This is a genomic window from Pseudarthrobacter sp. S3 (genome assembly GCF_050156905.1).
Classification (GTDB): Bacteria; Actinomycetota; Actinomycetes; order Actinomycetales; family Micrococcaceae; genus Arthrobacter.
On sequence record NZ_CP189583.1, the window covers coordinates 2,160,396 to 2,616,109 of the forward strand.

The following is a 455,714-nucleotide window of genomic DNA, read 5'->3' on the forward strand; positions in this document are numbered from 1 at the left end:
AGTTCGCCCCAATACGGCAGGATCTCCGGCATGGCCTCGCCGGAGGCTGTGTTCCATGTGGCGGCCAGGCGCAGATCAGAAACTCCGCCGATATGTGGCGCGGCCATCTCCGCCAGTGCCACGTAACCGTTCTCGGCCGCTTCGGTCAGGGCGCGCCGCTGGTAGGCCAGCAGGCTGGCCTCCGGGAGCCGCCGTGCTTCCTGGCGGGCCGCCGTATGGGCGGCCCGTTTCACCTGTGAACCTGTGGTGTAGCCGTCGAGACCGCCAAGCCCGGCGGCGGCAGCCAGCGAGGATGAAACTAACGCCGAATGCGCATCCACCCTGGCCAGGAACACCGGCCTGCCGCCCGCCGCCTGCTCAAGTTCCTCGGCCGCCGGCAGGGCAGGGTCCTCCCACGTGGATTCATCCCAACCGTGACCCAGCAGGGGGCCGTCGCCTTTGGCTGTGGTCACTGCATCGAGCAATTGCCGGGCCGAGCGGATCCCGCTCAGCTGGAGGGAACCCAGTGCGATGCCGGTTTCGGTGAGGTGGACGTGGGAGTCAACAAACCCCGGCGCGACGAGGGCTCCATGGAGGTCGATGATTTCCATGGAGCTGTCGGCAATGGAGGAGGCCGCCTGCTCTGAGCCGACCCAGGCAACGGTGTCGCCATCAACCAGCATGGCAGTGGCGAAGGGGTCCGCTGCCGTGTAGACCGAGCCGTTGCGGTAGAGGACCACCTTCCGCTCGTGCGGTGCGGGCGTGGTGGAACGTTCAGTGGTCATGCGGGCGAAGCTCCTGGGGCTAGTGGGAAGAATTTGGGGTGCCAGTAGATCAGGCGGGTTCATCAAAGTACGGAAGAGTAGGCCACGACGCCGCGGCGGATGAGCGAAATTGCTTCTGCACAAAGCCTGGACACGCGCGGATCCAGGCCGGGAATCTTGGCGAGCTGGTCGAGAAGATCGATGACCTGTTTGACCCAGCGGACAAAGTCGCCCGCCGCCAGGTCTGTGCCGTTCAGTACGTCCTGGAGGTGCCGACCCTTGGCCCATTTGTACATGGGCCAGACCAGACCCAGCTCGGGTTCAGCGGTCAGCGGCAGCTTATTTGCCTCTTCCACGTCCTCCAGGGCCGACCATTCCCGGATCACCACATCCACGGACGATTCAAGCGAGACGCTGGGCATCCGCGGGCGGAGGCCCCTGTCCTCCCGTTTGGCCTGGTAGACCAAGACGCTGGCCAGGGCTGCTACTTCGACGGCGTCGAGGTCGTTGAGTGCGCCCAGCCGCAGTGCTTGCGAAATCAGCAGGTCTTTCTCGCCATAGATCCGGCGGAGCCGCTGGCCGTCCGGGCTGATGGCCAGGCGAGCGTCAGCTCCTGCTTCCAGGTAGCCGTAGGCGGAAAGGACGTCGCAGACACGATCGAATGTTTTGGCAATGGTGTTGGTCCGGCCCTGGATCTGCCGGACCAAGGCATCCGTCTCCCGGCGCAGCTTCCACCACCGCTCGGACCAGCGTGCGTGGTCTTCACGCTCGCTGCAGCCGTGGCAGGGGTGGGCGCGGAGTGCCCTGCGAAGTTCCGTGATGCGTTTTTCCTGATGTGGTAATACGGATCCCAGGCCAAAGTCGGTGCTGCGGCCGGGTGCCGGCGGGCGGTTCTCGCGCAGCGCATTCCGGGCCGACGATGCGAGGTCACGCCGCGACTTGGGGACCTTCGCGTTGAACGACTTCGGGATCCGGATCCGCGTCAACGGCGCGATGGGGCCTTCAAGGTCCTCCGTGCCGATTCGCCTGAGCTGGTTGTCGAGCGTGAGGATGGCGGGCCGTGGTTCCCTGCCGCTGTGGTCCGAGCTCAGCACAATCGCGGGCCCGGGAGCCCGCCCGCCCGGGACATCCACCACGTCGCCGGGCATCAGCCGCGCCAGCGAGTCTTCATTCAGGGACTTGTGGGCGCGGGACTTGCTGCGCGAGGTGACATTTTCGGCGTCGGACAGTTCACGGCGCAACCGGGCATACTCGGTGAAGTCCCCGAGGTGGCAGGTCATGGACTTCGCGTATCCGGCGAGGGACTCTTCGCGGCTGCGCACCTGCTTGGCAAGTCCGACAACGGACCGGTCCGCCTGGAACTGCGCGAACGAGGACTCAAGGATTTCCCGCGCACGGGCGCGGCCAAACTGTGCCAACAGGTTGATGCTCATGTTGTACGTCGGCCGGAAGCTTGAGTTCAGCGGATAGGTACGCCTTGAGGCGAGGCCGGCAACGGCGGCCGGGTCCGTGCCCGGCTGCCAGAGGACTACCGCGTGGCCTTCGACATCGATGCCGCGGCGGCCCGCGCGGCCGGTCAGCTGCGTGTACTCCCCCGCGGTGATGTCCACGTGAGCTTCACCATTGAACTTGTCGAGTTTTTCCAGGACCACGGAGCGGGCAGGCATGTTGACGCCCAGTGCCAGCGTTTCGGTGGCAAACACAGCCTTGACCAGGCCCTCAACGAAAAGCTTCTCGACCACTTCCTTGAAGGTGGGAAGCATACCGGCATGATGGGCCGCGAAACCCCGGAGGAGGCCGTCCCGCCACGTCCAGAAGCCGAGGACGTCCAGGTCATCGGACGGGATGTCCTGCCCGGCCTCGTCAACGCGCAGGGCGATGATCTGCTGCTCTTTCTCCGTGGTCAGCCAGAGTCCGGAAGAGACACACTGGGCAACAGCGGCATCGCAGCCTGCCCGCGAGAAGATGAACGTGATGGCTGGCAGGAGGTCCTGCCGGTCCAGGCTCGCGATGACCTGGGGCCGGCTGGCCTTCCGGACAGTGCCGGGCTGGGCGCCTTGCCGGGGGCGCTCCTCTGTCCGTTGCCGGTGCTGCCGGCGCTGGCTCCGGCCGCCGTGGCCGAAGCGTCCGGTGAAACTTTGCTGGCCCTCGCTGCGGGCCATCCTGAGCAGGTCAGGATTGACCTCGAACCGCTGGCCGTCGGCGTCTTTGGTGGCTGCGGTGAGCTGTTCCTGGACCGGTATCGGAGCTCCGGTCTCAGCGTCCGCGGGCGGGGCGATCTCGTCGAAGGTGGTTTCGCCGGCGAACAGGTCCACGATGTCGCGGCCCACCATGACGTGCTGCCAGAGGGGAACCGGCCGGTGCTCGGAAACGATGATGTCGGTGTCGCCGCGCACAGTATCCAGCCACGCGCCGAATTCTTCTGCGTTGGACACTGTGGCGCTGAGGGAAGCTACCTGGACTTCACTGGGGAGGTGGATGATGACTTCCTCCCATACGGCACCACGGAAGCGGTCCGCGAGGTAGTGGACTTCGTCCATCACCACAAAGCCGAGGTCATCCAGGGTTTCGGAGTCTGCGTAGAGCATGTTCCGTAGGACTTCCGTGGTCATGACCACAACGGGGGCGTCGCCATTGATGCTCGTGTCCCCGGTCAGGAGGCCGACGTTTTCCGCACCGTACTTTTCGGAAAGCTCCGTGAACTTCTGATTGCTTAGTGCCTTGATCGGCGTTGTGTAGAAAGCCTTAAGGTTTCGTTCCAAAGCCAGGTAGATGGCAAATTCGCCCACGATGGTCTTGCCGGCACCGGTGGGGGCAGCCACCAGCACTCCCTTGCCCTCCTGCAGGGAGCGGCAGGCGAGGCGCTGGAATTCGTCAAGTTCAAAATCGAGGGTGCGGACAAACCCGCCGAGGTAGGTGCCCGCTTCGGCCGTGCGTTCCGCGCTGGCCCGGTAGCTTTCAGAGGGCGAGAGTGGCCCGGAGATAGAGGACATGCCTCAAGCCTAGTGCGCCGGGCGCTACAGGTTCTTCAGTTCGTTGCCGGGCGTAGCGATGTCGGCTGTCGCGTCCGTCTCAGCTGCCTGTTTCGCCTCGCGCTTGTCACGGCGCGTGTCGTTGAAGATGCACAGCCCGATCGCCGCGAAAAACAGGATCAACAGCGGCGCAGCAAGCAGGAACATGGACAGCGCGTCCGTGCCGGGTGCGGCCAGTGCAGCAAGGACAAAAACCAGGAAGACGATAATCCGCCAGGCTTTGAGGATAGTCCTGCCCCTGACCACGCCAGCCATGTTGATGCCGACCAGGATCACGGGGACCAGGAAAGAGATCCCGAGTATGAGCAACATCTGCGTGGCAAACGTCAGGTAGTCGGTGGCCGAGATGTTGTTGGCACCGGTCGCGGGTGTGAACTGCAGCAGCGCCCTGACCACGGTGGGGAACACGAGCCAGGCGACAAACACACCAGCCAGGAACAGGGGCACAGCGGCCGCCATAAAGCCGAGCGTGTAGCCGCGTTCCTTCTTGGTCAGACCCGGCGTGATAAAAGCCCACACCTGATAGATCCAGACAGGACTGGAAATAACCAGCCCTATCTGGATGGCAATCTGGATCTTGAACGCGAAAGGATCTGCGATGGTCGCAAAGTTCAGGACCGCGGTCCGCCCCGTATCCCGGGCAATTGAAACCAGCGGGTCCGACAGGCTGGCGACAACAGGGTCGTAAAGGAACCAGCCACCCACGCCGGCGAGCAGCACGGCAATTGCCGACTTGATCAGCCGGTTCTTGAGCTCCTTGAGGTGGTCCCAAAGAGCCATCCGCCCCTCAGGGTTGGACTTACGGCCCCGCGTCACTGCCACTTCGGGTTAAGCGCGGGTCGACGGCGGAACGTCAGTGCCGTCGGTCGGCTCACCGGGCTTCGCCGGCGGGTGGTTGATGATTTTTCCTTCCACCGGGCCGGAAGCCGTGTCGGTGGTATCGGTTTTGCCGTCGTTCTTCATTTCCTTGACCTCGGACTTGATGATCCGCATTGACTGGCCAAGGCTGCGCGCCATGGCAGGGAGTTTGGGCGCGGCGAAAAGCAGCAGCGCAACGACGATGATAATGACAATTGGCCACGGGCCATCAAAGAGTCTTCCCACGGGAAATCCTTTCCTCTTACAACATCCTACGTCTAACTGAGATTGAGATCGCGAAGTGACTGGGGCTGGCCCCCGTCTCGCCTCCGCTGGATCCGCCTCTGGCGGCGGTCCTCCCGGCGGGATGACTTGGACGCGTCGTAATCATGACGCATCTGCGCCGGTGAGGCAAAAACAGCGGCACCCGGCTGAAACGATTCTGTCGGCCGTAAGCCGTCATCTGCCGTGGTCGCTGCCGGTGCAAGATGTGACACTTTGGTTCCGGCGGCACCCAGATCCTTCAGGACCAACATGAACTGGCGGTAGAGCCGGATGCCCAGAAGGACATAAAAGAGCAGGGAGAGCGCAATCAGCGCAATCCAGATCAGGATCCAGGACCACCAAGGCATGCTGACGAGTCTAGCCGCCGTACCGGTCCAGGGCCGCCTCGATCCACTCCAGCGCCGCCGCCCCAAGCTCGGAAGGTTCAAGAATCCTGACGGCCCCGCCGTGCTGAGCCACGAACATGGGCAGCCAGGCCGTGCTGCCGAACCGTATCTCGGCAACAAGGCCGCCGCCGGGAAGAGGTGCCACACGTTCGGCGTAATAGTCGTCCGCCAGGCCGGCGCCCTGCCTGGTGAGCTGAACGAGGACCGTGGTGTCGTCGTCATTGGGGGTGAACAGCTTGGCCGGGAAGCTTTCCCCGGCCCGGACCTGAGTGGATGCGGAACGTCCGTTCGGGTGGACCGCCTGGACCCTGTCCAGCCTGAAGTTCCGCAGCCCCTGGGCTGCATGGCAGTAAGCCTCGAAGTACCAGGTGTTATCCAGGGAATACAGGCGGAGCGGATCCACGTCACGTTCTGAAACCTGGTCGCGCTGGGCGGAAAAGTACACGAGCCGCAGCTGCGACCGCTTATGGATGGCCCCACGGACAACGTCAAGGAGGGCCGAATCAGCGGGCCCAACTTCCGGACCGGCAAGCGAACCTGCCCGGAGCCCTTCTTCGCCGGCCGCTGCCATCAGCTTAAGGGTCACGGACTCCAGTGCGCCGCCCTCGGCAAGTTCGGGAAGCCCGTTGAGCGTCTCAAGCCCGGTCAGCAGCGCACAGGCCTCGTCCACAGTAAACCGGACCGGTCTCTTGAGATCCAGGTCCTGGGTGATGTAAACGTGGCCCGCTTCCCAATGGATGTCCAGGAGGTCGTCCGGGTATCCCTCTGGAAGTCCGGAGCAGATGAGGATCCGCAGGTCGCTTTCCAGCTCCCCGGGCGTAACATCAAAGCGGGCCGCGACATCCTTGATGTGGAGGCCTTGGTTGTGGACCAGGAACGGAACCAGCTGCAGCATGCGTTTGAGCTGGTCCTCAGAGGTTCGTTTGCGGACGGCGCGGCCCCGCGGTGCATGGGCAAACAGATAGACGGGGCCGGGAGCGGCACAGAAGGCGGCCGCGTTGCGCAGCCGGTGCCGCACAGCAGCCACGAGCTCGTCGGGAGCATGTGCCACAGCGTCGGGGCCGTAGGAGGCAAGCTCCTCAGCCAGTACCTCAACGTCCCTGAAATTGACCTCCAGACGTTCGTAGCCGGCGTCGAGCGTTCCCGAACTCCCGGCGGGAACCGGTGTGGTGCGCCGTCGCAGGCCAAGGTGGCGGCCCTCCCGGACATCCACGACGGCGGTCCGGAGCGGCAGTTCCGGAAGCCGGTCCAGTTCTGCGCGGACATTGAAGTTCGGCGGCGCCGAGTAAGATTCCTTCTCCAACACCGTGACGGGGCCCGTGAACCGGGAAAGCCTGAAGTGGCGCGGTGCCTGGCGTGAGCGATCGTAGCCGGTCAGATACCACTGGCCAAAGCGGCTGCCGAGGCCCCACGGCTCCACCACCCGTTGCTCTTCCTTACCGGTGGAACCTGCCAGGTAAGGGAAGCTGACGGGGTGCTGGGCGTGCATGGCCGCCACCGCGTCATCAAAAGCCTGGCCCGCCGGCCGGATCCGCGGCTGCACGCCGACGGGAAGTTCAACGTCGGACAAGGTGCCGGAGGCCTGGAGCTTGCGCAGGGCGTTGGCGGCGGCGGTTCCCAGGGCGGCACGCTCCCACAGCTGGGACGCCAGCAGGAGGACGGTCCACTCCCCCGGGCTGAGCTGCACATCGGGCAGCCGGTTCGATTCCTTGCCGATGCGGTAGCGGGTGGTGGCCGGGTCATCTTCGCTCCAGCCGTGGTCCGTCACGGTTTCCACATCGAAGCCGAACTGACGGAGGTCATTCTTGTCCCGCTCAAACATCCTGCCGAAGGCCACGTCGTTGCCGGACGTGTCGTGGTAGACCTTAGCCCGCAACTCTGCACGGCGCAGGCCGTATTTTGTGTTCAGGAGGGCGATCAGAAGATTCAGCAGGCGTTCAGTACGGGAGACGGACACGCTGGCTACGATACTAAACTCCTTCGTGGAAAGCAGAAAGCGCGGCAACAACAGGAAAACAGAACCCTGATTGTTACCGCGCTTTCCGGCCCTGCAAGGCTTCGGTCAGCGGACGCCCACGAGGTCCACTACGAAGATCAGCGCTTCGTTGGGGCCAATGGCTCCGCCAGCGCCGCGGGAGCCGTATGCCAGTTCGGACGGAATCTCCAGGCGACGGCGGCCGCCCACCTTCATGCCCAGCAAGCCCTGGTCCCAGCCCTGGATGACCTGGCCCACGCCCACGCGGAAGTCCAGCGGGGCGCCGCGGCCCCAGGAAGCGTCAAATTCTTCGCCGGTGGACCAGGCCACACCGACGTAGTGAGTGGAAACGGTGTCGCCCTTTTTGGCCTCGGCACCGTCACCGTCGATGAGGTCGGTAATGACCAGTTCGGTGGGGACATCGCCTTGCGGGAAGTCAATTTCCGGCTTCTGGCGGTCGAAATTGCGCTGACCAAATGACATGGTTGCTCCTTTGATTATTAGGGTGGGTGATGTGTTGATGTTTACTTGACGCCGAGGATGTCCACAACGAAGACAAGGTCGCCCTTGGCTTCGCCCTGGCCGGCATCACCGTATGCGAGGTCCTTGGGGACCACCAGGAGAACCCGGGAGCCCACCGTCTTTCCGGCCAGTCCCTGGGTCCAGCCCGGAATCACGCCGGTCAACGGGAAACTGGCAGGTTTGCCGCGGTCAAAGCTTGAATCAAATTTAGTGCCGCCAACGAGGTTGACGCCAACGTAGTTGACGGTCAGTGTGTCCGTTTCCTTAACCACAGCGCCGGCGCCCCTGATCAGGTCCTGGGACACGAGTGCAGCAGGCGCAGCGATTCCGTCAACGGAGATCTCCGGGACGCCCTGGTCGTTGTCCTTTACGGTGGGCAGGCCGGCCGGCGGGCTGACAGTCTCACCTTCGGGCTTTGCGAGCGGCGGAACAGACGGCGCGACATCTTTGGTGGAGAGCACCTTGATCAGGAGAAGCTGCGTTGGCTGGGCGGCGGCGGCTTCTGCGGTTGCGGCCGGTCCGGGAATGGCCAAGGCAAGGCTCGAACCGACCTTGGAGCCAACAAACGCGCTGTAGATGACCGGGCTTCCGGTCTTCAGTTCCTCGTTTAGCTCCAGCGGTTCGGGCTCGCCGGGGAAAGTGTCCTCCAGCGTGGATCCGTCAGCACCGCTGACCGCGAGGATGGAGATGTTTGCGATCTGGTTCTCTTTGACCCGGTCGCCGTCGCCTTCGGTGACCACTTTGATGGTGGGTTCGGTGACCTCGAGGGGCTTGGAGAACTCGACACCGGGAGCTTTCTTGTCCCCGTTGTCCGTCAGTTTCAGGGAGTCGAACTTGGCAGTGTCACCGGCAGACTGGCTGGTGGGTTCCGGTGCTGCGGGTGAACCGCCACAAGCGGTAAGCAGCAGCATGCCGGGGATCAGGATTGCTAGGAGTCGGCGCACGTAAGAGAACTTTCGTCGGGGCAGGGTGGACGCGGTGCCGGGATCAGGCGCTCGGCACCGCTTCAAGGCCAAGGAACGGCCCTATCAAGGATAGCCCGTGAACCTGAACGTCAGCCCATAGAGCCCAGAAGCGCATCCACCCGCTCATCGACGCTCCGGAAGGGATCCTTGCACAGGATGGTCTGGTGTGCGCGGTCGTTCAGTTTCAGGTGCACCCAGTCAACCGTGTAATCCCTGCCCAGTTCCTGGGCGCGCCGGACGAAATCGCCCCGCAGCTTGGCCCGGGTGGATTGAGGTGGAACGTCCACCGCGTCTTTGATCAAAGTATCGTCCACGACCCGGCTAACTGCGCCCCTGGACTGCAGGATGTAGTACAGCCCACGACCCCGGGAAATGTCATGGTACGTAAGATCCAGCTGGGCGATCCTGGGTGCATCGAGCCCCAGGCCGTGCCGCTGCCGGTAGTTGTCCATCAGTTTTTTCTTGATGGCCCAGTCGATTTCCGTGTCAATGGTGCTGGTGTCACCACTTTCGATCGCGTTCAAGGTCCGTTGCCAAAGATCGAGGATGAACGGAACGTGCGGATTGTGGGCGCCGTGTTCCTGGACAAAGGCCGTGACCTTGGTGAGGTATTCCTGTTGGATCTCCAGCGCTGTGAGCTGGCGGCCGTTGGCCAGGCGGACCAGTGCCCTTCCACTGAGGTCGTGGGAAATCTCTCGGATGCTGCGGATGGGGTTTTCCATCCTCATGTCGCGCATGATCACCCCCGCCTCGATCATGCGCAGGATGAGGTCCACGGTTCCGACCTTGAGCAAGGCTGTGGTTTCGGACATGTTGGAGTCGCCCACAATGACATGGAGCCGGCGGAAGAACTCGGCGTCGGCGTGCGGTTCGTCTCGGGTGTTGATGATGGGCCGTGAACGGGTGGTGGCCGAGGATACGCCTTCCCAGATGTGGTCTGCCCGTTGGGAAAACGCATACGTGGCCCCGTGCGGAGTCTTCAGGATCTTTCCTGCCCCGGCGATCAGCTGGCGGGTCACCAGGAAGGGGATCAAGATTTCCGCGAGACGGGAGAATTCGCCGCGACGCGGGATCAGGTAATTTTCATGGCTGCCGTAGGAGTTGCCGGCCGAATCGGTGTTGTTCTTGAACAGGTAGACCGTGCCGTTGAAACCTTCCGCGGCCAGCCTTGCCTGTGCCTCGTCAACGAGGTCGTCCAGGATCAGCTCTCCAGCGCGGTCGTGCGCGATGAGCTGTGCGAGGTCGTCGCATTCGGCCGTGGCGTACTCAGGGTGTGAGCCGACGTCGAGGTACAGCCGGGAACCGTTGGTCAGGAACACGTTGGATGACCGTCCCCAGCTGACCACCTTGCGGAACAGGTACCGGGCCACCTCTTCCGGGGCCAACGGCCTCGAATCGGGGCTCGAATACGAGATTCCGAACTCGGTCTCGATACCGAAGATCCTCTTGTCCATCTCAGTCCTCCTCTGCAAGCAGCGCCGTGATATCAGCATCGTTGAGCCGCCGGAAGGCCCTGCGGAAGCCCCGGGAGGTCTCCGACTGCCTGTCCAGGACGGCAACTTCCACGGCCTTGGCAGGAAGGATTCCTGCCGGTTCGCCCTGATCAGCAGCCTGGTCGGCGCTGCTGGACAGGCCGCCGGTAGCCAGGCGGACAGCACCGGCGAACCTCAGGGATGGTCGCCAGCCCTCGGCGATGACCGCAGAGACACGCTCCGCCTGGCCGCCCATGACGATGAAGCCGTGCTCGTCAGCGATGGACCCGTCGAATGTGAGCCGGTAGAGGTGGTCCAGTTCCGGTGTGGCGCCAACTTCGGCGACCGCGAGTTCCACTTCAAAGGGTTTCTGTTCGGCGGTGAAAACGGCGCCGAGGCTTTGCGCATAGACGCTGGCGAGGCCCCGCGCTGTGACATCCTCGCGGTCGTAGGAGTAACCACGGACATCCGCGTAGCGCACCCCGGCCTGGCGCAGGCTTTCGAATTCGTTGTACTTGCCAACGGCGGCAAAGGCGATTTTGTCGTAAATCTCGCCGATTTTGTGAAGTGAGGGTGAAGGGTTTTCGGCGACCAGGGCGATGCCGTCCCGGCAGCTGATGACCACCACGGACCTGCCGCGGGCGATGCCCTTCCGTGCGAAGTCCGCACGGTCCTTCATCAGTTGTTCAGGCGAGACATAAAACTGCTGCGTCATCTCAGGCCTCCCGCCGCTCGGCGGACCGGGCTTCGATAATCCTGCCCGCCACTGCGGCGAGCTCGGATTCGGGGATACGCCGTGCGCCATCCCTGTTCACGGTGTACACCACCGGCCATAATTGGCGAACCGGATCCGGCCCGCCTGTGGCGGAGTCGTCGTCGGCCGCGTCGTAAAGGGATTCGACCGCCACGAAAACTGCCTCGGCTTCTGCCAGGTTGGGCCGCCAGAGCTTCTTCAGCGCACCGCGGGCAAACACGGAACCGGAGCCGACAGTGTGATGCTCGCGTTCCTCGTACCGACCGCCGGTTACGTCGTAGGAGAAGAGCCGACCCACGCCGGCAGTCGTGTCGAAGCCGGCGAACAGCGGCACCACGGCGAGTCCCTGCAGGGCCATCGGCAGGTTCCCTCGGATCATGGCACCGAGCCGGTTGGCTTTACCGTCGAGGCTTAGCAGTGTCCCCTCGATCTTTTCGTAGTGCTCCAGCTCCACCTGGAAGAGCCTCGTGAGGTCAATGGCGATGCCGGCTGTGCCGGCGATCCCCAGTACCGAATACCTGTCGGCCGGGAAAACCTTTTCGATGTGCCGGCTGGCTATGACGTTGCCCATGGTGGCCCGCCGGTCACCTGCCATCAGGACGCCGCCGCCGTAACTCATCGCCACGATCGTGGTGGCATGGGGCACCTGCAATGGAGCTGCCCCCGCTGCAACAGGCATGACCCGGTTGTAGGGAAGCAGGTCCGGCCGGTCGCGTTGCAGATGCTCGGTGAATGAGGATGTCGCGTTGCCGGCTACCTGGTTGGCGGTTGTTTCCTGCACTGATGCACTCCTTGTACGTGGTCCCTCAACGTCGGTACAGATTCCGGCCGGACGCGATTTCCGCCACACACCCGGTTCCGGGTTACTGGCCGCCCTTTTGGACGAAGGCGCGTACGAATTCCTCGGCGTTGGACTCCAGCACGCCGTCGATCTCATCAAGGAGGTCGTCTACGCCCTGCGTGGCAGCCGACGCCTGGGCTTCCGGGGCCGCCGGAGGCGCCTCGGGGATCTCGTCCTCGACCCGGCTGTCGTGTGATTGTGGCTTCTGCTGCTCCTGGCCTGCCATGATGATCTCTCCTCCAAAAATCCTCGGATCCGGGTGGATCTGCTGATACGCCCATATTGCCACGCTGTCCGCCAGACGGCGCAGTTTACGCCGCAGGCGGAGCGGTGTTTTGCCCTAAAAGTTCGGCGAGGAAGGGACCTGCCGTCCGGTGGCGCGCAAACAGCCCACCCGTGAGGTCCTTCGTACCGCGAAGGGGTTCCCGGGTTGGCACGCGTTGGAGCCGGCCGTAGCCCGGCACATCGAAGATGACCGAGTCCCAGCTGGCCCCCACCACGTCTTTGCCGAAGCTACTGATGCACCGTCCGCGGAAGAAAGCCCGCGTGTCCGACGGCGGTTCGGTCATCGCCGCGGCGATGGCCCCGTCGTCGACGATCCGCTGCATGCGGTTCCTGGCCAGGAACCGGTAGTACAGTCCCTTCTCCGGCCTGATGTCTGCCCACTGGAGGTCCACAAGGCCGAGCCTCGCGTCGCCCCAGGCAAGGTTGTCGCGGTTCCGGTACCCGTCCAGGAGGGACAGTTTGGCCAGCCATTCCACGGATGTGGCCGCCGCGTTCCTGTCGGAATCGAGCTGGGTCAGTGTGGCAGCCCAGCGTTCCAGCACCTCATGCGTATGGCCGTCCCCGTCCACGGCATCGGAAACACCGGTGTCCTGAGCCAGTTTCGCCGCCGCCTCGTGGTATATCCACTGCATGTCGAGGGCCGTCACGCGGCGCCCGTCCAACAGCCTGAGTTTTGCTGTCAGCGACGTATCGTGGCTGATAGCCTGCAGGGCCGCGACGGGCTCGTGGACCTCCACCTTGGGCGCCAATCCGGCCTCTATCAGGCTAAGAACCATGGCCGTGGTGCCGAACTTGAGGTAGTTCGAGGATTGGCTGAGGTTGGCGTCGCCGATGATCACATGAAGGCGCCGGTATTTGTCGGCGGTGGCGTGCGGCTCATCCCGGGTGTTGATGATGGGACGCCGGATAGTTGTTTCCAGGCCGACTTCGGCCTCGAAGAAATCCGCCCGCTGGCTGATCTGGTATCCGGGCGTGGAGCTGTCCTGCCCCAGACTCACCCGCCCCGCGCCGCACATGATCTGGCGTGTGACGAAGAACGGTGTCAGCCCCCGCACAATGTCCCCGAAGGGCACCGAGCGCGGCATGAGGTAGTTCTCGTGGGAGCCGTAGGAGACGGACTTGTTGTCCGTGTTGTTTTTGTACAGGTTGATTGGGGGCAGTTCCGGATCCGCGGCCAGACGACGGACGGCTGCCAGCGCTACGAGGTCCCCGGCCGCATCCCAGATCACAGCATCGCGCGGGTTGGTCACCTCGGCACTGGAATACTCCGGATGCGCATGATCCACGTAAAGCCGGGCTCCGTTGCCAAGGACCATGTTCATTAGGAGACTGCCGGACTCGTCGTCGCCGTCCAGTTCCAATTCCTCACGGCCGTAGGCAAGCGCTACCGCTTCCGCGTTGAGGACCGGCGGCTGGTCGGTCAGCTGGCTGGGGTGGGCCGAGGCCCGTTCCAGGGTCCAACCGCGGGCGTCGTGGAGGGGCTCCTCGTCCGTGTAATCCCATCGGGTCTCTGCCCCTCCGGCCGCCCTCTGCCGCGTCACCTGCGCATAAGCCTGAACAACACGGGCGGACATCATGGTGGCGTTTGCTCCTGGCGCCGACGGTGCGTGGATGCCGTATTCCGTTTCCGCCCCCATGACGCGCATGGCCCCACCGGCCGGGAGCCCTCCCCCGCCGGCGCGTTCCGCGGAAGCCGTCACAGGTACTGTCCCGTGTTCGGCATCGTTTCAATGGACTTGCCGGGTTCCTGGCCGGCCTTACCCTGCACGATGGTGCGGATGTAGGTGATCCGCTCGCCCTTCTTGCCTGAGATCCTTGCCCAGTCGTCCGGGTTCGTGGTGTTGGGCATGTCCTCGTGCTCGCGGAACTCGTCCACCACGGCACGCAGCAGGTGCTCGATCCGAAGACCCTTCTGGTGCAAGGTCAGGAGATCCTTGATGGCGTACTTCTTGGCCCGGTCCACGACGTTCTGAACAACGGCACCTGAATTGAAGTCCTTGAAGTAGAGCATTTCGGTATCGCCGTTGGCGTAGGTGACTTCCAGGTACTCGTTGGATTTCTCTGTGGAGTACATGGCTTCAACCGTGCGCTGGACCATAGCGTCCACCGTCGCCTGGACGTCGCCACTGTGTTCGGCGAGGTCGGACTCGTGGAACGGCAGGTCCGTGGTGATGTACTTGTTGAAGATGTCCGCCGCGGCCTCTGCATCGGGGCGCTGGATCTTCACTTTCACGTCCAACCGGCCGGGACGGAGGATGGCGGGGTCGATCATGTCCTCGCGGTTGGATGCACCGATCACTATGACGTTGTCCAGCCGCTCCACGCCGTCGATTTCACTCAACAGCTGCGGGACGATGGTGGTCTCGACGTCAGAGGAGATCCCGGTTCCGCGCGTACGGAACAGCGAATCCATTTCATCAAAGAAAACCACCACTGGACTGCCGTCAGAGGCCTTCTCACGGGCCCGCGCGAAGATCAGCCGGATGTGGCGCTCCGTCTCGCCCACGTACTTGTCCAAAAGCTCCGGACCCTTGATGTTGAGGAAATAGCTTTTCAGGTCCACATTGCCGGACCGCTCCGCCGCACGGGCGGCAAGCGAGTTGGCTACAGCCTTCGCGATCAGGGTCTTGCCGCACCCTGGCGGGCCGTACAACAGAATGCCCTTCGGGGCTTTCAGCCCATGCTCCCGGTAAAGGTCAGGGTGCAGGAACGGCAGTTCCACGGCATCCCGGATCTGCTCGATCTGCGGACCAAGGCCACCGATGTCCTCGTAGGTGATGTCGGGGACTTCTTCGAGGACCAGGTTTTCCACTTCGGAGCGGGGGACTTTTTCGAGTGCGTAGCCAGTACGGGAATCGATGGACAGCGCGTCCCCCACCCTGAGCTTTTCGGTGAGTAGGGCTCCGGAGAGCCTGATGACGCGTTCCTCGTCCGCCCGCCCCACCACCAGCGCGCGGTCCGTTCCGAGCATTTCCTTCAGTGTGGTGAGTTCACCGGCGCGTTCGTAGCCGAGGCCGGCAACAATAAGCAGTGCCTCGTTGAGCAGGACTTCCTGGCCCACCGCCAGCTGGTTGATGTTGACCAGGGGGCTGATGCCCACCCGCATTTTCCGGCCGGCGTTGAAAATATCCACCGATTCCTCGGTGGCAGCCTGGCCGCTGCTGCCCGGTGACGGCAGCCGTCTGGGATTGAGCTGGAGGACTGTACCGAAGCTGTACGGGGGCTGGCCCTCCTGGTCCAGGGCATTTTTCAGCCGCAGAATCTCGGTTTTGGCCGCTTCGAGCATGCTGACCAGCTTGGCGTTGTTCTGCGTGGCGGCCGCCAGCTGCCGGTCAATGTGCCTGAGTTTGTCGCGGAGGACATTGGCCTGCCGTTCCGCAGCCGACAGTTCGTTGGCGGCCGACTGCTCCGCCGGTGTACGTCCGGAGTCCTGATTCGGCGTCTCCATTGTGCATCAGCCCCTTCCTGCTCGTCTTCTTAAGACCTTAGCCCCAAGTTGGCGGGTACTGCTGGAGACTCCCGAAATGTGGACTAGTTCGTGATCTCCGGTTCGTCCTTGACGTTGGTGCCGGCGATGGCATCCCTCGCGGCGCGGCGGAGCTTCTTGTCAGAGACCAGGCGTTCGCCGACGGCACCGGGTGTCCAGGCGTTGACGTCTTCTTCGTTGAACCCGGTCTTCGAGGGGCGGCGCTTGACGGAGATCCCGGTGACGCCGTCGGCAAGCCTGCGGGTGACCAGCAGGAAGCCGGTGTGAGCCACCATGCGGTGGTCCGGACGGACGGCCAGACCCTCAAGGTGCCAGCCGCGGACCATGGATTCCCAGGCGTCGGGTTCGGTGAAGCGGCCGTCAGCCCTGATGGCCTCGGCGGTCCGGGACAGCTGGGTGACCGTGGCCACGTAATTGATCCAGACGCCGCCGGGTGCGAGGACGGTGGCAACGGCGTCGAGGCATTCCCAGGGTGCCAGCATGTCCAGAACTACCCGGTCCACGGACCCCGGCACCTCGGTGCGGACTACTTCCTCCTGGAAGTCACCGAGGGAAATCTTCCACGCCGGGTGCGGGCCGCCAAAGATGGTTTCCACGTTCCCCCGGGCAATGTCCGCAAATTCCTCACGACGTTCGAAGGAGTGCAGGTAGCCGTTGTCGCCAACGGCCCGGAGCAGCGAGATGGACAGCGCGCCCGAGCCAACGCCGGCTTCAACAACCCTTGCGCCGGGGAAAATATCGGCCATGGTGACGATCTGGCCGGCGTCCTTCGGGTAGACCACTGCGGCGCCACGCGGCATGGAGAGGACAAAATCCGAGAGGAGCGGGCGCAGCGTCTGGTACTGCTGGCCGACGTTGTTAACAACCACCGAGCCGTCAGCTTTTCCGATGATCTCGTCGTGGTTCAGGAAGCCGCGGTGCGTGTGGAAGGCGCTGCCGCTTTCAAGGGAGATGGTGTTCATGCGGCCGCGATCGTCGGTCAACTGGACCCGTTCCCCTTCACGGAACGGTCCGCGGCGCCGGGCAGCTCCCACCGGCTGGGTGCCATTGGCGGCAACACCGGTGGTGGATGGTGCTGCGGCTTCGGCGACAGATTCGCTGCTCATGGATTTTCCTCGCTCCTGTAAAACTGTGGGGCACGCATCAAAATAGGTCCGCCCGGTTCGGCGCAGGCCTCCGGGCGTCCACGCGGCGGCAATGCACGGCCGGCACGTAACTCTACCGGCTCTGACCCTGCGGATGCCTATTTGACCGGTCAGCCTTGCCGGTGATGGCGGCCACCACCATGTTCTGCGCCAAGAGGCCGGTGACCGCTCCATGATGATCCACCACTGCATATTCGTGACCCTCAAGCTGGGAAAGGTACTGGATCAGCTCCTGCCCCTGGGACGACTCCGGTACGTAGGCCCCTGCAGCGAGGGCATAGGACACTGCCGTGGCAGGCGTAGAGCCGGCCGCTCCGTCAGGAACCGCGGCGAGGGCACCGGCGTCCACAACACCCTGCGGGCGTCCGTCCGGCCCGCAGACCACCACGGCCCGTGAGCCGTCCGGTGACAGCCTGCGGATGTCCGCCACCATGGCGGTGGCTGGAATTCCGACGGCGGGAGCCGCCAGGGCAGCGGCGCTGACCAGGTGCATCCTTCCGCGCAGTGTGCCCTGCTGGAGTGACGCGCTTGCACCCATCCAGAGGAAACCGCCGACGAGGATGGTGATCATCAGGAGGCTGAAATCAGGTGTCTCACCGGCCAGCAGCGGCCGGGCAATGAGCCAGAAGCCCAGCGCCACCACGATGACGCGTCCGGCCCAGCCGGCAGCGACGGTGCCTTTGGCCTGGCTTCCGGTTGCTTTCCACACGGCCGATTCCACGATCCTGCCGCCGTCCAGCGGGAGTCCGGGCAGGACATTGAAGATGCCGATGACGAAGTTGGCCCACATAAAGATGTTCGTGAGGATCCCGGCCACGGTGGCCATGCTGGTGGTGGAGATTACCACCCAGGCACCGCCAGCGAGGACCAGGTTGGCCGCCGGGCCTGCCAGGGCCACGATGACCGAGCGTGCCGGCGTTGCCGTGAAATTCTCGAACTGGGTGTGGCCGCCCCAGAGGTTCAACACGATCTTCTGCGTGGGCCAGCCGTAGATCTTGGCCGTGAGGGCGTGCGCCAGTTCGTGGACCAGGACGGAGATCAGGAGCAGTAGGGCGTAGGCAAATGCCATGTAGTACGCGGAGACGCCCAGTGCCGGATTCTGCTCCAGCAGCAGGGGCCCGTAGACAATGACGGTGAAGGCGGCAATCACAAACCACGAGTACGCCAGAATGACCGGGATTCCGGCGATCCGGCCGAGCGGGATTCCTTCCCGGCGGGCGGGGGCCGGCGCAGTACTCATGACGGACTCCCGGGTACAAGTGCGGCCGGTCCTGCCGCTGTGGCGGCCAGGCTGCCCGCCGCAATAGCCTCCAGCTCAGCAACGGTGCGGCCGGCCAGGGATTCCCAGATGGTGTGCCTCGGATCTTCAGGGATCGGGACAATGTGTGGAATGGCCACAGTGGCGACGCCGGATGCAACAGCGGAAGCCACTCCGGGTGCTGAATCCTCGAGTGCGACGCAGTGATCCACGGTCAGTTCCGGGTCCGCCTCCTGTAGCAGCTCCACTGCCTTCAGGTATGCTTCCGGATGCGGCTTTCCCTGGGTGACGGTGTCCCCGGTGACCAGGAATTCGAAGTAGGGCTTGGGCAGGCTTTCCACAATTTCGCGGGCCAACGGCTCCTCTGACATGGTCACCAGCGCACACCGCACGCCGGCGCGGTGCAGGTGATCCAGCAGTTCCCTGGCCCCGGGACGCCAGGGAACCACGCGCTGAACGCTCCTGATGACCTCTGCGGTCAGCGTGTCGATAATCTCCCGGCGCTCCAGCCGGACGCCGGCCGCCTGCAGGATTCCGGCTGAAAACGTCAGTGACTGTCCCACGAGCTGCATGGCCTGCTCATGCGACCAGGTGCCGCCGTGGGCTTCCACAAGGGCGTGCTCGGCAGCAATCCAGTAGCGCTCCGTGTCCACAATGGTGCCGTCCATATCCCAAAGAACGGCTCGGAGCGGGGAAACGGGGGGTACGGGTCGCATGATGCCAGTCTAAGGGGCTCACCTGAACGCCAGCCGGTGGATACGCCCTCGGCGAATATTGGCATTTCCGTCAGGCGCACGCGCGCGCTGGCGCACTTTCTGGCCCTTCATTCGATGCATCCGGCCGGTTCTTGGACGTAGGGTGATGGGATGAATAGCTTCGACGGAGACACCACGGAACCGGGTGCCGCACCTGAACCGGAGCAGTTCCTGCTGCCAGTGGCGGACGGGGAGCGCATTACTGTGATGCTGGCCGCATTTGAAGGCTGGAACGATGCAGGGGAAGCCGCGAGTGACTCGTTGCGCTACCTGAACCGGGTCTGGGGCGGCAAGAAGATCGCGTCCATTGACGCGGACGAATACTACGATTTTCAGTTCACCCGTCCCACGGTCCGCCGGAACGCCTCGGGGGAACGCAAGATCAAGTGGCCGTCGACGCGAATCTACAAAGCCAGTGCGCCGGATTCGAATGTGGACGTCATTTTCGTGCAGGGCATCGAGCCGTCCTACAAGTGGCGCGCGTACACGGCCGAGCTGCTGGTCCACGCAGAGGCACTGAAGGTGGACTACGTGGTCTTGGTGGGCGCCCTTCTGGCAGACGTTCCGCACAGCAGGCCGATTCCTGTCAGCACATCCTCGGACGATGCCGTGTTGCGGGAGCGCCTCAACCTTGAAGCGTCCCAGTATGAGGGTCCCGTCGGCATCGTCGGAGTGCTGTCCGAAGTGTCGCTGCTGGCCGGCCTTCCCACCGTTTCCCTGTGGGCAGCCGTCCCACATTACGTGGCACAGGCCCCGTCACCCAAGGCGCAGCTGGCTCTCCTGCACCGCGTCGAGGAGCTGATCCAGGTCCCGCTGGACACCCACGAACTGGCCGAGGAGGCCGCTGCGTGGGAACGTGGCGTCGATGAGCTGGCTACTGAGGACCCGGAGATCGCCGCCTACGTGCGGCAGCTTGAAGAGGCAAAAGATACTGCCGATCTTCCCGAGGCGAGCGGGGAATCCATCGCGCGCGAGTTTGAGCGCTACCTCAAACGGCGTGGACGGGACAAGCCCTAAAGTACGACCCCGAGCAGGGAGTCAAGCGCGTCACTGACCAGCGCCTGATCATGCTGGTTGCCCGCTGCCGAGGCGGAGTCCGCCGCGACGGCCCAGCGGTCGATAGCTTCCAGGGCGGCCGGTGCGTTCAGGTCGGCGGCAAGGGCGGACCGCATCTCGGTGATCAGACCGGACGCCGATCCTTCCGGCGCGGTGGCAAGTGCGCGGCGCCAAGCAGCCAGCCGGTCCTTCGCTGCCTTAAAGCCGTCCGCGGTCCAGGACCAGTCTGAACGGTAATGGTGGGCCAGGATGGCCAACCGGATGGCGGCCGGATCTTCTCCTGCGGCCCGAAGTTTGGAGACCAGGACCAGGTTGCCCTTGGATTTGCTCATCTTCTCGCCGTCCAGGCCCACCATGCCCGCGTGGGCATAGTGCTGGGCCAGCGGCACTTCGGCGAGGGAATATGCGTGACCGGCACCCATCTCGTGATGGGGGAAGATGAGGTCCGAACCGCCGCCCTGGACAGTGAATGGAGCCGGCAGGTAGCGCTGGGCGATGACGGTGCACTCGATGTGCCAGCCAGGCCTGCCCTGGCCCAGCTCGCCGCCGGGCCAGCTGGGCTCGCCGTCGCGGGCAACGCGCCAGAGCAGGGGGTCCAGCGCCTGCCGCTTGCCAGCCCTGCCTGGGTCGCCGCCGCGTTCGGCGAACAGTTCAAGCATTTCGGCTTCGCCAAGGTGGGAGATCGAGCCCAGGGTCCAGGCGTCGAGGGCGACCGTCTGCTTGCCGGCAGCTTCTACGTCGTAGTAGACGTCGCCGTCGGGCTCCCCGGCGGTTCCGGGCACACGGTAGGCCAGCCCAAGGCGAACCAGCCGTTCGATGGCCGGAACAATCATTTCAACGGACTCAACGGCACCCACGTAGTGGTCCGGCGAGAGGACGTTCAGGGCCTCCATGTCGGTCTGGAAGAGTTCAATCTGGCTCGCGGCCAGGTCCCGCCAGTCCACACCGGTGGCAGTCGCGCGCTCCAGCAGGGGGTCGTCGACGTCGGTGACGTTCTGGACGTAGGAAACCTGCTGGCCGGCGTCACGCCAGGCCCTGTTCAGCAGGTCAAAGGCCACGTAGCTGGCCGCATGGCCCATGTGGGTTGCGTCATAGGGAGTGATCCCGCAGACGTACATGGATTGCTCTCCCGTGGCCCGGAGTGTGACTTCACTCCCCTTTGCCGTGTCGAACAGCCGGATGGCAGGCATGGCGCCGGGCAGCGCAGGGACAGGGCGGGAGGTCCAGGATTTCACAGCCTAAGCCTACGGCTAGGCACTGATGACATTGAAACCGAGCAAAAGATACAGGGCCAGGCCCAGGAAAATCCGGTACCAGACGAAGAGCCGGTAGCTGCGGGTGGAAATAAACTTGAGGAACCAGCCGATGATCACGTAACCCACCACCAGGGCGATGACGGTGGCCAGCGCCGTCTCTGGCAGGCCATACGGGCCGGTGATGCCGTCCTTGGAGACCACTTTGTACAGCTGGTAAAGGCCGCTGCCGAACACCGCCGGGATCGCCAGGAGGAACGAATACCGTGCGGCGGCTTCACGTGTGTAACCCATCAGGAGACCTGCGGTGATGGTGCCGCCGGATCGCGAAACTCCGGGAATAAGCGCCAGCGCCTGGGCGAAGCCGTACATAATGCCATGCTTGTAGGTGAGCTTGGTGAGCTCGAGGTCCTGCTTTCCGATGGCGTCGGCCACGGCCAGGAAGAGCCCAAAGACGATCAGCATGGTGGCTACCAGCCACAGGCTCCTCAGTACCGACTCAATCTGGTCCTGGAACAGCAGACCAAGCACGATGATGGGGAGGCTGCCCAAAATCACCAGCCAGCCCATGCGGGCGTCCGGGTCCTGGCGTGAGACTTTTCCGGTCAGAGATGCCGTCCACGCCCTGACGATCCGCACAATGTCACGCCAGAAATAGATCACCACCGCCGTTTCAGTACCCAGTTGGGTGATAGCGGTAAACGCGGCCCCGGGATCGGATGCGTTGGGCAGGAACTGTCCCACAATCCGCAGGTGCGCGCTCGATGAAATCGGTAGAAATTCGGTCAGTCCCTGCACTAGGCCCAGCAGGGCCGCCTCAAACCAGTTCACGCTAAGACCCTACGTCATTGACCCAGTTGATTCCCCGTAAGCTTGCAGCTATGCAGCAGCGTTACGTCGGCAACAGTGGATTGCGAGTCTCCGCCCTTTCCCTCGGCACCATGTCCTGGTCCGGCGATACCGACGAACAGGACGCCTCGGAGATATTGCGGACATTTATCGATGGTGGCGGAAAACTCATAGATACAGCGGCGTCATATGCCGATGGCCGTGCAGAGGCGATGATCGGATCCCTCCTCGGCGACGTTGTCTCCCGCACCGAAGTCTGCATTTCAACTAAAGCGGGGATGTCGACGTCGGACGGCCGTCGCACGGTGGACACATCGCGCAATGCGATGCTCTCCGGCCTGGACGCCAGCTTGGCGAGGCTCGGGACTGACTACGTGGATATTTGGTTTGCCCAGGCATGGGACGGCAACGTCCCGCTGGAGGAGACCCTGTCCGCGCTTGAATTCGCGCTCCGGAGCGGACGTGCCCGCTACGCGGGAATCTCGAACTTCAACGGGTGGCAAAGCGCCAAGGCAGCGGCGGTGGCCGGGTTTCCGCTCGTAGCCGCGCAGGCTGAATATTCACTCCTGCAGCGAAAGGCGGAAGCGGAACTGATTCCCGCCGTCGAAGATGCCGGCCTGGGGCTGATGGCCTGGGCGCCGCTGGGACGCGGCGTCCTGACTGGCAAGTACCGCGGCGCCATCCCCGGCGATTCCCGGGCGGCCAGGACAGACTCAGCACCCTACGTGGAGACGTATCTGGAGGCGCAGCCGTCCAGCGTGGTGGAAGCCGTAGCCATGGCGGCCAAGGGCCTGGGCCGGACGCCGTTGGATGTTTCGCTGAGCTGGGTGTTGTCCCAACATGGTGTGGCAACAGCCATCATCGGGCCCCGGACTCCCGTGCAGGCGAAAGAAATCGTGGCCGCGCAACTGACCCGGCTGCCGCCCGAAATCGCCCGCGCCCTTGAGGACGTTTCCCTGCCAGGCTGACACGCCGTTCAGGGCCGCAGTGTTGGGGTGTTGCCCGCCCTGGCGGCGTGGTGTTCTTAGTCCTGGACGATTTCCAGGTCTTCGTCATCGTCGATGCCGGCTTCATCGTCCTCATCTTCATCATCATCGAAGACCTGAAGGGGTGTAACTTCGCTGTAAGCCTCGTAAAGTGCGTCTTCATAGACTTCGAACGCATCCGCGACCGCAAAAAAAGCCGCTTCAACCGAGGGATCGCCATCGCCACGCCGGTTGGATGCTGCTATAAGGTGTTCTTCCAAGGCGGTTGTCAAGGACTGAAGCGCGACACGCGGATCGATGCTCATGACTTCACGTTAGCCGGAAAAGGACGAAAATGGAGAGCAATGAAGGAACATTTTCTCACCAGCTCGGTCCAGCGGGAACGGGACATTCTGAGGCAGTACGAGTACCTCGTGCTGACGGTCAGCCCTGACGATTCACTGCCTGACGCCAGGCGCCGGCTCGTGGAGCATTCCGAGTACGGCAAGTGGGAGCTGGAACGCAGCAAGCTGTATCTGGGCGGTGGCAGGCGCTTCTGGCTGCGCCGCCGGGTGATGCAGGTTCAGCGGACCGTGTAGGGACTAACAGGCCAGCGGCCTGTTCAAGTCTTCCAACGGACCCAGCCACGCGGTCGCCACGGTGTTGTGCGCCGACTCATCGTCTGATGGGTGGAACATCCCGGCCAGCACGTCCCGGTACAGGCGCTCAAGCTCCGACCCACGAAAGTAACTGGAGCCGCCACTTACCCTGATGGCCAGGTCCACGACGCGGCGGGCGGTTTCAGTTGCATTGACCTTCAGCCCCACAAGTCTGGGAAACCATTGCGGCCCGTGCTCAACGAGGGCATCCACATCGCGGGTGACGGTCAGCAGTTGGGGGTAGAGGATATCCATGGCCATGGCTGCCTCCGCGATTTTCCAGCGGATATCCGGATTCTGCGCATAGCTGCGGCCAGCATTCTTGAACGACGTCCGGCGCTTAACAGCCTCAACACCCACGTTCAGCGCACGTTCGCCGATTCCGGTGTAGACGGCGGCCAGCAATGACTCGAAGCAGGCGAAAATGGCGAAAATCAGCGGATCGTTATTGGGTCCCACGGGGAGTTTGCGGAAGATCCTCTCCGGCTGGACCTCGACGCCGTCCAGGACTGTGGTGTTTGACTGGCTGGCCCGCATGCCCAGGGTGTTCCAGTCGTCCAAGATGGAGTAGCCCTCGGCCGCCCGAGTGATGAATCCGTGCACCATTTCGCCTTCGCCTCCCCTGGCGAGTGTGTCCTTGCCGAAGATTCCCAGCCGGGTCCAGGCGGGCGAAAGACTCGTGAAGATCTTGGTACCCGTGAAGCTGTAGGCTCCGCCCGGCAGAGGAACGGCTGCCGTTTTTGAATCAAAGAGGACTGAGTCGTTGCCTGCTTCGGAATTGCCGAAGGCGAAGATCTCGCCGTGGGCGGCCTCCTGCAGGACGAAGCCAAGGGAATGGTCCCCCCTTGCGGCCAGGATGTGGGCGACGCCGGTCCAGACCAGATGCATGTTGATGGCCAAAGCGGTGGCTGGGGCAGCCGTAGCCAGCCGCCGCTGGCACTGTGCTGCCGCCTCCAGCCCAAGCCCCAGGCCGCCGTCGGACTCTGGCACAAAGAGCTTGAGGTAGCCGGCGGCGGTCAGCTCTTCGAGGTCTTCAAAGAAGAAGGTGTTGTCCCGGTCGTAGCCCGCAGCACGGTCGCGGATGGCCTCGAGCAAGGGCTCCGGGAGGACTTCCTCGGGAGTCATGTCAGGGCCGGCTCAGTAGTTGGTGAGGAGCGTGTTGAGCACACGGGCGCCGAACTTCAGCGAATCCACCGGGACCCGCTCGTCCACGCCGTGGAACATTCCGGTGAAATCGAGATCGTCGGGCAGCTGAAGCGGAGCGAAGCCGTAGCCGGTGATACCTAGCCGGCTCAATGATTTGTTGTCTGTGCCGCCTGAGAGTGTGTAGGGAAGCACTTTTGCCCCAGGATCCTCGGTGTTGAGGGCATCAATCATGGAATCCACCAGGTTACCGGCGAACGGCACCTCGAGTGAGACGTCGCTGTGTACGTAGCTCACGTCTACACCGGAACCGGCAAGCTCCCGCACGATCTCCAGGACGTGGTCTTGCTGACCCGGGAGCGTCCGGCAGTCCACCAGGGCCTCAGCCGATTCCGGGATGACGTTGTGCTTGTAGCCGCCCTTGAGCAGCGTGGGGTTGGTGGTGTTCTGCAGGGTTGCACCCACAAAGCGGGCCACCGTTCCGAGCTGGTCCAGCAGGCGGTCCGGATTGTCGGGATCGAACTCCACCCCTGTGAGTTCGGTCACGCCGTCCAGGAACTGCCGTGTGGTGGGCGTCAGCTCTATGGGCCACTTGTACTCACCGATCCGGGTAACCGCAGCAGCCAGCCTGGTGACAGCGTTGTCAGTGTTGATCTGGGAGCCGTGGCCTGCCCGGCCGTGCGCCACCAGGCGGAGCCATGAGATGCCCTTCTCGGCCGTCTGCAGGAGGTACGTGCGCTGCCCGCCGATGGTTGCCGAGAAGCCGCCTACCTCCGAGATGGCTTCGGTGGCGCCTTCGAAGAGCTCGGGCCGCTTGTCGACCGCGTAGCGGGCACCGTACTCACCGCCGGCTTCCTCGTCAGCGAAGAAGGCAAAAATTATGTCGCGCTTGGGCTTGCGCCCGGATCTGGCCAAATCCCGCATCACAGCAAGGATCATGGCGTCCATGTCCTTCATGTCCACGGCGCCGCGGCCCCAGATGAGTCCATCCTTGAGTTCTGCACCAAAGGGATCAACTGACCACTGGTCACGCAGGGCGGGAACCACATCAAGGTGCCCGTGAACTACCAGCGCACTGGCGGACGGATCTTCACCGGCCATCCGGGTGACAACATTTGCCCGTCCCGGCGCCGACTCGAAGATCTCAGCGGCGAGGCCCACTTCCTCGATCAGCCCGGCTGTGTACTCGGCGGCCACCCGCTCCCCCGGCCCCGACCCGTCACCGTAGTTCGATGTATCGATCCGGATGAGCTCCTGGCAGATCCGGACAACTTCATCCTCGGCACGGATGTCAGACATAGAAACTCCTAGGGCAGTGGGAAGGCTGCAAACAACCTGCGTTCTCGTGTGCCTTCAGCCTACCCATCAGCCCCGATTCCATGTTTCCGGAAAGTTCGTGTTAGAGTTTTTCTCGCTGCTTCGGAGAAAAGCGAAACGCTGAAAGGCGTGAACGTTGTCCGAATTACCACCTGCGCGGGTGGCGGAATGGCAGACGCGCTAGCTTGAGGTGCTAGTCCTCGAAAGGGGGTGGGGGTTCAAGTCCCCCTCCGCGCACAAGGGAAAACCCCTGGAATCTAATGATTCCAGGGGTTTTTTTCTGTTTCGGTCCAGGGCCTGGGCTGGGGCCGTGAAGCCGTCCCCGCCGGCTGGCCCCCTTGAAGTAGCCCTTCACCACGGGCCGGTCGGCTGAAGGGCGATCCTTGCCTGGCCTTGGACGTGGCTACTGGTTTTTTCTATCCGGCGCACCAGGGTGCCCAACGTCACCCGACACCGATCCCAGCTGGTGTCCGCTGGGAAATATACGCTCTGCAGAGAAATTTTCTTGCCAGGCTATTGGGGAATACCCGCCGGATGCTGTAGGTTGCATACGCGACAGACGAACCAAAGAAAAGAGATACACCTAAGTGGCAACCGATTACGACGAACTTCGCTCCGACGTCAAGGAGTCGCAGGACAACTCACTCGAGGCACTGCAGTCCGCCAATGCACCGGACGCCCGCAGTGTCGTCCTCGAGCTCGATGAGGCCGACGGGCTGGATGGCGCCGGCGTTCCCGGGGGCGAGTTCGTTGCTGAGGAATTGGTCGTGCAGGTTATCCCGCAGGCCGAGGACGAATTCACGTGCTACTCCTGCTTCCTGGTACGGCACCGATCCCAGATTGCGCGGCAGAAAGACGGACACAGCTACTGCACTGACTGCGAAGGCTGAGTCAAAAACACCGGATACTATTCCGTGGCGGCAGAGTTCCCGCAGCAGGAAGTTGAGGCACGCCCACGTTCAGTAGGCGTGCCTTTCCCGTTGCCAGGACGGTCTGATGGCTCAGGTGAGACGGCTGCGTACGATCTCGCTGACGACCTTGCCAGCGTAGCGCCCGGCGACTTTGGCTGTGACGGGCTTCATCACGGCCCCCAACTGACGCATCCCGGGCTCCACGCCTTCATTCCGCAGCGCATCGATGGTCGCATCAATAATGGCCTCGACTTCCGCCGCCGTCAGGGGCTGGGGGAGGTAGGCCTCAATAACTTCCGCCTCGGCGATCTCAGCCGCCGCGCGCTCGGATTCGCCGGCGTCTATGTAGATCCTCGCTGTGTCACGTCGTTTTGCAGCCTCTTTCTGTAACAACGAGGTCACCTGGGCGTCGTCCAGGATAATAGGCGCCTTCCCCGACTTCTCCCGTGTTTCGATCTCGCCCAGGATGTTGCGCACGGTTGTCAGTGCGGTTTTGTTGCGCTCCTTCATATGCACCACAACATCGGCGTGCAGGCGTTCCTTCAAAGTGGTCACGGCATTCCTCGATTCGTTGAGCGCCCCAAGCGACAGGGCAGGAGGACGGCGGTGAACAATCCCTCTAGTACCGTAGAGTGCTATGGCTGACAATCACTACTCCCCGCCCGGCGGGGAACGACTTTGATTCCTGATCAAGTGTCGCAGCGGATCATTGAAGCCTTCAGCCGTGCCGCCATCCCCCAGGTCACGGTGGCCGAACTGGCTGTGGTGTTGGCTCTGGCAACGGCACTCTCCATCCCCCGGGCCACCTGGAAGTATTTTGGACTCCTGGCCACCGCTACGCATGAATTGGGCCATGCATTCGCCGCCGTCATGAGCGGCCAACGACTGGGCGGTATCCGGCTCCGCCTGGACCACTCAGGCACAACTACCAGTTACAGCCGCGGCCGGGCCGCGGCCGTCTGGTCGGGATTCTGGGGGTATCCAGTTCCTGCCCTGACCGGCGCCGCCCTGGTCATCTCCGGTTTCGCCGGCTGGGGTTCGGCGGCACTGGCCACAGGAACCCTGATCCTCATGGTCTCGCTCGTGTTCATCCGAAACGTCGCGGGGCTGCTGATTACGGGCCTCGCCGTCGCAGGAGGCGGGCTGCTGGTTACCGTTGTGCCGAGCCACTTCACCGGCCACATTGCAATCGTTCTTGGCATGGCGTTGCTGGTGGCCGCCGTTCGGGACCTGGCAAAGCTGACCAATGTGCACCTGCGACGCCGTGACAGGCTGGCCAGTTCCGATGCGTATCTGCTGTACCGGGCAACGTCGATCCCATCCGGCGTCTGGATCGCGCTGTTTGTAGCCGTAATTGCAGGGTCGTGGATGGTCGCCTGGCAGCCTATTTCGGTAATCCTGAGCACTGGTAGCTAAGCTGGTCCGCATGAACCAGGAATCGTCGAGAGCGCAACCAGCTGTGATCGCAGCTGTGGCCGACGGCACGGACTCCGGCGCCAGCCACAGCACGCGGGGCGCTTATGTGACCGGCGGTGCGGAGTTCAACCGGGACACGAACTACATCGAGGACCGGATCACCCGCGACGGCCACCCCGGCCTCAACGGCGAGCCGGGGTGGCCTGTCGAAGCCGGGCGGTACCGGCTGATTGCGGCGAGGGCATGCCCCTGGGCGCACCGGACCGTGATTGTGCGGAGGCTCCTCGGGTTGGAGGATGCCCTCTCCCTCGGCCAGCCCGGCCCTACCCACGATGCACGGTCTTGGACCTTTGACCTCGATCCGGGTGGGGTGGACCCGGTCCTAGGCATCGCCCGCATCCAGAGCGCCTATTTTCGGCGCTTTCCGGACTATCCTCGCGGCATTACGGTGCCGGCCATCGTGGATGTTGCCAGTGGCGCGGTGGTCACCAACAACTTCCCCCAGATCACTCTGGACTTCGCCACCGAATGGACCCGCTTCCACAGGGTCGGCGCGCCGGACCTTTACCCCGAACACCTCCGCGCTGAAATTGACGCCGTCAACAAGCGCGTCTTCACCGAGGTTAACAACGGCGTCTACCGCTGCGGGTTTGCAGGCTCGCAGGAGGCCTACGACTCGGCCCATTCCCGGCTGTGGACTGCGCTGGACTGGCTCGAAGAACACCTCACCGGACAGCGGTACCTCGTGGGCGATACCATCACCGAGGCCGACGTGCGGCTCTTCACCACCTTGGCCAGGTTCGATGCCGTGTACCACGGGCATTTAAGTGCAACCGGCAAAAGTTAACTGAACTACCGGCCCTCTGGGGCTACGCGCGGGACCTCTTCCAGACTCCCGGCTTCGGCGACACAATCGACTTCGTCCAGATCAAGCAGCACTATTACGTCGTCCACGAGGACATCAACCCCACCGGGATCGTACCGCAAGGCCCCGATCTGTCCTGCTGGCTGGAGCCACACGCCAGGCAAGCGCTGGGAGGCCGCCCATTCGGCGACGGCACCCCACCGGGGCCAGTGCGTCCCGGCGAAGAGGTCACTCCCGGCCACGGAGCGGACCAGCATCAGGAAGGCGCATACTAGCCCGTTCGGCTGGCCCGGGAGAGTCCGGCTAGGTGTATTGACCACGGACGTTAGGAACGTTCGGCGTGGTTAGGTGACAAAAAGAAGACCTCCGAGTGGAGTGGGGCTTGTCTAAGAGTCCGATCCACAAGGAGGTCTTCAATGTCCCATGCTAACGCCATCCTGACGCCCAAGGGCAGGCTCCGGCTGGCTCAGTGCATCGTCGATGACGGGTGGCCGCTGCGCCGGGCAGCTGAACGGTTCCAAGTCTCGGTGACGACCGCGGCGCGGTGGGCTGGCCGCTACCGGGATCACGGCGAGCACGGGATGAATGACCGGTCCAGCCGGCCCGTCAGCTCCCCGGGCCGGACGTCCGTGCGGCGGGAGCGACGGATCATCGCACTCCGGATCAACCGCCGGTGGGGACCTGCCAGGATCGGTTACCTGCTGGGCATCCACCCCTCCACGGTGCACCGGGTCCTCTCCAGGTTCGGGCTGGCAAGGCTGTCCTGGCTGGACCGTGCCACGGGCAGGGTGATCCGCCGCTATGAACACCACAGCCCCGGAGAGCTGGTCCACGTCGACATCAAGAAACTCGGGCGGATCCCTGAAGGCGGCGGACACCGCACGGTGGGCAGGGCCGCAGGCAATCGGAACAAGACCGGCACGGCAATGAACCGGCGACCGGGCTACGCCTTCCTGCACAACGCGGTCGATGACCACTCCCGACTGGCCTACACCGAGATCCTGGCCGATGAGAAGAAGGAAACCGCGGCCGGGTTCTGGGAACGCGCCAACGCCTACTTCGAAGCCTGCGGAATCACCGTGAAACGGGTGCTGACCGACAACGGCTCCTGCTACCGCTCCTACGCATTCAAGGACGCACTGGGCCCGGACATCAAGCACAAACGCACCCGCCCCTACCGGCCACAGACCAACGGAAAAGTTGAGCGCTACAACCGCACCATGCTCGATGAATGGGCCTACGCCAAACCCTACGCATCAGAGTCCGAGCGTGTTGCCGCTTTCACCGAGTGGCTGCATCACTACAATCATCATCGAGGCCACACCTCACTCAAAGGTCAGCCGCCCGTCAGCCGCGTTACCAACCTCTCGGGTCAATACACCTAGGCGTCCCGGCAACTACTTCGGCTACCACGCCCTCACCATCGCCACCATGATGGAGGACCTCTGCCGGCGGGTTGTCCTCTACGACGTCCATCCCCTGCAGGGGCATGCGCGCTGCGCTGGGGTTCGCCGATCCCGCCTATGGTGTTGGCTTTGGCTACATCCCACTGCGGGCAGAGGACTGACGCACGCAGGGCAAAGCGCATCAGCTGGCTGCGGAGTTCCGGCGGCCGGCGTCGGGATTGTCGGAGCAAACGTCTGCACCTAATGTGGGTCGGATGGGTGACACTCAAGCGCAACACCGGCCCGCCGCTGGATCCCGCCTCCTAAAGAGTTCGCTGGCCGGGCTCTCGTCCGCATTCACGCTACAGCGGCTGCAGTTGGCCGCGAAGGCAGCTCTTGCCGCCGGCCTAGCTTTTGCCATTGCTCCCTTGATGCCAGGATCCGCTGCCGAGTATCCGTATTACGCGCCGCTTGGGGCGCTGGTGTCGATGTACCACAACGTGGCCGGATCATTCCGACAGGGACTCCAGGCGCTGGTGGGCCTTGCTCTCGGTATTGGGCTCGCATTTGCTCTGGTCATTGTTGGTGATCCGTCACCGCTGACTGTAGCGGTGGTTATGGGAATCGGCGTGCTCCTCGGCGGCCTCCCCCGGATTGGCTCCGGAAGCGATTGGATTCCGACGGCGGCGCTGCTGGTTCTACTCGTGGGCGGAAGCAACCGGGACGACTTTTCCTTTGGCTACCTCATCCAGATGGGTGTCGGCGTTGCGGTGGGCATCGCCGTAAACTTCCTGGTCTTTCCTCCTCTGCACTTCAACGCGGCGGCCGCCAGCCTGGGCAAGCTCAGGCTGGCCCTCGGGCGGCAACTGACTGACATGGGAGCGGCTCTGACTGAAAAGTGGCCTCCCGAGCATGAAGCCTGGTCCCGCCGGTCGACAGAGCTGGCCGAGGCAGCCAGTACGGTCCGGCACCTGGTCCAGGAGGCTGACGCGAGCCGCCGCGCCAATCCGCGCCGCCGGTTCCATCCACGCGATGTGGATCTCGACTATCGCAACCTTCGTGATCTGGAGCGCGCTACGTTCCATATCCAGGACATGACAGAAGTCCTGTCTGATGTCATCTGGAGGGACGACGCACCGTACACAGTGCCATTCCAGGACAGTTCATCGCTGGCAGCGGCCATGACTGCCACCGGTGAACTCCTGGCCTCGTTCGACGGCGGGGATGAAGCAGACCAGCGACGGCTCTTCGCTGCCGCGAAGTCAGCAGTGGAGGCCGGCATGGCAACGGTTGCGGAGCGGGCCCAGGAGGATTCGGCCGTGACAGCGTCCGAGTCCATCCTCCTGAGCCTGCACCGTATCCTCAGGGCTGTGCGGCCGGCGTCCTAGAGCGGAGCCACGGAGCCGCTGAAGTGGCGGCGGCCGGAGCGGGGGTTCCACGCCACAAATTCGGCCCGCTGCCAGCCTTCGCCAGGCGTCTGCGCCGTGGTGATATCCAGGGCGTTGATATCCAAGGCAACGCGGGCCGGCAGGAACACTGGAGCCTCGAACGTGACATCCCACGTGAACGTTTCGCCCTTGGCCGGCCCGACATCCGCGAGGGCCCTTGAGGCAAGGTACATCCCGTGCGCGATGGAGCGGCGCATGCCCAGGGCCTTGGCAGACAGAACGCTCAGGTGGATCGGGTTGAAGTCACCGGAAACGGCGGCATACGCTCTTCCCGTGTCCACCCCCAAATGCCAAATCGCGGTGGGGTCCGGAGGCGTGAAATCGGCCTGGCGGTTGTGGGGCGTCGGCTTGTCGATGCCGGGGAGGAACACACCCTTGGCCAGGTAGGAGGAGCGCCCGGTCCACTTGATGTCCGGCGTATCCGCGCCACGGATCTCAGACACAACGTCAAGTTGCGTTCCGGCCCGGTGGCCCCGGAGGTTCTCAACCCTGGCCTGGATGTCCAGGGATTCCGTGAAGAGCACCGGCGACCTCTGCTCCACATGGTTGCTGAGATGGACCATGCCCAGGAGCGGCAGCGGGAAATCGTCGCGGTTCATCACACTCATGGCCAGCGGAAATGCCAGTGCGTGGAGGTAGCCGGCCGGGAGGGTGTCCCTGGCAGACAGCCCGATGAGGTGCTGGTACGCGGTGAGGTTGCCGACGTCGGCCCTTACCCCGCGCACTTCGTGGCTAGTGGCAGGAAGGTTTGATCCGTTGTGCGTGCCCAAGACGCGCCGCCGCGCCGCCTGCGCGGCGGCATTGACGTACAGCTTGGACAGGGAAGGCATCTCCCCGAGGATGACCGGCCCGACTATGCTCATGCCCCCACCAGGTTCTGTCCGCAGACGCGCAGCACGTCGCCGTTAATGCCCCCCGCGGCGTCGCTCGCCAGGAAGGCAACGGCCTCCGCGACGTCGGACGGTTGGCCACCTTGCTGCAGCGAGTTGAGCCGCCGTCCCACTTCGCGGACGGCAAACGGGATCCCTGCTGTCATGTCTGTTTCGATGAATCCGGGTGCCACCGCGTTAATGGACCCGCCGTTCGCCGCCAGAAGGGACGCAGAAGCGCGCACCATACCCATCACGCCGCCCTTGGACGCCGCGTAGTTGGTCTGGCCGCGGTTGCCCGCGATGCCGCTGGTGGATGCCACCGAGACAATCCGTGGTGAATTACGGAAGTGTTCAGAAGCAAGGAGCGCTTCGTTGATCCTGAGCTGGGCGGCGATGTTGATGTTCAGGACGGAGGTCCAGCGGCCGTGGTCCATATTGGCGAGCAGCTTGTCCCGGGTAATTCCTGCGTTGTGGATGACGATGTCCAGACGGCCGTGACGCTGCACGGCGTGGTCGATGATCCGCTGGCCGGCATCTGCGCTGCTGATATCCAGCTGAAGCGCCGTGCCGCGGACTTCGTTGGCAACGGCAGCCAAATGGTCCCCGGCTGCCGGGATATCTACGAGGACCAGGGTGGCCCCGTCCCGGTGGAGGGTCCGGGCAATAGCCGCACCGATGCCGCGGGCGGCGCCGGTGACCACGGCAACCTTGCCGGCGAGCGGCTTCTCGAAATCCGGGGGCAGGTTGCCCTGCTCGCTTGCGACAGTCAGGAACTGGCCGTCCACAAATGCCGACCGGCCGGAGAGAAAGAACCGCAGGGCGGCAAGAGCGCTGGGGCTGGTGCTTTGTACCCCCTCTGCCAGGACGATGCCGTTCGCTGTTGCGCCGGCCCGGAGTTCCTTGGCCAGGGACCTCAGGAAGCCATCCACACCTTGCCGGGCAGCCGACTGTGCAGGGGACCTTGTTTCCGCGGCAGGCCGGGAGATGGTGATAACGCGGGCGCTCGGTCCAAGATCTCGCAGGGAGGACGCCGCGGACAGCACGGGCTTTTCGAGGTCTTCTGGCCGGGACAGCTCATCCAGGACCAGAATGATTGCGCCAAGCTTTTCGCGGGGCACTGCGTGGCGCCGGACGTCCAGGTCCCAGGAAAGCAGCGTGGCGGCCAGTTCGTCGGCACCGGCGGTGTTGCCCTGGACCAGCACGGGGCCAGTGACCAGTGGCTGGCCCGGCTTGAAGCGGCGCAGCAGCGCAGGTTGGGGCAGGCCCAGTCGCCTGGCGATGTTCTTGCCGATGCTCTGGTTGACCAGGGCGGTGTATTTGTCCGTCATCCGGTGCCCCTAGAGTGCTTCGAGAATTGCGACGACGCCCTGGCCGCCGGCGGCGCAGATGGAAATAAGACCACGCGCAGGCCTTCCGTCGACCCTGCCCTTGGCCTCCAGCATCTTGGCCAGCGAGGCCACAATACGTCCGCCGGTGGCCGCGAATGGGTGGCCCGCGGCCAGGGAGGAGCCGTTGACGTTCAGCGTGGTGCGGTCGATGCTGCCGAAGGCGCCCTTAAGTCCCAGCCGGGTGCGGCCGAACTCATCATCTTCCCAGGCGGCCAAGGTGCTCAGGACAGTCCCAGCGAAGGCTTCGTGGATCTCAAAGAAGTCGAAGTCATCCAGCGTCAGTCCGTTGCGGGCCAGCAACCTGGGGACCGCAAACGCTGGGGCCATAAGCAGTCCGTCCTTGCCGTGGACGAAGTCCACGGCGGCAGCTTCACCATCCACGACGGTGGCGAGCTTCGGCAGGTCATGTGCATCAGCCCAGTCTTCGGATGCGAGCAGGACCGTGGAGGCCCCGTCGGTCAGCGGTGTGGAATTTCCCGCCGTCATGGTGGCCTCGGTGCCGAGGCTCTTCCCGAAGACTGGCTTGAGTGTAGCCAGCTTCTCCAATGTGGTGTCCGACCTCAGGTTGGAGTCCTTGGCGAGGCCTCGGTATGGCGTCAGGAGATCATCGAAGAATCCTGCGTCATACGCTGCGGAAAGGTTGCGGTGGCTGTTGAAAGCCAGCTCATCCTGCGCCTCGCGCGAAATGTTCCACTGCGCGGTGGTCAGCGCCTGGTGCTCGCCCATGGACAGCCCAGTGCGTGGCTCCCCCGTACTCGGAGCATCGGGGGCCAGGTCCCTGGGCCGCAGGCGGCTGAGTACCTGCAGGCGCTGGGGCAGTGTCTTAACGCGGTTGAGGTCCAGGAGTATCTCGCGGAGGCCTTCACTGACAGCAATGGGGGCATCCGACGCCGAGTCGACACCACCGGCGATGGCGGAATCGATCTGGCCCAGTTTGATCTTGTTGGCCAGGCCCAGAACCGTTTCGAGGCCGGTGGCGCACGCCTGCTGCAGGTCGTAGGCGGGGGTTTCCGCCGACAACGCCGAACCCAGGACTGCCTCGCGGGTGAGGTTGAAGTCACGGGAATGCTTGAGTACGGCCCCCGCCGCAACCTCGCCGATCCGCTCATCCTGGAGGCCAAACCTGGCGATAAGACCGTCAAGTGCTGCTGTGAGCATGTCCTGGTTGGACGACTTCGTGTAGGCCCCTCCGGACCGGGCAAACGGGATCCGGTTTCCACCCACAATCACGGCCCGGCGGACCGGCCGCGCCGCCCCGGACGTCGTGGGGCTGGCGAATTCGTGGGGTCCGGTGCCGGACTGTCCATTGACGGACATGGGTGACTCCTCTGATCTGCGACGGTTACCGATACCCAGCGTACCTGATACGCTGAGTATCGTGAACAACCTCCACTCAGAAGCCCAGACGCCGGCTGCCGGCGGAAATGCCGACGGCCGCTCGGCCCGCTGGCAGACCCACCGGGAGGAGCGACGCCGGGAGCTCATCAAGTCCGCGCGGCGGGCTGTCCACGCGCTTGGCAGCGATGCCTCCATGGAGGAGATTGCTGCTGCCGCCGGAACATCGAAGTCAGTCTTCTACCGCTATTTCGGTGATAAAGCCGGCCTGCAGCACGCCGTCGGCGAAGTTGTCCTGAGCCAGATGCAACGGAAGATCCGCGAAGCGGCCCAAGGCGCACAGACCCCGCGGGAAGGGCTGTTGGCCATGATCTCGGCCTATCTCCAGATGGCGGAAACCAGCCCCAACGTCTATAGCTTCGTCACCCGCTATGCGCCGGTGGACGCGGACGGCCCCCACGGATCGGCCGCCATTTCGGGAGCCTTGGGCCACTTCTTCGATTCCATCGCGGAGATGATCGCCGCACCGATGCGGACCCACCTCGGCGACGGCAAGGAAGCAGTGATCGGCTACTGGCCCACGGCGGCCATCGGCCTGGTCCGAAATGCCGGCGAGCAATGGCTCAGCACACCGGATTCTGCGGCGAAGCCGGACCAGGAAGCCATGGCCCGCCAGATCACGGCCTGGCTATGCGTGGGAATCGCGCCCGAGCTTAGGCTTGCCAGCGCGCCATGATTCCGACTCATCAACCCCAAACCCTCCTGTCAGAACCAACGAAGGATATTGACATGACCGAAGTAGTGGACCGCCGTACCGACCCGGACGCTGACGTAACCAATACAGCCGTGACCACCGCTGCGGCGGAGGGCCCGGCCGCCGGCCACGGTGCGGCAGCGCAGCCCGCCGTCGACGTTGCCGCCCTCGGCGAGCAACTCCTGGGCAAATGGGCGGACTCTCGTCGCCAATCCCGTGCGCTGGCCAGTGACCCTGCATTGCACAAAATTGAAGGACTGACGCACACCGAACACCGGACGCGAGCCTTCGCCCAGTTGGAGTACCTCGTGGACAACAGCGCCGTGCACCGGGCCTTCCCGTCGGCACTGGGCGGTTCCGATGACCACGGCGGCAACATCGCGGCGTTCGAGGAACTGGTCACCGCCGACCCGTCCCTGCAGATTAAGGCTGGTGTCCAGTGGGGCCTCTTCGGCTCGGCCGTAATGCACCTGGGCACGCAGCAGCACCACACAAACTGGCTGCCAGGCATCATGAGCCTGGAGATCCCCGGCTGCTTCGCCATGACGGAGACCGGCCACGGTTCCGATGTGGCCAGCATCGCCACCACCGCGACCTACGACGTCAAAACCCAGGAATTTGTGGTCCGCACACCCTTCCGCGCTGCGTGGAAGGACTACATCGGCAATGCAGCCATCGACGGCCTCGCCGCTGTTGTGTTCGCCCAGTTGGTGACCAAGGGCGTTAATCATGGCGTGCATGCCTTCTACGTTGACCTCCGGGACCCCCAGACCAAGGAGTTCCTGCCCGGGATCGGTGGCGAGGACGACGGCGTCAAGGGGGGCCTCAACGGGATCGACAACGGCCGGCTGCATTTCGACAACGTCCGCATCCCCCGCACAAACCTCCTGAACCGGTATGGCGATGTGGCACCGGACGGAACCTACAAGTCATCCATTGCCAGCCCCGGCCGCCGCTTTTTCACCATGCTGGGAACCCTCGTCCAGGGCCGCGTGTCCCTCGACGGCGCCGCTGTGGCGGCGTCGAAAGTCGCCCTGACAGCAGCCATCCGCTATGCCACCGAACGGCGCCAGTTCAACGCGTCCTCGCACACTGAAGAAGAAGTCCTCCTGGACTACCAGCGCCACCAGCGGCGCCTGTTTACCAGGCTGGCCACCACGTACGCCGCGGGCTTCGCGCACGAGCAGCTCCTCCAGAAATTCGACGACGTCTTTTCCGGCGCCCACGATACTGACGAGGACCGGCAGGACTTGGAAACCCTCGCCGCAGCCCTGAAGCCGCTGAGCACCTGGCATGCCCTGGACACCCTGCAGGAATGCCGCGAGGCGTGCGGCGGCGCCGGCTTCCTGATTGAAAACCGCTTCGCCTCCCTTCGCGCGGACCTGGACGTCTATGTCACGTTTGAGGGCGACAATACCGTCCTGCTGCAGCTTGTGGCCAAGCGCCTCCTGTCCGACTACGCCAAGGAGTTCAGGAATGTCGATTTCGGCGTGCTGGCGCGCTACGTGGTTTCCCAGGCAACGGGCGTCGCGATCCACCGCACCGGCCTGCGGCAGGTGGCGCAGTTTGTCGCCGATAACGGATCCGTCCAAAGGGCTGCTATCGCGCTCAGGGACGAGGAAGGCCAGCGCGCCCTCCTGACGGACCGCGTCCAGACCATGGTGGCCGACGTCGGGGGCGCCCTGAAGGGCGCCAACAAGCTGCCCGTCGAAAAGGGGGCGGCCCTCTTCAATCAGCACCAGAACGAGCTGATCGACGCCGCCCAGGCCCATGCCGAGCTCCTGCAATGGGAGGCGTTCACGGAGGCGCTGGACGATGTCACGGACCCCGGCACCAGGCGGGTCCTGACCTGGCTGCGTGACCTATTTGGCCTGTCGTTGATCGAAAAGAACCTGTCCTGGTACCTCATGAACGGCCGGCTCTCCATGCAACGGGCACGCACCGTTGGTGATTACATCAACCGTCTCCTGGTCAAGATCAGACCGCACGCACTGGACCTTGTGGACGCCTTCGGGTACGGCGACGAGCACGTGCGCGCCGCCATCGCCACGGGTGCCGAGAAGGCCCGGCAGGACGAGGCCCGCGCGTACGTCAGGGCACAGCGGGCCAGAGGCGACGCCCCCGTCGACGAAAAGGCCCTGCTGGCGCGTACCTCTGCCGGCGGCCGCACCCAGCGGAACTGACTGCCTGCTCCGCGTTACACGCCTGGGTCAACGCACGACGGCGCCGCTCCTCTCGGCGGGGAGCGGCGCCGTCGTGCGTTGTTTGGTCAGTACTGCTGTTGTTACGGCTGTCCGCCAGGAAGCACTGAGCGGTAGACCTCAAGGGTGGTCTCCGTGATGGATTCCCAGGAGAAGTGCTCCTCCGCGCGGCGGCGGCCGGCCAGGCCCATGGCACGCGCCCTTTCTGGATCGGAGACCACCTCCGTGAGTGCGGCGGCAAATTCCGTCACGAACTTCTCCGGATCCAGCGGTGTGCCGGTGCCATCGGTGACCTGCTCAAGATCCACCAAGAGGCCCGTCTGCCCGTGCTGGACCACCTCGGGAATACCACCCGTAGCGCTGGCCACAACGGCGGCACCGCAGGCCATCGCCTCGAGGTTGACGATGCCCAGCGGTTCATAGATGGACGGGCAGGCGAACGCTGTGGCGTGGCTGAGGACCTGGATGAGTTCGTTCCGCGGCAGCATCCGCTCAATCAGGACGACGCCGGTCCGCTGGCTCTGCAATTCCTCAATCAGGCGTGCAGTGTCTGCAGCGAGTTCGGGGGTATCCGCCGCCCCGAGGCACAGCACAAGTTGTACGTTGGCCGGCAGCTTCGCGGCGGCACGCAGGAGGTACGGCACGCCCTTCTGGCGCGTGTTGCGTCCGACAAACACCACGCTCGGCTTATCCGGGTCGATGCCCAGCGCACGGATAGCGTCGTCGTTTTCATCGCGTTGCCACAGTTCAACGTCGATACCGTTGTGGACCACCCTGACCTTGGCGGGGTCGACGTCGGGGTAGCTGCGCAGGATATCCTGCCGCATGCCTTCCGAGACGGCGATGATCGCCGCTGCGGCCTCGTAGGCGGTTTTCTCAACCCACGAGGACAAGGCGTAGCCACCGCCGAGCTGTTCGGCCTTCCACGGCCTCAAGGGCTCCAGGCTGTGGGCGCTCAGTACGTGCGGGATGCCGTGGAGCAGGGAGGCCAGGTGGCCGGCCATGTTCGCGTACCAGGTGTGCGAGTGGACCAGATCGGCCCCTGCCACGTCCGGCACGATGCGCAGGTCCACTCCTAGCGTCTGGACGGCGGCGTTGGCAGACCCCAGGTCTTCGGGAACGGAATAGGAAGTCACCCCGGCACCGTGGTAATCGGCGTCGCGGGGAGCTCCAAAGGCACGAACCTGCAGGTCAACTCGCTTACTCAGCACCCTGCTCAATTCGGCCACGTGGACTCCGGCGCCTCCGTAGATCTCGGGCGGGAACTCTTTAGTCACAATGTCTATTCGCACGTTACCCAAGGTAGTCGTTCCGCACTATCTGTTCTAGTGTGAAGGAGTCCGGGCATGCCGGACTGTGGGGAGATACGAAGGCGTACAGGAGCGACCACCATGCCGTTGAACAAAAGAGTCCTGGCCATTGTCCTCGCAGGCGGCGAGGGTAACAGGCTAATGCCACTGACGGCAGACCGGGCCAAACCTGCTGTGCCTTTTGCCGGCAGTTACCGGCTGATTGACTTTGCGCTGTCCAACCTGGTGAATTCACGCTACTTGCAGATTGTGGTGCTGACCCAGTACAAGTCTCACAGCCTTGACCGCCACATTTCCGAGACCTGGCGGATGTCGACGCAGTTGGGCAACTACGTGGCGTCCGTGCCGGCGCAGCAGCGGGTCGGCAAGAGCTGGTTCCTGGGCAGCGCCAACGCCATCTACCAGTCTCTGAACCTGATCTATGACGCCAACCCCGACATCGTCGTCGTCGTTGGCGCCGACCACGTCTACCGCATGGACTTTGCCCAGATGGTGGAACAGCATGTGCTGAGCGGGGCCAAGGCCACTGTGGCCGCCGTGCGCCAACCGTTGAACATGGCAAACCAGTTCGGCGTGATTGAGGTGGACCAGGAGGACCAGCAAAAGATCGCCGCATTCGTGGAGAAACCCGCCACAACTCCCGGATTGGCCGCCGATCCGACCCAGTTCCTGGCGTCCATGGGCAACTACGTCTTTGACGCCGATGCTTTGGTGGATGCCCTCCACGTCGATGCCGAACGGCTCGATACCAAGCACGACATGGGCGGGGACATCATCCCCTACTTCGTCAGCCAGGGAGAGGCTGGAGTGTACGACTTCACGCTCAACGACATCCCCGGTTCCACCGAACGCGACCGGACGTACTGGCGTGACGTGGGCACCATCGATTCGTTCTACGACGCGCACATGGATCTCATCTCCCCGTTGCCTGTGTTCAACCTCTACAACTCTGAATGGCCCATCTACACGCGGCAAAGCATCTCCCCGCCCGCCAAGTTTGTCCGCGGCGAGAATGACACCGTGGGCACCGCCCTGGACTCCATTGTTTCCAGTGGTGTGGTCATCTCCGGCGGCGTGGTGGAGGGTTCCGTCCTCTCCAATGACGTCTTTGTGGGTAACGGCAGCAGAGTCATCGACTCGGTCCTGATGGACAAGGTGAACATCGGCGAAGGTGCCGTCGTCAACCGGGCCATCCTGGACAAATACGTGAAGGTACCGGCCGGCGCCGCGATCGGTCTGGATCCGGAACTGGACCGCGCCCGCGGTTTCAAGGTGACCGAGACCGGTATCACCGTACTCGCCAAGGGACAACAGGTGCCTGAGCCCGGGGAGGCGGAACGGGCGCTTGCAGCCCGGAACCTCCACCTTGTGCCTAATGCCATCCAGGCGGCAACGGCCAACTATCCCGAGATCCGCGAATCGGTGGAACAGGCCGCGGCGGTTCATGCGGAGACGGCATTGCATGCCGCCCAAGGCGCCCACCGCGCGTAGGCCGCAACGGGCAGGCCCGGCAGGACCGCTTGTCGCTGGATCCGGTCGGGCCGGATCTTCGTGAGGCTGTAAAATCGGTACAATGAGCTCCCCAGATCTGACGCCTGAAGAAATCCAGGCCTGCCTCAAGGTTTTGAACACCATCCACGTTTACGACGAGGAACACCCTGACTATGTCACGGTGCGCCGCGCTACCGGGAAGATGTTCAAGGCCGTGAAGCGTCACCGCCGCGTGACCAAGCGGGACTTGATCTCTGAAGCCGACCGGGCCGTCATTGCACAGACCGCTACGGCAGCACCGGACAGGATCGACGACGAGACCCGCGGCAACAAGCTGGAGACGTCAGCGACGGGCAAGGTGGCCGGGCACCTGATCCGTTCCCGCCCCTGCTATGTCTGTAAGAAGCATTACACGCAAGTGGACGCGTTTTACCATCAGCTCTGCCCGGAATGCGCCGCGTTCAGCCACAGCAAAAGGGATGCCCGCACGGATCTGACAGGCCGGCGTGCTCTTCTCACCGGCGGGCGCGCCAAAATCGGCATGTACATTGCCCTGCGCCTGCTCCGGGACGGCGCCCACACCACCATCACCACCCGGTTCCCCAAAGACGCGGCGCGCCGCTTCGCGGCCATGGAAGACAGCGGCGACTGGCTGCACAGGCTCCGGATCGTGGGCATCGACCTTCGCGACCCGTCACAGGTGATGGCCCTGACGGATTCGCTCAACGCCGCGGGCCCCCTGGACATCATCATCAACAACGCTGCCCAGACCGTGCGCCGGTCCGGCAACGCCTATAAGCCCCTGGTGGACGCCGAGGACGAACCGCTGCCCGCCGCATTGGAGCCGGCCAACGGCGGACCGGAACTGGTGACGTTCGGCCACGCCCACGACAAACATCCCCTCGCCCTCGCGAGCAGTGTCACCGATCACCCCGTGCTGGCCGGTGACGCGATCACATCATTGGCGCTCTCCACCGGCTCGGCTTCTCTGGAGCGGATCGCCGCCGGTACAGCGATCGACGCCGGCGGGCTCGTTCCGGACCTGGCCGGCATCAACAGCTGGACCCAGGTGGTGGACGAGGTTGACCCCCTGGAAATGCTGGAAGTGCAGCTCTGCAACGTCACGGCCCCGTTCCTGCTGGTCAGCAGGCTCCGGGATGCCATGAAACGCGCCACCGCACACCGGAAGTACATCGTCAACGTTTCCGCCATGGAAGGCCAGTTCTCGCGGGCCTACAAGGGCCCCGGGCATCCGCACACCAACATGGCCAAAGCGGCCTTGAACATGATGACCCGGACCAGCGCCCAGGAAATGCTGGACGCCGACGGGATCCTGATGACGGCTGTGGACACCGGCTGGATCACCGACGAACGCCCGCACTTCACCAAGGTCCGGCTCATGGAGGAGGGCTTCCACGCACCCCTGGACCTGGTGGACGGCGCAGCCCGCGTCTACGATCCGATCGTGATGGGCGAAAACGGCGAGGACCAGTACGGGGTCTTCCTCAAGGACTACAAGCCCAGCCCCTGGTAGCGGGCCACTGTCATGGCCGTGGTGTTGGGCGTAGGCTCGGCGGCATGAACAGCACAGCAACGTCCAACGGCTCAACGTCCAGCGAGTCCAACTCCAGCGGGTCAACGTCCCAGGTCCAAAACCTGGAACACCACGAATGCTGGGCCCTGTTGCGGACGGTGTCTGTAGGCAGGCTGGCCGTCCTGGTGGACGGCCAGCCTGATATTTTCCCCATCAACTACACGGTGGATGGCGGAACGTTGGTCTTCCGCACCGGCGAAGGAACCAAGCTGGCCGCCGCCTCGGGCGGTGCCGCTGTGGCGTTGGAGGCCGACGGCGTGGATGCCGTCAGTGGCCTGGCCTGGAGCGTGGTGGTCAGGGGACCGGCTAAGGCCATTACAGGAACCGAGGGCATCCTGGACTCCGCGGCCCTGTATCTTTTCCCATGGCAGGCCGGGAAGAAGGACACGTTTGTCCGGGTGAGCCCGGGCACTGTGTCCGGGCGCCGGTTCAAGGTCACCGCGCCCATGACGTGGTGGACCCAGCTCAGCGGAGCAGCCAAGGCAGCTCCCGAGTAACGCAGGGCCAACCCGGCCACGCGCCGAGGTGAAGTCCCCGCCTTAGAGGCCTAAGCCAGCCGGGTGATTTCCACGCTCACGCTGAGCGCCGAGCCTCCACCGCCGGACAGGATGCCCTTCAGTGGCGGCACGTCCCGGTAGTCACGTCCCCTGGCAACAGTGACATGGTAGTCGCCTGCCGGCTTGTGGTTGGTGGGATCCCAGCTGCGCCACTCGCCGTCCCAGAACTCCAGCCACGCATGTGACTGGCCTGCAACAGTCTCGCCGATGGCCGCCGTCGACCTCGGGTGCAGGTAGCCGGAGACGTACCGGGCGGGAATGCCGCAGCTGCGCAGCGCGCCGATGGCGAGGTGCGCGAGGTCCTGGCAGACGCCCTGCCGCTGTCCCCAGGCCTCCTCGGCGTTGGTGGTGACCGCAGTGGAACCGGACATGTATGTCATCTCGCCGCGCATCCATTCGAAGATGGACATGGCTGCCTGGTGCGGGTTCTTGCCCGCCACGACACCTGGAATGATGCCCAGTACCTCGTCACCGGGACCGCTCAGCTGGGACTGCGGCAGCCAGTCACTGAACGTATTAAACGATTCCTTCGATGCCAGGACGTCCCAGCCGGCGATGTCGGAATCGGCCGGGATTTTTTCCGCCCGGTGCACTTCGACAGTGATATTGGAAACGACCTCCAGGTGGTCGTGCGGCATCTGCATGTCGAAAGCGGTGACCCGCGTGCCCCAGTAGTCCCGGTAGTTGCCCACGGCCGCCTGCGTCGGCGACACCTTGAGCACGGATTCAAGGACCACCTGCTGGGGGTCGGTCAGCGGGGTCATGCGGGCTTCGTTGTAGGAGAGCGTGACGCGCTTGTTGTACTTGTAGGCCGTGGTGTGGATGATGCTCAGCCGGGTCATGAAACTTCTCCCACCCAGGCGAGCTCGTCTGCCTGATTGAAGTATTTTCGGGAAATGGCGTCCGAGGCCTGCGAGACGGCCTTCTGCACGCGTTCCATATGCTCGGGCAGTTCGGACATCAGATCGTCCGTCCGGTGGAACTCGAGGAACGTACGGGCCTGGCCCACGATCCGGCGGGCATCGTTGATGAAGCCCACCCGCTGCGCCGAAGGGTCCAGCTTGGCGAGGCACTCATCAGCGTCGCGCAGGGCGTAGACGATGGACCGCGGGAACAGCCGGTCAAGCAGGAGGAACTCGGCTGCATGCTGGTCCCCGAACGCGGCCCGGCGCGTCCGCAGGAACGACTCATAGGCCCCCGCGCACCGCAGCATGTTGACCCAGGACATACCCGCAGAAAGCACATCCCGGGTGGAAAGCATCCGCGCCGTCATGTCCGCGCGCTCCAGGGACCGGCCCAACACCAGGAACAGCCAGCTTTCGTCATGGCTCACCGTGGTGTCGGCCAGGCCGCTGACCATGGCCGTGCGTTCCAGCGTCCAGTTGCAGAAGCGGTACGTCCCCACGACGTCCTTACGGTGCTGGCTCAGCCCGTAGTAAGTAGTGTTGAGGCTTTCCCACAGGCCCGAGGACACGGTCTCGCGGGCACGGCGGGCATTCTCACGTGCGGCGCCCAGCGACCCGGCGATGGAGGTTGCGCTGGTTTTGTCATACGCCAGGGCGTGAAGGAGTTCGGGCAGGCCGAAGTCTTCGCTCTGCGGCCGGGCACCCATGACTGCGAGCAGTTCCTGGGCCACCCTGCGGCGTTCGTCCATGGGGAGGTGGTTCAGGCGTTCCAGGTGCACGTCCAGGATACGGGCGGTGCCGTCGGCCCGCTCCACATAGCGTCCGATCCAAAATAGGGACTCAGCAATACGGCTAAGCATTCGCGGTGACCTCCTGCGCGTCCGAAATCTGTGGGGATGACCCCGTGAACAATTGTGCCGGTTCGATGGCCGGGGTCACTGCTGCTGCTCCGACTGGCGGTCGCGCCAGTTGCTCTCCACTGGCCAGACGGATACCCGTTCGCGGATGGATATGGTGGGCCGCGGAACAGTTTCCACCGGCACCTGGGGTGAGTCTGCCAGCACCCAGGTGTCCTTGGAGCCGCCGCCTTGGCTCGAGTTCACTATCAGGGAGCCTTCCTTGAGCGCCACCCTGGTGAGTCCGCCGGGGAGTACCCAGACGTCGTCGCCGTCGTTGACGGCAAAGGGGCGCAGGTCCACGTGCCGCGGGCCGAACTTGTCCCCGCCCAGGGTGGGCACGGTGGAAAGCTGCAGGACCGGCTGGGCGATCCAGCCCCGCGGGTCAGCGATGACCCGTTTGCGCAGGGCCTCGAGTTCATCGTGGGAGGCGTCCGGCCCGATGACCAGGCCTTTGCCGCCGGAGCCGTCCACGGGCTTCACCACGAGCTCAGCCAGGTTGTCCAGGACATACTCCCGGGATTCCTTCTCCTCGAGCCGGAACGTGTCCACGTTCGCGATGACGGGCTCCTCGCTGAGGTAATAGCGGATGAGGTCCGGAACATAGCTGTAGACAAGTTTGTCGTCGGCCACGCCGTTGCCCACGGCATTGGCGATGGTCACGCCGCCGGCCCTGGCAGCGTTGACCAGTCCCGGGCAGCCGAGCATGGAATCCGAGCGGAACTGCAGAGGGTCCAGGAACTCGTCGTCGATGCGTTTGTAGATCACGTCCACGCGCTGTTCACCGGCCGTGGTTCGCATGTAGACGCGGTTGCCGCGGCAAATGAGGTCGCGGCCTTCGACAAGCTCCACGCCCATCAGGCCGGCCAGCAGGGTGTGTTCAAAGTAGGCGCTGTTGAAGACGCCGGGGGTCAGCACCACTACCGTGGGATCGTCGACGCCGGCGGGCGCCGTTTTGCGCAGGGCGGACAGCAGCCGCCTGGGGTACTCTTCCACGGGCCGGATGAGCTGCTGGCCAAACGCTTCGGGCAGGCCTTTGGCCATGGCCCGCCGGTTTTCCAGCACGTAGCTGACACCGGACGGCACCCGCACATTGTCTTCCAGGACGCGGAAGGTGCCTGCTGCGTCGCGCACCACATCGATGCCCGAGATGTGCACGCGGACCCCGCCTGCCGGCTCGAAGCCGTGCACCTGACGGTGGAAGTGGGCGCTGGTTGTGACGAGCTGGCGCGGGATGACGCCGTCTGCCACCACGTTCATTTTGTCGTAGACGTCGTTGAGGAAGGCTTCCAGGGCCCGGACGCGCTGCGCCACGCCCTTTTCCAGCACGGTCCACTCATCGGCGGGGATTACGCGCGGGACGATGTCGAGCGGAAACGGCCGCTCCTCCCCCGCGAAGTCAAAGGTGACACCGCGGTCCAGGAACGTCCGTGCCATGGAGTCAGCCCGGGCGCTGACGTCAACGAGGGAGAGCTTGCTCAGGGCATCGGCCACCTGACCGTACGACTCCCGCGCTTCCTGGCCGGGGGCGAACATCTCGTCGTAGGCACCCGTGCGCCCGGCGGCCTCGGAGTAATCCTGGAATAGGTCTGACATGTCCTTTAGCCAACCATCTTTTTGTTTCGAATTCATTACTGCCATCCATTGTGGCGTGTTGCCGGGGCAACGCCGGTTCGTTGGATCCGTGTCCTATCCGGCAAGGTTAGTGAGTGCCAGAGACAAGTAATGCCGGGAGCATCGGAGACAGCGGGAACAGCCACAGCGGACTGCGAGCCAGGCTTCGTGGACTGACGATACGTTCCGGCAGGCTCCTGCCCGGCCTCCTGACAGCCACCCCCGCGCTTGGCGTTGCCTTCGCCGTACATGCCATGGTGCCGGCACTGCCGGCCATGACCATCGCGGTTGCGTTGGGCCTGCTTGCCGCCAACCTGCCCGGCACGGCAACGTGGATCGCCGGCCGGGCCAGGCCGGGCCTCGACTTTGCGGGCAAGCACCTTATGCGCGGAGGCATAATCCTGCTGGGCCTCAAAGTGAGCATCATGGACATCCTGGGCCTGGGCTGGCTGGCCATGGTCCTCATCACTGGCGTGGTGCTTCTGAGCTTCGGCGGCACGTACCTGCTGGTGCGGTTGTTCCGGCTTCCGCGTGAGACCGCGCTGCTGGTGGCCACCGGCTTTTCGATCTGCGGGGCGTCCGCCATCGGAGCCATGGCGGCTGTGCGCCGGATCCGGCATGCGGATACCGTTCTGCCGGTGGCGTTGGTGACCTTGTGCGGCACCTTGGCGATCGGCATCCTGCCGCTGCTGATGCATCCCCTGCACTTGAGCCCCCTCGCTTTCGGTGCCTGGACGGGTGCGTCGGTGCACGACGTCGGCCAGGTGGTGGCTACGGCGCAGACTGCCGGCACCGCGGCACTGGGCATCGCCGTCGTCGTTAAGCTCACCCGCGTGCTGCTGCTGGCACCGGTTGTTGCCGTGGCGGGCCTGCACCACCGCAGGAGCACATCGGGCCAACACACGCTGCCGCCGCTGGTGCCCCTGTTCGTGGTGGGTTTCGTGGCCATGGTTGCGATCCGGTCCACGGGCTGGCTCTCCGACGGCTTGCTCGACGCCGGTTCCGGGCTGCAGGACATTCTCCTGGGAGCGGCCCTGTTCGGGCTCGGGTCCGCTGTCAGGATCCGCACACTGCTGCACACCGGAGCGAAGGCACTGCTCGCAGCGCTGGCGGCATGGCTGCTGATCGCGTTGCTGGGCCTTGCTGCGGCACTGCTGATGACAGCCTAGGCTGCGGCGGGATGGGGCGCGGCAGGCCCGGATCCCGTGATTAGATAGCGGAGTGTCACATGAGAATCTGCAGCGCAATGAAGCCGCTCAACGGTCAGAGCTGATCAGCACCCACAGTTACGACGTTTCCCTGGATGTGCGGCAGGCAGCGGACCCGGACGTGGCGGGCTACACCAGCCGCAGCGTTATCAACTTCTCCGCAGCCGTGCCGGGCCAGGGGCAGGCGGCGGCCACCTTTCTGGATTTCATCGCCGGCGAAGTCCACAGCGTGTTCCTCAACGGCAAAGGGCTCTCCGTGGCCGACGTTGTGGATGGTTCCCGGATCCGCCTGGACAACCTGCAGGCCGAGAACCAGGTCACCGTCACCGGCACCGCCCTGTACAGCCGGTCCGGCGAGGGCATGCACCGCTTTGTGGATCCCGCCGACGGCCGGTGCTACCTCTACACGCAATACGAACCCGCCGACGCACGGCGCGTGTTCGCCAACTTTGAACAGCCCGACCTCAAGGCCGAGTACACGTTTCACGTCATGGCACCGTCCGGCTGGGAGGTGGCCTCAAACGGTATGGAAGCGGCCCGCACGCAGCTGTCGAGCGATCCGGACACCAGCCGCTGGGACTTCGCCACCACCCGCCCCATGTCCACCTACATCACTACCATCCTTGCCGGGCCTTACTTCAAGGCCCAGGACCACTGGAGCGCCGCGCTCAACGACGGCACACCGCTGGAAGTACCACTGTCGCTGTACTGCCGTGCTTCCATGGCGGAATCCTTCGATGCCGCGGAACTCTTCCGCATGACCAAAAATGGGCTGAACTTCTTCAACCGGCTGTTCGACTACCCATACCCCTGGGGGAAATACGACCAGGCCTTCGTCCCGGAATACAACCTGGGCGCGATGGAAAACCCAGGCTTGGTCACCTTTACCGAAAGCTATGTGTTCACGTCCCGCGCCACCGACGCGCAGTACCAGGCCCGGGCGAACACGCTAATGCACGAGATGGCGCACATGTGGTTCGGGAACCTCGTCACGATGCAGTGGTGGGACGATCTGTGGCTGAAAGAGTCCTTCGCGGACTACATGGGCACCCTCGGCGTGGACCGTGCCACCGACTGGGACACCGCGTGGGTGAACTTCGCCAACAAACGCAAGGCCTGGGCCTACGTCCAGGACCAACTGCCCACCACGCACCCGATCGTGGCCGACATCCCCGACCTCGAGGCCGCCAAGCAGAACTTCGACGGCATCACCTACGCCAAGGGCGCGTCCGTGCTCAAGCAGTTGGTGGCGTATGTGGGGTTTGACGCGTTCATCGCCGGCTCACGGCAGTACTTCCGCGACCACGCCTACGGAAACACCACCCTGGCGGAACTGCTGAAGGCCCTCAGCGCTGCTTCCGGCCGGGACCTTACCGGCTGGGCTGCCGCCTGGCTGCAGACCTCCGGCATCTCCACGCTGTCGCTGGAGACTATAACGCACGACGGCGTCCTGGGCGCCGTGACGATCGTCCAGGATGCGGTGGACCCCGTTACCGGACGGGAGGAACTGCGGCCGCACCGGCTGCGTGTGGGCTCGTACAACTTCGACGCCGACGGCGCCCTGGTCCGCATCGGGAGCGTCGAAACCGACGTTGCCGGAGCACGGCCGGAGATCCCGGAACTGGCCGGGCAGCCGCGGCCCGCCCTCCTGCTCGTTAACGATGATGACCTCACCTACGCCAAAGTACGGCTGGACCCGGTGTCCGAGGCGACAGTCCTGGCGTCGCTGGACCGGATCACCGACCCCATGGCCCGCGCCCTCTGCTGGACCGCGCTGTGGAACTCCGCCCGCGACGGGGAAAGCCCCGCCTCGCGCTATGTTGAGGCCGTGACGTCGTTCGGACCGGCCGAAACGGGAGTCGGCGTGCTGCTGAACATCCTCGAGAACGCCTCCACCGCCGTCGAACGCTACACCCCCGTGGCCCAACGCGACGCGGTGCGCGGCTCCCTCCTGGCGGCCGCCGACGCCCAGCTGGGGAAGGCAGCGCCGGGTTCGGACCACCAGCTGGCCTGGGCGCGGACGCTCGCCGCCGCCAGCCGTCACGACGCCGCCCTCCTCCCCCGGCTCAGGGGCCTGCTGGACGGCTCCGTGGTGGTGGACGGCCTGGCCGTGGACGCCGAGCTGCGCTGGAGCCTCTGGCACGCCCTGGCGGCCAACGGGCAGGCCGCCCCCGACGAGCTGGACGCAGAACTTGAACGGGACACCACTGCCTCGGGCCGGGCGGGCCATGCCACGGCGATGGCTTCCCGGCCGGAACCCGGCGTAAAGGCCGCCGCCTGGCAGGAGGCCGTGGAGGGGACGGAGCTGTCGAACCAGCTCCTCAGCGCCAGCATCGCCGGCTTTGCGACCGCTCCCGCTGCCCTGCTGGACCCTTATGTGGAGCCCTACTTTGAGTGCCTCCGCGTCGTCTGGGACCAGCGGAGCATCGAAATCGCCAGCCGGATCGTCCGGGGGCTGTACCCCCTGGCGCAGAACCTGCCGGCGGGGACACCGCCAGCGGAGCACCCCGTGGTGCTCCGCACGGATGCCTGGCTGACGGCCAACACTGACGCGCCCCGGGCGCTGCGCCGGATCATTGTGGAGCAGCGGAGTCACCTGCTCCGCGGGCTCACCGCACAGCTGCAGTAGGCCACTCCGGCACGGGCTTACGGGACCCGGTGCAGCCAATCCTCGGCGCCGAACTTGGTGGTCACCCGGTCCCGGGCGGCACTGAGTTCGGCGGCAGTGAGTTCGGACGGGGTGGCTGCGTACCGTTCGCTGAACACTTCCATCATGGCGCCGATGATCTCCGTGCGGGCCAGTCCGGTCTGCCTGCGCAGCGGATCAACCCGTTTCTTGGCGCTGCGCGTGCCCTTGTCCGAGAGCTTCTCCTTGCCGATGCGCAGCACCTCGACCATCTTGTCGGCGTCGATGTCGTAGCTCATCGTGACGTGATGCAGCATCCCCCCGTTGGCGAGGCGCTTCTGGGCAGCACCGCCGATCTTGCCCTGGTCCGTGGCGATGTCGTTCAGGGGCACGTAAAAGGCTGTCACCCCGATTTTTTCGAGGGCGGCCATCACCCAGGCGTCCAGGAATGCGTATGAGTCCGCGAAGCTGATCCCGTCCACCAGCGTCTGCGGCAGGTACAGGGAGTAGGTGATGCAGTTTCCGGCCTCCATGAACATGGCTCCGCCGCCACTGATTCGGCGGACCACACTGATGCCGTGCCGGGCTACGCCATCCGGATCCAGCTCGTTCCGAAAGGACTGGAAACTGCCGATCACCACGGATGGTTCCTCCCAGTCCCAGAACCGCAGGGTGGGGTTGCGACGGCCGGCGCCCACCTCTTCGGTCAGCACCTCATCCAGGGCGACGTTAATATGCGTCGGCAGCACGGCGGGGGCGATGATGTTCCAGTGGTGATCTGTCCAGGCCGTTGCCTTCGCCAGCGCGCGGCGGACCGTGACGGACACGGCGTCGGCCGAAAAGCCGAACAGGACGGCGCCCGGAGGCAGCCAAGCGGTGACGGCCGCGGACAGCTCCGCCGCCGTCGTGCTTTCCGGAAGTCCTGTCAGCGCCCGGTTGATGGCGGGCAGCGCCTCGTCAGGTTCGAGGAAAAAGTCGCCGCTGACGGAGACATCGGCGAGGAGACCGTCCACAACGTCGAAGTCCACCACCACAAGTTTGCCGCCGGGGACTTTGTACTCACCGTGGTGGCTGCGGGGGCGGTCTTCAGCGGCAAATGGCGAGGCGATCATGCCATCCATCCTGCCCCACGATCAGGGCTCCCCGAAACGATAATGCCCAGGACGCAAAAAGCCCGCACCGTTGCCGGTGCGGGCTTTCCAAAGAACCTTGGGGGGTGAAGTGAACTACTTCGCGCCGCCGAAGCCCTTGAAGCGAGCGTTGAAGCGCTCGACGCGGCCTGCAGAGTCCATGATGCGCTGCTTGCCCGTGTAGAACGGGTGGGACTCGGAGGAGATTTCGACGTCGATAACCGGGTAGGTGTTTCCGTCTTCCCACTCGATGGTCTTCTTGGAAGACACTGTGGACTTGGTCAGGAAACTGACGCCGGAAGCCAGGTCGTTGAAAACAACAGCTTCGTACTTCGGGTGGATATCAGACTTCATAATGGGGCCTTTGTTCGCACAACTGGATTTTGCCAGCTGCCAGGTATGAATGGGATGGCTGGTGTCTGCTTCACTGCCGCAAGGCAGAAAGCGCAGGACAGCCAGCTCATAATAATAGCTGATCAACGCGGACCCTGCTAACCGCGGGGCCGGAGTTCCCAGAACGCCACGGCGGAGGCCGCCGCCACGTTGAGGGAGTCCACTCCTGCGCGCATGGGAATCTTCACGGCGAGGTCGGCGGCAGCAAGCGTCCCGGCGCTCATGCCGGCGCCCTCAGTGCTGAGCACCAGGGCCAGCCTGTCCGGATTACGCGCGGCGAGCCCGTCCACATCCACGGCGTCCTCGGTGAGTTCAAGCGCGGCCACCGTGACGCCGGCTTTCTTGAGCAGCGACAGGTCCCCCGGCCAGGACTCAAGCCGCGACCAAGGCACCTGGAAGACCGTTCCCATGCTGACCCGGACACTGCGGCGATAGAGCGGATCGCCGCAGCGCGGCGAAATCAGGACGGCGTCGATGTCCAGTGCCGCGGCCGACCGGAAGATGGCGCCCGCGTTGGTGGGTGTTGCAATGTGCACGGCCACGGAAGGCATGTCCCGGCTCAGCGCCTCATGGCCGGACCAACCCCGGTCTCGGCCTCAACTTCGTCCACGCAACGAACTCCACTGCTCGTAAGACGGAGCGACCTGTCCCCCGCCACAGCCACAGCCTGAGGAAAAGTTTCGTAAGTCAATCGAATCCACGTTCACAGCGGGCGGATCAAAGGTGGGGGTTGCTGCCAACTTGCCATGGCTGCCGTTTGGATATTCCTGCCTGCTTTTCGGGAGGGCGGTAAGATTACACAGATCATTGCTTGCCTTGGTGGATTTTGTCGTTGCTGAAACTGTTGGAGGAGTAGGTGGAACAGTCGTCCCTGCACCGCCTCCCTAAGACCACGGCGGCCGGAGCTGCGATGCTGATTGTTTTGAGCGCATGTGCTCCCGCAGGCGTCCACCCGCAGCCTGTGTTCACACGGCCAGTATCGGCGCCCTCGCCCACGTCCGGCGGCATTTCTAAAACGGTGTCAATGGATCCCGCGGTCACGGTTGTCGTGATTGGAGACTCGCTGAGCACGGGGCTTGGAACGTCACCAAAACAGGCGTGGCCCAAACTCCTGCAGTCGGTACCCCTGCCCGACAATCGGGCGGTTGAAATCATTAATGCTGCCCAGAACGGCAGCGGCTACCTGGCCACCGGTGTCGACGGCGACACATTCCGTATGGAAGTCCAGGCGGCAGTCACACCTGCGACCGACGTGATCTTGTTCTTCGGATCCGACAACGACAAGGGGGCAGATCCGGAGGAGCTCAAGGCGGCGGTCGCGGCAACGTTCGACGCCGCGTCGTCCCTGGCTCCCAAGGCCACTCTCGTCGCGATCGGTCCGCTGTCCGGCAGCGAGGGGCCGGATCAGGTGCTTGCCGACGTGAGCAGCTCTGACGCTTCCGCCGCGCAGGACATGGGGGTGAGATTCGTTGATCCCATAGCCGATCACTGGATCAGCGACCGCGCCGATGTTCTGCTCGGGCCGGACGGTGAACACCCCAGCGCCAGGGGACAAAAATTTCTGCGCGACAAGATGAAGCGGATTCTTAGCGCAGCCCTAGCCAGCTGAAAAGGCCCCCTCTGCTTGGGGATTTCCAAGCTGCAGACTTATAGGATCCAGCTGTGTACTCGATTTCGTTCGTGAGCGGTCCGGTGCCCGTTGTGCGGCTGCTCTGCTGTCGGCAGAAACATGAGCACCGCACGAGGCCGACGCCGGGCGGAAACTGTAGCCAGAGGCCGGGCGCGTAATCTCCGCACAGATTCCGGGAACAGTGAGTAAGCTGCGAACTTCGGAAGCTTACCTGTACCTGCCGCCGGCGTACCAAGTCCAGGACCGCCCGGACCGCCCGGACCTGGTCCTGGTGCACGGACTGCCGGGAAGCAGCCGGGACTGGGTCACATCAGGTCAGATCAACGCCGTAATGGACCAGTACGCTGCAGCCCACAAGGGTCTGGCCCCCGTGGTGGTGATGCCGGATGCCAGCGGCAACCATGCCAGCGACCCCCGCTGTGCCTCGACAGGAAATACGGGAACGCCGCCACCTACCTCGCCAGGGATGTGCCTGCCTGGGCGAAGTCCTCGCTGGTCGCCGGAAGCGGTGGCTCCCGCGACTGGGCCATCGCCGGTTTCTCTTACGGCGGCACGTGCGCAACCCAGTTGGGGGTGAATTATGCCGATCAGTACCCAACCTTTCTGGATATCCCCAGTGAGGACCAACCCACCATCAACGGCGGCAGGAGCGCCTTGGTGCGGAAATACTTGGACGGTGATGAGGCGGCCTTTGCCCGCCAGAACGACGTCGATGTGTTGAAAACAGGCCGGTTCCTGGGCACGGCCGGCGTGGTCACCGTGGGTGCCGATGACTCCTTTTACCGTCCGCAGGGAATCATCGTATACACGGCCGCCAAAGCCGCGGGAATGGAGATGCAGCTTCATCAGGTTCCGGGCGGCCACACATGGCACGCCTGGAGTGCTGGCCTCCAGAATAACCTTGACTGGTTGATGCGCAGATACGGCACCCTGCCCTGACCGGCGGCATCGGATTTGGGCCGGACCCGGTGCACGCCCTTCTTCGGCTCACGGCCGGGGACCACGCCCGCTCAGCTGCGCGGCGCAGTCGAAGGCCTCACCGCCGAATGGGCCGCCGGGCTCGTTGTCGCCTATGAACCGGTATGGGGATTTGGAACCGGCGAAGTTGCAGGTCCGGAAGATGCGCAGGAAATGTGCGTAGCTATCCGTGCGCAACTGGCTCACCTCTTTCACGAAAATATCGCCGTAAACACCCGCGTGGCCGCCCGTAGGTGCAATCGCCCACGGAAGGTTTGACGCGGGTGCCGAGCCGTCAGACCCGGGGATGGACTCGCTCATGGATGGTTTTGACGCCGGATGATGCGGCCCACGAGTTGCAGAGCGTCCCCGAGTGAAATGCTGGGAACGTAGGCGCGTGTGAGCGCCTGGGCGATACCGGGGAGGGCGGCTGAGTCAGGGTAGGTCATGAAGAGGGTCTGGTAGCGGGGGTGGAACTTGCCTTTAAAGGCCAGGAGGGACCGGAATCCGTAAACCGGTTCAAGGGCCGAGCCCAGGGCGTTCAGGATCCGTTCCAGACCGTTGGGCCCTGCATCGTCCCGGATTTGGTCCGGGGTCCCGCTGCCGGGTATCCGGGCCAGGGGCGCTGCAGAGAGGCTGATGAACCCGAGACCTTCCTCGCGCAGGCTGCTGGCCGCCGAGGCGATAAGGAACTCGATGGCGGGTCTGAACCCGTCGCTTCGCCTCCTCATGACATCAAGGGTCCGGCCGGTGATATTCCCGTGCCGGTAAACCGGCAGCCAGGACGTTACAGCGTGTACCCGGCGCTCGCGGTCGACGGCGATCAGGCACTGGACTTCGGGGTCGTCGAGCTCGTCCAGTCCTCCCAGGGTAAAGCCCATTTCCGGCATGTTGCGCTCGGCCACCCACTCTTCGGAGACTTCCTGGATTTGTGACTGAATGACGCGGGAAGCTGCAGGGTAAGTGACCCATTCCGCGTAGATCCCTGCTTTGGCTGCCTTGTTCAGTGCGGTGCGAATGTCCTGGAACTTTTTTCCCTTGAAGGACAAATTTTCCAGGGGAAGAACAGTTTCCTGTCCAACCTCTGCAGCCTCCCAGCCGAGAGCCACGGCCGTGTCCCGGACGTCCTGCGGGACCGAGTACAGGCACGGTGTCCATCCGTTCGCCCTACAATACAGCGAAAATTCCGTGATCAGCTCGGTCATCCGGGTCTTCGGGCCGACCGGTCCGCCGAGCGTCAGGGCCACCGAAGCGATGACCCGGTAAGCGATGAAGCTGTCCCCTAAACGTGAAAACCAGTACCTATTCCCGGACCACAGTGTCATCCATGAGATGGAACTGCCCTCCCCTGCCGTCAGGATGGCGCGGGCTTTGGCTTTGTCATCCCCGGAGTGTGTCGGACGAATCCCGAGGAAGGTTCGCAGCACTAAGGCACCGGTCACGGCCCAGAACACGATACCGACGCCTTCATACAGAACGATGGCCGGAAATGTCTGCGGGAAGAATGCGGGCAGAACGTCGACCGCGAACCCTAGCGGGAGGAACCGGTCCGGGACATCGGCAAGCAGCCCTGCGGGGGTCGGAACCGGGCTGAAATCCTGGGCCAGGACCAGACCGCTGCCGATATAGAGCACAGCCAGGGCGACGGCGAGCACCAGCACTTGGATAGCGAGCCGGGCGTACGTGCCGCGTGGAGCAGCTACCGGAAACAACCGCCGGCACGCCACCAAAACCGTCAGGAGCAGCAGAGGCATCAGCAACGGGACTACTAGGGACAGCGGATGGGCAGGAAAACTGCCTGACAGGTTCGCTGAAACGACCTCACCGGCTACCGAGTCCTGGCCAGTTGATTGAAGCACCTGGATCAGCACCACGAGCGAAAGCGCCGACAGGCAGGATTGGAGAACCAAGACAGCTCCCCAAGCGAACCGCCGGCCACGGCGTAGCCCCTCGGCAAGGAGCAACAACAACACCGACGGGACGATGGCCATGAAGAGGCCACCCGCGCCGGCCCTGAGCTGCAACCGCGCAGCCTCGCATTCCCTGTGCCTGCCGGCGGCGGTGCACAGATCCTGCACTGTCTGGGCGTCAACGGGTTCAATCCCGGTGAACAGCAGGCGCAGCACAGACAGCGGGCCCATAGCGTGCGGAACCAGCCCCGCGATGACCGGCCCGATAGCGGACACTGCGACCAGCACGGCCACGAGGACCCTGCCCTCGTGTCGGCTGCTCACAAAGATTTTCCTCCGGGGGCGCCGACCCAGAAACAACGGCCCCAGCAGGGCACCTGTTGCCCCGGCTATCAGTCGGGCCAGATCGGCGAAACCGCCACTGTAAAGGGCCAGGAGGACCAGCAATGCGAAAATGCCCAGCCGAAGCCGGCGCCTCCACAACGTTCCCATCGCTGCCGTACCTGCAGCAGCCACCCCCCAGGCCAGCAGGCTCGGGCCCGCAAAGTACATCCCGCCCATCAGCCATTCACCCGCAAGCGGGCGAATCAACTGCCAGAACCCCATGGCTGCCAGAACCCCCGTGAACTGTGCCAGCGAGGCCACCGCCACCACTCTTGCGCTGCCGAGACGCCGTTCCACAGGCACGCCAACCACCAGAATCAACACCGTGCCGAGCACATAACCAAACAGGTCCCTGGCCCAGAAAGCCGACGACACCACCGTCCACCACCGACCCGGAACGGTGCGCACCGTCACGGCAACGTTGGAATCCCACCCAGGCGCAGCCGTCGTGATAGCAAACCAAAATGTAAGCCCCAGCACCCAGAAAAGAACAACAAAACCCATAGTCGCTGGAGCACCCCGGAGTGTTGAAAGGAAGCGTCGCCCCAGACGCCGGAGGCGGCCACCCACGGACCCGTACCCCGGAAGAAGACGTGACAAAAGACTTCCCTTCACGAATTTCACAACAGAGCGCGCATGCCGATCCTCAAAATACCACTTGCCCACCGGCATGGCCGCTGCCCTGGACTCTCAGCCCGACATCCCGCAGAGACGCTTGTGTGGCCGGGATCTGCCCCGCCAGCCACTCCACGACACACTGCCTGCAATCATCAGGGTTGGCAACGCTGCGCCATCGCCCCTGCACCGCTCCCGACGAGTAGGCAGCTGCCCGCCGAAACGGATGTGGGCGAAGGCGACCTTTGTATGAACTTGGCCGGAACACGACGGGAAAGATATGTGATGCGCCCGCCCGCACCGAGGAACGACGGAGAAGTCCACCGGAAATTGTGGCCACGGCCAGCCCGGCCGCCCCTCCAGCCGGTCCGGCGCAACCAGGAACCAAAACGTGGAACACCACCGACAGCGAGGCCGGTCGATGACTCCTGCCCAAAAACACAAACCCGACAAATTCAGGAGTCAGCACGACCCCGAACCGGATCGGTGGGTACTGGCTTAGGCACGCGGCGCGGCAGGGCTGCGACACCCATCCCCTATATTTCGCCTGAGCCCGCTATCAGATGAGTCCAATCGTCGGTCTGTGACTGGCAGCCGACCCGGCTGGGATCATGCCAAACGAAGGCCCCTGATAAGGACGTTATCCGACTTCCTCTCACTGACATTCGTTACCTCGTCGCGTAGAACGCCACAGCCGACGAGGAAGCAACATTCAGTGAATCCACGCCGTTCATCATCGGAATCGTCACTCGGGCATCGAGTAATTGATCGGTCTCGGGCTTCAGCCCGTCGCCTTCGGTACCGAAGATCAACACCAGGTTCTGATGATCCTGGGCCACCAACTCATCAAGAGTGATGGCTCCCTCCCCCAGAGACATGCCGGCTATGTAGTAGCCCGCCTCTTTCAGCTGTTCGATACCAGCTGGCCAAGGGTCAATCCTCGTCCACGGCACCTGGAAAACCGTGCCCATACTGACCCTGATCGAACGCCGGTACAACGGGTCAGCGCATTGCGGCGTGATCAACACAGCGTCGACACCGATCGCCGCTGCCGACCTAAACACGGCTCCGACATTTGTATGATCGGTCAAGTCCTCCAGAATCGCGATCCTTGATCGTCCTCGTGTATGGGCGCGATTTGGCTCTCGTACTTTGGAACCACTGACAATGGTGTGGGCCACTATGTCCTCCAGGACCGCGACCCGGTGCGCGCCAGCCAGCAGCTCGTGGAGGGGCACCGGTTCCGGCCGCTGCATTGCGGCCATGGCGCCGCGGTGCAGGTGGAACCCGGTGATCTCTTCGAGCAGGGCGGCGCTGCCAATGAAGGCGGGAACGTCCGGGTAGGCAGTGAGGAGATCCTGCAGGTTAGCCAGCCATTTCTCCGCCAGGAAGAACGACCTTGGCCGGTGGCCGGCCGCTAATGCCCTGCGTAGGACCCGCGAAGATTCGGCGATGTACATTCCTTCAGCCGGTTCGCGGAGCTTCCGCAGGTGCACGTCCGTCAGCTGCGTGTAGTCGGAGACGCGGGGGTCCCCGGCGGATTCAAGATAATGGATTGTCACCGGCTGATTATTTCAGCAGGTTGGCGATCATAAAGCCCAGCGCCATCAGGCCGAGCGCAAAGATGACGGTCCGCAGCACAGCCGGGGACAGCCGCCGCCCAACTTTGGAGCCCAGAAGGCCGCCGATTGTGGAGCTCACGGCGATCAGGAGCACCACCAGCCAGTTGATCCGGTCAAAGGCGAAAAGCAGGTAGGACACGGCGGCCACGAGGTTGACGCCGAGGACCAGAATGTTCTTCATGGCGTTGGCGTTCTGGATGGTGCCGGTGAGGAATACGCCCAGGATGCCCACCAAAAGGATGCCCTGGGCGGCCACGAAGTATCCCCCATAGACGCCGGCCAGGTACACCAGGACAATCAGGAGAATGCCGTGCCTTTTGTCCTTGATGGCGTGCTCGGGGTTTTCCTCGCGATTGCGGACCCAGGCCTGCAGCCGCGGCTGGAACACCACCATCAGCAGGGCAAGCACCAGGAGCACCGGGGCCACGTAGTGGAAGACCTTCTCCGGCAGGTGCAACAGCAACCATGCCCCGGTGATGCCGCCCAGCAGCGACGCCGGCAGGAGCTTCAACAACTGCAGGCCGCGGCCCTTGAGCTCGCGGCGGTACCCCCACGCACCCGCTGCGGTGCCGGCCACAAGGCCCATAGCGTTGCTCATGGAAGCCACCACGGGAGTGACCCCGAGGGCGATCAGGACCGGGAACGTGACCAGGGTGCCGGAGCCTACAACGGCGTTAATGGTGCCGGCCCACAGGCCGGCAAAAAACACAAAGATGCTACTGAGAAGATCCACGGTTGGCGGCGCTGCGGCCTAGCGGCGGGCGGTGGCGGTGTAGCGGCCAGCGTTGACGGTGACGTCGAGTTCCACGCCAAATGTCTTGCTGAGGTGCTCCGCCGTCAGCACGCCCGCGAGGGGTCCGGCTGCCACCACGTTGGAGTCTCGGAGCAACATCGCGTGGGTGAACCCCGGTGGCACCTCTTCGAGGTGGTGGGTAACCAGGACAATGGCCGGAGCGGACTCATCACCGGCCAGTTCGCTGAGGCGGTGCACCAGGTCCTCGCGCCCACCCAGGTCCAGGCCGGCCGCAGGTTCGTCCAGCAGAAGAAGTTCTGGATCAGTCATGAGGGCGCGGGCAATCTGTACCCGCTTGCGCTCACCCTCGGACAGGGACGCGAAAGCCCGGTTCAGGAACGGACCCATGCCCCAGTCATTCAGCAGCCTGAAGGCCCTGCGTTCGTCAGCCTTTTCATAGCCTTCACGCCAGCGGCCCGTGACACCGTACGCCGCGGTGACAACAACATTGAGGACCGTTTCGTGCCCGGGAATCTGGTTGGCCAGGGCGGCGGAGGACAGGCCGATGCGGGGACGGAGTTCAAACACGTCCACGGAGCCGAGGATTTCCTCCAGGATGCCGGCAATGCCGCTCGTTGGGTGAAGACGGGCCGCGGCAATCTGCAGGAGAGTGGTCTTGCCTGCGCCGTTGGGTCCCAGGATGACCCAGCGTTCGCCCTCTTTAACCTGCCAGTCAACTTTGTTCAGGAGCGTTTTAGCCCCACGGACAACGCTGACGGCGGCCAATTCAAGAACATCACTCATAGGAGTAGACACTAGGACAAAACAGGGGCGGACTGATAACTGATGCTTGGGCAGCGATACGGGTCACAGTCGCCGCACGCCTGCCGGCCCGCAGGGGTTCGCCATCAACCTGGCGCAATCAATTCGGAAGACCCTGCCCCGCTGACTAAGATTGCAGCCATGACTTCGAACGTGACTGCGGTCAGCTATGGCCTAAAACTGACCGCCAGCGGGCTCGATACCGTGCACGACGCCCTGACGGGCAGTGGCGCCACCGTCCAATCACAATCAAGGGGCGGGGACAACCGGTTTGAAGTCCACACTGCCGAGCTCACTATCGCCGACGGCACGGACGACGGTATTTCCGCACTCCGCAGGGCGGTGGCCGAGGCGGCGCAGGCCGGCCTGGACACCGCCATCGTTCCCGCAGGTTTGCGTTCGGCTCCGCGGAAGCTGCTGATCATGGACGTTGATTCGACGCTGATCCAGCAAGAAGTCATTGAGCTCCTGGCGGCCTACGCGGGCAAGCGGGAGGAAGTGGCGGCAGTCACCGAAGCCGCTATGCGCGGTGAACTGGACTTTGCGCAAAGCCTCCACGCGCGGGTGGCCGTGCTCGCAGGATTGCCGGCCGCCGTCGTCGATTCCGTCCGGGCGGAAGTGAAGCTAAGCGACGGTGCCGCTGAGCTGGTTGCGGCATTCAAAGCTGCGGGCCATGTGGTGGCCGTGGTGTCCGGCGGGTTCAACCAGATCCTGCGTCCCATCGCGGAGGATCTGGGCCTGGACTACTGGTTGGCTAACGAGCTTGAAATTGTGGACGGCGCCCTGACCGGCAAAGTAATTGGTGCCGTCATCGATCGTGCGGCGAAGGAAAAGTACCTGCGCGAGTGGGCGGCCGCCGAAGGCATCGCGATGGAACACACCATTGCCGTGGGCGACGGCGCCAACGACCTGGATATGCTCGGAGCCGCCGGAATCGGAGTGGCCTTCAACGCCAAACCTGCGGTCCGGGCCGTCGCGGATTCTGCGATCAACATGCCGTATCTCGACGCGGTGCGCCACATCGCCGGGGTCTGAAGCAACCTCCGCCGATACGCCCAGAAGGCACGTCGCGGCAATGGTCTCAAGGAACAATGCTGCGACGTGCCATCTCGCGTTGGTGAAGTTTAGTTGACGCCCTTGCCGAAGTAGTCGGAGCCGCCGGCGTACTCCGTGTGGCCGGATTCGACGTCGGCCGTAGCCATGCCGGCCACAACTTCAGCGAACTCCTCCACCGAGTACAGCTTTCCGGCCTCAGCGCGGCGGGCTTCGATGGCACCCGGGTTTGAGCGGTCCAGCAGCGTGGCCGTGACGGTGCCTTCGATCATGTCGCCGGACACAACCACCAGCGAGATGCCCTTCTCAGCCAGGTTCGGGAGGAGCTCACGCAGGGCGTCCTCGCCGGCACGCTTGCTCCGGGCCACAGGCTCGTATTCGGGCATGGTGGGCACGGAGTTGATGAAGTGGGCCTGGTGGCTGGTCACGAAGACCACACGGGAGCCTTCCTTCATCAGGGGCACGGCGGCGTTGAGCATATTGACCTGGGCATCGCGGTTGAGCTTAAGGGCGTAGTCGTCTGCCATGCCGGACTCCATGCCGCCGGACGCGTTGAGCACCAGGACATCCAGCGAACCGAAGTTCTCCAGGGCCGCGCTGGCCAGGGCCTGCACGCCTTCCTGGGTGGTGAGGTCCGCACCCACGGCGGTGGCGCGGCCGCCGGCAGCTTCGATTCCTGCTACCACCTTGTTGGCGCGCGGCGCCTTCTGGCGGTAGTTAACGACGACGGCGGCGCCCTCGGCAGCGAGGTTCTTGGCCACTTCGGCGCCGATTCCCCGTGAGGATCCGGTCACGATGGCGGTTTTGTTATCCAGCAGTCCCATATGGGCTCCTTTGTTCGAAACGTCTAAATCCGTTGAGGTCTGGTGTCAATCATGCCAGCGCCCAGTCCACAATCACTTGTGGGACCCCGACAAAGAAGGCAGCTCACCCTCGTTTCAGTGGCCCATGCCGAGTCCGCCGTCGACGGGGATGACGGCACCGGAAATGTAGGCGGCCTCGTCGCTGGAAATCCAGCGGACCACGTTGGCCACTTCCGAAGCCTCGGCAAAGCGGCCGGCTGGTATGCCGGAGAGGTAGTTTTTCTGGGTGGCCTCGGGCAGTTCCGCCGTCATATCCGTGTTGATGAATCCGGGGGCCACCACGTTTGCTGTGATCCCGCGTGAACCCAGCTCACGCGTCAGGGAGCGGGCGATGCCCACCAGGCCGGCCTTGGAAGCGGAGTAGTTTATCTGGCCCGGCGCGCCGTAGAGGCCCGAGACCGAGGAAATGAGGACCACGCGGCCCTTGCGCATCCGAATCATGCCCTTCGAAGCGCGCTTGATGACCCGGAAAGCTCCGGTGAGGTTGGTGTCGATCACCGAGGTGAAGTCGTCTTCGCTCATCCGCATCAGGAGCGTGTCCTTGGTGATTCCCGCGTTTGCCACCAAGACCTCAACGGGACCGTGGGCGGCTTCCACCGCGGCGAAGGCCGCATCGACGGAGGCTTCGTCGGTCACATCGGCCTTTACGCCCAGAATGCCGGCCGGCAGCTCCGAGGGGCTCCGGAAAGTCACGGCCACCTTGTCGCCATTGGCCACAAAAGCCTGCGCGATGGCCAGTCCGATGCCGCGGTTTCCACCGGTGATCAGGACACTGCGGGCCGATGTAGCTGCTTCAGACATTAAACGCTCCGGGATTCTGCGGCACGTGCAGCCGCGGGTAGGACGAGGTGTGATTTTTGCTGCCTCCGATCTTAGCCCGCGTTTGGGCGCCACTGCCGATGGTGAGAGAATTGAGGCAAGCCTTTGGAGCGTGATCAATCAACCGTGACCCTTGAAAACCATGCCGGACAGTCCGTGCCCGGAGAGCCCGAAAGTTTCTCCGGGGATTCCGGGGTCTACAGCATTACGGACGCGGCGGACGCCCACTCGGAGGACATGCGCCGGCGCATGATCAAGTACGCGCTGGCCATGGGAATCCGCATGGTCTGCCTCATCCTTATTTTTGTGGTGGACGGCTGGTTCAAGCTCGTTATGGTCGCTGGCGCCGTCTTCCTCCCGTGGATTGCGGTGGTGATCGCGAACGGCAGCGACCAGGCGGAGATCCACAGCGACTCGCTGCTCGACTCGGCCCCGCTGGCCGAGCTGGAAAGCCAAGCCGGGCTGCCGGAACAGGACGGCACCACGTCCACGGTCATCCAGGGCGAACTCATTGATGACGACGACGAACCCACGCAAGGACAGGAACGGCGCGCCTCATGAACATTCTTGACCTGGCTGCAGGGACTGCTGGTCCACCGCCGGCCATGGCTGCTATGTGCTCCCGCAAGGCGTGCCGTGCGGAAGCGTCCTGGCAACTGCTCTGGAACAACCCCAAGATCCATACGCCGGAACGCCGCAAAACCTGGCTTGCCTGCAACGACCACCGTGACTGGCTCGAAGACTACCTCCAGACCCGCGGCCTTTGGAAGGAAACCCTGGTCCTGGATTCGGGGCATGCCGCCGGCCGGGCGCCGGTAGGGCAGGACGGCTGAATGTACCGCTTTCTCTTCTCCAGCAAATGGCTGGGATACCTCCTGCTGGCCGCCATCTTCGCCGCCGCCTGCGTGTTCCTTGGCCGTTGGCAGATGGACCGCCGCGCAGAGACACTCGCGGAGATCAACCGCGTGGTCACCAACTATTCCGCCACGCCCATCGCCTTCGACGCGGCAAGGGACGAGTTCGCCGCGCTGGACCCGTCGAAGGAATGGACCCAGGTGGAACTCCAAGGCACCTACGCTCCCGACGGTCAGCGCATTGTCCGCAACCGTCCGCTGAACGGGCAGCCCGGGTATGAGGTGGTTGTCCCCTTCAAGCTCGAGACCGGCGAAACTGTGGTGATTGACCGCGGCTGGCTGCCCATCGGCAACAAGAACCCGGGGAGTCCCGATTCCATTCCGGCGCCTCCTGCCGGCCCAGTGACCGCCGTCGTCCGCCTCAAGCACGGGGAGCCCCAACTGGACCGTGGCGCCCCCGAGGGCCAGCTTGCTTCCATCGATCTCCCCACCTATGCGGACCAACTGGGATACCCGGTCCTGACTGGCGCCTACGGACAGCTCGCGTCTGAATCTCCCGCCCCCGCTGACGCGCCCGTCCCGTTCCCGAAGCCGGCCACTGAAGAAGGCACGCACCTGTCCTATTCCCTGCAGTGGTTTGCCTTTGGCGTTCTGATGTTCGTGGGCTTCGGGTACGCCGCACGGCAGCAGGCCAGGAATGCTGCGATCGACGCCGAGGATGAGCTTGAGGGTGAAGACGGGTCGCGGGATTCCGGCAGCCCCGTGCATTCCGCCGCTGCGGCAGCCCGCCGTCGCCCGCCTGTTGCCCGCAAACGCAAGAAGGCGACCGCCGAAGAAGAGGAAGACGCCCTGCTGGACGCGCAGGGCTACTGACGAACGTTCTGTCACGGAACGAGCCAGTTCGCGGCAAATCCCGTGCGGGGCTAAGCGACAGGCGACCGGACGCCGAGAAGGCTAAGCGAGCGTAATCAGGTCCAGGTAGTCTTCGTTCCAGTGGTCCTCGATGCCGTCGGGCAGCAGTACGACGCGTTCGGGGTTCAGTGCTTCGACGGCTCCTTCATCGTGGCTCACGAGGACGACGGCGCCGGTGTAGTTGCTCAGTGCCCCGAGGATTTCGGCGCGGCTGGCCGGGTCGAGGTTGTTGGTGGGCTCGTCGAGGAGAAGCACGTTCGCGCTTGAGGCCACGATGGTGGCCAGAGCCAGCCGGGTCTTCTCGCCGCCGGAGAGCACACCGGCGGGCTTATCGACGTCGTCTCCGGAAAACAGGAACGAGCCCAGGATGTTGCGGACTTCCGCGTCGTTCATGTCCGGGGCGGAGGAGCGCATGTTCTGCAGGACGGTGCGGTCCACGTCGAGCGTCTCGTGCTCCTGGGCGTAGTAACCCACCTTCAGGCCGTGGCCCGCCACGACCTCGCCGGTGTCCGGCTTGTCGACGCCGGCGAGCATCCGCAGCAGGGTGGTCTTGCCGGCGCCGTTGAGGCCCAGGATGACCACCTTGGAACCGCGGTCGATGGCCAGGTCCACGTCGGTGAAGATCTCCAGCGAACCGTAGGACTTGCTGAGTCCGTCCGCGGTCAGCGGAGTCTTGCCGCAGGGTGACGGATCAGGGAAACGCAGGGCTGCCACGCGGTCGGTCGCGCGGACGGCTTCGAGGCCTCCCAGCAGACGTTCGGCACGCTTGGCCATGTTCTGCGCTGCGACCGCTTTGGTGGCCTTGGCGCGCATTTTGTTGGCCTGGTCGATGAGGACCTGGGCTTTCTTCTCCGCGTTTGCGCGCTCACGCTTGCGGGCGCGCTCGTCCGTTTCGCGCTGGAGCAGGTAGCGCTTCCAGTTCATATTGTAGAAGTCGACCTTGGCGCGGTTGGGATCCAGCAGGAACACTTTGTTGACGGTGGCTTCGAGCAGCTCGGTGTCGTGGCTGATCACGATCAGGCCGCCCTGGTGGTTCTTCAGGAACTCGCGGAGCCAGGTGATGGAGTCAGCGTCGAGGTGGTTGGTGGGCTCATCGAGGAGCATCGTTTCGGCGTCCGAGTACAGGATCCGGGCGAGTTCCACTCGACGGCGCTGGCCGCCGGACAAGGTCTTGAGCGGCTGGTTCAGCAGCCGGTCCGGGAGGGCCAAGTTGGAGCAGATCGCAGCGGCCTCGGCCTCGGCCGCGTAGCCGCCGGCGGCCAGGAACTCCGATTCCAGCCGGTCATAGCGGTTCATCGCCTTGCGCTGGACCTCGGTGTCCTCGCTGGCCATGTCCTCATGGGTCTGCTTGAGCTTGTTGACGGCTATGTCCAGGCCGCGGGCGGAGAGGATGCGGTCGCGGGCGAGCTGTTCCATGTCCGGGGTGCGGGGATCCTGCGGCAGGTAGCCGATCTCGCCGCTGCGGGTAACCTTGCCGCCGGCGGGCTGGCCTTCGCCCGCGAGTACCCGGGTCAGGGTGGTCTTGCCTGCGCCGTTACGGCCTACGAGGCCGATCTTGTCGCCCTTGTCGATGCGGAAGCTCACCTGGTCCATGAGGAGCCGGGCGCCGGCGCGCAGTTCAAGATCCTGGACAGTAATCACAGCAGGTAAGGCCTTTCACAACGGGGAAACGCCGCAGCTCATCGGATGACGTCTGGAAGCAGCCGGGCAGAATGGCCGACAGAACGGCCTTTCCAAGTCTACCGGCCTCAGCTTGGCCCCATAACCGCTCCACCGCCGTCGTACGTTGGCTCAACGGTTGTGCCCGGCCGTCAACCCCGGGCATCCCGTTTAGTAGGTCCCCTACAAAATGGCGCCCGACGGCGGCCGGTAACGTCAGGATCACCCCATGCTTCGCTTGTACAACAACGACAGGAACACCCCATGAGCCAGACAGACACCGCCGCCACCGGCACCACTTCCCGCCTCCGGAACCGGTGGAATGCCACCGACCTGGGCCTGATCGCCGTCTTCGCAGCGCTCGTTGCCGGCTCCGCTATGGTGCCTGGCATCGCTGCGAACGTGTTCGGCATCCCCATCACTTTCCAGACCCTTGCGGTGATGCTAACCGGACTGATGCTGGGCCCCGGCCGAGGTTTCGCCGCCGTCGCCCTGTACACACTCCTGGGCCTGGCCGGCCTCCCGATCTTCAGCCAGGGCCGCAGCGGACTGGCCATTCTGGCCGGCCCCTCGGCCGGTTACATCATTGCTTTCCCCATCGCTGCAGCCGTTGTCGGCTGGCTGGCCATCGTGGTGATCCGGCGGACAACACGTTCCCGGGCGCTGTGGTTCTTCGCGTCGGCGATGGTCACCAGCATCGCGTTCGTGCACATGTTCGGAGTCGCCGGGATCGCCCTGAACACCAAAGCTTCACTGGGTGACGCCTTCCTCGCAGACCTGGTCTTCTACCCCGGCGACGTGATCAAGAACATCCTCGCCGCGGTGATCGCAGTGTCACTGCACCGGGCATTTCCCGACGTCCTGGTCCGCCGGGTGAAGCGGATCAGCAACTAGTCCCGCCATGGCAACCATTTCTTTCCGGCAGGCCTCAGTGGCCGTTGCTGTTGACAACCGCCCGGAACCGAAGTCCCTGCTCCGGGACGTCACGCTTGAACTGACGGAACAGCGCATCGGCGTGATCGGGGCCAACGGGTCCGGCAAGTCCACACTGCTGCGGCTGATTAACGGCCTGGTGCAGCCAAGTTCCGGCAGCGTGTCCGTGGACGGCGCCGATACTGTCCGGGCCGTGCGGGCCGTACGCCGGCAGGTGGGGTTCGTCTTTACGGATCCCTTATCTCAGCTGGTCATGCCCACGGGGCGCGAGGACGTGGAGCTTTCGCTGCGCCGCCCGGTCCGCCACGGTGCGGAGCGGCGGAGGCTGGCGGAAGCGGCCCTGGAGCGCCTTGGCCTGCTGCCGCTCGCGGACCAGAGCATCTACGAACTCTCCGGCGGTGAACGCCAGCTGATGGCCCTCGCCGCTGTATTGGCCGTGAGTCCCACTGTCCTGGTGCTGGATGAACCATCCACCCTCCTGGACCTCCGGAACCGCGAACTCCTGCGCCGCACACTTTCCGGCCTCGGCCAGCAGATTGTGATGTCCACACACGACCTCGACCTCGCCCTGGAAATGGACCGCGTGCTGGTGGTTGAGGCGGGACGCGTGATGTTCGACGGCGGCCCTGCCGCGGCCGTCGACGCATACCGGGACCTGGTCACCAACGGCCTGGCCGCGCCATGAGAGGGCACGGCTTCTTGCTGGCCAACTACGTCCCGGGGAATTCGATCATCCACCGGACGCCGCTTGCACTGAAATTTCTGCTGGTGGTGGGCTGCGGCCTGTTGTCTTTCCTGGTGGTCGACTGGTTGGTATCTGCCGCGGTGCTGGCGGCGCTCGGCGTCCTGTTTCTCCTGACGGGTGCCGGCGCCCGCCGGCTGGTCGGTGCTGTCCGTCCGGTTGGCCTTGTGCTGGTGGTCATCGGCCTGTTCCAGTGGTGGCAGCTGGGTGGACCCACGGCCGCCCGGATTGTCCTTAACATCCTGGTCTGCGTGGTGGCGGCGTCCCTGCTGACAGCCACGACCCCTATGCAGCGGATCCTGGACGGTGTTGTATCGCTGGCCACACCGTTCCGCCGCTTCGGCGCCGACCCCGAGCGTTTTGCGCTGACCATCGCCATCATGCTCCGCAGCATCCCGTATATCGCCGGCGCCTTCGCAGACGTCAGGGATTCCGCCCGGGCCCGAGGGCTTGAGCGCAACCCGCGCGCCCTCGTGCTGCCCGTTTTCATCACCACCGTGGCCTTCGCCCGCCAGACCGGCGAAGCACTGGCTGCACGCGGGCTGGGCGACGCGGAAGACTGAGGGGCCGTTAGATGTGCTTTGTTCGGCTCAGGGGTCCTGTCGGCCGGCCAGGAACTCGTAGCGCAGCAGCGCGGCCGTTCCCATGCCGCCGGCAATACTGATCAGAGCCAGGGCCAGGGAGCCATGGTTCCCGGTGCGCCGGGCGTGGGCGAGAAGCCGGGCCATCAGTACTGCCCCGGACGCACCATAGGCGTGGCCCAATGCCAGCGCCCCGCCGTCAAGGTTGGCCCGCTCCGGATCGATGCCCAACTTGTCCAGGCACGCCAGGGTCTGGGACGCGAAGGCTTCGTTGAACTCCACCAGGTCACAACCGTCCGCGGACAGTCCCCTCGCCTTCAGGAGCCGCTCCGCGGCAACCGCTGCGCCGATCCCCAGCACGTCGGGGTCCACGCCGGCAGTGTCCGAGCCCAGCACCAGGAGCCCGTCAACGGCACCGAGTTCCCGGGCCCGCTGCAATGAAGTAACCACGACGGCGGACGCGGCGTCCGCGTCGAAGCATGAGTTCCCGGCGGTGACAGTCCCCCCTGGCACAAAAGCGGGCGGGAAGCGCTTCAGCACGGCAGCAGTCAGTCCGGCCCGGGGGCCGTCGTCGGCACAGATGGGTCCGGCCTGCGTTTCCAGCGTGGTGATTTCGGCGGCGAAATATCCTGCTCCGGCGGCAGCCAGCGCCCGCCGATGGCTGCGCAGCGCCAAGGCATCCTGCCGCTCCCGGCTGACCGCGAACCGGGCCGCTACGTTCTCGGCAGCGACCCCCATATCCGGGTCGCCGAAGCTGTGCGGCACAAACTGGGCCCGGGCAAAAAAGGCGGGCTCGCCGTCGTTGTCCCGGTAAGCCCGCAGCGGAGCCGTGCTGATGCTCTCCACTCCCCCGGCGAGATACACGGGGTTTCCGCCGGCGGCCACCAGCCGGGCGGCCAGGACGATCGCGTCGAGGCCTGACCCGCACTGGCGGTCGACAGTCAGTCCCGGCACGCTGACCGGCAGCCCTGCCTGAAGGAGGGCGAGTCGGGCCACGTTGCCGCCGCCGCCCACGGCGTTGCCGATCACCACATCCGTGACGGTTTCGGCCGGCACCTGGGCATCGGCCAGGAGGTTGACCAGGACCGGCGCCAGAAGCTGGTGGGCACGCAATTCCTTCAGCGCACCGTTGGCGCGCCGGATCGCTGTACGCCGCGCCGCGATGATCACGGGCTGCCGGTCCGCGGGCACAAAGTCACCAGGCGGCAAGCCATGGGGTTGCAGGTCAGCGGTCAAGATGCCGCGCCCTCGGGTCGTGGGAGCCGATCCATTCCAGCAGGATATTCCGGCTGATCTTGCCCCGGTCCGTCGTGGGAAGTTCGGACAGTGCGAAGTACTGGTGGGGCCGTTTGTCCCGCGGCAGGATGTTTTCGAGTCCTGCCTTGAGCTGCAAGGCCGTGATTCCGCCGTGGGACGGAATGACGCCTGCAACCACCCGTTGGCCGCGGAGGTCATCGGGTATTCCAGCGGCAACAGCAGCAGCCACGCCCGGCACGGCCGCCAGGGCGAGTTCCACTTCGTGCGGATAGACGTTCTTTCCCGAGGTCAGGATCATGTCGGCGCGCCGCCCCAGGATGTGCAGTTCGCCGTCGGCGAGGTAGCCCTGGTCCCCCACCGTGAACCAGCCGTTGAAGGAGCGCAGCGCCTGCCCGTCGTCACCCCACAGGTAGCCGTTGCTAACCATGCCGCTGCGGACGCAGATATTGCCGGCTTCGCCGTCCAGGAGTTCGGAACCGTCGTCGTCCAGGATTCTGACATCCACGCCCGGGAACGGATGTCCGATCCCTGTTCCCCCGGCGTCCAGCAGCTCCCCCGCCGCCAGCCCCACACCGGAGACAAAGCTAAGTTCGGACGCGCCGTAGTACTCGAAGATGGTGGCGTTCGGCGCCCAGCGCCGTGCTGCTTCAAGGGTGCGTGCGTCCAGCTTCGAGCCTGCGCAGATGATGCTCCGGATGCCGGAGGCATCAACGCAGCCGGTCAGGCCGCGCTCACTCAGCAGCCGCAGCATGGTGGGCACGAGGATCAGCCGGGTCACGCCGTCGTGCGTAATGGCGGTGTGGACATCACCGACGTCGAACCTCCCCAGCGTCTGGAATTGGGAGCCCGCGTAGAGGCACTCAGCGAGGGCGTAGAGGTTAAGGCTGGCGGCCAGGGGGCCGGGCGCGAGCGTGACGTCGGTCTGGGCGAAGCCGAAGAACTCAACGGACGCGTCAAAGGACTGCCGCCAGGACTGCCTGGACCGGGTAAACGCCTTGGGCACCGAGGTGGTGCCTGAGGTGAGTCCGATCAGGAACGTCGAGTCCGGCGGCCCGTCCGCCAAGGCATCCGCTGCCGAAACTGTGCCCGGTTTGGCTGATTCCGCCAGCCGTTGAACGATCTCATCGTGCAGGGACGTCGGCCAGGTCGGATCCAGGACTGCGCATTGCCGCTCGCCGGCAACGGCTGCGGTGAACTTCACGGCGAAGTCAACGGAGTTGGCCTCCGCCAGGACTGTGACGGCTGCTGTCCCTGGCAGAGCGGCTGCGGCGGCGTCCCGCAGCTCAGCCCAGCGCAGCCGCTGGCCGGCCACCACAACGGCAGTGTCATGGGGGCGTTCTTCGGCCCAGCGCTGGATTTTGTCGAGAAAAGGCATCGAACCAACTTTACCGGGCCGACTCGGCTTCGGTGCAGCGGGTAAAGGCTATTGTGACTTGATGAGCTTCAATGACAACGTCCGGCTGGACCCCTCCCAGGTCCAGGACCGGCGCGGCATGGGCCGCGGTGCCAAAGTCGGCGGCGGGATCGGGGGCGGGATCATCCTGCTCATTGCAGTCCTCCTTGGCGTCAATCCCGCCATGCTGGAAGGCCTGACGGGCGGCACTGGCACGGCTGACCAAAATCAAGGGACGGCGCCGGCCTGCGCCACGGGGGCCGACGCTGACGCCCGGCTGGACTGCCGGATCACCGCCACGGTCAACAGCCTGAACGCGTTCTGGCCAGCCTACCTCCGGGACTACAACGTCCAGTATCCCCAGCCGCAGACGGTAATCTTCGATCGGGCCGTCAACAGCGGTTGCGGGACAGCTTCCAGCGCGGTGGGCCCCTTCTACTGCCCCACGGACAGCACCGCCTATTTCGATCCCGGGTTCTTCCAGGAGCTCGTGAACCGCTTCGGATCCTCGGGAGGTCCTTTGGCGCAGGAGTACGTGGTGGCCCACGAATTCGGCCACCACATCCAGAACGTGCTGGGGGACCTCGACCGTGCGCAGCAGGATCCGCAGGGGCCGGCGTCCGGTGCTGTCAGAACGGAGCTCCAGGCCGACTGCTATGCCGGGCTCTGGGTAAAGCACGCCTCAACCCAGCCCGGACCCGACGGCCAGCCGTTCCTGGAACCGATCACCCAGCAGGACCTCGAGGATGCCCTGTCCGCAGCTTCGGCAGTGGGCGATGACCGGATCCAGGAAGCCGCCACGGGCAGGGTCTCGCCCGAGGCCTGGACGCACGGCTCCAGCGAACAACGGCAGAAATGGTTCTACACCGGCTACACCAGCGGCGACATTAACCAGTGCGACACGTTCTCGTCGCCTAGCCTGTGACAGGATCCGTCGCCGACGGCAGCACGAACTAGAAAAGAACGACGACGGCCGGCTTCCTCCGCTGGGGAGGTAGCCGGCCGCCGTCGTACTTTTCATGTCAGATGTTGAAGCCGAGGGCCCGCATCTGGTCCTTGCCGTCATCGGTGATCCGCTCCGGTCCCCACGGCGGCATCCACACCCAGTTCAGGCGCCAGTCGTCCACGACGCCGTCCAGGGACTTGCCTACCTGCTCCTCGATGACATCGGTGAGCGGGCAAGCTGCCGTGGTGAGCGTCATGTCGATCAGCAGCGCACCGTCCTCGTCGGAGTACTTCAGGCCGTACAGCAGCCCGAGGTCCACGATGTTCACCCCGAGTTCAGGGTCGATGACGTCCTTGAGTGCCTCTTCGACGTCCTCGAGGCCCGTGCGGGCCACATTGATTTCGGTCATGGCAAGTCCTAACTAGGCCTGGGCAGCAGCGATGGTGGCTGCGCCGGCGCCCGTGGCGTAACGGTCGTAGCCTTCGTCTTCAAGGCGGTCTGCCAGCTCCGGGCCGCCCTCTTCGACAACCTGGCCGTCCACGAATACGTGGACAAAGTCAGGCTTGATATAACGCAGGATGCGGGTGTAATGCGTGATGAGCAGCGTGCCCATGTTGCCCGTCTCATGAGCGCGGTTGACGCCTTCGGACACAACCTTCAGGGCGTCAACGTCCAGGCCCGAGTCGGTCTCGTCCAGGATGGCGAACTTCGGCTTGAAGAGTTCCAGCTGGAGGATCTCCACGCGCTTCTTCTCACCGCCGGAGAAGCCCTCGTTGACGTTGCGTTCGGCGAAGTCAGCGTCGATGCGCAGCTGAGCCATGGCCGCCTTGACGTCCTTGGTCCAGGTGCGCAGCTTGGGTGCTTCGCCGTCGATGGCGGTCTTAGCGGTGCGCAGGAAGTTGGTCATGCTCACACCGGGGACCTCCACGGGGTACTGCATGGCCAGGAAGATGCCGGCGCGGGCACGCTGGTCGACGCTCATGGCGAGGACGTCCTCGCCGTCGAGCGTGATGGTTCCGTTGGTGACCTTGTAACGCGGGTGCCCGGCGATGGTGGAAGCCAGGGTGGACTTGCCTGAACCGTTGGGGCCCATGATGGCGTGGGTCTGACCGGTCTTGATGGTCAGGCTGACGCCCTTCAGGATCTCCTTGGTGCCCTGCTCCGTGTCAATGCTGACGTGCAGGTCCTTGATCTCAAGAGTAGACATAGGTCTTGTTCTCCTCTGCACCGCGCCCTCCGGCGGTGGTGCGGTCTGTATCTGGAAGTTTTGGTTCTGTTGCTTGGTATTGCCGCGGGCGGCTGATCTGTCCGGCTGATGCTGCTAGCTGAAGTTCGGGGCTTCCGCTCCGTTGAGCACGTTCGTAAAGTCCACGTAGACCTCGTCGCCCACGATCTCGACGGCGAACACCGGGACGGGATCGTAAGCGGGCAGCTGGAGCGGCTCACCGCTGCGCAGATCGAACTGGGAGCCGTGGCCCCAGCATTCGATCATGCACCCTTCCACTTCACCCTCGGACAGCGAGATGTCCGCGTGCGAGCAGGTGTCCCCGATGGCGTGGATGTCTCCCATGGAGTCCTTGACGATGGCTACGGGGTAGTCATCGATCAGAATCCGAAGAGCCTGCTTGAGCTGGATTTCATCCGTTTTGCAGACAAATTCGCCCTTTGGCTGGTCAGTCATCTGTTTTCCGCGCCGTCTAGTTGTTCGTCACGGCGAGTTCGCGCTCAACAGCCTCGGTAAGCCGCTCCTCGAGGGCCGGTACCTTGATCTGCTGGATGATCTCGTGCAGGAAGCCACGGACCACCAGTCGGCGGGCAACATCCTCAGGGATACCGCGGGCCATGAGGTAGAACAGGTGCTCGTCGTCCAGCCGGCCGGTGGCGCTGGCGTGGCCGGCTCCCTTGATCAGGCCGGTTTCGATCTCAAGGTTCGGCACGGAGTCGGCGCGGGCGCCGTCCGTGAGCAGCAGGTTGCGGTTGGCCTCGTAGCTGTCCGTGCCTTCGGCTTCCTTGCGGATCAGGACGTCGCCTACCCACACGGCGTGCGCGTTGCGGCCCTGCAAGGCGCCCTTGTAGAGCACATTGGAGGTGCAGTTCGCCACCGCGTGGTCAACGAAGAGCCGTTGTTCCAGGTGCTGGCCGGCGTCGGCAAAGTACAGGCCGAACATTTCCGCTTCTCCGCCGGGGGCGGTGAAACGGGCAGAGGGCGTGACGCGGACCAGGTCCCCGCCGAGGCTGACCACGACGTGCTTGAACTTGGCGTCGCGACCGATCTTTGCCTGCTGGGAGGAGGCGTGAACGGCGTCGTCGTTCCATTCCTGGAGCGAGACAACAGTGAGGTTGGCGCCGTCTTCAACAACGATTTCGATGTTTTCGGACACAACGGCCGAACCCTGGTGGTTCAGGACCACAACGGCCTTGGAGAACTTCTCCGCTATTATCACCAGGTGCTGGGCAGCTGCCGCCGTCGAGGTACCGTCGATCGCGACAGTGACCTCGGTCTCGGCTTCAAACTCGGCCGGGATGGTGAGGACGGTGGCTTCGCTGAAGTTTTCCCAGGCGTTCGCGGACACGCGGTCCTCCGGGATTCCGGCGGAACCGATGCGCTTGTCGCCGCGTGCCACGGTCTCAACCGTGACCTGCTCCGGGCCGCTGACGGTTACGGTCGGAGCCGGTCCCGCAAGGACCTCACTGTGCAGGCCGCGCAGGCGCTTGAGCGGGGTGAAGCGCCAGTCTTCCTCAAGCCCGGTGAGGGGCTTGAAGTCCGCCAGGTTGTACGAGGTCAGCCGGCCAGCGCGTGAGCTGTCCGGAATGCCGACGCCGCCGCCGTGCGAGTGGCGCTTGACGGCTTCCCCGGCCAGGGGGGCCTTGGAAGCGTTCGAGTTGATCGGAGACAGGCTTTCGCCCTCTTCCGTGAAACCGTTGATAAACGGCTGGGCCGAGGGCGCGCCGATGCGCGCCTTTTCAGTAGTGATTTCAGTCATCGTTATCCGACGGACCCTTCCATCTGCAGTTCAATCAGGCGATTCAGCTCAAGTGCGTACTCCATCGGGAGTTCGCGGGCGATGGGCTCGATGAAGCCACGGACGATCATCGCCATGGCCTCGTCTTCGCGCATGCCGCGGGACATCAGGTAGAAGAGCTGCTCTTCGCTGACCCGGGAAACAGTTGCTTCATGGCCCATCACCACGTCATCCTCGCGGATGTCGATGTACGGGTAGGTGTCCGAACGGCTGATGGTATCCACCAGCAGCGCGTCGCAACGGACGGTGTTCGCTGAGTGCTTGGCACCTTCACGGACCTGGACCAGTCCGCGGTAAGCAGCCCGTCCGCCGCCGCGGGCCACGGACTTGGAGATGATGGAGCTCTTGGTATTCGGCGCGATGTGCACCATCTTCGAGCCGGTGTCCTGGTGCTGACCGGCGCCGGCGAAGGCGATGGACAGAGTCTCGCCCTTTGCGTGCTCGCCTACGAGGTAAACGGCCGGGTACTTCATGGTGACCTTGGAGCCGATGTTGCCGTCAACCCATTCCATGGTGGCGCCTTCTTCGCAGATGGCACGCTTGGTCACCAGGTTGTACACGTTGGTGGACCAGTTCTGGATGGTGGTGTAACGGACGCGGGCGCCCTTCTTCACGATGATTTCCACCACAGCGGAGTGCAGCGAATCCGAGGTGTAGATCGGCGCGGTGCAGCCTTCGATGTAGTGGACGTAGGAGTCCTCGTCGGCGATGATCAGGGTGCGTTCGAACTGGCCCATGTTTTCCGTGTTGATGCGGAAGTATGCCTGCAGCGGAATGTCCACGTGGACGCCCTTGGGGACGTACACAAAGGAACCGCCGGACCAGACGGCCGTGTTCAGCGACGCGAACTTGTTGTCGCCCACGGGGATGATCGTGCCGAAGTACTCCTGGAAGATCTCCGGGTGTTCGCGCAGCGCGGTGTCGGTGTCCAGGAAGATGACGCCCTGCTTTTCGAGGTCCTCACGCAGCTGGTGGTAGACAACCTCGGACTCGTACTGGGCGGCGACGCCGGAAACCAGGCGTTGCTTTTCGGCCTCGGGGATGCCGAGCTTGTCGTACGTGTTCTTAATGTCCTCGGGCAGGTCCTCCCAGCTGGTGGCCTGCTTCTCGGTGGAACGCACAAAGTACTTGATGTTGTCGAAGTCGATGCCCGAGAGGTCTGCACCCCAGGTGGGCATGGGCTTGCGGTCGAAGTACTTCAGGCCCTTGAGACGAAGATCGAGCATCCATTTCGGCTCGCTCTTCTTGGCCGAGATGTCGCGGACGACGTCTTCATTGATACCGCGGCGGGCGTTGGCACCGACATCGTTCTTGTCAGACCAGCCGTACTCATATGTGCCGATGCCGTGGAGCTCGGGATTCTTTTCCAGAATCTCCGAGATCACAGTGTCTTCGGCTACCGCTTTCTCTGATAGTTGGTCCGTCATCACGGCCTTTCTTGCTGATGGTTGGTTACTTCATCCAGGCTGGCGGGGGCTGCCTGCGGGACGTGTGGTCCCCCGGCAGCCAGCCGGCCTGTGGGTATGTGGGTAGTGCAGACGTGTCCGCCGCGCGCCAGCGTGGACAGGCGGCGCACGTCAACGCCGACGAGACGGGAGAACACTTCGGTCTCCACATCGCAGAAGACGGGGAACTGGGCGGCGAGCTGCTGGATGGGGCAATGCCCCTGGCACAGCTGGACGCTGGACAGTGCGGCCGGCAGCGGGGCCCTGGCTTCGATCGAGGCGGCCGACGCCACGAACCCATCCCGGCTCAGCGCCGTGGACAATGCTTGCGCCCTGGCGGTGATGTCCCGTCCGGCCTGTTCTATCTCGGGTGCGTAACGGCGTTCCATGTCGGCAAAACGTTCGACGGCGAACGCGCGGACTGCCTGTTCGCCCGCCACTGCCTGGAGCTGCTTGAGCGCGAGGGCAGCGATGTCGAGGTAATCGTTGCCAAGCGTGGACTGGCCCTGCGAGCTCAGGACATAGCGGCGGGCGGGTCGCCCCGCGCCTGCACCTGCCTTGGCTGCACGCTTGACCTCAATAACCCCACTGCGGGCCAGATGATCAAGATGCCTCCGGACCGCGGCTGGCGTGAAACCGAGCATGTCTCCGAGTTCCGCAGCGCTGATAGGGCCATGCTCGAGCACGGCGCCAAGGACCCGGTCCCGGGTACGCTCGTCGGAGTCCGCTACCGGCACAGCGGCCACGTGGCCGCGATCAGCGGCGGTACGTGGCGCTCTGTGCCCGGCAAACGGCACAGCAGCAGCATTGGTCATGGAATACACAACACAATCATGTCGTAATTTACTCCCCCGTACTAGTAAGGTCAGGCTGACCTGCGGCTGGGGTCACCTGCGGCCCCGCCAGTACTACATCGCGTAGAATGCTTGGGTGCGATCCCCCGAATCCCCGGTTCTGTCCATCAGCGGGTTAATCAAGGATGTTGGTCCGCTGGCCAGCCTGGACGGAAAAATGCTCCGGGTAGTCAACGGCGTATCTTTTGTGGCCGAACGCGGCCAGGTCACCGCCCTCCTGGGCGCCAATGGAGCTGGAAAAACCACCACCATCGAATGCGCCCAAGGCCTGCAGAAACGCAACGGGGGCAGCATCTCGCTGCTCGGCCAGGATCCGGGCCGAGCGGGCGCTGACCTGCGGTCCCGCGTAGGCGTGATGCTTCAGGACGGCGGCCTCCCGCCGTCGGCCCGTCCCATCCCGCTCCTGCGGCACATCGCCGGAATGTACGCGAGGCCCCGCTCCGTCGACGAACTGGTGGAACGACTTGGTATTGACACCTTCGCCAGGACCACCGTCCGCCGGCTCTCCGGTGGGCAGAAACAACGGCTGGCACTCGCCGCAGCCCTGATCGGAAATCCGGAAGTCCTATTCCTGGACGAGCCCAGCGCCGGCCTGGATCCCCAGTCCCGGCAGCTGGTGTTCGAGCTCATCTCGGAACTGCGGGCAACCGGGATGGGCATCATCCTCACAACGCACCTGATGGACGACGCCCAGCGGTTGGCCGACTACGTGTACATCATCGACGCCGGCAGGAACGTCGCCGAGGGAACAGTTCCCCAGCTGCTGCAGCGGGATCCGGCGGTGGAGGCCGGCGCGGACCATGCGCGCACCCTGGTGTTCGAGGCGCCCCCCGGGCTGGATTTCACCGGCGTGCTGCCCGAAGCCATCGCGGTCTCTGAAACGCGGGCCGGAAGCTACGTTGCCATGGGTGCCCTCACACCCCACGATCTCGCGTCGCTGACCGCCTGGTGGGCTGCCCACGACGTTATGCCTGGTTCCATGAGCCTGGCGGCTCGAAGCCTGGAAGATGTCTTCCTCGACATCTCGGGAAAGGACATCCGATGACGGCTCCCGCAGCCAGCGCCACCCAGGGAGCGCCGGCCACGCTGCTGCGCCGCGTCCTGCTGCAGGGCAGGTATGAATCCCTGACCATGCTCAGGAACGGCGAGCAGCTGATCCTCGCCGTGGTCCTGCCCCTTCTTGTGCTGGTGGGCCTCACTGTCACCCCATTCCTTGACGGCTTCGGAGCCAGCCGCATCAATGTGGCGGTCCCAGGCATCCTGGCTTTGTGCGCGATGTCCACGGCATTTACCGGGCAGGGAATCGCCACCGGATTCGATCGGCGGTACGGAGTTCTCCGCTTCCTGTCCACCACACCCCTGGGCCGCGAAGGCCTCATCGCGGGTAAAGTGCTGGCGGTCCTGGCGGTACTCTGCCTCCAAGTTGCAGTTGTGACACTGGTGGCGCTTCCTCTGGGCTGGCAGCCGCCTGCCTCCGGCTGGCTCCCTGGCCTGTTGCTGCTGGCCCTGGGCGGCGTGGCGTTCACCGCGTTGGGACTCCTGGTGGCCGGCACCGTGCGGCCCGAGGCCACCCTCGCCATCACCAACCTGCTGTGGATCCTGCTGGGCGCCCTCGGCGGGATCGTTATTCCCGCGGGGCGGATGCCCGCGCTGGCGCAGCAAGTGGTCCACTATCTACCCTCCGGCGCACTCGGCGAGGCCATGCGCGAAGCATTCCTGCACGGCGCGCTGAACAGCGGCGCCGCGCTTATCCTGCTGCTCTGGACAGTTCTTGCCGGGGCAGCAGCCATCCGTTGGTTCAAGTGGAATTGAGATATCCGTGAGCACGGCTTCACGCCTCCCCCAGATCGCCGGCCGCCTCGTCGCGAGACTGCCCCGTACCGTTGACGCCAGCGTCCGCCGCCTCGCGGTGGCGTCCCTGGTCGGCCAGACGCTGCTGGTGGTGACCGGCGGCGCGGTGCGGCTGACCGCGTCCGGCCTCGGCTGCCCGACGTGGCCCCGCTGCACGGACACCTCTTTGGTGAACACTGCCGAAATGGGGATTCACGGCTTCATTGAGTTCGGCAACCGGCTCCTGACGTTTGCGTTGGCAGCGGTTGCGGTGGCCATGCTTGTGTACTTGTGGAACCTTCGCAAGGAGCGTCGGGACCTCTTCCTGCTGGCGCTCGGCCTGCTGGCCAGCATTCCGGCACAGGCGGTGATCGGTGGTATCACCGTGCTGACCAACCTCAATCCGTGGGTGGTGGGCCTTCACTTCCTCGTGTCCATGGCCCTCGTGGTGATCGCCACACTGCTCGTCAACCGGGCGTACGGAAGGACAGGCCGCCACTCGGCCATCCAGCTCCCCACATTGCCGGGGGTCCTGCGTCCGGTGTCGGCCGCCGTCGCGCTTTTCTCCGCTCTTGCCGTGATGCTCGGCGTTGTGGTGACCGGCTCCGGGCCCCACGCCGGTGACGCCGACGCACCCCGCAATGGCCTTGACTGGGACCTGTTCTCCCACATCCACGCCGTTCCGGCGTACGTGATCACGGCTGGAACACTGTTCGCACTGGTGCTGGTGATTGTCCGCCGGATCCAGGGACCGTTCCGCACGTCCGTCCTGCTGCTCCTGGCTGTAACCATGCTGCAGGCAGTCATCGGCTTCACCCAGTACTACAACGGCATCCCTGCGTTGCTGGTGGGCGCCCACATGCTCGGCGCGGCACTGCTGATGAGCGCGGCAACAAACACCGCCGACCTCGCCCGTTCAAGCCCGGTCACGTAAGCGCGCCGCCCGGCAGCTGCCGATTAGTCAAACGCGGGGTCACTTACCGCCCATCCGGAGGTCCGGAACGGGCGGTACGTGACCCCGCGTTGTTTGTTGAGGAGGGCTACTGGCTGATGATCGCTGATCCGACGAACGGATCCACGGCCAAGGCGATGAACAGCAGTGTCAGGTAGCTGATGGAGCCGTGGAAGACCTTCATGGCCCGCTTGTCCGAGATGTCCTCGCGCTGCGCACGGTTGTACAGGGAGTGCGACTCGTTCAGGAACCAGGCACCTGCCAGGACTGCGGTGGCCGTATAGACCCAGCCCGCGCCACCGGCGGGGACCAACAGCAGCGAGCAGGCCACCATGGCCCAGGCATAGAGGACTACCTGGACAGAAACCACCTTGGCGCCGGCGATCGCTCCCAGCATCGGTACGTTGGCGTTGCGGTAGTCCTCGCCGTAGCGCATGGAAAGCGGCCAGTAGTGCGGCGGCGTCCAGAGGAAGATGACCATAAACAAAATGACGGCCGGCCACTCGACGGTGTTGGTCACAGCGGCCCAGGCAATCAGCACCGGGAAGCAGCCGGCGGCTCCACCCCACACAATGTTCTGTGCCGTTCGGCGCTTGAGAATGATGGTGTAGATGACCACATAAAAGAAGATCGCGCCGAGCCCGAGCCACGCTGCCAGCGGGTTGGCCCCGAACCAGAGAATTCCAATTGCCGCCGCGCCGAGCAGCCACGAGAAAACCAGTGCCTCGCGGGGCGTCACCTCGCCGGTGACGAGGGGACGGTTCTCAGTCCGGTGCATCAGTTTGTCGATGTCGCGGTCCAGGTAGCAGTTGAAGGCACCGGCGCTGCCGGCAGCAAACGCGCCGCCTACCAAGGTGGCCAGGATCAGCCCGATCGGCGGGAAGCCGCGCTCGGCGTAGATCATGGTGGGGAGGGTGCTGACCAGCAGCAACTCAATGACACGCGGCTTGGTGAGGGCGAAATACGCCTTGGCCTTACGGGCGAACCCGGCTCCCCCTCTGGTGCGGGAAGCGTTAAGCGGCGTATCTGTTGTGCTCACGGTGGCAGTCACCCGTTCTGGTTGGCAGTTCTGTCTGGCGGTGCAGCTGTGTCTTACGGCCGTTGGCCGGGCTGCCCGCCAATGGTCATCAGAAGTAGGTCCCGGCAACGCCTGGTGTCTGCCGCCGCCCTTATTAGGGCTCGGCTACCGGCGTAGGCCTCCAAATATCATACCGTGCGCATTTGTAACAGATGCCCCGTGATTAGGCCCTTATGATTGCGCACAGGGTGATTCGAGCAGATTAACTCAACCTCACGAAATGACGATTCACATAAGGGGAAATTGCGTCCAAAAGGTGAGATTTGCGCTGACCGGAGAGTGGAATGGAGCTAAGCTGTCACCAGATCAGCACCCGGCAGAAATACGTTGGAAAACGCGTTCCAACAGCCCCGCTGAATGATAGATCAACGTTTCGATGGTGAACGGCTGGTACACACCGCAGCAGGCACCATAGCGTGCCCCGGAGCGGATCCCGTGTACCGCCCACCATCAGCACAGAGAGGGGCCCGGTTTTCGTGCCACATTTGGAAGAGCAAGAACTGTCATGGACCAGCTTGGACCAGCGCGCCGTAGACACCATCCGCGTCCTGGCTGCGGATGCCGTCGAGAAGGTCGGCAACGGTCACCCCGGCACTGCCATGAGCCTGGCACCCGCCGCATACCTTCTCTTCCAGAAGCTGATGCGCCACGACCCCCGTAACCCGGACTGGCTGGGACGTGACCGTTTCATCCTGTCCCCTGGCCACACGTCGCTCACCCTTTACATTCAGCTGTTCCTGTCCGGCTACGGCCTGGAACTGAAGGACCTTGAGGCGCTTCGCACCTGGGATTCGCTGACCCCGGGCCACCCGGAGTACAAGCACACCGCCGGTGTCGAAATCACCACCGGCCCGCTGGGCCAGGGTCTTGCTTCCTCGGTGGGCTTCGCCTACTCACAGCGGCGGATGCGCGGCCTGTTCGACGCCGACGCTGCCGCCGGCGAAAGCCCCTTCGACCACACCATCTGGGTTATCGCCTCCGACGGGGACCTGCAGGAAGGCGTGACCTCCGAGGCTTCCTCGCTGGCCGGCCACCAGGAACTGGGCAACCTTGTAGTTGTCTACGATGAGAACCATATCTCCATCGAGGACGACACTGACATCTCCTTCACCGAGGATGTCCTCAAGCGCTACGAGGCCTACGGCTGGCACACCCAGCGCGTCGACTGGACCAAGACCGGCGAATACAAAGAGGACGTGCAGGAGCTGTACTCTGCGCTGCTCGCCGCAAAGGCCGAGACGTCCAAGCCGTCCATCATCTCGCTGCGCACCATCATCGGCTACCCGGCACCCAAGAAGCAGAACACCGGCAAGATCCACGGTTCAGCCCTGGGCGCCGAGGAAGTCGCAGGCCTCAAGGAGGTCCTGGGCTTCGACCCCGCCAAGTCCTTTGACGTTGACCAGGACGTCCTGGCCCACGCCCGCTCGGTGGTTGACCGCGGAGCCGCCGCCAAGAAGGAATGGGAAGAGTCTTTCAACGCCTGGCAGGCCGCCAACCCCGAAGGCGCGGCTCTCCTGCAGCGCATCGAGGCCCGCGAACTGCCCGAAGGCCTGGACGCCGCACTCCCGGTCTTCCCGGCCGGCAAGGATGTCTCCACCCGGGCAGCGTCGGGTAAGGTCCTGAACGCACTCGGACCGGTCATGCCGGAACTCTGGGGCGGTTCGGCTGACCTCGCCGAGTCCAACAACACCACCATCGAAGGCTCCGCCTCCTTCATCCCGGTTTCCCGCTCCACCGATGCATGGAAGGGCAACCCTTACGGCCGCGTCCTGCACTTCGGCATCCGTGAGCACGCCGCGGCGTCGATCGTGAACGGTATCTCGCTGCACGGCCGGACCCGGGCGTTTTCCGGTACGTTCCTGATCTTCAGTGACTACCAGCGCCCGGCCATCCGCCTCTCGGCTCTGATGGGTGTCCCGTCCATCTACGTGTGGTCCCACGACTCCATCGGCCTGGGCGAAGACGGTCCCACCCACCAGCCGGTGGAGCAGCTCTCCACGCTGCGCGCCATTGTGGGCCTGGACGTAGTCCGCCCCGGCGACGCCAACGAGGTGGGCATCGCATGGAAGACCATGCTGGAGAACCACGAAAACCCGGCCGGCATCGTCCTGACCCGTCAGAACATCCCCACCTACGCCCGTGGTGAAGGCGTGGCCGACGGCGACACGTTCGGTTCCGTTGACGGCGTCGCCAAGGGCGGCTACGTCCTCGCCGAAGCGGCCAAGGACGGCGCAACCGTTCCGGCCGACGTGCTGCTGATCGCTACCGGCTCCGAGGTCCAGCTGGCCGTCCAGGCCCGCGAAGCCCTCCAGGCCGAAGGCATCGCCGCCCGCGTCATCTCCATGCCGTGCGTCGAATGGTTCAACAAGCAGGACGCGGCCTACCGCGAATCCGTGCTCCCCGCAGCAGTCAAGGCACGCGTCTCGGTCGAAGCCGGCCTGGCCCTGGGCTGGAGGGAATTCGTTGGCGATGCCGGCCGTTCCATCTCGCTCGAGCACTACGGCGCTTCGGCAGACTACAAGCGCCTGTTCCAGGAGTTCGGCATCACTGCGGAGGCTGTCGCCGCCGCCGCCAAGGACTCCCTCGCTGGCCTGCAGGCCTGAACCCGATTCCAGGAGATACAAAAAATGACTACCCCCACACAGCAGCTCTCCGACGCCGGAGTATCCATCTGGCTCGATGACCTTTCCCGCAGCCGCCTTGAAACAGGCACGCTGCAGAAGCTGATCGAAGAGAAGAACGTCGTTGGTGTGACCACCAACCCGTCCATCTTCCACGCCGCCATCACCGCCGGCACGGACTACGACGCCACAATCGCGGCCCAGGCAGCAGCCGGCGCCAGCGTCGAGGAGACCATCTTCGAAATCACCACCACCGACGTCGCTGACGCCTGCGATCTCTTCGCACCGGTGGCAGCAGCCACCAACGGTGTCGACGGACGCGTTTCCATCGAAGTTGACCCGCGCCTCGCCTGGGACACGGCCGGCACCATCGCCGAAGCCAAGCACCTTTACAAGAAGGTCAACAAGGTCAACGTCCACATCAAGATCCCGGCAACCCTCGAAGGCCTCGAAGCGATCACCGCGACGCTGGCCGAGGGCATCAGCGTCAACGTGACCCTGATCTTCTCCCTCGAGCGCTACCGCGCCGTCATCAACGCGTTCCAGTCCGGCCTGGAGCAGGCTAAGGAAAACGGCCACGACCTGTCCACGATCCACTCGGTGGCCTCGTTCTTCGTCTCCCGCGTGGACTCCGAGATCGACAAGCGCCTCGACGCCATCGGCACCGACGAAGCCAAGGCCCTCAAGGGCAAGGCAGGCGTAGCCAACGCCCGCCTGGCCTACCAGGTCTACGAGCAGCTCTTCGCCACCGAGCGCTGGGCACTGCTGGCCGAAGCCGGCGCCCGTCCGCAGCGTCCCCTGTGGGCCTCCACCGGCGTCAAGGACCCGGCCTACCCCGACACCCTGTACGTCACCGAGCTGGCTGCCCCCGGCGTTGTGAACACGATGCCGGAGAAGACCCTGGACGCCACGTTCGACCACGGCGTCGTCACCGGGGACACCATCACCGGCACGTACACCGAGGCCAACGCCACACTGGACGCACTGGACGCACTGGGCATCTCCTACAACGAGGTGGTCGCGCTCCTCGAATCCGAAGGCCTCGACAAGTTTGTGGCCAGCTGGAAGGAACTCCTGGGCGACGTCGAAGGTGCCCTTGCCGCTGCACGGAAGGCTTCCTAACCCACTATGAGCACTCTCAGCTACGATGCCACCGGTGCCGCGCAGCAGGCACTCGAACAGCACCTGCCCGCCCTCGTCACGGACCGCATTGCCACCCGGATCTTCGCCAAGGACCATACCTTGTGGGGTCCCGATGCGGAGGCCGAGTCAGCTGTCCGCCTTGGTTGGGTTGAAGCGGCCACCGTCTCACAGGCCCTCGTGCCCAGCATCCTCGAACTCCGGGGCGCCCTCAAGGCTGACGGCGTGACCCGCATTGTGCTTTGCGGCATGGGCGGATCTTCGCTGGCTCCCGAGGTCATCGCCGCCACCGCTGGCGTCGAGCTGACAGTGCTGGACAGCACCGACCCCGACCAGGTCCGGGCTGTCCTCGCGGACCGGCTGGCCGAAACCGCGATTGTGGTTTCGTCTAAGTCCGGTTCAACCCTGGAGACCGACTCCCAGCGCCGGATCTTCGAGCACGCCTTCACCGAAGCCGGCATCGATGCGAAAAGCCGGATCATCATCGTCACCGATCCTGGTTCCCCCCTGGACAAAGCCTCGCGTGAGGCCAGCTACCGTGCCGTCTTCAACGCCGATCCGAACGTGGGGGGCCGCTACTCCGCCCTCACGGCATTCGGGCTGGTCCCCTCGGGCCTTGCCGGTGTGGACATCCAGGCTTTCCTGGATGAGGCCGAGGAAGCCGCTGAGATCCTGAACGAGGACGCCGCCGAGAACATCGGGCTGGCCCTCGGAGCGGCCCTGGGCGGAACCAATCCGCTGCGCAACAAGATTGTCATCGCCGAGGACGGTTCCGGCATTGTGGGCTTCGCTGACTGGGCCGAACAGCTCATTGCCGAATCCACCGGGAAGCTCGGCACCGGCGTCCTGCCGGTGGTGGCCGGACCCACGTCACCGGAGGTCACCTCCGGTGCCCCGGACGTCCTGGTGGTGCGGCTGGTAGCCGCGGATGCCGACGTCGAACTCGGCAACAACGAAGTAGCCATCGCGGGCGGCCTGGCCACCCAGATGATGGTGTGGGAGTTCGCCACTGCGGTGGCCGGGCGCCTGCTCGGCATCAACCCGTTTGACCAGCCGGACGTGGAGGCAGCCAAGGTTGCGGCCCGCGGCCTGCTGGACGCCCAGCCCGAACCGACCCCGGCCGCCTTCGTAGACGGCGTCATTGAAGTCCGCGGTGGAGACTGGCTGGGCGACGCAGCGACTGCAGAAGATGCCGTCAACGCACTGCTGGGAACCCTCGCCGAGGACAGCTACCTTAGTGTCCAGGCCTACCTTGACCGGCTGGCTTTCGCGGAGCTCGAAGGCATCCGCGACCCGCTTGCCGGCGTCAGCCGCCGTCCCGTCACGTTCGGCTGGGGCCCGCGGTTCCTGCACTCGACCGGGCAGTTCCACAAGGGCGGACCCGCCATCGGAGTTTTTCTCCAGATCACGGCCGCTCCTGCCGAAGACCTGGCCATCCCGGACCGTCCATTCACGTTGGGGGAATTGATTTCCGCCCAGGCCGCTGGCGACGCCCAGGTCCTGGCCGGCCATGGCCGTCCCGTCCTGCGACTGCACCTGACCGACCGCGCCGCCGGCGTTGCACAGCTGCAGGAGATCATTGCAGCAGTTGCAGCCCGGTTAGCTTCCGTCACCGAAAACTAAGGCTCAACAGCAAACATGCCAGAAACTGAAAACGGCAGGAATTCCGCGACGCGCTCGGGACGGCCAGGCCGCAACCCGTTGCGGGATCCGCGGGATCGTCGACTGAACCGGATTGCCGGTCCGTCCTCGTTGGTGCTCTTTGGAGTGACCGGTGACCTTGCCCGTAAGAAGCTGATGCCGGCGGTGTATGACCTGGCGAACCGTGGGTTGTTGCCGCCGAGTTTCGCGTTGGTGGGTTTCGGCCGCCGCTCCTGGTCTGATGCGGAGTTCGCGGCCGAGGTGAAGGCTTCGGTTCAGGCGTATGCGCGGACGCCTTTTGATGGGGCGGTGTGGGACCAGCTCGCCGAGGGTATCCGTTTTGTCCAGGGCGAGTTCGACGGCGATGATTCGTTTGAGCGGCTCGGTGAAGTCATTGATGAGCTCGATCAGACTCGGGGGACGCGGGGTAATCACGCGTTTTACCTCTCGATTCCGCCGAAGGCGTTTGAGCAGGTCTGCCGGCAGCTTTCCAAGCATGGGCTCGCGCAGGCCGAGGGTGAGAAGTGGCGGCGGGTGGTGATCGAGAAACCGTTCGGGCATGATCTGGAGTCTGCCCGGGCGCTCAATGAAATTGTGGAGTCGGTGTTCCCGCCGGATGCGGTGTTCCGGATCGATCATTACCTGGGGAAGGAAACGGTCCAGAACATCCTGGCGTTGCGGTTCGCGAACCAGTTGTTCGAGCCGTTGTGGAACGCGAACTACGTGGACCACGTCCAGATCACGATGGCCGAGGACATCGGCACGGGCGGCCGGGCCGGGTATTACGACGGCGTGGGTGCGGCCCGGGACGTGATCCAGAACCATCTGCTGCAGTTGCTGGCGTTGACGGCGATGGAGGAGCCGATTTCCTTTAACGCGGACGATCTGCGGGCGGAGAAGGAAAAGGTCCTTGCCGCGGTGAAACTCCCGGAGGATTTGTCGACGCATTCGGCGCGCGGGCAGTTCGCCGGTGGCTGGCAGGGCGGGGAACAGGTCCAGGGTTATCTGGAGGAAGAGGGTATCCCGGCGGATTCGAAGACCGAGACGTTCGCTGCGATCCGGGTCGATATCCATACCCGCCGCTGGGCCGGTGTGCCGTTCTATTTGCGGGCGGGTAAGCGTTTGGGGAGGCGGGTGACGGAGATCGCGGTGGTGTTCAAACGCGCCCCGAACCTGCTCTTCCGTGACCATGGTGAGGATGACTTCGGCCAGAACGCCGTGGTGATCCGGGTCCAGCCCGATGAGGGTGCGACGATCCGGTTCGGGTCCAAGGTCCCGGGCACGCAGATGGAAGTCCGGGACGTGACCATGGACTTCGGGTACGGGCATTCCTTCACCGAATCGTCTCCGGAAGCGTATGAGCGGCTGATCCTCGATGTGCTCCTGGGCGAGCCGCCGTTGTTCCCGCGGCACGCGGAGGTGGAGCTGTCCTGGAAGATCCTGGATCCTTTTGAAGATTACTGGGCCGGGCTCACTGAACAGCCCGAACCCTACGCCCCGGGGTCCTGGGGCCCTGCTTCGGCGGACGAGCTCCTTGCCCGCGACGGACGAACCTGGAGAAGGCCATGATTGTAGATTTGCCGGACACCACCACCTCGAAGATTTCCAAGAAGATCACCTCCTTGCGCGAGCAGGGCGGTGTGATCGCCCTGGGCCGGGTCCTGACCCTGGTGGTCGTGACCCGGTCCGGGCTCGAGGAAGAAGCGATCGAGGCCGCGAACGAGGCCAGCCGTGAACACCCCTGCCGGATCATCGTCCTCGCTGACGCCGGCTCTGAGGCCCCGGACCGGCTCGACGCGCAGATCCGGGTCGGTGGTGACGCCGGCGCCTCGGAGGTCATCGTGCTCCGCGGCTACGGCGAACTCGCCCACGAGTCCGAATCCCTCGTCGCGGCCCTGCTGCTCCCGGACGCCCCGATCGTGGCCTGGTGGCCGCACGGGGCACCGGCGAACGCCTGCGAAACCTCCGTGGGCCGGATCGCGCACCGCCGGATCACCGACTCCGCGAACGAAACAGATCCTCAACTGGCGCTGGAAAACATCCGGGCCACCTACAAGGCCGGGGACACCGACCTCGCCTGGACCCGGCTGACGAACTGGCGGATCCAACTCGCGGCGGTCCTGGACCAGGTGGACTCCTCACCCGTCACCGCCGTGGCCGTCGAAGGCGCTTCCGACTCCCCGTCCACGATCCTGCTCGCGGCCTGGCTGACCCTGGCCCTAGACGCGCCCGTGACCATCGTCGCGGACCCCGCCGGGACCGGCATCCGCCGGGTAAGGCTCACCCGCCACACCGGCGACGTGCAGCTCTTCCGCCCCGGACTCTCCGTCGCGGAACTCACCCAGCCCGGCCAGCCCGCCCAACGCATCTCCCTGCCACGCCGCAGCCTCAAAGACTGCCTCGCCGAAGAACTCCGCCGCCTCGACCCCGACGAAGTATTCGGCGAAGTGATTACTATTGGACTGCCACGTACCAATCTAAGGAGCGTCCGACCCAGTGAGCGTTGAGCCAAGAGTTAGCATCCATCCCGATTCGTCCGTCCTGATGGCCGCGATTGCGGCGCGCCTGATCACCAAGCTAGTGGATGTGCAGGACAAGCACGGTGAGGCCACGGTGGTGCTGACCGGCGGCACAGTAGGCATTGGAACGCTGAAGGCGGTTGCGGATTCTCCGGCGGCGCCCGCCGTCGACTGGTCCAGGGTAAATTTTTGGTGGGGTGACGAGCGGTTCGTCGGTACCGACGATCCCGACCGGAACACCAGGCAGGCGTTTGATGCACTCCTGTCGAGCATTCCGGTTGATCCGGCAAGGATCAACCAGCCGGCCTCCTCGGATGACTTCGACACGCCCGAGGAAGCCGCCGAGGACTATGCTCGCAGGCTCCGCGAAGCAGCCCAGGCCGAACATGCTGCTGACATGTCCGACGACCGTCCGGACCAGCCGGGAGTCCTGCCGCGGCTGGATGTGGTGCTGCTGGGCGTTGGCCCCGACGCGCACGTGGCCTCTCTCTTCCCGGAGCAGGGCGGAATCCGGGAGAAGGAGCTGACAGTAGTCGGCGTCCGGAATTCGCCGAAGCCGCCACTGCAACGCATCTCACTTACGCTTCCCGCCATCAACACTGCGGCCGAAGTCTGGATGGTGGTGGCCGGTGAGGACAAGGCCGGTGCGGTGGGCCTGGCCCTGGCTGGCGCCAACCCGGTGCAGGTTCCGGCGGCAGGCCCGCGGGGGACCTTCCGGACCCTGTGGCTTATCGACGAAAACGCGGCGTCACGTGTCCCGCAGCAACTCGTCCGCAAGGACGCCACCGGCGCGTAGTTTTTCCAGGGCTCCGGCCAGGACAGCCTCGGCGTCCTGGTCGGAGCGCCGTTCTTTAACGTATTCAAGATGGCTTTTAAAGCCTTCGCCCAACGGGTCGGACAGGTCGGCGTCCTTGCCGTCCCGTGATGCCTGAGCCCCGCAGCGCCGGCAGTCCCAGAGGGGGGGAATTTGCTCGTCCGGCAGCCGCAGGAAGACTAGCTGGGTCTCATGCCCCTTGGCGCACCAAAAAGAAACCCGGATACGGGGCACTCTTTCGCCGGAGGCTGCTTCTGACTGGTTCTTGGGACCGGCCCCTTCTGTCACACCCACCCGGGTGCCGCGGAACGCTGACGCACTATGTACCATCTGGACTCCTGGCTGCTTAAACGACGCTGTTTAAACGAAACTGTGGCTGTTGGGAGCCAACAGCCACAGTTTAGTTCGGAGATCCTCATCGCGGCAGTGCCGGGCGACGATCAGTTGCAGAGTCTACGAGTCCCCTGCGCCGCTGAAGCGCATAATCAGGCCGAGGCCAATGATCACGACGCCCCAGGTGACGCCCAGGATCACGGTGAACCTGTTCAGGTTCCGTTCGGCAACCCCGGAGGAGCTGAGGCCGGAACTCATACCACCGCCGAACATGTCCGACAGCCCGCCGCCCCGTCCCTTGTGAAGGAGGATGAGCAGGGTCAGCAGAAGGCTGGTAATGCCCAGGAGAATCTGCAGAATGACATGAAGAACGTCCACGACGGCCTTTCAGAAGATTGGAATTGCGGGAGCCTGGAACTGCGTGACGGACTAGCCCGTCGCCAGGTGACTCTCGAACCTGACAATATTAGCAAACTCCGCGGGATCGAGGCTGGCCCCGCCGACCAAGACACCGTCAACGTCGCGCTCCTTCAGGATCGCGGCGACATTGTTTGCCTTGACCGAGCCGCCGTAGAGCAGCCGGATCTTCGCTGCAACATCGTCGCCGAAGAGGGTGGCCAGTTCCGCGCGGATGGCAGCGCACATCTCCTGAGCGTCCTCCGGGCCGGCCACTTCACCGGTGCCGATGGCCCAGACGGGCTCGTAGGCCACCACAAGCTCTGCCGCCTGCTCGGCAGCCAGACCGGCGACGTTCGCCCGGAGCTGTGTCAGGGTGTGCTCGACATGGGTGCCTGCCTGGCGGATTTTCAGGCCTTCGCCGATGCAAAGGACTGGAGTGACACTGTGCTTGAACGCTGCCTTGACCTTGGCGTTGAGGACGTCGTCGGATTCCAGGTGGATGGTGCGGCGTTCGCTGTGCCCCACCAGGACGTAGCGGCAGCCCAGCTTGTTCAGGAACTGGCCGGAGGTGTCGCCGGTGTAAGCGCCCGAGTCGAACTGGGAGAGGTCCTGCCCGCCGTAGGCAATGTCCAGTTCATCACCCTGGACGAGGGTCTGCACACCGCGAAGGTCGGTGAATGGCGGGAAGACAACCACCTCGACCCGGCTGTAGTCGTGCTTGGCGTCCGACAGGGTCCAAGCCAGCTTCTGCAGGAGGGTGATGCCCTGGACATGGTCCATGTTCATCTTCCAGTTGCCCGCAATGAGAGGCGTACGGTCAAAAGCGCCGTTCGTTGACGTAGTCACGTGTTCTCCAAAAGTTCTTGATATGTGTGCGGCCGGCAGGGTGCCCGCGGGCACCCTGCCGGCCGGAGGACTTGGCAGTCCAGGGTCCTAACGGTCCAGGACGCTGAGTCCCGGGAGTTCCTTGCCTTCGAGATATTCCAGGCTGGCGCCGCCGCCGGTGGAAATGTGCCCGAACTGGTCGTCAGCGAAGCCGAGCGTCCGCACGGCGGCAGCGGAGTCCCCGCCGCCCACCACGGTGAACGCGTCGGCCTCAGTGAGGGCTTTGGCTACGGCGCGGGTTCCGCCGGAGAATGCTTCGAACTCGAAGACGCCCATGGGCCCGTTCCAGAACACCGTTTTGGCGTCCTTGATCCGGTCCGCAAAGGCGGCGGCAGAGTCCGGACCGATGTCAAGGCCGATGCCCTGTGCGCCGAAGCTGCTGCGTTCGATGCCGTCCGCGGGGACGGTCTCGTAGTCTGCGTTGGCCGCGAACTTACTGGCCACGATGACGTCGGTGGGAACGATGAATTCCGTGCCGGCTCCGGCAGCCCGTTTCAGGTAGTCCTGGACAACCGGGATCTGGTCTTCTTCCAGGAGGCTGCCGGCCACGCTGTGGCCTTCTGCCGCCAGGAACGTGAAGAGCATGCCGCCGCCCACCAGGATGGTGTCGGCCTTGCCGATGAGGTTGTCGATGACCGCCAGCTTATCGGAGACCTTGGAGCCGCCGAGTACCACCACGTAGGGCCGCTGCGTGTCAGCCGTCAGCTTCCGCAGGACCTCCACTTCGGTGTGTACGAGATCGCCCTGGTAGGACGGGAGGCGGGTGGCGACGTCGAACACACTGGCATGCTTACGGTGTACGGCACCAAAGGCGTCGTCAACGTAGGCGCCGTTGGGCCCTGTCAGGGCCACCAGTTCGTCCGCGAAGGCGCCGCGTTCGGCGTCGTCCTTGCTGGTCTCCCGGGCGTCGAAACGCACGTTCTCCAGGACGAGGACTTCGCCGTCCTGAAGCGAGGCAGCGAGTTCTTTCGCTGAGCTGCCCACAGTGTCCTGCGCGAGCGAGACCTTGAAGGCGGCGAGTTCGGCGAGCCGCGCTACGGCAGGCTGGAGGGAGTACTTTTCCTCCGGAGCGCCCTTGGGGCGTCCGAGGTGCGCTGTTACCAGCACGCGGGCACCGGCGTCCGTGAGCTTTCCCAGTACTGGCAGAGAGGCCTTAATGCGGCCGTCGTCAGTCACTGTAGAGCCGTCGAGCGGCACATTCAGGTCACTTCTGACAAGAATGTGCCGCCCGCGGACACCTTCAGCGATCAGTTCGTTGAGGGTGTGGAATGTCATGTGTCTAACCCTAGCCCAGCTTCGCTGCGACGAGCTCCGTGAGGTCCACGAGGCGGTTGGAGTAGCCCCATTCGTTGTCATACCAGGAAACAACCTTGACCTGGTTGCCGATGACCTTGGTCAGGCCGGAGTCGAAGATTGACGACGACGGGTCCCCCACGATGTCCGAGGAAACGATCGGAGCGTCGGTGTACGTGAGGATGCCCTGGAACTCTTCGGACTCCGAAGCCTTCTTCAGCGCTGCATTGACTTCCTCGACGGTGGTCTCCCGAGAGACGGTGACCGTGAGGTCAGTGGCCGAGCCGGTGGGGACGGGCACTCGGATGGCGTAGCCGTCCAGCTTGCCCCTAAGCTCAGGCAGGACCAGTCCGATCGCCTTGGCCGCACCCGTGGAGGTGGGGACCATATTGATGGCGGCGGCGCGCGCACGGCGGAGGTCGTTGTGCGGGCCGTCCTGCAGGTTCTGGTCAGCAGTGTAGGCGTGGATGGTGGTCATCAGGCCACGCTCGATGCCGAAGGTGTCGTTGAGGACCTTGGCCAGCGGGCCCAGGCAGTTGGTGGTGCAGGACGCGTTGGAAATGATGTTGTGCGCCGCGTTGTCGTACAGGCCGTCATTGACACCCATCACGATAGTGATGTCCTCATCGGAGGCCGGTGCGGAGATCAGGACCTTCTTGGCGCCTGCATCGATGTGCTTCTGCGCGGCAGCGGCCTTGGTGAAGAAACCGGTGGACTCGATGACGATGTCCACGTCCAGCTCGCCCCAAGGCAGGTTAGCGGGATCGCGTTCGGCGAGAACCTTGATGACGTTGCCGTCGACGACAATGTTGCCGTCCTTGACTTCAACGGTTTCCTTCAGGCGGCCGCCGACGGAGTCGTACTTGAGCAGGTGGGCCAGCGCCTCAGGGCTGGTGAGATCGTTGACGGCAACGATCTCCAGGTCCGCGCCCTGAGCGAGGGCTGCGCGGAAGTAGTTGCGGCCGATGCGGCCGAAGCCGTTGATACCAATACGGGTCGTCACTTGTTCAGTCTCCTTGGTGCCTAAATAAGCACTAACTAGTTGAGCGGGCATTGAAGCCAACTAACAGATCCCGCACGCCATTGGGCAGAGATGATTAACAGATCGGAGGGCGACCAGCCACGTTGCTGAAGGCAGACCGCCTTCCGTGATCCATCTTACGTTTAAGTTGGTCCGCCCCCGCAAGTGCGGGGGCGGACCAACCGCATTCCAGCCGAAATCACGCCGAAATGTGAAGTTTGTTACACGTACATGTACTGCAGGTCACTACGGCAGGGTAATGAGGCCCGTAGCGTTGGTGCGTGCAGCATCGAAGCGTTTGGCGACATCTGCCCAATTGACGATGTTCCAGAATGCCTTGACGTAGTCAGCCTTGACGTTTACGTAGTCCAGGTAGAAGGCGTGCTCCCACATGTCCAGCATCAGCAGCGGCGTGGTGCCGAGTGCTACGTTGCCCTGCTGGTCGTAGAGCTGCTCGATGACCAGGTTGCCACCGATCGGCTCGTAGGCCAGGAATCCCCAGCCCGATCCCTGCAGGCCTAGGGCCGCAGCGGAGAACTGGGCACGGAAGGCGTCAAAGGAACCGAAGGCGTCATCGATGGCAGCTGCCAGCTCACCCTCGGGCTTGTCGCCACCGTCCGGGGACAGGTTGTTCCAGAACACCGAGTGGTTGATGTGGCCGCCGGTGTGGAACGCGAGGTCCTTGGACAGGCGGTTGATGTTGGCGAAGTCGCCCTTTGCGCGTGCCTCTGCCAGCTGGGCAAGGGCATTGTTGGCACCCGCAACGTACGCGGCGTGGTGCTTGCTGTGGTGCAGCTCCATGATGCGCGCCGAAATGTGCGGCTCAAGCGCTGCGTAGTCGTAGCTGAGTTCTGGCAGTACGTACTCGGTCACAAAATCCTCCAATATCGTGGACGGTCTGTCCGGGTTGTAAATCTCGGATTGTGCATCCGGATGACTGGCATCCGGATGATCAGGTTGAACGCTCTGATTCTAGGGGCGCCGCTACTCGTCCAGCATCTCAGGCGTCACATTGGCATCAGTGCCGGGGATCCCCAGATCGATGGCCCGCTTGTCCGCCATGGCCAGAAGCCGGCGGATGCGGCCGGCGATGGCGTCCTTGGTCATCACCGGATCGGCCAGGCGCCCGAGCTCGTCCAGGCTTGCCTGCTTATGGGCCACGCGGAGTGCGCCGGCGTATTTGAGGTGGTCCGGGACGTCGTCGCCCAGGATTTCAAGTGCCCGGTCAACCCGGGCACCGGCGGCCACGGCCGCTTGCGCGGAGCGCCGCAGGTTGGCGTCGTCGAAATTGGCAAGCCGGTTGGCCGTGGCCCTGACTTCCTTGCGCATCCGGCGTTCTTCCCAGACCATCAGAGCGTCGTGGGCGCCCATCCGGATGAGGAGGGCGGCGATGGTGTCGCCGTCGCGGATCACTACCCGGTCCACTCCCCTGACCTCGCGGGCTTTCGCCTGGATGCCGAGACGGCGGGCGGCACCAACGAGGGCAAGCGCGGACTCGGGCCCCGGGCACGTGACTTCCAGCGATGACGAACGGCCCGGCTCGGTGAGCGAACCATGGGCCAGGAAAGCACCACGCCAGACGGCCTCGGCGTCGGCGGCCGAGCCGTTGACCACAGCTGAGGGAAGCCCCCGCACCGGCCGGCCACGGCCGTCCAGCAGACCTGTCTGGCGGGCCAGGGACTCGCCGTCGCGGACTACCCGCACCACGTACCGGCTGCCGCGGCGCAGTCCCCCGCCGGAGACAACGATGATCTCGCTCTGGTGCCCGTAAACCTCCGCGATGGCCGCCCGGAGCCTGCGCGCCGTTGACGCGAGGTCAACCTCGGCTTCGATCACGATCCGGCCCGAGATGATGTGCAGGCCGCCGGCAAAGCGCAGCATGGCCGAAACCTCTGCCTTGCGGACTGAGGATTTCTTGATGTCCAGGCGGGACAGTTCTTCCTTGACCGATGATGTCAGTGCCATGGCACCTTCCTAACTGTTCCCAAAAATGTCGTGGTACGCCGCTGCCAGACGCAGGGGGTCATGGACGGGTCGGCGGCCCGACGCCCCCACTTTACCCAAGACAACCTCGGCGCCGATCATCCCGGCGGCTTTCTCGAACTCCTGCCGGTCCTGCACCGACGCGGGATCCGCCAGGACGACGTCGACGCTGAAGTCTGGCGCATACCGGTGGAGGGCGTACAGGTGGTCCGCCGCAGACATGCCCGTGGTCTCTTTGGTGTCCGTTGCCAGGTTCATGGTGAGGCAGCGTTTTGCCGCCGTGGCACTCAATGCCGCCCGCATTTCGGGGAGCAACAGGTGCGGCAGCACGGACGTGTACCAGGACCCCGGCCCGAGGATGACCCAATCGGCCAGCTCGATGGCTGTCAGGGCTTCAACGCAGGCCGGCGCCTGTTCGGGCAGGAGCCGGATCTGTTCCAGCGAACCCGCAACGGCGCAGCGCGCCTGCCCGCGGATCGTCTGTAGCGCTGACGTGCCGTCAGGTGCGGAGACGCGGATGTCGCCTTCGATGGTCAGCGGCACGGTGGACATCGGAAGCACCTGCCCCCGGGCGCCGAGCAAGGCGCCGGCCCACTTCAGTCCGGCCACGGTGTCGCCCAGAAGCTCCCAGAGGGTGACGATGAGCAGGTTGCCCATTGCGTGCTCGTCCAGCGATCCGCCGCGGCCTTGGCCGGGCCGGAAACGGTGCTGCATCACGTCACGCCACGTGCGGCCCCAGTCTGTGTCGTCGCACAAGGCGGAGAGTGCCATCCGCAGGTCTCCGGGCGGGAGGACACCGTACTCGTCGCGCAGACGCCCGGAAGACCCGCCGTCGTCCGCCACAGTGACAATGGCTGTCAGCTCGGAGGTAAGCAGCCGCAGCGCCGAAAGCGAAGCAGACAGGCCATGCCCGCCGCCCAGCGCCACAACATTGGGGCCCTTGTCCTGCTGGCCGGATGCCGTTCCGCTGGAAATCGGTACCAGCGGGAGGGGCCCGGTGAACATCCCCATTACTCGCGGCCCAGATCCCGATGAGTGGTGGTCACGGTCACGCGGGGATACTGTGCCAGTTTCTTGGAAAGTTCGACGGCGACCGCCACCGACCGGTGCTTGCCACCGGTACAGCCGACGGCAATCGTGGCGTAGTGCTTGTTTTCGCGCCGGTAGCCGTCCAGGACAGGCTCGAGGGCCAGGACATAGCGGTCCACGAAGTTCTTCACGCCTTCCGCCTCGAGGACGTAGTCACTGACATCCTTGTCCAGGCCCGTATGCGGGCGCAGCTGCGGAACCCAGTGCGGATTCGGGATGAACCGGACGTCCGCAACGTAGTTGGAATCCACCGGCAGGCCGTACTTGAAGCCGAAGCTCATGACGTTGAGCCGCAGGGCTACCGGACCGGAATCGCTGAAGAGTTCCGTGACGGCGGTAGCCAGGGCGTGGACGTTGTACGTGGAGGTATCCAGTACGACGTCGGAGCTGTCGCGCAGTTCCTTGAGAACCTCACGTTCGGTGGCAATTCCGTCGAGGATCCGGCCGCCTTCCTGGAGGGGATGGGGCCTGCGGCCCTGCTCGAAGCGGCGGACCAGGACGTCGTCGTTGGCGTCGAGGAAAAGGACCCGGAACTTGACACCGCTGGCGGCGAGGGCGCCCAGGGCTGCTCGGACGTCGAGAAAGAGTCCTTTGCTGCGGACATCCATCACCACGGCCAGCCGCGGAATGGACTGCGGCGCGTGGGACACAATCTCGGCCAGGGTGCCGAGCATCTGGGGCGGCAGGTTTTCCACGACATACCAGCCGTGGTCCTCCAGCGCGTCCGCGGCGGTGCTCCGTCCCGCCCCTGACATACCGGTGACCACCAGCAGTTCCGCTTCGACGGGCTTGACCGGCGTCATGCCGTCCTGCCCTGTCCCGGATTCCGCCGTAGAGTCTGCCATTCGTTCCGCCCCGTTTCTGTCCAGATGAAGGCAGGCAACCGCAATGGCGGAAACCTGCGTTCTTTACCCTACCTAGGTTTCAATAATTTCGCCGGTGGCCATATTCACGGCCGGAACTGCATCGCCGGCCGCATCTGCGCCGCTGAAGTGGGCCACGATGGCGTTGGCAAGGGAAGGTCCAATGCCCTTCGCCGACGTGAGCTCGGCCGCGGTGGCGGCTTTGACACCCTTGACGGACCCGAAGTGGGTGAGCAGTGCCTTGCGTTTGGACTCGCCAAGGCCTGGCACGCCGTCCAGCGCCGAGACGGTCATGGCCTTACCGCGCTTTTGCCGGTGGAAGGTGATGGCGAAGCGGTGGGCTTCGTCACGGATCCGCTGCAGCAGATAGAGTCCCTGCGATGTCCTGGGCAGGATCACGGGGAAGTCGCTGTCCGGCAGCCAGACTTCCTCAAGCCGTTTGGCCAGGCCCACGACGTACACATCCTCTATGCCAAGCTCTGCCAGCGCCCGGGCTGCGGCGTTGACCTGGGGCTGGCCGCCGTCGACCACCACCAGGTTGGGCGGGTACGCGAATTTTGCTCGCGGCGCCGCCGTAGTGGTGTCCAGGACGGCGGCATCGGCGGCTGCTTTCACTGCGGCTTGATGCCCGGGCAGGGCGGACGCCTCGACCTGCGCCGACTTATCCTGCAGGTAATACCGGAAGCGCCGCGTCAGGACATCATGCATGGCGGCGGTGTCGTCCGCAGCGGCGGCCCCGGTGACGGAGAATTTCCGGTAGTCGGACTTCTTGGGCAGCCCGTCCTCGACCACCACCATGGACGCCACGACGTTGGTGCCCTGGACATGGGAGACGTCGTAGCATTCGATCCGCAGGAGCGCCACGGGCAGGTCCAGTGCTTCCTGCAGTTCCTGGAGTGCCTGGGAGCGTACGGTGAGGTCCCCGGCGCGGCGGGTCTTATGCAGTTTGAGCGCGTGTTCGGCGTTTTCACGGACAGTGGACATCAGCTCAGCCTTGTCGCCGCGCTTCGGCACCCTGATATCCACCTTGGCTCCCCGCAGGCCGCCGAGCCATTCTGTCAGTTCCGCCGCGTTGCTGGGCTCTACGGGCACCAGGACTTCGCGGGGCAGCCGCCCATGGCTGTCGCCGTCGTCGCCGTAGACCTGCTGCAGCAGGTGTTCCACCAGATCCGGGGTGGTGGCATCCTCAACTTTTTCCACCACCCAGCCGCGCTGGCCACGGATCCGGCCGCCCCGGACGTGGAAGACCTGGACGGCGGCTTCCAGTTCGTCCTCGTGCAGCGCGAAGACATCGGCGTCGGTGTCGTCGGCGAGCACTACCGCATTACGCTCAAAGACCTTCCGCAACGCGGTGATGTCGTCACGGAGCCTCGCGGCACGCTCGTAGTCGAGAGTGCTGACAGCCTCGGCCATCTGCTTTTCGAGCTTGGTGATGAAGCGTTTAGCCTCACCGCCCATAAACGCGCAGAAGTCCTCCGCCAAGACCCGGTGTTCCTCCGGGGTGACCCGGCCAACACAGGGAGCGGAGCATTTATCGATATAGCCCAGCAGACAAGGCCGGCCGCTTGCCTGGGCCCGTTTGAGAACGCCGGCGCTGCAGCTGCGGACGGGAAAAACCCGTAGCAAAGTGTCCATTGTTTCCCTGATTGCGCCGGCCGTATACGGGCCGAAATACCGGGTGCCTTTGCGGCGGTCCCCCCGCATGACCTGGACCCTAGGGAGCTTCTCGCTCATGGTGAGGGCCAGGTACGGATAGGTTTTGTCGTCGCGGAAGACCACGTTGAACCGGGGCTTGAATTCCTTGATCCAAGTGTATTCCAGCTGCAACGACTCCAGCTCGCTGCCCACCACCGTCCACTCGACGCTGCTGGCCGTGTGGACCATTGCGTGGGTTTTGGGCAGCAGGCCCGCCGGGTTCGCGAAGTAGGAATTCAGGCGCGAGCGAAGGCTTTTAGCCTTGCCGACGTAGATGACCCGGCCGTGTGGATCGCGGAACCGGTACACCCCGGGGTTCGTGGGAATTTCACCCGTCTGGGGCCGGTACGTTGCTGGATCTGCCACTACTTCATTCTACTAATCCGTGCTCTTACTTTGGTTGTAGCTGGTGGAGCGTTCCTGGCCGCTGAGTTCGGCGATTGCATCCATGATGCGGTCCGTCACCTGGCGGCGCGCCGGCAGCGAATGATCCGGTCCGGTCTTGTCGAAATACAGAGGCTCCCCCACCTTCATGGTGAAGTGATGCGGCCTGAAGCCCTTCTCACCGGCCGGCTGCAGATTTTCCGTCCCGATCAGGCCGACCGGGATCACGGGAACTCCGGTTGCCAGTGCAAGCCAACCCACACCGGTGCGGCCGCGGTAGAGAATACCGTCCCGCGACCGTGTGCCTTCCGGGTAAATGCCGATGCCCTTGCCGGACTCCAGGATGTCCAAGAGAGTTTTGAGCGCCTGGACGCTCGCCGCCTGCTCGCCACGCTCCACGGGGATGGAGCCCACAGACTCGAAGAAGGATTTCATGACCTTTCCCTTCACGCCACCCGTGGTGAAATACTCGGCTTTGGCGAAGAAGGCCACCGGCCGCGGCATCAGTGCCTGGACGATGACGCTGTCAAAGAAGGAGAGATGGTTCGGCGCCACAATGAAGGGCCCCTCTTTTGGGACATTTTCAAGGCCGACGACGGTGGGCCGGCAGGTGCCCGCCACGAGCCCGCGAAATGTCCAGCGGACCGCCTCAAACAGCGCCATCGTTGCGCACCTCACTCATCGCGGCGGTGCGGATGGCTTCGAGGCGCCCGATGGCGGCGAGCATGCCCGCGGCGGTGTCCACCACGGTGACGGCCCCGGCTTCCTCGAGTTCGCCGTCGGGGGCGAATCCCCAGCCCACGCCGATGCAGTCTAGCCCGTTGGCGATGGCTCCCGCCACATCCTGGGCGCGGTCACCCACCATAACGGCATGCTGGGTGGACAGGTCGGTCAGTGCGGCGGCGATGATCTCTGCCTTGCCTACCGGACCGTCCGTTGAGAGTTCGTTGTCTGCCGAACCCCGGATGGACTGGAACAGCCCGGCGATGCCGTGGTGGCCCAGCACGATCTGGGCCAGCCCCTCGGGCTTCTGCGTGGCGACGGCCACGGGCCTGCCTTCCGCAGCAAAAGTCTCCAGCACTTCCTTGATCCCGGGGTACAGCAGGCTCTGGGCTATCCCCGTGGCCAGGTAGTACTGCCGGTACGTCCGGATGACTTCATCGAGCATCTCGGCCGGAACCTTGCAGACACTCTGGAGTGCGTCGCTTAGTTTCGGGCCGATCATCGACTGCAGGACGTCCTGGCCGGGAACCGGCAGACCTGCGGCGGCAAGGGCGGCTGCGATTCCGTCGGATATACCGCCGGCCGGATCGACAAGAGTGCCGTCCAGGTCAAAGATCACGGGCACTGTTGTTTGAGTCACCGGCTTAGTTTCTCACGACACCGAGCATGCCCGAAACTCGCATGCCCGACACGGCATACGTCCTTGGAAGCCAACCGCCTAAGTCAGTATCTCCGCGAGGAAGGATGCCGTGTGGCTCTTGGTGGATTTCGCCACCTGCTCGGGAGTGCCGGTGGCCACGATCTGCCCGCCGCCGGAACCGCCGTCCGGTCCAAGATCCACGATCCAGTCGGCGCTCTTGATGACATCCAGGTTGTGTTCGATGGTGATCACCGTGTTGCCCTTGTCCACCAGTCCCTGCAGGACCATCAGTAGCTTGCGGATGTCCTCGAAGTGCAGGCCCGTGGTGGGCTCGTCGAGGACATAGACGCTGCGTCCGTTGGAGCGCTTCTGCAGTTCCGCGGCAAGCTTGACGCGCTGGGCTTCGCCGCCGGAGAGGGTGGTTGCCGGCTGTCCCAGCCGGACGTAGCCGAGGCCCACGTCCACGAGCGTGTTCAGGTGCCGGGCGATCGGCGAGAAGGCTGCGAAGAACTCCGCACCTTCTTCGATGGGCATGTTGAGCACATCCGCGATGGTTTTGCCCTTGTAGTGCACTTCAAGGGTTTCCCGGTTGTAGCGTGCGCCGTGGCACACCTCGCAGGGAACGTAGACGTCCGGCAGGAAGTTCATTTCGATCTTCAGTGTGCCGTCACCGGCGCAAGCTTCGCAGCGCCCGCCCTTGACGTTGAAGGAGAACCGCCCTGGCAGGTAGCCGCGGACTTTGGCCTCGGTGGTTTCGGCGAAGAGCTTTCGGATGTTGTCAAAGACACCGGTATACGTGGCGGGATTCGACCGGGGGGTGCGCCCGATGGGGCTCTGGTCCACGTGCACCACCTTGTCCAGGTGCTCCAGGCCCATGATGCTCTTGTGGCGTCCCGCTACCTGCTTGGCGCCGTTGAGCTTGTTGGCCAGCACTTTGTAGAGGATCTCGTTGACCAGCGTTGACTTGCCGGAGCCGCTGACGCCGGTCACGGCGGTGAACAGGCCCAGGGGGAAGGCCGCATCAACGTTGACCAGGTTGTTTTCACGGGCCCCGACGACCTTCAGCTCACGCTTTTTGTCGTATTTGCGCCGCTTCTTGGGGATGTCGATCTTCTTGCGTCCGGACAGGTAGTCGCCGGTCAGTGACTTGGTGTTGGACAGGAGGTCCTGGTACGAACCGGAGTGGACGACCTGTCCGCCGTGCTCGCCTGCGCCCGGTCCGATGTCAACGATCCAGTCCGCCACCTGGATGGTGTCCTCGTCGTGTTCCACTACGATGAGCGTGTTTCCCATGTCCCGGAGCCGCGTCAGGGTGTCAATGAGCCGGCGGTTGTCGCGCTGGTGGAGGCCGATGGAGGGCTCGTCCAGGACGTAAAGGACGCCCACCAGGCCGGAACCGATCTGGGTGGCGAGGCGGATCCGTTGCGCTTCGCCGCCGGACAAGGTGGCGGAGGGGCGCTCAAGGTTCAGGTATTCCAGCCCGACGTCGAGCAGGAAGGTCAGCCGGGCCTGGATTTCCTTAAGCACCTGGTGGGCGATCTGGGCTTCGCGGCCGGTCAGGACCAGGTTGTTCAGGAAGTCCGCGCACACCCGCATGGGCATGGCCGCTACATCTGCGATGGACTTGCCGTTGATCAGGACGGACAGCGAGGCGGGGTTGAGCCGGGCGCCATTGCACGCGGGGCACGCGATCTGCCGCATGTATTCTTCATAGCGGTCGCGGGCCCACTCGGAGTCCGTCTCACCGTGCTTGCGGTGGACGTACTGGATGGCACCCTCGAAGCCGGTGCTGTATTTGCGTTCCCGTCCGAAGCGGTTCTTGTACTGGACAACCACCTTGTGGTCCTTGCCGTGCAGGACAGTCTGGCGGACGTCCTTGCCCAGCTTCTCCCAGGGTGTGTCCATGGAGAATCCAAGCTCATTTGCCAGCCCTTCGAGCAGGCGGTTCCAATACTCAGTGGTCGCGGTGCCCAGTGACCACGGCGCGATGGCGCCCTCGGACAACGACAGCTCCGGGTTCGGAATAATCAGTTCTTCGTCAACCTCGAGCCGTGTACCGATGCCGCTGCACGTGGAACAGGCGCCGAAGGGATTGTTGAACGAGAAGGAGCGCGGCTCGATTTCATCGATGGCCAGGGGGTGTTCGTTGGGGCAGGCGAGGTTCTCCGAAAATGCCCGCAGCCGTCCCGGCGCGTCTGCGTCCAGATCGACGAACTCGGCCAGTACCCGGCCTTCGGCCAGGCCAAGCGCCGTTTCAACGGAATCCGTAAGGCGCTGGCTGATGCCTTCCTTGACCACCAGGCGGTCCACCACCACTTCAACGGTGTGCTTGAACTGCTTGCCGAGTTTGGGGGGCTCGCTCAGCTGGATCAGCTCGCCGTCCACCCGGGCACGCGAATAACCCTTGGCTGTCAACTCCTTGAAGAGGTCCACGAACTCGCCCTTGCGCCCACGTACCACCGGCGCCAGGACCTGGAATCGTGTGCCCTCCTCAAGCTCAAGCAGCTGGTCCACGATCTGCTGCGGCGTCTGCCGGGCCACAACCTCGCCACAAACGGGGCAATGCGGCCGACCCACGCGTGCCCACAGCAAACGCATGTAGTCATAAATTTCGGTGATGGTGCCAACCGTGGAGCGGGGGTTCTTACTGGTGGACTTCTGGTCAATCGATACCGCAGGCGAGAGGCCTTCGATGAAATCGACATCCGGTTTGTCCACTTGGCCGAGGAACTGGCGGGCATAGGCCGACAGGGACTCAACGTAGCGCCGCTGGCCCTCGGCAAAGATCGTGTCGAATGCCAGCGATGACTTCCCGGAGCCGGATAGCCCGGTGAAAACGATCATGGCATCACGGGGCAGATCCAGGTCCACATTGCGCAGGTTATGCTCCCGCGCGCCCTTAACCACAAGGCGGGAGAGGTCTGGCCGGGCAGGCATGGCTGAGGCCCGGGTAACGGCGACGGGGACGGATTCGACTGCTGTTTCTTCAGCTACGGCTTTAGGCACCCACTAATGCTAATCGAAAACTTCTTCGAATTTCCATGCGGGCCCGGCTAGCCGGCGTCGTACGCTGCTGCCAGTAGCTTGACTGCTTCGGCAAAGGTGGCACCTTGGGCCTTTGCCACCGATGCATAGGAGTTGGCGGCAAGGGACAGCGCATCCTCCCGCTCATCACGCGCGCACACCAGGGTGCCGTTCCTGCCGTTCGTAGCCACCACACCGGCTGCCTCCAGCTCCTTGTACGCCCGCGCAACGGTGTGGGGTGCGACGTCGAGCAGCCCCGCCAACGTACGCACCGCCGGCAGCTTGGTTCCCGGCGGAAGGGCGCCACCGTCCGCCAGACGGATTACGTGCAGGCGCAGCTGTTCAAACAGTGGCACCGTGCTCGACTGATTGGGCTTCCAGGTGCCGGGGAACGGACCGCCTGAGGTCATCGTCCGGCCTCCAACGTGCCGGTGCGGCCGGCACGCCCGGCGAACTGCGCGTTGTACAGCCGCGCATAGCGGCCGTTGGCTGCCAAGAGGCTTCGATGGGTTCCCTGTTCTGCGATGCGTCCGTGTTCCATGACCAGAATTAGATCAGCGTCCCGGACAGTGGACAAACGGTGGGCGATGACAAAGCTTGTTCTTCCGCGGCGCAGCCTCTGAGTAGCCTGGCGGATCAGGGCCTCCGTACGGGAATCCACCGAACTGGTTGCCTCGTCCAGGACCAGCACAGTGCGGTTCGCCAACTGCGCCCGGGCGATGGAGATCAGCTGGCGCTGCCCCTGGCTGAGCGGCTCTCCGCCGTTGCCCAGCACCGTGTCGTATCCGGCGGGCAGCGATCTGATGAGGTGGTCCACATGGCTCGCCTCTGCCGCCGCGGTGACCTCAGCATCTGTGGCCCCAGGCCGGCCGTATTCGATGTTCTCCTTGATGGTGCCGGAAAACAGCCACGCATCCTGGAGCACCACCCCAAAACCTTCACGCAGGACGTCCCTCGGAATATCAGCGATGTTGGTACCGCCGATGGTGATGCTGCCGGCGTCGACCTCATAGAACCGCTGGAGGAGATTAACAATGGTGGTCTTGCCGGCGCCCGTATGGCCGACAATTGCCACAGTCCGGCCCGGTTCCACCGTGAACGAGAGTCCACGGACCACCGGGTCAGCCCGGACATAGCCGAACGTGACATCGCTGAACACAATCCGACCGCCCGGACCGGCTTCGCGGCCATCACCTTCACGCTCAGCAGGTAGCTCCTCAGCATCGAGCAGGTCGAACACGCGGCGCGCCGATGCCACGCAGGACTGGATGACGTTGAGCATGCCGCCGATCTGGCCCACAGGTTGGGTAAAAAGCCGACTGAACTGGATGAACGCCTGGATCCCGCCGATGGTCATGGCCCCCGTGGTGACCTGGAGCGCCCCCACCACCGCCACGGCAATGTAATTCACATTGGCAATGAGGACCATCAACGGCTGTACAAGGCCCGATGAATATTGGGCACGTGCCGATGCCCTGGCAAGGCGGTCGTTGCTTTCCTTAAAGGCTGCAGCCGCCTGGTCCTGGTACCCGAAGGCCTTGATGACCTCGTGCCCGGTGACGAACTCCTCCACGTGGGCGTTCAAGGCACCCGTTTCGGTCCACTGAAGGGCAAAATGTGCTTGGGATTTCCGGGCCACCAGAACGGTGATAAGGGTGGACAGCGGCACGGAAACAAGAGCGATCAGTGCAAGGAGAGGAGAGATCCACAGCATCATGGCCAGGGCACCGCTGAGCATCAGAATGGACATAATCAGCTGCGTGAGGACCTGGCTAAGCGCTTGCGAAATATTGTCGATGTCGTTGGTGACGCGGCTCAGGACGTCTCCCCTGGACTGCGTCTGGAAGTACGTGGAAGGAAGCCGGTGCAGCTTGGCCTGGACGGATGCCCGGAGGCCATACATCAGGCCGTGTACCGCGTTGGCTGTCAACGCTCCCTGGATCCAGTTGAACAGGGAAGCTCCGACGTACATCGCGGCAACGGCGGCCAGCAGGATTCCCAGCCGCTGCCCATCGAGCACTCCGCTGTAGACCCCATCCACCACCACATCGGTGGCATCACCGAGGTAGTTCGGCGCCGCTACGTTGAGGAACACAAAAGCGCAGGTGGCCGCAACGGCACCCAGCATCCGGCCCCGCGACGGGCGCAGCAATGCAAGGACACGTCGTGCAGTGGGCCAGAAGCCGTTGGACGCCGCCCCGGTGCCGGATACAGCCATCATGGCGCGTCGCCCAGTGCCAGTTGGGACCCGGCGATTTCCCGGTAGGTGGCAGATGTCTCCAGCAACTGCAGGTGCGTCCCCTCTGCGACCAACCGGCCGTCGTCGAGTACCAGGATCTGGCCGGCGCCGGCAACGGTGGAGATCCGCTCCGCCACGACAATGACCACTGCGCCGTGAAGTGCCAACTCCAGGGCATCCCGCACTCGGGCCTCGGTGGCAAAGTCCAGCGCGGAAAAGCTGTCGTCAAACAGATAGACGGGAACTCTCCGCAGGAGGGCACGTGCAATGCAGAGGCGCTGCCGCTGGCCGCCCGAGAGGGTGGTTCCCCCCTGCCCGACCTCTGTGTCCATACCCAGTGGCAGCGCACGGACGAAGCCGGCCGCCTGGGCTGTCTCCATGGCTTCCCACAGCTGGCCGTCGGATGCCTGCGGAGCTGCGACGCGCAGGTTATCGGCGATGGTTCCGGAGAAAAGATGCGACCTTTGCGGCACAACCGCCATGGTCCGGCGGAGGACATCCAAGGGCATGGAACAGATGTTCCGGCCGCCGATGCTGACGGTTCCGGCCGTGGAGTCCACGAAACGGGGCACCAGGCTCAAGAGTGTCGATTTTCCGCTGCCCGTGGAACCGACGATTGCAACGATGGTTCCTGGCCGGGCTGTGAAGCTGATGTCTTCAAGTACTGGATTTTCGGCGCCGGGGTAGGAGAAACTCACGTTCCTGAAGGTGACGCTGCCGCCATCCAGTGGGCTCCCATGGCCGGTCCCACGGGACATCTGATGGTACTGGACTGATGGTTTTGCGTTGAGCACGGCACCCAGCCGCTCTGCGCAGGCGGCGGCCCTCGGAGCTGTCATAAACACGTACATGGCCATCATGATTGCCAGCAGGATCTGCAGGATGTAGGCGATGAAGGCCGTGAGGGCGCCGATGTTCATCCCGCCGTCGTAAACCCGATGGCCACCGAACCACACCACGGCCACCGATGACAGGTTGACCACAATCATGATCAGCGGCAGCATGCCGGCAACCAACAGCGACGACTGAAGGTTGTTGCCGGTTAGGCTGCTGTTGGTCTTCGCAAACCGTCGTGTTTCGTGTCCCTGCCGGACGAAGGAACGGATCACATTTGCGCCGATGATCTGCTCGCGAAGGAGTTCACCCGTCCGGTCCAGGAGCTCCTGGCCCTGCCGGTAAAGGGGCACCAGGCGCCGGACGATAAGATACATGATCAGCAGCAGGATGGGCATGATGGCGATTACGACGCTTGAAAGCACTATGTCCTGCTGCCATGCCAGCAGGACGCCCCCAGCCGCCATAACCGGCGCCGCCACCAGCGTGGTGAAAACCAGGACGGTGAACGACTGGATCTGCTGGGTGTCGTTGCTGGCCCTGGTGACGAGGCTTTGTGTGCCGAAGGCCGCCACCTCCTGGGAAGAGAGGGACTGGATCCTGCTGAAGACCTCGGCGCGCAGCTGGTGCCCGATCTTCATAGCCACCACTGCCCCGATGTAGCCCGCGCCGATGGCCGCCGCTGCCTGGACCGCGGCGATCACAGCCATCACAGTGCCCAGGCGGAAGATTTCCGGGGTGTTCCCGGCCACGATGCCGTCGTCGATGATGGCGGCATTAACAGTGGGCAGGAGTAGGTTGCCTGCGGTCTGGACGAGCTGGAGAGCAGCGATCGCGGCCACGGCACCCTTATGGCCAGCCAGAAGCCGGACCATTAAGCCGAAAAGCATCGCACCTCCAGGACGGGATTTGGGAGGCTGGTCAGGGTCCGGCCGTTGTGCCATCCCCAGGAGCCGCATTCGTCATTGTAACCAGCATCACATTCTCTTCTTAGTCACAGGGCATTGCCGACCATGTCGAGAACTTCAAACGAATGGAGTTTATGTGCTGGGCTGCTTTTGCGCTACGGCAAAGATCCTCCGGAAGGGAAACACCGTGCCGTGGACCGTTCCCGGGTACGCGGCACGCAGGGCCGCCGCAAACTCGGCTTCAAAGGCGAGGCTGTCCTCGGCTGAAAGGGCCGCCACGACCGGGCGCAACGCCGTGCCCCGAACCCAGTCCAGCACCGGGTCCACCCCTGTGAGGACCTGCAGGTACGTGGTTTCCCAAGCATCCGCCGTGCAGCCCGCGTCCAGCATGATGCGCAGGTAGTCTGTGGGCTCGCCCACGGAGTCCCCACCGCGAAGTACCCCGACGAGCCGGGAAGACCAGCGGGCCGAACCCGCGAGGTCCCGCATCAGGACATGGGACGGGGCGTTGAAATTTCCCGGCACCTGCATGGCGAACCAGGCACCGGGCTTGAGCGCCGCCAGCCAGCCCGCCAACATTTCCTGGTGGCCCGGCACCCACTGAAGGGCGGCGTTGGTGACCACCACGTCGGTGTCAGCCGGGGGCGTCCAGGCCGCGATATCCGCCAGCCTGAAGCTGAGGCCCGCATGGCGGGCTGCCTGCGCGGCAGCCTTGTCCAGCATCTCCCCGGACGAATCCAGCCCCACCACTTTCGCTTCCGGCCATCGCCGGGCGAGGATGGCCGTGAGGTTCCCTGGACCACAGCCCAGATCCACAACGCGCCGTGGACGGTCCGCCTGGATCCGCCCCGTCAGGTCGAAAAAGGGCCGGTCGCGGTAGTCGTCGAACTGGACGTACTTTACGGGGTCCCACTTCACAGTTACCTCCATCGCCTGGTGCTCCATGGCAGTACCGCGAGCCTAATACCGGCCCGCCCGGATATCAGGCACCGGCTGGGCACTAAGCTGGAAATCAATGAAACTCGTTGACCAGCTGCCTGTCCTGCCCGCCCCAAACACCTCCGGCGCAGGCATCGACCCGGACGCCCTGTACACCCAATTCCTGGAGTGGACCGAAAGCCGGGGCCTGGAGCTGTACCCTGCCCAGGACGAGGCCATCATGGAGCTGGCCACCAGTGCCAACGTCATCCTCGCCACGCCCACCGGTTCCGGCAAATCGCTGGTGGCCATCGCGGCGCACTTCCAGGCCATGGCGCGGGGCCAGCGCAGTTACTACACCGCCCCCATCAAGGCGCTGGTCTCCGAGAAGTTCTTTGCCCTGTGCGACATCTTCGGTGCAGAAAACGTTGGCATGATCACCGGTGACTCCGGCGTGAACCAGAACGCGCCGATTATCTGCTGCACGGCAGAAATTCTCGCGAACATCGCCCTCCGTGAAGGGGCCGACGCCGAACTCGGTGCGGTCATCATGGACGAATTCCATTTCTACTCCGACCCCCAGCGTGGTTGGGCCTGGCAGGTCCCGCTGCTGGAACTGCCCCAGGCCCAGTTCCTTCTGATGTCCGCAACCCTGGGTGATGTCAGCCGGTTCGAGGCCGGCATCACCGAGCTCACGGGACGGCCCACCACCACCGTGAGTTCAGCCGAGCGTCCCATTCCGCTGCACTACTACTACCACCAGACGCCGGTCCACGAAACGCTCGAGGAACTCCTCTCCACGCGCCAGGTCCCCGTCTATGTGGTGCACTTCAGCCAGATCGAGGCCATTGACCGGGCCCAGACGCTGATGAGCATCAACGTCTGCACCCGCGAAGAGAAGGACAAGATCGCCGAGCTGATCGCGAATTTCCGTTTCGCCGCAGGCTTCGGCAAGACGCTCAACCGGCTGGTCCGGCACGGTATCGGCGTCCATCACGCCGGCATGCTGCCGAAGTACAGGCGGCTCGTGGAACAGCTTGCCCAGGCGGGCCTGCTTAAGGTGATCTGCGGTACGGACACGCTGGGCGTGGGCATCAATGTGCCCATCCGCACCGTCTTGCTCACCGCACTGAGCAAGTACGACGGCGTACGCACCCGTCCGCTTAACTCCCGGGAGTTCCACCAGATTGCCGGACGGGCCGGCCGCGCGGGGTATGACACCGCCGGGACAGTCGTGGTCCAGGCCCCGGAACACGTGATCGAAAACGTGAAGGCCATGGCCAAGGCCACCGCCAAATTTGGTGACGACCAAAAGAAGCTCCGCCAGGTTGTCAAGAAGAAGCCGCCGGAGGGCTTCGTTTCCTGGGGTGAACCCACTTTCAAGCGCCTTGTGGAATCCGTGCCCGATCCTTTGACCTCAAGTTTCAGCGTGACGCATTCGATGCTGATGAACCTGATGGAACGGCCGGGCGACCCGTTCACGGCGGCTCGCCGGCTGCTGACCGAAAACCACGAGACCCGGTCCTCGCAGCTGCGGCTGATGAAAAAAGCCCTGGGAATCTACCGGGAGCTCCTTGCCGCTGAGGTGGTGGAGCGCATCCCGGCAGAAGAGCAGGGCCACGACGGCAGGACCGTCCGGCTCACCGTCCATCTGCAGGCCAATTTTGCCCTGAACCAGCCGCTCTCGCCGTTTGCACTGGCGGCGCTGGAGCTCCTTGACCCGGATTCGCCGTCGTACGCCCTGGACGTGGTGTCGGTGATCGAGGCGACTCTCGAAAAGCCCCGCCAGATCCTCTCCGCGCAGCAGAAGAAGGCCCGCGGGGAGGCGATTGCCGCGATGAAGGCTGATGGCATCGAGTACGACCAGCGCATGGCCATGCTGGAGGACGTCACCTATCCGCAGCCGCTCGCGGAACTCCTGGGCGAAGCCTTCGAGGTCTACCGCAAGGCCGCGCCCTGGGTGGGCGACTTTGAACTGGCGCCCAAGTCCGTGGTCCGCGACATGTTCGAGCGCGCCATGAACTTCGGCGAGTTCGTCCAGTTCTACGGGCTGGCCCGCTCCGAGGGCATTGTGCTGCGCTACCTCGCCGACTGCTTCAAGGCGCTGCGCCAGACCGTACCGCAGGACATGCTCCGGGAGGACCTTGAGGACCTCATCGCCTGGCTTGGCGAACTGGTGCGGCAGGTGGATTCCAGCCTCCTGGACGAATGGGAGGAGCTGACGTCCGGCGCCATGCCTACCCCGCACGACGCTCCCCCTCCCCCGCCGCCGTCGCTGACGTCCAACATCCGGGCCTTCCGTGTGATGGTCCGCAACGAGATGTTCCGCCGTGTGGAACTGTTCGCGGACGAGAACGCAGCTGCCCTGGGCGAGCTCGACGGCGGCGCAGGCTGGGGTGCCGACCGTTGGGAAGACGTCCTGGACGACTACTTCGACGAACACAACGACATCGGCACCGGCCCGGATGCCCGCGGCCCCGGACTGCTCATGATCACCGAAGAGCCCGGGTTATGGAAGGTCCGGCAGATTTTCGACGATCCGGCGAGCAACCATGACTGGGGCATCTCCGCGGAAGTGGACCTGGCGGCCTCCGACGAAACCGGTACGGCAGTGGTCCGGGTCACCGACGTCAACCGGCTCTAGGCTGTGGCCCCGTGGAATCCGTCCCCGACCTGACCGGCAGCCTTCGGGTTTTGGAAGCCCTTGAGGGCCAGCCCGTGGCGCCCGCCAACGGTCCGCGGCAGTGGTGGAACGGCGCGCTGGACGTCGAGGGGCTGGCCTTGGGGGCGGTCCAGGCAGCAGCGACATCACTGAACGCACTGGTTGGTGTGCCGGGCAGGTATTCGCTGGCATCCGGAGCCACGGCGGCGTCCTTCGATTCGCTCGGACACCTGCGGATCGCAGGCGGGAAACCCCAAGGATTCGCTCCGGCATCCGGCTTTCGGCGCACGTCGGACGGCTGGATCCGCCTGCACGCCAACTATCCCCACCACGCAGCCCGGCTGATGGCGGCACTCTCCGTCAGCACGGCACAGGATGTGGAACGGGCCCTGCGAAGCATGACGTCCCTGGCAGCCGAGGATGCCATTACGGCCAACAAGGGCGTCGCTGCTGCTGTGCGCACGCGGGAGCAGTGGGCCGCCACCCCAATGTATGGGACGGTCAGCGCCGGGCCGTGGATCAGCATCTCCCGGCCATCGACGGACGCCAGTGAGAGTCGTCAGCTCCCCCGGTGGGTTCCAGGGGCAGTTTCGCGCCACCCCTTGCTCGGGCTCAAGGTGCTGGACCTGACCCGCGTCATTGCCGGTCCCGCGGCCACGCGCCTCCTGGGCGCCCTGGGTGCGGACGTGCTGCGCATCGACCCGCCCCAGCTTCCGGAATTGAGCGACGTGTTTGTTGACTCCGGCTTTGACAAGCGCAGCGCGGAGGCGGACTTCCGGGAGCCGGACGTGATGGAAACAGTCAGGGGTCTTATTGAATCTGCCGACGTGGTGGTCACGGGATACCGCGACGGCGGGCTGGACCGTTTCGGACTGGCGCCCGAAGCGCTGCTTCAGGCACGGCCCGACGTCGTGATCGTCACCCTCAGTGCGTGGGGAAGCGGCGGGCCCTGGAAAGGACGGCGCGGTTTCGACAGCCTGGTGCAGGCCGCCTGCGGCATAGCCGGACGGTATGGCCGGACGACCGATGACGGGTGGCGGCCGGGGGCGCTGCCTGTGCAGGCGCTTGACCATGCCACCGGATATGGCCTGGCGGCGGCAGCACTTGCCTTGCTGGCCGAACGGCTGCGCAGCGGACGTGGCGGCGCGGCCCGGCTTTCCCTGGCCCGCACCGCCGAAGAATTGTTCAGGCTCCCCGCCTTGGCTGGCCACGGCGTTTCCCTGCCTGAACCGGACTACCGCGTGATGGAGAGCCCCTACGGCCGGCTACGGTGCGTTGGACCACCCATCATGGCGGACGGTGCGCCGCTTGAATACGGTGAGGGACCAGTCCGCTACGGGACATCCCAGCTTCGCTGGCAATAGCGATCCTGCGGCATAGACCACGGGCCCGCTAGTAAACTCGGACCATGAGTGTAATCCGCCCCGCCACGCGGCAAGACGTCCCCGCCATCCTGCAGATGATCCACGATCTGGCCATCTACGAGGAGGAACCGGACGCAGTCCGCAACACCCCGGAAATGCTGGCGGAGGTCCTGTTCGGCGAGAACCCGCGCGTGTTTGCCACGATGGCCGAGAACAGCGCGGGCGAGGTCCAGGGGTTCGCCCTCTGGTTCCTGAACTACTCCACATGGGAAGGCGTCCACGGGATCTACCTGGAAGACTTCTACGTTAGCCCGGACGCCCGCGGCGAGGGGCACGGCAAGGCGCTGCTGAAGCACCTGGCTGCCACCGCCGTCGAGAACGGCTACGCCCGGGTGGAGTGGAGCGTCCTGGACTGGAACGAGCCGTCCATCAACTTCTACCGCAGCCTCGGCGCCCGTCCCCTGGATGGCTGGTCCACGTTCCGGCTGACCGGCGACGCCCTGGAGAGCTTTGGCACCAGGACGGCGGCGTCCATCCGTGGCTGAGCGCGACGCTTCCGCCGAAATCATGCAGACGCGGACCCCTGTCCCGCATTTTGTGAAGGCCCGGCACGAGTTCCGGGGCATGCGCACCGCCGAGCACTACTTCACCGTTCCCCTGGACCACTTCCCGCCGGAGAGCGGCGACGGCGCCGCTGAGACCATCACCGTTTTCGCCCGTGAGTACGTTTCGTCGGCCCATACCCAGGCTGAAGCCGAAGCGCTTCCCTGGCTGCTGTTCCTCCAGGGCGGCCCGGGCGGCCGCGGCAACCGGCTGGCTTCGCTGAGCGGCTGGAGCAAGGCGGCAGCCCGGGACTTCCGGATCCTGATGCTGGACCAGCGCGGCACCGGGCTTTCGACTCCCCTTGACCGGAACACGCTGCCGGCGCGTGGAACGGCCGAGGCACAGGCTGGGTACCTTGAGCATTTCCGTGCTGATTCCATCGTGGCCGACGCGGAGCTCATCCGGGCGGCGCTCGGCTCCGGCCCCTGGAGCATCTACGGCCAAAGCTATGGCGGATTCTGTGCGCTGACGTACCTGTCCTTTGCCCCGGACGGGCTGAAGGAAGCCCTCATCACGGGCGGGTTGGCGCCGCTCGCCGGCCACGCCGACGACGTCTACCGCGCCACCTTCGACCGCGTTGCGGCCCGCAACACCGAGTACTTCAGCTGGTATCCGGAGGACCGCCAGACAGTGAACGCGATCGCATCGCACCTTCGGCAGACCGAGGAGTTCCTTCCCGACGGCGGCCGGCTCACAGTTGAACGGTTCCAGATGGTGGGCTCCTTCCTGGGCGGAAACACGCGGGTAGACGGCCTGCATTACCTGCTGGAAGACGCCTTCACCGAGACACCACAGGGGAACAGGCTCTCCGATGCCTTCCTGGAGCAGGTCCAGGGCATCGTGTCCCGCCTGGCGAACCCGCTCTATGCCCTGCTGCACGAGTCCATCTACGGGCAGGGACAGGCGACCGACTGGGCTGCCTGGCGTGTGCTGCAGGAAAATCCGGCATTCCACCCGGATGCGGAAGCGCTGCTGCTGACCGGCGAGATGGTGTACCCGTGGTATTTCGAACAGGATCCCGCCTTGGTGCCGCTGCGGCAGGTGGCCCATCTACTGGCCACTAAAACTGACTGGAAGCCGCTGTATGACCCCAAACAGTTGGCCGCGAACAGCGTGCCGGTCGCCGCCGCGGTTTACCAGGACGACATTTACGTGGACCGCAGCCTGTCACTGGAGACGGCGGCTGCCGTGCGCGGACTCCGGGTATGGGAGACGGCCGACTTCCACCATGACGGCATAGCGGACGACGGCGAGGCTATTTTCGGGCGGCTTCTGGGTATGGTGCGCTCGGTTGCCGGCTCAGCCGGCAGCAGAGCCGCCAACTGAACCGGTGGTTGTGCCGGCGGTGGGGTTGCGGCGGCGCGCCACAAAAACAACGACGGCGGCGGTCAGCACTGCAGCCCCCACCAGGCCGCCTGCCATGTTGAGCCCCAGGTAGCCGGCCCAACTGAGGATCAGGGCGGAGGTGGCCCCGCCGACCGCACCGGCGGTGCCCATCAGCATGTCCGAGACACCTTGGACCACCACACGGGACTCCTGGCTAACGCTCTCCGCCAGCAGTGTGGATCCGGAAATCGTTGCCGCAGACCAGCCAATGCCCAGCAGGACAAGTCCCACGGCCACCGCGACGGTGGACGTCTGGCCAAACCCTGCGACGGCGACGGCCGCGATGAGCGTGGCGAAGCCGATCATGATTGTCTCAGTCCTGCCTGCCTTGTCCGTCAGCCAGCCCATGACCGGCGACAACGCGAACATGCCTGCGATATGCAGGGAGATGGTGAAGCCGATGATCACCAGGACATCGCCGAAGGCGGCGTGGCCGGCATGGGAAGCACCAGGCCCGGCCACGAGTTCCTGCAAATGCAGCGGGGTCATGGACATCACGCCCACCATCACGGCGTGCGCTCCGACGACGGCGGCAAGCGCCAGCCAGGAAGCCCTGGACTGGCGGATTGCCCGCAGCCCGCGGACGAGCGATCCCCCGACTGCGTTGCGCGCTGTGGCGCCTTGCTGATTTGCCGTACCTGGCGGCGTGCCCTGCATTTTCCCGCCAGCTGGCTGGGCGGCGGTCTCTTGGGCGGCGATTTCCCGTGCGAACAGGAGCGGATCGGGCCTGAGGCCAGCGAAAAGCAGCACAATCGCCAGCAGCAGTCCGGCCGCGGCGATCACAAACGGTCCGGCGACGGGAGGCAGACCGAGGGCCAGGCCCACAACGGTGCCGGGCTGGATCAGGTTGGGTCCGGCCACTGCGCCGACCGTCACAGCCCACACGACTGCGGAAAGCGCCCTGCCGCGGTGTTCAGCATCCGCAAGGTCGACGGCGGCGAAGCGTGCCTGCAGGCTGGCCGCGGTGCCCACCCCGATGCCCACTCCCCCCAGCACCAGCAGGACGAACAAGCCGGACACGATGGACAGCACTATCAGCGCAGTGCCGGCCAGAGCGGCGGAAAGCCCCGTGACCTGCCCGGCCCGGCGGCCCCGCCGGTCCGCCAGCGAAGCCAGGGGCAGGGCAGTCAGCGCGGCCCCCAAGGTCATCACCGTTGCCACGGCACCCGCCCACACGCTGGAACCTGAAAGTTCCACGGCCAGGATGGAACCAATGGAAACCGTGGCTCCGGTGCCGATGCCGCCGAAAACCTGGGCCGCGCTCAGCAGCACCACGGTGCGCCGTTGCACCTGGCGCACTCCTCTTTCCGTGATCAGGGTGCGGGCCATGGTCCGAGCATAGTCCTCGGGCGGCCAGGTCCTACAGGGGGCAGATTAAGTCACTGATCCCGGCCGCAGTGCGGACGGGATCAGTGGAAATGCAGTTTGCGTCAACGAAACGCGGAGAAAGCCTACTCGGCTTCGCTGAGGCTCTTCTGGGCGTCTTCCTCGAGGCGGGGGTCCAGGTGGGAGGTCTCTGCCTTGGAGCTCAGGAGGCTGGCAATCACGGCAACGATGATGGTGCCCACGATGACGGCCAGGGAGACCAATGTCGGAATCTCCGGGGCCCATTCGATGTGGTGACCGCCGTTGATGAACGGCAGCTCGTTCACGTGCATGGCGTGCAGAACCAGCTTCACACCTATGAACGCCAGGATGAAGGACAGCGCGTGCTTCAGGTAGATCAGACGGTTCATCAGCCCTCCCAACAGGAAGTACAGCTGCCGCAAACCCATCAGCGCGAACAGGTTGGCGGTGAAGACGATGAACGGGCTCTGCGTCAGGCCGAAGATCGCGGGAATCGAGTCCACCGCGAAGAGGAGGTCGGTCAGGCCGATGGTGATGAACACGATCAGCATGGGCGTGAAGACCTTCTTGCCGTCCACCGTGGTGCGCAGCTTGCCGCCGTCGAACTTCTCCGACATGGGGATGACCTTGCGGATCCGGGCGATGAGCGGATTTTCCTTGTCCTCTTCGTCTTCGCCTTCATCCTGGGCCTGCTTCCAGGCTGTCCAGAGCAGGAACGCGCCGAAGATGTAGAACACCCAGCTGAACTGCTCAATCACGATGGCGCCGAGAAGGATGAAGATGCCGCGCAGGATCAGGGCGATGATGATACCCACCATCAGGACTTCCTGCTGGTACTTACGGGGCACGGAGAAGCGGGCCATGATGATGATGAAGACAAACAGGTTGTCGATGCTGAGGCTGTATTCAGTGACCCAGCCGGCCACGAACTGGCCGCCGAATTCGGCGCCGGTAAAGAAGAACATGGCCCCGGCGAACAGCAGGGCCAGGGAGACGTAGAACGCAACCCACAGGCCGGCTTCCTTCATGGAAGGTTCATGGGGACGCCGGACGACCAGCAGAAGGTCAATGAGGAGGATCAAGCCGAGGACGACAAGTGAGCCGACCTCAAACCATACGGGTAATTCGGGCACGGGTAGCCTTTCGCAGGGTACAGAGAATTGGTGTAAGTCTCTCCGGCCAGCCTGTGCACTTGGTGCTGAATTGGCGGCCCGCTACGCCCGGCCAGGCAACTGTGCCTGGCGTGTTGACGATCGTAGCGCTCGGGATACTCCCCTACGTGACGTTAACTGTACAGCAGGCGTCCCCGCACGCGGGAACATGCCCCGAACGCTGCGTGCCCCCGCCGCCCGGGGGTGTCCTAGGCGTGGCCGGCCGCCTGCATCTGGCGGAGCTCTTTCTTGAGGTCACTGACCTCGTCCCGGATCCGCGCGGCCAGCTCGAACTGGAGTTCGGCGGCAGCGCCGTGCATCTGTTCGGTCAGCTGTTCGATGAGGCCCACGAGGTCTTCGGCCGGTGCTGCGGCGAGGCCGTCCTTGCGGACCTGTGCCGCACCCTTTGCCGCGGACTTGCCACGTTTGGCGCCCTTGGCCAGCCGGTTGTTGTTGAGCAGTTCCTGGGTGTCGGCGTCTTCCTTGGCCAGCTGGTCGGTGATGTCGGCAATCTTCTTCCGCAGCGGCTGCGGATCGATGCCCCGTTCCGTGTTGTAGGCCACCTGGATGGCGCGGCGCCGGTTGGTTTCATCGATAGCCTTGGCCATGGAGTCGGTGATGCGGTCCGCGTACATGTGGACCTCGCCGGAGACGTTGCGGGCGGCACGGCCGATGGTCTGGATCAGCGAAGTCGCCGAGCGCAGGAAGCCTTCCTTGTCCGCATCCAGGATGCTTACGAGCGAGACTTCTGGCAGGTCTAGGCCTTCCCGGAGCAGGTTAATGCCCACCAGGACGTCGAAGACACCCATCCGGAGTTCCCGGAGCAGTTCAACCCGTCGCAGGGTGTCCACGTCGGAGTGCAGGTATTCGACCTTGATGCCGTGGCCCAGCAGGTAGTCGGTGAGGTCTTCCGCCATCCGTTTGGTCAGCGTGGTGACCAGGACGCGTTCGTTCTTTGCCGTGCGGGTCTTGATCTCTCCGAGCAGGTCATCGATCTGGCCCTTGGTGGGCTTGACCACCACCTCGGGGTCGATCAGTCCGGTGGGCCGGATGATCTGCTGCACAAAGCCGTCCGCCTTGCCCAGTTCGTACTTGCCGGGAGTGGCCGAGAGGTAGACCGTCTGGCCTACGCGTTGCAGGAATTCGTCCCATTTGAGCGGGCGGTTGTCCATGGCCGACGGCAGGCGGAAACCGAAGTCGACGAGGTTCCGCTTGCGGGACATGTCGCCTTCGTACATGGCGCCGATCTGCGGCACGGTGACGTGGGATTCATCGATCACCAGCAGGAAGTCGTCCGGGAAGTAGTCGATGAGGCAGTGCGGAGCGGTCCCGCGGGCACGGCCGTCGATGTGCGACGAGTAGTTTTCGATGCCGTTGCAGAAGCCCATCTGCTGCATCATTTCGAGGTCGTAGGTGGTGCGCATCCGGAGCCGTTGGGCTTCCACCAGCTTGTTCTGGCCTTCCAGGACGGCCAGGCGTTCGGCGAGTTCGTCCTCGATCCGCTTGATGGCCCTGGCCATCCGTTCGGGCCCGGCCACGTAGTGCGAGGCCGGGAAGACGTACATTTCCTCTTCGTCCCTGATCAGTTCGCCAGTCAGCGGGTGAAGGGTATGGATGTTCTCAATCTCGTCTCCGAAGAATTCGATGCGGATGGCGAGTTCCTCGTACATCGGGATGATTTCCACGGTGTCGCCGCGTACCCGGAACGTGCCGCGGTGGAAGTCCATGTCGTTGCGCGCGTACTGCATCGCGACGAATTTCCGGAGCAGGTCGTCGCGGTTCATCTGCGCCCCCTTGCGGAGCGTGACCATGCCGGCAATGTACTCTTCCGGCGTGCCCAGGCCGTAGATGCAGGACACGGTGGCCACCACAATGACGTCGCGGCGGGTCAGCAGGGCGTTGGTGGCGGAGTGGCGGAGCCGTTCCACTTCCTCGTTGACGGAAGAGTCCTTCTCAATGAAGGTGTCCGTCTGCGCTACGTACGCCTCAGGCTGGTAGTAGTCGTAGTACGAAACGAAGTACTCCACCGCATTGTTGGGCAGGAGTTCCCGGAATTCGTTGGCGAGCTGGGCGGCCAGGGTCTTGTTCTGCACCATGACCAAGGTGGGCCGCTGGACCTGTTCGATGAGCCAGGCCGTGGTTGCGCTCTTGCCGGTACCGGTGGCGCCCAGCAGGACAACGTCCTTTTCGCCGTTCCTGATTCGCTCCGTGAGTTCGGTGATGGCGGCAGGCTGGTCGCCGGCCGGCTGGAACTCGCTGATGACTTCAAACGGAGCGACGACGCGGTTGATCTCCTGGGCAAGGCTCATGCAACTAATCTACAACCGGGGACCGACAGTGACAGCCGGATCAGTTACCGGCGAACAGCCAGCCGCGGGGGCCGGGAGTTCAGGGGGTGTACGACGGCGGCACCCACCCCGTGCGGTCCGCCCAGCTGTCCATTTGCGGCCAGGCGACGTCCGTGAACCACGGCTCCTTCGCCGCCGCGTACGCATGGGTACCTTTGGACCCGGCAAACTGCTCGGACAAAACACGTTTGTGGTCCGCATACAGGCTGACGGCCTCCGGATCGCTCCTGAGCCAGTCGCGGAAGAGCAGCGCGTACCGCCAGCCAGATGACCCGGCAGCCCGTACATGGACGTTCACGGCGCGGCCGGGGTCCGCGTTGGCATGGAAGCGTTTCTTCCATTGCTCCGGATCTGGCTGCGTCGGTTTCGGAGTGTCGAAGGCCACCCCTGGCACGGCAGGGAATCCCGCGTCCGCCAGCAGCGGCGCGATCCGGTCCGCGGTATTGAGATCCGACACCGTGACCTGGAGGTCAATGACGTCCTTGGCTGCCAGGCCAGGCACGGCCGTGGAGCCAATATGGTCGACTGCAAGAATGTCGTCCGCTGCGGCGGCGGCGATCCGGGATCCCAGCCGTGCGGCCTGGTCCGCCCAGTCCTCGCGCGGCGCAAACAACACGGCGGTGCCGATCCGGGCTGCCCTGACGCCGCGGCGGATATTGTCCGCGTACGGGACCAGCCGCTCCGTCCACAGCCGGTCCACCTGCGCGGTCACGTCTGCCAATGACCCGGAGTTGTCCAGGACCACGTCGGCAGCCGCAAGCCGCGCACCACGCGACGCCTGGGCCGCCATCCGCGACCCGGCGTCCTCGGCTGTCATGCCTCGGTGTTCGAGCATCCGGCCGATCCGGACGTCATCGGGTGCATCCACCACCAGGACCAGATGGAAGCCGCTCCCCTGGCCGGTTTCCACGAGCAGTGGAATGTCCTGGACCACAATGGCGCCGGCCGGGGCTGTGGCGATGATCCTGGCCGCGGCGGCCCGGACCAGCGGGTGCACAATGCCGTTCAGGACAGCCAGCTGCGAGGGATTGCCGAACACCACGGAACCCAGCCTGGCCCGATCCAGCCGGCCCCCGGCGTCGAGCATGTCCGGCCCAAAGGATTCCACCACACGGGCCAGTCCCGGCATTCCCGGCTCAACCACGTCCCGGGCCAGCGCATCCGCGTCCACCAGCACGGCACCGAGCCCGGCGAGGCGTGAGGCGACCACTGACTTCCCGGATGCTATGCCACCCGTCAAACCGATCTTGAGCATCCCACCACCCTACTAGTGGGCCCACGCGGCCAGGGTTCCCTGGGCGAGCGCAGCGAATTCAGGGAGGCGGTGGGGAATAGACTTGGGCGGTGCAAGAGCAAGACAGCCGCGCCACGGCCTACACCACCCTCGCCTTGGGCCAGGACTTCCGGCACGAGATCGAGATCAAACGCTCCAGGTTCATTACCGTGCTGGGCCGCGCCGACAATGAGGACACCGCCCGGGACCTGGTGGCCGGACTGCGCCGCGAGTTCCACGACGCCCGCCACCACTGCTCGGCGTTCGTCCTGGGACCGGACCGGGACATCCAGCGCTCCAATGACGACGGCGAACCTTCGGGCACCGCCGGCATCCCGATGCTGGAGGCCATCGTCAAAAGGGAAACAGCACCTGGCGTGACTGACCTCAGCGACTTAAGTGCCGTCGTCGTCCGCTATTTCGGCGGCATCCTGCTGGGCGCCGGCGGACTGGTGCGCGCCTATTCGGAATCGGTGTCCGCCGCCCTGGAACGGGCTCCCCTGGTCCGGCGGAGCCGGCTGCGGCTCTGCTCTGTGTCGGTGCCGCATGCCGCTGCCGGACGGCTGGAGAATGATCTTCGGGCGGCCGGGTTTGTGATGGCGGAAACCAGCTACGGAGCGCAATACACGATCCTGCGCCTGGCAGTACCCGACGAACCTGAGCAAATCACTGCAGCCACCGAACGCGTGCTGTCGCTTACCGCCGGGAGAACCGGGCTCACGCCGGCCGGAACGGAGTGGCTCGATGTCCCGCTCCCCTGAGGTCCGCCTGGCACACGTCGACGAACCCACGCTGGAGCGGCTGCTGGAACTGGCGCAGCGGGACGCGTCCGCGGACGACGCCACGCCGCCCCTTGGCAACGGGACCGGCTGGAACACGGAACGCATCAACTGGTTCCGAAACTTCCACCGGTCTGCGGCCGCCGGATTGGACGGACCAGGCGCGGAAAAGAGCTGGGCTGTTCTCTGCGACGGCAGCCCGGCCGGTTCGGTCAGGCTCAAAATGATTGACGACGGAACGGCACAATCCGGAACTGCTGAGACAGGCATCTGGCTGGGCCGGAACTACCGTGGCCTCGGTGTGGGCGGCGCCGCGCTGATGCTGGTCTTGGCGGAAGCCCGCCGCGCCGGACTGCGGCAGATGCAGGCCCACACCACGGCAGGCAACGTAGGTGCGCAGCGGCTCCTCACCGCTGCCGGCGCGGTATTAACGCACGGCGACGGCGGCGCGGTGAGTGCCGTCGTCGTGCTCTCATCTGGCTCGCAGTAGACGCACCGAAACCCGCGTTTGGGAGCGTTCAGGTTTGGGAGCGTTCAGTGCCGGTCAAGTGGCCGCCTGAACACTGCGGGTTAAGCACAGCGGGCCCCTGCTCTCGCAGGGGCCCGTTGTGCTGGCCCGGGAAGCCCCGGGCCGGTGGCAATTAGTTGCCGGTCAGCTTCTCGCGCAGAGCTGCAAGAGCCTCGTCCGAAGCCAGGGTACCGGCGCCGGTGTTGGACTCGGCAGCAGGCTCGGAGGAGTAGCTGGTGGTGCCTGAATCGCTGTCACCGGACGTTGCAGCTGCAGCGTCGTCGGCAGCGTGCTGGGCAACCTGCTTCTTGTGTGCTTCCCAGCGGGTCTGGGCGTCAGCGTACTGCTGCTCCCAGACGGCGCGCTGGTTCTCGTAGCCTTCAAGCCACTCGTTGGACTCCGGGTCGAAGCCCTCCGGGTACTTGTAGTTGCCCTCTTCGTCGTACTCAGCGGACATGCCGTAGAGAGCCGGATCGAATTCGGTGGACTCGGCGTCAACGCCCTCGTTGGCCTGCTTGAGGGAGAGCGAGATACGGCGGCGCTCGAGGTCGATGTCGATGACCTTGACGAACAGCTCGTCACCAACGGAGACAACCTGCTCAGCCAGCTCCACGTGGCGGACGGCGAGTTCGGAGATGTGCACGAGGCCTTCGATGCCGTCTTCGACGCGGACGAACGCACCGAACGGAACAAGCTTGGTGACCTTACCCGGTACAACCTGCCCGAGGGCGTGGGTGCGGGCGAAGGTCTGCCACGGATCTTCCTGCGTAGCCTTGAGCGACAGGGAAACGCGCTCGCGGTCCAGGTCGACTTCGAGAACTTCGACGGTGACTTCCTGGCCAACTTCGACAACCTCGGACGGGTGGTCGATGTGCTTCCAGGACAGCTCGGAAACGTGCACGAGGCCGTCTACGCCGCCAAGGTCCACGAATGCACCGAAGTTGACGATGGAGGAAACAACGCCGGGACGGACCTGGCCCTTCTCCAGCTTGTTGAGGAACGTGGAGCGAACCTCGGACTGGGTCTGCTCGAGCCATGCACGGCGGGACAGCACAACGTTGTTGCGGTTCTTGTCCAGCTCGATGATTTTGGCTTCGATCTTCTGACCGATGTACGGAGCGAGGTCGCGCACACGGCGCATCTCGACGAGGGATGCGGGCAGGAAGCCGCGCAGACCGATGTCGAGGATAAGACCACCCTTGACAACCTCGATGACGGTACCGGTAACGACACCGTCTTCTTCCTTGACCTTCTCGATGTCGCCCCAGGCGCGCTCGTACTGAGCACGCTTCTTGGAGAGGATCAGGCGGCCTTCTTTGTCTTCCTTGGTGAGCACCAGGGCTTCGACGAGATCGCCAACGGAGACAACGTCTCCGGGATCAACGTCGTGCTTGATGGACAGCTCGCGGGAGGGGATGACACCTTCGGTCTTGTAACCGATGTCGAGCAGAACTTCATCGCGGTCGACCTTGACGACGGTACCTTCGACGAGGTCTCCGTCGTTGAAGTACTTGATGGTGGCGTCGACTGCTGCGAGGAAGTCCTCAGCGGTACCGATGTCGTTAATGGCGACTACGGGGGTACCGGGCTTCTCGGTGGAGGTGATGGTCATGTAGTAGGGGCTCCGTTGTGGATAGTTAGTTGGTCAGGCAAACCGCCGCGCCCGCGTTATGGAACGCAGGCGCAGGTCTTCGGGCGATCACAAGGATCTTCCGGGTCTTCCTGATTTGTGGATTTTAGAAACGTGCACGTAGTACGCGCCCACTTATTCTAGTCGCAGCGGCCAACGGGGGTCAAAGCGCAGGCAACACGTCGCCCAGTCGGGCGAACGTGGTTCCGCCGCCCTTAAGTTGTGGCAGCGCCTGCCGGAAGCCAGCGGCTGTGCCGCCGCCGGGCTTATTGAAATGCGCTATGACGATGTCGCCAGGACGTGCTGTGGCCACGGCGGAGGCAACCGCCGCCGGCGCCAGCGTGGCGCCGGCGTCGGCGTTGATGCTGAAGTTGACCGGCAACATGCCCAGACGCCGGGACATCGCGGCGGCCACCTCGTCGAAATAGGCTGTTCCGGAGCGGAAGAACCGTGGCTTGTGCCCCGTCACTTCCCGGAAGACATCCGCGCAGCCGGTGAGTTCGTCATATACGTCGGCCACATTCCTGGTGCCTGGGATGCCATAGGCTGATTTGCCGGTCACGGACAACGGCCGGTGCTGCCAGCCATGGTTGGCCAGTTCAAAGAGCGGGTCGTGCGCCAACTCGGCGGCGACCTGCCGGTTTGACTGGATCCACCGGGCATTCACAAAGAGGGTGGCCGGGATGTTCAGCCGCCGGAGCGTAGCGAGCAGCTCCTGGTCGACGCCGGATCCGCCGGGGCCGCCGCAGGCATCGAAGGTGAGCACCGTATGACTGCCTGGCGACCTGGTGACCACGCCGGTGACGCCCAGACCCCACTCGGTCGGCCGGCGGCCGTCGAATTCCGTCACCAGCTGCGCTTTTGACGGAAGCGGGACCGCGGCTGCCGTCGCGGCCGGGACCTGCGACGGTGCCGCCGACGCTTCTGGCCCGTTTGGCACGGGCGGGGCAAGCACCGCGGGGTCCCCGTGTTCATCCGAAAGAGCCACAGGCTCAATCGCGGCCGTGTCCGCCGACGAACAGGTTGTCACCGCAGCAAGAACGCCGGACGCCAGACCGAGCAAAATAGCCCGGCGGCCAGTCCGCCCGGCCACACCAAAATCCCCCATGAATTGTCCTTGAACGAGGCAGGAGCCCCTAGAAATGGGTCAGGCAGTGGGTGGCCCGCTCAACCGCGAACATCCCCCGTGCCCGGAGCGACGCGCCCTGCTTGTGTTCACGGATTCGCCCAGCCGAAGTCAGCGTAACCGGACAGACCGCTCCCAGATAAATTGATGACAGGGCGGAGACATCCAATGTCAGGTCAGCCCCGGCTGTCTCTTCCAGGCGTACGACGGCGGCCTCGCCGCCGCTGACCTCCAGGGCAAACGTTCCAGACGTGAGGCCAAGCAGGTCCTGCACGTCGAGCACAAGCCTGCCATCCTCCGGGTAATGCCGAGCCTCCAGCGCCTGGGCCACGTCCAGGATGCGGAGCCAGAGCATGTCCCGGCTGTCTGAGGAGTCGATGCAGCGCGGATCCGCCAGCGCCCAGGTGAGCGGGTCATCCAGCGGCGCTTCCTCCCACGTGACACGTTCCACCAGGTCGATGGCGCCGAGGAACTGCCAGAGCTCCAGGTACGCCTCGTTCGTGGCGGCCACAAGGTCCACTACCTGCATGGTGTAGGGCTCGGTGTCCCAGCCGAGGAATTTGTAGGAGACGTAGCCGTCCACGGCACCGTCGGGGCCGTAATGCAGGGCCACCTTGACGGCGGGGTCTTCCTTGCCGTCTTGCCCCAGGGACCCGGAAGCCAGTTGCCGGTACCACTCCTGGCGGCTGATCGATCCCGGGGTCAGGCGGTGCACGCGGTCGAAGACCTCCGGCGCAAGGTCCAGCAGCACACGCGGGTCCGCGATGTCCACGTTGCCGGCGGCGTGGAAGTTGAGCTGGAAGCGGGACGTGGTGTCAACCTTCACCGTGCGTTCGAAGCTGGCCACCCCGTAGCCGAACCGTCCGTAGATAGAGCCCTCGGACGCTGTCAGGGCTGCCATTGCAAGGCCATCCTGCTTCGCCATGGCCAGGTCCTCGGACATCATCCGGCGCAGCAGGCCGCGCCGACGGTGTGAGGTCCGGACCGTCACCGCGGTGACAAGCTGGGTTTCCAGCAGCCTGCCGAAGCCGATGTTGAGCGTTTTGCGCAGGGTCCCGAAGGTTGCCACGGGCACGTCCGCGGGGAGGGATCCCGGCGCGATTTCCCGCGTCTGGTAGGCGCCGGTGAAGATCCGCCGGTCAGCTGCGTAGGTCTCCAGGGATTTCGCAACGTGTTCCGGCGTGCGCGTGGGTTCGTGGAAGCCAAAAGCCACCGCCTTTACCCACGATTCGGCGTCGGGGTAACCCGCCTCGCCTTTGGATGCCGCTGTGAAGCGCCGGATTTCATAGTCATCACTCAGTTCAGCCACACCGCCGAGCCTAACCAATGATTCCGGCGCCTGGCCAACAGCAACACGCCGGCCGTTCCCCCAGGCGCCGCGCTCCCGCCTCCTAGTGGCCGGCGTCGTACCAGCTGGGGCCCACGCCGATCTGGACATCCAGCGGGACGCTGAGGTCCGCGGCCGAGCCCATCTGCTCGGTGACGAGCTTCTCCACGGCAACACGTTCGCCGGCGGCGACTTCCAGCACCAGTTCGTCGTGGACCTGCAGGAGCATGCGCGACTTCAGGCCCTGAGCGGCCAGTTCAGCATGCACGCCCAGCATGGCGCGCTTGATGATGTCCGCGGCCGATCCCTGGATGGGTGAGTTCAGGGCGATGCGCTCCGCGTTTTCGCGCAGCTGCCGGTCCGTGCTGGTGAGGTCCGGCAGGTAGCGGCGTCGACCCTCGATGGTGGCCGTGTAGCCGTCCACCCGGGCCTGGTCCACCACGCCGCGAAGGTAGTCGCGGACGGCGCCGAACCGGTCGAAGTAGTCCTTCATCAGGGTGCGGGCCTCGTCCACGGAAATTTCCAGCTGCTTGGACAGGCCGAATGAGGTCAGGCCATAGGCGAGTCCGTAGGACATGGCCTTGACCTTCGAGCGCATGGCGCTGGTGACTTCCTCGGTGGGCACATGGAAGATGTTCGAGCCCACAAACCGGTGGAGGTCTTCGCCGTCCTGGTAGGCCTGGATCAGGCCGGCATCCCCCGAAAGGTGCGCCATGATCCGCATTTCGATCTGCGAGTAGTCCGCGGACAGCAGGCACTCGTAGCCGTCGCTGACCACAAAGATGCCGCGAACGCGACGGCCTTCCTCGCTGCGGATGGGGATGTTCTGCAGGTTCGGGTTGTTCGAGGAGATGCGGCCCGTCGCTGCCACGTTCTGCGCATAGGTGGTGTGGATCCGGCCGTCCTCCGTAACGGACTTCTTGAGTGACTCCAACATCTGGCGCAGCTTTGAAGACTCCCGGTGCGCCATCAGCTGGACCAGGAATTCATGCCCGGTCTTTTCCAGCAGGTTCTTCAGCGACGCGGCATCGGTGGTGTAGCCGGACTTGATCTTCTTGGTTTTCGGCAGTTCGAGTTCGTCAAAGAGCACGGTCTGCAGCTGCTTCGGCGATCCGAGATTAACCTCGTGGCCGATCGCGGCGAAGGCAAGTTCCTGCGCGTTGTCAATTACCTTGGCCAGATCAGCGATCTGCTCGTCCATCCGCGGCAGGTCGATGGCGATGCCCGTGGTTTCCATGTCGGCCAGCACGCGGCTGACCGGCAGCTCGAGGGTGGTCAGCAGGTCCCCGGCCTTGCGTACGGTGAGTTCTGATTCGAAGTGCAGGCTCAGGGACCGGACCACAGCCGCTACCTGCACCAGGGCACCGGCAGCGGCGGCGTCGTCGCCGTCGAACGCCAGCTCCAGCTGGCCCGCCTTGGAGGCCTCCGACGGGACACTGACGTTGAGGTGATGCTGGGCCAGCTCCGCAAGTTCATACGTGCGGCGGTCCGGCTGGATGAGGTAGCCGGAAATTGAGGTGTCGTCCACCACGCCTTCCAGGCCAAGGCCCCGGCTGGAGAGGGCCTTCAGCGCAGCTTTGTAGCCGTGCATGACCTTCGGGGAGTGTTCATCGCGCAGCCAGTCCGCGAGGACATTTTCGGCAGCGGCGTCCTGTGCAGCGAGATCGACATAGACGGCGGCGTCGTCACGGACGATGGCCAGTGCGGCGGCGTCCTCGCCGATGCGCCCAGGGACCAGGTCGACGGCGACTGCCGAGGTCTTGCCAGCGCCGGCCGCCAGGAAGGCACCCAGCTCAGCTGCCTCGGCAGGGATCACGAAGTCCGGCGTGGCGATGCTTTCGCGCTCCGCGGATTCCACTTCCTCGCTGCCGTACAGGGCAAAGAGGCGGGTACGGATGCTCTTGAATTCGAGCTCGTCGAACAGCGTTTCCAGGGCGGCCTCGTCCGGCCGCGGTTCGGCGAGGTCGTCCAGCGTGAGCGGGAGGTCAAGGTCTGTATGGAGCCTGTTCAGCCGGCGGTTGCGCTTGACGTCCTCGACGTTGGCACGCAGGGAGTCCCCTACTTTTCCACCGATTGCATCCAGGTGCTCAAGAACGCCCTCGAGACCGCCGTATAGATTGATCCACTTTGCCGCGGTCTTGGGACCGACGCCGGGAACACCCGGGAGGTTGTCCGCGGTCTCCCCCACCAACGCGGCAAGGTCCGAATACTGGGCGGGTGTCACAAAATACTTCTCCTGGATGGCGGCCGCGTCCATCCGGGGGATGTCGCTGACGCCCTTCCTCGGGTAGAGCACAAAAACGTTGTCCGTGATCAGCTGGAAGGCGTCGCGGTCGCCCGAGACGAGCAGTACTTCAAAGCCTGCCTTTTCCCCCATGGCGGCGAGGGTTGCCAGGATGTCATCAGCTTCGTAGCCGGGCAGTTTGATGGTCTTGATACCCCAGGCGCCCATGACCTTGTCGATGAGGTCGATCTGGCCGCTCATCTCACGGGGAGTCTCGTTGCGTCCACCCTTGTACTCGCTGTACTCCGCTTTGCGGTGGGTGGTGTCATCCGAGACGTCGAAGGCGACGCAGATGTGGGTGGGCTTCTGTTCCTTGATCAGGTTGATGAGCATGGAGGTGAAACCGTGGATTGCATTGGTGTGCTGTCCGTTGGCGGTGGAGAATTTGTCCGCCGGAAGGGCGAAGAAGGCGCGGAAAGCCATCGAATGGCCGTCAAGCACCAGAAGCCGCGGCTGGCCGGTGCTGGGAACCACTGGGGCTTCCGTAGCGGAGACCCGGCCTCCGACCGGCAGGACGTTGATGTCCTGTAAGGCATCTGCAGCGTCAAGCGCAGTAGTTTCGGTCGGGAAGGGGGCCGGTTTGGTAGTTTCACTCACAGGTGCCAGCCTAGTTGCCATGATGGACAATTTCACGCCCGGGCCCTTCACTGAGGAATTGGTCACAGCAGGCATCCCGGCGGACCTCCACGACTGGCTCGGTCACATGGGCATCGGCGCGCTGGTCGTGAAGATGGCGATCCACTTCCTGGAGATGAGCCCGGAACGGACGGTGGCCACCATGCCGGTGGAAGGGAACACCCAGGTGGCGGGCATCCTGCACGGCGGCGCCCATGTGGTGCTGGCCGAGACGCTGGGATCTTTCGCTGCCGGGATGCACGCCGGCCCGGGCAGGCACGCCCTGGGCATTGAAGTCAGCGCGACACACCACCGTGCGATCGCCGCGGGCACCGTAACAGGCACCTGCACGGCAATCCACCTGGGCCGGACCCTGACAACGCATGAAATTGTGATGACCGACGAAAAAGGCCGCCGCCTCTCCACGGCACGCATCACCAACATGCTGCGGGACAACGAGCCGGCGGAGGCCTGACAGCTTGAGGCAGTCAGGCCGCTAGCGGGTCGGATCCGGGGCTGCCAGGGTGTAACGCAACTCCACGATCCCCCGCCCCATGGTGCGGGACGCCGTCAACTCCAGCGGCGTCGTCGGGCCTTTCAAAGGGAGCAGCCGCTTCCCCTCGCCCAGGACGACCGGGATGACCGACAGGATGAGTTCGTCCAGCAGCCCGGCATCGGCGAATTGCGCAGCGAGGTTGCCGCCGCCCACCACCCATACGTTCTTCTCACCGGCGTGATCCTTGAAGTCCTGGATGAACTCCTGGACGGGTCCGCGGACGAACGTGATGTCCGTGCCGGCCGGGGCCACGTGTTCGTGCCGGGTAAACACATAGCAGGGTGTGGAAGGGTACGGCCAGTTGTCGGGTTCGTGCTCCATCAGCCAGGCGAATGTGTCGCCGCCCATAACAATGCAGCCGACGGCGGCCATGAAGTTTTCGTAGCTTTCCTTGCCGCCCTCGAAGCCGTCGAATTCGAGGAGCCAAGCCAGGTCATCCTTCGCGGTGGCAATGAAGCCGTCGATGGAGGCCGCGACGAAATACTGGATCCTGGACATGGAACCAGAGTAGCGCTGCGGTGTGGACGGGCTGAAGGGCTACTTGCTGAAGTAAGGAATGATCAGGTAGAGCCCGAAAAGCACAGCCAGGCCGCAGAGGCCAAAGCAGGTGTAGGCGAAGTAGCGCTTGGCGCGGGGTGAGGCCTGCTCGGCGTCGCCGGCGATGGCCGTCAGCCGCACGCCCAGCGAATACAGGACCACCACCGTTACTGCGGACACCAGGGTGGTGCCGGCCACGGTCAAGAGTTCCAACCACTTCATAGCTGCGCATCCTTCTGCTGGTCCGCCTTGGCGGCGTCCTTCTGCTGGTCTGCCTTGGCGGCATCCTTCTGCTGGTCTGCCATGGCGGCATCCTTCTGCCGGCTCGCCTTGGCACGGGCCCGGGCGAGGGCTTTCTTCTGGGCGAAGCGGACGGCGTGGCCCGCTTCTTCGACTTCCACGGCATTGTGGTGGCCCACCGACGACTTGCGGGAGTAGACGAACATAAACAGCACCGCCGCGGTGCCGGCGACGGCGGCAATCGCCACACCCACCACGCCCGTCTTCACGACCAGCGCGGTCAGCGCGCCCACAATACCGGCAGCAGGAAGCGTGAACAGCCAGCCCAGGGCGATCTTGCCCACCATGTTCCAGCGCACCGTGGTTCCTTTGCGGCCCATGCCGGACCCGATCACGGAGCCGGATGCCACCTGCGTGGTGGAGAGGGCGAATCCCAGGTGGGAGGAAGCCAGGATGGCTGAAGCGGTGCTGGTCTCGGCCGCGAAGCCCTGGGCGGGCTTGACCTCGGTGAGCCCGGAGCCCATGGTCCGGATGATGCGCCAGCCGCCTGTGTAGGTGCCAACAGCGATGGCCAGGGCGCACGCGGTGATGACCCAGAACTGCGGGCCCGAGCCCGGGGCCTGGGTGCCGGCGGAAATCAGCACCAGGGTGATAATGCCCATGGTCTTCTGGGCGTCGTTGGTTCCGTGGGCCAGCGCCACGAGGCTGGAAGTGAAGATCTGGCCGGTGCGGAACCCGCCGCGCTTCTGTGTCAGCTTGCTGCCGGTGTCAGGATCGTGCCGGGATGTCAGCGCATAGGCGAGCCGGGTGCAAAGGTACGCCACAAGGCCGGCAATGAGAGGGGCGAAGATCGCCGGCAGGATAACCTTTTGGAGTAACGTTTCCAGGTTCACGGAATTAAAACCGATGCCGGCGATGGCCGCGCCGATCAGCCCGCCGAACAACGCATGGGATGAGCTGGACGGCAGGCCTTTGAGCCAGGTGATCATGTTCCAGAGGATGGCGCCCATAAGCCCGGCGAAAATAATTTCCGGGGTGATCGGGACACCGTCGGAGCCTTCCCGGATGATGCCGCCGGAGACTGTTTTGGCCACTTCCGTTGAAAGGAAGGCACCAACCAGGTTCAGGATTGCGGCGAGGGTCACTGCCGTCTTCGGTTTAATGGCACCGGTGGCGATGGGCGTAGCCATCGCGTTGGCGGTGTCGTGGAAGCCGTTAGTGAAGTCAAAAAATAGTGCCAGTCCGATGACCAGCGCCACCATAAAGGTGATGTCCACCTGTTGCCCAATCTGCAGAGACGACGTTCAGCAGTTCCATTACCCCCGCCTGCCCTGCACAGCGTAGTTCACCTGCAGTTCACGTGGAATGACCTGCGGTGTTAACAGAGCCGGGTTGAAACCTTATCGATCGTACGCGCCCCTGGCATCAGGTCAAAACAGCTGCTTGGTGGCAAACGCGCTGACGGCGGCCAGCTCGGCCGGAGAAATTCCCCGGCGGGGGTCAGGCGACACGGTCAGGATCCGCGGGCCCAGGAAAGCGGCCCAGCCCATTGCTTGCTCTTCATACCGGAGTTGGTCGTCGATCCACACGATGCCATCCGGGTCGCTGGCCGCCAGGTCCTCTTGGAGGGCGGCCAGCTTCCACCAACCCTCCCCCGTTCCGCCGCCCTCCGCCGTCAGGCAGGGCCAGCGGCTGCCGGCCAGACCGATAGCCGGACACAGGTACTCCGCGGCCATGTCCTCCCAGCTGGTGAGCCACACAAAGCGGACTCCCGGCGCGCGGGAAAGTTGGTTCAGCCCGTCAACCAGCTGGCCAGCATAAGCCACTTCGAGCAGACCGGCATTCGCAAGGCGCCAGCCGGTACCCCACGGTGTATCGCCCGTTGCTCCGAACGGGCACACCACGCCGTCGACGTCCAGGTACAGGGTGATGTTCCGCATATCGCACTCCCTTACGCCGGCAGACCGGGCCTGGGCAGTAGCTGGTTGAGGGCTGCACACAGCAATCGTTGCATTGGGTGCAGCCCTCCTAAAGGATTCCTGGACGAAGCGCCTGCAGTCTGGCTTGAAGCAGCACCTACGGCGCGGGAGCTGCCTGCGGGTTGTTGACGTTGACCAGCCAGGCAGTACCGAACCGGTCGGTGCACATGCCGAAGATGTCGCCCCAGGGCGCCCGTTCGAGCGGAACGGTGACAGTGCCGCCGTCGGCGGTCAGCTTGTCCCAGTAGCCGCGCAGTTCAGGTTCGTCGTCGCCGCTGACGGAAACCGAAATGGAGCTGCCGCTCGCTAGGTCCATGCCGTTGGGCGTGTCAGCCCCCATTAGAACCAGGCCGTTGCTGGCCGTCAGAATGCCGTGCATGATCTTGTTGGCTTCCGCCGGATCTTCGCTGGCGTGGAACTCCCCGAACGTGCTGAGGGCCAGGTCACCGCCAAACACTGACTGATAGAAGGTCATCGCCTCCCGGGCGTTCTCGCGGAAGCCAAGGTAGGGGTTGAGCGTCGTTGGCATGGCCGGTTCTCCTTGTGGTGCGGACGTGAAACGGACTCGGAAACAGTCAACATCCTGCCGCACTTCCAACCGCGTTCATAGGGTTATGGGACCCTGATTTCCTGTCGGGTTCAGTGCAAAAACCGGTACCCCTGCTGCTGGGTCACCAACCGCGGAGGGTTCCGGACCAGGAGTTCCAGGATGTTCCATTCGGTCGGCGTCAGCCTGACGACGTTCCCCTCCCTCGTAACCTGCCGCCGAGCCAAGTCCACCGCGAAGGCGAGATTGCTCCCGTGACACGCGAGATCCTGCGCGAAGCCGAACCGGATGTCACCAAGCGGCCGTGGGTGCATGTGGGCTGACCGTTGACGACGCCGGGAGCTCACCCCCCGAGCTGGTGGACTGTGAAGGCCGTCAGGAACCCTACGGAAGCGGTCAGTCCCGTGAGGTTGTGATGCTCCTCGAACGCTTCGGGGATCATGGTGTCGGCGAGCATCGCCAGGATCCCGCCCGCCGCGATCGCGGTAATGAAGGCTACGACGACGTCCGGCGCGTTCTCCAACGCCACGAACCCGATCAGCGAGGCGAGCCCGGACAACACGGCAATGCCTCCCCACACCCCAAAAATGTATCCGGTACTGCGGCCTGCCTTTTTCATCCCCGCAGTACCGGACAGACCCTCGGGAACGTTGGAGATAAACACGGCCACAAGCATGGCCGGGCTGACCGATCCCGCGGTGATGAGTCCGACGCCGAGAACTACCGACTCCGGGATCCCGTCGAGGAGGGCGCCGAAGGCGATGGCCGTGCCGCTGCCGGGGCGCTCCTGTTCCGACGGTTGCTGGCCGCCCGAGCGTTTGCGGTGTTTTGCGCCGGCCCGGTTCAGGAGCATGTTTACTCCGACGTAGACCACGGAGCCGGACAGGAAACCGGTCACCGTTGGCCACAGGCCTCCTCCCTCAACCGCCTCGCCGACGAGCTCGAACGCCAGGGCCGAAATCAGCACGCCCGCCCCAAAGGACATGATCGTGGAGACAAGTTTGGACGGTATGGCCCATTTCCACGACGCGGCCGCCCCCAACACCAGTGCGGCACCGGCCACGGTTCCCCACATCAACGCCTGAAGCCACATCGGCATGCTGCCACCTTTCGTTTTGTCCGCCCGGGACTCACCGGACTGACTGAACCTGTACGCCCTGAACCTATACGCCTTCGGCCTCGTACGCACGGAACCGTGCCTGTCTACTGGCAGGGGCGGCAATTGTCGTAGGCTCAGGGGCATGGCCAGATACTTTGATGTTCACCCCCAGGATCCCCAGCCCCGCGCCATCACGCAGGCCGTGAAAATCGTGCTCGACGGCGGGCTGATCGCCTACCCTACGGACTCCTGTTACGCCCTCGGCGCCCAGCTGGGCAACAAGGATGCGCTGGACCGGATCCGGAATATCCGCAAGCTCGATGACAAGCACCACTTCACGCTGGTATGCAAGGATTTCGCCCAGCTGGGCCAGTTCGTGAACATCGGCAACGATGTCTTCCGCGCCATTAAGGCCGTCACGCCCGGCAGCTACACGTTTATCCTGCCTGCCACAAAGGAAGTGCCGCGCCGGCTGCTGCACCCGAAGAAAAAGACGGTGGGCGTGCGGATCCCGGACAACCGGGTGGTCCAAGCGCTGCTGGCCGAGCTTGGGGAGCCGCTGCTCTCCAGCACCCTGCTGCTCCCGGACGAGGAAGACCCGTTGACCCAGGGCTGGGAAATCAAGGAACGCCTTGAATACGCTGTGGACGCCGTCATCGATTCCGGCGACTGCGGGGCCGAGCCCACCACGGTGATCGACTATTCCAGCGGCGTGGCCGAAGTGGTGCGTCGCGGCACCGGGGACCCGTCCCGGTTCGAGTAGACCGGGCTCAAACAGACTCAGTCCTGCTTGCGCGCCCGGCTCGGCTGTACCCGCATGGGCTCACCAGGCATCTTCGGGTAGTCCGGGGGGAAGGGCAGCTCGCCGAGGCCGGCCTTGAGGTCCCGCTCCCACCAGCCCAACAGCACGTCGATAGTTCCCGGATGCCCGTTCATGCCTGCCCAGGGATCTCCCACGGTCCTTAGCCGCTCGGGGACCGTCAGCATGGTGAAGTTCTTGGGATCCGCGCTGCCCAGTTCGTCCCAGCTGAGCGGGCAGGAGACGGGCGCATGGGCCAGCGCGCGGGGGCTGTACGCGCCGGCGATGGTCCGGTCGCGGTTCGCCTGGTTGAAGTCCAGGAACACCTTCTCGCCGCGTTCCTCCTTCCACCAGGCCGTGGTCACCTTGTCCGGCATCCGCCGCTCCAGCTCGCGGGCCGCGGCAATCACCGCGTGGCGGACGTCCAGGAATTCATGGTTGGGCGCGATGGGAGCGTAGACGTGCAGGCCGCGGTTCCCCGATGTCTTGATGAACGTTTCCAACCCGGCCTCCCCCAGCACGTCCTTCAGCGCCAGGGCGGCCGGGATGGCGTCGTCGAAGTCCGTGCCCGGCTGGGGGTCAAGATCGATCCTGAGCTGGTCAGGGTTGTCGGTGTTTTCTGTATTCGACGGCCACGGATGGAACACCACCGTATTCATCTGGACCGCCCATACAGCCGCGGCGGGTTCGTCCAGGACCAGCATGGGGTGCGAGCGTGCGCTAGGAAACGTCACCTTCACCGACCGGATGAAATCCGGGGTTCCCTTGGGCGGGTTCTTGGAGAAGAACTGGTCCCCCTCGACGTTGTCCGAGTACCTCTGCAGCGCCACGGGTCGGTCACCGTTCGCAGCAATGAACGCCTCCCCCACATCCACCATGTATCGTGCCAGGTCCAGCTTGGTCAGACCGAGCTCCGGCCAGAGCACCCTGCTGGGGCTGGAAACACGCATCTCGCGCTCGCCGTGCGGTCCCGGGACAGTGAGGGTGGTCTGTTCGCTCGCCATGGGGACAACCTACCCTGCGCCGCGCGCGGCGTCTGTACCTCGGCGCGTGGCCGCCGGTGATCCGGCATCATGGACCTATGGCCGTTGCTGAATTCCCTGTCACCTTCCCGGTCGGCGACGTTGAGGTCTCCGGCGTTTACGCCCGCCCGGACAGCCCCTTTGGGACCCTGGTGGTGGCGCACGGGGCCGGGGCGGGCATGGAGCACCCCTTCCTGATCGGGTTCACCCGGACATTGAACGACGACGGCGTTGCCACCTTGCGCTTCAACTTCCCCTACCGCGAGGCCGGCCGGAAATTCCCGGACCGGCCGCCCGCAGCCATCGCCGCCTGGCGCGCTGCCATGCAGGAAGCAACGCGGCGAGGAACCGAGCACGGTGATAGCGGACCGGTGTGGGCTGCCGGTAAGTCGTTTGGTGGCCGGATGGCGTCCATGGCCGTCGCCGAGGGAATGGAAAGTGCCGGACTCGTCTATCTTGGCTATCCCCTCCACCCGCCCGGCAAGCCGGAAAAGCTCCGCGACGAGCACCTTTACGGGCTAACGCTCCCCATGTTGTTCCTGCAGGGCACCCGCGACACCTTCGCGACGACGGAGCTGCTGGACGGTGTGGTCTCCCGGATCGGCTCATCCGCTGTCCTTGACTGGATCGACGGCGGTGACCACTCCTTCGCCGTCGCAGGAAAGAAGCGCGATGCAGCAGAGATCGGAGCGTCTCTGGCGCCGAAGGTAGTCGAGTTCATGCGGAGCCACGGTTGATGCGTCCATGACTGACTGATTTCTCCCCCGATGCCAGCCGCGCAAGGTCCACTCGGTTGGCTGCGCCCGTCTTCCGGAGAAGGTTCGAGATGTGCGAGCTGACGGTTTTCTCGCTGATCATCAACCCCCGGGCAATTTCGCCGTAGGTCCTGCCGGCCATCACATGTTCCAGGATGTCCTGCTCCCTTGGGCTCAGTCCCGGCAGCCTGGCTTCGTGGGGCTGCGGCCCGGGCGTTACCGGCGCCACCGGAATCCTCGCTTGGGCGGCAAGGCGTTCCAGTGCCACCCTGATGGGGGCCGCCTCAAGGTCCGCCGCCAGAGTCAGCCCCCGGCGGAGGAGTTCTGCGGCCTTGGGACTCCGATGGTGCCCTTGCAGCAGCAGCGCTTCCACGGCCCGCCTGCAGGCGTAGGCCTCTTCCCACGGCAGGTGCGCCGTACGAAAGGCATCGGCTGTTTGTGCCCATGCTGCCGCGCTGCCCGGCTGGTTCCGGACCCTGCCCAGTTCGGTGCTGTAAAGGAGTTCGAAAGCCGCCACTTGCCGGAAGTAGAACGCCGATTGGCCCGGGGGTTCGTGAAGGACGCCGGGAAAGCGTTCCTCGAGTTCCTTGGCGGCAACCAGCAGTTCCACAGTGGGGTGGCCCACGTCTCTGGCCAGCTGCGCCTGGTCGGCGAGCGCACGGGCAGCCAGCGGCAGCAGCCACTCGCACATCGTGGGTGGCGGCCCCGGGGCGGTGGCCCCTGCCATTGCCGCTGCGAATGCCAGTTTCGGCCGACCCGCGGCCACAAGTACTTCGGCACGGACGGCGTCATAGTCCAGATTGAGGCGTGCGGAGTTTTCCTGGTTTACGTGGTTCAGCTCGTCAGCCCGGTCGAGGTGGATGCCGGCGTCGACGTTCCTGCCTTGGAGCTGTGCCAGCCGCGCAGCGGTGAGCCGCACGCTCACTTCGCCCATTGGGCCCGGATCAAAGCTTAGTGCGATCCGCAGGGCCGCCCGGCACTGCCGCCATTCGCCGACGGCCAGGTAGCTGGCCGCTTCGTCGGCCGCGATCTTGGCAATGTACGTATGGGGTGCCCCCTGTTCCATCATTACCTGCCGAGCCCGACGCAGGAGGACCGCGTACTCCTCGCTGGTCCAAGGGCCCTGGGCGTTGGCCGTCCAGTATGTGGCATGCACGTACGCCCAGAAATCGCGGGCCTGGACCGCTTCCAGGGCTCCTTCGGCCGCCAGGTTGCGTGACTCGGCGGACCGGCTGGCCAGGTTCGCTACGATGGCCGCCGCGGTCAGCGCGTATGAAAGTGCCAGGTGATTGCCTGCCTCACGGGCAAGGGCGAGCGCCTGCCGTGACTGAGTCTCATGGGCAGGCTCGTCATGCCGCATACTCGCGTGGACCAGTTCGGCTAACGCGAGGGCGTGCTGCCAGCTGTCCGGCGCCGCGGCGGACAGCCGGACTGCTTCCCGGATGTCGGCCATCGGAAGGAAGGTTTGCCCCGTGGAGAACTGGAGATGCATGCGGCGCACCATCAGGTGGGACACTTCCAGCGGTTCGGCCGAGGCGTCGATGCACGCGAGCAACCCCTCGATGGCCTCGAGCTCGGTGAGTAATGCCCCGGATTCCCGGGCTGCGGCACGGAGCCTGTTCCAAAGCTCCCGCGGCCGTTCCATTTCGCTAGGCAAGGCGTCCCGCAGTTGCAGGGATCGCCGCAGGAGCCGCACGGCATCACTGAGTGCACCGTTCGCAGATGCCAGACCTGCCGCCGTAAGCGACCACCGGTAGGCGTCAGCCGTTCTACCCGCCGCATAGTAGTGATCGGCGAGGGATACGACGACGCCGGCCTCGGGCGGTGTGTCGTCGTCGAACTGCCGCTCGTAGAAGGCGGCGAACGCCGAATGCCAGCGCCGCCGTTCACCTGCATCGAGCCCCTGTTCCAGCGCTTCGGCGATGATCGGATGGTGGAACCAGTAGGTCCCGTCCGGAGCAAGGTCCACCAGGCCTGACTCCACTGCCGAGCGCAGCAGCGGCCGCACGCCATCGGCCTCGACGGCGGAACCAGCCACCGCGCTCAGTTCCATCGCGGCGGCCGCCCGGCCGCCAAGCGCCATGATCTGCGTCAACTCGCGGGCGCCGGCCGAGAGCCCACGCCATGAGCGCAGGACCGCCGACTTCAGATCGGGTGGGAAGCCTGGGGGCAAATGCCGGGCCCCGGCCTCCAGCCCCGTGACGAGCAGCAGGTTCAGATAAGGGTTTCCGGCCGAGCGGGTGAAAACCTCGTTGACAAGGGACTGATGCGCGGGAACGCCCAGGAGCCCGCTCAGCTGCGCCTCCGTGTCAGGCCGGTCCAATGGTCCCAGCGGGTGCACGCGGACCCGGGGCAGCCGCCGGATGTCGGTGAGCCACTGGTGAAGTCCCCCTCCCTGGCGGATTTCGTTGCTCCGCACAGTCCCGATCACACCCAGCGGCCGGTCACTCGGACCCGCCAGGACGTACATCAGCACATCGAGGGTGCTCTGGTCCGCCCAGTGGAGATCGTCGATTACCAGGAACACCGGCCTCAAACGGCTTTGCCCCGTGAGCCACTCATCGATCTGGACCAGCAAATCCGGACGCGCATCGCCGGACATGTCAGGCGGCAGCAGTGCCTGGCCGCCGCTGGCTGCCGCACGGAATGCTGATCTCAAGGCGAGGAACGGGACGTCCACGGACGCCAGCGGCAGGGCCCCGCCCATCAGCATGAGCGCTTCTGGCGGAGCGGACGCGCACGCCCGGCTGACCAGCGCGCTCTTCCCGACACCGGCGTCCCCGGCAACGATGAACGTCCTCGCTGTGCCGGCGCAGACACCGCTGATGACATCGGTCAGTTGCGCCAAGTCCGCTTCCCGTCCTACCAACTCCGGGCCGCCGGCATCCCACGGTGTCGCCACCATCCCAGCTTGCACCCCTGCCGCAGGCGCGTACAGATCTGAGGGTACTCCGTGTGCTTTTAAGGGGTCATGCCTGATGTGGTGCGAGGCATGGGCGACGGAAGGTGAAGGTGTCAGACCAAGGATTCTTTGAAAGGATTTGCCATGTACAAGCCCACCAAGCCTTCCCAACGGGCAGGTATTCTGCTCACCCTGGTCCTGCTTGCGCTCGGGCCCGATGCGGGTGCAAGCGCCAGGATGGATTCCGCATCCTCTGATGGGCGTCCCAGCTTCGAAAACTGCCTGCTCACCCGAATCGGCACTCAGCTGCTCCGCTGCGATAACTTCACCGGAGCAGGTGTCCCGGCTCCGTACTGGATCCCCGAACAGTAAGGCGCTCGGGATCAGCTGTGTCGGCTACGCGGCGTCCTCGTGCCACCAGCCTTCCCAGGCGGTGGAAGTCAGCCGGCCGGTGGGGAAATCGGTCTTCCAGATTCCGCCGTTGTGCGGGCGGTTGTCCTCTCCGTGGCCGGCGTCAAACAGGAGGTTCAGGCTACTCAAAAGCAACATATTGCGTCCTCTCGTGTGGTGGGCCGGACTACGTTGTCCACGTAGGAATGAGCCTAACTACGCCATGTTTCAGCGCGTCGACGCAACGTTTCGGCTACGTATCGGACATCTCACCTGTGCACCCAAAAGCAGAACGCTGGACGGGAAGGTGCTACATACGGGCTTTGGTCCGGGCAGTCGGCTGAGCCGTCCAGGGATCCTCCGGCCAGGGGTGCCTGGGATAGCGGCCGCGCATCTCGGACCGCACCTGCGCGTAGGGCCCGGACCAGAACGACGCCAGGTCATCCGTCACAGCCAGCGGCCGCCGCGCGGGTGAGAGCAGGTGGAAGAGGACCGGTACCCTGCCGTCCACCAGCCGCGGCGTCGCAGCCCAGCCGAAGCACTCCTGCAGCTTGACAGCGACAACAGGCCGGCCGCCGTCGTATGCGCCTGCCTGCCCGGGTACCGCGTGCCCGGATCCTGCCATGTCCGGCACGGCACCGACTGACCCGGCACTGCCCGACGCCGCATTGTCCGAAACGTCGGGATAGTCGATCCGCACCATCGATCCGCTCGGCACTTTCAGCGACTCAGGTGCCAGCTCCGCCAGACGGACCGCCTCGGGCCAGGGCAGCAGCCGCCGCAAGGGGTCGGTGAGGTCGATGCTGCTGGTGGCGGCGCCACCTGCCATTGCCGCGAGCTCCGGACCCAGCCAGGAGTCCAGCCGGGCCAGCAGGGCGGGTTCGGAAACATCAGGCCACGGCTCACCCAGTTCGCGGCGCAGAATGGCGAGGCGGCGACGCAACGCATCGGCCGCCGTCGACCATCCGATGGTTCCCAGCCCCTCCTTGGCGAGAGCGCGGGCCACAGCGGCACGGCCGTCCTCGGCGGAGGGGCGGACGGGGGTGGAGGACAGGCTGATGGCACCCAGCCGGCGTTCCCGCCTGGCCTTCACCCGGCCCTGGCTGAACTGCGCTTCCACCGTGTCGGTCAGGAGCTGCCCGGCGGCCGCCTCGGCGGTATCGGCGCTCAGCGGCGCCGCGGACCGGATCACCGCGCCGGTACCGGCGGCATCCCGGCCGGCGGCGCGCGAAACTTCCGCCACGGCCAGCCACTCCTGCCCGGCCAGCGGACTGCCCGCCGGCAACCCCGCGCGCGTGCCGGAGGACAGCAGGTACCGCGCCGGACCATCCCCCGGGACGAGCCGGGCCACGCGGTCCGGGAACGCCAGCGCGACGACGACGCCCACCGCCTCTGCCGCAGTCACCGGCGCGGTGCGCACCAGGGAGGCGATGGCGGACGGGCCGACGGCGGTGGCCTCCTTCCGCGCAATGGCCTCCAACCGGCGGGCGTCCTCCGCCCAGCGCCGGGCGGCGGGATCCTTCCCGGCGCGAAGTACTGTCAGCAGCCGGGTGAGATCGGCCCCCGGGGCCCGCTGGTCCCCCGCCACCAGGGCCACTGCTTCCGCTGCGGCGCGCTGGCCTACGGCCGCTGAGCCGCCGAGAAGTGCCCGGGCCAGCCGGGGATCGGCGGGGACCCTGGCCAGCGTCCGCCCCAGCTGTGTGGCCTGCCCGTCGCGGGCCACGGCTCCGAGTTCGCGCAGCACCTCTCCAGCCTCGCCCATGGCCGCGGCGGGAGGTGCATCCGGAAGCGCCAGCCCGGCGCCGCCCGGTGATCCCCAGCAAGCCAGGACCAGCGCAGCACCGGTCAGGTCCGCGACCGCAATCTCCGGTGTCACATGCGCCGGGGCGGCACCGTAGGTCCTCTGGTCGTAGCAGCGCACCACCCGGCCCGGACCCTGCCGCGCGGCCCTGCCGGCGCGCTGCTCCGCGGAGGCCCGGGAGCAGGAAACAGTCACCAGTCCGGACATGCCGCGGTTTGCGTCGCGGCGGGGTTCACGGGTCAGCCCGGAGTCGATCACCAGACGCACGCCGGGGACAGTCAGGGAAGACTCGGCCAGGTCCGTGGACACGATGATCCGTGCAGGGCCGCCCGGCCGGCGCCCCGACACTGCCTGGTCCTGCTCGGCTGGGCTGACCTGGCCGTGGAGTTCCAGCACCTCGGTCCCCGGAGCCGCCCGGCCGCGGAGGCGGGCCGCCACATAGGACACCTCCCAGGCGCCCGGGACAAACACCAGCGCATCGGTGCCCGCGTCCTGCGCCACCGCGGCCGAGTGGGCCTGCGCGGCCGTATCGGCAATGTGGTCCAGGAACCCGCGTGTGACCCCGCGGTCGTCCAGCCGCGCCACGGCGGCGGGCAACCACTCCACCTCCAGGGGGTACAGCGCTGAGGGGCAGTCGACGACGGGAGCAGGCCCGCCGCCGTCGTCCGCGGTCCCGGCGTCTTCTGTCAGGGGGTGTCTTGTCCCCGCATTCCCGGCGGCGCCCCCGATCAGGGCGGCGAAGCGGGGCGCGTCCAGTGTGGCGGACATCGCCACCAGGGTGAGGTCGCCGCGCAGCTGCCGCACTTCGGTGAGCATGCCCAGCAGCAGGTCGGTTTCGAGGCCGCGTTCATGGACCTCGTCCAGGATGACCGCGTCGATGCTCTCCAGGCCGGGATCATCGAGCAGGCGCCGCAGCAGGATCCCCGGCGTGACAAATTCCACCAGGGTGGCGGGCCCGGCCTGGCGTTCGCCGCGGACGGTGTACCCCACGCGGTCTCCGATCCGGCTGCCGTCCAAGGCGGCCAGGCGCCGGGCAGCTGCGCGGGCGGCCACGCGCCGGGGCTGGGTGACCACCACGCGCCGGGGCTTTCCTTCGGGTGTGGCAAGGTTGGCCAGCAGCGGCGGGACGAGCGTGGTCTTACCGGTGCCGGGCGGGGCCTGCACCACGGCCGTGCCCGCTGCACCGCCGGCGTGCAGCACGGAGGACAACTCCCCGAGCGATTCAGCAAAGGCCAGACCGGTACCGATGGCCGCCAGATCAAAGGTCCCCGCGGCAGAGGTGCTGGCGGCAGAGGTCTCCGCAGGGACAGCGGCGGAGTTGGTTGGCAATGTCACCCGTCCATTGTCGCCGCAATCCCGCACCGGCGTCAGCGCAGGTGCGCCCTGGATAGGTCAGACTGGAGGTCGTCGACCATGAAAGCAGGATTTCCCTTGATCAATCTCCAGCAGGACTCCGAAGGCTTCATCCGCATGAAGCGGCACTTTCCCGCCAGTGCCACAGTGACTGTCACGTTCAGCGACGGCTCCCAGGAGGAGGTCTCCGGCCGCCGGCTCAACGAGCTCTACGACGACGCCCTGGCCTTATACCGCGCCCAAAACCAGCTTGATGCCAAGGGTTTTTCCCGTGGTCCGCAGAAAAAGGTCCAAACCACCATCGAGTTTGTTCCCGTTCAGCCCGGCATGGGGCAGTAACCCGGGTCACTGCCCCCTCGAAGCTGACGGTGGCAAGCTGGTTCACCGAACGGGTCTGACCACCATCGCCGAACCCCCACCGCGCCGCACGGGCTCGGCAACCGCGGTCACGCGCTTGCCGGGCCCGAACTCGATGGCGGTCGCCGCACCAATCTCGGCTGCCGAGGTGAAGGCGTCACCTGCGGGGACCAACTTGTGACCGTAGGGTGCCAAGGCGTCTCCGTACTGTGTGATGAAGTCCGGTTCGGCGGTGACGTTGGGGGTGTTGCGCTGCGACGCACGCGGGGCCGCCAACGAGTCCAAAATACTCATGTCCAGGTCCACCCTGTTCAGGATGGTCTGCAGCACGGTGGTGATGATCGTCGATCCGCCGGGCGAACCGAGCGCCAGGAACGGCTTTTCGTCCTTGAGGATGATGGTGGGCGACATCGAGGACCGAGGGCGCTTGCCGGGTTCGATCCGGTTCGGGTCGGTGGGGACATAAACGGTAGAGAAGTCGGTGAGCTCGTTGTTGAGCAGGAACCCGCGGCCGGGAACCACCATCCCGGACCCGCCGGTCTGCTCGATCGTGAGGGTGTATTCGACCACGTTGCCCCACCTGTCAGCCACAGTCAGGTTGGTCGTGGAGATGTTTTCGGTGTCTTTCTCGTCCTCCACTGCGGCAGGCGCCAGCTTGCACACTCCGCTGTAGTTTGACGCGTTCCCGGCCGGCACCGGCTTTGTTGCCGCCGTCGTGGGGTCAATGGCGCACGCCCGTTCCTTCCCAAACAGCGGGTCGGTGAGGGCTTTGGTGGGGACGTTGACGAAAGCCGGGTCGCCCAGGTACTTGGCACGGTCCGCGAAAGCGAGTGCGCTCGCTTCAAGGTAGTGATGCAACGCGTCCGGCGCGGTCATCTCACGGAGGTTGAAAGGCGCCAGGATATTCAAGGCTTCGCCGACTGTGGTGCCACCGCTGCTGGACGGCGCCATGCCGTAAACGTCGTAGCCGCGGTACTCAACATGCGTGGGCTCCCGGTCCAGAGTCCGGTATGCGGCGAGATCCGCCGTCGTCAAGTGGCCGGCCGGAACAGGCAGCGTGGTGGTGTCGCTCTTGGGCGGTGACTGGACCGTGGCGGCGATCTCCGCCGCGAGCGGTCCGCCGTAGAAGGCAGCCGTTCCCTCCTTCGCGAGGAGCCGGTACGTCTTAGCGAGGTCCTGGTTGTGGAGAATACTGCCGACGACGGGAGCGTCACCGCCGGGAAGGAACAGACTCGCCGTGGCGGGGAAGGCCGAGAACCGGACCTTATTGTCGAGTGTCTGCTGGCGGAAGGTCTCGTCCACCGCGAATCCACGGTTGGCCACCTTGATGGCGGGCTTGAGGGCGTCGCCAAGGTCCAGCGTTCCCCACCGTTCCAAGGCCCGTTCCCACGTGGCTGGTGTTCCGGGGACGCCTACGGAGACGCCACTGGTCACCAGTTCGGGGGTAAACCGGTATGGGCTGCCGGCCGGGTTCGCAGGCGTGATGGTGGCCGGGTCGATGAACGCGTCCGTCGGCATCGTTGCCGGCGCCGTTTCGCGGCCATCGATGGTTCCCACTTTGCCGGTCTTCGCGTCGTAGAACACGAAGTATCCGCCCCCGCCGATGCCGGCGCTGTAGGGCTCGGTCACACCCAGGGTCGCGGCCGCGGCGACCGCCGCATCTGCGGCATTACCGCCGTTCCGGAGGACCTCGATCGCGGCAGCGGACGCCTCCGGGTCAACGGTGCTCACCGCCCCGCCGTACCCGGTGGCCGAAGGGATCCTGTCCGTCGGACGGGGGTCTGCAAACGCGGGACTGGTCACCGCCCCACCCGTTACGCTCAAGGCCAGGACAGCCGTCACAGCTGCCAATCGACGTCGCACACTAGGCATGATCTCTCCCGGGTCAGGGTGTTGCGCAAGGTGGGTTTGCGCCACGATACTCCGCCGGGTAGGGACTCTCAAAGCTCCATTTTTTTGTGCCAGTGCCAGTGCCAGTGCCAGTGCCATGGGCACGGGCCATGGCTTCAGGCCGGTGTGACGGCTTCGGTGGTTGCTGCGTCGGCCGGCGAGCGCCGCCGCCGGCTGGCCAGCAGGAACGGCACGGCGAACAGTTCAATGACACCGCTGATGGCCAGCGAGGTGGGATAGCCGTACACGTCCGCTGCCCGGCCCATGAGCGGCTGCACCACGATTCCACCGCTGGATCCCATCAGCGAATCGAAGCTGAGCAGTGTTGCCCGCTGTCTTGAGTCGATCATGTCGTTCAAATACGCCTGCCGTACCGGGGTGCCCGCCGCGGAGACGAGCGCCCAGAGCACCAGCAGCAGCAGGGCCACCCAGAACACGCGCGTTATGCCGAGCGCCACCAGGATCAAGGCGCCCATGATGCTGCTCACCACAAGCACGGTGGTGCGTTTGCGGACCAGGCGGCGGACCATCGGTGCCAGCCATCCGCCCACCACCTGCGCCCCGGCCACAATGCCCGCGGCGAGTCCGGCGACGGAGTAGGCGTGCGGGTCGCCGAAGAGCTCCAGCAGGTAGGGCTGCAAGGCGTAGAAAACATAAATCCCGACACCGGCGCTGAACGGCGCGGCCAACATGATGTACCGGACGGGCGGGTTTTTCAGGCCGTTGTCGATGGAGGCAGACAGCACGTCCCGGCTCGCCTTGAGCGGATGGGGAGAACGCTCCGGGGTGAAACCCACATCACGCATCAGCCAGAATGCCACCCCGAACATGGCCAGCAGCACGCCCACACGCAGCAAAAACGGTACGCCCAGATCCGTGGCCTGGGCAATCACGCCGCCGGCCGTCGAACCCACAAGCATCGCGACGCCCGAGACCATCAGTGCCCGCCCGAACACTGCTTCCAGCTCACCGTCGTAGCCGGAGAAGCGCAACGCATCCACCAGCCAGGCCTCCACGGCCCCGGAGAAGAACGTGAAGCCCAGGCCCAGCAGGACGGACACCAACGCCCAGGCCCAGAATGGAGCGGACAACTGCCAGAGCAGGTAGTACAGGTAGGTCGAGGCCGCCAGCGTCACCGTACCGAGCAGGAAGGACACCCGCCGACCCCATCCGTCCGCGATGACCCCGGTGGGCACTTCGAAGAGGACCATGCCGGCCGTGAAGAAGGCGTTGGCCGCGAAGGCTTCGAGGTTGCTCAGCCCGGCATCCAACAGAAAAAGCGTATTGATTCCCCAGATGAAGGAGGCCGCAAGAGTATTGCCCAGCGTTAGGGTGAGATAGATGCGCTGGATCTTCCGCGCGGCGGCGTTCATGACGTGGCGCTCATGAACCGCTGGGTACCGGGTCATGCCGGAGGTACCGGCGACGGAACCGGCCGGTCCCGGCAGTCAGCGCACGAAGTTCCACGGCGTACTTCAGCAGTTCCTGGTCAGGGACTTCCGCGCTGATCTCGGTCAGCTCGCTACCGGACGTGGCCGTACCCGTGAGCCTGCCGCGGCGTGCCGAGAGGTCACTCATCACGGCACCCACGTGCGCCTCGGACACTGTGATACTGACCGAGGAAACCGGCTCGAGCAGCTGGATGCGGCCGGCCGCGGCGGCCTCCCGGAGCGCCAGCGCGCCGGCTGCCTGGAAGGCGGCGTCGGAAGAGTCAACGCTGTGGGCCTTCCCGCCCACCAGGGTGACGCGCAGGTCCACCACGGGGAACCCGGCGGCCAACCCTTTCTGCATCTGCGCCCTTACCCCTTTCTCCACCGAGGAGATAAACGTTCCGGGGATTACCCCACCCACCGTTTTGTCGACGAATTCGAACCCGCCGCCACGGTCCAGCGGCTCCACGTCGATGTCGCAGACGGCATACTGCCCGTGTCCTCCGGATTGTTTGACGTGCCGGCCGTGGCCCGTTGCCGGGGCGGCGAACGTTTCCCGCAGCGGCGTCACCACGCCAACAGTGTGCAGTTTCACGCCCTGGTCGCGCAGCCTGTCCAGCACCACCTCGGCATGCGCCTCCCCCATGCACCAGAGGATCAGCTGGTGTGTTTCCGCGTTCCGCTCCACACTCAGGGTGGGATCGCCGGCGGCAACCTTCGCCAGGCTCCGGGCCAGCGCATCCTCGTCACTGCGAGAGTCCGCCTCGATCGCCACCGGCATCAGCGGCTCCGGCATCTCCCAGGTGACCAGCAGCAGCGGCTGGTCCTTGGCCGAGATGGTGTCCCCGGTTTCGGCGCTCCCCAGTTTCGCCACCGCGCAGATGTCGCCGGCCACACACTGCGCCACAGGACGAAGGTTGGGACCCAGCGGCGAATACAGGTGGGTGAGGCGCTCGTCGGTGTCATGGTCCTGATGGCCGCGGTCCGCGAGCCCGTGCCCGCCGACGTGCACGGGCGTGTCAGCACGCAACGTGCCGGAAAAGACCCGTGTCAGGCAGACCCTGCCCAGGAACGGATCAATGGTGGTGCGGACCACCTCAGCCGCCAGCGGCCCGTCCGGGTCACAGGCCAGGGCCGCCGAGGGAGCGCCCGCCAGGTCAGTCACCGCCGGGAGGCCGCCCTCCACCGGCGACGGGAAGCCCCTGGTCAGGATTTCCAGCACTTCCGCCGTGCCGAGCCCGGTGACAGCCGAGGTTGGCAGGACCGGAAAGAAGGAACCACGGGCGACGGCGGTTTCCAGGTCCGCGATGAGGACATCAGTATCGACGTCCTCACCACCCAGATACCGGTCCATGAGGGTTTCGTCCTCGCTTTCGGCGATAATCCCCTCGATGAGCCGGCCGCGGGCGCCGCCCTCAGAACCCGCGCGCTCGCCGGCGTCAGCGTCCCGGGGACCGGCGTCCGCATCGCCGGCGGAGTAGTCCGAGACCGTGCCCGTCAGCAATCCCAGCAGCCCGGTGGTTTCGCCGCCGGACCTGACGGGGACGTACAGCGGGAGCACCGATTCGCCGAACGCCTGCTGGCAGGCGGCCAGGACGCCGTCGTAATCTGCCCTGGGGTGGTCAAGGCGGGAGATGACCACGGCCCGCGGCGTGCCGAGGCGTTCGCATTCGCCCCAGAGCGCCGTAGTGGTGGCGTCGATACCGTGCACGCCGGAGACAACAAAGAGGGCCGAGTCCGCAGCCCGCAGGCCCGCCCGGAGTTCGCCGATAAAGTCCGGATACCCCGGGGTATCCAGCAGGTTGACCTTAATGCCGTTGATGAGCAGCGGAACCAGGGAGAGCGTGACCGACCGCTGCTGCCGCACTGCTGACGGGTCGGAGTCGCTCACGGTGGTGCCGTCCGCGATGGAGCCTTTGCGCGTAATCATGCCGTGGGCAGCCAGTAACGCTTCGACAAGCAGGGTTTTGCCGGCGCCCGAATGCCCCACCAGCGCCACGTTGCGCACCTGCTTGGAATCCGTTGCCGCGATGCCGTTAGTAGCATCAGCCCGGCGCACTTCCGGCCCTCCACGCCCCGGTGTCCGCGCTGTTTCCTTTGCGCCTTTCACTGACATGGGAACCTCCTGGCATCTTTGCCATGCACCGGGCCGAATCGTGTTCTTTGATTCGACACCCTGGCGGGCGCAAGGGCAAGAGCAACCCCCGGGTCGGGGTGGCCGCAGCGGAGGATAATGGCAGCCAGACCCACGAGTCCGTGCCACTGTGAGAGGGAGCCATGCAGCCTGTTCCGCGCATCACAGTGGAGGTTCCCGTCCTGGCGGTGGGATCAGCCCCCTCCGACTACGAGGCCCTGGGCAGCTATGTCAACGCCCTGCGCAGGCCGCAAGGGCTGCACCTGACGCTGCTGCATATAGGCATCCTGGCGGATTTTGCGCAGGACGTCGCGGACTGGACCAAGGGGATCACCCCGGCCGGTGATGCCGTCCGGCATACAACGGGCTGGTTGCAGGGCCTGCCCGTTCTGGACGGGTTTGCGGGCACCTCGGCACAACTGATTGTGCTGGGTGGCGGCGGCATCTCCGGATTCGAAGTGGACGTACCCGGTCGGGTGCACGACTACCGGGTGTCCTTGGTGCAGGGCCTGCATGACCTCCTGGACCGCCTCCTCGTGGACAATGTGGACGACTTCATCCTTAGCTCACCGTCGCTGGGCTACCGGTACCCGCACTGGGTGCCCCACGTCGCCGTCGGCCGCCCCTTGTCGCGGGAACACGGGCCGCGGACGATTGCCCCGCTGAACGTCGTTTTTGGCCCGTCGCGGATCAGGAACGGCCGGTTCCTCCCGGCCCCTGCCTGAGCAGCAAGCGCGTCGGAGCATGGCGGCGCTGTTCCAGGCCCGCCACCGCATGGCGTATCGGCCCCCAGCCAGCGGGTGGCCGAAGTTCTTTCGCCGGGTTCCTCGGGACAGGTCCGCGGGGACCCTTAAATGTCAGTGCCTCGCAAGATGATGTGAGTATGAAGGGGACAACCGCAGTGGAGGCGTTCGAGGCCATCAAGGCTTCTGTCGCTGCGCTTGCTCTGGTGATCCCTGGCGCAGATCCTAAGGGTCAAGGGGAACCGGATGCGCTGCGGCAGCAGTCTGACGGCTGGTTGGACACGCTCGCGGAGGCTACCCGGCTGCAAGCTGCCACGGCTGCCCTGGTAGTCCACGCCGCCGCCGGGTTCGCTGACACTACGCAGGCGGTGGCCTCCCCGAATGCGCAGCCACAGGGCCTCATCGCGCAGGACATGGCCGTGGTCTCCGAGGTCGCATACGTCCTGACGGTCAGCGAACGGACGGCCGGTGCGCTTCTGTCCGAGGCCCACGAACTGACAACCACCCTCCCGCTGACGCTGGCCGCCCTGCAGGATGGGAACATTTCGTGGCAGCATGCCCGGGCCATGGTCGAGGAAACCGCGAACTTGGACCCCGACGGCGCCGCCGCCTTGGAAGCCCACTTTCTGGACCCCGACGCGAACCCTGCACAGGGCTGCCCCGCCGGGGAACTCGTGCCATCCCGGTTCCGGTACAAAGCCCGGACCTGGCGCGAACGCCACCACCCGGACAGCATCGAAAAACGCCACATCAAAAGCGCCCTGGACCGCCGGCTGGAGTTCGCCCCGGACCGGGACGGCATGGCCTGGCTGAGCGCGTACCTCCCCGCGGACCAGGCGGCCGGGATCTGGGACCGCACCACCACCGCGGCCTGCGCCCTCCAAGGACCCCATGAGGACCGGAACCTGAGCCAAATCCGCGCCGACGTGGCCGCCAAGTGGCTCCTTGGCGGCACGGCGGAGCACGTGCCGCCACCGTCGGCGCAGGTGCTCGTGACCGTGCCGGTGTTCGCCCTCATGGGCCTCACCGACGAACCCGCAATGCTCGATGGGTACGGCCCCATCCCGGCGTCGATGGCCAGTCGTCTGATGGCCGAAAGTTCCTCGTCGTTCCACCGTGTCTTGACTGATCCCCGCAACGGGGCGCCGCTGGAGATCGGACGGACCAGCTACCGCATCCCCGTCAGCATGCGGCACTGGCTCCGTCTGCGGGACGGGAAATGCCCGTTCCCCGGCTGCAGCAACCAGTCTCTGGACAATGAGGCCGACCACCTCCTCGCCTGGGCCGACGGCGGCACCACCGGCATCATTAACCTCGGGCAGCCATGCCCCAAGCATCACAGGCTGAAACACGCCAGCGGCTGGACACCCACTGGGGCGACCACCGACAAGCCACCCGGTTGGATTTCACCGACAGGCCGTCAGTACGCCAGCGAACAACAGGACTGGGAACCACCCGATTGGCCACCCGAAATCCTGAACCAACTATGGCACCGGGAACTTGGCCCGGCCGTGCCCGAAGACATCCTGCCCGGCGAACCTCCGCCTGTGGATCTGTGCCCGGTAGATCCCTTGCCGGAGTGGAGCTGGCTACAGGCACCGGTCGACGAGCCGTGGCCGGAGTGGAGCATCCCCCAGCCGGTCTAGCAGGGCGAATGCGCAGTGACCGTTATTGTCGGTCAAGCGCGTCAAGCAGCCGTTTGACCGAGCCTCCAAGGTTCCATTCGAGGGCGAGACGCTCCAGTTCGGCGCGCGATTCGCCGTCGACCGGGTGCAGCTGTGCTCCCGCTTCCTCGAGGGTGGGAAGATTGAGGTCGCGCACGATTTTCACAACCGTTGGCGCGACCGTAAGGTAGTCGGCGGCAGCGGCCAGCTTGGACTGCACGGACGCGGATACCCCGCCTCCCCCGTCAGCTGCTGCAGCGAGCAAGTTCTCCAGCGTGCCGTACTCGCCCAGGAGCGACGCGGCGGTCTTCTCACCGATGCCGGCAACGCCCGGCAGCCCGTCGGAGGCGTCGCCGCGCAGGGTCGCGTAATCGGCATATTGTTCGGGCAGCACGCGGTACTTCCCGACGACGACCGCGTCCGTCACGACTTCGAGGTTCCTCATGCCCCGCGCCGTGTAGATCACCCGCACCTGACGGTCATCGTTGACGGTCTGGAAAAGATCACGATCCCCGGTGACCACATCGACGGGTAGGTCCGCGTGGCTTGCATAGGTGCCGACGACGTCGTCGGCCTCGTGTTCAGTAGCCCCCACGATGGCGATGCCGGCGAGTTCAAGGACGCGGCGGATCATCGGAAGCTGCGCCTCAAGCGCGTCCGGGACCACCTCAATGTCGGGGGCATCCGTTACACGTTCGGCGACCCGGTGCGACTTGTAGGTTGGGATGAGGTCCACGCGCCACTGTGGACGCCAGTCGTCGTCCCAGCAGGCAATCAGATGCGTGGCCCCGTAATCCGTGGTGAGGCGGGCGATCATGTCCAGGAGGCCGCGAACCGCGTTCACCGGCGTTCCGTCAGCACGGCGGATCGTGTCCGGCAAGCCATAAAAGGCGCGAAAGTACAGGGACGCAGTATCAAGCAGCATCAGGCGGTGTGGCATACCTGATCCTGACACGGAAGCAGCTGCGCGGCTATCGGCAGAGCCCCGTGCAGCATCGCCGTGCAGCCAAGACAGGGCAAGGAACGCGCAACTCCCTCACCGCCGCAGGAGCATCGCGGTGCCTGCACAAACGGTGAGGACCAACACTGCTGACTCCCCACGCCTCCCGACCGTTTGGTCCAGCAAGTTGCTTTTATCCCGACGGCTGCCCGGTCCGTGCCTGCCGTCAGGGAGAATAGTCATCATGACCCTTACGACATTCGCCCTGATCCGTCATGGCCAGACAGACTGGAATGCGCAGCGTCGGCTGCAGGGGGCCACCGACATTCCGCTGAACGACGTCGGTCGTGGCCAGGCGCGCGACGCCGTTGGTGTCCTGTCTGGCTATGAGTGGGACGCGATCGTGTCCTCGCCGCTTAGCCGTGCCGCGGAAACGGCCAAGATGATAGCAGACGGGTTGGGGCTGAGCGTTACCCGGCATATTCCGTCGCTCGCCGAACGCAGCTTCGGACAGGCCGAGGGCCTGCAGGCCGGCCTCGAGCTGGAGGCTATGCGCATACCCGGCGGTTACCGCGGCGCCGAAACCGAGGATGACGCGGCCGCTCGCGGGTTGGGGGCGCTGGAAGCACTGGCCCATGAATTCTCCGGCCGACGCGTCCTGGTGGTAGCCCACGGCACGCTCCTTCGGGTCAGCCTCAACCTCGCTATCGGCCGCACCCTGCACAGGATCGACAACGCGGTGCTGAATCTGGCCCACCACCATGTCACCGAGGGCTGGCACCTCGAATACTTCAACGGTAAACGCATGGTGGCTGCAGCCCAGGGCTGAGAACCCAGGCGTCCGCCTTAACCTCGCAGGTTTGGGGATCGCCAGAGGTCCTGGACCGACACTACAGCGCTGCCCCGGAGCGCCGCGAGCTCCTTCAGGAGTTCGCCGGCAGGATTGAGCCGGCCACTGAAGTCCGAGATTCTTTTGGCCTGGAGGCATTGATCGGCCTCTACGAAAGCCGAAAGGGTTGTCCAGATTCCGCTCCATGGATTCAAGGTTGGCGCGCATCCGCTCCAAGAGCCGCTTCGGTAATCCTCGTCGCGGCCAGCTGAACGGCCTGCACTTCCAGGCCGCTCCGTAGTGGCCGGCCTTCTCATCCAGCAACACGGCCTTTTCGGCCTCGAGGGCCTGGCGCGTGATGTTCCTCGGCGTGGCACTTCCGGCGATCATCATCGGGATCATCGCCTGGTTCTACCTCGCTGACTCCCCCGCGCCCGGCCAAATGGTTGACTGCCGAGGAAAAGACCTGGCTGACCGGCGCTCTGGAGACCGAAAAGAAGGCGACCACCGCCAGCGACGAGCACGCCAGCGTTCGCACCGGCGAAGTGGGCGGCAAGACCGTGGCCGAGCTCGGCGGACGCTACGCCGAAGTGGGCCATGCCGAACGCCGCCGGATCTTCGGCGAGGATGACACGGTCATCGGGCTGAAGACGGCCGCCGCCTGCCGCAACGGCCTCACGCCCATCCTGTGCGTGGGCGAGCTTCACGCCGGTTCGCCGGGAGAGGCTGTCGCGCAATGCTCCGCGGAAATTGACAGCCGCGTCATCTATGGCGGCAGCGCCGGACCGGGGCTGATCAGCTACGCCTTCTTCTGGCAGCTCTCGGACAAGGTCGCCGAACCGCTCAGCATCCACCAGGCACTGGAGCGGACTGCGGAACTTGGTGTGGACCTGTTCCAGGTCTGCGACTACGCCCCGCTGGAAACCATAACGGACTCCGAGCTCGTTGCCGTCTGGGCCACCGAGGACCGGCTGGGCATCTCCCTGGAGCTCGGCACCAAGGGCATCCGCGTGGAGCACCTGCGGAAATTCCTGCACATGGCCCGGGATCCTGGGCTCGCACCTGCGGACCATGTTCAACGTCCCGGGCCACACCCCGACGGCAGGGGAAGCCGTGGCGATCTTCAAAAAGGTCCCGCCCGATTTCGAAGCCGCCGGGGTAAAGATCGCGGTGGAAACCTATGAACAGATGCCCACCCCCCGGATCCTGGACGTGATCCGCGGCGTGGACAGCCCTTATCTCGGCATCTGCAGCGACCCGACCAACACCGTCGCGGCCCTGGAGATGCCGAGCGAGGTGATTGACGCCGTCGCGCCTTACGTCCTGAACATGCACGTTAAGGACTTCGCGTTCAGCCGCAAGGACGGCTGGGTCGGGTTCACCTATGCCGGCGCACCGCTCGGCGAAGACCTGCTCGACTACGACTACATGGTCACCAAGTTCCAACCCCACCAAAGAAATATCAACCTGGTCATCGAACACTGGCTGCCGTGGCAGGACTCCGAGGCCGATACTATCCGCCTCGAAAACCAGTGGACCAAACACAGCATCGAATTCCTAAGGAGCAAGTGAAATGTGAGCAGCAAAATGGGAATGCGCGTTTCCCGGAACCTCCAGAATAGCGCCCACACCGTCTTCTACAGCGAGAACTCCCGCGCCGGCCAGGAGCGCCTCCGCGCCGAAGGCCGGGACATCACCTCCACTGAGGATGCCGTCAAGAACGCCGACGTGGTCATCCTCGCCGTCCCGGACACCGTCCTCGGCATCGTCTCCAAAGGCGTACTCCCCCAGCTGAAGGCTGGCGCGATACTGCTCACTGTGGACCCCGCCGCCGCCTACGCCGGACTGCTGGCAAAGCGCGACGAAGTTGTCCAGGCGGTTGCGCACCCCTGCCACCCCTCCGTCACCGTGAAGCAGCTCGCCATCCTCGAGCCCACCATGGTTGAGACCGTTGCCTGCATGATCGGCACCCTACTCAACGAGGCGCTGCACGAGACCGTCCACACCGCCGGCGTTCCCGAAGAAGCGGCCAAGGCCATGCTGTTCGGCCACGTGCAGATCACCCTGACCAACGCCCTCCGTGGTTCCAACCCAATCTCTGAGGCGTGCGAAATCGCCGTCCAGTACGGCAAGGACACCATCATCAAGGACGACTGGAAGAAGATCTTCGACGACTCCGAGCTGGACGGCATCAACGCCAAAATGCTCAAGCTGGACGCCGTCAAACGCCAATTCCCCACTTGATAGCCCGGTGCGTGGCAGTTGCCGCGCACCGGGCTATTCGTGTTTGCAGCTGAATCTCCAAGCTGGTAAGGGAATTCATTGACAGAAAGTGATCGATAACTAACAACAGTGCCCACGGGTGAACGACGGCGGGAGAGACCGCCGTCGTTCACCCGCTGTTGCGCCTCCTACAGTCCGCGGGCGGGCGCGCTCAGCACGTCGTCGATCCTGCCCATGACACTGTCCGTGACGTCCTCGATCCCGCCCATCCCGTCCACCTCGGCAAGGATCCCGCGGCCGGCATACCTGGCCACCACGGCCTCCGTCTGCTGGTGGTAAAGGGCCAGCCGGTGACGGATGACGCTCTCGTTGTCATCGCTCCGCCCAGTTTCCCTGGCCCGGCCCAAAAGGCGGGAGACCAGTTCCTCGTCAACCGCGGTCAGCTGCAGGACCACTCCGAGTTTGTGTTCGCCGGCAGCGAGGATTCCGTCGAGGTAGTCCACCTGCGCCACCGTGCGAGGGTAGCCGTCCAGCAGAAATCCCTCCTTGGCGTCGTCCTGGCTGAGCCGGTTGCGCACCATCTCATTCGTGACGCTGTCCGGAACGAAGTCTCCGTTATCCATGTACTTCCGGGCCTCTAAACCCAGCGGCGTTCCGCCTTTGACGTTGGCACGGAAGATATCGCCGGTTGAAATGGCCACAACGCCGAGGCGCTCCGAAATCCGTTCCGCCTGCGTCCCCTTGCCCGAGCCGGGCGGACCCATAATCAGCATTCTCGTCATTCAATACTCCTTGCTGCCTATGTGGACGTCTTCGTCCTGGCCCGATGCTACTGATCCGGAGGTTGCGGCCGGGCTGCATCGGCGCCTGACAGCAGAGTACGACGGTGGAGGAGCCCCGCCGTCGTACTCTGCGTCTATGTGCTTTTACCGGTAGCAGTGGTGCAGCGAGCGGGCCCCGGCCCCGCCTACGGGTGCCCTATCTGATAGCCACTGCCCAGGACCACCCACACGGCCTCGCCAGCCTTAGCGTCGGATATTTCACTTTTTCACAAGCCACCCCCATAAGGTCCGCACTCCAGAATCCGGGGTCCAATTTCAGCGTCATCGCTTTGTCGAAACCCGACAAAATCCCGCTCCGAACTGAGAACTAGCGTTTGTTCCGAGGCAATATCCGCAGCTAAGCACCCCCAAAAAGGACTATTGATGACGATTCAGCCAGACCTCAAGGCCAACCCCGGCACTATCCTCGAAACCGCCAGGACACAGGTCCTGGCAAAGGGAATCGGCCTCTCCGAAAGCCAGCTGGTGGAAATCCTGAGGCTGCCGGACCGGGATCTGCCGGCCGCCCTGCAGCTCGCCCACGAGGTCCGTCTGCGGCACTGCGGGGAGGACGTCGAGGTGGAGGGCATCATTTCCATCAAGACCGGCGGCTGCCCCGAAGACTGCCATTTCTGTAGCCAGTCCGGCCTGTTCGACTCCCCCGTCCGCGGCGTCTGGCTGGACATCCCCGAGCTGGTCAAGGCCGCGAAAGAGACCGCTGCGACGGGAGCCACCGAATTCTGCATCGTCGCCGCCGTCCGCGGTCCGGACATCAAGCTCATGAACCAGATCAAGTTCGCCATCGACAGGATCAACGAAGCAGTGGACATCAACATCGCCTGCTCATTGGGCATGCTGACCCAGCACCAGGTGGACCAGCTCGCCGCATGGGGCGTCCACCGCTACAACCACAACCTGGAAACCGCGCGCAGCTACTTCCCCGAGGTCGTCACCACGCACAGCTACGAGGAGCGCCTGGACACCTGCAACATGGTCAAGGCCGCAGGCATGGAACTGTGCTGCGGCGCCCTGATCGGCATGGGCGAATCCCTGGAACAGCGAGCGGAACTCGCAGCCCAGCTCGCGGCCCTGGAACCCCACGAAGTCCCGCTGAACTTCCTCAATCCCCGTCCCGGAACCCCGCTGGAAGACCAAGGCATCATGGATGGCAAGGACGCCCTCCGCGCCATCGCCGCGTTCCGGCTGGCGATGCCCCGCACCGTGCTCCGCTACGCCGGCGGACGCGAGCTGACCCTCGGCGACCTCGGCACCCGCCAAGGCCTCATGGGCGGCATCAACGCCGTCATCGTCGGCAACTACTTGACCACGCTGGGCCGCCCGGCAGACGCCGACCTGAACCTGCTCGTCGAGCTGAACATGCCCATCAAGGAACTTCAGAAGACATTATGATCCCCAACCGATCCTCAGGCCCGACTGGATCAACCACCGGCTCCACCGCTACGTTCTGTGGGCACTGCGGCGTACCGTCCGACGGCGGCGACAGCCCGGCGTCGGACGTTCACCACCGCTGCGGCGAACGCCTCGCAATGGAACCGCCGCGCTACTGCGCCGCCTGCCGGCGACGCATGAAAGTCCAGGTGACGCCGCTGGGCTGGACCGCCGAATGCTCCCGCCACGGAGTGCTCGCACCATGAGTGGCGAACGCCATCCTCGGCATCCGACTTCAGGTTGAAGAGCTGATCAGCCACGGTCTGGTAGGGGTCTGGCCGAGCTGGTCGTTGAACTCCTGCGCGTCCCGGTAGTACTCGAGCATGGAGAGCCGGGACGCGGCCGCCGGGTCCAGGAGGACCACGGCCCTCCGGTGAAGCTGCAGCACCGACGCCGGACAGTTGGCGCTGACCGGGCCCTCCACCATCGCCTGGACGGCGGCGGCCTTGTTCTCCCCCGTCGCCACGAGGACGGCCAGCTTCGCCTCGCGGATGGTCCCCAGCCCCTGGGTCAGGCACAGCCGCGGTACGCTGCCGTCCGGGAAGAACCGGGCGTTGTCAGTGCGGGTAGCCCCCGCCAGAGTCTTCACCCGGGTCCGCGAGGCAAGTGACGACGTCGGTTCGTTGAACCCGATGTGGCCGTTCGCGCCGATGCCCAGGATCTGGATGTCCACTCCCCCGGCCGCCGCAATCGCTGCATCGTAGCGTTCTGCCTCGGCAACGAGGTCCGCCGCGTCGCCCTGCGGGGTGAAAAGCTGCTCCAGGGGCAGGCCGACCTGGTCTACGAACTCGCGCCGGATGGTGGAGTAGTACGACTGCCCATGTTCCTTTGGCAGTCCTGCGTACTCGTCGAGCGTGAAGCCGGTGACTTGGCCGAAGCTGAGCTGTTCCTCGTGGTGCCGCCGGATGAGCTCCTGGTAGGTGGAACTCGGGGAGCCTCCGGTGGCCAGGCCCAGGACCGCCGGACCCCTCCGCACCCTGGCCTCAATGATGTCTGCCGCCCGGGCTCCTACGTGATCGACGGACTCACACAGAACTATCTGCACGGTCTTTCCTTTCCTGCGTTTGTGATGTGCCGGCACGGTAGGCCTGCACGAGGTCAAGTTTGTCGGTGGCCACCAGTATGTCCGCGCGATATCCCGCGGCGATGGCGCCAACCCTGGTGGGGCCCCGGTCAAGGCCCATCAGCCGGGCCGGCGTGGACGAAGCCCCAGCCACGGCGTCGGCGAGCGGAATCCCCCATTCGACGCAGCGGCGCACGTTTTCCAGCAGGAAACTCGTGGCCCCGGCGATCGCTCCGGTTTCCTCCCCTTCCCCGGATTGGGTCCTGCCCGCCGGCGCCAGCCGCGCCACCCGGTCCTGGACCAGCACGTCCAGGCTGCCGAGGGTGTAGTGCCCATCTGACATTCCGGCCGCCGCCATCGCATCCGTGATGAGGGCAACGGAGCGGGGACCCACGAGGTTGAAAACCATCCGGACGATTTCCGGGTCGAGGTGAACACCGTCGGCAATCAACTCAAGCACCATGTGCCCAGGTGACTGCTCGGCGGCCTGAAGCATCACCGCGACGGGCCCGGCAGCCCGGTGGCCCAGCGAAGGCATCCGGTTGAACAGGTGCGTGGCCGACCACTGGCGGTCACCACCACCAGCACCGCCAGCAGCGCCCAGGACTTCCCGGGTGCGGGATGCCGTAGCGGCGGTGTGCCCAAGGGAAGGCACAACGCCGTGTTCCCGGCAGAGCTGCACCAGCTCAGCAAAGTACGGGGTTTCGGGGGCCAGGGTCAGTGACCGCACGGTCCCGCGCCCCGTTTCAAGCCACTGCTTCAGGACCGCCGGATCGCCGTCGATGATGGCTGCAGGGTCCTGGGCCCCGCACATGCTCTTGGTGATGAACGGCCCTTCCAGGTGCAAGCCGGCCAGGGCGCCGTCTGCCACCACGTCCCGCAGCGCCGCGATCTGCTCCAGCAGCACGTGCGACGGCGCCGAAACGAGCGAGGCGAGTACCGACGTCGTGCCTTCCGAGGCGTGATGGGCGGCGGCCAGCCTGGCCCCGTCAGCGTCCGCGGAAAAGGTGTGCCCCACGGCACCGTGGCAGTGCACGTCCACGAGCCCGGGCAGGATCAGCGGCACCAGCCGGACCTCGGCGTCGAGTCCTGCCGGCAGGTCCGACGTCGGGCCGCACCACTGGATGGATCCCCCGGCCATCACTACGGTGCCGTCGTCAATCTCTGCGTCGCCTGGGTGGCCGGTAACGAGGCGGCCCCGCAGCGCCACCACGCCGTCGTCCCCGCCGCTCCGGGCCGACAAAAGCTCAGCTTGCATCGGCCTTGGCCATGGAGCCGTTCTCGTCGGTTTCATCTTCGCGGCCCATGGTGCGCAGGTTCCAGCGGCGGATCACAAAGCGGAACACCACGTAGTAGATGGCGGCGTAGACCAGCCCGATCGGGATCAGCCAGAGCGGGTTCTGTGCGATGCCGAAGTTCAGGACGTAATCGATGGCCCCGGCGGAGAAGCCAAACCCGTGGTGGATGCCCAGGAAGTTGACCAGCATCATGGACGTTCCGGTCAGGAAGGCGTGCACGATGTACAGCGGCCAGGCCACGAACATAAAGGAGAATTCGAGTGGTTCGGTGATGCCCGTGAGGAAGGCGGTGAGGCCGGTGGAGAGCATCACGCCGCCCACGATCTTCCGCTGCGACGGCTTGGCTTCCTGCCAGATGGCCAGGGCGGCGGCGGGCAGGGCGAACATCATGATGGGGAAGAAGCCGGTCATAAAGACGCCGGCGGTAGGGTCCCCGGCGAAGAACCGGTTCAGGTCACCGTGGGCGCCGTTGTAGTCACCAAGGATGAACCACACGACGGAGTTCAGGATGTGGTGCAGTCCCAGCGGGATCAGCAGCCGGTTGAGGGTGCCGTAGACCCCGCTGCCCACCACGGTGTTGTCCGCCACTGCGTTGCCGACGGCGGTCAGTCCGGTGTTGAAATACGGGTAGATCACGGACAGGAGCACGCCGATCACAATCGCGGCGAAGGACGTCAGGATGGGCACCAGCCGGCGGCCGGCGAAGAAGCCCAGCCAGTCCGGCAGGGTGGTGCGGTGAAAGCGCTGCCAGAGCAGCGCCGTCGTCAGGCCCATCACGATGCCGGCCAGCACACCGTAGTTGATGACGGGATCTTTCCCGCCGTCCGGGGCCGCGCCCATCACCAGAGGCGCCATGACCTTGAAGACGTTGGTCAGGACCAGGTACCCGACGACGGCGGCGAGGGCCGTGGATCCGTCACCCTTCTTGGCGAATCCGAAGGAGATACCGACGGCGAAGAGCAGCGGCAGGTTCTCGAACAGGGCGCCACCGGCGGCACCGATGACCTGGGCGACGGTGGTCAGGGATTCGAACCTGCCCAACAGGTCGTCCTGGCCCAGACGGAGCAGGAGCGCGGCGGCGGGGAGGGCGGCGATGGGCAGCATGAGGCTTCGGCCGAAGCGCTGCATGTTCTGCAGGGCCTTGCCGCTGCCCTTGGCCTTTTCCGGCGCCGCGGCGCCGGCTGTGGGATTTTCCGTGGTCATGATGTTCCTCGTCTCGAAGAGGGTGGTGCTTGTGCGGGGATGCTTGATTCAGTAGAGTCTAGCTAACTGGTTATAACCAGTGACAACCATCACTGTGAAGGGCGCTGGCCACAGTTGTCAACCTCAAGCTCCAAATTGGCTTCCGGAACCACCGCCCCTCACCGCTTACCAACACAGGGAGTAAACATGACCAAAGCAGAAATCATCCTCGCCGCCCTTGGCGGCGCCGGGAACGTCGAAGAGATCGAAGGGTGCATCACCCGCCTGCGCACCGAAGTGGTGGACGCCGGCCGCGTGGACGAGGCCGCCCTCAAGGCCGCCGGCGCCCACGGCGTGATGATGTCCGGCACAGTGGTCCAAGTAGTGGTGGGCCCGGAAGCCGAGAGCCTCGCCGAAGACATTCAGGACCTGATGTGAGCCGTTCTGACGTGACCGCACCTGAATTGAGCACGGAAACAACCGCTCAAATTATCAGCGTGGCCTCGCCGCTGCCTGGCAGGCTCATCCCGCTGAGCGAAGTGCCGGACCCGGTGTTCGCCAAAGGGCTCGTGGGCGGCGGCGCAGCCGTTATCCCTGATGACGACGCCGGCGTGATCACCGCTGTGGCCCCCCTTGACGGCAAGGTGGTCAAGGTCATGCCGCACGCCTACATCGTCCAGCACGCGTCCGGGCCCGCCGTGCTGGTGCACGTCGGAATCGACACCGTACGCCTAAAGGGCGAGGGCTTCACGGTGATCGCGCAGAAGGGCGACCAGGTCCGCGCCGGCGATCCCATGATCACCGTGGACGTTACCCTGGTCCGATCAAAGGACCTGAGCATGTGCAGTCCCGTGGTGATCCTGGACAGCGCGGCGGACGCCATCGAAGCGCCGGCATCCGGCTGGCGCGTGGAAGCGGGCGCGCGCCTGTTCGATCTTCCCGGAAAATAGGAGACATGGATACGGCAGGGGAACTGAAACACGTCTGGCTCAGAAGGCAACTCCAGGACCTGGTGTCCAGCACACTGCGGCCCGGCGATGCCCTGCTGGGCGAACGGCAGCTGGAGGAGCAGTTCGGGGTTTCGCGGATTACAGTCCGCCGGGCCATCACGGATCTGGTCCAGGACGGGGCGCTGGTTCGGATCAAGGGGAAAGGGACCTTCGTTTCGCACGGGCTGGTCCGTTCCACCCTGCACCTGGCTTCCTTCAACGAGGACATGCGGCAGGCAGGCTTCGTGCCCAGTACACGGGTCATCAACGTGTCCACGGCAGTGCCCCCTGCGGCGGCCGCCGAGCACCTGGGGCTGGCTCCGGAACAGCTTGCCTACCGGGTCCGGCGGCTCCGCCTGGCCAACGGCGCACCAGTCAGCGTCGATGAGTCGTGGCTGCCGCCGGACCTGCTGCCGGACCTGCTCTCGTCAGATCTGACGGGGTCCCTGTACCGGGCTTTGGGAGCCGCCGGGCACCCGGTCCAACAGGCAGAGCAGACCGTAGGGGCCGCTGCAGCGTCAGTGGAATCGGCTGCCCTGCTGGACATCGCGCCGGGAGCACCCGTCCTGCTCTTCAAGCGCCGTTCCTTCACCGGGACCGAGGAACCGGGCACTCCCATTGAGTACGCCATCTCCACGTACCGCTCGGACCGGTACCAGGTCTCGATGCGCCTGGCACTGGGCTGACCCGGCGTCACCCTGGGTGATCGTGCAGGTCGGCGCCACCACAGTCATCGAAGTGATTCTTCCGCGCTGGTGAGAACAGGAGCGGCGCCGTCACCAACCGCCACGCGTAGGCGTATGTCCCTTTCGGGCCGCGTCGGGCATAGCCATCTCGGCCCGCAGGCCCAGGAGCCGGATCGGACGGCCCGCTTCGATTCCGGCTGCGAGGTCCAATGCCCGCGCGAGGATTTCGTTCCGGTCGAATGTCTCGGGTATCTTCTTCGCGTGGGTCTTGGTGACGAACGGTGCGTACCGTACCTTCAGGGTCAGCCCCACAACGGGCCGCTCTTCGGCCACAACGTCCTCAAAGACACGCGCTGTAAGCTCCCGCACGGCCTCGTCCACCTGGGCGGGCTCGGTCAGGTCCCGCTGGAAGGTAGTCTCGCGGCTATGCCCGCGGGCAACCCACGGGGTATCGTCCACAACGCTGGCGCCGTCCCCGCGCCCGAGCTCCGCGTACCACGGACCCATCCTGGGGCCGAACTCCGGGACCAGGTCCTGCGGGTCGCACGCGGCGAGCTCGGCAACTGTGTTGATGCCGAGCTTGGCCAGCCGGCCCGACACTTTGGTTCCGACGCCCCACAGGTCCTTGGTGGGCCGGCTACCCATGACGTCGAGCCAGTTCCCGGCGGTAAGACGGAAGACACCGGCCGGCTTGCCGAAACCGGTGGCGACCTTGGCCCGGAGCAACGTGTCGCCAATACCCACGCTGCAATGCAGCTGCGTTCGCTCCAGGACAGCTGCCTGCACCTGCCGGGCGTAGGCTTCCGGATCCTCCGCCTCAGTGCCTACAAAGGCTTCATCCCAACCCAGCACCTGCACGGTGGCGCCGGACAGCGCGCGCAGGGTAGCCATCACCGTTTCAGACGCCGCGAGGTAGGCCTCATGATCGACGGGCAGGATCACAGCGTCGGGCACTTTCCGGGCCGCAACGCGCAAGGGCATCCCGGAACCCACACCGAACGCCCTGGCTTCATAGGATGCAGTCGACACCACCGCCCGTTCCGTGGGATCGCCCCGACCGCCCACAATGATGGGCTTGCCCGCAAGCTCCGGCCGCCGCAGCACTTCGACCGCCGCGATGAACTGGTCAAGATCGACGTGCAGCACCCACCGGATTCCGCTCACGCCACCAGTCTGCCCTAAACATCCCCGGCAGGCATCGACTCTCCATCGAGACGGCGGAAACCGCACTCGGGATGCTGCCGGGCGCGCAAGTCAGCTGATCAGTACTCGCCCTTAATCACGAAGTAGGAACCGCGGATAACGCCTGCCAGCTTTGATTTCTGGCGGGCAAACGTGAAACGTGATGCCAGTTCCTCCGAAATCTCCATGCCTTCAGCCAGTTTGAATCCGACCGCTCGCTTTTCGCCGTCCTCGACCGCGATCGCCCTCGCAACGGTCCTCGCGTTCGTGCAGGCATGGGAATTCCTGACTCAGAGGGTGCCGGGGCCGCCGCCCTGATGGCGCGGCGGCCCCGGCAGGATATGACGAGAAGGTCCGCAGCTACATTCCGGGAATCTGCTGGCCCTCGTGGACCTCGATTTCGCTGCCCGGCATATTCAGGTGCGGGTGTTGCTTGGCGAGTTCCAGGGCTGCCTCGGAAGTCTCGGCTTCGATGAGGCTATATCCGGAGACCTCGAGCTGGCTCGGCGCTGTGGCTCCACCCGGCGAAACGCGGACGCCGTTGGCCAAAGGGGTTCCGAAGTCGATCAGCCCTTCGCCCACTTTGGCACCCCATGCGTTCCACTCCCCCATAGCGGCTTCCATGTCTTCCGGCGCCGGCGGCGCGGCCTCGGCGGGTGTCATCGGAGAGTGATAGATGAAGAGAAACTTGGACATTTTCGTTCCTTCCTTCGTGGTTATTGTTCTTGTTGTTGCGGGGCGAAACGGTCAGACGGCGACAGTCCGGCCGGTAAACGCAATGAGGCGTTCAAGGCTGCCGGCGGTCTCCGCGACAGGCTGGGCCGGCGCAAAACTGCCGCCGGAGCGGACCTGCTCGGAGATAGTCACCAGGGCCAGGCCCTCCACGTAGTCCGTGACGACGTCGGACACGGCCAGGTGCTGGCCGCTTGCCTTCGCGAAGTCCCACGCATGGACCAACAGCTCGAGGTTCAGGATGCTGGCCACCATTGGGGCGGGAAGTTTGGCGAAGCCCATGTCGATGGTGCCATCAAGGCCGCGGCGGGCGAACGCTTCCAGCGTGGGCTGCGCAAGTTCGGCGATGCGGACCTCGGGAGCCGCATCGACGCGGTCCGTGGCGTCCGCACCCAGTGCCGAGGCGATGTTCTTCAGGGAGCCGCCCAGGTGCTCAAGGAGTTCATGGGCAGTGAAGTCCTCGCACGGCGTCGGCTTCTCGCGGTCTTCCGGTGTGAGCTGGCGCAGGACACCCAGGAGGACTGCCAGCGACGCATCGGCGGCGATGAGGTGGTCGATGGGGTCCGGGGCAGCGGACCATTCGTCCGGGCCTGCACCGGCATCCGACGACGTCTCCGCGACCAGACGTCCCAGGTAGTGGTTCCAGCCTTCGGCGTGTGCCGTGGACTGCTCAGGCGTGAGGCCCTCATGCACCAGGCGCAACGACGTGCCGCCGTCGACCGGCTCCAGCGTGATGGTGACCGTGGACGCGCCGGGCGGCAGGTCCGTGCCGGACTCCCAGCCCCAGGTGAACACGATGCGCTTGCCCGGCTCGATTTCCTGGAACGTCCCGGCCGCGTGGTGTCCCGGGATGATGGTCCAGCGGTATTCGCCGCCTACGCGAAGGTCCACACGGGCGGCCACCGTCTTCCAGCGGCGCAGGCGTTCTGGCTGCGTGATCAGGGCGAAAGCTTCGTCGGCGTCGACGGGCAGGTGGATGGTTTTGTCGAAGCTCATAAGAGCGGTCCTTTGTCTTGAAGCGAAGTACCTAGCGGGTTGGTGCAGACTTGCCTGGACCGTGCCGACCTGCTGCCAATGCGGCCGCGTCCGCGGCTAGCAAATCCAGTTCGTCGGTCCAGAACTGCTCGACCACTGCACGGAGCCGGCCCATGCCCTCGGGGTTGAGCCGGTAAAACCTGTTCCGCCCTTCTTTGCGCGCAATTACCAGGCTTGCCTGTTCCAGTAGCAGCAGGTGCTGGGAGACCGCCGAGCGGCTGACCGTGAAGTGGGCGGCCAAATCCCCCACGGACTGTTCCTGGCGGCCCAGGAGACGCAGCAACCGCCGCCGGCTCGGCTCAGCAGCGATCTCCAAGGCATCCAACACACTTAATACGTTAGTTCCGGCTAACGCATTAAGCAAGGCCACGCGATCGAAAATGGCGCGCACTTTTGACGATTACTGGAGCACGTGTACAGCTAGGAGCCAACAACAACAACTGGACTGCGGCGCAGCTCGTTCGGGACTTTTAAGGATTCCACCCGCGTCAACTGCTGCGCGTGGTTGGCATGATGGGGTCATGGACTATCCCTCGGAACCCTTCGCCCGCGTCGGCATTATTGGCGGCACGGGCCTGTACCGGCTGCCCGGCGCTGCCGTGCTGGAGACGCTGGATGCCGCGACGCCTTTTGGCCCGCCGTCCAGCCCCGTCACCGTTGCCCGGCTGCCTGCACGGGACGGTCCCGGAGGTGCGGACGGACCGGTGGTCGTGTTCCTGGGCCGGCACGGCCGCGGACACAGCATTGCCCCGCAGCAGATCAACCACCGTGCCAACTTCTGGGCGCTCAAGAGCATGGGTGTGGAGGCTGTCATTTCGTCCGCGGCAGTGGGCGGACTGGTTCCGAGCCACGGAACCGGGACCTTTGCCGTACCCGACCAGTTTCTGGACAGGACCTGGGGCCGGGCGGACACTTTCTATGACGGCTCGCTGCCCACCGGCGTGCAGCACCTGCCCGCCGCCGAGCCCTACAGTGCCCCGCTGCGCGCCGCACTCCTCGACGCTCTGGAGGTGCAGGGCGAACACTTCGCACCGGCTGCAACCGTGGCTGTCATCAACGGGCCACGCTTTTCCACCAAGGCCGAGTCGGCAGCCCTGGTCCGGGCCGGTGCGCATCTGGTCAGCATGACCCAATACCCCGAGCCGGTGCTGGCGGCGGAGCTGAACATGCATTTCGCGGCGCTGGCGTTCATCACCGACGCCGACACCGGCCACGACGGTTCCGAGCCCGTGACCGCGGAGTTGGTACTCGGCCGCCTGGCGGCCGCGCAGCCGCGGGTTCTGGCCGTGCTATCCGAGGCGGCGAGGAGGGTATCCGCGGGGCTGGCCTGCGTGGAAACGGCGGACGGCGGCGGATTCCCGCGGATGGCCCTTATGCCCGCCGACGCCGTCGCCACTGTGATGGGCGCCGCCAGCCCGGTCAGCCCCGGTACTGGAAGGAGGACGCCGTGAAAATTCTGGTCACCGGCGGAGCCGGTTTCATTGGCGGCCACATCGTCGGGGCCGCCCTGGCCCGCGGCTGGGAGGTCCGGACCCTGGATTCGCTGGATCCGGTGGTGCATCCGGTCAGGCCGGCAGCACATCCCGGCGCGTCTTTGCTGGTGGGCGACGTTGGCGATGCATCCACCGTTGCTGCGGCTTTGGAGGGGATCGACGTCGTTGTCCATCAGAGCGCCAAGGTGGGCCTCGGCGTCGACTTCTCCGATGCGCCGGACTATGTCCGCAACAATGACCTGGCCACGGCCGTACTCCTGGCAGGCATGGCCTCGGCCGGCAGGGACAAGCTGGTGCTGGCCTCCTCCATGGTGGTCTACGGCGAGGGCGCCTACACGGACTCATCCGGCCGGCTGGTGCGGCCCGGCCCACGCCGGGTGGAGGACATGAACCACGGAATCTTTGACCCCCGGGACCCTGTCACCGGCGAGCTCCTGCAGCCCACACTGGTCACCGAAGGCGCGGTGCTGGACCCGCGGAACGTCTATGCTGCCTCCAAACTGGCCCAGGAAAACCTGGCATCGGCGTGGGCCCGTTCAACCGGAGGCACTGCCGCGGCCCTGCGGTACCACAACGTCTATGGCCCCCGGATGCCCAGGGACACACCCTATGCGGGCGTGGCCAGCCTGTTCCGCTCGGCCCTGGCCCGCGGGGAGGCGCCGCGGGTGTTCGAGGACGGCGGCCAGCGCCGCAGCTTCATCCACGTGGCGGACATCGCGGAGGCAAACCTGTGCGCCGTTGAAGCGCTGGCGGCAGGCGGGGTCATGGCGGCAGGCAGTATGAGGGCATACAACGTAGGAGCCTCGGAGGTCCATACCATTGGTCAGATGGCCGGGGTCCTGAGCGCTGTTGGCAGCGGCCCGGTCCCCGTGATCACAGGGGACTTCCGGCTGGGCGACGTCCGGCACATCACCGCGAGCTCTGCACGGGCCAAAGCCGAACTGGGTTGGGCTCCGCGGCGCAGTTTCGAGGACGGCATGCGCGAGTTCGCCACCGCCCCGCTGCGTGGGGAACTGCCCTAGACGGCCGGTCCCAGAGCCTCCTGGCCAGCGGGGATCCGCAACCGAAACCGGCACCCACCCGCAACGTTGGCAACCTCCAGAGCACCACCATGGGCCTGCACGATGCCGTGGACAATGCTTAGGCCAACCCCTGCGCCGCTGTATCGCGATTTGGTGCGACCGGCGTCCTTCTGCCAGCCCGCGGTGAGCATCCGGGGCAGGTCCTCCGCCGGGATCCCGCCGCAGCCGTCCCGTACCTCTACCACCGCCTCGCCGGCGGCGGAGGTCACGGCAATGGACACGGTGCTGCCACGAGCACTGTACAGAATGCCGTTGAGGACCACATTGCGGATGGCCCGGGACAACGACGCGCCATCGGCAGCCACCAACGTGGGGGCCACGGCGTCGCCGTTGATGGCAATGGCCCGGCCGGCCGCGACAGGGGCGAGGTCGGCAATTGCGTCGCTGACGACGTCGTACAGGTCCAAGGGCCGGTGGTCCAGCACCAAGGTTCCAGCCTGGATCTTGGAGAGCTCGAGCAGGTCATTGACCAGCACGGCCATCTGGTCGGTCTGGCCGATTATTCGCTGGTGGTAGCCGGAAACATCCTCGGCAATGCCATCCTCCAGCGCCTCGGCCATGGCGCGCATGCTGGCCAGCGGGGTACGCAGATCGTGGGAAACCCAGGCCACCAGTTCGCGCCGTGCAGCCTCCACTGCCTGTTCCCGTTGTCTGGATTCTTCGAGTTTATGGCTGGTGGCAGCAAGCTCGGCGGCCAACGCGGACAGTTCCGAGGTCATTTTCCGTTGCGGTGCCACGGGCTCTCCGCGGCCGATTCTGGCCGCGTCCCCGGCCAGGCGGTTGGTGTTCCTTGCCAGCCCTACTCCCAAGACCACTGCGACCACCGTGGCAACGACCGAGGCGATCGCCAGGATGAACCACATCACCTGAAGATCCGCCTCCGAGATGAACATGGCGTTGAAGGCGCTCACCATCCCTGCCACCAGGATGGCGATAGTGGCCAGGACCACGAGCAGGATCTGCACCACAATGGAGGTCCTGCCGAGCAGTCGCTGCAGCACCACAGTCACGGCGCCGATGGCCAACGCCCATGACAGCACAACCGTGACAATGATGAACAGATCGCCGCTAGTCATGGCTGGCCGGCTCCGTGCCGTCGTCGAACCTGTACCCCACGCCCCACACCGTTTTCAGCAGCACGGGCGTGGTGGGGTTGGCCTCGATTTTTTCGCGCAGCCGGCGCACGTGCACTGTCACCGTTGACAGATCGCCAAAGTCCCAGCCCCAGACGGCCTTGATGAGTACGTCGCGGCTGAAGACCTGGTTGGGGCGGCGCAAAAAGAACGCCAGAAGGTCAAATTCCCTAGCTGTCAGTATGAGGTTCTTATCGCGGTATCTGACAATGCGCGAGGCCGGGTTGAGGGCAAAGCCGGCCAGCTCCACGGGCGGTTCCGGGGTGAATTCCTTGACGCTGCGGCGCAGGACGGACTTCACCCGAAGCACAAGCTCACGGGGCGAGAAGGGCTTGGTGACGTAGTCATCAGCGCCCATTTCCAGGCCCAGGATGCGGTCGTCTTCGGTGCCCAGCGCGGTGAGCATGATGATGGGCATGGAGTGGGTGAGCCGGATCCGCCGACATACCTCCGCCCCGTCCAAACCAGGCAGCATACGGTCCAGGATGATCAGGTCCGGGTTGTGCGTCCGGGCCAGATGCAGGGCACTAAATCCGTCACCTGCCGTATCAACCTGGAAACCAGCCAGCACCAAATAGTCGTGCACCACCTGGGCGATGGTGGCCTCGTCTTCAACGAGCAGGATGCGCCGGTTGCCAACGTCCCCTGGGTCCGGGTCGGGCTGAACACTATTCACGTACCCAGCATAGGTTCGTGGACGCCACTTTGGGTCTGCATAGGGCTTCCGGAGGGCAAGCGTCCCGGTTCCGTAAGGATTTCCACCTGCCGCGCCGGTCCCGCGGATTCTACGGTCGAAGGGTGGAGAAAAAACAGAGCAGTTCGCACGAAGGAACCGGCACGGTCAGCGCCCCCTGCGCAGCGGATGACAACGCCGGCCGCGCACCCACCGTGCTGGTGGATGTCGTGCTGCCCTGCCTCAACGAGCTTTCGGCCCTCCCCCAGGTACTGGGGGCCCTGCCGCCCGGATACCGGGCAATAGTGGTGGACAACGGCTGTACCGATGGCTCAGGAAAGCTCGCCGCCAGTCTGGGGGCCGCCGTCGTTCATGAACCGAGGCGCGGCTTTGGTGCGGCAGCCCATGCTGGCCTGGTGGCTGCCACGGCGGAGTTTGTGGCCTTCTGCGATTGCGATGGTTCGCTGGATCCTGCACAACTGGCCCCGATGCTGGAGCTGGTGCGCACCGGGCGTGCCGATCTGGTCCTGGGTGCCCGGCGGCCAGCCCGCGGCGCGTGGCCGGTCCATGCCCGGCTGGCCAACATCGTCCTGAGCAGGCGGCTGCGCCGGTTGACGGGAATCCCCGTCACGGACTTGGGCCCGCTTCGCGTGGCCCGGCGAACTGCGTTGCTCGGGCTGGACCTCACCGACCGGCGCAGCGGTTATCCGCTGGAAATGTTCCTCAAAGCCCACCGCGACGGCTGGCGCGTGGCAGAGGTTCCGGTCGCTTATGCGCCGCGCCTGGGCAAGTCCAAGGTGACCGGCACGGTGCGTGGAACCCTGACAGCACTCAAGGACATGAGGGCGCAACTGGCCGCCGCATCGCGGTGGACGCCAGCTACCGGCGCCGGTAGACCGACCGCGGGCGGACCCCCGGCCGAGTCCCGGGGAGCGACGCCGTGATCCTCACCATCGCGGTCGTCGCCAAAGAATGCATCCCGGGCAAAGTCAAGACGCGCCTCACGCCACCGCTCACGCCTGCGCAGGCAGCAGCCCTGGCCCAGACCAGCCTCAGTCAGACGCTCGAGACTGTGCGGTCCTTCCCCGCGGCCAGGCGGTTGCTGGTGTTTGACGGGGCGCCGCACCGCAGGGACGCTGCGGGTTTTGAAGTGGTTGCCCAGAGTGGTGGGCCGCTGGACGAACGGCTGGCGGTTATCTGTTCGTTGGTCACCGGCCCGCTGCTGATTCTGGGCATGGACACGCCCCAGATTTCCTTTACACCACTCGCAAGGCTGGTGGCGGACTGGTCCGCCCCGACGCGCCGCTACGACGCCTGGATCGGACCGGCAACGGACGGCGGCTTTTGGGCCTTGGGGCTGCACCGGCCCTACGGCAACCTGGTCCGGGGCGTGGAAATGTCCACCCCTCAGACCGGGTCGCACCAGTTGGCCCGCCTGACCGGCGCCGGCCTGACGGTGGGGCTGTTGCCCACATTGACGGACGTTGACCACTTTGCCGATGCCTTGGCCGCCGCCCGCGCTTGTTCCGGCACACCGTTCGCCCGCGCGGTTGACCGCCTGGCCCTGGGGCTGCCGACGGCGAAGGAGCCCGTTCCGGTGCCGACCGGCGCAGCAACCCAAGGGCCGGCCCAGGGATGAGCGCCCAGACAGCGTCCACCAATACCGGCCCCTGGGCAGGCGGCGGATCTGCTGGCGGCAGCATCCCGGTCGCCTCGTTTGGCCAAGGAGGACACGAGCCGTACGCAGGCAGCCTGTCGCTCGGCCTGGGGCACCTGACCCTCCGCCCGGAATCCGCCCGCCCGGAACTAATCGGGCCGGTCCACTTCAGCATGCAAGGCTGGTCCGCCCCGGCCACCGCCTGCGAACGCGAACTGCTGCGCACCCTTCGCGGGCCGGTTCTTGATGTGGGCTGCGGCCCTGGCCGGATGCTTGCCGCCGCCGGTGAACTGGGCTTGGTGGCAATGGGCGTTGACGCGAGCGCTCCCGCGGTGCGGGTGGCCACCAGCCGTGGCGCAGTGGCGATTCATGGCTCCATCTTTGACCCGATCCCGCACGAGGGCGGTTGGGCGTCGGCGCTGCTGCTGGACGGGAACATCGGAATCGGCGGGAACATACGGGTGCTGCTGGAGCGTGTTGCCGCACTGCTGGCACCGGGCGGGCACGCGTTGGCAGAGGCCGAAACCCCCGATTCCCTTGATGTGGCCTATCTGGCCGTGTTGGAGGATTCGGCCGGACGGGCCAGCGCCGCCTTTCCCTGGGCCCGCGCCGGCGCGAAAGCTCTGGCAGCCCATGCAGCCCGGGCGGGGCTGGCCTCCGTCGCCACCCGGACTGTTCAGGGCCGGGTCTTTTTGACGCTGGAACGTCGGTTGTAAAGTCCGACGGCGGCCACGAACCCCGCAGCGGCCACCAACAGAACCAGCCAGAAGATGCCCAAGGCCTGCACATAGTCCCCCTGCAGCACTGTACCGTTGGCCCCGCTTCCCGGGCCGCTTGGCTGGAGCACCTGCTGGGCGCGAATCAGCGGGGCTGCCAGCAAGGTCACCACCGCCCCTACCAGCAGGGCGCCGCGCACTATCGCCTGCTGGACGGGGCGCAGCCCATACGTCAGCCGCGACAGTCCGCCGCCGGCCAACGTCGTCACGGGGACCAGCACGCCGTCGTGCACCACCAGTGCTGCGGCAAGCCAGGCCGCCACGCCGACCAACTGGGCAAGCGGCACATTGGCCAGGAATCCGAAGACGGCATAGCCGAGGGCTGCCACGCCCAGAGCGCCCAGAGCTGCCCGCACCCACCAAAACGGTCCGCTCTCCATCGTCACCGGAGGACCCATCAATGGCAGTCGCATCAGATCACCTCCACTTTGTGCACCCATTTGGTCTGCAGTACCCCCGGCCGGCCGGGGGCGATGATTCGTGCCGGATAACCGTGGTCAAGGTCCAGCGGCGCGCCGTTGAGCTCCAGCGCCAGCAGCGTCTGATCGTCCTGGCTGTACGCGGCGGGCATGAAGGAGCGCCCGTACACGCCGCCCTTCTCCAAGCTGGAAATCTGCAGTCCGGCGTCCGGGGGCGCCCCTACCAAGGCCATCAGGTCCCGAATCCGGACACCACGCCATTGGGCGCCCTGGCTCCACCCCTCCACGCAGGAGATGGGAAGTCCGTAGCTGTGCTGGGGCAGGGCGGCCAGCTGGGACAGCGTCAGCGTCTTCTGCACCGGTCCCGAGGACACGGTCAGTACCCAGTCGGGGGCCAGCGCAGCGACCTCAACACCGGCCTGGGCCGCGGTCCGGTTGACCGGTACCCCCTGCGGCCCCGCGTCCATCCGGCGCGGTGCGAAGAGGTTCAGGCCCTCCAGCCAGGCGAACGACTGGCCCGCAGTCGTCAGAACGACGACGCCGGTACCGGCGGTCATTGCCGCCAAGAACCCCCTGCGGCTCCACCCGGGCCTGGTGGCAGGCGCCATGGCAGCTGGAACGGTTTCGGGCTCCGGCGCTGCTTCAGCAGCCTCACCCGTGATGGCGGAAGCCTCCGACCGGCGGCTCCAGTGCGCCCGGATGAGCGGCAGCTTGACTGCAATGTGCAAGGCCAGCGAGCCAATGATCACCCAGCCCAGCCAGTAGTGGACGTCCTTGAAGGAAAACGGCCAGGGATACCACTGGAAGGTGTTGAGCAATCCGATGGTGACTTCCACCAGAGAGGCGGACACGAAGAGGGCAATCGAGGCCCGCTCCAGGGCGTGCACCACGGATTTCAGCGGCGGCCAACGCAACAGTTCGGGAAATACGGACCAAAGCTTGGCCGCCAGCAGCGGAATGGAAGCTATCCCGGTAGTGACGTGAATGCCCTGCGTAGCCGCGTACACCCACACCGGACGGGTCGGTAATAACATCCAGCCGGGCGGATCCTGCAGGAGGTGGCTGAAGAGTCCGGTCAAGAAGCAGACCGTGAACGCCATGCCAAGCCAGCGGCCCAGCACCACCGCCAGGCGTTTGCTCCGCAATCGGGAGGAAAACCGTCCGTTCACCGCCTCCATCCGCTGCTGGAGGAGGGTGGTCAATCTGTCCATACTCACATCAGACCACCGAGGCCCGCACCCAGTCCCGGGCCAGACCTTACAAAACGCGAACGCTCCTGTGGTTCCATGGCCCACCGTCCTGCACGTGGTGCAGGATCAAGCGGTGAGCGAACGAACACGCCGCCGCGCGCGGGCCGGCCAGGCTCCCGGGCCAGCGGGGGACAGCCCGGCGGCACACGGGACGCCGCGCGCCGGCGCAACCATGGCGGCGCTGGCGCTGGTGGCATTGTTGGCCGGCTCCGTCTGGTGGACCGTCACCACCGATCCGTCAGCGGAGTGGGTGTCCCCCCTTGGCGCGCTGGCGGCATGGGTACTCTTTCTCTTGGCCGCCCTGATGGCGCGCCGGATGCCCGCCCGGCATGCGGCCGCCGTCGTGCTGCTGGGCTCGGTACTGCTGGGCACCGCGGCGATTTCGGCACCGCCAGCCACGAGCAATGACTCCGCCCGCTACGCCTGGGATGGCATCGTCCAGAAGGCGGGAATTAGCTCTTACCGATACGTGCCGGCCGATGAGGCTCTTCGGCAGCTGCGACCGGAATGGCTGTTCCAGGACGCCGGACCGGACGGAACCTGCCACACCAACCCCTTTTCGTCCGGCACGGAGACCACCACCAACATTCCCGGCGGCGGCACCCTGTGCACGGGAATCAACCGGCCCTCCGTGCCCACTGTCTATCCGGCCGTGGCGGAGCTGTATTTCCTCGCCGTCCGGCTCCTCCCCGGCGCAGAGGTTGGGTTCATTGCCTTCCAGCTGGTCGGGCTGCTGCTGAGCCTGGCCGTGTATGTCTGGCGGACCACCAACGCCGCCCGGCCATGGGACGGGTAGGTTGTCATGCTCGGCGGGACGCTGCTGCTCGTCTCGCCCAGCTACCCCTGGTACGCCTTGCTGCTCCTGCCGTTCGTGGTGCTCAGCCGGCGCTGCGAGTTCACCGCCATCGCCCCCGTACTGGCAATGATGTATTTCACCGGCGCCGAACCATACGGCCAACTGGTGGCCCGGCTGGGACTGGGCGCCGCCGCCGCCGCACTAATTCTGGTTGCCGCAGTCGTGAGACAACGGCGTTCCCCGGGCTGAGGTGGCAGCGTCTTCCTGCTTGGATCCAACGGACTCAACATTTTCATCCTGATGCATGACTGTTTCCACCACGATGAGTGATACGGACAGCAACAAAGGATGCGTTATGTCAGGGGTGCTCTACCCAGCAGGCGAGGATGGTGGTGGAGAGCTGGTAGGCCAAGGCGTTTCGGCTGATGCTTTCCGGGCCCACAGTGTTCGGCAGGTCCGAGGCATCGACGTGCAGGACGAAGCTGTCTTTCTGGAACACGGCCGAACCATCAGCGGTTTCAAAGGCCGGGAAGCCCAGGTTTGCCAGGCCTTTGATGGGGGTCGCGTCCTTTGCGAGGGCCTGCATCGCGTCGAAATATTTCCTTGCGGTTACGGGGTCTCCGGCTTCCTGGACGGAAATATCCAGCGCACCTTCCTGCAGGTGGTAGGTGCAGGTGAAGGTGCTGTCCGCCCAGTGGTTGACGGTGTGCGGGTCCTCCTTCAGGTCAAGGATGGAGGTGAGCCTGTCCATCGGCTGGTCCCCGCACACCATCTGGGCGGCGTCGCTGGGTCCGGCCGGAGTTGCGCCGGGCGTTGCCGCGGCGCCGCCATGGTGTCCGCTGGCGTTGCTGCCCGAATGTCCTGCGCTCGGCGTAGGTCCCGTTGAGGCCGGCGCTGAAACGTCCGACGGCGGGGCGGACACCGCGTCCACCGATCCCGCCGCAGTAGCGCAGCCGGAGAGCAGCAGAGAGGCGATGGCCAAGGCGGCCAGTGTGTGGTGTCGGTGTGTCATGTTGTCCGTCCTTGCCTGTTCCCGCTCCGCAGGAGAGGTCCGTTTCAGGCTTTGAGTTTGGCGTAGATGACGTAGTTGTCGTCGAAGAGCCCGGTGGCGGGGTCGTAGCCGTCGCAGGTGATCAGGCGGAGTTCGGCTCCCGGGGTGTTGCCGTAGACCTCGAGGGTGGGGAACTCGTTTTTGCTGTAGAGGGCTCCGCGGTCAACGGTGAACACGGCCGTACTGCCGTCGGTTCGGGAGACGTTGATCTCGGTACCGGGTGTGAGTTTGCGGAGGTCCGCGAAAACACCCTGGTTGCCGCCGAGCGCGTTGACGTGGCCCAGCATCACGGAGGGCCCGCGTTCGCCTGGGGTTGGTGAGCCGTTGTACCAGCTCGCTGGTGCGCCGTTGCCGGTGTCCTGCGGGACTTCCAGGGAGCCGTTCTCCCGCAGGCCCAGGTGGAGCAGGTCGGTCCGGACCCCGATCGAGGCAATGCTCAGGGTGACCGGAGCTGAAGCACCCAACACCGGAAGCTGTTGGGCCGCCGCCGGTGCAGCCGGTGACGGCACGGCGGGTGGGGCCGAGGGCGGGCTGGGCGGCACCGAAGAGGAGGCAGAGGCCGAAGGCACCGCGCCGGCGTCGGGAGTTCCCGCTGTTCCGGCGGCGCAGCCGGTCAGGGCCAGCAGGAGCAGAACCCCGGCCGCCGCGGGGGCCAGGAAGCCCCCGCGGCGGCCGTGGTTCTTGGTTCTCACAGTAGTGATCCGCTCAGCCCGGGCTTAGGCTGCTGCGTTGGCGTTGCGGCGGCGCACAGCGTACGCTCCACCGGCGAGAGCGACCAGGACCAGGCCACCGCCGAGGGCGAGGGCTCCGGCGTCGTTCCCTGTCTCCTGGCTGACGCCGGTGTCAGCACCGCCCGCAGGCATCTTCATCTGCCCGGCCGTCAAGGTACCGCACAGTGCGGGGGACGTCGCGGCCAGCGGCAGGGTCGGCGCGAGGTCTGACTTGGCGGCCTGGCCGGCTGCGCTGAGGGTGGCGGGGTCAAGGCCGTGGACCACAACAACGGCGGTACCGGCTTTCAGGGCGGCCTTGGTTTCGGCGTTCACCTCGAACGTGCGGTCAATGGTGTAGGAGGCACCCTGCCCGGCGACCTTAAGGTCCAAGCCCGCTGCCGGGCTGGTGTCCCCGCTGGTGGAGAGCGTGGTGAGGATTCCGCCGTAGAACGGGGCACCTTCGGTGGTGGAAATGACCTTGTCGCCGTCCTTATCGGCCGACGGTGCCGGACAGGTGCCCTTGGCTCCGCCGTGGATGTGCTGGACGTGCGGGTACGGCGCGTCCATAAAAGTCGAGGCCAGGCCCGAAACATTCAGGACAACGTGAGCCTGATTGCCCGTAACGTCAACAGTGACGGTGCCCGAGCCTGTGCTGCCGTTAATCTGGCCCAGGGTCGACTGGTAGGACTGATCCGCTGCCATCGCGGGGGCACTGGAAAGGGCCAGTGCGGCCAAAGCCAGCGTGGGGACGGCCATAAAGCGAAGTGTCTTATTCATTGAAAAGATCTCCTCATACACGCGAGTGTGATGTTGGTGCCCCCGGACGGGGATACCTGTACTTCGGAACAACTCGCGGACTGGATGGGCGCGGATATTGCAGTTCAGTAAATCCGTGCTGCCCATCGCAGCGGCTGTCGGCGGTGTAGCAGTTCCCGCCGTTATTTATGCGCTGATCGGTCTGGCCAGTCCTGAGACCCTGCAGGGCTGGGCGATCCACGGCAACCGACATTGCTTTCGCCGTTGCTGTGCTGGCGATCATCGGGTCGCACCTGCCCAGTGCGCTGCGGATCTGCCTGCTGACTTTGGCCGTGGTCGATGACCTTCTGGCCATCAGCATCATCGCGGTGTTCTACGCCTCCGATATCCAGGCCGGGCCACTGCTGCCGGCCCTCCTGGCGGCGGCACTGCTGGTTGGGCGGATCCGGCAGTACCGTGCTGTGCAGGCCGAAGAAGGCATCGCTATAGACCGAGACGGCATCCCGGACGTTTACCAGGAAGACCGCCACCCGTGACCTGACCCGACGCGCGTACGTGGACGGTCCCGGCCGGAACACACCGCAGGAAGCTTCGCGGCGAGAAATCGCTGCTGCGCTGGTTGGAAACATTTGGCACGTAGCGCCGCTTCGGGAGCGTACCAGCGGTGCCGTGGCCTGCAGCACCTCGGACCCGCTGAGGCGGTTTCTACGCAGCTGGGCATGCGCCGCCGACCCTTCAAAGACGGCGACGTCGGAACTGAGCAGGATTGTGGCCAAAGTTGATCCGAAGGCGACAGTGCTGTTGCATGGGTACTCGTACGCCATAGGCGGGTTTTGGCTGCATCTTCCGTACAACGGGACGTAGTGGACAGTACGCGTAGTATTTCCGGTTCGGCGAGCTTGGATCCAGCGCCCAGGGGACGGATGACGAGGAAAAGGACTCTCCGGATCTGATCCTCTGATGGGAGTGTAGACAATGACTGATGCACCTGTAAGGCTGGCGGCATGTTCCCGATGACTGGGCGTGGCGCGCAGTGGATGGATGCATTGCGGACACAGCTTTGGCCGCTTCCGGTGTTGGCGGTTGCGCTGGCTGTGGTTCTCGGGACGGCGGTGCCTGCCCTGGATGCTGCAGTTGACGGCAAGCTGCCAGAAAGTGTCACTGTTTTGCTCTTCAGTGGAGGGCCGGAGGCGGCCCGGTCAGTGCTGCAGGCGATCTCGGGTTCCCTGATCACGGTGACGTCCCTGACGTTTTCGCTCACCGTGGTCACGCTGCAGCTGGCCAGCAGCCAATTTTCCCCGCGGCTGCTGCGGACTTTTACCTCGGACCGTTTCGTCCACGGGACGCTGGCCCTCTTCCTGGCTGCCTTCGCTTTCGCGTTGACTGTCCTTCGAAGCGTCCGCGGCGAAGGCAGCGGAACCAGCCCGTTCGTCCCGGAAATTTCCGTCACTGTCGCGTTCGTTCTCGCCATAGGCAGTGTTATCGGGCTGGTGCTCTTCTTGGCGCATCTCACCAGGGAGATCCGGGTGGAAACCATGATGCGCAGGGTCAACGTGGAAACCCAGGAGACCATCAACCGCGTCTTCCCGGAGGACCGCCCCCTGCCGGCGCCGGGACCGGATCCGGTCCCGGCAGAGGGGAAGATCCTCATCAACTCCACCAGTTCCGGATTCCTGACCTCCGTTGACAAGGGCGCACTGAAGCGGGCCGCGGAAGATGCGGGGGCAGTGATACGGATAGACCGGGAACCGGGCAGTTCCCTGGTGGCCGGTGTTCCCTTCGCCACCGTCTGGGCCGTTCAACCGGGAGCAACGCTCACCACTTCAGCCAGAGAAAGGCTGATTGAGGAGGTCAACGCCGCTGTGGCCACCGGGTTTGAACGCACCAACGTCCAGGACGTCGGATTCGGATTCCGCCAGCTGGTCGACGTCGCTGCCCGTGCACTCTCCCCAGGCATCAACGATCCCACCACCGCAGTGCACGTCATCGGGCACCTCTCCGTACTCCTGTGCCGGCTGGCGGAGCGAAACCCTGGCCCTGAGCAGCTCAGGGACGACGGCGGGCGGGTGAGGGTTGTGGTTTCGCTTCCGGAACTCGAAGACCTTCTCAACATGGCGATGAACCAGCCCCGGCAATACGGAGCGGCAGATCCGGCCGTTGCAGGCCGGCTCCTGGGCCTGCTTGAGGAGCTCACCTGGTGCGACCGGAAGGACAAATACCGGGTGGATATCCGAGAGCATCTGGGCCGGATGCGCAACGCCATCGGTGCCGCTGACTATTCGCCGGCAGAACGGCGGAGCCTGCTGGAGCAGGCCGACTCCATAGACCGCATGCAGCCAAAGAACCTGCACCCCGGCAACCCGGCGAGCCCGTGAGATTCCCTGCCCGGAACGGGACAGTCAGTGCCCGGCCGGGGCTTGTGACCTGCGCTTGAGGTTGCCAAGGCGGCGACCATACTCGTCGCAGCCTCTTGCCTGGTGGCCAGGCGCGTACCGCATCGTGGCCTTCCAAACCGACGCCAAAAGTAATGCACGTGTGATGGTTTGAACTGTGGCCGGAGGTTAGCCTGGACAGATGGTGTCCACCAGGAAGTGGGAATGGCCGCGCTGAGTTGGTCTTCAAGAGGAATGCTGCGCTGCCCGGTCCCGGTGCGGGGCGTATTCGCATGGTTCCTTCTGGCCCTCCTCCTCGCGGGGGCAGCCTCCTACACTCACGGCAGCCGGTACGACCTCGTCCCAGGTCACAGTTCCTTCCAGTCAGTCGAGAAAAGAGACGTTGAAGCAATGCCGCCGGACACCGCAGCCAGCCATGCCGGCCCTTCGGCATCGGCATCCCAGCCCGTCAGCGTCGTCCACGAGGCCAACCCGTCCGTGGAGCCTGAGGCTCTGGATCAGGAATGCTGTGAACGGCGTCTGGCTCCCCGGAGCGAACCGGCACCGTTGAGGGATGGGCGCAGTGGACCTGCCGCCCTTGACCCACCAGGAGCCTGGTGGCGGAATTCTTTGTAGCGTTGTGCCTTCGGAACCGGCTTTGCCGGCGCTGACCGTGGTCAAGCTTTCCATCGGCAGGACGTAGAAACGGTTCGCCGTTCCACTTTGTCACGACCCGCTGTTCAGATCCCGAAAGAGAAACCAATGACACATGCACAGTCCATGCTGGACGCCCAACCAGAGGACCTCGGAAGCATTAATGCGGGCAGCATGCGTCGATGCACCGCCACTGCGAGGTGTGCGTCGAAACCTGTCGCCGCTGCGAGCAGGCGTGCGCTGATCTCCTCACCTCGTTGGGCTGAGGGGCGCAATAATGACACATTCACAGATTTCCCGGGCGGATCGTGGTGCCCGGCAGAAGGCACAGCCAAGCAACGCAGCGCGTGACTGGCTCTCAGAGGATCCGCAACTGCGCCGGATGCTGACCACACACATCCACTGCGGTGAGCCCATGCAGCCGGTACCCGTCGACCTGGGCCTGCCTGTCGCGTCCCCAGGAAGGAATGACGGCGGCCTGCTGACGTACAGGTGCGCGTGCGGGTTTAGATTCAATCAACGGCGGGACTGACCGGGCCGGTGTTCAGCGGTCATAGTTGCAGGAGGCTCCTGTCCGGACGCTGGTGGTGAGACGTTCGCGCGGGACCGCCTGCGGGGAAGGAGTCAGGAATTATCCGGCAGGTGTTGGCGGTGCTCCTGCGCTTGGGGTCGGCCCTCTTCAGCCCGCCATATCTGATCATTGGAGGCAGGACATGAAGGCGGTGGTTATCGGGGCAGGCATTATGGGCCCGTTCGTTGCCCGCCAGCTCGGCCTGGCCCCGCAGATCATTATCACCAGCGCCAGGGCACCGGCCGGTCCAAGACCGTAATGAATGGCCTCACTGACCGCAATCAACGCACTGTTCCTCCCATGGCTCAGGAGATGTCCAGGCCCAGCTCCGGGGCCAGTGGTCCGAAGGACTTCGCCGCCATCCCCGCCGCGGCCGTGGTGGCGAATAAGGACGCGGCCACGGTGACCCACCACCAGGACTGCAGCCCCGGAAAGATCGTGGTCCGGCGGGCGGGGGAGGAATCCATGGTGCAGTCCTGACGGTATGAGCGCTGATGCGCCGGGGTGCCACCAGTTTGCGGCACCTGCCCTGAGAAAAAACTGAGAGCCGCTCCGCCGCTTCTCAGGTTCCGCTCAACGGGCGTCCGGGATACTGCAAGTACCAACGAAAGGGGGCCGGGCATGCGGGTGCTGCTGGTCGAGGACGAAAAAATGCTGGCCGAGACGGTCCGGCGCGGACTCACTAATGAGGGCTTCGTGGTCGACATTACCCATGACGGGGTCAGCGGCCTGTGGGCTGCTACGGAGAACCCGTACGACGTGATCCTGCTTGATCTGATGCTTCCGCTCAAAAACGGGTACGACGTTCTCAAGGAACTCCGGGAGCGGCTGATCTGGACCCCTGTTCTGATGCTCACGGCAAAGGACGGGGAATACGACCAGACGGACGCATTCGATCTGGGAGCCGATGACTACCTAACAAAACCCTTCAGTTTCCTCGTGCTCGTCGCCAGGATCCGTGCCCTGATCCGCCGTGGCGCCCCGGAACGGCCCGTCACCCTCACCCTGGGGACGCTGGCACTGAACCCCGGCAGCCGCAACGTCCGCCGGGGCGATTCCCTCATTGAATTGACAGCCCGGGAGTATGGCCTGCTGCACTACCTGATGCGCAGCCATGACCAGGTCGTGTCGAAATCCCAGATTCTCGACAACGTCTGGGACCCGGCGTTCGAAGGCGGCGACAACGTCGTGGAAGTTTACATCGGGTATCTGCGGCGCAAGATCGATAGCCCCTTCGGTCTGCAGACCCTGACCACCGTCCGGGGAATGGGATACATGCTGACCGCTGACCGGCCAACCGGATAAAAAGTGATGTCCGCGCCCGGCTCTCCTGCTCCGGTGCAACGAGCGGCACGTGGTGGGGGGCGGGCCTGGCCGGCCGGGGCTCTAAGCGCTGCCGGTGTGGGACCGCCATAACGTGTGCGGAGCGGCTTCCCCGAATTCGAGTTCCTCTTCGATCATTCGCTCGTCAGTGTGGACTTCTTGGGGGTACCCGGTGAGGATAACCATATCCGGGCCGCCCTGACCTCGGTCCGGCGCGTCCGGACCCGCGGCCCGGGCGGCGTTGGCGGCAGTTCCCGTCGTTTTACCGTGTTCCGCGGCGGAAGCCGAACCCATGCCAAGGGTCAGCGCGACGATGATCGCCAATCCGGTGCTGGTTGCGCTGCGAAGGTTCATACGGAGAACACTTCCGCACTGGAATTGAGGAACCGCTGTGACGTCCCGCGCTCCAAGGCCGCTCCCACATAACCCGATGAAGCCGCAACTGGCCCGTGCCCGGGCTTTCGAATCCTTGCGAAGCCGGTCACAGCGCCTTCATGGAGCTTCGGCGAGCCGCGGGTCCACTGCCAGGTCCGGCCCCTCTGGTTGGCGGGCGGTGGCGGGAGCCGGAGGAAAGCCCAGCTCGAATCGGCAGCCCCCGCCGGGGGTTTCACCGGTGCGGATCCAGCCGTGGTGAGCTGCCATAATTCCGGCCGCGATTGCCAGGCCCAGACCGCTCCCGCCGCTTTCACGGGACCGGCTTTGATCCAGCCGGACAAAACGTTCGAAAATCCGCTCCCGTTCAGCCGCCGGCACCGGCAATCCATCGTTGTCGATGCTAATGAGCGCCCCGTCATTGGTGTTGCGCAGCCGAATGCTGATCCGGGATGCGGCGTGCCGGTCCGCGTTGTCCAGGACGTTGCGCACGACCTGGCCCAGACGCCGCGGGTCCCCGGATACCCTGACGGGTTCGAGGCTGACCTCGATAACGCGGGTGCTGGTGGAACGCAGCCGGCGGATCTCCTCGTTCAGGACATCATCCAGATCCACGTCCGTGCTCTCGAGCCGGAGACCGCCGTCGTTGGTTTTGGCCAGGGTCAGCAAATCCTCCACCAGGTAACGCATCCGGGCTGTTTCCCCCGCTAAAACGGTTTTCATCTGTTCCCACGTCGCGCCGGAATCGTCAGCGGCGGCGATCTCCACTCCGGCGCTGAGTGTCGCAAGCGGGCTTCGCAGTTCGTGGCTGGCGTCCGAGACGAAGCGGCGTTGTTCCTGGTCTGAGGCCTGCAGCCTGCCCAGCATCATGTTCATCGTCTCGGCCAGGGACTGGATCTCATCGGCGGTGGGCGGCACGTCCACGCGCCCGTCCAGGCTCCGTGCGCTGATCCCTGCGACCTGACCACGGATCAGTTCCACTTGCCGCAGCGACCGCCCGACCAGGACCCAGACGGAAATACCGACGACCACCAGCAGCAACGGGGTGGCCCCGAGGATGAACCAGGCCACTGTGGAAACGGTGTCAGCCTGGACCTGGACGGTCGCGGCGACGACCACCGTGTAGAGCCGGTCCCCGACATCGACGCCGGTCGCCACGATCAGGAAATCGTCGTTGTCATGGAGGCTGTCCAATCCGGTCACGTCCTGGGTCAGGGTCTGTCCGGCCCCGGGGCGAAGGGAAGTCAATGGGGCCGCGGCAGCTGCAGGTATCGATGAGGCAAATACTGAACCTCCCGGTGCGAGAATTTGCACGTATTGACCGGTATGGGCGGTCGAGGCAATGTATTGGCCGGCCTCGGCGACGTCCTGTCCGGAGATCTGTGCGATGACGTCGAAGCTTTGCTGCCGCGCCGTCGTTTCCGTTGACGCCACGAGGGAGCTCTGGAGCAAGGCGAGCAGGACGATCCCGCCCACGGCCAGTGCTGCCGCGACGACCAGCACCGCGGTCGCGGTCGCGCGCTTGCGCACACCCCAACGCGCACTGCGCCGGCGCGCCAAACCCTGAGCAGCATCCATGTTCCAAGGATGGGCCCGGCGCAGGGCAGAAAACAAACCCCTCCCCCGGGTCCCGTCTCAGCCGGACCTCAAGCACGCTAAGTCTCCTCTCAGGCGCCACGGGCCACACTTGAACCATCGCCACCCGCACCGGGAGGCACCGGCGGACCCAAGAGCCCGCCACGAAAGGAGCCGGACATGAACGTCAAAGACCTGAAAACCAACACCAAAATCGTCATCGTCAGTGCAGGAGTCCTCGGCATGGCCGGGCTGGGCCTTGGGGCCGCAAACGCTGCAACACCGGCGCCGACCACCACCCAATCCGTGACAGCGGACACGCCCAGCGCGGGCGATACGGCTGACACACCAGGTGCCGTCGACACGCCCACCCCGGGCGATACGGCTGACACACCAGGTGCCGTCGACACGCCCACCCCGGGCGACACGGCCGATGCTCCGGGTGCTGTCGAGGGCACCGAAGCGGCAGACGCACCGGAGGCGCCCGGTGATTCCGGTCCGAACATTGAGCAGACCGGTGACCACACCGATCCCGGGGACGCCCCCGGTTCCCCGTAGCACCGACCCGCGCAGGCGGCCTTGAGGAACGGACCGGCCGAGAGCACAGCACAGCCGGTGTACCGGGACCCGCGAAGCACCCCGCTTCGCGGGTCTTCCGGCGCCTGGGCAACAACACCAGCGTCCGGTATTAACTCCCGGCGTCCGGGAGCACCGGCAGTTCGAAGGACTACGGTATGAACACTCTTTCCGGGTTGGATCTGCTCACCGGGGTCGTTCCGGTCAGTGTCGGGTCCGCGGCAGGGGCGGCGGCGCTGCTCCTCCTGCTCCGCCGCGGGCGGAGTTGGTGGATGAAGATAGCCTCGGCGGTCTCCGCCGCGGCCCTGCTGGCTCTGGGGACAAGCTGGTACTTGGTCCATGTGGCCGCAGTATCAGCCCAGGCACTGCCCTGGCCCGTGACCGGGTGGATCGGTGTCGCGTTCCTGGCTCTCCTGTTGGCGGGTCTGAACATGGCGGGAACCGGCTGGCGGCGCAAAATTACTGCACCGGTGGCCATGGCGGTACTGATTCTGGGCGCCGCGTTGGAAGTAAATGCCTGCTTCGGCACCTACCGGCCCCTCGGTGAGCTGACCGGAGCCAATACCGCAGCGATCCAGTCGCTTCCGTCAGGCTCCCGGCTGGTGCCCCGGACCGCGGACCCGTCAGGACCCGGCCCGAATACGGGCCCGTTGGCGGCCACATGGGTGAAGCCGACGGGTCTCCCTGCGGCCGGGACGATCAACTCGGCGCAGATTCCGGGTACGGCGTCCGGCTTCGCCGCCCGCAGCACACAACGGACTCGCACCCGTCGTAGTCATACCCGATGTCAACGGCTCCGCCACGGCCAGCACAATGTGCATGGATTCGCGCATCGCCAAGGCCGGCAAGTACCTCTCCACCGATGTCCCCGCCTGGATCAAAGCCACCCTGAGAGTGGATCCTGACCCTGTCCGGTGGGCGATCGGCGGTTTCTCTTTTGGCGGGACCTGCGCCCTGCAAATGGCGTCCCTGCACTCCGACATACACCCCTCAGTAATCGACGTCAGCGGCGAAGCGGAACCGGCACTGGGCCCCGACCGGGCCGCGACCATCGCACAGGCGTTCGGCTCAGACACCGCCGCCTTCGACGCGGTCGCGCCCCTGAAAGTCCTGGCCACCCGGCACTACACCCACAGCAGGATCTACCTCGCCGCCGGGGCGCAGGACGGCACGTTCGCCGGCTACCAGGCCCGGATCGCTGACGCAGCAGCTAAAGCCGGCTTTGACGTCAAGACGGCCCTGGTGCCCGGGCTGGGACACTCCTGGGAGGTTACACGGCAGTCCCTGGCTCCGGCCGTGGACTGGCTCGCGCCCGCCCTGGGGCTGTACCCCTGATGTCGGAATCCGAAGGGTTCGGCGCATCCTCAGGGTTCTCTTATCGGCAGCGGCATAAGTTGCTAAGCATGACGGAAATGGCAATCGAAACCAGTGCGCTGGCTAAGACCTACGGATCGAAACAGGCCCTTGAGGCCCTGAGCCTCGAAGTTCCCAGAGGCGAGATCTTCGGCCTGCTCGGACACAACGGGGCGGGCAAGACAACGACCGTGAATATCCTGACCACGCTGCTGCCTGCCTCGTCCGGCACGGCACGGATAGCGGGCCACGACGTCAGCACCGGCGCTGACCGGGTGCGCCGGTCGATCGGTTACCTTCCGGAGAATGTCCAGTTCTACGACAACCTCACGCTGGCGGAGAACCTGATGTTCTTCGCCCGGCTCTCAGGGGTACCGGATCCCGCCGCCCGCATCGAGGCGGCACTGGCTGCCGTGGACTTCACCGGCCACGGCCAGGAACGGATGTCCACGTTCAGCAAAGGGATGCGTCAACGCGCCGGGATCGCACAGGCCATCCTGCACGAACCGAAGGTTCTGTTCCTGGACGAGCCGACCTCCGGGCTGGACCCGCAGGGTGTGGCCAAACTGCGGGAAATCATCATCGGCCTCAACCAGTCCGTGGGAATGACCGTGTTCATGAATACCCACCTGCTGGCAGAAGTGACCAAGACCTGCACCAGCATCGGGATCCTTAGCTCAGGAAGGCTGATCTACCAGAACTCCGTCGCGGCCACCCTGGAGGCTTTCCCGGACCAGGCATCGCTTGAAGATATTTACCTCCACATCGAATCAGACACCCCCTCATGAATCCCTGGTTAGCCACCGTCGGCCACGAACTGCGCAGCGCCGGCCGTGAACGCCTGCCCCAACTGCTGATGATGGTATTCATCGGGATGACCGCCGCCTCGGCATTTATCGGCTCGGCCGCGAAGGCAACCGTCACCGAGGTATACAACTCAGCGGCCGGCCAGGGGCTCACGAGTGCGCCCAATCCGTTCGGGAATGTCCCGCCGCTCTACTATGCCCGCAACACCGTCATTTACATCCTCCTGATCGGGGCCTTGCTGGCCATCGTGATCGGTGTCCAGTCCGCGATGCGGGACCGGCGTGCCCGGACGGTCGATCTGGTCATGACCCGGCGCTTGTCCCCGGCCGGCTACCTGTCCGCGAAAATGGCCGGCATCAGCCTGGGACTCCTCGCCGTCCTGGGGACCTCGGCACTGATCAGCGCAGCCTGCATCAGCGCCGTCACCGGAACCATCCCCGCACCCGATCAGCTGCTCCGACTCACGGCACTTTTTGGCGTGGCATGGCTCTTCCTGCTCTTCTTCGTGGCCCTGGGCATGCTCAGCGGGATCCACGCATCCAGTTACACCTCTGCAATGCTGATCCCCATCGTGATCTGGAGCGTCATTATCTTCGTGTTGCCGCTGCTCGGGACCGCGGTCCACCCCGTCTCTCTGCTGAACCCCGTGACACCGCCTACGGCCCCGCAGACCGGCATCTTTGCGCTCACCGCGGCCCTCACCGGTCCCTTGTCACTCGGGGAGCACTTCAAACACGTCGCCGCAATCCTGCTCCAGGACCCCCAAGCCACCGGCACCATAACCGACGGGATCACGGTGATCCTGGCCTTCCTCTCGGCCGGGATCGGCGCGATCGTCATGACCGGACGGCCCAGCATGCGAAAGGAAATCCATGACTAACCTCATCACGCTGTGCCAGAAGGAACTCCGGGACCTCTCCCGCAACCGTTCCGTAAGGCTGCTCATCCTCTTCCTGGCCGTCGTCGTCGTGCTCTCTGTCCTCGTCGCGGCCGCGGACTTCCGGACCAAAACTGCCGACTACAACACCTATCTCGCGGCCCTTAGAGCCAGCGGTAGTGCCGTGACCGCGCCGCCGCCTGACCTTTTCCCGCTACAGATGCTCCGTGCGGGCATGGAATACCTGGAAATCGTCGGGAGCCTCTTCGCCGTAATCCTCGGCTACGGACTGATCGCCAAGGAGAAGAACAACGGGACCCTGCAACTGCTTTTCACCCGCCCTCTTGGCAGGCACAGCGTCGCCGCCGGGAAAATCCTGGCCGCCTTGATCATCTGGATCGCCGTCACCACTGCCCTGTTCGCCGTCATCACCGCGACTTTGTTCATCGCCGGCAACGCCCCCTTGACGGGAACAGACCTCATCCGGCTGCTCATTGCTGCAGCCCACACCACCATTTACCTCACCCTGTGGTCCCTCGCGGCGCTGGCCCTGGCCGCCCTCACCCGGGCCCCGGCTACCGGGCTGATCCTGGCCCTGGTCCTCTGGCTCGTGGTGGTCCTGATCATCCCGCAAATCGGCGACACCATGGACCCGGACAACCAGATCCCCGGCGGCCTCTTCGCGAGCCTCCAGATCGACAAAGCCCACGAACACGCCGTCATGGCCAACTTCACCGGCTACGAAACAGCCCGCGACCTCATCGAACAAACCTCCCTGACCAAACAATACGAACGCCCCCTCTTCGCCTGGCTCGGCATCAAAAACCAATTCAACCAACAGAGCCCTGCATTTGTGTGGGCAGGGACGTTCAACCACAGCCTCTGGCTCCTCGCCGGATTCTCCGCGGCCGTCACCGCAGCACTCCTGGCCGGCACCCGGGACAAACTCCTCCGAAAGGCCTAGAACCATGAAGACGCTCACCCTCAAGAAAATTCTTCCCCTGGCACTGGTCGTCGTCGCCGCCCTGGCCGCGATCCTGATCTGGCAGGGGACCCTCGGGGCCCCCACACCATCGGCCCAGCCTTCATCAACAGCCCCGGCGGCCACCGTGCTGCCCGTCACCAAAAACCCCATCGCCACCACCGGAACCGCCCCGGGACTCACCATCAGCAAAGCCAAGGCCGAAGACAACACCGACCCGCAAACCAACGCCGCCATTCCGGACCGGATCCAGTTCACTTTGAGCAACTCCACCCCCGCCCCGATCAGCAGTATCGAGGTGTACTACACCATGAGGGATTCAGTCACGGGACAAACGGAGTCCTACTACCAGAAGCTGGACGGACTGACCCTGGCCCCGGACACGTCCGCCACCGTGTATTTCGACAACGGCAACGACCCCGGGCACTACCCGGAAAACAAATACAGCCTCTACCGCACCTCAACCAACGAAGTACAAATCAGCGTTGAGGCCGCCGCGCCCGGACTGGCACCAGCCACCGCCACCGCCACGAAAGCCAAGGGCACCGGCGAAAAACTGGACTGACACAGGCTACTGCCGGGCCACGCGACGGTGCAGGGCCACGCCTCAGGATCCCCTCAGGCGTCATCATCAATGCTGGTAGTACCGATACGAACCCGCAGGAGATCCGCATGAAGAGTCCGAGCCAGAGCCAGACGGCCGCTGGAGGATCAACCCGTCCGGCGGCCCGAGAACAGGACCGCACGTCATGACCTGGATCATCGATGCCATCCGCAACGCCGGGTCCCTGCCCGCCTACCTGATCATTACTGCCCTGGTCTTCGCCGAAGACGCCCTGTTCATCGGATTCATCCTGCCCGGTGAAACCGCAGCAGTCCTCGGCGGGGTCTTGGCCAGCCAGCACCATCTCCAACTCTGGCTCATCCTGCTCCTCGTCATCGCCGCAGCCATCATCGGAGACACCGTCGGATACCAGATCGGCCGCCAATTTGGGTCCCGGATCCTACAGATCCCCCTGCTCCAAAAACGCCGGCCACAGCTGGACCGGGAACGGGACCTGCTCGCCCGCAAGGGAGGATCCGCTGTGTTCCTGGGCCGGTTCACCGCGTTCTTCCGCGCCGTCATGCCCGCCCTCGCCGGGCTATCCCACATGCCCTACCGCCGATTCCTGGCCTTCAACATCGCCGGAGGCACCCTCTGGGGGCCGCGGTAGTCCTTGCCGGATACTTCGCCGGAAACGCCTACCTCACGGCCGCCAAAACCTTCGGACCCACAGTAACCATCGCACTACTGGCCGTCCTCACGGCCGCGGCGGCAGCCTGGTACGTCCGAAAAAGGATCAAAGCCCGAACCAGTCAGTGCCCCGCTGCGCCGCCACTCCAAAGCGAAACTCCCAGCCAGCCGGTGTCCTTGGAAACCAATCAACCCGAAGACCCGCTCCAGCACCATGGCCGGGTCAGCGGGCATGGTGCGGTTGCTGATTTCGCCGGTGGCCGGGTTCAGTGCATAGCCCACGACGTTGACCGCGTGAACATCCAGACCGATGAAAGTATGCTCAAACATAGCCGGGACCTCCCAAACTTCACATGTGGCACTACCATTCCACCCCCGACGAGCCGTCGGGCCAAGGGAGCCGTCAATGGCAACCCACGGACCTCTGTGAAACAGAAGGCCCCGGCCCCCTCACACTTCTCCCTAACGTCACCTGCCGTCCGGGATAAAGGACATCACCGCCGGGGATCAGGCCCCGCAGCGCCGCATTCCTGAGACAGGAAACGGATCACACCAAGCCGGCGCTGAGGGACCGCCCGGCGATAATGGCCGGCCCGGACGGGCAAGTTCAGCACCACACTTCATATTGTCTAGGGCCGTGCGCTGAGCCTCTGGATGAACTCGTCCGCCTGGGCCAGATTGCGGGCCATCTTGGCCCGTTGATAAATCGCTTTTTCCAGGAAATCTGAGAGCCGGGCGTGCGCTTCTTCCGGTGAGTCCGTGGCCCGGCCTAGGGCCAGGAGACCAAGGATTTCGGCCATTTCCTCCAACGAGAACCCCAGCGGCTTCATCTGCTTGATGATCATGAGACGGTCGAAAACATCCTCCGAATACACCCGGAAGCCGCCGTCGGTCCGTGCCGTGGCCGGCAACAGGCCGACGTCGTCGTAGTGGCGAATGGTCCGCAGGGACAGGCCCGTCCGTTCTGCCAGTTCACCGATGTGCATCGTGTTGCTGTTGGTTTTCGCTGTCATCAGGGGACCTCCGTTCTTTATCCGATTCAAACCTTACCATCACGTTAAGTTAGAGTTTATGATGAGCGGTGAGACCTTTATAGGTAATCCCCCTCCTCCCGGCGCGGCGCTGCGCCCCTTCATTCTTCGAAAAAGCGAAGACGCTGCCCTGCGCCTTCCTGACCATGAACGGAGCCAGCAATGGCCGTTAAAACCGCCGGGGACCCCCAGGCCTTCACGCCCGAACAGCTGCAATCCGTGAGGGGCACCCTGATGTCCCCGCGCCGGCTCAAGACCGAAGTCCTCGCCGGACTGGTCGTCGCCCTCGCACTGATCCCTGAAGCGATCGCCTTCTCGATCATCGCCGGCGTCGATCCGCGGATCGGGCTCTTTGCCTCCTTCACCATGGCCGTGACGATTGCCTTCGTCGGCGGCCGTCCGGCCATGATCTCGGCGGCGACCGGTGCGATTGCTTTGGTGATCGCGCCGCTGGTGAAGTCCCACGGCCTGGACTATTTCGTCGCCGCCGTCATCCTGGCCGGAGTCTTCCAAATCGTTCTCGGTCTGTCAGGTGTGACAAAGCTGATGCGCTATATTCCCCGCTCGGTGATGGTGGGCTTCGTCAACGCCCTGGCCATCCTGATCTTCATGTCCCAGGTTCCCGAACTCATAAATGTTCCGTGGTTGGTCTACCCCCTCGTTGTGTTGGCGCTCGTGATCGTGTTCGGCCTGCCGAAGCTGACCAAGGCTGTGCCGGCCCCGCTGGTCGCCATCGTAGTGCTCACACTCATCACGGTTTTCGTCTCCGTGGCTGTCCCGACTGTGGGAGATAAGGGCGAGCTCCCCGAGTCGTTGCCGACCCTGTTCATCCCGAACGTCCCGATCAACCTGGAGACCCTGCAGATCATCTTCCCCTTCGCCCTCGCCATGGCATTCGTGGGTCTGCTCGAATCCCTGATGACCGCCAAACTCGTCGATGACGTCACCGATACCCGCTCGCACAAGACCCGCGAGGCCTGGGGCCAGGGCGTGGCAAACATCGTCACCGGGTTCACCGGCGGCATGGGCGGCTGCGCGATGATCGGCCAGACCATGATCAACGTCAAAGCCTCCGGCGCCCGCACCCGGATTTCCACCTTCCTCGCCGGCGTTTTCCTGCTCATCCTTGTCGTCGCCCTCGGGGATTTCGTCTCCGTGATACCGATGGCCGCCCTCGTCGCGGTCATGATCTTCGTTTCCTGGGCCACCTTCGACTGGCACAGCATCCGCCCCCGGACGCTAAAGATGATGCCCAAGAGCGAAACCCTAGTCATGGTCGCCACTGTCATCGTGGTCGTCGCCACCCACAACCTAGCCATCGGCGTCGGCGTCGGTGTCCTTGTGGCGATGGTGCTGTTCGCCCGCAGGGTCGCACACCTCGTCACAGTCGAACGCACCGTCACCTCCGTTGGCGGGCACGAAACCGCGACCTATGTGGTGGACGGAGAGCTGTTCTTTGCCTCCTCGAACGACCTCTACACCCAGTTCGAATACGCTCTGGACCCGGCACACGTGATCATCGATATGCACGCCTCCCATCTCTGGGACGCGTCCACGATTGCGGCCCTGGACGCGATCACCGAGAAGTACCGCCACCACGCTATTGACGTGAAAATCGTCGGCCTCAACGATGCCAGCATCGTGATGCGTGAACGCCTCGGAGGCAAACTCGGCGGCCACTGACCCCCGCGCCCTCCCTTACGCGGAGGATCCCCTACCGCATAGGCGGCAGGGGACCCTTCAGGTGTGTGGATCGGTCAGGTCACCGGTGGCGGTCTTCCTGGTAAACGTCCGGGATGCCGTCTTGGTCTGTATCGATGGCTTCTTCGGCCTGCACGGCACGGTACTGACGGTTCCGCGTGACCAGTACTGCCGCCGCCAGGAGGGCGGCCAGCAGCGACGCGGCGAGGATTCCGACCTTGGCGTGGTCATCGTGGGCGCTGCCCTGTCCGAAGCTCAGCTCGGCCACGAGGAGTGAAACCGTGAAGCCGATCCCGGCCAAAAGCGAGACTCCGAATACATCAATCCACTTCAGGGACTTGTCCAGAGACGCGCGGGTGGCCTTGGTGAGGAGCCAGGTGGTGCCCAGGATTCCGATTGGTTTGCCCAGCACCAACGCCACGATGATGCCGATGGCTACAGGATCGGTCAGAGCCGAGATCAGACCGTCCCAGCCACCCACGGCGACACCGGCGGCGAAGAAAGCGAAAACCGGGACTGCGATGCCGGCGGAAATAGGCCGGAACCGGTGTTCGAAGATCTCGGAGAGGCCAGGTCCGGCAGCGGGGCCGCCGCTGGCCTGGGACCGGATGACAGGGATGGCGAACCCCAGGAGTACACCGGCGACGGTGGCGTGGATACCGGAGGCATGCACCAACGCCCAGGTGATTACTCCCACGGGGAGAAGGATTACCCACGCCGCGGCGGCTCTGGTGCCAAAGAACCGGCGGTACTTCTGTGCCAGGAACGTGTAAACCGCCAGCGGAAGCAGGGCCAGCAGCAGTGGCCCGGCCTGGATATCGGAGGAGTAGAACACCGCGATGATGCTGATGGCCAGAAGGTCATCGACCACGGCCAAAGTCAGCAGGAAGATCCGCAGCGCACTGGGCAGGTGCGACCCGATGATCGCCAGCACAGCCACTGCGAAAGCAATGTCGGTTGCCGTAGGGATGGCCCAGCCCTGCAGGGTCTCAGGACTGGCCAGATTGATCAGCGCATAAATAACGGCAGGAACTGCTACACCGCCGACAGCCGCTGCGATGGGCACCACGGATTTACTGAACTGGCGAAGGTCTCCGGCCACGAACTCACGTTTGAGTTCCAGCCCCACAAGAAAGAAAAAGATCGCCAACAAACCGTCTGAAGCCCAGGCCCCCAAGCTGAGTTCCAGATGCCAGGGCTGAAAACCGAGGCGGAAGTCCCGCAACGCGAAGTAGCTATCGGAGACCGGGGAATTGGCCCAGATCAGGGCAATGACTGCTGCGGCGACCAGTAAGATCCCGCCAACGGTTTCCTTCCGCAGGATTTCACCGATTCGCAGCACTTCGCCGTAGCTCCCCCGTCCCAAAACGGAGGAACGCGGAGGAGCAGAAGGGTTTTTACTCATGAAGGTGTCCTAAACTTTGGGGCGACAAAGAACGTGCCGACCAGACTTCCCGGCTCACCTCCAGTAAGTCTACACATTTTGCCCCTCCCATTGCCCAACCCGGTACCTGGGGCTGGCAGCCCTCAATGGAGAAGGGAAGGGGCAACTTCCCGCCTGCCTGATCATCGGCACAGTGCCGTATGCAGCCTTGGTGAGCCTGCGGATCCCGGGCAAAGGGCATTGGCTGCGTTGGCGCTGCTCAGAGGACTGCAGACGGTGCGTTCCGGCGATCTTCCCAACGTGGCAAACGCGGTGGCCCCGGAGGGTCCCGAGCGGTTGAGTGACCACGTTTCTCTTGGCGTGTTGACGCGGGTCTTCCCGGCTGATGTGGTCGGCGCGGTGGTCGAGCGTACTGGGGCGTTGGAGCAACGGAATCGGTTATTGCCGTCGCGGTTGATGGTCTATTACGTGATGGCGTTGGCGTTGTTTTCCAATGGTTCGTATGAGGAGGTCATGCGGTCGTTGCTGGCCGGGATGGAGTGGCTGACGGGGCGGTTCCGTGAGTGGACGATGCCGACGAAAGCAGGGATCTACAAGGCGAGGAACCGGTTGGGGTCCGCGGTGATGGTGGCGTTGTTCGCCGAGGTCGCCAAGCCGTTCGCGGTCCCGGGCGGTCCAGGGTTCTACAGGCAATGGCGGCTGATGTCCGTGGACGGGACCACCCTGGATCTGGCCGACACCGCCGCGAACGAGCGCGCGTACGGGCGGCCGGGGACGAAGACGGAGTTCAAGAGCGCGTTCCCGCAGGCACGGGTGCTGGGCCTGGTGGAGTGCGGCACCCATGCGGTCACCTCGTTGGTGGTCTCCGGCTATCACACCTCCGAACACGACATGTATCCGGCTCTCCTCGCGGACCTGGCCGAGGACATGCTGGCCATGGCCGACCGCGGATTCTTCTCCTATACGGCGTGGAAGGACAGTGCCGCGACGGGGGCGGCGTTGTTGTGGCGGATGAAAGCCAACAGCGTGCTGCCCGTGCTTGAGGAGTTCGAGGACGGATCCTACCTGTCGGCCGTGTATCCGTCCACCAAAGACCGGCGCCAGGATACGAACGGGATCCCGGTCCGGGTGATTGAGTACGAGGTCACCACCGGAGAGGAAGTCAGCAAATTCCTGCTGATCACCACGATCCTGGACCCGGCCGCTGCTTCCTCCAAGGACCTGGCCGGCCTCTATGCCCGCCGCTGGGAAATTGAGTCCAGTTTCGACGAACTGAAAACCCACCAGCGCGGCCCCGACATCGTCCTGCGCTCCAAAACACCCGACGGAGTGCTCCAGGAAATCTACGGCTACCTCTGCGCGCACTACGCGATCCGGTCCCTGATCGGCGCCGTCGCCGCAGAATTCGACGAAGACCCCCTCCAGTTCTCCTTCACACGCACCCTCCGGGCCACGCGGCGATCCCTCGCCGGGCGCCCGGCTTTTTCCAGGCGGGGATGGTGTAGCCGGTGATGGGCCGGTCTCGTGGCGTCGTGGACGAGTAAACGGTCTGCAGCCGGGACTGTCGCGCCAGCTTCCCAGTGGCGGATCGGCATTCCTTGTTGGGTTGGTATCCCGGTGGGGTTGCCTATCCGGGGGTGTTGCCGAGCCGTCGTTCCTCGCGTGTTTGACCGTACGGCACGTCGGGGTGGAGGGTGACGGTGAAGTCGTTGTAGGCGTGCTGGGTGACCAGGATTCCGTGACCGCCTACTGCCATGGCCTGGGTGATGGCGGTGTCGACGGCGGCGGTCAGGTTGGTTTGGATCGTGTCGGGGTCTTGGCCGCTGACGTCCAGGGTCAGGGTTGTCGGGCGCATGGTTCTTGCTTTCTTTCGGAGGCGGATGCAGTGGGTTCACCTCGCGCGTGGGCGGGAGCGGCGTGGCCTTGGAAGGACAGCCGCTCCCGCCTCGCTGCGGTTGGTGGGGTCAGTGGTGGAGGGCGGCTGCTTGTTCGAGGTTTTGGCCCTTGGTTTCGGGGGCCATGAAGAAGCTGACGGCTGCGCCGAGTAGTGCGATGCCGGCGGCGATCCACATGGTGCCGGAGAGCCCGAGGTGGGTCAGGGCCAGCGGGGTGGCGAAGGTGCCGATGGCGGCGCCGATGCGGCTGGTGCCGGTGCACAGTCCCACGGCGGTTGCCCGGACTTTGGTGGGGAAGAGCTCGTTGGGGTAGATCCATTCCAGGATCGAGGGGCCACCGTTGAAGATGGCGTAGAAGGCGAAGGCCAGTGCGATCAGGCCCAGGGGTGCGGTGGGGAAGAGCGCCAGGAACAGCAGGCCGACGCCGGAGAGGATGAAGCCCCAGATCAGGACGGGCCGGCGGCCGAGTTTGTCCACGACGAGGAGGGCGACGACGTTGCCGACGAGGAAGAAGAGGTTGATCAGGCCGTAGCCGATGTTGGCTTCGTCGCCGGACTGAAGGTTGAACAGGGCCAGGATCTGGGGTCCGAAGGCGTAGATGGAAAACAGGGTGACGATGGTGCAGGTCCAGAAGATGGAGATGAAGATGACCCGGTGCAGGTAGCCGCCGGTCAGGACCAGTTTGAAGGCCTGGGTGGTGCTGAGCTTGGCCGCGTTGGGGTCGTGTGCGGTGATGCCGTCCAGGGTGGCGCCCTCGCCGATGGTCTTCTTCAGGATCTCCAGTGCCTCCTGATGCCGGCCTTTGCCGACGAGCCAGTGCGGGGACTCGGGGATGGTGGCCCGGGCGATGAGGATCAGCACGGCGGGAACGGCGGAGGAGAGCAGCATCCAGCGCCATCCGTCCTCGACGGAGAGAAGCCAGTAGCCGACGAAAGCGGCGACGGTGGCGCCGACGAACCACATGGCGTTCAGGCCGCCGAGGAGCCGGGCGCGCCAGTTTTTGGGCACGAATTCGGCGACCAGGGACGTCGCGATGGGGTAGTCGGCGCCGACAGCGATGCCGATGAGCAGCCGCAGGACGAACAGTTGCCAGGGGTCCTGGACGAAGAACTGGGCGATAGAGAACACGATGATGGCCATGAGGTCGATCGTGTACATGAGTTTGCGCCCGATTTTGTCGGTGATGTTGCCGAAGATCAGGCCGCCGAGGAAGACTCCGATCAGGGCGGATGCGCCGATGAGTCCGTTCCACCATTCGTTCATTTGCCAGGCCGGGATGATCTGGACCAGGGCGATGCCGATGATGGCCAGGATGTATCCGTCGAGGAACGGGCCTCCTGAGCTGAAGAGGGTGAGGCGTTTGTGGAAGGAGTTCAGCGGTGCTGAATCGATGGTCATCTGAGACGCCGGTGCTGGTGCGTGGGAAAGCATGGAGGTTCCGATCTGGGATGAGGGAAAGCGACGTTGGTAACCCAACAGATCCGTGGGTGTGGTCCGGTCAGGCTGTTACGGCTGCGACCGCATCGATCTCGATGCGTTTTTCGCCTCTGAACCGGGCAACCTGCACGGTGTTCCGGGGAGGCAGGGGGTCCCGTCAGCCCAACTACTGTTGATGAAGCTGCTGGCGGGCTTGGTCATCACGGGCATTCTCGAACCTCTTAGTGGTTGTTGATCTGTGACTGTTCTCACGATCAACGGTAGACCCGAAACGCCGTCTGCTGAAGTATCTATTTGATGAGAATCAATATGCGTTTAGTCTTGTTGGTATGAACCTTCGTCGCCTGGAGCTTTTCGTCGCAGTGGCCGAAGAACTGCACTTTAACCGTGCCGCAGAACGGCTGCATATGGCCCAGCCGCCGCTGAGCCAGCAGATCCGCAAACTCGAAGAGGAATGCAAGGCCCAGCTGTTCGTGCGCAACTCCCGCAACGTGCAGCTCACCACCGACGGCGAGCTGCTCCTGAAACACGCCCGTAAAGTCCTCAGCCAGTACGGGACCATGACAGCGGCACTCCGGCAGGCCCGGGACGGCGAAATCGGGCGTCTGCGTCTCGGTTTTGTCTCATCGGCGGCCATCTCGGCTCTTCCGCCCGTGGTGCGGGAACTCCGATCGCAATGGCCCGGCATCGACCTCGAACTCCGCGAGGAGACCACCGACGCCCAGATTGACCTCATTGCCGCCGGAGCGCTGGATGCCGGAATCGCCCGGGAAGTCCGGACCGTGCCGGGCCTCAGCACCACGCTCCTGCAAAACGAACGCCTCGTGGTGGCGGTCGCGACAGGCCACCCCCTGGCCCGACGGACCTCGGTCGGGCTTGGAGAACTGAAGGGGGAGAGGTTCATTGCCTTCCCGCGGGACCGGATCTCACGGCTTTTCGACCACATCGCTGCACTGCTTCACGCTGCCGACGTCGACTTCGACCTCGCCCAGCAAGCCGTCCAGTTCCCAACCATCCTCGGGCTGGTGGCCGCCCACCTGGGCATCGCAGTTGTCCCGGAATCCCTCCGCGCCTTCGCCATGCCCGGCCTTGCCTACCTGGACATCCAGGACGCCCGCGCCATTTCCCGCGTCAGCCTGATCTACAGCAACGACATGACCGACTCACCCCTCGTCGCCAAAGTCAGGGACGCCTGCCGACAAACAATGGGAGCCCCGGGGCCCGGATAACAGATGGCTGCAACATTAGCGGGCTTAAGCACCACGCCAACGCGTGCTGTTCCTGTCAACAGGACTTCGCCATCTTTTCCCGGCCGTGTACGTCCTCATCCCGGGCGAACAGGTCTGGAGCAGCCCCGTACAGTTGGCGCTTCCGGTCCTGACACTGGTGCTGGCGCGTGGTGATCCTGCGCCATGCCTTGCCGAACGCCATCGGCCCGGTTGTCCAGGTGATTGCATTACAGCTCGCCTGGCCGATCGGAGGGGTGGTGATCGTTGAGTTCCTTTTCCGCTTCCCGGGCGTCGGATTCCAGCTGATAGACGCCGTCACCAACAGGGATCTGCCCGTGGTGCAGGCACTCGTGATCGTTATGGCCCTCTTCTATGCGGTGGTGAACCTGCTTGCTTGCCGCCGACCCGAAAGTAAGGGTCATCTTCACGGAGGACGACGCCGCACCCGCCGGAGCCACCCGCGGCCAGGACGTGCTGGAATTGTCCATGTTGGCCATCCAACAGCAGGCCGCCTCCGCCGTGGACATTTCCTGGGAAAATCCCCGCCGGACCAATAACTCCCGCACCGACGAGGCTGAACGACAGATTTCCATTTGCTGAGGGAAAACTGAGGCCGACCCCTATGGGGCCGGCCTCAGTCCTTTATGCACAGCATCCGCGAAGCTGACTACCTACACCGAGCACCATAAGGTCTTTACCCTCGATCAGCTTCCCGCTGAACCTCTTTTCAGCCGCCTCCCACCGAACCGGAGGTCAATGACCGCCCGGATGCGTTCACCGTTCAGGTCGCATATCTCCGCCCAGGAGTCGAGGAATAGTGGGGCTCCCCTTCGCGGATCACCACCAGCTCAGAAAGGCGGCCCTGGTTGCCCGGCCAGTACTCCGTCTTCCCGGAAAGTTCGGCGATGGATTGCGTGGCACAAGATTCGGCACCTGCGTGCGGAGGATGTTCTCCTCGGCCTGCGCCTTAGCAAACGCAAGTTGTCAGGCTGGCCACTCAAACGAATACCCAAGCCACCTAAGTAAACGGTATTGCCATTAGGCCCGTACCGTAAGATTTCGCAGCCGGTTCGACGTTCAGCGGCGGGTACAGTGATATCCCCGGCGCGGACGGTGTCGGGGCGGTTTTAGAGGGCCGCTGGGCTTGCGTCCGCAGCATCGGTCAGCCTGTGGAGGGCTTCGCGGAGTCTGGCGTCAGCGTCGTCCGCGACGGCGCGGACGACGGGGCTGTCGCTGAGCTGGACCATGGTTTGTGGGTCTATGGCTTCGACGGTGGTTTCGCGCGCGTCCTTGCCTCGCCGGACAACGACATTGCACGGCAGTAATGCTCCGAGCGCCGGATCGGCTGCGAGGGCACGGCTCGCCAGCTTGGGGTTGCAGGCCCCGAGGATTATGTAGTCACCGACGGCATCCCCGGCGTCGATCCCGAGTTTGGTCTCGAAAGTGGAGCGGACATCAATTTCAGTAAGGATGCCAAAGCCCTGTTCGCTGAGCACCGCACGCGTGCGCTGGACTGCGTCCTCCCAGGACAGCGGGACGTTAACGGTATGCGTGTAGCTCATCGGTTTGCTCCTAATGTGTCGTGACATGTTCGGGTCCGGGCCAGTCCGTCGCCATGCCGGGACAGTTTGGGGAAACTCCCCCGGCACCGGGTCTTGGGTCCCTGCCTGTCAGGCGAGGGAGAGGAAGAGCTTTTCCAGTTCTTTTTTGTCCATGGTGGTGTCTTCGCGGACGATGCACTGCTCCAGCCCGCTGGCGATGATCGCGAAGCCGGCCCTGTCCAGGGCCTTCGAAACGGCAGCCAGTTGCGTGACAATGTCCTTGCAGTCCTTCCCCTCCTCCAGCATGCGCGTGACAGCAGCGAGCTGGCCCTGCGCGCGCTTGAGGCGGTTGACCACAGGGGTCAGTTCAGTCGAATCGAGTTGCATGAAGTCTCCAAGAAAGTGGGCATCTTGCCATTCATTATATACCCCCTCGGGTGTTTTGCATACCCGCCGGGGGTATCTATAATACTCAGTGAGGTATACACCAACGACCTCTTCGAGCGGCCCCCAGGTCTTCCCTTTTCCCCTTCGCCGCCATTGGCGCTCTGGCGTCAGGACCTTGCGCAGCCGGGTCGCCGAGCATCAGGACCATGGTCATTGACGTACGCTCTGCCGCTGAGTTCGAGTCGATGCACATCCGGGGAGGGTGAACTTCCCGTTCCCGTCGGACAGGAACCGGCGCCGCAGGCGGCCAGCCCGAGCGTGAGTAGGGTCCCCGCTGCCAGGGCAACGGTCCGTGTCAGACAATGCCTCATGTTCGTGTTCGTTTTCTTACCCCGGCAGTTCAAGGGCGGGATGATGGGTGACGTCGACCGCGGGGCGCCGGTCAGTCACGTTCTGCCGGTGGCCATGACTGCCGCGGCGGTGTCTCCCGTGGTGGGTCCGCCAGTGCCCGGCGGGTCGGCGATGAGGGCCCGCGCGGAGACCGGGATCGTGATTCGAATGGCATCACCGGTGCCCAGCAGCCGACCCCCAGGCGCCTCTGTCTGGAGGGTGACGCCGGACACGTCGACGGTGACCAGCCGGCGGGGTCCCAGCACCCGCATATCCGTCGCGATTGCGGGTACGCCGTGCCCTGCGGGGCCCCTGGCATCGTCCAGGATGCTGATGCTTTCCTGGCGGATGACCATCACGCCGGGGCCGTCGGGCCAGTCGGTGTCCGCGGGCAGGTCAAGGTCGCCCAGGGCCGAGTAGTGGACTCCGCCCCGTACGGTTCCTGTGATTTCGTTTGTGCCGCCCATGAGCCGGTGGACTTCCAGGGACGCGGGCCGGGAGTATAAGAGGTCGACGCGGTCGTCCTGGAGCAGCCCGCATCGGCTGAGGACCGCGATGTGGTCGGCGACGGCGGCCGCTTCGTCGCGGTCATGGCTGACCATGAGGATGGTGGGGGCCAGCCTCTTCCGCAGCTGTGCCAGCAGCTCGTGCATGCTGGAGCGCAGTTCCTGGTCGAGGGCGCTGAACGGCTCGTCCAGGAGCAGGATGGCAGGCCGGGCGGCAAGGGCCCGGCCGATGGCCACCCGCTGGGCTTGCCCGCCGGAGGGGGCCGTCACGAGACGGCGGCCGGGACAGCAGACCGGAGTCCGAGAGCAGCAACCCGACGGACGCGGCCCCTACGATGTGCGGAAAAGGGATCCTAAGGGTACTGACGGCGGCAACGACCCGGCCGCACCAGCGGCCCTGGACGATGAGGCCTGGTCGAAGCCCAGCGGCACCTTGGTGTATCCGCCGGAGACGCTGCAAAGCACCTGCCGGGTGAAGACGGAGTCGGTGAAGTCCGGCGGTGCGGGGGTACCATCCACAGGCGTACGGTCTGGCCCTGGGCAGCTGCGGTGACTTGGTCCCAGCCTGTGAAGTCGGTCTGCGCCCCCGGTGGGGCGGCACAGTCAGCCAGGGCCAGCGCAGCGACCGCGTTCGCGGCCGTACCGGAGAGCATGTTTCTGGCGCGGAGGGTAAAAGTTATGGGCGGTGTGCCGGTCCTGTCGGGGTAGTGATCGTCTACGGCGGGGCCTCTTCGCCGGGTATTGGCTGTTCTCACGGCTGCGGCTCCCCGCCCGCGGCCACCGGTGTGACGGGGCGGAGAGGGAGCATTTTGCGCAGCCCGGCGTTTTCTGCCGCGTCCAGGGTCGAATGCTGGACGCAGGCCGGGACCAGGCGCCCGGTTTCGGGGTGACTCATCGCGTACATGCACGAGCCGAGGCGTTCCTGGGTTTCCCGGATCTTCGGGTCATCGCTGGTCACGCCGCGCTCCATTAGCGCCCAGGCCGGTGCGACATCGGCGGCGTCCATGAAGTTGTGCACCACGAACGTTTTGAACGACAGCCGGCGGCTCCAGGCTGCGGACGCCACCGTACCCAGGCCGCCAGCCCGGCGCACGAGGCGGCGGGCAAAGGACACGACGACGGGAAGGTCGTCCAGATGGGCCAGGAGTGCCCGGAGGATTTTGGTGCCGACGATCCACGCAGGGGTGCCGCCGAAATACATGCCGCCGTGGTGTTTCAGGAGCCTGTCGCGCGCGGCGAGGTCCCGGGGATCGTCCGGGTCCAGCAGTGGAGTGAGTACCGATCCGGTGCTGAGGGCGACGGCGGTCCGGTTGCACCGGGTGTCCCCGAACTGGGTTCCCTGCCAGGGAATGGGTTGCCCGGCACCTGCTTGGATGCGGGACCATACGGCGTCGATGGTGATTTCCTCGAAGTCCGCGGACCATCTCCGGTCGTCCCCTATGTAAGCAGCCGGCTGGAAGGAGAGCATGTCGTACTGCATGCCGAGCACCGCGTGGGTCACCCCGGCGACCTGGTCGATGTTGGCGGGGGTGACGGTCATGTTGTGGGCAATATAGGAGCTGACGCCGTGGTCGTGTTTGAGGGCGACGAACATTTCCGCGAACCGGGCACGGAACGGGTTCAGTTCGGCTTCGTTACGGGGGCGTGCGGCCCCGCGACGTCCCCGCATCAGCGAATCGAAGTGGGCGGCAAAGGACACTTTCCGGAACCGGGGGCTGCCCTCATCGTCCAGGACGACGTTGAGGAGGTAGTCGTAGTCGAAATCGCCGTGCGTCATGGACATGGGTTCGCGGCCGTTAGCGTGCATGGCTTGCAGTGCTGCAGCGTGGTCGTTGGCCGGCAGCAGGCTGACTTCTCCGCCGATCAGCTGGGCATGGGCGCGGGGGCCTCGGACCCGGCGCAGGAACTCCATTTGTTGTGTGACGGCCGTGACGGTGTGTTCGCCGTCGATCCGGACTTTGTTCGCGTCCGCGGAGTGGTAGCACGGTGAGCAGGTCAGATTGCATTTGGGGAACACGCCGTGGGTGCCTTCGCAGCCGACGGCGCTTCGTCCCAGCAGCTGCGCCGGGGTCTTCACGTGTCCGGGGAGCCCGGCCCAGCGCTGATCCATCGCAGCCCTGCTCTCCGGGTGGACCGGGCGTGTGAGGAGCTCGACGCTCCGGAGGAGGGCTGCGATCTTCATGGTCTCCTGCTGTGCTGGTGTGAGGCTAATCGGCGCTTCCTCTGGAAAGGGTGCCGGGAACGGGGCGGTGTCTTAGGCGGTCAGTTCCGGGACGGCCGGCAGGTCCAGTTCGGTTCCGGCGTAGTGGTTGAAATAGTTGGTGAACAGGTTGGCCGCGATGTGGGCGAACGCCTCCGAGAGTTCCTCGGCGCTCCAGCCGGCGTTCAGGGCGGCCTGCCAGGTCGCGTCGGAGACGTTCCCGGTCCTGGCTGCGGCTTCACGGGCAACCGAGGACATCGCTTCGAGTTTGTCGTCGAAGTCCACTTCACCGGCGCGGATCGCGAGGATCTGCTCATCGTCCAGCCCTGCCCGGCGTGCCGAGAGGGTGTGGGCGGCCTGGCAGTAATCGCAGCCGTTCTGGTTTCCGACGGCCAAGGCAATCGCTTCGCGGGTGCGGGCGTCAAAGCTGCCGTGCTCGGCGATAGCGGCGGACATCCCCATATAGGAGGCGATCACGGCCGGCGAGTGGGCCATCCCGGCGTGGATATTGAGCAGCTTGCCCATTTTCTGCTCCAGTTTCCGTGCGTTGCCTTGGGACGCTTCGGGGGCTGTGGCAACGGTGTGGGCGGGAATGCGTGGCATGCGGAAACTCTCATATCTTTTGGGACTGACAGGACAAAACGGTGGGTGGGGAAGAAGCCAACCGACGCGCAGGGGCACGTTCAGGGATGGTCGTCGCTGACGATGACGCCCCCGCCGGGGGCGAAGGCGACGTGGCCTTTGATCATCCGGGCCAGGGGTGTCGGCCGCGGGTAGGACCAGGCGGCGTTCGGTGCCCTGTGGTCCCCGGCGCGGACGTGGTGGTAGCGGGCCACACCCTTCCAGAAGCACAGGGTGCGGACCCAGCTGTTTTCCAGTGTGTCCGGCACCAGCGACTCTGCGGGGAAGTAGTGGTTGCCTTCCAGATACACCGTCTGCCCGGAGCGGGCGATCACCTGGCCGTGGAACGTGGCGGTGATCATGAGGAGCTCCTAGCCAGTTTTTGCAGGACGTCGCGGTCCTGGATGACGATGCGTCCGCGGCCCTGACGGATGGCTTTTTTGGCTGTGAGGTCACCCATGATTTTGCTGGTGGCTTCCCGTGAGGCGCCGAGGAGGCCGGCGAGCTGTTCGTGGGTCAGGTGGATGGTCCGGGCCTGCCCGAAGCGCGGCGGCCCCGCGGCATCGCCGAGTTTGAGCAGGGTGGACGCCACCTGGGCCGAGAGCGGCCGCAATGCCAGGTCGGTGAGGCGTTCTTCGAGCCGGGCGACCTGTTCGCCCAGGAGCCGCGAGATCCGGATCGCGATGCGCGGATCCGAGAGCAGGAACCGTTCCACCTCCTCCACGCTGAGCTGGCAGATCGCCGCGTCTTCGATGGCCTCGGCGTAGTTGTCATACATCCGCTGGCCCACGAGCATCATTTCCCCGAACACCGCGCCCGGCTCCAGGATGGCCATGGTCAGGGCCTTGCCATCCTCGGCCACCCGGAAAACACGCACCCGGCCGGACTTGAGGATGAAAAGGGCCGTGACGGGCTGGCTTTGGCTGAACAACAGCTCGCCGCGGCGGAACAGCCGGGCCGGAGCCATAAGGTCCATGGCCTCGATCTCCTGCGCACTGAGGTCTGCGAACAGATCAACTTCATTCAAACAACTGAACGGGTCAGTGGGTCCTGCCATGAGGGGATCGGCCTCTCGTTGCCGCGGGGCCCACGGTCGCAGGTCTCCGGAGACGGTGGCCCCCACATCGACCCGGCAGGAATCGGTCATGCCCGGCTCTTGAGGACGCGGACCGCCACCACTCCCAGAATAACGCCATAGATCATGTGGCCCATGAGGCTCATCAGCGCGGTGAGATCAACAGTAAAAAGGGGCATGCCCATCATGACCGGCATGATCATCAGCGGGCCCAGGACCCACCAGATGGCCCCGTAGCCGAGTCCGACGAGGGCGCCGCGGCCGTACCCGGTGAGAAACCGGTTGCCTAACAGCACCGTCAGGCCGAGCCCGATCATCACCGAAATCATCAGGTGGACGCCGAACCCGACCACGGCCGAGGCGGAGCCGACAATGGACGCGATGACGGGCAGCATGTCCATCATGGCCATGAGCATGCCGAAGACGATACCGCCGGCAATACCTCCGGCGACCCCGGCGAGGACGCGCCGTCCAATGCCGGTAGCTGACGTGGGGCGGGAAAGAGCTGAAGCAGAAGCCATGACGGCGACCTTCCATGGAAGAGGTTTTGCTGATGTCTTCAAGGTATGACTGGACCGGGACACCCTTCAGTAATCTGCACTACACAGCAGACACTCATGGCGGGCGCGGTGCATTGCGCCCCCGCGAACCGGGCTGTGAACGCGGCGGCTACCCTCATCTGTCGTGCCTCAAGTTCCCGGCCCGGATCTGGAGGTGTCCGCCCCGCGCGGAAGCCCGGACGACGTCGACGCACCGTTCCTCCACGGCCCGCCAAGGGGCGGCGGTGATGTCGGATCCGCCGACCGCGCAGGCCAGCCGCGCCAGTGGAGACAACCAACTCGCCAATCCCTCCGGTTCCTGCAGGTCCACAACACCGACCCGCGCCTGTGTGCCCAGCAGTCTCGTCATGTTCGTCCACGCCTGCTCCCAGTCCCCCATCAGGGACAACGAATAGGTCGCCAGGGCTGCATCAGAAACCTCGGCTCCCCCGCTTTCTTCAATGCGGGCAGCGACGGTCCCGGGATCGAGCAGCACCATGTCGGCCTGGAGCAGGATCACGTTCTGCCAGCCGTGGGCCTGGGCGCGGCGCCGCGCCTGGTGGAGCATTTCGGCGCTGCGGTCGATGCCGACGATGGTCCCGGAGGAACCAACGCGCTCCTGCAGCAGGGGAAAGTTCAACCCGGTTCCGCAGCCGATGTCCAGCACCTGCTGGCCCGTTGTGGGGGCCAGAACGTCAATGCCGAGCACCCTTCCGGCATGATAGACAGGGTATTCGCCCGAGAACAGATCATAAAACGGGGCGAACAGCGTGTATTTATCGCGGATGGTGGTCTCCTTCTGGTTCGATCCGCCGCAGCGGCACGGTCGCGGAAGACCGCACCGCCGGGCGCTTTTGTCCGGCATTTAACATCACTTACGAGGAGTCCATCATGGCAGTCGAGAACCCGATCGTTGACCTGCTGGTCGTGGGCGGGGGAACTGCGGGAATCGTGGGCGCCAAAACGGCGGCCGGGCTCGGAGCGCAAACCCTGCTGGTCGAACAGGCCCGCACCGGCGGTGACTGCCTGTGGACCGGATGTGTGCCGTCCAAGACCCTCCTCTCGGCAGCCGAACACGCCACGACAGCCCGCGCGCTGACCGGCCGACCCGCGGCATTCGCTGATGTACGGAAGCGCATCTTTGCCGCGATCGATACGATCGAGCCCGTCGACTCCCCGGACGCACTCGAAGCCGCCGGAGTTGAAGTCATCAAGGGCGCTCTGACGTTCCGCTCCCCCGGGGTGGCCGAGGTGGACGGCAGGACGATCCGCTTCCGGCAGGCACTGATCGCCACCGGTGGGGCCCCGGTAAGCACCGGCATCCCGGGCCTGGACCCGGAGGTTACCGTGACCTCGGACACGATCTGGGAACTCGCCACGCTTCCGGGGCGGCTGTCGATTGTCGGCGGCGGCCCGATCGCCTGCGAACTCGGACAAGCCTTTGCCCGCCTCGGATCCGAGGTCACCATGATCGTCCGCTCCCGGATCCTCCCTAAGGAAGATCCCGACGCCGTCGACCTCGTCCGGGACAGCCTGGCATCCGACGGTGTCCGCCTCCTGGAAAACACAACCGTCGAGAACGCGGTCGCCACGGGCACCGGATCCCGGCTCCTGCTTCGGGACGCTGCCGCCGTTGACGCCGACACGGTCCTGCTGGCCACCGGGCGCACGCCCCGGACCGCGGGTCTGGGACTGGAGCGGGTCGGGGTAAGCCTGGACAAGGACGGCCAGGTGATCACGGACACCCGGATGATGACCTCCAACCCGCTCATCTGGGCGGCGGGAGATGTGACCGCGAACCCCCAGTTCACCCACCTGGCCGGAGTCCACGCGTCTGTGGCGGCGTCGAACGCGGTGCTCGGGCTTAAACGCCAGGTCAGCGGCACCGTGCCGCGGGTGACGTTCACCTCCCCGGAGGTGGCCGCCGTCGGGCTCACCACCCCCGACGGCGGTCTGCAGCACCGCGCCCGGACTGTCCGCCATACCCATGTCGATCGGGCCGTCACGGAGGACACGACGGGCGGGTTCACCCGGCTGATCGTGGACCGGCGGGGAAAAATCCTGGGCGGCACGATCGTCGGCCCGCGGGCGGGGGAATCCCTCGCTGAACTGACCCTGGCCGTCCAGAAAGGGATGACCACCTCGGACATTGCCGGAACGACCCACCCCTACCCGACCTTTTCGGACGGGGTGTGGATTGCCGCCGTCGCCGACGTCAGGGAGCGTCTGGCGTCGCCAAGCATGCGCGGGGCAATGGCGGGGCTGGTCTGGTTCCGGCGCCGCTGGCTGGACCGGCCCGTACCTCGCCTAGGGACCGGTAGCCGGCGATGATCCGCTGGACGCCGCTGGCGGTCACTAAAAGCGCCCAGACAGCCGCGATTTCCCAGGCGGCACCCGGCAAGACCAGCCACAAGCTGTGTACGGCCACGGTCTCGGCGCCTTCAGTCAGGCCGCCCAGGAACGACAAGGACCGGCCGTCCCGGAGCTGGCGGCCGGTCTTTTCAGCGATGGAGGAGAAGGCCAGGAACGCCGTGCCGTTGATGTAGTAGGCGAAAAGGACCAGCAGGAACGGCAGCCACAGGGCACCGAAGCCCTCTGTCGCGCCGATCCCGACGCCGACCACTGTGGCGCCGTAGACGATGAAATCAGCGCAGATGTCCCAGAATCCGCCCCGCCCGGTGTCTTCAGTCCCCGCGCGGGCGTTCCGGCGCCGGGCCAGGGGGCCGTCGAGGCCGTCGGCCACCCGGCAGAGCAGCCACGCGGCCAGGGCCGGCAGCCACCATTGCACCGCCGCAAGGACCGCGCTGGCAAGGCCAAGAACCAGGTTCAGGCCCGTCAGCCGGTCCGGAGTGATCCACGGCCGGTCCAGCCAGCCGGCGGCCCGCCCCAGAGCTGGCTCCATGACCCGCCGCAACCGGGCATCAAACATCGGTGGCCCTGCCCTTCCGGCGTCGCCGGACCGCGACCGCCAGCCCGGCCACCGTGAGAATGCCGAGTGCCACGAGGGCAAGGTTGAGTTGCCATCCCGGCTGCAGGCCGAACGCACCCAGGGTCACGAAACTCACCGTTCCCGGAAGGATGCCGATGGCGGTCCCGAGGAAGTAGGGCCACCATCGGATGGAGGTCAGCCCGGCGGTATAGTTGATGGCCGTAAACGGCAGCACGGGTACCAGCCGGACACCGATCATGGCCGGCAGGCCGCGGCGCCGTAGCAGCTCATCGACTTTCTCCACCCGTGCCCCGGTGAATTTCTCCACCGCCTCCCGGCCCAGCCAGCGGCCCAGCCAGAACGCGGCGACGGACCCTAGGATCGCGGCGATAAAGACGACGGCGATTCCGCCGGCGAACCCAAAGACCAGCCCCGCGGCTACTGAGAGGACGTTTTTGGGCACCGGCGCCAGCGTCAGCACGGCGTAGCCCAGGATGAAAGCCGCTGGCCCCCACCAACCGGCGGTTCCGAAATAGCTCCGGATGTCCTCGACCGGCGGAAGCGGAACAACCAGCGCCACCACGGCGGCGGCGACGACGAGAACCAGCAGGATTCCGAGCCGAATCACGGCCCTGCGTCTGCTGCGCGGGAGAGAACCCGTCACGGGGCGTTACCCCCGACGGCGGCAGGGGCCCGGGTTTTGTCCTCGGCGGTGCGGATGGCCCAGGCGGCATTGACGAGGCCGATATGGCTGAAGGCCTGCGGAAAGTTGCCGAGCAGCTCGTTGCTGTCCGGGGCAACCTCTTCGGCCAGCAGTCCCAGTTCCGTGGCGAATCCCGCAGCCCGTTCGAAGACGGCCCGGGCGCGCCGGGGCTGTCCGGCCAGGGCCAGGGCATGGGCCAGCCAGAACGTGCACAGCAAGAATGTACCTTCCTCCCCGGCGAGCCCGTCGTCGCCCTGGTACCTGTACACCAGGCCCCGGCTGTCGGTGAGCCGTTCTTCGATGGCATCGATCGTCGCGAGCATCCGGGGATCATCGGCGGGCACGAACCCCACGATGGAGAGCATCAGGACCGACGCGTCGAGGTCTTCGGAGCCGTAGGCCTGAGTGTAGGCGTTGGCTGTTTCGTTCCAGCCGTTCATCCGGATCGAGTCGGCGAGCTGTGCCCGGGTCTGTTCCCAGCGGGGAACCCGGTCTTCGGCGCTCAGGACCCCGGCGAGGCCGATGGCCCGGTCCACGGCCACCCAGCACATCAGCTTTGAGTGAAGGTAGTGCCGGGGAGCGCCGCGGACCTCCCAGATGCCCTGGTCCATGGACTGCCAGCGAGATGCTGCCGCGTCGGCCGCGTCGGCAAGGAACTGCCGCGTCCCGGGGTCCAGATCATTCAGATACTCCGGGAGGGTCGCTGCGGCGTCGAGGAGTTCGCCGTAGACATCGAGCTGGCGCTGGTCCCAAGCGCCGTTGCCCACCCGGACGGGGGCGCTGTCGCGCCAGCCCGGAAGGTGGGCCAGTTCGCGTTCGGACAGGTCGCGTTCCCCGCCGACGCCGTACATGATCTGCAGTTCGTCCCCGCTGCTCAGCCGGCCAGCGGCCGCGGTTGCGAGGAACTGGAAAAACTTTCCGGCCTCATCCGGGCAGGCGGCCACCCACAGGGCCTGCAGGGTCATGCTGGCGTCCCGGATCCAGGTGTACCGGTAGTCCCAGTTCCGGGTGCCGCCGACCACCTCGGGCAGGGAGGTCGTCGGGGCTGCGACGATCGCCCCGGTCGGATAGAAAGTCAGTGCCTGCAGGATTCTGCCGCTGGAAGCGACCAGGTCATGCCAGGGTCCGTCGTAGCTCTGATGCATCCGGGACCAGCTGCCCCAGCCCTCCAGTGTGTCCACAAGCCGGCGCGCAATGTCCGGCTGGCTCCAGAACACCGGCGGTACCGGCCCTGCGTTGCGGTGGTGAAGCGCGAATCCCAGAACGTCTCCGGCCTGGAGAACTGGCTTCGCACGCGCTTGGCCATCATCGAGTTCGAAGGGGACCGGGGTGGAGAAGGCCAGCATGTCGGCCCCGCCGTGGACGAGGATTCCGCCGGCGGTGTCCTCAAGGAGCGGCCGGACGAGGCCGTAGTCCGGCCGCGGCGCGAAGACCACCTCCATCTCGACTTCGCCATCGACACAGTCCACCTGCCGCAGAATCGTGCCTGGAGCCCCGGCGCCGAGTTCGTGGCCCCGGTTCCCGTCTCCCAGCACCAGGGCGTCGGTGACTTTCACGGTCCCGCTTGCTGTGGTGTGGAGTGTTTCCAACACCATCGTCGGCCCGAGGTACCTCCGCTTCGAAGTGTGCGGGCCCGCGGGCCGGATCGCCCAATAACCCGCGTCCTCGCCCAGGATCCGCCCGAACACCGAGGGGCTATCAAAACGGGGGAAACACAGCCAGTCCACGGAACCTGCGGCGCTCACGAGCGCGGCAGAGCGGCAATCGGAAAGCATGGCGTAGTTGGCGATGGGCTCACTGGTCATCGGGACACCTGCCTGATTCACTCGAAACGGTCCAGTGCGTCTTCAATGGCGCGGTGGAAGGTCGGATAAGCGTAGATCATCCGCCGCAGTGTGCAGACCGGAATCCCGGCGTGGACGGCAAGAGCCAGGGCCGAGCACCTCTCCCCCGGCGGGCCTGGCAAATATCGCACCCACCAGAACCCCGTGATCGGCGTCTTCGACGAGTTTGATGAATCCCTGGTTTCCGGACCTGTGGAGCCAGCCGCGGGCGGACGCTGCCAGGTCGGTGAGACCGACAGGCACGTCTGCTATTCGGTGATTTGGATTTCTCTCCAGAAGGCGACGTAGTTGCTGTAATCCCGGCCCACCCGCTCCAGAGACGCGGGATACGGGTCTGGGTAGCTAAAAGCGCGGTCCGGCAGCAGGTTCGCGCCGTCGCTGATACTGAAGTACTGGCACCTCCCTTTCCACCCGCAGGTGTACGGTGTTGCACTGGCAATAAGCAGTGCTGAGTCGACGCTTTTGGGCGGGAAGTACCAGTTTCCCTCTATCTTGATCAGCTCGTCCCGGGGTGCGTCCGCAAGCACGATGCCGTTAAGTACTGCCTTCATGAGGGCGACCCTTTCGTGGTGAAATCGTTGTCCCCACGATTCTAGGTGCGACCCTCGTCCGAGTTCTGCGATCCGGGACACATAAGAGATGATCCGTGCGTTAGCCGGTGGCCTCCGGAATCGGACGTCCGACGGCGGCACCTGGGACCAGCCGATGTCGTGCAGCATGATCGCAGGAAGCACAACGGCGGCAAGTTCCCATATGGCCCGAGCCGTGGAGCACGCGGTCGGTGTTCACGGCGGCGAGCTTGCAGACGTCCCGAGAGCGGAGGCGACATGGTGTTCGCCCGCGTGGGCCGCGGCTCGAGACAGGCCGGTCAGAGTATATAGTTCATCAGGAGCATCTATATCAGTAGGTTATCAATGATGATCAACTAAGTCTTGGGCCCGGTAAATGATGTGAAATTACTCTCAGTTAGACGCATTGCGCGTGATACAGCTAACAGGAGAGTTGTCGATCCCGATGAATACCCGAATCGCCCCACTGAAACATGAAGACGGCGAGCCTCTAATCGCCACGGAACATCCTTAGAGCGCCCCCAAAGAAGGGATCGCGCCCGTCGCAGATCGCAAGGTCACCATTGCGAGCCTCGGGATCTTGGCCATTTTCGTGCTCGCCAGCCTGATATTCCCGAAAGAGTCTTCCGCCGCAATCAACGAGGGCTTCGCCTTCTCCGCCAAGTGGGTCGGCTTCTACTGGCAAGCACTGTTGCTGGCAACCCTTCTGTGCTCCATTGCGCTGGCGTTGACCCCTTACGCGAAGGCCCGGCTTGGGGGACCCGTTTCCCCGGACTACGGTCGCTTCAAGTGGGTTGCCATGATTATGTGCACCCTCCTCGCCGGCGGCGGAGTCTTCTGGGCCGCCGCGGAGCCGATTTCACACTATATCTCCAGTCCGCCGTATTTCGGTGAGCCCAGTGGCGATCCGACCGACGCAGCAAATATCGCGCTGGGGCAGACTTTTGTGCACTGGGGCTTCCTGGCTTGGGCCATTTTGGGTTCGCTCGGTGCCATTGTCATGACCCACGCCGTATCCAAGGGCATGCCGTTGCGGCCGCGCACGCTGCTTTACCCGGTCATGGGGCGCAAGGTGCTCAAAAGCTGGATCGGCACCGTGGCGGACGTGGTGTGCATCATTGCCGTGGTGGCCGGTACTGTCGGTCCGATCGGTTTCCTGGGACTCCAGGTCTCGTACGGACTTTCGCGGCTGTTCGGGGTTCCCAACAACTACGGCACGCAGCTGATCGTCATCGCGGTGCTCACCGGCCTGGCTGCCCTCTCGGTCTCCTCCGGCCTGAGCAAAGGCATCCAGCTGATGAGCCGACTCAATGTCTGGCTGGCACTGGGCCTCATGGCCGCCGTGTTGGTACTGGGCTCGGCCGCCTACATCTTCAAGTCCTTCGTCGGCGGCTTCGGCGTGTACCTGCAGAACTTCGTGGGCACCTCGCTTTATCAGGCGGACCAGGGGTGGGTCTCGGGCTGGACGGTCTTCTTCTTCGCCTGGTTCCTGGGCTATGCACCGCTGATGGCCATCTTCGTGGCCACCATTTCCCGCGGCCGCACAGTCCGTGAACTCATCCTGTTTACGGCGGTCCTGCCACCGATCGTCACTTGCTTCTGGTTCACTGTCCTCGGTGGCACCGGCATTATGTTCGAGCAGCAGAATCCTGGTTCCATTTCCGGGCCGCTGGCCAGCGACGGCCTGCCGGCCGTGGTGATGACCATTGCCGAGCAGTTGCCCTTCTCTGGAATTATTGCGACGGCGTTCCTGGTCCTCACCATCATGTTTGTGGCCACCACGGCGGACTCCATGTCCTTCAGCATTGCCCAATCGTGCACCATTGAGGGCGAGCCATCGACGAAGCTGCGCGCCGCCTGGGCTGTGATCATGGGCGTGGCAGCCGCGGTGCTGATCTCCATAGGCGACGGCGGGATCAGCGCGCTGCAATCCTTCATCGTCATCACCGCAGTTCCCGTGGGCTTCATCATCCTGCCGTCCTTGTTCGCGGCCCCGGTGTTCGTCCAACGCATGGCACTGGAGGAGGGAGTCCTTGACCGGCAGCCACGTGGGGTGCGGCCCTAACTGCGAAACCCGATACGACCTTTCCTGAAGAGCCTGCGATGGGCCCTCGGCATCATGCCGGGGGCCCTTTCGCCGGCCGCCGTCCTGCCGTGTGGCGGTCTTACACACCACCGGCTTCCATGAACCGTTCCACAAGCGCCGAATCCTGTCGGCCCTCGGCGCAAATCAGCGATACGCGTGAATAGGCCGCCTCATCGGACAGGTTCAGATAGGCCACGCCGGGGATCTGCAGCGCACGCAGCGACTCCGGGACAATGGCGATTCCAGTGCGGGCCGCCACGAGGCCCAGGATGGTGGGGAACTGGATGGCTTCCTGGGCGACCCGGATGTGAAACCCGGCCTGGATGCACAGGGCGGAAATCAGGTCGTAAAGCCGCGAGACCTGATGGCGCGGGAAAACCACGAAATCCTGCCCTGCGAGGTCCTTCAATGGGACGCTGGTCCGCTCGGCCAGTGGATGGGATTGCGGCACCGCAACGATCAACGGCTCACGTCTCAGTGCGGTGACGTGAATTCCTTCGATGGGCTCGATTTCCCGAACGATTCCGACATCCAGTTGGCCCTCCAACACCGCCTGAATTTGCCGTTCGGTGGTGTTTTCCTGGAGCTGGAACTGCACCTGCGGCCACTGCTCATGCAAGCGGTTGACCATTCCCGGCAACAGGAAGAGGGCAGCGGAGCTGACAAATCCAACCCGGAGGAGCCCCGTGCTGCCACGGGTGGCCAATTCCACTTGGCTTTCTGCGCGCTCCGCTTCTGAGATGACCCGGCGGGCTGCCTCGAGGAGCACGCGGCCCGTATCGGTGATCTCCACCGATCGGGTAGTGCGGACGAAGAGCTTGGTTTTCAGGCTTCTTTCCAGGCGTTGGATCTGCTGGCTCAGCGCCGGTTGGGCGATGTGAAGGCGGGCGGCTGCCCGGTTGAAATGCATTTCTTCGGCGACTGCGATGAAGTAGCGAAGCTGTCTCAGTTCCATAAACACTAAGTGTCTCTACTTATGAATCAATAGGCAATAAATACTTCTCTATGATAAGCGGCCGACGTATCGTGGATCACAGAGTCGACACACCGCAGCACACCGCAGCTAGAAGGCAGGAACCCCACCGTGAACACCACAACCACCCAAACCCTAGAACTCAAGCAGCTCATCAACGGCCAGTGGGACAGCGCAACAGGAGCCGAAGCCCACAGCTTCAACCCCGCCGACCCCGAAGAATTGGTTGCCCGCTACGCCACAGCCACCCCGCAAACGCTGGACGCAGCCGTCGCATCTGGCCGTGCCGCGCTGGCCGGCTGGGACCGGGTGGGAATCCTGGGCCGCGGACGCGTGCTGCGGCGTGCTGCCCAGCTCCTGGAGGAGCGCGGCGAAGACATTGCTGTGCTGATGACTCGCGAACAGGGCAAGACGCTGGCCGACTCCCGCGGCGAAGTCGGTGCCACCGTGGAGACCCTGTACTACCAGGCCGGCTCGGCCCGCCGCGCCGACGGCGTCACCTACCCGTCGGGCAATGCCGATGAATTGGTCCGTACCATCCGCCGCCCGGTGGGCGTGGTCGGGGTCATCACCCCCTGGAATTTCCCGCTCCAGATTCCGGCCTGGAAGATCGCACCGGCGCTCCTGTGGGGCAACACAGTCGTCTGGAAGCCGGCCAGCGATACCCCCGCCGTCGCCCTGGCCTTCGCCGAGATCCTCGTTGAGGCCGGCGTTCCCGCCGGTGTCCTTAACCTGGTCCTGGGCCCGGGCTCCCTGGGTTCGCGCCTGGTCGAACACGAGGGCATCGCCGCGGTGACCTTTACGGGTTCCGTTCCGGTGGGCCACCAGATCCGCGAACGTGTGGTGCTCCGTGGTGCGAAGCTGCAGATGGAACTTGGCGGGCACAATGCCGCCATCGTTATGCCGGATGCTGATGTTGCCAGTGCGGCGGCCGCCATAGTCGCGGCAGCCATGAGCAGCACCGGCCAGAAGTGCACTGCCACCCGCCGGATTATCGCCGTCGGAGATGTCCACGACCGTCTGGTCGAGGCTCTGGTGCCGCTGGTTAAAGCGCTGGTCTCAGGCCCGGGAACCGAGGCAACATCCGACATGGGCCCGGTGGTCTCAGCCCGTGCCCGACGCGACATTGAAGACGCGCTGTCCCAGGCCCAGGCCGAAGGTGCAACGGTGTTGGCCCAAGGTTCGAAGTCGGACGCTCCGGGGCACTACGTCCTGCCCACGCTGCTCGCCGGAACCGACGCCTTGACCATTACCCACGAAGAAGTGTTCGGCCCGATCGTGACGCTGATGCGCGTTGAGGACCTCGACGAGGCCATCACCTTGGCCAATGCCACCGAGTTCGGCTTGACCGCATCGGTCTTCACCAGCGACGAGCACGCAATCCGCCGCTGCCTCAACGAGGTGGTTGCCGGATTGATCAAGGTCAACGCACCGTCCACCGGTTCCGAGGTCCATGCGCCGTTTGGCGGTCTTCGCGATTCCTCCTTCCCGGCCCCGCGCGAACAAAACAGCGATGTTGCTGCGGACTTCTTCACCGAAACCAAGACAGCCTACGTACGCGTCGCACCGCAGGGACGTGCCTCGTGAGCACGCCTGCACTGACCAAAGGCATTGAGATGACCACGGAATCTGTGTTGCGTCCCTCAAACACCGTGATGGATCCGGTGGACATGGGCGGTGCCCGGGCCTCCCGGCACAGCTTCATTCGTTCGATGATCCGCCGCGCTGTGCGTGCCGGCTGGCAGATCGAACGCACCTACTTTGATGTCGACGCCCAAGGCCGCGGCGACGCAATCTATGAGGTCCGTGCGGAATCCCACCTGTGGAGCTTTGTGGCATTCTCGCAACGACTGAGCGAGTCAGAGCGTACCGACCGGGTGATCGCGAAGGCGTGGGACATCACCGCTGCTCTGGTTGAAGGAAGCGTGGATGCGGATCGCCTGGCCCGGATGCGGGCCCAGGTGCCGCTGCAGGAAGCCGGCCGCGCCGAGCAAGGATCCCTGATCTGGACCCGCGCCAACCGCAGCGAACGATTTTTCGAATACGTCGCGGACCGCTTGGCCGACGGAGAGCAGCCCGAGAGCGAAAAGTTTGGCGGCTCTCCCTACATCATTCGCAGCACGGCGTTCTACAGCAACGGAAAATGCGGACTGGCCGACTACGAAGGTTTCGAGGACGGCCACCCTTTGGCGGTTCCCTACCGGGCACACATGGTCACCGCCTGGCTCATGCGTGAATTCAGCTACGACTTGGTGGAGGCCTGCGCCGCAGCCCGCAACCCCCGGGCCGCAAGGCTCAGCGGGCCCTGGCGCCGCTACCTGGGCATGGGCAACGCCACCGGATTGGGCATGGTGCCCTACGCCATCAACCACCCCGAGGTCATCAACGCCTGGGCGCTGCTGCGGGAGATCCCTTTGGCTTCGGTCATCGCCCGCACCGTTGCACCCACAGAGGCAACAGTGCAGCGCGTCATGGATCTACTGAGCGAGTCAATCGACTATTTGGCCGAGCAGGCAGACATTCAGAGCGCGCCCTTCGCGGCAGGCCCCGAGTTGGCTGTACAGCTCGAAGAACTACTGGGTGAGCTGCGGTCGTGGGCGACCACAGGGCGCTTCACAGGGAAAGAAACCAGCCACATCTGGAAAGAACTGCATGATGCGGCGGCCCTGCGTGGACCGGGTTGCCGGGGCATGGTGGCCTCCGTGCTCACCGAACTCAGCGACGATCTGGATGAGAAAGTCGAAGCGCTGCTCCGCTGCGATGAGTCCCGCCGCATCGCCCCGGGTGACACCTGCGCCCGTCTGGCCCGGGGAATCGATGACGAATACTCCTGGACCGGGGCGTTCGACTTCTCCACTCCGACGGCGCAGCAGCACTTCTGGTTCTCCTCGGTGGACAACGAGGAGCCCCGGCGCGCCCGGCTGGGAGCGGACCCGGGAGAAAATGTTCAACACCCCGTGGATATTGCCCGGGCCGTGGCGAAACTACGCGCGGACTTGGCCGGTACTGATGAAGAGATGAGCGTGGGCGAGTTCCTGCTGTCCCATCCCTGGCATCGTGCGACCGTGGCCCGTGTGCAGAACGTCGGCAAGCTGACCTATGGCGAGGTGCGGGACAACCTGTTGGATGCGGAATTCCTGCCGCTGAATCTCCAGCGATTCCAGCTCGCGGTCTACGGCATGGAGAATTACACCCCGCAGTCCACCGACTGGCTGCGCGTGACCCTGATGGCCGGGGCGCCGCGCATCGCGGACCTGGCGTCCGGGGATGCCGATGATTCGTGGATGTTCACCCTTCGGCCCCGGGAGGCGGCAGATCATGTCTAACTTCCAGGGTCCGGCCACTGTCGTCGACGGGCCACAAATTGAGACGGTCCAGAGCCATTCGGCGTTGGACCCGGGGAACCGACAGGACGCCGCTGGCCTTCATGCCGCGGCCACCATCGTCGACGGCCTGCAAATCAACAATTGGGACCGAGGCGTCCTGGAGGAACTGCGCGCCGGCGGCATCAGCGGAGTCAACGCCACCTGCGCGGTCTGGGAGGGCCCGGCCGATACCCTCAAGGCCATCGGGGACTGGTATCAGCTCGCTGTACAGAATCCCGACCTGATGGTGCTGGCCCAGAATAGCCAGGATATTCGCCAGGCCAAACTGGATGAGCGCGTCGCGGTGCTGCTGGGATTCCAGAACACGAGCTCCTTCGGGGATGACTTCCGCCTGGTGGAGGTCTTCCACAAGCTGGGAGTGAAGATCGCCCAACTGACCTACAACATCCAAAACCTGGTCGGCGGAGCCTGCTATGAGCCCGAGGATTCCGGCCTGACTCGGTTCGGTCGGACCATCGTGTCGGAAATGAACCGCGTGGGCATGCTCATCGACCTCTCACATGTGGGCAACCGGACCTCCCTGGATGCGGTCGAGGCTTCGATTGCCCCGGTGGCCATCACCCACTCGAACCCCACCTGGTTTGTGGAGAATCCGCGCAACAAGCCCGACGAAGTCATCCGTGCGGTCACCGACAAGGGCGGAATGCTGGGCTGCTGCCTTTACCCGCTTGTCATTGGCGGGAAGAAAACGACCCTGGACCAGTTCTGCCAGATGATCGCTCGCCTCGTTGATGAGCTGGGACCCGAGCGGGTTGGTTTGGGCAGTGACTGCACGCGCAACTGGGACGAGAACTATGTTGGCTGGTTGCGCAATGGCCGCTGGCAGCCCCCGGGGGACAACAAGCCCCTTTGGCCCGAATGGCCCGAGTGGTTTGTCGGACCCGAGGATTTTCCCCGATTGACCGATGGGCTGGTCAAGGTGGGACTCGACGAAAAAACTATTCGCGGCGTGCTTGGTGAGAACTGGCTGCGCCTCTTCGACGATGTTTTCCCCGGAAGGAAGATCTGATGACCGTTATGACCGAGAAAGTAGCAACGATGGAAACCAGCGGTTCGGCGCCCGTGGTGCGTCTGGCTATGCGGGAAGTGCGTGAGGCCGCATACCGCGCGCTCATGGCCCGCGGAGCAAGCAATGCCGAGGCACAGGCAGCAGCCCGGCAGGTCCTTTTCGCCGAGGTGCACCATGGCACCGGATTGGCGACCCTGGCCTCGTGGCTGCGGGAGGCATCGTGGGCGTTGGATGCATTGACGTACATCCGCTCGACGACTCCCGCCGGGCAGAGCTTCGCGGTGGACTCCGGTTCGCGCTGCGATGCGCTGGTGCACGGGGTATTGCTGGTTGATGTGGCCAGCACCGGAGTCGGCAGCGAGGTGTTGTGCAACGGCGTCGAACACGATTCGCATCTGCTTGACGAGGCTCTGCTGAATGCCGCCGCGAGCTCAGGCTTCACGGTGGTGCACCGCAGCGCCGGCGATGCGAACCGCACCACGTTCGCCACGCCTGCCGGAGACCTGGGCACTGGTTTCAGCGCGGCGGGCCAAGCCGCACCGCATGATGCCCCTGCGGCGGGACACGGTTCGCGCTTCTATACGGCCGATACCGCCCCTGAGGGGACCTTTGTCGTATCAACAACGGCCGAACGGGACCTGAAGCGAGCCGAGACCGCCCATGCCGGAATACTCGTGAACGCCGAAACCTGGGCCGAAATCCGCACCGTGGCGGCCGGCTACCTGGTGGCTGACGCATGAGCGGGATCCAGCGTCGTTGGCACGAAGACGGAAAACCGCGCCCCTACACGGCATCGGCAACGTTTGGAGGAGTCGTCTGGGCCTGTGGGCAGGTTCCGACCATGGCCGACGGATCCACTCCCAAGTCCCTGCGTGACCAAGTGAATGTAGTGTTCGACAACTTGGAAAGGGTCCTCGCTGATGCCGGGGCCAATCTATCCAGCATCCTGAAGATCACAGTCTTCCTTGCGGATTTGGACGAATTTGATGAATACAACGCAGCTTATCTGGAGCGTTTCGGCGATTGCGTGCTCCCGCCACGCACCACCGTGGAGGTTTCGCGGTTCCGTGGGGAAAAGCGCATTGAAATGGACGCAGTCGCAGCAGCTATTTAACTCACTATTCCGGAACGGTGTCCTTTGAAGCCAAAAGGTGCCACAGCCCGCCGTCGTGATCGACCGGTGGCCGCCAGTGGGACGGCCACCGGCGTCCAGGCATGCGGGACGAAGATCAGTTCGGTCTTGTGACCGCATCGGGAGGACTTGGTCAAATCGCCAGTCCAGCAATCCTCGTTGCCCTGTAACGCGCTGATAACGCTGCGGTAGCAGAATTGAGTCAGCAAACACTGTAGAAAGTAAGCTCAGGAGCCTTCGTCAGTAGGAGAACCGCGGACGTCATGCTCAGGACAACAGCCGCGTCTGGGCCGTCCGGTGCACCGCGCGGCTCCGTCGCTTCAGGCGGGACGTCGCTCTCGCTTCTGGCCCTGGGGGCTATCAACAACGGAGGCTGGACGGCCAACGTGGCAGGACCCCTATCCCAAGGATGGAGTGGCCGGGATCGTGCTGGGGTAGCTGCTATTTCAGAATCGCTGCTGAATTTCGTGGCCCCGGCGATTTCCGCTTCCACTTGACCAATGGAGTCGCGATGACATACGTCGGCCACATCCTCCTCGATGTGCCCGCGAAGAATCCATCCCTCGGATTCACTCAGATTGCGCAGGCACTGTCCCAGATCGTTCAAACCAGTGAGCCTCGTTTCGCCGTTGGCATCTTCGGCGGCTGGGGTTCTGGTAAGAGCACGCTTATGGATGAGATCGAACAGCTCATTGCCCAAGATGAGACTGCGATCATCGTCCGATTTAACGCATGGCGATATGAACGCGAATCGCATCTCATCGTTCCGCTCCTCGACACGATAAGGTCATCTCTCGCTGAATGGGCAACCCAGGTGGAGCACGCAGCGCAGCAAACCAAAATGAGAGAAATTACGCGGCAGATCGGGCAGGTTGTGAGGGCCCTCGTTCGCTCGACAAGAATTGAAATTGGCGTTCCCAGTGGACCCACGTTGTCCCTTGATCCGGGAAAAGCCCTAGACGAGTTCGTGGCTCATCCTGACGATATTGGCGCCACCGCACAGTCCCTCTACTTTGGAGCCTTTCAACAGCTGACGTCGGCTTTTTCTGACGTGCGGGAAGCTGGGCTGTCGCGGATTGTCGTGTTTGTCGATGACCTCGACCGCTGCCTCCCGCAGCAATCACTAACTGTCTTGGAGTCGATGAAGCTATTCTTCGACATGCCAGGCTTCATCTTTGTCGTAGGGCTTGATGAACGCGTGGTCGAATCGGCGGTCAGGACGAAGTTCGCAGGGCAACCTGGAGGACTGAACATTGATCGACAGCTGGAGCGGGACTATCTGAAGAAAATGTTCCAAGTCCCATACACACTTCCCCCGTTGATGGCTGGCCAGCTGGACGACCTTCTGCAATGGCTCATCGTTCACGGCAAGCTGGCTCCTGAGCAACAGATCGACCTCAACGTACGGGTACGCAAATATCTGAGGTATGTAGCCACAGAAGGCCGAATAAATCCCCGAGAAGTCAAGCGCTACATCAATGCCTACACGCTCAACCGAATGGTCCGCCCGGATCTGGAGCCCGACACAATGCTCGCACTTCAGACAATTGACTTCCGCGGCGACTGGGAGCAGATCTATGAAGAGGTGGTACTGGCTGAACCTGACGTATTCGTCGACACGCTGAAGAGGTTCCGATCAGGTGAGGATACCGCTTTCGAAGACATTTGGCGCGACGTCGGAGTATTACCCCATGAATTCTCTAGTTTCCTTCGGTCCAGCGAGGCGCAGACTCTATCGGATACACCCGATTTAGGACGCTACCTGTCGTTGATGGAAACAACCAGGAGTACTGCGCCATGGATTACTGATGCAATGCGCGACGTCGGATTACTAAGGGCGCATGTCAGAGACCTCGACTCTGGCCTGATATTCGGCTCTGCAAGCGCCCGCGATACCGCTGTGCAGGTGAAGGACACTCTTGGGCGGCTGTCGAGCTACACAATGACGCCGGACCGCCGCAGCCGGCCTCTGGACAGGTTGTATGAACTGATCAACATTCTTGCCCCTTCCGGCAGCTCCGATAGTCCACCCCAAGGGACAACATCCCAACAAATCGAAGATTGGCGCAAAGCGGCGGGCGCGGCGATCGACGCCATGCAAACGGAACTCCGCGACATTAGGCAGGCATCGGCTTTTAGCCGCTGACCAACCCCCGGGGTTTTGAACCCGCCACCCACTCAAACCCGCCAGCTACTTTGAGAGGATGAGCTTCCGTGGGGTGACGGTGAGGCGGATGCCTGCGTGGACTCCAAGCAGGGCTTTAGCGAATTCTGGGACGTCGATGCGTCCTTGCCAGCGTTCGGGTGTGCTGTCGGTGTCCTTCAGCTGATCATCGTGGCCGGGGTTCCAGTCACGGAGAGCGGTAGGAATGGTACTGTTCCACGCGGCCCATGCTTTGGGCAGCGGCCGGCCTGCCGATGGCGCTTCGATGTCAACTAACAGGGTGTCCTGCCAGTCCTCGGTCTGTTCCATATGGTCGTCAAAGAAGAAATGTCCTTCCTTTTCGGTGATGGACATCAGCCGAAGTTTGAGCGCATGACGCAACCGGGGCACTTCCCTGCCTCCCACTCGCGGACGGGGTGCTTTCGACGAAAGGAAGGTCGTCAGCAGCGGCACGGGTGAGTCTATGGGGTCCCCTTCTTTCCAGTGCTCGATCTGGACGGGACAGAAGTGGGCGGCGCTTTGCTCATGGACCAGGACGGGTAGACCCCTTATGGCCAGTCCGACGTCGAGCTGGAACTCAACCTCGGGTGGGGCGGCCCTGCCGACAGTAAAGCCCACGAGCTCCACCTGGATTTTGAGGTCCCCGAAGAGGAACCGCTGAAGGTTCTGGTAGCCCTCCTCTGAATTAACGATGCCGTAGCGTCCGCTGTGGCTGCGATGCACCACGGCCAGCGGTGCCCCGCGAACCGCGGCGTTGTCGATCTGGACGAGGCCGTCGCTGCGGGCTCCTACCGCCTTAGAGGACAGACCGAACGCCACGTCGTAGTCCTCTGGATTCGAACCGACCAAGCAGAACAGTTCGTCCACCGGAAACCCGTCATCTGGGAGTTCTGTCGGTTTGAAGTCGTCGCGCGTCCGCGCCCGTCTCAATGCTGCCGGCGTGAGGTAGTCATACATCCGGTCGGGGCCGAAGACGTCTGTCCCCTGGATTCCTGTGGCGTCGCGGATGCGCTCAAAAATCCCGAAACCTATTGCGAAGCGGATTCCCCCATGCGGCGTGGCGTACGTGAACACCCTTGCCACATACCTGTTCCCGGCGGCTGGGTCGATCTCCCCGCCTACGTCGGCGAGGGCTTCCGGGATGACCCGCTGCAGGAGTGAGCGACAGATCAGCCCACCCATGGAGTGCGCAACGAGAAAGACCCTTGGCGCACCCGTCTTCTCCAACACCAGCTTGATCAGGTTGAACAGGCTGCGGGCGGCGTTCTCGAATGAAAAACTCTCCGGCTCTTCCGAAAACGAATCTGCAGATCCATCATAAAAACGATGGATCCACACGGACGCCGAATTTACAGTGCCGGCTTCCACGCTGTTCAGGAAAGTCCACTGATCCCCGTGAACGGGTACCTCATATTTGTGGTCCGTTACCAGCCGCAGCATCGGGGATTCAAACTGGTGGAATTTCGCCCTTCCGTTGCTGTCAGCACGGACATGTACCGATCCCTGGCTGAAGCCATAAAAGGGATCGTCCACGGCGCTGTTTATAGCCGATCCGCTGCCTGCGAAGCCCCGGACATAAATCACTGGGAGCCTGCCGTCGTCGCCCGGGTAGCCCATCTTGTATTCCTTTTCCAAAAACGGATGCACCTGCCAGGAAGCACTGAGGTGCACGGTTATGTGGTGAGTTGATCATGGAGGCGTTACGGCGGCGTTACCGGCAGACCGTGGAGGCAGCGTTAATGAACCGTGAACCCTGGCACAAGACGTGTCTCCAGCTCACGGTCGTAACGCAGCAATAACGAGGTCACGCTGTACTGGGTTCAAATGTGAAACAGCCTGCTGGGAGTCAGTTATGAGGCAGACACTGCACAGCGTGGTGGCAAATTGACACGAGCGGCTCAGCTGAATCTTGAGCCATTATTTCGCAAAGGTAGGCCAACTCCTGATAGTTCTGCAGCAGGTTCGTAACAGCCAGAAGAAGTGGACTACTTTGAACAGGTCAGGCATCTCGCAGGCTGGTAGGGATTGGTTTGGGTGCCTGAAAATCCGGACGCTCCAAATGGATGAGGTTAAAGACGGGGAGTGGATGGCTATCATGATCAAATCATCAGCAAATGGCTTGAGTCCGGTCACACTATGAGTTTCCGGGCGAGAATAACTTACAGACAAACTCCGGGTATTGCCCAAAGCGCGGTGTCCACCGCTGACCCCGACGAGGTCCTACGAGTGGTGCAAGGCTGGCTCGCCGGTCAGCCAGGAAAAGCTGGCCGGTAGGCGCTCCTCCCTTGCCCGGGCTTGGCGGTCAAGGGCGCCAGCTAGGAGACTTTTGACGGAATCGGAAGGCAGGAGACCCATGTCCTCCTCAAGTTTCCCCCGGTACCGTTCGTAGGCGCTAAGCGCCGCGGCGGGATTGCCCTGCCGCATCTCCGCAGCGATGAGAAGCCCCACCGCTTTCTCATATAGCGGCTCAAGCTCCAACGCGGCTTCTGCCGCTGCCCCTGCCACCTCAGAATTACCCCGGGCGAGTGACAGACGCGAAATTGCCGTGAAAGCGCGAAGCCGATCTTGCCGCAGCCTGCTCTGTTCAAAAATCACCCAGTCCTCATACCAGCCCGGAAGCACCTCCGCATCACGCAACTCATGCAACGAGGAGGCAACGTCGTCGTCAAACCCGGCCTGGCCCAGGGCACGGATCCGGGCGCGTATCCGATGCAGGTCCACCTCAACGTGATCGGTCAGGGACAGCATCGCGCCCGCATTGACCATCAAATCGGGCACCTGACGTGAAATTAGGTGAACAGTCACACGCAGACTCTCCAGCGCCCGGGCATCAGGATACTCCGGCCACAACTGGCCAACGAGATAACTGCGGAGGCTCGGACCCCGGATGGCCAGCGCCGCGATAAGGCGCTGCTGACGTGTTGCAACATGAAGGACCACCGCGCCCCGGCGAAGCCGCCACGACCCAAGTAGATCCAATTTCAATTCTCCATAGCCGTCGTCGCCCATGGAACCCTGATTCCGGTTCGGTCTGAAGTGTTTAGAGCAGGTAAAACGAGGATCCCCAAAACGCTGGATAATGTCAATATGCTTGGCTTCCAATTTTTATTGTCGAGAGCTGACTATCCGAAAAAACCATCGTCAAGCCAGTCAACGGAAATGGATGTTGTCCCGCGGTCGCCAAAGGTGTCTAACGGCCGGGAATCCGTTTGGATATATACATCCAATGCCGGCGACGCCTAATCCGCTCACGCAAATAGGTTCGTGAACGCCGGCCGATGCGTTAGCGGACTATTACCGCACCCCCTTGAAAGTCCGACGGCGGATCAGCAGTCCCCCGCGACGGGGCGCCTGAGCCTGCCACTTCGGGAAAGCAGTAACGCCCGGGTAACACGCGATGCTCAAGACTGAGGACGGAGCGGCACTTCGCTGACCGTTCAGACCGGCCTCACATCAATGTTGCTGACCCATCAGGTGAAGGAGAGCCAAAGATGCATGAGATCAACCAACTGAACCTCTCGGAGCCGCGCAGCCGTGAATTGTGCGGGACGATGGAAGTTCACCGCCGGCTGCTGAACGTGAGCGTCACTTACCAGGAACGCCGGGCACTGATTGATAACCGTGCCCTGGCATACGAAGACCAGACACGCGGTGTCGCCCGAAGCGGCGTCCTTGTCATTCCCGCCGTCGTCCACGTGGTGCACAATCCCGCTGTTCCTGCCCAGAACGTGAGTATGGAGCAGATTCAGCGCCAGGTCGAGGTGCTGAACGAGGATTTCCGGGCCAACAACTCCGATGCGTCCGGCGTGCCGCCGGTTTGGGCGGACCGACTGGCCGACTGCAATATTGAGTTCCGGCTCGCATCCCGAGATCCGGGCGGAAATCCGACCGATGGCATTACGCGGACCGCCTCGACGGTGCCGTTTTTCACCACTGAGCTGGACGACGTCAAGTCCAGGGCCACCGGCGGCGCAGACCCCTGGCCCAGTGACGAGTACCTCAACGTGTGGGTGTGCAACGACCTCCGGGACGGGATTGGCCGGGTCATTCTCGGCTACGCTCAATTCCCCGGGGGCCCGCCCACTACCGACGGTGTTGTCATCGCGAATTTCTGCTTCGGCAAGGGTGGAACGGCCCAAACTCCCTTCGACCTCGGCCGGACCGCTACCCACGAGATCGGTCACTGGTTGGACCTGCGGCACATCTGGGGCGACGACCGCGGCTCCTGCAGTGGCAGCGACATGGTGGAGGACACGCCCAACCAGGCCGACGCCACCTTCAATAGTCCGACGTTCCCGCAAATCAGCTGCAGCAACGGACCCAACGGCAACATGTTCATGAACTACATGGACTATACCGACGACGTTGCCATGTTCATGTTCACCAAGGGCCAGTCGAGGCGGATGGACGCATGCCTGGAGGGTGCCCGGGCTTCCTTCCTGGCCGCGGCTGCTTCGCCTACGTCCCACGGGGACGGGGAGTTGCTCCGTCTCCGGCACGAAGTCGAACGGCTCCGCCAAGACAACCACAACGCGATGTTGATGCTGAATGGCATCCGGGACGCGCTCAACAGTGACAGCGTCAACACTACGGGTGGATGATGGGTTGATGATGACTCCAGCCGGGCGGTGAGAGCCATGACCGGTCCCTCAGCTGAAATCACCGGTATCTGGCTGCACTGTCACGAGGAAGACACTCCCTCATCGATGGTCTTCCGCCCCCGAGACTACCCCTTACGCCCGGCTCGTTGGCGGGACGCACTTGAGTTGCGGGCGGACGGCACCTGCATCTGGCATGGAAGCAGCCCTGACGACCGCGGACAGTCCACCCCTGGCCGCTGGGAGGATATCGGAAACGGCCAGGCACAAATTACGATTGCCACGGCTGCGGGCGGTTCCTTCCCCCGCCGGATCCAGTCGTGGGCACCGGACAAGCTGATGGTTGAGAAGTACAACGACGCACCGGCCGCCGGAAACTGAGATGTTGTCCGATCCGTACTGCACAGTGCAGTAACGGCTCCGTAACGCCTCCAGGATCATAATGCGGCCGGAGGCGGATACGATTCAACGCCCTTAAAGATGCGAAGACTCAACCAGGAAGCGGATGGTGCATGATGGCTGGACCACAGGATGGACGCACAGCGGTAGCCAAAGATAGCGCAGCTGACCGCCTCAGCGAGGGCCTCGATCCTAGCACTAACAGGCTGGGCGAGACACTCGAAGCGCTTCCGGACGGGGTGGTGGCTGCCCTTGAAGTCCGGGATGCCTGGCGTCGGGAATTGGCAGAGAACATCGAAGCTCTTGAGTTCATAGTTGCAGATCTGCAGAGGTGGCCGGTGGGATCGGTGGTGCGGGTCGCGTTCCTCGATGGAGACTCCGCACTCCACGCCGATGTGGCAACAGCGACAGAACAAATTTCCGCCGCCATGAATCTCACACTAGATTTCGGGTTCGACGACGGAACGTACAGACGATGGACGCTGAGCGATACCCAGCTGAAGGCTGAGATCAGAGTGAGCTTCGACACGAACGGCTACTGGTCGCTGGTGGGCACCGACAGCACTGACACCACGATAGACCCGTCCGGTGGGCCGATCGGCGGCATGGCGAATCAGCGAAGCCTGAACCTGGGCGGCTATAAGGTGTCCAAGCCCCAGGGTTGGGAGGGAACCGTCCGGCACGAGTTCATGCACGCTCTGGCGTTCAAGCACGAACACCAGAACTTCCGCGGCCCCTGCGAGGCGGACTTCCGCTGGGAAAACGACCCCGGATACGTACCGACGACCGACCCAAGGGGCGTGTTCGTCCCCGATGTTGCAGGAAAAAGGCCAGGTATCTACACCTACCTCGCCGGACCGCCCAACAGGTGGTCGAAGGCCAAGGTGGACCACAACCTTCGCACAACGAATGACCCAAATTCGGTGATGGGCGAATTCGATTCCTCTTCGGTGATGCTCTATCGCTTCGCTCCGTTCTTCTACAAGTCGAGTCCCAGCGCTTGCGCTCCCGCAGGCCCCGGCAATGATCTGTCGACGGGCGACAAACGGGGGCTTCATTTGCTCTACCCGGAGGCCGCCGAAGAGGTAGCCAAGATGGCTGAGCAGTCGCTTCGTGGACTGGAGATCGTCAATTCGGAAAGCCAGCGTAACTCCACCTCCGTGTTCAACGATCGGCTCGTAGAACTCCTTACAGCCCACTCGGCAGTCGCCGACTGAGCAGGGTCACAACACTATTTGGTGGACTGCGTCCAGCGGGAGGTAGCGCGGCTCTATGTGGGCTGCTTCCTCTTGAGCGGTCACCGCTCCTAACGGATCAAACGGCACATACCGGGAGAAGTCGTGTCCGGTCGATTCGGCGAGGTTGGCGATCGCGATTTGGAACGTGCGGTACGCGCCAAGGACGAATCCCTCCACGGCCTCCGTCCGCGCGCGACGTTCGAGCAACTCCCGCATCATTTCTCCTTGGCTGATCACGTAGGCCGTCGCATGCAGCGCGCGCGTCCCGGAGGCCTCCATGACCACTAGCTTCCAGAACTCCCGTGGCGCGATCACGCCCGGTGCGATCTGTTGGTCGTCTTCCCGCATCACCGGCCCCGTGAAGACGCACGCCTTAAAGCCGTGCGTCTTGACGCTCGTCAGGATGTAATTTTCAAGTCCGAGCCAAAGCTGGGAACTGGAATTGAAGTCCCCGTGCTGGACGGCGGCGTTCGTATAGTGGAAAGTGTCGTCGTTGGCCCTCCGGGCGAGCCCGTTCGCTTCCTCCCCGGGGCCGCCTGCCGGCGGTGTATCGTCCCAGTTCGGATCCTCGCGCCGGACCAAGTGACCGCGGTCAATGTCCGGGTGGGCGTAATCCTCCTTGCGAAGCTGGATGGTGAGGGGGATCCGCCCGTCCTGGAACCATCTATCGTCCCCGCGCTTGATAGCAACGTGATGCAGCCCGTCGATGTTGACCGCCGTCATTGCCGGCTGGCGGCGGCTGCGGGAGAACTTCACCCCGAAGTGTGTGTAACGGATCTCGGACGGCTGGCTCGGGAGTTCGTCGCTCGGCGTTGCCAGATCGGCGGCGAGGGTACTCGATACGACCGGCCACGGAGCCGCGAGGTCACCTGTACCCAAAAAATGGGGATCGTAGCCGGCGCGACCGGCAAGGTCTGTTGGGTTATGGATTCCGTCCCGGCGTGCCTCGGCAGTCCCCGCGTCGGCGGCAGTGATCAAAATGGGACGCCTGCCGTCGAGCAGGTCCCGCAGCGTCCCAACCCCCACCGCGCTGTTGAAGCGCCCAAAAATTCCGGAGTAGTGCAGGCCCACCACCTTGCCGTCCACCAGGCGGATCAGCGGCGAACCTGAGTTGCCCCCGAGGCTGGTGCAGTCGTAACGCAAGGCAACCCCGGGCGCCAGGGCCTGCAGGATCTTCCCGGGCGCATATCGCTTAACGTCGTACAGATCGCGGAAATACCTCGCCATGTCAGAGGCGTCATTGCGGTCGTCATACGCAGGGTAGCCAACGAGTGCAACGAGGTCGCCGACGGCGGCATCACTGTCCGCGAGCGCCAACGGTGATGGCAAGTTCTTTCCCGTGATCCGCAGGAACGCCACATCGGGAGACGTTGTGTCGGCGAGGTAGGGGACGTCGACGACAGTGAACGGCGTCGCCTCGCTGGCGATGCTGCCGAACTCCTCGTTGAAGTCGAGCGACGCTCCATAGCGGATCTGGGATGGGTCGCGCATGAAGATCCCCTGCCCGTCGGCCGTGCGCCGCGCCACGAGCGCGGCCACATGACGGTTGGTGACCACGATACGATCCGCGCCTTCCGCCGCAATGACCCAGCCTGTTCCGCCCCAGGCCATGCGGAAATTGGTGAACTCAACCCGGCCGACCGATGGGATGGTCTTCTCGGTGCCGCGGATGCGGGCGTCCGTTCCGGGCGGGAAATCGTCCAGGCTGTCGTCCTGCCCCGCGCCGAGGACCACTTGGTTGTTCTTGATCAGCAGGGGTGGACGGCCCACGCGCTGCACAATCGCTTCGAGGTCGTCCATGGAGCTGACGTTTTCGAGTTGGTCGGCCGTGCTTCTGGCCGGGTGGCTGCCAAGGCCGGTTACCGCGAGGTTAGTGAGCCCCATTCGTGCGAGGAGGCCGCCGGCGACCTGCTTTTCGAGGGCGGCCCTCAGCTTTGGGGATTCCTGCAGCCGCTGTTGCGCCGTTGTCATAGTGACCATTTCCTTTCGAACGAATAGAGAACCGCCATGGGTGGCACGAATGCAGAAGGGACATGGTGCGCAAGCAGAGCCGCCGCGGCATCGTCCGGCGCCGAGCGTCGCGCCTCTCGATCGGCGGCCGGGTAGCGCCGGCGCAGGCGTTGAAACTCTTCCCGCGCTTTCCCAAGGTTCACTGCGCCTGACCAGATCCGGATTTGTTCGAGGCAGGCCTCTTCCGAGTCGAGCTGGGCGATACGGTCCACCATTGTTTCGTCCGGGCGTCGCGTCCAAGACGGAGGGTGGCTGGTCAGCCGTGATGGATAGGCCCATTGGCCCGCTGCCGTACGGCGCCATCGTTCGGAACTTCGAGCGAGCAGCCGGAGGTCTGGACGACGGAGCGCGACGGCGGCTGCCCCTAGCCACTCGGCGAGCAGACCGAGCGCGGCAAGGTTCTGGATTGACCCGCCCGGGGAAGGCGCAGGAGCGATGCTCCAGTCCCCCGCACCGCTGGGCGGCAGGCCGCCGGCCTCGGCCAGCTCAAAGTCCGTGCGCGCGAGATGACGGAGCATGGCATCGCCCGGATCCAGCTGCTGCATCGTCTCTGTGACCGGACCGTAGGGCGTCGCACTGGCGAGGACACGTGCTGCCCCGGCCGGCGTGGCAAGGTCGGGTGCCGTTGGGACCGGCATGTTCGTCTCCCTGACCGTGGTGGTCGGTGAAGTCACGTTCGCCGCGAACCGGCTGGCCTGCACCGCCAGCGAATCGAGCACTTGCGGTGACGGCACGCCGGACACCCACGTCGTCGTCGGCGACCAAACCACGGCCGCGGCATCGACGGGGTCGCTGACACCCCATGAAGAGCGCAGTTGTGGTGCGCCGGTATGCACCAGTGCGAACCCGAGGGCTCCGTTGGCCAACGAACCGTTCAACCCCCGTTCACGCAGCTCGGTGGCGAGTTCAGCCAGCCCCGGGTCCGCCGTGAATGCACTCTCGAGGGCTGCGAATCCCGACTCGGCCCACATCTCGAGGTGGGCAAGGGTAGTAGTCTGCGCCCTCTCGCGAAAGCGGCCATCGAAGTACCGGTGCGGATCGAACCCGTGCAGGGCATCTGACCAGCGGCCCGCGCGCCACAAGAAGGAGCGGGCCACGTCTAAGGCCGGTGAGTGAGGGTCACCAGGGCTTTGGCCGAAGGACCTCCCGTAAACATAGGCGGCTTCCCGGATATCCCCACGCTCAAGGGTCGCTTCGAGTTCGCGGGCGGCACCCTCGTGGTCCACAGAGAGAGCAGATTTCGAGCCGCGTCGGAACTTCGACGTTCGCAGGCCGATGGAGTCCCGTACGAGGTCTTGTGCGGCCGCGGGCAGTTCCGAGACGGATTGGCGGTCAAGCTGTTGAAGTACCTCCGGTGCGATACGAGGAGGCCGTCCGCCCGAGCGCATCGCTTGAAGGCGGTGGTAGGCGGCCTCGAGCTGCGCGAACGGTTCGGGGCGTCGCTCAAACCATCTCGCGGCCCTCAGGTTCAGGCCGACCGTTGCGGAAGGTTCCCCGGCGTTGTACAGCAGTTCGAGCAAGGAGGCCCGCACGTCCGGCCGGTGGCGGACCCAGCCTGGCACGGCGTCAGGCTCAACCAGCCAGCGCTGATTGGCCAGCGCCTCGAAAGCGGCGACTGCATCGGGCGCCTGCATGTCATCCAGCCCTACGTGCGGCGCCAGCACCTCGGCGATGATGTCGGCGTTGATCCTGCGTATCAGGAGGGCGGGCTGCGCGAGTAGGCGCAGGTTCTCATCACCGGTTCGGGACAGCAGGAAGCGGTAGAGATAGACGGCCGCGAGGTCCCCTTGTCCCGAGACGCCCTCTAGCGCCATCGGTCCGGACTGGCGGACAGCCAAGGCAGCCAGCCGGAGCAGGAGCGGGATTCCATCGGATACTTCACGTATGCGCTGGAACATGTCGGACCCCGCGTCGTAGCGGCTGAGCAGGCGGTCGGCGTTCTCGTCGTCGAGTCCGCCCAGCTCGATCCGTTCGCCCACTCGTTCCGGCACACTCTCGAGTGCTGGCCCCCGGCCGGCCGCGATGACCGCCAGCGGGCGCAGCCCTTGTCTGCACAATTCGTCGATAGTCTCGAACAGGCGAAGCGGGTGCGTCTCTCCCCGGCCCCGAAGCACCTCAACCGTGTCGAGGATCAGCAGGACCGGGCGGCCGACGACGAGGACGGTCTCGCCGAGCACCCGCGACAGTTCCTGGGGAATGTGCTGGCGCCCGGAACCCTTGGTGTTTCCGTCCGGAGACGACCCGGCTCCCGCCGCTGCCAAGCGGGCTTGACGAAGCGGCGACGTGGTCGGACCCGACTCAAGCGCGACCTGGCGGCTTATCTCTACAGTGAGACCGACCTGGTCCTGAATGTCCAGTCCCCCACGGTCGAAGTCGAGCCTGACGACCAGCCACGGCGGGGCCTGGATGCCTGCGCGGCGGGCCGTCTCGTCGATGAGCGTCGATTTCCCGATTCCGGGAAGTCCGGTGATGTAAAGGGCGGCTACCGGCCCATCTGTGAACGGTCGGCTGAGCCAGCGTTCAGCCTGCGCAATCTCGGCGTGCCGGCCGTAGAAACCTCGGTCCTGCATCAGCTGCGCACGGGCGTCCGCATCAAAACGCCCCAGCGCAGAGCGGACGGATGCCAGTGCCTGGTGCGCGGCGGCCTGCGGGCCAGCGCGATCAAGGGCCGTGGCCACACGCGCGAGCGAGTCACGGTCCAGCGGTGGCTCCAGCAGGTGTGTGATTCCTGCTCCAGTGTAGGGGGACACCCCCGCGAGGGCGTCGAGTAGTGCCTCGGTAGCGGGATCCCGCGGATATTGGCGCCGCAAACGGATCTCCGAGTCGAGGGTCCCTCCGGATTCCAACGCCGCAAGTTCGCGACGGCGCACGGTGCCGCGCATCAACCACCCGCTCGGTTTGCTCGTGTCACACGCATTGGCCAGGTTGACGGTGACAGCCAGGGCGGCGTCTGGTGAGACATCACCGAGCATGTTCAGCAGCGCTCCCGGGTCGAAGGGACCGGAGAGCGCAGCAAACCTGCGGGCGCGTTCGATGAATGGGCGGGCCTCTTCGATGCTCATCCGCCGCCGCCCGCGATGAGTCGCAGGTCGGCCCTAAGGCGTTCGCTGACGGTAGCGAGCAGTTCCTGAGCGTAGAGACCGTTGACGTGAGGGAGGTCAAACAATGCACGATCGGTCGCGTACGCGACCCGGCCCTCCTCGACGGCGCCGGTCAAATCCATCGATGCGACGGTGAGCAGATCGAGGATGTCGGCGCGGCGGAAGTCTCCGATGAACTCGACGACGAGGCCGGGCGAGCGGTCGGTCTCAGTGGCCGGCAAACCTGCGAATTCGGGTCCTGGAAGGGTAAGCGTCTCGAGTCCTGCGATGACGAGCCGCAGCCGGGGTTTGGTGAGGGAGGCGCCGACGAGGCCTTCGATTGTGACGCGGGCAGCTTCCGTCAATGGCACCGTGGGATTATCGATAAATAACCACACTGTCCTTCCTGCCTTGGCCGCTGCCGCTTCTATTGCTGCAGCAAGATTCTCTGCCCGTTCCCTGGCAGCCGCTTCCGGTGGCGCCTTACCTGCTGCCGCGCTGGCTTGTTCGGCAAGGGGTTCGGGAAGGTCCAGTCCTCCGAGCCGCACTCTGCGGCGGATGTCTGCGATTAGGTCATCCACGATCTGATCCTGCATGATGCGGACCAGGCAATGCTCGGGGCCTTGGCGGACGAGGAGTTGTTGAAGGATGTCGTGGCTGAATCCGAGACCCGTCGAGGTGGATTCGATTACGGCCCGCTTGATCCGCACGCCGCGGACGCGACCGGCGGCGTGGCCGGCCTCGGCGATGGCTTGGAAGAACTGGTTGCGGCCGATGACGAGAGGTCCGCTGACCGTCCCATCCAGCGACCAGAGCGTCGGTGGAGCTACATCGTTACGGACGTGGTCCACAATCGAATTGATGAAGCTCCCGGCGGGGATAAATCGTGCACTGGCGTCGAACTCACCTTGATGTATCCCTATGAACTGGAGGTTTTTGTCAAAGCACGCTCCGCCTGACGAGCCACCTGCCGTAGGGACGTTGTGACGCCATCGGGCTGTGACGTTACTGATCTTGGCCGCGAAGCCGAAGTCGATGACATGATCCGTTCCACCCGGGAAGTGGATCAGGACGACGCGGCCCCTGTTTCTGGGCAGGGGCGGGGGCGACATAAGTCTTATGTGCCCGAGGTGGGTCGCAGCAGGCAGGACCATCTGCAGCAGGGCTACATCGTGGCGGTCATTGACATCCGAGTCCTTGAGGGGTGCGCGGCTCTCATACTCAGCATCGCCGCACTCTGACCGGAATATTGTGGGGACCTTGATGGCGAACTTCATGTTGTCGGCAAGCAAGACCTCCAAGTTCGGTGCGGGTTCCTGCGGTTTCCCCGGTCCAGCGACGGCGATGACATGCCAGGACGTAAGGACCAGGCTCGGTCCAACCAGCACGCCGCTGCCGGCCACACGATTATTCTTAAGTACCCTGCAGCGGAAGGCCTGGGCCTGGGCGAGGAACCGACGCAGCTCCTCAGTGGGTATGACGCCGTCGGGATCGTCCAGCACGCTGTCATCGAGCTGAAGGCCACGGGCGCGAAGGGCACCGACGAATGACGCCACGAGTCCCATGGCCTCAAGTTGTTCCAGCCAGAACTTGGCTGGATCCTTATTCACGCGGGCAGCCACGACATTGATCGCCTCGACAGTCAGCGGGCTGTCTCCGGACTGGACCGCGAGGAGGGCGCCGGCCGCCTCTGCCCCATGATGACGGATGGTGTCCAGGATCGCATCTTCATCCACGTGCGTGACTCCTCAGATATGCGAAGACGTTCCTTCCAATATTGGGTCACCCGGGCCAGTTCCTTTGGCCGTGTCGGACCAGGTCCACGAGCCCTCCCTGGACCGAGATCAGCACGCAGGGCGAATTCAATCTCTTTGCCGGGGCTGTCGTTGTCGATGTCGCGAACACCCATGTCGAGTTCCACCGCGGGCCTGTCACCGTAGGTGCCAGGGTAACCGGAAGAGACGAACCGCTTGTTGTAGTACTCGTCTTCGTTGCCGAACGACGCCGCCCCCATCCACCCCAGAGCCCTGCCCAGCGGGTTGAACAGCTTGCAGATGATGTAGTCGTACCCGGTGACGCTTCCGTTCGTGTTATGGACGATTCCGACAGTGCACATCGGGTACAGCATGGGATTAGGCTCTTCGTGCACCGCAGGCGCGATGAATCGCTGCCCCTCCACCGAGAATGACTCAACAGAAGCCGGGTCGGTGAAGGTAGCCCACGGTGGACAGTACGGCTCCGTCCTTTGCCCTTCATCCGGCGCCGTTTCAGGAGGACCCTGTTCGGTCTGTTCTTGTCCCGGAATCACCCTGAGCAGCATCTTGACGTCCTCGGGAATCTCCGGTCGATCCAGAAGGTTCAGCGTAGGCGCGGTTTCAGTCATTGGATTTCCTGTCTCATTTGCCTGGTTTTCCAACAAAGCCGGCAGCGCTCGGGGCCGACCTCGAGACGGTAAGCAGCCTCGAGCAGCGGGGGCGGAGTGGGTCCGGCCCGGTCCGGGGGTTCGAATCGCCCGGTTCAAGAAGCCGGACGCGCCAAGCGCTCACGCAGGTCATATCGCCTCACTCGGACGGGCTCATGCAGTGTTTCCAGTAGACGCCCATGGCGTTACCGCCGCGTTATTGGGAGGCACGCTATGGAGAGGTGGGTTGCCCTGCGGTGTTACTTTGCCGCAGGGCCAGCCCCGTTCCGCGATTCGTATCCGGTGCTGGATGCGGTTCATACCGGCGAGGCATCGTCATTGGGCGGCCGGGCCGTAGGGGCGCACTCCAACCTGTGCATGTGTGCCTTGAACATGCCGCCGGCCGCGGCCCACACCTACGGGGCGCGGCACGTCTTTAGGCTGACACACTTGACGCTGACGCGCTCGGCTTGTGTCTTCCCCAAAATCTGGTTATCGATTGCCGGCGTCCCGTCTCATCGTGACGCTTACGCAGGCATGATGCCCGAGCGGCGGAGCAGCGCCTGCGTTTTCGGGTGCTTCGGGGACGTGAAAATTTCGCTTGGCGGCCCCTCTTCGACTATGACGCCTTGGTCCATGACGACAATACGGTCCGCTATTTCGCGGGCGAACTGCATCTCGTGGGTGACAATCACCATCGTGGTGCCCTGCTGGGCAATCTTCTGGATCACCGCGAGGACTTCACCCACCAGCTCGGGATCCAGTGCGGAAGTCGGCTCGTCGAAGAGCATCACGGCGGGTTCCATGGCGAGAGCCCGGGCGATGGCGACCCGCTGCTTCTGGCCGCCGGAAAGCTTGCTGGGATAGTTCTCCATCTTGTCGCCCAAGCCCACCATTTCAAGGTTGGGAACGGCTTTGGCACGCGCCTCGGCAGCAGAGAGCTTTTTGACGTCGCGTAGTGGCGCCATAACATTCCCCAGGGCCGTCTTGTTCAGGAACAGGTTGAAGTGCTGGAACACGAAGCCGATATCGGTCCGTTTCTGGGCAGTGATTGACGCCTTTTCCGCGACCAGTTCACCGTTTCGTTCGTCGTAGCCGATCAGGTGTCCATTGACGTAGATCCGGCCGGCGTCGATAGTCTCGAGCTTGTTCATGCAGCGCAACAGGGTGCTCTTGCCGGACCCACTGGACCCCAGGATGGCTATGGTCTCACCGCGATGGACTACCAGGTCGACGCCTTTGAGTACCTCGACCCTTTTCCGTTCGTGGGCCTGGCCTCTGAGCCGCTGCCAAAGGGTCGGCTTCGTGTCGGAGACGAAGGTCTTGTGGACGTCCCGGACGTCAATAATGGTGTTGTCAGCCATTGGCCCGTGCCTTTCGTTCAAGCACTACCACGACGCGCGAAAGTGGAAGGCTGATAATCAGATAGAGAATGGCCGCTGCGGTGTAGATCGCCGTGGTCTGGAAGGTCTGGCTGTTGAGGATATTGGCGGTCTTCAGAATCTCTGTCACGGCGATGACCGAGGTCAGTGCGGTGTCCTTGATCATTGCGATGAAGTAGTTTCCGATCGGCCCCATGGAAACCACGAAGGATTGGGGAATGACCACCTTCCACAAAGTCTTGCTGGGCGTGTAGCCGAGCGACAGCGCTGCCTCCGTTTGGCCGTGTTCCACGGACAATATCGCGGAGCGGAAAACCTCGGAGAGGTAGGCGGCGTAGTTCAGGCCAAGGCCCAGGATACCGGCCGGTATGGGCTCAATACTGATGCCGATGCTCGGAAGCACGAAGAAGATGTAGACCAATTGAACCAGCAGCGGAGTGCCACGTATGACCTCCAGGTAGACCGTTGCAATGCCCCTGAGGATTTTGATCGATGAAATGCGCGCGAGGGCGATGAGCAGCCCCAGAACAAGGGCCAGCACCATGGCACCCAGGGCCAGTTGGATGACAACGGGGACGGCCTGGAGGAGTGCCGGGAAAACGGCGAAAGTGTTGTTGATGAAGTCCACTGGAAATCCCTAAGTAGGGTCGGGCCGGGACCGACCGGCACCGCTTGTGAAGCGGATGCCCGCCGGTCCCTGCGTGATTCTGAAACTTACTTGGACGTGTTCGCTTCGCCGAGGCCGTACTTCTTAAGGATCTCCAGGTACTTGGGGCTCTTCTTGAGTTCTGCCAAGCCGGAGTTCAGGTCTTCCAACAACTGTGTGTCGTCCTTGCGCACGCCGGCGCCGATGAGGCCCGGGTAGAACGGCTCGTACGGGGATACGAGCTTGAGCTTCGGGTTCGGCTTCTGGACCAGGCTGTAGCCGATCACGGCGCTGTCGGTGAAGACGGCGTCAACCTGCTTGTTTTCCACTGCCGCCAGCAGGGCCGCCTGCGAGTCGAAAAGTTTGACCTGGCTGCCGCCCAGGCTATCGACGAGGTCCTTGAAAACGGTGCCAGTCTGGGCGCCGAGGACCTTTCCCTTGACGTCGTCGCGGGAGGCCAGATTTGAATCGGCCGGGACCACCATGGCTTCGCCTTCGGTGTACCAGGGCTCGGTGAAGTTGATCTCCTTCTTGCGGTCATCGGTGATGTACATGGCATCGACGATTACGTCGGCCTTTTTGGCGTTGAGTGCCGCGATCAGTGTGGCGAACTCCGAGGTGAAGACCTTGACCTTCCAGCCCTTGGCCTCTGCGATGGCATTGATCATGTCCCCATCGATGCCTTTGAGCTCACCGGTTGCCTGGTCCGTGAAGGAGAACGGCGCATCGTTGGACGTCGCGATGGTGATGGTCTTCTCTTCGGTGCCACCGCCGCTGGCTGCACCGCCTGTTGCACCGCATGCGGTCAAGGCCAGGGCAACTGCAACACCCATTGGCACGAGCGTAGCGAAACGGGTGCGGAGCATTTTGTTCTTCATCGTTGCGAACCTTTGTTAGAGATTTTGTCTATTGAGTGAAACGGTCGAGACGCAGTGCGGCGGTAGCCTTGTGGGCTGCCATACCTTCGGCGTCGGAAATCGTTGTGACGTAATTGGCCAGACGGGGGGTTGCGTCTTTTTCGACCCGCTGGAAGGTGAGCGGCTTGAGGAAACGGGCCACGGAGAGTCCGGCTGATGACCGGGCACCCCCGCCCGTGGGCAACACGTGGTTTGTGCCGGACGAGCCTTTGTCCGAGTAGGCCACCGTGGACCAGGGCCCCAGGAAGATGGAACCGTAATTTTGCAGGTTCTCGTGATAGTAAGAATCGTCGGAGGTCTGGATCTCCAGGTGCTCCGGCGCCAGCAGGTCCATGATCTGTACCGCCGTTTCACGGTCCTCGGCCACGTAGACCGTGCCGTAGTCCCGCCACGCCGGTCCGGCAATGTCCCGCGTGGCCAGGGTCCGCAGCTGCTTGTCGATGTGCCGAATGACCTCTTCGCCGAGCTTATGCGACGTCGTAACGAGCGCAGCCGGTGACTGCGGACCGTGTTCGGCCTGGCCGAGGAGATCAGCAGCCACAAGTTCGGCGTCGGCGGTTTCGTCCGCAATCACGGCAACTTCGGACGGGCCGGCCAGGAGATCGATTCCGACGCGCCCGAAGAGCTGCCGTTTAGCCTCCGTAACATAGGCGTTTCCTGCCCCCACCAGGATGTCCGCCGGTTGCTCCCCCAGAAGGCCGAAGGCCATGGCGGCCATCGCCTGCACCCCGCCGAGGGCGAAGGCCCGGTCCACACCGGCCAGATAGGCGGCGTACAGCACGGCGGGGTTACCGCCGTCGGGCCCGGAAGGTGGCGTGCAGGCCACAACATTGCGGACGCCAGCGGCTTTGGCGACCCCTACCGTCATAAATGCGCTGGCGAGAATCGGGAACCGGCCTGCCGGGAGATAGGCGCCGACGCGGGCCACCGGGATGTATTTCTGTCCCATGAAGACGCCGGGGAGGAGTTCGGTTTCAAAGTCAAGGAGGCGTTCGCGCTGCTCGACGGCGAATAGCCGGGTCCGCTCGGCACTGGCTATGAGCGCCTCCCGAAGTTCAGGGGATAGCGAGTCGCCGGTCCTGGCCAGGTCGCCCTGACTGATCTCCGGGTTTGACCCCTGCCATCCGTCCAGCTTGTTGGCGTATTTGAGGACGGCGTCCATTCCGTTGGCCTCGATGTCAGCGAGGATCGCCGACACGGTTGACACAACTTCGGGCAGCCGCTGGGCGGGAACGCCGCCAATGGCCGGGCTTTTCAGGGTATGGAAGCTTCCCTGAATGTGCGTTGTGTCACGTGCGGATAGGTGCATGCTCCAAAGCTAATGACTCTCCAGCCATCGCACAACGGGAGCTAAACAAGTGCCACCCACAGGGTTTCCCTATGCGTTGAGTGGTCTGTTTCAGCCATGTAACGGAGCCGTCTCTGTCACAATGAACCCCCAAAAACCCTGATATTCCGGGCTTTGACTAGCATGGGTACATGACCCTCGCGCAACTCCGGGCTTTCCTCGCAGCGTATGAACTGGGTTCCTTCACTGCCGCGGCGCAAAAACTGGAAACAAGTCAGGCCTCCGTGTCCGAGCTCATCGGCCGGCTGGAGCACGAGCTTGAACACAGGCTCTTTACCCGGGGCGGGCGGCGTCTTTTACCCACCACGGCCGCCGTCGAACTGCAGGTGCATGCGCTGCAGTCCGTCACCTCGTTCGACAGCGGCGTGGAGGCTCTGAAATCCATGTCATCACTCGAAGGAGGCGTCTGCACGTTCGGTGTCCTGCGGTACGGCGCCCACTACGACCTGGCCGACCTGGTGCAGCGCTTCCACCGGCGGTATCCCAAGGTAAAGGTGCGCCTCGTCGGGCTGAATTCCTTGGCCGTGGCGGAATCAGTACTGTCGGGAGAAATTGAAGCAGGGCTGATCGTCCTGCCCGTGGCAGAGGCTGGCCTTCAGGTCCGGCCCCTGTTCCGTGACGAAGTTTTTTACGTATCGGCCACCCGGAGTCCAACGCGTGGTCCGGTGACCATCGAGGAACTGACGGAATCAAAGCTGGTCCTGTATGACGCCTTCGCTGGCTGGCAAGACCCGACGAGGCGGCAAGTCCTGGAGCGAGCCCGACTCAAGGGACTTAAAATCGACCCCGCAATCGAGGTCGAACATGTTGATACCGCCTTAGGACTTGCGGCAACCGGAGCGGTCGACACCTTTGTCCCCCAAGCAACCACCAAGGCACCGGGTTTTCCGAAGAACCTTCGTGCTGTTCCTTTTGCCGAGCCGTTGTATGACACGATCGCCCTGATTCAGCGGGAGGGTGCGTATCTCTCCCCCGCGACCCGCAAGATGGCTCAGATGGCCGCCCGGACCCTGCTGGCGAGAGTAACGCCGGAGCAGGACGTCCAGGGTTGGCTCCCGTCCTAAGCCCCAGCCGCACCATCGGTCGGCTAATAGGCAGCATGAGGAATGAGCTCCCCCCTTTGGGCCGCAACAGGCTCCCTTGTCTGCGTCCCGCGCGGCGTCCAAACTAGTTCGTAGCAGCCGTTCTGGCTGCGAGGGCTCCGTTCAAGGAGGAATAATGGGCAACAGTGATGAGCTGCGGCGAGCGTACCGCCAGCTAATAGGGGCCGTCGCAGCCAACGACGAGGATGCGCTGGCCGGAATCGTCAGCTCGGACATCGTGGACCACGGCGCCGGTCCAGGCCAGCCTCCAGGCCTGGCCGGAATTGTCTTCTGGATGCGGGGATTCCATGCCAGCCTGTCCGCCTTTACGGGAAGCGTCGAGGACACTGTTGTGGAAGGGGACAAAGTTGCCGGTCGTGTGACGTGGCGCGGGACACACACCGGGCCTTTCCTTGGTCTGGCAGCTACCGGCAAACCGGTGACGGTGGTCTCCATTCACGTCCTCCGCTTTGAGGACGGCCTCGCCGTCGAATGGTGGGGTGTCCCTGATCTCTATGGTGCGCTCATCATGCTGGGCGCCCGCCTCGAACTCCAATCCGGCTGACCTGCCGGGGATCAGACGCCGGCAACCAGCTGCCCTCAGGGCGAGTGCCTCGTCCAGGACCCTGCGGGAGTTGTTTGGATCGTGCGCAAAGCGGCCCGGAAAAGATCCGGAGACACCATGGAGCGTTGGCAGCGGCCCGGGATTGGCCGAGCCGCCGCATAAAGCTCGTAACTCCCGCACTCCGGTTTGCGCAAAACCGTCCCCGAGGCTGTTGGACTACGTCTGACACATACCCGACGGCGGCGGGTTCCGCATCGCCGACGGGTCCAACGGGTTCATAGGGACAATGAACCGGACGGCCAAGGTCCAGTGGGCGGCAACGGCTGTTTCGATCTGGCCGAATACAAAGTCCGCGGCGTCTGCTGTCGTGCCGCCGTCGGGCTCCCCAACTCATATCATCGGTGCGAGACCGGCAGCAGGGCCGAACCGGCCAGCAGCCTGTCGGCGGGTCCAATGCCGCCTCATCAGCGAAGTCGGCCGGGGTTGTCGAAGATCTGGGTCATGGTTCCTCCTTGGATCCGTGGTGGAGGCTAAACCGTAGTCAGACGTTGGCGAGTTCCGCCGCCGGCTGCTGCCGGCGCTGGGCCTCCTGGCTGCTTGACGTCTGCGAGGACCTGGCGGCTGACGGTACGCCCTGCAGGGCGGCCGCCCCGGGAAGCTGGAGCATGGTTCAGATTCTAAAGAACTGCTCCTCCGGTGGAGGCCGGCGTTCCTATATTAGGCAAGACAGGGCGTACGGTCTCTGTGGTGGGTCTGGGTACCTAGCAGCTGGGAGCCGATTGGGGCAGCGTGGACCAAGCCGAGGCCGGCCGGATCCTGGCAGCCGCGGCGGACGCCGGAGTGTCGTCTTTTGATACCGCAGACGTCTACGGCGACGGGCGGAGCGAGCAGACCATCGGGGCCTACCTCGCCGCGAACCCCGGCCTGGACATCACGGTGGCCACAAAGATGGGCCGGCGCATGGAACAGCAGCCTGAGAACTACACGCTGGCCAATTTCCGACAGTGGGTGGACCGTTCGCGGCGGAACCCGCAGACCGACTGCCCGGACCTGGTGCAGCTGCACTGTCCCCCGACCTCCGTCTACAGCCGCCCGGAAGTCTACGAGGCGTTGGACACTCTGGTCAGCGAAGGCGTCATCAGGAACTACTGCGTCAGCGTCGAACGTACAGACGAAGCGTTGGAAGCTATCAGCCATGACGGTACAGCTACCGTGCAGATCATCCTGAACGCCTTCCGGCTCAAACCGCTGGAGGAGGTCCTCCCGGCGGCGCAGGCCGCTGGTGTCGGGATCATCGCCAGGGTCCCGCTGGCCTCCGGACTGCTGTCCGGAAAGTACTCACGGGACACCTCTTTCGCCGCGAACGACCACCGCAATTACAACCGCAGCGGTGCTGCCTTCGACGTGGGCGAGACGTTCTCCGGCGTCGACTTCGAGCAGGGGCTGGAGGCTGTGGCGGACTTCGGAAAACTCGTTCCTGCCGGGGCAACAACGGCCCAGGCCGCCATTGCCTGGATCGCACCACAGGACGGCGTCAGCACTGTCATCCCCGGGACCAGGAGCCCGGAACAGGCCCGCTCCAACGCCGCAGCGGCAGCGGTGATGGAGTCCATTGGCCGGGACTTCAGCGACGGTGTGCAAGAGATTTACGACAGAAACTTCCGCGGGGCCGTTCACCCGCGCTGGTAGTCCCGGGGCGGGGCGGTGGATTCGCGGACGACGAGATGGGTGGCGAGCTCCACCCTGCTGGAATCCAGCACCTCTCCGCGCATCTGGCGCAGAATAAACCGAAGAGCGGCCCGGCCCATCTCCTGCAGCGGCTGTGTGACCGAAGTGAGTGCGGGCACTGATTCCTCGGCCTGATAGGTGCCATCGAATCCGACCAGGCTCATGTCCTCCGGAACCCGAATATTCTGCCTGCGCGCCTCAGCGAGCACGCCCAGCGCGATGCTATCGCTTGCCGCAAAGATGGCAGTCGGCCGCTTTTCGAGCTGGAGCAGGGTCCTCATGCCGTGGGCGCCATGGTCAGACCGGAAAGGGCCGGACAGGATGTACCGGTCTTCGACGGGGACTCCCTTCGCCCTCAGGGCGGCCATGTATCCGTGCAGCCGGGCCTGGTTACATTCGGCCGCATCGGGGCCCCCGAGGTAGGCGATCCCGCGGTGGCCCAGCTCAAGGAGGTGTGAAGTGGCATCCTTGCCGCCCGCCCAATTGGTTGTTCCGACGCTGACCACATCTGCCGGCGGTGGATTGAGCGGGTCTATGACCACTACGGGAATTCCCCGGCGGTGAAAGGCGTCCAACTGGGCGGCACCGAAGGCCGATGTCACCACGATCATCCCGCACCGACCTTGGTCGATAATCCGCTGTGCCCGCTGCTCCGATGTCAGGGTCGAGGCGCCTTGCTTGCCTGTGACGTTGAGCAGGACTTCGATGTCGGATTCAGCGGCGTACTCCAGGACACCATTGAGCACTTCCACGGCGTATGCCGAATTCAGCGAGTCAAAGACGACCTCCACAGCCTGCCGTCCGGCCATGTTTTTGCGCTGCTGCAGCGGAGATTTGTACCCTGTACGCGCCAGCACGGTCAGCACTTTGGCGCGGGTGTCTGCCGAGACGTCATCTCGCCCATTGATGACCTTTGAGACTGTTGGCGCTGAAACGCCTGCCTCTCGGGCAACCGCCGCCAGCGTCAGCTTCTCCGTCTGTTCAACAGTGGACATCCGACTCCCTTTGCCTTTCGAGAAATTTCGATGCCCTCAGTTTGCCGCTTCGCGCCTATTTGGTCAACCGAAGTCTCCCCAAAGAGTGAATTTGCTCACTAAAAAGGCTTGACGACAGGTTCATCCAGCGCTAACTTTATCTGACAGACCGCAAGTTTTAGCGAAATATTTCGAAACTCGGTTTTGAATAATTTAGACTCAGTTCAACGGCAGTGCTGCCTCATCCGAAGGCCGGACTGCCGAACACAAAGCCGGGCAATCAGTGTCGAGCCCGAAGGATGAATGGAATGCAAATGAATACTCCGAAGCTACGCTCAGCCGCTCTGGCCGTATCCGCAGCCGCCCTGTCGATCACTCTCGCGGCATGCGGATCCAGCGGCCCGGCGGGATCCGCTGTCAGCGCGGACTCGCCCAGCATGTGGGGGCTCACCGGCGGCAACCAGACGGTGACGCAGAAGTCAGTGGATGCCTGGAACACTGCTCATCCAGACGAGACCATCAAGCTCGACTTCTTCGCGAATGATGCTTACAAGACCAAGGTGCGCACGGCCGTCGGCGCCGGACAGGGACCGACCTTCATCTACGGCTGGGGCGGCGGGGTTCTGAAGTCCTACGTGGATGCCGGACAGGTGGCCGACCTCTCCGAATTCGTGAAGCAGAATCCTGATGTCCAGAGCCGTTACCTGCCCTCAGTCCTGAAGAACGGCCAGATTGACGGCAAGACCTACGCGCTGCCCAACAACAACGTCCAGCCCGTGGTCCTGTACTTCAACAAGGACGTGTTTGACAAGATCGGCGCCCAGCCCCCCAAGACCTGGGACGAGTTGATGGCGCTGGTGCCGAAGTTCAAGGCCGCCGGCGTGGCACCGTTTTCATTGGGCGGTCAGTCAAAGTGGCCGGACCTGATGTGGCTTGAGTATCTGGTGGAGCGCATCGGCGGGCCCGATGTCTTCGCCAACATTGCCGCTAACAAGCCGAACGCCTGGTCCGATCCTGCAGTCACCCAGGCCCTGACGAAGATCCAGGAGCTGGTGGACGCCGGCGGATTCGTCAACGGATTTTCCTCGATTGCGGCGGACAGCAACGCCGACCAGGCTCTGCTCTACACGGGTAAAGCGGCCATGGTCCTGCAGGGCGGCTGGATCTACCAGAGCATGAAGAAGGACGCAGCGGACTTCGTCAAGAGCGGCAAACTCGGCTACACCACGTTCCCGTCTGTCTCCGGCGGCAAGGGAGATCCCGCGAACGTTGTGGGCAACCCGTCGAACTTCTGGTCCATCTCTTCCAAGACCACCGACAGCCAGAAGAAGGCAGCGCTGGACTACGTCAAGAGCGGGATGTTCACCGAGGCCGACACCCAGTCCCTGATCGACTCCGGAGCCGTGCCCGTTACCACCGGCATTGAAAGCAAACTGGCAGCGTCCCCCGACAAGGATTTCCTTACCTATGTCTACGGCATGGCGAAAAACGCTCCGAACTTCACGCTTTCGTGGGACCAGGCACTTAGCCCCGCCCAGGGCGACGTCATGCTGTCAAACCTGGACCAGATCTTCCTGAAGAAGATCAGCCCGGATCAGTTCGTCGCAACGATGAACGCAACGATCGGAAAGTAAAACAGTGTCTGTCTCAACCGGATCTTCCCGACGGGCCCTTGCAAAGGGCCCGTCGGGGTGGCTGGCCGCCCCAGCCCTCATCTTCTTCCTTCTCTTCGCGATCATCCCTCTGGTCGGTGTGCTGTTTCTCAGCTTCACGAAATGGGACGGCCTCGGCGAGATCAAGCTTGACGGTTTCTCCAGCTGGACCACGGTCTTGACGGACCCTGTTACCGGCAACGCGCTGCTGGTGACTGCGAAGATTATGTTCTTTTCCTTCGTCGTCCAGGCACCGATCAGCCTGTTGCTGGGCGTCTTCACCGCTGCAGGACAGAAATACCGGGCTGCACTCGCGGTCCTGTACTTCGTCCCGCTGCTGCTCTCCTCGGCCGCTGTCGCCATCGCCTACAAGGCCCTGCTGGATCCGAACTTCGGCCTCGGGCCGGGGCTGGGCCTCCCCTTCCTCACCCAGGACTGGCTCGGTAATTCGGATCTGGTGCTCTTCGTGGTCGTTTTCGTGATCGCGTGGCAGTTTGTTCCGTTCCACACGCTCATCTACCAAGGTGGCGTCCGCCAGATTCCCACGTCGCTGTATGAGGCGGCACAGATCGACGGGGCAGGGCGCATGCAGCAGTTCTTCAGCATCACCCTGCCGCAGCTGAAGTACACGATCATCACGTCCTCGACACTGATGGTCGTTGGCTCGCTCGCATACTTTGATCTCGTGTTCGTCCTGACCGGCGGAGGACCGGGCTATGCCACGCGACTGCTGCCACTTCACATGTACCTGACCGGTTTCAAGGCCAACGATATGGGTGCGGCCAGCTCCCTCGGCGTCATCCTCGTAGTGATCGGCCTTGCATTGGCCCTGATCCTGCAGCGGCTCGGCGGCAAGAACCGAAACGACAGCCAATTGGAAGGTGCCTGATGGCTTCCACAACCCAGCTTCCCTCTCCCCCCGCGACGAGCACAAAGAGCGGCGGCAGTCCGCGCCGGCCGAAGGGGCCCGGACGCCTCCGCCCCAACTTCCTCGGTGGCCTGGGCGGTTGGGCCTGGCTGGCCGTCATCATCGTTCCTATCTACTACGTCGTAGTGACCAGCCTGAAAAACCAGGCCGGCTTCTTCACCTCGAACCCGATGCTGCCGCCAACCGAACCGACCCTGGACAACTACAAGCTCGTCCTGGAAAACGACTTCGTCAAGTACTTCATGAACTCCCTGATCGTCACGATCGGCAGCGTGATCCCGGCCCTCCTGGTGTCCTTCATGGCCGCCTACGCGATCGTCCGGGGCAAGTCCAGGTTCCTGAGCTGGACCAACAGCCTCTTCCTCCTCGGCCTGGCAGTTCCGCTGCACGCCACGATCATCCCGATCTACTGGATGATCACCCGGGCACACCTCTACGACACGCTGCTGGCGCTCATTCTTCCCTCGATCGCGTTCTCCATCCCGATTTCCGTCCTCATACTCTCCAATTTCATGCGGGATGTACCCAACGAACTGTTCGAGTCCATGCGCCTGGACGGCTGCTCCGATTGGGCAATGATGTGGCGGCTGGCGCTGCCCATGACCAGACCCGCCGTCGTGACAGTCGGTATCTACAACGCGCTGGGGGTCTGGAACGGCTTCCTGTTCCCGCTCATCCGGCTCTTCACGGTTCCCGGGGAATGGTCTGCTGAGATGAATGCTCATGCTGCCATTCGGGCCGCACTTCTCAAGAGGATACGCGATTTGTAGTTGTCCGGATTTCGATAGCCGCGCGCGGTTCGCTTGATATGTTTTATTGCCGTGTTGTTGGCTTCTACTTTGGCGGTGGTTGCACCGGTGACGATGAGCACTTCGATCTCGGCCCACCAACGGCACACGGTCCGGTAGAGCCTGTTTGTTTCCGGCATCGCGGCGCGTGCCACGAGGTCAGCAAGCGCGTCCTTGGCCGCACCCGCGTCTTCAAGGGAGCTGGTGTTCAGCAGCGTGCGGAGCTGTTCCTTGACCTGCCAGGCGGCCTCGAGGCTGCCGGTCGGATCATCGGCGGCGAAGAAGCCGGCCAGCCGGTGCCGGGCCCGTTCTGACAGGTTCTCCTCGGCTTTCAGCAGCAGCATCCGGTTCGCCCACGCCGGGTCCGTGGCCCTGCCCCGCCGGCCCCGGACCTGCTGGGAAAGGCCCTGCCGGACGGTGGTGAGCATGTCGTTGGCCAACATCGTCACGTGGAAAAGATCCACCGAGACCGCCGTGCGTGGCAGCCACATCCGCAGCGCCTTCCGGAACGCCGCGGACGGGTCGATTGCGACGACCTGAACCCCGAGCCGCCACTCAAGGGGCCGGGCGAAGAGCCAGTCCCCGACGCCCTTGTGGTCCCGTCCATCCACGATGCCCAGGACCTGCCCGGTGTCCAGATCAACGATCGTGGTCATCCACGGCTCGTACCGGGTCCACGCCTTTGTGGCAGGGTCCTGGAAGAACCGCACGGACCGATACCGGTGCTCATCGATCCCCAGCATCCTCGGCGCCAGGAGGTCCACGTCAGGCAGGCGGAGAGCGGCGTCACCGATGACCTGTTGGACCAGCCACCATGAGATCCCGAACGCCAGGGCTGTCTCGGACACGGCCCGTCCCGAGGTGATGACCGCGTCCACCAGTGTCTCCCGGAGCCGGCGTGTGGAGCGCGCCCGGCGCGGGACCTGGGGTGTCGCCTCACAGAACGATTTCCGCTCACACAGGTACTCGTCACAGAACCAGCGCCGCTTGTCCCACAGGAGCACTACCGCACCGGCGACCGGGATGTCACGCAGCTTCTGGCAGCGGCGCTCCTTGACCCGGGAAGCGATCACTCCGCAGCTCGGGCAGCCCGGCGGGAACGTGGACTCCACGGTGACGTGGCGGATCCCGCCCGGGAGCAGGACGGTGCCGGCGACTCGGTAATCGGGCAGGTTGAAGATCAAGCTGGCAGCGTCATGGCCAGCCCCAGTAGGCTCTAACAAGGCTCGTGGTTCCTGTTCAGGTTGAATGCGTAGTAACACTCATCCCAGCAGGACCACGAGTCCTCTGCTTGCTACAACACGAACCTATTTCCCCGGGAACCGTGAAGAGCCGCTCATCCTGACCCAAAGCCCTTCCACACGGGTGCTGCCGTTGTCACTGTGGACCTTCCAGGGCGAATTCAGCGTCAACATCCCCGCCGTCCTGGCCTCCGTGGTGCTCGCGACCCTGCCGCTTCTGGTGATCTATGTCGTGGCACGCCGCCAACTCCTCAGCGGACTCACAGCAGGGTTCAGCAAGTAACCGGGCCCCAAACCCCGAAAGGAATCACGATGACCACCGCACAGCCCTTAGGGGTCGGAATGGTCGGCTACGCCTTCATGGGCGCCGCCCACTCCCACGCCTGGCGGACCGCGCCCCGGTTCTTTGACCTGCCGCTGGAACCCCAGCTCACCGCAGTCGCCGGCCGCCATGAGGACGGTGTCCGCGCGGCAGCTGCCAAGCTCGGCTGGGCCTCCACGGAAACGGACTGGCGCCGGCTGATCGAACGCGACGACATCGACCTGATCGACATCTGCACCCCAGGCAATACGCACGCGGAGATCGCAATCGCAGCCCTTGAAGCCGGCAAACACGTCCTGTGCGAAAAGCCGCTGGCCAATTCCGTCGCGGAGGCGGAGCGCATGACAGCGGCCGCCGACGCGGCAGCCAGACGCGGTGTGTTCTCGATGTGCGGATTCAGCTATCGCCGCACCCCCGCGCTTGCGCTGGCCCAACGGTTCGTGCAGCAGGGCCGACTGGGGACCGTGCGGCACGTCCGGGCCCAGTACCTGCAGGACTGGCTCAGCGACGAAAACGCCCCCATGACCTGGCGGCTGGACAAGTCCAAATCGGGGTCCGGGTCACTGGGTGACATCGGAGCGCACATCATCGATGCCGCCCAATGGATCACCGGCCAGAAAATCACCGGCGTCTCGGCCCTCCTGGAGACCTTCGTCCAGCAACGGCCGCTTGCCGGTGACATGGTGGGCCTGGGTGGCCACGGCGACGTCGGCGCAGACACGCCGCGCGGGACAGTCACCGTCGACGACGCCGCGATCTTCACCGCACGGTTCGACGGCGGCCCGATCGGCGTGTTCGAAGCCACGCGCTACGCCCTGGGCCGCAAGAATGCCATGCGGATCGAGATCAACGGGACCAAGGGCTCACTGGCCTTCGACTTCGAAGAGATGAACGTCCTGTCCTTTTACGACGCCGCCGAATCTCCCGATGCCGGCTTCCGCCGGATCTTCGTCACCGAACCCGAACACCCCTACGCCGCCAACTGGTGGCCCACCGGCCACGGCCTCGGTTACGAGCACGGCTTCACCCACCAGGTTGTCGACCTGGTGAACGCCCTCGCGGAACAGCGCCAGCCGGAACCGTCGTTTGCCGATGCCCTGCAGGTTCAGCGCGTGCTGGCCGCCGTGGAAACCAGCGCCGCGAACTCCAGCCAATGGCAAAACGCCTGAGACAAATGCCGGAACCCAAAACCAGACCTGTACCCGAAAACGAGGCACGCTCCATGACACGACCTATCACCCTGTTCACCGGCCAATGGGCTGACCTGCCCTTCGAGGAGGTGGCCCGCCTCGCCGGCGAGTGGGGCTTCGAAGGCCTGGAAATCGCCTGCTGGGGCGACCACCTTGACCCCCGGCGCGCCGTCGAAGTCGATCTCTACCTCCAGAGCCGGCTGGACATCCTGGAAAAGAACAACCTCAAGGTCTTTGCCATCGCCAATCACCTCACCGGCCAGGCTGTCTGCGACGACCCCATCGACGAGCGACACCGGGACATCCTCCCGGACGGCGTGTGGGGCGACGGCGACCCGGAGGGCGTCCGCACGCGGGCCGCCGAGGCCATGAAGGACACGGCCCGGGCCGCGGCCCGCCTGGGCGCCACCACCGTCACCGGATTCACCGGGTCCTCCATCTGGAAGGCCGTGGCCATGTTCCCGCCAGCCTCCGCAGCCATGATCGAACGCGGCTACCAGGATTTCGCGGACCGCTGGAACCCCATCATGGACGTCTTCGACGACGCCGGAGTCCGCTTCGCCCTGGAGGTCCACCCCTCCGAAATCGCCTACGACTACTGGACCGCCAAGCGCACCCTGGAGGCACTCGGCCACCGGAAAAACTTCGGCCTGAACTTCGACCCCTCCCACTTCATCTGGCAGGACCTGGACCCGGTCATGTTCCTGCAGGACTTCGCCCCGAAAATCTTCCACGTCCACGTCAAGGAATCCATCCGGCAGCTCGATGGCCGCAACGGCCGGCTGGGATCGCATCTGCCCTGGGCGGATCCACGCCGGGGCTGGGACTTCGTCACGGCCGGTCACGGCGACGTGAAATGGGAACCCATCTTCCGCACCCTCAACGCGATCGGCTACCAGGGACCCACAAGTGTCGAATGGGAAGACGCGGGAATGGACCGGATGATCGGGGCGCCCCAGGCCCTGGCCATGGTCCAGGAACTCGCCCGCATCGCCCCTCCCGGCGCCGCCTTCGACTCCGCCTTCTCGAGCCGCTGAGCACCACAACTTCCGGTCTCCGGACCGCAATCCAAACAAAGGAAATGCCATGACAGAAAACAAGACCGCACTGGTGGTCCGGGGCGGGTGGGACGGCCACCAGCCCCTGGAGGCCACGGAACTCTTCATCCCGTTCCTCAAGGACAAGGGCTACGACGTCCGGGTCGAGGAGTCCACAAAGATCTACGCCGACGCCGAGTACATGGCCGGCGTGGACCTGGTCATGCAGTGCATGACCATGACCACCATCGAAAAAGACGAATTCGAAGGCCTGCGCAGAGCCGTCGAGAACGGCACCGGCATGGCCGGCTGGCACGGCGGGATTGCCGACTCCTACCGGAACACCTCGGACTACCTCCACCTGATCGGCGGCCAGTTCGCCTGCCACCCCGGTAAGCACCCCGACGAGCTCAAGGGCGAGCAGCCGGACAATTACGTTCCCTACACGGTCAACATGCTCCCGGCCGCAGCAGACCACCCGATCACCCGGGGCATCGGCGACTTCGACCTCGTCACCGAACAGTACTGGGTCCTCACCGACGACTACATCGACGTCCTGGCCACCACCACGCAGAAGGTCCGCGAATGGGACCCTTGGCACCGTGAAGTGACCTCGCCCGCCATCTGGACCCGGCAGTGGGGCCGGGGCCGCATTTTTGTCGCCACTCCCGGCCACAACGTCGAAATCCTCCAGGACAGCAACGTCCGAACCATCATCGAAAGGGGCCTGCTGTGGGCAAGCCGTTAAATGTAGGAATCATCGGCTGCGGCGCAATCATCGCCCAGTACCTGGCCAACATCCCCCGCCTCGAGGCACTCAAGCTGGTGGCCGTCGCTGACCTTGACCCGGGCCGCGCCCAGGCTGTGGCCGACGGCTACGACGGCGTCCGGGCCGTCTCCGTCGAGGACCTGCTGGCCGCCGAGGACGTGGACCTGGTCCTGAACCTCACCATTCCGGCCGCGCACGCCGAAGTGGCCCTCAAGGCGATCGCGGCCGGCAAGAGCGTGTACGGAGAAAAGCCGCTGGCGGCTACGACTGCCGAAGCACGCCAGGTGCTGGACTCGGCACGCGAGGCCGGGGTCGCCGTCGGCTGCGCCCCGGACACCGTCCTGGGGACCGGGGTGCAGACGGCCCGCAAAGCCATTGACGACGGCCTGATCGGGGCCCCCATCTCGGCCACAGCCACCATGGTCACCCCCGGCCACGAACGCTGGCACCCCAACCCGGACTTCTACTACCAGCCCGGCGGTGGGCCACTGTTGGATATGGGCCCCTACTATGTCAGCGCCCTCGTCAACATGCTGGGGCCGGTGGTCTCGGTGATCGGTGCCGCCAGCCACACCAGGACCGAGCGCACCATCGGCTCCGGCCCGCGCGAGGGCCAGGTGATTCCGGTCTCCACCGACTCTCACGTCACCGGGATCCTAGTCCACGCCTCGGGGGCACTCTCCACCCTGGTGATGAGCTTCGACGCGGTAAACACCAAATCCTCGAACATCGAGATCCACGGCGAACGCGGGACGCTCGTGGTTCCGGACCCCAACTACTTCGAGGGCGACGTCGAACTCTTCGCCTTGGGCGCCGACGCCTGGGAGACCCTTCCGGTTTCGGCCGGGTACCTGGACTCGGGCCGCGGCTTCGGCATCGCGGACCTGGCCGCGACCCCGGCCGGATCAGAACCGCGGGCCGGCGGGCAGGTGGCCTACCATGCGCTCGAGGTCATGGAATCAGTACTGGAATCAGCGCGCAGCGGATCAGCCGTGGTGATCCAGAGCACCGCGTCCCGGCCGGACCTGGTGGAACTGACGGACCTGCGGGCTACTGCCATGGGCAACCAGGCCCAGGAGGTCACCCTGAAGGCCTGACGGATACACTCCGGACTGGGGTGAACGACGCCGAACCGCGGCGCCGTTCACCCCAGTCCTTTTGTGCCCGGACGCATCCGCCGGGCGGAGAACCTTCCGGTCTCCGGCGCGCGGCTATCCGGAAGATCCTGCGGGGCCTGATGGTGCTGCCCGGCTGTGGGCCAGCGTGAGCCGGTTCCCGGAGGTTTTGGGTCCGTGGCGGACGTTTCCCGCGGCGCTTCCCGGGATGCTCCCGGCGGCGGCGTCGGCGTCGATCGCGTGGGGTTGTTGTTTGCCGCGTGCAGCCTGCCGGAACCGCCGGGCACTTTCAGGCAGGTTCCGGCCGGGCCCCGCCCGGAAACGCCAAAGAGTCCGCCGGGCGGTCACGTCCCTGGACCTAAGACCGCATGGCGGCTCAGATATAGGGGCGGTCACGCCCGGCGGACCCGGAAGCACTCGGCCGACCGGCCTCAGGCCGGCCTCTGCCTATTCAAGATATAAAGGTGGTCTCCGCAGCACTAGTCCCCCGGGTACCGGATTCCCGCTTGGCTCCGCACCTCGTCCAGGAGGGACATGATGGTCAGCGTGTCCGCCAACGGCATGGTCGGGCTCTCGGTCATGCCCTGCTGGATGCAGCGCATCACGTCGCGCAATTGGTATGTGTAGCCGCGGCCGGCAAGAACAAACTTCTCCACGCGGGTCTCGCCCGGACCCGTCGTGATGGTCAGTTCCGTCGGAGCAAACAACGGCGCATTGCACTTGAGCGTCCCCTTGGTCCCTGACAGCGTGGCTGTCTGTGTGGACACTGTGGTCAGGGACGTCATCAACTGCACCTGTGCCCCGGACTCGTAGACGAGGGACATGGCGGTCTCAGTGTCCACCCCGGAACTGTTCAGGGCGGACGTGGCTGTCAGCGACTGGGGCTGGCCCAACGCAATCTGAGCCCAGGTCAGCAGGTAGACACCGAGGTCCAGGAGGGCACCGCCGCCGTCCTCCAGCTTCCACAGCCGGGCTTCCGGGTCGTACGGTGCGGGGAAGCCAAGGTCGGCCTGGATCCAGCGCACCTCCCCCAGTTCGCCCGAGGCGATCATTCCGGCTGCCCGCTGCACGCTGGGCAGGAACCGGGTCCAGACGGCTTCCATGAGAAACAGGCCCTTGTCCCGGGCGACGCTGACGAGGTGCTCCGCCTGCCGCGCGTTCAGGGTCAGCGGTTTCTCGCACAGGACGTGTTTACCGGCGCTCAGGGCCTCCAGCCCCACCTGGTAGTGGTTGGCATGGGGCGTCGCAATGTACACAACATCCACGCTGGGATCCTGGAGCAGCCGCCGGTGGCCGGACAGACCGCCGTCGGACAGGTCGCCGTAAGCACTGACGAAGCCGAACTCGGCGGCAAAAGCGTCGGCGCCGGCCTGCGTCCGGGAGCTCACGGCCTGAAGGACCGCGTCCGGGAGCAAGGCCAGGTCACTGACCACAATGGATGCAATCCGCCCGGTGGCGATAACCCCCCAGCGCAGCGGGCGGCCCGTAGCCGGCAGCGGGTCGTGAAGACCCGCTGCCAGCAGCGGCGTCGCGACAAGGCGCGTTTCAGTTACCGGCGTCACTGTGTGCGGCCATCTTCTTGTAGTTCGCGCTGATGGACGGGTGGAAATCCGGCGCAGGGGTGGCGTCCACGGCAACGGGCCAGGCCGGCCGGTTGCCGGTCAGCGCCCAGGCCGCCTGTACAGCGGCGCCTCGGGCCACATACTCGCCGGGGGTGGGGATCACCACCGGGACGTCGAACACCTGCGCGGCAATCCGCTGCACCGCCGGATTCTGTACCGCCCCGCCGATCAGCAGCAGCCGCCGGGCCGGGTAGCCCAGCTCCAGCAGCGCGTCCAGGCCTCCGGACAACCCGCAGAGCATGCCTTCGATCGCGGCGCGCGCCAGGTTGGCCCGGGTGGTGGACTCGATGCTGAGCCCGTGGAAACTTGCCTTGGCGTGGGGCCGGTTGGGGGTCCGTTCACCCTCGAAATACGGGATCAGGACTACACCGCCGGCGCCTGGTTCGGCATCGAGGGCCAGCCGTGCCAGTTCCGTGAAGTCCACGTCCAGCACCCCGGCAATGGAGCTCAGGACCCGGGCAGCGTTCAGGGTCACAGCAATGGGCAGGTATGCCCCGCCGGCATCAGCGAACCCCGCCACCGTGCCGGTGCTGTCCGAATGCAGTTCCGAGGCGACGGCGAAGACCGTGCCGCTGGTCCCGACCGAAACCACGACGTCGCCCGGCCCGGCGCCGAGCCCGAGCGCGGCACCGGCGTTGTCCCCGGCGCCTGGGCCGAGGATGATGCTGCCGTCTCCGGCTCCGCGCACCACAGTGCCGCTGTCGGCACCGAAGCAATCCGGGTGGACCCGTCCGGCAGAATCCCCGGGGGCCACAACCCGCGGCAGGATGACCGCCGCGGCGTGCTCCCCTGCTGCCCCGGCTTCCCGGGCGTCGCGCCCGGATGCCAGCTTGAACAGGTCCAGGTCGTAGCTGCCGGAGAAAGGACTCCAGTAGCCGGTGCCGCTGGCATCGGAACGGTCAGTGGTCAGCTGTTCCAGGTCCGGGCCCAGCGGGCTGGACCCGGCCGGGCCGTAGCCGCGCAGGCGCCACATGAGCCAGTCGTGCGGCAGTGCGACGGCGGCGACCCGGGCTACGGATTCCGGTTCGTGATCGCGTACCCACCGGACCTTGGTGACGGTGAAGGACGCCACCGGCACCAGCCCGGTCCGCCGCGAGAAGTCCTCGGCGCCGACTTCGGCGGTGAGGTCCGCGGCGGACTGCGCCGAGCGGGTGTCGTTCCAGAGCAGTGCCGGCCGCACCACGTTGCCCTCGGCGTCGAGCAGCACCATGCCGTGCTGCTGCCCGCCGACAGAGAGGGCACTGATGCCGCCCAGCCCGCCGGCGTCGTTGATGGCCTCTGACAAGGCCTGCCACCAGTGGTCGGGGTGGACCTCTGTGCCGTCCGGATGCCCGGCGCGGCCCTCGCGGACCAGGGCGCCGCTCACGGCATCCAGAACGACAATCTTGCAGCTTTGTGTGGATGAGTCCACCCCGGCAACCAGTGTCATGGGTTCAGCGCGCGCCGAGCAGGTGCTCGATGAAGAGCTGCTGCAGCTTCACGAAGCCGAAGCCCTTGCCGCCGAAGTACGCGCCGGAGTCGAAGTCCTCATAGGAGGACCGGTCGGCCCGGAGCTGCTCGTAGCCTTCGCCAGCGTTGAGCGTGGGCTCGTTGATCTGGGCCACCCGGGAGGCCAGCAGGGCTGCCTGGACCTCGGGGTCGGCGCGGAAGGCCTTGGCGCGTTCCTTGAGCAGGAGGTAGGTCTGCATGTTGGCGGCCGCAGAGTCCCAGACGCCGTCGATGTCCTCGGTGCGGCTGGGCTTGTAGTCGAAGTGGCGCGGGCCCTGGTAGGACGGGCCGCCGTCGGGTCCGCCGTTTTCGAGCAGGTCCACCAGCGAGAACGCGTTCTGCAGATCGCCGTGGCCGAACACCAGGTCCTGGTCGAACTTGATGCTGCGCTGGCCGTTGAGGTCGATGTGGAAGAGCTTGCCCTGGTACAGGGCCTGGGCGATGCCGTGGGTGAAGTTCAGCCCGGCCATCTGCTCGTGCCCGGTTTCGGGGTTGACGCCTACCAGTTCCGGGCGTTCCAGGGTCTCGATGAAGGCGAGCGCATGGCCGAGGGTGGGGAGGAGGATGTCGCCGCGGGGTTCGTTCGGCTTGGGCTCAATCGCGAACCGGATGTTGTAGCCCTTGTCCGTGACGTAGTCGCCCAGCAGGTTCACAGCCTCGCGGTAGCGTTCCAGGGCGCCGCGGATGTCCTTGGCCGCGTCGTACTCGCTGCCTTCGCGGCCGCCCCACATCACGAACGTCTCGGCGCCCAGTTCAGCGGCGAGGTCAATGTTGTCCAGCACCTTGCGCAGGGCGAAGCGGCGCACGCCGCGGTCGTTGCTGGTGAAGCCGCCGTCTTTGAACACGGGGTGGCTGAACAGGTTGGTGGTGACCATCGGGACCACCATGCCGGTGGATTTCAGCGCACCGGTGAGGCGGTCGATTTCCCGCTGGCGGTCAGCCGCGGAGCAGCCGAACGGGAAGAGGTCATCGTCGTGGAAGGTGATCCCATAGGCGCCGAGGTCGCTGAGCCGGTTGACGGCCTCAACGGTGTCCAGCGGCGGGCGGGTGGCGGACCCGAACTGGTCCTGGGCCTGCCAGCCCACGGTCCAGAGGCCGAACGAGAACTTGTCTTCACGGGTGGGCTGAATCGCCATTGAAAGCTCCAAAGAGTGTTGTGGTGGATGGTGCCGGTCCGGGCCGTTTGGTAGCGACCCGCATAAATTGTTCTGCAACCAAACATATTCGAAATCGTGGTGATGTCAACCACTTCCGGAAAAATCTTCTGCTGCACCAACCCTCCGCAGAAAAGTCTTTCCACCGAATCCGCCTGCCGGTAGGGTTATGTTTTAGAAAACACCAAATCCGGGCCCCTGAGGCTCAAAGTTAAAGGATGGCCTGTAATGGAGCAGCTCGTGACCGAACGCAACTGGGCCCGGAATCACACGTACCGGGCGCCCCGGATCGCCCACCCGGCCAGCGTGGAGGAGCTGCAGGAACTGGTGGCCGGCGCGGATAGGGTGCGGGCGCTGGGCTCCCGGCATTCGTTCAATGACATTGCGGACACCTCCGGCACCCTGGCAGTCTTGGACCGCCTGGATGCGGTCCGGCCGAATGCCGGGATCAGCGTGGACCCGGCAAGCATGACGGTGACAGTCGGCGCGGGCACCCGCTACGGAAGCCTCGCCGCCGAGCTGCAGCGTCAGGGCTTCGCCCTGCACAACCTGGCGTCCCTGCCGCACATTTCCGTAGCCGGCGCCGTCGCCACGGCCACGCACGGTTCCGGGGATGCCAACGGCAACCTCGCCACCGCCGTCCGGGCACTGGAACTGGTCACCGCCGACGGCACAGTCCTTTCCGCCCGCCGGGGCGACGCCTACTTCGACGGCATGGTGGCGGGACTCGGAGCCCTCGGCATCGTCACCCGCCTTACCCTGGACATCGAACCCAGCTTCGAAGTCAGCCAGCGGGTGTTTGAAAATCTCGACTGGGACCAGGTCCTGGCGAACTTCGACGCCGTAACATCCGCCGCCTACAGCGTGAGCCTCTTCACCGACTGGAGCGGATCAACCATCGGGCAGGCCTGGCTCAAAAGCCGCACCGGCGATCCCGTCCCGGACCAAGCAGGGTTCTTCGGCGGCACCCCCGCCACGGCGGCCCTGCACCCGCTGCCCGCGGCCTCCGGCAGTATCTGCACCCAACAGCTGGGCGTGCCGGGCCCGTGGTCGGACCGGCTGGCCCATTTCCGGATGGAATTCACCCCCAGCAACGGCGATGAGCTGCAGAGCGAATACCTCCTCCCCCGCGAGCACGCCGCGGACGCGCTCCGCACCATGCGCCGGCTCTCGGACGTGGTCACGCCGCTGCTGCTGGTCGGCGAAATCCGCACCGTCGCCGCGGACAGGCTGTGGATGAGTCCCAACTACGGCCGCGACGGCATCGCACTGCACTTCACCTGGCGCCCGGACCAGCCGGCCGTCGAGGCCATCCTGCCGCTGATCGAAGCGGAACTGGCACCGTTCGGGGCCCGCCCGCACTGGGGCAAACTGTTCGACGCCGGCGCCGGCACCCTCGCGCCGCTCTACCCGCGTTTCGGTGACTTCACCGCCCTTGCGGACCGCCTGGATCCGGCCGGGAAGTTCCGGAACAGCTTCCTGGACCGCACTGTGTTCGGCAGCTGATAATCTCGCGATGATGCCCACCTCAATCCCGCGCCCCGCCCCGCCGTCCGCCGAGCCGGATCCGTCACGGCGAAACAACCTGGCGCTGCTCACCTCCCTCATCCACCACCACGGCGTCCTCAGCCGGGCCCAGCTGACCAAGCGGACCGGGCTGAACCGGTCCACGGTGGGAACCCTGATCGGTCAGCTTGTGGCTTGGGGGCTGGTTTATGAGACCGCCCCCACCGGTGAGGCCCAGGTGGGCCGGCCCAGCCCCGAGGTGCACCCGAGCCGGTCCACGGCGGCCCTTGCAGTCAACCCGGAAATCGATGCTGTGACGATCGGGCTGGTGAGCCTCGGCGGGAAAGTCCAGCGGAGGATCCGTTTCGCTACGGAGCGGATCCCCACCGCCCGGGAAGCCGTCAACAGCGCCGCGGCGGTCATCGAGGGGATGCGCTCCGAGCTCGAGGCCTCCTACCGGATCACCGGCATCGGCATTGCCGTTCCGGGACTGGTCAACCGGGCGGACGGCGTCGTCCGGCACGCCCCCCATCTGGGCTGGCGCAACGAACCCGTGGCCCAAATGCTCAGCGACGCAACCGGCTTTGACTGTAGCGCTGCCAACGATGCCTCCCTCGCCGCCGAAGCCGAACTCATCTTCGGCGCCGGCGCCGGCCGGGAAAACCTGGTCTACGTCAACGGCGGCGCGTCCGGCATCGGCGGCGGAGTTATCTGCGACGGCGTGCTGCTACGCGGCGCCTCTGGCTACGCCGGCGAACTGGGCCACACCTTCGTCCGGACGTCCGGATCGACCTGCCACTGCGGCGCCACCGGGTGCCTGGAGACGGAGGTCTCCCAGTCCCGGCTTTTCGACCTTGCCGGGCTCGACGGCGGCGACGCCACCGAGCTGGAACGCGCGCTCCGGAACACCGGCGGCACCGGGGTAACGGAGGAAGTTGACCGGCAGCTGGAGTACCTGGCCATCGCGCTGCGGAACACCGTCAACATGTTCAACCCGGAGGCACTGGTCCTGGACGGCTTCCTGGGCGTCCTGCACGGGCTCTCCCCCGGCACCCTGAAGCGGCTCATCCGGTCCCAGGCCCTGGACGGCCCCGCCGACGAATTTAAAATCCACCGCTCAGCGCTGGGCCCGGACCTCATGATGATCGGCGCCGCCGAGCTCGCCTTCACCCGGTTCCTGGCCGATCCCGCAAGCCTGGGCACCCTGCCCGCGCCCGCCCTCCCGGAAGGCTGACATGCCCGTCCCGAACCCCTCGCCCATGGGCGCATCCTTTGACCTCACGGCCACCATCGGCGGCCGCCACCAGCACGCCGTCGTGACGGAAGTCGCCGCAAGCCTGCGCAGCCTCACCGTGGATGGTGTGGCCCTGATCCAGGAATACCCCGTCGATGCGGAGCCGCCAAATTGCGCCGGGTGGGTGCTCGTCCCGTGGCCAAACCGGGTGGCCGACGGCTGCTGGACCTATAAAGGCGAGAGCCTGCAGCTGGACATAACGGAGCCGGAGAACCACAACGCCATGCATGGGCTCCTCTCACACTCGGCCTATCGCATCGCACGTAGGACCCAGGGCAGCATCACCCTGGCCGCCGACATCTCATCACAACCCGGTTATCCCTTCGAACTGAAAACATCCGTCCATTACGAACTGACAGAGGACGGCATAACCGTCACCCACCTTCTGAAGAACAGCGGTACCCGTCCAGCTCCCGTGGCAGTGGGCGCCCACCCATTCCTCTGTTTGGGAACGGTGGCCACGGATGAGCTGAAACTGTTCATCGATGCCGACACCCACATTGAAGTCGACGACAGGCAAAACCCCACTGGAACTACGACCAGCGTCGCCGGAACCCGGCACGATTTACGGGCCGGACAGACCATCGGGACAGCGAACCTGGACGATGCCTGGGCAGATGTTCGCCGGGACCGCTCCGGCGGTTCCGCCCACTACTTGGAGGCGCCGGACGGACGACAGGTACGTTTGCACATGGACGCCTCATTCGGGTATGTCCAGGCATTCACCACTAAGCGCTTCCCAACGGAGAACGGGATGGTTACCGCGGTCGCGGTGGAACCGATGACCGCTCCCCCCGATGCGTTCAACAGCGGTGAAGGGCTGCGCTGGCTCGGCCCAGCCCAGGCCTGGCAGCTACAGTGGAGCATCCACTTCCGTCACTGACCGAGGGGTTAAACACCGCCCGCGATGGGCAATGACCGTAATTGAGTGTCAGCGGAAGAATTCCAGCAGGACGGGAGCGACGGCGTCGGGCGCCACCGCGTGGGCCTGGCCGTCGATGACGTTCTTCCGCCCGTCCTGCACGGCAGCGGCCACTGCGGTGGCCGCTGCCGCTGCCCAGGAAGCACTGGAGCCACCATGCAGGGCAAGGACGGGGGCGGCGATGCCCGCAAACCGGTCTGCCGGCACACCGCCGTCGGCCGAGAGCGTCAGGTCGTAGGGCAACGTGTGTGCCAGGGACACCAACGCCGGCCACCAGGGCGCCCTGGTCATTCCGGGGTCAAAGCCGGCACCGGCGTGCCGGAAAAATGCCTCGACCGCTTCACTACCGCGGCCGCTGTCCGCCAGGGAACGTACTTTGTCCACAAAAGCCTGCCAGCCATCGCCGCCGCCGGTCAGGTAGGGCGGTTCGTAGACGGCGACCTTCCCGACCCGGATTCCCGCCGCGGCCGCCTCCAGGGACAGAATCCCTCCCGAGGAGTGTCCATACAGATGCACGGGGCCGTCCGCTGCGGCCGCGAGTGCTTGCAGGTCTTCGACTTCGCGGTCGACGGCATAGGGCGGCGTGTTCGTGCTGTCACCGCGCCCGCGGCGATCGTAGCTGACCACTGTGAACGCGTCCGCCAGCAAGGGGACCAGGCTGGCAGCGGAATGCCGGTTGTTCAGCGCCCCGCCCACGAGGATGAGCGCCGGCCCGGACCCCGCCTGCTCATAGGCAATGGTGGTTCCGTCAGCGGACTGGACGGTCTGGATCATGGCGGTTCTCCCCTGCTGTCTTGCGGACCTTGCACGGCGGCTCAGTTGCGTGCCTCAGTCTCCTCTAACCGGCAGCGGCCGGGACCCAAGGAAACCGTCGTCCAACAAGAATAGGTCCCGGGTACCCAGAATTGACGACCTCAAGTGTGCGGTTCAAGGGCCCTGAGCAGGGAAAACACGTGCCCGAGGTGGGACCCGGACTGCATTCCAACCCCTATAGTTACCGGGCAGCCGCGGAGACATGCGGAATCCGGGACAGTCCGGCGGCTGTACAGCCCAGTCAGACGGCAAAATTGTCGCTGAGCCGTTTCCGTGCGACGCGACCTTCACCTGCTAAAGTGGTGTTGAAATTCCAACAATCCATGTCTGCATAGCTACTAATGCGCATGGCCATGACTTCCCGGGAGCAATATGGACCTGACACCGTCCTTTAAGGCCTATGACGTGAGGGGCCTCGTCGGCGTTTCTATCAGCGCGGAAAGCGCCGAAGCCGTGGGCGCCGCGTTTGTGGACGTGCTGGGCCTGTCCGGCCAGACCATCGCCTGCGGAGGGGACATGCGGCCCTCTTCACCCGGCTTCAGCCTTGCCTTTGCAGCCGGCGCTGCCCGGCGCGGTGCGGACGTGAAGTCCCTGGGCCTTATCTCCACTGATGAGCTCTACTACGTGTGCGGCGCCCTGGACATGGCCGGGGCCATTTTCACCGCGAGCCATAACCCCGCGGAATACAACGGGATCAAGATGGCCAAGGCCGGCGCCGTGCCGGTCTCCGCCGAAACCGGGCTCACGGCCATCCGGGACCTGGCCCAGCAGTATGTCGACCACGGGATCCCTGCAGCCGCGGCCCAGGGCACCGTGTCCACGCTTGACGTGCTCGCCGGTTATGCCGCAAAGCTCCGCTCGCTGGTGCCCCTGGATGCAGTCCGGCCACTGAAGGTGGTGGTGGACGCCGGGAACGGCATGGCGGGCCTGACCGTTCCCGCGGTCCTTGGGGACCAGTTCCACCCTGCGTTGCCGCTCACGGTTGTGCCGCTGTACTTTGAGCTCGACGGGACGTTCCCCAACCATCCTGCCAACCCCCTTGAGCCGGAGAACCTCCGCGACCTTCAGGCCGCCGTCATCGCCCACGGCGCCGACATTGGCCTGGCCTTCGACGGCGACGCCGACCGCTGCTTCGTGGTCGACGAGAACGGAAGGCCTGTGACGCCGTCGGCCGTTACGGCATTGATTGCCGTCCGGGAGATCCGCCGCGCCCAGGCCGCCGGGGAAGCCAATCCGGTGATCATCCACAACCTGATCACGTCGCGCGCGGTGCCGGAAATTGTTGCCGCCGCGGGCGGATGGCCGGTCCGGACCCGGGTGGGTCATTCCTATATCAAGGCCCGGATGGCCGAGGAGGGCGCCGTGTTCGGCGGCGAACACTCGGCCCACTACTATTTCCGCGACTTCTACAACGCGGACACGGGTATGCTTGCCGCAATGCACGTCCTGGCCGCCCTCGGCGAACAGGAACTGCCCTTGTCCGAGCTGGCCCGCGAGTTCGACCCGTACGCGGCCAGCGGCGAAATCAACTCATCCGTGGACGGCGTGGACGGCAAGGTAGCGGACGTGCGGGCCAGCTACGCGAATGGTGCCGTGATCGATGAACTCGACGGGCTCAGTGTCAGCAGCGAGGGCGGGGACTGGTGGTTCAACCTGAGGGCCTCCAACACGGAGGAACTGCTGCGGCTTAACGTCGAAGCCGCCGACGCCGCCACCATGGCCCAGGTGCGCGACGCCGTCCTGCAGCAGATCCGGGCCTAGCGGCCCAGCACCACGTTCACCGGTTCCCCGCCCGCCAGCAGCAGCGAGATCTGCTGCCTGACCAGCCGGACCATCCGCGGGAACATCGCCGAGCTTGCCCCGCCCACGTGCGGGGTGATGAGCACGCCGGGAGTAGTCCACAGCGGGTGGCTGGCCGGCAACGGCTCGGGGTCGGTGACGTCCAGGGCGGCCCGCAGCCGCCCGGACGACGTCTCGGCCCGCAGGGCATCCGTGTTCGCCACGGGGCCTCGGGCCACATTCACCAGCAGCGCTCCGTCCGGCATCGCAGCCAGGAACTTCCGGTCCACCAGCTGGTGTGTGCGCTCACTCAGGGGGACGCTGATCACCACGATGTCGTGCAGCGGCAACTGTTCGTAGAGTGCGTCGATCCCGTGGATCCGGCCCCCCTGGTCGTCGCGTTCCCGGCTGGCCATCCGCGTCACGTGGGCTTCGAACGGCAGGAGCCTGGCCTCGATGGCCTTCCCCACTCCCCCGTAGCCCACCAGCAGCACGCGCCGGTCCGCGAGGCTGGGCCGATGGCTGTTGTCCCACGTCCCGGACGCCTGGTTCCGGGCAAAGTCTGGCATCCCACGCTGGCTGGCGATCATCATGCCCAACGCGAGTTCCGCCGTCGACGTCTCATGGACCCCGGCCGCGTTGGCGAAAAGGCAGCCGCCGGGCAGGACTGCAGCCACGCCGTCATACCCGATCGACTGGCTCTGCACCAGCCCCACCTCAACGCAGTCCAGCGCGGCCAGCGCCGCAGGCTTGCCCATGTAGGGCGGCACCAGCAGGTCGAAACGGCCCGACGGCGGCGGGCCGGTGAGGTCCCACAGGACGAGCTCGACGCCGGCAATCGGCTCGAGCTCGTCCAGCATCTTCCGGTCGGGCAGGGCCACCCGGAGCGGCCCGGTCACGCGGCCACCACGATCCTGACGTTGGCGGCACCCAGTGCGTCCTCGATCTCCCGGGGCGGCGGCGCGTCCGTCACCAGCACATCCACGGCATCGAAGGCGGCGAGCCGCGCCAGCGCGTACCGCAGCATTTTCTGGTGCGTTGCCACCACCACCACCTGTTCAGCTGCATCCATAAGGGCGATCTTAGTGGCGCGCTCCACGTCCCGCTCAATGTAGAACGCCTCGTCGTGGAGCCCGCTGACCCCGATAAACGCCGTCTTGGCCCGGAGGCCGGCGGCGGCGCTCACCGTCATGGGACCGTTGAACGCCTGGCTGTCCAGAAGCAGCTCACCGCCGAGGCAGATGGTCCGCGCCGCCGACAGTTGCAGGCAGCGTTGGATCGCGGGCGCGGAGTGCGTGATGATGGTGCCCGCGAACGTCGGCGGCAGCTCCAGAGCAATTTGGTACGTGGTGGTCCCGGCGTCCAAGATGATGGCGTCCCGCTCGCCGATCATGGACACGCAGGCCCGGGCCACCCGCTGCTTGGCGTCAGCATCCGCCCGGACCCTGGCCGCGAAGTCCGCGTTCTGCCCGCTGGCGTTGACGGCGCTGACGCCGCCGTGAACCACCCGCGCCAGCCCCTTTTGGGACAGCACTCGGGTGTCCCGGCGCACCGTCATGTCCGAGACCGCGAACGTTTCGGCGAGGTCCATCGTGGAGATGAAGCCCCGCTGCTCGAGCTGGTCCAGTATGGTGCGCTGGCGGGGCGTCAACGGCGCCTCTTTCGGTGAGCTGCTCATATACCCTTCTCCTGCTTCCCTTAACCGGGCGACTTTGGCCTGCCAGGGTGTTGCAATTCCAACTCAAATCTACTCAGTGGCTGAGCCCGGCACCCGCATTCGTCAGCTCTACGGGGCGTCCTTCGATGATGGAGCGCTCGGCCGCCAGGCCCATGCGCACGGACTGCAGGCCGTCGGCAACCGTAACTTCCACCGGCCCCTCACCGAGGATGGCCCTGCGGTAGCCAAGGTGTTCATAGTAAGTGGAGCCATGATGGGCGCCGGCAGCGAGGACGGCCTCGTCCACAGGAACCTCGTGCATTTCCGGCCCCAGCGGCGAGCGCGGGCTGAATTCCACCGTCGCCTCCGCCTCGTCGCCGTCAATCCAGTGGTTGGCTGCCACCGGGATGAGGGTCTCGATCTTGGCGGCGTCGCCCACAATGGAGATCCGCTCCTGGAACTTGGAACCCTCGGCGAACATGGACAGCTCCAGCATGGCCCGGCGCCCGCCCTTGAAGTCCACAATCACGTACGCGTTGTCGATCATGTCCGACACCCTGCCGCTGTACATCTCATCCATATGGTTGACGTCGTGGCCGCCGCTGGCGTAGACGCGGACGGGCTCGTCCTGCAGGATCAGCCGCATCAGGTCAAAGAAGTGGCAGCACTTCTCCACCAGCGTGCCTCCGGTCCGCTCGGTGAAGCGGTTCCAGGCGTCCACCTTGTGCAGGAAGGGGAAGCGGTGCTCCACGATGGAGAGCATGTACACGTTGCCGAGCCTGCCGCCGTGTGCTGCCTGGATGATCTCCTGCACCGGCGGCATGTAGCGGTACTCCATGGCAACCCACACCGGCGCGGTGTAGTCAGCTGCCAGCGATTCAAGCTCGTCCGCCTGTTCCGCCGTGGTGCACACGGGCTTTTCCACCAGCACGGGCAGGTTAGTGCCCCTCGCGAAGATGTCCTTGAGGATGGCCAGGTGCGTGTCGTTGGGGCTGGCGATCACCAAGGCATCCACCAGCCCGGACGCGAGCAGGTCCTGGTGGCGGGAGAAGGTCTGTACCTCGTAGCCGATTTCCGCAACGGTCTCTGCCAGCGATGACGGCTGTGGATCGGCTACGGCGGCGATGTGGCTTCCCGGGATCAGGGCAAGGTTCCGGACGTGTTCGCGTGCCATATGGCCGGCACCTATAAGGCCGTAACGAATGGTCCGGACCGATTCCGCAGAAGGCAATGACATGAGCTGCTCCGTTTCTCTACGTTGAGTGTGGGACCGCGGCGTTGCATCCCAAACACAACTATACAGAAAGTGTTGTTATTCCAACATAGCGTGTGTATATTTCTTCAGTACAAGCCGACTACAACGAGGTGGAACGTGTCCCAACTATCAACCGGAACCTTACTCTTTATAGGCTCCGCCACCCTGGACTCCATAGCCTTGGTTCAGGATTATCCCGCCGCAGACAGCCGGACCGTTGCCACAGACTTCACGACGGCGGGAGGCGGACCGGCTGCCACCGCGGCCGTTGCTGCCGCCAGGGCAGGCGCGCAGGCCGCTTTCGCCGGAGTCATCGGCACAGACGAGGAAGGCGACCGCATCATCAGCGGTCTGCAAGCTGAAGGCGTGGATACCTCAGCCGTGGTCCGCGATCCCGAAGTCAAAACCGGAGCAAGCGTCATCGTGGTCAGCAAGGCCACCGAAAGCCGCGCCATCGTCACCCGCCCGGTGCCGCCGGTCAACTTCCCTGCCGAGGGGCGCTTCCGGGAACTCCTGGAAGCCTCGGCGTGGGTGCACGTGGACCACCTGGGCTGGAGCGCCGTCGCCAACCTCCCCGGTCTCAACCACGGCAACCTGAACCTCAGCGTGGACGCCGGCAACCCCATCCCCTCCTTCAGTCCGCGCGGCGTCGCCCTGTATGTCCCCACCATCGAACGGCTCCGCGCCGACTACGGTGACCACCACAGTGTTGCGGCGCTGCTCCAGAAGGCCATCGACGACGGCGCCTCCGCCGTCGTCGCGACCGCCGGGTCCGAAGGGGCCTGGGTCAAAACCGGCCACACCGATGCCGTGCACGTGCCCGCGACACCCGCCACCATCGTGTCTACCCTGGGCGCCGGCGATGTCTACCACGGCGCCCTGCTCGCGGCCGTTGCCGCCGGCCTGCCGCTGGTGGACGCGGCAGCCTTCGCCGGCCGCACCGCAGCCGCCTCCTGCGGGCGACTGGACGGCCGCTCCGGCATCCCGCACCAGAGCATCACCCCCGCCATTGCCTCCAACCTCACCCCTAGCTGAAAGAAGCAGCCCATGACCTCCACCGATCTTTCCCCCCTGCAGCGCCCGTCAGGCGCTTTCGCGATGCTCGCCGTCGACCAGCGCGAGGCGATGCGCAACATGATCGCCGAACACCAGGATGCTCCCGTCACGGACCAGGACCTCCAGGACTTCAAGCTCCAGGCAGCCCGAATTCTCACCCCGTACGCCTCCGGCGTCCTGATCGACCGGCAGTTCGCGCTGGACCAGGCCATTGAGGACGACGTGGTGGACCCCGGCTGCGGGCTCATCGCCTCCGCCGACCACTTTGAATCCGCGCACGGCGAACTGGTGGGCGAGGTCACCATCGACCGGCTGGTGGACCCACACAAATACGCCGCACTGGGCGCCAAGGCCCTCAAGCTGCTGGTGCTGTACCGCCCGGACGAGCCCGCCGACGACCGCGTGGCCATGGTGCGCGAATTCGTGGAGATCTGCCGGTCCGCAGGACTCATCAGCATTATTGAGCCAGTTTCCCGCAAACCGCTGTCCGGCGATGACTTCGACTGGAACGCAGGGATCCTCGCCGCCGCGAAGGAACTCGGCAGCCTCGGCGCGGACCTTTACAAGGCCGAGGTCCCCTTCCATGGCCAAGCCCCCGAAGCCGAGGTGCGCGCAGCCTGCGCCGACCTGACCCGGGCCATCGACGGCCCGTGGGTGGTCCTCTCCTCCGGCGTCCCCGAAGATGTTTTCCCCGACGCGGTCCGATGGGCCTGCCTCGAAGGCGCCAGCGGCTTCCTCTCCGGACGCGCCGTCTGGGCGTCCTGCATTGGTGCCCCCGACGTCGTCGAATCCCTCTCCACGGACGCCGTCCAGCGGCTGCAGCGCCTCTGCGCCGTGGTGGACGACGTGGTCTCGACGCAAAAGACCAGTGCATGAGCAGTCCTGACGCACCAAGCGCTTCCTGGTGACAGCCATTCCGTAGGCAACAAGCAAGGCACAGCAACACACTCAACGAGGAGAATATTGTGAGTCAGATTTCACGCAGGCAGGCAATCGCGATTCTCGGAGCCCTGGGCTTCGGAGCAACCGCGGCAGCGTGCGCCGGGCCGGGCGGCAGCACGGCCCCCGGTGGCGCCACCGGACCGGCGGCCCCCTCCACAGGAGCCGTCACGAGAAAGGTCTCCTTCGCCCACTGGCGCGGCGAGGACAAGGTGGTATTCGATGAATTGATCAAGCGCTTCGCGGCGCTGCACGACGGCGTGGAGGTGGCCCAGGACATCTCCACATCCAACGACTACAACGCCCAGGGCCTTCAGAAGGTCCGCGGCGCAGCCATCGGCGACGCGTTCGCTACCTTCCGTGGTGCCCAGTTCAAGAACTTCACCGAGGCCGGGATCTACACCGAACTCAAAGGCAGCAAGGCCGCCGCCAACTACCAGCCTGGCCTGCTGACCGCCGGGCAGTCCGGTGACAGCCAACTGGGCCTGCCATACCAGGTGGTCTTCCCCATGCCCATGGCCAACGGCGACCTGTTCGATAAGGCCGGCGCGGAGATCGCCCCGAAGGACTGGGACGGCTTCCTGGCCATGTGCGAGAAGCTCGCGGCCTCCGGCGTCATTCCCATCTCCTGGCCGGGCGGCGACGTCGGAAATGGCGGCCAGCTGTTCAACTGCATGATCGCCAACAACGCCCCCGTGGACGACATGTGCGCCCAGATCGAGCAGGGCAAGCTCAAGTGCACCGACGACTGGTTCCTGAGAATGCTGGGCCAGTACAAGGAACTGGTCCCGTACCTGCAGCCCAACGCCACAGGCACGGCCGTGGAGCCGGCGCAGAACCTGTTCTCCCAGGGGAAGGCCGCCATGCTGGCCACTGGTTCGTACCACATCGCCGCCGTCCGCGGCCTAGGCGCGACGTTCCCCATCGAGCTGGTGTTCCCCAACACCTCCGACGGCAGCGGCAAGTTCGAAGGCGCCTACAACGCGACGTTCATCCTGGGCGTCAACTCAGCAAGCAAGAACCAGGCCGCCTCCGCGGCGTGGATCGACTTCCTCTCCGAGCCCGCGAACGCCGGCTACTACGCCAACAAAACAGCCCAGCACGTGGCCGTGAACAACGTGGAATACACCAACCCGGACCTAAAGCGCCTCAGCCCCTGGCTGGACAAAAAGACCGCGCTGGCCGCCCGCTTCCAGTTCCAGAACCTCGATGTCCGCAACGCAGTGGAGGCCAGCGCCACGGCCGTCATCTCGGGCATCAGCCCCGAGCAGGCTGCCGAAGCCGCCCAGAAGATCGTTGACGAACGGCTATGAGCACCCACACCAAAATGGCTGACGAACGGAAGGCACCGGACGGCGGGACTGAAACCGGCGCCGCGAAGGGGCGCCGCCGCTCCCCCACACGGGTGAATCCAGCACTGTACCTCTTCCCGCTTCCCGCCGTCGCCATCATTGCGTTCTTCTTGGTGATGCCCACCTTGCAGGCGTTCCAGTACGCCATCACGGATTGGAACGGCTTCTCGGCGGCGTTCAACTACGTGGGGCTGGACAACTTCGTCCGTGCCTTCACCAACGACTCGCTCTTCACCAACGCGCTGACCAACAACCTGAAGTTTGTGCTGTTGGTGGTGATCGCGCAGACCGCCTTTTCGCTAGTGCTGGCCCTGCTCCTGACGAAGAACTCGCGCGGCAGCATCCTGCTCCGGGCCCTGTTCTTCTTCCCCACCATCCTGTCCTCCGTCTCCGTGGCCTTCATCTGGAAGTTCATCTACGACCCCAACTTCGGCCTCGCCAACGCGGTCCTGGGCGGCGTGGGGCTCGAAGCCCTGCAGGGTTCCTACCTCGGCAACAACGCCCAGGCCCTGTACTGGGTGGCCGTGACGCAGGTGTGGTTCCACTCCGGGCAGATGATGGTGGTCTACATCGCCGGCCTGCAGGCCATCCCGCGGGAACTTTACGAAGCAGCCGAGATGGACGGCGCCAGCAGGTGGCAGCAGTTCAAGTCCATCACCTGGCCGTTCGTCGCCCCGGCAACGTCCATCGTGGTGGCCTACACCACCGTCCAGTCCTTCAAGGCCTTCGACCTGATCCTGGGCATCGCGGGCAACCCGCCCAAGCAGTCCCTGGACATCCTCTCCACCCGCATCTACAGCACCTTTGCCAACTCGGAGTTCGGCTACGCCGCCGCCCAGTCGATCATCTTCATGGCGATGATCGCCCTGGTCACCTGGCTGCAGCGCCGGCTGCTCCGCCTCACCCCGAAGGGGGAATGACAGCATGCTCGCCTCAGTCACCCGCCGCGGAATCCTCGCGATCTACGCGGTCATCATCATCGTTCCGCTGACCGTGGTGGGGTTCGGCAGCTTCAAGTCCACGCAGGAACTGTTCGCCGGACCGTTCAGCCTGCCGCAGTCCCTCTCGCCGGCCAACTACGCCGAGGTGATCGGCGGCCAGGACCTGGGCTCGTCTTTTACCAACAGCGTCATTGTCACCGCCATCTCCGTGCCGCTCACCCTGTTGCTGGCCAGCCTCGCCGGGTACGCCATCTCCCGGCTCAAGGGGTTCATGGCCTGGGCCATCTTCGGCTTCCTCGTTTTGGGCATGGCCATCCCCGCGCAGGCCAACATGGTGCCGCTATACGTCCTGTTCGGCCGGCTCGGGCTGCTGGACAGCCTGGCGGGCCTGATCCTGGCCAACGTGGTGTCCACCCTGCCGATCGCCGTCTTCATCCTCGGCGGGTTCATGCGGACGCTACCCAAGGAACTCTACGAAGCATCCTCGATTGACGGCACCGGCCCGTGGCGGACGTACGTGTCGATCGCACTCCCCCTGTCTGCCCCGTCCGTTGCTGCCGCGGCCATCTTCCTGTTCGTGATCCACTGGAACGAGCTGCTCTACCCGCTGCTGTTCATCCAGTCCCCGGGCAACCGGACCCTGCCGCTGGCACTGCTCAGCTTCCAGGGCGAGTTCCAGACCAACTACCCGCTGCTGTTCGCCGGCGTCATCCTGGCCTCCCTGCCCGTAGTGGTGGCCTACGTCTTCCTGCAGCGCTACTTCGTTGCCGGGATCACCGCCGGAGCAAGCAAAGGATGAGGCACCAGCCATGACTGCTCCGTCGACGCCCTCCTGGACGGAGGACGGCTCCGCCCGTCCGGCGGTGCCGGACCTCCACCAGCCCAACGAAAGGCAACATACGTGAACCTCAAATCAGCCCGACACCTGGTGAACGGATCCTGGCACTCCGCCGGCAGTTCCAAGAACGTAACCGACCCCGGAAACGGCAGCACGGTCGGCGAAGTGGCCTGGGGCACCGCCGACGATGCCACTACGGCCGCTGACGCCGCGGCCGACGCCTTCGGTTCCTGGTCCCGGACCACCGCGCGCAACCGGGCAGACCTGCTCCGGAACGCCGCCGACCTGCTGGCCGAACGCCGCGACGAACTGGCCCACACGCTGGCCCTGGAAGCCGGAAAACGGCTCCCGGAAGCCCAGGGTGAGGTGGACTTCTCGGTGGAGTACTTCCGCTGGTTCGCCGAGGAAGCCCGCCGCTCCACCGGCACCGTCAGCCCACCCGAACTCCACGGCCGGCGCCACCTCAGCCTCCGCAAACCCATCGGCGTGGCACTGAGCCTCACCCCCTGGAACTTTCCCGTATCCATCCAGGCCCGCAAGCTCGCCGCAATGCTGGCCGCAGGCTGCACCGTGGTGGGCCGGGTGTCCGAAAAGGCGCCGCTCGCCGCCACCGGCCTGTTCGAGGTCATGCACGACGCCGGGTTCCCCGCCGGCGTCGTCAACCTGGTTCACGGACCCTCGCGCGAAATCACCGCAACCCTGCTCCAGCACCCCGCCGTGCGGGCCGTCAGCTTCACCGGATCCACCGGCGTGGGCCAGCAGATCATGGCCTCCGCCGCAGAACGCGTGGTCCGTCCGCTGCTTGAACTGGGCGGCAACGCACCGTTCATCGTCTTTGCGGACGCGGACCTGGACGCAGCCGTCGACGGCGCAGTCCTGGGCCGGCTCCGCAACACCGGCCAGTCCTGCGTGGCCGCCAACCGGTTCCTGGTCCAGGACAGCATCGCCGAGGAATTTTCACAGAAACTGGCGGCACGGTTCGACGCCATGAGCATCGGCCACGGCGTTCCCGACGACGGTTCGGACGTCCCGGACCTCGGTCCCATGATCGACGCCGATCGGGTGGCCGCCGTCCAGGCTCTGGTGGACGACGCCCTCGCCCGCGGCGCCCGCCGCGTCACGCAGCGGACCGAGGTTCCGGCGCGCGGCGCGTTCATGGCTCCCACACTGCTCACGGACGTCCCCGACGACGCACCCCTGGTGAGCGAAGAAGTGTTCGGCCCGGCGGCCGGCGTCGTGACCTTCACCTCGGACGAGGACGCCATCCGCAAGGCGAACGCCACCGAGATGGGCCTCGCCGCGTACCTCTGGAGCCGCGATCCCAAGCGCGCCTGGGACATCCCCGAACGCCTGGAAGCCGGCATCGTGGGGGTCAACGATCCCCTTCCCTCCGTGGCCTTCGCTCCCATGGGCGGAGTCAAGCAGTCCGGCCTGGGCCGCGAAGGATCAAGCCTTGGGCTCGAGGAGTTCGAGGAGGTCCAGTACGTGGCCTGGAAGCCGTAAATGCTGACCACCGGATTGGTGCTGGGCGCCATCGTCATGGGAGCCGGGATGCAGCGCATCACCGGCATGGGCTTCGCGCTGGTGGCTGCTCCCTTCCTGGTCCTGCTCCTTGGCCCGGTGGAAGGGGTGGTGCTGGTGAATCTCTGCGGGGCCGTGACGGCGGGAGCCATCATCTTCCGGGTGGCGCGGGACATCGACTGGAAGCGGTACGCGGCGTTGGCCGCGTCGGCGCTGCTGGGGATCATCCCGGCAGCCTTCCTGATCCGGCTCATCCCGCCGGCGGTGCTGGAGATCTCCATCGGTGTGCTCCTCGCCGTTGGGCTCACCATTTTGCTTGGCCTCAAGTCCGCCACGCTCACTCCACGCCGCCGCTACCTTTTCACGGCCGGCGGCCTGAGCGGATTTATGAACACGGCAGCCGGGGTGGGCGGGCCTGCCGTCAGCATGTACTCCATCGCCACCCGGTGGCAGCACAAATCCTTCGCTGCCACCATGCAACCGTACTTTTTCACCATCGGCGTGTTCTCCCTGATCTCCAAAGCTCTCACTGCCCCGGAGACGTTCCCCCCGCTGCCATGGGGAATGTGGGTGGCCGTCGCCATGGCCTGCCTCGCAGGCCTGGTGCTGGGCGACGTCGCTGCCCGGTTCGTCCCGGCCCGGACCGCCCAGGTCCTGCTGATCGTCCTGGCGTACCTCGGAGCGGCTGCCACCACCATCCGCGGCGTGCTCGATGTCGTCGGCTAGCAACCGCTGCGGCGCCCATCCCGCCCACACCGAACCACCAACGAAAGGGCGGCTATGCCAGTCGTTTCTCCGCAAGAAAACCTCCTGCGTGTGTCCACCATAAAGGGCGAGACCGTCTCCCTGACGATTGATGCGGGCGCTCCGGTGACCATCCAGCTCGAAGTAGGAGACCGTTGCAACTGCGGGGGCGCTGCCCGTGGCGCAGGCGCCTACACAGATTCCGACTTCGGCACTCGCTAATCAGGCATCATTCTCAATTGCACCCGCACCATAGAGAGGAAATAACATGACGTGGCTGAACAGTGCCGCTCACGCACGATGGCTCGAGGCCGAAACCGATCGGCTGATCAATTTCGCCGCGGGTTCAAAGGTGCCCACAGGATTCGGCTGGCTCGACAACAACGGCGCGGTGTTTACCGACAAGCCGACCCACCTCTGGATTACTGCGCGTATGATCCATAGTTTCGCCGTCGCTGCCCTCATGGGACGCCCTGGTGCTGCGGCACTCGTGGACCACGGCATCACCGCGCTCAGCGGCGTCTTCCACGATGATGAGTTCGGCGGTTGGTATGCCGAGATAGACGGGAATGGACCGGTAAACGACACCAAGTCCGGCTACCAGCACTCCTTCGTTCTGCTCGCTGCTGCCAGCGCCGTTGCCGCCAAGCGCCCGGGCGCCAGGGAATTGCTCGACGAGGCGCTGCGTATCGCTGACACGAAGTTCTGGGACCACGACGCCGGCATGTGCTTCGACTCCTGGAACCGGGAGTTCACGGAAACCGAAGCGTACCGTGGTGGGAACGCGAGCATGCACTCCGTCGAGGCGTACCTCATCGTCGCCGACGTGACCGGGGAGAACCGCTGGCTCGAACGGGCACTCCATATCGCCGAGGTGCTCATCCACGAATTTGCGCGCAACAACAACTACCGGGTTTTCGAGCACTTCGACCCTGAGTGGAACCCCATGCCCGAGTACAACACCGATGACCGGGCCAGCCAGTTCCGCGCGTACGGCGGAACCCCAGGCCACTGGGTTGAGTGGGCACGCCTGCTCCTGCATGTCCGTGCCGGGCTCGAAGCCCGCGGCATGGAGGTTCCGCCCTGGCTGCTGGAGGATGCACGGGGCTTGTTCGACGCCGCCACTCGCGACGCCTGGGAACCGGACGGTCATCCGGGATTCGTTTACACCGTCGACTGGAACGGCAAGCCGGTTGTCACTACCCGCATCCGCTGGGTTCCCGCCGAGGCAATTGGAGGCGCGGCAGCCCTCTACATCGCCACCGGTGACCAGAAGTACGCGGACTGGTACGAGCGAATCTGGGACCACGCCCGCGATTGGTTCATCGACTACGACCACGGGTCCTGGAAACAGGAACTCGACGAGAACGGCAATGTCACCTCGACCGTGTGGTCCGGCAAGGCGGACATCTATCACCTCTGGCACTGCCTGGTGGTCCCGCGACTTCCACTGGCACCAGGGCTTGCTCCAGCAATCGCTGCCGGCTTGCTGGATGCACGTCTTGCTGCGTCCAGATAACACGAGAAACCTGCGGCCCCTCATTTCGTGGGTCATGCGGAAAGCCGGCATTTAGACACCCAGCAACCCAGAATAGGTGATCATATGAGTCACCTATTCTGGGTTGCACTGACGCCTCCTTCGGGGCACTCTCCGACCCGCCGGCCGGGACCTGCGTGGGAGGAGTTCATCCCGTTCCTGGACTACGACGTGGAAATCCGGCGCGTGATCTGCTCGACCAAGACGATCGAATCTCAACGCCCGCTACCGGCGCGCCGTCAAGCTGCGGGGTCATCCAGGGGGACAATAACGGCTACACCGCCCCGGGACTGGCCGCGCTGTTCCCGTTCACGGCCACCGAGATCGCCGCGGAGCTGGAGCTGCGCAAGATCGCCGCCGAGATCGCACGGGTCCACCGGAACCACGCCACACCTTTACAACGCCGGGCGCCGTCTAGACCGCGGCCTAGGGTGAACCTATGCCACCGACATCATCCCCGGGCCCGATCGACGTGTTCGTCCACAACGCCCCCGCGGCCGACTGGCAGGTATGGGCAGCGTTCGCCCCGCTCATAGCAGCCGTCATTGCGGCCCTCATCGCTTTTTTCACGCTGTGGCAGAGACGCCGGGCTGACAACCGCGCCGAATGGTGGCGCCGCGCGCAATGGGCGTTGGACGCTTCCATGTCGGATGAGCCCAAGCGGGCCGAGATGGGACAGCAGGCCATCAACATCCTGGGCCGAAGCAAACTGGCCACGCCAGAGGACGGAATTCTCCTGAAAATTGGCACCGACGATCCGCTCGAAGCGGCAAACGCCGCCCGCCTTGCAGAAGCCGCCGACGCAGTTGCCGTCTCAGATCACGTCGAGGCTCGCCTGACGAGGCTGGACGACCCGGAAGCAAGGCGCGAGAATGAAGAAGACAACAAATGACGGCGCAAGCAGGTAGGAGGTCGACGATGGCCATGGCACACCCGGGAACCCGTCGCAGGCCCACCCAAACAAGTGTGGAATCAGTCCCGCCGTCCCGCCGTCCTGCATCTGTCAGCCCACAAGACCGAAAAGTTCAGATCGCTGCCGCCAGAGCAAGGATCACCTTGGATAAGCTCACTGGCGACGTGACGCCGGACTGGATCATCGCCTTGTCCAAGGAAAAGCCGGAGTAAGGGCACGAAGCCCCGTATTCGAGCGTACTGAATTTTTCATGATGGTTGGGTTGGGTGTCCGGTCCTGGTTTTGATTCTGGCGGTTGGGCGTTGGGTTCCACGTCTCCGATGGGTGGTTCTGGTCGTTGTTGGGCCTGCAGGTGCCGCTCGCTGCTGGCACCTGGCATCGGCATTCCCGCTTCGGTGCACCCGCGTGGTACACCTGTCCGTCCACCTCCGCGGCGTGGATGAACGACTTAGCGAGCTCGGTGTCGCCAATCATTCCGCTGATGTCCGATTGAGGACGAGGCCGGTGCGCGCCCCGGATCCGGCGGATTGCGCTTCGGGTGGAGTTGCTTCTGCGTGCCGGGCCGGCAGGAGGGGCCCAAAGAAGGCGGCCAGTTCGCTCATCGCCTTCAGCGGCAGGACATTTGCCACGTACTGGTCGGGCCGCACGACGACGACGACGCCGCCGCGGTCCAGACCTCGGAGTTCGAAGATGTCCGCCGCGGGCTCGGTGGCGTAGACCTTCTCATAGTCCGCGAGCCGGAACGGTCCTACCTGCGGCTTGAACACCTTGGGCACGGCTCCGATGTCGACGCTGGAGTGGTCCTGCTGGTAAATCACCTTCAGGTCAAACCACGCGTCACGGTCGGCCCCCGCCGGCGTTGCCGCCAGCGGTGAGTCCGGCGCGTTCGCGATCCATTCGGCGAAGTTCGCGACAGCGGAGCCCGTAGCCTGTTCTCCCGTTTGGGGCGCCGCACGGTCGGCGAAGACGTAGATGCGCCACCGGCCGTCCGCCGTGGCGTGGTGGCCGAGCTGGACCGGGTTGGTGTCGCAGACCCGTACCACGGGCGCGGACTTGAAGCGCTTGCCGATCGTAAACCCGGTGGCCAGGTCCTGGTGTGCGGGCGCGCCGATGATCATGGAGGGTGCGTACTGGGTCATGAATCCGGCGGGGAACTCTGCGGTGCGCACGTAGAAGTCCTCAAGCTCGGAGGGGCTATCGAACTCCTCGGGCTTCTTCGCCATCAGCGTTGACCACTCCTTGTCGAAGGCGATGAGGTCCTTTGCGATGACCTGGCGCTCCGCCGAGTAGGTGGCGAGCAGGCTCTCCGGGCTGCGGCCTTCAAGCACGTGTCCGAGCTTCCAGCCGATGTTAAAGCCGTCCTGCATGGAGACGTTCATCCCCTGGCCGGCCTTGGCGCTGTGCGTGTGGCAGGCGTCTCCCGTGATGAACACCCGCGGGGTGCGGGTGGCCCGCTGCTCCGGGAGAACGTCGTCGAACCTGTCGGTCAGGCGGTGACCGACCTCGTACACGCTATGCCAGGCGACGTTGCGGACGTCGAGTGTGTAGGGGTGGAGGATCGCGTTGGCCTTGCCGATGATCTGGTTGATCGTGGTGTTGCGCACCGCGCCGTTATCATTCTCGTTGACCTCGCCGAGGTCAACGTACATCCGGAACAGATGCCCGCCTTCGCGCGGGATCAGCAGGATGCTGCCGCCGGTACCGGACTGGATCGCGCACTTGGTACGGATGTCAGGGAAGTCCGTGACGGCGACGACGTCCATCACGCCCCAGGCATGGTTGGCTTTGTCGCCGGCGAGCGTGCAGCCGATCGACTCCCGGACCTTACTGCGCGCGCCGTCCGCGCCGACGACGTACTTGGCCCGGACGATTCGCTCCCGGCCAGCGTTGGGGCCCTCCGTATGCACCAGCGTCACGGTCACCGGGTACTCCCCCTCGCCCGCGCTGTCGAGGCTGCGGAATTCCAGGCCATAGTCGGGCGCCATGCGCGTGGGCGAGTTCGCCATGAATTCCGCGAAGTAGTCCAGCACGCGGGCCTGGTTGACGATCAGGTGCGGGAACTCACTGACGCCAGCCGGGTCGTCTGCGGCGCGCGCGGTCCGGATGATGCGCGTGGAATCCAACGGGTCCGGCTTCCAGAACGCCATCTCCGTAATGCGGTACGCCTCGGCGATGATCCGCTCGGCGAAGCCAAAGGCCTGGAAGGTTTCGACGCTGCGGGCCTGGATGCCGTCAGCCTGGCCGATGGCGAGCCTCCCGCCCCGGCGCTCCACAATCCTCGTTGTGACGCCCGGGAACTGGGACAGCTGCGCCGCGGCGAGCATGCCGGCAGGCCCGGACCCCACAATGAGCACGTCTACCTCGTCGGGAAGCTCTGCGGGCCGATTGATGCCGACTCCGGCAGCGGGCTGCACCCGCGGATCTCCGGATACGTATCCATGGTGGTGAAACTGCACGGGCTTTCCTCACTTCACTGTGGGTATTGATCACCAAGCCGGTGTTCTATATGCGAATTAGCGATTCTATATTAGAGACGCTGGGGTTGGTCCAACACTGTACGGCAGTGTGATCCGAACAACAAGAGACTCAATCAGCGGTGATACAGGGGCTTGACGAAGCTCTCTTCGTGGGCAATAGTCATCATATACGATTTCGTACTTCATGAGGAGACAATTTGGAGCAGGTCAACGAGGGCACCGTGGCCGCGGCCCGCAAGGTCATTGCGGTGCACATCAATTACCCCAGCCGCGCTTCCCAGCGCGGGCGTACTCCCGCGCAGCCCTCCTACTTCCTCAAACCGTCGTCGTCCTTGGCGCTCGGCTCGTCGGAGACACCTTCAACAGTGGAGCGGCCTGCGGGCTGCGAGCTGCTGGGCTACGAAGGTGAGATTGCCCTGATCATCGGCAGACCCGCCCGCCGCGTAGGCATCCAGGATGCATGGAGCCACGTTGAATGGGTCACCGCGAGCAACGACCTCGGAGTCTACGACCTGCGTTACGCGGACAAGGGCTCCAACCTCCGGTCCAAGGGCGGCGATGGTTTCACCCCGGTTGGCCCGGGACTGATCGCCGCGGACGCCGTTGACCCCGCAGCTTTGCGGATCCGGACCTGGCACAACGGGGACCTCGTCCAGGACGACACCACCGAAGACCTGCTCTTTCCGTTCGCCCGGCTTGTCGCAGACCTGTCCCAGCTGCTGACCCTCGAGGAGGGCGATATCATCCTCACCGGCACACCTGCCGGCGCTTCGGTAGCAAACCCGGGTGACGTCGTCGAGGTTGAGGTCAGCGCTGGTGTACTGAACACCGGGCGCTTGGTCACCCGGGTGCAGGAAGGCACGACGGCGTTCGCTGACTTTGGTGCCCGGCCCAAGGCTGACGACGCACAGCGGGAGGAGGCGTATGGTTCGCGGGAAGCGGCGGGCCTTCCCGCGGTCGAAAGCGCCGCCGTCGGGCATGTCCTGACCCCGGAACTGAAGGCGAAGCTCGAAAGCGTCTGCACCGCCACGCTCTCTTCCCAGCTGCGCAAGCGCGGCCTGAACAACGTGAGCATCGACGGCCTGCAGGCCACCCGTCCGGAGAAGCGGATCGTGGGCCTGGCCCGGACGCTCCGGTATGTACCCAACCGCGAGGACCTGTTCAAGACCCATGGCGGCGGGTTCAACGCCCAGAAGAAGGCCATCGATTCCGTGAACGAGGGCGAGATCCTGGTCATGGAAGCGCGCGGCGAGAAAGGCACCGGCACTATCGGGGACATCCTGGCCCTGCGCGCCCAGGTCAGGGGTGCTGCGGCGATCATCACCGACGGCGGCGTCCGGGACTTCTCCGCGGTGGCCGCGATGGACATGCCCACGTACTATGCCAATCCGCACCCCGCGGTCCTGGGGCGCCGGCACATCCCGTGGGACACGGACATCACCATCGCCTGCGGCGGCACCACCGTGCAGCCCGGGGACATCATCGTGGCTGACGCCGACGGCATCCTGGTGATCCCGCCGGCCCTCGCCGAAGAGCTCGCCGACGACTCCATCAGCCAGGAACGCGAGGAGACGTTCATCGCGGAAATGGTGGCACAGGGCCACAGCGTGGACGGGCTCTACCCGCTGAACGCGGACTGGCGGGCCAAATATGAAGCATGGGAAGCGGGCCAAGCAAATGACTGAGACCCTGATGGCCACAGGCAGCAAATCGGAGCAGGCCTACGCCGCTGTGAAGGCGCGCATCGTCGAAGGCGCCTACTCCCCCGGTTACCGCCTGGTCCTGGCCGCCATCGCCAAGGATCTGGGCGTCAGCGTGGTCCCGGTCCGGGAGGCGATCCGCCGCCTCGAGGCCGAAGGGCTGGTGACGTTCGAGCGGAACGTCGGAGCCACGGTCTCCGGGATCGACCCGACCGAGTACCTCTACACGATGCAGACCCTGAGCATCGTCGAAGGTGCCGCCACCGCGTTGTCCGCACCGCTGATCGATTCCGTGGCGATCGCCCGCGCCCGGGCCGTGAACGAGGACATGCGCGAATGCCTGGAGCACTTCGACCCCGTCCGCTTCACGCAGCTGAACCAGGACTTCCACAGCATCCTGTTTGAGTACTGCCCCAACCCGCACATCCTGGACCTCGTCCACCGGGGCTGGAACCGGCTCGCCTCCCTCCGGTCCTCGACGTTCCGCTTCGTCCCCGGCCGCGCCCACGAGTCCGTGGACGAGCACGAAGCGCTCCTGAAACTCATCGAGACCGGCGCAGACGCGGACGTGATCGAGAAGTCCGCCCGCCTCCACCGCTCCGCCACCCTGGACGCCTACCTCGCCCAGGCTCAACCCCTCCCACAGAGCAACGCGGGGTCACTTAACGCCCATTAATGGCCCCCGCATGGGCCAGAAGTGACCCCGCGTTGCAAGATCAGTTAGTTAGGAAACAACAATGACGTTCACCGCTCCTGTTACCACCACCCACTACGTTCCGCAGGACCTTCCCACGCACATCCAGCACTACATCAACGGCCAGTTCGTTGACTCCGTGGGTGGCAAGACCTTTGATGTCCTGGACCCGGTTTCCAACACGAACTACGCCACGGCCGCGGCCGGCCAGAAGGAAGACATCGACCTTGCCGTCGCCGCCGCCCGTAAAGCGTTCACCAACGGCCCGTGGCCGAAGATGAAACCGCGCGAACGTGCCCGCGTCCTGAACAGGATTGCCGATGCCGTCGAGGCCCAGGAAGCACGGCTCGCGGAACTCGAGACCTTTGACACCGGCCTGCCCATCACCCAGGCCAAGGGCCAGGCCCTGCGCGCTGCGGAGAACTTCCGGTTCTTCGCCGACCTGATCGTGGCCCAGTTCGACGATGCCATGAAGGTCCCCGGCGCCCAGATCAACTACGTCAACCGCAAACCAATCGGCGTCGCCGGCCTCATCACCCCGTGGAACACCCCGTTCATGCTTGAGTCCTGGAAGCTTGCCCCGGCCCTGGCCACCGGCAACACCGTGGTCCTCAAACCCGCCGAATTCACCCCGCTCTCCGCATCACTCTGGGCACAGATCTTCAAAGACGCCGGCCTGCCGGACGGTGTCTTCAACCTGGTCAACGGCCTGGGCGAGGAAGCCGGCGACGCCCTCGTCAAGCACCCGGACGTCCCGCTGATCTCCTTCACCGGCGAGACCACCACCGGGCAGACGATCTTCAGCAACGCCGCCGCCAACCTCAAGGGCCTGTCCATGGAGCTCGGCGGCAAATCCCCGTGCGTGGTGTTCGGCGACGCCGACCTCGACGCCGCGATCGACTCCGCCCTGTTCGGTGTCTTCTCGCTCAACGGCGAACGCTGCACCGCCGGCTCCCGCATCCTCGTAGAACGCGCCATCTACGACGAGTTCTGCGAAAAGTACGCCGCCCGGGCCAAGAAGATCGTGGTCGGGGATCCGCACGACCCCAAAACCGAAGTCGGCGCCCTGGTCCACCCCGAGCACTACGACAAGGTCGCCTCCTACGTGGAAATCGGCAAGTCCGAAGGCCGGCTCCTCGCCGGCGGCGGACGGCCTGACCACCTCCCCGAAGGCAACTACATCGCACCCACCGTATTCGCCGACGTCGCCCCGGACGCGCGGATCTTCCAGGAGGAGATCTTCGGCCCCGTCGTTGCCATCACCCCCTTCGACTCGGACGAGGAAGCCCTGGCCCTGGCGAACAACACCCGCTACGGGCTGGCCGCCTACATCTGGACCCAGAACCTGACCCGCGCGCACAACTTCTCCCAGAACGTCGAAGCCGGCATGGTCTGGCTCAACAGCCACAACGTCCGGGACCTCCGCACCCCCTTCGGCGGCGTCAAAGCCTCGGGCCTGGGCCACGAAGGCGGCTACCGCTCCATCGACTTCTACACCGACCAGCAAGCCGTGCACATCAGCCTCGGCACGGTCCACACGCCAAAATTCGGCAGCATCGACGACGCCGCGGCAGCCGGCGACAGCTAGTCCCCTCCCCCCTTACCTGCTCAAAGAAGAGAGAACACCATGGCCACCTTCGTTCCCACCCCCACCGTTCCGGCCCCGGACATCGTCCGCTGCGCCTACATGGAAATTGTGGTCACCGACCTCGCTAAATCGCGCGAGTTCTACGTCGACGTCCTCGGCTTGCACGTCACCGAGGAAGATGAAAACAACATCTACCTGCGCCCCCTCGAGGAGTTCATCCACCACAACCTGGTGCTCCGCAAGGGACCCATCGCCGCCGTCGCCGTCTTCGCCTACCGGGTGAAGTCGCCCGCCGAAGTGGACGCCGCCGAGGCCTACTACAAGGAACTCGGGTGCCGGGTTGAGCGCCGCAAGGACGGCTTCACTAAGGGCATCGGTGATTCCGTCCGCGTCGAGGACCCGCTGGGCTTCCCCTACGAATTCTTCTACGACGTGGAGCACGTGGAACGCCTCACCCAGCGCTACGACCTCTACTCCGCCGGTGAACTGGTCCGCCTGGACCACTTCAACCAGGTCACCCCCGACGTGCCCCGCGGGCGTGCCTACCTCGAAGACCTCGGCTTCCGCGTCTCCGAAGACATCAAGGACTCCGACGGCGTCACGTACGCTGCGTGGATGCACCGCAAACAGACCGTCCACGACACCGCCCTGACCGGCGGCAACGGCCCGCGCATGCACCACGTCGCCTTCGCCACCCACGAAAAACACAACATCATCCAGATCTGCGACAAAATGGGCGCCCTGCGCATCAGTGACCGGATCGAACGCGGCCCCGGCCGGCACGGCGTCTCGAACGCCTTCTACCTCTACATCCTGGACCCCGACGGGCACCGCATCGAGATCTACACCCAGGACTACTACACCGGTGATCCTGACAACCCCACCGTCACTTGGGACGTCCACGACAACCAGCGCCGCGACTGGTGGGGCAACCCCGTAGTCCCCTCCTGGTACACCGAGGCTTCCCTGGTCCTGGACCTCGACGGCAACCCCCAGCCCGTCATCGAACGCACCGACGCCTCCGAAATGGCCGTCACCGTCGGCGCCGACGGCTTCTCCTACACCCGTAAGGACGCAGAGAGCGCAGCCGAAGGTTTCAAGCTCGGGGCGCAGCTGTAGCCATGCTAGATGCCCAGACCATTGAGGCCATCGCCGACGAATTGCTGGAGGCTGGCCGGTCCCGCACCCCCGTCCCGCGGCTGACTGCGCGGTATCCAGAGATGACGGTGGAGGATTCCTACGCCGTGCAGCAGTTGTGGCGGCGGCGGAACGAGGAAGCCGGACGCACCCTGGTGGGCCGCAAAATCGGCCTCACGTCCAAGGCCATGCAGGCCGCCACCGGCATCACCGAACCGGACTACGGCGCCATCTTCGATGACATGGTCCTTGACACCGGCAGCTCCGTGGAGTGGGACCAGTACACCCATCCGCGCGTGGAAGTTGAACTCGCGTTTGTCCTCAAGAGCGCACTCAAAGGCCCCGGCTGCACCATCTTCGACGTCCTCAACGCCACCGACTACGTGGTTCCGGCCCTGGAGATCCTGGACTCCCGGATTGAAATGGAGGGCCGGACCATCGTGGACACCATCGCCGACAACGCCGCGATGGGCGCCATGGTGATCGGCGGCAACCCCGTCAAGCCCGACGCCGTCGACCTCCGCTGGGTCGCAGCAATCCTCTACAAAAACCAAACCGTGGAGGAAACAGGCGTGGCTGCCGGCGTTCTGGACCACCCCGCCCACGGGGTGCACTGGCTCGCCAACAAAATCGCTGCCCACGGTGACAGCATGAAAGCCGGGGACATCATCCTCGCCGGCTCCTTCACCCGCCCCATGTGGGTCCACAAAGGCGACACCGTCCACGCCGACTACGGACCACTGGGGGTAGTGACATGCCGCTTCGAATAGAACCCACCTTCCGTCACGCCCTCACCGCGGCGGACCGGCCGCTGGCGGGGATGTGGGTCTGCTCCGGCAGCCCGCTGGTCGCCGAGCTTTGTGCCGGATCCGGCCTGGACTGGCTTCTGGTGGACGCCGAGCACAGCCCCAACGGCCTCGAATCCATCCTCGGCCAGCTCCAGGCCATCCACGGCTACCCGGTCCACACTCTCGTCCGCCCGCCGGTCAACGACACCGTGCTCATCAAGCAGTACCTGGACGTCGGCGTGCAGAACCTGCTGATCCCCATGGTGAACTCTGCGGCCGAAGCGGAAGCGGCAGTGGCCGCCACCCGTTACCCACCCCACGGCGTCCGGGGTGTGGGATCCGCGCTGGCCCGCGCCGCCCGCTGGAACCGGGTCCCGGACTACCTCGTGCGCGCCAGCGAGACCATCAGCGTCACCGTGCAAATTGAATCGACGGCGTCAGTTGAGGCCGTCGAGGAGATCCTCGCGGTGGACGGTGTGGACGCCATCTTCCTGGGACCATCCGACCTCGCCGCCTCCATGGGCCTGCTGGGACAGCAGGAACACGAAGAGGTGCGCGCCGCCGTCGAACACTGCCTCGCTGCAGCCAAGAGGGGCGGCAAACCGGCCGGTGTGAATGCCTTCAACCCCGATACCGCCCGCCACTACCTGGCGGCAGGCGCCGCCTTCATCCTGGTGGGCGCCGACGTCGCCCTGCTGGCACGCGGCTCCGAAGCCCTCGCGGCCGAATTCATCACGCCCGACGGCGACGAAACCCCCGCCAGCTACTGACCACTCCAAAGGACTTATTAGATGACAGCTTCTTCAACCCTCTCTCCCGCTGTGTCACCGGAACGTGAATCCGCGCTGCTCGCCTCCGTGCCCACCGGCCTGCTCATCGGCGGGCAGTGGCGGGACGCGTCCGACGGCGGCACGTTCGATGTCCACAACCCCGCCACCGGGGAGGTGCTCGCCACCCTCGCGTCCGCCACGAGCGACGACGCACTCGCCGCACTCGACGCAGCCGATGCAGCCCAGGCATCCTGGGCGCGCATCGCACCCCGTGAACGCGCCGAGATCCTGCGCCGCGCCTTCGACCTGATCACCGAACGCGCTGAAGACTTCGCGTTGCTCATGACCCTGGAAATGGGCAAGCCACTGGCCGAAGCCCGCGGCGAAGTCACCTACGGCGCCGAATTCCTGCGCTGGTTCTCCGAAGAAGCGGTCCGGGACTACGGCCGCTACCTCACCACCCCCGAGGGCAAAAACAAGATCCTCGTCCAGCACAAACCAGTGGGCCCCTGCCTGCTCATCACGCCCTGGAACTTCCCCCTCGCCATGGCCACCCGCAAAGTCGCCCCCGCCGTCGCCGCCGGCTGCACCATGGTCCTCAAACCCGCCAAACTCACACCTCTGACCGCACAGCTGTTCGCCCAGACCATGCTCGACGCCGGCCTACCCGCAGGTGTCCTAAATGTGGTCTCCTCGTCTTCTGCGGCCGGGATCTCCGGGCCGCTGCTCGCCGACCCGCGGCTCCGCAAAATTTCCTTCACCGGATCCACAGCGGTGGGCAAACGCCTGATGGCCGACGCCGCGCAGAACGTGCTCCGCACGTCCATGGAACTCGGCGGGAACGCCCCGTTCATCGTCTTCGAGGACGCCGACCTGGACAAAGCCGTCGAAGGTGCCATGGCAGCGAAAATGCGGAACATGGGCGAAGCCTGCACCGCCGCCAACCGCTTCCTGGTCCAGGAATCCGTGGCCGCCGAGTTCACGAAAAGGTTCGCCGCCGCCATGGGCGCCCTTACCACCGGCCGGGGCACCGACCCCGCCACCCAAGTCGGACCCCTGATCGACGCCAACGCCCGGAATGACGTGCACGCCCTGGTAAGCGCCGCCGTCGACGCCGGTGCCACTGCCATAACCGGAGGAGCCCCCGTAGACGGGCCCGGCTACTTTTACCAGCCCACCGTCCTGGCCAACGTGCCAAATGACGCGGAGATCCTCCGACAGGAAATCTTCGGCCCCGTCGCCCCGGTCACCACCTTTGCCACCGAGGAAGACGCCATCGGCTTGGCTAACGCCAGCGAATACGGCCTCGCCTCCTACGTCTACAGCCGCGACTTCAACCGTCTCCTCCGGGTAGCCGAACAGATCGAGTTCGGCATGGTCGGCTTCAACGCCGGAGTCATCTCCAACGCGGCCGCGCCCTTCGGCGGAGTCAAGCAATCCGGGCTCGGACGCGAAGGCGGCACCGAAGGCATCGCCGAATACACCACCACCCAATACATCGGAATAGCAGACCCATACACTCGCTGACGACGCCTCTGTGGGCGTCCGTCCCGTTGTCGTTCCTGCGACGACAAGGGTCCTATCGAGTAAAAAGAATCCAGTTGCTGTGCCACGTCCACGACGGCCCCGCGCTTTGCAACAGATCTTGACGGACCGCATCTGCCGCAGATATTGAACCATTTCGGGTCTTGCCACCGCGGCGTGCGGGAGCTGATTGACAGGATCGAAGAAGGGGCCATTCTGCATCATGGACTGTTCGAGGCTCCGAATCTGGCGTCGTACACCACAGGAAGGACAGAGTTGGTAGGCGACGCCGCCCACGCAATGGCGCCCTTCCTTGGACGTGGGGCCTGCGAGGCCATCGTTGACGGAACCACGCTGGGTCGGTCCGCGGCACAGGCCCCCTCCGTTGAGGCAGGACTTGCGGCGTTCGACAAGGAACGCCGGGCACGGACTCAGCGGCTGGTGTTGGCCTCACGCCTGATGGGCCGATTCGCCATGCTGGATGCCGGCTCAGGAATCCGCAACGCCGCGGTTGGTGCCGCCGGCCGGCTGGTGAAGCTCCGGCCACAGCGGGATCCCCCGCTCCCCCGCCGCTAAGGGGCGTCAGTCACGCGAGCGGGTGCCCCAGACAGCCTCGTAAACGGCCCGGAGCTGGGCGATCGTTAAGTCCCGCTGAACTTATCCACGAGTCTGGTCAGTCCGATTCACATGTGCTGTGCTGTTGACAACGAAGCAAGGCGTCAGGAGGCGAGGCGATGGCTTCCATGGATGGAACCGTGGCATTGGTGACAGGCGCGGCCGGCGGTTTGGGGAGCGCTGTGGCTACTGGCCTTGCCCGCGAAGGTGCTGTGGTGGTTGTGGTGGGCGCTCAACAACCCGGGCGGAAGAAGCGATGCAAGGCATCCGCCGGCTCGTTCCTGGTGCCCTGCTTGAGCCGCTGGTTTGTGACCTCTCTGTCCAGTCCTCGATCCATACGGCAGCGGGAGACTTCCTGTCCCGCCATGACAGGGGGTAACGCCGGAACCGGGTCCGGACCTGCCGCATCGCAGCGTGTATCCCGCATCGTTAACATCGCGTCCAGATACGGCAATGCCAAGCTGAACTTCTACGACCTCCAGACAGCGAACGGAACGTACACCTATCTTCGCTCGACGCCGCCCACCATGCTCGCCCGTGTTCTCCTCACCCAGGAGTTCGCTGAGCGACTGCGCGGCTCAGGCGTGGTCGCCAATGCCGTTCATCCGGGACCGGTCAAGAACACTTCGCTCCTGATGGATGTTGGAGGGCCTTTCCGCTGGATCACTAACACCTTTGGCGCACCTGCCGGCAACGCAGCGGATACACCGATCTGGCTCGCCACGTCACTCGAAACAGCGGGAGTCTCCGGACAGCTATGGGCCAAGCGCAAGGAGCTTCCGACGCCCGGCATGGGATCGGACCCCGAAGCCCGGAAGCGCTTGTGGGACGCGTGCGCGCACTTGGCCGGGATGCCATGATGTAGCGCTCCCAGCGGGTTGTACTTCCGACGCTGCGTTGCCCGCCTGCCGGCAGCAGGCGAAATCATCGACTGCTCCTATTACAACCGTTCCGGCGTCGAACGCGCCATGGGATTCTGCACGGAGGATCAAGACCACAGCTTCCTCAGCCAGCCCCGGCCTTCGATCAGGTCCTCACCAACGATGGCATCGACGTCGTGAGCTGAACCTGACAGCCTGATTGGTGCCTCCGCCGCACGCATTTTCGAGAGCGGCCTCAATACAGGAAGATCGGCAGCCAGTCGCGGTTGTGCGCGTGCACCAGCGCGAGGAACAGTACGAAGTCGAAGACCAGGTGCACCGTCACCACATAGGTGAACGACTTGGTCAGCTTGAAGGTGTAGCCCTGCAGCAGCGCGAACGGGAACGTCAGCAGCGGACCCCAGGCCATGTACCCGATCTCCCAAAGGAACGACGAGAAGACCACGGCTTGCAGGATATTGGCGAGCCAGTCCGGAAAGTGCCGCCGCAGCAGGGTGAAGGTGGTGCAGATGAAGAACAGCTCGTCCCAAATTCCGACAGCGTTGACGCCAAGAAACAGCCGCCAGAAAATGGTGGGGTCGGACGCGTCCGGCCAGTTCTGATACACGTCCGTGCGGATCAGGTAGACCGGCAGAATCAAGTAACCGAGGGCCACAACAGCGATCAGATACAGCTTCGCTGACAAAGGCCATTTACGGCCCGTGTTCACCGGAAATTTGATGATCTTCTCGCGGTAGACGAAACGGGACACCAGCCACGGCACCACCACGGCCAGCGCAAGGGCACTACCCATCAGCGTCATGTGCGGGATGCTCAAGTCAGCGTTCAGCGGAACCAGGCTGATGATCACCATTCCCGCCGCAACCAGAGCCAGGTGCCGCACGAATTCGCTGTCGATCAGCGCGGCGGTGACCAGGCTCAACGCGAGCACGCTGTAGCCCACGGGCTCATTCTCGACGCCGAATAACAGCACTCCGGACGCTGAGAGGAGCACCGCAGGGACCAGCTTCCAGCTGAGCACAGTGCGGGGTGGCTGTGTCGAGGCTAAGGTCACCCCACCAGCATGTCAGCGACGGTGAGCACTGGAAAAGATGGCCGCGGCAAGCCTTTGCTTTCCAGGGCTCCGGTCACCGACCATCCGAGGCCTCGAAGGCACTGTTTCCCCTGCACACACGGGGTTTCAGGAGTACGATATGGGCGTTCGCGGGACATGAGTCCGGGGCCATGCTCCTTGGCGTCTTCCAAGTGTCAGTGCTGCACAACATCGTGCATTTGCTGTTCGGTGTGGCTGGCATCGTTATGGCCCGGACAAACCCGATGGCCCGCTGGTTCCTGCTCGGCGGCGGCATCGTGTACCTGTTGCTGTGGATCTACGGCCTGGTCATCGACATGAACGCGGCTGCCAACTTCGTCCCGTTCAACACTGCTGACAACTGGCTGCACCTGGTTCTGGGCCTCGGCATGATCGGCTTGGGCCTCTGGCTCGGCAGGGATGCCATGGCGAAGATGAGGGGAAGCACCCCATAGCGCCACGGTTCGTGGAAAACCGACGATGGCGGCCGTCCCCCGGGCGCGAAATCCTCGGGACGGCCCGCCGTCGCCTCCCTCGGCGTCGGCTGCTGCTGACGCAGCCTTAACACAGCCGAGCAGTACACCGGGTGATCCTGAGGTGACGCAGTGAATGACGCATCGAACAGTGGACGGCCTGAAGGTGAATCCCGCTCCCTCTGGGTCGCCACCGCCGGAACCACCGATTATCCGGTCCAGCGCGGGGATCTGGAGGTGGACGTCGCGGTCATCGGGGCCGGCATCGCTGGGCTGACCGCCGCGTTAGCGCTCAAACGCACCGCCCTGACCGTTGCGGTCATCGAGACCGCACGCGTCGGAACCGGCGTCACCGGCCACACCACGGGCAAGGTCACCTCCCTTCACCGCCTGGCGTACACGGACCTTGCACGCCGACACGGCGACGACACCGCCCGCACCTACGGGCAGGCCAACCAGTCCGCAGTCGAATACGTCGCGCAATTAGTGGCCGAGGAAGCCATCGACTGTGACTTCCGCAGAGTTGCCAACTACACCTACGCCGAAACCGACAACGCGCTCGACCTCGTCCGCGTCGAAGCCAACCTGGCAGCGAGGCTCGGCCTGCCCGCCTCCTTCACCACCGAGGTACCGCTGCCCTTCCCGGTCAAGGGTGCTGTCCGCTTCGACGGACAGGCGCAAATCCATGCCGTGAAATACCTCCAGGGGCTCGCCCGCGTGGTTGATGGTGAAGGCAGCTTCGTGTTCGAGCAGACCCGGGCCCAGCGAATCCACGACGGCTCCCCGGCCGTCGTCGATACCGAACAGGGCACCGTCCGGGCCCGCAACATCATCGTCGCCACGAATGTGCCGTTCGGCGGCCAGGGCCTGTTCTACCTGCGGTGTCATCCGCACCGCTCCTACATTGTCGCCGGACGCGTGGACACCCCACCGCTGGACGCCACGTTCATCAGCGTCGACGAACCGATGCGGTCCATTCTGACCGCGAGCGCCAGTGGCACCAGCTATATGCTTACCGGCGGCGAGGGCCACCGCGTATCGGAGTCCGGCGACACAGCCGCGCGGTACCGCAGACTCGCAGCCTTCGCCCACGACCGCCTCGGCGTGGACAAGGTCGCCTACCGCTGGTCAACACAGGACGGCATGCCGCTCGACGGGCTGCCCTACGCCGGCCTTATGTCCCCCACCGCCAAACATGTGTACGTCATCACCGGTCTGCGCAAATGGGGCTTGTCCAACGGAACCGCGGCCGCGCTCATTCTCGCTGACACCCTCAACGGCCGGGAGAACCCTTGGGCCTCGGTGTTCAACAGCAACCGTATTACCCCGCAGGCCAGCGCGAGACGTTTCATGAAGGAGAACGTCAAGACCGTGGCCGCGGTCCTGGCCGGCAAACTCCGCGGCCGGCCCGGCCACACGGAGCTGTCGCCGGGTGAGGGGAAAGTCATGACCGTCAACGGCGAGAGCACTGCCGTCTACAAAGACGCAGACGGGCAGGTCCACGCCGTCTCCGCCACCTGCACACACCTTGGCTGCACCGTCGGCTTCAACACCGCCGACGCCACCTGGGACTGCCCCTGCCACGGCTCCCGATTCACCCCCGAGGGCACCGTCATCCAGGGGCCGGCCGCCAAGAACCTCCCACCCGCACAGATGCCTTGATCGCACAGAGTCCGAGGAAATGGCATCGCTTCTCGCCTACCTCGCCAGCGACGTCGACGCAATGATCACCGGTGCAAACGTCCTCATCGGAAGCTTCCCGGCACCTGGAGTGTTGTTTGGATAGGGGCAGTTTCGTTGACGAAAGGGTTTCTGCCATGATCCGGATTGCAATTGTGCTGGGGAGCACTAGACCCTCACGGCTGGGGAAGGCGGTGGCTGACTGGGTATACTCGCGGGCCCTGGAACGTACCGACGCGAGCTTCGGTTTCCTGGACGTCGCTGACTTCGATCTCCCCCTGCTGGATGAGCCCAGACCGCCGTCACAGGGCCAATACAGCCACATGCACACAAAGTCCTGGTCCCAGGCTGTGGGCCGCTTTGACGGCTACATCTTTGTCACGGGCGAGTATAACCATTCCATTCCGGCGGCCCTGAAGAACGCCCTCGACTATCTCTACCTGGAGTGGAACAACAAGTCAGCGGCCTTCGTAAGTTATGGCAGTGCCGGTGGCGTCCGGGCTGTGGAACATCTGCGTGCGGTGGCAGGTGAGCTGCAACTGGCCGATGTGCGGGCACAAGTGGCCCTGAACCTGGCAACGGAGTTTGAAAATTACCGTATATTCAAGCCCTCGGAGGCGGCAGAGAAAAGATTGCCGGCGGTGTTCGACCAGGTCATCGCCTGGGCAGGGGCCCTGAAAGTGCTTCGTCCCGTTCCGGTAGTTTCCGCCTCCCCCGCCGTATAAGCGGTCAACGGAAAAGGGGACGCCGCACTTTGGCGGCAGGAGATCCGGCCCCGCGGCCGCGCTCCAGCTCGACGACGTCGCAGGTGAAGGAGAACACAAGCAGCGCGAGGGCCCAGGCGAGGGCCGTTGCAGCAAAAGCCGGGGGTACCCCCGGGACAAGCGCCAGAAGCAGTGCGAACGGCTGGAAGGCGCCGATTGCCTTCCGCGCTGCGCTCGCCGGGAGGCTTCCGCGAAGGTGGGGCCGGAAGTAGCCGGCGGCCTGAAAAACGTAGTAGGCGGCTCCGATACAAATGGTCCAGAAGCCGATGGCGGCCGCAGTTACGAACGATAGAACCAGCACCAGAGCGGCATCCGTGCTGGTGTCCAGGCGTGCTCCCGCCGCTGATGCTGTGCCGGTACGCCGGGCGACCGGACCGTCGACGGCGTCGAGAATGAAAGCAGCGCACCCCACGACGACGAGGAGAGGGTCCGCCGGGCGCCCAGTGAACAGCCCCGGTACATGCAAGCCCGGATGCCGGGCCTACCAGGCGGACAGCGCTTCGAATCTGACTGTCAGTGACCCGGCGTCATCCCGGGGTGAGAACGCAGAACTCGTTGCCCTCCGGGTCGGCGAGGCACACCCATGAACCATCGCCTTGGCCGCCGTCGGCGTACGTGGCGCCCAGAGCCCGCAGCCGGGCCACTTCTGCCGCTTCCCCGCATGATCGTCGTTCACCTCGTGCAGGGTCCAATCCGTAGCCTCGCCCCAGAACCGGGCCATGGCCCGCAGGTCCGCGCAGTCGACCACCACAGTGGCGATCGGCCCCGTATCCCGGTAGATCGGTCGCGGCTCCAGCACACAGAACACATGTCCCTCCGGGTCGGCCAGGACCGTCCACGGCACATCACCCTGGCCCACGTCGGCAGGCGTCGCACCGAGTTCCAACAGGCGCGCGACCTACTCCGCCTTATGGGCCGCAGAGGTGGTGGCGAGATCGAGGTGCGCGCAGTACATCACCGTCTCGGGGTCCGGGACGGCGACGACACCTACGCAGAACGCGACCGGCCAGACGAAGACCACGGGCTCAACATTGGTCACTCCGGTTCCTTCGCTGGAAACACCCCCGCCGAGGGCCTCCGGTGCGAACAGGCTCACGATGGCACCCCCTATCGGCACTCACGATCGCGGCCTGGTGTCGGGAAGGAGCCCTCCTATGAGTCCCGCCAGGGCTGCCGGAAGGGCGATAAGACCGGTGATCTGTGGAATCAGAGATGGGGGCGTCATGATCATGGTAGCCATGCCCACCAGCACTGCCGGCGAGGCAACGCAGATCGTCACCCAAAGCGGGTTACCGCGGACCTGCGACCATATTGCTGCTGCAAGCGATATGGCAGACCCGGCGAGCATTAGCAGCCTGCCAACGCGCAACCGCTCTATGAACTCCGGGACCGGCGTGTAGATGAAGAATGCTGTCCGTTCTAGGGCAATCCCTGTGACGACGATGGAGACAACGACCAAAACCGCCCAGGGCAGTGATCTTGCCCTCCACCACCGGCGAACGACGTAGCGTTCGTTGCCGTTCTGCGAACTCGTCACAGGGCGAGCCTAGCGGGCCTCTCAGCTTCACGCAGCACCCAGTGCATTCTCCTCGCCCGCCAGGCCGCCCGCCGGCCACGGGAGTCGACGTGACTCATCTCCAAGAATGCGCCGAGAGGTCGGGTCTGGGGTAGCAATCAGCATGATCGGAACCGAGTAGTCATTGGCCGCCGTCTTTCCGGTTCAATGGTTCGGTGGCGCCCACGATACTCGCGCTGAGACATTGGGGACAAGGGGTGCTCGTTGCCTCCTGAAACGTCGTTCGGTCGGAGTTGTATCGGCCCCCGGTTGTCGCCTCGACCCTCCCACGCGCCCACCGTCGGTCACCCCGTCGTGCGGTCCTTTGAACCTGGGGAGGACCGGTTCTACGAGCACACCACGAGGAAGCTATTCCGCGGCCCGCGACTTCCGGATCCTCAGTCCAGACCATCGGAGCAGCCGGCACCTGCACCGGCAGACAAGGTACCGGCACACTGGCGAGAGCGTATACACCGGCAACCGCGGATCCAGAACCAACCGCACTGACGCCGGGATCCGGCGAAAGCTGAAGGGCGCGCCTGGTTCCGTGCAACAGCAAATTCCAAAGTGTGGGCAAACACAGCCATCGGGCGGACGGTTAGGCTGGGTGGATGGCGACAGTTATTCTCGTGCGGCACGGCCGCACCACAGCCAATGCCACTGGACTGCTGGCCGGGCGGGCCTCCGGTGTCAGCCTGGACCAGATCGGGCGTGAGCAGGCGGCTTTGACCGGAGAGCGGCTCGCGGCCGTGCCCGTAGTTGGGGTGGTATCGAGCCCTCTCGAGCGTTGTCAGCAGACCGCCCAGCTCATCCTTGATCGCCAGGCTGGCGCTCCGTACGCGCCGTTGGAATCCGATCTTACCGAGTGCGATTACGGCCAGTGGCAGGGCCGCACGCTCAGTGATCTCGCAACCGAAGATCTGTGGTCGGCCGTGCAGTCACAGCCGTCCGCCGTCATCTTTCCCGGCGGTGAATCCATGGCCGCGATGCAGGCTCGGTCGGTGGCAGCGATTCGACGCCACGATGCAGCCTTTGAAGCCGAGTACGGGACGGGGGCCGTGTGGGTGGCGGTGAGTCACGGTGACATCATCAAGTCAATCCTCGCCGACGCGCTCGGCATGCATCTCGACCTGTTCCAGCGTATTAACGTGGGCCCTGCCTCCGTATCGATCGTGCACTACGGCGCGCGCCGGCCGAGCGTCTACGCGACCAACACCGACGCGGGGGATCTGTCATGGCTGTCGAACGGCCTCAACCCTGGCGATGCGCCGGTGGGTGGCGGTGCAGGGCAGAAGGCCACATGAACCTCATGTGCCTAGAATACTCATATGCCTACACGTGTTCACGAGTTTGCCTGGCCTGATCGGGTCGTCGTTGGCACCATTGGCCTTCCGGGGGCGCGAACGTTCTACCTGCAGGTGCGCGCAGGGACCCAGATCACAAGTATTGCCCTGGAGAAGCAGCAGTCGGCTCTGCTCGCAGAGAAGGTCGACGAATTGCTCGACCAGCTTCTCGCCGTCGAGGGCAACCCCCACAGCATTCCCACGAGTACTCCGATCGAACTCGTCGACAATGACCAGCTCGAGGCCGTTACGGAGCAGTTTCGGACCGGCGCCATGAGCCTGGGTTGGGACCCCGCGACGGCGCAGGTCTTAATAGAGGCCTACCCGATCACCGATGTCGACCCTGACAGCAACGACGAGTCGCTTGATAAGGACGACGCTGACGTGCCCGAAATGCTGCTGGTGCGGATGCCGGTTGGCACCGCGCGCGCATTCGCTAAGCGCACGCGTGAGGTTGTGGGCGCCGGGCGTCCCGCATGCCCGCTCTGCGGCTACCCCGTAGACGCCGACGGGCACGTCTGCACCCTGCCCGAGGTCTGATGCCGGCGTCCGACCTGCTGACTGCCGAGCTGACGCTTACCGGCCGTATCACGACGGCGTCGAACGCCACCTTCCTGGGCAGCATCGGCGACACGAAAGTCGTCTATAAGCCGATAGCAGGGGAGAAACCGCTGTGGGATTTTCCCGACGGCTTCCTTGCCCACCGGGAGGTTGCCGCCTACCTGGTTTCGGAGGTCCTCGGCTGGAACGTGGTGCCACGCACCTGGCTGCGCGATGGTCCGTTCGGCGAAGGGATGGTGCAGCTGTGGCAGGAGACAGACTCCGACCAGAACGCGGTGGACCTCGTTGCGTCGGACGACGTACCGGAGATCGGCTGGAAACACGTCCTCGAGGGCCAGGATGAGAACGGCCGGACGGTCGCCCTCATACACGAGGACTCTCCGGCGCTCAGACGCATGGCGGTGTTCGACGTCGTCGTGAACAACGCCGACCGCAAAGGCGATCACATCCTTGCCATGTCAGACGGACACCGGCATGGCGTGGACCATGGGCTCACCTTTCACCGTGACCACAAGCTGCGCACGGTGCTGTGGGGGTGGCTGGGAGACGCCCTGACCGTCGAGGAACTCGAGGGCATCAATCGTGTCAGCGAAGGACTGAACGGTGAGCTGGGCCGAAACCTGGCGAACCTGCTCAGCGCCGAAGAAATTGCGTCGCTTGCCGCGCGCTGCGCCCGGTTGCGCTTGGCGCGTCGGTTCCCAGCTCCGAGCGGTGAGATGTCGGCGGTGCCCTGGCCGCTGTTCTAAGGGAATTACGGCTACGGGCTTCGCAGCATGCTTGAAGGCCGGAACGGTTACTGTCCAGGACTTGCGGGGGATGCCAGCAGGGGAGCTGAGACCGACACAGCTGCCCTTGCCTAAGGGGCCTCCGCGGACGGCTCGCTGTCTGAATGGGTTGCGAGCGCGGCTGGCAGCGGCAACCCATACTTCTCGCACAGGAATCGGGTCTGGCAGTACCGCTGTGCGTCGGCGGCTACATTGCCGAGGACCGCTGAGTTCATACCGGCACCAATGAGGATGCCCACGAACGGCACCACCTTTGCAACGTTCTGAACCGGAACCTTGGAGCCGGCAGGACCAAGGTGCTGCAGTAACTTGTCAAGGGCGGCCAGCAGACGGTGGTCGGCGCGGAGTTTGTCGGACCACCGAACACGTCCATTGATCGCTTCGGCTGCACGGGCGACTTCACGCAGCGGCGCGACCTTGGCTGCTTGCGCCACGAATGACCGGCGTACCAGGCGTTGGATGAAGATCTGCTCATTGGGGTCTTTTGCGTCGTAGCCGTAGGAGTACGCGATCCGCGATGCAATCGATGTGCTCAAGACTTGGATGACAAGAATGTCCGCTGTCATCGCGACAGGGATCCCGGCCACGGGAGTCAGAGCCAGCACACCCATCGTCCCACCTTCCAGCGCGCCAGCTGTCCGCCACGTCAGGGTGTTGAATTTCAGCAGCCGGTCGCAAACCTTGAGGTCGTGCTGCCGCAGTTCGGTAAAACTGTTGAGGTCCAGACCTCGCTTGCGGGCGAGCTTCTCAACGCCCTCAGGGTCGTTGAGCTCCATAGCCCAGTCGTTGACCAGCTCGAGAAGCGCTGCCGCGCCGGCGATTGCGGCGCGGGGAACAGGGCAGGCCGTTCGGGTTGGCATCTATCCGGTTGCCGTGAGGGGCTCGATGGTGACTTTGTAGCCCAGGGCTTCGAGTTGTCCGATCGCGCGAGCCTTGGTTTTCGCGGGTGCGCGCCGGGTGAAGTAATCGGCTCCCGGGGTCATTGTAGAGTTCGCCGGTGGCGAGCATGTGCCAGGCCGGTGAGCATGACGTGTTCGACCGCGACGAGTGCCTTGACGGGTCAGCGACGGAACGCGATGCTCCGGGGTGCGCTGGCGGCGTTGGTCGAAAGGCAAGCTGATCGATTTGGGGCGCGAGCCTAGGGATTTCGACATCGTAGAAACTCCCACGGCCTTCTATGAGGAGCGCAACAAGGAACTCCAAGAAAGGATGGAGCGGCGGCGGCAAGCTACGAGTAAATGATGAACGCCTCGTAAATGATTCTGGGACCCGTCCGGCTGCGTTGGTCCGGCACCACGATAGTGACCACCTGGACGCTCACCTGGCCTGATTCGTAGTTTTTGATGACCCCGTTCACGTGGTCGGTTAGAAACTTGGCCGAATCGACGGGTGGGATGTGTTCCATCTTTGCCGTCATTGCTGGGCTCCTAGCTGGGGTAGTTCCTCCCCATGGTCATATGCTCCAACCCCAACGGTTCAGCGACAACCCTAGGCCGAAGAATTTTCTACACGACAGTGGACGAAATCAATGCCTGATGCAGACAGACTCGACACGGACGAGGCTCACAGGATTCTGCCCCGTCCCGCTTCGAGGGGAGCCGAGCCTACGCCAGCGACCGCGCCACGTAATAGCCGGCCGGCTTCGCCAGCCCGTACAGCGACCGGTCGTACCGGCGGGTGGTGCGCGGATCCGCCTGCCCCAGGCTGTCCTGCAAATCATGCGGGGCCATCCCGTTGTCCAGAGCGATCGTCGCGAAGGTGCGCAGGCTGTGCGGACTGGAAGGGGCCGTCCCTGCGCGATCGAAGAGGATGTGGCACGCCAGACCCGCCCCGAGGTCACCGTCAGGGTCCATCTTGATCTCATAACTGACTCTGGGGTCCACTGGTTCTATGCTGGGCGAGAGCTCGAGGTCGACATCAGGATGACGACCGTGCGGCTTGAGTCCTTAGCCTTGGCCGGTGCCTGCCGTGTGCGGGCGGCTCGCCTACGGCGCGATGACCGTGAACACGGCGTCGGTGCGGTTGGACGTGTTCGCGTCGTTGGCCCGCATGGACAGCGACGCGAACGACGAGCCGACGGGGGCCAGACCGACGTAGTCGCCCACGAAGAACCCGCGGGCCACGGGCGCCGTCATCATGTCGAATGGGCCGTGCACGTGCGTCTCGTCCCCGAGCGCAAGAGTGCCCACTGGGGAGGAGGTGAACCAGTAGTCCGTGGGAAGCGTGCTCGTGTTCCCCACGGTGAGGTTCCGGAAGTCGTAGTATGCGACGCCGACCTTGCCGCCGGCGACGCGGACGCTCGGGGTGAACGCCGGGACGCCCTTCGGCGTGTTGGCCTGCGCTGGCGCGCTCCAGGTCGCGCCGCCGTCAGTCGACGTCGAGATCGCGACCTCATCGTAGTGCCCGCCGTTGAACCGTGAGTCCTGCCACACGACGTAGAGCTGCCCGGTGGCCGGGTCGACAGCTGGCTCTGGGATGATGTCCCCGGTCCGAACGGCCGCACCCGTGTTGGGGTCGGTGACGCCCACGGTGTTGAGCTTCGCGATGACCTGCGGGGCCGTCCAACTGGCGCCCCCGTCCGTGGACTTGGTGTAGGCCACGTTGAGCCCGTGCAGCTTGTCGATACCGTTCTTGCCCGCGCCCAGGATGAGGTCGAAGAAGTTGTACAGCGTCCCGTCCGGGCCGACAACGATCTGGTTGCCGATGGTCTGCTGCTTGTTGCCGGTGTGCACGATGACCGTCGGCGGGCTCCACGTGGCGCCTGAGTCCGTCGTCTTAGAGAAGAGCGTTGGTCCCTTGTAGGCGGACGCATGGGCCGTCGCCCGTGGGTTATCGGTCGGTGAAACGAGCCGGTCCCACACTGCGTAGGCCGTGCCCGGGATCAAGGGGTCAGCAGTGACGGACTCCTTGTCGTTGAAGAACTGTGGAGACCCGAGGTCTTCGATCAGGGTCTTCGGCGCAGTCCATGTTGCTCCGCCGTCGTGAGAGGTCGAGGCGAGAACGGCATTATCGTAGCCGACGCCTTGGAACGAGATGGATACCGAGTATGCTGTGCCGTCCGGTCCTATCGAGACCCACGGGTCCGAGGCACGGTCGTAGCGGGAAGGTCCGCCCGCGGCGCAGGCCGAGAACGGCTGGGCTACCGTGTTCCAGGTCGCGCCCCCGTTCCTCGAGTAACCGGCCACGAGACCGCGCGCGCCGCCGTCGGACCAGCGGTCCTGCTGCCACACGCCGATGATGTTGTTGGAGTAGGCCGGATTGACGGCGACCCACGGCTCGACCTCGGCGTTCGGGTAGTTCACGGCGCCGGGAGCGGAGCCCAACGTGCAGGCCGAGAACGGGCTGGCCCCGCTTGCAACGACCAGGGGGCTGAGCGTCGCGGCGGAGGCTCCGGACATGTTGAGCAGTAGCGCGGCCGGCAGCATTGTGAGAAGTGCGGCTCGGCGCAGGCGTCTGGCGATCATTGGGTTCTCCTATAAGGGTGGGGGTGCTGGGTGCGGGTGCAGGTGCGGGTGCGGGGTCCGCTACTGGCCTGTGCGTTCCGGGAAAGTCCAGCTCACGAGGTCATCGAGCGGCTCGACCTCGAACGCGGAGGGCCGGCCGCGACGGCCTCGGCGAACCCGAGGCTCGCGCTCATAAGTAAATTGCGGCGGTCAAGGAGCCTTTCCTCTCTTGATTCCGCACCGGGCGCTCCGTCCGAGCAGGAATATGGCCCGCGTCACAATGAACTCGGCAACCGAGACTCAGCATGACGGCCGGATCCGTTGACGCCCAGCGCTTTCCGGATTCGGCGCCCCGGCGGTGCGGTATCTATAGCGATTGGGGGATTGCGCACAGACACGGCGTCCTTTTCTTCTGCCAAGTCGCGGGCGTCCCAGCGCCAAACCGTGAAATGATCCGTTATTGAGGAATTTGGGAATTCACGCTAGCAACGGCATGAATTCAGTGCTTCTTAGATTGGCCCGACAGTTGGATGCTGTCAATACGGTACGGTTGCCCCGGCGCATCTCCCTGATCTTCGCGCGCTCCTGATGTCCAGGATCACTTCTGCCAGGCGAGAGAATTCACGGCACTCGCCCAATCATCAGGCGCTCTCGCTCGCTTGATTCTCATTTTCAACAAGTCCTCTAGATTGACCTTTCAGTTGGAAATAGCCATTGCGGCGCGACTTCGCCTTGCCGCACACGTCTGCGTCCTCGGGTGATCGAGGCCCAGCGAGGTATCAAAAACGGCCCGTGCCCGGGCGAAGAGCCCCAGCCCTTCCGTCATGATGCCTTGTTCGCAACGCAGTGCCGCGAAGTTATAGAGCAACTCCCCTATCTCGACGTGGCTTTCGCCTAGACTGCGCTCTTTAATCTGCAAGGCCCGGCAGAAGTTGACGCTGGCGGCGTCTGGGTCACCGGCCTTCTGATGTGGATGCTTGCCAGATTGTAGAGCTGGACTGCGACCTCGTAGTGCTGCGGGCCGCAGAGCGACTCCCACATCCGAAGGGCCGTTTCGAGAGACTGCTTCGCTTCCTCAAACCGCCCTTGGCCAGCCCAGACGGCGCCAAGAACTGACAGGTCGGCCGCGATTCCGACCCTGTCCGGAGGCTGGGCACTTCGGCGGAGCTCCAGAGCGGTATGGATGTCAGGTTCCGCTTTGAGGTGCTGGCCCTGGATGTGCAACAGGCCAGCGAGGTTGTGATGCAAACTCGCCAATTCCAGGGCATCGGTACCGAGCGTGGTCTCTATCAGCAGTCGTGCTTGGGCGTAATGGAAGGCGGCTTGGTGGTAGTTTCCGGTGGCCTTCGCAAGTATCCCCAGCGCATTGTGGACCCCTGCTGTTCGGAGCGGCTCAGCACTTTTCTGCTCCGCGAGTGCGCGGGCATGGAACAGAGCTGTTAGGGCCTCTCAATGCTGAAATTTCGACGGACGGAGTCCTGCCCCTGCACGGATTCCCCGCGGCGTGCCGGCGCTTCGTCAACATTGGCGGCGTCGAAGCAATCCACGGCCGCTTCCAGGTCATGCGCCGACAGGGATGTGATCCACCGTTGCGCCACCGCCTCCGGATCGCTACTCATGCACCCAATCGTGAAGGTTCACGGACAAGTTGGCAACATAACGCGCGGCGCTTTTCAACGGCCGAGCCGCCTGAATATCGGTAATCTGGCCGGAGGAGACAACACCGCTCCCGCAGAGTCATAAGGGCGAGGGTGCCCGCGAAGCCGTTACAGCGCGAGTGCGGTTGCTTCCCGGGTGGTGAACGTGGAGGAAGTCCCGGCGGACCCGGACCTCTTTGGCGAACACCCGGCCCTGCCACCCCGCGGTGGGGCCCGCAGGGCGTCGTGGACACAAAGGTAGCCATAGATTCCTGCAGATCTTGTGCGACATGTCGGGCCCGAGTATAACGGGGAGCCTGAGCAGTAGTTCAGCTGGGACGCATTTTCGCATGGCGCCCTGGGCAGGATTGGATCACAAACTAGGAGGATTACCATGCTTCGCCGCATGCTTGTCGTACTTCTGGCCGCAGCCCTGATGTGGGTCGGAGCACCGGCCTTCGCCGCCGGACCCATAACGCAGACCATCACCGAGAAGGATCTCGTCGAGACCTTCGTTGACGTTGTGCCCAGCTGCGAACCGGGCGGGCCACTCTACACGATCACCACGACCAGCAACTTCGTATCCCACGAAACGATTTTCGCTGACGGCCGGGTTCATGCCACGTTCACCGAGACGGGGACCTTCGTCGCCGTGCCGCTCACGGCGGGCCTCCCGAGCTACACGGGCAAGTTCACGGTCTGGGGCGGCTTCAACGACGTCGGCAAGGTCGTCGAAGGTACGTTCACCTTCAACGTGCGCGGGACGGGATCGGACGGGTCGACATTTACGAACCATGTCGACGACCACTTCAACGTCCGACCGAACGGCACAGTCAACGAATTCTTCCACTGCCACTGAGAGCAACGACACGACCGATGCCCCGCCGGCCCCACATCGGATATCAGCCGGGGCGGGAACATCGCGACTGCCTCCCAAGATCGACTCGCCCCTCATGAGGCTGGCCGGGCGAGCGGAGGGTGACGCACATCCACGGGCACGTCTCGCTGAGTGGTGGAGTTTCTCGACACCGAGCGGATCAGTTATCTGAGTTCGGACAAAATCGCCTCCTCGATGGGTTCGGCGGGGGCCGTGTTGGGGTCTGAGGAGGATGGCCCGCGACGGCTGGAATGAGGCGGTGACGCCGGCCAGAGTCTGCTGGTACAGGGGATCGGTCTGGGACAACAGTGCCGACGGTGAAATTTCCGCGATGGTGGCCCCGGCTGATCTAAGCGCGGCGACCAGCGAGGTCAGCACCTCAACCACGGTTGTGTCGACGGTGCAGTTGGGATCATCGAAAACAACAGCGAGCCGGTGGCCGCCCAATGTCGAGTGGCGCGGCCCAGGCAATTCGAGGCGCCATGCGTGGGCGGACCGTGCGTCGGGACCGGCCAGCACGTCGAGCCCCAGGTTCAGGTCATCGGCGCTTCGGCCGAGCGGTCCCAGGGTGGCGAATTCGGGTTCGGCGAGAATGCCCGGAGTGCCGGGGATATGTCCACGGGTCGCGATGATGCCATGGCTGGGTTTGAGTCCGAAGACGCCGCAGTTGGCCGCCGGAATACGGATGGATCCCCCAGGTCACTGCCGAGCTCGAAGCTTGTGTGTCCGGCCGCGAGAGCGGCGTCCGATCCTCCGGCCGAACCGCCGGGTGTCCGGCTCGCATCCCACGGGTTGGTGGTCCGGCCGAACAGCGGATTGTTCGTCTGGTAGTCCGTTGCGTACGGCGGCGTGTTCGTCTTGCCGAAGATAACCCACAGGCTGCCCGCAGTCGGGCCGCCGCGTCCGCGTCACGAAACGGGATATCCCCGGTCAGCTCCGGGGCGCCGGCGGTGGTGCGCAGGCCGGCTGTCTCGAGGACATCCTTGACTGTCATCGGGAGCCCGCACAGCGGTCCGCTCGGCTCGCCACGCACCAGTGCTTCATCCGCGGCCGCTGCCTGTGCCCGGGCGGAGTCCTCATCGATGGTGATGACGGCGTTAACGGCGCCGCCGTCCTGTTCGGTCCGGTGCAGATAGTGATCCAGCAGCTCGCGGCTCGATACCTCGCGCCGTCTCAGCGCCTGGGTAAGACCGGGCCGACATAGTGCTTGGATAATTCATGGTCACTCCTTAGCCTTGATCCACCGATCGGGTTCGGGTCGTGCTGAATCCTGAATTTTGCCGGGTTTGTGTTTTTGGGCAGGAGTCATCGCCGGACCTCGCTGCCGTTGGTGTTCCACGTTTTGGTTCCTGGTTGCGCCGGACCGGCTGGATGGACGGGTCCTACGCTGTTTGCGGTGGGGGACTCTAGCATTCGGAGCCGGACTCTTCATCCGCTGGAAGCGATCCGGGCGGGGACGTTGATGAGGTTGCGCCGGATGGTCCCGGTCCTTGCCTTGGCAAATGGCCCTGCGGCGAGGATCCCCGCGGTGCGGGTGAGGTTGTAGGCCATGACCGAGGCGACCAGCCAGGCCGAGTTCGCGGCAAAGTTGCCGGAGGCAGGTGGGCCAGGGCACTGTCTTTCAGGTCGGCGTTAACCTGCTCGATCCGGGCGTGTTTGCGATGGGTCTTGTCCGCTGCGACAGTGCCCAGTGTTGCGGCCGGGACGGTGGTGAAGAACGCGTGGAAGCGATGCGTGCCGAACAAGGCTGGCTGGTCCTGGGTGGCTTTGGGGTTCAGCTCGGGGATGCGGCGCACCACCAGCCGCCCGGTAATCCGCTCGCTCTTTTTCCGGGAACTGAACGCGGAAAATTGGATCTCTGCGACTTCCGCCGCAGAGATCCACATTTCGGAGTCCTCGTCGAAGAGGGCGTTGGTGTACTCGATGGCCTCCCATGCACTCTCGGGGATGGCGGCGATAGCCCGTTTGACGGCCGGGTCCATGCGCACCGTCACGGAGACATCAGCACCTCCGGCCAGGGCTGCGGCTACCGCGGCGTGGCCGTAGTAGGCGGAATCAAAACGGCACAACACCTTCCCCGTGGCCCCAGGACTCTGGACATAGCGTTTTAATTGTTGGCTGACGTTTCTTTGTTTTTGATCTCGAATCGCAGAATTCGGTCGGTGCCGGGGTAGCGGGTTTCGGTGGTGTTGAGGTGGGTGCAGAGTTCGCTGATCGCGGTGGTTGCCCGTTGGGTGGGGAGCGGGTCGAGGCGGATTGTGAGGTAGCCGTCGATGCGGGGGTCGATGTCTCCGCTGCCGGTGAGGACCTGACGGATCAGGGTGTGGGCTTCGTCCTCGCCGCGGGCGTAGCCGGTGTTGGTCCGGACCTCCCTCGCCAGCGTTGATGCGGTGTTGAACGCGGCCATCCGGATCGCATGGCTGAGCAGTTTCGTCTCGCTCTCCAGGACCCGCTGGCCCGGGGCGATCTCGCCGAGCGGAACCCGGGCAGGGATCCCCTTGTGGGCTGCCTGCGCGGCCTCGAGGGCGGTTTCGGCGCTGAGCAGGTCCGCGGTGATTTTGTTGTGCATGGTGTTGGTGATCAGGACAGTGTGTGTTCCTGGCGGCGGTGTCCGGGCCGCGAGCATCGCCGCGTCGGTGTCGGCCAGGGTCTTCTCGTACCGGGTCCTGGCGGCGAGGACCTGCTGGTAGGCCTTGCGTTTTGCCGGGTTCGGCACCGAGCGTTCCGGATCATCGTCAGTGGATGTGTAGGCGTCGTGGGAATCGAGGGCGAAGCGGATCCGGGCGTAGCGGAAGTAGTTTTCCTGCCGCCACCTGGCGCCCATCCGGTAGATGATTTCCCCGGCGGTCATCTCGGTGTTGGTGGTGAGGATGTGGATCTGCCGCACCCTGCCGCCGGGGGTGTTGACCTGGCGGGACAGCTGGCGCATCGGAAACACTTCCCCGGTAGTGCCTACCGGCACCTCCACGGCAGTGTCGGCCGCTTCCCAGGCACGGGTTTGTCCGTGCCCGTCGGTGTGGGCGACCTCGGTGAACAGGGATGCCGGAACGTCTTCGGTGGTGCCCTTGCGCCAGGTCAGCACATCAAATTTGTTCTCTGCCATGTGCTTGAACAGGGCCGGGGACCAGCCTCCCCGGTCGAAACCGACCAGGACCCGGCGGTCATCGCCGATGATGGTGCGCAGGGTTGGCAGGAGCCGGCGCAGTTCCCCGGTCAGCGCGGCCCCGGGCTCGGCCATGACCACCAGGACCGGCGCGCCGGCAGCGTCGGCGACCCAGGTCTCCTCGGTCGCCGGGACGGGGAACTTCAACCGGGTCGAATGGACCTTCCCGATCTTCCTGGTGCCCTGGTAGGCGCGGACATGTCCGTCAACGTAGAGCACCGCGGCCAGATCCCCACCTCCTTCGTTGCTGCCGTTGAGGTGCCTGGCAGCCATCGCGGTGAGCAGCTCCCCGGCCTTGCCTCTGCTGGCCAGCGCGGCGGTTTTGCGGCGGAGGGTTTTCACTTCCGGGGCGCGGTCCAGGCCGAGGACCCGGCCCAGGGCTGCCGGGTCGATCCGGGTGATCCCTTCGGCGCGTGGTTCCCCGGCCAGGGCCTGGAACACGGCGCCGGTCAGGATGGTCTCCAACCCGTAAAACCCGTTCGGCAGCGCCCCGAAGGTCTCCTTCGCGCACTCCAAAAGTCCCGTGGTCTGCAGGGCGGGCAGGGCCAGCAACAGCCCGGCCAACGGCACACGGGCCGCGGGGGTGAACACCGGTGCCGCGCACTCCACCAACCCGGCCCGGGCCCAGGCCCGCTCTCCGGACCGGTCCACCGGTGCCGGCAGCACCGGCAACCCGGCTGCCGGTGCTGCTGCTTCAGATGTGGCGAGCGGATCAAGCTTCACCGGTTCCGGACCGGTGGGCACCGGCATGGCCAGTGTCCGTCGCACGCTGAATTCGGAGACGCCCACCTTTGCTCCAATCGCCCGCAGCGACAGTCCGGTCGCCCGCAAGGCACGGATTTCGGACATCTTCGGTTCCGTCAGCCGGCTGGGCCCCTTCGGACCAGGCTTCTCCGGGGCCAGACCCAACACCCCTTCCGCGGCCAGGACCTGACGCCACCGCCACAAGGTGATCGCATCAACACCGAACGCGGCAGCGATCCCGGCGACCGAAGCGGCTTTGATGTCCGCCAGTTTCGCCGCCGCGAACCGGCGGGTCGCGATGTCCTTCTCGTCCCAGGCGTAGGAGAGTTCCCCATGAACGAACACGCGCCCACCCGTGGCATCCTCCAGCAGTGACGCCGCGAGCCCTATCGGCACCGCTCCGGCATACATTGCTTGAGGAAAAGGCAGTTGGGCAGTCATCACGCTCATCATGCCACCCCTCCAAAACCGAACAATCTATTACTTAGATTCTATCGCAAGAGAAGGAGGATTAACAGCCGTACCCATAACAAAAACACCGGAATCCTGCGGAAGTCAGTCGAACACCATCACCCCATGTCCAGAGTCCTGGGCCCCGGTGCGTTTGAGGGCGCCCGGCGCGTCGGTGACGAACCGCTTGGCTCCGCGGGCCGAGTTCGTCCCGCCCTTGCGCAGCCGTTGGCCGACGATCACCGGTGCGGTGTCTTCGGCGGAAGCGGTGGCGATCAGGGCGTTTCAGCCCGCGGACCCCGGAGTACCCGTAGCCGGAGCCCTGCTTCTGGTACCCGTGGACTTCCACGATGGTGTCGTCCACGTCGACGAATATGAAGCCTTCCCCGTGGTCGCGGGCATGGTCGCCGGCGCTGACAGCATTAATGATATGGCGTTGTTGCAATGTAGATGGACAGGCTACTTGGTCCTGGGGACCGTTCTCCTGTCCTCTAATTTCACGGTGGTCTTGGCCTGTTACCGTCTCTCTGTGGACAGCCAAGATGGTCCTTATCTTCACCGGCAGGAACGGCCCGAAGGTTAGTCCAGGCAGGGCTCGTGGGAAGTCTCCACTTGCCGCCGGCAATTCGGTGCAGCGCGCACGAAGGTTGCTGAGCAGGCTTCGGCGCCTTGAAACCGCGTGTTACTGGGCGATGTCCAAGATCAGCGGCATGTGGTCGCTATGCGCCAACCAATCTTCGGAGTCCCCTACGCGAAGATCGGCCGGGATGCCGTCGCTCAGGAATGCGTAGTCGATGTGATGCCCGAAGCGGAGGTTCCGGGTGTGAAAGTACGTTTTCGTCGGCTCCGCCCCTTGCTCGTTCACCGCGGCGCGATGGTACACGCTGCTCAGCCCAAGCCCAGTAAGCTTTTCGACCAGCATGCTGTGGTTCCTACCCGGATGCGCCCTATCCCAGACTGTGTTGCTGTTGAAGTCCCCCATGAGCAAGGCGTTGCCGCCAGTAAGGAATCCAGCGTGGCGATCCACCATTTGATGGGTAACGCGAACATACCTGAGCTCGCGATTCAACTGATGCGCCCAGAGGGCAATGATGTTGAGGCCGTCGATCGAAAAGGGAAGATGCCAGGGCAAATTGGGATCTGCGCGTTCGGAAACTTTGTAGCGGGCGTTGGCGAATCCAATAACTCCGAGACCTTTGTTCAGATTGCTGCCGGTCCATGCTGCGAAGGGTTGCTCAGCCGCGGAAATGTCTTTCTTGGCGACCTCTTGGAGAATGACGACGTCAGGCTGCAGCGCCTCGATCAGGTGGCGTTTTTTGTAGTAGGCCATGGAACAGTTCCACGAGACGATTCGCACTGGGGTCCTTTGTGTTGGGCAAAAGTGCTGTTGGCATCCTACCGGCGCCACTTATGTGAAGGCAGCTTGGACACTTCCGGCGATGCACACGGGCACCGTAGATCGGCCGTCCTCATCGCCGACGATAGGCTGAGCGAGAACAAGTCAGGCAGAGCCGAGGAAAGATAGGGACCGCCGTGGTCGCAGTATGGGGAATCCACAACGATGCATTGTCGAACGAACTGCTCGACGGCGGTTTTGTCAGCATCGGATGGGATGCCATTCCTGACATCCGCAACATCGGGAGCGACCGCGATCTCCTTAAGAAGGCATTGGAGCAGGCCTATCCCGAGGCAAAGGCTGGTGCCATCCCCGTCTGGGCCGGAATTCTCCTCCGCTTCGCTTACGAGATGAAGAAGGGCGACATCGTCATCGCTCCCTACCGCGCCGACAGCACACTGAATTTCGGTGTCATCATTGGCGAGTACGAATTTCTTCACGACGCTCCGGTGCACCCGCACCGTCGGTCTGTCCGTTGGATCAAGACCGGAGTCTCTCGCGGCCTGTTCCCACAGAAGGCCTTGTATGAAATCGGCTCCGCACTGACGTTGTTCAAGGTCAAGAAAAACGTCCAGGTATTCGAACGATTCCTAGAATTCGGAGCCGAGGACATAGCTCAGGAAGAACCCGAGGGGATTGAACCGGAAACCGTCGACGAGTGGATCGAGACCGAGCCAAGTGCTGCCCGTTTGGACCAGTTCACCCGCGACTTCATCCTGAAAACTCTGCTGCAAGATCTCTCCCACGAAGAGTTTGAGCATTTCACAGCCGACCTCCTTCGAGCCATGGGGTACCAAGCACGAGTCACGCCGTATTCATCAGATGGTGGCATCGACGTCGTTGCGCATAGGGACCCCTTGGGACTCGAACCGCCAGTGATCAAGGTCCAGTGCAAACACACCAGTACCCAGCAGTCGCGGCCTGATGTCCAGCGTCTAAGCGGCACCCTGGCGCACGGCGAACTTGCACTCTTCGTCTGTCTAGGCAGCTACAGCAAAGACGCCGTCGGTTATGAGCGCGAACGGCAGAATCTGCGCCTGCTCACTGGTGCAGACGTCGTAGAACTGACACTCACGCATTATGAGAAGCTGGCCCCGCGATGGCAAACACGTATGCCCCTCCGCCAGGTCTACGTGGTTGACCGCGCGAACGAGGGACGCTGAGCCAGCCCTCGTTGGTAGCTAGCCAATCCCCAAACAAGGACACCGCCCGGCCCGACGGTTAGGCGTGCCACTCAATCGACGAGCATATGGACTCCGCGAGTCGGTGGACGGCTGTATTGACGGAGGGGTCCGTCGTCGAGAAGGCAGCGATCTGAGTGCGGATCACGTCCGACAACTCCGGCCAGTTGATCCAACAGAAGACATCAGGGATCCGCTCAACCAGCCCTTCCAAAGCTAGCTGCTCGTTGTTGGCTCGCCGTAGGACGGACTCAAGTTCCGAAGAAATGGCATCTTCGAGCCTCATTCGACCCCTACCCCTGACCAGAACCGGAGGCTTTGCTCCTAACAGCAAGATCAGAGGCGTGCGCGTTCCTGCATGCGCCATCGTTGCCAAATACTCCCTTGCCAACTGCTCTGGCTGGTACGAACTCGCCCTGACACGCTTCGCCTCAACGAGGACAAACGAGCTCGGAGACGTGATGAGGGCGTCTGGCTGCACCACCAGTTGGTCATTTCCCGACCGATTCGGCGCGAGCGCCATGTCCCCGGGCAGGAATCGAAGATCGGCCTCTTCGATCTCACTAATCAGGACGTTCCTAGCCTGTTCGGCACCCTTGGCGGCACGCATTGCCGCACCAAGGAAGTGATCGCGGGGAAGGAAATCCAGGGCCATCATGACTTCTGCGCTCAGTACGTTTTCTCGTCCGCGGCCGCCTTGCCGGTAACTGGTGGCGCGTTCCCACGAGACTTCCTCGAGCAGCTTCCCGACCATTGACATCGCAGTGTCAGGCAAGACTTTCACAAGCATTCCTTCCCCAACCCAAATGAAGTAGTCCTCCACTGCGGCACCCTTGCCTAGCCGCCTATTCAACGCTCCTTAGTTGAGCTCATCCGCCGTGAAGATTTCGCGACCCGATACATGGCGCCAGATCACGTGGTCGAGCCGTCTCGGCTGCGTTGGGTAGTTTTCTGCAACTTGTCCGATCAGCTCGGCCGTCTGCATAGGTGTGATGTCTTTGCCTTCCAAGCCTGCGTGCTCTGTCACGAAGCGGATAACCATTCGGTCAGGCTTCACGGACTGGAACCCGCAAAGAATAAGGAAGTAGTTGAACGTGACGCCAGAGGACTGGCTCGGCAAACACAGCCAATTCTTCTTGAGTTCAGCTAGGGAATTGTCTATGGAGTACGCGGAATGGACGCCTTCCCGAGTCGTGATGTCCAGCTTGTTCTGGAGCGCCTCAGCGGCTCGCTTGACGACCTCGGCTTTCAGCAGAGCGTTTGGCCTAGTATGAGCCGGCTTGTGGTTGTTCACAAGATCTGCCCAGCCAGCACTTCCCCCGACATCCTCGAAAGTAGCCAGTAATTCTTTGGTGCCGTCCTGATCAGCGTCACCACCCTGACCGAGCCGGTACGCCCGATACTCGCTCACGACGTTGATGACACTTTGGTAGTGCGAACCCGTCGAGAAGATGGAATCGATAATGGAAAGAGCCAGGCCGTGGGGATAGCCGCCTGCCGTAATCCAACGCGACTCATCACCGAACAATGACCGGCATTTCTCTGTCAGTGTTGCTGCTTCAGAACTGTATTCATATGTCATATCCGGACTCTAACAGCAGGAGTAGAAATGATTCTCGAAAGATAAGCGCCGCGCCCTTCCGGGAAACCGGGGCTAGGGCCAACGGAGCAGTTTCCCACAATCGCAAGATTCCGGTGCCTGCGCAAGAAAAAGCCCTGCACCCCGAAGGATGCAGTGCCGTTTCTGACTACGCGAAGACGGTCTTTTCGACCTTCCACTGCATCAGCCTCGGATAGACCCAGAAGGTGTAGATGCCAAGCGTGATGATGCTCAGGAGCGCCCATTTGATCCACAGCCCGCAGATGCCCCACCCGGTGCCGACGAACTGAAGCTGCCGGCCCTGGAGGTAGGTATTCTTCGCCCGCCATCGCTCAACGAGGACCAAGGCGAACGGGTAGCAGATCCCAATGGTGCAGATCGTAATCAGGACGCCGAGGATCTGGGTGCCGAACCAGGAAGCAGCCCCGCCACGAAACTGATAGATCTGTGCCGCGGTGACGGCCCCGGGGGCCACCATGCTTCCGGCTTCTGCGACGGGCATCTGCCTATACGCCGAAGCGTGCTCTTTGTTGATGCTCAAGGAATCCCCCAATAGATAACGCGAAAGTGAACAGTTGAACTGTAAGCGGCGCGAGGGAGCCGGGCATCCCGGACACGGCTCCTTAGGCGCCCTACCCCGGAATCTGGATCCGTGCGGCTTCCTGCATCAACGGGGTGGAGATCATCACGGTCGAAGCACCGGGCGCAATGTCGAAGGCAATGAATCCTCGAGTCTTGTCACCCGGCAGAACGTCGCCGGAGCCAAGCTGGTTGTTTGCGAAGAGGTTTAAATCGGCTTTGCGCCCATTAGCGTCCTTGGCCGAGAAGTAGAACGGGTTGGAGCTGGTCTTCCCCGCTTCGGTCTCCCACAACACATCGAGAAGCAGCTAGCTCCCGTTTTTGGCGGGCGTCGCGAAAGCTGTGGTCGTGACCGCGTCAGTTCGTACGGCGGAGACAATAGTGATCCTCGCGATGACGCCGTTGCCCATCTTGACGCTGAAAGGTTTCCCGACGACGGGTCCGGCCGCAACCGTCGGTTGCGGCGCCGGAGCGGCGACCGCCGGAGCAGCAGTAGCAACCGGGGCGGCCGCTCCAGCAGCCGCGGAAGACGGCACCGCCACCGGGCTCACGTCACCAGCCTGTTTGGCGCCGCCGGAGCAGGAGCCCAGGGCGATGCCCAGCACCAGGACGCCGATGGGGATGAGGAAGCGCTTCTTCTTGAAGAACGACCGGGGCTCAGGTGCTGCCATCGCAGCGGGGAAGGGCTGGGAGTAATTCTCATGTGACATGTGGTGCCTCTCTACAGGTGAATGAATGGTGTGAGTGCGTGGGGTTGCTATTGCTTTTCCCATTTGCCGCAGCGGCTGGATTTGAAATCTTGGCCGGCGGACAGTGCAACGGAGGGTCTGCCGCCGCCCGGGAGGTCGTTGTCGAGGATGTTGCTGCCGTTGCTGCCGGTGGCGTAGATGCCCCAGTAGCAGGAGGAGCCGACGTCAGCGGATGCCCGGTAGGTGCCGGGCTCAATGTCGGTACCCACGGTCCAGGTGCCGTCCCCGACGGTGTTGGCCGCTTTGGTCTTTTCCGCTCCAGTGACAGCCTCTTCCCGGGCTTTCACCGCTGCTTCGGCAGTCTTGACTGCGGCGTCGGCCTTGCCCACTTCGGTCTCCCGTGCGGAAACCTTGGATTCCCGGGTTGTGATGCCGCCCTGCAGGCTGTCGTACTTCCCCTTCACAGACGAGTAGCTGGACAGCGCGGCGTCGCGCTCAATCTCGACCGTTGCCTTCTCGTCCGCCAGCGCCGTGTAGGCGTCGCTGGCCTTCGGGTCAGGAAGAACGGTTCCGAAGGCCACTCCGCCGGCCAGAAGTACGACGGCGGCTGTCGCCAGCAGGGTGCCCTTCTTACGGCTGCGTTTCGGCGTCCCAGCTGCCGGCTGAGCCTCCGGCTCCGAATATTCCGCGCCGTCTGGCACCGGCGTGCCGGCGTCGTCAGTGTTCAACATATTCTCTTCCTTTGTTTGTGGATGACCGCTGAACGGCGGCGGGATACTGATCCCCCAATACGCGGTTCCCCGCCGCCGTCGCAGCTCCGGAAGATTGCTTCGTGGCTGCAGAATGAACCTACGGTCGAACCCGAAAGTCACCGCAAGATCGGTCTGATAACCCGGGTTATCAGACCCAAGCCTGAATTGTCTTCGGCCGACACTAAGCTGATGGGACGATCACGACTGAAGGGGGCAGCCATGGAGACAACCACGGAAACATTGCGCATGACGCTCTCCGATGTCGCCTCGCTCGCCCAGGTTCAGCGTCCCGTCGTTTCCATGTGGCGCAAGCGAAGCAGCGGAGGCCCGCTGCCGTTCCCGACGGCAGCCGCCCACGTGAACGGCGTGGAGCTGTTCGACGCCGATGATGTCACCGCCTGGCTCCAGGCCACCGGCCGGGGGAACAACCCGGAGGCTCGGAACGACGTCGCGGTCTTCGCGAGACTCTCGGCCCCTTCCGCGGAAGCACCACGGGACAGCCGCCAGACGTTCGATGGCCTGACCGCACTCCTCGCCCTGAAGGTCATTTCGGGACAGGCCCTGGCACAAAGTTCTGCAGCCGAACTGTTGGACGGCGCAGACGAAGCGGACCCTGACGATGTGTTCCTCTACTCCGAATTGGAGGCCCTCGGTTCGGCGCTCGCTGGTTTGGCCGGCTTCGCCGACAGGTTGGCGGACAGTGCGTTCAGCGCGCCCGCGGCCTTCGAAAAGCTGCTCGCCCACCGGTTCAAAGAGGGACTGCGCGAGCAATCGGACACCGCGCTGACAGGCGACGCACTGAAGCTCGTGGGCGCAACTGCCATGGAACTGGCCTCCACTCTGGACAGCAGGCTGCTCTTCGTCGATTCAACGCCCGGCGGCAGCGACGTGATGCTGAGCATCGTGGAGCAATTCGGAGAATCACGGCCCATCACTCTCCTGGCAGCCGACCACCACGGCAGCGCGTCACGGCTGGCCCGCCGTCGGCTGGCAGTGCATGGCACGGACAGCAGCCCGGTGAAGATTGACGCCAAGGGAGTCTTCGCGGTCAGCGGCCCTGCGGTGCACGTGGCGCAATATCCCGCCCCGGGCAATCCAGCCCTGGACACCACCGGCATCCTGAACAGCATTGAAAACATCGTCCTGCAAATGGACGACAGTCAGCGGGCCGTTGTCATCGCGCCGGCCCGGGTATTGTGCGACGCTCTCACCGGAGAAGCCGGCAACCTGCGCTCAGACCTGTTGCGGTCGGGCAGAGTCCGCGCCATCGTCCGCCTCCAGCCAGGGCTACTTCGTGCCAAGCCCCGGGAGCCGCAGGCCCTCTGGGTGCTGGGACCGTCCTTCGCTGATGTGCCGATTGCGGAACGCTGGACCAGCGTGGCGGACCTGAGCACCACCCCGCTCACCCTGGATGTCAGCCAGGACCTGATCAGTGACGTCGTCGCATCCATGGGCGATCGCGCCACCATCCGCGCGCACTCGTTCAGGTTCACCCGGCTCGTACAGACCCGCGTCCTCCTTGCCGGAAAAGGTTCTCTCGTCAGCGTCCCCACTGCCAGAAGTACGACGGCGGCTGGCAGCGCCGAGAGCGCGCTTCGGGTCGAGGAACTCACGCGTCTCCTGTCGCCACGAAGCTTCACGCCGGCGGCGCTGCCCGGAGTTCAGCCGGCTTGGCCCGGCACCGGTCCCCGGCCCGCTTCAATTCAGGAACTGCTGACCGCCGGAAACCTCAAGTACGTCAAGGGAATCAGGCTTCAAGGGACCGACCTCAACCGAAAGGCCGGAAGCAGGATCCTCTGCCGTGACGAACTCATGGACTCGCACGACGCCAAACCGCGGTTCGTCACGCTCCTCGACTTCGCCGCCAATTACCCGGCCGGGCGCCTCACCGACCCTGGTGACGTTGTCTTCTGTACCAGCCCGCGGCCCGCAGCGATGGTGGACACGGAGGGCGGCGCCGTCGTCGTCTTCCCTGCCCGGATCCTGAGAATCGACCGCGGCGACCCCGGCGGTCTGGTGCCGGACGTGGTTGCAGCCGACATCAACAGCCGACCCGCCGCAGACAAATCCTGGCGGAACTGGCGGTTGCGCCGCGCACCGGAAGTGCAACGCCGGCCGCTCTCCAACGCGTTAGCCAGGCTGCAACACGAGCAGGCCGAAGCCCGCCAACGTCTCGAACGACTGGAAGAACTCGCTACCCTGATTACGGACGGCGTAGCGGGCGGAAGCCTCACCCTGACAGACCCCAAGACCCACGCCGGACCAGAAGAAGGAACTGCATAATGCCTCCGAAATTGAAGGTGGACCTCGCCCCGTCCACCATGAAGGAACTCAAGGACACCCTCTGGAAGGCGGCGGACAAGCTCCGCGGTTCGATGGATGCCTCGCAGTACAAGGATGTGATCTTGGGGCTGGTGTTCCTGAAGTACGTCTCGGACGCGTTCGAGGAGCGCCGGGGGCAGATCCAGGCCGAGCTGGAAGCGGACGGACTCAACGAGGAGCAGATCGCACAGCTGATCGACGACGTGGACGAGTACACCGGCCGCGGCGTGTTCTGGGTGTCACCCCGGGCGCGCTGGACCTACCTGGCGGAGCACGCCAAGGGCCTGGACGCCATCGACGGCGCCGAGCCCAAGTCCATCGGACTGCTCATCGATGAAGCCATGGACCTCATCATGGCCGACAACAAGTCCCTGGCCGCCACCCTCCCCCGGATCTACAACCGGGACAACGTGGACCAGCGCCGCCTCGGCGAACTGCTGGACCTGTTCAACTCCGCACGTTTCACGGGCCAGGGTGCCAGCAAGGCGCGCGACCTGCTCGGCGAGGTGTACGAGTACTTCCTGGAGAAGTTCGCCAAGGCAGAGGGCAAGCGCGGGGGTGAGTTTTACACGCCGGCTGGCGTGGTCCGTGTGCTGGTGGAGGTCCTGGAACCCCACAGCGGCCGCGTCTACGATCCGTGCTGCGGCTCAGGCGGCATGTTTGTCCAGGCCGAGAAGTTTCTGGCGGCCCACCACATGGAGGGCTCGGACATCTCCGTCTACGGCCAGGAGCTCAACGAGCGCACCTGGCGGATGGCCAAGATGAACCTGGCTATCCACGGCCTGAATGCCAACCTGGCCTCGCGCTGGGGCGACACGTTCGCCCGCGACCAGCACCCGGAGCTGAGCGGCACCAACGGCGCGGACTTCATCATGGCCAACCCACCCTTCAACATCAAGGACTGGGCCCGCTCCGAATCCGATCCCCGCTGGAAGTACGGCGTTCCCCCGGTGGGCAACGCCAACTACGCCTGGATCCAGCACATCATCTCCAAGCTGGCCCCCGGCGGCAGCGCCGGCGTTGTCATGGCCAACGGTTCCATGTCCTCCAACTCCGGCGGCGAGGGCGAGATCCGCGCCCAACTGGTCGAAGCGGACCTGATCTCCTGCATGGTGGCGCTGCCCACCCAGCTCTTCCGCAGCACCGGCATCCCGGTGTGCACCTGGTTTTTCGCCAAAGACAAAACCGCCGGATCTCGCGGCTCGGTGGACCGGACCGGGCAGGTGCTCTTAATCGACGCCCGGAACCTGGGCTACATGGTGGACCGCGCCGAGCGAGCCCTGTCCGACGAGGACATCGCCAAGATCGCCAACACCTACCACGCCTGGCGCGGGACTGCTTCGGCGGTTGAGGGAGGGTTGACGTACGACGACGAGGCCGGCTTCTGCCATACGGCTTCACTTGCCGAGGTTAAGGCGGCAGACTACGCACTGACGCCGGGACGGTATGTAGGTGCTGCTGACGTGGAGGATGACGGCGAGCCGATCGAAGACAAGATCGCGCGTTTGTCCAAGGAGCTGTTTGAGCAGTTCGAAGAGTCCGAGCGACTGGCCGCTGTTGTGCGCGAGCAGCTGGGGAGGGTTTCATGAACTCTCCGCATGTTGACTCGTTCGGCAGTGCACCATTGCGGATGATCGACGGAGATCGAGGAAAGAACTATCCCAATGGAACCGATTTTTCGACGGACGGAGACTGCCTTTTTCTTAGCGCCCGAAATGTGACTAAATCCGGATTCATGTTCGGGGAGACTTCTTTCATTTCGGCTGAAAAAGACGCCTCCCTTCGTGCTGGAAAGGTCTGTCGTGGTGACGTCGTCATTACCACAAGGGGAACCGTAGGCAACGTGGCGTACTACGACAATTCCGTTCCCTTCGAAAACGTGCGTATCAACTCCGGAATGCTTATCCTCCGGACGGAGGAGTCGCTCCTCGACTCTCGCTATTTGTACCAATTTGTACGGTCGCGATCCTTTGTGGCGCAGATCGAGTCCCTAACGTCCGGCAGCGCGCAACCACAACTTCCGGTTCGCGATTTAGCCAACGTCATGATTCCGATTCCCAGCATGTCACAGCAACGAGCTGTAGCTGAGGTGTTAGGCGCCCTCGACGAAAAGATCGCCGCCAACACCAAACTCGTTGAATTGGCAGACGAACTGGCTGCTTCGCTTACTCGGTTTGCCGTGGACACCACCGGATCCGTTGCGTTATCCGAAATCGCCGACATAGTCATGGGGTCATCGCCCTCGGGCTCAAGCTTCAACGAGACCGGGGAGGGCACCGTCTTCTACCAGGGAGTCCGAGACTTCGGCGTTCGATTTCCAAGCAACCGGGTTTGGACGACTGCCCCTGTCCGCCTCGCCATGCCTGGCGACACACTTTTGAGTGTCCGAGCCCCCGTCGGCCGTGTGAATCTCGCAACGGAAGAGACGTGCATAGGGCGTGGCGTGGCCTCAGTGCGTTCAACCCATCAACAACCCTTCACCGTTTTTCACCTCCTCAAGGACTCGCACGACGCTTGGGCATCGTTCGAGGCTGAAGGCACAGTGTTTGGATCCATCAACAAGGGCCAACTGGCTTCCCTTCAGGTGCCTCGGCTGAGGCCTGAGCACCAAATACTCCTGGAAACAAGGCTGGCACCATTTGAGCACACCATTGCCTCGGCGCTGTCAGAGAACTCGAACCTCGCCGCGACCCGTGACGCGCTCCTCCCACAGCTCATGTCCGGAAAGCTCCCGGTCAAGGATGCGGAGAAAGCCCTGGAGAACGCCGGGGTGTAAGCGCGCAGCGGGGATGGTAGTGGCAGCTGGGGATAGCCGGCCGAAGCCTGAGTAAGCTGAACAACAAATCGATTTTGGGGGAATCACCGTGACAGCACCAGCAGTAGCCTTTTCCGAAGCGGACTGGGAGGGAGCGGCGAAGGAGAGGCTCGGCGAACTCGACTGGAAACCCGTGGAGGGCCAGTCCATTGCACCGGGTTCCGGGGAACGCGACTCGTGGGCTGAGCTGCTCATCCGGCCACGGCTCCTCGAAGCCCTGCGGCGACTCAACCCGACGGTCCCTGCCCAGTACCTGCAGCAGGCCCTGTCGGAAATCGCGTCACCCGAATCGAACGACGCGGTTGCGGAGAACCAGCGTATCCACGACTGCCTGGTTGACGGCTACCGGCTTTCCTACATCGATTCCGACGGCTACGAAGCCAGCCCCACCATCCGGATCATCAGCCAGGAACCGGACCAGAACGACTGGCTCGCCGTCAGCCAGGTGACGCTGGTGGAAGGCGACTACAAACGCCGCTTCGACATCGTCCTCTACTGCAATGGCATGCCCGTCAGCATCATCGAACTCAAAAAGGCCGGCAACGCCCACGCCGACCTTCCCGGCGCCCACGCCCAGCTTCAGACCTACCTCCGCGAATTCCCCATGGCCTTCCGCTTCTGCGTGTTCACGCTCACCTCGGACGGCATCCAGGCGAAGTACGGAACGCCGTTCACCCCCTTCAACCACTTCTCACCATGGAACGTGGACGACGACGGTGTGCCGGTTCCGCAGGGCCTGATGATCGACGGCGACGCCGTCACCGCGTTGGATACAGCGCTGGACGGTCTCTACAACCAGGAACGCTTCCTGCAGCTGACACGCAACTTCACGGCATTCGACCAGGGCTCTGGCGGGTTGGCCAAACGTATCGCCAAGCCACACCAGTACTATGCGGTCACCAAAGCTGTGGCCAGCACCATTCAGGCGGTGGAGAGCAACGGCAAGGCCGGCGTTGTCTGGCACACCCAGGGTTCGGGCAAGTCCATGGAAATGGAGCTGTACGCCAACATGGTGGCTCGGCAGCCGAAACTGAAGAACCCCACAGTCGTGGTGATCACCGACCGGAATGAGTTGGACGGCCAGCTATTCGAGGGCTTCGACCGGAGCCTGCTGCTCGCAGAGTCGCCGAAGCAGATCAAGAAGCGTTCCGAACTGCGGGATGAGTTGAGTAACCGGACCACCGGCGGCATCTATTTCACCACGCTGCAGAAATTCGGCCGCAGCAAGTCCGAAAAGGACGCCGGCGCGGACCACCCGCTGTTGTCCGACCGACGCAACATCATCGTGGTGGTGGATGAGGCCCACCGCTCGCATTACGACGATCTGGACGGCTACGCACGGCACCTGCGTGATGCCCTGCCGCACGCGACCCTGATCGCGTTCACAGGCACACCCATTTCCTTTGATGACCGCAACACCCAGGATGTCTTTGGCGACTACATCGACATCTACGACCTCTCGCGCGCTGTAGAAGACGGGGCTACGGTGCCGGTGTACTTCGAGCCTCGGCTGATCAAAGTGGGCTTAGCTGAGGATGTCACGGAGAAGATCCTTGACCAGGCCGCCGACGAGGCCACGGTCGGTCTGGACGACACTGAGCGGGCGCGCCTCGAGGCGAGTGTCGCCGTCGTAAACGCCGTCTATGGTGCGCCGCAGCGAATCGCTGCCCTGGCCGAGGACCTCGTGGCGCACTGGGAAAACCGGCGCGAGCGGATGGGGAAGTTCATCGAGGCGCCGGGCAAGGCGATGATCGTGGGCGGGACGCGGGAGATCTGCGCCAAGCTGTACGCGGCGATCGTGGAGCTGCGGCCCGACTGGCATTCGGACGACCTGTCGATGGGCAAAATCAAGGTGGTGTACTCGGGCGACGCGACCGATGTGCCGCCGGTTTCCGACCATGTGCGCCGGGATTCGCTGAATGCCCAGGTGAAGGAGCGGCTCAAGAACGTTGATGACGAGCTGGAGCTGGTGATCGTCAAGGACATGATGCTCACCGGCTACGACTCTCCTCCGCTGCACACGCTGTACCTGGACCGGCCGCTGAAGGGCGCGCTGCTGATGCAGACGCTCGCGCGGGTGAACCGCACGTTTCGCGGCAAGGAAGACGGGCTGCTGGTGGCGTACGCGCCGCTGGCGGAGAACCTGGCGAAGGCGCTGGGCGAGTACACACAGTCGGACCAGGCGAACAAGCCTGTGGGCAAGAATATCGATGAGGCTGTGGCATTGGTCCGCGACCGAGTGGCGGCCTGCCGCAGCCTCTTAGCTGGCTATGACTGGAAAGCTGTGTGGCACAAGGGCGGCCCGAAGGCGTTTCTCAATGCAACTTGGGGCTCCGTAAACTACCTTCGCGATGTAAATACTCCAGGCAACCGCCCGGCTGATGGCGAAGACTCTCTCGCTGCGCAGTACCGACGGGTCTCGAGCCAGCTCGCAAGAGCGTGGGCGCTTTGTTCTTCCTCCGCGGATCTGGAGTCGCTACGCCCTGAGATAGCGGTATACGAGGAGATTCGCGTCTTCATGGCAAAAATGGACGCCGCCGACCGGCAGGCCAGCGGCGAACCTGTACCGGAGGAGATCCAGCGGCTGCTGGGGAACCTGATTGCGTCCGCAACGTCCTCCGGTGAGGTGCTGGACATCTACGACGCCGCCGGCATGCCGAAGCCGTCATTGGATGACCTGACGCCGGAGTTCATTGCCAAGACGCAGAAGGCGCGGAACCCGCAGCTGGCCATCGAGGCGCTGCGGAAGCTGATTGCCGACGAGTCTGCGTCTTCCACCCGGAATAACGTGATCCGGCAGCGGGCTTTCTCGGAGCGGATTACGGAACTGATGAAGAAGTACACCAACCAGCAGCTGACCTCGGCTGAGGTCATTGCCGAACTAGTTGAGCTGGCGCGGGAGGTTGCGGCCGAAGGTAACCGCGGTGCGCACTTCACTCCCCCGCTGAACTCCGACGAACTCGCGTTCTATGACGCCGTGGCCTTGAATGAATCTGCGGTGGAGGTCCAGGGCGAAGGAAAGTTGGCTGAGATCGCGCGGCAGCTCGTGAATGTAATGCGGCGGGACGTGCGGACCGACTGGACGGTACGTGACGATGTCCGGGCCAAACTCCGCTCGTCGATCAAACGGCTGTTGGTCATCAACGGGTACCCGCCGGACAAGCAACCCGAGGCAATCAAGCTAGTCATGGAGCAGATGGAATCCATGGCGCCGCGGTTTGCCGAGGCACGAATTTCTTACTGAACCTACTTATGAAGAATCGATAGAGGAGATCTACTTTGCTACTTGCGGGCCCAATAAATGAGTATAAGCAATCGTTCGAGCTACCCAAGATGGCTGCCCATACGGAGTTTGAGTACTTTGCAACACATGTGGCGTTCGGGCATGAATATTTAACTGACGAAGACATAAGCGACTACATGGCGGGGGACGGAACTATCGGCGTCGATTCTGCCTTGATCGTTATTAATGGTCAGCCGGTAAATAACCTCAGTGATGCCCGGGACCTCATAGGTGCCTCGAAGTCTTTGGATGTTTCCTTTCACTTCCTTCAGGCCAAAACGTCTGTTTCGTACAGCCGTGACCTAGTCCTGGGTTTCATGGATGCCGTTGAGGGTTTCATCGATGGTCGGCAGAGCGTCATTTCGCACCCCTTTTGGGCGAAACTAAGGGAAATCTTTACGGAAATCTACGCTGCTAGCGCAAAGTTCAGGAGTGGTGCACCGGAACTGCGCGTTTACTTTGCATTCCAAGGAACACCGCCCTTCAATGATTCACTCTATCAGGATACTATTAGGACCTTTGAAACGGGCATTGACAATCGAGCAATGTTCCGCTCGGTACACACAAATGTCCTGGGCGCATCACAATTACTCCGACTGTACAATGCGACAGTTAATAAAGTAGAAGCCACGGTCAGCTTTCCTAGACAAACCCCTCTTCCCCGCATCCCCGGTATTGAACAAGCGTACATCGGGGCCATAGCCGGAGCTGAGCTCATAAAAATGCTCGCCACCGACGCTGGCAGTCTCCGAAAATCAGCGTTCTTTGATAACGTGAGGGACTTTCAGCAATGGAACCCCGTCAACGAAGAAATGTATTCAACGCTTGACAGTGATAAAAAGGCACTCTTTGCAGTATTGAACAACGGTGTCACCGTGGTTGCTAAAGAAGTGCGCATAGCTGGCGATGACTTCACTATTGAGGACTACCAAATCGTAAATGGCTGCCAAACGAGCAACGTATTATTTTTTGCGCGAGAACTCGATCTATCGAGCGTATACATTCCTTTACGTCTGATTGTAACGAATGATGCAGACACAACAGCCAAGATAACTCAAGCGACCAATAGTCAGACGCCAATCACAAAAGAAGATCTGATAGCCTCGACGGACTTCCAAAAGGAGCTAGAGACGTTCTACAAGTCCATGGCATCCGCGCGGTCGAAGCAACGCCTCTACTACGAACGACGTTCAGGCCAGTTCGCTGAAGAATCGGTCGAGCAGACAAGAGTTGTCACGAAGCTGATCCAGATGAAAGCCTTTGCGGCGATGTTTCTCAATGTGCCTCATATTTCCAGTCGCTTTCCCGGAGAACTCTACGAACTATCCCCAGAGAAGATCTTCCGATCTGGGCACAAGCTCGAAAGTTACTTCGCTAGCGCACTCTGCTGGTATCGACTCGACGTGTGGCTTCGAACTGGCAGGATAGATTCCTCCCTAAAACCGTCTCGATTCGTCATGATGAACGTATTCAGGCGAGTGGCACTGCCGGATTTGCAGCCGGGGGACCTATCGACAAAGAGTGCCACGACTTACGCAAACAAACTAGTCGAGATATTGAGTGATGATGTTGTGTCGCTTCAGTACTTTGAGAAGGCTGCAGCGATCGTCCGAACGGCTTCCGCGGGGGACCCAAGTCGAGACCGAGTGAAGCGCGAAAAGCTTCTGCAAGATTGCATTGGTCTCATTGTTAACGCCAACCGAAAATAGGGCCAATAGTGCCAATTGAGAACGGGGCCACGGGTTGTTGTTCTATTGTGCCGTACTGGCGGCAGGTTGGTGTTTTTTGAGGCGGTAGCTGTTGCCTTTGAGGCTGATGACGTCGGCGTGGTGGACGATCCGGTCGATCATGGCCGAGGCGATGGTCAGGTCTCCGAAGACGTCGCCCCAGCGGGCGAACGGGAGGTTAGACGTCAGAATCATGGACGCGTGTTCGTAGCGGCTCGAGACGAGCTGGAAGAACAGGTTCGCGGCGTCCTGATCGAACGGGATGTAGCCTACTTCGTCAATTATGAGGAGCCCGTAGCGGCGGAGTTGACCAGTTCCTGGGCGAGTTTCCCTCGGGAGTGGGCCTCCTGCAGTCGGGCGACCCAGCCCGTGGCGGAGTCGAAGAGGACCCGCTGCCCGGCCTTGGCTGCCTTGATGCCGATGCCGACCGCGAGGTGCGTTTTGCCGGTGCCGGGCGGCCCGAGGAGGACCACGTTTTTGGCCTCGGAGAGGAACACCCCGGTGCCCAGGTGCGCGATGAGGTTCCGGTCCGCGGAGGGCTGATGGTCGAAGTTGAACTCCTCCAGGTCCTTGTGGGCCGGGAACCGTGCGGCCTTGATCCGTGTTGCCGCGCCGGAGGCTTCGCGTTCGGAGACTTCCCGGGAGAGGACCGCGGCCAGGTACTCCTCATGGGACCAGCCGGCGTCCCGGGCCTGGTCCCCGAGCCGGCGGAACCCATCGCTGATCCGCGGTGCACGCAGGGCCCGGGCGTAGTACTCGATCTGTGACGGTGTCCCGCTCATGACGCCACCTCCAGGACCAGGTTCGGCTGCTGGCCGAGGTCGATGCCGAAGATCTCGTCGTAGGCGGCCAGATCCCGCACCTCCACCGCTTCCTCGGGTTCGGGGCGGTGCACCCGCTGGGTCCGGAAGTCCCGGCGCATGACCGCCGCGCGGGCCACATGGGCCGGATCGGTCAGGACCAGGTGCCGGGCCCATGCCCGGACATGGGTGGCGATGATGACACCCTCATGAGTGACCCAGACAGTGTCCAGATCAGCAGTGACATCCACGATCCTCCCAATGAACGAAGGGTCCACGGAATAGTCGTTGGAGAACACCCGCACGTAGTAATCCCGCGGGAGCCGCACCGCGTTGCGGAACACCGCCTCCGGGGTCACCGGCGGCAGTTCCCGCATCCTCTCCCGGTCCAGGACGATCAGCTCGTCAGGGCGGCCGTGGCGGGACCGCGAGTACCGGTGATTGGCCTTGGGCAGCCAGTCCTCCAGCTGGCCGTTGAAATCCGCTGGTGAGCGGAAGTCCCGGCCCGGCATGAACCGTTGACGGAAGAACCTGTTCATCCGTTCGACCATGCCCTTGGACTCCGGATCTCGCGGCGGAAGCAGCTTAATCTCCAGTCCTAGGGACCCGGCGAACGCCGCCACCGGCTCCGTCGGTTTGCGCCGGCCGATGCCGGACTCGTTGTCCCACAACAGCCGCGACGGAACCGCCTGAGCGTCCTGCAGCAGAGTCCACATCCCGCCCAGAAGATCCGGCGTCGTCCGCGACGGCAGCATCCGTGCCTGGATGAATCCCGAGAACGCCGAGGTCATCACCAGCACCGGTGGCGTGTCGTTCTGGCCCGCACCGACGGGCAGCGGCTCGTGCGGGAACCAGAGATCGCACTGCACCTGGAACCCCGGCTCGTGGACCAGACGGTCGGCCGGGTCAGGCGGGGCGTATTCAGGCCGGATCGCGGCGACCTTCGCCCGGAACAACGACGCGGAACCAGACCAACCCACCCGCTCCGCCAGCGTCGCTGCCGGCCGTCGGCGTCTTCACCAACAACTCACGCACCCTGGGAGCAAACGCATCAAAACTCGACACCCCGGCCGCCCGCTGATACTTCGGCGCCCGGTCCGACTCCAAAGCCCGATCCACCGTTCCGCGGGAAACCCCCACGATCCTGCCGATCTCACGCTTCGAGTGCTTGCCCGTCGAAAACAGGTGGCGTATCTCCGCCCAATCATCCAAATTGATCACCTTCCATAATGGTCGGTGGCCCTATTTTCAGTTGGCGTTCCTGGCCCTATTTTCGGTTGGCGTTAACACTCATTGAGGCCGAGGAGCGAGAGATGGCGACGGCCGAATAAATTGACTCTCTACACTAGCGCGGAGATGGATCTCTAGTCCGGCAGTAGGGGCTGGAAGTGCTCTTCCGCGCGACAGGTATATGGCTGATGAGTAATACGCTACAAAAATAAAAGACGGGCCCATCTGCTTTAGCAGATGGGCCCGTCTAGTTACAGGAACATCGTTGGTGGTGTGGTGTTGTTGTTGTTGCTAGAAGTCCCAGTCGTCATCCTCAGTATTAACGGCCTTACCGATGACGTACGAGGACCCGGACCCGGAGAAGAAGTCGTGGTTCTCGTCGGCGTTCGGCGACAGCGCCGAGAGGATGGCCGGGTTCACGTCGGTGACGGAGGCCGGGAACATGGCCTCGTAGCCCAGGTTCATCAGCGCCTTGTTGGCGTTGTAGTGCAAGAACTTCTTGACGTCCTCGGCCAGGCCGACGGAGTCGTAAAGGTCATGCGTGTACTGCACCTCGTTCTCGTACAGCTCGAAGAGCAGCTCGAACGTGTAGTCCTTGATCTCCTGCTTGCGCTCCTCGGACAGGCCCTCCAGGCCCTTCTGGAACTTATAGCCGATGTAGTAGCCGTGCACGGCTTCGTCGCGGATGATCAGGCGGATCAGGTCGGCCGTGTTCGTCAGCTTGGCCCGTGAGGACCAGTACATGGGCAGGTAGAAGCCCGAGTAGAACAGGAAGGACTCCAGCAGGGTGGAGGCCACCTTGCGCTTCAGGGGATCGTCACCCTGGTAGTAGTCCATGACAATCTGGGCCTTCTTCTGAAGGTTCACGTTCTCTGTGGACCAGCGAAAGGCCTCGTCGATCTCCTTGGTGGAGGCCAGCGTGGAAAAGATTGAGGAGTAGCTCTTGGCGTGCACGGATTCCATGAACGCAATGTTCGTGTAGACGGCTTCCTCGTGCGGGGTGATCGCGTCAGGAATCAACGAGACGGCGCCGACGGTGCCCTGGATGGTGTCCAGCAGGGTCAGGCCCGTGAACACGCGCATGGTGAGCTGCTGCTCGTCCGGAGTCAGCGTGGCCCACGACTGCACGTCGTTGGAGAGCGGGATCTTCTCGGGCAGCCAGAAGTTGTTGACCAGACGGTTCCAGACGTCTACGTCCTTATCGTCCTGGATGCGGTTCCAGTTGATCGCTTCGACGTGGCTAAGCAGCTTGACCTTCTCGGTCATGTCATCCCCTAAAAGTTGGGTTGTTCTTTGAAGTTAAGCGTACGACGGCGGGCGGGCGCCCGCCGTCGTACTGGCCAGATTTAGTTGAAGATTAAAGCATGCAGCTGACGCAGCCGTCCACCTCAGTTCCCTCCAGCGCGAGCTGGCGGAGACGGATGTAGTAAATGGTCTTGATGCCCTTCTTCCAGGCGTAGATCTGGGCCCGGTTGATGTCGCGCGTGGTGGCCGTGTCCTTGAAGAACAGCGTCAGGGACAGGCCCTGGTCCACATGCTGGGTGGCTGCGGCGTAGGTGTCGATGACCTTCTCGTAGCCGAGCTCGTACGCGTCCTGGTAGTACTCCAGGTTGTCGTTCGTCAGGTACGGGGCCGGATAGTACACGCGGCCCAGCTTGCCTTCCTTGCGGATCTCGATCTTGGACGCCACCGGGTGGATCGAGGAGGTGGAGTTGTTGATGTAGGAGATCGAGCCCGTCGGCGGGACGGCCTGCAGGTTCTGGTTGTAGATGCCGTGCTCCATGACGGAAGCCTTCAGCTCGCGCCAGTCATCCTGGGTGGGGATGTGGATGTTCTTGAACAGTTCCGCAACCTTGGCGGTCTGCGGCACCCACTCCTGCTCCGTGTACTTGTCGAAGAACTCACCCGACGCGTACTTGGACTTCTCGAAGCCGCCGAAGGTCTGCCCGGTCTGGATGGACAGCAGGTTCGAGGCGCGGACCGCGTGGTACACCACCGAGTAGAAGTAGATGTTGGTGAAGTCCAGGCCCTCTTCGGAACCGTAGTGGACCCGCTCGCGGGCCAGGTAGCCGTGCAGGTTCATCTGGCCCAGGCCGATGGCGTGGGACTGGTCGTTACCGCGGGCAATGGACGGCACCGAGGTGATGTTGGACATGTCCGAGACTGCCGAGAGGGACCGGATGGCCGTCTCGATGGTCAGGCCGAAGTCCGGGCTGTCCATGGCCTTCGCAATGTTCAGCGAACCCAGGTTGCAGGAGATGTCCTTGCCGGTCTCGGCGTAGGACAGGTCATCGTTGTACGTGGTGGGCTGGGAAACCTGGAGGATTTCCGAGCACAGGTTGGACATGATGATCTTGCCGTCGATCGGGTTTTCCCGGTTCACGGTGTCCTCGAACATGATGTACGGGTAGCCGGATTCGAACTGGATCTCGGCGAGGGTCTGGAAGAACTCGCGCGCCTTGATCTTGGTCTTCTTGATCCGGGAGTCGTCCACCATCTCGTAGTACTTCTCGGTGACCGAGACGTCGGAGAACGGCATGCCGTAGACGCGTTCGACGTCGTACGGGGAGAACAGGTACATGTCCTCGTCCTTCTTGGCCAGCTCGAACGTGATGTCCGGGATGACAACGCCCAGCGAGAGGGTCTTGATGCGGATCTTCTCATCCGCGTTCTCGCGCTTGGTGTCCAGGAAGCGGTAGATGTCCGGGTGGTGCGCGTGCAGGTACACCGCACCGGCACCCTGGCGGGCACCGAGCTGGTTGGCGTAGGAGAAGCTGTCCTCGAGGAGCTTCATCACGGGGATGACGCCGGAGGACTGGTTCTCGATCTGCTTGATCGGGGCACCCACTTCGCGGATGTTGGTCAGCGCGAACGCCACACCGCCGCCGCGCTTGGACAGCTGCAGCGCCGAGTTGATGGACCGGCCGATCGATTCCATGTTGTCTTCGATGCGCAGCAGGAAGCAGGAGACCAGCTCGCCGCGCTGGCGCTTGCCGGCGTTCAGGAAGGTGGGGGTGGCCGGCTGGAAGCGGCCTTCGATGATCTCGTCCACCATCTGCAGGGCGAGCTTCTCGTCACCGCGGGCCAGGTGCAGGGCCACCATGCAGACGCGGTCCTCGTAGCGCTCCAGGAAGCGGTTGCCGTCGAACGTCTTCAGCGTGTAGGACGTGTAGAACTTGAACGCGCCCAGGAAGGTTTCGAAACGGAACTTCTTCTTGTACGCGCGGTTGTAGAGCTCGCGGATGAAGTTCATCGTGTACTGGTCGAGGGTTTCGCGCTCGTAGTACTGGTTCTTCACCAGGTAGTCGAGCTTCTCTTCCAGGTCATGGAAAAAGACGGTGTTGTTGTTCACGTGCTGCAGGAAGTACTGGTGTGCAGCTTCGCGGTCGGCCTCGAACTGGATCTCTCCGTTGGGGCCGTACAGGTTCAGCATGGCGTTGAGCTCGTGATAGCCCAGCCCCTTATAGGCGGCCGGCATCTCGGGCTTTTCGACGGCGGCACTCCGCTTTTCGGCAGCGGCGGTGCCCTGGCCTTCGGCCCTGGTTACTTCTGTGTCTGCGACAGTCGTGTCCAAAACGTGTCCAATCCATTGTGTACGCGGGCGACGTCTTCTGGCGTGCCCATAAGTTCAAATCTGTAGAGCCTGGGGACGTTGCATTTGGCGGCAATGATGTCCGCGGCCATGCAGTAGTTGTCCCCGAAGTTTGTGTTGCCTGCACCGATAACCCCGCGGATCAGTTGCCTGTTCTGCGGGTCGTTCAGAAAGCGGATCACCTGCTTGGGTACGGAGCCCTCTCCCCCGGTGCCCCCGTAGGTCGGCACTACCAGCACGTAAGGCCGGGTGGCGAGGAGGGGTGCATCCTTTGCATGGAGCGGGATCCGTGCCAGCTCACGTCCGAGCTTCGCGACAAAGCGGCTGGTGTTCTCGGAGGTGGAGGAAAAGTAGATGAGCTGGCTCTGTGTGGTGACAGGCGCCAACGGGGCCACCTGGGCCCTGGCTACTGCCAGTGCTGACACGGGAGTCACCTCATGTGTGCGGATTGAAAGTTGCCGGCTGGCGAAAAGTTTAAGGCCTTAGGCCACGGAGGAAACGGCAGACAGTGCCAGTTCCTCGATCTTGTCCGGGCGGAAGCCTGACCAGTGGTCCTGGTCCGTGACTACAACAGGTGCCTGCATGTAGCCCAGCGCCTTCAGACGCTCGAGGGCATCGGCGTCCTGGGAGATGTCAACGCTCTGGTAAGTGATGCCCTTTTTGTCCAGCGCACGGTAGGTTGCGTTGCACTGTACACACGCAGGTTTGGTGTAAACCGTAACGGTCATTGTCCCTGTCCCCTTTATCGAAATCTTCGCTCGTCTAGTCCTGCCCAAGCTGTACGTCGATACTACATGTAGTGCAGACGGCTCTTCGGAACCCCAAGATGATGTATTACAAGTATGTCATTTAATGCACTTTTAATCCACAGGCAAGCGCCTGCGAAATGTCCGGAATCCCGCCATTTTTGCGGACGAAATCCACACCCTGTGGAGTACTTAGCCACAATTAACCCCCAGCGTGTCGCGTACGGGACGGCGTGTCGCTGCTGGTGGCGAGGCACTGGAAATGAGTGCATGGCCACTACATCTAGTGGCGCCTGACACGCGACGACGGACGCAACGGGCCTACCATCGATTATGGCGGGGCTCCGCCCGGCGCGGGGACAATCGACGGGAACAGAGGATCTGACATGAAGCTGAAGACGTTGGTTTTCACGACGGTCGCCACCGCCGCTTCGGCTGCTGCCGGTGGCGTTGCCACCGATCCGGGCAGCTCCTGGTACCTCCGGCTGCGCAAGCCGGGCTGGCAGCCGCCCGCCATTGCCTTCCCCGTCGTGTGGACGGCCCTGTATGCGGACCTCGCGCTGACTTCGGCCGTCGCCCTGGACAGTGCTGGGGCGGCCGCGGCTCCACTAGCCGGCGGGTCCGACAGACAGCAGGAAATCCGCGCCTATCGTGGCGCCCTGGCCGCAAACCTCATTCTCAATGCTGCATGGAGTTGGCTTTTCTGGCGCTCCCGCCGGCCATGGCTGGCCGCGGCGGAATGCGCTGTGCTGGCGGCCAGCAGCGCGGACCTGGTCCGCAGAACCTACCGGCTCAACCGCACCGCGGGCAGTTCGCTTGCCCCCTACGCCGCGTGGTGCGGCTTCGCCACCGTGCTGTCCAGTGCAATCGCGCGGCTGAACTCCGGAACCGGCGTCCGGCGCAAATAGTCTGCCGGTTCAACCCATAGCTGCGATGCTGTCCCGGATCTCCCGGCGCAGGACTTTGCCGATGAGCGAACGCGGGAGGGAATCGAGCACCACCACCCGGCGGGGCACCTTGTAGGCAGTCAGCTGTGCCCGGGCATAAGCCAGGAGAGCGGCAGGATCGATGGTGGTCCCCGGGATGGGCACCACGGCGGCTACCACGTCCTCGCCCCCGCCGGGCCGGGGCAACCCCACCACGGAGACTTCCGAAATGCCCGGGAAGGTGGCCAACACGTCCTCCACCTCACTGGGCGAAACGTTGAAGCCGCCGGTGATGATCAGTTCCTTGATTCTGTCCCGGATGGTGACGAAGTAGTCATCATCTACCGAGACGATGTCGCCGGTGCGGAACCAGCCGCCGTCGAGCAATGAATCTTCGGTCTCCTCCGGCCGGTTCCAGTAGCCGGAAAATACCTGCGGGCCGCGGATCAGGAGTTCGCCCTCCTCCCCCGGGGCACGGTCCAGGGCCACGTTCTTCGGATCCACCACCCTGATGTCTGTCAGCGGGAACGGCACACCCACGGTGCCGGGCTTCCTGCTCGGTCCGAAGGGGTTCCCAATGGCGATAGGGGAAGTTTCGGTCAGCCCGTAGCCTTCGATGAGGTAACCACCCGTCGCTTTCTCCCAGGTCTCCACCGTCTCTGTGGGCAGGTTCATGGCCCCGGAGATGGAAAACCGGATGCTTTCCAGCCCTATGCCGCGTTGCGCCGCCGCGACCGCAATGCGGTCATAGATCGGCGGTACGGCAGGCAGAAACGTGGCGGGAGACTTCTTGAGCGCCTTCAACACGAGGTCCACGTCGAACTTGGGGAACAGAACCAGCTTCGCGCCGATGCTGAGGGCGAACGTCATGCACAGGGTGAGGCCATAAGCGTGGAACATCGGCAGCACCGCATAGACGGTCTCTTTGCCCTCCTTCAGCCCGGGCACCCACGCACGGCCCTGTGCGGCATTGGCCCGCAGATTGGCGTGGGTGAGCATGGCGCCCTTCGGCAAGCCGGTGGTGCCGGACGTGTACTGGAGGACGGCAAGGTCCCGGGCGCCGGGCCGCGGATGTTTCTTCTTGAGCTCTCCAGCTTCGAGGAGTTGCCTCCAGGGCAGCACCGGGCGCGTGCCGGGCGCCGGGCCGCCCCTGGGTTCGCCCCTGGGTTCGCCCCTGCCGACGGTGAGGGCGGCACGGGCCTTCCGGGCGGCGGGTACCGGAAGCTGCAGCGCCAGGCGCTGCAGCAGCGGCATCGCCGAGATGAGCTCCACCGAGACAATAGTGCGGAGCCCGACGTCGGCCGGCAGCTGGCGGACCCGCTCCACAGCCTTGTCCCAAACGATCGCGACGGCGGACTCATGGTCCTCGAACAGGTGCCGCAGTTCGCGGTCCGTGTAGAGCGGATTGTGCTCGACCACCACGGCGCCGAGGCGCAGCACGGCATGGAAGGCGACCACGTGCTGGGGACAGTTCGGCATCACGAGGGCCACCCTGTCGCCGGATTTGACACCCAGTTTCTTCAGGCCCGCGGCGGCCTGGCTGATCAGTTTTCCGAGCTCACGGTAGGTAGTGCCGGCGCCGAAGAACTCCAAAGCGGTCTTGGACCCGTAGCGCCGCACGGACGTGTCCATGAGGTCCACCAGCGAACCCTCGGGGAGCACCAGATCCGCCGGGACACCCGTCCCATAGGAACTGGTCCATGGACGCCCACTCCATGGCTGACCCGGCTGGGCTTCCGCACACTGCCCCGTATCGCCGCCGGGCGCCTGCCGCGTGGTCTTCTTCATCATCAGTCCTTGCCGCCGGAATTTGCCGAGTGTGCGCGCTGACCTGCACGCCGCAAGAATCCTACCGGGCCGCAGACGGATGAGCGGTCCTTTCGCCGCCGCTTGAATGTCAGACCCCCTTGTCATGATGGATATATGAGGAACCCGGCAGTGGCAAAGGCATATGCGGACATCACCGCAGCCGTTGCTATGCTCACCGGCGTCGTGAACGAACACGGTTCCGGTGGACTTTCAGCGGAGGGCGATCCGTTGCCGGGATTGTCCGAAGATTGCCTCGACATTCTGATTGGGGCTGCGGCAGTGGATGCGCAGATGGCGGCAGTGAAGGCCGGGGCTGCCGTGAAGTACGCAGATATTGCCCGGGCGGTGGCTCCTCCGGATGCTTCGGTCCAGGCGCAGGAGATGGCAGTCACGGCGGAGGTTGGGTGTGCCCTGACTATCGGTGACCGGGCGGCCGATTCGTTCCTGGGGGTCTCCCACGCACTGACCAATACATTGCCGTTGACCATGGCCGCCCTGCAGTCCGGAACCATCTCCTGGCAGCACGCCCGGGTCATGGCGGACGAAGCCGCCACCCTTGACCAGGCCGGTGCCGCCGCGCTTGAGGCCCACTTCCTGGACCCGGACGCTCCGGGCTCGGCCAGTGGGTGTCCCGCCGGCGAAATGCCGGCATTCCGGTTCCGGCACAAGGCCCGTACCTGGCGCGAACGCCACCACGCCGAGAGCATCGAGAAACGCCACGCGAAAGGTGTCCTGGACCGTCGCATCGAGTACGCGCCGGACCAGGACGGGATGGCCTGGCTTTCGGCTTACCTCCCGGCGGACCAGGCGGTCGCAATCTGGAACCGGACCACCGCTGTGGCTCGTGGTTTACAAGGCCCCGACGAGCCCCTGACTCTCACCCAACTCCGGGCGGACGTTTTCGCCGCCGCCCTCCTTGGCAACGGAAACCATGGCAACGGAAACCATGGCAGCAACGGGAGCGCTGAGGGAAGCGAACCCGGACGGGTTCCGCCGCCGCGGGCCGAAGTCTTGGTGACGGTCCCGGTGTTCTCCCTGCTCGGCGCCACCGATGAGCCAGCGATGCTGGACGGCTATGGCCCCATCCCGGCATCGATGGCCCGGGACGTCGTGGCGAACGGTGCCGACTCGTTCTATCGGGTCCTGATTGACCCCAGGGACGGGGCTCCGCTGGAGATCGGGCGGTCCAGTTACCGGCTGAGCAAGGCCATGCGGCAGTGGTTGCGACTGCGGGACGGCAAGTGTCCCTTCCCGGGCTGCAGCAACAACTCACTGGACAACGAGGCCGACCATATCCTCGCCTGGGCCAAGGGCGGCACCACCGGGGTCTCGAATCTGGGACAGCCATGCCCCAAACACCACAAACTCCGGCACAACGGAGGCTGGCAACCCACACCAGCCTCCAAAACCGAACCACCAGGCTGGATTTCCCCCTCGGGCAGGCGCTATACAAGTGAACATCAAGACTGGGAACCACCTCACTGGCCCAACCAACTCAAACCCCAGGAAACTCTCCCGGACGGCTACCCGGACCTTGTCCACATCGGACTTTCGCTTGGGGAAGAGGGATTGGAGAGGCTCTTCCATGTCCGGGCTTAAGAAGGGCCGATCGGCGGGACCGTTGCTACAGCTGGGCCTCCCGGCGATCCAGGACAATCTGCTGCACGTCCAGATAGCCGGACTGGAAACCCGCCCGTGAATAGCACAGATAGAACAGCCACATCCGCTGGAACACCGCGTCAAAGCCGAGCCCGCCGACTTCCGCCGAACGCGCGATGAACTGTTCCTCCCAGAGGCGGAGGGTCGCGGCGTAGTGATCGCCCAGGCCCATCCGCTCCCGCACCCGCAACGTGGTGTGCTGCTGGGTCACGCTTTCAATGGCCCGCACGGACGGCAGGAAGCCCCCGGGGAAGATGTACTTGTGCACCCAGGTGTAGGCGTTGCGCGTGGCCAGCATGCGGCCGTGCGGCATGGTGATGGCCTGGATGGCCACCTTCCCACCCGGGGCCAGCACGCGGTCGATGGTCTGGAAGAAAATGGGCCAGTACTCATAACCAACCGCCTCGATCATCTCCACTGACACAATGGCGTCAAACTCGCCTTCCACGGCCCGGTAGTCCTGCAGCGCCACGGTCACCCGGTCTGCGTAGCCGGCGGCGGCAATGCGTTCCTGCGCCAGCGCCCGCTGTTCACTGGAGAGCGTCACACTGTAGACAGTGGCACCGCGGGCTGCTGCCCGGAGGGCCAATTCACCCCAGCCGGTGCCGATCTCCAGCAGCCGCGTGCCCGATCCGACGCCGGCCTTGTCCAGCAGCCTGTCGATCTTGGCCTGTTGGGCCTCCGCCAACGCGTCCCACGGGACCGAATCCAGTGCACCGTCACTCAGCGGGAAAAGCGCCGAGGAGTAGCTCATGGTGGTGTCCAGGAAGTTGGAGAAGAGCTCGTTGGAGAGGTCGTAGTGCCGCGAGATGTTGCTGCGGGTGTTCTGCTCTTCATTGCGTTCCTGCCGCGGCGTCCGCGGCAGGTACAGGTTCCGCAGCCTCTGCAGCGGTGCGGGGATCAGGGTGTCCACGGACGCGGCGAAGACCTCCAGCACCCCGGCGAGGTCCGACGCTTCCCAATCCCCCGCCATAAATGATTCGCCCAGCCCGATCAGGCCGTTGTCCCCGATCCGCAGATTGAATGCTGCCGGCCTGACCATGGTCATCACCGGCGCGTCCGGGCCGCCGGTGCCCAGCACTGAACCGTCCGGGTAGGCAACGCGCAGAGGCAGCCGTCGGACGGCCGCCTTGAACAGCAGGCCGGCGGCTTTGCCCGCCACCAGCGCTTTAGTTCCCGACGGCGCGTGGGCAACACCGGGCCATACGTCAGGATCAATGGTGTCCGGCGACGCCGGTACCCCGCCAGCAGTCTGCCCTGTCACCAGGTGCCGTGCGTCTGGCTTCGCGGCGGAAACCTCCGCAGTCGCGGCTGTTCCGTTTTCATCGGTCATGGTCATTGGACTGCCTCCTGTGAGGGGTGATGTGGTTTTTTGATGACTGGCAGGCGTCGTGCCCATAGTTTCATGCCCTGAATCCGGATCAGCGCCGAGACCAGCAGCGGCGCGGCCGGGACCGCAACGGCCGCTGCCAGGATGTTCCTGACGGTGGCCGGGCGCCGGTCCCCGTCCATGGTCGCGGCGAACGGCCGCTGCCCTTCCCGCTCCAGGACGATGGAGACGGACAGCCGCTGCTCCGGCGCGGGCAGCTTCATCCTGTACTGCCCGTCAACGTCATTGAACGGTGAAACGTAGAAGGCCTTGGGCACGCTGGCCCGCCCGGAAGGATCCGTTTCCAGGAGGTAGCAGTGGCGTTCGCCGTAGGTGTTGTGGACCTCGGCGATGACGCACTGCAGCTCCCCGGACATCCGATAGCACCAGAAGAGCGTGAGCGGGTTGAAGACGTGGCCGAAAACCCGGGCACTGGTCAGCATCCGGATGGCCCCGCCGTCGGGCTCCATCCCCCGGGTCCGCAGGTACCGTTCAACGTTGCTGCGGATGGTGGCCCCGGGATCGCCCAGGTGGTCGGCGGCCCGGAAGACAGCCAGCGGCCGCATGAACCCGGGCAGAACGGGGAGCCGGTCCACGTCCACAAACCAGCTGTAGCTCCTGTACGTGAACGCGTTCTTCAGCGGGCTCTGGCGCACGTGGGAAATGGACGTGCGGTAGATGGCTGCGGTTGAGCTCATGCGCCCTCCGAGGCGGAAAGCAGCTCAGGCTTGTGCGCCTGAATCCTGGGCGTATCCCAGGTGCGCCCCAGACTCGCTGCGGCACGGACACCGGCCAGGGCGCCATCTTCATGGAAGCCCCAGCCCAAGTAGGCGCCGGCGTAGGCGATGCGGTCATCGCTAAGGGCCGCAATACGCTGCTGTGCCCGCAGTGATTCAGGCGTGTACTGGGGGTGTTCGTAGACCATACGCTCCAGGACGCGGTTCTCCGCGATGAGCTCGGACTCCCCCAGGCTCACCAGGTAAGGCTGGCCATCCGACGGCTCAAGGCGCTGCAGCCGGGTGAGGTCGTAGCTGACCAGTACCTTGTCCGGCCGGGCTTTGCAGTCCGGGAGCCGGTAGTTCCAGGACGCCCTGGCATTCTCCGCGGTGGGCAGGACGGCCGCGTCCCGGTGGAAAACGGTGTGGTTGACGGAGTACGGCATCTGCCCGAGGGCTTCTTTTTCGGCCGGCGAGGCGTCCGCAAGGAAGCCCAGGGCCTGGGCCGGGTGCGTGGCTATGACCACTGCCTCGAAATCTTCAACTCCCTGTTCGGTGGTCAGTTCCACACCGAGCGCGTGGCGCCGGATACCGGTGACAGGACTGTTAAGCCGGATATCCGGCAACGTGGCTGCCAGTTTCTCCACGTACTGCCCCGAACCGCCGGTGACCGTCCGCCACTGCGGCGAACCCTTGACGCCCAGCATCCCGTGGTGTCCCAGGAAGGTGAAAAGGTACCGCGCCGGGTAGGACAGCGCTGTGGTGGGGTCACACGACCAGACCGCACTGACCACCGGCGTCATGAAATGCGAGATGAAGTACTTGCTGAAGCGCTCCTTTGCCAGGAATTCACCGAGGGTGGGCTCCGCGCCGCCCGCACCAGGGCCGGCGTCGGACGTTGGGCCCGCCTCAATCAGCGCCCGGGCCCTGCGGTAGAAGCGCATGACCTCCAGCAGCATCAGCAGGTAGCGTCCGCGCAGGAGACTGGACGGGCGCGCGATGATCCCGCGGCCGCCCCCACGGGCCCCGGCGTACTCCAGACCGCAGCCGTCACAGCGGACGGACATGCTCATTTCCGAATCCTGCGTCTCCACACCCAGCTCCGCGAACAGCCGCAACAGGGTGGGATAGGTCCGCTCGTTGTGGACAATGAAGCCGGTATCGATGCCGAGGGTGGATCCATCCGGCTGCGGAACGTCATGGGTGTGGGCGTGACCGCCCAGCCTGCTGTCCGCCTCAAAGAGGGTGACATTGTCGTGGCGGTTCAGGACATACGCGGCCGTCAGGCCCGCCACTCCACTGCCCACAACGGCAATGCGCCGCCCCTGCGGCTTGAAGGTCGAGTTCCCTGCCAAAAACACTGTTCTACTCCCCTGCTCGGACTTCGTGGTGCACTTGCTCGGTGCAAACTCTCTAGGGGCAGTTCGACGCCGTGGGGCCGGTGGATGACTGAGTTTGAAGTTATTCTTTGTGCCAGAATAAAGCGGGCCTTCCAGAACCGGTACCACACGGTGTTCAGGCGGCCCCGACCGAAGGACTGCCTTGGTAAATCCCGTTCATCTGAAGACTCTCCTCGAAGTTACCCGGTTGGGCTCGTTTGCGGCCGCAGCGGCACGCCTGGGATACACGGCGTCGGCGGTGTCGCAACAGATGTCCGCCCTGGAACGCGAGACGGGTGTGGTCCTGTTCCAGCGTTCGGCCCGCAGTGTGGTCCCCACCGAAGCCGCGGTGGTGATGACCCGGCACGCCGCGAAGGTCCTGACGGACATCGAAGCCCTGATGGCGGCAGCATCGAAGACGCACAGCAGCTCCAGCCAAGAGCTGCGGCTGGGAATCTTTCCCAGCCTGGCCACCTACGTCCTCCCCCGCATCCTTAAGAATCCGGCGTGGAAACACCTGGGCATCGACCTCAAGGTGTCCGTGGCCGAGCCGGCCCAGACCATCCAGGGACTGCGCACCGGCGGGGAGCTGGATGTGGCGTTGGTCTTTCAGGTGGGCCAGTCGGGGCTCGCCTGGCCGCACACCATCAACCGGCAGTGGATCGGCGACGACAACTTCCGCGTGGTGCTGCCCGCGGGCTGGGGGTTCCGCACGGACGCCAAGGTGGCGGCGGACCATTTGTCCGAACTGCCCTGGATCATGCACCACCCCGGGAGCCCCGATGCCGTGGTCATCGAACGGCTCTTTGCCAGCTGCAACCTGCATCCGCGCGTGGTGGCCCATAGCGACGATTTCCATGCCAGCCTCGAAATGGCGGCCGCCGGACTGGGCGCCGCACTGGTGCCCGAGCTCGCATTGCGGCACTGGCCGGCCGGAGTTGTGGTGCTGGACGTTCCAGAGATCCGGCTGGCACGGAACGTGTTTGCCCTGCTCATCAACGAGAAGAAGACCGCCCGGGTGCAGCTGTTTGTGGACCTGCTCGCCGAAACGCTGGCTGGCCTGGGGGCTGCAGGGAATTAGTCCCGAATGCTGGAAAGCGCAGCACTTGGGGTCTATGTTGAAGGTATGAACAGGGTAGCGAGCCAGCACTTTGGAGAAATCGAGCTCAACCACGGCAGGGATCACAACATCGCCGCCAAACATGAGCTGGGTGGCCAGTTACTGGAACTCGACCTGAATATTGACGCACACGACCACTTTGACGAAGCGGCCATGCACAAAGTGGACTACCGGTTGCGGTTCCTTCCCGAACTTGTGGACGAGGTCCGGCAGATGATCGCCGAGGAGCTGGAGCAGGAAGGCACCAGCCCGCAGGAATACCTTCACTTCCACTGCAGCGCGCTGAAGGACGAACACCTGCAGAAAGTCTTTGGCGTTGAAGAGCGCAGCCAGCTCACCAATGATGTGTTCCTCAAGGCCCTCAAGCTTGGCCACGTGGGCATCTTCCCCGGCCAGCCGGAGCGCTACTTTGTCATGGACTTCACCTTGGGCGCCCACTTCACGGACGAGGTGCTGGTGGTAGCCGCTGACGAGGACGGCGTGGTGGACGACGAAATCCTCTGGGAGTCCTAAACACTCTTAACGCACGACGGCGGCCGGTCACCTTTTTGGTGACCGGCCGCCCGTTCGCTCGCTTCTCAAGGGCCAGCGCGGCAGGCCGCACTAGCCCTTGAGCCTCTTCGAGCTCTCTTAGTGAGACCGTTGTTACTTGGCGGATTCCAGCAGGCCGGCGCGGACCGTCTTGGTGGCCTTGACCAGGTTGCGCAGGGATTCTTCGGTCTCGGCGTAACCGCGGGTCTTCAGGCCGCAGTCCGGGTTGACCCAGAGCTGGCGGGACGGGACGTGCTTGACGGCGGTCGCCAGGAGCTCGGTGACCTCTGCTTCGCCTGGAACCCGCGGCGAGTGGATGTCGTAGACGCCAGGACCAACGCCGCGGCCGAAGCCGTGGGACTCGAGGTCGTGGACAACCTCCATGCGGGACCGTGCCGCTTCGATGGAGGTGACGTCTGCGTCGAGGCCGTCGATGGCGTCGATGATCACGCCGAACTCCGAGTAGCAGAGGTGGGTGTGGATCTGCGTGGCGTCAGCGGCACCGGCGGTGGCCAGGCGGAAAGAATCCACTGACCACTTCAGGTAGGCGGCGTGATCGTCCTTGCGCAGCGGCAGGAGTTCGCGCAGAGCGGGCTCATCCACCTGGATGACCTTGATGCCGGCAGCCTCGAGGTCCGCAATTTCGTCGCGCAAGGCCAGGCCAACCTGGTTGGCGGTCTCGCCGAGCGGCTGGTCATCGCGGACGAAGGACCAGGCAAGGATGGTGACCGGACCCGTAAGCATGCCCTTCATGGGCTTGCTGGTCAGCGACTGGGCGTACTCGGCCCAGGCCACCGTGATGGGGGCGCTGCGGGTGACGTCGCCCCAGAGGATGGACGGGCGCGTGCAGCGTGAGCCGTAGGACTGGACCCAGCCGTGGACCGTGACATCGAAGCCTTCGAGGTTCTCGGCGAAGTACTGGACCATGTCGTTGCGCTCGGGCTCGCCGTGCACAAGGACGTCGTAGCCGAGCTCTTCCTGCAGCTCAACAACGCGCTTAATCTCGTCCTTCATGAGCTGCTCGTACTGCTCGTTGGTGAGGGCGCCCTTGTTGTTGCGGGCTCGTGCCGAGCGGATCTCGGACGTCTGCGGGAAGGAGCCGATGGTGGTGGTGGGCAGCGGCGGAAGGTGCAGGGCCTCTTCCTGGGCAGCTTCCCGGACCGTGTAGGCGGACCGGCTGAAGTCCGCTGCGGTCAGTGCCTCGGTGCGGGCCCGGACGTCGTCGCGGCGGACGCCTTCGGCGATGGCACGGGCTGCGATGATGGCGGACGCCTCGTCGATGGCTGCCTGCGCGGAGGCCGGGTCGGCCAGGTAGGACGCGAGCGTCTTGACCTCTACGGCTTTCTGGTCGGCAAACGCGAGCCAGCTGCGCAGCTCTTCGGAGAGCTGGCCTTCTTCGGTGACGTCGTGCGGGACGTGCTGGGTGGAGGTGGAGGTGCTGACGGCGATCCGGCCGGCAGCAGCCTTCAGTTCGTCCAGCTTGGCGGCGGCGACGGCTAGGTCGTTGCGCCAGATGTTGTGGCCGTCAACGACGCCGGCAACCAGGGTCTTGTTGCCAAGGCCGGCCAGCGCAGCTGCGGACGGGGCTGCACCCTTGAAGGCGTCAATGTGCAGGGCGTCGATGTTCGTGGCGGCAAGTGTGCCCAGCTGTCCGTCGAGGGCACCGTAAGGGGTGGAGACGAGGATCTGGGGGCGCTTGGCTGCCGCGGAGAGAACTTCGTAGGTGCGGGCAACGGCTGCTTCGATTTCTGCGGCCGGGGTGTCCTGGTCAACAACCAGTGCGGGCTCGTCCAGCTGGATCCAGCTGGCGCCTGCTGCGGCGAGCTTCTCGAGCAGCTGTACGTAAACCGGCAGGACGTCTTCGAGGCGGGACAGCGGGGCGAAGCCTGCGGGGGCCTCATCGGATGCCTTGGAGAGCAGCAGGTAAGTGACCGGGCCGACGATGTACGGGCGGGTCTCGATGCCGTTGGCCAGGGCGAACTCGAATTCCTCAACAATGCGGTTGGAGGCGAGGGTGAACTCGGTCTCCGGGCCAATCTCCGGAACGAGGTAGTGGTAGTTCGTGTCGAACCACTTGGTCATTTCCAGCGGCTGCTGGTCCTTGGTGCCACGGGCCAGGGTGAAGTAGCCGTCGATGTCGAGCTGGCCTTCGGCGTTGAGGAGCTTGCCGAAGCGGGCCGGGACAGCGCCGAGGTGGGCGGTGGCGTCCAGGACCTGGTCGTAGTAGGAGAAGGTGCCCGGAACGGCGGCGGCTTCGGTGAGGCCCAGTTCCTGCAGGCGCTTGGCGATAGTCAGCTGGATGCCCTTGGCGGCGGCGTCCAGTGCAGCGGCGTCGATCTTGCCGGCCCAGTAGGCTTCGATGGCCTTCTTGAGCTCGCGGCGGCGGCCGATGCGCGGGTAGCCGAGGAGTGACGCGGCCGGGAACGGGGCGGTGTTCTGTTCAGTCATGGGAGATTCCTTGAGTGTTAGTGGAAACTGTGAATGGTCTGGCGGATGTTGGAAGGTCAGCTGGCGAGCTGGCGCCGGAGGGTGGCGCTGCGGCGGCCACCTGAACGGGACTGGCGCGGAAGTGCCAGCTTGTCCAGCACCTCCAACGCGCTCTGATGTTCGTTGAACGTGTAGATGTGGATACCGGGCGCGCCGGCATCGAGGGCCGCGTTGGCCAGGTCCACCGTGGCCCGGACACCGATCCGGAGGCGTTCGGAATCAGTGTCCGCGGCTGCCAGCCGGGCAAGGAGTTCCGGTGCCGGCTCAACGCCTGTCAGTTCCCCGAGCCGTGTGACCCGGCGCAGGCTGGTGAGCGGCATAACGCCCGGGATGATGGGGATGGTGACCCCGGCCCGGCGTGCTCGGCTTATGAGGTTTGCGTACTGCTCGGTGTGGAAGAAGACCTGGGTGATGGCAAAGTCGGCGCCGGAGCGCTGCTTGGCGAGCAACACCTCGACGTCGTGTGCTTCGCTGGGTGATTCCGGGTGCCGGGTGGGGTAGGCGGCGACGCCCACGGCGATCTTGCCTGCACACAGAAGGGCCGACCGCCGCTGTTCAACCCGCCGGATGAGTTCGATCAAGTCCTGCGCATACCGCAGTGACCCTGCGGCAAGCGGCGCACCGCCCTTGGGCTGGTCGCCCCGGAGGGCCAGGATGCCCCGAACCCCTGTGTCCAGGAGGTCGCCGATGATCTCTGCCAGTTCCTCCGGCGTGTTGCCAACGCAGGTGAGATGGGCCAGCGGTCGGAGCGTGGTTTCCAACAGGAGCCGGTTGATGAGTTCGACCGCGGTGTCCCGGTTCGAGCCACTGGCACCGTACGTGACGGAGACGTAGTCCGGTTCGGTGGTTTCCAGTTCCCGGATGGTGGTCCAGAGTGACTCGGCCGCAGCCGGCGTGCGGGGCGGGAAGAGCTCGTACGAGAGCGCCACGGGGGCGGTCTCGGAGAGATTCGGATGCGTTTCGATAAGGCTTGGCGGTGACATTTGCGTCCTTGGCTTTGGGCCATTGCCGGATACCGGTCAGCAAATGTGACGGTGGTGCCGGGAATGAATTTGAGTTTGGGAACACGAAAAACTCCACAGGGACGCAGCCGCGACTGTTACGCCTGTAATGAAGTTGTCCGTGAGCAAATGTCAGGCCCACATGGGGGCACCCACACCCTCCACAATCGGAGGATCGCTGACACGTTACCTCGGTAACTTGTTTAGAAGTCTAGGAGCCCGCGGGGCACCCTTCAAGTCGGCTACCGAATTAAGACGCAGTTTTACGGCGCGGTTCGTCCTGGTGCAGAATTTTGTTCGCCGTTTTAGTCAAAGAATTCATCGGGGCATACTGCGGGCCCGGCAGCTTTGGCCTGTTACCCGGGCCGGTCGACGCCCGGTCCGAAGTCATCGTCCCGGATCAGCGGGAAGCTCGTCCTGCCCAGGCTGTTCGGACGGTTGCGGACTGGCCTTGTCCGCCGCCGCTGCATCGGCCTTTTGCTGCAGCCGTTCCGCCGCCTGTCCCAGCTTCTCCCCTGCGCCGTTCTCCTCTCCGGCGGTTTCGAAGCAACCCTCCGGCGCAGCCTTGACCACGGCAACACCTTCGGCGAAGAGCCGGGCCGCCGCCGTCGGATCTTCTGCAGTGGCCTGGGCGTCCCCAAGGCGTTCGATGGTGAGCGCCAGGTTGACCCGGACGACGCACTCGTCGGCCGTGCCCGCCAGGGACAGTGCCTCCTCGAAGCGTTGGCGGGCGGCAGCGAAGTCGCCCGCAAGGAACAGCCCGTCACCCTCGGCGAACGGCGCCATCTGCGGTTCGACGAAGTTGGCCATCCGCAGTCCGGCCGCAGCATCCGCCACGGCGCCGGCGTCCCGGCCGCGAAAGACCGGGCAGCAGTGTCGGCGAGTATGCCCACGCTGAGCCGTTTGGCGGACAGGCAAAGGACCAGAAGTGCGGGACGTGCAAGCCACCACAACAGCCGACGACGCCGCTCCGGCCGGTCCCGTGAGTTCACCGGGGCTGCCGGTTTCTGCGGTGTCGGCTTGGGCGGTGCCGGTTTGGGCGCTGGCCGCATCATGTGCGGACTCCCTCTTCCGGCCGGAGCTGCCGCCATTGGCGCAGCACAACGTCGCCATCCGCCGCTGCCCGTTCGAGCACGCCAATGACGGCGTCCAGTGAGGCGGCGGCCGCCGGCTTCTGTTCCGCGCTGAAGACCCCGGCGTCAATCCGGCGGATGATTTCCGTTTCCTCGGCCGGCGTGGGGTAGTCCAGCACGTCTTTGAGCATAAAACGGTCCATCTGCGCCTCAGGCAGCTGGTACGTGCCTTCCTGCTCGATGGGGTTTTGGGTGGCCAGCACCATAATCGGGGACGGCAGCCGGTATTCCTCTCCCCCGATGGAGGTCTGCCGCTCCTGCATGGCCTCCAGCATGGCGCTCTGGGTCTTGGCGCTGGACCGGTTGATCTCATCGAGCAGGACGATGTTGGCGTGCACCGGCCCCAACTGGGTGATGAAGGTGCCCTTGGCGGCGTCGTAGATCTGGGTGCCCACGATGTCGCTGGGGAGCAGGTCGGGCGTGCACTGGATCCGGCGGAACTCTGCGCTCACTGCTTCGGCCACCGTCTGCGCGGCGGTGGTCTTCGCCAGCCCCGGAACGCTTTCCAGCAGGATGTGCCCGCCGGTCATCAGGCCCACCAGGAGGGATCACGCAGCCGCGCCTGGCCCACCACCTTGGCATCGAAACTGCGGGAAATGTTCGCCACCACCTGCTGTGCCCTGGCCAGTTCCGCCGGGTCGATTCGTGCGGGCGCACTGGTCTGAAGCAGTGGATTTCCCCCTGATGGCTGGTGGTCTACGGATGTTGCCCTGGGTGTGCTGCCGTGCGGCTCCACTCCGTCCGCCATCCTATCCAAGCCACCTGCAGGTCAGGCCGCGATGGGGACCCCTCCCCATCGCGGGTCGGCGGGTCTATTCTGGTGGAATGAGCCAGCTACCAGCCAGTTATCAGGAGTATCTCGCAGGAAAAAGCGAGAGTTTCATCAACACCGTTCGGCCCATCCTGATGCAGTCGGCGGCGGATCAGGCCCACGGTGTGCGGGTGCTCAACCTGCCTCACGGACATCAGGCACATCTGGACGATTCCATCCCGTTTGGGACTGTCATCGAGGACATCGACTGAAGCCGGGCGTCAGCCCTTCACCGCACCCGAGAGCGCGAAGGAGCTGCCAGCGCCCCTGGCCACGATGACGTACAGGGCCAGCACCGGGACTGAATACAGGATGGAAAAAGCGGCCAGCTGCCCGTACGCCACTGCGCCGTGCTGTCCGAAGAAGCTGAAGATCGACACCGCCGCCGGCTGACGGGCCTCGGATAGCAGCAGGACGAACGGGACGAAGAAGTTCCCCCAGGCCTGGATGAACACAAAAATGAACACCACACCCAGCCCCTGCCGCATCAGGGGCAGGACGATGGTCCGCAGCGCCGTCAATCCTGACGCACCGTCCACCCAGGCCGCTTCCTCCAAAGACACCGGGACGGCGTCCATAAAGTTCTTGGTCATCCAGATGGCCATGGGCAACGTGGTAGTGGCCATAAAAAAGATCGTGGCAGGCATCGAATCCAGCAGTTGAAGCTGCACAAACAGCCCATACACCGGCACCATGATGGCCGTGATGGGAAGGCAGGTTCCAAACAGGACGGTGTACATAAACGGCTTGTTGAACCTGGACTGGTAGCGGGACAGCGGGTAGGCCGCCAGGACTGCTGCCACGAGGTTCACGGCGGCCGTGCCGGCGGACAGCACCATGCTGTTCCAAATCGGCTGGAACAGCAGCCCCGGTGTCATGATGGCGGCAAAGTTATCCAGGGAGACCCGACCCGGGAGCCTTGCCTCGTGTCCGGCGGAGGCATCAAGGGACGCAAACACCAGCCAGAGCAGCGGCAGGACAAAGCAGGCGCCGATCAGGGCCAGGGACACGTCCGCTGGCAGCCGGGCACGCCGCCGGGCACGGGAAACCGCGCCCGTCCCGGACCGCAGCTGCCCCCGCGCGGAGGTCCCCGCCGTCGTCGTCATGGTTTGCTCTCCCGCAGGAGCCGGACGTAGGCGGCACCGAACACCACGCCAATGAGGATCAGCACCGACGCCACCGCCGTGCCGTAGCCGATGTCGCCGAACTTGAAGGCCTCCAGGTACGCCAGCACCGGCAGCGTAGTGCTGGCGTTGGCGGGACCGCCCGCTGTCATCACCCAGATGAGGGTGAACACCGCCAGCGTCTGCAGGGTGATGAGCATCAGGTTGGTGACGATGCTGCCGCGGATCATGGGGATGGTGATGAAGGCCAGGCGCTGCCAGCCACCGGCGCCGTCCATCAGTGCGGCCTCCGTGACCTCACCGGGGATGTCATTGAGGGCGGCCCGGTACACCAGCATGGAGAACGCCGTGCCACGCCAGGTGTTGGCAAGCAGGACGGCGACCATCGGGAACGAATACAGCCAGTCGGTCTGCCCGAGCCCCAGCCCGCCCAGCAGCTGGTTCAGGGTCCCGTCCCGGCTGAAATAGGCGTAGGCGGCGAAGGCGGCCACGATTTCGGGCAGCACCCACGCAGCCACCACTGCAGTACCGACGACGGCGGCCACCGGTCGGCGCGCCCGCCGCATCAGCACCGCGAGGGTGAGCCCCAGCAGGTTCTGGCCCAGGATGGCAGAGCCGCCCACGAACAGGACCGTCAGGCCCAGCGAGAGCGGCAGCATGGGGTCCGAGAGGAGCCTGGCGTAGTTGTCGAACCCGATCCAACCGGGACTGCGGGCATTGCGGCCGGTCAGGGCTGCATTGGTGAATGACGCGTGGAAGGCCCACAGCACGGGTCCGGCCAAAAAAACCAGCAGGAGAACCGCGGCCGGCAGGACGGGGAGCAGCCGTGCCTGGCGCCGGAGTCCGGTGCGACGCCGCCGGTGGCCGGTCTGCTCACGCGTAAGGAAAACCCCCACAGGCTACTTGGCGACGGTCTTGGCCTCACCCACGATGCCCTTCACCGCCGTGTCATAGTCGGCGGCTGCCTGCTCCGGGGATTTCGCCCCGGTAATCACGGCTTCCGTGGCCTCCTGGACGGCCGCGGAGATCCGGGGGTAGTCGGCAGTTGCGGGACGGTAATGCGTGACGGCCACAAGCTCGGACACGTCCTTCACAAACGGGTTGGCTGCCTGGTAGCCGGCGTCGGCGGCGACGTCCTTCCGCACGGCGATCTGGGAGTTGGCGATGTTAAAGGCCAAGGAATTCTTCTGGTTCAGGGCCGTGGCGAGGAACTCAAACGCGAGGGCCGGGTTTTTGGTCTCCGCCCCTACCGCCAGGGTCCAGCCGCCGGACATACTGACGCCGCCGGGTGCCTGCCCGTTCTGGGTGGGGAACGCCGTCACGCCCATGTCCTGCCCGTACTCGGCCCATTCGTAGCTGCCGCCCTTCTGCCAGAACGACGGCGTGTAGGACCCTTCAACGGTGGCGCCCATCCTGCCCTGCGGCAGCCATTCACCGAAGACCTTCTTCCACACATTCGCGTCGAGGGCCTCCGCCGGGGAGACGGCCAGTTTTTCGTCGTACAGGGTCTTGAGGAACGCCAATGAGTCAGTAAACCCCGGGGAACCGACCACCCACTTCTTGGCGTCGGCGTCGTAGAGTTCGGAATCCGTTCCGTAGAGCAGTTCGTAGAAGCTTTGCATCACCGTGCCTTCGCCCGTGGCCTTGCCGGCGTACATGTTGAACGGCACTACGGTGGGATCGCTGGCCTTGATTTTGCGGGCAGCGTCCAAAATGTCCTGCCAGGTGCGGGGCTCCCACGGGACGCTGACGCCGGCAGCGGTAAGCACCTTTTTGTTGTACCAGATACCGCGGGTGTCGGTGCCGATCGGAACGGCGTATGTGCCGCCGTCGTCCCCCAGGCCGGCCGCTTTGGCGCCGTCATCGAAAGTATCCCAGTCCTCCCAGCCCGCGAGGTGGCTGTCCAGCTTCAGGAGGTAACCGGCGTCAACGTCGGAACGGACCTTGAAGGTGTCCTCATAGAACACGTCCGGGGCCGTGGCGGGCGAACGGAGGGCGAGGGCCAGCTTGGTGCCGTAGTCGTCGTCTTTCGCCTGGATCGGCTCCAGGGCGACCGTGACGCCGTGGTTGGCGGCCTCAAACTCCTGTTTGGCCGCCTGGAAGAGCGTGTCCAGGGCAAGGAACGAATCGGTCTTTTGGTAGACCACCTTAAGCGTTTTGGTTTCCGCGTCGGGGGCGCCAAGGGAACACGCCGTCAGCATTAAGCCCGCCGCAGCGAAAATTAAGGTGATCTTAAGGGCGCAACGCATAATGCTCCATTCAGTCAATGGCTGCCGTCCCCTGTACCTGCGGGCCCCAGCCGCGGCGATATCCACATGCTAGATGGGGCTCCTGCCACTGGCAAGGAGACCCCGGTCAGACGTCCGGTTCAGACTTCCAGGAGAAGCCGCTGGGCCCGGGGCGCCAGCGTATGCTCCAGGACCAGACAGGCTGCTCCAATGGCGCCCACGTCCTCACCGACACCCGTCCCGACTACCTCGATGGTGTGGATCAGGCGGGCCGCGCTGTTGGCGTCAACCAGTGCCGGGATCTTGGCCAGGTAACGGTCAGCGATCCGGCTCCAGAACGGCCCGCCGAACACCACCCGTTCCACATCCAGCGTGTTGGTGACCACGGAGACGGCCCGGGCCACCAACACGGCTGACGTGTCGATGATCGCCAGGGCCTTGGGGTCGCCGGCATCGGCGAGGTCGCACAGCTGAGCAAAGCTCTGCTGCACTTCGGCGCCGCTGGCGTCCTTTCCGGAGCCGTCCAGAATACCGGCGGCCACGGCCTCGGCGACGAGCACCTGCGGGATGGCCGAGGACTTTACGCAGCCGCGGAGGCCGCAGTCGCAGAGCGGGCCATCGGGATCCACCACAATGTGGCCGATCTCGCCCGCATTCCCCGAGGTTCCGCGGACAACTTCATCGTTGAGGACGATGCCGCAGCCGATCCCGGTTCCCATGTACATAAAGATGAAACTGCCCGAGCCGCTGGGCCCGCCGGCCCATGTTTCGGCGACGGCGGCGCTGGTGACGTCCTTATCCACGAGGACGGAATAGCCCGTGGCCTTGGCCAGCGCGTCCCGGAGTTCCACACGGTCCCAGCCCGGCAGCAGCGGCGGATCCACCACGGTGCCATTGTCCAGGTCGATGGGTCCCGGCGCGGCCAGGCCCAGGCCGGCGATCCTGCTGGTGTCCACGCCGGACTCGGCGACCAGCTGTTCGATCTCGGTGGCCATGGTGGACATGACGGCGGCGGGATCATTCCCGCCTGGTGTTTTGATCCGTGAATGCTGTACAACGGCGCCCACAAGATCGAGGACCACGAACGTGGTGACGGCGGGGTCCAGATGGACGCCAATGGCGTACATGCCGCCGGGATTGAGGCGTAACATGGTGCGCGGTTTGCCAGGGCCGCTGCCTTCTTTGCCGGCTTCGACGATCAGGTGCTGGTCCAGCAGGCGGCGGGAGATGTTGGAGATAGTCTGCGGCGAGAGGCCCACAATCTGGGCGAGCTCCACGCGGCTCAGACCTCCGGATGACCGGCGGATGGCATCGAGGATGACCGTGAGGTTAAAGTCCCCCATGCGCGGAAGATTAGTCCCGCGCCGTGGCGCCGAGGACTGGCGGATTTCTGGCACGGTCTCCCCTAGGTCTTCGGCCGCGTGTTCATGATGTCTGAATGGTACGTTACCTCCTGTTCAACGCCCAGAGCCGGAGGTCGGGCCGCGTCGCGGCCGGGGCGCCACGTTGGCATGCCGGCACCTACGGCCGTCGGGTGCTGACCGCCACCGTGAACTTTGGATTGCCGCCCTTCACAGTGGTGGGACCAACCAGCCGCTCCAGCGCCGGGAGGTACTGCAGGTGCCGGTTGAAGACCGTCCACAGCTCCCCGCCCGGGGCCAGGACCCTGGCGGCTGCCTCAAACAGTTTGATGCCCGCACCGGCATGCACACTGGCGCCCAGGTGAAAGGGCGGATTCAACAGGACCAGCTCGGCGCTTCCGGCGGGGAACGTGCTCATCGCGTCATCCTGGAGGGCGGTAATCCGGTCCTCCAGGCTGTTGGCCTGCGCCGTGGCCCTGGCGGAGGCGACTGCGGCTGCGGACCGGTCCGTTGCCGTGACCCTGGACGCCGGGTTCTGGCGGGCGTACATGGCGGCGAGGATACCGGTGCCGCAACCCAGGTCGATGGCGTGCCCGGCCGGAGGCATCTCCGGCAGGAACGTCAGGAGAAACCTGGTCCCGATGTCCAGTTTCGCTCCGGCAAAGACGGCACCGTGCGCAGCAACGTCCAGGTCCAGTTCAGCAAGACGTTCGACGGCGGGACGCCACTGGTGCGTCTCAGCTGGCCGGGCGCCGCTGGCCAGGATCAAGCGCGACTTCTGCCGCGCCAGCTGCGGCTGGACGGTCTCGAAGTGGCGTTCCAGGACTGCGTTCATTCCCAGGGACATGTGCTTGATCCGCCCGCCGGCGAGCAGCACCACGCCGCGGGCGGCATAGCGCGCCACGGCGGCTGCGATTTCTTCAAGCTCTGCCAGCGTCCGCGGCAGTTGAAGCAGCACCAGCTCCGCGCCGGCGAGCAGCTCCTCCCCCAGCGGCAATTGTTCGAACCCCGTGGCGTCAATGGCCCCGGGGGCTGCGGCTTCGAAGCCCAACCCGGCGGCGTTGTTCCGCAGGGCGCGCTCCCCGGTGATGAGATCCTCGTGAACGCGGACCCGCCGGACCCCCAGGGCGCCCAGTGCACCAAGGGTGAGGGCACCGTAGCGGTCCCCGATCACTGCCAGCCGTGCGTCCGGTTCCGTGCGCGCTTCGGCGGCTTCCACCAGGAGCCGGTCTGTGGCGTCCCAGGCCTGGAGGTTCGGGGCTTCGACGTCCGGGTGGCGCCGGAGCGTGCCGAAAATGTCCTCAAGAGCGTTCTGTGCCACGGGTTCCTGCGATCTGGTCAAGTAGTGGTGGTTGATGCGGTTGGTGCAAACGCGGGCAGTTTGAGGATCGCCGTGGCGGCCGCCCGGCCCGCCCTGTTTGCTCCGATGGTGGACGACGCCGGCCCATGACCCACCAGACGGACGCGCCGCTCAATTGCCACCCGGGTCTTTTCCATGGCGATGCCGCCGCCGGGTCCCCTGAGGTGCAGCCGCACCAGGTGTTCGAGCTCGGCACGGAGCAAGCTCCCATCGGGGAGCCGGACGCCGTCGGGCTCTACGGCGGTGAACATGGGCCGCCGGTCCAACGCACCCCGTTGTGCCGCCACCCACAGTGCCGATGACCACTGTGCCGATGACCACAACGTCTGTGGTTCCGTTGTCCATGCTCGTGGCCGCTTTCCTGCTAGACCTTCTTCACCACAGAGGATTTGAGCTGCATCGGTCCCACACCGTCCACTTTGCAGTCGATGTCGTGATCGCCCACACCGTCCATCAGCCTGATGCCCCGGACCTTGGTGCCTACCTTGATGACACCGGAGCTGCCCTTGATTTTCAGGTCCTTGACCACCGTGACGGTGTCGCCGTCGGCGAGGATGTTCCCCACTGCGTCCTTGATGACCCGCGGCCCGGCCTCTGGCGTGGCCTCCGCTGCCTCGGCGGTCCACTCGTGGCCGCATTCCGGGCAGACCAGGAGCGCACCCATTTCGTAGGCGTAGGCACTGGAACATTCGGGGCATGGCGGCAACGTCTCATTCACTCCCCCATGATAATCGCGCCGCTGCGCTGACAGGCGCGCGCCGCCGTCGTACTGTTGGCCCTAGGCAGACGAAAGGCGAGGACCATGACAACGGAAAAAGGGGCAGCGTCGCTGCTGGCCAACGCACTGGGCATCGTGCTGGGCACGGCGGAGATTCCCCTGCGCCTCCGGGCGTGGGACGGTTCCGAGGCGGGGCCGCCCGACGCCCCGGTCCTCGAGTTCAGGTCACGCCGGGCCCTGCGCCGGATCCTGTGGTCACCCGGGCAACTCGGGCTCAGCCGCGCCTACGTCGCCGGGGAGATCGACGCCCCCGGCGACATCTTTGCGGCCTTCACTGCGCTCAGCTCGGTGGGAAAGTTTTCCGAGCCCGGCCCCTTCCGGCCCCTGACTCCGCGTGAACTCGCCACGCTGTTCGGGACGGCTGTCCGGCTTGGCGCGGTGGGCGCCAACCCTGCTCCGCCGCCGGAGGAAGCAAAGGTCACGCGGAAGGGCCGGCTCCACACCCGGCAGCGCGACGCCGCGGCCATCTCGCACCATTACGACGTCGGCAACGACTTTTACGCCCTCGTACTGGGACCGTCGATGGTCTACTCCTGCGCCGTGTGGGCGGACGGACCCGACGGCGGCGTCCCCGCCGGCCGCGGCCTTCCGGCCGGACTGGATGAGGCACAACAGGCCAAGCTGGACCTGGTCTGCCGGAAGCTGGGGCTGCGGCCCGGGATGAGGGTGCTGGATGTGGGCTGCGGCTGGGGCAGCTTCGCGTTGCACGCGGCGCAGCACTACGGCGTCACGGTGGTGGGGGTGACGCTCTCCACGGAGCAGGCCGTGCTCGCACGCAAACGTGCGGCCCACGCCGGTCTGACGGAAAACATCGATATCCGGGTGCAGGATTACCGGGATATCTCCGACGGGCCGTTCGACGCCATCAGCTCCATCGGGATGTCCGAACACGTGGGCCGGGAACAGACACCCCACTACGTCGACGTGCTGCACGGCCTGCTCCGTCCCGGCGGCCGGCTGCTCAACCACGCCATCTCGTGGAACGCCGGGCGTACCAAGCCTGATCCGGATTCTTTCATTCCGCGCTATGTCTTTCCGGACGGCGAGATGATCAGCCTGGCCGAGATGGTCAGCTCGCTGGAGACCGGCGGGTTTGAGGTGCTGGACGTGGAGGCCCTGCGCCAGCACTATGCGCTGACCCTGCGGGCGTGGGTGCGCAGGCTCGAAGCGAACTGGGACGAAGCCGTCCGGCTCACCAGCCTGGGCCAGGCACGCGTGTGGCGGCTCTATATGGCCTCAAGTGCCCTTGGCTTTGAAACCGGGATCACGGGCGTCAACCAGGTACTGGTCCAGCGTGCGGGCGGAGACGGGCCGCCGCTGCGTCGGAGTGAGTGGATCTGAGCTTTCACTACCCGGGTGCCTACCGCTCCGGGCTCGCTCAGGAAACAAAAAGGAGCCACCCGGCCGGGTGGCTCCTTTTTTACGGACCATGGTCCTGTTTGGTGGAGCTGAGGGGACTCGAACCCCTGACCCCCTGCATGCCATGCAGGTGCGCTACCAGCTGCGCCACAGCCCCAAACTTCTGCTCTACAAGCGGTGCAGACCGCCCGAAGCAACCTGATCAGCTTAATAGAATTCTGCGCGGTGCGCCAATCGGTAGGTGAGTTTTCCTGCCATAAAAAAATCCGCCGGAATCTTTCGATTCCGGCGGATTATCCGGTGGAGCTGAGGGGACTCGAACCCCTGACCCCCTGCATGCCATGCAGGTGCGCTACCAGCTGCGCCACAGCCCCGGACCTTCGTTACTCCGCGGTCTCCCCGGAGCAACTCAAATATCTTAGACCAGCTTTTCCGAAAATTCCAAATCGGGCATATTCGGGCCCGCGAGGCCTGCTATTCGGAGTCGGAAGCCGCCGTCGTCTTGGCTGAGGTGTCTTCGCCCAGCTGCAGGTCAACTACAGGGCAGTCCTTCCACAGACGCTCCAGGGCGTAGAAAACGCGGTCCTCTTCATGCTGGACGTGGATGACGATGTCCGAGTAATCCAGCAGCACCCAGCGCCCGCCGGAGCGGCCTTCGCGGCGTACCGGACGGAGGTCCTGCTTGGAAAGTTCTTCTTCGATGCCGTCAACGATGGCGTTGACCTGGCGCTCGCTCGGCGCGGATGCGATGAGGAAAACGTCTGCCAGCGCCAGGCGTTCGCTGACATCGAGGGCCACGATGTCGTGGGCGATCTTGTCCGCGGCGGCCTTGGCGGCTTGGCGGGCAATGGCGATGGATGAATCTGTTGCAGTCATGGGACTCCTTGTAGTTTTCTAAAGCTTCGTAAAAGGGGCGTTACCTTGTCAGCCGGAGATGCCGCTGACAATGAGGATGACGCCGGAAATAAGGGCCACGATCCCAAAAGCCAGAACGAGGACCTGCATGAGCCGGAGCCGTTTCGCGCGGGCCAGGCCTGCCGTTGCCGCATCCAGCGGCTCCAGCCCGTGTGCTGACCGCGCCGGGATGCGCGGCAGGTCAGCGAACAGGTCGTCCGGCTCCCCCACCGGCGTATCAGCCATGACGGGCTGGACGGGGACGATACGTTTCGGCGCCGTGGCCGCTCTGGCAGCAGCTTCCGCCCGGGCGATCACCCTGGAACGGCCCGAAGCGGCTGCCTGCGCAGAACCCGCGGCCGGCGCCGTTGAAGCAGTGGACGGCCGGCGGCCCTTCCCGCCGGCCCGGACCCTCGGTCCGGGCTGGGTCATCAGTGGCACGTAGGAGGTCGCCGGGGGTTTCATCACAGGACGGTCGATGCCGGGTACCCGCACAAATTCCAGCGGCGTCACCATGGCGAGGTTGTCGGCGGTGGCCGGGCCAGTCTGGGGAACGGATTGGGTGGCCTGCGTGGTGGCAGCCTGGGTGGGCGCTGGTACCGGCTGCGCAGGGGCAGCCTGTTCGGCCAGCTTCTGCTTGGCCATTGCCCGGCGGTTGAGCACCGCCGCACGCTCGGCCAAGGCGATCTGTTCCGCAAGGATGTCCGGATCCACGGCTTCGGGGTCCAGCGAGGCGATGTGTTCCATCTTGGCCAGTTGGTTCCTGGCCTGCTCGGCGATGAGGGCGCGGGCCGCGAGAGCCTGTTCCACGCTCATGCCAGCCGGAATACCTGAATCCTTGTTCGGCGCGGAGGGCCCGGCATTTTCTGCGGATACAGCGGTGCCGTGACCCGGCTTCGACGGGCCTGGCTTGGCTTGACCTGGCTTGGCTTGACCCGGTTTGGCCTGGCCCGGTTTGGCCTGCCCTGGCTTAGGTTGGCTCGGCGCAGGTTGGCTTGGCAGGGGCTGCCCCATGGGAGCGGGAATGATGGGATTGGCCGAAGTGACGGCCTGTTCCTTCAGTTGCTGGAGCCGCAGCTGCCTGCGGGTCGGAGGGCCCCCAGCGGAAAGCTGGCCCTCTTTCTCTTCAAGTTCCTTGATGGCACGAAGGGCCGCGCGGTCGCGGGCCCTGATCTGCGAGGACCGCTGCGCCGGGGTCTGCTCGGGGACGGAGTCCACCGGGGTATCAGCCGCGCGCCGTTGTTTTGAGGCAGGCGAAATCTGGCCCGGGCCGTTGGACCCGGGAGCCGTGTTCTCATCTCTGGCCTGTCGCAGTTCGCGGCGGCTGCGGACGGGGGGCTTTTCCTGACTCATTGAGGACTCATTCAGTACTGGCTGGCTCATCTGTTTCGGTAGTTCGGACGTCCACGGGATCTGATCCCTCGGCGTACAGACCATATTTGGCGATGTATTGGACCACTCCGTCCGGCACGAGGTACCAAACGGGGTTGTTCCCGGCTACGCGGACACGGCAGTCCGTGGACGAGATGGCCATGGCGGGCACCTCGAGAAGGCTCACGTCTTTGCGGCCCATGCCATCAAGCACATGTCCTGGCCGTGTCACGCCGACAAAATGCGCCAGGGACCAAAGCTCGTCAATGTCTTTCCAGGACAGGATCTGCGCCAGCGCATCCGCGCCGGTAATGAAGAACAGATCCGCATCCGGACGCTGGGTCCGGAGATCCCTCAAGGTATCAATGGTATAGGTGGGACCGGGCCGATCAACATCCACCCTGCTGACGGTGAACCGGGGGTTTGATGCCGTGGCGATCACCGTCATAAGGTAGCGGTGCTCAGGCTCGCTGACCTGCTTGTGCGACTTCTGCCACGGCTGCCCCGTGGGGACAAAGACCACTTCATCCAGGCCGAACTTGGCGGCCACCTCGCTGGCTGCAACAAGGTGGCCGTGGTGGATAGGATCAAACGTCCCGCCCATCACGCCCAGCCGCAGCCGCCCCTGCGCACCGTCACGGTGCAGAACACGCGAAATGTCAGTGGCCTTGGCCGTGGTCGTGCTTGTTGGGGTGCTGGCGGTGCGGATCAGCGTGCTCGTCCGTTACCGCATGCCGGTTGCCCAGGTTGGAGTAGGACCACGTCACGAACATCAGCACCAGCAGAATGGCGAAAATGGATACGCCGAAGACCCACGGCTCAGCCCAGATCGGAGCGGGGGCGTGTTCCCCACCTTCGGCAACGGTCATGGCAATCTGCTGGAGTAGCATTTTCTCCCCTAAGGCTCAAGGATGTGGCAGCGGATTGTCCCGCCGTTCCGGACTTCTGTCTATATTACCGCGTTGCTACCCGCGGATCTGGCCCTCGCCCTGAACGATCCACTTAGTGGTGGTCAGCTCAGTCAGTCCCATGGGGCCGCGCGCGTGCAGCTTCTGCGTGGAGATGCCAACCTCGGCACCCAGGCCCAGCTCACCGCCGTCAGTAAACCGCGTGGACGCGTTGACGATCACCGCCGCCGAATCAATCTCGGCGATAAACCGTTCCGCGTTAGCGAGGTTGTTAGTAAGGATGGCTTCGGTGTGGCCCGTGGTCCAGGTCCGGATGTGCTTCACGGCATCATCCAGGCTGTCCACCATGGCCACGGCGAGGTCCAGGTCCATGTACTCGGTTGCCCAGTCCTCATCAGTTGCCGGCTCGGACTCAATAGAGGACGGCAGGGCCGCCCGGATGCGCTCGTCGGCATGGAGCGTGACGCCGGCACCGCGCAGCGCGGCGGCCACAGCGGGCAACACAGTGGACTTCGAATGGACCAGCAGGGTCTCCACGGTGTTGCAGACACTGGGCCGCTGGGTCTTGGAGTTCAGGAGGATCTCCACCGCCATGTCCTCGCTGGCGGATTCATCGATGAAGATATGCACATTGCCCTCACCGGTCTCGATGACCGGCACGGCGGCGTTCAGCACCACGGACTGGATCAGGTCCCGGCCGCCGCGCGGAATCAGGACATCAACCCGGCCGCGGGCACGCATCAGCGCATTCGCACCTTCACGGCCGAACTGGTCCACAGTCTGAATGGCGTCCGCCGGCAGCCCGACGGAGTGCAGGGCTTCGCGGAGGATCTGGACCAGTGCTTCGTTGGTGAAAGCGGCCGCAGTACCGCCGCGGAGGATGACGGCGTTCCCGCTCTTGAGGCCAAGTCCGGCAATATCTACCGTAACGTTAGGGCGGGCCTCGTAAATGGCGGCCACCACTCCCAAGGGCACGTTGATCTGGCGCAGGCGCAGCCCATTGGGCAAGGTCTGGCCGCGGACGACGTTTCCTACCGGATCCGGCAGGCTGGCCAGGTTCTCCAGGGAAGCGACGAGCCCGTCGATCCGGGTGTCAGTCAGGGTGAGGCGGTCCAGCAGGGCCGCCGACGTGCCGTTGGCTTTGCCGGCCGCAACATCCTTGGCGTTCGCGGACAGGATCAAGTCCTTCCGCTCCAGCAGTGCAGCACCGATTGCCCGGAGGCCACTGTCCTTCAAGGCGCGGTTGGCTCCGGACATCTGGCGGGCAGCCTGCCGTGAGCGGTCAGCGATGATGTGGACGGCTGCCTCGACCTCCGCCGGAGTGGGGGTACTCCCCCGTTCCGGCCCGGAAGGAACCGCGTTCGAATTGTTGGAAGTGCCAGGGGCTTGGGAAATCAGTGCCTCAGTCATCCTTCAAGTCTAGGCGAGCGGACCGCTCAGACCAGCACCAGGTCGTCGATATGGACAACCTCACGGTCGAAGCCGCGGCCCAGGGACTCGCCCAGTTCCACTGTGGAGCGGCCCAGCATCTGGGGCAACTCTTCGGAAGAGTAATTCACCAAACCGCGCGCGATGACGGTACCGTCGCCGGCCACCATCTCGACGGCGTCGCCGGCTTCGAAGGTGCCGTCCACCGATGAAATTCCGGCGGGGAGCAGCGAGTAGCGATTGTCCCGCACAGCATGCACGGCGCCGTCGTCAAGAAAGAGCCGGCCCTGGACATGCGCCAGATGGGCGAGCCACATCATCCGCACGGACTTCCGGCCGCTGTTGACGGTGAACCAGGTCCCCACGTCTTCACCGGCCAGGGCGGCTGCGGCGTTCGCGGTGGAGGTGACCAGCGCCGGGATGCCGGAATCGGCGGCCATGATGGCAGCCTCGACCTTAGTCTGCATTCCGCCGGTGCCTACGCCTGCCTTGCCCGGCTTCCCGATGGTCACTGCCTCAAGATCTTCGGGGCCGTCCACCTGGGAGATGCGCTTGGCGCCCTTGGCGGGCGGACCATCGTATATCGAGTCGACGTCGGACAGCAGGATCAGGGCGTCAGCACGGACCAGATGGGCCACTAGCGCTGAGAGCCTGTCGTTGTCGCCGAAACGGATCTTGTGCGTGGCAACGGTGTCGTTTTCGTTGACCACCGGCACCACGCCGAGGTTGAGGAGGCGGTTCAGTGCACGGAACGCGTTCGCGTGGTGGCTGCGACGCATGAGGTCATCTGCAGTCAGCAGCACCTGGCTGACGGTGACGCCGTGGGCGCCGAATGCGTGCGTGTAGCGCGCCATGAGCAGGCCCTGGCCCACGCTGGCGGCGGCCTGCTGGGTGGCGAGGTCGCGCGGGCGCTTCACCAGACCGAGGGGGGCAAGCCCTGCGGAAATGGCTCCCGAGGAAACCAGGATAATTTCCGCGCCGGCGTTATGTTTGGCGGCCAAAACATCTGCGAGGGCGGTGAGGGACTCTTCCGAAATGCCGCCCTTGATGCTGGTCAGCGACGACGACCCTACCTTGACAACAATCCGGCGGGCCCGGGCGAGCACACTGCGGTCGTCTTTGGGTTCCTCGATGATTACGGCGGAATTTTCGGTCATTTCAGTGGCCTCACTCGTCATCTTCAACGCCCAGTCCACTTTCAGTGACCGGCTTGGCAGCGCGGCGGCCGCTGACCGATTCGGTCCAGATCCCGGCCTTGCGCTCTGCCTCGAGTTCGGCGCGGGCGGCGGCCTTGGCCTCCCGGCGTTCGACCTGCTCGTCCCGCTTCTGCCCGCGGGTAGGCCTGTCGCCAATGTCGGCGAAGCGGACGTCGGTGCCACGTGGCGCCGCCAGCAGTTCCGCGCCGGCCATCATAGTGGGTTCCCAGTCGAAGACAACGCCGTCGTCCTCGCCGATTACCACAGTGTCGCCCGGAGTGGCGCCCTGCTTGAACAGTTCATTTTCGACGCCGAGCTTAGCCAGCCGGTCGGCGAGGTAACCGATGGCTTCCTCGTTAGTGAAGTCGGTCTGCTTGACCCAGCGGACGGGCTTGTCGCCCAGTACGCGGAAGAGCGGCTCGAGGTTCTTTTCCTCGCGGCGGATCTTGAAACCGGATTCGTTGACAGCCCGGGGCCGCAGAATGGGCGGCTGGACCTTGGGCGGGGCGGCCGCGAGAGCGGCACGGGCGGCCTGGACGATTTCCGCCATGGCGAAGCCCAGCTGGCGGAGACCCTCGTGGCTGGTAGCCGAGATCTCGAAGACCCGGTAGCCGCGTGACTCGAGTTCCGGGCGGACAAATTCAGCCATGTCCTTGCCGTCCGGAAGGTCTACCTTGTTCAAGGCGACCAGGCGCGGGCGGTGGTTCAGCGGAACCACTTCGCCGTCGGCACCCGCGAAGCTCATGTCTACGGAGTACTTTTCCAGCTCGGCCTCGATGATGGCGAGATCCGCCAACGGGTCACGGTCCGATTCAAGCGTGCCGCAGTCCAGTACGTGTACCAAGGCGGCGCAGCGCTCCACGTGGCGCAGGAAGTGGTGGCCAAGACCCTTGCCTTCGCTGGCGCCCTCGATGAGGCCCGGGACGTCGGCAATGGTGAAGCGGACGTCACCGGACTGGACAACACCCAGGTTCGGGATCAGGGTGGTAAAGGGGTAATCAGCGATCTTGGGCCGCGCGGCAGACATGGCCGCGATCAGGCTTGATTTGCCGGCAGAGGGGAAACCCACCAGTGCGATGTCCGCGATGGACTTCAGTTCCAGGACTATGTCACGGGTGTCACCCTCGATGCCCAGCAGGGCGAAGCCTGGGGCACGGCGCTTCTGCGAGGACAGTGAGGCATTGCCAAGGCCGCCCAGACCACCGGCAGCCGCCACGTATTCGGCGCCTTCGCCGACGAGGTCCGCCAGGACGGTGCCGTCCTTGGCCTTGACCACGGTGCCGTCCGGTACGGGCAAGATGAGGGTTTCCCCGCTCTTGCCGCCGCGCCAATCACCCATGCCGGGGCCACCGTTGGTGGCGTGGCGGTGCGGGGCGTGGTGGTAGTCCAGCAGCGTGGTGGTCTGGTGATCAACGCGCAGGATGACGTCACCGCCATCGCCGCCGTTGCCGCCGTCGGGACCGCCCAGGGGCTTGAACTTCTCCCGGTGAACAGAGACACAGCCGTGGCCGCCGGTACCGCCGGATACGTGCAGTACTACCCGGTCTACAAAGCTCGCCACGTGGATCTCCTCAGTGCTGTTTCCGGACGCCCAAGGGCGCCAAGATGATTGTAATGCGGTTAAAAGAATAGTGGAGCGGACCAAATGGCCCGCTCCACCGTTTCAGAACTATTTGTTACTCTGCAGCTGCAGCAGCAACGATGTTGACAACGCGGCGACCGCGGCGTGTGCCGAACTGGACGGCTCCCGGTGCCAGTGCGAACAGTGTGTCGTCGCCGCCACGGCCAACGCCAGCGCCCGGGTGGAAGTGGGTGCCACGCTGGCGGACAATGATCTCGCCTGCGGAAACTACCTGACCACCGAAGCGCTTGACGCCGAGGTACTGGGCGTTGGAGTCACGACCGTTGCGAGTGGAACTCGCGCCTTTTTTATGTGCCATTTGAAATGCCTGCCTTTAAATTCTGGGGAATCTGCTGAAGAACCTGAACAGTAACGAAGAGTTACTTGATACCCGTGATCTTGACCTTGGTCAATTCCTGACGGTGACCCTGGCGCTTCTTGTAACCGGTCTTGTTCTTGAACTTCTGGATGACGATCTTCGGACCACGGAGGTCTTCGAGGATCTCAGCCGTAACCGTTACCTTGGCCAGGTCCGCAGCAGCAGAGGTGACTTTGTCACCGTCTACCAGGAGCAGTGCGGGCAACTCAAAAGTGCTGCCGGCTCCACCGGGGACGCGGTTCAGGGTAACGAAGTCTCCAACGGAAACCTTCTCTTGGCGGCCGCCTGCGCGGACAATCGCGTACACCACTTGGGAACTCACTTCTCTCGACGTTTATTACTAAATTTGCGTGCTGAACCCGATTCAATAATCGGCCGGGTTCTCGCTGTGCCTCAACGCCGTGGGGTCGTAACCCAAGTGTTGGCGTAAGCACCGAAGATCTAGAATACGCTAATTTTGCCTTCGGCCGCAAATGAGGCTGGTTACGGTCGGTTGTCTGTGCTAGGACCCATAAGCAGGTACTGCACTGACAATCCGAAACCGTGCCTGACTATCGTACAGGCCACGCGGGCCCTTGACTGTCAGGAATGAATTCGCGGCGCGTCGAAGAATTCCACTTCGAACCGGCACGACTGCCTGAACGCCACGAGCATCGCCGCACGTTCATCCGCGGAAGCGCTCCGGCCGGCCTCGTCAGCCAAGGCGATGGCGTCGCGGGTGGCCTGCGCGAAGTCCTCGTCAGCGTAGGCCCGCAGCCAGTCGGCATAGGGGTGTTCCTTCGGTGCACCGGCGGCCAGGAACTCCGCGTGGAGGGTCTGTCCCACCTCGGCGTACAACCAGAAGCACGGCAGCACCGCAGCGACGAGGACCGCGTAGCTGCCGGAGGCCGAGGCTGCCAGCAGGTGGTCCACGTAGGACTTGGTGACTGGGCCAAGGGCGGAGTCCACCGTCCTGGTGCTCAGCCACGTGCGGTGCAGCTCGGATTCGACCTCAAGGCATTGCCGGGCAGACTTTGCCCAGAACGTCTGCGCGGCTTCCGTGGGCGCCAGCGCACTGGCCCGGGCCAGGACCCGCGAATAGCCGTTCAGGTAGATGGCGTCCTGCGCAAGGTAGTAGCCGAACTCTTCCTCAGCCAACGTGCCGCCCGCCAGGTCGCGGATGAAATCCAGCCCGTAGATGGCCGCAAGATCCGGCGCCGACGCCCGCTGGAGCGTCTGGGCGAATTCGCCGGCTGCCGGAACCTGTTTCATGTGGTGGAAGTGGTTGATGGGGCCGTGGCCACCGCCCACCTCCAGCTGATCAGCGGCCTGCAGTGCGCCGACCAGCCAAGGCTTCACTTGCCGTAGCGCGGATTCCCAGTTCCCCAGCCTGGCCTGGGCCGTAGCCATAGCCGACGACAACGAGCAGCCGGTGCCGTGGCTGTTGCGGGTTGGGATCCTGTCACCGCTCACTTCCACTACCTCCTGGGCGAGCAGCCCGGCGGCGTTGACCAGGGCATCCGGGCACGCACCGCCGTCGAGATGGCCGCCCTTGACCAGGACCGTGGCACCGGCCGCGGCGGACAACCGCTGCCCCTGTCCGAGCGCATCAGGCCAGTCCCGCGCCTGCGGCTCCCCCACCAGGATGGCCAATTCGGCCAGGTTGGGGGTGATCAGGTCAGCGAGCGGGAGCAGCTCCCGCAGAGCTGCCTCGGCAGACTCCTGCAGCAGCCGGTCACCGCTCGTGGCCACCATCACCGGATCGAGAACGACGACGGCGGGACGCGCCTTTTCCAGCCAGTCCCGGACCACGCCAATCACCGCAGCATCGCCGAGCATGCCGATCTTGACCGCATCGATGGTGATGTCGTCGCTGATGGCGTCCAGCTGCTGGCCCAGGAAGGATGCCGGCGGCACGTGAACCGCCTGCACCCCCTGGGTGTTCTGGACTGTCAGTGCAGTGATGGCCGCCATGCCGTAGCCGCCAAGAGCCGCAATGCTTTTGAGGTCGGCCTGGACGCCCGCGCCGCCTGACGGGTCCGATCCGGCAATGGACAGCACCCGCGGGACGTCACGCAGCACCTGGACGTTGCCAGACCGGCCTGGCGCAGGCCGGACCTCACCCTGGTTTGCTGAGATATCCGGCAGAACCGCCGCGGGCGTTGCAGGAGGAAGGACAGAACTTGAAGCCAAAGGAGACATCCCTTCGCCGGTGCTAGCCGGACAGGTTCAACGGGTGTGGATCTCAGCCGGCTCTCTGCGCGGCACCCCGTGTCAGTCACCAGCCTAGCGTCCCTCGGGATTTAACGCAGGACGCCCGGACGCAGCCTGTGATTCACAGACACGTCCGGGCGCCGTTGTAGAGGCTTGCCCTGCTGCTTCGTTAGAGCTCCGAGGCCGGAACCCCAACACCGAGGATGATAGGCGCGTTGATGGCCGCAGGCTTCTCAGCCACCTTGACGGACTCCGGGGCCTTGGCGGCGTGGGAGTGTCCAGCGGCAGCCGCCGGACCGGCTTCGTGATGCTCCACAGACGTGGCGTTGGCTGCGCCCTGGGCACGGCTGGCGCTCCGGTTCCGCCGGGGACGGCGGGCGAGGGGCGCCTCGGTGTGGTCGGAGTAATCCTCCTCCGCCACTGCCGGCTGGTGCTGACGGGCAGGTTCGCCCGGTTGGCTTGCAGCTGCCTGGACTGCGGACGGCTCGTTTTCCACGACAGGGGCTGGCTCGCCAAGGTGGGCGAAGGCCTCCGCGAGGCGGTCAAGCGTCAGGGCCGGTGCGTGCGGCTGGTCCTCGTGATGGGCCACGAACGGCAGCACCACCTGCTCGCCGCCGAACGTCAGCACAGCGGCCGGACGGCCATTGGAGTCCATCTCGGGCCGCGAAGCCGGCACTGGTGCAGCCGGAGCTTGTCCCGCCGCAGCTGATGCGCGAGCCACTTCGTCGTCGTGCACGTGCGCAGCGTGGGCTGCGGCCGCAATGTTCGCAAGCGCGGCCCGCGTGGCCTCGGCCTTGGCGTGGCGCTCGGCGTCACTGGGTTCCGGGTGGACCGTGTGGATCTGCACCGGCGCTGCCGGTGCCGTTTCCAGTTGCTGGCCGCCACGTCCGCGGCGGCGCTTCCGGTCAGTGCGGCCACCCGGCTGGCTGTCCGAGCGCTGGCTGTCCGGGCGCTGGCTGTCGGTGCGCATGGTGTCAGCGCGCATGCTGTCACCATGCTGATCGTTGATGCGCGGTTCCTGCCGGCTGTCCACCCGCTGCACGTGGTGCACATGGTGCTCAGCGGCTACGGTATTGGCGCGGCGGTGCTCTACGGGGTCGTCGTGGGTGACGATTCCGCGGCCTGCACAGGATTCGCACTGCTCCCCGAAGACTTCCAGGAGTCCGGTACCCATGCGCTTTCGCGTCATCTGCACGAGGCCCAGCGACGTCACTTCTGCAACCTGGTGCTTGGTCCGGTCACGGCCCAGGCACTCCACCATGCGGCGAAGAACCAGGTCCCGGTTGGATTCCAGGACCATGTCTATGAAGTCGATGACGATGATGCCGCCGATGTCCCGTAGCCGGAGCTGCCGGACCACTTCTTCAGCTGCCTCGAGGTTGTTCTTGGTGACGGTTTCTTCGAGGTTGCCACCGCTGCCGGTGAACTTGCCGGTGTTGACGTCCACTACGGTCATGGCTTCGGTGCGGTCAATGACCAGCGAGCCGCCCGAAGGCAGGAAGACCTTACGTTCCAGGGCCTTGTGGATCTGCTCGTCGATCCGCCACGCGGCGAAGATATCCTGGTCCTTGGTCCACTTTTCCAGGCGGCCCACGAGGTCCGGGGCAACGTACGTGACGTAGGCCTCGATGGTGTCCCAGGCCTCTTCACCCGAGACAATAAGCTTGGAGAAGTCCTCGTTGAAGACGTCACGGACCACCTTGATGGTGAGGTCCGGTTCGCCGTAGAGGAGCTCGGGCGCGAGGATCTTGGTCGACGTGGACTGGCTTTCGATGCCCTCCCACTGCGCGCGCAGCCTGTTGATGTCGTGCGTGAGCTCCTCTTCCGAGGCGCCTTCGGCAGCGGTGCGAACAATTACCCCGGCGTGCTCGGGGAGGCGGTCCTTGAGGATGCGCTTGAGCCGGTTGCGCTCGACGTCGGGCAGTTTGCGGGAGATGCCGGTCATGGAGCCGCCGGGCACGTAGACGAGGTAGCGGCCGGGCAGCGAGATCTGGCTGGTCAGGCGTGCACCCTTGTGGCCCACGGGATCCTTGGTGACCTGGACCAGGACGGTGTCGCCGGACTTGAGCGCGTTTTCGATCCGGCGCTGCTTGCCTTCGAGGTTAACGGCTTCCCAGTTCACTTCACCGGCATAAAGGACGGCGTTGCGGCCGCGTCCGATGTCAACAAACGCCGCTTCCATGGACGGCAGCACATTCTGCACCTTGCCGAGGTAGACGTTGCCGATCAGGGAGTCCTGCTGGGTCTTGGAGACAAAGTGCTCGGCCAGCACACCGTCTTCGAGGACGCCGATCTGGATTCTGTCGTCGCGCTGGCGGACAATCATCTGCCGGTCCACTGATTCGCGGCGGGCCAGGAACTCGGCCTCGGTGATGACGGTGCGGCGGCGGCCGGTATCACGGGATTCGCGGCGGCGCTGCTTCTTGGCTTCGAGGCGGGTGGAACCCTTGACGGATGTGACGCGGTTGTTGACCGGCGCTTCCGTGGCTGCACGCGGCGCACGGACGCGGGTCACCGTGTTGGGCGGGTCGTCGCCTTCTCCGCCGGTCAGTTCCAGATCCTGGTCGCCACGGCGGCGACGGCGACGGCGACGGGAGGTCACGCCTTCGTCGGCCTGCCCGGCGGATTCCTCATCAGCTTCTTCGGCTGCGCCGTCTTCACCTTCGTTGTCACTGTCAGCATCACTTTCGCCGGTACGGCTGCGTCCCCGCCGGCCACGGCTGCGGCGCCTGCGGCGGCCGCTGGCGTCGTCCGTTTCACCGTCTTCGGCCTCGTCCTCTTCCGGCTCTTCAGCCACGGCGGCAGCCGGTGCCGGACGGACCGCGCTGCTGAGGTCAGGGGCTTGGAAAAGCACCGACGTGGTTGACGCCGGCTCAAGGAACAGTGAACTGAACGGGCCGGCAGACTCGGCAGCACCCGGTTCTCCAGCCTGCGCGGCGGCAGCGTCGACGGCGGCCGCCTTGACGGGCGCGGCGGCGGCGGTTGCTGCGGGCGCGGCAGCTTCCGCAGCTGCGGCTCCCGCTGCGTCCGGGGCCGGAATTACTGCTGCTTCGGCGGCTGCCTGCTCCGCGGGAGCTGTCAGGTCTACGGCCGTGGGGGCGACGTCGGGGGCCGACGTTTTGCGCGTGGCAACGCGGCGTCGGCGGACGGGCTTGGTCTCCGTTGCAGCCTCTGGGGCTGCAACCTCCGAGGCTGCGGCTTCGGCGGCGGGTTCGACCACAGCAGGCTCTACGCCCGTCTCGGCAACAACGGCGTCAGCTGTCTCCAGAACCTCAGCAGCGAACGCCGGCAACGGTTCGGCGGTGTCCACCTTCTTACGTGCGCGGGTCCGGCGAACCGGCACCTTGGGCTCCGGCGCGGCGTCCGTCGCAGGCTCAGCCTCGACGGCGTCAGTTACGGGCCCTTCCTCCGCAGCCTTCGGCACTGCCTTCCGGCGCGTCCGGGCGACCTTCTTGGGCGCTTCGGTAACTTCGGCAACGGCTTCATCATTAACGGCTGGTGCTTGTTCGTTTTGCATATGTGGCAACACTCCTGCCCCTGACGCACCGCCACATCCGGCACCCGTTGGGGCACATATTGTCAAAACCCGCGGGCGTTGACAGAAGTCAAGTGGATACTCCCAGGTTCGCACCGGCAGAGGGGTGCGGCAGCCCGTGGGAGCCGTCGGCTGTGTCCTGAAACCCGTTGTTCTACACGCCACAACCAGGTGCCGACCAATGGAATTGCGGGAAGCCGGATCAGAGAATCCGAAGCCTGCCCTGCTCATCATTGGCGGTCTTGAAACAAGCCACCGGACCGGAGTCCGCATGTGGGTCGGCCTCCAGCCATCTTCATTCTCTCACACCCGGGCTGAAGGCGGCGGAAGCAAGGGCGACGGAAGCAAGGGCGACGGATCCGTAGGTGATGGCCCCGGTTGAATGCTCCTTCCAGCCGCCGGCGTTACAATCGGGGCAAGGAGCACCCGAAGCAAAGGACGCCACACACCATGCCTAGCATTTCCTCCCACGGCACCGACACGCCGGCTGCCTCCAGTGCGGCAGAGCCGTTGCCCGACTCGCCAGGGACTGTGCCGCCGATGGCACGTAACCGGCCGTTCGGCTGGCTGATGGTCATCACCGGCGCCATTGGCTGGCTGGCCTCAGGATCACTGGTCCTTGAAAAGATCGCCCTCCTGGAGGACCCGAATCACGTAACAGCCTGCGACGTGAATCCGTTTATCTCCTGCGGCCAGGTCATGCAGACGTGGCAGAGCTCGGCGTTCGGGTTCCCCAACATGTTTATGGGCATCGTGGCGTTCGCTGTCATCATCACTGTGGGCATGGCCCTGCTGTCCGGCGCCACGTTCGCCCGCTGGTACTGGGCAGGACTCCAGACCGGCGTCACGCTCGGCTTCGCGTTTGTGGTGTGGCTTTGGTTCCAGGCCCTCTACGACATCCGCATCCTGTGCCCGTTCTGCATGATCGTCTGGGCCGTAATGATACCGCTCTTCGTCTGGGTAACCATCCGTAACGTCGTCCACGGCATCATCCCCGTCCCGTCAGCAGCAGCACGTGTGCTGGGCGAATCAGGCTGGATTATCACGGCGTTGCTGTACGTGGCCGTCATCGCCAGCATCTTCTTCGCGTTCATCCAGGTGTTTGCCGGACCGTCGGGCTTCTAACGCGGGCCCCGGAAGACGCACAAACGGCGCGAACGAACAAGCGCGAACGAACACTTGAGGCCCCGGTTTCCCGGGGCCTCAAGTGTCCGTTCGCGCTGTGGGCCTCAAGTGTCCGTTCGCGCAGCTGGCGGGTGGACTTAGTCCTGGAACCAGATCTTGACTTCGCGCTCGGCCGAGTCCACGGAGTCGGAGCCGTGCACCAGGTTCTGCTGGACCTTCAGGCCCCAGTCGCGGCCGAAGTCGCCACGGATGGTGCCGGGGGCGGCAGTGGTGGGATCGGTGGTGCCGGCCAGGGACCGGAAGCCTTCAATGACGCGGTGGCCTTCGAAGATCGCGGCCACAACCGGTCCGCTGAGCATAAATTCCACGAGGGGCTCGTAGAACGGCTTGCCCACGTGCTCTTCGTAGTGCTGCTCCAATAGTTCCCGGCTGGCGTCGACCTTCTTCAGTTCAGCCAGGGTGTAGCCCTTGGCCTCAATGCGGCCCAGGATGGCGCCGCTGAGGTTGCGGGCAACGCCGTCGGGCTTGATCAGTACCAGGGTGCGCTCAATGGTCATAGCTGCTCCAATGCGTAATGGGTGGGTTTTGGGACAATTCTACGAGGCTTCCGGGGCGTCCCCTTGCGAGGCGCTCCACTCAGCCTGTTCGCGTTCGCGCTTTGCGGCTTCGGAATCAATCCTGATGCCGGTGCGGATTCCATACCACCAGGCCAGGCCGAACAGCGCGCCAACAAGGAACATCATGGGCTCAATAATGCCCGTCAGGATCAGCACAATCTGCAGGATCCAGCCCAGCGCCACGCCCCACGGCCTGGACAGCACAGCGCAGGCAAGGACCATCACGACGCTCAAAGCGATGCCAATCCCCAGGATCAGCGCCGGCGGAAACTCACCGCGCTTGAGTCCGAAGACGGCCAGCGTCGCGAAGAACACCACAAACGCCTCAAGGAGCAGGACGGTGGAGGCAAACATCACCTTGGTGGACCGGCGCTTCCTGGGCATTCCCGGGCGCCATTCTCGCTGGGCTTTGGTCAGCTTGGCCATGCCTAGGCCTCCGTCTTTCCGAGCAGGATCCGGGCTTCCGCCACGAGGGTGATGGACCCCGTGACCAGGACCCCGCCGGAGAGGTCGTCGTTGGCTTCGGCTCGTTCCACGGCCCATTCGATGGCGTCGTCGAGTTTCTCCGCAATGTGGATGTTGTCTTCGCCGAAGCCCATTTCCGCGGCCAGTTCGGCCAGTTCGGCCGCGGGCACTGCTCTCGGCGAGTTGGACTGGGTGAAGCAGTATTCCTGGGCAATGTCGCCCAGGGATTCCTTGAGCTGGCGCAGGATCTCTTCGGCGTCCTTCTCCTTCAGAACTCCGACCACCGGCACCAGCCGGGTGAAAGTGAAGGCCTCCTGGATGGCCTCGGCCGAGACCCTGATGCCGTCCGGGTTGTGGGCCGCGTCCACGATGATGGTGGGCGCCGTACGGACAACCTCAAGGCGGCCCGGGGACGTGACGGATGCGAAGGCTTCCTGGAGCACCTCGGCGTCAAGTTCCTTCTCGCCGCCGAAAAAGGCCTCGAGGGCTGCCACTGCCACTGCGGCGTTCTGGGCTTGGTGCGCGCCGTGCAGCGGCAGCAACAGTTCCGGGTAACGGCCGGCGATGCCCTGGATACTCACCACCTGGCCGCCCACGGCCACTGTCCGGGATTCGACGCCGAACTCCACGCCTTCAAACCGGAACGGGACTGCCACTTCCTTGGCTTTTTCGAGCAGCACCTGAGCAGCATCAACAGGCTGCGAGGCGCTGATGAGGTAACCGCCGGGCTTGATGATGCCGGCCTTCTCGTAGGCAATCTCCTCAGTGGTATCGCCCAGCAGATCGGTGTGGTCCAGTGAGATAGGGGTGACCACGGAAACGAGGCCATCGCCCACGTTGGTGGCATCGGTGATGCCGCCCAGGCCCACCTCGATCACGGCCACGTTGACGGGCTGGTCCGCGAAGATTGCGAAGCCCAGGATGGTCAGGCACTCGAAGTACGTGAGCCGGGGCTCCCCCGCAGCGGTGAGTTCGTCGTCGACGATCTGCAGGTACGGGCGGATCTCGTCCCAGATCCGGACGAACGTTTCGTCAGAGACGGGGTGGCCGTCGATGCTGATCCGTTCGGTGACCTTGGACAGATGCGGGCTGGTATAGCGTCCGGTGCTCAGGCCGTGCGCGCGCAGCCCGGCCTCAATCATCCGGGCCGTGGAGGTCTTGCCGTTGGTGCCGGTCACATGGATGATCGGGAACGCCTTGTTGGGCTCCCCCAGTACATCCATCGCCCGGAACAGCGGCGCAAGACGAGGTTCCATCTTGTTTTCCGGTGCACGCCCCAGCAGCTCGGCGTAGACACTTTCCACGGAGAATTCGTCAGTCATGGCTCAGGCCTCTGCTTTTTCGACGGCAATGCGTGATTCGCCGGACTCAGCCGGAACGGTGGCCAGCTCCAGGGTCAGGGTTTCGGTCTTGACCAGCTCGGCGTTGGCCAGGAGGGCCTCCAACACGGTGGCAACGGCGGTGACGGTGGTCCGAATCCGGTCGCTCACGTTCAGTCCGGCGTCCTTGCGTGCCTGCTGGATGGCGCGGACCATGTCGCGTGCAGTCCCTTCGGCCTCAAGTTCTGGAGTGACTTCGGTGTTCAGGACCACGAAGCCGCCGCCCGGAAGGACAGCTACTGAAGCTGAACCGCCGTCGGACTCCGCCACTACTGTCTCCAGCGTGTATTCCTGGGGTTCCAGCTCCAGGCCGCCGGAAACAACGACTCCGTCGACACCGTCGATTGTTTGGACCGACCAGTCACCGGACTTGGCGCCCTTGATGGCCTGCTGAACGTTCTTGCCCAGGCGCGGTCCTGCGGCCCGGGCGTTGACCACGAGCTTCTGCTCGATGCCGAACTCCTCCGGGGAGGCCCTCTCGGCGTCCAGCAGGCGCACGGAGCGCAGGTTCAGTTCATTGGCGACGACGGCGGCGAAGCCTCCCAGCGCATCCGCGCCGGGAGCCACAACGGTCAGTTCCTGCAGCGGCAGCCGCACGCGCAGGTTCGCGGCCTTGCGCAGCGAGGATCCGGCGGAGCAGATCTGCTGCACGCGGTCCATCGCTTCCACCAGCGAAGCGTTCGCCGGGAACAGGTCCGCGTCGGGCCAATCGGCCAGGTGCACGGAGCGGCCGCCGGTGAGGCCGCGCCAGATCTCCTCGGTGACCAGCGGCAGCAGCGAGGCGGCCACGCGGGACACGGTTTCGAGCGCCGTGTAGAGCGCGTCGAACGCGTCAGCGCTCTCGTCAAAGAAGCGCTGGCGGCTGCGGCGGACGTACCAGTTGGTGAGCATGTCCAGGTAACTGCGCAGTTCGTCGCAGGCACCGGAGATGTCGTAGCTGTCCAGCTGGGCGGTCATGTTCCGGACCAGGTCGCCGGTGTTGGCCAGCAGGTATTGGTCCAGGGTGTCGGCGTACCCGTCGTAGCGGAGCTTCGCGTCGTAGCCCTTACCGCCGTCGGCAGCGTTCGTGTAGAGCGTGAAGAAGCTGTAGACGTTCCACAGCGGCAGGATGACCTGGCGGACGCCGTCGCGGATTCCCTGTTCGGTGACCACCAGGTTGCCGCCGCGCAGGATGGGGCTGGACATCAGGAACCAGCGCATGGCGTCGGAGCCGTCGCGGTCCAGGACCTCGGAGACGTCCGGATAGTTGTGCAGGCTCTTGGACATCTTCTGCCCGTCCGAGCCGAGCACGATGCCGTGGCTGATGACGTTCCGGAAGGCCGGCCGGTCAAACAGTGCGGTGGAGAGGATGTGCAGCATGTAGAACCAGCCGCGGGTCTGTCCGATGTACTCGACGATGAAGTCCGCCGGGTTGTGGGTGTCGAACCAGGCTTCGTTTTGGAACGGGTAGTGCACCTGGCCGTAGGGCATGGAGCCGGAGTCGAACCAGACGTCCAGGACGTCCTCGACGCGTCGCATCACGGACTGTCCCTCTTCGGGGGTCCGGGGGTCGTCCGGGTTGGGGCGGGTCAGTTCGTCGATGAACGGCCGGTGCAGGTCAACCTGGCCGGCCTTGTTGAGCGGCAGGCGGCCGAAGTCGGCTTTGATTTCGGCCAGGGAGCCGTAGACATCGGTGCGCGGGAATTCCGGGTCGGTGGACTGCCACACCGGAATGGGGCTGCCCCAGTAGCGGTTGCGACTGATGGACCAGTCGCGGGCGTTGGCCAGCCACTTGCCGAACTGGCCGTCCTTGACGTTCCCGGGGATCCAGTTGATGTCCTGGTTCAGTTCGGACATCCGGTCCTTGAACTTGGTGACTTCCACGTACCAGGAGGACACGGCGCGGTAGATCAGGGGGTTCCGGCAGCGCCAGCAGTGCGGGTAGCTGTGCTCATAACTGGCCTGGCGGACCAGCCGGCCCTGGGCGCGGAGCACCTGGGTGATGGGCTTGTTGGCCTCGAAGACCTGAAGGCCCACGATGTCGTGCAGGTCGCCGTGGCCGAACAGCGGCAGGAACTTGGCGCCTTCATCCACTGACAGGACCACCGGGATGCCGGCCTCTTCACAGACCTTCTGGTCGTCCTCGCCGTAGGCAGGTGCCTGGTGGACGATGCCCGTGCCGTCGGTTGTGGTGACGTAGTCGGCCACGAGGAAGCGCCAGGCGTTCTGCGTCCCATACTTTTCGTCGTCGCGGAAGTCGTTCCACAGCGGCTCGTAGGACAGGCCGGCAAGTTCGGCACCGGTGTGGGTTGAGGTCACGGCGGCCTCAGCGGAATCCAGATCCTCATAGCCCAGGTCCTTGGCGTAGGCGGCTAGCAGGTCAGCGGCCAGGAGGAAGCTTCCGGTAACCGGCGCGTCCGGCGAGGCGGCCTTGACGCCGTTGGGCCCGGCCGGCAGCACGGCGTAGGTGATGGAGGGCCCGACGGCGAGCGCCAGGTTGGTGGGCAGTGTCCAGGGCGTGGTGGTCCAGGCAAGCGCCTGCACGCCGGCGAGCTGCTTCGACAGCTCCGACTCCCCTGCCGTGATGGGGAATGTCACCGTGACAGTCTGGTCCTGGCGGTTCTTGTAGACGTCGTCGTCCATGCGCAGTTCATGGTTGGACAGCGGCGTTTCGTCCTTCCAGCAGTATGGCAGCACGCGGTAGCCGTTGTAGGTCAGGCCTTTTTCGTGCAGCTGCTTGAACGCCCACAGGACCGATTCCATGTATTCGACGTTGAGGGTCTTGTAGTCGTTGTCGAAGTCCACCCAGCGGGCCTGGCGGGTGACGTAGCTCTTCCACTCGTCCGCGTACTTCATCACCGAGGCGCGGCAGGCGTCGTTGAACTTGTCGATGCCCATGGCCTCGATCTGGGTCTTGTCCGTCATGCCCAGCTGCTTCATGGCTTCCAGCTCGGCCGGCAGTCCGTGGGTGTCCCAGCCGAAACGGCGTTCCACGCGGCGGCCGCGCTGGGTCTGGTAGCGGCCAACCAGGTCCTTGGCGTAACCGGTGAGGAGGTGCCCGTAGTGGGGCAGACCGTTGGCGAAGGGAGGGCCGTCGTAGAAGACGAATTCGTTGCTGCCGGGCTGCCCGCCGGGGGCGTCGGCGCTGCGCTGGTCAATGCTGGCCTGGAAGGTGCCGTCCTGGTCCCAGTACTTCAGGATGCGCTCTTCAATCTCCGGAAACTTCACGGAGTGGGAGACACCGGCGGCAGCACCGCTCGAAACGTCAGCCGAAGGGGAGGCGGAGGCTTTAGGGTAATACGTCATTCTCGACATCCTGGGTTGAGCTGGTGAACCATTCAGCCGCTGCTGACTGGTTCCGTTCAGGATGCGAGGACGGCTCGTGTGCTGTCCTGGGACTGCACGCTTACCGCGGTACCACCTCACTTACCGGCACTCCACCATGCTCCGGGGAAGCTTGTTGGTGCGCCGGCCGCTCATTACTGCTGTGACGGGCTTACCCGTCCGGTTCTACTGACGTCGACGCCAGTCTCCTGGCGGTCAGCGCGTTCTTCCGGAAGCTCACCGGTGATTGCCGGGTCGTAGCCACCTTCGAGTCTACTATCGCTTGGCTCTCCTCCGCCATTCCTGGGCGGCCCGCGCGCACAGCACCAGTGCTCCGGAGCTCAGGGTGGTGCTTAGACTGACGGTCATGACTGCTTCCGGCCACGCCACAGCAAGAACGCGACCCACCACGCTGTTCAGGTGGCTATGGCTCCTGGCCACGGCGCCAGTGCTGGCCTTGTCTGTCTTCCGCGCCATTCCGGCGGAGTGGCCCGTTCTGGTGGTGCAGCTGCTGTCCTTTACACCGTGGCTTGCGGTGCCAGCCGCCGCAGCCCTGCTCCTGGCGTTCCTGGGACGGAGCCGCTGGCGGCAGTCCGTGGCCGCAGTGCTTGTGGCGTGCCATGCCTTCTGGCTTTTCCCTTTGGACGCGGCCCGGCCCGCTCCGGCCGCCGGCCTCCCGGCGGTGCAGCTGAAAGTCATGAACCTCAACTCCGAGTTCGGCCAGGCCGACGCCGGCGAAATCGTTCGCCTTGTCCGGGACAGCGGCGTGGATCTCCTCACGATCCAGGAACACACGAAGGGCCTCCAGGACCGGCTTTCGGCGGAGGGCCTGAACCGGTTACTGCCGAACCGGTTCAGCCAACCCACCAACGACGCCGGCGGCAGCGCCCTGTACTCGCGCTACCCAATGGAGCTGGTGGGCGTTGTCCCGGACACCCCGTTCAGGATGCCCACGGTCCGCGTGACGGCGGAGGCGGGCGGGTCGGTGGCCACGCTGGAAGTGACCAGCGTCCATGTGCTGCCGCCCGTGGATGTCAGGGTTGCCCAGTGGCGAAGTGACCTGGCCGCGGTGGGCAGGGTGGCGGAACAGCCTGGCAACCGGCTGCTCATCGGTGATTTCAACGCCACCTACGACCACGCCGAATTCAGGAGGATCCTGGACATCGGGGGCAGCGCTGCGGACAGGATGGTGGACGTTGGGGCGGCCTCGGGCTCGCGGGTGGTGCCCACCTGGCCCATGGACGGGCAACTGCTTCCCGGCATCACCATCGACCACCTGGTCACCAGCCCCGGACTGGCCAGCTCAGCCTACGAAGTCCACCGCGTGCCGGGAACGGACCACGCAGCCGTTCTGGCAACGTTGGCCATTCCTGCCGGCTGACCGGCTCCTGCTGACCGGTTCTTGGAGATCAGGCCTTGCGGATCAGCTTGTGGGTGGCCGCCTGGGCCACCGGGCGGATCACAATCTGGTCCAGGTTGACGTGATGCGGCGCACTGACGGCGTACCGCACCACGTCGGCGACATCGGCTGCCGTCAGCGGCTTCTCCACGCCCTGGTAGACCTTCGCCGCAGCGTTCGGGTCGCCGAGCCGGTTGAGGGCGAACTCCTCGGTCTGGACCAGCCCGGGGGCCACCTCGATGACGCGGATGTTGTGCTCTGCTTCTTCGAGCCGGAGCGCCCCGGTCAGTGCATGCTGGGCAAATTTGGCGGCGTTGTAGCCAGCGCCGCCCTCGTAGGCCACCAGGCCGGCCGTAGAGGTCAGGTTCAGGACGGTGCCTTCGCCGTTGGCACGCAGCATCGGCAGGAACGCCCGGGTGAGCTTCATGGTGCCGAGAACGTTGACCCGGTACATCCATTCCCAGTCTTCGGTGTTGGCAGCGCCCACCAGGTCAGCGCCCCGGGCACCGCCGGCGATGTTGATGAGTGTTCCCACACCCCCGGCTTCGGTGACGCGGGCCAGCAGCCGGGCGACATCGTCGTCTTCGGTAATGTCGGCGGGAATTCCGACGGCGCCGGTCTCCGCTTCGAGCGCGGCCAGCCGTTCCGCGCGCCTCGCCACTGCGAATACCTTCCAGCCTTCTGCCGTCAGGGCGCGGACCGTTGCCTCGCCGATGCCGGTGCTTGCGCCAGTGACTACTGCTGCCCTGTTCCGTGAATCCTCAGTCATGGCACCACCCTAAAGGCATCGGCGCTCGGGGTGCTCCCGCATGAACTCCAGTAACACCCGGGCGTGGTTGACCTCAGGATCCCGGGCTCCATACAGGAGGGTCACGCGGCTGTGCTCGGTCCCCAACTTCAGGAGGGTGGCAACAGCCGCGTTGCTTTCCAGCTCCTGCCGGTATTTCAGCCGGAAGTCGTCGAAGCGCTCCTTCATGTGCCCGAACTCCTGACGCAGCGGCGGTGACGGCGCGATGTCCTTAAGCCAGAGATCAAGTTGCGCGTCCTCCTTGCTGACCCCGCGGGGCCAGAGCCTGTCCACCAAGACCCGCCAGCCGTCGTCATCCGCCGGCCTGTCATAGATGCGCTTGATCACAAAATTTTCACCGGTTGTGCCCATCTACCGCATGCTACGGCAGGCTCCCGTGCCGCGGGCTGAACAGACCATGAAACAATTGCCAGATGGCTGAAGACACTCAGGGTACAGACACGCCCTCCACTGCCCCTATCAACGTTCCGGACAAGCCCGCCCTTGAGGGGCTCGAAGCTGCCCTCACGCGGCGCTGGCTTGCCGAAGGGACCTACAAGTTCAACCCGGACACCACCCGGGAGCAGGTCTACTCGATCGACACTCCCCCGCCCACAGCGTCCGGTTCCCTGCACGTGGGGCACATGTTCTCCTTTACGCAGACGGACGTGCTGGCCCGCTACCAGCGCATGATCGGCAAGAACGTGTTCTACCCGATGGGTTGGGATGACAACGGCCTGCCCACCGAGCGCCGCGTGCAGAACTACTACGGCGTGCGCTGCGATCCGGCCACCCCGTACGATGCCGGCTACCGTGCTCCGGCCGAGCCCGCCAAGAACCAGCGCGATTTCGACGTCGTTTCGCGCCGGAACTTCATCGAGCTGTGCGAGGAACTGGCCGTGGAGGACGAGAAGGTCTTCGAAAGCCTGTTCCAGCAGCTCGGGCTTTCCGTGGACTGGCAGTTGACGTACCGGACCATTGACGACGCTTCCCGCGAAGTCTCCCAGCGCGCCTTCCTGGCCAACCTGGCAGCCGGCGACGCCTACATGGCCGAGGCGCCAACCCTGTGGGACATCACCTTCCGCACGGCCGTGGCCCAGGCGGAACTCGAAGACCGCGAAGTTGCCGGCGCGTACTACCGCTACCCGTTCTTCACCGAAGACGGCGAAAAGATCTACGTCGAGACCACCCGTCCCGAACTGCTGGCCGCCTGTGCCGCCCTGGTGGCAAACCCCGACGACGAGCGCTACCAGCCGCTGTTCGGCAAGAAGGTCACGTCCCCGGTCTTTGGTGTTGAGGTTGAAGTCAGGGCCCACGCGCTGGCCAAGGCGGACAAAGGCTCCGGCATCGCCATGGTGTGCACCTTCGGTGACCTCACCGACGTCACCTGGTGGCGGGAACTGCAGCTGCCCACCCGCGCCATCGTTGGCCGGGACGGACGGATCATCGGCGAAACACCGGACTGGATCACCACCGACGCCGGCCGCACCGCCTACGAAGCCATTGCGGGCAAGACCGTCTTCAGCGCCAAGGAAGCAGTGGTGGAGCTCCTGGCCGCCGAAGACCTGATCGACGGCGAACCGAAGAAGATCATGCACCCCGTGAACTTCTACGAAAAGGGCGACAAGCCCCTTGAAGTCGTCACCTCACGCCAGTGGTATTACCGCAACGGCGGCCGCGACGAAGAGCGCCGCGCCCGCCTGATCGCGCGCGGCCACGAGATCGACTTCCACCCGGCCTTCATGCGGTCCCGCTTCGAGAACTGGATCTCCGGGCTCAACGGCGACTGGCTCGTCTCCCGGCAGCGTTTCTTCGGTGTGCCCATCCCCGTCTGGTACCCGCTGGACGCTGACGGCAACCCGCAGTACGGCGCCCCGATCGTGCCCCTGGATGAGCAGCTGCCCGTTGACCCCGCAGCCGATGCCGCACCGGGTTACGACGAAGCCCAGCGCGGCGTCCCCGGTGGCTTCGCCGGCGACGCCGACATCCTGGATACGTGGGCGACGTCTTCCCTGACGCCGCAGATTGTGGGCGGCTGGAGCCGGGACGAGGACCTCTTCGCCAAGGTCTTCCCGTTTGACCTGCGCCCCCAGGGCCACGACATCATCCGCACCTGGCTGTTCTCCTCGGTAGTCCAGGCTGATGCGCTGCAGCACGCCGCGCCGTGGAAGCATGCCGCCATCTCCGGCTGGATCCTGGACCCGGACCGGAAGAAGATGTCCAAGTCCAAGGGCAACGTGGTGGTTCCCACCGACGTGCTGGACGAATTCGGCTCCGACGCTGTCCGATACTGGGCCACGTCCGCCAAGCTCGGCGCGGACACGGCCTACGAAATCGCGCAGATGAAGATCGGCCGCCGCCTGGCCATCAAGCTGCTGAACGCCTCAAAGTTCGTCCTGAACCTGGGCGCCACGGAGAATTCAGTGGTCTCCACCGATCTTTCGGTCCTCACGAATCCCTTGGACCGCGCGGTGCTGGCCCAGCTGGCCGAGGTCGTGCGCCAGTCCACCAAGGCGTTCGAGAACTACGACTACGCCCGGGCCCTGCAGATCACCGAGAGCTTCTTCTGGCAGTTCACGGACGATTACGTGGAGCTCATCAAGGACCGCGCCTACGGTGCCGCCGGCGACGCTGAGCAGGCCTCCGTGCTGGCAGCACTTGCCACCAGTCTGGACACACTGCTTCGCCTGTTCGCCCCGTTCCTGCCCTTCGCCACTGAAGAGGTCTGGGGCTGGTGGCGCAACGGCTCCGTACACGTTGCCCAGTGGCCCCTCGCAGTGGATGTGGACGGCGACACCACTCTGCTTGCCACCGTTGGCACGGCCCTGAGCGGTGTCCGCAAGGCGAAGTCCGAAGCCAAAGTCAAGCAGCGGACCGAGGTTCTTTCCGCGACCATCACGGCCTCGGAATCCCTAACCACGCAGCTGAAGGCAGGACTTGGCGACCTGAAGGCAGCCTCGAACGCCCGCGAGCTGACCCTCGTGGCGGGCGACGGCGAACTGACCGTCAGCGACGTCGTGTTGGCGGCGCCGGAGGAACAGCCCAAGGCCTGACCGGATTTAGGTCCCGTTCCGGAGCAGCAGCCCTGTTTTGGGGCCGGCCTGTTTTTGGGCAAAGGGGAAGCCCCATCAGCGTTTTGCCGTTGGTGGGGCTTCGACTTTTCGGCCATCCTCGTGACGTCTTTGATGGTCTGGCAAGATCCTTGGATCTTCAGGTCTTCCTACCTCGTCACTGGTAGCTTGTATCTGACTTTGCCGATGGCTGCGTCGGATACATATCACTGAATCTTTGGTTCCTGCGTCTCACTTCTTTCGAAGTGGGTAAGAACCATTGTTGTCCCGAAGGTTTGGATGCGCAAGAGCCCCGGACGAACTACATCAGAGTAGTTCGTTCGGGGCTCTTTGCCGTCTGCGTCAGCCTGGCGTCAGTCGAATTCAGGGCTTTCGCTGCGGCTGCGCTTAATCTCGAAGAAGTACGGGTAGGAAGCCAGCGTGACGGTGGCGTCCCACAACTGGCCGGCCTGCTCGCCGCGCGGGATCCGGGTCAGCACCGGCCCAAAGAAGGCCGTTCCGTTGAAGGCGACAACCGGCGTGCCGACGTCCTGTCCCACCAACGAGATGCCTTCCTCGTGGCTGGCCCTCAGCTGGGTGTCAAAGGCGTCCATCGTGGCAACGTCTGCCAGGCCGGCCGGGAGTCCGCACTCGGCGAGTGCCTTGCTGATGACAACGCCATAGTCCTTTTCCCCGCCAAGGTGGATCAGTGTGCCCATGGCGTCGTAGAGCGGCTTCACCACGTGGTCGCCGTGCTGCTCCTGGGCCGCGATGATGACCCGAACCGGGCCCCAGGCCTTGTCCATGAGCTCCCGGTAGCCGGCGTCCAGTTCGCGCCCCTCGTTGAGGACGGCCAGGCTCATCACATGCCACACGGTCTCAATGTCGCGGACGGCCTCAACCTCGCCGATCCAGCGTGACGTGATCCAGGCGAATGGGCACAGCGGATCGAACCAGAAGTCGGCCTGGTTGATGGTTGTTTCAGTCATGCGTGAGTCCTCGGGTTCCTGAGCGTGCGGGGATGGACGGGGGCAGGGGCTGGCGGGGCGGCGGACGCGTCAGGCGGACTTACGTCGCTTGGTCACGTGCGGAATGAGGGTGGGCTCGGCCTTGCTGAGGACAACGTCAGCGGTGATGACCACGCTGGCCACGTCTTCGCGGCTGGGGAGGTCGAACATCACCGGAAGCAGCACTTCCTCCATGATGGCGCGGAGGCCGCGGGCACCGGTGCCACGCTCAAGGGCCTGGTCGGCGATGGCGTTGAGGGCGTCCTCATCAAAAACGAGTTCCACGCCGTCGATCTGGAACATCTTCTGGTACTGCTTGACCAGCGCGTTCTTCGGCGTGGAGAGGATCTGGATGAGTGCATCCCGGTCCAGGCTGGAGACCGTGGTGATTACGGGCAGGCGGCCGATGAATTCCGGGATGAGGCCGAATTTCAGCAGGTCCTCGGGCATCACTTCGCCGTAGGAGTCCACCTTGTTGCTGGCGTCGTTAAGCGGGGCGCCGAAGCCGATGCCCTTGCGTCCGGAACGCGAACCGATGATCTCTTCCAGCCCGGCAAAGGCGCCCGCCACGATAAAGAGCACATTGGTGGTGTCGATCTGGATGAATTCCTGGTGGGGGTGCTTGCGTCCGCCCTGGGGCGGAACGGAGGCCACCGTTCCTTCAAGGATCTTCAAAAGGGCCTGCTGCACGCCCTCACCGGAGACGTCCCGGGTAATGGAGGGGTTCTCGCTCTTGCGCGAAATCTTGTCGATTTCGTCAATGTAGATGATGCCCTGTTCGGCCTTCTTGACGTCGTAATCCGCCGACTGGATGAGCTTGAGGAGGATGTTCTCCACGTCCTCACCCACATAGCCGGCCTCGGTGAGCGCTGTGGCATCGGCGACCGCAAACGGAACATTCAGCCGCCGCGCCAGTGTCTGGGCCAGGTAGGTTTTACCGCACCCAGTGGGGCCGATCAGGAGGATGTTGGACTTGGCAATTTCAACATCGTCGTGGTGGCCGCCCTCGGCGAGGCTGCCGCTCTTGGGGGCGTGGCCGGCCTGGATCCGCTTGTAGTGGTTGTAGACGGCGACGGCGAGGGAACGCTTGGCAGGTTCCTGGCCGATGACGTATTCCTGCAGAAAGTCGAAGATCTCGCGGGGCTTGGGCAGTTCGAAGCTGCCCAGATCGGCGACTTCCGCGAGTTCTTCCTCAATGATCTCGTTACAGAGTTCAATGCATTCGTCGCAGATGTAGACACCGGGCCCGGCAATGAGCTTGCGTACCTGCTTCTGGCTCTTTCCGCAGAAAGAACACTTCAGCAGATCCGTGCTCTCGCCAATCCGAGCCATATGTGAACCCCTTTAGTATCTTGCTGCGAGGCAGCTGTGCACCGTTGCTGGAATCGTGGCGGGCCTGGGAGGACCGGCCGTGACATCTTCCACTCTAGGTCACAATTGCGTCCAAGGGTGGAAAGCGAAGGCCGGTGCGGCCCAAATAGCTGGACCGCACCGGCCGCCGAATAGCCGTACTACCTGGTAATTGCCTGTGGCTTGATCTTGCGGGAATCAAGGACCTGGTCGATAAGACCGTAGTCCAGGGCGTCTGCCGCGGTCAGGATCTTGTCGCGCTCGATGTCGTTATTGACCTGCTCGGACGTGCGGCCTGAGTGGTGTGCGAGGGTGTCCTCAAGCCAAGACCGCATCCGCATGACTTCCGCGGCCTGGATTTCGAGGTCCGAAGCCTGGCCACCCTGGCCGCCGGACAATGCCGGCTGGTGGATCAGGACACGCGCGTTGGGCAGCGCTAAACGCTTGCCGGGGGTGCCTGCGGCGAGCAGAACCGCGGCAGCGCTGGCCGCCTGGCCCAGGCAGACAGTCTGGATTTCGGGCCGGATGTACTGCATGGTGTCGTAGATCGCCGTCATGGCCGTGAACGAGCCACCCGGGGAGTTGATATACAGGGTGATGTCACGGTCCGGGTCGGTGGACTCGAGGACCAGCAGCTGGGCCATGACGTCATCGGCAGAGGCGTCATCCACCTGGACGCCGAGGAAGATGATGCGGTCCTCGAACAGCTTGGTGTAGGGGTCCTGGCGCTTGAAGCCATAAGGCGTGCGCTCTTCGAACTGGGGAAGGACGTAGCGGCTGGTCGGAAGGTTACCGGCAGTCGATCCGAAGTTGTAAGTCATTGTTGTTGCTCCTGATCTAAAGGTTCTATTGCCGGGTTACTTCTCGGATGCCGACTCGCCGGAGGGGCCGTTGGCGGTTCCGCCGCCGCCGGCCACGGTGCCGGCGTGGGCAGCGATCTTGTCGAAGAAGCCGTATTCGAGGGCTTCTTTAGCAGTGAACCATTTGTCGCGGTCGTTGTCCTTGAGGATGGTTTCCACCGACTGTCCGGTCTGATCCGCGGTCAGTTCAGCCATGACCTTCTTCATGTGCAGGATGAGCTCGGCCTGGATCTTGATGTCCGAGGCCGTACCGCCGATGCCGCCGGAGGGCTGGTGCATCAGGACGCGGGCGTTGGGGGTGGCGTATCGCTTGCCCTTGGTGCCGGAGGAGAGCAGGAACTGGCCCATGGAGGCTGCCAGGCCGGTGGCGACGGTGACGACGTCGTTCGGGATGAACTGCATGGTGTCATAGATGGCCATGCCTGCGGTCACGGAGCCACCGGGAGAGTTGATGTAGAGGTAGATGTCCTTTTCCGGGTTCTCGGCGGACAGGAGCAGCAACTGCGAGCAGATGGCGTTGGCGTTGTCGTCACGCACCTCGGAGCCCAGCCAGATGATGCGCTCTTTCAGGAGGCGGTTGTAGATGTAGTTGTCCTGGCCGGCCGGATCTACAGTCGCCATCCGGGGCGCCTCTGCGTGCTGTGACATATGTACTTACCTCTCGCTGGTGACGGTGACATCACTGAACTTCACTACTTGGACACTAACCGGTTTGGTGGCCGATTTGTTCGCCGGAATCGCGCTGTTCGCTGACGGCGCACGATCCCTGCAACTGCCCGTAAACCAAGGCAGCCCCCGGACCAGTAGGTCCGGGGGCTGCCTTCAGTCGCACTGCCAGGGGCGTGCTACAACTTCACTGCTGCCGGCTCGTCACCCGGGGTGGCGTCGGTCTCGGCGTTTATGTTTTCAGTGGCCTCAGCCTCAACGGCGGGAGCCTCCTCTTCGCCGCCGGGGCGGACGAAGTCACTGAGGTCAACAGACTTGCCATCGGTGTCGGTGACGGCGGCCTGGCCCAGGACTACGGCCAGTGCCTTCCGGCGGCGGACCTCTGAAACCATCATGGGAACCTGGCCGCTCTGATCGATGATCTGGGCGAACTGGTTCGGGTCCATGCCGTACTGGCTGGCGGCGCTGACGATGTAGTCGATCAGCTCAGCCTGGCTGACGTTGACTTCTTCCTTTTCGGCAATGGCGTCGAGGATGACTTCGTTCTGGAAAGCGCGGGCGGTGTTGGCCTTGACCTCTTCGCGGTGCTCTTCGGTGTCGTGCTCGCCTTCACCGTGGCCGTTGCCCTCCTTGAAATGGGCGTCGACCTGCTCTTCGACCACGGAGTCCGGAACCGGAACCTGGACGAGTTCAACGAGCTTGTCCAGGACCTTGTCGCGGGCCTCTACGCCCTGCTCGACGACCTTGGACTCGGCAGCCTGCTTGGCCAGGTCCTCGCGGAGTTCAGCCAGGGTGTCGAACTCGGAGGCCAGCTGGGCGAAGTCGTCGTTGGCTTCCGGAAGCTCGCGCTCCTTGACGGCCTTGACAACAACCTTCACCTGGGCGGACTCGCCGGCGTGGTCACCGCCCACAAGGGTGGTTTCGAAGATGGCGTCTTCGTCAACGCTGAGGCCGGTGACGGCCTCGTCCAGGCCCTCGAGCATGGTTTCGGTGCCCACCTGGTAGGACAGACCGGACGCGGAATCAACGTCGGCACCGTCAATGGTGGCGGTGATGTCGATGGTCAGGAAGTCGCCATCGGCGGCCGGGCGGTCCACGGACTTCAGCGTGCCGAAGCGGCCTCGCAGCTCATCCAGGGCCTTGTCAACGTCTTCGTCGGAGGATTCCGCTGCGGCTACCTCAACCTTGATGCCGGCGTAATCCGGGAGTTCGATCTCCGGGCGGATATCAACCTCGGCGTGGAACTTCAGTTCCCCGTCCGTGGAGCTGGGGTCCGGAACCTCGGTGATTTCAACCTCGGGACGGCTCAGCGGGCGGATGCCTGATTCCTGGACTGCAGCCTGGTACCAGCCGTTGAGGCCTTCGTTGATGGCCGTCTCCAGCACGTAGCCGCGGCCAACGCGCTGATCGATCAGCTTGGACGGGACCTTGCCCTTACGGAAGCCAGGGACCTGGATCTGCGAAGCAACAGTCTTGTATGCCTCGTCGATGCTGGGCTTCAATTCCTCAAAAGGGACCTCAACATTGAGCTTGACCCGCGTGGGGGTGAGGTTCTCGACAGCGCTCTTCACGGTCTAAGTACTCCTGGGTTTGTGGGATGGGTTTCTGCAAACGCAGTTTTTTGCCCGGGCCGTTTGCACGGCCCGAGCCGCAGAGTCGGGGTGACAGGATTTGAACCTGCGACTTCCTGCTCCCAAAGCAGGTGCTCTAGCCAAGCTGAGCTACACCCCGTAAGTGCACAGGCAAGTCTACGTTCATCCGGGCGGTCTTTGCACATTTGACACGTGGGGCATGAATTAGGTTTAGTTGTATCCGGCTTCAACAGCCGGCCCGAAGAAACGCAATTCAGCCTGATGCAACAGCTGGGCTGTATTTTTCCGGGGACGTAGCTTAGTGGTAAAGCCTCAGTCTTCCAAACTGATGATGCGGGTTCGATTCCCGTCGTCCCCTCCACATCAAGCAGGGCCCCTCGCTGAGGGGCCCTGCTTTTTTGTTTAGCTGACTTGGAAGTTAGCTGCTTTGTTGGCTACTGCTGGCAACCGGGGCACCAGTAGAGCTTGCGGCCCACCATTTCGGTGATGGCCACCGGCACGCCACAGACCCGGCAGGGCTGCCCTTCACGCTTGTATACAAAGTGGGCGTCGCCGGCCGCGGGCGGGACCGCCCGCGGTTGCAGGTGACCCCGCTCCCGGCGGTCCAATTCCCAATACACCGGCGGTGTGGTGATGATCCGGCCGTCGCGGACGCCGTCTGCCATTACTGCGGCTGTGTCGTCCCACAACAGACCGGCGGCCCTGCTGGAAAGTCCAGTACCGGGCAGCCACGGATCCAGCCGCTGCCGGAACAGCACTTCGGCCCGGTAGACGTTCCCGACGCCGGCAATCACCTTCTGATCCATCAGCAGCGCAGCGATGGGCGTCTTGCGGGACAAAAGGCCCGTCACAAAGCGGGTCCTGTCCGCGGGATGATTGTGCAGCGGATCCGGCCCCAGCCGGGCCAGGACGGCCCGCGCTTCTGCCTCGGTGATGGCCGCGCACGTGGTGGCACCGCGCAGGTCAGCCCAGCCATGGCGGCTGGCAAGCCGGACGCGCACGGCACCCCGCGGCTCGGGCGGGCCTGCGTACTCAACGGTCCCGCCGTCGTTGGTACTTTCGGGGTCCCCGAAAACCTCGCGCTCCCCGATCTTCCTTGGCGCGCCGATACTGGAGGCCCCGCTGAACGTGGCGTCGCCGCCGAAGTCCCAGGCACCATAGAGCCCCAGGTGGACGTGCAGCACCACGGCATGGTCAAAATGCAGGAAGAGGTGCTTGCCGTGGGCGCGCGAATCCTTCATGACCTGGCCGTCCAGCAGCGCCGCGCCGGCAGCGAACCGGCCCTGCGGGCTGCTCACGGACAGTGACTCCCCGGTAAATACGTCCCCGAACTGTTGCGCCAGGCGGCGGACTGAATGCCCTTCGGGCACTACTCGATGACCTCGCCGGTGTTTTCATAAGCCGCGATCTTGCCGATGCGGCGGACGTGCCGTTCGTCGTTGCTGAACGGCTCAGCCAGGAAGGCCTCGATCAGTTCGGTTGCTTCCTCGACAGTGTGCTGTCGGCCGCCCACAGCCACCACGTTGGCGTTGTTGTGTTCACGCGCCAAGGTGGCGGTGGAGTGGTTCCAGGCGAGGGCTGCGCGGACCCCCTTGACCTTGTTGGCCGCAATCTGTTCACCGTTGCCCGAGCCGCCCAGGACGATGCCCAGGGCATGGATTCCTGCCTGCTGGTCAGCCACAACGGCGAGCGCCACGTTGATGCAGAAGGACGGGTAGTCGTCCAGGGCATCGTATTCCTTGGGTCCGTGATCCACTACGTCGTAGCCCTTGGCCGTGAGGTGTCTGACCAGATGGGCGCTGAGTTCCATGCCTGCATGGTCGGTGGCGATATGTACCCGCGGGAAGGCAGGGGAAGAAGTCACAGCAGTATCCGTTCGTTTCGGCGCCCGGGGCCAGCAGTGCTGGTTCAGGCCAGGGTCAGATCATCACGGACAAGGTTACTAGGACTCAGACTCCGGGGCACGTTCGCCGGACGCACCCCCGTGCGCCCTCGCTGCCACCCGGGTCAGTATTTCTGCCAGCCGGGCCGCGGATGCCGGGCTGCCGCCGCTGACCGCAAGGTTGCGCCCATCGGTTTGATGCACGACGACGGCGGGGCCGCTGCTGACCAGCATCGCGGCGGTACCGCGGTGGTTGCGGTAGCCCCACCCGCCGTAGTCGGCGGCGCGGACATCCGCGGCACTGGCCGTCGAGATCGCGGCTGCCGGCACTGCCATCACCGGCAGCACGCCGGCCACCAGGACGCGCAGGCCGCGGCGGTCGGCCTTGACCCGGGCGCAGAGGAAAGCAGCGGCCACCAGAGCGAGGGCCACCATCAGGGCCCCGAGCCACGGCAGCGCCACGGCGATCAGCGCAGCCGGGAACAGGCTGGCCACGGCGATCATCACAAACACGGAACTGCGGGCGTGCACCCACATCCGGAAGGTGTCTCCGGCGAGCTCCGGGTCAAGTTCGCGGGCGAGGGCCCGTTGCAGGGCCCGGTCGTCGTCGAGCGACCACCGGGTATCGGCTTTGAAGACGAACCCCATGGTGACGCCCAGCGAGACCGCAGCCCCGCTGCCCAAGGCAAGGACCGTGAGGTCCACCCGGGATTCCCGGGCATCGGCGAGGCCGGTTTGGCCCACCAGCCCGGCGGCCAGGACACTGGTGATGAACAGGCTCAGGAACAGCCCGGTTCCCATCATGATCCGGCGCATCACGGCCGGCCGGGACAAGGGCACCGCCTGGGACAGTACCAACCACCCTGCGGCGATGATGAGCAGCGCCCCACCGGCTGCATAGGCGCCGAACGGGGCAAAGGCCGCACCGCCGTCGGCCGTCCAGCCGATCGCCACGGGGTCCGGAAGATCGGGCCGCAACAAGAATGCGCAGAACACAAAAGCCACCGCCAGGACCACGGGAAAGCCCACTGCAAAGCGCAATGCCTTGGTATCCACCGACTCCCGGAACTTTCCCATGCATTAACGCTACTCCCGCCGGAGGCCGTGACAGAATGACTTCACTGTGCCGATGCAGGCCACCGCCCGCCGGCAACCGCAACCCCTTCTGGAGGCCCCACTTGCCAGGTATGAACCTGACTCGCGCCGAAGCCCGCGAGCGTGCCGAACTCATCACTGTTGACTCCTACGATGTCATCCTGGACCTGACCAAGGGCGAGAAGGTCTTCGGGACCACCACCACGGTGAGGTTCACGGCAGAGCCCGGATCCGCCACATTCATCGATGCCGTCACCCACACCGTGCACAGCGTCACGCTCAACGGGCGCGCCCTCGACCCTGCCGTCGTCTCCGACGGCGTCCGGATCCAGCTCCAGGAACTGGCTGGCTCCAACGAGCTCACGGTGGTGGCCGACGCGCCGTACATGAACACCGGCGAAGGCCTGCACCGCTTCGTCGATCCGGTGGACAACGAGGTGTACCTGTACACGCAGTTCGAGGTTCCCGATTCGCGCCGCATGTTCGCGGTGTTTGAGCAGCCCGACCTCAAGGGGACCTTTAGGTTTACGGTCACGGCGCCCTCGCACTGGGATGTCATCTCCAACTCGCCCACCCCTGCCCCCGTGGAAGCCACGCCAGGGACGGACGGCGGCGCCGGCTCGGTCTGGGCGTTCACCCCCACACCGAGGCTGTCTTCCTATGTCACCGCCCTGATCGCCGGCCCGTACCAGGCTGTCCGGTCCGAGGTCACCAGTTCCGACGGCCGCGTGATCCCGCTGGGTGTTTTTGCCCGGAAATCCCTGATGCAGTACCTCGACGCGGACAACATCTTTGACCTGACCCGCCAAGGCTTCGAATTCTTCGAGGCGCAATTCGGCTTCCCGTACCCCTTCGAGAAATACGATCAGCTGTTCGTGCCGGAGTTCAACGCAGGCGCCATGGAGAATGCCGGCGCGGTGACCATCCTCGAAGGCTACGTTTTCCGGAGCAAGGTGACCGGGGCGCAGATCGAGCGCCGGGCCATCACCGTGCTGCACGAACTCGCGCACATGTGGTTCGGGGACCTGGTGACCATGCGCTGGTGGAACGACCTCTGGCTCAACGAATCCTTTGCCGAATACATGTCCCACCTCGCCGCCGTGGAAAACACGTCATTCACAAGCGCCTGGACCACCTTCGCCTCGGTGGAAAAGTCCTGGGCCTACCGCCAGGACCAGCTGCCCACCACGCACCCGATCTTCGCCGACATCAGCGACCTTCAGGACGTCGAGGTCAACTTCGATGGCATCACGTACGCCAAGGGCGCCTCAGTCCTGCGCCAGCTGGTGGCGTGGGTAGGGCCGGAGCAGTTTATGGCCGGGGTCCGGGAGTACTTCGCCAAGCACGCGTGGCAGAACACCGAACTCAGCGACCTGATGGCGGAGCTGGAGAAGGCCAGCGGCCGCGACCTGGACCAGTGGGGCCGGCTCTGGCTGGAGACCGCCGGCGTCAATACGCTCAAGCCGGAGCTCGCTGTGGACGGCTCCGGGACGCTGACATCCTTCACCATCGTGCAGTCAGCCGTCGAGGACTGGCCCACCATCCGTCCGCACCGGCTTGCCGTCGGTTTCTACACCCTGAACAGCGCGGGCAAGCTGGAGCGCGTGCACCGCGAGGAGCTCGACGTCGACGGCGAGCGCACCGACGTGCCGGCACTGGCGGGCCTGGCCCAGCCTGACCTGATCCTGGTTAACGACGACGATCTCGCCTACGCGAAGGTCCGGCTGGACGAGAAGTCCCTCGCCACGGCAACGGCGCACCTGAAGGACTTCAGCGAGAGCCTGCCGCGTACCCTGGTGTGGAACTCCGCCTGGGACGCTGCCCGCGACGGCGAGTCCCCCGCGCGCCGGTACGTGGAGCTGGTCCTGGCTAACGTGGCCGCAGAATCGGATTCCTCGGTGATCCTGGTGCAGCTGCGCCAGCTGGCCACCACGCTGAACTTCTATGTGGCCGAAGAGCACCGCGCGGCCACCACGGTCACAGCCGTGGACGCGCTGTGGGATCTTGCCAGCGCCGCACTCGGCGGGTCAGACGCCCAGCTGCAGTTTCTGAAGTCGTTTGCCCTGTTGGCCCGCAGCTCAGGCCAGCTGGACACCGTGGCCGGGCTGCTGGACGGCACCGCGACTCTGGAGGGGCTGACCGTGGACCAGGACCTGCGCTGGGAGCTGCTGACGTCTCTGGTGGCCGGTGGCCGGCTGGGCAAGGCTGAGATCGCTGCTGAACTGGAACACGACAACACCGCGAGTGGACAGAACGCCGCGGCCCTGGCCACGGCGGCCATCCCCACCGCCGAAGCCAAGGCCGCCGCCTGGGACTCGATAGTGGTCACGGGAGAACTCTCCAATGCGCTCCAAGGTTCAGCGGTCAATGGCTTTATGCGCGTGCTGGACCGTTCGCTGCTGGAACCGTATGCGGAAAAGTACTTCGAGGCTGTTCCCTCGATAGTGGCAAACCGCACACACGCACTCGCCCAGCAGATCGTCGTCGGGCTTTACCCTGCGCTGCTGACTACGCAGGCAACGGTGGACCGGACGGATGCTTTCCTGGCAGGCCTTCCGGCCGACAGCGCCGCACTGCGGCGCATGATGCTGGAAAACCGCGACGGCGTGGCCCGGGCCCTGCGGGCACGCTCGGCCGACGTGCTGCCTGGCGAAGCCTAGTCTGGCGCCGTGGGCCTGGGCGAGCACCACTATTCCCTGACGGTGCAGTGGACCGGCAACCTGGGTAACGGCACGTCGTCGTACCGGGGCTACTCACGGGACCACGACATCCGGATCCCCGGGCTGCCGGTCCTGCCCGGTTCCGCCGATCCGACGTTCCATGGGGACCGTGACCGCTACAACCCGGAGCAGCTGCTCCTTGCAGCGCTGGCACAGTGCCACATGCTGTCGTTCCTGCATGTGGCGGTGAAGCACGGGGTGGTGGTGACCGGCTATCAGGACGACGCCACCGGTGTGATGCGCCTGAACCGCGACGGCAGCGGACAGTTTGAGTCCGTCACGCTGAACCCGCGGGTCACCGTGGTGGACGCGGCCCATGTGGATCTGGCCGAACGGCTGCACCGCGAAGCCAACGCGGTCTGTTTCATCGCCCGGAGCGTCAACTTCGCCGTGCATCATTCACCCGTGACTGTGGTGGCCTGACAGGAGTTCACCGGCCGTGCCGAGCGAACGGGCCGCGTTGACCCACCGGACACCGTTTGGCGGTTCCGTCGCGGATTCGCCGGCCAGGCATGTAAGTGCGTGACCTGCGGAAACGGCCTGCCGGGCGATTTCAGTGGGGCGAAAGGCAGTTCCACCCAGAATGAGGATGCGTCCGGGGCCGGGCTACGGCGCTAGGGTTGAAAGGGAATAGAGCCTATGCCGCGGGCGAACCTGCGCATTGGGCCGATCTCATCCCCCGGCCGCCGCCGGTGACCCCCAGGAGTTTTGCCTCTATGTTCAGCGCGATGTCGATTACACCCCCGCCTCTCACCGCGCAGCCCGACGGCGTCAGTATCACGGGCATCGCGATCAGCCTTGGCGTCGGAATCGCCGTGTGGCTGGTGGCGACGTTCGTGATTTCGCGGATCAGCAAGCGCGTGGCCGCGGGCAGCAATTTCTTCAAAAAACCGCATTTCAAGTGGGTTGCCCCCGCGCTGCGGGCACTGGACCATGAACGCCGGGTGCAGCGGGCGGAGACCATCGGTTCCCTGCTCAACAGCATCGTGGGCGTGCTGGTGGCCGTGATCACCATCATGTATGTGCTCCAGAACCTGGACATCAACATCGCACCACTGTTGACCAGCGTCGGGATCCTGGGTATCGCCATCGGTTTTGGCGCCCAGCAGCTGATCCGCGACTTCCTTGCCGGCATCTTTATCACCATTGAGGACCAGTACGGGATCGGCGATGTCATCGAAACCAGCGAGGTGGTGGGTGTGGTCGAGTCCATGGGGCTGCGCATTACCCGGGTCCGCTCGGAGGACGGCGCCATCTGGTACCTCCGCAATGGCGAGATCCTTCGCGTCGGCAACCGTTCGCAGGGCAAATACGTGCCGGTGCAGGACTCGCCGGTCGCCGCTCAGGACACTGCCCTGAGTGCGCCTGCCACCGAGGCGAAAAAGACTGAGCAAAAGGCCGGAGAATAGAGACATGACCATACCCGCCGAGCCGCAGCAGCCCCGCCAACTCATGCAGAACGATCCCTTCAGCCAACCCGGCTACACGGAGAACTTCTACGATGCCGTGGGCGGACACGAGACGTTCGTCAAGCTGATCGATGTCTTTTACGACGGCGTCGCCACGGACCCGCTGTTGCGCCCGATGTACCCGGACGAGGACCTTGAGCCGGCCAAGCGGCGGTTCCTGATGTTCCTGGAGCAGTACTGGGGCGGCCCCGCCACGTATGGTGAGGAGCGCGGCCACCCTCGCCTGCGGATGCGCCACATGCCGTTCCGGGTCACGCCTGAAGCCAAGGACCGCTGGCTGTTCCACATGCGGACAGCCGTCGACGCCCTGGTACTGCCCTACTTGTACGAGGGAACACTCTGGGACTACATGGAACGCGCCGCGTTATCCATGGTGAACAGCCCCTCGGACGCCTGACGCCTATACTCCGCATACGGGGCTGGAGTCTTAGCCCGTACGACGACGGCTGGCGGGGTACTAGAGACCGCTGCCGGTTCGTGCCAGGACATGGCCGCGCGGGCCACTGAGGCGGAACCAGCGGCCCGCCCGGTAAAGCTTCTGGTCCGCGTCTGCGAGGAATCCCAGGGTGAGGGCCGCGAACGCGGCTCCTGCCGGGAGGCCGGAGTCATCAAGGGCCCGGCCCCACACAGCGGCGCGCGCGTTGTTGACGATCAGCGCCCCCGGCTGGGCGGGCATGATGCTGGCCACTTCGGTGATGCCGGCCTCAGCCGCGCGCCGGAGTTCGGCATCCGACAACACACCCACCAGCTCCCAGCCGCTGCGGGGCGCGCCGACGCCCGTCCACGATTCGGTGACGGTGGACGGCGGAATCGGCAGCTCGACGCCGTCCTCTCCTGCCCTGGCAAGCCGGTCCAGGACAGCCGAGAGCGGCACCGTCACGTCGATCGCGGAAGGTTCCGCCAGCGCCATGGTGCGCAGGCCCAGGATCGTGGGGGTGGATTCGCCCAGCAGGCGGGGCCGCAGCAGGCACACGTAGGCCGCGAGAACGGAACCTGCGGCCTGAAGCCGGATGGCGCCGTCGTCGACCGTTTTGGCACGGGTGGTGAACGTGCGCAGATCCGCGAGATCACGCGGGTCAGCGAACCGGAAGGACTTCGTTAGTAGGTCAGACACACTAAGAACACTACCGGCTGAAGCCTGGTTGAGCAGCGGCAGGGCGACGTCTAGAGTCAATCCATGACTGAAGCCGAAACCGGACTGCTGGCGCCACCCAGCGGCGACCCCACCGAAACGCTCATCCAGCTCCTTGACCTCGGTGAGCTTGAAGGCGCCCGGACCGATGAGGACATCTTCCTGGGCCCATCGCAGCAGCAGCCCCGGCAGCGCGTTTTCGGAGGGCAGGTTCTGGCCCAGTCGCTGGTCGCTTCCATGAGGACGGTGGACCCGGAACGGTTTGTCCATTCCATGCACGGCTATTTCCTCCGGCCCGGCGACGCCAACAAGCCCATCACGTTTGGTGTCCAGCGCCTGCGTGACGGCCGGTCCTTTTCGGCCAGGCGTGTCCACGCGTACCAGGAGGGCGTCCCCATCCTGTCGATGATCGCCTCCTTCCAGGATCTGGACGAAGGGCTCGACCATGAATCCAAGATGCCCGCCAACATTCCCGATCCTGAGTCGCTGCCGAGCACGGCCGATCTGCTGGGTAAGTTCGACCACCCGATCGCCCAGCACTGGGCTTATGAGCGGCCCTTTGATATCCGACACGTTGACCCGCCGCTGTACGTCTCGGCCAAGGGCAAGAAGGAGGCCAGTAACGCTGTCTGGATGAAGACGTTCGGGCCCATGCCCGATGATTCAAACCTGCACCGGGCCGCCCTGGCCTACGGCAGCGACTACACGCTGCTGGAATCCATCCTGCGCCGCCACGGGCTGAGCTGGATCACGCCCGGTATGAGTGTCGCCAGCCTGGACCACGCCATGTGGTGGCATCGCCCCGCCCGGGTGGACGAATGGCTGCTCTACGTCCAGGAATCGCCCAGCGCCCAGGGAGCCCGCGGCCTCGCCACGGGCAAGATCTTCAACCGGGCCGGGCAGCACGTTGCCTCGGTGGCGCAGGAGGGCATGGTCCGGGTGCCCACGGACCTGAAGAACAAAGTAGTTGGCGCCCTACAGTCCAAAGTCCTGGAGCACCAGATCCGCAAGGCCGGGCGGAACTGACCCGGGGCGGGGCTGGCTGAGCGGGCTGATTGCGGAGGGTCAGCTGGCTTTCGGCAGTCAGATGTCTGGCGGGCAGCAGAAAGACCGGCACCCTTGATGGCGGGGTGCCGGCCTTTCTTTGCGATCAGTCGCGGGTGAGGCGGCGGTGCGTCACGCGGTGCGGCTTGGCCGCATCGGGTCCGAGCCGCTCTACCTTGTTCTCCTCGTAGGATTCGAAGTTTCCCTCGAACCAGTACCATTTGGCGGGGTTTTCCTCGTCGCCTTCGTAGGCCAGGATGTGCGTTGCCACCCGGTCCAGGAACCAGCGGTCGTGCGATACCACGACGGCGCAGCCGGGGAACTCCAGCAGCGCGTTTTCAAGGCTGCTGAGGGTCTCGACGTCGAGGTCGTTAGTAGGTTCGTCAAGGAGCAGCAAGTTACCTCCCTGCTTGAGGGTCAGCGCCAGGTTGAGGCGGTTGCGCTCACCACCGGAGAGCACCCCGGCCTTCTTCTGCTGGTCCGGGCCTTTGAAGCCGAAAGCGGCAACGTAGGCGCGGGACGGCATTTCGACCTGACCCACCTGGATGTAATCCAGGCCGTCGGAAACAACTTCCCACAGGGTCTTATTCGGGTCGATGCCGCCGCGGCTCTGGTCCGCGTAGGAGATCTTGACCGAATCGCCGATCTTGAGCTCGCCGCCGTCGAGCGGCTCCAGGCCAATGATGGTTTTGAACAGCGTGGACTTGCCCACGCCGTTAGGACCGATGACGCCGACGATGCCGTTGCGGGGAAGCGTGAAGGACAGACCGTCGATCAGCGTGCGGTCGTCGAAGCCCTTCTGCAGGTTTTTGGCTTCCAGGACCAGCCCGCCCAGGCGCGGGCCCGGCGGAATCTGGATCTCTTCGAAGTCAAGCTTCCGGGTACGGTCAGCCTCGGCTGCCATTTCCTCGTAGCGGGCCAGACGGGCCTTGGACTTGGTCTGGCGGCCCTTGGCGTTGGAGCGAACCCACTCAAGTTCCTCGGTGAGGCGCTTAGCCTGCTTCGCGTCCTTCTTGCCCTGGACTTCCAGGCGGGCACGCTTCTTCTCCAGGTACGTGGAGTAGTTGCCTTCATAGGGATACAGGTGGCCGCGGTCAACCTCTGCGATCCATTCCGCGACGTGGTCGAGGAAGTAGCGATCGTGGGTGACGGCCAGGACTGCGCCGGCGTAGCTGGAGAGGTGCTGTTCCAGCCACAGCACGCTCTCGGCGTCCAGGTGGTTGGTGGGCTCGTCCAGGAGCAGGAGGTCTGGCTTCTGCAGCAGGAGCTTGCAGAGGGCCACGCGGCGGCGCTCACCGCCGGAGAGCAGTGTCACGTCCGCGTCCGCGGGCGGGCAGCGGAGGGCGTCCATGGCCTGCTCAAGCTGGGAGTCGAGATCCCAGGCCTCCGCGGCGTCAATGGCTTCCTGCAGCTGACCCATTTCTTCGAGCAGCACGTCGAAGTCAGCGTCGGGGCTGGCCATTTCCTCGGAGATTTCGTTGAAGCGCTGGATCTTGCCGTAGATCTCGCCAACACCTTCCTGGACGTTGCCCAGGACAGTCTTTTCCTCGTTCAGTGGCGGTTCCTGCAACAGGATCCCCACGGTGTAGCCGGGGCTGAGCCTGGCCTCACCGTTGGAAGGGATGTCCAGTCCGGCCATGATCTTCAGGATGGTGGACTTACCGGCACCGTTCGGGCCAACAACACCGATTTTGGCGCCCGGGAAGAACGACATGCTTACGTTGTCAAGAATGAGTTTTTCGCCAACTGCCTTGCGGGCATTGGTCATTGTGTAGATAAATTCCGCCATGGTTCCAAATCTAGTGGGTTGGCGGGCTTAACTCACATTCGAGGCGTCAGACAGCCGTACCCACGAAGCACTTACCGCTGGCCAGGACCGGCAGAACGATGACGGTGACGCTGCCGTCACGGACCTGTCCCACCACGCATTTGGTGCCCTGTAACACTGCGGCTTCGATGGCGTCCGCTTCCAGCCCGGTGGGCGTCCGGCTGGCCGACACTTCAAGGGCCGCGACGGCAATCCCGGCACCGGTGAGGGCATCGGTCATCTGGGCCGTGGCTGGCCTTGGTGTCCCCGCCGCCAGCCGGCCCAGCGCATCCGTTACTGTCTGTTTCATGACCGCGATGGCCGGATCCTCCGCCGGGGACGCGGCGGCCTGCCGGGTTCCGGTGGTGGCCGGGTCCGAGGGAGTGGCTACTTCGCTGGCGGTGGCCGCGCCCTGACCGGCCCCCGTTAGCCCGGCCCCTGTTGGGGAGCCGCCAGTGCAGGCTGCAAGCGCGAAAATCATCAGAAGGCTTCCGGCGAGCGCCACGGGCGCCCGTCCGGCACGTGGCGCACGCCGCAGGGAACGGGTAATCCGTCTGGTGATTCTGGTTGCCTGCCGGTTGTCCGTCGCACGATTCATGCCGCCATTCTGTCACGCGGCCATGCATGGGACGGAACGGTCCCGGCGCGGGCGGACTGCCGGCACCGGGTCCGCCCGCTTCCTGTGCGGTATCGAGCGCCAGCACTTTCAGACGGCGGCTCCGGCGAGCTCGCCCGTTTCAGCGTCCACCGGAATGTGGTTGCCGTCTGCGTCCTCGTGGAAGACTCCCAAGGCTGCAGCGTCGTCGTCCGCGTGTTCCCCTTCCTCCGGGTCGCCCCCGTCGTCGTCAGGATCCGCAGGGCCGATGCCGCTGCCGTCCGCTGCGGCTTCCTGGCCTGCCGCGCCGTTGTCTGAGACGAGGTGCAGTCCGGTGTCGCTGGTACGGATGTAGTTGGCCGAACCGCGTTTGAGGTCGTGCCCTACGGAATCGGCATCGATTTCGGCTGAATGGTAGATCCGGCCGTCTTTCTCCCAGCTGCGCAGCTTGAGCCGGCCAACGACGATGACGCACTGGCCTTTCTTGATGCTGCAGGCCATGTTCCCGGCAAGCTGACGATAGCCCTGGACGTTGAACCAGTTGGTGTGGCTATCCACCCAGGTGCTGGTGGCGCGGTCAAAGCGCCGCGCCGTTGAACCGAGGCGGAACGAGGCAGTGCCAACGCCGCCCGGAGTTGTGGAGGTCTTGATATCCGTGGCAACGAAGCCCCGGAACGTTTGGTAGTCAGTCATCATCTTGTCCTGTCTCGAAAGGTAGCGCCTTAGCGGCAAAACCAGCTTCGCGCGGACGGCACCGCGCCGCGAGGGATAAGTTCGCGTATGTGCACAACCCTTCCCGCAACTGCCTTGTTGAGGAGAAGTTCCGGCAGCCCGCCCTGGTGAAGCGACTGCACCGTGGTGCCATGTAAACTTTTGATGCGCCTGATCTCTGGTCGTGGCGCCACGTGCCCCAGTAGCTCAGGGGATAGAGCAGCGGCCTTCTAATCCGCCGGTCGGGGGTTCGATTCCCTCCTGGGGCACAAGATGATGACTTGGCACGTCCTTGACGGATGCGCCGGTCAGCAAAAAACACCCCGGTCAGCAGACCGGGGTGTTTTTTCATTGTGTGGCTGGTGTGAAATTGCCGTTTCTCAGGCGTAAGGCAGCACGAGTTCCGCGGAGCGCTCCTTGACCGTGGAAAGGACGATATTGCCATCGGTGTCCCAGATCTCCTGATTGAAGATTTCGACTTCGATGTCGCCGGTGTACCCGGCGTCGCGGACCCAGGTGCCGATGGTGGCGAAGTCAATGACGCCGTCGCCCATGTATCCGCGCAACAGCAGCGGATCCGCGGCGATGGGCATGTTGAAGTCGCACACCTGGTAGGAGGCGATGCGGTCTTCCCGGCCGGCGCGTTCAATTTGGGCCTTAAGTTCCGGATCCCACCAGACGTGGAAGGTGTCGACGGCGACGCCAACAGCCTTGGTGTCGAACGGGGCGGCGAGATCCAGGGCCTGTCCCAGGGTGGAGATCAGGGCACGGTCAGCCGCGTACATCGGGTGCAGCGGTTCGAGCACCAGCCGGATCCCGTTCTCGGAGGCGAATGGAACAAGGTCGGCGAGGCGGTCGGCGACGCGCTGGCGGGCAGCCACCACGTCCTTCTCCGCCGGCGCCAGTGCGGCGGCCTGGCCTTCGGCGTTGGCCGCTGTCAGGAAACCGCCGCGGCAGAGCGAGGAGACCCGGAGGCCGGCGTCCTTGATCAGCTTGGCGGCCTTGTCCAGCCCTGCTTCCTCAACGCGGTCACGCCATGGGCCGATGGACGGGATGCCGGCGTTGACGCAGGCGTCGACGACCTGTGCGAGGGTCCACTTCTTGGTGGTCGCGCTGTTGATCGAAAGGCGCGAAAAAGGGGACGGTCCTGAATTTAATGTCATACTCCCACTCCGTTGATGCGCAGGTAGTCGGACATCCGGAACACGGCGAGCGCAGGATCCTTCAGCAGCAGCTTGTCGTGCACAACGCCCGCGGTGACGCCGGCTTCCTTGCCGATGCGGGCCAGTTCGATGGCCTCTTCGAGGGTTTCAGCCGTGGGCTTTTCGGTGAAGATGTGCTTGCCGGCCAGCATTGCCTTCTTCAGGGTGGCGGCACGGAGGCTGGTCATGGAGGCATCGAACATGATGTCCACGGAGGGGTCGTTGATCACGGAATCGAGGTCGGTGGTCCGCTCCGCCACCTTGTGCAGTTCCGCCAGTTCGCGGATCTTGGCTTCGTTGCGGCCCACCAGGATCGGCTCCACCTGGACCTTGGTGCCGTCCTCCAGCTAAAGCCTCCGGCATCACGGATGGGGAGGATGGAACGCAACAGGTGCTGGCGGTAACCCATCCGGCCGGTGATGCCGTTCATGGCGATGCGGATCGTCTTTGTTTCGAAGCCCACTTGTCCTCCGCGGTGAGTTACTCAAAATGTCTTGGGAAAGCGCATTCCCACTGAATCCATCATGCACGGGTCACCGCATATTGGCAAGCGCTTTCCCTGCCTACCTTCAAACTGCCATACTGAGGTCGGCGCCTATAGCGCTGAAGTACGTACGAACAGGAGAAGCTGTGGCTGCCAGTACCCTCACCGAGGTGGCCCGTTTGGCGGGCGTTTCGCCGGCCACCGCCTCCCGCGTGCTGAACGGCTCCGCCCGGATACCCGGCAAGGATATTGCCGACCGTGTGCGCCAGGCCGCCGAATCCCTCGGCTACATTCCCAACGCGCAGGCCCAGGGACTGGCGAAGTCCAGCTCCGGACTGATCGGGCTGATTGTGCACGACATCGCCGATCCCTACTTTGCCGCCATAGCCCGCGGCGTCCAGGAAGCCGCGAGGGAACAGCACAAGATGGTGCTGTTGGCCACCACCGAAGGCGCTCCGGAAAGCGAGAAGGAAGCCGTGGGTGCCTTCGCGGCTCGCCGCGCCGATTCCATCGTGATCGCAGGTTCGCGGACTTCCCGCGTCGAGGACCGGGACGGCAACGCTGAACTGGCCGCAGAACTGGACCGTTATTGCCGCAATGGCGGCCACGTGGGCGTGATCGGCCACGGGATTGTGGGCGCCACGGCAGCAGACGGCTACCACGTGGTGAGTGTGCCCAATGAGGAGTTGGCCGCGCAGCTCGCCACCGAGCTGGCGGCGTCGCGGGAAGACTTCGTCATCATTGGCGGCCCGGAAGGGCTGTTTACGTCCGACGACCGGATCCGAGGGTTCCAGCGTGGCCTAGCCGTCGCAGGCCTGCCAGCCGCGGATGTCATCCGCACGGACTTCAACCGTGCCGGCGGTTTCGAGGCCGGCCTGGCCATGGCTGCCCGGATCACAGCGCCCCGGACCGGGGGCAATGCACCAAGGCTCTGCATCTTTGCCGTCAACGATGTCATGGCTATCGGGACCGCCGCTGCGCTGCGCTCCCAGGGACTGCGGATCCCGCTGGATGCCGCCGTCGCCGGTTTCGACGATATTGAAACCCTGCGCGATTTCCGCCCGGCCCTCTCCACAGTGCACCTTCCCTTGGAGGAAATTGGCCGGCAGGCTGCCAGCAGCGCGGCGGGAATGGGCGACCGCGGGGCCGGATCTTCGCCGATAACCGGACAGGTCACTCTGCGGCGCAGCACCGAAGTGGCCCAACCCAGCAGCGCTGAGTCAGTGGCCTGAGGATGCTCCCGGTCTCAATGACTGCCGTGCCTGCCCGCGGCAATGCAGGTCCGCGTCCAGCGGTTCCGGTCCTTCCGGGTGGCGGGTATGCAGGACAGGCCGACCACGGGCGGTGGACAGGACGCGGGTGGGCGTCCTGGGCTTCTCGGCCGGCGGCCACCTCGCGGCAACGCTGTCGACGGCGGTCTCCACCGGAAACGCCTCGCTGGACGTCGAGGCCGCCGTTTCCGGACCTTTCGGTTCTGTGCTATTCGGTCGTATCCTTCACGAACGCGGTCCATCAGGGGTCAGTGGACAACTTAGCGGGCGGGTCGCCGTCGGACGATCTGCTCCGGGCACTGTCTCCAGATCTCCAGGTCACGGCCACTACCCCGCCGGCCTTTGTGTGGCACACTGCCGATGATGCGGCTGTACCCGTCCGCCACAGCGTTTCTTACGCGGGGCGTTGATGCGCGCGGGCGTGCCGGCCAAACTCCACGTTTTTCCGCAGGGCCGCCATGGCCTCGGGCTGGCCCGGGAGCTGCCGGGACCGGATCAATGGACATCGCTGTGTGCGGCCTAGCTGGACAGGATGGGATGGACCACTGAGGACTGAACTGTCGGCCTGAGCCGTCGGCAGTTACGGAAGCGTGAGGATCACCGGGCCATCAGCAGTGATGGCCACCGTGTGCTCGCTGTGGGCAGCCCTGCGGCCGTTTGCTGAACGCAGCGTCCATTCGTCGTCGTCGTGGTAGTAGTCGTCCTTGCGGCCCAGGATCAGCATGGGCTCGATGGCGATGACCAGCCCCTCGGTGAGCTTGATGCCCCGTCCCGGCCTGCCGTCGTTGGGCACAGGCGGTTCGGCGTGCATGGTGCGGCCGATGCCATGGCCGCCGTGATCAGCCAGCAGACCGTAGCCCGCCCGCCGCGCGGCGCCGCCGATCGCGTAGGCAAGATCGCCCATTTTGTTGCCGATCCGGGCGGCCTCAATCCCGCGCGCCAGGGCGGCGTCCGTTGCATCGATGAGGGCCTGATCCACAGGATCGGGTGTTCCCACGATGAAGCTGATGGCCGCATCGCCGCACCAGCCCTGCAGGAATGCCCCGCAATCCACGCTGAGCAGATCACCGTCCTGGAGTGTGTACCCGCCGGGAATCCCGTGAACCACGGCGTCATTCACGCTGGTACAGATCACTCCGGGAAACGGGACTGAGGCCCACCGCGGGTGGTAGTTCAGGAAGGCCGGCGTGGCTCCCGCCGTGGCTATGGTGTCTGCGGCAAGGGTATCGAGCTCACGCAGGGTTACACCCACTCCGGCTGCCGCACGCACAGCCGCGAGAGTGGTTGCCACCACCCGCCCGGCGTCGCGCATGAGGGCAATCTGCTCGGGAGTCTTAATCATGGACATGTAGGGAACCTCCGGCGTCGGGTGGCACGGCCCAAGGGAACGTGCAGTTTGGCTGGTCCCACTCTAGGTCCGTCCAGCCTGGAACGGACCGGCCGGCATGTCACCGGCCCCTCGCTAAAGTTGCACCATGGACGGATTATTGCCGCATGGGGAAACGCTGGACAAGGCACCTTCGGACACGGAGGATCGGGCCACGGAGACTCCGAACCGCGAGTTGGTGGACACTGTCCGCGCGGCGCTGCGGGAGCGGACCGAGCCGGAGCGGGCCGCCGGAGCGCACGCCTACATGAAGTCCGCAGTGCCGTCACTGGGCGTCAGGGTCCCGGAGGTCAGACACCTGGCGAAGGCCGCTGCCGCCGCCCATCCCTTAACCTCGGCGGGCTTCTTCAGGCACTTGCTGCTGACCCGGAGCACCGACCAGGACTTCTGGATCAGGCGGTCGGCCATCACCTCGCAGTTGAAGGCCAAGCCCCGCACGGATCAGGACCTGCTGCGGGCCGTGATCGAGCCGAACCTGGCGGACCTGGAATTTTTCATCCGGAAGGCTATCGGTGGGGTGCTTCGTGAATACGCCAAGTCCGAGCCGGATTGGGTGCGCAATTTCGTGGCGCAGAACGGCACACGCCTGAGTCCGCTGTCCCGGAAGGAAGCAATGCGACACCTGGAAGGGGGCCCGGCGCGGGGAGCCACCGGCGCCGGATGACGGTGCCTGCGGAGACTAGATGACGGGGCGTTCGGTCACTGGCTCGGCCGACTTCCGGAATAGCCGTTTGGTGTCCGGATCCATGAAGATCAGGTACATGGCAAAGAGCAGGCCCGTTATTGCGGCCGCGAAGCGGGCCAGCACGAGGGCAAGTCCCAGATCCTCCGTCTGGAGGTAGGGAAATACCTCCAGCTGGTCGGAAATGGCGTAGATCATGAAGAACGACACGATGAAGTACAGGGCCTTGACCTGCCAGTCGTTGCGGATGCCTGTCACCGCAAACAGCGGGATGAGCCACACCACGTACCATGACTGGATCATCGGGGCCAGCACCACAATGGCCGCAAAGGCCAAGGTGAGGCGGCGGATCAGGCGGTTATGCTCACCCTTGAAGATCTGGAAGGCGACGACGCCTACGGCCAGTAGTTTGCCGGCGTCGAACACCCAGTCTGCGAGCGTCCACCCATGAAGGCCGAAGGCATTTGAAACTGAAGCGACCATCAACCCCACGAGTCCCACCGGCGCGTACCAGATGAAGAGGCTTCCGGGGGCCGATAGCCCGTTGATCCAACCGAAACCGAACCCATTGACCAGGCTCAGGCCATACAGAATGGCCAGGCTAAGCCCTCCCGTCAGTCCCCAGAACATGAATTTCCGCGGCCAGCCGGCGTTCTTGCCTGCCCAGATCAGGCCGATGAACGGCAGGAAAACGATGGTGATGGGCTTGACGGCGATGGAAAGGGTGACCAGGACTATACCCAGCACCACGCGTCTGGTGGCCGCGTAATACAATCCGGCGAGGGCCAATCCGATCATGAGGGCATCGTTGTGGACGCTGGCGATGAAGTTGGTGAGGAACAGCGGGTTGGCGGCGGTGAGCCACACTGCGCGGTGCGGGTTGACGCCGTGAAGCTCGGCCAGCTTGGGCACATAGATAACGCAGAGGACCACGCCGAACAGCGCAACGAGCCTGAAAAGCATCACGCTGGCCTCGGGCTGGACGTTGGTGGACCAGACCACAAACTGCTCAATCCACAGGAATAGCTGGCCGTACGGCACGGGAGCTTCAGTCCACTGTTTGTCGGCGCCAAGCTGGAAATAGTTGGACAGCGCCGAGATGCCGTTTTCGTAGGGGTTGAATCCCTCCACCATCAGCCGGCCCTGACCAATGTAGGCGTACACGTCGCGGCTGAAAAGCGGGACAGTGAACATCAACGGCAGGCCCCATGCTGCGATGGCCTGCAGCGTTGCCTTTCGCGCGGCCGGCCCCCACACGCGGATCCGCTGGCCAAGCCTCAGCCAGGAGCGGACCAGGAGCATGCCGCCCACCGCGACCAGCACGATGGCCAGGGCCACGCCGATGGCCTCCGTGCGCATCCAGATAAAGATCGGTACCCGGCGGAGTTCGGAAACGGGGGCCAGCCATCCGACGCCGAGGGATCCGAGCACCATCAGGACCGAGCCGACAAGACCGGCAAGGATGGGGGACCTTGCGTTATCCACTTCTGCCTCTGCGGGCTTCAGCATCACGCTGGCGGCCATCTCCCCCGTTCCAGGCACAGGCGCCGTCATCTCAGGATCGTCCAATCTCTTTACACTTGGCGCTCCAACCCCGCGGGCGGCAGTGGCAGCCCGGGTCGCGCAGGCACAGCACAGCGGCAAAACCCTCGCCCCCATGTAACCGAAATCCTAGCATCGGACGGTTGCGCCGGAGCCAAACGGTAGGCTGGTCCGGTGCCTATATCTAACGAACGCATCGTCTGGATCGACTGCGAAATGACCGGCCTGGACATCAAGAACGACGCCCTGATCGAGGTGGCGGCGCTGGTGACGGATTCAGAGCTCAACATTCTCGGGGACGGTGTGGATGTGGTGATCAAGCCCGAGGACGCTGCCCTCGCCCAGATGAACGACTTCGTCAGGGACATGCACACCCGGTCCGGGCTGCTGAAGGAACTGCCGCACGGCAAGAGCATGGCCGAGGCCGAAGCCACCGTGATGGAGTACATCGAAAAGTGGGTGCCGGACCCGCGCAAGGCACCGCTGGGCGGCAACTCCGTGGGGACAGACCGCGTCTTCCTCTCCCGCGACATGCCGGCCATCGTGGAGCACCTCCACTACCGCGTGATCGATGTGAGCACCATCAAGGAACTCTCCCGCCGCTGGTTCGCCCGGGCTTACTTCCAATCCCCCGCCAAGAGGGGCGGCCACCGCGCACTGGGGGACATCCAGGATTCCATCGACGAGCTCCGCTACTACCGCGAGGCGGTTTTTGTTCCGGCTCCCGGACCTGACAGCGACTCTGCCCGGAAAGTCGCCCAGCGCATCACTGCCACGCCCGGCACAGGTACCCCAAAAGAGTAATCTGCACCACATTCGGGGGAATTTTCCGTAAAAACCCAAAAAGTGGCACAAGCCGCCTCCGACAGCAGGTAAGCTATTTGAGTTGCCTTTCCAGAGCACCGGATGACCGGGAATCTGCGGGCACATGGTGGGCTTAGCTCAGTTGGCAGAGCGCCTGGTTGTGGTCCAGGAGGTCGCGGGTTCAACCCCCGTAGCTCACCCTCATAGGGCGGCAGTAACTGCCGTTCAGTGGAGGCCGTACCGGATATCCGGTACGGCCTCCACTTTTTTGCATAAACGCCGGCGACACGCCGCACGCACGAAGGGCCGCCTGAGATGACAGTTCTGCCAATCACCGTCTGGGGAGAGCCGGTGCTGCACCACCGCGCCGCTGAGGTGGAGGTGTTCGACGACGGGCTGCGCGCCCTGATCGCGGACATGTTTGAAACCAACGAGGCTGCCAACGGCGTGGGCCTGGCGGCGCCGCAGGTTGGTGTTGGCAAGAGAATTTTTGTTTACAAGTACGCCAATCACGACGGCGCCCCGCCCATCGGAGTCCTGGTTAACCCGGTGCTGACCCTGTCCAAGATCTCTGGCGCACTGCCGGACCCCGAGGAAGAGGAAGAGGGTTGCCTCTCCTTCCCCGGCGGCGCCTACCCGCTCAAGCGTGCGGAGTGGGCGCGGGTGGAAGGCTTTGACGGCTACGGGCAGCCCGTTGAGTTCGAGGCCACGGGATGGTTCGCCCGGGTTCTGCAGCACGAGTACGATCACCTCGACGGAAAGCTTTACGTCAACCGGCTGATGGACCGCTATGCACGGAAGGCCATGAAACTGGCCAGGAAGAGCGGCTGGGGTGTGCCCGGGCTGACCTGGATGCCCGGCGTGGATCCGGACCCGTTCGGCCACTGAGCCGACGCATTACCGGGCGCTGATGGTTGGCTGGTCCGGGCAGGAGTCCAGGACGCGCTTCATTGCATCCTTCTCCGGCTGCGTAACCCACAGTTTGTAGGACGCCTTCACCGAGATCTGGCGGGCAACATAGTGGCAGCGGAAGTTCTTGTTCTTCGGCAGCCAGGTAGCAGCGTCGCTTGCGCTCTTCTGCTGGTTGGCGGGACCGTCCGCGGCGATGAGGTTCAGCGGATCGTTGGCCAGGCTCTGGCGCTGCTGCGGGGTCAGCGCCTGTGCGCCTTTCTGCCACGCGTCTCCGAGCGCCACAACGTGGTCGATCTGGATTTCCTTGCTGCTTTCCGGACCGCGCCGGAATTCCACGGCTTTACCCGTGTACGGCTCCTGGATGGCACCCGACGCTACCCTGCATTTGGACCCCTCTGTGAAGCCCACGGCGGTCAGGTCCCTGCGAAGGATGTCGTTGCGGGTGTCGCAGCCGTTCCGGTCCACGTCCAGCCAGGCCTGCCCGAAGGCCTCCCGCTGGTAGTTGTCCTTGGGAGCCCTGCCCTTGACGGGCAGCCCCTCGAGGGCGTCCCGGGCACTCCCCTGCGGTACAGCATGCACCGGCACCACGGGCTTCATCCAGGTCCCGTCGAAAACGGGCGCCTCGCTGGGCCCTGCGATGGCTGGTTCCGCCGCTGCGAACTGCCCCGCAGTGAAAAACCATCCTGCGGAGCCGACTGCAGCCAGGGCCAGCACAGCCAGCAGGGCCCAGGACTGCCTCGAACGGCGGCGGGCGCTGCGGTAGGCACGCCAGCTGACGGTCATGGGTAACCAGCTCTTCCGGAAATGTAACGCACCAGAAGAGCCTAGGTCACCCCACCGACACCCAAGCAGTTATCCACAACGGGGAGGAGAAGTGGACCGGGCATACCGCCCACTACTGAGACCGGCTACTGCTCCCGGGCTACACGGCGCAGGTCTTCTTCGGCAACCTGGAGGAGCCCTTCGAGCTGCCGCACCCGGTCGTCACCGACATCGCCGGAAGCCCGGGACCCGCGCGCCTGGTCCAGGAGCCTGATGGCTTCTTTGTGGTTGGCCTTGGCGACGTCGAGGGCGTGTTCAAGGGTGGTCTCGTGGAGAGTTTCGTTATCCATGCCACCAGTGTGGTCCCGATTCCCGGCTGATTCCAGCGCATCAGCCGGGAATGTCGGGCAGCCAGCCCGGCGAACGGCCTAGACGGCGATTGCGGCCAAGGCCGCAGCGGCTTCCTTGGCCGGGAACGCCGGCGGGTTGACGCCGGCCATCTCTTCCATGACCCGGACTACCTGGCAGCTGTAACCGAACTCGTTGTCGTACCAGACGTAGAGAATGACGTTTTTGTCGTTGGAGATGGTGGCCAGGCCGTCCACGATGCCGGTGCGGCGTGAGCCAACAAAGTCCGTGGAAACAACCTCGGGCGAATCGATGTAGTCAATCTGCTTGCGGAGGTCAGAATGCAGGGACATCTGGCGCAGGTAGTCGTTCACCTCATCCTTGGTGGTGCCGTTTTCCAGGCTCAGGTTCAGGATGGCCAGCGAGACGTCCGGCGTGGGGACGCGGATTGAGCTGCCGGTGAGCTTGCCCTGGAGTTCGGGGAGGGCCTTCGCCACAGCAGTGGCCGCTCCGGTTTCGGTGATAACCATGTTCAGCGCGGCGGAGCGGCCGCGACGGTCACCGTTGTGGAAGTTGTCGATCAGGTTCTGGTCGTTGGTGAAGGAGTGGACGGTTTCCACGTGGCCGTGGATCACGCCGAATTTGTCGTTGATGGCCTTCAGGACCGGGGTGATGGCGTTGGTGGTGCAGGACGCTGCGGACACGATCCGGTCCGTGTCCTTGATGCTGCCGTGGTTGATCCCGTGCACGATGTTCTTCAGCGCGCCCTTGCCCGGCGCCGTCAGGAGTACCCGTGCAACGCCCTTGCTCTGCAGGTGCTGGGACAGGCCTTCGGCATCGCGCCAGCGGCCGGTGTTGTCCACCACCAGGGCGTTGTGGATGCCGTAGGCGGTGTAGTCGATCGTGGCAGGATTATCCGAGTAGATGACCTGGATCTGGACACCGTTCGCGGTGATGGTGTTGACAGCCTCATCCACCCGGATGGTTCCCTCGAAGGAACCGTGGACCGAGTCGCGGCGCAGGAGGCTGGCGCGCTTGGTGAGGTCCTTGTCCGAGCCGCGGCGCACCACGATGGCGCGCAGTCGCAGGCCGTGGCCACCACCGGCCTTTTCGATCAGGAGGCGCGCCAGGAGCCGGCCGATCCGGCCAAAGCCGTACAGCACGACGTCGGTGCTGGTCCGGTCATCGCCACCGCGCTTGCCCACGACATCGGCAAGCTCGGCACGGAGGAACTCTTCCAGGGTGGCGCCGTCGCCTTCTGCCTTGAACTTCTCCGCCAGGCGGGCGACGTCGATAGCCGCCGCACCCAGCTCCAGCTGAGCCAGGATGTTCAGCAGCGGTGCGGTCTCTTCGAGCAGGAGCTCGGTGTTACTCATGCGGCGGGCAAAACGGTGCGCTTTGAGGATGTTCATGGTGGACTTGTTGATCAGGCTCCGGCCATGAATGCTGGTGACCACGTTGTTTTCGCGGTACAGCCGGCCAATCACCGGAATCATGGCCTCGGCGAGAGCCTCCCGGCCCATCCACGTATCAAGACAAGAATCTGACGTCTGGCTCACAGAACTACCTTCCTCGGTTCAGCCGCATACGTCGTCGTAAGCGGTTGGCGGCCACCTGATGTTGTCCAGGGGCTCTGGCACCGGCAGGATGCGGTCCATCCCGGGTGCCGTGGAGAAGCGTAAAGAAAAGCCACCGGCTGCGAACGCAGACCCGGCGGCAGAACTTCTACGTTCGCTCTCCATTCTAGGCTGGAGCAGACCCGCGGACCGCCGCCACCAGCGTGAAATCACTCACATGCGGGGCGGGTCCGTGCCCGGCGGGAGGTGTTGGATGGGTTGACCGATACGCCGGGTTCTGTGCTCCCGTGCCGTTACCAGCGCGGAAGTAGCGGCCATCCATCTACGGACGCCGTTGCCGACGCCCTCCAGCGGCCTACCCGGACACTCGGGCGGGCAGCCCTCAAACGTGTCCTGTCTGGCCTTGCTCCGGGTGGGGTTTACCTAGCCTTCCCGGTCACCCGGGAAGCTGGTGGTCTCTTACACCACCGTTTCACCCTTACCTGCTGAGCTTCCGTTGCCGGAAGACGCAGGCGGTCTGTTCTCTGTGGCACTGGCCTGCGGGTCACCCCGAGTGGGCGTTACCCACCACCCTGCCCTGCGGAGCCCGGACGTTCCTCGAGCCACTTGCGTGACGCGCGGCCGCCTAGTCAACCCATCCGCAGCCCAGTCTACCGCCGGCAGAAGGCCACGCTGTCGCCGGTAAGATCGTACGGTGCTGATTCTGCTGCCCCCCTCCGAAGGCAAGACCCCCGCAGTCCGCGGGTCCGCCGTCGACTGGCCGTCACTGAGCTTCCCCGAACTCAACACCTATCGGGCAAAAGTCCTGGAGGCGCTGGGGACGGTCAGCGCACATGAGGATGCCCTCGCGCTGCTGGGCGTCGGCGCATCGCTGCAGGACGACGTCGAACGCAACACCCGGCTCCACGCCGAACCGGCCGCCCCGGCACACCAGATCTATTCCGGCGTTCTGTACGACGCCCTCGGCTACAAAACCCTGACGCCGGCGCAGCGGCGGAAGGCCGATGTATCTGTGCTGGTCATCTCGGCGCTGTGGGGCGCCATCCACTTCGCGGACAGTGTGCCCGCCTACCGGCTGTCGATGGGAACGGCACTGCCCGACGTCGGCCGCCTCGCCTCGTTCTGGAAGCCAAAGATTTCGGCGGCCCTCGCGGAGTCGGCGTCCGGGCATCTGCTCGTGGACTGCCGCTCCAGCACCTATGCCGCCGCCTGGGCACCGCCGCCGGCCCAGACGGTGGCCGTCAACGTTTTTACGGAGGTCAGTGGCGTGCGCAAGGTGGTCAGCCACTTCGCCAAACACACCCGCGGCGAGCTGGCGCGGCACCTGCTGGCCCGCCGCGGCAATGCCCCGCTGACCCCGGGGCAGCTGCTGAAGGCCACGCGCGAAAAATGGGACGCCGAGCTGGTGGATGGTTCAGCGCGGAAACCGCATGCCCTGAACATCATCCTGCCCAACCAGGTAGCACAAACAGTCGTTCCGAGCGTTCACGACGGCAGTTAGAGCGCCCTGCATCGGCTGCTAGTTAGCTGGGGCGGGAGTGTTCCACTCGGCAGATCGCACCAGGATGGCACCCGAATCAGGGCAGAACACAATGTCGTCGTCGGAGGCGGCCTTGATCTCGGCGAGGTCCCCGGGACTCAGCTTCATGCCGGAGGCCTCAGAGGTTCCGTGGAACAACCGGGCAGCGCCCACGCCCCGCTTTGCCAGCGTCTTTTCGTAGATAGCCAGCATCCCGGCGTCGAGGCCTTCAGCGAATTCGGCGCGCTTGCCGCGGACTATGGTCGCTTCAGCGGCCACTTCGGCCAGGGCTTCATCGAGTTCGGCGCGGATGCCGCCGAAGGAGCCCTGGACGTTGTCCACGATGAGCTGCTGGGCAGCCTGACGCTCGCGCAGTGAATCCAGGCGTTCCAGGACTTCCAGCTCCACGTCTTCAAGGTCGGAGCGGCGCTTGTTGAGGGAGGCGATGTCCTTCTGCAGGGCCACGAGGTCCTTTGACAGCCCCGTCCCGCTGTTGAGCCGCGCTTCGTCGCGTTCGATGCGGGAGGCAACCTGCTCGACATCGGCCTCGGCGCGCTTCAGCTCGGCTTCGGCGTCATGCACGGCCATCTTGGCGGAGCCGAGTTCACCGTTGGCGACGGACAGGGCCGATTGGAGGTCCTCGATCCGGGGATCGGTTTCCAGGGCACGGCGGCGGTTGGACAGGGACTTGAGTTTTGCGTCCAGCCCTTGCAGTTCGAGCAACTTCAACTGTTCCGCCGGTGCTGCCTTGGCCACTATTTACCTCCGCTAAATCCAATCCGGCCGAAGCCGGGCACCGTATCGGCGCTTTATAGACTCTAGCGCCTGGCGTGCTCCCCTGCCTCGCTAGGTCCCCACCGGCTCCCGCACCTCGCTGCGCTCGGAGTGGGTCCCTCGCCGGTGTGGTCCCAGCACGGATTCGCCGGCCACGCTTAGCCCGGAGTCAGAATGAAGTCCCACGGATCGCTGTTGGTGGTGCTTACCTGGATATCGACGTCGTGGCCCTGATCGGAGAGCACATTGCCCAGCGCCGACGCCGCAGCGGGCAGCCACAGCCATTCGCTGGCAAAGTGCGAAACGTCAATCAGGTAGGGCCGGCCGTTCACTGCCGCTTCACGGGCTTCGGACGCCGGATGGTGGCGGAGGTCGGCGGTGACATAGACGTCGGCGTTGTTGGCCCGCACCTCGTTGAACAACGAATCCCCCGCACCCCCGCACACCGCAATGCGCCGCACCAGCCCGTCCTTGTCCCCGGACACACGGACTCCGCCGGCCACCGCTGGCAGGATGCCGAACACCCGGGCCGCGAAATCGCCCAGGCTCATCACGTCCGCCAGATCACCCACACGTCCAATGCCTTCCTCGGGCAGTCCGTTCGCGGCCACCGTCAGCGGGACAACGCCCTCGAGTCCCAGCGCATCGGCCAGGACGTCGGAAACGCCCCCGACAGCGGAATCACCGTTGGTATGGACGGTCAGCAGCGCGGTTCCGGACTCGATGAGGCGGTGAATAGCCTGCCCTTTGGCAGTGGTGGCCGCCACGGACGTGACGCCTTTGAGGAGCAACGGGTGGTGGGTGATCAGGAGCTCGGCACCCCATTCCACGGCTTCCTCGATTACCGTAAGCGTGGGATCAACGGCGAACATCACCCTTGTCACGGGCGATGACGGGTGCCCGGCCACCAGCCCCACTTCGTCCCAGTTTTCGGCCAGCGACTCGGGCCAGAGTTCCTCGACCGCCAGCAGCACCTGCGCCAGCGTGGGAGCAGCCGGACCAGCCGGACCAGCGCCCGCCCCGGCAAGGGTGCCGTCGTCGAGCTTGTCCGCATCTGTAACGCCGATGTCTGCAGGTTCCATAGTCTCAGTTTTACCCCATGGAGCCATCTGGCTCGCATGTGTCACAGTCTCGTAAGGTGGTCAGGGAATCATCTGGCGCGCTCAACCATTGAAGAGGTCATGAAAACTTTTGTTCTCGGCGGGGGCTGCTTCTGGTGCCTCGACGCCGTCTACCAAATAACCAAAGGCGTCACGTCGGTGATTTCCGGATACACGGGCGGCCATGACCCCCAGCCGGACTACTACTCCGTCTGTGGCGGGACCACTGGCCACGCTGAAGTCGTGGCGGTCACTTTCGACGAATCCGTCATCCCGGCTGAGGTCATCCTGGACATGTTCTTCGCGCTGCACGATCCCACAACGCTCAATCGCCAGGGGTACGATGTGGGCACGCAGTACCGCTCGTCAATGTTCTATGAGACCACCGAAGAAAAAATCCTGTTCGAGGAGGCGATCAACCGGAACCAGGCTCTCTGGTCCCATTCGATCGTTACGGAGGTCAGCAGGCTCCCCCGATTCCATGTCGCGGAGGACTTTCACCAGGACTACTACGCCAAGTATCCCGAGCAGGGATACTGCCAGGTGATCATCAATCCCAAACTCGCCAAGGCCAGGAAATATTACTCTCCGTGGCTTAATGCTTAGCAGCGCCCGCTCAGCCATCGTTAGGCTGACCTCAGCATTCACACTTGAGAGATAGGCATATCTACATGGCACGGATCTATGACGATGTAACGCAGTTGGTCGGCGGCACTCCGCTGGTCCGCCTGAACCGGTTGACCGAGGGACTGGGCGCGACTGTGGCGGTCAAGCTTGAGTTCTACAACCCGGCCAACAGCGTCAAGGACCGCATCGGAGTGGCCATCGTTGACGCCGCCGAGAAGTCGGGCGCCCTCAAGCCCGGCGGCACCATCGTTGAAGGCACCTCCGGCAATACCGGCATCGCCCTTGCCATGGTGGGTGCGGCCCGCGGTTACAAGGTCATCCTGACCATGCCTGAGACCATGTCCACCGAACGCCGCGTTATGCTCCGGGCATTCGGCGCCGAGATTGTCCTGACCCCGGGTTCCGAGGGCATGCGCGGCGCCGTGGAAAAAGCCCAGGAAATCGTGGCCAACACGGAAAACTCCATCTGGGCCCAGCAGTTCGCCAACGAGGCCAACCCTGAGATCCACCGCACCACCACCGCCGAGGAAATCTGGTCCGATACCGATGGCAAGGTGGACATCTTCGTCGCCGGCATCGGCACCGGCGGAACCGTCACCGGCGTCGGCCAGGTCCTGAAGGAGCGCAATCCTGAGGTCCAGATTGTCGCCATCGAACCGAAGGACTCCGCCATCCTGAACGGCGGCGCTCCCGGGCCGCACAAGATCCAGGGCATCGGCGCGAACTTCATCCCGGAAATCCTGGACACAAACGTCTACGACGAAGTCCTGGATGCCACCCTGGAAGACTCCGTCCGGGTCGCCCGTGAACTCGGCGTCAAAGAAGGCATCCTCGGCGGCATCTCCTCCGGCGCCATCGTCTGGGGCGCCCTGGAACTGGCCAAGCGTCCGGAGAATGCCGGCAAGCTGATCGTCGCGATTGTCTGCGACTTCGGTGAGCGTTACATCTCCACAGTGCTCTATGACGACATCCGCGGCTGATCAGCCCGTTGTCGCCCCGTTTCCTGTAGAAAGAACTTTGTGGGCTTTTTCGCAAGACTGAAGGAAGACCTCGACGCCGCCCGGTCACACGACCCGGCGGCTCGAGGCTCTTTTGAGAACTTTTTCGCCTATTCCGGGCTGCATGCCATCTGGATCCACCGGCTGACGCACCATATGTGGCAAACCCCGGAATTTCGGTTCCCGGCGCGGCTGGTGTCGCAGCTGGGCCGCTTCCTGACCGGAATCGAGATCCATCCCGGCGCTACGATCGGCCGGCGCTTCTTCATCGACCACGGCATGGGTGTGGTCATTGGCGAAACCGCCGAAATCGGCGAAGACGTGATGATTTATCACGGCGTCACGCTGGGCGGCCGCTCCCTGGCCAAGGTCAAGCGCCATCCCACCATCGAGGACCGGGTCACTATCGGCGCCGGAGCCAAGGTCCTGGGCCCCATCACCATAGGCCGGGACAGCGCCGTGGGCGCCAACGCCGTGGTGGTCAAGGACGCGCCGCCGGAATCGATTGTGACCGGTGTGCCGGCCAAGTGGCGCCACCGTGATGCCCAGCGCGAAACCAAGCCCGCCGTGGATCCGGCCGAGTACGACATCGAATACCGGATCTGATCCGCCTATGCATCCCTACCGGGCGATACGCTTCAGGACTGCCGTGACCACCGCATCATAGAGCCGGTCCGGCAGGACGCGCCGCAGGCCCAGAATTGCGGCCGCTCCCTTGCCCACCGGGTACCGGGTGCGGGGACGGGTGGCCGTGGCCGCGTGCAGGACAGCTGCCGCTATCACCGCCGGCCGCGTGGACGTTTCTGGCCTGTCCGTGGACGCCAGGACATCCGCCATGTGCCGTGCCTGTACAGCATACGGCCCCTCGCCGCTGCTGGACAGCAGCCCGTCAGCGGAAATCCGGCCCCACTCGCTGAGCGTACTTGCCGGTTCGATGATGGCTACCTCGACGCCGTGCGGCTTGAGTTCGAGCCGCAGTGCATCGCTCATGCCCTCAACGGCGAACTTCGTGGCGTGGTACCAGGCGCCAAGGGGTTCGTAGAATTTTCCGCCGATGGACGAGATGTTGATGATCCTGCCCCGTCCCGCACTCCGCATGGCCGGCAGGACCAGCTGCGTCATCCTGGCGAGGCCAAAGACGTTCACCTCAAATTGGCGCCGGCCCTCGGTCAAGTCCACCTGTTCCAGTGCCCCATAAGACCCGTAGCCGGCGTTATTGACCAGGACATCAATCCGCCCGCGCTCTTCAAGGACACGGGCGACGGCGGCACGCATCGAATCATCGTCCGTCACGTCCAGTGCCAGGACCTGGACGCCCAGCGCCTTCAGCGGCTCCATTCTGCCCACCCGGCGGGCGCCCGCGTAGACGACGAAACCGTGGCTGCTGAGCTTCTTCGCCGCCTCGAAGCCGATACCCGTGGATGCTCCCGTAACTAATGCGACTGGCTTGGGCATTCTGACTCCTTGGATGGAAGGACACCACAACTGCCGGAAACGCCAACGGCCGGCAGCTCCCAGAATATCCGGGAACTGCCGGCCGCAGGGTTCGCAGCTTGATGCAATCAGAGCGTGGTGACTAGTGTGTGTCCACTGCTTCGATTTCGGACTTGTCCTCGCCCCACAGGGTGTGGAACGTGCCCTCGGCGTCGACACGGCCGTAGGTGTGCGCGCCGAAGAGGTCACGCTGGCCCTGGATCACTGCGGCCGGCAGGCGCTTGCGGCGCAGGCCGTCGTAGTAGGCCAGTGACGAGGAGAAGACCGGCACGGGGATGCCGAGCTGGACGGCGGTGGAGACCACACGGCGCCATGCCGGCAGGACATCGGCGATGGCCTTCGTGAACGCCGGGGCGAACAGCAGGTTGGCCGGCTTGTCTTCTGCGGCGTAGGCCTTGGTGATTTCCTTGAGCAGTTCGGCACGGATGATGCAGCCGCCGCGCCACAGCGAAGCGATCTCGTCCAGCTTGAGGTCCCAGCCGTATTCCTTGGCTGCTGAGGTCAGCATGTCCAGGCCTTGGGCGTAGGAAACCAGCTTGGACGCGTAGAGCGCCTGGCGGACGTCCTCAACAAAGGTGTCCGGAACGTCGACGGCGATTTCCTCGCCGGCGAGCAGTTCCTGGGCGATCTTGCGCTGCTCGGTCTGCGATGACAGGGCGCGGGCGAAGACCGACTCGGCGATGCCCGACGTCGGGGAGCCCAGCTCCAGCGCGGAGATGACCGTCCAGCGTCCGGTGCCCTTCTGGCCGGCGGCATCCACCACAACGTCCACAAACGGCTTGCCGGTGCGGGTGTCAACGTGGCCCAGGACCTCGGCGGAGATTTCGATGAGGAAGGAGGCGAGTTCGCCCTTGTTCCATTCTTCGAAGATTTTGGCCTGGTCGGCGGGCTCGAGGCCGGCGCCGGAGCGGAGGAGATCGAAGGCTTCGCCGATGACCTGCATGTCGGCGTATTCGATGCCGTTGTGGACCATCTTGACGAAGTGGCCGGCGCCGTCGGTGCCGATCCAGGCGCAGCAGGGCTTGCCGTCCACGTGCGCGGCGATCTTTTCGAGCAGCGGACCGAGGGCGTCGTAGGACTCCTTGGAACCACCGGGCATGATGGACGGGCCGTTCAGGGCTCCTTCCTCACCGCCGGAGACGCCGATGCCGACGAAGTGCAGGTCCTTCTTCGCCAGCGCGGCTTCGCGGCGGCGGGTGTCCTCGTAGTGGGAGTTTCCGGCGTCGATAATGATGTCGCCGGCTTCCAGGAGAGGTTCAAGCTGCTCGATGACCGAGTCAACCGGTTTGCCGGCCTTGACCATGATCAGGACGCGGCGGGGCTTCTCCAGGGAGTCAACAAGCTCCTGCAGCGTTTCGGTGCGGACGAAGTCGCCGTCCGTGCCGTGCTTTGCGAGCAGCGCGTCAGTCTTTTCGACCGACCTGTTGTGCAGGGCAACGGTGAAGCCGTTGCGGGCCAGGTTGCGGGCCAGGTTGGCGCCCATCACCGCAAGGCCGGTGACACCGATGTGTGCAGACATCAAAACTCCAATTTCGTTGTGCAATGGATGTGCAGATGGCTCCGCGTTCGCTGCGAAGCACGCTGTCACGAACCGATGGATCCTAATAAAGCATATATATTCAATCGGCTTGAGGGAAGTGGTGCCCACTTTGTGGGACGTGGCCAGTCAATCCCAGTTTAGGCTTGAGTCCATGTCGACCAGCCTGCACCACCGTGCCATTGAGAACCTTGGCACCCGGATCATCACGGGCGAGCTGCCGACCGGACACATCATGCTGGCCGAGCACCTTGAGGAAGAGCTGAAGGTTTCGCGGTCCGTGGTCCGCGAAGCCGTGCGGGTTCTGCAGTCCCTGGGCCTCGTGGAAACCACCAAGCGGGTAGGTATCCGCGTGCTGCCCCCGAGCCGCTGGAACCCCTTCGACTCCCAGGTCATCCGCTGGCGGCTGTCCAGCGACGCCCGCGGCGCCCAGCTGCGGTCACTGATCGAACTGCGTTCCGCCGTCGAGCCCGCCGCGGCCGAGCTGGCAGCGAACAATGCCCCGGCGCAGCTGCGGCGGGAACTGGTGGACATCGCCCACGCGCTGCGCGACGCCGGCCACTCCGGGGACGCGCAGAAGTTCCTGGAGCTGGACATCGCTTTTCATTCGGTCCTGCTTTCCGGCTCGGGCAACGAAATGTTTGCCAACCTGATGGGGCAGGTGGCAGAGACCCTGACGGGACGCACAGTCCACGGATTGATGCCGGACCACCCCCACGAGGGGGCGCTCCAGTGGCACGTCGATCTGGCCGAAGCGGTCGCCGCCGGGGACGCCGCCACAGCCCGGGACGCGTCCGAACAGATCATGCGCCGCACCACCTCCCGGCTGTCCGGAACCTGGACGGACCAGCCCCGGGTGTTTATCCCGGTCCGCCGGAACTGACCTCACTCGGAACCAGCCAGAGACCAGCACTTCTACATCGCGCTATTCGGGTTGGAAGTTGAGGAGGACTTTTCCTGATTCGGCGGAGTTCCTGGCGGTTTCGAAAGCTTCGAGTCCTTGGCTGAGGGGGTATTCGTGGGTGATGACGGGGTTGATGTGGAGGGTGCCGTCGGCGAGGGCGGTGATGACGTCGTCGATCTCGTTGTTGAAGCGGAAGGACCCGCGCAGGTCCAGTTCCCGGGTGATGGCCAGGGAAATCAGGACCGGCTGGGGCCCGGTGGGCAGCAGCCCGACCATAACCACGGTCCCGCCGCGCCCCGCGCTCTGGATGGCTGAGGCCAGGCCATGGTGGCTGCCCGAGGACTCAATCACCACATCGGCCTGCACCGCGGCGATCGCGTCCGTGTCCCCGGCCTGCAGGGTCTGATCCGCGCCGACCACGGCGGCGATCTCCAGCGGTTTGGTATGGACGTCGACGGCGGTGATCCGTACCGCGCCGGCACGTTTAAGGACCGCGATGGCCAGCGCACCGATCGGGCCGCACCCGATCACCAGCACACTCTTGCCCGCCACGTCCCCGGCCCTCGCGACGGCGTGCCAGGCCACGGCGGCCGGCTCGATCAGCGCCGCGGTCCGCAGGTCCACGCCCGCCGGGAGCTCCCGCAGCATCCGGGACGGCAGGTTCACATACCGGGCGAACGCACCGTCGGTGTGTGGAAACCGTGCCGCACTGCCCAGATACGTACACCCCGGGGACAGGTTGGGCCGGTCCGCCGGCCACCGCACATCACCCGCACCTGGTCCCGGGGTGGCCGGGTGGACCGCGACCGCGGTCCCCACACCCGGGCCGGTCCCGTCCGCCGCGGCCGCCACCACGGTCCCGGAAATCTCATGCCCGAGCACCATCGGCGCCTTCAGGACCGACTCCCCCGCAGCGCCATGGAGCCAGTAATGCAGATCCGACCCGCAGATCCCGCCATACGCAACCTCCACCACGGCCTCGCCCGGGCCAGGCACAACCAACGGGACCGCCTCGACCCGCAGATCCCCGGCCGCGTACGCCACCACCGCCGGACCCGACACCTGCAGCACTGTTGCTTCGGTCCCCTGAGCCAGCATTCCGGTGCCCATCAGACCACCACCGTCATTCCGCCGTCGATGAAGATCGTCTGCCCGTTCACAAAGTCCGACCCGTCCGAGGCCAGCCACACCGCAGGGCCCGCCAGGTCCTGGACCGTGCCCCACCGGTGCGCCGGGGTCCGGCCCAGGATCCAGGCATTGAACTGCTCATCGTCCACCAGGTTCTGCGTCATCTCGGTATGGATGTAACCCGGAGCGATCCCGTTGATCTGCAGCCCCGAACCCGCCCACTCCGCCGTCATCGCCCGGGTCAGGTTCCGCAACCCGCCCTTTGCCGCCACATACGGGGCAATCGTGGGCCGGGCCAGGTCCGTCTGCACCGAACAGATATTGATGATCTTGCCCCTGCCGCGCGGGATCATGTGCCGCGCCGCCTCACGCCCCACCAGGAACGCGCTCGTCAGATCCGTCCTGATCACCCGCTCCCAATCCGCGACATCGAGCTCCAGCATCGGCACCCGATGCTGGATCCCGGCATTATTCACCAGAATCTGCAACGGCCCCACCTGCTCCTCCACCCACAAAATACCCCGCGCAGCCTCGGCATCACTCGTAACATCAAACGCGACACTACGCACCCGACCCGGGGCAAAATCCGCGGCCATCACAACCTCCGCCGCCTTCAACCGCTCCGCATTAATCCCGTTCAGCACCACCGTCGCCCCGGCCCCAGCCAACGCCCGCGCCAACGCATTACCAATCCCCCTACTCGAACCCGTCACCAAGGCAACCCTCCCCGTCAAATCAAAAAGAGTACTCATGGTGCAGCTCTCCCTTTCGTCAGTCTCCGCAGGTTCCGCGATATTGGTGTTGTCGCTCAGATTCGAAATGGCCTGGCGGACCACGGCAAGGTCCTGCTCGCCAAGGCCCTGGCGCTTGAGTTCGGCGTAGAGTTCGACGCCGGCAGTCGCCATCGGCACGGCAGCGCCGGACGCCCGGGCTGATTCGAGCACAAAGGACAGGTCCTTATGCATGAACTTCGCCGGACCTGTGGGTGTGTAGTCCTTCCGAACCAAACGCGGTCCCACGTTCTCCAGCACGCGACTGCCCGCAAGGCCACCGGACAGGACATCGAAAAGCGCTGCCGGATCCATCCCGGAGCGCTCGGCGAGCTCAGCCGCTTCGGCCAGTGCCGCCGTCGTGGTTCCTACAATGAGCTGGTTGCAGGCGTTGGCGAGCGACCCCGCGCCCAGTGGGCCCATATGCCTGACGGTGGTTCCCATCGCGTTGAAGAAGGGCTCGAGCTTCCGGAAGTCGTCCGCGGCACAGCCGGCCATGATTGCCAGTGTCCCCTCGGTCGCGCCCTTGGTGCCGCCGCTGACCGGGGCGTCCACTACGGTGGCGCGGCCGTGGCTTGCCTGGCGTACCCGGCGCCCGAAGTCCTGGACGTTTGCCGGTGAGACTGAGCTTGTGACCACCACGGCAGTGCCGGGTTGCGGCGGATTTTCGTCCCAACTCGTCAGCAGCCCCGCCGATGCCTCTTCGATGAAGGAAAGGTCCGGGAGCATAAGGGCGATGATTGGCAGGTCCCGCAGGGATGCAACGTCCGGCGCGGAGTAGCCACCCTGCGCCACAAACTCCTGCAGGGGTCCCTCGGATCGGTTCCAGGCGGTGACCGCCCAGCCGGCGCGGACCAGATTGGCCGCCATCGGCAGCCCCATCAGCCCCAGGCCTACAAAGCCCGCTGTTCTGTCTTCCATAAAGAGGCCTCGACTCACATCGTTTGTGTGGTTAATGAAAGGAAATCTGTCCAATATCCTAGCCGCTATTCAGTATGATGAACACTATGACGACTCTAACCACCGTCGCGATCGCCGTCCCGCTCGAAGCAGAGCTGGTGGAGCGCATCCGCGCCGTAGACCCCTCCGTAACCGTACTTTATGAGCCGGACCTGCTTCCGCCGGAGCGTTTTCCGGCCGACCACTCCGGGGATCCGGACTTCAAACGCACGCCTGCGCAGGAGGAGCGGTATTGGGCCATGCTCCAAAAGGCGCAGGTTCTGTATGGCCTGCCCAATGAAAGCCCCGCGGGCCTGGCCCGCATCGCGCGCCAAAATCCACGGTTCCAGTGGGTCCACGCCATGGCCGCTGGCGCCGGCAGCGCCGTTAAGGCATCCGGGCTGGACCAGGAAACCCTCCTCAAATTCAAGGTGACAACCTCAGCCGGCGTCCACGCCCTGCCGCTGGCAGAATTCGCTGCCCTGGGGATCCTCAACGGCTTCAAGCGCAGCGCCGAACTGGCCCAGGACCAGGCCGCCAAGGTGTGGCCCGAGCTTCGGACCCCCACCCGTCTGGTCAGCGGTTCCACACTGGTAGTGACCGGCCTGGGCGAGATCGGCCTGGAGACGGCCCGGATCGCACGCGCCCTGGGCATGACGGTCAGCGGCACTAAGCGAAACCTTGAGCCGATCGAAGGAATCGAGCAGGTCGCCGGCAACAACGGACTGCCCGGGCTGCTCGCCACGGCAGACGCCGTCGTGAACACCCTGCCCGGCACGCCGTACACGGAAACGCTGTTCAACCGTGAGATGTTTGCCGCCATGAAGCCGGGAACGGTGTTTGTGAACGTGGGCCGCGGCACCGTGGTGGACGAGGACGCCCTGTTGGAGGCCCTGGACAGCGGCCAGGTCTCCTACGCCTGCCTCGATGTCTTCGCTGTGGAACCGCTCCCCCGGGACAGCCTGCTCTGGAACCACCCCAAGGTTATGGTGTCGCCGCATACCTCGGCGCTCAGCGCCGCGGAGAACCGGCTGATTGCGGAGCGCTTCTGCAGCAACCTGCGAACGTTCCTCAACGGCGGCGACCTGCCCCACCTCGTAGACCCGGTCCACTTCTATTGAGGGACAGCCGCCGCCCTGAACCAAAGAGCCCCTGCCGTGGATCCTGGAAACGGGAATCCACGGCAGGGGCTCTTTTGTGTCGGCGTCCTGCCCGACGCTTGTGTCGGCCGTTATCTGGGCGTCCAGCAGGGGAACAACCAGCCGGGCGGCACCGGGAAGGCGCACCCGGAGTGCGCGTTAAAGCAGGAAGGCGGCCTCCCCATGCATGGGAGGCCGCCTTTTGCGTCAGCGGAGTGCCTAACCGGCATCCTCCACCAGGAGCAGGTCCCGGCCGTTGGTTTCGGGGGCGAAGAAGGTGGTGCCGAAGGAGATCAGCGCCAGGACCAGGGAGTAGATCGCGGGAACGAGCCAGGAGTGGCCGGTCGCAGCCAGCAGCGCCACACCGATCATGGGCGCGAATCCGCCTGCCAGGACGGCAGAGAGTTCACGGCTCAGCGCTACACCCGTGAAGCGGTGCTGGGAGCCGAAGAGTTCCGGGAGCATGGCACACTGAGGGCCCAGCATTGACTGCACGCCGAGCGAAATGCCCACCACCATGACCACCCAGACGAGGGTGACATTGCCGAGCGTGACCAGGTAAAAGGCCGGCAGGGCGATGACGGCCTGGAAGAGGGCGCCGTAGCGGTACACCGGTACGCGGCCGAAGCGGTCGGACAGGGCGCCGAAGGTGACCACCATGACCGCTGCGAATCCGGCGGCGATGAGGAGGCCGGTGGGGCCGATGAACTTGTCGCCGGCGAAGACTCCGGCGGGCAGGCTGATGAAGGACACCAGGAGGGCGGAGTAGATGGAGGAGTTTCCGTTTTCTCCCATCCGCAGGCCGATGCCGATGAGCACGTTCTTCTTTGAGTGCTTCCAGATCTGCACTACAGGGTTCTTGACCACGGCCTTGTGCTTTTCCAGTTCCTGGAAGACCGGCGTTTCCTTAAGCCGGAGCCGGATAAAGACCGCGATGGCAATCAGGATGACGCTCGCCAGGAACGGAACGCGCCACAGCCAGCCCTGCAGCACCTGTTTGTCGGCCAGTGCCATCAAAGCGAAGGTGCCTGCGCCGAGCAGGGTGCCCAGCTGGATGCCGACGAACGGCAGTGCGGCAAAGAAACCACGGCGCCGGCGCGGGGCCACTTCTGAAATCAGGGTGGTGGCGCCTGCCTGCTCGGCACCGGCACCCAGGCCCTGGAGGATTCGAAGGGCCACCAGAAGCACCGCGCCGACCATGCCGGCCTGTTCAAAGGTGGGCAGGAGGCCGATGGCGAAACTGGCCATGCCCATCAGGCCGATGGTCAGGATCAGGACCATCTTCCGGCCGAACCGGTCGCCGATGTAGCCGAAGACAACGCCGCCGAACGGCCGGGCGGCGAAGCCCACACCGTAGGTGGCGAACGAGGCGATCACGGCGCCGCTTTCCCCCAGCGGTGAGAAGAAGAGCGGTCCAAAGATCAATGCCGAGGCAAGGCCGTAGATGTAGAAGTCATAGTACTCCAGTGCGGAGCCTACAGAACTGGCAAGAGTTGCCCTTCGCAGCTGGTCCGGATCGACGGCGGCGCCGTCCAGGTCAGTCTGCGGTGATTTAGTACGAGATGTCACAAGAACTCCCTCAAAAACACTCCAGGCCCCCGTTGGCCTGGTGGGATAGCGAGGACACCCCATGGCGTCGATCACTATATTGAACTGAGTACAGCAAGCTGAACAAGGAGCAAGTGGTTGACTGACATTTTTGTTCACACCGGTGCTATGGACGTGGAGTAGACCCGTCAGGGCAGAGTACTTAGCCCATGGGGTTGCCCAGGGACCGCGCCAGCTCGTTCAGTTCCTTGACCATCTGGGCACCCTGCTCCGCGGAATATGTGGCCTTAAGGGCCGTGACTGACAACCCAAGGCTCGGGCCGTGGGCGCCGCGCGTAGGCACCGACACAGCCAGGCAGACTACTCCCGTAGTAGATTCCTCGTCCTCGAACGCGTAGCCCTGTTCCCGGATGGTGGTCAGCTGCGCCTTCAACTCGGCTCCGGTGCGGAGGGACTTTGGGGTCAGGACCGGAAGTTCGGCGTCATCGGAAAACATGGCGTCGACGTCGTGGTCGTGAAGGCGGGCAATCAGGGCCTTGCCCACGGCACATAGGGACACCGGCATCTTGTCGCCGATGTTAGACGTCAGGCGGACCGCCGGATGGCCCTCGTAGCGGGCCAGATAGATGACATTAATTCCGTCCAGCATCGCGATGCGTACGGTCTCCCCGGAAAGGGTCGGCGCCTGTTCGCAGAACCGGTAGAACTCCTGCACTTCGTCAAGCCGGCTCAGATATGCCGCGCCGAGTTCCACGAGCTTGCGGCCCAGCGTGAATTCGGCGCCTTGGCGGCTGATCAGCCTGGCTTCTTCCAACGCCAGCAAGAGGTTGGAGGTGGACGACTTGGGGATTCCCAGCTCGCGGGCCAGGTCGCTAAGCGTCAGCCTTCCGGTAACAGAGGCTGCCAACGCGTCCATGACGGCGGCGGCACGCGTGACCGCCGGCGCGGGCGACGTGCTGCCCAAACCCTCGGAGGAGCGGGGGGTGCGGGAATCGGCCATGATTCTCCTTCGATCGGCACGCCAGGGCGCTTCGCATAGATGCGTTCATTCTGGTGAACAGAAACCATCATAGTGGTCTGGCGGCGTTTCAGGGCCCGGCTAAAGGTTGCGTCCGACACGCCAAGAACCACGTTTCGCGTGGCATTTGTTTGTTTCAGGAAGTTCACGGTATATTCATTGCAGACCCTCCACCGCGGCATCCCCCAATAGTCGCGGTGGAGGGTTTTCCAATGCCCAAATGTTCTCTGGGCATCTGCCGCCGGATTCAGGCGACGTCCACCACCGCCTCCCTCAGCCTCCAGCCGCCACCGAGTCCGTCGCGCTCCAGCACCATAGTGGTCAGCGCGGAATGCGGATTGTGGCCCAGCCGCACCTGGACCTGCAACACCTCAACATCCACACGGCCCAGCCCCTTGGGCATACGGCGCTGCGCCTCCCACCAGCTCACACGTTCAAACCATCTCACCGCATCGGCTCCGACGGCCCATTCCCTGCCGTTGCTGACTACCGCCGTCGGGCTGCCGTCCTGGGCCGTCTTCACCACCACGTATTCCATAGCAGGAACACTAGGGACAGCCACCGACAATTAACGCGCACTGCCTGCGGAGCTCAGTACGGAAGACGGCGCAGGGAAACAAAAACCCCGCCGTTCCCGGCCAATCGGGCCAGGAACAACGGGGTTTGATGGTGGGTCCTACCGGGATCGAACCGATGACATCCACGGTGTAAACGTGGCGCTCTACCAGCTGAGCTAAAGACCCGAACGGCCGGTTTTCTCGCCTCAGCGCGTCAACCAACGAACATAAACTCTACCTGACGGGCGGGACGAAAAGCCAATCGACGAACTCGTCCCCGTCATGGGTCAAGATCGGGGAGTTCGGCGGCGAGCCAGGTCAACGCCTCGCTGACGCCTGCGTGGAGCTTGATGGTGGCGTATTGGTCGCCCCGCGTATCGCCCCTGTTGATGATCACTACCGGCTTGCCCTCCTTCGCCGCGTGGCGGACGAACCGCAGTCCGCTCATCACGGTCAGCGATGAGCCGGCAACAAGCAATGCCCCTGCAGCGTCCACCATCGCGTACGCGGCTTCTGCGCGGTCCTTGGGCACGTTCTCGCCGAAGTAGACAAAGTCAGGCTTGAGCATCCCGCCACAGGCGGGGCAGGCAGCGACCACAAAACTGCTGATCAGCGCCGAGTCATCAACTGTGGCGTCGGCGTCGGGCGCCATTTCCACCAGGCCGGACGTGGTGGCGCGTGCCAGGAAGCCGGGATTCAGTTCTTCGAGGACCCCCGCCAGCAGGTGACGCGTGTACGTGTGCTGACACGCAAGACAAACCACCCGGTCATAACGTCCGTGGAGGTCAATGACATTCCGGCTGCCGGCATCTTCATGGAGCCGGTCCACGTTCTGCGTGATCAATCCGGTGAGCAGGCCCCGCCGCTCCAGTTCTGCTGCCGCACGATGTCCGGGGTTTGGTTCCGCGTGCCGCAACTTGGACCAACCGATGTGATTCCGTGCCCAGTAGCGCTGGCGGCTGGCACCCTCGCGTACAAATTCCTGGTAGGTCATGGGCGAACGTGGCACGGCGTCCGGCCCCCGGTAATCCGGAATGCCCGAATCGGTGCTCAGCCCTGCGCCGGTGAGCAGCGCCAGCCGTTTGCCGGACAACAGCTCCCGGACGCGTTCCAGCCCTTGCAGATCCGTGCTGGACAGCGCAGCAGGGTCAGCGGCCGGCAGGCTGGCGAAGCCCGTCAGGCCGATGCCGTGCCGCTGCTGGTCCATGCGGCGTCAGCTCTGTTCCAGGCCTGCCAGAGCATCCTGGTAGTCTGCGAGCTCGCGGGCCTGGCCACGCGGATTCACCACAACGTAGCGGATTGTTCCGGTTGCATCGATGATGAACGTCCCGCGCCCGGCCATGCCGTTCTCCGGGTCGAAGACACCATAGGCGGAGGCGACGGCGCCGTGCGGCCAGAAGTCGGCCAGAAGATCAAAGCCGTAGCTTTCCTTCTCGGCATAGGCCCGCAGGCTGAACTTGCTGTCCACGGACACTGCCAGGACCGTGGCCCGGGCATCCTCGAACGCTGTCAGGTTGTCACGGATTTCACAGAGTTCACCGGTGCAGACACCCGAAAATGCAAACGGATAAAACACCAGAACAACGTTCTGCCCTCGGAAAGAGGACAACCGGACAGGTTCTCCGAACTGGTTCACCAGCTCAAAGTCCGGGGCATGTTCCCCCACCGCCGGAACAGTCTGGCCGGCTACGGCAAGAGTTGACGTCACTTGTTCTTCCGGCTGACCAGGCGGGTGGCGCTCCAGTCCTTCGACACACCTGCAGAGGTGGTGAGGTGCAGACCTGCGGTGGGCGCCGCTTCCTGGATCTCCGCCGGCGACACGTACCCGGCGCGCCCGGACTTTGGCGTCAACACCCAGACAACCCCGTTTTCACTCAGGGTGGTCAGGGAATCCATGAGGGTATCGATCAGATCCCCGTCGCCGTCCCGCCACCAAAAAATGACGGCGTCAACAACGTCGTGGTCGTCCTCGTCCAGGAGTTCGGACCCTGTCAGGTCCTCAATATCGTCACGTAAGTCGAAATCGACGTCGTCGTCGTAACCGAACTCCTGAATCAGATCCCCATTTTTGAAACCCAATTTTTCCGCCACATTTACCGAAGTGGCGGCGTCGGCCTCGCTCACGTGTTCCTCCAATGCCTAATACATGCGATGCGCATAGTGATTTCCATTACTCCCAGCCAACACCCTTTGTGCCCGCGCTTCAAGCTGCCACCACCGCGATCCGCCATATTCTGCATCACATCCGGCGCCGTCAGCCTGCGTTGCAGCGGCTTTCGTCACACAACCAGTATGACGGCGAAATACAACAGGGACGCCACAGACGCGGCTACGCATCGCGCTGAAGTCACAGCTAGAGTGGCTGGTGACAACTATGCCTGCGGGGCGACCGCCTGGAACTCAATGGCAGACATAGGCGTGAAAGGACCCTGCCCGGCGCACATGACCGGGCTGTTGTAACCGATACGTCGCACACGTCGCATTCACTCCGGACAGTCACCCTGCCCGGAGTGAGGGCGCCGATGCATGCGCGCAAAGAGAGGTTGGACGTGGCTGCAGGAGAAGATACCTCCCATATCCTCAGCGGGTTGACTAACCAGCTGCCTGATCGTGATCCGGAAGAGACCGCCGAATGGCTGGAGTCCCTGGATACCCTGATTCAGGAACAGGGCACCGAGCGTGCCCAGTACATAATGCGCAGCCTGCTCCAGCGGGCCGGCGCCCAGAGCGTCGGCGTGCCGATGGTGACCACCACGGACTACGTGAACACGATTCCGGTGGACCAGGAAGCGCCGTTCCCCGGCAACGAGGAGTTCGAACGCCGGTACCGGGCGTACATGCGCTGGAACGCCGCCATCATGGTGCACCGGTCCCAGAGGCCAAACATCGGCGTGGGCGGACACATCTCCACGTACGCCGGCGCCGCCACCCTGTACGAAGTCGGGTTCAACCACTTCTTCCGTGGCAAGGACCACCCCGGCGGCGGCGACCAGGTCTTCTTCCAGGGCCACGCCTCCCCCGGCATGTACGCCCGCGCGTTTATGGAAGGCCGGCTCGCCGAGGAGGACCTGGACGGATTCCGGCAGGAAAAGTCCAAGGAAGGCCACGCCCTCTCCTCCTACCCGCACCCGCGCCTGATGCCGGAATTCTGGGAATTCCCCACGGTGTCGATGGGCATCGGCCCGATGAACGCGATCTACCAGGCCCAGTCCAACCGGTACCTGCACAACCGCGGCCTCAAAGACACCTCGGACCAGCAGGTCTGGGCGTTCCTGGGCGACGGCGAAATGGACGAGCCCGAGTCCCGCGGCCTGCTCCAGCTCGCCGCGAACGAGAACCTGGACAACCTGAACTTCGTGATCAACTGCAACCTCCAGCGCCTCGACGGACCCGTCCGCGGCAACGGCAAGATCATGCAGGAACTCGAAGCGTTCTTCCGCGGCGCGGGCTGGAACGTCATCAAGGTCGTCTGGGGCCGGGAGTGGGATGACCTGCTCACCAAGGACACCGACGGCTCGCTCGTGAAGATCATGAACGAGACCCCGGACGGGGACTACCAGACCTACAAGGCAGAGTCCGGCGGATTCGTCCGCGAGCACTTCTTCGGAAAGACCCCGCAGACCAAGGACATGGTCGCGGACCTGAGCGATGACGACATCTGGAACCTCAAGCGCGGCGGCCACGACTACAACAAGGTCTACGCCGCGTACAAGGCCGCCACCGAATTCAAGGGCAAGCCCACCGTCATCCTGGCCAAGACGGTCAAGGGCTACGGACTCGGACCCCACTTCGAGGGACGCAACGCGACCCACCAGATGAAGAAGCTCACCCTCGATGACCTGAAGAAGTTCCGCGACCACCTGCGGATCCCGGTCACCGACGAGCAGCTGGAGAAGGACCCGTACCAGCCTCCGTATTTCCACCCGGGCACCGATGCGCCGGAGATCCAGTACATGATGGAACGCCGCGCCCAGCTGGGCGGTTCTGTTCCTGAGCGCCGTTCCAAGCACCAGGAGCTCGCCCTCCCCGAAGAAAAAACGTACGAGGTTGCCAAGCGCGGGTCCGGGAAGCAGCAGGCCGCCACCACCATGGCGTTTGTCCGGCTCCTCAAGGACCTCATGCGGGACAAGAACTTCGGCAAGCACATCGCGCCGATCATCCCCGATGAGGCCCGCACGTTCGGCATGGACGCGTTCTTCCCCACGGCGAAGATCTACAACCCCAAGGGGCAGAACTACCTGTCGGTGGACCGGGACCTCGTCCTCGCGTACAAGGAATCGGCCCAGGGCCAGCTGATCCACCCCGGCATCAACGAAGCCGGCGCGGTCGCGGCGTTCACCGCCGCCGGCACGGCCTACGCCACCCACGGTGTACCGCTGATCCCGGTGTACGTGTTCTACTCCATGTTCGGCTTCCAGCGCACCGGCGACGCCTTCTGGGCCGCCGGGGACCAGATGGCCCGAGGCTTCATCATCGGGGCCACCGCCGGCCGGACCACCCTGACCGGTGAAGGCCTCCAGCACGCCGACGGCCACTCCCCGCTGCTGGCCTCCACGAACCCGGCGGTGGTCACCTACGATCCCGCCTACGGGTACGAGATGGGCCACATCATCCGGGACGGCATCGAGCGCATGTACGGACCCGATTCGGCCGACCGGAACTTGATGTACTACATCACGGTGTACAACGAGCCCATCACGCAGCCGGCGGAACCGGAGGACCTCGACGTGGAAGGTGTCCTCAAGGGCATCTACCTCGCGGCTCCGGCGAAGATCGACGGTCCCCGGACCCAGATCCTGGCCTCCGGCGTCTCGGTTCCCTGGGCCATTGAAGCCCAGCGGCTGCTCGCCGAGGACTGGGGCGTTTCCGCCGACGTCTGGTCCGTGACGTCCTGGAACGAACTGCGCCGCGACGGCATGGCTGCCGAGGAAGAAGCGTTCCTGAACCCGGGCAAGCCCGCCCGCGTCCCGTTCGTCACGCAGCAGCTTGCCGGTGCCACAGGGCCCGTAGTTGCGGTCTCGGACTATATGAAGGCCGTTCCGGACCAGATCCGCCAGTTTGTACCGAACGAGTTCGCGTCGCTCGGAGCTGACGGCTTCGGCTTCTCCGACACCCGTGCGGCTGCCCGCCGCTTCTTCAAGAACGACATCCACTCCATCGTGGTCCGTTCCCTGGAACTGCTGGCCCGCCGTGGCGAAGTTGACGCCCAGGCGCCGGCCCAGGCAATCGAGAAGTACAAGCTGCACAACGTCAACGCCGGCTCCACCGGCAACGCGGGCGGCGAGTCCTGATCAACTCCTGCTGACAGCGGAGATGAACGACGACGGCGACCCTCACCGAAAGGCGAGGGTCGCCGTCGTCGTTCCCTGGGTTTCCGTACAGGAGACCGCCTGTGATGCAGGTCCAACAAGGTTGTAGCCTTCGCACAAATGGAGCTTGCCGGGCAGGCACCGTATGCTCGAAGGATGCCAGAGCCAACCACCCCGCCCGTGAAGCGCAAGCCGTCCTCACGCAGCATGACACCGGAGAAATCCGAAACCCTGAAAAAGCTCCGGGCAAGTGTGGGCCAGCTTTCCACCACCACCCTTCGCCAGCTGGAGAAATCGCTGCCGTGGTATTCCCGGCTCAGCTCCGATGAGCGCTCGGCGCTGGGAATGGTGGCGCAGAACGGCATCGCAGCGTTTGTCACCTGGTATGAGCGGCCCAGCTCGCCATCGTGGATCCTCTCCGACGTTTTTGGGACGGCCCCCACGGAGCTGACGCGTTCCATCAGCCTCCAGAAAGCGCTCCAGCTCATCCGGATCGTGGTCGAAGTGGTGGAAGACCAGGTGCCGGTGATCGCCCCCGAAGCTGACCAGCCCTCCCTCCGCGAGGCGGTACTGCGTTACTCACGGGAAGTGGCCTTCGCGGCGGCGGACGTCTACGCGAGGGCAGCAGAATCCCGCGGTTCCTGGGATACGCGGCTGGAAGCGCTGATCGTGGACGCCATCCTCCGTGGCGAAAACACGGACGCGCTGCGTTCCCGGATCGCCGCCCTGGGTTGGAAGGCACAGGAAAGGTTCACCGTGATGGTGGGCAATTCGCCGTCTGAACCCAGTGCCAGCTATGTCAGCGAGCTGCGTCGACTGGCGGGCCGCTACGCCGAGGATGCGCTGGTGGGTATCCAGGGCGACCGGCTGATTCTGATCCTTGGCGGCGTCCAGGACCGGGAGACCGCGTACCTGAAACTCAGCGACATGTTCGCCCCCGGCCCGGTGGTCTACGGCCCGGAAGCCGGTTCCCTGCTGGAGGCCAGCGGATCAGCGCAGTCGGCCTTTGCCGGCCTGACCGCCGCGAGGGCATGGCCCGCCGCTCCCCGGCCCGTGGCCGCCGATGATCTGTTGCCCGAACGCGTCATCTCGGGTGACGAAGCTGCGCGCCGATCCTTGGTGAAGAACATCTACCGTCCGCTGGTCGCGGCCTCCAACGGGCTGGTCGAGACCCTGGGCACGTACCTGGAGTTGGGTCATTCCCTCGAGGCAACTGCCCGTGAATTGTTTGTCCACGCCAACACCGTCAGGTACCGGCTCAAGCGCGTCTGCGACGTCACGGGCTGGGATCCGCTTCTTCCCCGGGAGGCGTTTGTCCTGCAGGCGGCGTTGGTAGTCGGCCGGCTTTCGGCACCGCCAAAAGCCCCGCAAGAGCGTCATCCGGCGCGGAATCAGACATGAGTCGTTGTAGACTTCCTACAATCTGACCCCTTGAGCTTGGTACAGACAAACACCCCTGGATGACTCCGTAATTTGGAAAGCTGGATACGTGCTTGCAATAGTCTGCCCTGGACAGGGCTCACAGACCCCGGGTTTTCTGGCCCCCTGGCTGGAACTGCCTTCGGTGGCAGGCCATTTGGCCACCCTCAGTGAGATCGCAGGCATCGACCTGACCGCCCACGGGACCACCTCTGACGAGGACACCATCAAGGACACCGCCGTCGCGCAACCCCTGATTGTTGCCGCCGGACTGGTCGCCGCAAAGTCGCTGTTCGACGTCGAGCTCGGCGCGCTTCCAGTGATCCTTGCCGGTCACTCCGTTGGTGAAATCACCGCCTCGGCACTCGCCGGCGTGCTCACCGAGCAGGAAGCCATGACGTTCGTCCGTGAACGCGCCAACAGCATGGCCGCCGCCGCTGCCGTCACCCCCACCGGCATGAGTGCCGTGGTGGGCGGGGACCCTGCCGAGGTCCTGGCCGCCATCGAGGCTACCGGCGCGACACCGGCCAATGTCAATGGCGCGGGCCAGACCGTGGCAGCCGGAACCTTCGAACAGCTCAAGGCCCTGGCGGACAACCCGCCGGCCAAGGCACGCGTTATCCCGCTGAAGGTGGCCGGAGCGTTCCACACCTCACACATGTCCCCCGCCGTGAGTGCCCTTGAAGCGCTCAAGCCGGGCCTCAAGCCGCAGAAGCCTCAAGTGCCCCTGCTGTCGAACTTTGACGGCCGGGAAGTGACCGACGGCGGCGCCGCCGTCGAGAGCCTCATCGCGCAGGTCTCCCGGCCGGTCCGTTGGGACCTCTGCATGGAAACCCTTGTGCAGCGCGGCGTGACCGGTGTCATTGAGCTGGCCCCGGCCGGTACGCTGGCTGGGCTCGCAAAGCGCGGCATGCCCGGCGTCAAGACCGTTGCAGTCAAAACCCCGGACGACCTCACGGCCGCACTGGCACTCTTCGCAGAACTGGAGGGAAATGCATGAGCGTTCCCACGCTGAAACAGGTTCCCGTCAACGAATACAGCCGCATCATCGGCCTCGGGGCATTCCGGCCTGACGTCATCGTCACCAACGACGACGTCTGCCAGTGGATTGATTCCTCGGACGAATGGATCCGCCAGCGGACCGGCATCGTGACCCGGCACCGGGCCGCTGCCAACGTCAGCGTCGTCGACATGGCAGAGGGCGCCGCCCGGGAGGCCCTGCAGCAGGCAGGCATCGAAGCGTCCCAGCTTGATGCTGTCATCGTTTCCACCGTCACCCACCCGTACGCCACGCCGTCGGCTGCCGCCGCCCTGGCTGACCGCATCGGTGCGACGCCGGCGCCGGCCTTCGATATCTCTGCCGCCTGCGCCGGATACTGCTACGGCATCGCCCAGGCTGATGCCCTGGTCCGTTCCGGTACCGCCACCTACGTGCTGGTGGTTGGCGCGGAGAAGCTTTCCGACGTCATCGACAACCGGGAACGCACCATCTCATTCCTGCTGGGCGACGGCGCGGGTGCTGTTGTCATCGGCCCCTCGGACACCCCCGGAATCGGACCCTCGGTGTGGGGGTCGGACGGCAGCAAGTGGGACGCGATCGGCATGACCCGTTCCATCCTCGATGTCCGCGACCTCAGCATGGCGGCCCGCCAGTCCGACGAGCCGGGCGACTTTGCCCTCCTTGAAGAAGCGCAGGAACTCTATCCCACACTCCGCCAGGACGGGCAGACGGTCTTCCGCTGGGCGGTCTGGGAAATGGCAAAAATGGCACAGCAGGCCTTGGAGGCCGCTGGCGTCAAGGCTGAAGACCTCGTCGCCTTTATCCCGCACCAGGCAAACATGCGGATCATCGATGAGATGGTCAAGAAACTGAAACTTCCCGAATCCGTCACTGTGGCCCGGGACATCGCAGATGCCGGAAACACCTCGGCAGCCTCCATTCCCCTGGCCACCCACCGCCTGCTCAAGGAAAACCCTGAGCTCAGCGGCGGCCTCGCGCTCCAGATCGGCTTCGGCGCCGGGCTGGTCTTCGGTGCCCAGGTAATCGTCCTTCCTTAGAAACGTCCCACACAGGCCGCATCCGCGGACTGCACCGTTTCCGGCACCCCCTGCCGGCAATAACAAGAAAAGGAGCCATCAATGGCTAGCAACGAAGAGATCCTCGCCGGCTTGGCTGAAATCGTCAACGAAGAAACCGGCCTTGCCCCCGAGGCTGTGGAACTGGACAAGTCCTTCACCGAGGACCTGGACATCGACTCCATCTCCATGATGACCATCGTTGTCAACGCCGAAGAGAAGTTCGGCGTGCGTATCCCGGACGAAGAGGTCAAGAACCTCAAAACCGTCGGCGACGCTGTCAGCTTCATCGCCGGCGCACAGGCCTAGTCAAGGATTCAGCCCCTAATAGCTGACTGGGCTGCCGGTCCGTACTCAGGCCGGACCGGCAGCCCACCACATTTTTCGGCAGCCAACTGCCCCACACGCGGGACCCCGCCGGACAACCGGATACGGCCTGCCCACCGACAGAGAGTGATCCAATGACACGCAAAGTAGTCATTACCGGTCTGGGTGCCACGACGCCCATCGGCGGCGACGTACCCACCATGTGGAACAACGCGCTGAAGGGGGTCTCCGGTGCCCGCACGCTGGAAGACGACTGGGTTGCCAAATACGAACTGCCGGTTCACTTCGCCGCGCGCTGCTCCACTCCCGCCCTGGAGGTCCTGAGCCGCGTAGAAGCCAAGCGAATGGACCCCTCCACCCAGTTCGGTGTCATCGCTTCGCGTGAAGCCTGGGCAGATTCCGGCATCACCGAGATTGACCCCGACCGCCTTGCGGTCGCTTTCGCCACCGGCATCGGCGGCGTCTGGACCCTGCTGGACGCGTGGGACACGCTGAAGGAAAAAGGCCCGCGCCGCGTCCTCCCCATGACGGTGCCCATGCTGATGCCCAACGGCGTTGCAGCAGCCGTCAGCCTCGACCTTGGCGCCCGTGCCGGCGCCCACACCCCGGTTTCGGCCTGCGCGTCGGGCACGGAGGCCCTTCATTTGGGCCTGGAGCTGATCCGCTCCGGCAAGGCCGACGTAGTAATGTGCGGCGGGGCCGAGGCAGCCATCCACCCCATGCCCCTGGCCGCGTTCTCGTCCATGCAGGCGCTCTCCCGCCGCAACGACGACCCCCAGGGCGCCTCACGCCCTTACGATCTGGGCCGCGACGGCTTCGTGATGGGCGAAGGCGCCGGCGCGCTGGTGCTCGAAGCTGAAGAACACGCCATTGCCCGCGGCGCCCGCATCTATGGTGAACTGGCCGGCACCTCTGTTACGGCGGACGCCTACCACATCACAGCCCCGGACCCCCAGGGCCTGGGCGCCACCCGCGCGCTGAAGGCGGCCATGTTCGACGGCCGGATCCAGGCCGAGGACGTTGTCCACGTCAACGCGCACGCTACCTCCACTCCCGTAGGTGACAAGCCGGAGTACACGGCCCTCCGCGCGTCGCTGGGGAACCACCTCGACAACGTCGCGGTGTCCGCCACCAAGTCACAGATGGGCCACCTCCTGGGTGCCTCAGGTGCCGTGGAGGCAGTACTCACTGTGCTGGCCGTGTACCACCGCAAGGCCCCGGTCACCATCAACCTTGAGAACCAGGACCCTGAGATCCCGCTCGACGTCGTCACGTCGGCGCGGGATCTGCCGGCGGGTGACATCGCGGCGCTGAGCAACTCGTTCGGCTTCGGCGGCCACAACGCCGTGATCGCTGTCCGCAGCATCTAGCAGCAGCGCGGGAACAGCAAGTTCCGCAGACAAAGCAGAGGCCCCGCCACGTGGCGGGGCCTCTGCTGTTGCTATGGAGCGCCGCATTCCAATCCGGCACGCGCTGTGCCGGGAAAGCGGACCGGAGCACGACGCAGTGATGTCCGACGGCGGTCAGCCCACCTGGTGCAGCCAGCGGACCGGTGCGCCCTCGGCTGCGTGGCGGAACGGCTCGAGTTCCTCGTCCCACGCTTCGCCTAAGGCCAGGGAAAGCTCGTGATACACGGCAGAGGGATCTCCGGCGCCCGATTCGTAGGCGTAGCGGATGCGGTCCTCTGAGACCATGATGTTGCCGTGGACATCTGTGGCGGCGTGGAATATCCCCAGCTCGGGGGTATGCGACCAGCGGCCGCCGTCTACGCCCTGGCTCGGCTCTTCAGTGACCTCGTAGCGCAGATGGGCCCAACCGCGAAGTGAGGAAGCCAGCAGCGATCCGGTGCCCGGAGTTCCCGTCCAGGAGAGCTCGGCGCGGAACATTCCGGGCGCGGCGGGTTGAGGGGTCCACTCAAGGTCCGTCCGCTTATCCACGACGGATCCAATGGCCCACTCAACGTGCGGGCACAGTGCTTTAGGGGCTGAGTGAACAAACAGCACACCGCGGGTCATTGCAACAGACATTCCATCCTCCATAGCTGTAGGTACGTCTTCCCCAACGACCTCTGCCTGGATGAAACTGCCCGTTGCTGTACGTTCCAGCGGTGGCGTTCCCTGCCTGATTATTAAACTGTGTCCGGACTTGCGGGTGACGTGCGAAGCGAAAGAGCTTCAAGCGAAACTTGAAAGTTGCCGGACGTGACTCTTATTGTGCCGTACGCCGCGTAATTACGCCAGTGCGATTCGCCACAGTTGACAGGGGCTGGATTTGCCGGTCCCCGGCGGGAATCCGCCGGCGCTCAGGCCCGGGGATGTGCCTGCTGGTAGCTGCTCCGGAGCCGCTCTACGGACACATGGGTGTAGATCTGCGTGGTGGCGAGGCTGCTGTGGCCCAGGATTTCCTGGACCGCACGAAGATCCGCGCCGCCATCGAGCAGGTGCGTTGCCGCAGTATGCCGCAGCGCGTGCGGACCGGTTGCTGAGGTGTCGCCCAAAGCTTCGAAGAGGGCATTCACCACGGTCCTGACCTGACGCTGGTCAACACGGTTTCCTCTGGCGCCCAGGAATAGCGCCGGTCCGCTGGGCCCCGTGGCCAGAAGCGGCCTGGCCCTGCGTAGCCAGTCGTCGACGGCCACGGCTGCCGGGACACCATAGGGCACCGTCCTTTCCTTGTTGCCCTTGCCGACCACCCGCAGGGTCCGGCGGTCCGGGTTGAGGTCGTCCACATCCAATGCGGCCAGCTCCCCCACCCGCAGGCCCGTGGCGTATAGAAGCTCCACCATGGCCCGGTTGCGCACCGGCACCGGTGACCCGTCAGCCGCGGCCTCCGCCAGACTGTTCAGCAGCCTGAGGAGTTGTTGGGACTGCAGCACCCCGGGCAGTGACTTTTCCGCTTTGGGAGCCCTGAGACGGAGGGCAGGATCGGTCGCGATTAGCTCTTCCCGCATGGCCCACGTGGTGAAGGAACGCGCTGTGGCCGATCTCCGCGCAAGGGTGGCCCGGGATATTCCGGCCTGGCTCTGCGCCCCGAGCCAGCGTCGGAGGGTGCCCAGCTCCAGGCCTGCCAGATCCGTGACACCCTCGGAGGCGGCGTATTCCAGGAGGCTTCGAAGGTCGGACAGGTATGCCCGAAGGGTATGCCCGGACCGGGCCCGCTCGGCGGTCAGGTATCTGCCGAAGTCTGCAAGTGCCTGCTCAAACTCCAGGGTCAGTTCCTGATTATCCACTCTTCCACTGTCCCAGAAGTCCGTGGGCAATGCCGTGCCGGACACAGCCAACTACAGGGATTCCTTGGCCCGTTTCCAGCCGCCTCTTTCTGAAGCTGCGAGCCCCAGCAGGCCTAGCCTGCCTAACCCGGCCCGCACGGAGTCCGCGCTGAGGCCGGCAACTGCGCAGAGCTTGTCCACAGATGTGGTGGACCGCAGCGGCAGGGCGTCTAGAAGTATCAGGTCCTCCAAGGTCAGTCCGTCATGGTCGGCCGCATGCGCGGATCCGGGCTCCGCAAGCCCCAGGCCGCTTGGGGAGGCCAACTCGGCGATCTCCGCGGCGTCAGTCACGCAGACAGCGCCGCCGTCCCGGAGCAGCCGGTGGCAGCCGGCGGAGTTGGCGCTGTGCACCGACCCCGGTACAGCTCCCACCGCCCGTCCAAGGCTCTCCGCGTGGTGGGCCGTATTCAGCGCACCGGACCGCCAGCGGGCTTCCACCACAACCGTCACGGCAGCCAGGGCCGCGATCAGCCTGTTCCGCTGGAGAAAGCGGTAGCGGGTGGGCGCCGATCCCGGCGGCACCTCGGCGAGAACCGCTCCCTGGTTGCAGACCGCCCGCAGAAGATCCTCGTTTCCGGACGGGTAGAACCGGTCCACACCACCAGCCATCACCGCGATCGTAGGCACCGCCGCTGATCCCCCGGCCAGTGCTGCACGGTGCGCGTGCGCGTCGATGCCGTACGCGCCCCCGGAAACCACGGTGAAGCCCCGCTGTGCCAGGGAGTAGGCCAGGTCCCCGGTCACCGACGCGCCGTAGCTGGTGCTGTCGCGGGACCCCACCAGCGCCACGCTCCGGGCGGGACCGGGAAGCTCCTGTTCCAGGCCCCGCCACCACAGACAGATAGGTTCCTGCATCCCAAGGTCGCCGAGCTGGGCAGGCCAGAGGTCGTCAGCCGGGACAATCAGCCGGCCGCCAAGGCGTGCCATGGTGGCCAGGTCACGCTCGGGCGCCAGATCCGGAATGCGGGGCGCCCAGCGTTTGAGGCAGGCAGCCATCCCGGCCCAGCTGGTTCCGGCACCGTTGTCCGCCAGCAATGCGGTGATCTCCCGTTCCAGTGCAGGGCCTGCGGCCGCCTGTCCGGTGGCAATTTGCAAGGCGTCGAGTGCACCGGTGGCCTGCACGAGGGCCAGTCCGGCAGCGTCCTGCGGCTCCATAAGCCGCGACAAGGCGGCCCGGGCGATCCGTTCGTTGTCCATGTGGTTCTCTTCCTTCACACAGCTGCCGAGGCAGCCTGCCGGAGGCCAAGGGCCTGGCCGATATCGTTGGTGTCGGGCATGTCGCGGTGCGACAGGTCCGCCAGAGTCCAGGCCAGCCGCAGGACCCTGTCATAGCCCCTGGCCGTCAGCACGCCCCGCTCCAGTGAGTGGTCCAGGATCCGGGTGGCGCCGGCCGGCAACCGCAGGGCCCCGCGAAGAATCCGGCCGGGCACCTGCGAGTTCGTGTCCATCCCGAGCGGCTGCAGCCGTTCGGCCTGCCGTCGGCGTGCGTCATCGACCCGCCGGGCCACGGCGGCTGTATCTTCTTCGGCGCCTGCCTGGCCAAAGTCGGCCAGCGACACGCGCTCCACCTGCAGCTGGATATCAACCCGGTCCAGCAGCGGACCGGACATCCTGGCCACGTAGCGGCGCCGCATCATCGGCGTGCACGTGCAGTCCAGGCCCTTCCCCGAAGCCTTGCCGCAGGGACAGGGGTTGGCGGCAAGCACCAGCTGGAACCGTGCAGGATAGGCCGCCGTGCCGGCCGAGCGGTGTATGACCAGCTCCCCGCTCTCCAGGGGCTGGCGAAGGGCGTCCAGGACTCGCCGTTCGTATTCCGGGGCCTCGTCCAGGAAAAGGACCCCGCGATGGGCCCGGGATGCCGCACCCGGCCGGGGCAACCCCGATCCTCCACCGATGATGGCGGCCGCCGTGGCCGAATGATGCGGATTTTCGAACGGCGGCCGCCGCACAAGCTGAACGGCGGATGAGGGAAGACCGCAGAGCGAGTGGATGGCGGTGACTTCCATGGCCTCATTGTCGGCAAGGTCCGGCAGGAGACCGGGAAGTCTTTCGGCCAGCATGGTCTTGCCCGCTCCCGGGGGTCCGGTCAGGAGCAGATGGTGTGCCCCGGCCGCGGCCACCTCGAGTGCACGTCTGGCTTCGCCCTGGCCGGAGACGTCTGCCATGTCAGGTACTGTCTGAGCCCCCGGTTCGGAATAGCAGTGCGCGGCCTCGTCCACCGGTTCGAAGTCCAGTGCGAGCTCCTGCGGGTCGGCACCGAAATCGAGCGCAAGCCGCGCCAGCGTCCGGTATCCGCGGACGTTGGCTCCGGGAACCAGTGACGCCTCGCCGAGGTTGGCGTGTGCCACCACCACGTCCGGATAGCCGGCCTGCACCGATGCCATCACTGCAGGCAGGATCCCGCGCACCGGCCGCAGCCGGCCATCCAACCCGAGTTCGGCAATGAAGACAGTCTGTCCAGTGGGCTTGATGTCATTCGCGGCCCTCAGGACCGCCATGGTCACGGCAAGGTCGAAGCCGGAACCACGTTTGGGCAGCGACGCCGGGATGAGGTTGGCCGTGATCTTCCGCCGGCTTAACGGAATTCCGGAATTTTTGGCCGCGGAACGTATCCGCTCCTTGGCTTCGTTGAGCGCGGCATCCGGCAGGCCCAGGATCACAAATGCCGGCAAAGTCTGGCCGATGTCGGCTTCCACCTCGACGATGTACCCGTTCAAACCCACCAGCGCCACGGAGTAGGCCCGGCCCAGCGCCATCTACCCCACCCCCTTGAGGTGTTCCACCAGGGGTTCGCCGGCGCCGTCGTCCACCACGGCAATGACGTCCACGCGCCGTAGCGGCATCCGCAGCTCCCGGTCCCGGCACCACGCCGAACCAAGCCGATGCAGCCGGGCGAGTTTGTCCGGCCCCACGGCTTCGAACGGGTGCCCATAGTCCAGGGAACGGCGGGTCTTCACCTCTGCAATCACCAAGGAGTCCCCGTCGAGGGCCACAATGTCTATTTCACCTTCGGTGCAGCGCCAGTTGCGTTCCACCACCAGCATGCCGAGCGATTCAAGATAGCCGGCGGCGAGCTCCTCGCCGCGCCGGCCCAACAGGTCTTTGGATTTCATTTCTACCTCCGCAACCAGCCTGCAATGGCAGGACAGCGGAGGACAGGAGGCTACTGGTGTATGTGCGTAACCTCGGAAAATCGCCCGAATACAGCAGTGCTGTGGAGGAACAGTGGTCCTGCCTCAGTTGCCGAGGTCAACATCCTTCGGCAGGGCGAGTTCCTCGTTGCGGGGCAGTTCTTCGACGTTGACATCCTTGAACGTCAGGACCCGGACAGTCTTGACGAACCGTGCCGAACGGTACACATCCCACACCCAGGCATCCTGCAAAGTCAGATCGAAGTAGACTTCGCCGTCGGCGCTTCGGGCCTGCAGGTCAACGTGGTTTGCGAGGTAAAAGCGGCGTTCGGTCTCGACAACGTAGCTGAAGAGCCCGACAACATCGCGGTATTCACGGTAGAGCTGCAGCTCCATGTCGGTTTCATAGTTTTCAAGATCCTCAGCACTCATGCTTCCATCTTGCACTATCCGGGGCGCCGCACTCGCAGCGTCCGCACCCCATCAGCCGTACACCAGTGCGGTAGGCACCAGTACGGCAAGGAATCAGAATTCGCCGCCCAGGAGGTTCCAACTGACCCGGTGGTACGGCGTGGCGCCAGCAGCGCGGAGCGCGTCCCGGTGAATTGCGGTGGCGTAGCCCTTGTTGACGTCCCAGCCAAACTCTGGGTACTCACTGTGCAGGCCGCGCATCTGCTCGTCGCGTTCCACCTTCGCAATCACGCTGGCGGCGGCCACGCTCAGGCACTGCACGTCCGCCTTGATCTTGGTGTGGACGGGGGCAGTGCATGCGAAGTCCACCGGTGGCTCGTCAAACAGGGAAGGCTGCCCGGCGGGCGAGAGCCAGTTGTGACTGCCATCGAGGAGCACCACATCCGGGCTGATGCCAGCCGCAAGGATGTCCTGCCAGGCGCGCGTACCGGCCAGCCGCAACGCAGCAATGATGCCCAACGCGTCGATCTCACGCGCGGAAGCGTGCCCGACGGCGGACGCAACACTCCAGCGTCGGACCAGGGGTTCCAGCCTCTCTCGTTCGGCGGGGCTGAGCAGCTTGCTGTCCCGCACACCGGCCAAGGACTTCTGGGTGTGGAGGTCCACGACGGCGATCCCGACGCTTACAGGTCCTGCCAGCGCTCCGCGTCCCACTTCGTCCACGCCCGCCAGGTAGCGGGCGCCTTGCGCTTTGAAGGTCCGCTCGTGCCGCAGTGTCGGTGCTTTGGAGCGGACCCTGGACGTAAGGCGGGCCGGAGCCGTGGCTGAGGCCGTGGCCGGAGCCGGAATGGCCGGCGTCACTGCGGACACTGCTAGCCTCCCGCAGGCACGTTCCGGAAGACGGCCGGATAGTTGTCAAGGACCGTGATCCGGTTCAGCGGCCACGCGATGACGGCGGCTTTGCCTTCCACGTCCACGAGGTCGACGAATCCGCCATTGGACTCCATGTGCGAACGGGAATCCGCGGAGTGGTTCCGGTTGTCGCCCATGACCCAGACCTTTCCTTCCGGAACAACGACGTCGAAGGCACGGATCTGCGGCACTTCAGCCCCGTTGACATAGGCTTCATCAAGAGGGGATCCGTTGATGGTCAGTTTACCTCCGTCGTCGCAGCAGATCACCTCGTCACCGGGCAGCCCGATCACTCGTTTGACGAGGTGCTGCTCGGAGTTGTCCGGGAGCAGTCCCACAAATGTCAGGCCGTCCTGGACCCAGGTGAATGGCCCCTTCGCTTCATCCGGCACGGTGCTCAGCCAGCCCTTGGTGTCGCGGAACACCACAACGTCTCCGCGAGAGAGGGAAAACGGCTCCGGAACAAGCAGGTTCACGAAGATGCGGTCGTTGACGTCCAGGGTGCTGACCATGGATTCAGACGGAATATAGAACGCGCGGAACAGGAAGGTCTTGATCAGGAAGGACAGCACCACGGCGATCACCACCACCGTGGCGACCTCCTTCAGCCAGACAAAGAGCTGGCTGTGCGCGGCGGGCTCTGTAGTCGGAGCCGCGGATCGCCTGCCGGACAATGGCGCCGACGGTCTGCCGACCGCCACGTCGTCTGAGTCGCCGCGGTTGTCAATAACGTTTTCGGCAATCACACCGTCGGAGGTCCTGCCGCCGGAAATCGTATTGGCGGACATACCGTCGGCGTTGGCACCAGGGGCGCCGTCGCGAGGCGGCTCGGGTGTCCGGGCATTGTTCTCGGGCATTTACTGTGCGTCCTCTGTCGTTGATCCTGCCGCTGGCGGCCGTAGTACTGCAGCAAATCTATCAAGTGGCCAGACGATCTGGACCGGCCTGCCGATGACACGGTCGATCGGCACCATGCCACCGCCGGGCGCACCGAGCAGGCTGCGCGAATCAGCAGATGCCGAGCGATGGTCACCGAGCAGCCACAGTCTCCCGTCCGGCACCACCGCGATGAAGTTCTGCTTGCTTGGGCTGTCTCCGTCGAACAGGTACGGCTCATCGAGTGCCTCACCGTTGACGGTGATCTTTCCGCCTGCATCGCAGCAGACCACGGTCTCCCCCGGCAGGCCAATAACTCGCTTCACGTACGTGGTGTCACTGCCGGCCAGGCCTAGCCACTGACCAGCCGCGGCCACGGAATCCAGAAGGGGGCCCTCCCCACTGTTCAGGGGAGCGAACGATCCCCTGCCATCGAAGACCACAATGTCGCCTCGCCGGATGGGTTCGGTGTGGAAGTCTGTCCTTGAGACCAGGATACGGTCCCCGTCCGCAAGGACCGGCTCCATGGATTCGGACGGAATGTAGTAGACATCCAGCAACAGGGAACGAACCAGGCCGCTGACAGCCACGGCCAGGAGAACCGCCAGAAACACAAAACGCCAGCCCATTCTTCTGGGCTGGCGTTTTGTCTGGTCCATGATCCGTATTCCTGGGGCGCTGTTGCGAAGGGCTCCGGCGCTGGCCTGGGCCGGCTGGGGCCTGCGTTGTAGGTCCCTGGGGACTTACTTCTTGGGCTGGAAGTCGCGCTTTTCCTTGATCTTTGCAGCCTTGCCGCGCAGATCGCGCATGTAGTACAGCTTTGCGCGACGCACGTCACCCTTGGAGACGACCTCGATCTTGTCGATGATCGGGGAGTGTACCGGGAAGGTACGCTCCACACCGACGCCGAAGGAGACCTTGCGGATGGTGAAGGTTTCGCGCAGACCGTCGCCGTGGCGGCCCAGGACGAAGCCCTGGAATACCTGGACACGGGAGTTCTTGCCTTCGATGATGTTCACGTGAACCTTGAGGGTGTCACCCGCGCGGAAGACGGGAACATCGGTGCGCAGCGAGGCTGCATCTACGGAATCGAGAATATGCATGATTGCACTCCTGGTGAACGCCACTGGTCATTCACTTTGGGTCACGGCGGGCAGGCCCGGAAGCCCCGGGAGTTACCGCCGAAAGTTAAGTGGGTCCGGTTCCTTCACTGATTGAAGGTCCCGGGGTGTCCAGCTGTTGGTGGCGCTCCCCCTGTGGCAGGTGCGGACCCAGCAGACACAAAGACTAATTTTGCCACACTCACAGGCCTACAGCCAACCGCCGCCGACCGCTGCCGCGCCGGTTCAGGCTGACGGGTCGGTTCCGGCGTCGTGGTTGGTCCCGGCCTGCCGCCGCGCCCGGAGGTGACCGTCGACGACGTCGTACCCGAGGTCGCCAAAAGCCGTCCGGTCCGCACGTGGCAGCTTCCCGGCGTCGAACGTTTCCAGCAGGTCCGGGCGGCGTTTCGCCGTCCGCCGGTACTGCTCGTGGCGGCGCCACTGAGCGATCTTCCCGTGGTTGCCGCTCAGCAGAACGGCAGGGACCTCCCTGCCCCGCCAACTGGAGGGCTTGGTGTATACGGGGTATTCCAGCAGCCCGTCCGAATGTGACTCTTCCACCAACGAATCAGGGTTGCCCACCACGCCCGGCAGCAGCCTGCCGATGGCTTCGACCATCGCCAGAACGGCCACTTCGCCGCCGTTCAGGACATAGTCGCCAAGGCTCATGGGGCGAACTCTGAAGTACTCTTCCGCCCACTCGGTGACACGCTCGTCGATGCCCTCATAGCGACCGCAGGCGAAAACCAGCTGGTCCTCTTCGGCGAGCTCATACGCCAGGGCCTGGCTGAAGCGCTCCCCAGCCGGCGAAGGGACGATCAGTACCGGCCTGGCGGGCTTTCCCCCCGCGGCCTCGGCGCCTGCTTCGGCTTGACCGGCGCCGGCGACAGCAGCCAACGCCTGCGCCCACGGCTCGGGCTTCATCACCATGCCGGCACCGCCGCCGTACGGAGTGTCGTCCACTGAACGGTGCTTGTCCGTGGTGAAATCACGCAAATCATGGACTCGCAGGTCCAGCAGGCCGTCCTGGCGGGCCTTGCCGATGAGCGAGAGTTCCAGGGGCGCCAGGTACTCCGGGAAGATACTGACGACGTCAATTCTCATCTACGCGTTTTCCTCCGGGGCGCCGGTAGCGGCTTCACCGTCGTTGACCTCAAAGAGTCCGTCCGGCGGAGTCAGCAGGACGAAACCGCCGACCACATTGACCTCGGGAACGATCTGCTCCACGAACGGGACCAGGATTTCCTTGCCGTCCGGTGTTTCAACCACGAGCAGGTCCTGGACAGGCAACGTGTGCAGGGCGGCGACCTTGCCGACTACCCGCGAACCCACGCGGGCTTCGAGCCCCACGAGCTCGTGCTCGTACCAGCCTTCGTCGTCGTCCTCGTCCAGCTCTTCGGTTTCGATGAAGAGCTTGGCGCCACGCAGGGTCTCTGCCTGGTTGCGGGTTTCGATTCCCTCGAACGCGAGCAGCAGGATGTCCTTATTCCACCGCGCACTCTCAACAATGAGGGGGCCGGCGGATGCAGGCTCCACCACAAACTCCGTACCGGGAACGAACCGGTCCCCGGGAGCGTCGGTCAGCACCTGGACCGTCACTTCGCCGCGAATTCCATGCGGTTTTCCGATTCGTGCCACCTGAAGCTGCATCTGTTCCTCTGTCTGTGATCGTGCCCGGATTAGGCGATGTGGTGAAAGCACTCCGGCCCCTCCACCGTTGCTGGTGGAAGGGCCGGAGCAAAAACTGATGTTGCTGAGCGCTTAACGGCGGCGGTCGGTATCGACGACGTCGACCCTGACCGGTTCGCCGTCTGCCAGTGCTGCCACAACGGTGCGCAATGCCCGTGCGGTACGGCCCTGGCGGCCGATCACCCGTCCCAGGTCATCCTGATGAACACGAACCTCGAGGGTGTCCCCGCGGCGGTTGTTCTTCGAGCTGACCTTGACATCGTCAGGCGAATCAACGATTCCCCGGACAAGGTGTTCGAGCGCTTCTGCCAGCAATCTACTCAGCCTCGGTGGTCTCTGCTTCGGCCGGGGCCTCGGCTGCGTCAGACTGCTTTGACTTCTTGGTGATGGCTTCCGGGATAATCACGGAACCCTTCTCCGGGGCAACAAAGGCAACCTTCGGAGCTTTGGTCTTCAGGGTGCCTTCCTGGCCCGGGAGGCCCTTGAACTTCTGCCAGTCACCGGTGATCTTGAGGATCGCGGCAACCTGCTCGGACGGCTGCGCGCCGACGCCGAGCCAGTACTGGGCACGGTCCGTGTCAACCTCGATGTATGAGGGCTCTTCGGTGGGGTGGTACTTGCCGATCTCTTCGATGGCACGGCCGTCACGCTTGGAGCGTGCGTCCATGACGACGATGCGGTAGTACGGTGCGCGCATCTTGCCAAAGCGCTTAAGGCGAATCTTTACGGCCACTTTTGTGGTCACTCCTGTTTCAGAAAAGGGGTAAACCGACGTTCTGCACCCGTGGGGCGGGCCATACTTGAGGGTTCAAAGGACAGGATCCGGACGCGGAGAGAGGGGCCACGCAGATCGAGTACCTGTTTATTGTGCCAGATCAGCGGCCGGATTTCGACTTGACACGTCGGGATGGGGCAGCCGGTCGGACCCGGCGGGCCACGGCCGGCCTACGACGACCAGACGTAGACACCGGTGCGCGCGGCGTCATCGATCGAGTTCGCCAGCTCGGCGACCTTCTTGACGTACGTCCGGGCCTCGGCCACGCCGAAGGGCATGTCATCCTGGGCGGCCCACTTTTCAGCGACGTCATCCAGGACATTACCCTCCCCCTCAGTCTCATAACTGAGCAGGTCGGCCAGCGCACGCACCATGGCCGGCGGAACCCCGAGAAGGGAATCACTCGCCACGTCCACCATGGCCAGTTCATAGTCCGCGCCGCCGGCGTGCACCGCAGCACCGGCAAGATCGCCGAGCTGCTCGATTTCGAAATCGCTGATTCCGGGAATCCGCAGACCCTCGCCCGCCGGGGAGCCGCCCGCATCCAGGACGACGGCCCGCTTCAGCGCGGCATCGTGAGTGGAAACAAAAATTTCAGTGAAGCCCATGGGAACAGCCCTTATTCCGTCGACGGTGCGGCCCGGAAGGGCTGCATCAGGTGCCGCCCCGTCCGTTCAGAATCAGCCTAGTACAAGGCAGGCCGCTCTTTTGGCATCCGCACTCAGCGGACGGCGACACGGATATTGTTGCGCCACGGGTCCTCGAAGCGAAGCACGGCGCCCGTGTGGTGCGAGGCTACACCGGCGACCATCAGGCGGTCGGCGAGCGCTCCGACGTCATCCCCGGAAGGGACCTCGATGAGCACTTCGCCCAGGCCCAGGGTGTCCCTGCGGGGACCGGCTCCGCGGCTGTTCCAGACGTTCATGGCCATGTGGTGGTGATACCCGCCCGCCGAGACAAACAGCGCCTGCCCGTGCCAGCCGGCGGTCTTTTCGAAGCCCAGCGTGCCCACGTAGAAATCGTGCGCTGACTGGACGTCGCCCACCTGGAGGTGGACGTGGCCCACGCCGGCTTCGCTAGCCCGCTGGCCGGCCACGGATTCCTGGGTCAGGTGCTGCTCGAGGTAGCGCTGCGGCGGCAGTGCCCGGCTGTCCATCACTACAGCCTTCCCATTCCAGGACCAGTTTTCGCGGGGTCTGTCCCAGTACAGTTCGATGCCGTTGCCTTCGGGGTCATTGAAGTAGAAGGCCTCGCTGACGAGGTGGTCGGCGCTGCCGGTGAAAGACCGGGGTTCGTATTGGGCCGCAGAGGCCACCGTGGCAGCCAGCGATGCCTGGTTGTCAAAGAGCAGCGCGGTGTGGAACAGCCCGGCCTCTCCCCTGCCAGGAAGGATCAGCGAAGGGGCGGCCGCGAGATGGACGAGCGGGCGTTGAAGGCGGCCAAGGTAGACGCCGCCGTCCTCTTCGGCCACAACCTCCAGGCCGAGTGCGCGCTGGTAATAGTCGGTCATCAGCTTCATGTCGCCCACCTTGAGCATGACGGTGCCCATGGAGAGGTCGGCGGGAAGGAGATCCCGGCTGGTGGCTTCTGCAGTCATTGAACGCTCCCGGTCCGTTGGCCTTCGGGGCGAAGGCGGCCATGCCACTAATTTACTTGAAGCTTCAATTTAATTCAAGTGGTTGGAGGGGCAGATTGCGACCCCGGTCCCGTGATTGCCGTCACCTGGCCGCCCTCGGCCTGTGGTAGTTTCGAGTTGACCACACGGGAGCCCTTGTAAGGGCTGAGATCGGGCTGACGCTGCCTGCGACCGTTGAACCTGTCCGGGTAATGCCGGCGAAGGAAGTGAGTATTCATTGAATACACAAGAAACACAGCTGATCCCTGCCCAAACTGACGCCGACCAGGATCAAACGTTCCAGCCTGAAACCCAGTCACTGAAGTCCCACTCACTGGCGTTCATCACTGATGACGCCACCGGAATCCGGGTTCCCGTGACCGAGATCGCACTGGAACCGTCGCCGAACGGCTCGGCGAACGGGCCTTTCCGGACCTACCGCACGGCCGGGCCGGGCAGCGATCCGGTGGTGGGCCTTAACCCGTTCCGCTCGGAGTGGATCACCGCCCGCGGCGACACCGAGCCCTACAGCGGACGGGAACGGAACCTGCTCGACGACGGCAAGTCGGCCGTGCGGCGCGGCGCAGCCTCTGCGGAGTGGAAGGGGGCACAGCCGGTGCCCCGCCGCGCCGTCGACGGCCGGAACGTCACCCAGATGCACTACGCACGGCAGGGTGTGGTGACCACGGAGATGCAGTTCGTTGCCCTTCGCGAGAACTGCGACGTGGAGCTTGTCCGAAGCGAAGTCGCTGCCGGCCGCGCCATCATCCCCAACAACATCAACCACCCGGAATCCGAACCGATGATTATCGGCAAGGCGTTCCTGGTCAAGATCAACGCAAATATCGGCAACTCCGCGGTGACCAGCTCCATTGCCGAGGAAGTGGACAAACTCCAGTGGGCCACCCAGTGGGGCGCCGATACGGTGATGGACCTCTCCACCGGCGATGACATCCACACCACGCGGGAATGGCTCATCCGCAACTCCCCCGTGCCCATCGGCACGGTGCCCATCTACCAGGCCTTGGAGAAGGTCAATGGCGAGGCCAACGCACTGACGTGGGAAATCTTCCGGGACACCGTCATTGAGCAGTGCGAGCAGGGCGTGGACTACATGACTATCCACGCCGGTGTGCTGCTGCGTTACGTGCCGCTGACGGCCAACCGCGTCACCGGCATCGTCTCAAGGGGCGGTGCGATCATGGCGGGCTGGTGCCTGGCCCACCACCAGGAAAACTTCCTCTACACGCACTTCGACGAGCTGTGCGAGATCTTCGCCAAGTACGACGTCGCGTTCTCCCTGGGCGACGGACTGCGCCCGGGAGCCACCGCGGACGCCAACGATGCCGCCCAGTTTGCGGAGCTGGACACGCTCGCGGAGCTTACGCAGCGGGCGTGGGAATTCGATGTGCAGGTCATGGTGGAGGGTCCCGGGCATGTCCCGTTCCACCTGGTGCGCGAGAACGTGGAACGCCAGCAGGAGCTCTGCAAGGGCGCCCCGTTCTACACACTGGGGCCGCTGGTCACGGACATTGCCCCGGGCTACGACCACATCACGTCCGCCATCGGCGCCACCGAAATCGCCCGGTACGGCACCGCCATGCTTTGTTACGTCACGCCCAAGGAGCACCTTGGCCTGCCGAACAAGGACGACGTGAAGACCGGGGTGATCACCTACAAGATCGCCGCCCATGCAGCCGACCTCGCCAAGGGCCACCCCGGCGCCCATGAACGGGACGACGCCCTGTCCAAGGCCCGGTTCGAGTTCCGCTGGCGCGACCAGTTCGCGCTGTCCCTGGACCCCGTCACGGCGGAGGCCTTCCATGACGAGACTCTGCCCGCCGAACCGGCCAAAACCGCACACTTCTGTTCCATGTGCGGCCCGAAGTTCTGCTCCATGAAGATCAGCCAGGACATCAGGGACGAATACGGTTCCGCAGATTCGCAGGCGGCCATCGCCGAGGCCTACAGCGGGATGCGCGAAAAGAGTGCGGAGTTCCTGGCCGCCGGCGGGAAGGTCTACCTCCCGGAGCTTCGGATTCCGGCCGGGAGCTGACGGCTCAGGAAGCCTGAACCGAGCGTGACCTGCCTACGGCGGCGATGAACGACCGGATGGCACGGTCACCTTCGACAGAGTCCTGGGGCCGGTGTCCTCCCGCAGCAATGCGGTGCAGGGCACCGGTTTCCTGCAGATATCCGGCGATCTCCTCGTAGAGCGGTTCCCAGCCGCCCGTCAGGACCATGGTGGGGACGCCCGGAACAATATGCAGCGGGGCCTCCCAGGACGGCGCCTGCAACCGGAGCCGGCGCGCCGACCGTTTTTCCTCCGGCGTGGCGGGCTCCTGCAGGTCTGCCGCGAACATTCTCCGCACGAACTCACGCTGGAAATCATCATCACTGAGTTGGTGCCGGGCATCGAACAGCGGTTGCATCAGCGCCCTGTGAGCAGACGTGGCCGGCTGTTCGGCGGTCAGAGACAAGCACGCCGGTTCAATCAGCGTCAGGGAAAACACCAGATCGGGGCGATCGACGGCGGCCATCATGGCCGCAATGGCACCCTCGGCGTGGGCCACAACATGGCCGCCGGCGGCACCGCGGCCGTCATCGGCCAGAGAGCTCAGGATGATGGCGGTGTCTTCGGCGAACGAGGACTCCAGGGGCTCAGCAACGGGGTCAAAGCCGTGCCGCCGCAGGAACAGGGCGTCGTACGTCAGCGCCATCCCGTGCTGACGCGTCCACGCCGCCGCACCGAAAGGTCCGGCGCCGTGCACGAACACTACCCGCTGTTTGAACATGACCCAACCCTATTCCACGGCGCCGACATCCCGATTGGGCAGCAGTATGTGTCGGCGTGAGTGCTCAACACAACACCTGCAGCTACCCGGCCCGGCGGGGTGGTTACTTGCCGAGGAACTTGTCGAATCCCTTGGGCAGGTTCAACTGCGAAGGGTCGAAGTCGCCACCCTGCTGGCCGAACGACGCCCCCGTGGGGAGAGCTTTCGCCGCGCCGGCCCGACGGGCTTCGGCGTCCTTGAGCTCCTGGGCAGCCTTGGCAGGGTTGCCTGAGCGGGCCTTCTTCTTCGGGGCGTTCTTGCCGCCCTTCCGCGCGCTGCCGGGGCCGCCCATGCCGGGCATCCCCGGCATTCCGGGCATACCGCCGCCCTGGGCCATCTTCTTCATCATCTTCTGGGCCTGGCCGAAGCGCTCCAGCAGGCCGTTGACCTCGGACACGTGCACGCCTGAACCGCGGGCGATGCGTGCCCGGCGGGAGCCGTTGATGATCTTCGGGGCGACTCGTTCGTGCGGCGTCATGGATCGCACGATCGCTTCGACCCGGTCAATCTCGCGCTCGTCAAAGTTCTCCAGCTGCTCGCGGATGTTCTGCGCACCGGGCATCATCATGAGCATCTTCTTCATGGAGCCCATGTTGCGGATCTGCTGCATCTGGGAGAGGAAGTCATCCAGGGTGAAGTCTTCCTGGTCGGCGAATTTCTTCGCCATCCGGGCGGCTTCGTCCTTGTCCCAGTTCTTCTCGGCCTGCTCAATCAGAGTGAGGACGTCACCCATGTCCAGGATGCGGGAGGCCATGCGGTCCGGGTGGAACAGCTCGAAGTCATCCACGCCTTCGCCGGTGGAGGCGAACATGACCGGCTTACCGGTGACCGACGCGACCGACAATGCGGCACCACCGCGGGCGTCGCCGTCGAGCTTTGACAGCACGATTCCGGTGAAGTTCACACCCTCGTCAAACGCGACAGCCGTGTTCACGGCGTCCTGTCCGATCATGGCGTCAATCACGAACAGCACTTCATTGGGGACGATGGCGCGGCGGATCTGGCTCGCCTGCTCCATCATCTCGGCGTCAACGCCAAGGCGCCCGGCGGTATCAACAATCACGACGTCGTGCAGCTTCTGGCGCGCTTCGTCGACGCCGGCGCGGGCGACGGCGACCGGGTCACCGGCGGGGTGCTCCAGTTCCGAAGTGGCTCCGGGGTGCGGCGCGAAAACGGGCACGCCGGCACGCTGGCCCACAACCTGGAGCTGAGTGACGGCATTGGGCCGCTGAAGGTCACATGCCACCAGGAGGGGGCTGTGACCTTGAGCCTTGAGCCATTTGGAGAGCTTGCCCGCGAGGGTGGTCTTACCGGCACCTTGGAGGCCAGCCAGCATGATGATGGTGGGTCCGGACTTGGCCAGGCGGATGCGGCGGGTCTCGCCGCCGAGGATCTCAACGAGCTCCTCATTGACGATCTTGACGATCTGCTGGCTGGGGTTCAGCGCCCCCGAAACCTCTGCCCCGAGGGCACGCTCGCGGATGCGGGCCGTAAATTCACGCACCACGGAAACGGCGACGTCGGCATCCAGGAGGGCGCGGCGGATTTCCCGGACTGTGGCATCAACGTCGGCCTCAGTGAGGCGGCCCTTGCCACGGAGATTCTTGAAGGTTGCTGTCAACCGGTCAGAGAGTGAATTGAACACGCGCCGCGCACTTCTTTCAGTGGATTTACAGGGGGGACTCGACTATCTAGGGTACCAAGTCGGGCTTGCCGGATGGCATGCTGGCAGGGTGACGAGCCAAACAAGTGTAAAAACCCTGCTCATTCTCGGCGCCTCAGGCGATCTGACCGGCCGCCTCCTGCTGCCGGGACTGGCCCGGTTGGTGGCTACCGGCCGGACTGATGGCCTGACCCTGGTGGGCGCCGGATCCGACGCCTGGACGCCGGAACAGTGGCGTACCCGGGTCCACGAGGCCTTCGCCCCAGCTGCGGAGGCCGCCAACACGGTTGGAAAAAAGGCGCTCACCGCCTTGGCTAAGGCCACCGCTTACCACCAGCTTGATGTTACGGCGGAAGGAGCCCTGGCGGGACTGTTGGCCGGGCTGGACGGCCCCACCGCGATCTATTTTGCGTTGCCTCCCCATGTCAGCCAGCTGGCCTGCGAGTCGCTGCACCGTGACCAGGTTCCGGCCGGAACACGGCTGGTCATGGAGAAGCCTTTCGGCTCCAGTGAAGCCTCCGCCCGTTCCCTTAACCGCACACTCGCTGCGCTGGTGCCGGAGGACCACATCCACCGGGTGGACCATTTTCTGGGGAAAGCCACGGTGCTGAACATCCTGGGCCTGCGCTTTGCGAATAATTTCCTGGAACCCGTATGGAACCGCGAGCATGTGGAAAAGGTCGAGATCATCTTCGACGAGGACCTGGCGCTGGAGGGCAGGGCGCGGTACTACGACAATGCCGGCGCCCTGCGCGACATGATCCAGAGCCACTTGCTGCAGATCATGGCGCTCATGGCCATTGAGCCGCCGGCCACCCTCGGGGAGCGGGACCTCCGGGACGCCATCGCGGCCGTGCTCCGCGCCAGCAGCATCAGCGCCCCTTACGCAAAATCCACGCGCCGGGCCACGTATACGGCGGGTTCGATTGCCGGCAGGAAGGTCCCGGACTATGTGCGGGAAGAAGGCGTGGACGCATCCCGTGGGACGGAGACCCTGGCGGAAGTCCGCGTGGACATCGATAACTGGCGATGGAAGGGGGTCCCTTTCATTCTGCGTTCGGGCAAGGCCCTCGGTGTGCAACGGAAGGAGGCCGTGGTCACCTTCCGGCCCGTGCCGCACCTTCCGGCGGGCTTCACCGGCGTGGACTCCCCTAACCGGCTGCGGATCGGGTTCGGGCCGGATACGCTGGCCTTCGACGTCGACGTCAACGGTCCCGGCAGCATGTTCAGCCTGAGCCGCGCAACGCTGAATGCGGAGCTGAGCGCTTCTGAGCTGCTGCCCTATGGCGAAGTGCTCGAGGGCGTCCTGAGCGGTGATCCGCTGCTCTCGGTGCGCGGTGACACAGCGGAGGACTGCTGGCGGATTCTTGAGCCGGTGCTGAAGGCCTGGCAGCGGGGCACGGTGCCGCTGGAAAAGTACGACGCCGGTTCGGCCGGTCCCGCCGGATGGCCAGGTTCCGCGGCGGTTGAGTAGGCCAGAACAAACAGAGCGGGCAGGGAACCTTGGAGGTTCCCTGCCCGCTCTTTCGCCTGGATCAATGGACTTCCGGAACAGCTAGATGGCGGCGACGCCGCGTTCGCCGGTCCGGACCCTGACGGCTTCGAAGACGTCCACGGTCCAGACTTTGCCGTCGCCCGCCCGGCCGGTGTTGGAGCTGGCGATGATGACGTCCAGGATGTCATCAGCCTGTTCCTCCGTGGCGAGGACTTCAACCCGGATCTTGGGCAGGAGGTCCACGTTGTATTCCGCTCCGCGGTAGACCTCCGTGTAGCCGCGCTGGCGGCCGTAGCCGCTGGCTGCGCTGACCGTCAGCCCCTGGACACCGTATGACTCCAGGCCTTCCCGGATGGCTTCGAGCTTCTCCGGGCGGACGATCGCTGTGATCAGTTTCATGCTTCCACGCTTTCCTTGCCCGCTGCCGGATCGGACTTCTTTGCGCCGGCAACTTCGCCGTCAGCGGCAGAGCCCTTGCCCGTGATCAGCTCGTGAA

The 455,714-nt window shown here is 64.6% G+C and carries 414 protein-coding genes, 8 tRNA genes, 1 other RNA gene, 20 pseudogenes and 2 riboswitches (2 of these 445 cut by a window edge); of the genes and pseudogenes, 174 read left to right on the forward strand and 269 right to left on the reverse strand.

The window, feature by feature from the left end; translation table 11 throughout:
- The 17 genes from ACQCSV_RS10360 to ACQCSV_RS10440 all read right to left on the reverse strand — a co-directional run.
- Positions 1–764, reverse strand: partial view of an amidohydrolase family protein gene (locus ACQCSV_RS10360; RefSeq protein ID WP_354155707.1) — the 5' portion only. It extends 892 nt beyond the left edge of the window; 764 of the gene's 1,656 nt are visible here — the first part of the coding sequence; it begins with the start codon at positions 762–764; the stop codon falls past the left edge of the window.
- Between the two features lie 62 nt (positions 765–826).
- Positions 827–3,736 carry a DEAD/DEAH box helicase gene (locus ACQCSV_RS10365; protein WP_426938381.1) on the reverse strand — a complete coding sequence of 970 codons (2,910 nt, stop codon included), beginning with the start codon at positions 3,734–3,736 and terminating at the stop codon, positions 827–829.
- Positions 3,737–3,760: 24 nt separating this feature from the next.
- Positions 3,761–4,555, reverse strand: a complete 795-nt coding sequence (gene tatC / locus ACQCSV_RS10370) for a twin-arginine translocase subunit TatC (RefSeq protein WP_426938382.1) — start codon at positions 4,553–4,555, stop codon at positions 3,761–3,763.
- 48 nt (positions 4,556–4,603) lie between these two features.
- Complete coding sequence (tatA, locus tag ACQCSV_RS10375) at positions 4,604–4,879, reverse strand: Sec-independent protein translocase subunit TatA (RefSeq protein WP_193342811.1); 276 nt, start codon at positions 4,877–4,879, stop codon at positions 4,604–4,606.
- A gap of 32 nt (positions 4,880–4,911) precedes the next feature.
- Complete coding sequence (locus tag ACQCSV_RS10380; RefSeq protein WP_426938383.1) at positions 4,912–5,265, reverse strand: hypothetical protein; 354 nt, start codon at positions 5,263–5,265, stop codon at positions 4,912–4,914.
- Positions 5,266–5,275: 10 nt separating this feature from the next.
- Positions 5,276–7,261, reverse strand: a complete 1,986-nt coding sequence (locus ACQCSV_RS10385) for a helix-turn-helix transcriptional regulator (RefSeq protein WP_426938384.1) — start codon at positions 7,259–7,261, stop codon at positions 5,276–5,278.
- Between the two features lie 105 nt (positions 7,262–7,366).
- On the reverse strand, positions 7,367–7,762 hold the full coding sequence (locus tag ACQCSV_RS10390; protein ID WP_426938385.1) for an FKBP-type peptidyl-prolyl cis-trans isomerase: 396 nt from the start codon (positions 7,760–7,762) through the stop codon (positions 7,367–7,369).
- A 41-nt stretch (positions 7,763–7,803) separates the two neighbouring features.
- A complete protein-coding gene (locus tag ACQCSV_RS10395; RefSeq protein WP_426938386.1) occupies positions 7,804–8,745 on the reverse strand; it encodes an FKBP-type peptidyl-prolyl cis-trans isomerase in 942 nt (313 codons plus the stop codon).
- A 110-nt stretch (positions 8,746–8,855) separates the two neighbouring features.
- Positions 8,856–10,220: a Pup--protein ligase gene (gene pafA, locus ACQCSV_RS10400; protein WP_354155713.1), complete on the reverse strand. Its 1,365-nt coding sequence runs from the start codon at positions 10,218–10,220 to the stop codon at positions 8,856–8,858.
- Between the two features lies 1 nt (position 10,221).
- Positions 10,222–10,953, reverse strand: coding sequence for a proteasome subunit alpha (prcA, locus tag ACQCSV_RS10405; protein WP_354155714.1), 732 nt, complete (start codon positions 10,951–10,953; stop codon positions 10,222–10,224).
- A 1-nt stretch (position 10,954) separates the two neighbouring features.
- The gene (prcB, locus tag ACQCSV_RS10410; RefSeq protein ID WP_354155715.1) at positions 10,955–11,773 is read right to left on the reverse strand and encodes a proteasome subunit beta; all 819 of its coding nucleotides are present in this window, start codon (positions 11,771–11,773) and stop codon (positions 10,955–10,957) included.
- Positions 11,774–11,855: 82 nt separating this feature from the next.
- Positions 11,856–12,059: a ubiquitin-like protein Pup gene (locus ACQCSV_RS10415; RefSeq protein WP_354155716.1), complete on the reverse strand. Its 204-nt coding sequence runs from the start codon at positions 12,057–12,059 to the stop codon at positions 11,856–11,858.
- Between the two features lie 85 nt (positions 12,060–12,144).
- Positions 12,145–13,764 (reverse strand): depupylase/deamidase Dop, encoded by a 1,620-nt coding sequence (gene dop / locus ACQCSV_RS10420; RefSeq protein WP_354155765.1) that lies wholly within the window; start codon positions 13,762–13,764, stop codon positions 12,145–12,147.
- A 50-nt stretch (positions 13,765–13,814) separates the two neighbouring features.
- Entirely contained in the window at positions 13,815–15,566 is a 1,752-nt protein-coding gene (gene arc / locus ACQCSV_RS10425; protein WP_282331341.1) for a proteasome ATPase, read from the reverse strand.
- An 83-nt stretch (positions 15,567–15,649) separates the two neighbouring features.
- Positions 15,650–16,711, reverse strand: a complete 1,062-nt coding sequence (locus ACQCSV_RS10430) for a tRNA (adenine-N1)-methyltransferase (protein ID WP_426938387.1) — start codon at positions 16,709–16,711, stop codon at positions 15,650–15,652.
- A 112-nt stretch (positions 16,712–16,823) separates the two neighbouring features.
- Entirely contained in the window at positions 16,824–17,990 is a 1,167-nt protein-coding gene (locus ACQCSV_RS10435; RefSeq protein WP_426938388.1) for a site-2 protease family protein, read from the reverse strand.
- Positions 17,987–18,724 carry an HAD family hydrolase gene (locus tag ACQCSV_RS10440; RefSeq protein WP_426938389.1) on the reverse strand — a complete coding sequence of 246 codons (738 nt, stop codon included), beginning with the start codon at positions 18,722–18,724 and terminating at the stop codon, positions 17,987–17,989. The genes ACQCSV_RS10435 and ACQCSV_RS10440 overlap by 4 nt, the downstream gene beginning before the upstream one ends.
- A 150-nt stretch (positions 18,725–18,874) precedes the next feature.
- On the opposite strand from ACQCSV_RS10440, the gene ACQCSV_RS10445 reads away from it, so the two are divergent.
- Positions 18,875–19,780, forward strand: a complete 906-nt coding sequence (locus ACQCSV_RS10445; protein WP_185260548.1) for a PAC2 family protein — start codon at positions 18,875–18,877, stop codon at positions 19,778–19,780.
- Here ACQCSV_RS10445 and mshC read toward each other — a convergent pair.
- Positions 19,777–21,054: a cysteine--1-D-myo-inosityl 2-amino-2-deoxy-alpha-D-glucopyranoside ligase gene (gene mshC / locus ACQCSV_RS10450; RefSeq protein ID WP_354155719.1), complete on the reverse strand. Its 1,278-nt coding sequence runs from the start codon at positions 21,052–21,054 to the stop codon at positions 19,777–19,779. The two genes, ACQCSV_RS10445 and mshC, sit on opposite strands and share 4 nt — an antisense overlap.
- 15 nt (positions 21,055–21,069) lie before the next feature.
- Positions 21,070–21,903 carry an undecaprenyl-diphosphate phosphatase gene (locus ACQCSV_RS10455; protein ID WP_426938390.1) on the reverse strand — a complete coding sequence of 278 codons (834 nt, stop codon included), beginning with the start codon at positions 21,901–21,903 and terminating at the stop codon, positions 21,070–21,072.
- Between the two features lie 50 nt (positions 21,904–21,953).
- Between ACQCSV_RS10455 and ACQCSV_RS10460 the strand changes: the two genes are divergently transcribed.
- A complete protein-coding gene (locus ACQCSV_RS10460) occupies positions 21,954–22,889 on the forward strand; it encodes an aldo/keto reductase (RefSeq protein WP_426938391.1) in 936 nt (311 codons plus the stop codon).
- Between the two features lie 56 nt (positions 22,890–22,945).
- Here the strand turns inward: ACQCSV_RS10460 and ACQCSV_RS10465 are convergent, their stop codons facing one another.
- Positions 22,946–23,212: a hypothetical protein gene (locus ACQCSV_RS10465; protein ID WP_426938392.1), complete on the reverse strand. Its 267-nt coding sequence runs from the start codon at positions 23,210–23,212 to the stop codon at positions 22,946–22,948.
- 39 nt (positions 23,213–23,251) lie between these two features.
- Between ACQCSV_RS10465 and ACQCSV_RS10470 the strand changes: the two genes are divergently transcribed.
- A complete protein-coding gene (locus ACQCSV_RS10470) occupies positions 23,252–23,485 on the forward strand; it encodes a DUF5703 family protein (protein WP_056339951.1) in 234 nt (77 codons plus the stop codon).
- Positions 23,486–23,488: 3 nt separating this feature from the next.
- Here the strand turns inward: ACQCSV_RS10470 and ACQCSV_RS10475 are convergent, their stop codons facing one another.
- Together ACQCSV_RS10475 and ACQCSV_RS10480 are read right to left on the reverse strand one after the other, a co-directional pair.
- Entirely contained in the window at positions 23,489–24,670 is a 1,182-nt protein-coding gene (locus ACQCSV_RS10475) for an acyl-CoA dehydrogenase family protein (RefSeq protein WP_426938393.1), read from the reverse strand.
- Between the two features lie 12 nt (positions 24,671–24,682).
- The gene (locus ACQCSV_RS10480) at positions 24,683–25,987 is read right to left on the reverse strand and encodes a M20/M25/M40 family metallo-hydrolase (protein ID WP_354223842.1); all 1,305 of its coding nucleotides are present in this window, start codon (positions 25,985–25,987) and stop codon (positions 24,683–24,685) included.
- Positions 25,988–26,159: 172 nt separating this feature from the next.
- Between ACQCSV_RS10480 and ACQCSV_RS10485 the strand changes: the two genes are divergently transcribed.
- Together ACQCSV_RS10485 and ACQCSV_RS10490 are read left to right on the forward strand one after the other, a co-directional pair.
- Positions 26,160–26,242 (forward strand) — tRNA-Leu (locus ACQCSV_RS10485).
- 350 nt (positions 26,243–26,592) lie between these two features.
- Positions 26,593–26,895, forward strand: a complete 303-nt coding sequence (locus tag ACQCSV_RS10490) for a DUF4193 domain-containing protein (RefSeq protein ID WP_056339942.1) — start codon at positions 26,593–26,595, stop codon at positions 26,893–26,895.
- A 111-nt stretch (positions 26,896–27,006) separates the two neighbouring features.
- Here ACQCSV_RS10490 and ACQCSV_RS10495 read toward each other — a convergent pair whose 3' ends face one another.
- Entirely contained in the window at positions 27,007–27,471 is a 465-nt protein-coding gene (locus ACQCSV_RS10495; RefSeq protein WP_354155725.1) for a GatB/YqeY domain-containing protein, read from the reverse strand.
- A 123-nt stretch (positions 27,472–27,594) separates the two neighbouring features.
- Between ACQCSV_RS10495 and ACQCSV_RS10500 the strand changes: the two genes are divergently transcribed.
- The 4 genes and pseudogenes from ACQCSV_RS10500 (at position 27,595) to ACQCSV_RS10515 (ending at position 31,970) form a co-directional block, all read left to right on the forward strand.
- A complete protein-coding gene (locus ACQCSV_RS10500) occupies positions 27,595–28,332 on the forward strand; it encodes a M50 family metallopeptidase (RefSeq protein ID WP_354223844.1) in 738 nt (245 codons plus the stop codon).
- A 10-nt stretch (positions 28,333–28,342) separates the two neighbouring features.
- Positions 28,343–29,472, forward strand: a pseudogene (locus ACQCSV_RS10505) (glutathione S-transferase family protein).
- A gap of 141 nt (positions 29,473–29,613) precedes the next feature.
- Entirely contained in the window at positions 29,614–30,582 is a 969-nt protein-coding gene (locus ACQCSV_RS10510; protein WP_354224668.1) for an IS481 family transposase, read from the forward strand.
- Positions 30,583–30,857: 275 nt separating this feature from the next.
- Positions 30,858–31,970, forward strand: a complete 1,113-nt coding sequence (locus tag ACQCSV_RS10515; RefSeq protein ID WP_354155727.1) for an FUSC family protein — start codon at positions 30,858–30,860, stop codon at positions 31,968–31,970.
- Here the strand turns inward: ACQCSV_RS10515 and ACQCSV_RS10520 are convergent.
- From ACQCSV_RS10520 to ACQCSV_RS10530, 3 genes are read right to left on the reverse strand one after another with little or no spacing between them, the layout of a single operon-like run.
- Positions 31,967–32,893: a MaoC/PaaZ C-terminal domain-containing protein gene (locus tag ACQCSV_RS10520; RefSeq protein WP_354155728.1), complete on the reverse strand. Its 927-nt coding sequence runs from the start codon at positions 32,891–32,893 to the stop codon at positions 31,967–31,969. The two genes, ACQCSV_RS10515 and ACQCSV_RS10520, sit on opposite strands and share 4 nt — an antisense overlap.
- Complete coding sequence (locus ACQCSV_RS10525; RefSeq protein WP_354155729.1) at positions 32,890–34,230, reverse strand: 3-oxoacyl-ACP reductase; 1,341 nt, start codon at positions 34,228–34,230, stop codon at positions 32,890–32,892. The genes ACQCSV_RS10520 and ACQCSV_RS10525 overlap by 4 nt, the downstream gene beginning before the upstream one ends.
- Positions 34,231–34,239: 9 nt before the next feature.
- A complete protein-coding gene (locus tag ACQCSV_RS10530; RefSeq protein WP_354155730.1) occupies positions 34,240–35,607 on the reverse strand; it encodes an acetyl-CoA C-acetyltransferase in 1,368 nt (455 codons plus the stop codon).
- 61 nt (positions 35,608–35,668) lie between these two features.
- Here ACQCSV_RS10530 and ACQCSV_RS10535 point away from each other — a divergent pair, with 61 nt between their 5' ends.
- Together ACQCSV_RS10535 and ACQCSV_RS10540 are read left to right on the forward strand one after the other, a co-directional pair.
- Entirely contained in the window at positions 35,669–36,361 is a 693-nt protein-coding gene (locus tag ACQCSV_RS10535) for a TetR/AcrR family transcriptional regulator (RefSeq protein WP_426938394.1), read from the forward strand.
- 53 nt (positions 36,362–36,414) lie between these two features.
- Positions 36,415–38,562, forward strand: coding sequence for an acyl-CoA dehydrogenase (locus ACQCSV_RS10540; RefSeq protein WP_354223852.1), 2,148 nt, complete (start codon positions 36,415–36,417; stop codon positions 38,560–38,562).
- A gap of 101 nt (positions 38,563–38,663) precedes the next feature.
- Here the strand turns inward: ACQCSV_RS10540 and glgA are convergent, their stop codons facing one another.
- Positions 38,664–39,872, reverse strand: a complete 1,209-nt coding sequence (gene glgA / locus ACQCSV_RS10545; protein WP_354155733.1) for a glycogen synthase — start codon at positions 39,870–39,872, stop codon at positions 38,664–38,666.
- A 99-nt stretch (positions 39,873–39,971) separates the two neighbouring features.
- On the opposite strand from glgA, the gene glgC reads away from it, so the two are divergent.
- The 3 genes from glgC to ACQCSV_RS10560 all read left to right on the forward strand — a co-directional run bounded on the left by glgC (position 39,972) and on the right by ACQCSV_RS10560 (position 43,472).
- Complete coding sequence (gene glgC / locus ACQCSV_RS10550; protein ID WP_354155734.1) at positions 39,972–41,381, forward strand: glucose-1-phosphate adenylyltransferase; 1,410 nt, start codon at positions 39,972–39,974, stop codon at positions 41,379–41,381.
- Positions 41,382–41,463: 82 nt separating this feature from the next.
- Entirely contained in the window at positions 41,464–42,915 is a 1,452-nt protein-coding gene (locus ACQCSV_RS10555; RefSeq protein ID WP_354155735.1) for an SDR family NAD(P)-dependent oxidoreductase, read from the forward strand.
- Positions 42,916–42,959: 44 nt separating this feature from the next.
- Entirely contained in the window at positions 42,960–43,472 is a 513-nt protein-coding gene (locus ACQCSV_RS10560) for a pyridoxamine 5'-phosphate oxidase family protein (RefSeq protein WP_354155736.1), read from the forward strand.
- A gap of 50 nt (positions 43,473–43,522) precedes the next feature.
- Here ACQCSV_RS10560 and ACQCSV_RS10565 read toward each other — a convergent pair whose 3' ends face one another.
- The 3 genes from ACQCSV_RS10565 to ACQCSV_RS10575 form a co-directional block, all read right to left on the reverse strand.
- Positions 43,523–44,374 (reverse strand): transglutaminase family protein, encoded by an 852-nt coding sequence (locus ACQCSV_RS10565; protein ID WP_354155737.1) that lies wholly within the window; start codon positions 44,372–44,374, stop codon positions 43,523–43,525.
- Positions 44,371–45,297 (reverse strand): alpha-E domain-containing protein, encoded by a 927-nt coding sequence (locus tag ACQCSV_RS10570; RefSeq protein WP_056339904.1) that lies wholly within the window; start codon positions 45,295–45,297, stop codon positions 44,371–44,373. Before ACQCSV_RS10570 ends, ACQCSV_RS10565 begins: the two co-directional genes overlap by 4 nt.
- Positions 45,298–45,372: 75 nt before the next feature.
- Positions 45,373–46,929: a circularly permuted type 2 ATP-grasp protein gene (locus tag ACQCSV_RS10575; protein ID WP_354155738.1), complete on the reverse strand. Its 1,557-nt coding sequence runs from the start codon at positions 46,927–46,929 to the stop codon at positions 45,373–45,375.
- 113 nt (positions 46,930–47,042) lie between these two features.
- On the opposite strand from ACQCSV_RS10575, the gene ACQCSV_RS10580 reads away from it, so the two are divergent.
- Both ACQCSV_RS10580 and pepN (ACQCSV_RS10585) read left to right on the forward strand, forming a co-directional pair.
- The gene (locus ACQCSV_RS10580) at positions 47,043–48,116 is read left to right on the forward strand and encodes a YeiH family protein (RefSeq protein WP_426938395.1); all 1,074 of its coding nucleotides are present in this window, start codon (positions 47,043–47,045) and stop codon (positions 48,114–48,116) included.
- Positions 48,117–48,168: 52 nt separating this feature from the next.
- Positions 48,169–50,784, forward strand: coding sequence for an aminopeptidase N (gene pepN, locus ACQCSV_RS10585; protein WP_354155739.1), 2,616 nt, complete (start codon positions 48,169–48,171; stop codon positions 50,782–50,784).
- Between the two features lie 17 nt (positions 50,785–50,801).
- On the opposite strand, the gene ACQCSV_RS10590 is transcribed toward pepN (ACQCSV_RS10585), so the two are convergent.
- From ACQCSV_RS10590 to ACQCSV_RS10600, 3 genes and pseudogenes are all read right to left on the reverse strand, one after another.
- Positions 50,802–51,893 (reverse strand): biotin/lipoate A/B protein ligase family protein, encoded by a 1,092-nt coding sequence (locus ACQCSV_RS10590; protein ID WP_354155740.1) that lies wholly within the window; start codon positions 51,891–51,893, stop codon positions 50,802–50,804.
- A 114-nt stretch (positions 51,894–52,007) separates the two neighbouring features.
- Positions 52,008–52,265: a type B 50S ribosomal protein L31 gene (locus ACQCSV_RS10595; protein WP_111909496.1), complete on the reverse strand. Its 258-nt coding sequence runs from the start codon at positions 52,263–52,265 to the stop codon at positions 52,008–52,010.
- Between the two features lie 137 nt (positions 52,266–52,402).
- A pseudogene (locus ACQCSV_RS10600) lies at positions 52,403–52,834 on the reverse strand (TrmH family RNA methyltransferase); the annotation flags it as partial.
- Between the two features lie 494 nt (positions 52,835–53,328).
- Here ACQCSV_RS10600 and ACQCSV_RS10605 point away from each other — a divergent pair.
- From ACQCSV_RS10605 to ACQCSV_RS10615, 3 genes and pseudogenes are all read left to right on the forward strand, one after another.
- Positions 53,329–53,913: an SGNH/GDSL hydrolase family protein gene (locus tag ACQCSV_RS10605; protein WP_354155742.1), complete on the forward strand. Its 585-nt coding sequence runs from the start codon at positions 53,329–53,331 to the stop codon at positions 53,911–53,913.
- A 489-nt stretch (positions 53,914–54,402) separates the two neighbouring features.
- Positions 54,403–54,873, forward strand: coding sequence for a hypothetical protein (locus ACQCSV_RS10610; RefSeq protein ID WP_354155743.1), 471 nt, complete (start codon positions 54,403–54,405; stop codon positions 54,871–54,873).
- Between the two features lie 45 nt (positions 54,874–54,918).
- Positions 54,919–55,134: pseudogene (locus ACQCSV_RS10615) on the forward strand (triose-phosphate isomerase); the annotation flags it as partial.
- Between the two features lie 74 nt (positions 55,135–55,208).
- On the opposite strand, the gene ACQCSV_RS10620 reads toward ACQCSV_RS10615, so the two are convergent.
- From ACQCSV_RS10620 to ACQCSV_RS10635, 4 genes are all read right to left on the reverse strand, one after another.
- Positions 55,209–57,599, reverse strand: coding sequence for a DUF2156 domain-containing protein (locus ACQCSV_RS10620; protein WP_354155744.1), 2,391 nt, complete (start codon positions 57,597–57,599; stop codon positions 55,209–55,211).
- Positions 57,600–58,468: 869 nt separating this feature from the next.
- Positions 58,469–59,362 (reverse strand): RNA methyltransferase, encoded by an 894-nt coding sequence (locus tag ACQCSV_RS10625; protein WP_354155745.1) that lies wholly within the window; start codon positions 59,360–59,362, stop codon positions 58,469–58,471.
- Positions 59,363–59,369: 7 nt separating this feature from the next.
- Positions 59,370–60,155, reverse strand: coding sequence for a sulfite exporter TauE/SafE family protein (locus tag ACQCSV_RS10630; protein ID WP_104061457.1), 786 nt, complete (start codon positions 60,153–60,155; stop codon positions 59,370–59,372).
- Positions 60,156–60,173: 18 nt separating this feature from the next.
- On the reverse strand, positions 60,174–60,959 hold the full coding sequence (locus tag ACQCSV_RS10635) for an ABC transporter ATP-binding protein (protein ID WP_354155746.1): 786 nt from the start codon (positions 60,957–60,959) through the stop codon (positions 60,174–60,176).
- A gap of 159 nt (positions 60,960–61,118) precedes the next feature.
- Between ACQCSV_RS10635 and serB the strand changes: the two genes are divergently transcribed.
- Positions 61,119–62,012: a phosphoserine phosphatase SerB gene (gene serB, locus ACQCSV_RS10640; protein ID WP_354155747.1), complete on the forward strand. Its 894-nt coding sequence runs from the start codon at positions 61,119–61,121 to the stop codon at positions 62,010–62,012.
- 89 nt (positions 62,013–62,101) lie between these two features.
- On the opposite strand, the gene ACQCSV_RS10645 is transcribed toward serB, so the two are convergent.
- Together ACQCSV_RS10645 and fabG are read right to left on the reverse strand one after the other, a co-directional pair.
- On the reverse strand, positions 62,102–62,854 hold the full coding sequence (locus ACQCSV_RS10645; protein WP_354155748.1) for an SDR family oxidoreductase: 753 nt from the start codon (positions 62,852–62,854) through the stop codon (positions 62,102–62,104).
- 114 nt (positions 62,855–62,968) lie between these two features.
- Positions 62,969–63,694, reverse strand: a complete 726-nt coding sequence (gene fabG / locus ACQCSV_RS10650; RefSeq protein WP_354155749.1) for a 3-oxoacyl-ACP reductase FabG — start codon at positions 63,692–63,694, stop codon at positions 62,969–62,971.
- Positions 63,695–63,838: 144 nt separating this feature from the next.
- On the opposite strand from fabG, the gene ACQCSV_RS10655 reads away from it, so the two are divergent.
- The 3 genes from ACQCSV_RS10655 to ACQCSV_RS10665 are packed head-to-tail and all read left to right on the forward strand — an operon-like array spanning position 63,839 to position 65,439.
- A complete protein-coding gene (locus tag ACQCSV_RS10655) occupies positions 63,839–64,273 on the forward strand; it encodes a DUF3099 domain-containing protein (protein ID WP_354155750.1) in 435 nt (144 codons plus the stop codon).
- A complete protein-coding gene (locus tag ACQCSV_RS10660) occupies positions 64,270–64,545 on the forward strand; it encodes a hypothetical protein (RefSeq protein WP_354155751.1) in 276 nt (91 codons plus the stop codon). The genes ACQCSV_RS10655 and ACQCSV_RS10660 overlap by 4 nt, the downstream gene beginning before the upstream one ends.
- A complete protein-coding gene (locus ACQCSV_RS10665) occupies positions 64,546–65,439 on the forward strand; it encodes an SURF1 family cytochrome oxidase biogenesis protein (protein WP_354155752.1) in 894 nt (297 codons plus the stop codon).
- Positions 65,440–65,520: 81 nt separating this feature from the next.
- On the opposite strand, the gene ACQCSV_RS10670 is transcribed toward ACQCSV_RS10665, so the two are convergent.
- A complete protein-coding gene (locus ACQCSV_RS10670; RefSeq protein ID WP_193342849.1) occupies positions 65,521–67,119 on the reverse strand; it encodes an ABC-F family ATP-binding cassette domain-containing protein in 1,599 nt (532 codons plus the stop codon).
- Between the two features lie 282 nt (positions 67,120–67,401).
- Here ACQCSV_RS10670 and ACQCSV_RS10675 point away from each other — a divergent pair, with 282 nt between their 5' ends.
- Genes ACQCSV_RS10675 through ACQCSV_RS10685 form a run of 3 tightly spaced genes read left to right on the forward strand, consistent with a single transcriptional unit; the run spans position 67,402 to position 69,375 of the window.
- Positions 67,402–68,031: a biotin transporter BioY gene (locus ACQCSV_RS10675; RefSeq protein ID WP_354155753.1), complete on the forward strand. Its 630-nt coding sequence runs from the start codon at positions 67,402–67,404 to the stop codon at positions 68,029–68,031.
- Between the two features lie 7 nt (positions 68,032–68,038).
- Complete coding sequence (locus ACQCSV_RS10680) at positions 68,039–68,755, forward strand: ABC transporter ATP-binding protein (protein WP_354155754.1); 717 nt, start codon at positions 68,039–68,041, stop codon at positions 68,753–68,755.
- Positions 68,752–69,375, forward strand: coding sequence for an energy-coupling factor transporter transmembrane component T family protein (locus ACQCSV_RS10685; protein WP_193342852.1), 624 nt, complete (start codon positions 68,752–68,754; stop codon positions 69,373–69,375). Before ACQCSV_RS10680 ends, ACQCSV_RS10685 begins: the two co-directional genes overlap by 4 nt.
- Before the next feature lie 27 nt (positions 69,376–69,402).
- On the opposite strand, the gene ACQCSV_RS10690 is transcribed toward ACQCSV_RS10685, so the two are convergent.
- Positions 69,403–70,629 (reverse strand): thiolase family protein, encoded by a 1,227-nt coding sequence (locus tag ACQCSV_RS10690; RefSeq protein WP_426938396.1) that lies wholly within the window; start codon positions 70,627–70,629, stop codon positions 69,403–69,405.
- Positions 70,619–72,025, reverse strand: a complete 1,407-nt coding sequence (locus ACQCSV_RS10695; protein ID WP_426938397.1) for a class I adenylate-forming enzyme family protein — start codon at positions 72,023–72,025, stop codon at positions 70,619–70,621. The genes ACQCSV_RS10690 and ACQCSV_RS10695 overlap by 11 nt, the downstream gene beginning before the upstream one ends.
- Before the next feature lie 61 nt (positions 72,026–72,086).
- Here ACQCSV_RS10695 and ypfJ point away from each other — a divergent pair, with 61 nt between their 5' ends.
- Entirely contained in the window at positions 72,087–72,968 is an 882-nt protein-coding gene (gene ypfJ, locus ACQCSV_RS10700; RefSeq protein WP_354155768.1) for a KPN_02809 family neutral zinc metallopeptidase, read from the forward strand.
- Between the two features lie 97 nt (positions 72,969–73,065).
- Here ypfJ and ACQCSV_RS10705 read toward each other — a convergent pair whose 3' ends face one another.
- The 6 genes from ACQCSV_RS10705 to ACQCSV_RS10730 form a co-directional block, all read right to left on the reverse strand.
- The gene (locus ACQCSV_RS10705) at positions 73,066–73,398 is read right to left on the reverse strand and encodes a metal-sulfur cluster assembly factor (RefSeq protein WP_185260509.1); all 333 of its coding nucleotides are present in this window, start codon (positions 73,396–73,398) and stop codon (positions 73,066–73,068) included.
- Between the two features lie 12 nt (positions 73,399–73,410).
- The gene (sufC, locus tag ACQCSV_RS10710; RefSeq protein WP_282331502.1) at positions 73,411–74,196 is read right to left on the reverse strand and encodes a Fe-S cluster assembly ATPase SufC; all 786 of its coding nucleotides are present in this window, start codon (positions 74,194–74,196) and stop codon (positions 73,411–73,413) included.
- Positions 74,197–74,310: 114 nt separating this feature from the next.
- Complete coding sequence (locus ACQCSV_RS10715) at positions 74,311–74,670, reverse strand: non-heme iron oxygenase ferredoxin subunit (RefSeq protein ID WP_056339825.1); 360 nt, start codon at positions 74,668–74,670, stop codon at positions 74,311–74,313.
- Positions 74,671–74,686: 16 nt separating this feature from the next.
- Positions 74,687–75,973 carry a Fe-S cluster assembly protein SufD gene (gene sufD, locus ACQCSV_RS10720; RefSeq protein WP_354155758.1) on the reverse strand — a complete coding sequence of 429 codons (1,287 nt, stop codon included), beginning with the start codon at positions 75,971–75,973 and terminating at the stop codon, positions 74,687–74,689.
- Between the two features lie 2 nt (positions 75,974–75,975).
- Entirely contained in the window at positions 75,976–77,439 is a 1,464-nt protein-coding gene (gene sufB, locus ACQCSV_RS10725; protein WP_185260505.1) for a Fe-S cluster assembly protein SufB, read from the reverse strand.
- Complete coding sequence (locus ACQCSV_RS10730; RefSeq protein WP_354155759.1) at positions 77,439–78,281, reverse strand: MarR family transcriptional regulator; 843 nt, start codon at positions 78,279–78,281, stop codon at positions 77,439–77,441. Before ACQCSV_RS10730 ends, sufB begins: the two co-directional genes overlap by 1 nt.
- A gap of 106 nt (positions 78,282–78,387) precedes the next feature.
- Here ACQCSV_RS10730 and ACQCSV_RS10735 point away from each other — a divergent pair, with 106 nt between their 5' ends.
- The 3 genes from ACQCSV_RS10735 to ACQCSV_RS10745 are packed head-to-tail and all read left to right on the forward strand — an operon-like array spanning position 78,388 to position 81,075.
- Positions 78,388–79,356 (forward strand): ABC transporter ATP-binding protein, encoded by a 969-nt coding sequence (locus ACQCSV_RS10735; protein ID WP_354155760.1) that lies wholly within the window; start codon positions 78,388–78,390, stop codon positions 79,354–79,356.
- Complete coding sequence (locus tag ACQCSV_RS10740) at positions 79,353–80,123, forward strand: ABC transporter permease (protein WP_354155761.1); 771 nt, start codon at positions 79,353–79,355, stop codon at positions 80,121–80,123. The genes ACQCSV_RS10735 and ACQCSV_RS10740 overlap by 4 nt, the downstream gene beginning before the upstream one ends.
- Before the next feature lie 7 nt (positions 80,124–80,130).
- Positions 80,131–81,075, forward strand: a complete 945-nt coding sequence (locus tag ACQCSV_RS10745; protein ID WP_354155762.1) for a COX15/CtaA family protein — start codon at positions 80,131–80,133, stop codon at positions 81,073–81,075.
- Between the two features lie 106 nt (positions 81,076–81,181).
- Here ACQCSV_RS10745 and ACQCSV_RS10750 read toward each other — a convergent pair whose 3' ends face one another.
- Entirely contained in the window at positions 81,182–82,144 is a 963-nt protein-coding gene (locus ACQCSV_RS10750) for a heme o synthase (RefSeq protein ID WP_282331509.1), read from the reverse strand.
- Between the two features lie 512 nt (positions 82,145–82,656).
- On the opposite strand from ACQCSV_RS10750, the gene tkt reads away from it, so the two are divergent.
- The 6 genes from tkt to pgl are packed head-to-tail and all read left to right on the forward strand — an operon-like array spanning position 82,657 to position 90,888.
- Complete coding sequence (gene tkt, locus ACQCSV_RS10755; RefSeq protein WP_426939554.1) at positions 82,657–84,774, forward strand: transketolase; 2,118 nt, start codon at positions 82,657–82,659, stop codon at positions 84,772–84,774.
- Between the two features lie 24 nt (positions 84,775–84,798).
- Positions 84,799–85,914: a transaldolase gene (gene tal, locus ACQCSV_RS10760; protein ID WP_426938398.1), complete on the forward strand. Its 1,116-nt coding sequence runs from the start codon at positions 84,799–84,801 to the stop codon at positions 85,912–85,914.
- Between the two features lie 6 nt (positions 85,915–85,920).
- Positions 85,921–87,555, forward strand: a complete 1,635-nt coding sequence (locus ACQCSV_RS10765; protein ID WP_426938399.1) for a glucose-6-phosphate isomerase — start codon at positions 85,921–85,923, stop codon at positions 87,553–87,555.
- A gap of 15 nt (positions 87,556–87,570) precedes the next feature.
- Positions 87,571–89,142, forward strand: coding sequence for a glucose-6-phosphate dehydrogenase (gene zwf / locus ACQCSV_RS10770; protein ID WP_426938400.1), 1,572 nt, complete (start codon positions 87,571–87,573; stop codon positions 89,140–89,142).
- Positions 89,139–90,080, forward strand: a complete 942-nt coding sequence (locus ACQCSV_RS10775) for a glucose-6-phosphate dehydrogenase assembly protein OpcA (protein ID WP_426938401.1) — start codon at positions 89,139–89,141, stop codon at positions 90,078–90,080. Before zwf ends, ACQCSV_RS10775 begins: the two co-directional genes overlap by 4 nt.
- A gap of 37 nt (positions 90,081–90,117) precedes the next feature.
- Positions 90,118–90,888 (forward strand): 6-phosphogluconolactonase, encoded by a 771-nt coding sequence (gene pgl / locus ACQCSV_RS10780; protein WP_426939555.1) that lies wholly within the window; start codon positions 90,118–90,120, stop codon positions 90,886–90,888.
- Here the strand turns inward: pgl and ACQCSV_RS10785 are convergent.
- The 17 genes from ACQCSV_RS10785 to ACQCSV_RS10865 all read right to left on the reverse strand — a co-directional run bounded on the left by ACQCSV_RS10785 (position 90,841) and on the right by ACQCSV_RS10865 (position 110,137).
- Complete coding sequence (locus ACQCSV_RS10785) at positions 90,841–91,236, reverse strand: RNA polymerase-binding protein RbpA (RefSeq protein ID WP_354155837.1); 396 nt, start codon at positions 91,234–91,236, stop codon at positions 90,841–90,843. The two genes, pgl and ACQCSV_RS10785, sit on opposite strands and share 48 nt — an antisense overlap.
- Before the next feature lie 123 nt (positions 91,237–91,359).
- Complete coding sequence (gene secG / locus ACQCSV_RS10790) at positions 91,360–91,617, reverse strand: preprotein translocase subunit SecG (protein WP_282330728.1); 258 nt, start codon at positions 91,615–91,617, stop codon at positions 91,360–91,362.
- A 51-nt stretch (positions 91,618–91,668) separates the two neighbouring features.
- Complete coding sequence (tpiA, locus tag ACQCSV_RS10795; RefSeq protein ID WP_354155838.1) at positions 91,669–92,484, reverse strand: triose-phosphate isomerase; 816 nt, start codon at positions 92,482–92,484, stop codon at positions 91,669–91,671.
- An 87-nt stretch (positions 92,485–92,571) separates the two neighbouring features.
- Entirely contained in the window at positions 92,572–93,798 is a 1,227-nt protein-coding gene (locus ACQCSV_RS10800; RefSeq protein WP_354155839.1) for a phosphoglycerate kinase, read from the reverse strand.
- 10 nt (positions 93,799–93,808) lie between these two features.
- Positions 93,809–94,819 carry a type I glyceraldehyde-3-phosphate dehydrogenase gene (gene gap, locus ACQCSV_RS10805; protein ID WP_426938402.1) on the reverse strand — a complete coding sequence of 337 codons (1,011 nt, stop codon included), beginning with the start codon at positions 94,817–94,819 and terminating at the stop codon, positions 93,809–93,811.
- Between the two features lie 264 nt (positions 94,820–95,083).
- Entirely contained in the window at positions 95,084–95,710 is a 627-nt protein-coding gene (locus ACQCSV_RS10810) for a superoxide dismutase (RefSeq protein ID WP_185263578.1), read from the reverse strand.
- A gap of 111 nt (positions 95,711–95,821) precedes the next feature.
- Positions 95,822–96,802: a DNA-binding protein WhiA gene (gene whiA / locus ACQCSV_RS10815; protein ID WP_354155841.1), complete on the reverse strand. Its 981-nt coding sequence runs from the start codon at positions 96,800–96,802 to the stop codon at positions 95,822–95,824.
- A 9-nt stretch (positions 96,803–96,811) separates the two neighbouring features.
- The gene (locus tag ACQCSV_RS10820) at positions 96,812–97,831 is read right to left on the reverse strand and encodes a uridine diphosphate-N-acetylglucosamine-binding protein YvcK (RefSeq protein ID WP_354155842.1); all 1,020 of its coding nucleotides are present in this window, start codon (positions 97,829–97,831) and stop codon (positions 96,812–96,814) included.
- A complete protein-coding gene (gene rapZ / locus ACQCSV_RS10825; protein WP_354155843.1) occupies positions 97,831–98,754 on the reverse strand; it encodes an RNase adapter RapZ in 924 nt (307 codons plus the stop codon). Before rapZ ends, ACQCSV_RS10820 begins: the two co-directional genes overlap by 1 nt.
- A gap of 72 nt (positions 98,755–98,826) precedes the next feature.
- Entirely contained in the window at positions 98,827–100,833 is a 2,007-nt protein-coding gene (gene uvrC, locus ACQCSV_RS10830; protein WP_354155844.1) for an excinuclease ABC subunit UvrC, read from the reverse strand.
- A 12-nt stretch (positions 100,834–100,845) separates the two neighbouring features.
- Positions 100,846–101,514 carry a lysophospholipid acyltransferase family protein gene (locus ACQCSV_RS10835; RefSeq protein ID WP_282330735.1) on the reverse strand — a complete coding sequence of 223 codons (669 nt, stop codon included), beginning with the start codon at positions 101,512–101,514 and terminating at the stop codon, positions 100,846–100,848.
- Complete coding sequence (locus ACQCSV_RS10840; RefSeq protein ID WP_354155845.1) at positions 101,501–102,214, reverse strand: HAD hydrolase-like protein; 714 nt, start codon at positions 102,212–102,214, stop codon at positions 101,501–101,503. The genes ACQCSV_RS10835 and ACQCSV_RS10840 overlap by 14 nt, the downstream gene beginning before the upstream one ends.
- 78 nt (positions 102,215–102,292) lie before the next feature.
- Positions 102,293–105,220 (reverse strand): excinuclease ABC subunit UvrA, encoded by a 2,928-nt coding sequence (gene uvrA / locus ACQCSV_RS10845; RefSeq protein WP_354155846.1) that lies wholly within the window; start codon positions 105,218–105,220, stop codon positions 102,293–102,295.
- Positions 105,221–105,267: 47 nt separating this feature from the next.
- Complete coding sequence (locus tag ACQCSV_RS10850) at positions 105,268–105,648, reverse strand: GntR family transcriptional regulator (RefSeq protein ID WP_354155847.1); 381 nt, start codon at positions 105,646–105,648, stop codon at positions 105,268–105,270.
- On the reverse strand, positions 105,645–107,459 hold the full coding sequence (locus tag ACQCSV_RS10855; RefSeq protein WP_426938403.1) for an ABC transporter ATP-binding protein: 1,815 nt from the start codon (positions 107,457–107,459) through the stop codon (positions 105,645–105,647). The genes ACQCSV_RS10850 and ACQCSV_RS10855 overlap by 4 nt, the downstream gene beginning before the upstream one ends.
- Positions 107,456–109,201, reverse strand: a complete 1,746-nt coding sequence (locus ACQCSV_RS10860) for an ABC transporter ATP-binding protein (RefSeq protein ID WP_354224018.1) — start codon at positions 109,199–109,201, stop codon at positions 107,456–107,458. Before ACQCSV_RS10860 ends, ACQCSV_RS10855 begins: the two co-directional genes overlap by 4 nt.
- 150 nt (positions 109,202–109,351) lie before the next feature.
- Positions 109,352–110,137, reverse strand: a complete 786-nt coding sequence (locus ACQCSV_RS10865; RefSeq protein ID WP_354155850.1) for a trans-aconitate 2-methyltransferase — start codon at positions 110,135–110,137, stop codon at positions 109,352–109,354.
- Positions 110,138–110,234: 97 nt separating this feature from the next.
- Between ACQCSV_RS10865 and ACQCSV_RS10870 the strand changes: the two genes are divergently transcribed.
- From ACQCSV_RS10870 to ACQCSV_RS10885, 4 genes are read left to right on the forward strand one after another with little or no spacing between them, the layout of a single operon-like run.
- Positions 110,235–112,781 carry a DEAD/DEAH box helicase gene (locus ACQCSV_RS10870; RefSeq protein WP_426938404.1) on the forward strand — a complete coding sequence of 849 codons (2,547 nt, stop codon included), beginning with the start codon at positions 110,235–110,237 and terminating at the stop codon, positions 112,779–112,781.
- Between the two features lie 11 nt (positions 112,782–112,792).
- Positions 112,793–114,163: a CoA transferase gene (locus ACQCSV_RS10875; RefSeq protein ID WP_354155852.1), complete on the forward strand. Its 1,371-nt coding sequence runs from the start codon at positions 112,793–112,795 to the stop codon at positions 114,161–114,163.
- 44 nt (positions 114,164–114,207) lie between these two features.
- Positions 114,208–114,708 carry a GNAT family N-acetyltransferase gene (locus ACQCSV_RS10880; protein WP_354155854.1) on the forward strand — a complete coding sequence of 167 codons (501 nt, stop codon included), beginning with the start codon at positions 114,208–114,210 and terminating at the stop codon, positions 114,706–114,708.
- Positions 114,709–114,730: 22 nt separating this feature from the next.
- Positions 114,731–116,092 carry an alpha/beta fold hydrolase gene (locus ACQCSV_RS10885; RefSeq protein ID WP_426939556.1) on the forward strand — a complete coding sequence of 454 codons (1,362 nt, stop codon included), beginning with the start codon at positions 114,731–114,733 and terminating at the stop codon, positions 116,090–116,092.
- Here the strand turns inward: ACQCSV_RS10885 and ACQCSV_RS10890 are convergent.
- The 4 genes from ACQCSV_RS10890 to coaE form a co-directional block, all read right to left on the reverse strand.
- Positions 116,066–117,481 (reverse strand): MFS transporter, encoded by a 1,416-nt coding sequence (locus ACQCSV_RS10890; protein WP_354155855.1) that lies wholly within the window; start codon positions 117,479–117,481, stop codon positions 116,066–116,068. The two genes, ACQCSV_RS10885 and ACQCSV_RS10890, sit on opposite strands and share 27 nt — an antisense overlap.
- A 122-nt stretch (positions 117,482–117,603) precedes the next feature.
- Positions 117,604–118,632 carry a TerC family protein gene (locus ACQCSV_RS10895; protein WP_354155856.1) on the reverse strand — a complete coding sequence of 343 codons (1,029 nt, stop codon included), beginning with the start codon at positions 118,630–118,632 and terminating at the stop codon, positions 117,604–117,606.
- A 227-nt stretch (positions 118,633–118,859) separates the two neighbouring features.
- Positions 118,860–120,959, reverse strand: a complete 2,100-nt coding sequence (gene uvrB, locus ACQCSV_RS10900) for an excinuclease ABC subunit UvrB (protein ID WP_354155857.1) — start codon at positions 120,957–120,959, stop codon at positions 118,860–118,862.
- Between the two features lie 79 nt (positions 120,960–121,038).
- Entirely contained in the window at positions 121,039–122,253 is a 1,215-nt protein-coding gene (coaE, locus tag ACQCSV_RS10905) for a dephospho-CoA kinase (protein ID WP_354155858.1), read from the reverse strand.
- 89 nt (positions 122,254–122,342) lie between these two features.
- On the opposite strand from coaE, the gene ACQCSV_RS10910 reads away from it, so the two are divergent.
- A complete protein-coding gene (locus ACQCSV_RS10910) occupies positions 122,343–123,032 on the forward strand; it encodes a YigZ family protein (protein ID WP_354155859.1) in 690 nt (229 codons plus the stop codon).
- Positions 123,016–123,540 (forward strand): GNAT family N-acetyltransferase, encoded by a 525-nt coding sequence (locus ACQCSV_RS10915; RefSeq protein ID WP_354155860.1) that lies wholly within the window; start codon positions 123,016–123,018, stop codon positions 123,538–123,540. Before ACQCSV_RS10910 ends, ACQCSV_RS10915 begins: the two co-directional genes overlap by 17 nt.
- Positions 123,541–123,691: 151 nt before the next feature.
- Here ACQCSV_RS10915 and rpsA read toward each other — a convergent pair whose 3' ends face one another.
- The 4 genes from rpsA to polA all read right to left on the reverse strand — a co-directional run bounded on the left by rpsA (position 123,692) and on the right by polA (position 130,348).
- Positions 123,692–125,170: a 30S ribosomal protein S1 gene (rpsA, locus tag ACQCSV_RS10920; RefSeq protein WP_185263559.1), complete on the reverse strand. Its 1,479-nt coding sequence runs from the start codon at positions 125,168–125,170 to the stop codon at positions 123,692–123,694.
- 181 nt (positions 125,171–125,351) lie between these two features.
- Positions 125,352–126,296: a polysaccharide deacetylase family protein gene (locus ACQCSV_RS10925; protein ID WP_426938405.1), complete on the reverse strand. Its 945-nt coding sequence runs from the start codon at positions 126,294–126,296 to the stop codon at positions 125,352–125,354.
- A gap of 28 nt (positions 126,297–126,324) precedes the next feature.
- Positions 126,325–127,614 (reverse strand): GNAT family N-acetyltransferase, encoded by a 1,290-nt coding sequence (locus ACQCSV_RS10930; RefSeq protein ID WP_354155897.1) that lies wholly within the window; start codon positions 127,612–127,614, stop codon positions 126,325–126,327.
- A gap of 91 nt (positions 127,615–127,705) precedes the next feature.
- On the reverse strand, positions 127,706–130,348 hold the full coding sequence (gene polA, locus ACQCSV_RS10935) for a DNA polymerase I (protein WP_426939557.1): 2,643 nt from the start codon (positions 130,346–130,348) through the stop codon (positions 127,706–127,708).
- 193 nt (positions 130,349–130,541) lie between these two features.
- Here polA and ACQCSV_RS10940 point away from each other — a divergent pair, with 193 nt between their 5' ends.
- On the forward strand, positions 130,542–131,015 hold the full coding sequence (locus ACQCSV_RS10940; RefSeq protein WP_354155863.1) for a hotdog fold thioesterase: 474 nt from the start codon (positions 130,542–130,544) through the stop codon (positions 131,013–131,015).
- A 21-nt stretch (positions 131,016–131,036) separates the two neighbouring features.
- On the opposite strand, the gene ACQCSV_RS10945 is transcribed toward ACQCSV_RS10940, so the two are convergent.
- The 6 genes from ACQCSV_RS10945 to ACQCSV_RS10970 all read right to left on the reverse strand — a co-directional run bounded on the left by ACQCSV_RS10945 (position 131,037) and on the right by ACQCSV_RS10970 (position 135,498).
- A complete protein-coding gene (locus ACQCSV_RS10945) occupies positions 131,037–131,594 on the reverse strand; it encodes a dihydrofolate reductase family protein (protein ID WP_426938406.1) in 558 nt (185 codons plus the stop codon).
- A gap of 39 nt (positions 131,595–131,633) precedes the next feature.
- Positions 131,634–131,855, reverse strand: a complete 222-nt coding sequence (locus ACQCSV_RS10950) for a hypothetical protein (RefSeq protein WP_354155865.1) — start codon at positions 131,853–131,855, stop codon at positions 131,634–131,636.
- Positions 131,852–133,150 (reverse strand): inorganic phosphate transporter, encoded by a 1,299-nt coding sequence (locus ACQCSV_RS10955; protein WP_354155866.1) that lies wholly within the window; start codon positions 133,148–133,150, stop codon positions 131,852–131,854. The genes ACQCSV_RS10950 and ACQCSV_RS10955 overlap by 4 nt, the downstream gene beginning before the upstream one ends.
- Before the next feature lie 153 nt (positions 133,151–133,303).
- Complete coding sequence (locus tag ACQCSV_RS10960) at positions 133,304–133,813, reverse strand: HAD domain-containing protein (RefSeq protein WP_354155867.1); 510 nt, start codon at positions 133,811–133,813, stop codon at positions 133,304–133,306.
- Between the two features lie 136 nt (positions 133,814–133,949).
- Positions 133,950–134,381 (reverse strand): VOC family protein, encoded by a 432-nt coding sequence (locus ACQCSV_RS10965; protein ID WP_354155868.1) that lies wholly within the window; start codon positions 134,379–134,381, stop codon positions 133,950–133,952.
- 361 nt (positions 134,382–134,742) lie between these two features.
- Complete coding sequence (locus tag ACQCSV_RS10970; RefSeq protein WP_354155869.1) at positions 134,743–135,498, reverse strand: ZIP family zinc transporter; 756 nt, start codon at positions 135,496–135,498, stop codon at positions 134,743–134,745.
- 142 nt (positions 135,499–135,640) lie between these two features.
- Between ACQCSV_RS10970 and ACQCSV_RS10975 the strand changes: the two genes are divergently transcribed.
- Positions 135,641–136,261, forward strand: a complete 621-nt coding sequence (locus ACQCSV_RS10975) for an L-threonylcarbamoyladenylate synthase (RefSeq protein ID WP_354155870.1) — start codon at positions 135,641–135,643, stop codon at positions 136,259–136,261.
- 17 nt (positions 136,262–136,278) lie between these two features.
- Here the strand turns inward: ACQCSV_RS10975 and ligD are convergent, their stop codons facing one another.
- A complete protein-coding gene (gene ligD, locus ACQCSV_RS10980; protein ID WP_354155871.1) occupies positions 136,279–137,301 on the reverse strand; it encodes a non-homologous end-joining DNA ligase in 1,023 nt (340 codons plus the stop codon).
- Between the two features lie 77 nt (positions 137,302–137,378).
- Here ligD and ACQCSV_RS10985 point away from each other — a divergent pair, with 77 nt between their 5' ends.
- Complete coding sequence (locus ACQCSV_RS10985; RefSeq protein WP_354155872.1) at positions 137,379–138,056, forward strand: alpha/beta family hydrolase; 678 nt, start codon at positions 137,379–137,381, stop codon at positions 138,054–138,056.
- Here the strand turns inward: ACQCSV_RS10985 and ACQCSV_RS10990 are convergent.
- Positions 138,037–140,979 (reverse strand): AAA family ATPase, encoded by a 2,943-nt coding sequence (locus ACQCSV_RS10990; RefSeq protein WP_354155873.1) that lies wholly within the window; start codon positions 140,977–140,979, stop codon positions 138,037–138,039. The two genes, ACQCSV_RS10985 and ACQCSV_RS10990, sit on opposite strands and share 20 nt — an antisense overlap.
- 141 nt (positions 140,980–141,120) lie before the next feature.
- Between ACQCSV_RS10990 and ACQCSV_RS10995 the strand changes: the two genes are divergently transcribed.
- Positions 141,121–141,348 carry a hypothetical protein gene (locus ACQCSV_RS10995; protein WP_354155874.1) on the forward strand — a complete coding sequence of 76 codons (228 nt, stop codon included), beginning with the start codon at positions 141,121–141,123 and terminating at the stop codon, positions 141,346–141,348.
- A 24-nt stretch (positions 141,349–141,372) separates the two neighbouring features.
- Here the strand turns inward: ACQCSV_RS10995 and ACQCSV_RS11000 are convergent, their stop codons facing one another.
- Both ACQCSV_RS11000 and ACQCSV_RS11005 read right to left on the reverse strand, forming a co-directional pair.
- A complete protein-coding gene (locus ACQCSV_RS11000) occupies positions 141,373–141,525 on the reverse strand; it encodes a hypothetical protein (RefSeq protein ID WP_354155875.1) in 153 nt (50 codons plus the stop codon).
- 151 nt (positions 141,526–141,676) lie between these two features.
- Positions 141,677–144,502: an ATP-dependent RNA helicase gene (locus tag ACQCSV_RS11005; RefSeq protein WP_426938407.1), complete on the reverse strand. Its 2,826-nt coding sequence runs from the start codon at positions 144,500–144,502 to the stop codon at positions 141,677–141,679.
- Between the two features lie 96 nt (positions 144,503–144,598).
- On the opposite strand from ACQCSV_RS11005, the gene ACQCSV_RS11010 reads away from it, so the two are divergent.
- Positions 144,599–144,859 (forward strand): hypothetical protein, encoded by a 261-nt coding sequence (locus ACQCSV_RS11010; protein ID WP_193342937.1) that lies wholly within the window; start codon positions 144,599–144,601, stop codon positions 144,857–144,859.
- A 42-nt stretch (positions 144,860–144,901) separates the two neighbouring features.
- On the opposite strand, the gene ggt is transcribed toward ACQCSV_RS11010, so the two are convergent.
- The 3 genes from ggt to ACQCSV_RS11025 form a co-directional block, all read right to left on the reverse strand.
- Positions 144,902–146,749 carry a gamma-glutamyltransferase gene (gene ggt / locus ACQCSV_RS11015; protein ID WP_354155876.1) on the reverse strand — a complete coding sequence of 616 codons (1,848 nt, stop codon included), beginning with the start codon at positions 146,747–146,749 and terminating at the stop codon, positions 144,902–144,904.
- A 134-nt stretch (positions 146,750–146,883) separates the two neighbouring features.
- A complete protein-coding gene (locus tag ACQCSV_RS11020; RefSeq protein ID WP_354155899.1) occupies positions 146,884–148,140 on the reverse strand; it encodes an MFS transporter in 1,257 nt (418 codons plus the stop codon).
- Between the two features lie 10 nt (positions 148,141–148,150).
- Complete coding sequence (locus ACQCSV_RS11025) at positions 148,151–150,313, reverse strand: elongation factor G-like protein EF-G2 (RefSeq protein ID WP_354155877.1); 2,163 nt, start codon at positions 150,311–150,313, stop codon at positions 148,151–148,153.
- A gap of 161 nt (positions 150,314–150,474) precedes the next feature.
- Between ACQCSV_RS11025 and ACQCSV_RS11030 the strand changes: the two genes are divergently transcribed.
- Positions 150,475–151,056 (forward strand): hypothetical protein, encoded by a 582-nt coding sequence (locus ACQCSV_RS11030; protein WP_354155878.1) that lies wholly within the window; start codon positions 150,475–150,477, stop codon positions 151,054–151,056.
- A 158-nt stretch (positions 151,057–151,214) separates the two neighbouring features.
- Positions 151,215–152,720, forward strand: coding sequence for a DUF222 domain-containing protein (locus ACQCSV_RS11035; protein WP_354155879.1), 1,506 nt, complete (start codon positions 151,215–151,217; stop codon positions 152,718–152,720).
- Positions 152,721–152,742: 22 nt separating this feature from the next.
- Here the strand turns inward: ACQCSV_RS11035 and ACQCSV_RS11040 are convergent, their stop codons facing one another.
- Complete coding sequence (locus tag ACQCSV_RS11040; protein WP_354155880.1) at positions 152,743–153,678, reverse strand: 5'-3' exonuclease; 936 nt, start codon at positions 153,676–153,678, stop codon at positions 152,743–152,745.
- A gap of 244 nt (positions 153,679–153,922) precedes the next feature.
- Between ACQCSV_RS11040 and ACQCSV_RS11045 the strand changes: the two genes are divergently transcribed.
- The 4 genes from ACQCSV_RS11045 (at position 153,923) to ACQCSV_RS11060 (ending at position 156,751) form a co-directional block, all read left to right on the forward strand.
- Positions 153,923–154,507, forward strand: coding sequence for a histidine phosphatase family protein (locus ACQCSV_RS11045; RefSeq protein WP_426938408.1), 585 nt, complete (start codon positions 153,923–153,925; stop codon positions 154,505–154,507).
- A 446-nt stretch (positions 154,508–154,953) separates the two neighbouring features.
- Complete coding sequence (locus tag ACQCSV_RS11050; protein WP_354155882.1) at positions 154,954–155,691, forward strand: triose-phosphate isomerase; 738 nt, start codon at positions 154,954–154,956, stop codon at positions 155,689–155,691.
- The gene (locus ACQCSV_RS11055; protein WP_426938409.1) at positions 155,621–156,079 is read left to right on the forward strand and encodes a sugar phosphate isomerase/epimerase family protein; all 459 of its coding nucleotides are present in this window, start codon (positions 155,621–155,623) and stop codon (positions 156,077–156,079) included. Before ACQCSV_RS11050 ends, ACQCSV_RS11055 begins: the two co-directional genes overlap by 71 nt.
- Positions 156,080–156,094: 15 nt before the next feature.
- Positions 156,095–156,751 (forward strand): phosphogluconate dehydrogenase C-terminal domain-containing protein, encoded by a 657-nt coding sequence (locus ACQCSV_RS11060; RefSeq protein WP_354155900.1) that lies wholly within the window; start codon positions 156,095–156,097, stop codon positions 156,749–156,751.
- 167 nt (positions 156,752–156,918) lie between these two features.
- On the opposite strand, the gene ACQCSV_RS11065 is transcribed toward ACQCSV_RS11060, so the two are convergent.
- Complete coding sequence (locus tag ACQCSV_RS11065) at positions 156,919–157,512, reverse strand: adenylate kinase (RefSeq protein WP_426938410.1); 594 nt, start codon at positions 157,510–157,512, stop codon at positions 156,919–156,921.
- A gap of 423 nt (positions 157,513–157,935) precedes the next feature.
- Here ACQCSV_RS11065 and bioB point away from each other — a divergent pair, with 423 nt between their 5' ends.
- Complete coding sequence (gene bioB, locus ACQCSV_RS11070; RefSeq protein ID WP_354155884.1) at positions 157,936–158,961, forward strand: biotin synthase BioB; 1,026 nt, start codon at positions 157,936–157,938, stop codon at positions 158,959–158,961.
- A 274-nt stretch (positions 158,962–159,235) separates the two neighbouring features.
- Here the strand turns inward: bioB and nagB are convergent, their stop codons facing one another.
- Genes nagB through ACQCSV_RS11085 form a run of 3 tightly spaced genes read right to left on the reverse strand, consistent with a single transcriptional unit; the run spans position 159,236 to position 162,564 of the window.
- Positions 159,236–160,045, reverse strand: a complete 810-nt coding sequence (gene nagB / locus ACQCSV_RS11075) for a glucosamine-6-phosphate deaminase (protein ID WP_354155885.1) — start codon at positions 160,043–160,045, stop codon at positions 159,236–159,238.
- Positions 160,026–161,321 (reverse strand): amidohydrolase family protein, encoded by a 1,296-nt coding sequence (locus tag ACQCSV_RS11080; RefSeq protein WP_354155886.1) that lies wholly within the window; start codon positions 161,319–161,321, stop codon positions 160,026–160,028. The genes nagB and ACQCSV_RS11080 overlap by 20 nt, the downstream gene beginning before the upstream one ends.
- Positions 161,311–162,564 carry a PTS transporter subunit EIIC gene (locus tag ACQCSV_RS11085; protein WP_354155887.1) on the reverse strand — a complete coding sequence of 418 codons (1,254 nt, stop codon included), beginning with the start codon at positions 162,562–162,564 and terminating at the stop codon, positions 161,311–161,313. Before ACQCSV_RS11085 ends, ACQCSV_RS11080 begins: the two co-directional genes overlap by 11 nt.
- A gap of 186 nt (positions 162,565–162,750) precedes the next feature.
- Here ACQCSV_RS11085 and ACQCSV_RS11090 point away from each other — a divergent pair, with 186 nt between their 5' ends.
- The 3 genes from ACQCSV_RS11090 to ACQCSV_RS11100 are packed head-to-tail and all read left to right on the forward strand — an operon-like array spanning position 162,751 to position 164,218.
- Positions 162,751–162,981 (forward strand): PTS glucose/sucrose transporter subunit IIB, encoded by a 231-nt coding sequence (locus ACQCSV_RS11090; protein WP_354155888.1) that lies wholly within the window; start codon positions 162,751–162,753, stop codon positions 162,979–162,981.
- Positions 162,978–163,493: a PTS sugar transporter subunit IIA gene (locus ACQCSV_RS11095; RefSeq protein ID WP_426938411.1), complete on the forward strand. Its 516-nt coding sequence runs from the start codon at positions 162,978–162,980 to the stop codon at positions 163,491–163,493. Before ACQCSV_RS11090 ends, ACQCSV_RS11095 begins: the two co-directional genes overlap by 4 nt.
- Positions 163,494–163,498: 5 nt before the next feature.
- Positions 163,499–164,218 carry a GntR family transcriptional regulator gene (locus ACQCSV_RS11100; RefSeq protein ID WP_354155890.1) on the forward strand — a complete coding sequence of 240 codons (720 nt, stop codon included), beginning with the start codon at positions 163,499–163,501 and terminating at the stop codon, positions 164,216–164,218.
- Between the two features lie 90 nt (positions 164,219–164,308).
- Here ACQCSV_RS11100 and ACQCSV_RS11105 read toward each other — a convergent pair whose 3' ends face one another.
- From ACQCSV_RS11105 to ACQCSV_RS11125, 5 genes and pseudogenes are all read right to left on the reverse strand, one after another.
- Positions 164,309–165,364, reverse strand: a complete 1,056-nt coding sequence (locus ACQCSV_RS11105; RefSeq protein ID WP_354155902.1) for a DNA polymerase IV — start codon at positions 165,362–165,364, stop codon at positions 164,309–164,311.
- A 116-nt stretch (positions 165,365–165,480) separates the two neighbouring features.
- Positions 165,481–165,636: pseudogene (locus tag ACQCSV_RS11110) on the reverse strand (phage tail protein); the annotation flags it as partial.
- Positions 165,637–165,760: 124 nt separating this feature from the next.
- Complete coding sequence (locus ACQCSV_RS11115; RefSeq protein ID WP_354155891.1) at positions 165,761–166,096, reverse strand: hypothetical protein; 336 nt, start codon at positions 166,094–166,096, stop codon at positions 165,761–165,763.
- Positions 166,097–166,147: 51 nt separating this feature from the next.
- Positions 166,148–167,128, reverse strand: coding sequence for a TIGR03086 family metal-binding protein (locus ACQCSV_RS11120; protein ID WP_354155892.1), 981 nt, complete (start codon positions 167,126–167,128; stop codon positions 166,148–166,150).
- A 31-nt stretch (positions 167,129–167,159) separates the two neighbouring features.
- The gene (locus tag ACQCSV_RS11125) at positions 167,160–167,495 is read right to left on the reverse strand and encodes a metalloregulator ArsR/SmtB family transcription factor (protein ID WP_354155893.1); all 336 of its coding nucleotides are present in this window, start codon (positions 167,493–167,495) and stop codon (positions 167,160–167,162) included.
- A 193-nt stretch (positions 167,496–167,688) separates the two neighbouring features.
- Between ACQCSV_RS11125 and ACQCSV_RS11130 the strand changes: the two genes are divergently transcribed.
- Positions 167,689–168,618 (forward strand): MTAP family purine nucleoside phosphorylase, encoded by a 930-nt coding sequence (locus tag ACQCSV_RS11130; RefSeq protein ID WP_426938412.1) that lies wholly within the window; start codon positions 167,689–167,691, stop codon positions 168,616–168,618.
- The gene (locus tag ACQCSV_RS11135; protein WP_426938413.1) at positions 168,615–169,682 is read left to right on the forward strand and encodes an NAD-dependent epimerase/dehydratase family protein; all 1,068 of its coding nucleotides are present in this window, start codon (positions 168,615–168,617) and stop codon (positions 169,680–169,682) included. The genes ACQCSV_RS11130 and ACQCSV_RS11135 overlap by 4 nt, the downstream gene beginning before the upstream one ends.
- Here ACQCSV_RS11135 and ACQCSV_RS11140 read toward each other — a convergent pair.
- Both ACQCSV_RS11140 and ACQCSV_RS11145 read right to left on the reverse strand, forming a co-directional pair.
- Positions 169,679–170,818 carry a HAMP domain-containing sensor histidine kinase gene (locus ACQCSV_RS11140; RefSeq protein WP_354154793.1) on the reverse strand — a complete coding sequence of 380 codons (1,140 nt, stop codon included), beginning with the start codon at positions 170,816–170,818 and terminating at the stop codon, positions 169,679–169,681. The genes ACQCSV_RS11135 and ACQCSV_RS11140 overlap by 4 nt on opposite strands.
- Entirely contained in the window at positions 170,811–171,551 is a 741-nt protein-coding gene (locus ACQCSV_RS11145; protein WP_354154794.1) for a response regulator transcription factor, read from the reverse strand. Before ACQCSV_RS11145 ends, ACQCSV_RS11140 begins: the two co-directional genes overlap by 8 nt.
- 122 nt (positions 171,552–171,673) lie before the next feature.
- Here ACQCSV_RS11145 and ACQCSV_RS11150 point away from each other — a divergent pair, with 122 nt between their 5' ends.
- Genes ACQCSV_RS11150 through ACQCSV_RS11160 form a run of 3 tightly spaced genes read left to right on the forward strand, consistent with a single transcriptional unit; the run spans position 171,674 to position 173,921 of the window.
- Positions 171,674–172,492: a glycosyltransferase family 2 protein gene (locus ACQCSV_RS11150; RefSeq protein WP_354154795.1), complete on the forward strand. Its 819-nt coding sequence runs from the start codon at positions 171,674–171,676 to the stop codon at positions 172,490–172,492.
- The gene (locus tag ACQCSV_RS11155; protein ID WP_426938414.1) at positions 172,489–173,187 is read left to right on the forward strand and encodes a TIGR04282 family arsenosugar biosynthesis glycosyltransferase; all 699 of its coding nucleotides are present in this window, start codon (positions 172,489–172,491) and stop codon (positions 173,185–173,187) included. The genes ACQCSV_RS11150 and ACQCSV_RS11155 overlap by 4 nt, the downstream gene beginning before the upstream one ends.
- Positions 173,184–173,921 carry a class I SAM-dependent methyltransferase gene (locus tag ACQCSV_RS11160; RefSeq protein WP_354154797.1) on the forward strand — a complete coding sequence of 246 codons (738 nt, stop codon included), beginning with the start codon at positions 173,184–173,186 and terminating at the stop codon, positions 173,919–173,921. The genes ACQCSV_RS11155 and ACQCSV_RS11160 overlap by 4 nt, the downstream gene beginning before the upstream one ends.
- Here the strand turns inward: ACQCSV_RS11160 and ACQCSV_RS11165 are convergent.
- Together ACQCSV_RS11165 and ACQCSV_RS11170 are read right to left on the reverse strand one after the other, a co-directional pair.
- Positions 173,882–174,394, reverse strand: coding sequence for a hypothetical protein (locus tag ACQCSV_RS11165; RefSeq protein ID WP_354224821.1), 513 nt, complete (start codon positions 174,392–174,394; stop codon positions 173,882–173,884). The two genes, ACQCSV_RS11160 and ACQCSV_RS11165, sit on opposite strands and share 40 nt — an antisense overlap.
- Positions 174,394–175,611 carry a molybdopterin-dependent oxidoreductase gene (locus ACQCSV_RS11170; protein ID WP_354154799.1) on the reverse strand — a complete coding sequence of 406 codons (1,218 nt, stop codon included), beginning with the start codon at positions 175,609–175,611 and terminating at the stop codon, positions 174,394–174,396. Before ACQCSV_RS11170 ends, ACQCSV_RS11165 begins: the two co-directional genes overlap by 1 nt.
- A gap of 112 nt (positions 175,612–175,723) precedes the next feature.
- Here ACQCSV_RS11170 and ACQCSV_RS11175 point away from each other — a divergent pair, with 112 nt between their 5' ends.
- Together ACQCSV_RS11175 and ACQCSV_RS11180 are read left to right on the forward strand one after the other, a co-directional pair.
- A complete protein-coding gene (locus tag ACQCSV_RS11175; protein ID WP_426938415.1) occupies positions 175,724–176,446 on the forward strand; it encodes a hypothetical protein in 723 nt (240 codons plus the stop codon).
- Between the two features lie 6 nt (positions 176,447–176,452).
- Positions 176,453–176,695, forward strand: a complete 243-nt coding sequence (locus tag ACQCSV_RS11180) for a hypothetical protein (protein WP_426938416.1) — start codon at positions 176,453–176,455, stop codon at positions 176,693–176,695.
- 109 nt (positions 176,696–176,804) lie between these two features.
- Here ACQCSV_RS11180 and ACQCSV_RS11185 read toward each other — a convergent pair whose 3' ends face one another.
- Genes ACQCSV_RS11185 through ACQCSV_RS11195 form a run of 3 tightly spaced genes read right to left on the reverse strand, consistent with a single transcriptional unit; the run spans position 176,805 to position 178,984 of the window.
- Complete coding sequence (locus ACQCSV_RS11185) at positions 176,805–177,458, reverse strand: hypothetical protein (RefSeq protein ID WP_354154802.1); 654 nt, start codon at positions 177,456–177,458, stop codon at positions 176,805–176,807.
- Positions 177,459–177,502: 44 nt separating this feature from the next.
- Positions 177,503–178,189: a sortase domain-containing protein gene (locus ACQCSV_RS11190; RefSeq protein ID WP_426938417.1), complete on the reverse strand. Its 687-nt coding sequence runs from the start codon at positions 178,187–178,189 to the stop codon at positions 177,503–177,505.
- Between the two features lie 24 nt (positions 178,190–178,213).
- Positions 178,214–178,984, reverse strand: a complete 771-nt coding sequence (locus ACQCSV_RS11195; protein WP_354155277.1) for a CHRD domain-containing protein — start codon at positions 178,982–178,984, stop codon at positions 178,214–178,216.
- 100 nt (positions 178,985–179,084) lie between these two features.
- On the opposite strand from ACQCSV_RS11195, the pseudogene ACQCSV_RS11200 reads away from it, so the two are divergent.
- The 3 genes and pseudogenes from ACQCSV_RS11200 to ACQCSV_RS11210 form a co-directional block, all read left to right on the forward strand.
- Positions 179,085–179,421: pseudogene (locus ACQCSV_RS11200) on the forward strand (Na+/H+ antiporter NhaA); the annotation flags it as partial.
- A 546-nt stretch (positions 179,422–179,967) separates the two neighbouring features.
- Positions 179,968–181,338: a DUF2254 domain-containing protein gene (locus ACQCSV_RS11205; RefSeq protein WP_354154805.1), complete on the forward strand. Its 1,371-nt coding sequence runs from the start codon at positions 179,968–179,970 to the stop codon at positions 181,336–181,338.
- A gap of 815 nt (positions 181,339–182,153) precedes the next feature.
- Positions 182,154–182,255, forward strand: a pseudogene (locus ACQCSV_RS11210) (four-helix bundle copper-binding protein); the annotation flags it as partial.
- 610 nt (positions 182,256–182,865) lie between these two features.
- On the opposite strand, the gene ACQCSV_RS11215 reads toward ACQCSV_RS11210, so the two are convergent.
- A complete protein-coding gene (locus ACQCSV_RS11215; RefSeq protein WP_354154806.1) occupies positions 182,866–183,027 on the reverse strand; it encodes a hypothetical protein in 162 nt (53 codons plus the stop codon).
- Between the two features lie 154 nt (positions 183,028–183,181).
- On the opposite strand from ACQCSV_RS11215, the gene ACQCSV_RS11220 reads away from it, so the two are divergent.
- Positions 183,182–183,865: a response regulator transcription factor gene (locus ACQCSV_RS11220; protein WP_354154807.1), complete on the forward strand. Its 684-nt coding sequence runs from the start codon at positions 183,182–183,184 to the stop codon at positions 183,863–183,865.
- 81 nt (positions 183,866–183,946) lie between these two features.
- On the opposite strand, the gene ACQCSV_RS11225 is transcribed toward ACQCSV_RS11220, so the two are convergent.
- Positions 183,947–184,237, reverse strand: a complete 291-nt coding sequence (locus ACQCSV_RS11225) for a hypothetical protein (protein WP_354154808.1) — start codon at positions 184,235–184,237, stop codon at positions 183,947–183,949.
- Positions 184,238–184,375: 138 nt separating this feature from the next.
- Entirely contained in the window at positions 184,376–185,833 is a 1,458-nt protein-coding gene (locus ACQCSV_RS11230) for an ATP-binding protein (RefSeq protein WP_354154809.1), read from the reverse strand.
- 177 nt (positions 185,834–186,010) lie between these two features.
- Here ACQCSV_RS11230 and ACQCSV_RS11235 point away from each other — a divergent pair, with 177 nt between their 5' ends.
- The 7 genes from ACQCSV_RS11235 (at position 186,011) to ACQCSV_RS11265 (ending at position 191,639) form a co-directional block, all read left to right on the forward strand.
- Positions 186,011–186,388, forward strand: a complete 378-nt coding sequence (locus ACQCSV_RS11235; protein ID WP_426938418.1) for a hypothetical protein — start codon at positions 186,011–186,013, stop codon at positions 186,386–186,388.
- Between the two features lie 837 nt (positions 186,389–187,225).
- Positions 187,226–187,741 (forward strand): alpha/beta hydrolase-fold protein, encoded by a 516-nt coding sequence (locus ACQCSV_RS11240; RefSeq protein ID WP_426938419.1) that lies wholly within the window; start codon positions 187,226–187,228, stop codon positions 187,739–187,741.
- A gap of 68 nt (positions 187,742–187,809) precedes the next feature.
- A complete protein-coding gene (locus tag ACQCSV_RS11245) occupies positions 187,810–188,547 on the forward strand; it encodes an ABC transporter ATP-binding protein (RefSeq protein ID WP_426938420.1) in 738 nt (245 codons plus the stop codon).
- Positions 188,544–189,446, forward strand: a complete 903-nt coding sequence (locus ACQCSV_RS11250; protein WP_426938421.1) for an ABC transporter permease — start codon at positions 188,544–188,546, stop codon at positions 189,444–189,446. Before ACQCSV_RS11245 ends, ACQCSV_RS11250 begins: the two co-directional genes overlap by 4 nt.
- Positions 189,439–190,407: an ABC transporter permease subunit gene (locus ACQCSV_RS11255; protein ID WP_354154814.1), complete on the forward strand. Its 969-nt coding sequence runs from the start codon at positions 189,439–189,441 to the stop codon at positions 190,405–190,407. Before ACQCSV_RS11250 ends, ACQCSV_RS11255 begins: the two co-directional genes overlap by 8 nt.
- A 4-nt stretch (positions 190,408–190,411) precedes the next feature.
- Positions 190,412–190,990, forward strand: coding sequence for a hypothetical protein (locus ACQCSV_RS11260; protein ID WP_354154815.1), 579 nt, complete (start codon positions 190,412–190,414; stop codon positions 190,988–190,990).
- A gap of 184 nt (positions 190,991–191,174) precedes the next feature.
- Positions 191,175–191,639, forward strand: a complete 465-nt coding sequence (locus ACQCSV_RS11265) for a DedA family protein (protein WP_354154816.1) — start codon at positions 191,175–191,177, stop codon at positions 191,637–191,639.
- 74 nt (positions 191,640–191,713) lie between these two features.
- On the opposite strand, the gene ACQCSV_RS11270 is transcribed toward ACQCSV_RS11265, so the two are convergent.
- Together ACQCSV_RS11270 and ACQCSV_RS11275 are read right to left on the reverse strand one after the other, a co-directional pair.
- Positions 191,714–191,989: a hypothetical protein gene (locus ACQCSV_RS11270; protein ID WP_426938422.1), complete on the reverse strand. Its 276-nt coding sequence runs from the start codon at positions 191,987–191,989 to the stop codon at positions 191,714–191,716.
- A gap of 299 nt (positions 191,990–192,288) precedes the next feature.
- Positions 192,289–192,672: a MerR family transcriptional regulator gene (locus ACQCSV_RS11275; protein ID WP_354154818.1), complete on the reverse strand. Its 384-nt coding sequence runs from the start codon at positions 192,670–192,672 to the stop codon at positions 192,289–192,291.
- 180 nt (positions 192,673–192,852) lie between these two features.
- Between ACQCSV_RS11275 and ACQCSV_RS11280 the strand changes: the two genes are divergently transcribed.
- The gene (locus ACQCSV_RS11280; protein ID WP_354154819.1) at positions 192,853–194,373 is read left to right on the forward strand and encodes a SulP family inorganic anion transporter; all 1,521 of its coding nucleotides are present in this window, start codon (positions 192,853–192,855) and stop codon (positions 194,371–194,373) included.
- A 79-nt stretch (positions 194,374–194,452) separates the two neighbouring features.
- Here the strand turns inward: ACQCSV_RS11280 and nhaA are convergent, their stop codons facing one another.
- Positions 194,453–195,796 carry a Na+/H+ antiporter NhaA gene (nhaA, locus tag ACQCSV_RS11285; protein WP_354154820.1) on the reverse strand — a complete coding sequence of 448 codons (1,344 nt, stop codon included), beginning with the start codon at positions 195,794–195,796 and terminating at the stop codon, positions 194,453–194,455.
- A 279-nt stretch (positions 195,797–196,075) separates the two neighbouring features.
- On the opposite strand from nhaA, the gene ACQCSV_RS11290 reads away from it, so the two are divergent.
- Positions 196,076–197,287: an IS4 family transposase gene (locus ACQCSV_RS11290; protein WP_354154935.1), complete on the forward strand. Its 1,212-nt coding sequence runs from the start codon at positions 196,076–196,078 to the stop codon at positions 197,285–197,287.
- Positions 197,288–197,402: 115 nt separating this feature from the next.
- On the opposite strand, the gene ACQCSV_RS11295 is transcribed toward ACQCSV_RS11290, so the two are convergent.
- Together ACQCSV_RS11295 and ACQCSV_RS11300 are read right to left on the reverse strand one after the other, a co-directional pair.
- Positions 197,403–197,630, reverse strand: coding sequence for a hypothetical protein (locus tag ACQCSV_RS11295; RefSeq protein WP_354154821.1), 228 nt, complete (start codon positions 197,628–197,630; stop codon positions 197,403–197,405).
- A 109-nt stretch (positions 197,631–197,739) separates the two neighbouring features.
- Positions 197,740–199,068 carry an MFS transporter gene (locus tag ACQCSV_RS11300; protein WP_354154822.1) on the reverse strand — a complete coding sequence of 443 codons (1,329 nt, stop codon included), beginning with the start codon at positions 199,066–199,068 and terminating at the stop codon, positions 197,740–197,742.
- Between the two features lie 368 nt (positions 199,069–199,436).
- On the opposite strand from ACQCSV_RS11300, the gene ACQCSV_RS11305 reads away from it, so the two are divergent.
- Positions 199,437–200,336 (forward strand): LysR family transcriptional regulator, encoded by a 900-nt coding sequence (locus ACQCSV_RS11305; RefSeq protein ID WP_354154823.1) that lies wholly within the window; start codon positions 199,437–199,439, stop codon positions 200,334–200,336.
- A 218-nt stretch (positions 200,337–200,554) separates the two neighbouring features.
- A pseudogene (locus tag ACQCSV_RS11310) lies at positions 200,555–200,671 on the forward strand (ABC transporter permease); the annotation flags it as partial.
- Between the two features lie 426 nt (positions 200,672–201,097).
- Here ACQCSV_RS11310 and ACQCSV_RS11315 read toward each other — a convergent pair.
- The 10 genes and pseudogenes from ACQCSV_RS11315 to ACQCSV_RS11360 form a co-directional block, all read right to left on the reverse strand.
- Positions 201,098–201,308: pseudogene (locus tag ACQCSV_RS11315) on the reverse strand (hypothetical protein); the annotation flags it as partial.
- A 155-nt stretch (positions 201,309–201,463) separates the two neighbouring features.
- Entirely contained in the window at positions 201,464–201,898 is a 435-nt protein-coding gene (locus ACQCSV_RS11320) for a DUF302 domain-containing protein (protein ID WP_354154824.1), read from the reverse strand.
- Positions 201,899–202,006: 108 nt separating this feature from the next.
- Entirely contained in the window at positions 202,007–202,264 is a 258-nt protein-coding gene (locus ACQCSV_RS11325; protein WP_144662938.1) for a metal-sensitive transcriptional regulator, read from the reverse strand.
- A 446-nt stretch (positions 202,265–202,710) separates the two neighbouring features.
- Positions 202,711–203,430: an ATP-binding cassette domain-containing protein gene (locus ACQCSV_RS11330; RefSeq protein ID WP_354223945.1), complete on the reverse strand. Its 720-nt coding sequence runs from the start codon at positions 203,428–203,430 to the stop codon at positions 202,711–202,713.
- A 481-nt stretch (positions 203,431–203,911) separates the two neighbouring features.
- Positions 203,912–205,342, reverse strand: a complete 1,431-nt coding sequence (locus tag ACQCSV_RS11335) for a hypothetical protein (RefSeq protein ID WP_354154827.1) — start codon at positions 205,340–205,342, stop codon at positions 203,912–203,914.
- Between the two features lie 72 nt (positions 205,343–205,414).
- Positions 205,415–205,963 carry a carboxymuconolactone decarboxylase family protein gene (locus ACQCSV_RS11340; protein ID WP_354154828.1) on the reverse strand — a complete coding sequence of 183 codons (549 nt, stop codon included), beginning with the start codon at positions 205,961–205,963 and terminating at the stop codon, positions 205,415–205,417.
- Between the two features lie 80 nt (positions 205,964–206,043).
- Positions 206,044–206,343, reverse strand: coding sequence for a DUF427 domain-containing protein (locus ACQCSV_RS11345; RefSeq protein ID WP_354154829.1), 300 nt, complete (start codon positions 206,341–206,343; stop codon positions 206,044–206,046).
- Positions 206,340–207,008 carry a Crp/Fnr family transcriptional regulator gene (locus ACQCSV_RS11350; protein WP_354223947.1) on the reverse strand — a complete coding sequence of 223 codons (669 nt, stop codon included), beginning with the start codon at positions 207,006–207,008 and terminating at the stop codon, positions 206,340–206,342. Before ACQCSV_RS11350 ends, ACQCSV_RS11345 begins: the two co-directional genes overlap by 4 nt.
- 116 nt (positions 207,009–207,124) lie before the next feature.
- Positions 207,125–207,577 (reverse strand): hypothetical protein, encoded by a 453-nt coding sequence (locus ACQCSV_RS11355; RefSeq protein WP_354154831.1) that lies wholly within the window; start codon positions 207,575–207,577, stop codon positions 207,125–207,127.
- A gap of 154 nt (positions 207,578–207,731) precedes the next feature.
- On the reverse strand, positions 207,732–208,460 hold the full coding sequence (locus ACQCSV_RS11360; protein WP_354154832.1) for a class I SAM-dependent methyltransferase: 729 nt from the start codon (positions 208,458–208,460) through the stop codon (positions 207,732–207,734).
- A 26-nt stretch (positions 208,461–208,486) separates the two neighbouring features.
- On the opposite strand from ACQCSV_RS11360, the gene ACQCSV_RS11365 reads away from it, so the two are divergent.
- Positions 208,487–209,926 carry an NAD(P)/FAD-dependent oxidoreductase gene (locus ACQCSV_RS11365; RefSeq protein WP_354154833.1) on the forward strand — a complete coding sequence of 480 codons (1,440 nt, stop codon included), beginning with the start codon at positions 208,487–208,489 and terminating at the stop codon, positions 209,924–209,926.
- On the opposite strand, the gene ACQCSV_RS11370 is transcribed toward ACQCSV_RS11365, so the two are convergent.
- The 4 genes from ACQCSV_RS11370 to ACQCSV_RS11385 form a co-directional block, all read right to left on the reverse strand.
- Positions 209,811–210,524, reverse strand: coding sequence for a CDP-alcohol phosphatidyltransferase family protein (locus tag ACQCSV_RS11370; protein ID WP_354223954.1), 714 nt, complete (start codon positions 210,522–210,524; stop codon positions 209,811–209,813). The genes ACQCSV_RS11365 and ACQCSV_RS11370 overlap by 116 nt on opposite strands.
- A complete protein-coding gene (locus ACQCSV_RS11375) occupies positions 210,517–211,152 on the reverse strand; it encodes a TVP38/TMEM64 family protein (protein WP_354154835.1) in 636 nt (211 codons plus the stop codon). The genes ACQCSV_RS11370 and ACQCSV_RS11375 overlap by 8 nt, the downstream gene beginning before the upstream one ends.
- A gap of 32 nt (positions 211,153–211,184) precedes the next feature.
- Complete coding sequence (locus ACQCSV_RS11380; RefSeq protein WP_354154836.1) at positions 211,185–213,032, reverse strand: glycoside hydrolase family 15 protein; 1,848 nt, start codon at positions 213,030–213,032, stop codon at positions 211,185–211,187.
- A gap of 287 nt (positions 213,033–213,319) precedes the next feature.
- A complete protein-coding gene (locus ACQCSV_RS11385; RefSeq protein ID WP_354154837.1) occupies positions 213,320–213,622 on the reverse strand; it encodes a DUF427 domain-containing protein in 303 nt (100 codons plus the stop codon).
- A gap of 550 nt (positions 213,623–214,172) precedes the next feature.
- Between ACQCSV_RS11385 and ACQCSV_RS11390 the strand changes: the two genes are divergently transcribed.
- The gene (locus ACQCSV_RS11390) at positions 214,173–215,705 is read left to right on the forward strand and encodes a BCCT family transporter (protein WP_426939558.1); all 1,533 of its coding nucleotides are present in this window, start codon (positions 214,173–214,175) and stop codon (positions 215,703–215,705) included.
- A 100-nt stretch (positions 215,706–215,805) separates the two neighbouring features.
- Here the strand turns inward: ACQCSV_RS11390 and ACQCSV_RS11395 are convergent, their stop codons facing one another.
- On the reverse strand, positions 215,806–216,681 hold the full coding sequence (locus ACQCSV_RS11395) for a LysR family transcriptional regulator (RefSeq protein ID WP_354154838.1): 876 nt from the start codon (positions 216,679–216,681) through the stop codon (positions 215,806–215,808).
- Positions 216,682–216,810: 129 nt separating this feature from the next.
- Between ACQCSV_RS11395 and ACQCSV_RS11400 the strand changes: the two genes are divergently transcribed.
- The 6 genes from ACQCSV_RS11400 to ACQCSV_RS11425 all read left to right on the forward strand — a co-directional run bounded on the left by ACQCSV_RS11400 (position 216,811) and on the right by ACQCSV_RS11425 (position 224,372).
- Entirely contained in the window at positions 216,811–218,286 is a 1,476-nt protein-coding gene (locus ACQCSV_RS11400) for an aldehyde dehydrogenase family protein (RefSeq protein ID WP_354154839.1), read from the forward strand.
- Positions 218,283–220,025 carry a hypothetical protein gene (locus ACQCSV_RS11405; RefSeq protein WP_354223956.1) on the forward strand — a complete coding sequence of 581 codons (1,743 nt, stop codon included), beginning with the start codon at positions 218,283–218,285 and terminating at the stop codon, positions 220,023–220,025. Before ACQCSV_RS11400 ends, ACQCSV_RS11405 begins: the two co-directional genes overlap by 4 nt.
- A complete protein-coding gene (locus tag ACQCSV_RS11410; protein WP_354154841.1) occupies positions 220,018–221,094 on the forward strand; it encodes a membrane dipeptidase in 1,077 nt (358 codons plus the stop codon). Before ACQCSV_RS11405 ends, ACQCSV_RS11410 begins: the two co-directional genes overlap by 8 nt.
- On the forward strand, positions 221,094–221,834 hold the full coding sequence (locus ACQCSV_RS11415; RefSeq protein WP_354154842.1) for a hypothetical protein: 741 nt from the start codon (positions 221,094–221,096) through the stop codon (positions 221,832–221,834). Before ACQCSV_RS11410 ends, ACQCSV_RS11415 begins: the two co-directional genes overlap by 1 nt.
- On the forward strand, positions 221,831–222,208 hold the full coding sequence (locus ACQCSV_RS11420; RefSeq protein ID WP_354154843.1) for a RidA family protein: 378 nt from the start codon (positions 221,831–221,833) through the stop codon (positions 222,206–222,208). Before ACQCSV_RS11415 ends, ACQCSV_RS11420 begins: the two co-directional genes overlap by 4 nt.
- 529 nt (positions 222,209–222,737) lie before the next feature.
- Entirely contained in the window at positions 222,738–224,372 is a 1,635-nt protein-coding gene (locus ACQCSV_RS11425) for a KAP family P-loop NTPase fold protein (protein ID WP_426938423.1), read from the forward strand.
- A 45-nt stretch (positions 224,373–224,417) separates the two neighbouring features.
- Here ACQCSV_RS11425 and ACQCSV_RS11430 read toward each other — a convergent pair whose 3' ends face one another.
- Together ACQCSV_RS11430 and ACQCSV_RS11435 are read right to left on the reverse strand one after the other, a co-directional pair.
- The gene (locus tag ACQCSV_RS11430) at positions 224,418–226,061 is read right to left on the reverse strand and encodes an esterase/lipase family protein (RefSeq protein ID WP_426938424.1); all 1,644 of its coding nucleotides are present in this window, start codon (positions 226,059–226,061) and stop codon (positions 224,418–224,420) included.
- 549 nt (positions 226,062–226,610) lie between these two features.
- Entirely contained in the window at positions 226,611–227,492 is an 882-nt protein-coding gene (locus ACQCSV_RS11435; protein ID WP_426938425.1) for an AfsR/SARP family transcriptional regulator, read from the reverse strand.
- A gap of 389 nt (positions 227,493–227,881) precedes the next feature.
- Between ACQCSV_RS11435 and ACQCSV_RS11440 the strand changes: the two genes are divergently transcribed.
- The 3 genes from ACQCSV_RS11440 (at position 227,882) to ACQCSV_RS11450 (ending at position 230,604) form a co-directional block, all read left to right on the forward strand.
- On the forward strand, positions 227,882–228,991 hold the full coding sequence (locus ACQCSV_RS11440; protein WP_426938426.1) for a zinc metalloprotease: 1,110 nt from the start codon (positions 227,882–227,884) through the stop codon (positions 228,989–228,991).
- A 36-nt stretch (positions 228,992–229,027) separates the two neighbouring features.
- The gene (locus tag ACQCSV_RS11445) at positions 229,028–229,369 is read left to right on the forward strand and encodes a hypothetical protein (protein WP_426938427.1); all 342 of its coding nucleotides are present in this window, start codon (positions 229,028–229,030) and stop codon (positions 229,367–229,369) included.
- A 299-nt stretch (positions 229,370–229,668) separates the two neighbouring features.
- Positions 229,669–230,604, forward strand: coding sequence for a hypothetical protein (locus ACQCSV_RS11450; RefSeq protein ID WP_426938428.1), 936 nt, complete (start codon positions 229,669–229,671; stop codon positions 230,602–230,604).
- Between the two features lie 6 nt (positions 230,605–230,610).
- Here the strand turns inward: ACQCSV_RS11450 and ACQCSV_RS11455 are convergent, their stop codons facing one another.
- The 8 genes from ACQCSV_RS11455 to hisD form a co-directional block, all read right to left on the reverse strand.
- A complete protein-coding gene (locus ACQCSV_RS11455) occupies positions 230,611–232,596 on the reverse strand; it encodes a DNA/RNA non-specific endonuclease (RefSeq protein WP_426938429.1) in 1,986 nt (661 codons plus the stop codon).
- Positions 232,593–235,697, reverse strand: a complete 3,105-nt coding sequence (locus ACQCSV_RS11460) for an AAA family ATPase (protein ID WP_426938430.1) — start codon at positions 235,695–235,697, stop codon at positions 232,593–232,595. Before ACQCSV_RS11460 ends, ACQCSV_RS11455 begins: the two co-directional genes overlap by 4 nt.
- Positions 235,694–237,451, reverse strand: coding sequence for a trypsin-like serine peptidase (locus tag ACQCSV_RS11465; protein WP_426938431.1), 1,758 nt, complete (start codon positions 237,449–237,451; stop codon positions 235,694–235,696). Before ACQCSV_RS11465 ends, ACQCSV_RS11460 begins: the two co-directional genes overlap by 4 nt.
- Positions 237,358–238,098 (reverse strand): hypothetical protein, encoded by a 741-nt coding sequence (locus ACQCSV_RS11470; protein ID WP_426938432.1) that lies wholly within the window; start codon positions 238,096–238,098, stop codon positions 237,358–237,360. The genes ACQCSV_RS11465 and ACQCSV_RS11470 overlap by 94 nt, the downstream gene beginning before the upstream one ends.
- A gap of 545 nt (positions 238,099–238,643) precedes the next feature.
- Positions 238,644–239,480, reverse strand: coding sequence for an amino acid ABC transporter ATP-binding protein (locus ACQCSV_RS11475; RefSeq protein WP_426938433.1), 837 nt, complete (start codon positions 239,478–239,480; stop codon positions 238,644–238,646).
- Positions 239,473–240,126 carry an amino acid ABC transporter permease gene (locus ACQCSV_RS11480; RefSeq protein ID WP_426938434.1) on the reverse strand — a complete coding sequence of 218 codons (654 nt, stop codon included), beginning with the start codon at positions 240,124–240,126 and terminating at the stop codon, positions 239,473–239,475. The genes ACQCSV_RS11475 and ACQCSV_RS11480 overlap by 8 nt, the downstream gene beginning before the upstream one ends.
- 86 nt (positions 240,127–240,212) lie before the next feature.
- Positions 240,213–241,022, reverse strand: coding sequence for an ABC transporter substrate-binding protein (locus ACQCSV_RS11485; RefSeq protein ID WP_426938435.1), 810 nt, complete (start codon positions 241,020–241,022; stop codon positions 240,213–240,215).
- Positions 241,023–241,050: 28 nt separating this feature from the next.
- Positions 241,051–242,370, reverse strand: coding sequence for a histidinol dehydrogenase (gene hisD / locus ACQCSV_RS11490; protein ID WP_426938436.1), 1,320 nt, complete (start codon positions 242,368–242,370; stop codon positions 241,051–241,053).
- Between the two features lie 170 nt (positions 242,371–242,540).
- On the opposite strand from hisD, the gene ACQCSV_RS11495 reads away from it, so the two are divergent.
- Together ACQCSV_RS11495 and ACQCSV_RS11500 are read left to right on the forward strand one after the other, a co-directional pair.
- Entirely contained in the window at positions 242,541–243,473 is a 933-nt protein-coding gene (locus ACQCSV_RS11495; RefSeq protein ID WP_426938437.1) for a LysR family transcriptional regulator, read from the forward strand.
- 154 nt (positions 243,474–243,627) lie between these two features.
- The gene (locus ACQCSV_RS11500; RefSeq protein WP_426938438.1) at positions 243,628–244,056 is read left to right on the forward strand and encodes an ester cyclase; all 429 of its coding nucleotides are present in this window, start codon (positions 243,628–243,630) and stop codon (positions 244,054–244,056) included.
- A 541-nt stretch (positions 244,057–244,597) separates the two neighbouring features.
- Here the strand turns inward: ACQCSV_RS11500 and ACQCSV_RS11505 are convergent.
- Complete coding sequence (locus ACQCSV_RS11505) at positions 244,598–244,723, reverse strand: hypothetical protein (protein WP_426938439.1); 126 nt, start codon at positions 244,721–244,723, stop codon at positions 244,598–244,600.
- A gap of 101 nt (positions 244,724–244,824) precedes the next feature.
- Here ACQCSV_RS11505 and ACQCSV_RS11510 point away from each other — a divergent pair, with 101 nt between their 5' ends.
- The gene (locus ACQCSV_RS11510; protein WP_426939559.1) at positions 244,825–245,745 is read left to right on the forward strand and encodes an aldo/keto reductase; all 921 of its coding nucleotides are present in this window, start codon (positions 244,825–244,827) and stop codon (positions 245,743–245,745) included.
- On the opposite strand, the gene ACQCSV_RS11515 is transcribed toward ACQCSV_RS11510, so the two are convergent.
- Positions 245,730–246,779 carry a LacI family DNA-binding transcriptional regulator gene (locus tag ACQCSV_RS11515; RefSeq protein WP_426938440.1) on the reverse strand — a complete coding sequence of 350 codons (1,050 nt, stop codon included), beginning with the start codon at positions 246,777–246,779 and terminating at the stop codon, positions 245,730–245,732. The genes ACQCSV_RS11510 and ACQCSV_RS11515 overlap by 16 nt on opposite strands.
- Before the next feature lie 293 nt (positions 246,780–247,072).
- Here ACQCSV_RS11515 and ACQCSV_RS11520 point away from each other — a divergent pair, with 293 nt between their 5' ends.
- The 3 genes from ACQCSV_RS11520 to ACQCSV_RS11530 are packed head-to-tail and all read left to right on the forward strand — an operon-like array spanning position 247,073 to position 250,108.
- Positions 247,073–248,392 carry an extracellular solute-binding protein gene (locus ACQCSV_RS11520; RefSeq protein ID WP_426938441.1) on the forward strand — a complete coding sequence of 440 codons (1,320 nt, stop codon included), beginning with the start codon at positions 247,073–247,075 and terminating at the stop codon, positions 248,390–248,392.
- Between the two features lie 4 nt (positions 248,393–248,396).
- Complete coding sequence (locus tag ACQCSV_RS11525) at positions 248,397–249,299, forward strand: carbohydrate ABC transporter permease (protein ID WP_426938442.1); 903 nt, start codon at positions 248,397–248,399, stop codon at positions 249,297–249,299.
- A complete protein-coding gene (locus ACQCSV_RS11530) occupies positions 249,299–250,108 on the forward strand; it encodes a carbohydrate ABC transporter permease (protein ID WP_426938443.1) in 810 nt (269 codons plus the stop codon). Before ACQCSV_RS11525 ends, ACQCSV_RS11530 begins: the two co-directional genes overlap by 1 nt.
- Here the strand turns inward: ACQCSV_RS11530 and ACQCSV_RS11535 are convergent.
- Complete coding sequence (locus ACQCSV_RS11535) at positions 250,060–251,349, reverse strand: ISL3 family transposase (protein ID WP_426938444.1); 1,290 nt, start codon at positions 251,347–251,349, stop codon at positions 250,060–250,062. The two genes, ACQCSV_RS11530 and ACQCSV_RS11535, sit on opposite strands and share 49 nt — an antisense overlap.
- A gap of 109 nt (positions 251,350–251,458) precedes the next feature.
- On the opposite strand from ACQCSV_RS11535, the pseudogene ACQCSV_RS11540 reads away from it, so the two are divergent.
- The 5 genes and pseudogenes from ACQCSV_RS11540 to ACQCSV_RS11560 all read left to right on the forward strand — a co-directional run.
- Positions 251,459–251,650: pseudogene (locus tag ACQCSV_RS11540) on the forward strand (carbohydrate ABC transporter permease); the annotation flags it as partial.
- Positions 251,651–251,679: 29 nt separating this feature from the next.
- Positions 251,680–252,858 carry a Gfo/Idh/MocA family protein gene (locus tag ACQCSV_RS11545; RefSeq protein WP_426938445.1) on the forward strand — a complete coding sequence of 393 codons (1,179 nt, stop codon included), beginning with the start codon at positions 251,680–251,682 and terminating at the stop codon, positions 252,856–252,858.
- Positions 252,859–252,911: 53 nt separating this feature from the next.
- Positions 252,912–253,916 (forward strand): sugar phosphate isomerase/epimerase family protein, encoded by a 1,005-nt coding sequence (locus ACQCSV_RS11550; protein WP_426938446.1) that lies wholly within the window; start codon positions 252,912–252,914, stop codon positions 253,914–253,916.
- A gap of 49 nt (positions 253,917–253,965) precedes the next feature.
- The gene (locus ACQCSV_RS11555; RefSeq protein WP_426938447.1) at positions 253,966–254,664 is read left to right on the forward strand and encodes a ThuA domain-containing protein; all 699 of its coding nucleotides are present in this window, start codon (positions 253,966–253,968) and stop codon (positions 254,662–254,664) included.
- The gene (locus ACQCSV_RS11560) at positions 254,649–255,782 is read left to right on the forward strand and encodes a Gfo/Idh/MocA family protein (protein WP_426938448.1); all 1,134 of its coding nucleotides are present in this window, start codon (positions 254,649–254,651) and stop codon (positions 255,780–255,782) included. Before ACQCSV_RS11555 ends, ACQCSV_RS11560 begins: the two co-directional genes overlap by 16 nt.
- A 497-nt stretch (positions 255,783–256,279) precedes the next feature.
- Here the strand turns inward: ACQCSV_RS11560 and ACQCSV_RS11565 are convergent, their stop codons facing one another.
- The 3 genes from ACQCSV_RS11565 to xylA are packed head-to-tail and all read right to left on the reverse strand — an operon-like array spanning position 256,280 to position 260,046.
- A complete protein-coding gene (locus ACQCSV_RS11565) occupies positions 256,280–257,362 on the reverse strand; it encodes a Gfo/Idh/MocA family protein (protein WP_426938449.1) in 1,083 nt (360 codons plus the stop codon).
- Positions 257,346–258,851: a xylulokinase gene (gene xylB, locus ACQCSV_RS11570; RefSeq protein ID WP_426938450.1), complete on the reverse strand. Its 1,506-nt coding sequence runs from the start codon at positions 258,849–258,851 to the stop codon at positions 257,346–257,348. Before xylB ends, ACQCSV_RS11565 begins: the two co-directional genes overlap by 17 nt.
- Positions 258,852–258,855: 4 nt before the next feature.
- Positions 258,856–260,046 carry a xylose isomerase gene (gene xylA / locus ACQCSV_RS11575; RefSeq protein WP_426938451.1) on the reverse strand — a complete coding sequence of 397 codons (1,191 nt, stop codon included), beginning with the start codon at positions 260,044–260,046 and terminating at the stop codon, positions 258,856–258,858.
- A 246-nt stretch (positions 260,047–260,292) separates the two neighbouring features.
- On the opposite strand from xylA, the gene ACQCSV_RS11580 reads away from it, so the two are divergent.
- From ACQCSV_RS11580 to ACQCSV_RS11590, 3 genes are read left to right on the forward strand one after another with little or no spacing between them, the layout of a single operon-like run.
- The gene (locus tag ACQCSV_RS11580) at positions 260,293–261,570 is read left to right on the forward strand and encodes an FAD-binding protein (RefSeq protein ID WP_426938452.1); all 1,278 of its coding nucleotides are present in this window, start codon (positions 260,293–260,295) and stop codon (positions 261,568–261,570) included.
- Positions 261,571–261,580: 10 nt separating this feature from the next.
- Positions 261,581–262,804: an ROK family transcriptional regulator gene (locus ACQCSV_RS11585; protein WP_426938453.1), complete on the forward strand. Its 1,224-nt coding sequence runs from the start codon at positions 261,581–261,583 to the stop codon at positions 262,802–262,804.
- Position 262,805: 1 nt separating this feature from the next.
- Positions 262,806–263,747 (forward strand): aldose 1-epimerase family protein, encoded by a 942-nt coding sequence (locus ACQCSV_RS11590; protein WP_426938454.1) that lies wholly within the window; start codon positions 262,806–262,808, stop codon positions 263,745–263,747.
- A 48-nt stretch (positions 263,748–263,795) separates the two neighbouring features.
- On the opposite strand, the gene ACQCSV_RS11595 is transcribed toward ACQCSV_RS11590, so the two are convergent.
- Complete coding sequence (locus ACQCSV_RS11595) at positions 263,796–264,560, reverse strand: alpha/beta fold hydrolase (RefSeq protein WP_426938455.1); 765 nt, start codon at positions 264,558–264,560, stop codon at positions 263,796–263,798.
- 411 nt (positions 264,561–264,971) lie between these two features.
- On the opposite strand from ACQCSV_RS11595, the gene ACQCSV_RS11600 reads away from it, so the two are divergent.
- Positions 264,972–266,360 carry a phosphomannomutase/phosphoglucomutase gene (locus ACQCSV_RS11600; RefSeq protein ID WP_426938456.1) on the forward strand — a complete coding sequence of 463 codons (1,389 nt, stop codon included), beginning with the start codon at positions 264,972–264,974 and terminating at the stop codon, positions 266,358–266,360.
- Here the strand turns inward: ACQCSV_RS11600 and ACQCSV_RS11605 are convergent.
- From ACQCSV_RS11605 to ACQCSV_RS11615, 3 genes are all read right to left on the reverse strand, one after another.
- Positions 266,357–267,277 (reverse strand): 2-hydroxyacid dehydrogenase, encoded by a 921-nt coding sequence (locus ACQCSV_RS11605; protein ID WP_426938457.1) that lies wholly within the window; start codon positions 267,275–267,277, stop codon positions 266,357–266,359. The genes ACQCSV_RS11600 and ACQCSV_RS11605 overlap by 4 nt on opposite strands.
- Positions 267,274–268,056, reverse strand: a complete 783-nt coding sequence (locus ACQCSV_RS11610; protein ID WP_354154856.1) for a DeoR/GlpR family DNA-binding transcription regulator — start codon at positions 268,054–268,056, stop codon at positions 267,274–267,276. Before ACQCSV_RS11610 ends, ACQCSV_RS11605 begins: the two co-directional genes overlap by 4 nt.
- Before the next feature lie 73 nt (positions 268,057–268,129).
- A complete protein-coding gene (locus ACQCSV_RS11615; RefSeq protein ID WP_426938458.1) occupies positions 268,130–269,272 on the reverse strand; it encodes a Gfo/Idh/MocA family protein in 1,143 nt (380 codons plus the stop codon).
- A 135-nt stretch (positions 269,273–269,407) separates the two neighbouring features.
- Between ACQCSV_RS11615 and ACQCSV_RS11620 the strand changes: the two genes are divergently transcribed.
- The 10 genes and pseudogenes from ACQCSV_RS11620 to ACQCSV_RS11665 form a co-directional block, all read left to right on the forward strand.
- On the forward strand, positions 269,408–270,325 hold the full coding sequence (locus ACQCSV_RS11620; protein ID WP_354154858.1) for a PfkB family carbohydrate kinase: 918 nt from the start codon (positions 269,408–269,410) through the stop codon (positions 270,323–270,325).
- A gap of 12 nt (positions 270,326–270,337) precedes the next feature.
- Positions 270,338–271,222: an aldolase gene (locus ACQCSV_RS11625; protein WP_354154859.1), complete on the forward strand. Its 885-nt coding sequence runs from the start codon at positions 270,338–270,340 to the stop codon at positions 271,220–271,222.
- Between the two features lie 89 nt (positions 271,223–271,311).
- Positions 271,312–272,598, forward strand: coding sequence for an ABC transporter substrate-binding protein (locus tag ACQCSV_RS11630; protein ID WP_426938459.1), 1,287 nt, complete (start codon positions 271,312–271,314; stop codon positions 272,596–272,598).
- Entirely contained in the window at positions 272,595–273,557 is a 963-nt protein-coding gene (locus tag ACQCSV_RS11635) for a carbohydrate ABC transporter permease (RefSeq protein ID WP_426938460.1), read from the forward strand. The genes ACQCSV_RS11630 and ACQCSV_RS11635 overlap by 4 nt, the downstream gene beginning before the upstream one ends.
- Positions 273,558–273,561: 4 nt before the next feature.
- The gene (locus ACQCSV_RS11640; protein WP_354154862.1) at positions 273,562–274,377 is read left to right on the forward strand and encodes a carbohydrate ABC transporter permease; all 816 of its coding nucleotides are present in this window, start codon (positions 273,562–273,564) and stop codon (positions 274,375–274,377) included.
- A gap of 102 nt (positions 274,378–274,479) precedes the next feature.
- A complete protein-coding gene (locus ACQCSV_RS11645) occupies positions 274,480–275,919 on the forward strand; it encodes an NAD-dependent succinate-semialdehyde dehydrogenase (protein WP_426938461.1) in 1,440 nt (479 codons plus the stop codon).
- Positions 275,920–276,663 carry a sulfite exporter TauE/SafE family protein gene (locus tag ACQCSV_RS11650; protein ID WP_426938462.1) on the forward strand — a complete coding sequence of 248 codons (744 nt, stop codon included), beginning with the start codon at positions 275,920–275,922 and terminating at the stop codon, positions 276,661–276,663.
- Positions 276,664–276,753: 90 nt separating this feature from the next.
- Entirely contained in the window at positions 276,754–276,903 is a 150-nt protein-coding gene (locus tag ACQCSV_RS11655; RefSeq protein ID WP_354223970.1) for a hypothetical protein, read from the forward strand.
- 46 nt (positions 276,904–276,949) lie between these two features.
- Positions 276,950–278,200, forward strand: a complete 1,251-nt coding sequence (locus tag ACQCSV_RS11660; RefSeq protein WP_426938463.1) for an AGE family epimerase/isomerase — start codon at positions 276,950–276,952, stop codon at positions 278,198–278,200.
- 153 nt (positions 278,201–278,353) lie between these two features.
- A pseudogene (locus tag ACQCSV_RS11665) lies at positions 278,354–278,474 on the forward strand (transposase); the annotation flags it as partial.
- On the opposite strand, the gene ACQCSV_RS11670 reads toward ACQCSV_RS11665, so the two are convergent.
- Positions 278,458–278,604 (reverse strand): hypothetical protein, encoded by a 147-nt coding sequence (locus ACQCSV_RS11670; RefSeq protein WP_354154942.1) that lies wholly within the window; start codon positions 278,602–278,604, stop codon positions 278,458–278,460. The pseudogene ACQCSV_RS11665 and the gene ACQCSV_RS11670 sit on opposite strands and share 17 nt — an antisense overlap.
- 53 nt (positions 278,605–278,657) lie before the next feature.
- Between ACQCSV_RS11670 and ACQCSV_RS11675 the strand changes: the two genes are divergently transcribed.
- Entirely contained in the window at positions 278,658–279,110 is a 453-nt protein-coding gene (locus ACQCSV_RS11675) for a hypothetical protein (RefSeq protein ID WP_354223972.1), read from the forward strand.
- A gap of 491 nt (positions 279,111–279,601) precedes the next feature.
- Here ACQCSV_RS11675 and ACQCSV_RS11680 read toward each other — a convergent pair whose 3' ends face one another.
- Positions 279,602–281,587, reverse strand: a complete 1,986-nt coding sequence (locus ACQCSV_RS11680; RefSeq protein ID WP_426938464.1) for an FAD-binding monooxygenase — start codon at positions 281,585–281,587, stop codon at positions 279,602–279,604.
- Between the two features lie 218 nt (positions 281,588–281,805).
- On the opposite strand from ACQCSV_RS11680, the gene ACQCSV_RS11685 reads away from it, so the two are divergent.
- The 10 genes from ACQCSV_RS11685 to ACQCSV_RS11730 all read left to right on the forward strand — a co-directional run bounded on the left by ACQCSV_RS11685 (position 281,806) and on the right by ACQCSV_RS11730 (position 291,485).
- Positions 281,806–283,293 carry a fumarylacetoacetate hydrolase family protein gene (locus ACQCSV_RS11685; protein WP_426938465.1) on the forward strand — a complete coding sequence of 496 codons (1,488 nt, stop codon included), beginning with the start codon at positions 281,806–281,808 and terminating at the stop codon, positions 283,291–283,293.
- Complete coding sequence (locus tag ACQCSV_RS11690) at positions 283,286–283,984, forward strand: GntR family transcriptional regulator (RefSeq protein WP_426938466.1); 699 nt, start codon at positions 283,286–283,288, stop codon at positions 283,982–283,984. The genes ACQCSV_RS11685 and ACQCSV_RS11690 overlap by 8 nt, the downstream gene beginning before the upstream one ends.
- A gap of 61 nt (positions 283,985–284,045) precedes the next feature.
- Positions 284,046–285,590: a 5-carboxymethyl-2-hydroxymuconate semialdehyde dehydrogenase gene (gene hpaE, locus ACQCSV_RS11695; protein ID WP_354154871.1), complete on the forward strand. Its 1,545-nt coding sequence runs from the start codon at positions 284,046–284,048 to the stop codon at positions 285,588–285,590.
- Positions 285,591–285,629: 39 nt separating this feature from the next.
- On the forward strand, positions 285,630–286,709 hold the full coding sequence (hpaD, locus tag ACQCSV_RS11700; protein ID WP_426938467.1) for a 3,4-dihydroxyphenylacetate 2,3-dioxygenase: 1,080 nt from the start codon (positions 285,630–285,632) through the stop codon (positions 286,707–286,709).
- 2 nt (positions 286,710–286,711) lie between these two features.
- Positions 286,712–287,497, forward strand: coding sequence for a 2-oxo-hept-4-ene-1,7-dioate hydratase (hpaH, locus tag ACQCSV_RS11705; RefSeq protein WP_354154873.1), 786 nt, complete (start codon positions 286,712–286,714; stop codon positions 287,495–287,497).
- A complete protein-coding gene (locus ACQCSV_RS11710) occupies positions 287,482–288,285 on the forward strand; it encodes an HpcH/HpaI aldolase family protein (protein WP_426938468.1) in 804 nt (267 codons plus the stop codon). The genes hpaH and ACQCSV_RS11710 overlap by 16 nt, the downstream gene beginning before the upstream one ends.
- Positions 288,286–288,306: 21 nt before the next feature.
- Complete coding sequence (locus ACQCSV_RS11715; RefSeq protein ID WP_426938469.1) at positions 288,307–289,812, forward strand: NAD-dependent succinate-semialdehyde dehydrogenase; 1,506 nt, start codon at positions 288,307–288,309, stop codon at positions 289,810–289,812.
- Between the two features lie 174 nt (positions 289,813–289,986).
- Complete coding sequence (locus ACQCSV_RS11720) at positions 289,987–290,385, forward strand: FAD-dependent monooxygenase (RefSeq protein WP_426938470.1); 399 nt, start codon at positions 289,987–289,989, stop codon at positions 290,383–290,385.
- A gap of 404 nt (positions 290,386–290,789) precedes the next feature.
- On the forward strand, positions 290,790–291,284 hold the full coding sequence (locus tag ACQCSV_RS11725; protein WP_426938471.1) for a hypothetical protein: 495 nt from the start codon (positions 290,790–290,792) through the stop codon (positions 291,282–291,284).
- Positions 291,285–291,302: 18 nt separating this feature from the next.
- Positions 291,303–291,485, forward strand: a complete 183-nt coding sequence (locus ACQCSV_RS11730) for a hypothetical protein (protein WP_426938472.1) — start codon at positions 291,303–291,305, stop codon at positions 291,483–291,485.
- Positions 291,486–291,540: 55 nt separating this feature from the next.
- Here ACQCSV_RS11730 and ACQCSV_RS11735 read toward each other — a convergent pair whose 3' ends face one another.
- Positions 291,541–292,359: a CPBP family intramembrane glutamic endopeptidase gene (locus tag ACQCSV_RS11735; protein ID WP_426938473.1), complete on the reverse strand. Its 819-nt coding sequence runs from the start codon at positions 292,357–292,359 to the stop codon at positions 291,541–291,543.
- A 146-nt stretch (positions 292,360–292,505) separates the two neighbouring features.
- Here ACQCSV_RS11735 and ACQCSV_RS11740 point away from each other — a divergent pair.
- The 3 genes and pseudogenes from ACQCSV_RS11740 to ACQCSV_RS11750 all read left to right on the forward strand — a co-directional run.
- Positions 292,506–292,832: pseudogene (locus ACQCSV_RS11740) on the forward strand (DUF4383 domain-containing protein); the annotation flags it as partial.
- A 150-nt stretch (positions 292,833–292,982) separates the two neighbouring features.
- A complete protein-coding gene (locus ACQCSV_RS11745) occupies positions 292,983–294,512 on the forward strand; it encodes an FAD-dependent oxidoreductase (RefSeq protein ID WP_426938474.1) in 1,530 nt (509 codons plus the stop codon).
- Positions 294,513–294,667: 155 nt separating this feature from the next.
- Positions 294,668–295,255, forward strand: a complete 588-nt coding sequence (locus ACQCSV_RS11750; RefSeq protein WP_426938475.1) for an NADPH-dependent FMN reductase — start codon at positions 294,668–294,670, stop codon at positions 295,253–295,255.
- A 4-nt stretch (positions 295,256–295,259) separates the two neighbouring features.
- Here the strand turns inward: ACQCSV_RS11750 and ACQCSV_RS11755 are convergent, their stop codons facing one another.
- From ACQCSV_RS11755 to ACQCSV_RS11770, 4 genes are all read right to left on the reverse strand, one after another.
- Positions 295,260–295,706, reverse strand: a complete 447-nt coding sequence (locus ACQCSV_RS11755; protein ID WP_426938476.1) for a CDP-alcohol phosphatidyltransferase family protein — start codon at positions 295,704–295,706, stop codon at positions 295,260–295,262.
- A gap of 69 nt (positions 295,707–295,775) precedes the next feature.
- Complete coding sequence (locus ACQCSV_RS11760) at positions 295,776–296,180, reverse strand: VOC family protein (RefSeq protein WP_426938477.1); 405 nt, start codon at positions 296,178–296,180, stop codon at positions 295,776–295,778.
- A 12-nt stretch (positions 296,181–296,192) separates the two neighbouring features.
- A complete protein-coding gene (locus ACQCSV_RS11765; protein WP_426938478.1) occupies positions 296,193–296,390 on the reverse strand; it encodes a hypothetical protein in 198 nt (65 codons plus the stop codon).
- Positions 296,391–296,411: 21 nt separating this feature from the next.
- Positions 296,412–296,831 carry a hypothetical protein gene (locus ACQCSV_RS11770; RefSeq protein ID WP_354223992.1) on the reverse strand — a complete coding sequence of 140 codons (420 nt, stop codon included), beginning with the start codon at positions 296,829–296,831 and terminating at the stop codon, positions 296,412–296,414.
- Between the two features lie 629 nt (positions 296,832–297,460).
- On the opposite strand from ACQCSV_RS11770, the gene ACQCSV_RS11775 reads away from it, so the two are divergent.
- Genes ACQCSV_RS11775 through ACQCSV_RS11785 form a run of 3 tightly spaced genes read left to right on the forward strand, consistent with a single transcriptional unit; the run spans position 297,461 to position 299,499 of the window.
- A complete protein-coding gene (locus tag ACQCSV_RS11775; protein ID WP_354154885.1) occupies positions 297,461–298,153 on the forward strand; it encodes an MSMEG_4193 family putative phosphomutase in 693 nt (230 codons plus the stop codon).
- A gap of 24 nt (positions 298,154–298,177) precedes the next feature.
- A complete protein-coding gene (locus ACQCSV_RS11780) occupies positions 298,178–298,732 on the forward strand; it encodes a DUF3090 domain-containing protein (RefSeq protein ID WP_426938479.1) in 555 nt (184 codons plus the stop codon).
- The gene (locus tag ACQCSV_RS11785) at positions 298,732–299,499 is read left to right on the forward strand and encodes an SCO1664 family protein (protein ID WP_426938480.1); all 768 of its coding nucleotides are present in this window, start codon (positions 298,732–298,734) and stop codon (positions 299,497–299,499) included. Before ACQCSV_RS11780 ends, ACQCSV_RS11785 begins: the two co-directional genes overlap by 1 nt.
- A 110-nt stretch (positions 299,500–299,609) precedes the next feature.
- On the opposite strand, the gene ACQCSV_RS11790 is transcribed toward ACQCSV_RS11785, so the two are convergent.
- The 7 genes and pseudogenes from ACQCSV_RS11790 to ACQCSV_RS11820 all read right to left on the reverse strand — a co-directional run bounded on the left by ACQCSV_RS11790 (position 299,610) and on the right by ACQCSV_RS11820 (position 304,600).
- Complete coding sequence (locus tag ACQCSV_RS11790; RefSeq protein WP_426938481.1) at positions 299,610–300,398, reverse strand: EcsC family protein; 789 nt, start codon at positions 300,396–300,398, stop codon at positions 299,610–299,612.
- Positions 300,399–300,598, reverse strand: a pseudogene (locus tag ACQCSV_RS11795) (IS110 family transposase); the annotation flags it as partial.
- A 168-nt stretch (positions 300,599–300,766) separates the two neighbouring features.
- Positions 300,767–300,955: a hypothetical protein gene (locus ACQCSV_RS11800; protein ID WP_426938482.1), complete on the reverse strand. Its 189-nt coding sequence runs from the start codon at positions 300,953–300,955 to the stop codon at positions 300,767–300,769.
- A 187-nt stretch (positions 300,956–301,142) separates the two neighbouring features.
- Positions 301,143–301,421: a tyrosine-type recombinase/integrase gene (locus ACQCSV_RS11805; RefSeq protein WP_426938483.1), complete on the reverse strand. Its 279-nt coding sequence runs from the start codon at positions 301,419–301,421 to the stop codon at positions 301,143–301,145.
- 102 nt (positions 301,422–301,523) lie between these two features.
- Positions 301,524–303,002 carry a sialidase family protein gene (locus ACQCSV_RS11810; protein ID WP_426938484.1) on the reverse strand — a complete coding sequence of 493 codons (1,479 nt, stop codon included), beginning with the start codon at positions 303,000–303,002 and terminating at the stop codon, positions 301,524–301,526.
- An 873-nt stretch (positions 303,003–303,875) separates the two neighbouring features.
- Positions 303,876–304,238, reverse strand: a complete 363-nt coding sequence (locus ACQCSV_RS11815) for a tetratricopeptide repeat protein (RefSeq protein WP_426938485.1) — start codon at positions 304,236–304,238, stop codon at positions 303,876–303,878.
- Between the two features lie 182 nt (positions 304,239–304,420).
- Entirely contained in the window at positions 304,421–304,600 is a 180-nt protein-coding gene (locus ACQCSV_RS11820; protein ID WP_426938486.1) for a hypothetical protein, read from the reverse strand.
- A 424-nt stretch (positions 304,601–305,024) separates the two neighbouring features.
- Between ACQCSV_RS11820 and ACQCSV_RS11825 the strand changes: the two genes are divergently transcribed.
- Positions 305,025–305,477: a hypothetical protein gene (locus ACQCSV_RS11825; protein ID WP_354162411.1), complete on the forward strand. Its 453-nt coding sequence runs from the start codon at positions 305,025–305,027 to the stop codon at positions 305,475–305,477.
- 300 nt (positions 305,478–305,777) lie between these two features.
- On the opposite strand, the pseudogene ACQCSV_RS11830 reads toward ACQCSV_RS11825, so the two are convergent.
- From ACQCSV_RS11830 to ACQCSV_RS11855, 6 genes and pseudogenes are all read right to left on the reverse strand, one after another.
- Positions 305,778–306,373: pseudogene (locus ACQCSV_RS11830) on the reverse strand (amidase family protein); the annotation flags it as partial.
- 11 nt (positions 306,374–306,384) lie between these two features.
- A pseudogene (locus ACQCSV_RS11835) lies at positions 306,385–306,711 on the reverse strand (amidase family protein); the annotation flags it as partial.
- A 218-nt stretch (positions 306,712–306,929) separates the two neighbouring features.
- A pseudogene (locus tag ACQCSV_RS11840) lies at positions 306,930–307,570 on the reverse strand (transposase); the annotation flags it as partial.
- Positions 307,571–307,602: 32 nt separating this feature from the next.
- Entirely contained in the window at positions 307,603–309,843 is a 2,241-nt protein-coding gene (locus ACQCSV_RS11845) for a putative transposase (RefSeq protein WP_426938487.1), read from the reverse strand.
- 150 nt (positions 309,844–309,993) lie between these two features.
- Positions 309,994–310,234: pseudogene (locus ACQCSV_RS11850) on the reverse strand (IS1380 family transposase); the annotation flags it as partial.
- Between the two features lie 300 nt (positions 310,235–310,534).
- The gene (locus ACQCSV_RS11855; protein ID WP_354184104.1) at positions 310,535–311,260 is read right to left on the reverse strand and encodes an endonuclease/exonuclease/phosphatase family protein; all 726 of its coding nucleotides are present in this window, start codon (positions 311,258–311,260) and stop codon (positions 310,535–310,537) included.
- 125 nt (positions 311,261–311,385) lie between these two features.
- On the opposite strand from ACQCSV_RS11855, the gene ACQCSV_RS11860 reads away from it, so the two are divergent.
- Positions 311,386–312,411 (forward strand): restriction endonuclease, encoded by a 1,026-nt coding sequence (locus tag ACQCSV_RS11860; RefSeq protein ID WP_426938488.1) that lies wholly within the window; start codon positions 311,386–311,388, stop codon positions 312,409–312,411.
- 58 nt (positions 312,412–312,469) lie between these two features.
- On the opposite strand, the gene ACQCSV_RS11865 is transcribed toward ACQCSV_RS11860, so the two are convergent.
- From ACQCSV_RS11865 to ACQCSV_RS11890, 6 genes are all read right to left on the reverse strand, one after another.
- Positions 312,470–313,252 carry a hypothetical protein gene (locus tag ACQCSV_RS11865; RefSeq protein ID WP_426938489.1) on the reverse strand — a complete coding sequence of 261 codons (783 nt, stop codon included), beginning with the start codon at positions 313,250–313,252 and terminating at the stop codon, positions 312,470–312,472.
- A 36-nt stretch (positions 313,253–313,288) separates the two neighbouring features.
- Entirely contained in the window at positions 313,289–314,011 is a 723-nt protein-coding gene (locus tag ACQCSV_RS11870) for a hypothetical protein (protein ID WP_354184482.1), read from the reverse strand.
- A gap of 166 nt (positions 314,012–314,177) precedes the next feature.
- Entirely contained in the window at positions 314,178–314,570 is a 393-nt protein-coding gene (locus ACQCSV_RS11875) for a DUF898 family protein (RefSeq protein WP_354184483.1), read from the reverse strand.
- Between the two features lie 91 nt (positions 314,571–314,661).
- Positions 314,662–314,904, reverse strand: coding sequence for a hypothetical protein (locus tag ACQCSV_RS11880; RefSeq protein WP_426938490.1), 243 nt, complete (start codon positions 314,902–314,904; stop codon positions 314,662–314,664).
- Positions 314,905–314,916: 12 nt separating this feature from the next.
- Positions 314,917–315,318 (reverse strand): hypothetical protein, encoded by a 402-nt coding sequence (locus ACQCSV_RS11885; RefSeq protein WP_354184448.1) that lies wholly within the window; start codon positions 315,316–315,318, stop codon positions 314,917–314,919.
- 47 nt (positions 315,319–315,365) lie between these two features.
- The gene (locus ACQCSV_RS11890) at positions 315,366–316,028 is read right to left on the reverse strand and encodes a hypothetical protein (protein ID WP_354184449.1); all 663 of its coding nucleotides are present in this window, start codon (positions 316,026–316,028) and stop codon (positions 315,366–315,368) included.
- Positions 316,029–316,268: 240 nt separating this feature from the next.
- On the opposite strand from ACQCSV_RS11890, the gene ACQCSV_RS11895 reads away from it, so the two are divergent.
- The 5 genes from ACQCSV_RS11895 to ACQCSV_RS11915 all read left to right on the forward strand — a co-directional run bounded on the left by ACQCSV_RS11895 (position 316,269) and on the right by ACQCSV_RS11915 (position 326,178).
- On the forward strand, positions 316,269–318,332 hold the full coding sequence (locus ACQCSV_RS11895; protein WP_426938491.1) for a hypothetical protein: 2,064 nt from the start codon (positions 316,269–316,271) through the stop codon (positions 318,330–318,332).
- On the forward strand, positions 318,332–319,960 hold the full coding sequence (locus ACQCSV_RS11900; protein ID WP_426938492.1) for a type I restriction-modification system subunit M: 1,629 nt from the start codon (positions 318,332–318,334) through the stop codon (positions 319,958–319,960). Before ACQCSV_RS11895 ends, ACQCSV_RS11900 begins: the two co-directional genes overlap by 1 nt.
- Complete coding sequence (locus ACQCSV_RS11905) at positions 319,957–321,147, forward strand: restriction endonuclease subunit S (RefSeq protein ID WP_354184451.1); 1,191 nt, start codon at positions 319,957–319,959, stop codon at positions 321,145–321,147. The genes ACQCSV_RS11900 and ACQCSV_RS11905 overlap by 4 nt, the downstream gene beginning before the upstream one ends.
- Positions 321,148–321,235: 88 nt before the next feature.
- Positions 321,236–324,430 carry a type I restriction endonuclease subunit R gene (locus ACQCSV_RS11910; protein ID WP_426938493.1) on the forward strand — a complete coding sequence of 1,065 codons (3,195 nt, stop codon included), beginning with the start codon at positions 321,236–321,238 and terminating at the stop codon, positions 324,428–324,430.
- An 89-nt stretch (positions 324,431–324,519) separates the two neighbouring features.
- On the forward strand, positions 324,520–326,178 hold the full coding sequence (locus ACQCSV_RS11915; protein ID WP_426938494.1) for an AIPR family protein: 1,659 nt from the start codon (positions 324,520–324,522) through the stop codon (positions 326,176–326,178).
- Positions 326,179–326,220: 42 nt separating this feature from the next.
- Here the strand turns inward: ACQCSV_RS11915 and istB are convergent.
- The 7 genes and pseudogenes from istB to nrdH form a co-directional block, all read right to left on the reverse strand.
- Positions 326,221–326,978, reverse strand: a pseudogene (gene istB / locus ACQCSV_RS11920) (IS21-like element helper ATPase IstB).
- Complete coding sequence (locus ACQCSV_RS11925; RefSeq protein WP_426938495.1) at positions 326,975–327,976, reverse strand: Mu transposase domain-containing protein; 1,002 nt, start codon at positions 327,974–327,976, stop codon at positions 326,975–326,977. The pseudogene istB and the gene ACQCSV_RS11925 overlap by 4 nt, the downstream one beginning before the upstream one ends.
- Positions 327,918–328,217: a hypothetical protein gene (locus tag ACQCSV_RS11930; protein WP_426938496.1), complete on the reverse strand. Its 300-nt coding sequence runs from the start codon at positions 328,215–328,217 to the stop codon at positions 327,918–327,920. Before ACQCSV_RS11930 ends, ACQCSV_RS11925 begins: the two co-directional genes overlap by 59 nt.
- Positions 328,218–328,517: 300 nt before the next feature.
- A complete protein-coding gene (gene nrdF / locus ACQCSV_RS11935; protein ID WP_024368367.1) occupies positions 328,518–329,492 on the reverse strand; it encodes a class 1b ribonucleoside-diphosphate reductase subunit beta in 975 nt (324 codons plus the stop codon).
- 91 nt (positions 329,493–329,583) lie between these two features.
- Positions 329,584–331,704, reverse strand: a complete 2,121-nt coding sequence (gene nrdE / locus ACQCSV_RS11940) for a class 1b ribonucleoside-diphosphate reductase subunit alpha (RefSeq protein ID WP_354223568.1) — start codon at positions 331,702–331,704, stop codon at positions 329,584–329,586.
- 65 nt (positions 331,705–331,769) lie between these two features.
- Positions 331,770–332,243, reverse strand: a complete 474-nt coding sequence (nrdI, locus tag ACQCSV_RS11945; protein WP_354154904.1) for a class Ib ribonucleoside-diphosphate reductase assembly flavoprotein NrdI — start codon at positions 332,241–332,243, stop codon at positions 331,770–331,772.
- Positions 332,244–332,300: 57 nt separating this feature from the next.
- Positions 332,301–332,546, reverse strand: a complete 246-nt coding sequence (gene nrdH / locus ACQCSV_RS11950) for a glutaredoxin-like protein NrdH (protein WP_009356333.1) — start codon at positions 332,544–332,546, stop codon at positions 332,301–332,303.
- A gap of 404 nt (positions 332,547–332,950) precedes the next feature.
- On the opposite strand from nrdH, the gene ACQCSV_RS11955 reads away from it, so the two are divergent.
- Complete coding sequence (locus ACQCSV_RS11955) at positions 332,951–333,472, forward strand: TspO/MBR family protein (protein WP_354223555.1); 522 nt, start codon at positions 332,951–332,953, stop codon at positions 333,470–333,472.
- Between the two features lie 9 nt (positions 333,473–333,481).
- Here the strand turns inward: ACQCSV_RS11955 and ACQCSV_RS11960 are convergent, their stop codons facing one another.
- Positions 333,482–335,278, reverse strand: a complete 1,797-nt coding sequence (locus ACQCSV_RS11960) for a long-chain-fatty-acid--CoA ligase (RefSeq protein WP_426939560.1) — start codon at positions 335,276–335,278, stop codon at positions 333,482–333,484.
- Positions 335,279–335,413: 135 nt separating this feature from the next.
- Here ACQCSV_RS11960 and ACQCSV_RS11965 point away from each other — a divergent pair, with 135 nt between their 5' ends.
- Entirely contained in the window at positions 335,414–336,898 is a 1,485-nt protein-coding gene (locus ACQCSV_RS11965; RefSeq protein WP_426938497.1) for a DUF222 domain-containing protein, read from the forward strand.
- A gap of 25 nt (positions 336,899–336,923) precedes the next feature.
- Here ACQCSV_RS11965 and ACQCSV_RS11970 read toward each other — a convergent pair whose 3' ends face one another.
- From ACQCSV_RS11970 to ACQCSV_RS11980, 3 genes are read right to left on the reverse strand one after another with little or no spacing between them, the layout of a single operon-like run.
- Complete coding sequence (locus tag ACQCSV_RS11970; RefSeq protein ID WP_426938498.1) at positions 336,924–338,297, reverse strand: class I SAM-dependent methyltransferase; 1,374 nt, start codon at positions 338,295–338,297, stop codon at positions 336,924–336,926.
- Complete coding sequence (locus ACQCSV_RS11975) at positions 338,294–339,025, reverse strand: DUF1365 domain-containing protein (protein WP_426938499.1); 732 nt, start codon at positions 339,023–339,025, stop codon at positions 338,294–338,296. Before ACQCSV_RS11975 ends, ACQCSV_RS11970 begins: the two co-directional genes overlap by 4 nt.
- Complete coding sequence (locus ACQCSV_RS11980) at positions 339,022–340,398, reverse strand: FAD-dependent oxidoreductase (protein WP_354154910.1); 1,377 nt, start codon at positions 340,396–340,398, stop codon at positions 339,022–339,024. Before ACQCSV_RS11980 ends, ACQCSV_RS11975 begins: the two co-directional genes overlap by 4 nt.
- Before the next feature lie 187 nt (positions 340,399–340,585).
- Between ACQCSV_RS11980 and ACQCSV_RS11985 the strand changes: the two genes are divergently transcribed.
- Entirely contained in the window at positions 340,586–341,503 is a 918-nt protein-coding gene (locus tag ACQCSV_RS11985) for a LysR family transcriptional regulator (RefSeq protein ID WP_426938500.1), read from the forward strand.
- Between the two features lie 45 nt (positions 341,504–341,548).
- The gene (locus ACQCSV_RS11990; RefSeq protein ID WP_282330821.1) at positions 341,549–342,055 is read left to right on the forward strand and encodes a DUF2004 domain-containing protein; all 507 of its coding nucleotides are present in this window, start codon (positions 341,549–341,551) and stop codon (positions 342,053–342,055) included.
- 132 nt (positions 342,056–342,187) lie between these two features.
- Here ACQCSV_RS11990 and metE read toward each other — a convergent pair whose 3' ends face one another.
- The 4 genes and pseudogenes from metE to ACQCSV_RS12010 form a co-directional block, all read right to left on the reverse strand.
- Entirely contained in the window at positions 342,188–344,521 is a 2,334-nt protein-coding gene (gene metE, locus ACQCSV_RS11995; protein WP_354223545.1) for a 5-methyltetrahydropteroyltriglutamate--homocysteine S-methyltransferase, read from the reverse strand.
- Positions 344,522–344,577: 56 nt separating this feature from the next.
- The gene (locus ACQCSV_RS12000) at positions 344,578–345,543 is read right to left on the reverse strand and encodes a methylenetetrahydrofolate reductase (protein ID WP_354154913.1); all 966 of its coding nucleotides are present in this window, start codon (positions 345,541–345,543) and stop codon (positions 344,578–344,580) included.
- 405 nt (positions 345,544–345,948) lie between these two features.
- A complete protein-coding gene (locus ACQCSV_RS12005; RefSeq protein ID WP_354223543.1) occupies positions 345,949–346,398 on the reverse strand; it encodes a hypothetical protein in 450 nt (149 codons plus the stop codon).
- 289 nt (positions 346,399–346,687) lie between these two features.
- A pseudogene (locus tag ACQCSV_RS12010) lies at positions 346,688–347,364 on the reverse strand (AAA family ATPase); the annotation flags it as partial.
- Between the two features lie 155 nt (positions 347,365–347,519).
- Here ACQCSV_RS12010 and ACQCSV_RS12015 point away from each other — a divergent pair.
- The gene (locus ACQCSV_RS12015; RefSeq protein ID WP_111909039.1) at positions 347,520–347,717 is read left to right on the forward strand and encodes a hypothetical protein; all 198 of its coding nucleotides are present in this window, start codon (positions 347,520–347,522) and stop codon (positions 347,715–347,717) included.
- Between the two features lie 9 nt (positions 347,718–347,726).
- Here the strand turns inward: ACQCSV_RS12015 and ACQCSV_RS12020 are convergent, their stop codons facing one another.
- From ACQCSV_RS12020 to ACQCSV_RS12050, 7 genes are all read right to left on the reverse strand, one after another.
- Positions 347,727–348,611, reverse strand: a complete 885-nt coding sequence (locus ACQCSV_RS12020) for a carbohydrate ABC transporter permease (protein WP_354223540.1) — start codon at positions 348,609–348,611, stop codon at positions 347,727–347,729.
- Positions 348,608–349,525: a sugar ABC transporter permease gene (locus ACQCSV_RS12025; RefSeq protein ID WP_354223538.1), complete on the reverse strand. Its 918-nt coding sequence runs from the start codon at positions 349,523–349,525 to the stop codon at positions 348,608–348,610. The genes ACQCSV_RS12020 and ACQCSV_RS12025 overlap by 4 nt, the downstream gene beginning before the upstream one ends.
- 3 nt (positions 349,526–349,528) lie before the next feature.
- On the reverse strand, positions 349,529–350,878 hold the full coding sequence (locus tag ACQCSV_RS12030) for an extracellular solute-binding protein (RefSeq protein ID WP_354223536.1): 1,350 nt from the start codon (positions 350,876–350,878) through the stop codon (positions 349,529–349,531).
- Positions 350,879–350,997: 119 nt separating this feature from the next.
- A complete protein-coding gene (locus tag ACQCSV_RS12035) occupies positions 350,998–352,200 on the reverse strand; it encodes an ROK family transcriptional regulator (protein WP_354154916.1) in 1,203 nt (400 codons plus the stop codon).
- Positions 352,201–352,378: 178 nt separating this feature from the next.
- On the reverse strand, positions 352,379–353,539 hold the full coding sequence (locus ACQCSV_RS12040; RefSeq protein ID WP_426938501.1) for a class I SAM-dependent methyltransferase: 1,161 nt from the start codon (positions 353,537–353,539) through the stop codon (positions 352,379–352,381).
- Positions 353,540–353,556: 17 nt separating this feature from the next.
- Positions 353,557–353,865 carry a hypothetical protein gene (locus tag ACQCSV_RS12045; protein WP_426938502.1) on the reverse strand — a complete coding sequence of 103 codons (309 nt, stop codon included), beginning with the start codon at positions 353,863–353,865 and terminating at the stop codon, positions 353,557–353,559.
- A 77-nt stretch (positions 353,866–353,942) separates the two neighbouring features.
- Entirely contained in the window at positions 353,943–354,296 is a 354-nt protein-coding gene (locus ACQCSV_RS12050; protein ID WP_354154918.1) for a zinc ribbon domain-containing protein YjdM, read from the reverse strand.
- A gap of 84 nt (positions 354,297–354,380) precedes the next feature.
- Between ACQCSV_RS12050 and ACQCSV_RS12055 the strand changes: the two genes are divergently transcribed.
- Positions 354,381–355,697: a cyclopropane-fatty-acyl-phospholipid synthase family protein gene (locus ACQCSV_RS12055; protein WP_354154919.1), complete on the forward strand. Its 1,317-nt coding sequence runs from the start codon at positions 354,381–354,383 to the stop codon at positions 355,695–355,697.
- A 99-nt stretch (positions 355,698–355,796) separates the two neighbouring features.
- Here ACQCSV_RS12055 and ACQCSV_RS12060 read toward each other — a convergent pair.
- The 13 genes from ACQCSV_RS12060 to ACQCSV_RS12120 all read right to left on the reverse strand — a co-directional run bounded on the left by ACQCSV_RS12060 (position 355,797) and on the right by ACQCSV_RS12120 (position 369,222).
- Positions 355,797–355,872, reverse strand: a tRNA-Ala gene (locus ACQCSV_RS12060).
- A 144-nt stretch (positions 355,873–356,016) separates the two neighbouring features.
- Positions 356,017–356,089 (reverse strand) — tRNA-Ala (locus ACQCSV_RS12065).
- 100 nt (positions 356,090–356,189) lie between these two features.
- Entirely contained in the window at positions 356,190–356,591 is a 402-nt protein-coding gene (rsfS, locus tag ACQCSV_RS12070; RefSeq protein WP_185260756.1) for a ribosome silencing factor, read from the reverse strand.
- Between the two features lie 48 nt (positions 356,592–356,639).
- A complete protein-coding gene (locus ACQCSV_RS12075) occupies positions 356,640–357,962 on the reverse strand; it encodes a hypothetical protein (protein ID WP_426938503.1) in 1,323 nt (440 codons plus the stop codon).
- Between the two features lie 7 nt (positions 357,963–357,969).
- Positions 357,970–358,599 (reverse strand): nicotinate-nucleotide adenylyltransferase, encoded by a 630-nt coding sequence (gene nadD / locus ACQCSV_RS12080; RefSeq protein WP_354154941.1) that lies wholly within the window; start codon positions 358,597–358,599, stop codon positions 357,970–357,972.
- Between the two features lie 40 nt (positions 358,600–358,639).
- A complete protein-coding gene (locus ACQCSV_RS12085) occupies positions 358,640–358,870 on the reverse strand; it encodes a hypothetical protein (protein WP_354154921.1) in 231 nt (76 codons plus the stop codon).
- Between the two features lie 75 nt (positions 358,871–358,945).
- A complete protein-coding gene (locus ACQCSV_RS12090; protein WP_354154922.1) occupies positions 358,946–360,298 on the reverse strand; it encodes a glutamate-5-semialdehyde dehydrogenase in 1,353 nt (450 codons plus the stop codon).
- A gap of 26 nt (positions 360,299–360,324) precedes the next feature.
- Positions 360,325–361,473, reverse strand: coding sequence for a glutamate 5-kinase (gene proB / locus ACQCSV_RS12095; protein WP_354154923.1), 1,149 nt, complete (start codon positions 361,471–361,473; stop codon positions 360,325–360,327).
- 10 nt (positions 361,474–361,483) lie between these two features.
- Positions 361,484–363,073: a GTPase ObgE gene (gene obgE / locus ACQCSV_RS12100; protein ID WP_426938504.1), complete on the reverse strand. Its 1,590-nt coding sequence runs from the start codon at positions 363,071–363,073 to the stop codon at positions 361,484–361,486.
- A 115-nt stretch (positions 363,074–363,188) separates the two neighbouring features.
- Positions 363,189–363,452, reverse strand: coding sequence for a 50S ribosomal protein L27 (rpmA, locus tag ACQCSV_RS12105; RefSeq protein WP_056340543.1), 264 nt, complete (start codon positions 363,450–363,452; stop codon positions 363,189–363,191).
- 61 nt (positions 363,453–363,513) lie between these two features.
- Positions 363,514–363,822 (reverse strand): 50S ribosomal protein L21, encoded by a 309-nt coding sequence (gene rplU, locus ACQCSV_RS12110; protein ID WP_018773353.1) that lies wholly within the window; start codon positions 363,820–363,822, stop codon positions 363,514–363,516.
- Positions 363,823–364,094: 272 nt separating this feature from the next.
- Positions 364,095–365,693: a bifunctional hydroxymethylpyrimidine kinase/phosphomethylpyrimidine kinase gene (gene thiD / locus ACQCSV_RS12115; protein WP_426938505.1), complete on the reverse strand. Its 1,599-nt coding sequence runs from the start codon at positions 365,691–365,693 to the stop codon at positions 364,095–364,097.
- Positions 365,676–365,773: riboswitch (TPP riboswitch) on the reverse strand. It overlaps the preceding gene by 18 nt.
- Positions 365,774–365,874: 101 nt before the next feature.
- Positions 365,875–369,222: an Rne/Rng family ribonuclease gene (locus ACQCSV_RS12120; protein WP_426938506.1), complete on the reverse strand. Its 3,348-nt coding sequence runs from the start codon at positions 369,220–369,222 to the stop codon at positions 365,875–365,877.
- A 468-nt stretch (positions 369,223–369,690) separates the two neighbouring features.
- Between ACQCSV_RS12120 and ACQCSV_RS12125 the strand changes: the two genes are divergently transcribed.
- On the forward strand, positions 369,691–370,365 hold the full coding sequence (locus ACQCSV_RS12125; protein WP_426938507.1) for a vitamin K epoxide reductase family protein: 675 nt from the start codon (positions 369,691–369,693) through the stop codon (positions 370,363–370,365).
- A 137-nt stretch (positions 370,366–370,502) separates the two neighbouring features.
- On the opposite strand, the gene ndk is transcribed toward ACQCSV_RS12125, so the two are convergent.
- Genes ndk through ileS form a run of 4 tightly spaced genes read right to left on the reverse strand, consistent with a single transcriptional unit; the run spans position 370,503 to position 376,111 of the window.
- The gene (ndk, locus tag ACQCSV_RS12130) at positions 370,503–370,922 is read right to left on the reverse strand and encodes a nucleoside-diphosphate kinase (RefSeq protein WP_426938508.1); all 420 of its coding nucleotides are present in this window, start codon (positions 370,920–370,922) and stop codon (positions 370,503–370,505) included.
- 39 nt (positions 370,923–370,961) lie between these two features.
- Entirely contained in the window at positions 370,962–371,408 is a 447-nt protein-coding gene (locus ACQCSV_RS12135; protein ID WP_354154928.1) for a DUF4233 domain-containing protein, read from the reverse strand.
- Positions 371,409–371,410: 2 nt separating this feature from the next.
- Positions 371,411–372,769 carry a folylpolyglutamate synthase/dihydrofolate synthase family protein gene (locus ACQCSV_RS12140; RefSeq protein WP_354154929.1) on the reverse strand — a complete coding sequence of 453 codons (1,359 nt, stop codon included), beginning with the start codon at positions 372,767–372,769 and terminating at the stop codon, positions 371,411–371,413.
- 3 nt (positions 372,770–372,772) lie between these two features.
- Positions 372,773–376,111, reverse strand: coding sequence for an isoleucine--tRNA ligase (gene ileS / locus ACQCSV_RS12145; protein WP_426938509.1), 3,339 nt, complete (start codon positions 376,109–376,111; stop codon positions 372,773–372,775).
- Between the two features lie 385 nt (positions 376,112–376,496).
- On the opposite strand from ileS, the gene ACQCSV_RS12150 reads away from it, so the two are divergent.
- The gene (locus ACQCSV_RS12150; RefSeq protein ID WP_354154931.1) at positions 376,497–377,510 is read left to right on the forward strand and encodes an endonuclease/exonuclease/phosphatase family protein; all 1,014 of its coding nucleotides are present in this window, start codon (positions 376,497–376,499) and stop codon (positions 377,508–377,510) included.
- Between the two features lie 28 nt (positions 377,511–377,538).
- Here ACQCSV_RS12150 and ACQCSV_RS12155 read toward each other — a convergent pair whose 3' ends face one another.
- Positions 377,539–378,297 carry an SDR family oxidoreductase gene (locus tag ACQCSV_RS12155; RefSeq protein ID WP_354154932.1) on the reverse strand — a complete coding sequence of 253 codons (759 nt, stop codon included), beginning with the start codon at positions 378,295–378,297 and terminating at the stop codon, positions 377,539–377,541.
- Positions 378,298–378,306: 9 nt separating this feature from the next.
- Complete coding sequence (locus ACQCSV_RS12160; RefSeq protein ID WP_354154933.1) at positions 378,307–378,687, reverse strand: DUF488 family protein; 381 nt, start codon at positions 378,685–378,687, stop codon at positions 378,307–378,309.
- A 62-nt stretch (positions 378,688–378,749) separates the two neighbouring features.
- Between ACQCSV_RS12160 and valS the strand changes: the two genes are divergently transcribed.
- On the forward strand, positions 378,750–381,368 hold the full coding sequence (gene valS / locus ACQCSV_RS12165) for a valine--tRNA ligase (RefSeq protein WP_354154934.1): 2,619 nt from the start codon (positions 378,750–378,752) through the stop codon (positions 381,366–381,368).
- Positions 381,369–381,739: 371 nt separating this feature from the next.
- Here valS and ACQCSV_RS12170 read toward each other — a convergent pair whose 3' ends face one another.
- The 6 genes from ACQCSV_RS12170 to ACQCSV_RS12195 form a co-directional block, all read right to left on the reverse strand.
- Positions 381,740–382,354, reverse strand: a complete 615-nt coding sequence (locus tag ACQCSV_RS12170) for a disulfide bond formation protein DsbA (RefSeq protein WP_354153764.1) — start codon at positions 382,352–382,354, stop codon at positions 381,740–381,742.
- Positions 382,355–382,423: 69 nt separating this feature from the next.
- The gene (clpX, locus tag ACQCSV_RS12175) at positions 382,424–383,704 is read right to left on the reverse strand and encodes an ATP-dependent Clp protease ATP-binding subunit ClpX (protein ID WP_185260773.1); all 1,281 of its coding nucleotides are present in this window, start codon (positions 383,702–383,704) and stop codon (positions 382,424–382,426) included.
- 179 nt (positions 383,705–383,883) lie between these two features.
- Complete coding sequence (locus ACQCSV_RS12180) at positions 383,884–384,543, reverse strand: ATP-dependent Clp protease proteolytic subunit (RefSeq protein ID WP_141140836.1); 660 nt, start codon at positions 384,541–384,543, stop codon at positions 383,884–383,886.
- A gap of 36 nt (positions 384,544–384,579) precedes the next feature.
- Positions 384,580–385,203, reverse strand: a complete 624-nt coding sequence (locus ACQCSV_RS12185; RefSeq protein ID WP_282330890.1) for an ATP-dependent Clp protease proteolytic subunit — start codon at positions 385,201–385,203, stop codon at positions 384,580–384,582.
- A gap of 224 nt (positions 385,204–385,427) precedes the next feature.
- Entirely contained in the window at positions 385,428–386,819 is a 1,392-nt protein-coding gene (tig, locus tag ACQCSV_RS12190) for a trigger factor (protein WP_426938510.1), read from the reverse strand.
- 85 nt (positions 386,820–386,904) lie between these two features.
- A tRNA-Pro gene (locus tag ACQCSV_RS12195) sits at positions 386,905–386,979 on the reverse strand.
- Between the two features lie 148 nt (positions 386,980–387,127).
- Here ACQCSV_RS12195 and ACQCSV_RS12200 point away from each other — a divergent pair.
- Positions 387,128–387,201, forward strand: a tRNA-Gly gene (locus tag ACQCSV_RS12200).
- 73 nt (positions 387,202–387,274) lie between these two features.
- On the opposite strand, the gene ACQCSV_RS12205 is transcribed toward ACQCSV_RS12200, so the two are convergent.
- From ACQCSV_RS12205 to ACQCSV_RS12215, 3 genes are all read right to left on the reverse strand, one after another.
- Complete coding sequence (locus ACQCSV_RS12205; protein ID WP_426938511.1) at positions 387,275–388,210, reverse strand: Fpg/Nei family DNA glycosylase; 936 nt, start codon at positions 388,208–388,210, stop codon at positions 387,275–387,277.
- The gene (locus ACQCSV_RS12210; RefSeq protein WP_426938512.1) at positions 388,210–388,704 is read right to left on the reverse strand and encodes a ribose-5-phosphate isomerase; all 495 of its coding nucleotides are present in this window, start codon (positions 388,702–388,704) and stop codon (positions 388,210–388,212) included. Before ACQCSV_RS12210 ends, ACQCSV_RS12205 begins: the two co-directional genes overlap by 1 nt.
- A gap of 78 nt (positions 388,705–388,782) precedes the next feature.
- On the reverse strand, positions 388,783–389,799 hold the full coding sequence (locus tag ACQCSV_RS12215; protein WP_354153760.1) for a hypothetical protein: 1,017 nt from the start codon (positions 389,797–389,799) through the stop codon (positions 388,783–388,785).
- Positions 389,800–389,909: 110 nt separating this feature from the next.
- On the opposite strand from ACQCSV_RS12215, the gene pepN (ACQCSV_RS12220) reads away from it, so the two are divergent.
- The 4 genes from pepN (ACQCSV_RS12220) to ACQCSV_RS12235 all read left to right on the forward strand — a co-directional run bounded on the left by pepN (ACQCSV_RS12220) (position 389,910) and on the right by ACQCSV_RS12235 (position 394,403).
- A complete protein-coding gene (gene pepN, locus ACQCSV_RS12220; protein WP_354153759.1) occupies positions 389,910–392,477 on the forward strand; it encodes an aminopeptidase N in 2,568 nt (855 codons plus the stop codon).
- 9 nt (positions 392,478–392,486) lie between these two features.
- Positions 392,487–392,960, forward strand: coding sequence for an OsmC family protein (locus tag ACQCSV_RS12225; RefSeq protein ID WP_282330858.1), 474 nt, complete (start codon positions 392,487–392,489; stop codon positions 392,958–392,960).
- A gap of 293 nt (positions 392,961–393,253) precedes the next feature.
- Positions 393,254–393,946, forward strand: a complete 693-nt coding sequence (locus tag ACQCSV_RS12230) for a mechanosensitive ion channel domain-containing protein (RefSeq protein ID WP_354153758.1) — start codon at positions 393,254–393,256, stop codon at positions 393,944–393,946.
- 4 nt (positions 393,947–393,950) lie between these two features.
- The gene (locus ACQCSV_RS12235) at positions 393,951–394,403 is read left to right on the forward strand and encodes a globin (RefSeq protein ID WP_354223512.1); all 453 of its coding nucleotides are present in this window, start codon (positions 393,951–393,953) and stop codon (positions 394,401–394,403) included.
- 60 nt (positions 394,404–394,463) lie between these two features.
- Here the strand turns inward: ACQCSV_RS12235 and ACQCSV_RS12240 are convergent, their stop codons facing one another.
- Positions 394,464–395,120 carry a hypothetical protein gene (locus ACQCSV_RS12240; RefSeq protein ID WP_354153756.1) on the reverse strand — a complete coding sequence of 219 codons (657 nt, stop codon included), beginning with the start codon at positions 395,118–395,120 and terminating at the stop codon, positions 394,464–394,466.
- 63 nt (positions 395,121–395,183) lie between these two features.
- Between ACQCSV_RS12240 and ACQCSV_RS12245 the strand changes: the two genes are divergently transcribed.
- A complete protein-coding gene (locus ACQCSV_RS12245) occupies positions 395,184–396,164 on the forward strand; it encodes an acyl-CoA thioesterase II (protein WP_354153755.1) in 981 nt (326 codons plus the stop codon).
- A gap of 124 nt (positions 396,165–396,288) precedes the next feature.
- Here ACQCSV_RS12245 and ettA read toward each other — a convergent pair whose 3' ends face one another.
- The 3 genes from ettA to ACQCSV_RS12260 form a co-directional block, all read right to left on the reverse strand.
- Positions 396,289–397,971, reverse strand: coding sequence for an energy-dependent translational throttle protein EttA (gene ettA / locus ACQCSV_RS12250; RefSeq protein WP_354153754.1), 1,683 nt, complete (start codon positions 397,969–397,971; stop codon positions 396,289–396,291).
- Positions 397,972–398,017: 46 nt separating this feature from the next.
- On the reverse strand, positions 398,018–398,587 hold the full coding sequence (locus ACQCSV_RS12255) for a DUF6993 domain-containing protein (RefSeq protein ID WP_354223510.1): 570 nt from the start codon (positions 398,585–398,587) through the stop codon (positions 398,018–398,020).
- Positions 398,588–398,695: 108 nt separating this feature from the next.
- Positions 398,696–399,277: a single-stranded DNA-binding protein gene (locus ACQCSV_RS12260; protein WP_354153752.1), complete on the reverse strand. Its 582-nt coding sequence runs from the start codon at positions 399,275–399,277 to the stop codon at positions 398,696–398,698.
- A 214-nt stretch (positions 399,278–399,491) separates the two neighbouring features.
- On the opposite strand from ACQCSV_RS12260, the gene ACQCSV_RS12265 reads away from it, so the two are divergent.
- Positions 399,492–399,564: transfer RNA gene (locus ACQCSV_RS12265), tRNA-Arg, on the forward strand.
- A 111-nt stretch (positions 399,565–399,675) separates the two neighbouring features.
- On the opposite strand, the gene ACQCSV_RS12270 is transcribed toward ACQCSV_RS12265, so the two are convergent.
- Together ACQCSV_RS12270 and ACQCSV_RS12275 are read right to left on the reverse strand one after the other, a co-directional pair.
- Positions 399,676–400,458 carry a sugar phosphate isomerase/epimerase family protein gene (locus ACQCSV_RS12270; protein ID WP_354153751.1) on the reverse strand — a complete coding sequence of 261 codons (783 nt, stop codon included), beginning with the start codon at positions 400,456–400,458 and terminating at the stop codon, positions 399,676–399,678.
- A 35-nt stretch (positions 400,459–400,493) separates the two neighbouring features.
- A pseudogene (locus ACQCSV_RS12275) lies at positions 400,494–400,960 on the reverse strand (Gfo/Idh/MocA family protein); the annotation flags it as partial.
- 167 nt (positions 400,961–401,127) lie between these two features.
- Here ACQCSV_RS12275 and ACQCSV_RS12280 point away from each other — a divergent pair.
- Positions 401,128–402,213, forward strand: a complete 1,086-nt coding sequence (locus tag ACQCSV_RS12280) for a LacI family DNA-binding transcriptional regulator (RefSeq protein ID WP_354153750.1) — start codon at positions 401,128–401,130, stop codon at positions 402,211–402,213.
- 619 nt (positions 402,214–402,832) lie between these two features.
- Here ACQCSV_RS12280 and map read toward each other — a convergent pair.
- Positions 402,833–403,600: a type I methionyl aminopeptidase gene (gene map / locus ACQCSV_RS12285; protein ID WP_354153749.1), complete on the reverse strand. Its 768-nt coding sequence runs from the start codon at positions 403,598–403,600 to the stop codon at positions 402,833–402,835.
- Positions 403,601–403,727: 127 nt separating this feature from the next.
- On the opposite strand from map, the gene ACQCSV_RS12290 reads away from it, so the two are divergent.
- Positions 403,728–404,303 (forward strand): DNA alkylation repair protein, encoded by a 576-nt coding sequence (locus ACQCSV_RS12290; protein ID WP_354153748.1) that lies wholly within the window; start codon positions 403,728–403,730, stop codon positions 404,301–404,303.
- Between the two features lie 15 nt (positions 404,304–404,318).
- On the opposite strand, the gene mptB is transcribed toward ACQCSV_RS12290, so the two are convergent.
- Positions 404,319–405,875: a polyprenol phosphomannose-dependent alpha 1,6 mannosyltransferase MptB gene (gene mptB / locus ACQCSV_RS12295; protein ID WP_426938513.1), complete on the reverse strand. Its 1,557-nt coding sequence runs from the start codon at positions 405,873–405,875 to the stop codon at positions 404,319–404,321.
- 162 nt (positions 405,876–406,037) lie between these two features.
- Here mptB and orn point away from each other — a divergent pair, with 162 nt between their 5' ends.
- From orn to def, 3 genes are all read left to right on the forward strand, one after another.
- Complete coding sequence (orn, locus tag ACQCSV_RS12300; RefSeq protein ID WP_354153746.1) at positions 406,038–406,667, forward strand: oligoribonuclease; 630 nt, start codon at positions 406,038–406,040, stop codon at positions 406,665–406,667.
- A 127-nt stretch (positions 406,668–406,794) separates the two neighbouring features.
- Positions 406,795–406,867, forward strand: a tRNA-His gene (locus ACQCSV_RS12305).
- Between the two features lie 115 nt (positions 406,868–406,982).
- Positions 406,983–407,555: a peptide deformylase gene (gene def, locus ACQCSV_RS12310; RefSeq protein ID WP_426938514.1), complete on the forward strand. Its 573-nt coding sequence runs from the start codon at positions 406,983–406,985 to the stop codon at positions 407,553–407,555.
- A 9-nt stretch (positions 407,556–407,564) separates the two neighbouring features.
- Here the strand turns inward: def and ACQCSV_RS12315 are convergent, their stop codons facing one another.
- From ACQCSV_RS12315 to rnpB, 4 genes are all read right to left on the reverse strand, one after another.
- Positions 407,565–408,362 (reverse strand): HNH endonuclease family protein, encoded by a 798-nt coding sequence (locus ACQCSV_RS12315; RefSeq protein WP_354153744.1) that lies wholly within the window; start codon positions 408,360–408,362, stop codon positions 407,565–407,567.
- A 125-nt stretch (positions 408,363–408,487) separates the two neighbouring features.
- A complete protein-coding gene (locus ACQCSV_RS12320; protein ID WP_185260797.1) occupies positions 408,488–408,691 on the reverse strand; it encodes a hypothetical protein in 204 nt (67 codons plus the stop codon).
- A 78-nt stretch (positions 408,692–408,769) separates the two neighbouring features.
- A complete protein-coding gene (locus ACQCSV_RS12325; RefSeq protein ID WP_354153743.1) occupies positions 408,770–410,248 on the reverse strand; it encodes a glyceraldehyde-3-phosphate dehydrogenase in 1,479 nt (492 codons plus the stop codon).
- Positions 410,249–410,516: 268 nt separating this feature from the next.
- Positions 410,517–410,903, reverse strand: an RNA gene (rnpB, locus tag ACQCSV_RS12330) — RNase P RNA component class A.
- A gap of 57 nt (positions 410,904–410,960) precedes the next feature.
- On the opposite strand from rnpB, the gene ACQCSV_RS12335 reads away from it, so the two are divergent.
- Entirely contained in the window at positions 410,961–411,767 is an 807-nt protein-coding gene (locus ACQCSV_RS12335) for a YaaA family protein (protein WP_426938515.1), read from the forward strand.
- 18 nt (positions 411,768–411,785) lie between these two features.
- Here ACQCSV_RS12335 and ACQCSV_RS12340 read toward each other — a convergent pair whose 3' ends face one another.
- Positions 411,786–412,541 (reverse strand): DUF7581 domain-containing protein, encoded by a 756-nt coding sequence (locus tag ACQCSV_RS12340; protein WP_354153741.1) that lies wholly within the window; start codon positions 412,539–412,541, stop codon positions 411,786–411,788.
- A 176-nt stretch (positions 412,542–412,717) separates the two neighbouring features.
- The gene (locus tag ACQCSV_RS12345) at positions 412,718–413,641 is read right to left on the reverse strand and encodes a Nif3-like dinuclear metal center hexameric protein (protein WP_354153740.1); all 924 of its coding nucleotides are present in this window, start codon (positions 413,639–413,641) and stop codon (positions 412,718–412,720) included.
- A 99-nt stretch (positions 413,642–413,740) separates the two neighbouring features.
- Between ACQCSV_RS12345 and msrA the strand changes: the two genes are divergently transcribed.
- The 3 genes from msrA to epsC all read left to right on the forward strand — a co-directional run bounded on the left by msrA (position 413,741) and on the right by epsC (position 415,890).
- Complete coding sequence (msrA, locus tag ACQCSV_RS12350; RefSeq protein WP_426938516.1) at positions 413,741–414,265, forward strand: peptide-methionine (S)-S-oxide reductase MsrA; 525 nt, start codon at positions 413,741–413,743, stop codon at positions 414,263–414,265.
- A 65-nt stretch (positions 414,266–414,330) separates the two neighbouring features.
- Complete coding sequence (gene cysK, locus ACQCSV_RS12355; RefSeq protein ID WP_282330879.1) at positions 414,331–415,266, forward strand: cysteine synthase A; 936 nt, start codon at positions 414,331–414,333, stop codon at positions 415,264–415,266.
- Between the two features lie 39 nt (positions 415,267–415,305).
- Positions 415,306–415,890, forward strand: coding sequence for a serine O-acetyltransferase EpsC (gene epsC / locus ACQCSV_RS12360; RefSeq protein WP_354223506.1), 585 nt, complete (start codon positions 415,306–415,308; stop codon positions 415,888–415,890).
- A 15-nt stretch (positions 415,891–415,905) separates the two neighbouring features.
- Here the strand turns inward: epsC and ACQCSV_RS12365 are convergent, their stop codons facing one another.
- On the reverse strand, positions 415,906–416,739 hold the full coding sequence (locus ACQCSV_RS12365) for an oxidoreductase (RefSeq protein ID WP_354153737.1): 834 nt from the start codon (positions 416,737–416,739) through the stop codon (positions 415,906–415,908).
- A gap of 121 nt (positions 416,740–416,860) precedes the next feature.
- Positions 416,861–418,297, reverse strand: a complete 1,437-nt coding sequence (gene gndA, locus ACQCSV_RS12370) for an NADP-dependent phosphogluconate dehydrogenase (protein ID WP_354153736.1) — start codon at positions 418,295–418,297, stop codon at positions 416,861–416,863.
- A 172-nt stretch (positions 418,298–418,469) separates the two neighbouring features.
- On the opposite strand from gndA, the gene ACQCSV_RS12375 reads away from it, so the two are divergent.
- On the forward strand, positions 418,470–419,198 hold the full coding sequence (locus tag ACQCSV_RS12375) for a FadR/GntR family transcriptional regulator (protein WP_056340687.1): 729 nt from the start codon (positions 418,470–418,472) through the stop codon (positions 419,196–419,198).
- Between the two features lie 42 nt (positions 419,199–419,240).
- Here the strand turns inward: ACQCSV_RS12375 and ACQCSV_RS12380 are convergent, their stop codons facing one another.
- The 3 genes and pseudogenes from ACQCSV_RS12380 to ACQCSV_RS12390 form a co-directional block, all read right to left on the reverse strand.
- Positions 419,241–420,329 carry an L-idonate 5-dehydrogenase gene (locus ACQCSV_RS12380; protein WP_354153734.1) on the reverse strand — a complete coding sequence of 363 codons (1,089 nt, stop codon included), beginning with the start codon at positions 420,327–420,329 and terminating at the stop codon, positions 419,241–419,243.
- Positions 420,329–421,099 carry an SDR family oxidoreductase gene (locus ACQCSV_RS12385; protein ID WP_354153792.1) on the reverse strand — a complete coding sequence of 257 codons (771 nt, stop codon included), beginning with the start codon at positions 421,097–421,099 and terminating at the stop codon, positions 420,329–420,331. The genes ACQCSV_RS12380 and ACQCSV_RS12385 overlap by 1 nt, the downstream gene beginning before the upstream one ends.
- 54 nt (positions 421,100–421,153) lie before the next feature.
- Positions 421,154–422,038, reverse strand: a pseudogene (locus ACQCSV_RS12390) (NAD(P)-dependent oxidoreductase); the annotation flags it as partial.
- 74 nt (positions 422,039–422,112) lie between these two features.
- Here ACQCSV_RS12390 and ACQCSV_RS12395 point away from each other — a divergent pair.
- Positions 422,113–423,177: a D-2-hydroxyacid dehydrogenase gene (locus tag ACQCSV_RS12395; RefSeq protein WP_354153733.1), complete on the forward strand. Its 1,065-nt coding sequence runs from the start codon at positions 422,113–422,115 to the stop codon at positions 423,175–423,177.
- A 237-nt stretch (positions 423,178–423,414) separates the two neighbouring features.
- Here ACQCSV_RS12395 and ACQCSV_RS12400 read toward each other — a convergent pair whose 3' ends face one another.
- The 7 genes from ACQCSV_RS12400 to ACQCSV_RS12430 all read right to left on the reverse strand — a co-directional run bounded on the left by ACQCSV_RS12400 (position 423,415) and on the right by ACQCSV_RS12430 (position 428,442).
- Positions 423,415–424,764 (reverse strand): MFS transporter, encoded by a 1,350-nt coding sequence (locus tag ACQCSV_RS12400; protein WP_354153732.1) that lies wholly within the window; start codon positions 424,762–424,764, stop codon positions 423,415–423,417.
- Positions 424,765–424,945: 181 nt separating this feature from the next.
- Complete coding sequence (locus ACQCSV_RS12405; protein ID WP_354153731.1) at positions 424,946–425,743, reverse strand: IclR family transcriptional regulator; 798 nt, start codon at positions 425,741–425,743, stop codon at positions 424,946–424,948.
- 265 nt (positions 425,744–426,008) lie between these two features.
- Positions 426,009–426,299 (reverse strand): hypothetical protein, encoded by a 291-nt coding sequence (locus ACQCSV_RS12410; protein WP_185260812.1) that lies wholly within the window; start codon positions 426,297–426,299, stop codon positions 426,009–426,011.
- A 129-nt stretch (positions 426,300–426,428) separates the two neighbouring features.
- Positions 426,429–426,504, reverse strand: a tRNA-Val gene (locus ACQCSV_RS12415).
- Positions 426,505–426,598: 94 nt separating this feature from the next.
- The gene (locus tag ACQCSV_RS12420; protein WP_354153730.1) at positions 426,599–427,525 is read right to left on the reverse strand and encodes an NAD-dependent protein deacetylase; all 927 of its coding nucleotides are present in this window, start codon (positions 427,523–427,525) and stop codon (positions 426,599–426,601) included.
- 6 nt (positions 427,526–427,531) lie between these two features.
- Entirely contained in the window at positions 427,532–428,026 is a 495-nt protein-coding gene (locus ACQCSV_RS12425; RefSeq protein ID WP_354153729.1) for a peroxiredoxin, read from the reverse strand.
- Positions 428,023–428,442 carry a DUF3052 domain-containing protein gene (locus ACQCSV_RS12430; RefSeq protein WP_282330887.1) on the reverse strand — a complete coding sequence of 140 codons (420 nt, stop codon included), beginning with the start codon at positions 428,440–428,442 and terminating at the stop codon, positions 428,023–428,025. Before ACQCSV_RS12430 ends, ACQCSV_RS12425 begins: the two co-directional genes overlap by 4 nt.
- Before the next feature lie 398 nt (positions 428,443–428,840).
- On the opposite strand from ACQCSV_RS12430, the gene aceE reads away from it, so the two are divergent.
- From aceE to ACQCSV_RS12460, 6 genes are all read left to right on the forward strand, one after another.
- A complete protein-coding gene (gene aceE, locus ACQCSV_RS12435; protein WP_354153728.1) occupies positions 428,841–431,609 on the forward strand; it encodes a pyruvate dehydrogenase (acetyl-transferring), homodimeric type in 2,769 nt (922 codons plus the stop codon).
- A 174-nt stretch (positions 431,610–431,783) separates the two neighbouring features.
- Positions 431,784–433,028: a helix-turn-helix domain-containing protein gene (locus tag ACQCSV_RS12440; protein WP_354153727.1), complete on the forward strand. Its 1,245-nt coding sequence runs from the start codon at positions 431,784–431,786 to the stop codon at positions 433,026–433,028.
- 88 nt (positions 433,029–433,116) lie between these two features.
- Positions 433,117–434,046 (forward strand): ACP S-malonyltransferase, encoded by a 930-nt coding sequence (locus ACQCSV_RS12445; RefSeq protein WP_354153726.1) that lies wholly within the window; start codon positions 433,117–433,119, stop codon positions 434,044–434,046.
- The gene (locus tag ACQCSV_RS12450) at positions 434,043–435,104 is read left to right on the forward strand and encodes a beta-ketoacyl-ACP synthase III (protein WP_354153725.1); all 1,062 of its coding nucleotides are present in this window, start codon (positions 434,043–434,045) and stop codon (positions 435,102–435,104) included. Before ACQCSV_RS12445 ends, ACQCSV_RS12450 begins: the two co-directional genes overlap by 4 nt.
- Before the next feature lie 81 nt (positions 435,105–435,185).
- On the forward strand, positions 435,186–435,431 hold the full coding sequence (locus ACQCSV_RS12455; protein ID WP_009359314.1) for an acyl carrier protein: 246 nt from the start codon (positions 435,186–435,188) through the stop codon (positions 435,429–435,431).
- Positions 435,432–435,583: 152 nt separating this feature from the next.
- Positions 435,584–436,819 (forward strand): beta-ketoacyl-[acyl-carrier-protein] synthase family protein, encoded by a 1,236-nt coding sequence (locus ACQCSV_RS12460; RefSeq protein ID WP_426938517.1) that lies wholly within the window; start codon positions 435,584–435,586, stop codon positions 436,817–436,819.
- A gap of 153 nt (positions 436,820–436,972) precedes the next feature.
- On the opposite strand, the gene ACQCSV_RS12465 is transcribed toward ACQCSV_RS12460, so the two are convergent.
- The 16 genes from ACQCSV_RS12465 to ACQCSV_RS12540 all read right to left on the reverse strand — a co-directional run bounded on the left by ACQCSV_RS12465 (position 436,973) and on the right by ACQCSV_RS12540 (position 449,208).
- On the reverse strand, positions 436,973–437,476 hold the full coding sequence (locus ACQCSV_RS12465) for a DUF3145 domain-containing protein (protein ID WP_426938518.1): 504 nt from the start codon (positions 437,474–437,476) through the stop codon (positions 436,973–436,975).
- Between the two features lie 275 nt (positions 437,477–437,751).
- Complete coding sequence (locus ACQCSV_RS12470; RefSeq protein WP_354153721.1) at positions 437,752–438,678, reverse strand: tyrosine recombinase XerC; 927 nt, start codon at positions 438,676–438,678, stop codon at positions 437,752–437,754.
- A 51-nt stretch (positions 438,679–438,729) separates the two neighbouring features.
- The gene (dprA, locus tag ACQCSV_RS12475; protein WP_426938519.1) at positions 438,730–439,914 is read right to left on the reverse strand and encodes a DNA-processing protein DprA; all 1,185 of its coding nucleotides are present in this window, start codon (positions 439,912–439,914) and stop codon (positions 438,730–438,732) included.
- A 14-nt stretch (positions 439,915–439,928) separates the two neighbouring features.
- The gene (locus ACQCSV_RS12480; protein ID WP_426938520.1) at positions 439,929–441,473 is read right to left on the reverse strand and encodes a YifB family Mg chelatase-like AAA ATPase; all 1,545 of its coding nucleotides are present in this window, start codon (positions 441,471–441,473) and stop codon (positions 439,929–439,931) included.
- A complete protein-coding gene (locus tag ACQCSV_RS12485; RefSeq protein WP_185260822.1) occupies positions 441,474–441,830 on the reverse strand; it encodes a YraN family protein in 357 nt (118 codons plus the stop codon).
- 123 nt (positions 441,831–441,953) lie between these two features.
- On the reverse strand, positions 441,954–442,280 hold the full coding sequence (locus tag ACQCSV_RS12490) for a DUF2469 domain-containing protein (protein ID WP_111909356.1): 327 nt from the start codon (positions 442,278–442,280) through the stop codon (positions 441,954–441,956).
- Positions 442,281–442,373: 93 nt separating this feature from the next.
- On the reverse strand, positions 442,374–443,108 hold the full coding sequence (locus tag ACQCSV_RS12495; protein ID WP_426939561.1) for a ribonuclease HII: 735 nt from the start codon (positions 443,106–443,108) through the stop codon (positions 442,374–442,376).
- Between the two features lie 23 nt (positions 443,109–443,131).
- Positions 443,132–444,028, reverse strand: a complete 897-nt coding sequence (gene lepB / locus ACQCSV_RS12500) for a signal peptidase I (protein ID WP_354153718.1) — start codon at positions 444,026–444,028, stop codon at positions 443,132–443,134.
- Positions 444,029–444,706, reverse strand: a complete 678-nt coding sequence (gene lepB / locus ACQCSV_RS12505; protein ID WP_354153717.1) for a signal peptidase I — start codon at positions 444,704–444,706, stop codon at positions 444,029–444,031.
- Positions 444,707–444,790: 84 nt separating this feature from the next.
- A complete protein-coding gene (rplS, locus tag ACQCSV_RS12510) occupies positions 444,791–445,150 on the reverse strand; it encodes a 50S ribosomal protein L19 (RefSeq protein ID WP_056349088.1) in 360 nt (119 codons plus the stop codon).
- A 243-nt stretch (positions 445,151–445,393) separates the two neighbouring features.
- A complete protein-coding gene (trmD, locus tag ACQCSV_RS12515) occupies positions 445,394–446,251 on the reverse strand; it encodes a tRNA (guanosine(37)-N1)-methyltransferase TrmD (protein WP_354153716.1) in 858 nt (285 codons plus the stop codon).
- Positions 446,252–446,797 carry a ribosome maturation factor RimM gene (gene rimM, locus ACQCSV_RS12520; RefSeq protein WP_354153715.1) on the reverse strand — a complete coding sequence of 182 codons (546 nt, stop codon included), beginning with the start codon at positions 446,795–446,797 and terminating at the stop codon, positions 446,252–446,254.
- A 111-nt stretch (positions 446,798–446,908) separates the two neighbouring features.
- On the reverse strand, positions 446,909–447,151 hold the full coding sequence (locus ACQCSV_RS12525) for an RNA-binding protein (protein WP_160671756.1): 243 nt from the start codon (positions 447,149–447,151) through the stop codon (positions 446,909–446,911).
- Between the two features lies 1 nt (position 447,152).
- On the reverse strand, positions 447,153–447,569 hold the full coding sequence (gene rpsP, locus ACQCSV_RS12530; RefSeq protein ID WP_111909386.1) for a 30S ribosomal protein S16: 417 nt from the start codon (positions 447,567–447,569) through the stop codon (positions 447,153–447,155).
- 212 nt (positions 447,570–447,781) lie between these two features.
- Positions 447,782–448,219, reverse strand: a complete 438-nt coding sequence (locus ACQCSV_RS12535; RefSeq protein WP_354153714.1) for a hypothetical protein — start codon at positions 448,217–448,219, stop codon at positions 447,782–447,784.
- Between the two features lie 113 nt (positions 448,220–448,332).
- Positions 448,333–449,208, reverse strand: coding sequence for a VOC family protein (locus ACQCSV_RS12540; protein WP_354153713.1), 876 nt, complete (start codon positions 449,206–449,208; stop codon positions 448,333–448,335).
- A 154-nt stretch (positions 449,209–449,362) separates the two neighbouring features.
- Positions 449,363–449,470: riboswitch (TPP riboswitch) on the forward strand.
- Between ACQCSV_RS12540 and thiC the strand changes: the two genes are divergently transcribed.
- Positions 449,465–451,282 carry a phosphomethylpyrimidine synthase ThiC gene (thiC, locus tag ACQCSV_RS12545; RefSeq protein WP_354153712.1) on the forward strand — a complete coding sequence of 606 codons (1,818 nt, stop codon included), beginning with the start codon at positions 449,465–449,467 and terminating at the stop codon, positions 451,280–451,282. It overlaps the preceding riboswitch by 6 nt.
- A gap of 4 nt (positions 451,283–451,286) precedes the next feature.
- On the opposite strand, the gene ACQCSV_RS12550 is transcribed toward thiC, so the two are convergent.
- Complete coding sequence (locus ACQCSV_RS12550) at positions 451,287–452,021, reverse strand: alpha/beta hydrolase (RefSeq protein WP_354153711.1); 735 nt, start codon at positions 452,019–452,021, stop codon at positions 451,287–451,289.
- A 103-nt stretch (positions 452,022–452,124) separates the two neighbouring features.
- Complete coding sequence (ffh, locus tag ACQCSV_RS12555; RefSeq protein WP_354153710.1) at positions 452,125–453,705, reverse strand: signal recognition particle protein; 1,581 nt, start codon at positions 453,703–453,705, stop codon at positions 452,125–452,127.
- An 88-nt stretch (positions 453,706–453,793) separates the two neighbouring features.
- Between ffh and ACQCSV_RS12560 the strand changes: the two genes are divergently transcribed.
- The gene (locus ACQCSV_RS12560; RefSeq protein WP_354153709.1) at positions 453,794–455,197 is read left to right on the forward strand and encodes a glucose-6-phosphate dehydrogenase; all 1,404 of its coding nucleotides are present in this window, start codon (positions 453,794–453,796) and stop codon (positions 455,195–455,197) included.
- Between the two features lie 81 nt (positions 455,198–455,278).
- Here the strand turns inward: ACQCSV_RS12560 and ACQCSV_RS12565 are convergent, their stop codons facing one another.
- Both ACQCSV_RS12565 and ACQCSV_RS12570 read right to left on the reverse strand, forming a co-directional pair.
- A complete protein-coding gene (locus ACQCSV_RS12565; RefSeq protein ID WP_354153708.1) occupies positions 455,279–455,617 on the reverse strand; it encodes a P-II family nitrogen regulator in 339 nt (112 codons plus the stop codon).
- Positions 455,614–455,714, reverse strand: the 3' end of a protein-coding gene (locus ACQCSV_RS12570) for an ammonium transporter (protein WP_354153707.1). Its footprint extends 1,249 nt past the window's final position; the window shows 101 of its 1,350 coding nt (coding positions 1,250–1,350); its start codon lies beyond the right edge, outside the window; its stop codon occupies positions 455,614–455,616. The genes ACQCSV_RS12565 and ACQCSV_RS12570 overlap by 4 nt, the downstream gene beginning before the upstream one ends.

Bases quoted from the DNA above. Each gene is read 5' to 3' on its own strand.
- ACQCSV_RS10365 (WP_426938381.1), bottom strand. From the start codon at position 3,736: ATGTCCTCTATCTCCGGGCCACTCTCGCCCTCTGAAAGCTACCGGGCC.
- tatC (WP_426938382.1), bottom strand. From the start codon at position 4,555: ATGGCTCTTTGGGACCACCTCAAGGAGCTCAAGAACCGGCTGATCAAG.
- ACQCSV_RS10380 (WP_426938383.1), bottom strand. From the start codon at position 5,265: ATGCCTTGGTGGTCCTGGATCCTGATCTGGATTGCGCTGATTGCGCTC.
- ACQCSV_RS10390 (WP_426938385.1), bottom strand. From the start codon at position 7,762: ATGTCATTTGGTCAGCGCAATTTCGACCGCCAGAAGCCGGAAATTGAC.
- pafA (WP_354155713.1), bottom strand. From the start codon at position 10,220: ATGGACAAGAGGATCTTCGGTATCGAGACCGAGTTCGGAATCTCGTAT.
- prcA (WP_354155714.1), bottom strand. From the start codon at position 10,953: ATGACGCAGCAGTTTTATGTCTCGCCTGAACAACTGATGAAGGACCGT.
- ACQCSV_RS10415 (WP_354155716.1), bottom strand. From the start codon at position 12,059: ATGGCAGGCCAGGAGCAGCAGAAGCCACAATCACACGACAGCCGGGTC.
- dop (WP_354155765.1), bottom strand. From the start codon at position 13,764: ATGCGCGTCATGGGGGCGGAAACGGAATACGGCATCCACGCACCGTCG.
- arc (WP_282331341.1), bottom strand. From the start codon at position 15,566: ATGGAGACGCCGAATCAGGACTCCGGACGTACACCGGCGGAGCAGTCG.
- ACQCSV_RS10430 (WP_426938387.1), bottom strand. From the start codon at position 16,711: ATGAGCAGCGAATCTGTCGCCGAAGCCGCAGCACCATCCACCACCGGT.
- ACQCSV_RS10435 (WP_426938388.1), bottom strand. From the start codon at position 17,990: ATGAGTACTGCGCCGGCCCCCGCCCGCCGGGAAGGAATCCCGCTCGGC.
- ACQCSV_RS10440 (WP_426938389.1), bottom strand. From the start codon at position 18,724: ATGCGACCCGTACCCCCCGTTTCCCCGCTCCGAGCCGTTCTTTGGGAT.
- ACQCSV_RS10445 (WP_185260548.1), top strand. From the start codon at position 18,875: ATGAATAGCTTCGACGGAGACACCACGGAACCGGGTGCCGCACCTGAA.
- ACQCSV_RS10460 (WP_426938391.1), top strand. From the start codon at position 21,954: ATGCAGCAGCGTTACGTCGGCAACAGTGGATTGCGAGTCTCCGCCCTT.
- ACQCSV_RS10465 (WP_426938392.1), bottom strand. From the start codon at position 23,212: ATGAGCATCGATCCGCGTGTCGCGCTTCAGTCCTTGACAACCGCCTTG.
- ACQCSV_RS10470 (WP_056339951.1), top strand. From the start codon at position 23,252: ATGAAGGAACATTTTCTCACCAGCTCGGTCCAGCGGGAACGGGACATT.
- ACQCSV_RS10475 (WP_426938393.1), bottom strand. From the start codon at position 24,670: ATGACTCCCGAGGAAGTCCTCCCGGAGCCCTTGCTCGAGGCCATCCGC.
- ACQCSV_RS10480 (WP_354223842.1), bottom strand. From the start codon at position 25,987: ATGTCTGACATCCGTGCCGAGGATGAAGTTGTCCGGATCTGCCAGGAG.
- ACQCSV_RS10510 (WP_354224668.1), top strand. From the start codon at position 29,614: ATGTCCCATGCTAACGCCATCCTGACGCCCAAGGGCAGGCTCCGGCTG.
- ACQCSV_RS10515 (WP_354155727.1), top strand. From the start codon at position 30,858: ATGGGTGACACTCAAGCGCAACACCGGCCCGCCGCTGGATCCCGCCTC.
- ACQCSV_RS10520 (WP_354155728.1), bottom strand. From the start codon at position 32,893: ATGAGCATAGTCGGGCCGGTCATCCTCGGGGAGATGCCTTCCCTGTCC.
- ACQCSV_RS10525 (WP_354155729.1), bottom strand. From the start codon at position 34,230: ATGACGGACAAATACACCGCCCTGGTCAACCAGAGCATCGGCAAGAAC.
- ACQCSV_RS10530 (WP_354155730.1), bottom strand. From the start codon at position 35,607: ATGTCCGTCAATGGACAGTCCGGCACCGGACCCCACGAATTCGCCAGC.
- ACQCSV_RS10540 (WP_354223852.1), top strand. From the start codon at position 36,415: ATGACCGAAGTAGTGGACCGCCGTACCGACCCGGACGCTGACGTAACC.
- glgC (WP_354155734.1), top strand. From the start codon at position 39,972: ATGCCGTTGAACAAAAGAGTCCTGGCCATTGTCCTCGCAGGCGGCGAG.
- ACQCSV_RS10555 (WP_354155735.1), top strand. From the start codon at position 41,464: ATGAGCTCCCCAGATCTGACGCCTGAAGAAATCCAGGCCTGCCTCAAG.
- ACQCSV_RS10560 (WP_354155736.1), top strand. From the start codon at position 42,960: ATGAACAGCACAGCAACGTCCAACGGCTCAACGTCCAGCGAGTCCAAC.
- ACQCSV_RS10565 (WP_354155737.1), bottom strand. From the start codon at position 44,374: ATGACCCGGCTGAGCATCATCCACACCACGGCCTACAAGTACAACAAG.
- ACQCSV_RS10570 (WP_056339904.1), bottom strand. From the start codon at position 45,297: ATGCTTAGCCGTATTGCTGAGTCCCTATTTTGGATCGGACGCTATGTG.
- ACQCSV_RS10575 (WP_354155738.1), bottom strand. From the start codon at position 46,929: ATGTCAGACCTATTCCAGGATTACTCCGAGGCCGCCGGGCGCACGGGT.
- ACQCSV_RS10590 (WP_354155740.1), bottom strand. From the start codon at position 51,893: ATGATCGCCTCGCCATTTGCCGCTGAAGACCGCCCCCGCAGCCACCAC.
- ACQCSV_RS10595 (WP_111909496.1), bottom strand. From the start codon at position 52,265: ATGAAGTCTGATATCCACCCGAAGTACGAAGCTGTTGTTTTCAACGAC.
- ACQCSV_RS10605 (WP_354155742.1), top strand. From the start codon at position 53,329: ATGGATCCCGCGGTCACGGTTGTCGTGATTGGAGACTCGCTGAGCACG.
- ACQCSV_RS10635 (WP_354155746.1), bottom strand. From the start codon at position 60,959: ATGAGTGATGTTCTTGAATTGGCCGCCGTCAGCGTTGTCCGTGGGGCT.
- serB (WP_354155747.1), top strand. From the start codon at position 61,119: ATGACTTCGAACGTGACTGCGGTCAGCTATGGCCTAAAACTGACCGCC.
- ACQCSV_RS10645 (WP_354155748.1), bottom strand. From the start codon at position 62,854: ATGGGACTGCTGGATAACAAAACCGCCATCGTGACCGGATCCTCACGG.
- fabG (WP_354155749.1), bottom strand. From the start codon at position 63,694: ATGTCTGAAGCAGCTACATCGGCCCGCAGTGTCCTGATCACCGGTGGA.
- ACQCSV_RS10660 (WP_354155751.1), top strand. From the start codon at position 64,270: ATGAACATTCTTGACCTGGCTGCAGGGACTGCTGGTCCACCGCCGGCC.
- ACQCSV_RS10665 (WP_354155752.1), top strand. From the start codon at position 64,546: ATGTACCGCTTTCTCTTCTCCAGCAAATGGCTGGGATACCTCCTGCTG.
- ACQCSV_RS10675 (WP_354155753.1), top strand. From the start codon at position 67,402: ATGAGCCAGACAGACACCGCCGCCACCGGCACCACTTCCCGCCTCCGG.
- ACQCSV_RS10680 (WP_354155754.1), top strand. From the start codon at position 68,039: ATGGCAACCATTTCTTTCCGGCAGGCCTCAGTGGCCGTTGCTGTTGAC.
- ACQCSV_RS10685 (WP_193342852.1), top strand. From the start codon at position 68,752: ATGAGAGGGCACGGCTTCTTGCTGGCCAACTACGTCCCGGGGAATTCG.
- ACQCSV_RS10695 (WP_426938397.1), bottom strand. From the start codon at position 72,025: ATGCCTTTTCTCGACAAAATCCAGCGCTGGGCCGAAGAACGCCCCCAT.
- ypfJ (WP_354155768.1), top strand. From the start codon at position 72,087: ATGAGCTTCAATGACAACGTCCGGCTGGACCCCTCCCAGGTCCAGGAC.
- ACQCSV_RS10705 (WP_185260509.1), bottom strand. From the start codon at position 73,398: ATGACCGAAATCAATGTGGCCCGCACGGGCCTCGAGGACGTCGAAGAG.
- sufC (WP_282331502.1), bottom strand. From the start codon at position 74,196: ATGTCTACTCTTGAGATCAAGGACCTGCACGTCAGCATTGACACGGAG.
- ACQCSV_RS10715 (WP_056339825.1), bottom strand. From the start codon at position 74,670: ATGACTGACCAGCCAAAGGGCGAATTTGTCTGCAAAACGGATGAAATC.
- sufD (WP_354155758.1), bottom strand. From the start codon at position 75,973: ATGACTGAAATCACTACTGAAAAGGCGCGCATCGGCGCGCCCTCGGCC.
- sufB (WP_185260505.1), bottom strand. From the start codon at position 77,439: ATGACGGACCAACTATCAGAGAAAGCGGTAGCCGAAGACACTGTGATC.
- ACQCSV_RS10740 (WP_354155761.1), top strand. From the start codon at position 79,353: ATGACGGCTCCCGCAGCCAGCGCCACCCAGGGAGCGCCGGCCACGCTG.
- tal (WP_426938398.1), top strand. From the start codon at position 84,799: ATGACTACCCCCACACAGCAGCTCTCCGACGCCGGAGTATCCATCTGG.
- ACQCSV_RS10765 (WP_426938399.1), top strand. From the start codon at position 85,921: ATGAGCACTCTCAGCTACGATGCCACCGGTGCCGCGCAGCAGGCACTC.
- zwf (WP_426938400.1), top strand. From the start codon at position 87,571: ATGCCAGAAACTGAAAACGGCAGGAATTCCGCGACGCGCTCGGGACGG.
- ACQCSV_RS10775 (WP_426938401.1), top strand. From the start codon at position 89,139: ATGATTGTAGATTTGCCGGACACCACCACCTCGAAGATTTCCAAGAAG.
- pgl (WP_426939555.1), top strand. From the start codon at position 90,118: ATGGCCGCGATTGCGGCGCGCCTGATCACCAAGCTAGTGGATGTGCAG.
- ACQCSV_RS10785 (WP_354155837.1), bottom strand. From the start codon at position 91,236: ATGGTACATAGTGCGTCAGCGTTCCGCGGCACCCGGGTGGGTGTGACA.
- ACQCSV_RS10800 (WP_354155839.1), bottom strand. From the start codon at position 93,798: ATGACATTCCACACCCTCAACGAACTGATCGCTGAAGGTGTCCGCGGG.
- whiA (WP_354155841.1), bottom strand. From the start codon at position 96,802: ATGGCACTGACATCATCGGTCAAGGAAGAACTGTCCCGCCTGGACATC.
- ACQCSV_RS10820 (WP_354155842.1), bottom strand. From the start codon at position 97,831: ATGGGGATGTTCACCGGGCCCCTCCCGCTGGTACCGATTTCCAGCGGA.
- rapZ (WP_354155843.1), bottom strand. From the start codon at position 98,754: ATGGCAGACTCTACGGCGGAATCCGGGACAGGGCAGGACGGCATGACG.
- ACQCSV_RS10835 (WP_282330735.1), bottom strand. From the start codon at position 101,514: ATGGCGCTGTTTGAGGCGGTCCGCTGGACATTTCGCGGGCTCGTGGCG.
- ACQCSV_RS10850 (WP_354155847.1), bottom strand. From the start codon at position 105,648: ATGACCTCAGGCGGTCCGTTCCCCGGCACCTGGAAGCCCAATCAGTCG.
- ACQCSV_RS10855 (WP_426938403.1), bottom strand. From the start codon at position 107,459: ATGATGGCTGTATCCGGCACCGGGGCGGCGTCCAACGGCTTCTGGCCC.
- ACQCSV_RS10860 (WP_354224018.1), bottom strand. From the start codon at position 109,201: ATGCTTTTCGGCTTAATGGTCCGGCTTCTGGCTGGCCATAAGGGTGCC.
- ACQCSV_RS10870 (WP_426938404.1), top strand. From the start codon at position 110,235: ATGAAACTCGTTGACCAGCTGCCTGTCCTGCCCGCCCCAAACACCTCC.
- ACQCSV_RS10880 (WP_354155854.1), top strand. From the start codon at position 114,208: ATGAGTGTAATCCGCCCCGCCACGCGGCAAGACGTCCCCGCCATCCTG.
- ACQCSV_RS10885 (WP_426939556.1), top strand. From the start codon at position 114,731: ATGCAGACGCGGACCCCTGTCCCGCATTTTGTGAAGGCCCGGCACGAG.
- ACQCSV_RS10890 (WP_354155855.1), bottom strand. From the start codon at position 117,481: ATGGCCCGCACCCTGATCACGGAAAGAGGAGTGCGCCAGGTGCAACGG.
- uvrB (WP_354155857.1), bottom strand. From the start codon at position 120,959: ATGAGCCTTGCCCAGGAGATCAACCGCGTCGTCGCTCCGTTTGAAGTC.
- coaE (WP_354155858.1), bottom strand. From the start codon at position 122,253: ATGCTCAAGATCGGTTTGACGGGTGGCATAGCATCCGGGAAGTCAGTG.
- ACQCSV_RS10915 (WP_354155860.1), top strand. From the start codon at position 123,016: ATGTCCCGCTCCCCTGAGGTCCGCCTGGCACACGTCGACGAACCCACG.
- rpsA (WP_185263559.1), bottom strand. From the start codon at position 125,170: ATGACCATCACCTCCACCGAGAAGCCCGGTACCCCCGTAGTCGCCATT.
- ACQCSV_RS10925 (WP_426938405.1), bottom strand. From the start codon at position 126,296: ATGGGGGATTTTGGTGTGGCCGGGCGGACTGGCCGCCGGGCTATTTTG.
- polA (WP_426939557.1), bottom strand. From the start codon at position 130,348: ATGGCTTTCCGCGCCTTCTTCGCCCTTCCGGCGGACAAATTCTCCACC.
- ACQCSV_RS10940 (WP_354155863.1), top strand. From the start codon at position 130,542: ATGATGGACAATTTCACGCCCGGGCCCTTCACTGAGGAATTGGTCACA.
- ACQCSV_RS10945 (WP_426938406.1), bottom strand. From the start codon at position 131,594: ATGTCCAGGATCCAGTATTTCGTCGCGGCCTCCATCGACGGCTTCATT.
- ACQCSV_RS10950 (WP_354155865.1), bottom strand. From the start codon at position 131,855: ATGAAGTGGTTGGAACTCTTGACCGTGGCCGGCACCACCCTGGTGTCC.
- ACQCSV_RS10960 (WP_354155867.1), bottom strand. From the start codon at position 133,813: ATGCGGAACATCACCCTGTACCTGGACGTCGACGGCGTGGTGTGCCCG.
- ACQCSV_RS10965 (WP_354155868.1), bottom strand. From the start codon at position 134,381: ATGCCAACGACGCTCAACCCCTACCTTGGCTTCCGCGAGAACGCCCGG.
- ACQCSV_RS10970 (WP_354155869.1), bottom strand. From the start codon at position 135,498: ATGCCGATGTGGCTTCAGGCGTTGATGTGGGGAACCGTGGCCGGTGCC.
- ACQCSV_RS10975 (WP_354155870.1), top strand. From the start codon at position 135,641: ATGGCCAGATACTTTGATGTTCACCCCCAGGATCCCCAGCCCCGCGCC.
- ligD (WP_354155871.1), bottom strand. From the start codon at position 137,301: ATGGCGAGCGAACAGACCACCCTCACTGTCCCGGGACCGCACGGCGAG.
- ACQCSV_RS10985 (WP_354155872.1), top strand. From the start codon at position 137,379: ATGGCCGTTGCTGAATTCCCTGTCACCTTCCCGGTCGGCGACGTTGAG.
- ACQCSV_RS10990 (WP_354155873.1), bottom strand. From the start codon at position 140,979: ATGGTGGCGACACCGTGGGATGCCGGCGGCCCGGAGTTGGTAGGACGG.
- ACQCSV_RS10995 (WP_354155874.1), top strand. From the start codon at position 141,121: ATGTACAAGCCCACCAAGCCTTCCCAACGGGCAGGTATTCTGCTCACC.
- ACQCSV_RS11000 (WP_354155875.1), bottom strand. From the start codon at position 141,525: ATGTTGCTTTTGAGTAGCCTGAACCTCCTGTTTGACGCCGGCCACGGA.
- ggt (WP_354155876.1), bottom strand. From the start codon at position 146,749: ATGCCTAGTGTGCGACGTCGATTGGCAGCTGTGACGGCTGTCCTGGCC.
- ACQCSV_RS11020 (WP_354155899.1), bottom strand. From the start codon at position 148,140: ATGAACGCCGCCGCGCGGAAGATCCAGCGCATCTATCTCACCCTAACG.
- ACQCSV_RS11025 (WP_354155877.1), bottom strand. From the start codon at position 150,313: ATGTCAGTGAAAGGCGCAAAGGAAACAGCGCGGACACCGGGGCGTGGA.
- ACQCSV_RS11030 (WP_354155878.1), top strand. From the start codon at position 150,475: ATGCAGCCTGTTCCGCGCATCACAGTGGAGGTTCCCGTCCTGGCGGTG.
- ACQCSV_RS11035 (WP_354155879.1), top strand. From the start codon at position 151,215: ATGAAGGGGACAACCGCAGTGGAGGCGTTCGAGGCCATCAAGGCTTCT.
- ACQCSV_RS11040 (WP_354155880.1), bottom strand. From the start codon at position 153,678: ATGCCACACCGCCTGATGCTGCTTGATACTGCGTCCCTGTACTTTCGC.
- ACQCSV_RS11045 (WP_426938408.1), top strand. From the start codon at position 153,923: ATGACCCTTACGACATTCGCCCTGATCCGTCATGGCCAGACAGACTGG.
- ACQCSV_RS11060 (WP_354155900.1), top strand. From the start codon at position 156,095: ATGGGAATGCGCGTTTCCCGGAACCTCCAGAATAGCGCCCACACCGTC.
- ACQCSV_RS11065 (WP_426938410.1), bottom strand. From the start codon at position 157,512: ATGACGAGAATGCTGATTATGGGTCCGCCCGGCTCGGGCAAGGGGACG.
- bioB (WP_354155884.1), top strand. From the start codon at position 157,936: ATGACGATTCAGCCAGACCTCAAGGCCAACCCCGGCACTATCCTCGAA.
- ACQCSV_RS11080 (WP_354155886.1), bottom strand. From the start codon at position 161,321: ATGCAAGCTGAGCTTTTGTCGGCCCGGAGCGGCGGGGACGACGGCGTG.
- ACQCSV_RS11085 (WP_354155887.1), bottom strand. From the start codon at position 162,564: ATGACCACGGAAAATCCCACAGCCGGCGCCGCGGCGCCGGAAAAGGCC.
- ACQCSV_RS11090 (WP_354155888.1), top strand. From the start codon at position 162,751: ATGACCAAAGCAGAAATCATCCTCGCCGCCCTTGGCGGCGCCGGGAAC.
- ACQCSV_RS11100 (WP_354155890.1), top strand. From the start codon at position 163,499: ATGGATACGGCAGGGGAACTGAAACACGTCTGGCTCAGAAGGCAACTC.
- ACQCSV_RS11115 (WP_354155891.1), bottom strand. From the start codon at position 166,096: ATGTCCAAGTTTCTCTTCATCTATCACTCTCCGATGACACCCGCCGAG.
- ACQCSV_RS11120 (WP_354155892.1), bottom strand. From the start codon at position 167,128: ATGAGCTTCGACAAAACCATCCACCTGCCCGTCGACGCCGACGAAGCT.
- ACQCSV_RS11130 (WP_426938412.1), top strand. From the start codon at position 167,689: ATGGACTATCCCTCGGAACCCTTCGCCCGCGTCGGCATTATTGGCGGC.
- ACQCSV_RS11140 (WP_354154793.1), bottom strand. From the start codon at position 170,818: ATGACTAGCGGCGATCTGTTCATCATTGTCACGGTTGTGCTGTCATGG.
- ACQCSV_RS11160 (WP_354154797.1), top strand. From the start codon at position 173,184: ATGAGCGCCCAGACAGCGTCCACCAATACCGGCCCCTGGGCAGGCGGC.
- ACQCSV_RS11165 (WP_354224821.1), bottom strand. From the start codon at position 174,394: ATGCGACTGCCATTGATGGGTCCTCCGGTGACGATGGAGAGCGGACCG.
- ACQCSV_RS11170 (WP_354154799.1), bottom strand. From the start codon at position 175,611: ATGGACAGATTGACCACCCTCCTCCAGCAGCGGATGGAGGCGGTGAAC.
- ACQCSV_RS11180 (WP_426938416.1), top strand. From the start codon at position 176,453: ATGCTCGGCGGGACGCTGCTGCTCGTCTCGCCCAGCTACCCCTGGTAC.
- ACQCSV_RS11185 (WP_354154802.1), bottom strand. From the start codon at position 177,458: ATGACACACCGACACCACACACTGGCCGCCTTGGCCATCGCCTCTCTG.
- ACQCSV_RS11195 (WP_354155277.1), bottom strand. From the start codon at position 178,984: ATGAATAAGACACTTCGCTTTATGGCCGTCCCCACGCTGGCTTTGGCC.
- ACQCSV_RS11205 (WP_354154805.1), top strand. From the start codon at position 179,968: ATGTTCCCGATGACTGGGCGTGGCGCGCAGTGGATGGATGCATTGCGG.
- ACQCSV_RS11215 (WP_354154806.1), bottom strand. From the start codon at position 183,027: ATGGATTCCTCCCCCGCCCGCCGGACCACGATCTTTCCGGGGCTGCAG.
- ACQCSV_RS11220 (WP_354154807.1), top strand. From the start codon at position 183,182: ATGCGGGTGCTGCTGGTCGAGGACGAAAAAATGCTGGCCGAGACGGTC.
- ACQCSV_RS11225 (WP_354154808.1), bottom strand. From the start codon at position 184,237: ATGAACCTTCGCAGCGCAACCAGCACCGGATTGGCGATCATCGTCGCG.
- ACQCSV_RS11230 (WP_354154809.1), bottom strand. From the start codon at position 185,833: ATGGATGCTGCTCAGGGTTTGGCGCGCCGGCGCAGTGCGCGTTGGGGT.
- ACQCSV_RS11235 (WP_426938418.1), top strand. From the start codon at position 186,011: ATGAACGTCAAAGACCTGAAAACCAACACCAAAATCGTCATCGTCAGT.
- ACQCSV_RS11240 (WP_426938419.1), top strand. From the start codon at position 187,226: ATGGATTCGCGCATCGCCAAGGCCGGCAAGTACCTCTCCACCGATGTC.
- ACQCSV_RS11245 (WP_426938420.1), top strand. From the start codon at position 187,810: ATGACGGAAATGGCAATCGAAACCAGTGCGCTGGCTAAGACCTACGGA.
- ACQCSV_RS11250 (WP_426938421.1), top strand. From the start codon at position 188,544: ATGAATCCCTGGTTAGCCACCGTCGGCCACGAACTGCGCAGCGCCGGC.
- ACQCSV_RS11255 (WP_354154814.1), top strand. From the start codon at position 189,439: ATGACTAACCTCATCACGCTGTGCCAGAAGGAACTCCGGGACCTCTCC.
- ACQCSV_RS11260 (WP_354154815.1), top strand. From the start codon at position 190,412: ATGAAGACGCTCACCCTCAAGAAAATTCTTCCCCTGGCACTGGTCGTC.
- ACQCSV_RS11265 (WP_354154816.1), top strand. From the start codon at position 191,175: ATGACCTGGATCATCGATGCCATCCGCAACGCCGGGTCCCTGCCCGCC.
- ACQCSV_RS11270 (WP_426938422.1), bottom strand. From the start codon at position 191,989: ATGTTTGAGCATACTTTCATCGGTCTGGATGTTCACGCGGTCAACGTC.
- ACQCSV_RS11275 (WP_354154818.1), bottom strand. From the start codon at position 192,672: ATGACAGCGAAAACCAACAGCAACACGATGCACATCGGTGAACTGGCA.
- ACQCSV_RS11280 (WP_354154819.1), top strand. From the start codon at position 192,853: ATGGCCGTTAAAACCGCCGGGGACCCCCAGGCCTTCACGCCCGAACAG.
- nhaA (WP_354154820.1), bottom strand. From the start codon at position 195,796: ATGAGTAAAAACCCTTCTGCTCCTCCGCGTTCCTCCGTTTTGGGACGG.
- ACQCSV_RS11295 (WP_354154821.1), bottom strand. From the start codon at position 197,630: ATGCGCCCGACAACCCTGACCCTGGACGTCAGCGGCCAAGACCCCGAC.
- ACQCSV_RS11300 (WP_354154822.1), bottom strand. From the start codon at position 199,068: ATGACCATCGATTCAGCACCGCTGAACTCCTTCCACAAACGCCTCACC.
- ACQCSV_RS11305 (WP_354154823.1), top strand. From the start codon at position 199,437: ATGAACCTTCGTCGCCTGGAGCTTTTCGTCGCAGTGGCCGAAGAACTG.
- ACQCSV_RS11320 (WP_354154824.1), bottom strand. From the start codon at position 201,898: ATGAGCTACACGCATACCGTTAACGTCCCGCTGTCCTGGGAGGACGCA.
- ACQCSV_RS11325 (WP_144662938.1), bottom strand. From the start codon at position 202,264: ATGCAACTCGATTCGACTGAACTGACCCCTGTGGTCAACCGCCTCAAG.
- ACQCSV_RS11335 (WP_354154827.1), bottom strand. From the start codon at position 205,342: ATGAAGATCGCAGCCCTCCTCCGGAGCGTCGAGCTCCTCACACGCCCG.
- ACQCSV_RS11340 (WP_354154828.1), bottom strand. From the start codon at position 205,963: ATGCCACGCATTCCCGCCCACACCGTTGCCACAGCCCCCGAAGCGTCC.
- ACQCSV_RS11345 (WP_354154829.1), bottom strand. From the start codon at position 206,343: ATGATCACCGCCACGTTCCACGGCCAGGTGATCGCCCGCTCCGGGCAG.
- ACQCSV_RS11355 (WP_354154831.1), bottom strand. From the start codon at position 207,577: ATGGCTTCTGCTTCAGCTCTTTCCCGCCCCACGTCAGCTACCGGCATT.
- ACQCSV_RS11360 (WP_354154832.1), bottom strand. From the start codon at position 208,460: ATGCCGGACAAAAGCGCCCGGCGGTGCGGTCTTCCGCGACCGTGCCGC.
- ACQCSV_RS11365 (WP_354154833.1), top strand. From the start codon at position 208,487: ATGGCAGTCGAGAACCCGATCGTTGACCTGCTGGTCGTGGGCGGGGGA.
- ACQCSV_RS11370 (WP_354223954.1), bottom strand. From the start codon at position 210,524: ATGTTTGATGCCCGGTTGCGGCGGGTCATGGAGCCAGCTCTGGGGCGG.
- ACQCSV_RS11380 (WP_354154836.1), bottom strand. From the start codon at position 213,032: ATGACCAGTGAGCCCATCGCCAACTACGCCATGCTTTCCGATTGCCGC.
- ACQCSV_RS11385 (WP_354154837.1), bottom strand. From the start codon at position 213,622: ATGAAGGCAGTACTTAACGGCATCGTGCTTGCGGACGCACCCCGGGAC.
- ACQCSV_RS11395 (WP_354154838.1), bottom strand. From the start codon at position 216,681: ATGGAACTGAGACAGCTTCGCTACTTCATCGCAGTCGCCGAAGAAATG.
- ACQCSV_RS11410 (WP_354154841.1), top strand. From the start codon at position 220,018: ATGTCTAACTTCCAGGGTCCGGCCACTGTCGTCGACGGGCCACAAATT.
- ACQCSV_RS11415 (WP_354154842.1), top strand. From the start codon at position 221,094: ATGACCGTTATGACCGAGAAAGTAGCAACGATGGAAACCAGCGGTTCG.
- ACQCSV_RS11420 (WP_354154843.1), top strand. From the start codon at position 221,831: ATGAGCGGGATCCAGCGTCGTTGGCACGAAGACGGAAAACCGCGCCCC.
- ACQCSV_RS11425 (WP_426938423.1), top strand. From the start codon at position 222,738: ATGACATACGTCGGCCACATCCTCCTCGATGTGCCCGCGAAGAATCCA.
- ACQCSV_RS11440 (WP_426938426.1), top strand. From the start codon at position 227,882: ATGCATGAGATCAACCAACTGAACCTCTCGGAGCCGCGCAGCCGTGAA.
- ACQCSV_RS11445 (WP_426938427.1), top strand. From the start codon at position 229,028: ATGACCGGTCCCTCAGCTGAAATCACCGGTATCTGGCTGCACTGTCAC.
- ACQCSV_RS11455 (WP_426938429.1), bottom strand. From the start codon at position 232,596: ATGACAACGGCGCAACAGCGGCTGCAGGAATCCCCAAAGCTGAGGGCC.
- ACQCSV_RS11460 (WP_426938430.1), bottom strand. From the start codon at position 235,697: ATGAGCATCGAAGAGGCCCGCCCATTCATCGAACGCGCCCGCAGGTTT.
- ACQCSV_RS11470 (WP_426938432.1), bottom strand. From the start codon at position 238,098: ATGACTGAAACCGCGCCTACGCTGAACCTTCTGGATCGACCGGAGATT.
- ACQCSV_RS11475 (WP_426938433.1), bottom strand. From the start codon at position 239,480: ATGGCTGACAACACCATTATTGACGTCCGGGACGTCCACAAGACCTTC.
- ACQCSV_RS11485 (WP_426938435.1), bottom strand. From the start codon at position 241,022: ATGAAGAACAAAATGCTCCGCACCCGTTTCGCTACGCTCGTGCCAATG.
- hisD (WP_426938436.1), bottom strand. From the start codon at position 242,370: ATGCACCTATCCGCACGTGACACAACGCACATTCAGGGAAGCTTCCAT.
- ACQCSV_RS11495 (WP_426938437.1), top strand. From the start codon at position 242,541: ATGACCCTCGCGCAACTCCGGGCTTTCCTCGCAGCGTATGAACTGGGT.
- ACQCSV_RS11500 (WP_426938438.1), top strand. From the start codon at position 243,628: ATGGGCAACAGTGATGAGCTGCGGCGAGCGTACCGCCAGCTAATAGGG.
- ACQCSV_RS11505 (WP_426938439.1), bottom strand. From the start codon at position 244,723: ATGCTCCAGCTTCCCGGGGCGGCCGCCCTGCAGGGCGTACCGTCAGCC.
- ACQCSV_RS11515 (WP_426938440.1), bottom strand. From the start codon at position 246,779: ATGTCCACTGTTGAACAGACGGAGAAGCTGACGCTGGCGGCGGTTGCC.
- ACQCSV_RS11520 (WP_426938441.1), top strand. From the start codon at position 247,073: ATGAATACTCCGAAGCTACGCTCAGCCGCTCTGGCCGTATCCGCAGCC.
- ACQCSV_RS11530 (WP_426938443.1), top strand. From the start codon at position 249,299: ATGGCTTCCACAACCCAGCTTCCCTCTCCCCCCGCGACGAGCACAAAG.
- ACQCSV_RS11545 (WP_426938445.1), top strand. From the start codon at position 251,680: ATGACCACCGCACAGCCCTTAGGGGTCGGAATGGTCGGCTACGCCTTC.
- ACQCSV_RS11550 (WP_426938446.1), top strand. From the start codon at position 252,912: ATGACACGACCTATCACCCTGTTCACCGGCCAATGGGCTGACCTGCCC.
- ACQCSV_RS11555 (WP_426938447.1), top strand. From the start codon at position 253,966: ATGACAGAAAACAAGACCGCACTGGTGGTCCGGGGCGGGTGGGACGGC.
- xylB (WP_426938450.1), bottom strand. From the start codon at position 258,851: ATGACACTGGTTGCCGGGGTGGACTCATCCACACAAAGCTGCAAGATT.
- xylA (WP_426938451.1), bottom strand. From the start codon at position 260,046: ATGGCGATTCAGCCCACCCGTGAAGACAAGTTCTCGTTCGGCCTCTGG.
- ACQCSV_RS11580 (WP_426938452.1), top strand. From the start codon at position 260,293: ATGGAGCAGCTCGTGACCGAACGCAACTGGGCCCGGAATCACACGTAC.
- ACQCSV_RS11585 (WP_426938453.1), top strand. From the start codon at position 261,581: ATGATGCCCACCTCAATCCCGCGCCCCGCCCCGCCGTCCGCCGAGCCG.
- ACQCSV_RS11590 (WP_426938454.1), top strand. From the start codon at position 262,806: ATGCCCGTCCCGAACCCCTCGCCCATGGGCGCATCCTTTGACCTCACG.
- ACQCSV_RS11595 (WP_426938455.1), bottom strand. From the start codon at position 264,560: ATGATCCAGACCGTCCAGTCCGCTGACGGAACCACCATTGCCTATGAG.
- ACQCSV_RS11600 (WP_426938456.1), top strand. From the start codon at position 264,972: ATGGACCTGACACCGTCCTTTAAGGCCTATGACGTGAGGGGCCTCGTC.
- ACQCSV_RS11610 (WP_354154856.1), bottom strand. From the start codon at position 268,056: ATGAGCAGCTCACCGAAAGAGGCGCCGTTGACGCCCCGCCAGCGCACC.
- ACQCSV_RS11615 (WP_426938458.1), bottom strand. From the start codon at position 269,272: ATGTCATTGCCTTCTGCGGAATCGGTCCGGACCATTCGTTACGGCCTT.
- ACQCSV_RS11625 (WP_354154859.1), top strand. From the start codon at position 270,338: ATGACCTCCACCGATCTTTCCCCCCTGCAGCGCCCGTCAGGCGCTTTC.
- ACQCSV_RS11635 (WP_426938460.1), top strand. From the start codon at position 272,595: ATGAGCACCCACACCAAAATGGCTGACGAACGGAAGGCACCGGACGGC.
- ACQCSV_RS11640 (WP_354154862.1), top strand. From the start codon at position 273,562: ATGCTCGCCTCAGTCACCCGCCGCGGAATCCTCGCGATCTACGCGGTC.
- ACQCSV_RS11650 (WP_426938462.1), top strand. From the start codon at position 275,920: ATGCTGACCACCGGATTGGTGCTGGGCGCCATCGTCATGGGAGCCGGG.
- ACQCSV_RS11660 (WP_426938463.1), top strand. From the start codon at position 276,950: ATGACGTGGCTGAACAGTGCCGCTCACGCACGATGGCTCGAGGCCGAA.
- ACQCSV_RS11675 (WP_354223972.1), top strand. From the start codon at position 278,658: ATGCCACCGACATCATCCCCGGGCCCGATCGACGTGTTCGTCCACAAC.
- ACQCSV_RS11690 (WP_426938466.1), top strand. From the start codon at position 283,286: ATGACTGAGACCCTGATGGCCACAGGCAGCAAATCGGAGCAGGCCTAC.
- hpaE (WP_354154871.1), top strand. From the start codon at position 284,046: ATGACGTTCACCGCTCCTGTTACCACCACCCACTACGTTCCGCAGGAC.
- hpaD (WP_426938467.1), top strand. From the start codon at position 285,630: ATGGCCACCTTCGTTCCCACCCCCACCGTTCCGGCCCCGGACATCGTC.
- hpaH (WP_354154873.1), top strand. From the start codon at position 286,712: ATGCTAGATGCCCAGACCATTGAGGCCATCGCCGACGAATTGCTGGAG.
- ACQCSV_RS11710 (WP_426938468.1), top strand. From the start codon at position 287,482: ATGCCGCTTCGAATAGAACCCACCTTCCGTCACGCCCTCACCGCGGCG.
- ACQCSV_RS11715 (WP_426938469.1), top strand. From the start codon at position 288,307: ATGACAGCTTCTTCAACCCTCTCTCCCGCTGTGTCACCGGAACGTGAA.
- ACQCSV_RS11725 (WP_426938471.1), top strand. From the start codon at position 290,790: ATGACAGGGGGTAACGCCGGAACCGGGTCCGGACCTGCCGCATCGCAG.
- ACQCSV_RS11750 (WP_426938475.1), top strand. From the start codon at position 294,668: ATGATCCGGATTGCAATTGTGCTGGGGAGCACTAGACCCTCACGGCTG.
- ACQCSV_RS11775 (WP_354154885.1), top strand. From the start codon at position 297,461: ATGGCGACAGTTATTCTCGTGCGGCACGGCCGCACCACAGCCAATGCC.
- ACQCSV_RS11780 (WP_426938479.1), top strand. From the start codon at position 298,178: ATGCCTACACGTGTTCACGAGTTTGCCTGGCCTGATCGGGTCGTCGTT.
- ACQCSV_RS11785 (WP_426938480.1), top strand. From the start codon at position 298,732: ATGCCGGCGTCCGACCTGCTGACTGCCGAGCTGACGCTTACCGGCCGT.
- ACQCSV_RS11790 (WP_426938481.1), bottom strand. From the start codon at position 300,398: ATGCCAACCCGAACGGCCTGCCCTGTTCCCCGCGCCGCAATCGCCGGC.
- ACQCSV_RS11800 (WP_426938482.1), bottom strand. From the start codon at position 300,955: ATGACGGCAAAGATGGAACACATCCCACCCGTCGATTCGGCCAAGTTT.
- ACQCSV_RS11810 (WP_426938484.1), bottom strand. From the start codon at position 303,002: ATGATCGCCAGACGCCTGCGCCGAGCCGCACTTCTCACAATGCTGCCG.
- ACQCSV_RS11820 (WP_426938486.1), bottom strand. From the start codon at position 304,600: ATGAGTAGCGATCCGGAGGCGGTGGCGCAACGGTGGATCACATCCCTG.
- ACQCSV_RS11825 (WP_354162411.1), top strand. From the start codon at position 305,025: ATGCTTGTCGTACTTCTGGCCGCAGCCCTGATGTGGGTCGGAGCACCG.
- ACQCSV_RS11845 (WP_426938487.1), bottom strand. From the start codon at position 309,843: ATGACTGCCCAACTGCCTTTTCCTCAAGCAATGTATGCCGGAGCGGTG.
- ACQCSV_RS11870 (WP_354184482.1), bottom strand. From the start codon at position 314,011: ATGACATATGAATACAGTTCTGAAGCAGCAACACTGACAGAGAAATGC.
- ACQCSV_RS11885 (WP_354184448.1), bottom strand. From the start codon at position 315,318: ATGTCACATGAGAATTACTCCCAGCCCTTCCCCGCTGCGATGGCAGCA.
- ACQCSV_RS11890 (WP_354184449.1), bottom strand. From the start codon at position 316,028: ATGTTGAACACTGACGACGCCGGCACGCCGGTGCCAGACGGCGCGGAA.
- ACQCSV_RS11895 (WP_426938491.1), top strand. From the start codon at position 316,269: ATGGAGACAACCACGGAAACATTGCGCATGACGCTCTCCGATGTCGCC.
- ACQCSV_RS11900 (WP_426938492.1), top strand. From the start codon at position 318,332: ATGCCTCCGAAATTGAAGGTGGACCTCGCCCCGTCCACCATGAAGGAA.
- ACQCSV_RS11905 (WP_354184451.1), top strand. From the start codon at position 319,957: ATGAACTCTCCGCATGTTGACTCGTTCGGCAGTGCACCATTGCGGATG.
- ACQCSV_RS11915 (WP_426938494.1), top strand. From the start codon at position 324,520: ATGGCTGCCCATACGGAGTTTGAGTACTTTGCAACACATGTGGCGTTC.
- nrdF (WP_024368367.1), bottom strand. From the start codon at position 329,492: ATGACCGAGAAGGTCAAGCTGCTTAGCCACGTCGAAGCGATCAACTGG.
- nrdE (WP_354223568.1), bottom strand. From the start codon at position 331,704: ATGCCGGCCGCCTATAAGGGGCTGGGCTATCACGAGCTCAACGCCATG.
- nrdH (WP_009356333.1), bottom strand. From the start codon at position 332,546: ATGACCGTTACGGTTTACACCAAACCTGCGTGTGTACAGTGCAACGCA.
- ACQCSV_RS11955 (WP_354223555.1), top strand. From the start codon at position 332,951: ATGAAGCTGAAGACGTTGGTTTTCACGACGGTCGCCACCGCCGCTTCG.
- ACQCSV_RS11960 (WP_426939560.1), bottom strand. From the start codon at position 335,278: ATGAAGAAGACCACGCGGCAGGCGCCCGGCGGCGATACGGGGCAGTGT.
- ACQCSV_RS11965 (WP_426938497.1), top strand. From the start codon at position 335,414: ATGAGGAACCCGGCAGTGGCAAAGGCATATGCGGACATCACCGCAGCC.
- ACQCSV_RS11970 (WP_426938498.1), bottom strand. From the start codon at position 338,297: ATGACCATGACCGATGAAAACGGAACAGCCGCGACTGCGGAGGTTTCC.
- ACQCSV_RS11975 (WP_426938499.1), bottom strand. From the start codon at position 339,025: ATGAGCTCAACCGCAGCCATCTACCGCACGTCCATTTCCCACGTGCGC.
- ACQCSV_RS11990 (WP_282330821.1), top strand. From the start codon at position 341,549: ATGAACAGGGTAGCGAGCCAGCACTTTGGAGAAATCGAGCTCAACCAC.
- metE (WP_354223545.1), bottom strand. From the start codon at position 344,521: ATGACTGAACAGAACACCGCCCCGTTCCCGGCCGCGTCACTCCTCGGC.
- ACQCSV_RS12000 (WP_354154913.1), bottom strand. From the start codon at position 345,543: ATGTCACCGCCAAGCCTTATCGAAACGCATCCGAATCTCTCCGAGACC.
- ACQCSV_RS12015 (WP_111909039.1), top strand. From the start codon at position 347,520: ATGAGCCAGCTACCAGCCAGTTATCAGGAGTATCTCGCAGGAAAAAGC.
- ACQCSV_RS12020 (WP_354223540.1), bottom strand. From the start codon at position 348,611: ATGACGACGACGGCGGGGACCTCCGCGCGGGGGCAGCTGCGGTCCGGG.
- ACQCSV_RS12030 (WP_354223536.1), bottom strand. From the start codon at position 350,878: ATGCGTTGCGCCCTTAAGATCACCTTAATTTTCGCTGCGGCGGGCTTA.
- ACQCSV_RS12035 (WP_354154916.1), bottom strand. From the start codon at position 352,200: ATGGGGGACTTTAACCTCACGGTCATCCTCGATGCCATCCGCCGGTCA.
- ACQCSV_RS12055 (WP_354154919.1), top strand. From the start codon at position 354,381: ATGACAACGGAAAAAGGGGCAGCGTCGCTGCTGGCCAACGCACTGGGC.
- rsfS (WP_185260756.1), bottom strand. From the start codon at position 356,591: ATGACTGCAACAGATTCATCCATCGCCATTGCCCGCCAAGCCGCCAAG.
- ACQCSV_RS12075 (WP_426938503.1), bottom strand. From the start codon at position 357,962: ATGAGTCAGGAAAAGCCCCCCGTCCGCAGCCGCCGCGAACTGCGACAG.
- ACQCSV_RS12085 (WP_354154921.1), bottom strand. From the start codon at position 358,870: ATGCTACTCCAGCAGATTGCCATGACCGTTGCCGAAGGTGGGGAACAC.
- ACQCSV_RS12090 (WP_354154922.1), bottom strand. From the start codon at position 360,298: ATGACTGAGGCACTGATTTCCCAAGCCCCTGGCACTTCCAACAATTCG.
- proB (WP_354154923.1), bottom strand. From the start codon at position 361,473: ATGACCGAAAATTCCGCCGTAATCATCGAGGAACCCAAAGACGACCGC.
- rpmA (WP_056340543.1), bottom strand. From the start codon at position 363,452: ATGGCACATAAAAAAGGCGCGAGTTCCACTCGCAACGGTCGTGACTCC.
- thiD (WP_426938505.1), bottom strand. From the start codon at position 365,693: ATGTCTCCTTTGGCTTCAAGTTCTGTCCTTCCTCCTGCAACGCCCGCG.
- ACQCSV_RS12120 (WP_426938506.1), bottom strand. From the start codon at position 369,222: ATGCAAAACGAACAAGCACCAGCCGTTAATGATGAAGCCGTTGCCGAA.
- ACQCSV_RS12125 (WP_426938507.1), top strand. From the start codon at position 369,691: ATGCCTAGCATTTCCTCCCACGGCACCGACACGCCGGCTGCCTCCAGT.
- ndk (WP_426938508.1), bottom strand. From the start codon at position 370,922: ATGACCATTGAGCGCACCCTGGTACTGATCAAGCCCGACGGCGTTGCC.
- ACQCSV_RS12135 (WP_354154928.1), bottom strand. From the start codon at position 371,408: ATGGCCAAGCTGACCAAAGCCCAGCGAGAATGGCGCCCGGGAATGCCC.
- ACQCSV_RS12140 (WP_354154929.1), bottom strand. From the start codon at position 372,769: ATGACTGACGAATTCTCCGTGGAAAGTGTCTACGCCGAGCTGCTGGGG.
- ileS (WP_426938509.1), bottom strand. From the start codon at position 376,111: ATGACGTATTACCCTAAAGCCTCCGCCTCCCCTTCGGCTGACGTTTCG.
- ACQCSV_RS12150 (WP_354154931.1), top strand. From the start codon at position 376,497: ATGACTGCTTCCGGCCACGCCACAGCAAGAACGCGACCCACCACGCTG.
- ACQCSV_RS12155 (WP_354154932.1), bottom strand. From the start codon at position 378,297: ATGACTGAGGATTCACGGAACAGGGCAGCAGTAGTCACTGGCGCAAGC.
- ACQCSV_RS12160 (WP_354154933.1), bottom strand. From the start codon at position 378,687: ATGGGCACAACCGGTGAAAATTTTGTGATCAAGCGCATCTATGACAGG.
- valS (WP_354154934.1), top strand. From the start codon at position 378,750: ATGGCTGAAGACACTCAGGGTACAGACACGCCCTCCACTGCCCCTATC.
- ACQCSV_RS12170 (WP_354153764.1), bottom strand. From the start codon at position 382,354: ATGACTGAAACAACCATCAACCAGGCCGACTTCTGGTTCGATCCGCTG.
- clpX (WP_185260773.1), bottom strand. From the start codon at position 383,704: ATGGCTCGGATTGGCGAGAGCACGGATCTGCTGAAGTGTTCTTTCTGC.
- ACQCSV_RS12180 (WP_141140836.1), bottom strand. From the start codon at position 384,543: ATGACTTACAACTTCGGATCGACTGCCGGTAACCTTCCGACCAGCCGC.
- ACQCSV_RS12185 (WP_282330890.1), bottom strand. From the start codon at position 385,203: ATGGCGACTGTAGATCCGGCCGGCCAGGACAACTACATCTACAACCGC.
- ACQCSV_RS12215 (WP_354153760.1), bottom strand. From the start codon at position 389,799: ATGGGAAAGTTCCGGGAGTCGGTGGATACCAAGGCATTGCGCTTTGCA.
- pepN (WP_354153759.1), top strand. From the start codon at position 389,910: ATGAACCTGACTCGCGCCGAAGCCCGCGAGCGTGCCGAACTCATCACT.
- ACQCSV_RS12230 (WP_354153758.1), top strand. From the start codon at position 393,254: ATGTTCAGCGCGATGTCGATTACACCCCCGCCTCTCACCGCGCAGCCC.
- ACQCSV_RS12235 (WP_354223512.1), top strand. From the start codon at position 393,951: ATGACCATACCCGCCGAGCCGCAGCAGCCCCGCCAACTCATGCAGAAC.
- ACQCSV_RS12245 (WP_354153755.1), top strand. From the start codon at position 395,184: ATGACTGAAGCCGAAACCGGACTGCTGGCGCCACCCAGCGGCGACCCC.
- ettA (WP_354153754.1), bottom strand. From the start codon at position 397,971: ATGGCGGAATTTATCTACACAATGACCAATGCCCGCAAGGCAGTTGGC.
- ACQCSV_RS12255 (WP_354223510.1), bottom strand. From the start codon at position 398,587: ATGAATCGTGCGACGGACAACCGGCAGGCAACCAGAATCACCAGACGG.
- ACQCSV_RS12260 (WP_354153752.1), bottom strand. From the start codon at position 399,277: ATGACTGACTACCAAACGTTCCGGGGCTTCGTTGCCACGGATATCAAG.
- ACQCSV_RS12270 (WP_354153751.1), bottom strand. From the start codon at position 400,458: ATGACATTAAATTCAGGACCGTCCCCTTTTTCGCGCCTTTCGATCAAC.
- map (WP_354153749.1), bottom strand. From the start codon at position 403,600: ATGTCCATGATTAAGACTCCCGAGCAGATTGCCCTCATGCGCGACGCC.
- ACQCSV_RS12290 (WP_354153748.1), top strand. From the start codon at position 403,728: ATGGACGGATTATTGCCGCATGGGGAAACGCTGGACAAGGCACCTTCG.
- mptB (WP_426938513.1), bottom strand. From the start codon at position 405,875: ATGACGGCGCCTGTGCCTGGAACGGGGGAGATGGCCGCCAGCGTGATG.
- def (WP_426938514.1), top strand. From the start codon at position 406,983: ATGACAGTTCTGCCAATCACCGTCTGGGGAGAGCCGGTGCTGCACCAC.
- ACQCSV_RS12315 (WP_354153744.1), bottom strand. From the start codon at position 408,362: ATGACCGTCAGCTGGCGTGCCTACCGCAGCGCCCGCCGCCGTTCGAGG.
- ACQCSV_RS12320 (WP_185260797.1), bottom strand. From the start codon at position 408,691: ATGGATAACGAAACTCTCCACGAGACCACCCTTGAACACGCCCTCGAC.
- ACQCSV_RS12345 (WP_354153740.1), bottom strand. From the start codon at position 413,641: ATGGAACCTGCAGACATCGGCGTTACAGATGCGGACAAGCTCGACGAC.
- msrA (WP_426938516.1), top strand. From the start codon at position 413,741: ATGAAAACTTTTGTTCTCGGCGGGGGCTGCTTCTGGTGCCTCGACGCC.
- cysK (WP_282330879.1), top strand. From the start codon at position 414,331: ATGGCACGGATCTATGACGATGTAACGCAGTTGGTCGGCGGCACTCCG.
- ACQCSV_RS12365 (WP_354153737.1), bottom strand. From the start codon at position 416,739: ATGCCCAAGCCAGTCGCATTAGTTACGGGAGCATCCACGGGTATCGGC.
- gndA (WP_354153736.1), bottom strand. From the start codon at position 418,297: ATGTCTGCACACATCGGTGTCACCGGCCTTGCGGTGATGGGCGCCAAC.
- ACQCSV_RS12375 (WP_056340687.1), top strand. From the start codon at position 418,470: ATGTCGACCAGCCTGCACCACCGTGCCATTGAGAACCTTGGCACCCGG.
- ACQCSV_RS12380 (WP_354153734.1), bottom strand. From the start codon at position 420,329: ATGGGCACCGGAATGCTGGCTCAGGGGACCGAAGCAACAGTGCTGCAG.
- ACQCSV_RS12385 (WP_354153792.1), bottom strand. From the start codon at position 421,099: ATGAGTACTCTTTTTGATTTGACGGGGAGGGTTGCCTTGGTGACGGGT.
- ACQCSV_RS12395 (WP_354153733.1), top strand. From the start codon at position 422,113: ATGATGAACACTATGACGACTCTAACCACCGTCGCGATCGCCGTCCCG.
- ACQCSV_RS12405 (WP_354153731.1), bottom strand. From the start codon at position 425,743: ATGGCCGATTCCCGCACCCCCCGCTCCTCCGAGGGTTTGGGCAGCACG.
- ACQCSV_RS12410 (WP_185260812.1), bottom strand. From the start codon at position 426,299: ATGGAATACGTGGTGGTGAAGACGGCCCAGGACGGCAGCCCGACGGCG.
- ACQCSV_RS12420 (WP_354153730.1), bottom strand. From the start codon at position 427,525: ATGGACCAGCAGCGGCACGGCATCGGCCTGACGGGCTTCGCCAGCCTG.
- aceE (WP_354153728.1), top strand. From the start codon at position 428,841: ATGCATGCGCGCAAAGAGAGGTTGGACGTGGCTGCAGGAGAAGATACC.
- ACQCSV_RS12440 (WP_354153727.1), top strand. From the start codon at position 431,784: ATGCCAGAGCCAACCACCCCGCCCGTGAAGCGCAAGCCGTCCTCACGC.
- ACQCSV_RS12450 (WP_354153725.1), top strand. From the start codon at position 434,043: ATGAGCGTTCCCACGCTGAAACAGGTTCCCGTCAACGAATACAGCCGC.
- ACQCSV_RS12455 (WP_009359314.1), top strand. From the start codon at position 435,186: ATGGCTAGCAACGAAGAGATCCTCGCCGGCTTGGCTGAAATCGTCAAC.
- ACQCSV_RS12460 (WP_426938517.1), top strand. From the start codon at position 435,584: ATGACACGCAAAGTAGTCATTACCGGTCTGGGTGCCACGACGCCCATC.
- ACQCSV_RS12465 (WP_426938518.1), bottom strand. From the start codon at position 437,476: ATGTCTGTTGCAATGACCCGCGGTGTGCTGTTTGTTCACTCAGCCCCT.
- dprA (WP_426938519.1), bottom strand. From the start codon at position 439,914: ATGGACAACGAACGGATCGCCCGGGCCGCCTTGTCGCGGCTTATGGAG.
- ACQCSV_RS12480 (WP_426938520.1), bottom strand. From the start codon at position 441,473: ATGGCGCTGGGCCGGGCCTACTCCGTGGCGCTGGTGGGTTTGAACGGG.
- ACQCSV_RS12485 (WP_185260822.1), bottom strand. From the start codon at position 441,830: ATGAAATCCAAAGACCTGTTGGGCCGGCGCGGCGAGGAGCTCGCCGCC.
- ACQCSV_RS12490 (WP_111909356.1), bottom strand. From the start codon at position 442,280: ATGAGTGCTGAGGATCTTGAAAACTATGAAACCGACATGGAGCTGCAG.
- lepB (WP_354153718.1), bottom strand. From the start codon at position 444,028: ATGCCCGAGAACAATGCCCGGACACCCGAGCCGCCTCGCGACGGCGCC.
- lepB (WP_354153717.1), bottom strand. From the start codon at position 444,706: ATGGACCAGACAAAACGCCAGCCCAGAAGAATGGGCTGGCGTTTTGTG.
- rplS (WP_056349088.1), bottom strand. From the start codon at position 445,150: ATGCATATTCTCGATTCCGTAGATGCAGCCTCGCTGCGCACCGATGTT.
- trmD (WP_354153716.1), bottom strand. From the start codon at position 446,251: ATGAGAATTGACGTCGTCAGTATCTTCCCGGAGTACCTGGCGCCCCTG.
- rimM (WP_354153715.1), bottom strand. From the start codon at position 446,797: ATGCAGCTTCAGGTGGCACGAATCGGAAAACCGCATGGAATTCGCGGC.
- ACQCSV_RS12535 (WP_354153714.1), bottom strand. From the start codon at position 448,219: ATGGGCTTCACTGAAATTTTTGTTTCCACTCACGATGCCGCGCTGAAG.
- ACQCSV_RS12540 (WP_354153713.1), bottom strand. From the start codon at position 449,208: ATGACTGCAGAAGCCACCAGCCGGGATCTCCTTCCCGCCGACCTCTCC.
- ACQCSV_RS12550 (WP_354153711.1), bottom strand. From the start codon at position 452,021: ATGTTCAAACAGCGGGTAGTGTTCGTGCACGGCGCCGGACCTTTCGGT.
- ACQCSV_RS12565 (WP_354153708.1), bottom strand. From the start codon at position 455,617: ATGAAACTGATCACAGCGATCGTCCGCCCGGAGAAGCTCGAAGCCATC.